The following is a 448,330-nucleotide window of genomic DNA, read 5'->3' as shown; positions in this document are numbered from 1 at the left end:
GATGTTGTTGAAGCACTGCTTGGCCTGCTCCACGGCGTCTTCCGACATCTCGCGGGTCTTGTAGTTGCGGCCTGCGGTGTTCGACACGAAGATCCAGTCGTCCACCGCGACGATGCGCGAGTAGCTTTCCTTCTCTTCGAAGATCGAGCCGGATTTCACCTTGGTAATCTTGACCATTGCCTATGTTCCTTATGTCTGGCGTTGGTTTTCTGGGCGTGAAAAGCCGGCCCGGTCGCGGCGTGCGACCGGGTCGGAGGTGGAGCGCTCGGGGAGGAGTTAAGCGCTCAGATTGTAGACCGATTGGGCGAGATCGGCGCTGATGCGGCCCTCGGCAAGGTCACGGCGCACCGCGTCCTCGGGGCGTTTCGACGGGTCGCCGTAGCCGCCGCCACCGGGGGTGACGATCGACACGATCTGCCCGGGCTTCAGGTCGACCATTCCTGCGAACTCGGTGCGGCCGTCGCCGAAGTCGAGATGGGTGCAGTCGGCCTCCAGCCCGCCGTCGAGCCCCCACGGGTTCGACCCCACGCGGCTGCCCTCGACGGTAAAGCGGCAGGCCCGTTCCGCGCGGTAGACCCGGCGAATGCCCATGCCGCCCCGGAACTCGCCCGCCCCGGCGGAGTCGTCGACCAGTTCATAGCGCAGCAGGGTCAGCGGGTATTCCAGCTCCAGGGCCTCGACCGGCAGGTTCGAGGTGTTGGTCAGGCCCACGTGGATGCCCGACAGCCCGTCCGCCGAGGGACGCGCGCCGCCGCCGCCGCCGATGGTCTCGAGATAGACCCAGATGTCGCCCTTCTCGTCCGTGCCGTTGAAGATCGCGCCGGTGCAGCAACCGTTCCCGGCCGCCATCACCTTGCCCGGCAGCGCCTTTGCCAGCGCGCCGTAGACCAGATCCGTCACCCGCTGCGCCGCCGCGATGCGGCCGTCCACCGCCGCCGGGTGCTCGCAATTCAGGATCGTGCCCTTGGGCGCGGTCACGGTCAGCGGACGTGCCAGACCGGCGTTCGGCAGGATCGTCGGATCCAGCACCGATTTTGCGGTGAAATAGCAGGCCGCCAGAAGCGAGGTATAGATCAGGTTCAGACCGCCCCGCACCTGCGGCGGACCGTCGAAGGCAAGCGTCATCTCGTCGCCCTTCACGGTGATCGCCACCTTGAAGGTCATGCCCTCGGCCCGCTGGTTGCTGTCGAACGTGTCCGCGAACGCATAGGTGCCGTCGGGGATCGCCGCGATCGCGGTGCGCATCTTGCGCTCGGCATAGTCCTGCAGCGCGTCGCCCGCCGCCAGCACCTTGTCGCTGCCGTACTTGCCGCACAGGTCGGTCATCCGCTGCACGCACAGCCGGTTCGCCGACATCTGCGCCCGAAGGTCGGACAGCCGCTCGCGCGGGACCTGACAGTTCAGCAGGAACATCGACTGGAGATCGGTGTTCAACTCGCCCTTGCGGTACAGGCGGACCGGCGGGATGCGCAGGCCTTCCTGGTAGATGTGCTCGTGACCTCGGTCGGCGAAATCCGAGTGGTGCGCGGTGTTCACCGCCCAGCCGATCAGCGTGGCGTCCACGAAGATCGGTTCCGCCAGCACGATATCGGGCAGGTGCGTGGCGCCGCCGGCATAGGCGTCGTTCGCCATGAACACGTCGCCGGGCGCGATATCCTGCAACTCAAACCGTTCGAGGATCGCGGGGATCACGCCAAGGAACGAGCCAAGGTGCATCGGGATATGTTCCGCCTGGCACAGCGTGTTGCCGCGGTGGTCGAACAGCGCGGTGGAACAGTCGCGCCGTTCCTTGATGTTGGTCGAGTAGGACGCGCGCACCAGCGCCTCGCCCATTTCCTCGACGATGGATTGCAGCGCCGAGCCGATGACCTCGACGGTAATGGGATCGATGGGCGTGCTCATGCCGTCACCTCCAGGATGAGGTTGAGATAGGGATCCACGGTGCCGGTCATGTCGGGCAGGATCACGGTGGTCGTGTCCATCTGCTCGACGATGGCGGGGCCGTGGATGACGTTGCCGGGGCGCAGCTTGTCGCGGGCGTAGACCGGCGCGGTGACGAAGTCCTTCGCCTCGGCCATATAGACCTCGCGGCTGTCGATCTGCGCCGCCGAGGGGTCTTCGCCCTCGATCTCCTGCGCCGCGAACTGGGCCTTCTTCACGATGCCTGCCGCTTCCAGACGCAGGGTGACAAGCTGGATTGGCTCGCCTTCCACGACGAAGCCGAACCGCTGCTTGTGCGCGGCCTCGAAACCGGCTTCCAGCGCCTTGAACGTCTCGTGCGTGATCGGGCCGGCGGGCACCGCCACCGAGAGCTCATAGTTCTGGCCCATGTACCGCATGTCGGCGGTGCGGGTCATGACCTGCCGGTCGGCCTCGATGTTTTCCTTGCCGAACCAGTCCGCCGCCTGCGCTTGCAGTTCGGCATAGCCGTCCTCGACCGGGCCCAGCGCCTCGCAGCCCAGCGGCATCAGGCGGGACACGGCGAAGTCAGCGCGCAGGTCGGTCAGCAGCAGACCCAGCGCGCACAGGGTGCCGGGGGTCAGCGGAACGATGACCTTGCCCATGTCCAGCTCGCGCGCCAGACGGGCGGCGTGCAGGGGGCCCGCGCCACCGAAGGCCATCAGCGCATAGTCGCGCGGGTCGTGGCCCCGCTGGACCGAGATCACGCGGATCGCCTTCGCCATGTTGGCGGTCACGACCGAGATGATCCCCTGCGCGGTTTCCATCACGTCGAGGCCCAGCTTGTCGGCCAGCCGCTGCACCGACTCGACCGCCAGATCGCGGCGCACCTTCATGCGGCCGCCAAGGATCTCAACCGGGTTCAGCGTCTGCAGCACGATGTTCGCGTCGGTCACCGTGGGCTCGGTCGAGCCGAGGCCATAGCAGACCGGACCGGGGTTCGCGCCCGCCGAGCGGGGGCCGACCTTCAGCAGGCCGCCGGTGTCGACATGAGCGATAGACCCGCCGCCCGCACCGACGGTGTGGATGTCCAGCATCGGCGCCTTGATCGGGTAGCCGTGAACATCCGCCTCGCCGGTCAGCTGGCACACGCCGTTCTGCAGCAGCGCCACGTCGGACGAGGTGCCGCCGACGTCGAAGGTGATGATGTTCGGGAAACCGGCCATTTTGCCGATCGCCTGCGCCGCGACCACGCCGGTCGAGGGGCCGGACAGCACGGTACGCACCGGCAGGTCGGCCGCGGTGTCGAAGCCGATGACGCCGCCATTCGACTGGGTCAACTGCGGCGCGATCTTCAGGCCGATCTCGTTCAGCCGGTCCTTCAGGCGGCGGATGTAGCGTTGCATGACCGGGCCGAGGTAGGCGTTGACGACCGTGGTCGACAGACGCTCGAACTCGCGGAACTCGGGCGCGACGTCGTGGCTGGTCGAGACGAAGACGTCCGGCAGCTCCTCGGCGATGACCTTCTTGGCCATCTCTTCGTGCTCGGTGTTCAGGAAGCCGTAAAGGAAGCAGACGGCCAGCGCCTTGATGTCTTCCTTCGCCAGCGCCCGCACCTCGGCGCGCAGGGCGTCGACGTCCAGCGGCACGTCAACGGTGCCGTCAAACTTCAGCCGCTCGGGCACCTGCCGGCGCAGGTCGCGGGTGACCAGTTGCTCGGGCTTCTCGGCGTACATGTCGTAAAGGTTCGGGCGCTTCTGGCGGCCGATTTCCAGCAGGTCGCGGAAACCGTCCGACACGATCAGACCGGTCTTCACACCGCGCAGTTCGATCAGCGCGTTGGTGGCGACCGTCGTGCCGTGACCAAGAAAGCCAAGCTCGGACGCCTCGGCCCCGACCTGTTCCAGACCTTCGACCACCCCTTGCGTGATCCCGCGCGAGGGGTCGTCGGGCGTGGACGAGACCTTCCAGATCTCGACCTTGCCGGTCTCGTCATCGAACAGGCAGACGTCGGTGAACGTCCCGCCGGAATCTACGCCAATTCTCCATGTCATCTTGGGTATCGTCCCTGCTTTTTACTCTTACGCCGCGGCCGGAGTGACGGCCTCGGAATGCGTGTTGCGGAACCGTTCCAGACGGAACGGCTTTGGGTCGACCACCGGCGCGGTGCCGCGCACGATGTCGGACATCAGCTGCCCTGCCCCCGGACCCGAGCCGAAGCCGTGCCCCGAGAAGCCTGCGTTCAGGTAAAGCCCCGGCACTTTCTCGACCGGCCCGATCACCGGGATCGCGTCCGGGGTCGCGTCGATCATGCCGGCCCAGCCGTGCGTGACGCGGGCATCGGCGAAGACCGGGAAGGCACGCGGCAGCGTCTTGAGGATCAGCCGGTTGAACGGTTCGTGCGGCTGAGGGTCCAGCACACGGACCATCTCGAACGGGCTTGTGCCGTCCAGCGCCCAGCGGCGGGGCAGCTTCAGTTCGGTCACGAACTGGCCGTTTACCCGCAGCTTCAGCTCGCGCCAGCTTTTCAGGAAGGTCGGGAAGAAATCTCCGAACAGGCGGAAGCTGTCTGGCACGATGGGCGCCACGTTGGCATTTCGCACCGCGACGGTGAAACCGCCGTCCTGCCGCTTGCGGAAGGCGAAGTCGCCGCCCCCCACAGGCATGTCGGTCACCTGCGCCGCGCTTTCGATGCGGGCGGCGGTGCCAAGGATCTTCAGTTGCGGGAAATTGACCCCGAGGTTGCCAAGGAACATCCGCGCCCACGCGCCCCCGGCGACGACGGCCCGTTCACAGCGGATCGTGCCGCGCTCGGTCACGACGGCGCTGAGGCTGCCGGCAGAGGTCTCGACCCCGCGCACCGCGCAATTCTCGAAAATCTTCACACCAAGACGCTGCGCGCCCTTCGCCATCTGCGGCACCGCCTTCCACGGCTCTGCCTTGCCGTCGTTCGGCGTGTAAAGCCCCATGGAATAGCGCGGGCTGATCCCCGGCAGAAGCTTGGCCAGCCCCTGCCCGTCCAGCACCTCGGACGCCATGCCGGCGTCCTTGGCATAGTCGGCCCATGCACTGAACTCGGCGATCTCGTGCTTTGTGCGGTTGACGTAGGTGATCCCCGTCTCGCGGAACCCGGTGTCGATACCGAACCTCTGATCAAGCTCGCGCCAACGGTTGAGGCTTTCGATCGTCAGCGGCAGTTCGACCGGGTCGCGGCCCATCTGGCGCACCCAGCCCCAGTTACGGCTGCTTTGCTCGGCGCCGATCTGCCCCTTCTCGCACAGCACCACGTCGACACCGGCCTCGGCCAGGTAAAGCGCGGTGGTCACCCCCGCGATGCCGCCGCCGATGATCACCACGTCCGCCGATGCGGGCAGTGTCTCGTCCGGTTTGATGCGCTCGATCAGTCCGGGTATCATCATGACCTCACAGGGTATCTTCCAGCCGGCAGTTCACCAGCATCTCGGCCATCGCCGCGTTGTTCGGAAGCTCGATCGCGGTGCGGACCAGTTCCGCCAGCGTCTCGGGCTGGATCATCTCGTCGGGCGTCACCTTGCTGGTGTAGGCGCTCATCTCGGTGCGCACGAAGGACGGGCAGATCGCCGTGGCGCGCACACCCTTGTCCCAGCCGACGTGGCGGGTGGTGTGGGTCAGGCCCATCGTTGCGAACTTGGTCATGTTGTACCCCACCAGCGGGTTGCGCACGCGCTTGCCCGACAGCGACACGATGTTGACGATGCGGCCGCGGCCGGTCGCCTCGAGATGCGGCATGCACAGGCGCGTCATCCGCAGCGGGGCCTTCACGTTGACGGCCCACAGGCGGTCAAGCGCCTCTTCGTTGTCGTCCATCAGGTGCACGTGCTCGCCCAGCCCCGCGTTGTTCACCAGCCCGTCGATGCGGCCGAACTTCGCGGCCGCCTCGGCAACCCATGCTTCCGCCGACGCAGGATCGAACGCGTCGAAACGAGCATAATGCGTCATGTCATCGGCCGGACCGTGCTCGCTCTCCAGCGACTCGACATTCCGCGCACCCAGCGAGAGGCGGTAACCATGTGCCTTCAACTCTCGCACGATAGCAGCGCCAATCCCTCGATTCGCACCGGAAACAAGGACGACGGGGCTATCTTCGTTGGCGGTTGCCATAAAACTGTTCCTTCATTGTCATGGGCGAGTCACCCGCTGACACTGACCCTTGCGCATTCATGCTCGTTTGTGAACGAAAAATCAGTCAGTGAGAGATAAATTGCGGGATGACCGCAAAAAGACGCAGCTTTTGATTAATTATTAAGCATTGATCGTGGCGTAATCCGGTAGTTCTGCGAGAATGATTGACACAAAGCGTCACATTATGCCTGCATCGAGTCGTGAACGCGCAATAATTTCCAACATGCGCACTCAAACGATCACAACCGGGCACGCTGCCACCACCGCGGACCCAACAACAGAGAGGAACCGGACAATGACCCTTTCCCGCAGATCTTTCATGAAGACCGCCGCCGCCACCGGCGCGCTGACGGCCTTCGCGCACCCCGTGCTTGCACAGGGCATCCGCTGGGACATGGCCGACGAATACGGCGAGCAGGCGCTCTCCGGCAAGGCATCGAAATTCTTCCTTGCGCAGTTGGAAGAGAAGATCGGCGACGCGCTGACGATCACCTATCAGGGCGGCGGCGCGCTTGGCTATAACTCGGTCGACCACTTTGACGCGGTCGGCGACGGCGCCGTTCAGGCCGCGGTGACGCTGGCGACCCAGCTGGGCGGCATCGACCCGCTGTTCAACCTGTCGTCCCTGCCCTTCATCGCCTCGACCCCCGAGGAAGCCTATCTTCTGTGGCAGGCCGCGCGCGAGGAATACGCCAAGATCTTCGAAGACAACGGCATGGTCCTGCTGTGGGCGATGCCGAACCCGCCGTCGGGCATCAACGCGCCGGAACCGATCACCTCGCCCGAGGCGCTGGCCGGTCTGCGCATCCGCACCTACGACGTGAACGGCACCAACACGATGATGAACGCCGGCGCCGCACCTCTTCAGGTGGCGTGGTCGGACCTGATCCCGCAGCTGTCCACCGGCGGCATCGACGCGGTGCTGACTTCGGCCGACGGCGCGATGCAGCTGTCGCTGTGGGACTACGTGTCGGACTTCACCGAGCTGAACTACGCCATGGGCCTGTTCATGTGCCACGTGAACAAGGACGAGTTCGACGCCCTCCCCGAGGACGTTCAGACCGCGATGATGAAAATCATTCCGGCCTGTGATGAGTACAACTGGTCGATCATGGTCGACTCGATCCAGACCGCCTACGACGTGATGACCGAGAACGGCATGACCGTCACGCCGGACGACGATGTGCCCGCCGAGGTCTTCGCCTTCCTTCAGGAAGCCGGCGCCAAGGTGCGCGAGGACTGGCTGGCCCAGACCGGCGAACGCGGTGCGGCGGTTCTGGCCCGGTTCGAAGAACTGAAATCGCAGGCCGGTTAACCGCTTCCTGCGTTACACTGTCCGCGCCCCGTCCTTCCGAGGGGCGCGGACACCCTTAACGATTGCCCCGTAGGAGGTCGCATGAGCGCCCAGACCCACCACGAACTGCCCGAGATCGAAGAGCACCAGCACCCCGAGGTGACCGACGACCCGGCGTGGCTGACGGTCATCGCCCGCGTTTCGACCTTTCTCAACAAGCTGGCCGCCGTCGTGTCGGCGACCCTGCTGGTGTGCATGACCTCGCTGATCATCGTCGAGATCTGCATGCGCTTCTTCTCGAAATCCACCTACATGGCCGACGTGCTTGTGGGCTACGGCGTCGCCGCGATCACCTTCCTTGCCGCCCCGTGGGCGCTGGAGGAAGGCGCGATGATCCGCGTCACCGTGCTGACCGACAAGATGAACGCCACCTTCCGCTGGATCGCCGAAGCCTTCGCGCTGGCGGCGGCGGGCGGGCTGATGTGGTTCCTGCTGACCTATCAGTGGGCCAGCGTGACCAAACTGTTCGCGCGCGGATCCGTCAGCCAGCACTTCATCCCCATCCCGCTCTGGATCCCCGAGGCCTTCTTCCTGACCGGCCTTGCCCTGCTGCTGTTCCAGATCGTCGTGCGCGCCCTGCGCCTGTTGGCCGTGGGCCACGGCGAAGAACGCGCGCTGACCCTGTAAGCCCGAAGGACGACGCCCATGACCACCGCCGCCTCTTCCCTCATCCTTCTTGGCCTTCTGGTGCTGTTCCTCGGCGCGGGCACCTGGATCTTCTCGGGCCTGATGCTGGTCGGCGCCAGCGCGATGTACTTCGTGCTGGACTTCAACCTTGCCCGCATCGGGTCCATCGCGACTAAGGTGATCTCGTCCTCGGCGATCTCGTGGGAGCTGGCCGCCATCCCGATCTTCATGTGGATGGGCGACATCATCTTCCGCACCGACATCTCGCAGCGCCTGTTCCGCGGCCTTGCCCCGATGGTGGCGCGTATCCCCGGCGGACTGCTGCACACCAACGTCTTCGGCTGCACCGTGTTCGCCGCGATCTCGGGCTCGTCCACCGCCACCACCGCGACCGTCGGCAAGATCACGATCCCCGAACTTCAGAAGCGCGGCTATGACATCAACCTCGCATCGGGCTCGCTTGCGGGCGCCGGCAGCTTCGGCCTGCTGATCCCGCCGTCCATCGCGATGATCGTCTACGGCGTGCTGGCGCAGGTCTCGATTGCGGACCTCTTCGCCGCGGGCCTGATCCCCGGCCTGATGATGGCGGGGCTGTATTCCGGCTATATCGCGATCTCGGCCATCCTCAACCCGGCCAAGGCGCCGCGCTACGAGGGCGAGATCACCATCGGCACGCTGGGCAAGGGCATGCTGGAACTGCTGCCGATCCTGATCCTGATGTTCATCGTGCTGGGCTCGATCTATTCCGGCATCGCCACCCCGTCCGAGGCGGCGGCGGTGGGCGTGCTGGGCGCCGTGGTCATCACCATCGTGACCGGGCAATTCTCGCTGAAGCTGATGCGCGACAGCCTCATGAACACGATCCGCGTCTCGGCGATGATCCTGATGCTGATCGCGGCCTCGGCCTTCCTGTCGGCGGCCATCGCCTACATGCACCTTCCCACGCAGATCACCGAGACGATCTCGGCCATGAACCTGTCGCCCTACGGCGTGCTGCTGATCCTCGCCGCGCTGTACATCGTGCTGGGCATGTTCCTGGACGGCACCTCGATGACCGTGATGACCGTGCCGATCGCGGTGCCGCTGATCGTGCAGGCCGGGTTCGACCCGCTGTGGTTCGGCATCTACCTTGTCATCATGATCGAGATGAGTGCCCTGACCCCGCCGGTCGGTCTGAACCTCTATGTCCTGCAGGGCCTGACCGGAGACAGCATGGGCCGCACCGTCCGCGCCGCTGCCCCGTTCTTCATCCTGCTGTGCATCGGAACCGTCATTCTGGCGGCCTTCCCTCAGGTTGTTCTTTGGCTTCCGAACGCACTGTGACAATCGTTGCATATAAGAAAGAAAAGACAGGGACACGGACAGTCAGTGGGTGATTTCGAGGACGCGATAAGTGAAGAGATGCTGCCGGCCGAACGGCGGCAGCGTCTGATCGAGTGGTTCAAGACCAATCAGGCGGGCGTCACGCAGGACCTTGCGCGGATGTTCAACATCTCGGTCTCGACGATCCGCCGCGACCTTGACCTGCTGGCGACCGAGGGGCTGGTGCGCCGCACCCATGGCGGCGCGGTGGCGATCCGCAGCCGCGCCACCTTCGAGCCGTCCACGGATATGTCCCGCCGCACCGCGGTCGAGGAAAAGCAGGCCATCGTGACCGAGGCGCTGAAGCTGATCGAGCCGGACCAGTCGCTGCTGATCGACACCGGCGCGGTGATCTGTCACCTGCTGGCCGACGGCGTGGCGCAGCTGGATTACAACCTGACGGTCATCACAAACGACCTGTATGTCGCAAAAGCCCTGACCTATCGCGAGAACATCAAGCTGATCGTCCCCGGCGGCGCCTGCAGGTTCGGGTCGTTCTCGCTGCTGGGGGAACCGGCCCTGAGCTTTCTCAAGGATATCCGCTGCGACACGTTCTTCATGTCGGCGGCGGCCATCGACGAGGAATGCGTGTCCGAGACGCTGCTGGAACTGGTACAGCTGAAACGCGCGATGGTCGACGCCGCGCGCGAGACGGTGCTTCTGGCTGACAGCAGCCGCTTCATGGCCCGCGCCCTGCACCGCACCGCGCCGATCGAGAGGGTCTCGACCATCATCACCGACCCCGGCCTCGCCGACGAGGACCGCGTGCGTTTTCCGACCCCGAACCCGGCGTTCCGCATCGCTCAGATGTAGTCCGCGCATCGTCGGGCCGCGGCTCGGCGATCAGACGGTCGAGGCGTGGCAGTTTATGCCCGCCAAGTTTCCTTGCCATCGCAGCGTCGCGCTGCCCTCAACCAAATCGCCGGGCCGTGGGGGCGGCCCGACGATGCGCGGCGGCCCGAGGGGCCGCGGTTTCGCGCGGGGGGGGGGATTTCTTGCGAACGCAATAACGCGCGACGGCATGCCAAGTCAGACGCGGAACGGCAAGAAAGTTTCAACGTCGCGTCGGTCATCTCAGGCTTTTCCTAGAATATCTCTCTTATTCTTAGGGTCCGCAGTACGGGACAAAGCGGACATTCATTTGCTATATATTGAAGGACGCTTCGGACGCGCGGCACGAAGAATGAGGAACTTGATGACTGATTTTCTCTCCTCTGATGCCGGGCGGTGCGCAATTATAGCCAAGCAGTTTCTAGAGGGTGCGCTCACCTTGGACGCAACTCAGCGCGATATCGGTCCGGTCTTATTTCGCCCGACCTTGGCTCTCGCAGGACAGGGCCTAGAGTTGTTCCTTAAGGCATGTTGGCACCTGAACGGGAAGAAACCACCGACCTCCGGGAAAGCAGGCCACGATGTAGTCGGACTATGGAATGATGAGGTTTGCAAACCAGCACAGGACCACGTGTTTTCTAATGCGAATCGCGTAACAGCAGAGGTCCGCGCAAGCGGAACCCAATCAGAGCTTCCCGACCAAGACGGGATACAGCCCTTAATCGTGGAATACGTTTTTGCGCTTGGAAAGTTGCATGGCGAGTATCCCTACCCACTCCGCTACCCTTCCGCCGAGGATAAAATGGCGCCGAGGACCCCCTTTTTAGTGAAAACGTTGTGGGGTGCGTCAGATGATCTTCTGAAACGCCCAGAGGACTTTATGCTGACCAATCATCGAGGCGAAGATTGAGACTGCACAATGAAGGCCGGTGGAGAATTCCGACTTGGCACCCAACCCTCGGATCACTCCCCCCAACCCAAAAGGGGCGCACCTCCCGGCACGCCCCTCCCCTAACTCATCCGCCCCCGATCAGAACGGATAGTGCTGCCCCGGCTGTTCGATGGTGATCCAGCGGGTTTCGGTGAAGGCGTCCACGCCCTGCTGGCCGCCGAACCGGCCGTAGCCCGAGTCCTTCACGCCGCCGAAGGGCATCTGCGCCTCGTCCTGCACCGTCGGACCGTTGATGTGGCAGATACCGGCCTGCAGCCGGTCCACCACGTCCAGCGCGCGGGTGATGTCGGACCCGAACACCGCCGAGGACAGGCCGTATTCGGTGGTGTTCGCCAGTTCGACCGCGTGGTCGGTGTCGCGGGCGCGGATCACGCAGACCACGGGGCCGAAGCTTTCCTCGGTGAACAGCGGCATCGCGTCGGTCACGTGGTCGACGATGGTCGCGGGCATGATGGTCGAGTCCTTCGGCGCGCCGCCGGTGGTGACCTTGGCCCCCATCTGCACCGCCGAGGCGATCAGCCCGTCGACCTTCTGGATCGTGTCCATATCCACCACCGAGCCGATCACGACCTGCTCGGTCGGTTTGCCCACCGGCAGACCGGCGGTCTTCTCGGTGAATTTCTTCACGAACTCGTCCGCGATCTTGTCGTCCACGATCACCCGCTCGGTCGACATGCAGATCTGGCCCTGGTTCATGAAGGCGCCGAAACAGGCGGCGTTCACCGCCGCGTCGATGTCGGCGTCTTCAAGGATCACCAGCGGCGCCTTGCCGCCCAGCTCCAGCAGGCAGGGCTTCAGGTACTTGCCCGCCTGCTCGGCGATGATGCGGCCGACGCGGGTCGAGCCGGTAAAGTTGATGCGGCGGGTTTTCGGATGCGCGATCAGCGCGTTGACCACCTCGGGCGCGTCCTCGGCAGAGTGCGTCACCACGTTCAGCACCCCGTTCGGCAGGCCGGCGCGCCGGAACACCTCGCCGATCAGCATGTGGACGCGCGGGCATTTCTCGGACGCCTTCAGGATCACCGTGTTGCCGCAGGCGATCGGCATCGCCACGGCGCGGACTCCAAGGATGATCGCCGCGTTCCACGGCGCCATGCCGACCAGAACGCCCACCGGCTTCTTCTGCGCCATCGCCAGCGTACCGGGCTTGTCGGATGGGATGACCTCGCCCTTCAGCTGGGTCGTCATCGACGCCGCTTCGCGCAGGATCTTGGCGGCGAACATGGCGTTGAACCCGGCCCAGGGCGCGGTGCAGCCGACCTCGTCGACATAGGCGCCGATGAACTCGTTGGTCATCGCCTCCATCTCGTCGGCGGCCTTGTTCAGCAGCGCGCGACGCTCGGACGGGCCGGTCCTGGACCAGCTGGCAAAGGCGGCATCGGCGGCGGCGACGGCGCGGTCGACGTCGGCCTTTCCGGCAGCGGGTGCGGTGGTGGCCACGGCGCCGGTCACCGGGTTCTTCCGGTCGAAGGTCCGCTTCGAGACGGCTTCGGCTTCCTGGCCGTCAATGAACAGGTCGATCTTCAAGGGGTCATCCTCCTCCTAAAAAGTGCAGTCTTCGGGCGGCGTCAGTCGCGCCCGATGGAAACTTCGATCAGCGCCAGACCCTTGTCGGCGCGGGTGTGGGCCAGCGCCTCGGCCAGCGCGGTCTCGAACCCTTCGGCGGTCGAGACCTTGCGGGCCCACGCCCGGCTGGCCTGCGCCACGCGGACGAAATCGGGGCTGGGCTCCAGCGCGGTCAGCGGGATCTCGTTCGACCGCGCGGCATAGCCGTTGGGGTACAGGCCCACGACGGACTGGCGCACGGCGCCCCACTCGGTGTTGTTCAGCACGACAAGCACGACCGACAGTCCCTTCGCCTCGGCAATCTGGTGGCACGCCACCGGGTTCGAGAACATGTAGGATCCGTCGCCCATCGTCGCGATCACGGTTCGGCGAGGATCGGCCATCTTGAAGCCCAGCGCGGTCGGGAAGCTCCAGCCCAGCCCGCCGGAATGGGGTTCCTGGTACCATGCCTTGGAATGGCCCAGCGTCATCGGTCCCATCGGGCAGCCGAGTTCCGAGAACACCGTCGCCTCGTCCCCGTCGATCGCGTCGGACAGCGCCTTGGCGACCCACGCCTTCGTCAGCTGCGGCGCATCGCGGCCCGCCTCGGCGGCGCGCAGCCGCGCCTCGCGGTCGGCCTCGTTGCGTTTGGCCACCATCGCCGCGCGCTTTTCGTTGCGCGCCTTCCGGCCCGACAGCCGCGCATCCATCGCCGCCTTCAGGGCGCGGATGGAATCGCCGGTCTCGCCCACCAGACCAAGATCGCAGCGGAAGTTCCGCACGCCGGTCCGGCTGTGCAGCGGATCGGGTCCCATCTGGATCACCTGCGCATCCTCGCGCGGCTCGGCCACGTCTGGCGCCCACGGTGCAAGGCTGTTGATGACAAGGATCGCGTCGGCCTCTTCCAGCAGCGGCTTGGGGTCGGGGCCCGCCGCCATCGGGTGATCGGTCGGGATCGCAAGCTGCACCGCCCAGTACTGGCACACCGGGATGCCCCATTCCTCGGCCATCTCGGCCAGCGCGCCGAAGGCGTGTTCGTCCCCAGCGCCGCGCTGCGCGAAGATCACCGGAGACTTCGCCTCGGCAAGGTAGTCGGCGGCAAGGTCGATCTCGGACTGCGGCGGCACCACGGCGCCCGCCTGCATCTGCGGGCGGCGGCGGCCCCGGTCGGCGGGGATCGTCTCGCACAGCACCTCGCGCGGCAGGCTGACATAGACCGGCCCCTTGGGGCTGGAGGTCGCGATGCCATGCGCGCGGTCCATCACGTCATAGACCTGTTCCGGGAAGCGCAGTTCATAGTCCCACTTGCACGCCTCGCGCACCAGCGCGGTCTGGTCGAGCATCTCCTGCCCCCAGCCGATCGGCACGGTGCGCACGCCGAAGCGGCCGCGTTCCAGCGTGGGCGTCCGCCCCCCGATCAGCAGCACCGGGATTTGCTCGGTGGCGGCGTTGATCGCCCCCATCGACGCATTCGCAAGGCCGACGTTCGTATGCACCATCACCGCCTGCGGGCGGCCCGATGCAAGGTAATAGCCATGCGCCATGCCCATCGCGGCGCTTTCGAACGGCATCACGATGGCCTCGGGCAGCTTCATGCCGCGCGCGCTGGCTTCGGCCAGCCCTTCGATGATCGGCGGGAAGTCGGTGCCGGAGTTCGCGAAGATCACGTCGACGCCCAGTTGCCCAAGCCGCGTCAGCAGCCCCGCACCTGCGGTGATCGTGGTGGCCCCTGCCGTCGTCTCGGCGTTGCTGTCGTCGCGCATTTCGCTCCTCCCCTTGACTTCATCTCAATATTTGAGAAACTAAATTCATAATATGATTTATGGCGGGTCAGAGTCAATCCGGCCCGCCCCGACGGAGGGCGCATGAGCACACCGCTGAACGGATCGCTGCTGCGCGGGTTCGAGATCCTCGGCCTGTTCTCGTCCGACCGGCCCGAGATCACGGCGGCTTTGGTCCAGCGGGAACTGGACCTGAACGCCGCCACGGCGCACCGTTTCCTTGCCACGCTGGAAGCCGCGGGCGCGCTGCATGCGGTGCGGCGGGGGGCCTATCGGCTGGGCACGGCGCTGACCGAACTGGGGCGGCTGGCAGAGGAAACGAACCCCGCCCTGCGCCGCATCCAGCCGATCCTCGACGAACTTCGCGACCGGCTGAACGAATCGGTGATGGTCTGCCGGCTGTCGCGCCGGGGTCCGACCTGCGCTCTTGTCGCCACCGCCGACCGGCCGATCACGGTCAGCATCCGCACCGGCACGACGCTCAGCCTGCTGAACTCCGCGCAGGGCCGGTTGTGGCTGGCGGACCTGACCCCGGCGGACCGGCTGGCGCTGGCGCAGCGCACCCACGACATGCCCGAGCCGCAGCTTCGCGCCGCCCTTGACGCGATGGCCCCGGAACTCGACCGCATCCGCGCCGAAGGCGTTGCGCGCAACGCTGGCGACGCGGAACCCGACATCGGCGCGGTTGCCACGCCGCTGCGCGACCGCACCGGGAAGATCGCGCTGACGCTGTCCGTTTTCGGACCTCTGAACCGCTTCACGCCCGACCACGCGCGGCAGGTCGAGCCGCTGATCCGCGACGCGGCGGCGCGGGTGACCGCCCTTCTCGACGGCTGAGGCGCGACGGCGCCCGGACGAAACTGGTTCGTCATCACAACCAATTGTGTTAACCAAACTCCCCGAACGGCCAGAGACCGCTGCGAAACCGCGGCCTTCGGCAGCGGACCGGAGACCCCGCGATGACGAACGCACCCGCCGAGACCGGCCAGACCGACATCAATTCCGACGTACTCGGCCGCATTCACCAGATGATGCCCACCCTGTCCCGGACCCAGCAGAAGATCGCGACCGCCATCATTTCGTACCCCCGGCTGTTCGTGGAAAAGCCGATCGAGGAACTGGTGCCGTGGATCGGCGTTTCGGCGCCCACCATCACCCGCTTCTGCCGCGCCGCCGGATGCGACGGCCTGCGTGACATGAAACTGAAGGTAATGGGCGGCATGCGCGTCGGTGCGCGGTATCTGGAAGAACCTGCGCCCCCCACGACTTTCGAGGCGATGCGCGAACAGGCCGCGATGCGCGCGCAGAACGGCATCGTCGATGCGATGCGCCTGCCCGAGGATCTGGTCGAGAAGACCATCGACCGCCTGCTGGGCGCGCGCGTCATTTACGCCTTCGGCAGCGGCGGCGTGTCGTCGTGGCTGATCGAGGAGGTGCAGAACCGCCTGTTCCGGCTGGGCATGAAGGTAATCCCCTGCCGCGACGGCGTGATGCAGTCGATGTTCGCCTCGACCACCAGCCGCGATGACGTGGTGCTGTGCTGCTCGTTGGGCGGCAACAACCGGGCGGAACTGGAGGCGATGCAGATCGCGCAGGAATACGGTGCCTACTGTATCGCGCTGTGCCCGCCGGGCACCCGGATGCAAGAGGCCGCCGACCTTGCCCTGCCCATCGAGACCCATGACGACGGCGATGTTCTTGGTCCCACCTCGGCCCGGTATTCCATGCTGTTCGCCATCGACCTGATCTCGTTCGGAGCCGCGATTCGGTCGCGGACGCTGGCAGCAGAGTCGCTGCGCCGCCTGAAGCAGCAGTTCGTGTCGCATATCGACCCGGACGATCGCCGTCCGCTGGCCGACTGATCTAAAAATGCAAAAATTTGACCGAATAGTTGTCATATTTTTGGTCAATTTTGAAATTCGACAGGCGATTTGATCCAAAAATAAAAATTTTTAGTTGAACGGCATTCGGATCTTTCCAAGGCTGAAGGCAAGACAACTGGCGGCAAACGCCGGGAAGAAAGCCATCTCCAGCAAGGGAAGTTCTCCTATGAATAGCAAATTGGACCAGTTCCTCGCCTCGCGTCGGCAGGTGCTTCAGGGCGGCGCCGCCGCGCTTGGCGCATCGACCATGCTTGGCCGCAGCGCCTTCGCCGCGCCCGCCGAAGCCATCTCGTTCATCGGCTGGCAGTTCCAGCCCCAGATGGTCGAGGAAAACGTCGGCATCTTCGAGGAACTCTACGACGAGAACGTGAACTACGAACTCGTCAGCGGCGAATACCACCCCATCGCCGAGACCCGCCTGATCGGCGGCGAGCAGATCGACATGCTGTACGGCGAAGAAGACCGCGTGGCCCGCTGGAACATTGCCGGCTGGACCCGCGACCTTGAGGGTCTGCCGGGCGTCGAAGAGATAAAGGAAGGCCTGTACCCGGCCTCGCTGACCTCGCTGTCGCTGCCCGACGGTCGCCTTGCCGCGATGCCCTACTACGCCGGGCACCTCGCGTTCATGTACAACGAGGATGCGCTGGCCGAAGCCGGCCTTGAAGTGCCCACCACCCTCGACGAACTGCTCGACGCCTGCCGCGCGCTGAAGGAACAGGGCATCTCGGACGCTCCGTTCAACGGCGCCTGGGGTCAGGGCTGGCCGGAACTGTCCTGGTCGATCTTCGGCACCTGGTACGCCGAGGGCGCGCAGGTGTTCGACGCCGAAAGCAACTTCGTCGACGAACCGGCGCTGCGGAAGGTGCTGGAATTCTACCGCACGCTCTACGCCGAGGGCCTTGTGGTCGAGGACATCATGACCCAGCCGAACGAAGGCATCCCCGCCTTCTCGTCGGGTGCGCACGTGTTCACCTTCGCCCACGACTACAACCAGTCCGTCTTCAACAACCCCGAGTTGTCGCAGATCGCGGGCAAGGTGAAGAACGCGCTGATGCCGGGCGCCACCCAGTCGACCTTCGCCTGGACCGCGACCTACATGATGGGCGCCAACTCGGACGCCGACCGCGTGTGGAACATGCTTCAGTTCTTCGGCGGCAAGGCGGCCGACGGCGAGTACCACGTGTGCAAGAAATGGGCCCTGACCTTCGGCCTTGGCTCTGCCCACAAGGAACTGATGGCCGACCCGGATGTCGTCGCCAGCTTCAAGGAGTGGCGTGAACTGGACATCACCAACGACCAGATCAGCAAGGCCACCGCCCGCGCCGTCGCCAAGGAGATCTGGTTCTCGGAGTGGGACCTGTTCATGATGCAGCAGGTGCAGGAATACATCCGCGGCGCCGGCGACACCGACAGCCTTGTCGCCGCTCTGGCCGAGCAGGCGGAAAGCCTGAAGGCGGAATACCTCTGAGACAGCCAACGGTCCGGGCGCGCGCTTCCTCTCCGCGCCGCCCGGCCACAGAGGTAACGGCTCGTTTCGCGAGCCACGCCGCCGGGCCGTTCTCCCAGGGCCCGGCGGCACATGCACCAACTTCCAGCGCCGTCCGCAGGAGACCGATTTGACCGCCGTCGAAACCGAACCCCAGGCCATCCCGCGCCCGAAGCGCAGCCGCCGCCGCAACGGTCGGGCCCGGCCGCCGCTTTTCGCCTATCTCGCCACCGCTCCCACCCTGCTGCTGGTGCTTCTGGTGGTCGGTCTGCCGCTGGCCTATTCGATCTGGCTTGCCACCCACAAATCCAACCCGATCACCAAGAAGACGACCTTCGTCGGCCTCGACAACTTCAAGACGGTTCTCGCGCAGGACAGCTTCTGGAACGCGTTCTACCGGACGATCTATTTCGTCGGTTTCTCGATGGTGCTGACCACGGTGCTGGGCATCATCATGGCGCTGGTGCTGAACAAGGCGTTCCGCGGGCGCGGCTTCATGCGGTCGGTGATGCTGGTGCCGTGGGCGATGGCCCCGGTGTCCATCGGCGTTCTGTGGTCCTTCATCTACGCGGGCGACATCGGCACGCTGAACGGCATCCTCAATGACCTTGGTCTTGGCTTCCTTGCGACGCCATGGCTGGGCAACAACACCCGCGCACTGAACCTCGTGGCGCTGACCCACGTGTGGAACCAGACGCCGCTGACCGCGCTGATGGTCCTGGCCGGGCTTCAGTCGATGCCTGCAAGCCTGCACAAGGCCGCGATGCTGGACGGCGCGGGACCGGTCACGCGGTTCTTCCAGATCACCCTGCCATGGCTGAAGCCGACGCTGCTGTTCGTGTCGATCATCGCGACGATCAACGCGCTGATGGCCTTCGACATCATCATGATCATGACCGGCGGCGGCCCGGGCGAGGCGACCACCGTCTTCGCGTGGCTCGGCTATGTCTATTCCTTCCAGTTCCTGCGCTTCGGCCAGGGCGCGGCGATGCTGTACATCCTGACCGGCCTGTCGTTCCTCTTGGCGATCGTCTACGTGCTGGTGCTCAGCCCGCGCCGCCGCAAGGCGCGCACCGCCGCCGTCGCCACGACGCCGGACAGCACGCTGCAGCGCATCCGCCGCCCCTACAGCATCACCCCGCCGCCGCCGCGCGACCCGGTTCTGTCGCCGCGCACCCGCGCCATCCTGTCGGACATCGGGTTCCGTGCGATGGTCGCGCTGATCTTCATCTGGTCGGCGGTTCCCGTTCTGCTGCTGGTGATGATGAGCCTGACCCCGGCCAGCGACCTGATCCGCACGCCGCCCTCGGCGATCCCCTCGGGCTTCACGCTGGACAACTTCAAGGCCGTGCTGTTCCCCGATGGCGGCACCACCTCGGTGCAGGCCCGCCGCGTGCCGCTGTCGCTGATGAACAGCTTCATCATCGGCGTCGTAACCGTGGCCGTCGCGCTGGCGATGGCGCCCTTCGCGGGCTACGTCTTCGCCCGCTGGCCCCGCGCCCGCGCGTTCCAGGCCGGTCTGTGGGCCATGCTGTTCACCCGCATGACCCCGGCGCTGACGCTGGTGCTGCCCTTCTTCGTCATCTACCGCACGCTTGGCCTGATCGACACGCGGACCGGCATGGTCATCGCGCACCTGTCGATCCTGCTGCCGCTGGTGTCGTGGATGATGAAATCCACCTTCGAGGGCGTACCGAAAAGCCTTGATGCCGCCGCGCGCATCGACGGCTGCACCAACTTCCAGATGATGACCAAGGTGCTTCTGCCGGTGATCCGGCCGGGCATCATGGCGGCCGCGATCTTCGGCTTCCTCGTCAGCTGGAACGAGTTCCTGTTCGCCATGATCCTGACCTCAACGCCCGACAGCCAGACGATCACCGTCGTTCTGTCCGGCTTCCTGCAGCAGGCGCGGTTCCACGAATACGGACCGATGTTCGCAGCCTCGGTGCTGTCGGTCCTGCCGCCCGTGATCATCGCGTTCGTCTTCCAACGATACCTCGTCCAGGGCGCATTGTCCGGCGCGGTCAAAGGCTGAGGAGTAGTCCAATGGCTTCCATCACCATCGACAACGTCATCAAGGACTACGGCACCACCCGCGTCCTGCATGGCCTGAACCTCGACATCCGCGAGGGAGAGTTCGTGTCGCTTCTCGGGCCCTCGGGCTGCGGCAAGTCCACGCTGCTGTTCTGCGTCGCCGGGCTTGAGCCGATCAGCGAAGGCCAGATCCGGTTCGACGGCACCGACATGGCGCAGCGCAGCTCGCGCGACCGCAACATCGCTCTCGTGTTTCAGGACTATGCACTTTACCCGCATATGTCGGTGCGCGAGAACATCGCCTTCCCGCTGAAGCGCCTGAAGGTCGACAGCTCGACCATCGAGGCGCAGGTCAAGTGGGCGGCCGAGACGCTGGGCCTGTCGGCCCTGCTGGACCGCGCGCCTTCGGACCTGTCGGGCGGGCAGCGCCAGCGCGTCGCCGTGGGCCGCGCCATCGTGCGCAACCCCGCCGCGCTGCTGATGGACGAACCGCTGTCGAACCTCGACGCTTCGCTTAGGGTCCACATGCGGACCGAGATCAAGCGGCTGGCGCGCGACCTTGGCCTGACCGTCCTGTTCGTCACCCACGACCAGGAAGAGGCAATGGTGATGTCGGACCGCATCGCGGTGCTGTCGAACGGGTATCTGCAGCAGTTCGCCGAACCGATGGAGGTCTACCGCAACCCGGCCAACCGCTTCGTGGCCGAGTTCATCGGCTCGCCCAAGATGAACCTGCTGCCGGCCTCCGACGGCAAGGTGCTGATGGGCCTCCGCCCGCAGGATCTGACCCCCGCCAATGCAGCGGACGCGCCGGACGCCTATGCGGTCACCGGCAACGTCGCGCTGATCGAGCCCGCCGGCCCGCATTACTTCCTCGACGTAATGGTGAACGGGCAGATGATCAAGGCGACCGCGAACGAGATCGACGGGCTGGGCCAGGGATCACAGGTCAAGCTCACCGCACCGTCGCACCGCGTCTATCGCTTCGACAGTGACAGCGGCGTGGCGCTCTGACCGACAGCAAAGGGACAGGCGGCGGCCCAACAGCCGCCGCGAACGAAGACAACGAAAAGGAACATTGTATGAGTTTCGACCTTCTCCTTCGCAACGGGCACGTGATCGACCCCGCTCAGGGGATCGACGGCGTGCAGGACGTTGCGCTTAAGGACGGCAAGGTGGCGGCCATCGGCCCCGACCTTGGCGGCGACGCGAAGGAGGTCTCGGACCTGTCCGGCCTGATCGTCACGCCCGGCCTGATCGACCTGCACACCCACGTCTACTGGGGCGGCACCTCGCTGGGGATCGACGCGGACCTGTTCGCCAAGACATCGGCCGTGACCACCGCCGTCGACACCGGCAGCGCCGGTCCCGGCAACTATCCCGGCTTCAAGAAACACGTGATCGAGCCCGCGACCGCGCGGATCCTCGTGTACCTTCACGTCTCGTTCGCGGGCATCTTCGCCTTCTCGAAGAATATCATGGTCGGTGAAAGCCACGACTGGCGGCTGATGGCCCCGCGCGAAGCGGTGGCGGTCGCCAAGTCCGATCCCGAGAACATCATCGGCATCAAGGTCCGTATCGGCAAACACGCCTCGGGTCCCTCGGGCATCGACCCGCTGGTGATCGCGCTGCAGGTGGCGGACGAGACCGGCCTGCCGCTGATGTGCCACATCGACGAACCGCCCCCCTCGTACGAGGCGGTCGTGGACATGCTGCGCCCCGGCGACGTGCTGACCCACTGTTTCCGCCCCTTCCCGAACTCGCCGCTGACCGGCGACGGACTGGTGAAACCCGCCGTTCTGGCCGCCCGCGAGCGCGGCGTTATCTTCGACATCGGTCACGGCATGGGCTCGTTCGGCTGGGATACGGCGCGCGGTATGATGGCCAACAACTTCCCGCCCGACGTGATCTCGTCCGACGTCCATGCGCTGTGCATCGAAGGCCCGGCCTATGACCAGGTGACCTCGCTGACCAAGTTCCTGCCGCTGGGCATGAGCCTGTCCGACATCATCCGCTCGTCGACCGAGACCCCCGCCAACGCGATCCGCCGCCCCGAGCTTGGCTCGCTGAAGCCGGGCACCCCGGGCGACGTCTCGGTGCTGTCGATGAAGAAGGGCAGCTTCGATCTTGAAGATGTGCTGGGCGAGATCGTGACCGTCGACGAACGCCTGTTCGCCGAAGGCTGCGTGATCGGCGGCAAGTGGTTCCAGCAGGCCGGAAAGGTCGTGGCATGAACGAACAGGCAAAAATCACGGCGGCGGACCTGCCCGCCCTCGCCCGCAACCCAGCGAACTTCATCGCCGGGGCGTGGGACAACGCGGAAAGCGAAACCTTTCCGGTAGTGAATCCCGCCACCGGCGAGACCCTCGCGCATCTGCCGAAAAGCAGCCGCGAGACCGCCCGGCGCGCCATCGCCGCCGCCAACGCGGCACAGCCCGCCTGGGCGAAGGTGCCGCTGTGGAACCGCGCCGCGCTGTGCGTGAAGCTGGCGGATGCGATCGACGCCAATCTCGAAGACCTCGCCCGCATCCTGTCGATGGAACAGGGCAAACCGCTGGCGCAGTCCATGGGCGAGGTCGGCAAGGCCGCCGACGGCTTCCGCATGAATGCGGAACTGGTCAAGTACATGACCGGCGAGACGATCCCGGGCGAGACGCCGGGCCGTCAGGTCATCACCCGCCGCTTTCCGCGCGGGGTCTACGCGGTCATCACCCCGTGGAACTTCCCCGTCAACATCCCGACCGAATACCTCGCCCCCGCCATCGCCACCGGCAACACGGTGGTCTGGGTGCCCGCACCCACCACCTCGCTTGTCGCGGTGGCCTTCATGCGGGTGCTGGCCGAGGGCGGGCTGCCCGAGGGGCTGATCAACCTTGTGCTGGGCGAAGGCGCGACCGTCGGTGACGAAATCGTCGTGAACCCCGGCACGCAGGCCATCGGCTTCACCGGTTCGGCGGCCACCGGCAAGCGCATCGCGGAACGCGGCGCAGGCAAGCCGATGATGCTGGAACTGGGCGGCAACGGCCCGATGATCGTGCGCGCCGACGCCGATCTCGACAAGGCCGCCGAAGCGGCGGCGGGCGGGGCTTTCGGCAACGCGGGCCAGATCTGCGCCGCCACCGGCCGCGTGCTGGCGCACGAGGACGTCGCCACGCCGCTGGCCGAGAAGATCGCCGAACTCGCCAAGGCACAGGTCGTCGGTGATCCGATGCATCAGGGCACGACAATGGGGCCGCTCAACAACGCCGCCGTCGCCGCCAAGGTGGCCGAGCACGTGTCCGAAGCCATCGCCGACGGCGCCCGCGTGCTGGCGGGCGGCAGCGCCTTGCCCGATGCGGGCAGCGGCCTGTTCTACGCGCCGACCGTGCTGGACGGCGTGACGCCCGAGATGCGGATCGCCCGCGAGGAAACCTTCGGCCCCGTGGTTCCCGTGATCGCCCTTGGCGACGACGCGGAACTGATGCGGGTAGCGAAGGACACCGAGTACGGGCTGTCGATGTCGATCTTCTCGAAAGACCTCGAAACCGCGATGGCGATGTCCGGCGAACTCTCCGCCGGGATCGTGAACATCAACGAGGGCACGACCTACTGGGAAATCCACATGCCGTTCGGCGGCGGGTCCGGCACCAAGTCGGGCATCGGCCGGATCGGCGGCAAGCACACTCTTGAAGCGATGACCGAGATCCGCATGGTCTCGGTTCCCATACCCCATTTCGGTTAAGTCCCGGAAAAGGAAACGGAAGATGACACTACAGGACGCAAAGAAGGGCGCGTTGCTTGCCAAGCTGGCCCCGTCCGTCGCCGCCTTCGTCGACGAGCTTCTGCCGGGCGGCGACGGCTGGCCGTCGGGCGCTACGATCGGCGTGCAGTTCCCGCTGGTGGAACGCCTGATCGAGCAGAACGGCGAGCAGGCGCTGATGGCGCTGGCCGAGACGCTGGACCGGATCGGCGCGCCGTTCGACGGCATGGACCCGGACGCGCGGGTCGCGGCGGTGAAGTCGATGGAAGCGAACGAACCGGCCCGCTTCGGCTGGCTGCGCGACGCGGCATTTCAGGCCTACTATGAAAGCCCGATCGTCGTGACGCTGATCGACGCCGCGGGCACCCCCTACAAGATCCTGCCGCACGTATCGGGCTATGACCTGCCCAGGTTCGACCGGGCCACCCAGACCCCGCGCCACAACCGGGGCCGCTACATCCCGACCGATCAGGTCGCTCCGGTCGACACGTCCGGCCTGAACCTCGACACCGTGAAAACCGACAAATGGGGGCTTCAGCGATGACCGCCGAAAAAGAACGCGACGTCCTCGTCATCGGCTCGGGCGCGACCGGCGCCCTGTCGACCATGGTGCTGGCGCAGGCCGGGCTGGACGTGCTGTGCCTTGAACAGGGCGGCTGGGTCGAGAAGAACGAGTTCGCCCACACCCACACCAACTGGGCGTGGCAGCGCGCGACGAACTGGAACCCGGACATCACCCGGCGCGACCATCCCGACGACTACATGATGGGCACCGACAGCAGCCAGCCGCTGATGTGGAACGCGGTGGGCGGATCGACCAACGCCTATGGCGCGATCTGGCCGCGCTATCGTCCGTCGGATTTCCGCAAGGGCGACGAGCACGGGATGCAGCCGAACTGGCCCATCGCCTATGAAGACGTCGCGCCGTTCTACGAGCGGGTCGACGCCATCCTCGGCACCTCGGGCCTGACCGGCGACCCGGCGATGCCGCCGCGCCCCGAATGCCCGACCGGCCCGCTTCCGTTCACCAAGGCGGCGAAGAAGCTGTCGGAAGGCTTCGACAAGCTGGGCTGGCACTGGTGGCCCGCCGAGGCCGGCGTGATCTCGGAAGACTATGACGGCCGCCCGGCCTGCAACAACTGCGGCCTGTGCAACGGCTGCCCGCGCGGATCGATGTCGATCTACTCGCAGTCGGTCTGGCCCAAGGCGCTGGAAGCGGGCGCCGAGCTTCAGACCCACGCCCGCGTGCTGAAGATCCTGACCGGCCCGGACGGCCGCGCCACCGGCGCGCGCTGGAAGAACCGCGTCACCGGCGAGATCGTCGAGACGAAGGCCAAGATCGTCATCGTCGCCGCCAACGGCGTCGGCACCCCGCGCCTGCTGCTGGCGTCGGGCATCGGCAACTCGTCCGACATGGTGGGCCGCAACCTGCTGCACCACACCCTTGTCTCGGCGCAGATCTGGGTGGACGAGCAGGTCGATGGCCAGATGGGCTATGTCGCCTCGGTCCTGGGCCGCGAGTTCGCCGAGACCGACACCTCGCGCGGGTTCGTCAACGGGTTCAACTTCAACTGCACCACCTCGGCCCCTTCGGCGGGCGAGATGGCGACCGGCTGGATGAGCGGCACCAAGGCGCCATGGGGCAAGGACCACCACAAGTGGATGGAGAAGCGGTTCGGCCACTCGATTGGCCTGTTCGCCATCGGCGACGACCTTCCCAACCCGGAAAACCGGGTGTATCTCGATCCCACCGAGACCGACGAGGACGGCATCCCCGTGGTCAAGATGCACTATGAACCCGGCGAGAACGACAAGCGCATGATGAACTACATGCTGGATCGTCTTCAGGACCTCGGAGAAGCCTGCGGCGCCTTCGACATCCAGTTGAACGACTACCGCGACGCGGACGGGGTCTATCGCACCCCGGCGTGGCACATGATCGGCACCTGCCGCATGGGCGACGACCCCGCGACCTCGGTCGTCAACGGCTGGCACCAGTCCTGGGACGTGCCGAACATGTTCATCGTGGACGGCTCGGTGCTGGCGACCGGCGGCGTGGTGAACCCGACGCCGACGATCTCGGCGCTGGCGCTGCGGGCCGCGGAGTACATCCGCGATAACTTCGCCGATCTCACCACAACCGAGCGGACGCTGGCCGCCTGAAAGACGGAAAGACCATGACAGCAGACCGCTCTGTCGCGGTGATCGGTGCGGGGTTCGTCGGAACCTCCTGCGCCCTGCACCTCGCCCGCAAAGGCTGGGACGTGACGCTGATCGACAAGGGAGGCCCCGCCAACGGGGCCTCTTTCGGTCCCGCCGGCATCATCCAGCGCGAGGCGGTGGCGCCCTACGCCTTCCCCCGCTCGGTGTCGAAGATCCTGTCGGTGCTGATGCGCCGGGGCATCGACATCCGCTATCACGCCACCGCCCTGCCCGGCGTCGCGCGCGGACTTGCCGGCTACTGGTGGAACTCGTCGCCCAAACGCCACGCCAGGGCGACACGGGCCTATGCCACCCTGATCGAGCATTCGCTGACCGAGCACGGGCAGCAAATCGACTGGGCCGGACCGGTGGCCGACGACCTGATCCGCCGTGATGGCTGGTACGACCTGTACCGCACCCCCGCCGGGCTGGCCGGGGGCCTTGCGCATGCAAAAGAGAACCACGACGGGTTCGGCGTTCCGTACGAGGAACTTTCGGGCGACGACGTGGCCACGCTTGAGCCGCACCTGCAGGAACGCTTCTCCGGCGCGATCCACTGGCCCGACACGTGGTCGGTGCGCGATCCCGGCGAGCTGGTCGCGGCCTACGCGGGCGCCTTTGTCGAGGCCGGCGGCACACTCGTCACCGGCGACGTCACCGACATCGCGAAGACCGGCGACCGCTGGGTGCTGTCCTCGAACGGGACCGAGATCGCCGCCACGGACAAGGTCGTCGTCGCCACCGGCGCATGGACCGACAAGGTCGCCGCGAAACTGGGATGGAAACCGCCGCTGTTCGTGAAACGCGGCTATCACCGTCACTTCAAGGGCGAGGGCAACCGCCCCCTGAACAACTGGATCGCCGACCTTGAGACGGGCTTCCTCATCGCCCCGATGAAACGCGGCATCCGCCTGACCACCGGCGCGGAACTCGGCAAGCTGGACACCCCCCAGACCCCGATCCAGATCACCGAAGCCGAGAAAATCGCCCGCCGCATGTTCCCCATCGGCGAAGCCGCCGACGCCGCGCCATGGATGGGCGGCCGCCCCTGCACGCCCGACATGCTGCCGGTGATCGGCCCCTCGCCGGACAAGGACGGCATCTGGTACGCCTTCGGCCACGGCCACCAGGGCCTGACAATGGGCCCCGCGACGGGCCGCCTGATCGCCGAGATGATGGGCGGCGAAACGCCCTTCGTCGATCCCGCGCCGTTCAGACCGTCCCGGTTTCACTGACCGGGCGGCGCGCCAGCATCGGAAGGATAAGCCCCCACTGCGTCTCGCGCGGCGGTCCCGAAGGGATGAAGCCCGCCTTGCGATAGACGGCAATCGCCCGCGCATTGTCGGGGTGCGGGTCTATGCAGATGACCGGCGCGCCCGCATCGAACAGGTCCCGCATCCGCAACCCGATGAAGGCCGTCCCGTGCCCGATGCCGACCATTTCCGGTTCGCCGATGTACTGGTCGATCCCACGCGCGCCCTTGGGCAGATACGCGAAAGGATGATCGTCCCAGCCATGGACGGTGTAATCCTGAATGTAGGCAAAGGGCCGCCCCGCGTAAGACACGATCATGCGGACGACGCGCGGGTCTTCCAGATGCGCGGCGTCGTAGGGCTCGTCGTCCTCCCACCACGCGCGCACATGCGGGTTCGCCTGCCACGCGCGCAGCAGGGGCAAATCGTCCAGCGTCGCCGCCCGGAAGTCATAGTCGGATGCGGTCATGCCCCAGCAGTAGCGGATCGCGGGGCGGCTGTCCCGCAGCGCGCGGCTCAGGCCGTCGCTTGTGCCTCGTCGGCCCACGGCATCCGCTCGAACTCTTCCCGGAAGGCGAAGCGCACGAGGTGGCTGTCGATCACGCCCTTTGCGCGCTCCAGCCCTTCCGCGTCCGGGGCCGTGACCTCGATGGTCAGCGCCTCGGCATCCGCGGTCATGACCGATGGCCCCATCGGCAGCGCCGCGCGTCCCTCGGTCGGGCCATAGTCGACCTCGACCTTGTGCGCGAAATGTTTGCACAGCTGTTGCAGGTATTTCGAGGCGTTCGCGGTTTCCCAGCGGGCTTGCGTTGTCAGCATGGCAGGTATCCTATTCTTTCTGTCAGATTAGTGACTGGACGCCGCCGCAACAATACCCTAGCAAAAATATCGGAAACCGCCCGAATTTGCGGGCCGAGACAAGGGAGTCCCCGATGTTCCGCACCTTCTCCGCCACCGTTGCCGCGGCGGCCCTGCTGGCGCTGCCGGCGATGGCCGACCCCGTCACCATCGAAACCGCGACCGGCCCCGCAGAAATCGAGACCACGCCCGAGACCGTCGCGGTCTTTGACATGGCCGCGCTCGACACGCTTGACGCGCTTGGCGTCCCGGTCACCGCTTCGATCAGCAACATCATGGTGGACTACCTCAAGCAGTACGAGGGCGACATCGGCACCCTGTTCGAGCCGGACTTCGAGGCGCTCTACGCCCTTGGCCCGGACCTCGTCATCGCCGGCGGCCGGTCCGCCGCGCAGGTCACCGAGCTTCAGAAATACGCCACCACCATCGACATGACCACGATGGGCGGCGACCAGTACGCGACCACGCTCGCCCGGCTCGACGCCTACGGCAAGCTGTTCGGCATGGAAGACAAGGCCGCCGAACTGGCCGACGCGCTGAACGCCCAACTGGAAGCGACCAAGGCCGCCGCCGAAGGCGCGGGCAACGCGCTTCTGGTGCTGACCAACGGCCCGAAAATCTCGGCCTACGGCGCCGGTTCGCGCTTTGGCTGGGTTCACGGTGCGCTGGACCTGCCCGAGACCGTCGAAGGGCTGGAAGTCGCCACCCACGGCGAGGCGATCTCGTTCGAGTTCATCGCCGAAGCGAACCCCGACTGGCTGCTGGTGATCGACCGCGTCGCCGCCATCGGCGCCGAGGGCGACAGCGCCGAGGCCACGCTGGACAACGCGCTGGTCGCCGAAACGAACGCGTGGAAAGACGGCCATGTCGTCTATCTCAACGCGTCCGACATCTACGTCGCCGGCGGTGGCTACACCTCGACGATGAACACCCTGAAACTTCTGGAACAGGCCTTCGGCGGCGCCGACTCTTGACCGCCACGCGGCTGACCGTCTTCGCGGGCCTCTTGGCCCTGGCCCTCGTGAGCGTGCTCACGGGGGTCGCTTCTTTGGGCGGGGACCCTTGGCTTGTTCTGGTCAGCCGCCTGCCCCGCACCGCCGCCGCGATGCTTGCGGGGGCGGGACTCGCGGTGTCGGGCGTCATCATGCAGATGCTCGTCCGCAACCGCTTCGTCGAGCCGTCGACCGCCGGCACCGGCCAGTCCGCGGGCTTCGGCCTTGTCGCCGTCACGCTTCTGTACCCCGCCGCCGGGATCTGGCTGAAGATGCTGGCCGCCATCGCCACCGCGCTGATCGGCACCGCTGGCTTTCTTGCGCTGGTGCGCCGCCTGCCCGCCCGTGACCCGCTGCTGGTGCCGCTGACCGGCATCGTCTACGGCGGCATCATCGGCGCGGCGACCACCTTCCAAGCCTTCGAGCGCGACCTGATCCAGTATATCGACATCTGGATGAACGGCGAGTTTTCGGGCGTCATGCTGGGCCGTTACGAGTATCTCTGGATCGCCGGGGCCCTTGCCGTGCTGGCCTATCTCTATGCCGACCGCTTCACCATCGCGGGCATCGGCGAGGACGCAAGCCGCAATCTCGGCCTGAATTACCGGCAGGTCATGGCGATCGGTCTGGCCATCGTCTCGGTCATCACCGCCGTCACCGTGGTGACCGTCGGCATGATCCCCTTCGTCGGCCTCGTGGTGCCCAACATTGTCTCGCGGCTGCTGGGCGAGAACTTGCGCCGCACCCTGCCCGTCGTCGCCGCGTCTGGCGCGGGGCTGGTGCTGGCCTGCGACATCCTCGGCCGCCTCATCCGTTTTCCGTTCGAGATCCCCGTCGGCACCGTTCTCGGTGTCGTCGGCGCGGTCGTCTTCCTCTGGCTTCTCCATGTTCGCCCGCGCTCTGCCCGATAGATCCGTCCTTCTCGCCCTTGGCGCCCTCGCCGCCGCCGCCGTGCTGTACCTTGGCATCGGCGCGCGCGGCGACTTGGGCTTTATCCTGATGTTCCGGGGCAGCAAGCTTCTGGCGCTGATCACGGTGGCCGTCGCGGTCGCGGTGTCGACCGTGGTGTTTCAGACAATCAGCAACAACCGCATCCTGACGCCCTCGATCATGGGGTTCGACGCGCTGTACCTGCTGATCCAGACGGTGCTTGTCTTCACCCTGACGGGCGTCGGCTTCGCCTATCTCGACCCCTATTCGAAATTCGCGCTGGAAACCGGGCTGATGCTGGCGGCATCGCTTCTGCTGTTCGGCACGCTGCTGCGCAATTCCCGCGATCTCAGCCGGATGATCCTGACCGGCATCATCTTCGGCACCCTGTTCCGCAGCATGACCAGCCTGCTGAACCGGATGATCGACCCGTCCGAATTCTCGGTGATCCAGTCCGCCAGCTTCGCCCGGTTCAACAGCGTGAACGCCGACCTGACATGGCTGGCGGCGGGGATCACGCTTTTGGTCTCGGGCTGGCTGATCCGGCGCCACCGGACGCTGGACGTGATCGCGCTGGGACGCGAGACGGCGATCAACCTCGGCGTCAATCACGACCGCGAGGCCCGCCACCTGCTGACCCTAGTGGCGCTGCTGGTCTCGGTCTCGACCGCGCTGGTCGGCCCGGTCGTGTTCTTCGGCCTCCTCGCCGCGGCGCTGACCTATCAGGTCGCAGGCACATGGCGGCACGTGGTGCTGCTGCCGCTGTCGGGTCTGATCGCCGCAACGATCCTCGTCGGGGCGCAGACCCTGTTCGAACGCGTGCTCGGCTTTCAGGCCTCGGTCTCGGTCGTGATCGAGGCGCTCGGCGGCCTCGCCTTCCTTTACCTCATCCTCCGAAAGGCAAGCAGATGATCGGCATTCGCGATCTCGACGTCAGCCTGACCGGCAGCCCCGTGCTGCACGACATCACCACCACCCTGCCCGCCGGTCGCCTGACCGCGCTTGTGGGGCCCAACGGCGCCGGCAAGTCGACGCTTCTTGCGACGCTGGGACGCCTCGTCGCGCCGACCCGTGGCGAGGTCGAACTCGACGGCCGCCCGCTTCTTGACTACCCCGACCGCGAGCTTGCCCAGCGCCTGTCAGTCCTGCGGCAGGACGCGCCCATCGGGCCGCGCCTGACGGTCGAGGATCTCGTCTCTTTCGGGCGCTACCCACATTCCCGCGGCCGCCTTACCGATCTTGACCACGCCCGTGTCCGCCACGCCATCGACCGTCTCGACCTGCGCGCCTTCGCCGGGCGCTACCTCGACTCGCTGTCCGGCGGTCAAAGGCAGCGCGCGCTGATCGCCATGGTGCTGGCGCAGGACACCGACGTCATCCTGCTGGACGAACCGCTCAACAACCTCGACCTCGCCCACGCCCGCCGCGTGATGCAGATCGCCCGCGAAGAAGCCGACGCCGGGCGCACCGTGGTCGTCGTCCTGCACGACCTCACCGTCGCCGCCGCCTATGCCGATCACGTGGTCGCCCTGAAGGAAGGCCGCCTCTATGCCGAGGGCCCGTCGGACGAGATCATGACCCCCGCCGTCCTCTCTACGCTTTATGACACGCCGGTCTCGGTCGCCACGGTCGAGAACCGCCGCGTCGTCCTGACTGTCTGACGGGCGTCCACCTTCTTCTCTTCCGAAATACCTCGGGGGAGTCGCGGAACGCGACAGGGGCAGAGCCCCCTAGATCCCCGCCGCCTGCGGCAGCACGAACGGCACCGGTCCGTCCGGCACCGCGTTCACCCGGACCCGGCAGCCGTAGACCCGCGACAGCATCTCGTCCGTCAGCACCTCGCGCGGGGCGCCCTGCATCGCCATCCGGCCACCGTGCAGCAGCGCCACGCGGTCGGCGTACATCGCGGTCAGGTTCAGTTCGTGCATCACCGCCACCACGCCGCCGCCGCGCCGGGCGTAGTCGCGGGCGATTTCCATCACCTCCAGCTGGTGGCCGATGTCCAGCGCCGAAACGGGTTCGTCCAGCAAAAGCCACGACGGCCGCCCGTCCGCCACCGGCTCCCAGACCTGCAGCAGCACACGGGCCAGTTGGACCCGCTGGCGCTCGCCGCCCGACAGGTCGTGATAGAACCGGCCCTCGAACCCGCTGAGCCCCACGCGCTCCAGCGCCGCCACAGGCATGTCTGCACGGCGCGCCATGCGGCCCGCCTGCAGGCCCAGCCGCAGGATCTCCAGCACCGTGAACGGGAACGAAAGCTGCGCCGCCTGTGGCAGCACGCCCCGCCGCATCGCAAGTTCCCAGCCTTTCATCGACGTCACGTCCGCGCCTTCCAGCGTGACAGAGCCGGCATACGCAACCTCGCCGGTCATCGCCTTCAGCAACGTCGTCTTGCCGGACCCGTTCGGCCCGGCGATCACCGTGACCTCGCCCGCCCGCGCCGCGAAGTCGACGCCCTTCAGCACCGGGGTTCCGGCCAGCGCGACCTCTATTCCGACAGCTTCCAGCATCAGCCCCCCAACGCCGCGCGGTTGCGCAGCAGGATCCACAGGAAGAACGGCCCGCCCAACACCGCCGTGACGATGCCGATGGGCAGTTCGGCGGGGGCGACCACGGTGCGCGCGATCATGTCCGCCGCGATCAGCAACGCGCCGCCCAGCAGCGCCGAGGCGGGCAGCAAGAAGCGGTGATCCGGCCCGATCGCAAGCCGCAGCAGATGCGGCACCACGATGCCGACAAAGCCGATGCCGCCCGAAACCGCCACCGCCGCCCCGGCCGCCGCCGCGACGCACAGGATCGAGATGTTCTTCATCCGCTGCACCGGGATTCCCATGTGGGACGCCGCCGCCTCGCCCAGCGCCAGTGCGTTCAGGGCGCGCGACAGGAACGGCACGACGCACAGCGCCAGCAGGATGATCGGCCCGGCGGCCAGCACCTTGCTCCAGGTCGCGCCGGCCAGCGAGCCGAGGTTCCAGAATGTCAGGTCGCGCAGTTGCGCGTCGTTCGCGAGGTAGACGAGGATGCCGGACAAGGCCCCTGCCAGCGCCTGCAGCGCGATGCCCGCCAGCAGCATCACCGCAACCGAGGTGCGCCCGTGGTGCGTTGACACCCGGTACAGCAGAAGCGTGGTTATCCACGCCCCCGCGAAAGCCGCGACCGGCACAAGGTAGCCCGCGAAGGGCGCCGCGATCCACGCCGGCAGCAGCCCGCCCAGCACGATGGTCCCCACCGCGCCAAGCCCCGCGCCCGCGCTGACGCCGACCAGCCCCGGATCGGCCAGCGGGTTGCGGAACAGCCCCTGCATCACCGCCCCCGCCACGGCAAGCGCGCCGCCGACCAGCAGGCCCATCACCATGCGCGGCAGCCGGATGTCCAAAAGCACGATGCGGTCGCGCGGGGCCAGCGCCTCGCCCGAGGCCAGCGTCTTCAGCACCGGCCACAGCGCGGTGCCGGTCGCGCCGACCGTCAGGCTGGCCACCGCCACCACGCACAGCAGAACCGCCAGACCGGCCAGCACCAGCCGCGCGCGGGCGCTGCGGTCACCGGCCAGACGCGCGCCGGGGGCAGAGCGCACCCGCCCCGCCCCCGGCGTCGGTCCCAGGTCCGTCGTCGCCATGGATCAGGCGCCGCCGTACAGCGCGCCATGCAGGGTCCGGACCGCTTCGGGGGTGCGCGGGCCGAAGCCCAGAAGCAGCAGCCCGTCGATCCGCACCACGCTGCGGGTCTCGCCCGCCGGGGTCGCCGCCACCGAGGGCAGCGCGAACAGGTCGTCGTCGGTCATCGCGTGATCGCCGCCCCGGTCCATCATCAGGATCACATCCGGCGCAGCGGCGATGATCGCCTCTTCGCTGACCGGCTTGTAGCCCTCGAACCCTTCGACCGCGTTGACGGCCCCGGCCAGCCGGATGATCCCGTCCGCCGTGGTGTTGGTCCCCGACGCCATGATCCGGCCGCCCTGCGCGGTCAACACGAACATCACCCGCTTCGGTGTGCCCGGCACCTCGGCCGACATCGCGTCGGCCAGCGCCGCGTCGACCTCGGCGGCCAGCGCCTCGCCCTTTTCGACCACGTCCAGCGCGGCGGCCACGGCCTCGATCTTCGCGCGCACGGTGTCCCGGTCGAACCCGTCGGGCACCGCGACAAAGTCGATCGCCGCCTCTTCCAGCACCTCGATCGTCTCGGGCGGGCCGCTGCCCGCCTCGGCGATCACAAGATCAGGGTTCACCGACAACACGCCCTCGGGCGACAGCGCCCGCATATAGCCCACGTCGGGCAGGTCCATCACTTCGGGCGGATAGCTCGAGGTCGTATCGCGCGCGACCAGCCGGTCCTCTTCGCCCAGCGCATAGATGATCTCGGTCACAGAGCCGCCGACCGACAGCACCCTTTCGCCCGGCGGCACGTCTTCGGCCACCGAGTAGGTCGAGGTGAAGGCCAGCACCGGAAGCATCAGGCAGGCGCCAAGGATCGCGGGGATCGAAAGTTCGGATTTCAGGAACGTCATGCCACCGGCTCCTTCTTCTGGTCGGCGTCTTCGGCGCTGTTCAGCCCGGCGACGACCTCGGCGAAGGCCGGGCGGTGATCGGCCTCGTCGGTTCGCTTGCCGAAGACCTGCAGGATCAGCGCGCCGTCCTTGTCGAAGCCTTCCAGCGACAGCGCCGGGCCGCGGCGCGTCGGCTTCTCGACGGCCCAGAGTTCCGCCACGTGATCGGACCGCAGGTGCAGGTTGAAGTCGGGGTCCAGCACGTTCTGCCACGGACCCATCTTCTTCATCGTGTGCATCGGGCCGGAGTGGATCTGGATGCAGCCTCGGTTGCCGACGAAGATCATCACCTCGACGCCCTGCGCCGACAGCGTTTCAAGCGCGGTGTCCAGCGCCGAGGGCGCCAGGGCGCGGACCCACGGGGCGCCCGCGATGCGGTAGGCGCCCAGCCGGTTCATCCGCAGCTTCGCCGTCAGCCGCAGGAACTGGTGCGTGTCGGTCAGCCGCTCCCATTCCTTCAGCAGGATGTCGCGCTTGGCGGGCTCGGACTTCGGCCCCTCGACCGGGGCGCGCGGTTCCAGCGACAGCGCCTGCGACGCATCCCCCGTCGCAAGCGCCGTGCGGATCGACTGCCAGCCGGACGGATCGGCGTCGAGCGGCAGGATCACCTTGTGCACCGCGTCGCCTGCGGCATCGAACACCTGCAGGCTGCGACGCACGCCGTTATCGGTCTCGACCTCGACCGCGAAGCCGTGAACCCAGTATTTCGGGAAGATCCGCAGGTCGATCGCGCCGTTCAGCACCATCGCGGCGTGGTCGCCCGAGTGGTAGTTGTCGTAAACGCCCGTCTTCTCGCTGACCGCGCTTTCGTTGCGGGTCAGCGCCATGACCGGCCCCAGCCCACCCAGAAGCGGCATCAGCGCGTCCGGCGAGGCATCGATTCGCGTGACGCCCAGCCCGATCCGCGCGGCAACGAGATCGGCTTCGGTCACGCCCAGCTGGGCGGCAAGGTCGCGCGGGCGCGCCTTCGGGTTCTCTTCCAGTGCGCGCAGCAGGTCCTGCGGCTCTTTGGCAGCCGTGGCTTCCATCAGTGGGAATCCTTGTCGTGAGTGGGTCCGGATGCCTGGCTGGCCGCCCGCGTCAGGCGGCACCGCTGGGATAGCCGCACAGCGATGCTGCCACGCGGCGGATATACTTGACGAGTTTAGTCAGCTATTTTAACCAGTGCAACAAGCGATCGGCGGCCCACTTCCGCACATCGCCGTCAGCCAGCCTCGCGCCAGCCCCATCAAGATACCATCATCCGCAATTGGGGAAGTCATGCGCGTGGTTCACTCGAAAAAGTTACTGTTGTGTTCGACCGCGCTGACCGCGTTGCTCGCCGCACCCGTTGCCGCTCAGGAGACGGTCGACGAGACCGCCGACGGAGGTTTCTTCACCCGTCTGGGCCGCATTGTACTGGGGTTCGGCGGCACCGAGACCGTCGCCATCGACACGCCGCAGGCGGTCACCGTCCTGAATCAGGACGACATCGACCAAGAGCAGGCGACCACCGTGGCCGACCTGTTCGACATGGTGCCCGGCGTTCAGGGCATCGGCACCGGCCGCGTCGGCGGCGTGTCGTTCAACATCCGTGGCGTGGGCGAGCTTGCCTCGTCGGACGAATCGAAAATCATCGTCACCGTGGATGGCGCCACAAAGTTCTACGAGCAGTACCGCATGGGGTCCTTCTTCTCGGACCCCGAGCTTTACAAGCAGGTCGAAGTGCTGCGCGGCCCGGCGTCCTCGACCCTGTACGGGTCGGGCGCCATCGGCGGTGTGATCAACTTCGAGACCAAGGACGCGGGCGATTTCCTGACCACCGGCAACCACGCGCTGCGCTTCCGCGTAGGCTACAGCACCAACGGCAACGAAAGCCTCGCCTCGGCGATCTACGCCACGCGGCCCGCCGAGAACTTCGAGACGCTGTTCGCCCTGAACTACCGCGTGGCGGACGACTATGAAAACGGCGACGGCGAAGCGATCGCGGGGTCCGCCTTCGATGCGCTGTCCGGCCTGATCAAGGCCAAGTACACTTTCGGCGACACGCTGTCTAAGTCGATCACCGCCTCGTATTCCGCGTGGAACAGCTCGCTGGACGACACCAGCTATGCGCAGACCGACAGCTTCGACTTCGGCACCATCGACCGGGACATTTTCGACCAGACTTTCGCCCTGCGCTACGAGGATTCCGCCCCCGGCAATCCGTGGCTCGATCTGGATGTGGTGCTGACCTACTCGGACACCGATGTCGAACAGAGCGACGCCTCGCTGCCGCCCTTCTCTCCGTTGTTCATGGACTCGCACTACGCCTACCGCACGCTTGGCCTGAAGGCCGAGAACACCTTTGAGCTGAGCTTCGGCAACTGGCAGAACTACGTCACCGCGGGTGTGCAGTTGTCCCAGCAAGAGCGGATCGCCGAAAGCACCAGCGGCGCGATCAATTTCCACCCCGAAGGCACGGACCAGAAGGTCGGCGCCTACATTCAGGGTGAATTCGTCTGGAATGACCGCCTGACGCTGGTGCCCGGCATCCGCGCCGACCTTGTCTGGCTGGACCCCGGCGACGGCGGTGACGCCTATGACACCTCGCTGGTCTCGCCCAAGATCGCGGCGCATTACAAGCTGACCGACGATCTCGCGATCTTCGGCTCGCTGGCACATACCGAACGCACCCCGACGCTGGACGAGATCTATTCCTACGACGTCGACGAACCGGCCAGCGGCGGGCTGAACCCGGAGTCGGCGGACAGCGCGGAACTGGGCCTCAGCTATTCCTACTATGGCCTGTTCTCGGGCAACGACGTGATCGAGATGAAAGCCACCGGCTTTTACTACGACATCACCGACATGATCGCCCGCGACACCACCGCCGGCACGCCCTATTACCGCAACATCGACCACGTGAAGCTGTGGGGCTTCGAGCTTGAGGGCGCCTACGAGGCCGAGTACGGCTTCGCCCGCGCGGCCTTCTCGGAAGTGCGCGGCGAGGATACCTCGACCGGGCTCACGCCCACTTCTGTCCCACAGCGCTCGCTGGTTCTGACCATCGGCGGACGGGTGCCCGACTATGGTCTGGAATTCGGCTGGCGCGGCCATTTCTATGGCGAGATCGACTATGGCGGCGGCGACACCTACGACGGCTACGACCTGCACGACCTGTTCGTGAACTGGTCCCCGCAGGACGGCCCGCTTGAAGGTCTGACCATCGGTCTGACCGCCGACAACATCTTCGACACCACGTACCAGAACAGCCTTGCGGGGGACGACGGCGCGGGCCGGTCCTATGGCATCGCCCTCACCCGGACCTTCGAATTCTGATGACAGGAGACATCATGCGCACTTCCCGACCCAGGACGCTTTGCCTTGCCGCGGCCTTTGCCGCGTCCGGCGCACTCGCCGTGCAGGCACAGGCCCAGGACGCGGAGCCAGAGACCGCCCCGGCCCTGAAAGTGGAACTGAACAGCGCCACGCCGCTGGAGGGCGCCTGCCGTCTGACCTTCATGGCGACCAACGGCCTGGGCGTCGACGTCGCCAAGCTGGTGCTGGAAACCGTGCTGCTGACCACCGACGGCGTCGTCGACCGGCTGACCCTGTTCGACCTGCAGACCCTGCCCGCCAACCGCCCCCGCGTACGCCAGTTCGACGTGGCCGGGCTGGACTGCGGCAAGCTGGGTCAGGTGCTGATCAACGGCGTGCAGGCCTGCGACGGCGAGGGCCTCGACCCGGCCACCTGCACCAATGAGCTCGATCTGTCGACGCGCGCCGACATCGAGGTGCTGGGGTGAACGTCATCGACCTTCTGCAGGATCGCTTGAATGCCATCGTCGACCTCGGCGGTCCGGTCGTTGCGATCCTGCTGTGCCTGTCCGTGCTGTCGCTGGCCGTGGTGCTGTACAAGCTCTGGCAATACGCCTCTGCCGGCGTCGGCCGCCACCGCAGTCTGAAACAGGCGATGGCGGAACTGGACGCAGGCCGCCCGGACGCGGCCGCAGGCTATCTCCGCAAAAGCCGCAACCACCTTGCCCCGGTCCTGCTGCGCGCCCTCGGCGCGGGCGGCGTCGCCGACAAGGCCCGCATCGAGGCCGAAGCCGCGCGCCGTCTCGACAAGCTGGAACGCTGCTTCCGCATCCTCGACAGCATCGCGCAGATCTCGCCCCTGCTGGGGCTGTTCGGCACCGTGCTGGGCATGATCGACGCCTTCCAGGCGCTGCAGGATGCGGGCTCGTCCGTCGACCCGTCGACGCTTGCGGGCGGCATCTGGGTCGCGCTTATGACCACCGCCGCGGGGCTGGCCGTGTCGATGCCCACCAGCCTGCTGCTGACCTTCCTGGAATCCCGCCTCGCCCGCGAACGGTCGGTGGCCGAGATCGCCATCGAAACGCTGTTCGCCCCCCTGCCCGAAGGCAAGGCGAAGGACGAGGTTCTGCGGCCCTTCCCGCAATCCAATGCCCGTTAGGTCGCCTGCCCGTCCGCGCCGCGCGGTTTCGGTGACGTCGCTGATCGACGTGATCTTCCTGCTGCTGCTGTTCTTCATGCTCAGCTCGACCTTCACGCGCTTCGCCGAGATCCGGCTGGACACCGGAACCGGCGGCCCCGCCGCCCCGGTGGCGGCGGCGACCCCGCCGCTGTTCCTACAACTGGGCGCGGACACGATCCGGCTGAACGCGCAGGAGGTGTCGCTGGACGACCTCCCCGACCGGCTGGCGGACGAGGCGCCGGACGACCCCGACAGCGAAAGCCGCACCCTGATCGTGTCGCCCACCGGCGACGACCTGACCTCGCAGCGGCTGATCGACCTTCTCGTCGTGCTCCGGCAGCAGCCGGGCTTCGACATCCGCGTTCTGGAGTAACCCATGGCCCTCCGCCGCCCCGCCGAGAAACGCAAGGGCGAGCCGACGATCGCCCTGATCAACATCGTCTTCCTGATGCTGATCTTCTTCATGATCGCCGGCGCCCTCGCGCCGCCGCTGGACGCCCGCGTCGAGCTGGTGGACACGGAAAACCTTGAAGGCCGCGCGCCGCCCGACGCGGCGGTGGTGCTGGCCGACGGCAGCCTGCTGTTCCGCGAGCAGCCGGTGGACGCGGCCGCCGTGGTCGCGAAAGCGCGCGAGACCGACCCCACCGCCGAAGCGCCCGCCGTGCGCCTTGTGCCCGACCGCAACCTGCCCGCCGCCGCGCTGCTGAACCTCGCCGCCGCGCTGCGCGACGCGGGCGCGGGCGATGTCTGGCTGGTCACCGAGAAGGGGCTGGAATGAAGCGCACCGTGACCATCGCCGCCGGCGCCGGGATCCTGTCGCTGATCGCCCACGGCACCGCCCTTGTCGCCTTTCAGGAGACGCCGGAGCCCTTCGCGCTGGAAAGCGCGCCGCCGGGAACCGCGCGTCTGGGCAACGCTTTCGCCGACATGGTGGCGGGCGCGCCCGCGGCGGTGGACGCCCCCGACGTGACCGACCCCACCGAGGCGGAAACCACCGAGCCCGCCGAACCCACAGAGCTGGCCGAGGCGACCGAGACCGTCGCCGCCGAGGAAACCAGCGCCGAGCGGATCGACGCCGCGCAGCCCGGCCAGACGGAAACCGCATCGCCCGATGCGACCGCTCCGGTGACGCCACCCGACGCAACCGAAACCGCCGAGCCGATCGAAGCCGCGGACCCCGACACTGCCCCGGCCGCAAGCCTGCCCGTCGAAATCGAGACGAGCACGGCAGAAAACGTCCTGCCGGTGCTGCCCGAGGGCGCCCTTGCCCCTGCGCCGACACCGGCTGCCCCCACCGAAACGGTGGAGGAAACCCCGCCCGAAACCACGCCTCCGGTCGCCACCGCGCCGGCAGAGCCTGTCGAGGCGACGCCGGTGAGCCCGGTTCCGGAAACCGTCGAGGCGCTGCCGCCCGACGGATCGGAGCTTGCCGTGCTCAGCGCCCCGCCGCCGCCGTCGCGGCCCGAAGACCTAGTGCCGGAGTCCGAGCGCACCCCGACGCCCCCGCCGCCGCAGCCGGCCCCGCCCCCGCGCACCGCCGGCAACGCCGCCGAAGACACCCGGCGCGGCACCGATACCGGCGCCGAAAGCGCCAATGACAACAGCCAGGGCAACGGCAACGCCGCCGCCGCGGCGGCCGCCGCGAACGCGCGCGCCGCGGCGCAATACGGCAACGCGGTGATGACCAAGATCGCCCGCACCCGGCGCGAGCGCACCCAGATCCGCGGCGTGGCGCTGGTGGCGTTCCAGATCGGATCGAACGGCGCGCTGGTCTCGGTCGGCATCGCCCGGTCCTCCGGCAACCCGCAGCTCGACCAGATCGCGATGAACCACATCCGCCGCGCCGGTCCCTTCCCGCCGCCGCCGCCTGGCGCGCGGACCAGCTTCTCGGTCGAATTCGCGGGCCGCTGACGCCGGAAGCGAGGGGCCGGCCCCTCGCGCTCCCCGAGGTATTTTCAAAGAGAAGAAGGCAAAAAGCCTCGCTTCTTCTCTTTCCAAGTACCTCGGGGGGAGCGCGCAAAGCGCGCGGGGGGCAGAGCCCCCTGCCGCCGCTCAGTCTTCGCCTAGATGGGTCTGGCGTACCGGGCCGCGGTATTTCACGGTCAGGTCCTCGGGAACCTCGCTGCCATCGACGAGGAACGGCAGGATGCCCTTCCGCGCCGAGCGGCCACGCATCGCGGCGATGTCGGCGTCAGAACGGGTGACCCGCTGCGACATGCGGCGGCCCCAGCGGGCGAGAGCGTCGTAGAGCCGCGCGATCTCGGCCTCGTGGCCGGGGGACCTGGCAAGGTCGCGGAACTCGTCGGGGTCGGTTTCGAGGTCGAACAGCATCGGGCGGAAGCCGCCTTCGAAGTGAATGAGCTTCCAGCGCCCGTCGAACACCATGAACATGCGGGCGTCTCGGCTTTCGAGGCCCAGCGCGGCGCACATCGGCGTGACGGAATAGTCGTATTCGCTGATCGCCACATCGCGCCAGTCGGGCGTTTCGCCGTTCAGCCATGGCAGCAGCGACCGGCCCTCGACGATGTGGGACGGAACCGCGCCGCCCGCCGTCTCGATGAAGGTGGCGGCGAGGTCGATGGCCTCGACCAGCGCGTCGCAGGTGGTGCCCCGCGTGGCGTCGGCCTGCGGGCGCGGGTCACGGATGATCAACGGGATCTTCACCGCCGGCTGGTGGAACATGTCCTTCTCGCCCAGCCAGTGATCGCCCAGATAGTCGCCGTGGTCCGAGGTCAGAACGATCATCGTGTCGTCGATCCGGCCGGTCTTTTCGAGGTAATCCAGCAGCCGCCCCAGTTGGTCGTCGCACTGTTTGATCAGCCCCATGTAGGCCGGGATCACCTTGTCGCGCACGTCATCGCGCTGGAAGGCCGAGGCGATGCGGTTCGACTGGTAGGCGGCCAGCACCGGGTGCGGGTCGTCGCGTTCCATCGCGTGCCGGGTGGCGGCGGGGACATGGTTGGGGCCGAACATCGCGTGGTAGGGCGCGGGCACGATATAGGGCCAGTGCGGCTTGATGTAGGAGACATGAGCGCACCATGGCCCCGTGGCCTGTTCGATGAAGCGGATCGTCTCGCCGGTGAGCCACGGCGTCTCGCTGTCTTCCTCGCGAATGTTGGCGGGCTTGTCGGCGTTGGCGAACATCCAGCCGCTGGCGATCTCGCCATCCGCGACCCCGGCGTTGGCGTAGTCGGCCCACGGGTTTTCACCGTCGTAGCCCTTCGCCTTCAGGTATTCGTTGTAAGGCGATCGTTTCGCATCATAAAATCCGTCCGGCCCCTGCCCCCACAACCCGTCATCGCGGATCCACGCGTCGAAACCGCATTCCGCCTGCCGCGCACCGATCACGCTGTCGGGGACAAGCCCCAGCCGCTCCATCCCCTCGGCGTCCGCCTTCATGTGGGTCTTGCCGATCAGCCAGCAGCCCATCCCCAGCTTGCGCAGGTGGTCGCCGATCGTCTGTTCGCCCACCCGCAGGGGAAACCCGTTCCACTGCGCCCCGTGCGAGGACGGGTAGCGCCCGGTGTAGAAGCTCATCCGCGACGAGCCGCAGACCGGCGACTGGACATAGGCGTTGGTGAACCGCACGCCCTGGGCCGCGACGCGGTCGAAATTCGGCGTGTGCAAGTGAGGGTGACCGGCGCAGGACAGGTAGTCGAACCGCAACTGGTCGTACATGATGAACAGGATGTTCACGGGTGCGCCTCCTCCAAGTCGTGCGGGCGCACGATAGGCGGGATGGCGGCCGGGGGAAAGCACCCCCGCCCCGTCAACGGCTTAGGCGGTCAGAAGGGTACGTCGTCGGCGCGGTCGGCGGCAACGACGAACTTCGCCACCACCTTCTTGGACCCGGCCTTCTCGAACTCGATGTCCAGCTTGTCGCCTTCGATCCCCATCACGTAGCCATAGCCGAACTTGGTGTGGAACACCCGGTCGCCCTGCGTGAAGGCCGAGACGGCGGTGGAATCGATCACCATGTTCCGGCTTTCCTGGGGCTGGCTCATGCCGCGTGTGGATTGCCGCGCCTGAAGCCGTTTCCAGCCGGGCGAGTTGTAGACATTCGCCTCGGCCGCGCGGTCCATGATGTTGGAGCCGCCCGCCATGCCCGCCGCGCCATAGCCGCCGCCGTAAAGGCCCGGCGGGGTCAGCACCTCGACGTGATCCTCGGGCAGTTCGTCGATGAAGCGCGAAGGAAGCGCCGACTGCCACTGGCCATAGACCCGCCGGTTGGCGGCGAAGGAGATCGTGCACAGTTCCTCGGCCCGCGTGATCCCGACATAGGCAAGGCGCCGTTCCTCTTCGAGCCCCTTCACGCCGCTTTCGTCCATCGAACGCTGCGAGGGGAACAGACCGTCCTCCCACCCCGGCAGGAACACGGCGGGGAATTCCAGCCCCTTGGCCCCGTGCAGCGTCATGATCGACACCTTGGCGCCGCCGTCGTCGGTTTCGTTGTCCATGATCAGCGCGACGTGTTCGAGGAAACCCTGCAGGTTCTCGAAATTCTCCAGCGCCTTCACGAGTTCCTTGAGGTTCTCCAGCCGGCCCGGCGCCTCGGGCGTCTTGTCGTTCTGCCACATCGCGGTGTAGCCGGAATCGTCAAGGATCTGTTCGGCCAGTTCGATGTGGTTCTGTTTCGGGTCCAGCGCCTTGGCGTGCCAGCGGTCGAACTGTTCGACCAAAGCGCCGATCTGGCCCTTCGCCTTGCCGGTCAGGTCGCCCGCCGAGACGCACAGCCGCGCGCCTTCCAGCAGCGACACGCCATTGGCCCGCGCGGCGCGCTGCATGGTCTGCTGCGCCTTGTCGCCCGCCCCGCGCTTGGGCGTGTTCACGATCCGCTCGAACGCCAGATCGTCGTCCGGCGAGCAGGCGACACGGAAATAGGCCATGGCATCGCGGATCTCCATCCGCTCGTAAAAGCGGGGGCCGCCGATGACACGGTAGGGAAGGCCGATTGTCAGAAATCTGTCCTCGAACGCCCGCATCTGGTGCGAAGCACGCACCAGAATGGCGCATTCGTCCAAGTCCATCGGACGCAGGCCACGGGTCCCGCCCTGCATCGCCTCCAGTTCCTCGCCGATCCAGCGGGCTTCTTCCTCGCCGTCCCAGTGGCCGATCAGGCGGACTTTCTCGCCGTCGTTCTTGTCGGTCCACAGCGTCTTGCCCAGCCGCCCCTCGTTCGTGTCGATCACGCGCGAGGCGGCGGCGAGAATGTGCGGTGTCGAGCGGTAGTTTTGTTCAAGCCGGATCACCTTGGCGCCCGGAAAGTCCTTTTCGAACCGCAGGATGTTGCCGACCTCGGCGCCGCGCCAGCCGTAGATCGACTGGTCGTCGTCGCCGACGCAGCAGATGTTCTTGTGCCCCTGCGCCAGCAGCCTCAGCCACATGTACTGGGCGACGTTGGTGTCCTGATATTCGTCGACCAGCACATAGCGGAACCAGCGCTGGTATTGCGCAAGAACGTCGGCATGGGTCTGGAAGATCGTCAGGATGTGCAGCAGCAGGTCGCCGAAATCGACCGCGTTCAGCTCCTTCAGGCGGGCCTGGTACTGGGCGTAAAGCTCGGTGCCGCGCTGGTTGAAGGCGCTGGCCTCGGCGGCGGGCACCTTGTCGGGCGTCCACGCACGGTTCTTCCAGTTGTCGATGATGCCGGACAGCATCCGGGGCGGCCAGCGTTTCTCGTCGATATTGGCGGCGACGATCAGCTGTTTCAGCAGGCGGATCTGGTCGTCGGTATCGAGGATGGTGAAGTTCGACTTCAGCCCAACCAGTTCCGCGTGCCGCCGCAGAAGCTTGACGCAGATGGCGTGGAAGGTGCCCAGCCACGGCATACCCTCGACCGTCTGGCCCAAAAGCTTCGCAACCCGCTCTTTCATCTCGCGCGCGGCCTTGTTGGTGAAGGTCACCGCAAGAATCTCGTTCGGGCGCGCCTTGCCCGAGTTCAGCAGGTGCGCGATGCGGGTGGTCAGCGCCTTGGTCTTGCCGGTGCCCGCCCCCGCGAGCATCAGGACAGGACCGTCCAGCGCCTCTACCGCTTCGCGCTGCGCGGGGTTGAGGTCGTCAAGGTACGGGGCGGGCCGCGCTGCCATCGCGCGGGCCGACAGGGACCCGGAAGCGGCGGCCTCGAAAGCGTCGTCTTCGGCGAAATTGCTCATGCGGGCAATCTAGCCCCTCCGGCGGTCGAGGAAAAGCCTTGTTCTCTTAATGTTCTCTACACTCGACCGCGATGGGTGGAAGTCGCCAATTACTTGTCCGGTGTTTCCGGCGATACTGAGATTTGTTCCAAAGAGGGAACCTCGAAGGCGCTTCCAAGATTGCAATGCTGCTTTGCCGTAGCGTCTTCAGGTAGGTCGTAGAGAAATTTGTCGTTGCCTAGGTCGCGATAGGGAGACGTCGCCACCCACCGGCGAACAAAGTCCCGAGAGCAGACTGCGTAGGCGACACCAGCCCGCTCTGTGACCTTCCTCAGTTCATATTGATACCGATCTTCGACACCGTCCGTATCTATGACGATTACCATCGGAGCCTTATCCGTCAGTATCGCGGCAAAAAGCGCCTGATGGACACTGTCTCGATTGGATGACGTGTTGTCCAAGCCGACTTCGATAACATGGGTTGGCGTTTCACAATCGATACGCACATACCGTTCCTCGCCGATATTCGGGAAATAATGGCGGGTTTCTGTCTCCCCACCCGAGAGCAGCGTACAAAGTAAGAAAGTACTTGCGAGTTCATTCATATCGGGGCTCCTCCAGACCAATACCTTAACGAAAAGTTAATCCCCGATACCACACGTTAAGGCTTACTGATATCCCCGCCACGCGCCCATCTTCCCCACTCCGATCCGCCGCGCTAAGCAGTCTGCATGATCGAAGCGGTCCTTTATTCCCTGCTGGCGGGCGCGATGATGCCTTTGGGCGGCGTGCTGGCGCGGGCAGAGCATGTCCGGCCCTTCACCGTCGAGCAGGCTCTGGTCCATTTCGTCATCGCCTTCGGCGGCGGCGCGCTGATGGCGGCGGTGGCGCTGGTGCTGGTGCCGCAGGGGGCCGAGGCGTTGTCGCCCTTCTGGGCCGTGGCCTGCCTGCTGGGCGGCGGTTGCCTGTTCATGCTGATCGACCGGACGCTGGCGAAGGCCGCCGGACACAGGGGCCAGTTGCTGGCGATGCTTGCGGATTTCGTGCCGGAAGCGGTGGCGCTTGGCGCGCTGTTCGCCTCCGGCAGCGATGCGGCGCCGCTGCTGGCCCTGCTGATCGCGCTGCAGAACCTGCCCGAGGGCTTCAACGCCTACCGCGAGTCCGCGTCGCAGGGGCATCCGGGCGGCAAGACATTGAGAACCTTCTGCCTTCTGGCGCTTGTCGGCCCCGCCGCCGCGCTGCTGGGCCATCTTGTCATGGCGGACACGCCGACGCTGCTGGGGGCGCTGATGATGACGGCCTCGGGCGGCATCCTTTACCTTATCTTCCAGGACGTTGCGCCGCAGGCGCCGCTGGCAAACCGCTGGGGGCCTCCCTTCGGCGCGGTGCTGGGCTTCGGACTGGGCCTTTTCGGACATCTGGTGACACATTGAGCGATCTCGACCAAACCCACCCCGCCATCTCGGACCTGCGCGACCGCGCCCGGCGCCGCCTGCCCCGCTTCGTGTGGGACTTCATGGACAGCGCGACCGGCACCGAAAGCACCGAGAAGCGCAACCGCGACAAGCTGGACGAGATCCGCTTTCGCCCTGACGTGCTGTTCGGCGAGCCCGAGTTCCGGCTGGAAAAGTCGCTGCTGGGCCGAGACTATGCCCTGCCGTTCGGGATCTCTCCGGTCGGCATGTCCGGCCTGGTCTGGCCCGGCGCCGAGGTGGCGCTGGCGAAGCTGGGGGCGGAACGGAACATCCCCTATGGCCTGTCCTGCGTGGCGACACAGCTGCCCGAGAATGTCGGTCCGCACACCAAGGGCGACGGCTGGTTCCAACTGTACCCGCCGCGCGACCCGAAGATCCGGACCGACATGCTGAAGCGTGCGAAGGACAGCGGGTTCCGCACCCTCGTTCTGACCGCCGACGTGCCCTATGCCAGCCGCCGCGAACGCCAGCGCCGGGGCGGCATGACCAGCCCGCCGCGCATCACCCCGCGCATCGCGTGGCAGTGCGCCACCAGGCCCGCATGGTCGCTGGCCACCGCCCGCGTCGGCATGCCCCGCCTCGCCTTCATCGAAAGCTACACCGGGCGCTCCGGCGCGCTGTCGTCGACCGCGCACGTAGGCTATCTGATCCGCACCTCGCCCGACTGGGACTACCTGCAAGCGCTGCGCGAGGAATGGGACGGGCCGCTGGTGGTGAAAGGCATCCTTGAACCCGGCGACGCGGTGAAACTGAAGCAGGCGGGCGCCGATGCCGTCTGGGTGTCGAACCATGCCGGTCGCCAGTTCGACGGCGCGCCGTCCTCCATCGAGGTGCTGCCCGCGATCCGCGAGGCGGTCGGGCCGGACTATCCGCTGATTTTCGACAGCGGCGTCCGCAGCGGCCTCGACATCCTGCGGGCGCTGGCTTCGGGGGCGGATTTCGTCTTCCTCGGCCGCGCCTTCCACTATGGGCTCGCGTCTTTCGGGCCGCGCGGCGCGGCGCATGTGGTCGACCTTCTGGCCGAGGATATCAAGGCGAACCTCGGACAGCTTGGCCTGCCAAGCTACGAGGGGCTGGCCGACCGGCGGTTGAAGTAACCCGCGGCAGGCTTAGGTAATCCCCGCTTGCAACAGGGCGGGGCATCGGCCAGTTTTCCCGCGCGTATTACCGAACGGATTTCAATATGGCGCTCCCCGCGAACCAGCAGCTTAGAATCTGGGGCATCGCCATCGCGGTGTTCCTTGTCGTCATGTGGCTGCTGGGCGACGTGATCCTGCCCTTCGTACTGGGCGGCGCGGTGGCCTACCTGCTGGACCCGATTGCCGACTGGCTGGAACGGCGCGGGTTCAGCCGCATCGCCGCGACGATCCTGATTTCCGTCTGCGCGGTTCTCGTCTTCGCCATCGTGAACCTTGCCGTCCTTCCGACCCTCGTGCGGCAGGCGAACTCGCTGATCGACACCTTTCCCCGCCTGTCCGAGAACCTTCAATCCTGGCTGGCGGTGCACGTGCCGTCGCTGATGGACCAGGATTCGACGATCCGCCAGTCGCTGCAATCGCTGGGCGAGATGCTGAAAGAACGCGGCGCAGCGCTGGTCGAGACGGTGCTGAGTTCGGCGCTGAGCGTCCTGAACATCCTGCTTCTGGTGGTCATCGTGCCGGTGGTGGCCTTCTACCTGCTGCTGGACTGGGACCGGATGGTCGCCCGCATCGACGACCTGCTGCCGCGCGACCACGCGCCGACGATCCGCAAGCTGGCGCACGACATCGACAAGACGCTGGCCTCGTTCATCCGGGGTCAGGGCGTGGTGATGCTGATCCTCGGCACGTACTACGCCATCGCGCTGATGCTGGCGCAGTTGCAGTTCGGCCTGGTCATCGGCGCCATCGCGGGACTTCTGACCTTCATCCCCTACGTCGGCGCGCTGGTCGGCGGCGCACTGGCCATCGGCCTGGCGCTGTTCCAGTTCTGGGGCGACTGGCTGCACATCGCGATCATCGCGGGCATCTTCTTCTCGGGCCAGTTCATCGAGGGCAACATCCTGACGCCGAAGCTTGTGGGCGACTCGGTCGGGCTGCACCCGGTCTGGCTGCTGCTGGCGCTGTCGGCCTTCGGCTCGCTGTTCGGCTTCGTCGGCATGCTGGTCGCGGTTCCCGTCTCGGCGGCGCTTGGCGTGCTTGCACGGTTCGCGGTGGACCAATACAAGCAGGGCCGCCTCTACAAGGGGCTCGAGACTCAGGACCAAGCCGGGCGCGACTGACCCTTGGACGAACAGTACAGCTTTGACCTGACCCGGCGCCCGTCGCTGGGCCGCGGGGATTTCTTCATCTCTCCCGCCAACGCCACCGCCGTGGCGACGGTCGAGGCGTGGCCGTCGTGGCCCTCGCACAAGCTTGTGCTGCATGGCCCGGCGGCGTCGGGCAAGACCCACCTCGCCCATGTGTGGGCCGCCCAGACCGGCGCGACGATCACCGACGCGGCCGACCTGACCGCCGCCGACGTCCCCGCTATGGTGGCGACCCCGGTGGTGATCGAGGACGCCGACACGCTGGCCGGCGACGACGCGGCCGAACGCGCGCTGTTCCACCTGCACAACCTGTGCCTTGCCGAGGGCCGCCCGCTGATGCTGACCGCCGCGAAGCCGCCGCTTCAATGGGCGCTGCGCCTGCCGGACCTTGCCAGCCGGATGCAGGCCACCGCGACCGCGGAACTGCAGCCGCCCGACGACGCGCTGCTGACGGCGGTGCTGGTCAAACAGTTGATCGAGCGGCAGATCGATTTCGCCCCCGACATCGTCACTTACGCGATCCAACGGATGGAGCGCCGATTCTCCGCTGCCGCCGATCTTGCCGCCGCGCTGAACCGCGCGGCGTTCTCGGGGCGCCGCAAGCGGTTGACCAAGCCGCTGGTCCGCGAGGTTCTCGACAAGATGGGACAGCCGGGGTCATAACTGTCACCGCAGTGTCACCAAGAACGGCTTAACACGCGGACATGACCCAGGCAGATTTCCTCAAGGCGCCCTTCCCGGCCCCTGTCGAGCTTCCCCCCGAAGAGGTGGAAGGCCCGAAACGCTTCTTCAACCGCGAACTCAGCTGGCTTGGCTTCAACTGGCGTGTGCTGGAAGAGGCCGAGAACCCGAAGGTTCCGCTGCTCGAACGGCTGCGCTTCCTGTCGATCAGCGCCACCAACCTCGACGAGTTCTACACCGTCCGCGTGGCGGGTCTGCGTGAACTGGCCCATGCCGGCAACGAGACGCCCGCCGCCGATGGCCTGTCGCCCTCGGAACAGCTGGTGCTGATCAACGCCGACGCCCGCGCGCTGATGGAACACCAGCAGGAAGTCTGGAACGCCCTGCGCGACGAAATGGAGACCGCAGGCATCGTGCTGGAAACCTCCGAGACGCTGCGCGACGAGGACCGCGCGCATCTGGACGAGATCTTCCTTTCGAATGTCTTCCCCGTGCTGTCGCCGCTGGCGATCGACCCGGCGCACCCGTTCCCGTTCATCCCCAACACCGGCTATGCGCTGGCGCTGCAGATGAAGCGGTCGTCGGACCGGCAGGAACTGAAGGCGCTGCTGCCGATCCCGCACCAGATCGACCGTTTCGTGGCGCTGCCCGATGTCGGCGAGACCCGCCGCTTCCTGCCGCTGGAAGAGCTGCTGCTGCTGTACATCGGCGTGCTGTTTCCGGGCTACAAGGCGACCGGCCACTGTTCGTTCCGGGTGCTGCGCGACAGCGACCTGGAGGTCGAGGACGAGGCCGAGGATCTGGTGCGCGAGTTCGAAGTGGCGCTGAAACGCCGCCGCCGCGGCGAGGTGATCCGCCTGTCCATCTCGGCCAACGCGCCGAAAGCGCTGCAGAAAGTCATCGTCGACGAACTGCACGTCGGCGAAAGCGAAGTGATCGAGCTGTCGGGCATGATCGGCGTCGCCGACCTGAAGGAACTGGTGCTGGACGACCGCCGCGACCTGCTGTGGCCCTCGTTCACGCCGCGCGTGCCGGAACGGGTGCAGGACCATGACGGCGACATGTTCGCGGCGATCCGCCAGAAAGACATGCTGCTGCATCACCCGTACGAGACCTTCGACATGGTGATCCGCTTCCTGAACCAGGCGGCGGCGGATCCGGACGTGCTGGCGATCAAGCAGACGCTGTACCGGACCTCGACCGAGTCCCCCATCGTCACCGCCCTGTGCGAGGCGGCAGAGGCGGGCAAGTCTGTGACCGCGCTGGTGGAACTGAAGGCGCGGTTCGACGAGGCCGCCAACATCCGCCAGTCGCGGCGGCTGGAACGCGCCGGAGCGCACGTGATCTATGGCTTCCTGAACTGGAAGACTCACGCCAAGATCTCGACCGTGGTGCGCCGCGAGGGTGGCAAGCTGGTCACCTACACCCACTACGGCACCGGCAACTACCACCCGATCACCGCGCGGATCTATACGGACCTGTCCTTCTTCACCTGCGACACCGCGCTGGGGCGCGACGCGACGAAAGTGTTCAACTACGTCGGCGGCTACGCCCCGCCCGAGGGGCTGGAGAACCTCGCCATCTCGCCGCACGGGCTGAAGTCGCGCCTGATCGAACTGATGGAGAAGGAAGGCGACAACGCCGAGGCCGGGAAGCCCGCCGAGATCTGGGCCAAGATGAACTCGGTGATCGAGCCCGACGTGATCGACGCGCTGTACCGGGCCTCGCAGCGGGGCGTGAAGATCAACCTCGTGATCCGGGGCATCTGCGGGCTTCGGCCCGGCATCAAGGGCCTGTCCGAGAACATCCGGGTCAAGTCCATCGTCGGCCGGTTCCTCGAACACTCGCGCATCGTCTGCTTCGGCAACGGCGCCTCGCTGCCCTCGAAGAAGGCGCGCGTCTTCATGTCGTCGGCGGATTGGATGGGCCGCAACCTGAACCGCCGGATCGAGACGCTGGTGGAATGCACCAACGCCACGGTGAAGGCGCAGATCGTCGGGCAGATCATGGCCGCGAACCTTGCGGACGAGGCGCAAAGCTGGGTCATGGCGCCGGACGGAAAATTCACGCGCGACATCCCGCAGGACGGCCAGCAGCTGTTCAACTGCCACCGGTTCTTCATGGAGAACCCCTCGCTGTCGGGCCGCGGCTCGGCGGGCGCCGCCGACGTTCCCGAACTGACGCATACCGAGGATTGAAGAACTTTCCGCCTCCGGCGGGGATATTTGAAGACCAAAGAAGGGGCGCGTCTTCCTGTTTCTTTGGTCCTTAAATATTCCCGCCGGAGGCTCCTGGACCCTCCGGGCGCGCCGCCGTTGGCTTGCGAAAGCCGCCCACCGCGGCGCCACGCGCACGCCGCGATTGACCCCCGGAAGCTGGTGTGCGATTTGGCCGCCACCACGACGAGGCGAGAGACAAGCATGGACGGCGGCAACGACCCGCAAGCCGACGACTGGGGCCCCTTCGGGCGGCCGCTGTTCGACGATCCGGCATCCCAGTGGCTGAAGCGCGTGGGCGTGGTGGACGTGGGGTCGAACTCGGTCCGCCTTGTCATCTTCGACGGCGCCGCCCGCAGCCCCGCCTATTTCTACAACGAGAAGATCATGGCCGGCCTTGGCGCGGGCTATGCCGAGACCGGGCGGCTGAACCCGGAAGGCCGCAAGCGCGCGCTTGATGCGCTGCGCCGGTTCAAGCTGCTGTCCGAGGACTTCCAGATGGCGCCGTTGACGGTGGTCGCCACCGCCGCGATGCGCAACGCCGAGGACGGGCCCGAGTTCTGCGAGGAAGTGCTGCGCGAGACCGGGCTTCGCGTCTGGGTTATCGACGGCGAGCAGGAAGCGCGGCTGTCGGCGCAGGGCGTGTTGCTGGGCTGGCCGGACGCCACCGGCATCGTCTGCGACATCGGCGGGTCGTCGATGGAACTGGCCGCGCTGCTGGAGGGCGAGATCGGCCTGTGCCAAACCTCGCCGCTGGGGCCGTTGCAGCTGCAGGGCATCAAGGACAAGAAGAAGCGGCGCGAGCACATCCGGTCGACCATCGCCGAGATGTGGGAAAAGATCGGCCCGCACGAAGACCGCCTGTATCTCGTCGGCGGCTCGTGGCGCGCCATCGCGCGGCACGACATGGTGCGGCGCGACTATCCGCTGCACGTCCTGCACGAATACCGCATGACCCCGCGCGACGTGACCGAGACGATCGACTGGATCGCCGCCAACGACTCGTCGGAACTGGCGTCGAAGTCCGGCACCTCGTCCAGCCGGATGGCGCTTGTGCCGCTGGCCTGCGAGGTGCTGCGCGAACTGGTGGCGGTGCTGAAGCCGCGCGAGATCGCAATCTCAAGCTATGGCCTGCGCGAGGGGCTGCTGTACCAGCAGATGCCCCGCGAACTGCGCGAGCGCGACCCGCTGATCGAGGCCTGCCGCTTCGCCGAGCAGAAAGACAGCCGCCGGCCGGGTTTCGGGCGCGTGCTGCACCATTTCGTCTCGCCGCTGTTCGAGGACCTGCCGCTGGCCCGCCGCCGCATCGTCAAGGCGGCCTGTCTGCTGCACGATGTGAGCTGGCGCGCGCACCCCGATTATCGCCACGAGGCCTGCTTCGACTATGTCACCCGCGCCTCGATGGGCGGTCTGACCCACCCGCAGCGGATCTTCCTCGGGCTGGCGCTGCTGCACCGCTACAAGAACAACCGGTCCGGCACTCACTTTGAAGACCTGCTGGGTCTGCTGTCGGACGAGGAACTGCATCAGGCCGAGGTTCTGGGCAAGGCGATGCGCTTCGGCTCGATGCTGACCGCCGACACCGACGAAAGCATCGGCACCCTGTCGTGGAAGCCGCGCAAGAAGCTGCTGGAACTTGACCTCAGCGACCGCGCCAAGGTGCTGTTCGGAGAGGTGGCGCAGTCCCGGTTCCAGTCGCTTGCGAACACCTTGGGCGCCGAGACCAAGATCGTCTGACACCGCGGCCCCCGGTTCGAGAGGCCGCGGCACGTGTTGCGATCAGGCCGCGCGGCGGGCGCCGGCGGCGATGCGGTTCCGAAGCGTCCGGGGAAGCAGGCGGCGCGCGGTGATGCGCGGCATGTCCATCTCGGCCACCGCGACCGCGGTCCGGTCCGTGGCGTTCGAGAAGGACCGCATGGTGCGCTGTTCCAGATAGCTTTCCGCCGCCACGCCCTCGGCCAGCAACAGGCGGTGCCCGTCGACCTCGACGTGGTAGTAGGTGAAGTCGCCGCCCATGTCGCGAACCTGCGCGATGGTCGAGCCGTTCACCAAGAGCCCCGCGTTCACCAGCAGGCCATCCAGCGCCAGCGCGTGATCGGGCGAGACCAGCATATCGCGTTCGGGCAGCCCCTGCCCCAGCGCGCCCGCCGAGATGCGGATCGGGTTGACGCGGGCGGGATCCGAGAAGGTCGCGGAGACGCGCTGTTCACCCAGCCAGCGCACCGCGACGGCATGGCCTTCGGCGGTCAGCACCATGTCGCCCGCGGCGAGGTCCTCGACCCGGCGCGGTCCCTCGGGCGTCGCGATCCGGGTGCCCGCGCAGAAGCATTCCAGCGACATGGTCACGCTGTCGAAGGCAAGGACATTGCCCGAACTGCTGGTGAACTGGATCTGGTTGAAGTGAATCCCGTCAGCCGCCGTCACCGGCATCAGGTTGGGATCGTTGTTGGACGACCCGTTTGCCGTGGTCACGTTCATGTTCTCGGTGATCACGAGCGTGTCCACGGTAACCGGCGCCTGTGTCGCGCCGCCGATCGTTCGGGTCTGGATGAAATTCAGAACCCATGTCCCCAACACCGCAGAGTCGGTCGGGACCAGATCTGCCGAAAAGCCCCAGAAGTTCTGCTGCGATGTATCCGTATCGACGTTCATCAAGGTCCCGTTGACCCCGTTTGCGCCGCCGGCAAACAGCAGGACCGCATCATCGATACCCTCGGTTCCGATGTCCGCCGTGCCGACGCCCGTGTGGGAATACGCGAAGGACACGCCGCCTTCGGTCCAATACGCGGTATCGGAACTGAAGTTTGCCCCGGTATAAACGGTGTTCGACCCGGTGATGGCCGCCGTCTCGGGTCCGTTAACCTGAAAATCGAATGTCGGCATGAATTACTCCTGCTCGGGCGCTTTCGGCACCGGTTCTGGTCAATCTAAGCGGCATTAGATTAACCAGTGCAGGAAGTATGTAAATTGTTATCTAAATCGCAGCGCCTTGCAGCGCCGGATTCCGCGCGGCCTAAAGCTCGACCTCGCCGTCTTCGCCGATTTCGGGGCCGCTCTCGGGGTCGATCTCGGGCTCGACCTGAAGCGGCACCTTGCGGCGGATCAGGATGTCGCCGTTGGGCAGCACCTCGGGCGCGTGATAGGCGGACATGTCCTTGATGGCGCCGCGCAGTTCTTCCGACATTTCTTCCATCGCCGGGCCCATCTCGTTCATCAGGCCGCGCAGCAGAAGCTTGGTGCCTTCCTCGAGAAGGCTCAGGCCCTCCGACATCTCGGAATCGTCCTGCGCGACTGCGGGCAGCGGCGCGACGAGCATGGCGGCGCACAGCACCGCGGGGACAATCTGTTTCATGCCCTGAATATAGGCGCTCTGCGCGACAGGTCCATGACCCCCATCAGCGCAGGTCTAGGTCCAGCGTCACCGGAAAATGATCCGAAGCGGTCAGAAGCGCCTCGCGCAGTTCCGGCGTGCCATAGCAAACCGGGTCGTCGAACGGATGCCAGATCCGCCAGTGCGGGTCACGCCGCCGCAGGCGGGGCGAGATCATCACATAGTCCAGCAGCGCCGACAGATAGCGCTGTTCCTGCCGGATGTAGAACCGCGCGGTCGAGGGCATCGCGCCCACCCGTTGCGACAGCGCCATGCGGGCGTGCGGGTCGTACAGCGGCGTCCGGCCGTCGTCGTCACCCATCACGATCTCGACCCCGGACCGGCCGAACAGCTTCTCGTACTCGTCAAGGCCTGGACCGTCGTTGAAGTCGCCCAGAACGATCAGGTCCTCGCCGTCCTGCAACACCTCGTCCACGCGGCGGCGCAGCCAGACGCATTGCGCCAGCTGCTTGCGGCGGTTCTCGATCGAGATGCGCATGACCTGATCGGGGTTCGTGGCCCCATGCGGCGCTTTCGACTTTACGTGTACGCCGATCAGCCGCAGCCGCTGGCCCCGCTTCGTTTCCAGCGCCACTTCCAGCGGCGGCTTCGAGAACACGATGGATTCCGGCGCCGCGTCCGTGTCGAGATCCAGCCGGAAGGTCCCGTCGAACCGCGGCAGGCTGCCCTTGCCGCGCTTGCCCACCGGCGCCCCCCAGGGATCGTGCCGCGCGCTCAGGACGTCCGGATCGTAAAGCAGCGCGATTTCCTGCTGCGTCTGGTTCGAAAAGCCCAAAAGCGCCTTCCGCGTCCGAAGGTCATACCGCGCGGCGAAGGCTTCCAGCGCCGCCACGGTCGAGCGTTCGCGCACGGTGTCGGGCGCCTCGACCACCAGCACGGCGTCGGCGTTCATCGCGGTAAAGACAATGCCCAGCGCGGTCAGCTGATCGGCGCGGGTCACGTTGTGGCGGGCGGACCACTCGCCGTCTTCCAGAAGTCCGTTGGCGTCGTCGAACAGGCCGTTGAACCACTCGACGTTGTAGGTCGCGATCCGCACGGGATCAGGCCGCCATCGCCTGGATTTCTTCCCACGCGTTGTTCACGTCGATCAGCCGCTTCTCGGCCATCCGCACCGCTTCTTCCGGCAGGCCACGGGCGACCAGCCGGTCGGGGTGGCTTTCGCGCACGATCTGAAGCCACGCGCGGCGAATCTCCGGCAGCGGCGTGTCGGGCGAGACGCCAAGCACGTCGTAGGGATCGGGTGCGCAATCCGCGACAAAGCGGGACCGCACGCGGCGGAACTGCAATTCGCTGAGACCGAAGATCCCGGCCACGTTCGACAGGAACTCGTCCTCGGCGTCGTGATAATTGCCGTCGGCCACGGCGACGTGGAACAGCCCTTCCATCAGGTCGCACAGTACGCCCGAATCCTCGGGGAACATGCGGGCGATGCGGCGCGCGTATTCCTCGTAACCCGCGACATCGGTGCGGGCGAGATTGAACACGCGAGCGGCGTTGTCCTCTTCCTCGGGGGCGATGGTGAAGACCTCGCGGAAGGCCGAAACCTCGTTGCGGGTCACCCGGCCATCCGCCTTGGCCATCTTCGCGCCCAGCGCCACCACGGCGATGGTGAAGGCGACCGAGCGTTCGGGGGGCGTGCGCAGCCTGTCGAATACGGCCGACAGGCCCTCGCCCTTGGCGAGTGCAGAAATTGCCTGGGCGATGCGGGTCCAGATCGACATGACGGCACCCTAGAGCGAAACTTTGACAGCGTTAACGGGAAATCGCCGCGGTGATTGCGCGCGCCCGCGCGGTCTGCGTGCAGTGGCGCGCGATTGGGCAGCGCGCCACTGGGTCCGGGGTCGGGCCTACAGATTTTCCGTCTGCGGCATGCCCAGAACGTGGAAGCCGCCGTCGACGCGGATCGTCTCGCCGGTGGTGTCGCGACCGTAGTCCGACGCAAGGTAGACCGCCGTGCCGCCCACCGATTCCAGCGCCGCGTTCCGGCGCATCGGCGAGTTCAGTTCGGTGTGCTTGAAGGTCTTGCGCGCGCCGCCGATGGCCGCGCCGGCCAGCGTCTTCATCGGGCCGGGCGAGATCGCGTTCACGCGGATGCCTTCCGGGCCAAGATCGTTGGCCAGATACTTCACCGTCGATTCCAGCGCTGCCTTCGCGACACCCATCACGTTGTAATAGGGCGTGACACGGGTCGAACCCTGATAGGTCATCGTCAGGACGGTGCCGCCCTCGGGCATCAGCGCGCGCGACCGGCGGGCCACGTCGATCAGCGAGTAGCACGAGATCGCCATCGAGTTGGTGAAGTTCATCAGCGAGGTGTCGATGAACCGCCCCGAAAGCTCTGCGCGGTCGGAATAGGCGATGGCGTGCACCACGAAATCGAGGCTGCCCCACGTGTCGGCCAGCTGTTCGAAGGCGGCGTCCATCTTCGCTTCGTTCATCACGTCGCAGTCGATGAGCATGCAGTCGCCCAGCGTATCCACCAGAGGCTTCACGCGTTTGGCAAAGTTCTCGCCCTGGTAGGTGAAGGCCAGTTCGGCCCCCTCGGCGGCCATCGCCTTGGCGATCCCCCAGGCGATGGAACGCTCGTTCGCAACGCCCATGATCAAGCCGCGTTTGCCGCGCATCAGGTCAGCCATGTCGTGTCATCCGTCGAATTTGCTCAGAAGCATCGAACCGTTCGTGCCGCCGAAGCCGAAAGAATTGGTCATGACGGTATCCAGCCCGGCGCCGGTCACCGTCTTCGTCGCGATTTCCTCGGGCTTCAGAGCCGGATCGAGGGTCTCGACATTGATCGAGGGGGCGATGAAGTCGTTCTTCATCATCAGAAGACAGAAGATCGCCTCGAGCGCGCCCGCCGCACCCTGCGCGTGGCCGGTCATCGACTTGGTCGAGCTGACCGGCGGCGTCTGGCCGTCGCCGAACACGCGGCGCACCGCTTCGACCTCGCCCACGTCGCCGACCGGGGTCGAGGTGCCGTGCGCGTTGATATAGCTGACCTTGCGGCCCTCGGGCAGCGTCTTCAACGCCAGTCGCATCGCCCGCTCGCCGCCCTCGCCCGACGGCGCGACCATGTCGTGCCCGTCCGAGGTGGCGCCGAAGCCAGTGACTTCCGCGTAGATCGTCGCACCGCGCGCCTTGGCCCGCTCGAGATCCTCAAGCACGACCATGCCGCCGCCGCCCGAGATCACGAAGCCGTCGCGGTTGGCGTCGAACGCGCGCGACGCGCGGGCCGGATCGTCGTTGTACTTCGACGACATCGCGCCCATCGCGTCGAACAGGCACGACAGCGTCCAGTCCAGTTCCTCGCCACCGCCGGCGAACATGATGTCCTGCTGGCCCAGCATGATCTGCTGCGCCGCCATGCCGATGCAGTGCAACGAGGTCGAACAGGCCGAGGTGATCGAGAAGTTCACGCCCTTGATCTTGTAGGCCGTCGACAGGTTGGCCGAGATCGTGGACGACATGCATTTCGGCACCGCGAAGGGACCGATCCGCTTGGGCGCGCCCTTTTCCAGCACCGTCTGGTGCGCGGCGAACATGGCGGATGTCGACGGACCACCCGACCCGGCAATCAGGCCGGTCGAGGGGTTGGACACATCGGCCTCGGTCAGGCCCGCGTCGGCAATCGCCTGTTCCATCGCGATATAGCTGTAAGCGGCGCCCGGCCCCATGAACCGAAGCAGGCGCTTGTCGACGTGTTCTGCCACGTCGATGTTGATTTCGCCCTTCACCTGGCTGCGGAACCCGCGCTCGGTGTAGTCGGGTGCGGCGACGATGCCGGATTTCCCGGCCTTCAGGCTGGTGACGACTTCATCGGCGTTGTTGCCGATCGAAGACACGATCCCCAGTCCGGTAATGGCGACGCGGCGCATAGACGGACCTCCCAGTGGTCTGTTCAGGCTTCCTTGGCGGCGGACAGGCCGACCTTCATGCCCTTGGCTTCGCAGACGAGTTCACCATCGGCGAAGACCTTGCCATCGGCAACGCCCATCTTCAGCTTCCGATCGATGACGCGCGAGAAGTCCACCTCGTAGGTGACAAGCGTGCGGTCGGGCCGCACCATGCCAGAGTTCTTCACCTCGCCCACGCCCAGCGCAAAGCCCTGCCCCAGCCAGCCGCGCCAGCCGAGGTTAAAGCCGGTCAGCTGCCACAGGCCGTCAAGCATCAGGCAGCCGGGCATCACTTCGTTGCCCGGGAAGTGGCAGGGGAAGAACCAGAGGTCGGGCGTGATGTCGAGTTCCGCCCGGATGTGGCCCTTGCCGTGCTCTCCGCCATCGGCCGAGACCTCTGTGATCCGGTCCATCATCAGCATCGGAGGCTCTGGAAGCTGGGCATTGCCCGGCCCGAATAGCTCGCCCCGGGCGCATTTAAGCAGCTCGTCCTTGCCGAAAGATGTCGGATACTGGCCCATGCCCGCGCGGCTCCCTGCATTCGCCTTGGTAAATCTGTCGGGTCTCTATCACTCGCTGACGCGCCGTTGCAAGGCGCTCCGGACGCCACTACCGTCGCACCCCTTACCCAATGCCGCAGGAAACCGTTTGAATCTCTGCCGACAGCACCTTTATATTATACAGGTGCGGGATTAGGACCATGATGCAAGAGACCGACATTCGCCAGAAACGCGGAACAGAATGGCTGGGCAAGGCCGGGCTGCGACCGACGCGGCAGCGCGTTTCGCTGGCTGCCCTGCTGGTGGGCGACGGCCACGACCGCCACGTCACCGCGGAAAGCCTGTATGCGGCAAGCTGCGAGACGGGCGAGAAAGTGTCGCTGGCGACGGTGTACAACACGCTGCGCGCCTTCTGCGACGCGGGCCTGATGCGCGAGATCACGGTGGACGGGTCGAAGAGCTATTTCGACACCAACACCTCGAACCACCCCCATTTCTATTGGGAAGACGATTCGCATCTCTCTGACGCACCGGCGGAACAGCTTGAGATCGCGCGCCTTCCCGGCGCGCCCGAAGGCGCCGAGATCTCTGCCGTCGACGTGGTGATCCGGTTGCGGCCCAAGCCGAAGCATAGCTGACGGATTGTCGTGATTGTACAATCAGGGGCGCCAAGAGCGCCCCTTTTGCTGTCTGGATTGCGGGAAATCTGAAACCCCGACGTCGCGTCCGCCGGATCAGGTCAGACGCTTGTCCGGGTGCAACGAGTTCGACAGCACATGCTCGGAATTCTGCACCACGTGCTGCGCCCGCCCCACGATAAGCGGGTCCGGATGGCCGACGATCTCTTCGTTCTTGTCGGGATAGTCGACGCTGGCGAGGAAATGCTGCATGCAATTCAGCCGCGCCCGCTTCTTGTCATTCGACTTCACGATGACCCACGGCGCGTCGGCGGTGTCAGTGTAGAAGAACATCGCCTCTTTCGCTTCGGTGTAGTCGTCCCACTTGTCGAGGCTCGCCTTGTCGATCGGTGACAGCTTCCACTGTTTCAGCGGATCCGTTTCGCGCGACTTGAACCGGCGGCGCTGTTCCTCGCGGGTTACCGAGAACCAGTATTTGAACAACTGGATTCCCGACCGGACCATCATCCGTTCCAGTTCCGGCGCCTGCCGCATGAATTCCAGATATTCGTTCGGGCTGCAAAAACCCATCACACGCTCGACGCCCGCCCGGTTGTACCAAGACCGGTCGTAGAAAACCATTTCACCGACCGTCGGAAGTTCGGCGACATAGCGCTGAAAGAACCACTGGCCCTGCTCTTCCCACGTCGGTTTGTTCAAGGCCACGACCCGCGCATGCCGTGGGTTGAGGTGTTCCATGAACCGTTTGATGGTGCCGCCCTTGCCCGCCGCGTCACGTCCCTCGAACAACAGGACGAACTTCTGGCCGGTGTCCTTGGCCCAGAGTTGCAGCTTCAAAAGCTCTGCCTGCAACTCGGCCTTCCTTATCTCGTAGGCATCGCGGGCAAGTTTCTTGCTGTAGGGGTACTGCCCGCTTTCGAACGCCTCCCGCACCTGATCGGGCGTCACGGTCGGAAACGCATGAAGCGCCTCGGCTTCGGCCACCCCGTTCGCGGGCAGCGTCGCAACAGTATCGTTCCCCTTCGCACACATGCGGTCTCTCCTTGTCTTTTTCCGCGACCAGTCTAGCTGATCGGGGCCCTGCAAACCTTGATCCGCATCAAGCCTGCCGCGACTCACCCAGAAGGCGTAAAGGGAAATAAGTTAATGACCCCAGGAACCGCCCCCGAGCACCGAGAAACCCCAACCAACCTGAGAAATTATTGCAAATTCTTGAAGCCTAAAGCGTTAGATAAATTATTCTACCGTAATGATTTACTCATTTTTTAGGCAGGTTAAGAAATTGATCCATGACATCCGCAGGTTTTTTTAGAACTGCCCCAATTTAGCCATGATCGACACCTAGCGGTTGTCTTAACGGGTCTTGATCAAATGACCCAGTGTCAGAGCAGTACCAGTTCCCGGAGGCTAAATTGGGCTTTGAAAACATCTTCGCACGCAAGGGTCAGACCCAGGCGTACGGCCCCTCTTCCCCCCGAAAGACTGTCGAATTTCCGTATGGGTACCGCGAATCCGTCGACTGGGTTCCGCGTATCGGTGACATCTTCCCCAACTTCCGCGCCGACAGCACGCACGGAAGCATCGACTTCCACAGCTGGGCCGAGGGCCGCTGGGTCTATTTCTTCAGCCACCCCACCATCCGGTCGGGTGTCAGCGCGACGGAAGTGGCCAGCATCGCGAATGCCGCGCCCTTCTTCCGCAAGCGTGGCGTCGAAGTGCTTGGCCTGTGCGCCGACTCGGCGGCTGCGCATTCGAAGTGGGAAGCCGAAATCGGCCGTATCTTCGGACTTCAGATCGACTATCCCGTGATCGACGACCGCGAGGCGCACCTGAGCCACGCGTTCGGCGCCGTGCACCCCAAGCAGGGCAGCGCGATGGCGATCCGCAAGAGCTTTATCATCGACCCCGCGCTGCGCGTGCGCATGCTGTTCGAATACCCGCTTAACGTCGGCCGTAGCGTCGACGAGATCCTGCGGGTCGTCGATGCGCTGCAGATGGTCGACAGCCACCGTGTCGGCATCCCCGCCGACTGGGAAGCTGGCGACAGCGTGGTGGTCCCCCCGTACATGGACAGCGACCAAGCTTTCGAGCTGCACGGACAGGTGGAAGAACTCTCTCCCTCCCTCCGACTCGTGCCGGCTCCGGCAGCTACGGGCGACTTCGAAGAAGCGCCCATGCCGGAAACCCTCGAAGGTATCTACGGTCGCTGAACCCGGCTTCCGGCGGCGGGGGTCTCCCTGCCGCCGGGCCACTAGCCGCCCGCGCCTGGTCAGCGCGGGTTTTGCTTTTTTGGGGCGCCTGGTCAGCGCGGGTTTTGCTTTTCCGGGCGCCTGGTCAGCGCGGGCTTTGCTTTTCGAGCGCCCGCCCGGCGCTGGTTCCCCGTGTCCGGCGCCCGCAGAAGCAGCAGCGCCGACCCCGACCGCCAAACGGTCCACAGCTTTTCCCACCGCCCCGCTTCCCATCGCCTGCAAAAGCTGGTCTAATCCGTGCTTAAACACGAAAAAGAGCAGAACATGGCGGCAGACGATCTCTTGGCCGGCGCAAGCGCCGAGCAATCCTACGACGCGAGTTCCATCGAGGTTCTGGAGGGGCTGGAGCCTGTCCGCAAGCGACCCGGCATGTATATCGGCGGCACCGACGAGCGGGCGCTGCATCACATGGTGGCCGAGATCCTCGACAACTCGATGGACGAGGCGGTCGCGGGCTTCGCCAACCGGATCGAGATCGAGCTGCACGACGATTACGCGCTGACCGTGCGCGACAACGGGCGCGGCATGCCTTTCGACCCGCACCCGAAGTTCCCCGGCAAATCGGCGCTGGAAGTGATCCTTTGCACCCTGCACGCGGGCGGCAAGTTCTCGGGCAAAGCCTATCAAACCTCGGGCGGTCTGCACGGCGTGGGCGCCTCGGTGGTGAACGCGCTGTCGGATTCGATGGTGGTGCAGGTCGCGCGGGACCGGAAACTGGTCGAACAGCGATTTTCGCGCGGCGTGCCCCTTGGCCCCGTCGAGGAAATCGGCGCCGCTCCGAACCGGCGCGGCACCACGACAACCTTCCATGCAGACGAGGAAATCTTCGGCCACCACCGGTTCAAGCCCAAGCGGCTGTTCACCATGGTGCGGTCGAAGGCCTACCTGTTCTCGGGCGTCGAGATCCGCTGGAAATCCGCCATCGACGACGGCGAGACCCCGACCGAGGCGACGTTCCATTTCCCCGGCGGTCTGGCCGACTATCTTGCCGAGCAACTGAACGGATCCTCGACCTATGCCGACCGCCCTTTCGCAGGCACGGTGGAATTCCAGGAACGCTTCAACCAGCCGGGCAAGGTGGAATGGGCGATCAACTGGACGCCGTCGCGCGACGGGTTCCTGCAGTCTTACTGCAACACCGTCCCCACCCCCGAGGGCGGCACGCACGAAGCGGGCTTCTGGTCCGCGATCCTGAAAGGCATCCGCGCCTACGGCGAACTCGCCAACAACCGCAAGGCAAAGGACATCACCCGCGACGACCTGATCTCGGGCGGCTGCGCGCTGGTGTCGTGCTTCATCCGCGAGCCGGAATTCGTGGGCCAGACCAAGGACCGGCTTGCCACCACCGAGGCGGCGCGCCTGGTGGAATCCGCCGTGCGCGACCACTTCGACAACTGGCTGGCGTCCGACACCAAGTCGGCGGGCGCGATCCTCGACTTCCTCGTGCTGCGCGCCGAGGAACGCCTGCGCCGCCGGCAAGAGAAAGAGACCGCGCGGAAATCGGCGACCAAGAAGCTGCGCCTGCCGGGCAAGCTGGTGGACTGCTCCACCTCGGCCCGTGACGGGACCGAGCTGTTCCTTGTCGAAGGCGACTCGGCCGGCGGGTCGGCCAAGATGGCCCGCGACCGGAAGAATCAGGCGCTGCTGCCCCTGCGCGGCAAGATCCTGAACGTGCTGGGCGCGGCCTCGTCCAAGCTTGGCCAGAACCAAGAGATCAACGACCTGTGCCAGGCGCTTGGCGTCGGCATGGGCACCAAGTTCCGCGTCGACGACCTGCGGTATGACAAGGTCATCATCATGACCGACGCCGATGTCGACGGCGCCCACATCGCATCGCTTCTGATGACGTTCTTCTTCACCCAGATGCGCCCGATGATCGACGCGGGTCACCTGTACCTCGCCTGCCCGCCCCTGTTCCGTCTGACGCAGGGCCCGCACCGCCAGTACTGCCTTGACGAAGCCGAGCGCGACTATTGGCTGGAGAAGGGCATCGGCGGCAAGGGCAAGATCGACGTGTCCCGGTTCAAGGGTCTGGGCGAGATGGACGCGAAGGACCTGAAAGAAACCACGATGGACCCCAACTCGCGCAAGCTGATCCGGGTCACCATCGACGAAGACGAACCCGGCGAAACCGGCGACCTGGTGGAACGGCTGATGGGCAAGAAACCCGAGCTACGGTTCCAGTATATTCAGGAGAATGCCAGGTTCGTGGAGGAGTTGGATGTTTGAACATCATAAACTGGCAGACCTTCTGGTACAATTTTAACTGGGCAGACTACAGCAGGTTTCTTAACGGGAGATCGGCCCGCATTTCGACTGCAATTCCCATTTTAGGTTACGCAGTTTTGTTCAATGACTACGTCATAGAACGAATTGACTTCAAAGAACTCACCGGATCAATCCAAACTCATTTCCTTGCTTCCGGAGACTTAAGATTCAGGCTAATGTTTCTCGGAGCATTTTTCATTGCAATCGCCAACATCTTCTACAGAATCAGACGACCAAGTATAATGCGCTTAGGGGAGACCAAGGAAGCATTCTATGACTACGCCTTTAAATATTTTACCTTCAGAACGTTAAGTATGTTTCACTTGGAAATAAAACGAAGTGGTTTTGATCCATGGACTCCTGATGGAAAATACTATGACGCTGACTGGGATTCTTTCCGAGCCGATGCCGTTTTGGATGACGGCGGAAAACGTATGCTTCCGAGCGATCGCGCCGAAGCATTTGATCGAATAAGTTCAGTCAATTTCGCTGAAGCGAAAAGAAAGCATGAAGACCTGATCCGATCCATCCTTCGTGAAACATATTTCGCACGCACGCGCGTACGGCGAAAGTCACTTTTGTTTTGTATTTTCATATTCTTTTGCGGGTTCACCATGCTGCTAGTCCCCGGCTTAGACCTGTGTGCTCGGGTAATTGAGGTTACAATATGGGAGCCCGTTAGTAGGGCAGCCTCACAATTTCTAGCGGGGCTTTCTAGCTCACCACAGCATCCTAATTAATCAACGTTCAAGGTTCTTTGCCGCCCAATAGCGTCAAATGCGTCCATCCAATTCCATCGCCCGTAGGGTGGGCTTCAGCCCACCAACTCCACTCCCGCCTTTCGGGCCCCACCAAACCCGGCGCGCTCCACCCTTCCCCGACTCCCCGCACAGGCGTACACTTCCGTCCACGAGGGGCTGGGGAAACGCGCGTCATCACGACCCTCGAGGGCGGGCCGCGTGGGGGCGGTCCGGGGTGGAGCGCCGGTCTTGGGACCGGGTCTGTCAGGCGATGAACCTCCGGGCGGGGAACCGGCAATCGGAGAAAAAGCCATGCCACTCTTCATCACTTACGCATCCTATTCGGTCGAGGGAAAGAAGGGGCTCATCGCGAAGCCCGAGGACCGCTCGAAGGTTATCGGCGCGCTGATCGAGAAATCGGGCGGCAGGATGCTGGGCTTCTACATGACCGCGGGCGCGAATGACGTGGTCGTCGTGTCCGAGGCCCCGGACGGCGACAACGTGGCCGCCCTGTCGCTGGCGGTCGGCGCTTCGGGAACTTTATCGAAGATCGAGACGGTCCGCGCGTGGACGGGGGCCGATTTCGTCGCCGTCACGAAGCAGGCGGGCGGGATCGCCAGCGCCTTCACGCCACCGGGGCGCTAAAAGGCAAGACCGCCGCGCGTGTCAAACGTGCGGATGGGGTGAAACCCCATCCTACCGGTCCCGTCGGGTGCGCTTGTCCGCCGCAACAGGCGCACCCATGCGAGCACCCCGTAGGGTGCGCTTCAGCGCACCGTCGTCCCAACCTCGTCCCAACCTTGTCCCATGCCCCGCGCCTACCGCTGCGCCGCTTGCAGCCAGCGCACCAGCCCCGCGATCGCCTCGGTCGTCATCACGGGCTGACCCGTTTCCGCCTTGAGCATCGCCGTCGCCCCTTCCAGCGGTTCGCCGAACTCGGGCATCTCGGTATGCGCTGTGACCGGGTCGCGGCCGTCGATGCGGTAGACCACGCGCGCCACCGGAAAGACGCCGCCGTTCCGTTCGGCCAGCCGGGTCAGGTCGGGCGGCGCGGTGTCGAGGATGACCGAGACCGGCCCCTCGCCCGTCGCGTCCTCGCCGTGACAGCCGGAACAGTGGATGAAGAAATTCCGTTCCGCCGGGCCGAAGTCCTGCGCCGCAGCCGCGCCCGCCGCCAGTATGAATAGCCCCGCACTCAGGTATCGCATGACAGGTTCCTCCTTTCGGCAACCTGCCATCCCGCACCCTCCCCCACCTTGATCCCGCGCAAGTCGGCTAAGGTTCCACCCCGTCCCCGCCAGTCCACGCAAGTAGGATGGGGTTCCACCCCATCCCCCCAACCATCCCACAAAAAAGCCCGCCGCGGATTTCTCCACGACGGGCAAGCACCTTTTAATGATCAACCAATGCGCGGGGTTCAGGCCGCGCGGCGAAAGTCGATCACCTTGTGAACGCCCACGTCGGGCGTGTGTTCCTCGTTCATGTTGGACCGCGCGATTTCCCACGCGAAACTCACCGGGTTGCCGGTGCTGGACCAGACCGCCGCCTCTGCGATGGGCATCTCCAGCAGGGTGACGCGCGGATCGTCGCGGCCGCCCTCGAACCATGCAGCGGCGACGCTGCTCCACAGTTCATCCAGCTTCGCCTTGTCATTCGAGACCGCAAGCGGCCCGGTCAGACAGGCGTGGAAGTCGTGGTCCTTGCCGATCAGGCAGAACCGGGCGTCCGCGGCAGTGCCGATCTCTGTCACAAGGTCCGTGTCGGACGAGGTGATGAAATACAGCGTGCGGGCGTCGCGGTCGAGAAAATGGCTCATCGGCTGCATGTGGTCGTCCGCGCCGCGGACGCCCAGCATGCCGGCGCGCACCCGGTCCAGCTCGTCGAACAGCTGGCCGGTGGCGTCGTCTTGTGTGCGTTTGGTATCAGCCATGGCTCACACCGCCGCGTGCCATTCGTCGACCTGGCGCTCGGCCTCTTCCTTGGCGATGCCGTACTTTTCCTGAATCAGGCCGACAAGCTGCTCACGCTCGCCCTTGGCCTTCGCCAGTTCGTCGTCGGTCAGTTCGCCCCACTGTTCGCGGGCTTTGCCTTTGACCTGGTTCCAGTTGCCTTTGACTTGTTCCCAGTTCATTTTCGCCTCCTTTGGCTGGTCCGACCGTGCTGGCCGGCTCTTGCACAGGAAACGAAGCCACCCGCCGGGCGGTTCCGAGAAATCCGATCAAGTTTCCATGACGGGCGCGGTCGGGCCTATTCCGCCTCGGACCGCTGGATCGAGCGCAGGTACTCGGCAAGCTCCACCAGCGGCTCGGGCGTCGGGGTCAGGATACCGTCGCCGGTCTGCACCAGCACGGTCCGCCCCTCGAGAAGCGGCCAGAAGGCCGGCATCGCGCCGTGGTGCTCTTCGCCTTTGGCGTAGCCGTCGATTTTGGACATCACCTCGACCATCGGGAAAGCGCCGCCGTTGCGCGCCGCGATCAGCGTCAGGTCCGCCGGCGTCGCCTCAAGCGAGTCTGCCGCCGGTCCCGCGCCCCGACCGTCGTCTCCGTGACACCCGGCGCAGAGGTTGAGATAGTTGGATTCGCCGGTCTCGCTTTCCTGTGTACACGCCCCGAGGGCGGCAAGACCGATAAGGGCGAAAAGGCTGCTCGTGGCCCGCATCGTTCGACTTTCTTTCTTGTTGTTCAGGCGAGTCTACCACAGGCGCGGCGGGGGCGCGAAAGGAATCCCGGAACCGCCCCGCCCTGCCGACTCTACGTCAGCCGCCTTGCAGGCTCATGAGGTACTCGGCGATCCGCACCACGTCGCCCCGGGTCTGCACCACGCTGCCCTCCGGCCCGTCCAGCACCGCCGAGCCGCCGCCCAGCATCGGACCGAACACCGGCATCGGGCCGCCGTGGCCCTGCAGAAGCTGGCGACCGTCGATCAGCTCGACGACCCGGATCAGGGGGAATTCGCCGCCGCTACGCGCGGCCAGCGTGGTCAGGTCGGACACCGGCACCGTCAGAAGCGGCGCAAGCGGGCCTTCGCCCGTGGCATCGACGCCGTGACACCCGGCGCAATAGGACTGGAACAGCGCCTCGCCCGTCTGGACATCCTGCGCCTGTGCCGCGCCCAGAGACGCCGCAAGGCAGACCGCAGCCAGTGTAAACCGTTTCATCGAAGCCTCCCGCGTTTCGTTCGCGGGAAGTCTGCGCCCGGGGACGCGGCATCGCCTTGACGCAAATCAAGGATCAGACGATCTGGCCTTCCTCCAGCCGCACCGTCCGATCCATCCGCGCCGCGAGTTCAAGGTTGTGGGTCGCGATCAGCGCACCCATCCCCGTCTCGCGGACCAGTTCCATCAGCGCGTCGAACACCACGTCCGAGGTGCCGGGGTCAAGATTGCCCGTGGGTTCGTCCGCCAGAAGCAGGCTTGGCGCGTTGGCCAGCGCGCGGCAGAAGGCCACCCGCTGCTGTTCGCCGCCCGACAGGGCCGAGGGACGGTGGTCGGTGCGCCCCGACAGCCCGACGCGGCCCAGAAGGTCCTGCGCGCGGGCGTCCGCCTTGCTGCGCGACACGCCGTCTGCAAGCTGCGGCAGCACGATGTTTTCCAGCGCGGTGAACTCGGGAAGCAGGTGGTGGAACTGGTAGACGAAGCCCACCTGTTGCCGCCGCACCCGCGTGCGCCGCCGGTCGGACAGCCCGTCCATCCGGTCGCCGCCGATCTTCACCTCGCCCGCGTCGGGCGTGTCCAGCAGCCCGGCGATGTGCAGAAGGGTCGACTTGCCCGCGCCCGAGGGGGCGACCAACGCCACGACCTCGCCCGGGGCGACGGTCACGCCCGCGCCGCGCAGCACCGCCACCTCGCCCGGTTCGCCGCGCTTGTAGACCTTCTCGAGCCCGGTTAGTTCCAGCACCGCCTCACTCATAGCGCAGCGCCTCCACCGGGTTCATCCGCGCCGCCCGGCGGGCGGGGAAGATCGTGACGATGAACGACAGGCCCAGCGACAGGACCACCGCGCTTAGCACGTCGCTCAGTTGCAGCTTGGCCGGCAGGTTGTAGATGCCCCGGATCGAGGGGTCCCATACGCCGCCGCCCATCACGTAGTTCACGAAGCTGAAGATCGGGTCGATGTAGATCGCGAACAGGCAGCCAAGGATCACCCCCGCCAGCGTGCCGATCAGCCCGACCGACGCGCCGCACAGGAAGAACACCCGCAGGATGGACCCCTCTGTCAGCCCCACGGTGCGCAGGATGCCGATGTCGCGGCCCTTGTTCTTCACCAGCATGATCAGGCCCGAGATGATGTTCATCGCCGCGATCAGCACAAGGATCGACAGGATGATGAACATCACGTTGTCCTCAACATCCAGCGCCCGCAGGAAGCTGCCCGCGCTGTCGCGCCATGTCCAGATCAGCGCCGTCTCGCCCGCCGCCTGCAGCAGCGGAAGCGAGAAGCTGTCGATGTCCTCGGGGTCTTCGACCATCACCTCGATCTCGTCCGCCGCGCCTTCCTTGTTGAAGAAGCTTTGCGCCTCGGCGAACGGCAGGTAGGCGCGGGTGCGGTCGATGTCGTAGCGCCCGGCGCTGAAGACATAGACGACCTCGTAGACGTTGATCCGTGGGCTTGTCCCCATCGGCGTCTTCACCCCGTTGGGCGAGATGATCTTGATCCGGTCGCCCACGGTCGCGCCCAGCTCGCGCGCCACGCCGGACCCGATGGCGATGCCCTGCTCGAAGCTGTCGATATCGCCAGCCGAGGTCTCGGGGTTCACGATACGCGGCAGGCCCTTCAGGTCTTCCAGCGCGATGCCGTAGATCTCGACGCCCGCATTCTCGGAGCGGAGGTTGGCCATCACCTGCCCCTTGATCAGAGGCGCGGCGCGGGTGACGCCGGGGATCTCGGCGATCCGGTCCGCCATCGCGTCATAGTCGGTGATCGCGCGCGAGGTCTGGCCCGTCTCGGTCTGGTAGACCGAGGAATAGACCGTGCTATGCGCGTTGGCGCCAAGGATGGTGTCGACGAACTCGGCCCGGAACCCGGCCCGGACCGACAGCGTGGCGATCAGGGCGAAGACGGCAAGCGTGATGCCGATCAGGCTGATCCAGGTCATGACGCTGACGCCGCCTTCGGCCCGACGGGCCCGGAGGTAGCGCCATGCGATCATCCATTCGAAACGGGAAAATGCGGCCATGGGGCGAGCCATACCCGAACCGCCGGGAGCGTCAAGCATCGCCCGCCCCGGCTTCACGCGGGCGTGCGGTCAGTGCGGGAAAGGCACACCGGGGTTCAGCGGCGTAGATCAGGCGAAGCGGCGGAAGGGAAGCTTCAGCAGTCCGAACGCAATCGTCAGGACCAGCCAGCCGCCGGCAAAGCCGATGCCCGCGCAAAGCAGCCCATCGGTGGTGACGGGAACCGCCGGGCGGAAATCGTCCCATGTCCGCTGGGCAAGGTCCGGGTCGTTGAACCGCCAGACCTGCGCCAGCCGCTGCAGGGGCTCTGCCTGCCGAAGCGCGTTATAGTCGCTCGACAACCGCTCGTACCGGTAAACCTGCTCGCCGTGATGTTCTTGCAACCCGGTCAGGAAGGTTGAGCCATCAAGCTGCGCTAGCGCCTCTTCCCGCGTCACCCCGGCGGCGTTGGCAAGCGTGTCGAAGGCGACGACGCTGACGCGCAACTCGTCCACCGCGCCCGAAAGCCGTTGAAGATACTGCTGGGAAAACTCGGGAAACTGCGACAGCGCAGCCGCTCCGGCCACGCCACCCGCGAGGGCGAGAAATTTCAACATGCCTGTGTGTCCTGCTCTTTTGCCGCGAAGGATAGCCGATTTCGCCTGTCCGGCCAATTCCGCTTGGCAAGCTGCGCCGGACACTCTGCCCGGCGCGGTCTCAGCCGGTCTACTTGTTCTTCTTGCCGGCCTTCTTGTCTGCCTTCTTCTTTTCGGCCTTGGCCTTCTTCTCGGCCTTTTCCGCCTGTTTCTCGGCCTTTGCGGCTTTCTTCGCGGCCCGGGCTGCCTTTTCCTCGGCCTTCGCGGCCTTGGCCGCCTTCTTGGCTTCCTTCTCGGCCGCCTTCTCGGCAAGGCGCGCGGCCTTCTTCGCCTCTTTCTCGGCGGCCCGCGCCGCCTTTTTCGCCGCCCGCTGGGCTTCGCGTTCGGCCTGCTTCTCGGCCTTGCGCGCGGCCTTCGCGTCGGCCTTGGCCTCTGCATCCTCGGCGGGCGCGTCTTTCGCTTCCGGCGTTGGCGCCGGGGCAGGCTTGTCGACGGGCGCCTGCGTCGAAGCCGGAGCGGCGGCAACCGGCGCGTCATCGCCAGCCAGCACCGCGTCCTTCGCGGCGGCGGCCAAGGTCGCAGCGCGCGCGCCCCCGATGCCCGGCACGGCCATCAGCCCCTCGGGACCGGCGGCGGCCATCGCCTCTGCATCCGCGATACCGGCGGACCGCAACGCTTCTGCCAGTGCAGCCCCGACACCTTTGACCTTGCTCAGATCCGTCATTCTTTGCTCCTGTCACCGGCCGGGCCATCGCGGCCCGGCCCTTCCGTTTCGTCCGTGAGTGATGCCACCGTCAGGCCGCTTTTTTCAGGGCCTTCTTGGCCTTCTTCAGTTTGCCTTCGTGTTTCTTGATCTTGCCCTTCCGGGACTTGATCTCACGCTTCAGGCTCTTGATCTTGCTCTTTTTCGACACAGCGATCTCCTCCTTCCTGCGACCGGTCCGTAATGCGGACCGCAAGGAAAAGGCATACCACATGGATATGCTTTGTATATACCTTTTCGACAGCGGCGATCCGGAAAGCAAAATGGCGCCACCCCAAGGGGCAGCGCCACTTCTTAAATCTTCCGGTCCACCATGGACCGCAGGCCAGACGGCTCAGGTCAGCGCGGCGGCGACCAGCTCCGGCTTGATCTCTTCGCTTTCGCCGGTGCGGCGGTCGGTCAGTTCGACCACGCCCTTCTCAAGCCCGCGCGGGCCGACGGTGATACGCTTGGGCAACCCGATCAGGTCCATCGTCGCGAACTTGGCGCCCGCGCGCTCCTCGCGGTCGTCGTACAGCACTTCCAGCCCGGCGGCGGTCAGTTCCTTATACAGCGCCTCGCAGGCGGCATCGGCGGTGGCGTCGCCCTGCTTCACGTTGACGATGCCAACATGGAACGGAGCCACTTCCCACGGCCAGATGATGCCCTTCTCGTCGTGGTTCGCCTCGATCAGCGCACCGGCAAGCCGGCTGACGCCGATGCCATGGCTGCCCATGTGAACCGCGACGGGCTTGCCGTCCGGACCCTGCACCGTGGCGCCCATCGGCTCGGAATACTTGGTGCCGAAATAGAAGATCTGGCCGACCTCGATGCCGCGCGCGACGCGGCGGCGCTCTTCCGGGATCTGGTCGAAGATCGCCGGATCGTGCGTTTCGTCGGTGCGGGCATAACGGCTGGTGAACTCTTCCAGCACGGACTGACACTGTTCCACCGAGTCATAGTCGATCTCGCGGTCGCCGAACTTCAGATCGGTGATCTCGCTGTCATAGAACACCTCGGACTCGCCGGTTTCGGCCAGAACGAGGAACTCGTGCGTGTCGTCGCCGCCGATCGGGCCACTGTCGGCGCGCATCGGGATCGCCTGAAGACCCATGCGCTCGTAGGTGCGCAGGTAGCTGACGAGGTGCCGGTTGTAGGCGTGCAGCGCGTCCTCTTTGGTCAGGTCGAAGTTGTAGCCGTCCTTCATCAGGAACTCGCGGCCACGCATGACGCCGAACCGCGGACGCACTTCGTCGCGGAACTTCCACTGGATGTGGTACAGCGTCATCGGCAGGTCTTTGTACGAACTGACGTGGCTGCGGAAGATGTCGGTGATCATCTCTTCGTTGGTCGGGCCGTACAGCATGTCGCGGTCGTGCCGGTCGCGAATGCGCAGCATCTCGGGGCCGTAGGCGTCGTACCGGCCGCTCTCGCGCCACAGGTCGGCGGACTGAAGCGTCGGCATCAGGACCGGGATATGCCCGGCACGCTGCTGTTCCTCGTGGACGATGCGCTCGATGTTGCGCAGCACGCGGTAGCCGAGCGGCAGCCACGAGTAGATCCCGGCGCTGGCCTGTTTGATCATGCCCGCGCGCAGCATCAGGCGATGGCTGGCAATCTGGGCCTCGGCCGGCGTCTCTTTGAGAACCGGAAGGAAGTAGCGAGAGAGGCGCATAAAGGCTCCTTGGAAGGAAATTCCACGTCGCAAGCGGTCTATGGGAAAGCCCACACCAAGACAAGCTGGCGCAAGGGCCCGCCGCTTCGGTCGGGCGACGCTACGTCATCGCCGGGCGGCGCGCGCCTTGCTTGACCTTCGGGCGCGGGCCGACCAAATGTGAACCCGCCGAAAAACGCTTGGCCGGTACGGTTATCCCGGCCCCCGCAGTGCGGGAGTTAGTCGATCCCTCGAACCCACGGCACCCCGAAACCAAGGGGGTGCGTGGCCGTGAGACAGGGCATTACGGCACCTCCGCATTGCGAAAGGAAACTCCATGGCCGCCCCAAAGGACGTCCAGGCTCCCAACCCCAAAGCAACCGTGATCGTGGCGCAGGTCTTCATCTCTTGCCTGATGGCCCTGCTGATGACCGGCATTTTCACCGCCATACCCATGCAGTTCCAGCCCGGCTGGGTCGGCGCATGGATGACACGCTGGCTGACCGCATGGCCGATTGCCTTCGTCCTGTCGCTGGGCGTCGGCCCGGTCAGCTTCGCATTGTCCACCCGTGTGCTGATGGTGGCCCGGCGCGGCTAGGGCCGCATCGAGCCGGTGTCCATGAAGCGCTGATGCCACGACAGCGCTTCGGAAGGCAGCATCGGCGCGTGTTGGCCGAAGGACCCCTTCGCGGCGCGCGCCATGTAATCCTCCAGCATCGGGCGATAGGCCGGGTGAGCGCATTTCTCGACGATCGCCAGCGCCCGCTGTTTCGGTGACAGCCCGCGCAGATCGGCCAGCCCCTGCTCGGTCACGATCACCTGCACGTCCTGACTGATGTGGTCGACGTGGCTGACCTGCGGCACGATGGCCGAGATCGCGCCGCCCTTTGCGACCGAAGGCGTCATGAAGATCGACACATAGCCGTTCCGTGCAAAGTCGCCCGAGCCGCCGATGCCGTTCTGAATCCGGGACCCCATCACATGAGTCGAATTGACGTTGCCGTAGATGTCGGCCTCGATCAGGCCGTTCATCGCGATGCAGCCCAACCGCCGCACAAGCTCTGGATTGTTCGATATCTCCTGCGGACGTAGCAGGAGACGGTCCCGGAACCGGTCCGCATTGTCGTTAAAGTACAAGGCCTTTTCCGGCGACAGAGAGAACGCGGTGGCCGAGGCCATGCGCAGGGTGCCGGCCTCGATCATGTCCAGCATACCGTCCTGGATCACCTCGGTGAAGGCGGTCATGCCCTCGAACGGCGTCTCGATCAGCCCGGCCATCACCGCGTTCGGCACGTTGCCGACGCCCGACTGCAACGGCAGCAGCGACGGCGGCAGACCGGCGCGCTTTGCCTCCCATGTCAGGAAGTCGAGGATGTTCGACGCGATGGCCAAGGCCGCCTCGTCGGGCGGCGAGAATGGCGCGTTGCGGTCCGGCGCGTCGGTCTCGACCACCGCGACCACCTTGCCGGGGTCGATGCGGAAATGCGGCTGCCCGATGCGGTCGTCGGACTTCACCAGCGGGATCGGCACCCGGTTCGGCGGCAGCGCGGTGCCGTAGTAGATATCGTGCATCCCGTCCAGCGCGGGCGACTGCCAGCGGTTCACCTCGAGGATCACCTTGTCCGCCAGATCCAGCCACGTCTTGTTGTTGCCGACCGACGATGACGGGATCAGGTCGCCGTCCGGCGTGATCCCCGACACCTCGACCACCGCCACGTCCATATGGCCAAGAAAGCCCTCCCACGCCATCGGCGCGACCTGGCTGAGATGCAGGTCGAAATACTCCATCTCGCCCGCGTTGATCTTCTCGCGCGCGATGGGGTCCGAGTTGTAGGGCAGCCGGAATTCGATGCCGTCGGCCTTCGCCATCGCACCGTCCAGTTCCGGTCCCGTGGACGCGCCGGTCCAGACCTTCACCCGGAACGGATGGCCCGCGGCGTGTTCCGCCTCGATCCGGTCGGCCAGCGCCACCGGCACCGCCTTGGGATAGCCCGAGCCGGTGAAGCCGCTCATCCCGACCGTATCGCCGGGCCGGATCAGGGCCGCCGCCGTGGCCGCATCGGTCACCTTCGCCGCCAGTCCGGCATGGCGGATTCGTTCGCTGGTCATTGCTGCCTCCTCCCGTGTCAGGTCGCTTGCATACGATGGGATACAACGGGACAACGCAGAACGTCAGACACTGGAAGCACCGCGAAACACCGGTATGCGAACGCAGCATGTCACAGAGGGAATTCCGACCTGCCGGTGCGCCGAAACCCGCCGTTCGGGCGCGAGCATCCCGCAGGGCGCAAACGAAATTTCAGTTTACGCCGCGACGGCACCCGTTATTCTGCATCTGCAAAATAGCTAACAAGGGGGTGCAGCCATGGCCGACTTCAAGAAGATCCTGATCGCGAACCGCGGAGAGATCGCCATCCGGGTCATGCGGGCTGCCAACGAACTCGGCAAGCGCACGGTCGCGATCTACGCCGACGAGGACAAGCTGTCCCTGCACCGCTTCAAGGCCGACGAGGCCTACAAGATCGGCGAAGGCATGGGCCCCGTCGCGGCCTACCTGTCGATCGAAGAGATCATCCGCGTCGCCAAGATGTGCGGCGCCGACGCGATCCATCCGGGCTATGGCCTGCTGTCCGAGAACCCGGACTTCGTCGACGCCTGCGCCGCCAACGGCATCACCTTCATCGGCCCCAAGTCCGACACCATGCGCGCCCTTGGCGACAAGGCCAGCGCCCGCAAGGTCGCCATCGCCGCCGGCGTGCCGGTGATCCCGGCAACCGAGGTGCTGGGCGACGACATGAAGCAGATCGCCAAGGAGGCCGAGGAAATCGGCTATCCGATGATGCTTAAGGCGTCGTGGGGCGGCGGCGGGCGCGGGATGCGCCCGATCATGGGGCCGGACGAGCTTGAGGCGAAGGTCAAGGAAGGCCGCCGCGAGGCAGAGGCCGCCTTCGGCAACGGCGAAGGCTATCTTGAGAAGATGATCATGAAGGCCCGCCACGTCGAGGTTCAGATCCTCGGCGACCAAGAGGGCAACATCTATCACCTGTGGGAACGCGATTGTTCGGTTCAGCGCCGAAACCAGAAGGTCGTCGAACGTGCCCCTGCCCCGTACCTGTCCCCCGCCCAGCGCGAGACGCTGTGCAATCTGGGCAAGAAGATCGCCGAGGCGGTGAATTACGAATGCGCCGGCACCATCGAGTTCCTGATGGATATGGAAACCGGCGAGTTCTACTTCATCGAGGTGAACCCCCGCGTGCAGGTCGAACACACGGTGACAGAGGAAGTCACCGGCATCGACATCGTGCGCGCGCAGATCCTGATCGCCGAGGGCAAGTCGCTGACCGAGGCCACCGGCGTCGCCAGCCAGTACGACGTGCAGCTTGACGGCCACGCGATCCAGTGCCGGATCACCACCGAGGATCCGCAGAACAACTTCATCCCCGACTATGGCCGGATCACCGCCTATCGCGGCGCGACCGGCATGGGCATCCGGCTGGACGGTGGCACCGCCTACAGCGGCGCGGTGATCACGCGGTATTACGACTCGCTGCTGGAAAAGATCACCGCATGGGCGCCGACCCCCGAGGCCGCGATCAAGCGGATCGACCGGGCGCTGCGCGAGTTCCGCATCCGGGGCGTGGCGACGAACATCGACTTCGTCATCAACCTGCTTCGCCACCCGACCTTCCTGTCGAACGAGTACCACACCAAGTTCATCGACCAGACGCCCGACCTGTTCGACTTCAAGCCGCGCCGCGACCGCGCGACGCGGCTGCTGACCTACATCGCCGACATCACGGTGAACGGGCACCCCGAGACGGAAGGCCGGCCCAAGCCGCACCCCGAGCTGAAGCCGGCCCGTGTGCCGGAACTGAAGATCGGCACGCCGCCGCCGGGCACCCGCCAGATCCTTGAAGAGAAGGGGCCGAAGGCGCTGGCCGACTGGATGCTGGTGCAAAAGCGCCTGCTGATCACCGACACCACCATGCGCGACGGGCACCAGTCGCTGCTGGCCACCCGGATGCGGTCGATCGACATGATCAAGGCTGCGCCCGCCTATGCCGCCAACCTGCCGGAACTGTTCTCGGTCGAGTGCTGGGGCGGCGCGACCTTCGACGTGGCCTACCGTTTCTTGCAGGAATGCCCGTGGCAGCGCCTGCGCGACATCCGCGCGGCGATGCCGAACCTTCTGACCCAGATGCTGCTGCGCGGATCGAACGGCGTGGGGTATACCGTCTATCCCGACAACGTGGTGAAGGCCTTCACCAAGCAGGCCGCCGAGTCCGGCGTCGACATCTTCCGGGTGTTCGACTCGCTGAACTGGGTCGAGAACATGCGCGTGTCGATGGATGCCGTGCTTGAGACCGACAAGGTGCTGGAAGGCACCGTCTGCTACACCGGCGACCTGTTCGACGCGGCGCGCCCCAAGTACGACCTGAAGTACTATGTGACGATGGCGAAGGAGCTGGAGAAGTCCGGCGCCCACATCCTTGGCGTGAAAGACATGGCGGGCCTGCTGAAGCCGGTCGCGGCGCGGACGCTGTTCAAGGCGCTGAAGGACGAGATCTCGATCCCGATCCATTTCCACACCCACGACACCGCCGGCATCGCCGCCGGCACCATCCTTGCCGCCGCCGAGGCGGGCGTGGACGCCGCCGACTGTGCGATGGACGCGCTGTCGGGCAACACCAGCCAAGCGACGCTGGGCACCGTGGTCGAGATCCTTGCCCAGACCGAGCGTGACACCGGGCTGGACGTCGAGGCGATCCGCGAGATGTCGAACTACTGGGAAGCGGTGCGCGGCCAGTATGCGGCGTTCGAGAGCGGCATGCAGGCTCCGGCGTCGGAGGTTTACCTGCACGAGATGCCGGGCGGCCAGTTCACCAACCTCAAGGCGCAGGCGCGCTCGTTGGGGCTGGAAGAACGCTGGCACGAGGTGGCCGAGATGTACGCCGAGGTGAACCTGATGTTCGGCGACATCGTGAAGGTCACGCCGTCGTCCAAGGTGGTGGGCGACATGGCCCTGATGATGGTGTCGCAGGGTCTCTCTCGCGCGCAGGTCGAAGACCCCAAGACCGAAGTATCCTTCCCGGACTCGGTCATCGACATGATGAAGGGCAACCTTGGCCAGCCGCCGGGCGGCTTCCCGGACAAGATCCTGCAGAAGGTGCTGAAGGGCGAGAAGCCCAACACCGAACGCCCCGGCGCGCATCTGCCCGCCGAGGATCTGGACGCCAAGCGCAAGGAGCTGGAAGAGAAGTTCCCCGACGAGGAATTCGACGACGAGGATCTGAACGGCTACCTGATGTATCCCAAGGTCTTCTCGGACTACACCGCGCGCCATGCGACCTATGGCCCCGTGCGGACGCTGCCGACGCTCAATTTCTTCTACGGCATGGAACCCGGCGAGGAAATCTCGCCCGAGATTGAGCCCGGCGTGACGCTGGAAGTCCGCCTGTCCGCCCTGTCCGAGACGAACGAGGACGGCGACGTGCGGGTGTTCTTCGAACTGAACGGCCAGCCTCGCGTGATCCGGGTGCCGAACCGCAAGGCGGGCGGCGCGTCGACGGTGCGGCCCAAGGCCGAGGTCGGCAACCCGAACCACGTGGGCGCACCGATGCCGGGTGTCGTCGCCACGGTCGCCGCGCAGGCGGGCGCGAAGGTCAAGCAGGGCGACCTGCTGCTGACAATCGAGGCGATGAAGATGGAGACCGGCCTGCACGCCGAGCGGGACGCGACGATCAAGGCCGTCCACGTCACGCCGGGCGCACAGATCGACGCGAAGGACCTGCTGGTCGAGTTCGAGGACTAAGAAAACCGCGGCGCGCCCACATGGCGCGCCGCTTGCCGTTACGGCCACGCGTGGCATTCTGGCGCCGACCTCTGACGGAGCCCGTGCCATGCCCCCCACCTTGACCGCCATCTACGCCAGCCTGCTGGCCCTGCTGTTCCTTGCCCTTTCGGCCCGCGTGATCTTTGGCCGGTTCCGGCACCGCGTCTCGGTCGGCGACGGCGGTGACAAGGACATGCTGAAACGGATGCGGGTGCAGGCGAACTGCGCCGAATACGCCCCCATCGGCATCCTGATGCTGGGACTGGCAGAGATGCAGGGCATGGGCCCCGCCCTGCTGCACCTGTTCGGCCTGATGCTGCTGGCCGGGCGCACGGCGCATGCCTACGGGTTCGGTCGCACGCCACAGATCTCGGCGCTGCGGATCGGGGGCATGGTGCTGACGGTCGCAATGATCACGCTGACTGCCATCGGAAACCTGTTCCTCGCGCTTGCCTGAAAAAGCCCGCGATATCCGTCGAGACGCACCTATCCTGCAAGTTGCCGGCACCGGGTTTCCTTGTGATGGTCGGCATGGCGCAGGTGGCGGATGGCATCCACCATAGCCCTACGCGGCTTCATACATGCGGCGATGGTCTTCGCAGGCGCGGTGGAAGGGTTGAACCTGTGGCGCCAGAAGCGGCGTCTGGCGCGAAAGGCCATGCCGTAGCGGCATTAGAAAAAAACGGTGGGGCGGGTCAAAAACCTGCATTTTCCCTCTTGCAGCCCCCAGCCGTTCTTTATATCTCACGCCTCACCCAAGGACGCGGGCGTAGCTCAGGGGTAGAGCATTACCTTGCCAAGGTAAGGGTCGTGAGTTCGAATCTCATCGCCCGCTCCAATTTTCCTCCGGATGGAGGGCACGACAAAAGGGTCGCCTTCAGGCGGCCCTTTTGTGTTTTCGGCATTTGACTTTGGACCGAGACAAGAATTGCGATCACAACGGCGGCTTGAAGTTGCCTTCGACCGCCAGACAGAATTGTTTCGGAATGTTACAATTGGTCACAGACTAAATTAACGCATGAGTTAAGCATATTACGAAATCTACTTTGCAGTATTGTCACAAAGCGGAATTGGCATCCCCGCATGCCGTCCGCCCCCCAACGCCCCAGTCGGCAGATCAGCGCCGATCCAGGCACACCCTAAGATTCACTGCTTGGCGGCAAAACACGCAAGAGTTGTGTTCGACGTTAAATAACGCAAAGCCTTAACAAATCAAAAGAAATTCGAGATACGGCATGCGTTCCCTATCATAGTGATTCGGTCAGGATTGGCGCGTGTGGCCCCTCGGAGCTCCTCGAAAGGTGCCTGCCGGTTCCCATTCCGCCCTCAGATTCGGCAGTTTTGGCGGAAAGACGCCAAAGCCGCTTAGATATTAGAGGCTTACCAACTACCTTTGCGTCACTCGGACTTTGTTAATTTAATTCTACTCGGATCTGCCGTTTGCTGCTAAATAATGAGCAGTCCTTTCTTGGTGAGTGCTCGCCGTAGGGTGGTTCCTTCGGCACAGGTTTCTAGGGTTGCTTCTCGCTTGGGGGCGTATTGTGAGCCAGGTAGATTTTCATGACGCGTCGGTGGCGCTTAAGCGCGAACAGGCCGCGGCGTCGATCCGGCCGACACGTGGCAGTTATTTTCGAATTGGCAAACGACTGGCGGATCTGATCGCCTGCGTTTTCCTTCTGCCCATCTGCGTTCCACTGATCGGGGTCTTCTGGCTGCTGACCCGCCGTGACGGCGGTCCCGGCTTTTTCCTGCAGGACCGCGTCGGACGGAACGGCGAGATCTTCAAGTGCTACAAGCTGCGCACCATGGTCGTGGATGCCGAAGCCGCGCTGGCCGAGATTTGCGCGGCCGACCCGGAACTGGCGGCGGAATGGAAGCGCGACCAGAAGCTGCGCTGCGATCCGCGCATCACGCCGCTGGGGAATTTCCTGCGGAAGACCAGCATCGACGAACTGCCGCAGGTCTTCAACGTGCTGCTCGGCGACATGAGCCTTGTCGGGCCGCGCCCGATGATGCCCTGCCAGCGGAAGATGTACACGTCGGCTGGCGGCGGCACCGGCTATTTCGCCCTGCGCCCCGGCATCACGGGCCCGTGGCAGGTGGATGGCCGTGGCGAGACCGCGTTTGTCGACCGGATCGGTTACGACAACCGGTATCTGTCGGAACTCTCGTTCGGCAAGGATCTGTCCTACCTCGCCCGCACCGTGACGGTCGTATTCCGCCAGACCGGCGGCTGATCGACCTGACAGGGGATGGCTGATCCATCCCCTACCCCGGCCTCAGCCCAGTTCCTGCCCCAGCCGCTTCAGATGAGCCGACACCAGTTCCTCGGCGCGCTCCGGGCTGGACGCCTCGGCGTAGCAGCGGAATTCGGGCGCATTGCCGGACGGGCGAAGGTGGACGATCTCGTCACCCTCGAAGCTGACCCGAAGACCGTCGGTCAGGTCGATGCCGGTTTCGGCCCCGACCCCCGTGAAGAAAGCGGCCCGGCGGGCCGGGTCGTCTTTCATCTCGGCAAGGAAAGCCTGCGAGGTCTCGGGCTCGATCCCCGCGATCCGGTCGGCTGCGGTGAAGCGGCCCGGCAGGGTAGCGACCAGATCGGCCAGCGACAGGCCCTGCGCGGCGGCGCTGGCCAGCGGTGCCACCATCGGCAGCAGGCTGTCGCGCGTCGCAAGCGGAGACAGGCGGCCCGTGTCGAAGCCCAGAAGGAACCCGCCGTTCGCCTCGTATCCCACCACCTTCTCGCCCGCGCGCGTTTCCATCGCGGCGATCACGAAAGGCGAGCCAATGCGGGTGCGGTCCACGATGCGAAAGCCCATCGCGTCGACGGCGGTATTCGAGGACACCGGCGTACAGATGACCTCGGCCCCCAGCGCCTTTGCGGTCAGCGGGCCAAGCACGTCACCGGGCACGATGCGGCCCGTGGCGTCGGTCACCATCGGACGGTCGGCGTCGCCATCGGTCGAGATCAGCGCGTCCAGCCCGTGATCCGAACACCAGTCCGCCAGCATCGCGCGCGTCTCGGGGTCGACCGCTTCTGTATCGACGGGGATGAATTCGTCAGAGCGGGCCAGCGGCACGGCGGTGGCGCCCAGCGCCTCGACCACGGCGACCATGATGTCGCGCGCGACCGAACTGTGCTGATAGACGCCGATCTTCAGCCCCGCCAGCGCATCGCCGCCGAACGCGTCGGCATAGCGCGCGACATAGGCCGGGGCCGGGTCGTGATCGCTGACCGGGGCCGAGCCGCCCTGCGCCGCCGCGCCCAGCGCGCCGGTGATCCGAACCTCGTCGTCTTTCGAGACCTCGCCGCCCGGAAGGTAGAATTTCAGCCCGTTTCGGTCGGCGGGAATGTGGCTGCCGGTGACCATCACCGCGGCCTGCCCCGCCCCCATCGAGGCCAGCGCCAGCGCGGGTGTCGGCGCGGCGCCGACCCGCGTCACCGGCAGGCCAAGGTCTGTGGCTGCCGCCGTGACCGAAGCCGCGATGCGCGGCGACGAGGCGCGCAGGTCCTCGCCCACGAAAACGCCGCCGCCCGTCTCGCAGGACGTCAGGAAGGCGCGGGTGTAATCCGCGACCAGTTCATCGGTCAGTTCCGTGACCAGCCCGCGCAGGCCGCTCGTTCCGAACTTGGGCGCCATCGTCCCCTCTCCTCAGGTCCGTGCGTAGATGTCGTCGTAGCGGGTGATGTCATCCTCGGCGAGGTAACTGCCCGTCTGGATCTCGATCAGCACCATGGGCATCATGCCGGGGTTTGCAAGCCGGTGCTTCTCGCCCAGCGGGACATAGACCGACTGGTTCTCGGTCAGCAGCTTCTCGGTCTCGCCGATTGTGACCTTCGCGGTGCCCTCGACGACGATCCAGTGCTCGGCGCGGTGATGGTGCGATTGCAGCGACAGGGCAGCGCCCGGCTGGACCACGATCCGCTTCACCTGAAACCGGTCGCCACCGACCAGCGTTTCGACAAACCCCCACGGGCGGTGGTCCTTCGGAAAGCTCTCGGCCTGCGCCGCGCCCCGGTCCTTCAGCGCCGCAACGGCGATCTTCACGTCCTGCGCCCGGCTGGCATCGGCCACCAGAACGGCGTCGGGCATCGCTACCGCGACAATGTTCTGCAATCCGATCCCGACCAGCGCCTGTCCCTCGGCCTCGGACCGAAGCAGCGTATCCTCGCAGTCGATCGCCAGCGCGTTGCCCGCCTGTGCGACGCCGGTGTCATCCGCCGTCTCGCGCCAGACCGCGTACCAGTCGCCCAGGTCGGACCAGCGGCCCTCGAAAGGGACGACCGACAGGTTGTCGGCGCGTTCCATCACGGCATAGTCGATAGAGATGTCGTCGGCCCCGTCCCACGCTTCGGGGTCGAGCCGCAGGAAGCCAAGGTCTTCTCGGCCCTTATCGACCGCCGCGCCCACCGGCTCCAGCAGGTCCGGCGCATGGGCACGGAAGGCGTCGAGGATGGTGCGCACCGAGAACAGGAAGATCCCCGCGTTCCACAGAAAACGCCCGGCATCCAGCATGCCCTGCGCCTTCTCCTCGTCCGGCTTCTCGACGAAGCGCACAAGATCCTGCACCCCGCTGCCGCCGGCTTCCGCCAGTTCCAGCCAGCCATAGCCGGTTTCCGGACGGTCCGGCGCGATGCCGAATGTCACCATGCGCCCCGCCGTCGCGGCGGCGGCGCCGGTTTCCAGCACGTCGTGAAACGCCTCTGGTTCAGGGATGACGTGGTCCGACGGCGCGACCAGCATCAGCGCGTCGGGGTCCGTCTTTTCCAGCCACAACGCGGCGGCCAGTACAGCGGGGGCGGTGTTGCGCCCCTCGGGCTCGATCAGGATCGCGCCGGGGTCAATCCCGGCGCCGCCCAGTTGTTCGGTGACGATGAAACGGAACTCGGACGCGGTGACGACCAGCGGCGGCGCGAACCCTTCGCCCGACAAACGCTTGGCAGAGGCCTGAAACAGGCTTTCCCGCCCAAGGAACGGTGCGAACTGCTTCGGGTAGGATTTGCGCGAAAGTGGCCACAGGCGCGTGCCCGAGCCGCCGCAAAGAAGAACGGGGGTAATGGTCAATTCAACTCCATCCCGGAAATCGGTGTCCTGCAGTCCGCGTCGTCATCGAAACCGCCGGTGCCCCGGCGTCGGGAATGACAATAGCCTGCGACCGAAGGGAAACAACCGCCAACCGGGTGGCGCGTCAGAGCAGACCGTCGTAGCGGACGAGCAGCGACAGAAGCGTGTCCAGTTCCTTGCGGGTCAGGCCGGATCGGGCGAAGGCGCGACGCTCTTCCGCCTCGACTTGCCGCAGTGCAACATCGCCCAAAGCGATCCCGGCCTCGGTGATCGCGACCGGTTTCGACCGGCCGTCCTGCGCCCCCTCGGGACGGGTCACAAGGCCCTTCTCCTCAAGCGAGCGCAGCACCTGAGTCATGCCCCCAGACGATATCACCAATGCGTCATACAGCATGGACGGGGTCATCGGCTTGCCGTCCCCTTCGGTTCGAAGGATCATCAAGACCTCGAACTCTGTCGGGTTAAGATCATGTTTTCTCATGATCTTTCGCGCACGTCGCGCGACGACCTGCCCGGTATGCTGTACCACGCCAGCGACCGCGAGCACCTCGTGATCGAGATCCGGCCAGTGGCTTTGCACCCTCAGTTTCCGATCTTCGCCCATCGCTAGGCATTTCTCCCCTTGCCCCGTCGGAGATTCATTTATTATCTTAGAAGAAAGATAAATGCGACGGAAATGTTTCGCTCGCCCGTAGAGACAGACGATCAACGCCGCTGCAGTGCAGCGGCGAACTGCATGCAAGGGGACCCGGTTTGACGGTTTCAGGATTCGACGCGCGGACGCCGCGCGGTAAGGGGCGCGTTGTGCGTCCGATTGCGCGTTTGGCGCAGGTTGCGGCGCTGGTGACGGCGGCATGGGCGGCAACGCCCGCTTTGGCCCAGATGCCGGGGATGGGCGGACCGACGCAGGTCGGCGTTATCGAACTGGAAGAAGCGCGCGTGCCCTACTCCGTCACGCTTCCGGGCCGTGCCGTCGCCTTCGAGGAAACCGACATCCGGCCCCGCGTCGCTGGCGTTATCTCGGAAATCGTGTACGAACCGGGCACCGAGGTGCTGGTCGGCGACGTGCTGTTCCGGATCGAGGGCGACACCTTCGCCGCCGACCTTGCCGCCGCCGAGGCGACCGTCGCCAGTGCCGAAGCGTCGGTCTCTGCCGCCGAGACCACGCTTGCCCGCTACGAGACGCTGTCGGGCACCGGGGTCACCGCAGAGACCGTCGAGAACGCCCGCGTGACGCTGGCGCAGGCCGAGGCGACGCTCAGCTCTGCCCGCGCCGCCCGCGACCTTGCGCAGCTGAACCTCGACCGCACCGAGATCCTAAGCCCGATCAAGGGCATAGCGGACATTTCGAATGTGTCGGTCGGGGCGCTTGTGACCGCCAACCAGACCGACGCGCTGACCACCGTGACGCGCATCAACCCGATCTATGTCGACGTGCAGGAAAGCAGCCGCCGCATCCAGTTGATCCGCGACCGCATCAGCGCCGGCACGCTGGCGCCGGGCGAAGAGCTGGACGTGACGCTGCAACTCGAAACCGGCCTTTCGTACGAGATCCCCGGCAGCCTTGTGACCGGCGGCACTTCGGTCTCGACGACCACCGGCACCACGATCGTCCGCTTCCAGTTCGACAACCCGGATCAGGACATCCTGCCGGGCCAGTTCCTGCGGGTCGACATCACGCTGGGCGACACGCCCGCCATTCTGGTGCCGCAGCGCGCCACCTCGCGCGCCGCCGACGGGACCCTGACCGCCTTTGTGGCGGTGGACGGCGAAGCGGTCGAGCGCACGCTGACCGAAACCGGCGTCTACCAGAACGCGTGGATCGTGACCGAGGGCGTGGCGGACGGCGACATGCTGATCGTGGACGGCCTGACGAACCTGACCGCCGGTGCCGAAGTGCAGACGGTGCCCGTGACGATCTCGGCGGACGGGGTCGTTTCCGACCTCGACACCGCCGACGCGTCGGACGGCGACGCCGATGCCGAGGCGCCCGCCGCGGACGATGCGGAAACTCCGGGCGAGGACGGCTAAGACACCATGGGTACCTTCTTTATCCGACGCCCGGTCTTTGCCTGGGTCGTTTCAATCATGATGATGCTGGCGGGCGCGGCCTCGTTCCTTGGCCTGCCGGTATCGCAATATCCTGACATCGCACCGACCACGGTGCGCGTCTCGGCCACCTATACCGGCGCCACCGCGTCGGCGGTGCTCAACTCGGTGACGCGGGTCATCGAAGAGACCATGACCGGCATCGACGGCATGCTGTACATGACCTCGCAGTCCAGCGAGGGCTCGTCGTCCATTACCATCATCTTCGACGAAAGCGTCGACCCCATCGACGCGCAGAACGAGGTTCAGTCAAGGGTCAGCCGGGTCGAGGGGCAGCTTCCCTCGGCGGTGCAGCAACAGGGCGTGAACGTCTCGCGGTCGGACAGCTCGATCCTTCTGGTCGGCGCCCTGGTCGATACCACCGGCACCTACACCACGCTTCAGCTTGGCGACCTGCTTGACGAGATCGTCGAAGGCGCCATCGAGCGGACCGAGGGCGTGGGCGGCATCAACAGCTTCGGTTCGGGCTATGCCATGCGCGTCTGGCTCGACCCGCTGGCGCTGGTCCGCTACCAGCTGACGCCCGCCGACATCACCGCCGCCGTCGAGGAACAGAACACCACCGTGTCGGTCGGGTCGCTGGGCGATCAGCCCACCTTGGCGGGCCAGCAGTTCACCGCCACCATCACCGCACAAAGCCAGCTGACCACCGTCGAGGAATTCGAGCAGATCCTGCTGAAGACCGAAGAAGACGGCTCTGTCGTGCGACTGGTCGACGTGGCGCGGATCGAGATCGGACAGGAAAGCTACGGCACCGAGTCGCTGTTCAACGGTCAGTCCGCCGCCGGTTTCGGCGTCAACCTCGCCACCGGTGCGAATGCGGTCGAGACGTCCGAGAACGTCCGCGCCACCCTCGACAGCCTCGCCGCCGCGTTCCCGGAAGGCGTCGAGTACCGCATCGCCTATGACACCTCGCCCTTCGTAGAGCTGTCGATCGAACAGGTGGAACACACCCTGATCGAGGCGGTGCTGCTGGTCGTGCTGGTGCTGATCGTCTTCCTGCAATCGTGGCGCGCCACGCTGATCCCGCTGATCACCGTGCCCGTCGTTCTGCTGGGAACGCTGGCGGTGCTGTATGTCGCGGGATACTCGATCAACACGCTGACGATGTTCGCGATGGTGCTTGCCATCGGCCTTCTCGTGGACGACGCCATCGTCGTGGTCGAGAACGTCGAGCGCCTGATGGAAGAGGAAAAGCTCTCCGCGCGCGAGGCGACGGCCAAGTCTATGGGCCAGATCCTGTCGGCGCTGGTCGGCATCAACGTGGTGCTGGCGGCGGTGTTCCTGCCGATGGCGTTCTTCCCCGGCTCGACCGGCGTCATCTATCGACAGTTCTCGCTGACCATGGTCACCGCCATGGCGCTGTCGCTGATTATCGCGATCATCCTGTCGCCACCGATGTCGGCGCAACTTCTGAAGGCGAACCACGGCGAGACGCGTTTCCCGCCAGCGCGGTGGTTCAACAGCGGCATGTCGCGGTTCACCGACTTCTACTCGGGCACCGTCAAGCTGTCGCTGAAGGCGCCCTTCGTGATGATCCTCATCCTTGGCGGCATCCTGTTCGCGGCCTACAGCGCCAACAGCCGGATCACCTCGTCCTTCATCCCGACAGAGGATCAGGGCGTGTTGCTGACCATCGTGAACCTCGACGAGGGCGCGACGTCGCAGCAGACGCGCGCGGTGCTGGAACAGATCAACGCCTACCTTCTCGAGGACGAGGAAGAGGCGGTGGAAAGCACCTTCGCCGCTCTGGGCTTCGGCTTTGGCGGGTCCGGGCAGAACCGCGCCATGGTGTTCGTCAAGCTGCGCGACTTCGAAGAGCGCGGCGACAACCCGGAACTGGCCGCCTCGGCGGTGGCGATGCGCACCAACATGGCGTTCATGAGCAACCGCGCCGGCCAGATCTTCGTGATGCAGCCGCCCGCGATCATGGGCCTTGGCAACACCGGCGGCTTCTCGATGTACCTCGTCGATCAGGGGGCCAACGGCACGGACGCGCTGATCGCTGCCGCCAAGCAGCTGGAAACCGTCGCCGGTCAGGATGACCGGGTGACCAATATCCGGGTCAGCGGGACGGAACAGGAAAGCGCCCTGCGGATCGAGATCGACCAGCAGAAGGCCGAAAGCCTTGGCCTGTCGCTGTCGTCGATTAACGCGATGTTGTCGGTTGTGTTCTCTGGCTCTGAAGTCAACGATTTCGTGCTAGGTGATTCGCTGCGACCGGTCATTGTGCAGGCCGATGCACCCTTCCGGATGCAACCAGACGACGTGTTTGACTGGTATGCGCGCAACACTTCCGGAGAAATGGTACCGTTCTCGGCCTTCGCCACGACCCAGTGGGAGCCGGTTTCCCCGTCTCTTCAACGGTATGAGGCGACCAACGCAATCGAGATCTCCGGCTCGCCCGGAGTCGGCATTTCCACCGGCACCGCGATGGAGGTCATGGAAGAGCTCGTCGAGGGTCTCGACGGGGGCTACAGCGTGGCCTGGACAGGCATCAGTTACCAAGAAAGACAGTCCGGAGACCTTGCCTACGTGCTTTACGGCATCTCGGTTCTGGTGGTGTTTCTGGCCCTCGCCGCGCTCTATGAAAGCTGGTCGATTCCGTTCGCCGTCATGCTGTCCGTACCGGTCGGCGTGATGGGTGCAATGGTGGCCGCGTGGTACTTCGGACAGCAGAATGACGTTTACTTCAAGGTCGGACTGCTCACCACCATCGGGCTTGCAGCACGCAACGCCATCCTTATCGTAGAGTTCGCAGAAACCTTGCGCGGTGAAGGACGCACGGTCAAAGAGGCAGCAATCGAGGCGGCTCGGCTCCGGCTGAGACCCATTTTGATGACAGCATTGGCTTTCATCCTCGGCGTGCTGCCGTTGGCGACCGCTTCTGGCGCGGGGGCTGCGGCGCAGAATGCCATAGGCATCGGCGTAATTGGCGGCATGATCGCCTCGACTTTCCTCGGCATCTTCATGGTGCCGGCGCTGTACGTACTTATCATGCGCCTGACACCCGGCGCGCGGACCAAGGAGGCTTGAACTTGCCCCGTCTGAAACTCACTGCCCTCGCAGTGCCCGCCCTGCTGGCGGCTTGCACGGTCGGTCCGGACTTCAAGTCGCCCGGGATCTCGCTGGCCAACAGCTTCGCCGAGGGCACCTATGCGCCCATCGGCGACGCCGCGGCCCAACAGTGGTGGCTCCAGTTCAACGACAAGATGCTGAACCAGCTTGTCGCCGCCGCGATGCGCCAGAACCTCGACGTGCGAACCGCGCTGGCCCGCATCGACGAGGCGCAGGCCGCCGCACGCGCCACCGGCCTTCCGGGCCTGCTGTCGGGCGGTGTCACCGGCGGCTGGACCCGGCAGGGCGGCGACGGCGTCGCCATCACCGAGACCCGCAGCGTCGGCTTCAACCCGTCGATCATCATCGACCTGTTCGGCAGCGAGCAGCGCCAGCGCGAAGCCGCCCTGGCCAGCTTGCGCTCGGCCGAGCTCAGCGTCGGCACCGCGCGGCTTGCGGTGCTGTCCGCTCTGGTCTCTGCCTACCTCGACCTGCGGTACTACCAGCAGGCGCTTGCCCTGACCCGTGGCACCATCGCCAGCCAGGCCGAGACGCTTGAACTGGTGCGCGGACAGTTCGGCGCCGGTGCGTCGACCCAGTTGGACGTGGCGCAGGCGGAAGCCGCCTACAACCAGGCCCGCGCGAACCTGCCGGGGCTGGAAAGCGGCTATTACAGCGCGCTCTATTCCATCGCCACGCTGCTGGCGGTGCCGGTGCAGTCGATCCAGACCCAGCTTCAGGCGGGTGGCCGCCAGCCGAACGTCTATTCGGGCGCTGGCGCGGGCATCCCCGCCGACCTGCTGCGGAATCGCCCCGACGTCCGCTCTGCCGAGCAGGACTATGCCGCCGCCGTCGCCCGCGTGGGCGTGAACGAGGCGGCGCTGTATCCGTCGCTGTCGCTGGGCGGCAACGTCGGCATCACCAACGGCGCCAACAGCTGGAGCTTCGGGCCCTCGATCTCGATCCCGGTGCTGAACATGCCGGTCCTGCTGGCCAACCGCGATCAGGCCATTGCACAGGCCGAACAGGCGCGGCTGACATGGCGCGCATCGGTGCTGGGTGCGGTCGAAGAAGTCCAAAGCTCGCAGTCGGCCTACAGCCGGGCGCGGCGCGAGGTGTCGGCGCTTCAGGGCTCGGTAACCTCCTACGCCCGCGTTGTGGACCTGTCGCAGCAGACCTACGACGCCGGTGCGACCACCCTTCTCGACCTGCTGACCGGCCAGCGCTCGCTTGCCTCGGCGCAGCTGTCGCTGGCGGCGTCGGTCCGCGACATGGCCGCGAACTGGGCCGCGTTGCAGGTGGCGGCCGGCCGCGGCTGGGCCATCGTGCCGCCGCCCCACAACTGATCCGCCACGAGATCCGACAGTCAAAGCCCCGGCCACCGCGCCGGGGCTTTTTCTTTACGGATGAATCCGATCCCGCGGGTCGACCGGTCGCCTTCGGTCGCGCTATGATGCCGGGCCGGCAGGAGGAGGCCGGCGCAATCAGCGGAGAGTTCATGCCCGAGTTCGCGTCCGATATCGAGATCGCCCGTGCCGCCCGGAAGAAGCCGATACAGGAGATCGGCGCCCGCCTTGGCATCCCGCCAGAGCACCTTCTGCCCTACGGCCACGACAAGGCAAAGGTCGGGCAGGAGTTCATCTCGGGGCTGAAAGACCGGCCCGACGGCCACCTGATCCTTGTGACCGCGGTGAACCCGACCCCGGCGGGCGAAGGCAAGACGACGACCACCGTGGGCCTTGGCGACGGTCTGGCCGCCATCGGCAAGAACACCGCGATCTGTATCCGAGAGGCCAGCCTTGGCCCCTGCTTCGGCATGAAGGGCGGCGCGGCGGGCGGTGGCTTTGCACAGGTGGTGCCGATGGAGGACATGAACCTTCACTTCACCGGCGACTTCCACGCCATCACCTCGGCCCACAACCTGTTGGCGGCGATGCTGGACAACCACGTCTACTGGGGAAACGCGCTGGACATCGACGTCCGCCGTGTGGCGTTCCGGCGGGTGATGGACATGAACGACCGGGCCCTGCGGCAGATCGTGGCCTCGCTCGGCGGCGTCGCGAACGGCTTCCCGCGCGAGGCGGGCTTCGACATAACCGTGGCTTCAGAGGTCATGGCGATCCTGTGCCTCGCCACCGATCTGGCGGACCTCGAGCGGCGGCTGGGCGACATCATCGTGGCATGGCGCCGCGACCGCACGCCGGTCTATGCCCGCGACCTGAAGGCCGAGGGCGCGATGACCGTGCTGCTGAAAGACGCGATGCAGCCGAACCTCGTGCAGACGCTGGAAAACACGCCCGCCTTCGTACACGGCGGCCCGTTCGCGAATATCGCGCACGGCTGCAACTCGGTGATGGCGACCACCACCGCGCTGAAGCTCGCCGACTACGTGGTGACCGAGGCGGGCTTCGGCGCCGATCTGGGGGCCGAGAAGTTCTTCGACATCAAGTGCCGCAAGGCCGGGCTGAAGCCCGCAGCGGCTGTCGTGGTCGCCACCGTCCGGGCGTTGAAGATGAACGGCGGCGTGGCGAAGCAGGACCTTGGCGCCGAAAACGTGGACGCAGTGCGCGCGGGCTGCGCCAACCTTGGCCGGCATCTGGAAAACGTCGGCAAGTTCGGCGTCCCCGCCGTAGTGGCGATCAACCACTTCACCGGCGACACCGAGGCCGAGATCGCCGCCGTGAAAGAGCATGTGGCGTCCCTTGGCGCGAAAGCAATCCTCTGCCGCCACTGGGCCGACGGCTCTGCCGGGATCACCGAACTGGCGCAGGAAGTCGTGACGCTGGCCGAGGGCGGCAGCGCCGATTTCGCTCCGCTCTACCCCGACGAGATGCCCCTGTTCGAGAAGATCGAGACAGTGGCGAAGTCGATCTACCACGCGGGCGAGGTCATCGCAGACCGCAAGGTGCGCGAACAGTTGAAGGACTGGGAAGCGCAGGGCTATGGCGCCCTGCCGGTCTGCATGGCCAAGACGCAGTACTCGTTCTCGACCGACCCGAACCTGCGCGGCGCGCCCGAAGGGCACGACCTGCCGGTGCGCGAGGTGCGCCTGTCGGCGGGCGCGGGCTTTGTCGTCGCGATCTGCGGAGAGATCATGACGATGCCGGGCCTGCCCCGCACGCCCTCGGCCGAGAGCATCCGCCTCAACGACGCCGGAGCGGTCGAGGGGCTGTTCTAGCCCCCGCCCGTGCTGCCGCCGGGTAAGCGGGGGCACGGGTTGCAGACACCATTAAATTCCGAAACACCTGACAGGCCGGATCGCGGCCGAAGGACGAAGGACGAAGGGGACAGACATGACGAAACCGTTTCTGAACGAGGGCGCCGTCGCCGTCATCACCGGCGCGGCCTCGGGCATCGGACGCGCAGCCGCCGTGGCCTTCGCCGGGCGCGGCATGAAGGTCGTCATGGTCGACGCCGATGGCGAGATGCTTGCCGACGCGGTCGACCGCGTGTCCGGCATTGCGGGCGAGGACAACGTAATGAACCGCGTGATCGACGTGTCCGACGTACACGCGATGACCGACCTGTCCGACGCCGTGTTCGACCGCTTCGGTCGCGTCGACCTGCTGATGAGCAACGCCGCGATGCGCGTGGCCGGCGGCAGCGACGAAAGCCTGCACGAATGGCGCCGCACGATGGACGTCAACTTCTGGGCCGCCGTCTATGCCGAACGGGCCTTCCTGCCCCGGATGCAGGAGAACGGGACCGAGGGTGCCATCGTCAACACCGGCTCGAAGCAGGGCATTACCAACCCGCCGGGTAATCTTGTCTACAACGTCACCAAGTCGGCTCTGAAGACCTATACAGAGGGCCTGCAGCACGTTCTGCGCAACACGGAAGGCTGCAAGATCTCGGCGCATCTGCTGGTGCCCGGCTTCACCACCACGGGCACCCGCACCCACAAGCCCGAGGCATGGCTGCCCGAGCAGGTGGTCGAGCGGATGATCGGCGCGCTGGAAGCGGACGACTTCTACATCATCTGCGAGGACGGCGAGGTCACCGCCGACATGGACGCCAAGCGGATGCGCTGGGCGGCCGGCGACATGATCGAGAACCGCCCCGCCCTGTCGCGCTGGCACCCGGACTGGGCCGACGCGTTCAACTCTGCCGACTGACACCCCGGCCCACAGTTTTCTTTACCTTCGTGTCCGGGCCGGCCTGCGCCGCGCCCCGACCGCCCCCGTTTGCAAGGAGATACAGCATGAAAACCGTACAGATCCGCGACACCGGGCTTTCGGTGACCGACATTTGCTTTGGGACCTCGGCGCTGGGCAACATGCCCGACACCTATGGCTACGCGGTGGACGAGGACCGCGCCCGCGACACGCTGAGGGCGATCTTCGACGGGCCCGCGAATTTTCTCGACACCTCGCGCGCCTACGGGCTTGGCGAAAGCGAGCGCCGTATCGGTGCGGTGATCCGCGAGATGGGCGGCCTGCCCGAGGGTTTCGTACTGTCCACCAAGCTGGACCGCGACATGGAGACCGGCCGCTTCGACGCCGCCCGCGCCCGCGCCTCGCTGGAAGAAAGCCTTGAGGTGCTGGGGCTGGACAGTATCCCCGTCCTGCACCTGCACGACCCCGAACACGCTCGCGACCTTGACGAGATCACCCGCGACGGCGGCGCGATGGACGAGCTGTTCAAGATGAAGGAAGAGGGTCTGGCGCAGGCCGTGGGCCTTGCGATGGGCCGCATCGACGTGATGTTTCCGCTGCTGAAGGCGTACCCCTTCGACACGCTGATCTCGCACAACCGCTTCACCCTGCTGAACCGCGCGGCGGACGAGATGTTCACCTATGCCGACGCGCAGGGCATGGCGGTGCTGAACGCGGCGCCCTATGCCTCGGGCGTGCTGGCCAAGGGCAGCGCCGAGATGCCGATGATCACCTACCAGAAAGCCGACGACGCGGCGCTCGCCCCGGTGCGGCGGATCGAAGAGGTCTGCGCGGCGCAAGGGATCGCGACCGGCCCGGTGGCGCTGCAATTCTCGATGCGCGACCCGCGCGTCGCCTCGACCGTGATCGGCGTATCGAAGCCCGAGCGCGTGGCGCAGACGCTGGAATGGGCGTCCGTCGAGGTCCCCGATCAGGTCTGGGACGCGCTGGAAGAGCTGCCGTATTCCGTCGAGGACCCGGAAGCGAACCGGGATTACAAACCGGGCTGAGCGCCGGAAAGGCCCACAAAGGGTCAGGGCGGGGGCGCTGCCCCCGTCACCTTCGGTGACTCCCCCGAGGTATTTCGGAAGAGAAGAAGCAGGAAGGCGCGCGCCCTACTCCGCGGCTTCGGCGACCTTTTCCGCACGGACGGCCGAGAACTTGAACTCGGGGATCTTGCCGTAGGGATCGAGCGACGGGTTGGTCAGGATGTTCGCTGCCGCCTCGACATAGGCGAAGGGCAGGAACACGTTGTCGGGCGCGACGGCGCGGTCTTCGCGGACCATGACGACCAGCGTGCCGCGGCGGGTGGTCAGGCGGACCATGCCGCCCGCCTCGATCCCGAGGCTGCGAAGCGTCGACGGGTGCATCGAGCAGTTCGCCTCGGGCTCGACCGCATCCAGCACCGTGGCGCGCCGGGTCATCGAGCCGGTGTGCCAGTGTTCCAGCTGGCGGCCCGTGATCAGCACCATCGGATAGTCGGTGTCGGGCAGCTCGTCCGGCGGTACCACGTTCGCGGGCGTGAACCGGGCGCGGCCGCCGGCGCGGGGGAAACCATCGCCGAACACGATGGGCTGCCCCGGATCTTCGGGGGTAAGCGACGGGTAGGTCACCGCCTCGGCCTCCAGACGGTCCCACGTGATGTTGTCGAAGGACTTCATCGAACGCTTCATCTCGGCGAAGACCTCGCGCGGGTGGGCGTAGGTCCACGGCAGGCCCAGCCGCTTCGCCAGTTCGACCTCGATCCACCAGTCCTCGCGCGCGTCGCCGGGCGGCGGCACCGCCGGGCGGCCCATCTGGACCTGACGGTTGGTGTTGGTGACGGTGCCGGTCTTCTCGGGCCATGCGGCGGCGGGCAGGATGACGTCGGCATAGTTCGCCGTTTCCGTTAGGAAGATGTCCTGCACCACGAGGTGTTCCAGCTTCGCCAGCGCGTCGCGGGCATGTTCGACGTCAGGGTCGGACATCGCCGGGTTCTCGCCGAGGATATACATGCCGCGGATGTCGCCCGCGTGGATCGCGTCCATGATCTCGACCACGGTCAGGCCCTTGTCGGGGCTGAACTCGGAGCCCCACAGGTCTCGGAACAGCGAGCGGACGCCGTCGTCGCCCACCGGCGCGTAATCGGGCAGGAACATCGGGATCAGCCCCGCGTCCGACGCGCCCTGCACGTTGTTTTGCCCCCGAAGCGGGTGCAGCCCGGTGCCGGGGCGCCCGACATGGCCGCACATCAGCGCAAGGCTGATCAGGCAGCGCGAGTTGTCGGTGCCGTGGATGTGCTGGCTGACCCCCATGCCCCAGAAGATCATGCCCGCCCGCGCGGTGGCGAAGGTGCGGGCCACGTCGCGCAGGGTCTCGGCGGGGATGCCGCAGACCTCGGCCATCTTCTCGGGCGGGAAGGCCTTCAGGTGATCCTTCATCGCGTCGAAATTCTCGGTGAAGCCAGCGATGTACTGATCGTCGTACAGCTTCTCTTCGACGATCACATGCATGATCGCGTTCAGCATCGCCACGTCGGCGCCGGGCTTGAACTGCAGCATGTGGGACGCGAAGCGGCGCAGGCCGACGCCACGCGGATCCATCACGATCAGCTTGCCGCCCCGCTTTGAGAACTGCTTGAAGAAGGTGGCCGCGACGGGATGGTTCTCGATCGGGTTGGCGCCGATGACGATGGCGACGTCGGCATTCTCGATCTCGTTGAACGTGGCCGTCACCGCCGCCGAGCCCACGTTCTCCATCAGAGCCGACACCGACGAGGCGTGGCACAGGCGGGTGCAGTGGTCGACGTTGTTGTGGCCAAAGCCCTGCCGGATCAGCTTTTGGAACAGGTAGGCTTCCTCGTTCGAGCACTTGGCCGACCCGAAACCCGCCACCCGGGTGCCCGCGTCGTCGCGCAGCTTCGCCAGCCCCCCGGCGGCGCGGTCCAGCGCCTCGTCCCATGTCGCCTCGCGGAAATGCGCCTGCCAGTTGGCGGGGTCGACGTTCAGCCCCTTGGCGGGCGCGTCGTCGCGACGGACCAAAGGCCTGGTCAGGCGGTGCGGGTGGTGGATGTAGTCAAAGCCGAAGCGGCCCTTGACGCACAGACGCCCCTCGTTCGCGGGGCCATCGACACCGTCGACGTATTTCACCTTGTCGTCCTTGATCTTGAATGACAACTGGCAGCCGACGCCGCAATAGGGGCAGACCGATTTGACCTCGCGGTCATAGTCGGCGCTGTCGCCCTGCTGCGCCTCGTCCAGAACGGTGGCGGGCATCAGCGCGCCGGTCGGGCAGGCCTGCACGCATTCACCGCAGGCGACGCAGGTCGAGGCGCCCATGTCATCGGACTGGTCGAACACGATGCGGGCGTCGTGGCCGCGCCCCGCCATGCCGATCACGTCGTTGACCTGAACCTCGCGGCAGGCGCGGACGCACAGGTTGCAGTGGATGCAGGCGTCGAGATTCACGCGCATGGCGACGTGGCTGTCGTCCAGCAGCGGCACGCGGTCGGGCTCGATCCGGGGAAAGCGGCTGTCGGTGATATCCTGCGCGGCGGCCATGTCATGCAGGTGCGACGAGCGGTCGTGCGGCGCCTCGGGCTGGTCGGCGACCAGAAGCTCCATCACCATCCGGCGCGATCTCACCGCGCGGTCGCTGGCGGAATTGACCACCATGCCGTCGGTCGCCTCGCGGATGCACGAAGCGGCCAGCGTGCGCTCGCCCTCGACCTCGACCATGCAGGCGCGGCAGTTGCCGTCGGGGCGATAGCCGGGCACGGGCTTGTGGCACAGATGCGGGATGGTCAGGCCCCGGCCATGGGCGGCATCCCAGATGGTCGTGCCCTGCGGAACGGTGATCTCGTCGCCGTCGAGGGTGAAAGTCACCGTCTTCGTCTGGCTTCCGTCGGGCATGATCAGTCGTCCTTGGTGGCGGCGTTCGGGTGAAGTGGCGCGAGGGCGGTCATCGGTGCTGGTCCACGAGGATGACATTCCCGTCCGGGTCGGTCAGCATCAGGCTGGCCGGGCCGCTTTCGGACTGCACCTCGGGTTCTGGCACCAGACCGCGCGCCTTCATCTCGGCCTGAAGATCGCGGATGTCGGTGTAGCTGTCCGCGTCGGTGGCGTCTTGGGTCCAGCCGGGGTTGAAGGTCAGGATATTGGTCGGGAACATATCCTGAAACAGGCCGATCACGGTGTCGCCATTGCGAAGGATCAGCCAGTTCTGGGCCGCGTCGCCGCCCATCTCGGTGAACCCCAGCTTCTCGTAGAAGGCCCGCGAGGCGGCGATGTCCTTCACCGCAAGCGAGACGGAAAACGCGCCAAGGTTCATTGGCCGACCTCCTTCGGGAAATGCTTCATCACCAGCCGGATCGGGTTCGGCGCCGCCTGCCCCAGCCCGCAGATCGAGGCGTCCGTCATCACCTGGCACAGGTCTTCCAGCAGTTCGCCGTCCCACGCGTCGGCCTGCATCAGCTTGACCGCCTTCTCGCAGCCGACGCGGCAGGGCGTGCACTGGCCGCAGCTTTCATCCTCGAAGAACCGCAGCATGTTCAGCGCGGCGTCCTTCGCGCTGTCGTGGTCCGACAGGATCACCACCGCCGCCGAGCCGATGAAGGTGCCGTGCGGCTGCAGCGTGTCGAAGTCCAAAGGCACGTCGTCCATCGACGCGGGCAGCAGGCCCGAGGACGGACCGCCCGGCTGGAACGCCTTGAACACGTGGCCGTCCATCATGCCGCCTGCCGCGTCGATGATGTCGAGGATCGTGGATCCGGCGGGCAGCAGGTAGACGCCCGGCGTCTTCACCCGGCCCGACACCGAATAGTTGCGATAACCGCTGCGCCCGTTCAGTTCGACGCCGTTCAGGATGTCCGGCCCCTCGCGGCAGATCATCGCGACCCAGTGCAGCGTCTCAACGTTGTGGACCAGCGTGGGGCGGCCGAAGATGCCGTTCTGCGCGACATAGGGCGGACGGTGACGCGGCAGGCCCCGGTTGCCCTCGATCGACTCGATCATCGCGGACTCCTCGCCGCAGATATAGGCCCCCGCCCCGCGCCGCAGCTCGATGTACCCCGCCGAGACCAGCCCGGCCGCCTCCAGCGCCGCGATCTCGTGGCGGAGGATCTCCAGCACCGCCGGGTATTCGTCGCGCATGTAGATGAAGCAGCGTTCCGCCTCGACGGCGGCGGCGGCGATCAGCATGCCTTCCAGCATCACGTGGGGTTCGCGTTCGAGGTGGACGCGGTCCTTGAACGTGCCCGGTTCGCCCTCGTCCCCGTTCACCGCCAGATACCGAGGGCCGGCCGCCGCGCGCACGAAGCCCCACTTGCGCCCCGAGGGAAAGCCCGCGCCGCCCATGCCGCGCAGCCCCGCCTCTTCCAGCGCGTCCTGCACCGCTTCCCAGTCCGCATCGCGGCGCAGGCGTTCCAGTTCGGCATAGCCGCCGTGGTGGCGATAAGCCGCAAGGCCCTGATAATCGGGCACATGCGCGTGGGTGTCGCCCGCCGCAATGGCGGCGTGGACCTTTTCGGGCGTGGCGTTGGCGATGTGGTTGTGCCCCAGTTCCAGCGCGGGCGCGGTATCGCAGCGGCCCATGCAGGGCGCGCGCAGCACGCGCACCTCGGCGGGGTCAAGCCCGTCTTCCAGCGCCTTGCGCAGCGCCCCGGCCCCGGCGATCTCGCACGACAGCGAGTCGCAGACCCGGATCGTCAGCGCGGGCGGCGGAGTCTCGCCTTCGTGTACAACGTCGAAATGGGCGTAGAAGGTCGCGACTTCGTAGATCTCGGCCTGCGCCAGCCGCATCTCGTCCGCCAGCGCGCGGATATGGGCGGCGGAGAGGTGGCCGTAGGCGTCCTGTATCAGGTGAAGGAACTCGATCAGCAGGTCGCGCCGGCGCGGACGGTCGCCCAGCAGCGCCTGAACCTCGGCCAGCGCAACGTCGTCCACCTGACGCCCCTTCGGCGTGCGGCGGCCCTTGCCACGGCCCGATTTCCAGACACCCTTTCGTTCGTCCAGAGGCGCCATGCCCATCCTCCCATGATACGGGCCGGAAAATGGCATCGCCGCCCCGCGCCGTCAAACGCAAATCCGCGACCGCAAGGAAACTAAATTTCCCGACAGGAAACCGAGATCACTTCGTCCGCCTGCGCCGTTGATACGCGCGCCCGTCTTTTCTCAGCGGATCACAGACGGCGCTTTCCGGGCCAACTGCGACACGGCGGCCCCGCTCAACGCAATGTGACCGCGCGCCTAGTACCAGTCGGGCTGATAGTAGTCGCCCGAAGACACGCGAACGAACACCGGCCCGCATCTCTGCCCCACGGACACGCCGGTGCGCACACCACCGCTGCCGAGGTTCACGTTCACGTTCGCCTTTGGATTTGGCGCGCATTTCTCGCACCCGGCAAGCGCGGTGCCCGCGAGCAGCATGAATACCAAGATCAATCTACGCATGAATAAAGTCTCCCCCGGTCCGGCCAGCCCCATGCGGCGCGAAGGTAGGGTCAGACTAGGCGCGAAGCCGTCGATCCCGCAAGGCGTCAGCCTGCCGCAACGACACGAAGATCACGAAGCAAGGCACGCGTGGCGCGCACCGCTCGTACTCTGAAAAGAGGGGGAGTGGTGGGCGACCCTGGAATCGAACCAGGCATGGGTCTCCCCGGCGGAGTTACAGTCCGCTGCCGCACCTTGCAGCACGTCGCCCGACGCGACGCGTTGATTATCCGTAGCACTTTTGGACGTCAACCGTTAAATCCCCGCAGAACCAGGATGCCGTAACCGGAAGGCGCGCAGCGATGAAAAAGCCCAAGTGGGTTATCGAAAAGGAACGTGGCAAGCGGGCTGCGGCGGCGGAAACCGTTTGGCTGTTCGGTCTGCATGCCGTGCGTGACGCGCTGATGAATCCCCGGCGCGAGAAGCTGCAACTGGTGCTGACCAAGAACGCCGCCGACCGGCTGGGCGACGCCGTGGCCGAAGGGCCCGAGCCCGAGATCGCGGACCCGCGCAAGTTCCCCGCCCCGCTCGACCCCGGCTCGGTCCATCAGGGCGCCGCCTTGGAGGTGCGACCGCTGGACTGGGGGCCGATGGGCGACCTGTGCCACGCCCCGCCGGGCGAGGCGCCGTCGGTGGTGCTGCTGGACCGGGTGACAGACCCGCACAACGTGGGCGCCATCCTGCGCTCGGCCGAGGTGTTCGGCGCGCGGGCGGTGATCGCCCCCGCCCGCCACTCGGCGCCGGAAACCGGTGCGCTGGCGAAAACCGCCTCGGGCGCGCTGGAACGGCAGCCTTACCTGCGGGTGCAGAACCTGTCGCGCGCGATGGAGGAACTGCGCGAGATGGGCTATCGCCTGCTGGGTCTGGACGGCGAGGCCGACGTGACGCTGGAAGGCGGTCTTGCGGGCGCTTCGGCGGATCCGGTCGGGCTGGTGCTGGGCGCCGAGGGGCCGGGCCTGCGCGAGAAGACCCGAGACACCTGCGACACCCTTGTGCGCATCGACTATGCCGGGCCGTTCGGGTCGCTGAACGTATCGAACGCGGCTGCGGTGGCCCTGTACGCGGCGACGCGGCGCTAATACTCCGAACCCATGCGTGAGTCGCCTTAAAGCTGCGAATCCAAAGCTCAATTCCCGGCACAAACAGGGGTTTGCCGATTTTTTGAGCGGATTTCCGCGCATGCAAAGGGATTTTCGCTCAACCGCAGCATGAAGCGTCGAAACGATTCGGAGAACGGTTCGCCCCGCGCAAGCACCTGAAAACCCTTCAATTGAAGGGTCCGCATCTTCAAAAGCCAAGAAAACAACGGAAATAGTCACCTATCGGTAACGCCGATATTACGTGACCTTTAAAACCGTCGGTGCAATTATATCTAACAGAGTGAGCGTGGGATCGGAACATCCACGCGTCACTTCACTGTCCCTCGTTCCGTGACTCGCGCCCGGCCCATTGTGGCCCGGGCGCTTTTTTATGCCGCTCCGGGACCTCCCGTGCCATACCGAAGCCGACCCCTATGGTAAAGGACCGATGACCTATTCCGACGCATTCCTTCGCGACGTGTTGCACAGAACCAAGACCATCGCCTGCGTGGGCGTGTCTCCGGATCCCGTTCGTCCCAGCCACTTCGTGGGCCGCTACCTGTCGCTGAAGGGCTACCGGGTGATCCCGGTCAACCCCAAGGCCGCCGGCACCCGTCTGTTCGGCGAAACGGTGGTGCCCGACCTCGCCGCGATCCCGGCAGAGGCGCGGGTCGACATGGTGGACATTTTCCGCAGATCCGAAGCGGTGCCCGAGATCCTTGACGAGGCGCTGGCGCACCTGCCCCACCTCAAGACCGTCTGGATGCAGATCGGGGTCGAACATGCTGAAGCCGCCGCCCGCGCCGAAGCGCAGGGGCTGACGGTGATCCAGAACCGCTGCCCGAAGATCGAGCATCAGCGTCTGTTCGGCGAATTGCGCAAGGCCGGGTTCAATACCGGGGTCATCTCGTCGAAGCTGTGACCCGGCCCGTCGGGCCTCAGTTCGTCAGGGTCCGCAGCCAGGTCTGGGTGTCGCAGTCGCCCACGGTGTTGCAGACCTTGACCTCCATGCGGTTGCCGGTGGCGATCAGAATGGTCGGATACTGGTTGCGCATCACGGGAACGTACATGTTCCCCTTGCCCCAGCCCTCGGCGCTGCGGACGTTCCAGATGATCCGCCGGCCGACGTTGGGCGACCCGCTGGGCTTGCCGTTCTTGTCGACGGACGCGATCAGCGTGCCGCACAGGCGGTTGCCGCAGGGATAGATCCGGACATAGCCGGTCTGGTCCTTTGCATCACGCTCGGTCTGCCAGACGCCCAGCAGGGTTTCCCCAGCCGAGGCCGCACCGGCGACAGAGATCATCAGGCCGGCAATGAATAGTACAAATCTTGTCATCTTGTGCTGCTCCGCTATGCCCCGAGCCATATTCCTTGGCTCTATGCGACATACTCTGGCGCATGACGTCGCGTCGGGCAAGCTTCAAGGGCGCGCGGCGACCGCCCCGCCCGCCCGGCGCGGCAATAATGCATGCTTGGCAATCGGCGGACGGGGTGGCAAAGACCCGGCGGTACAGACCCAGCCGGAGCCAGACCCATGATCCTTTATCCCGCCATCGACCTGAAGGACGGCCAGTGCGTGCGGCTTCTGCGCGGCGAGATGGATGCGGCGACGGTGTTCGGCGACGATCCGGCGGCGCAGGCGAAAAGCTTTGTCGAAGCCGGATGCAAATGGCTGCACCTCGTCGACCTGAACGGCGCTTTCGCGGGCCGCCCGGTCAACGGAGCGGCGGTCGAGGCGATCCTTGCCGCCGTGGACGTGCCGGTCCAGCTGGGCGGCGGCATCCGCGACATGGCCACGATCGAGGGCTGGCTGGACAAGGGCGTCAGCCGCGTGATCCTCGGCACCGTCGCGGTCGAGAACCCGGACCTTGTGCGCGAGGCCGCGGCGGCCTTCCCGGGCAAGGTCGCGGTGGGCATCGACGCCCGCAACGGCCGCGTCGCGACGAAGGGCTGGGCGGAAGAGACCGACGTGATGGTCACCGACCTTGCAAAGCAGTTCGAAGACGCAGGCGTCGCCGCGATCATCTACACCGACATCGACCGTGATGGCGCGATGCAGGGGCCAAACGTCGCCGCGACGGCGGCGCTGGGGAACGCGGTGCGCATCCCGGTCATCGCCTCGGGCGGCGTGTCGTCCATCGACGACCTCGTGGCGCTGCGCGACTGCGGTGCGCCGCTGGACGGCGCGATCTCGGGCCGGGCGCTATACGACGGCGCAATTGACCTGTCGGAGGCGCTGCGCGTAGTTTCGGCCTGACCCGACCGGAGGTCGCAACGTGCTGAACGACCTGCTCCTTTCCTTCTTCTTCGGCATGCCCGCCGTCGTTGCGCCTTTCCTTGCCGCCGATCTGAAAAACCCGGCCTCGCGCCTGATCATGTTCTGGGGCGGCATCTTCTTCACGGTCCTCGTGGCGATCGTCGTGATCCCGATGCTGTTGTGCGACGGGTCGATCACCGGCGCCTATTCCAACTGCTTCGGCGGCGCGGGGCTGGGGTCCGCCTTCACCGCCGCGCAGCCGGTCATCCGCGCATCGGCCTTCGCCTACATCATGGCCGGCCCGCCGCTGGCGATCCTCGCCTACCTGCTGGAGTGGCTCTACCGGCGCCAGCACGCGGCCTGAGGGCATCGGCATGAGGTGGGTTCACCGCATCTTCGCCTTCCTCACCATCGGCCCGTGGGTCGTGTGGCTGGGCTGGATCGCGCTGGCGCTGGGACTTGGCTATTTCGGCGGCTGCCGCATCGACGAGGGCGGCATCCATCCCTGCACCGTCGCGGGCCGCGAGGTCGGAGAGCTCGCCTATACCGCCGGGTTCTGGGCGGCGTGGGGCGTGTTGCTGATCGGGCCGTTCTCTTTCGCCGTGGGGCTGACGTGGGCGATGACAGCCTTCGTCGCCGCCCGCATCCGCCGCCGCCGCCGTCAGCCGCCCGCGGCCTGAGCCGTCAGCTTTTCCAGCGCGCCCGCGATCGGAGCGACATAGGCCGCGTCATCATCGCCGCCCGCATCCTCCAGCATCTCGCCCACGTCCTGATAGGCCAGCCAGACCGCGCCCTCGGCATCCTCGTAGGCCAGCACCCGCAGCGGCAGCTTCAGCCCGGCCATCGGTGCGTCCTTGATCGCCGGGGTCCCCAACTTTGGATTGCCGAAGATCAGCAGTTCCATGTCCGGCAGGCTGTCACCCACGATCTGCGCCCCGCCCGCGTGATCGACCCGCGCGAAGACCAGCGCCCCAGCGCCCTCGACCGCCACCACAAGACGGTTCATCACCTCGGCCACCGTACCCTCGGCCGGAACCTTCACGAAATCATCCTCGGCCAGCGCCGGTGCAGCAGCAGTCACCAGCGCAAGAGCGGCAAGAAAACCCCTCATCGCAAACTCCTTTCCCTTCCCCCCATTCCGGAATAGTACGACCCGGACACGGAAAGACCAGCCTGCCATGCTCAAGACCCGCATCATCCCCTGCCTCGACGTGGCCGATGGCCGCGTTGTGAAAGGCGTCAATTTCGTCGACCTGATCGACGCCGGCGACCCGGTCGAGGCCGCGCGCGCCTATGACGCCGCCGGCGCCGACGAGTTGTGCTTCCTCGACATCCACGCCACGCATGAAAACCGCGGCACGATGTACGACCTTGCGACCCGCACGGCGGAACAGTGCTTCATGCCCCTGACCATCGGCGGCGGCGTGCGGACCTCGGAAGACGTGCGAAACCTGTTGCTGGCGGGGGCCGACAAGGTCTCGTTCAACTCCGCCGCCGTCGCGGATCCCGACGTCATCGCCCGCGCCGCCGACCGCTTCGGATCGCAGTGCATCGTCTGCGCCATCGACGCCAAAACCGTCGAACCCGGCCGGTGGGAGATCTTCACCCACGGCGGTCGCAAGCCCACCGGGATCGACGCCGTCGAGTTCGCGGTGATGATCGCCGCCAAGGGGGCCGGAGAAATCCTGCTGACCTCGATGGACCGCGACGGCACCAAGCAGGGCTTCAACCTGCCGCTGACCCGCGCCATCGCCGATGCGGTGGACGTGCCGGTGATCGCCTCGGGCGGCGTCGGCACGCTGGACCACCTTGTCGAGGGCGTGACCGAGGGCCATGCCAGCGCCGTGCTCGCCGCCTCGATCTTCCACTTCGGAACCTACACCATCGGCGAGGCCAAGGCCCACATGGCCGCCGCCGGAATTCCGGTGCGCCTATGACCCACACGCTCGACCGCCTTGCCGCCACCATCGCGTCCCGCAAGGGCGCCGACCCCGACAGTTCGTGGACCGCGAAGCTGCTGGCGAAAGGGCCGGAGAAATGCGCCGAGAAGTTCGGCGAGGAAGCCATCGAGGCGATCATCGCCGCCGCGAAGGACGACCGCGCCAACCTGACCTACGAGGCGGCGGACGTGCTGTACCACCTTCTCGTCATGCTGGCGGCGCGCGACGTGGACCTTGCCGACGTGCTGGCCGAACTCGACCGCCGCGAGGGCACCTCGGGCATCGACGAGAAAGCCGCGCGCAAGGGCTGACCCGTCGCGCAAGCTGCTTCTTCTCTTGCGAAATACCTCGGGGGAGTCGCGGAACGCGACGGGGGCAGAGCCCCCTGTCCCGCGCTCGCCGCGCTTGTCAGACCGTCAGGGTTTCCACCCAAGGAAATTGCCGATCAGCCGCAGCCCGGCCGCCTGACTTTTCTCAGGGTGGAACTGGGTGCCCACGATGTTGTCGCGCCCCACGATGGCCGTGACCGCCCCCCCGTACTCACAATGCGCCAGCAGGTGCGCCGGGTCGGCGACGCGGAAGTGGTAAGAGTGGACGAAATACGCGTGTTCACCGGTTCCGATCCCGTCCAGCACGGGGTGCGGATTGTCGATGACAAGGTCGTTCCACCCCATGTGCGGGACCTTCAGCGACGGGTCGGACGGGTCGATGTGCACCACGTCGCCACCGATCCAGCCCAGCCCCGCGACCTCTTCGTACTCGTGGCCCGTGGTGGCCAGCATCTGCATGCCGACGCAGATCCCCATGAACGGCACGCCACGCTGCATCACCGCCTCGGTCATCGCCTCGGCCACGCCGTCGACGGCGGACAAGGCGCGCTGGCAGGCCGGGAACGCGCCATCGCCCGGCAGCACCAGACGGTCGGCCCGCGCCACGTCCTCGGGCTTGTCGGTGACGATCACCTCGCCCGCGCCGGTCTCTGCGGCCATGCGCTGGAACGCCTTCTCGGCGGAATGCAGATTGCCGGATTCGTAGTCGATGATCGCGGTCAGCATCGGGCGTTCTCCTGCGGCTTTGGAACCACCGGGTGACTAGGCGGTTTCGCCGCCCTTTCCAAGCCCCGCCGTTCCAAGCCCCGCCATTCCAACCCCTGCCGGTGCCCCCACCCCGTCCAGCAGCGTCATCACCGCGTCGAACAGCCCGTCGGACGCCGACGACCAGAATCGCCCGGCAAGGTAGAGGCTCGCGAATCCGTGCGCCAGCGACCAGACCTGCGCCTCGATCACCTCGGGGGCGACACCCTTGGGCACGAAAGGCGCGCAGCAACGGCGCAGCGGATCATAGGCGAAATGACCGGCGTCCGCATGGCTGTCCCGCGAGCCCGTCAGGTCGTATCCGAAGATCAGCAGGAACAGTGCGCGGTTGTCGCGGGCGAAGTTCAGATAGCCCCGCGTGATCGACTTCAGCCGTCCCCGGTCGGTCTGTTCGCCAAGCACCTCGGCATCGACCATGTAGTTGCGAAAGCGGCGAAATCCCTCGTCGGCGATGGCCTTGCGAAGCCCCGGCAAGCCGTCGAAGTGATGCGCCGGCGCGGCATGGCTGACGCCCGCCAAGGCGGCGCAGCGGCGCAGGGTCAGCGCCTCGGGCCCGCCTTCTTCCAGCAGTTGCAGACCGGCCAGAACCAGCGCCTCGCGCAGGTTGCCGTGGTGGTGCGGTTTCTTGAGTGTCGCTTCGCTCATCGGACCGCCAGCGTAACGACGAACTTGACAGCGTCAAGATGAGTTGATCTTTACAATGTCAAGTTGCCCAAGGTCGCATTCATCGAGGTCTTTCATGCCTGCCCTGATCCGTACCCGCACCGTCCTGTTCTGGCTGCTGTCGCTGGCGGTCGCCCTGGTTTCCTACCGATGGCTCGCGTTTGGCGTCGAAGCGTCGATGGATTTCATGCTGCATCACTTCATCGACCGGCGGACGGCGTTCCTTGCCCACGTCCTGTTCGCGCCCGTGGCGCTGGCGCTGGCGCCGTTCCAGATGGCGAAGTCGCTGCGGGCGCGCCGCGCTGCGCTGCACCGCTGGATGGGCCGGGTCTATGGCGTGGCGATCCTGATCTCGGGGCTGGGCGGTCTGGCGATGGCGCCGTTCAGCTCTGCCGGGCCGGTCGCGGCCTGGGGCTTCGGCATACTTGCCGTGCTGTGGCTTGGGGTCACCGGGCGCGGCATCTGGCTGGCGATGCAGCGCCGCATCGCCGAGCACCGCCGCTGGATGATCCGCTCGGTCGCGCTGACCTTCGGCGCGGTGACGCTTCGCATCGAACTGCCGCTACTGGCGATGGCGTTCGGGTTCGACACCGGCTACCGGATCGTTGCCTGGCTAAGCTGGGTGCCGAACCTGCTGATCGCGGAATGGTGGCTGCGGCGGACCGACGCCCGCCCGCTGGTCGCGGCCTGAAGCGCGCCCGCGGGCGGCTTAAAGCGCGCCCTTGGTCGAGGGGATCGCGTCGGACTTGCGCGGGTCGGTCTCGACCGCCTCGCGCAGGGCCCGCGCCACCGCCTTGAACGCCGCCTCGACGATGTGATGCGCGTTGAACCCGTGCAGCGCATCGACGTGCAGCGTGATGCCGCCGTGGGTCGAAAACGCCTGGAAGAACTCGCGCACCAGTTCGGTGTCGAAAGTCCCGATCTTCTGCGCCGCGATGTCCACGTTCCACACCAGATAGGGCCGGCCGCTGAGATCCAGCGCCGCGCGCACCAGGGCGTCATCCATCGGCAAAAGGCACGAGCCGTAGCGGCGGATGCCTTTCTTGTCGCCCAGCGCCTTTGCCAGCGCCTGCCCCAGCGCGATGCCGGTATCCTCGACCGAGTGGTGGTCGTCGATGTGCAGATCGCCCTGGCAGCGCACCTTCATGTCGATCAGCGAATGCCGCGACAGCTGGTCCAGCATGTGATCGAAGAACCCCACGCCGGTGTCCATCTCGTAGGACCCGGTGCCGTCGAGGTCGATCGACACCGCGATGTCGGTCTCGGCCGTCTTGCGGACGATTTCTGCTGTTCTCATAGGGGTCTCCATGGCGTCGGCGGCGTTATAGGACCGGCGGGGCGGCTTTGGAAGCGGGGGCCATTGATTCCGGCGGCGACCGCGGCCATTCTGCCGCTCGACCAAGGGAGACCCCGATGACCACCTGCGTTTTCATCCAGATCCGCTGCAAGCCCGGCACCACCTACGAGGTCGCCGAGAAGATCGCGCTGGAAGAGATCCATTCCGAACTTTACTCGACCTCCGGCGAATACGACCTGCTGATCAAGCTGTACGTTCCCGAGGGCGAGGACGTCGGCAAGTTTATCAATGACCGGCTGTTGCACATTCCCGGCATCGAGCGGTCGCTGACCACGCTGACCTTCAAGGCGTTCTGATCCGGCGCCCTTCAAGGAAGCGGCACCAGACCACTTCACTTTTCCAGCATTGCCCGGCCGCCGCGCAGGTTGACGCAGCGTTTTCCACATACCCAGAATCCGGCCATCAGCCGGATTCTTCTTTTCATTGCAAACTGTTAGATTGTGACATTTACGTGAAGCGATATTCGCTCCACCAACTTATCCATAGCATTGGGCAAGTGGATCGAACAAATCTCGTTCAGTTGAATTCGGCTGCAAGGCGCCGCCCGGCGGCCTGATACTCTGCCCCGATCCGGGCAATCAGGTCGGCCACGGGCTGTACCTGTTTCACCGCGCCGATGCCCTGCCCGGACCCCCAGATGTCCTTCCATGCCTTCGCCCCGCCGCCGGCGTCGGCCTTGGCGAAATCCATCATTTCCGGAGTGGCGCTGGCCAGTTTGTCGGCGTCCAGCCCCGCCTTTTCGATAGACCCGCGCAGGTAATTTCCCGAAATGCCGGTGAACACCGCCGAGGTCACGATATCCTCGGCCCCGCCCTCGACGATGGCCTGCTTGTAGTCCGCGACCGCGTTCGCCTCTTCGGTCGCGATGAAGGGCGAGCCGATATAGCCAAGGTCCGCCCCCATCGCCCGCGCGGCCAGCAGCGCCTCGCCGGTGGCGATGGCGCCCGACAACAGCAGAGGTCCGTCGAACCACTCGCGGATCTCGCGCACCAGCGCAAAGGGCGACTGCGGACCGGCGTGCCCGCCTGCCCCGGCAGCGACGGCGATCAGCCCGTCGGCCCCCTTCTCGATCGCCTTGCGGGCGTAGGTGTTGTTGATGATGTCATGCAGCGCCAGACCGCCGCAGTCATGCGCCGCCGCGTTCACCTCGGGCCGCGCGCCAAGCGAGGTGATCCAGATCGGCACCTTCCACTTGTGGCAGATCTCGATATCGCGTTGCAGGCGGGCGTTCGACCGGTGGACGATCTGGTTCACCGCGAACGGCGCGGCGGGCGTGTCGGGGTTCGCCTGATTGTAGGCGTCCAGTTCCTCGGTGATCCGTTGCAGCCAAGCCTCCAGCATCGGCGGCTCGCCCTCGGCCTCGCGGGCGTTCAGCGCCGGGAAACTGCCGACGATGCCGGCCTTACACTGGGCGATCACCAGCTCGGGCACCGACACGATGAACATCGGCGCGGCCACGGCGGGCAGGCGCAGGTTGCGGAATACCTCGGGCAGCTTGCGGTCGGTCACGGTCATGAAATCCTCTTGTCGATATAGCGGCGATTGATCCAGTCGGCGGCAAGCGCCGGGCGGTCCTGTCCTTCGATCTCGACGGTCACCGCCAGCGCGAAGGTCACCTCGCCCGGCCGGTTTTCTTCCACCGAGGTCACGTCGAAATGCGCGCGGATGCGGGCGCCGGACGGCACCGGGGACAGGAACCGCAGGCGGTCGAAACCATAGTTGACCCCCATCCCTGAGCCCTCGAGGTCGGGAAGCGCTTCCAGCGACATGGGCGCCAGCAGGGACAGCGTCAGGAAGCCGTGGGCGATGGTGCCGCCGAAGGGGCCGTCCCTTGCAAGGGTCGGGTCGGTATGAATCCACTGTTCATCCCCGGTGAGCGCCCCGAAAGAGTCGATCGTCGCCTGTGAAACCTCGTGCCAGCCGGACGTTCCCGCCCGTTTGCCGACCAGCGCGCGCCAGCCGTCAAGCGACAAAGCCCTTTTGGGATGTTCCTCCAACGCATGACCCTCCCGTCCCTGCGGGGCAACCTTGGGCGGCGGGGGGCCGGGTTGACAAGGTGTGACGGTGCGGCACAGCTTCCGGGCGAAGGAGACGCCGATGACTGCCAAAGCGATGCTGAGCCGCGAGCCCGGCGGCCCCGAGACGCTGGAACTGGCCGAGGTGCCGATGCCCGAGCCCGGTCCGGGCGAAGTCCGCGTCGCCGTGAAAGCCGCCGGGGTGAACTTTCCGGACACCCTGATGATCCGCGATCTGTACCAGTACCGTCCGGACCGCCCCTTCGCACCGGGTGGCGAGATCGCGGGCGTGATCGACGCGGTGGGCCCCGGCGTTGCCATGGCCATCGGAACGCGGGTGCTGGCGCTGACGCTATACGGAGGCTTCGCGAGCCACGTGGTGATCCCGGCCGACGACGCGATCCCGTTCCCCGACGCGATGCCGTTCGACGAAGCCGCGGCGTTCATTTTCACTTACGGCACAAGCTATTACGGCCTCACCGATCGGGGTCACCTTTCGTCCGGCAAGTCGCTGCTGGTGCTGGGCGCGGCGGGCGGCATCGGGGCATCGGCGGTCGAGATCGGCCTTGCCCTTGGCGCACGCGTGATCGGTGCGGTGTCGTCGGAAGAAAAGGCCGAATTCGTGCGCGGCCTCGGCGCGCGGGACGTGCTTGTCTATCCGAAAGAGATGGACCGCGCCGGACAAAAGGCCTTTGGCGCCGGGATCAAGGCGCTGTGTCCCGAGGGCGTCGACGTGGTCTATGACCCGGTCGGCGGCGCCTATGCCGAACCGGCGCTGCGCGCGATGGCTTGGGGCGGTCGCTATCTTGTGGTGGGCTTCCCCGCCGGCATCCCCGAGATCCCGCTGAACCTGCCCCTGCTGAAGGGATGCGACATCGCGGGCGTGTTCTGGGGCGCGTTCACCAAGAGGGACCCTGCCCGCTTCGCCCATCAGGTCGCCGAGATGTTCCGGATGTACGAGGCCGGACAGATCCGGCCCCGCGTTTCCGAGACCTACCCGCTGGCCGAAGCCGCGACGGCGTTGACACGCATCGCGGATCGGCAGGCGACGGGTAAGATCGTGCTGACGATCTGACCCGGCCTAGTGCAGTTCGGGCAGCGTGTGGTCCGCGTATTCCTGACGAAGCGTGAGCTTGGACACCTTGCCCGTCGCCGTCAGCGGCAGCGTGTCGACGAACACCACGTCATCCGGCAACTGCCACTTGGCGAAATGCTCGCCCAGATGCCGCAGGATGTCCGCCGGTTCCGGTGACTTGCCCTCGACCGGCACGGCAATCAGCACCGGGCGCTCGTCCCACTTGGGATGCGGCACCGCGATTACCGCGCAGTTGGCGATGTCGGGATGCGCCATCGCAAGGTTCTCGACGTCGATAGAGCTGATCCACTCGCCTCCCGACTTGATCAGGTCTTTCGTCCGGTCGGTGATCTTCAGATAGCCATCCGGCGTGATCGCGGCCACGTCGCCGGTGCCGAACCAGCCCTCGGCGTCCAGCGCCTTGTCGGTGGCTTCAGCGTTGTTGAAATATCCCGCAACCACCCCGTTTCCGCGCACGTACAGCTCTCCCACCGCCTTGCCGTCATGCGGCTGGCGATTGCCGTCCTCGTCGACGATCTTCATCTCGACGCCATAGGCGCGGTGTCCCTGCGTGGCTTTCAGCGGCAGACGGTCCTCGATCGGACCGGCCTGCGTGGCGGGGTCAAGCTTGGTCAGCGTGCCGATCGGCGACATCTCGGTCATGCCCCACGCGTGGACCACGTCGACGCCCCGGCTTTCAAACGCCTCGATCAGCGACGGCGCGGCGGCGGACCCGCCGATCACGACCTCGCCGAAGCCCTCTGGCAGACGGCCCCGCTTCTCGATCTCGGTCTTCAGACCCAGCCAGACGGTCGGCACGCCCCAAGCCGAGAAGACCTTTTCCTCTTCCATCAGCGTGAACACCGACGCGCCGTCCAGATGCGGCCCGGGCATCACCAGCGTCGCGCCTGTCAGAGGCGCGGCGTGGGCCAGCCCCCACGAGTTCGCGTGGAACAGCGGCACCACCGGCAGGATGCGCTTGCCGACCCGCATCGCGTCCTGCATCGACAGGGCGATGGTAAAGGCGTGCAACACCTGACTGCGGTGCGAATACAGCGCGCCCTTCGGGTGGCCGGTCGTGCCGGAGGTATAGCAAAGCCCGGCGGCGGTATCCTCGGGGAATTCGGGCCAGACCAGATCGTCATCCTCGGCGGCCAGCAGATCCTCGTAGCACAAAAGGTCCAGCGGGCTTTCCTTCGGCATATGCGCGCTGTCGGTCATCAGCACGTATTTCATGTCTTTCGGGAAATGCGCCGCCAGCTTCTCGACATGCGGCAGAAAGGTCAGGTCGAAGAACAGGATGCGGTCTTCGGCGTGGTTCACAATGTAGATGATCTGCTCGGCGGACAGCCGGGGGTTGATCGTGTGACAGACACCGCCGACGCCGGGAATGCCGTAGTACAATTCGATATGGCGATACCCGTTCCACGCCAGCGTCGCCACGCGGTCGCCGATCTTTATGCCAAGCCGTTGCAGCGCACGGCCCAGCCTGCGCGCGCGAACGCCGGTTTCCTTCCACGTCTGCCGGTGGCGCCCGCCTTCGACCGTCGCCGACACGATGCCCTCGTGCCCGTGAATTTCCTCGGCAAAGGTCAGGATGTCCGCAATATGAAGCGGACGGTGCATCATCTGGCCTAGCATCGCGTGGTTCCTCCCGTGCGTTACCTGTCCGATACTTCCTTACCGTGACGCCGCGTTTCAATGAGAAATCCCGCCACATCGTCGCGCGAACCCGCCAGACGGCCGGGAAGACACGTTAAAGTAAAGCTCACACGTCCGCGCCCACACGGACCAATTGCTTGCCGAAGTTGCCGCCCTTCAGCATGTCGAGAAAGGCCTGCGGCGCGGCTTCCAGCCCATCGGCCACGCTTTCGCGGTAGTGGATATCGCCGCCGCCGACGAGCGGGCCGACCTCGTCCAGAAACGGCTGCAACTTGTCGGCATGGTCGAAGACAAGAAAGCCCTGCACTCTCAGACGTTTGGTCAGAATGGTGCGCCAGACCGGCGGCAGGATCGGCGGGTCTTGCAGGCCGCTGGCCGAGTACCACGCGACCATGCCGCAGATCGCGATCCGGCCGTGCTCGTTCATCCGGGGCAGCACCGCCTGAAGCACCTTGCCGCCCACGTTCTCGAAGTAACAATCGACCCCCTGCGGGGTCAGCGCCTCGAGTTCCTGCGCCAGTTCCGGGTCGCGGTGATCAAGGCAGACGTCATAGCCCAGATGCTCGACCGCATAGGCGCATTTCTCGGCCCCGCCCGCGATGCCCACCGTTTTCAACCCGGCGCGTTTGGCGAGTTGCCCCGCCACGCTGCCGACCGCTCCGCTTGCCGCGCCGACCACCAGCGTCTCGCCCCGCTGCATGTTCAGGATCTCGTTCAGCCCGACCCAAGCGGTGTGTCCCGGCATGCCCAGCACGCCCAGCGCCGTCGATACCGGCGCAAGGTTCGGGTCCAGCTTGCGGACCTCTTTGCCCTTGGCGACGCCGTGGGTGGTCCAGCCGATCCGGGCCAGCACGATGTCGCCCGCAACGAACCTCGCATCGCGGCTTTCGGTCACCTCGGCCACCACCTCGCCCGTCATCACCTCGCCTATCTCGGTCGCGGCGGCATAGGACGGGCCCGCGTTCATCCGGCCCCGCATGTAGGGGTCCAGAGACAGCCAGATCGTCCGCAGCGCCAGTTCGCCGTCTTCGGGCGCAGGCACCTGCGCGGACTCGGTGCGGAAATCGTCAAGCGTCGCGTCGCCCTTCGGACGGCTGGCAAGCACGATGCGGGTGGCGGTGGTCATGGCGGTCTCCCCTTTGCTGACTGCCAGCCTAGCTCGCACGGGACCCTTGCCAAGGGCTTTACGCCCGCAGCCTTATCGCGGATACCCGACAGCGGAGGCGAAGGGAGAGGAACCATGGCAAATCCGTTGTACGACAGGCTGTTCGGGCGTTACGCAGGGGCACAGACGCCGTTCCTGCACCTGCCCGACGGATCGGTTATCACCCACGACGCGTTCCTGCGGATGGCCGCCCGCTTTGCGCACGCCCTGACGGCGCAGGGGCTTCTGCCCGGCGACCGGCTGGCGGTGCAGCTTGCCAAATCGCCCGAGATGCTGGCCGTCTACGCCGCCTGCGCGCAGGCCGGGATCATCTTCCTGCCGCTGAACACCGCCTACACCGCGGCCGAGGTCGACTATTTCGTCGGCAACTCGGGTGCGAAGCTGGTGCTGTGCGACGCGGCGGCCGAGACCGGGCTGACCCCGGTCTGCGCAGACCACGGCGCGAAACTGATGACGCTGAACGGTGACGGCAGCGGCAGCTTCGCCGACGCGGCGACAGGTCTGCCCGAGACGTTCGACACCATCGACCGCAGCGCCGACGACCTTGCCGCCTTCCTCTATACATCGGGCACCACCGGGCGCTCGAAGGGCGCGATGCTGTCGCAGGACAATCTGCTGTCCAACAGCGCCACGCTGGCCGAGGTCTGGCGTTTCACCGAAAAAGACGTGCTGCTGCACGCGCTGCCGATCTTCCACACGCACGGGCTGTTCGTCGCGACCAACGTCACCCTGCTGGCGGGCGGGTCGATGATCTTTCTGCCGAAATTCGACACCGACACCGTAATCGCCAACCTGCCGAAGGCGACCGCGATGATGGGGGTGCCGACCTTCTACACCCGCCTGTTGGACGACCCACGCTTCGACCGCGACCTTGTCGGCCATTTCCGGCTGTTCGTTTCGGGCTCTGCCCCGCTGCTGGCCGAGACGCACCGCCAGTTCGAGGACCGCACCGGCCACCGCATCCTTGAACGCTACGGGATGACCGAAACCAACATGAACACCTCGAACCCCTACGACGGCGACCGCCGCGCGGGCACGGTCGGTCCGGCGTTGCCGGGGGTCGAACTGAAAGTGACCGACCCGGAAACCGGGGCCGTCCTGCCGCAGGGCGAGATCGGCATGATCGAGGTGCGCGGCGCGAACGTGTTTCAGGGCTATTGGCAGATTCCCGAGAAGACGAAGGAAGAACTGCGCGAGGACGGGTTCTTCATCACAGGCGACCTCGGCATGGTCGAGCCCGATGGCTATGTCACCATCGTCGGGCGCGGCAAGGATCTTATCATTTCGGGCGGTTACAACATCTACCCGAAAGAGATCGAGCTGGTGCTGGACGACTTGCCGGGCGTGAAGGAAAGCGCCGTGATCGGCGCGCCGCACCCCGATTTCGGCGAAAGCGTCGTGGCGGTTCTGGTGCCGGAAAGCGGCGCGTCGCTGGACCCGGCAACGGTGGCGCCGGCGCTTGGCGACAAGCTGGCGCGATTCAAGCAGCCCCGCCACGTCGCGGTGATGGACGCCCTGCCCCGCAACACGATGGGCAAGGTTCAGAAGAACGTCCTGCGCGACCAGTTCGCGGGGATTTTCACCGATGGCTGAGCCGCACAGCACTGTCGTCCTGCATGACGTGGCGACCGGCCGCGAGGACGTGGCGTTTCAGACGGACCAACTGATCGAGGCGCCGAACTGGTCGCCCTGCGGCACGTTCCTGATCGTGAACGGCGACGGCCAACTGTTCCGGTTGAACCTCGACGGCTCTCGCGAATTGCAGCGGATCGATACCGGCGACCTGCGCCGCCTGAACAACGACCACGGCATCTCGCCCGACGGCACGATGCTGGTGGTCAGCGAAAGCCCAGGGCGCGGCACCTCGGTGATCTATCGCCTGCCGGTCGAAGGCGGCACGCCCGAGCGGGTGACCGACCTTGCCCCGTCCTACTTCCACGGCTGGTCGCCCGACGGCATGACGTTGACCTACACCGCGCGGCGGGATGGCGTGTTCCAGATCGCGACCTGCCCCTTGGCGGGCGGGGCCGAGACGGTTCTGACCGAAGGCCCCGGCCACCGCGACGGGCCGGATTACACGCCGGATGGCGCGTGGATCTGGTTCAACTCGGACCACCACGGCGGCCTGCCCGAGTTGTGGCGGATGCGAACGGATGGCTCGGCGCTGGAACGGATGACCGACGATGGCCGCGTGAACTGGTTTCCGCACCCGTCGCCCGACGGCAAGCTGGTGCTGTTCCTCGCCTATCCGCCGCATGTCGAGGGCCATCCGCGCGGCGAGGATGTCGAACTGAAGCTGATGCCGGCAGGCGGCGGCGCGCCGTGGACCGTCGCGGCCTTCCACGGCGGTCAGGGCTCGATCAACGTGCCGTGCTGGGCGCCGGACGCCACGCGGTTCGCCTATGTGCGATACGCCAAAGCGTAGCGGTCGGCGCGCCGTCTATTGCAGGACGTCGCCGCGCGTGTATTCCGCCCATTCCACCGACCCGTCGTCATAGGTCAGTTCGACCCGCAGCTTCTCGACGGATTGCAACGGGAAAGTCGTGAACGGCAGCCGGTCGGCGGGGATCTCCGAGAAGGTTTCATCCCCCTCGCAGGGCGGCGTCTCCCACACGCGGGGCTTGCCGTCGTTGATCACGTACCGGATCTGGTCGATGCCGCAGCGGTAGACCTCGAGCATGGTGAAATACAGCAGGTCCTGCCCGTCGTATTCGCGCAGGGAAACCCACTGCGGCTTGATCATCTTCAGGATCGGCTTCACCTGCTCTGCCGAGTCGAATTGCGCCTGCGCCGGCACGACCCCGACGAACAGCGCGGCCAAAGCCGCCATCATGAACCGCATCGAAAACCTCCTGCTTCAATTCATTCTTCCGGGATACCCGCATCCCGCCTATAGTCCGCCCAAAACGGGCAGGCAGCAGCACTATGGCGAGAAAACCGAAGAAACGCCAAGCGTTCAACGTCATGATCGTCGGTCAGGACGGGCGGCTTGGCTATGAGGCCGCGCTGTTCGCGGCAAGCCTGCGCCATTCGGACCCCGATTTCACCGGCCGCCTGTTCGTCGCCGAGCCGCAGCCCGGCCCGCTGTGGAACGACGATCCGCGCATCTCGTCGCCCGAGTTGCGGGCGCTTCTGGCAGAGCTTGGTGCCGAGATCGTTCCCTTTGAAAGCCGCTACTTCGGGTCCCGCTATCCGCAGGGCAACAAGATCGAGGGCCTGTTCGCCCTGCCCGAGGGCGAGCCCTTCGTGTTCTTCGACACCGACACGCTGGTCACCGGGCCGCTGTCTTCGGTGCCCTTCGATTTCGCCCGCCCCTGTGCCTCGCTCCGGCGCGAGGGGACGTGGCCGCAACCGGCGCTGTACGGACCGGGCTATCAGCAGATCTGGCAGTCGCTGTACGACAAGTTCGGCCTCGATATGGGCCCGACCGTGGATGAAAGCGAGCCCGAGGAATACTGGCAGCGGTTCATGTATTTCAACGCCGGCTTCTTCTTCTACGCCTGCCCCCACGCCTTCGGCCGCCGGTTCCGCGATTATGCCGTGGCGGTGCGTGACGACCCGCCCGCGGAACTCGTCGGGCAAGAGATGACGCCGTGGCTGGACCAGATCGTGTTGCCGCTGGTGATCCACGCGCTGGGCGGTGCGCGGCAGACCCTTCCCGAGGGGATGCTGGACGGGTCCGTCACCTGCCACTACCGCATGTTCCCGCTGCTTTACGCACGCGAGGCGGACGCGGTGATCGAGGTGTTGGAAACGGTGGCCGCGCCCAACCGGGTGAAGAAGGTGTTGAAGGAATACGATCCGATCAAGCGGATGGTGTTCCAGCAGAAGGGCCAGAAGGTGCGCGCACTGTTCGACCGCGACCACCTGCCCCGTCGCGAGCAGGCGATCCGCAACCGGATCAAGAAGGAAAAGCTCTGGATGCGCTAGGCGCGGGGCGCGGGGCCGGCGCGCGCAAGGGGCGCCGGCCTGCATGGCTTGGAACCGGATGGTTCAGAAGTTGTAGGTCAGGCCAAGGCTGATGTAGGGCACCACCGGGAAATCATCGAGATCGTCCTGGATGTCCTGAATATCAGCCTCGAAGTCGGCCTGCGAGCCGGGCGGAAGCTGGTCCTGCCCCTCGGTCTGGATCTCGTACTGGGTGAAGCGTGCGCCGCCTTCGATGACCATGCCCCAGTTGTCGTTGAACATATGGCGGTAGCCTACCGACAGCACCGGCGAGACGTGGTTCTTCGCCTTGAAGGTGCCGGTGATGTCGCCGGCCAGCGTGTTGCCGTCGATGGTCGGGTTGCGCATGATGCCGTCCGCGTCATAGCCGCCAAAGGCGATGCCGCCCGATACCCGGAAGCCCGAGCCCATCACGTAATAGTCCGCCATCACGGCGACCGACCCGAAGGACAGGTCGGTTTCGACGTCGTTGCCGTCATAGTCGTAAGTGTCGCTGTAGTTGCCGAAATAGATCGGCGTCCGGAGGTGGAAGTTGTTGTGCAACTGAAAATCCGGCGCGACGAAGATGCCAAGGGTGGAAACGCCCGCCTCCAGCCCGAAGGACGTCATGTCCTGGGCGGCGGCCTGCCCCGTCAGGGCCGTCGTGGTGATGCTTGCGGCCGTCAGTAGGCCTGCTGCAATGCGGGTGGAAATCATACTCTGCTGTCCTCTCGAGGAGCCATGCGGCTCGTTCTTCATTGGAAGCAAGGTACCAAGAGAAGGTTAATATCCGCCGGGTGTCGCAGCGGAAATTAATTTAACAAGATTAATAGTTACCGCGACGACACTATTATTTGGCAAGTTTACGACCGGAGCCGCTAAATTGCGGCTCCGGAATGTCAAATCGAAGGTTCGAGGCTCAAATCAGCCGTAATACGCCACCGGTGTCCCGGCGAGCGCCGACATGTTCAGCAGCCCGCGCGCGGTGATCGACGGCGTGACCACGTGCGCCCGGTTGCCCATCCCCATCAGGATCGGCCCAACTTCCAACCCGCCCGCCTTCATTTTCAGGACGTTCCGCACCCCCGACGCCGCGTCGGAAGAGGCGAAGATCAGCACGTTGGCCGGCCCCTCGAATCGCGAGCCCGGCAGCAGGCGGTCGCGCAGTGTCTGATCCAGCGCGCTGTCGACGTGCATCTCGCCCTCGAAAGCGAAATCGACCTGCTGTTCTTCCATGAGTTCCAGCGCCCGGCGCATCCGCAGGCCGCTTTCGCTGTCCAGACTGCCGAACTGCGAATGCGAACACAGGGCGATCTTCGGTTCGACCCCGAACCGGCGCACGTGGCGCGCGGCGCCGATGGCGGTTTCGCAGATCTCTTCGGCGGTCGGCTGCTGGTGAACCTGAGTGTCGGCGATGAACAGCGGCCCGTCCTCGAGGATCATCAGCGACAACGCACCCACGGGATGCAGCTTCTGCGTCGCAAGCACCTGCCGGATGTAGTTCAGGTGCCAGCCGAACTGGCCGAAGGTGCCGCAGATCAGGCTGTCCGCCTCGCCCCGCGCCACCATGACCGAGGCGATTGCCGTGGTGTTGGTGCGCATGATCGCACGGGCAAGGTCGGGCGTGACGCCGCGCCGGGCCATGATCTGATGATAGGTTTCCCAGTACTCGCGGTAGCGCGGATCGTTTTCCGGGTTCACCAGGTCGAAGTCGCGGCCCGGCCGGATCGCCAGACCGGCGCGCTCACACCGCGCCTCGATGACCTCGGGACGGCCAATCAGGATCGGCGTGTCGGTGGTTTCCTCGATCATCGCGCTGGCGGCGCGCAACACGCGCTCGTCCTCGCCCTCGGCAAAGACGATGGACCGCTGCGCCGTCGCCGCCGCCTGGAACACCGGGCGCATAATCAGGGCAGAGCGGAACACCGATCCGTCCAGCCGCGCCTTGTAGGCCGCGATGTCGTCCAGCGGGCGCGTCGCCACGCCCGATTCCATCGCCGCCTTCGCCACCGCCGACGCCACCACGCCGATCAGGCGCGGGTCGAAGGGTTTCGGGATCAGGTAGTCCGCGCCGAAGCTCAGTTGCTCGCCCTGATACGCCGCCGCCGCCTCGGCCGAGGTGGTGGCGCGGGCCAGTGCCGCGATGCCCTCGATACAGGCGATCTGCATCTCGTCGTTGATCTCGGTCGCGCCGACGTCCAGCGCACCCCGGAAGATGAACGGGAAGCACAGCACGTTGTTGACCTGGTTCGGATAGTCCGATCGCCCGGTCGCGATGATCGCGTCGGGCGACACCTCGCGCGCCTCTTCCGGCAGGATCTCGGGCGTCGGGTTGGCCAGCGCGAAGATGATCGGCCGCTCGGCCATCTTCGCCACCATCTCGGGTTTCAGCACGTTCGGGCCGGACAGGCCAAGGAACAGGTCGGCGCCCTCGATCACGTCGTCCAGCGTCCGCAGATCGCTGGCCTGCGCGTATTCGGCCTTTTGCGGGTTCATGTCCTCGGTCCGGCCTTCGTAGACCAGCCCGTGAATGTCGCACAGCCACACGTTCTCGCGCTTCACACCCAGCTTCAGCAGCATGTTCAGACAGGCGATCCCCGCTGCACCGCCGCCGGTCGAGACGATCTTGATGTCCTCGAACGCCTTGCCGGCCACTTGCAGCGCGTTGGTCGCCGCCGCGCCGACGACAATCGCGGTGCCGTGCTGGTCGTCGTGGAACACCGGGATGTTCATCCGCTCGCGGCACAGTTTCTCGACGATGAAGCAATCGGGCGCCTTGATGTCTTCAAGGTTGATCGCGCCGAAGGTCGGCTCCAGCGCGCAGACGATCTCTGCCAGCTTCTCGGGATCGGCCTCGTTCAGTTCGAGATCGAAACAGTCGATGTTGGCGAATTTCTTGAACAGAACCGCCTTGCCTTCCATCACCGGTTTGGACGCAAGCCCGCCGATGTTGCCAAGCCCCAGCACCGCGGTGCCGTTCGACACCACCGCGACAAGGTTTCCCTTCGCGGTGTAACGGCTGGCCGCCTGCGGGTCGGCCTTGATCTCGAGACAGGCCTCGGCCACGCCGGGGCTGTACGCCAAGGACAGATCGCGCCCGTTCGCAAGCGGCTTGGTCGCGCGGACCTCCAGCTTACCCGGCTTCGGATTCTCGTGATAATACAGCGCCGTCTGGCGGAACGCGTCCCTGTGCTGGTCTGACACCTGTCTTCTCCCCGACTTCAGAGTCGGGCGCTGATTAGCGGGAAAACGTCCGGTCTGGAATGGTCGATTGTGAAACGGGCCCGGCAGCGTCCTCCTCGCCGCCGGGCCCCTGGCCTAAAGCCTGTCGCGAAGTCTGACGATCCGGTCCTGCGCCTCGCGTCGCGTCAGGGTGGCCGCGAACGGCTCTCCCAGCCGATCGGCAAGCGTCCGCAGCTCCGCGATTTGCAGATCGGTCATGGGGTCGGTGTCAGCGCTCGGGTCGGTGCAGTCGAAGAAAACGGGTGTGGCGAAAGCGGCCACATCCGCGGGGGTCTTTCCGTCTGGCATGCAACTTCCTCCCATTGCACCCACCACTATAACGCGAGGGAAAGATTCGGACCAAATTTCCGTCGGCAGAGTTCCGCCAAATCGCAAGGCCCTGTCACGGCGCGGTTTTCCCGACTTGTCCACCAAGTCATCCCGGTTCGCGCGCTTCGGACCGACCCGAACCCCCGCTGCGGGGCCTGTCGTTGCGGCGACCGATCGTCCGCACAGCGCTTGGGGCTTGCGCTTCCAGCGGCGCCAAAGCAGGCTTGCCGGAAACGACAAAAGGTCTTGCCCATGCCCCTTCTGGATGACGCCGCCCGTGTCAGGGAAAACGCCTACGCGCCCTATTCCGACTTCAAGGTGGGCGCCGCGCTGCGCACCGCCTCGGGCAAGGTCTATGTCGGCGTCAATGTCGAGAACGCGGCCTACCCGGAAGGCACCTGCGCCGAGGCCGGCGCCATCGCGGCGATGATCGCGGACGGTGAACTGGAAATCGTCGAACTCGCGGTGATCGCCGACGCGCCCCGTCCGGTGGCCCCCTGCGGCGGATGCCGCCAGAAGATCGCCGAATTCGCCGCGCCGGAAACCGAGGTCACGATGGCCACGACGCGCGGCGAGCGGAAGACGGTGACGGTGGCCGAGCTTCTGCCGGGCGCCTTCGAAAGCGGTGACATGGAACATGGCAAGGGCTGAACAGTGGACGCACGGGCCATCCTGTCGCGGCTGAGGCGCGGCGAGCATCTGACCCCGGCCGAGATCGCGTGGTTCGCGGACGGCCTTGCCAGCGGTGCCGTCGGCGACGCTCAGGCCGGCGCCTTCGCGATGGCCATGTGCCTGACGCCCCGCACCGAAGAGGAACGCGTCGCGCTGACCATCGCGATGCGCGATTCCGGTGACGTGCTAAGCTGGGACCTGCCCGGCCCGGTGCTGGACAAGCACTCGACCGGCGGCGTGGGTGACTGCGTGTCGCTGCTGCTGGCCCCCGCCATGGCGGCGCTTGGCACGTTTGTCCCGATGGTCTCGGGGCGTGGGCTGGGCCACACGGGCGGCACGCTGGACAAGCTGGAAGCGATTCCGGGCCTGACCACCGAAATCGACGAGGACCGCTTTCGCGAGATCACCGCAGAGGCCGGATGCGCCATCGTGGCCGCCTCTGAACATACCGCCCCCGCCGACCGCCGCCTGTACGCAGTGCGCGACGTGACCTCGACCGTGGAGTCAATTGACCTGATCTGCGCCTCGATCCTATCGAAAAAGCTTGCGGCCGGGCTGGATACGCTGGTGCTGGACGTGAAAGTCGGATCGGGCGCGTTCATGAAGACGATGGAAGACGCGCTCGACCTTGCCGAGGCGCTGGTCGACACCGCGAACGGCGCGGGCTGCCCCACCAGCGCGCTGATCACCGACATGAACCAGCCCTGCGTGCCCGCCGTCGGCAACGCGCTGGAGGTCATGGAGGTCATGGAGGCGCTGACCTGCGGCGACACCGGCGGCATCCTGTGCGACCTGACAGGCGATCTTGGCGGCGAGATGCTGCGACTGGCCGGCATGGCCGATACCCGCGCCGAAGGCTCCGAGATGGTGTTGCAGGCCGTCGCCAGCGGCGCCGCCGCGGAACGGTTCGGCCGCATGGTGCGCGCGATGGGCGGCCCCGGCGATTTCGTCGACCGCTGGCGCGACCGGCTGGGCTCGGCCCGCGTGATACAGGCGGTTCCTGCGCCCGAAGCCGGTTATCTGTCGGCCATCGACGGCGAGGCGCTTGGCAACGCGGTGGTCCGGCTGGGCGGCGGACGGATGCGGTCGGGCGACCGGATCGACCCCTCGGTCGGCCTGTCGGACATCGCGCTTCTGGGCGATCCGGTGGACGCGGGCGCGCCGCTTGCGATCATCCACGCCGACAGCGACGACGCGGCAGAGCATGCCGCCGAAGTCCTGTCGCGCGCCTTCACCGTGTCGTCCGAGGTCCCCGACCTGCCGCCCGCCGTTTACAGGAGTGTCGGCTGATGCCCCGTGAAAGACCCCGCGCGTTTCTGGTCGTCCTCGATTCCGTTGGCTGCGGCGGCGCGCCCGATGCCGCCGACTTCGGCGACGAAGGCGCGAACACGCTGGGGCACATCGCCGCCGAATGCGCCGCGGGCAACGCCGAGGAGGGCCGCAGCGGGCCGCTGAGCTTGCCGAATCTAGACGCGCTTGGGCTGGGGGCTGCGATCCGGCTGGCGTCGGGCGCCAAGACGCCGGGCCTCGACGCCACGCCGCAGGGCCTGTGGGGCGCGGCCACCGAGATTTCGCCGGGCAAGGACACGCCCTCGGGCCACTGGGAACTGTCCGGCGTGCCGGTGCCGTGGGACTGGACCTATTTCCCTCAGACCGAGCCGTGCTTTCCTGACGACCTTGTCGCCAAAGTCTGCGCCGCCGCCGGCACCGATGGCATCCTTGGCAACTGCCACGCGTCGGGCACCACCATCGTCTCGGAACTCGGGGCCGAGCACATCCGCACCGGCTGGCCGATCTGCTACACCTCTGCCGACAGCGTGTTCCAGATCGCCGCGCACGAGGAACACTTCGGCCTCGACCGGTTGCTGGCTCTTTGCAAGACGCTCGCGCCCACGCTGCACGCGATGAAGGTCGGCCGCGTCATTGCGCGCCCCTTCGTGGGGTCCGAGGCCGAAGGCTTCACCCGCACCACCAACCGCAAGGACTATGCCATCGCCCCGCCCAGCCCGACGCTGTGCGACTGGGCGCAGGCCGCCGGGCGGCGGGTGCAGGCGGTCGGCAAGATCGGGGACATCTTCTCGATGCGCGGAATCGATGAGGTGCGGAAGGGCGCGGATGATGTCCTTTTCGAACATTTGACCGCCTTCGCGGACGAAGCACCCGACGGTTCCTTTACCTTTGCGAACTTTGTCGAGTTCGACAGCCTTTATGGTCACCGCCGCGACGTGTCCGGCTATGCCCGTGCGCTGGAATGGTTCGACGCCGCCCTGCCCCGGCTCCTCGACCGCCTGCGCCCCGGCGATCTGGCGATCTTCACCGCCGACCACGGCAACGATCCCACGTGGCGCGGCACCGATCACACGCGCGAACGTGTGCCGGTCGTCGGATACGGCGTCGGCCTCAGGGAAATCGGCAATGTCGGCTTCGCCGATGTCGCCGCATCCATCGCCGCCCATCTGGAAATACCGGCGCACCCGCCGGGGAGGTCCTTCCTGTGACTGTTACGGATCTGCCGAAAGTCGAACTGCATCTGCACCTTGAAGGTGGCGCGCCTCCGCAGTTCATCGCGGGACTGGCGAAAGAGAAGAAGTTGGACATATCCGGCATTTTCAAGCCAGACGGCAGCTATGATTACCGGGATTTCTGGCACTTTCTCGAGGTCTACGAAGCCGCCACCTCGACCCTGCAAAGCCCGGACGACTACAAAAGGCTGACGCTGGCGGTGCTGGAAGAAAGCGCGAAGAACGGCGTGATCTATACCGAGTCCTTCATCAGCCCGGATTTCTGCGGCGGGCGCGATGTCGGCGCGTGGCGCGAATACCTTGCAGCCATCCGGGAAGCGGCGGAAGAGGCCGAGCGCACGATGGGCATCACCATGCGCGGCGTCGTCACCTGCATCCGCCATTTCGGACCGGAGAAGGCGAAAGAGACCGCCCTTTGCGCCGCCGAGACGGCGGGCGACTGGCTGACCGGTTTCGGCATGGCGGGCGACGAGAAAAAGGGCAAACCCGCGGATTTCGCCTATGCCTTCGACATGGCGCGCGAGGCCGGGCTGGGCATCACCGTTCACGCCGGCGAATGGGGCGGCGCGGCCAGCGTGCGCGACGCACTGGACGCGCTGCGGCCGTCGCGGATCGGCCATGGCGTCCACGCGATCGAGGACCTCGCATTGGTCGACCGGCTGGCCGAGGACGAGGTGGTGCTGGAAGTCTGCCCCGGCTCGAACGTGTTCCTTGGCGTTTACCCCTCGCTGGCCAAGCATCCCATCGCCGAACTCCGCAAACGCGGGGTGAAGGTCACCGTCTCGACCGACGATCCGCCCTTCTTCCACACCACGATGAAGTCCGAATACGACCGCCTGTCGGAGACCTTCGAGTGGGAAGTAGACGATTTCCGCGACCTCGCGCGGATTGCGGCGAACGCCGCTTTCTGCGACGAGGCGACCCGAACGCGCGTGCTGAAGAAACTGGAGCCTGCCGATGTATGACCACCTGACCGTCGTGAAACACCCGCTGGTGCAGCACAAGCTTTCGATCATGCGCAAGAAGGACACCTCGACCGCGTCCTTCCGCCGTCTGCTGCGCGAGATCAGCCACCTTCTTGCCTACGAGGTCACGCGCGAGATGCCGATGACCACCGAGACCATCGAAACGCCCCTGTGCGAGATGGAAGCGCCGGTGATCGAGGGCAAGAAACTGGCGCTGGTGTCGATCCTGCGGGCGGGCAACGGGCTGCTGGACGGCGTGCTGGAACTGATCCCCGCCGCCCGCGTGGGCTTTGTCGGTCTTTATCGCGACGAAGAGACGCTTCAGCCCGTGCAGTATTACTTCAAGGTGCCCGACAACCTTGGCGAGCGGTTGACCATCGCGGTCGACCCGATGCTGGCGACCGGCAACAGCTCTGCCGCCGCGATCGACCTGCTGAAGGAAGCCGGGGCAAAAGACATCCGCTTCATGTGTCTGCTTGCCGCCCCCGAGGGCGTCGCTCACATGAAAGAGGCACACCCCGACGTGCCGATCATAACCGCCGCGCTCGACGACCACCTGAACGAGAAAGGCTATATCGTTCCGGGCCTCGGCGACGCGGGCGACCGGATGTTCGGCACCAAGTAAAACGGCTTGCCGCTTTACCTACTTTACCCACAGGCAGAATCCGTCCATGGTGGAAAAACATCATGTGTGGGGGCACATTATGAAACGATTTAAGACAATTACCGCCACCGCCCTGTGTTTTGTCGCCGGTCTCGGAACGGCGCAGGCACAGTCCGTGGACGACATTTCCGGCCCTGCCGAGATTCCGCCGACCGATTACACGGGGAAGGAGTACGTCGACAGCAACGGCTGTATCTTCGTGCGTGCCGGTCTGGACGGCGCGGTGACATGGGTGCCGCGCGTCAGCAGCGACCGCCAGCTTCTGTGCGGCTACACGCCGTCGCTTGCCAGCGCACCGGTTCCGACGCCTGCTCCGCTTGCGCCGCCTGCGCCGGAACCCGCACCGCGCGTCGTGACGGCACCGCCGCCCGCCGCCACCGCACCGGCGCCGACGCACATCGTCCGCACGACGCCGCCGCCGCGCACCGTCACGGTCACCGCTCCGCCGCCCGCGACCCGCGTGGTCTGCACCTCGGGCTGCGGCCCTGGCCCCTACGTGCTGGCCGACGGCACCCGCGTCATCCACGTGCCGAAACCGCCCGCGATCACGCCGCCGCCCGGCTATCGCATGGCGTTCGAGCCCGAAGACGGCCGGTTCAATCCGTACCGAGGCCACGTCACCCCCGAGGGCTTCGTGCAGATGCGGCTGGTCTGGACCGCCGGCGTCCCGCGCAAGCTGGTGACGCCCGAGACCGAGCGCTACAAGGTGATCAACGGCCGCCCGACGCCGGACCGCGAGTACATCCTGACGCACGAAACGGCGCACGGACCCGCCTACACCGTCTCGACCAAGAACACGCCGCCCACGGGGCACCGGTTCGTCGAGGTCGGCGTGTTCTCGACCCCCGACAAGGCGCGCGCCGCCGCCGCCGGGCTGTCGCCGCTTGGCCTGCCGATGAACCTGTCGACGACCAAGCGCGGTGGCACCTCGTACACCGTGCTTCTGGCCGGTCCCTTCGCCAGCACCAGCGGCCTGTCGAACGGGCTGAACATGGTGCGCGGCGCCGGGTACACCGGGGCAACGACCCGCCAGTAACGATCAACGCATCCGCGTTGCGGACCCGGCCCTCGTGGCCGGGTTTTGCGTATCGGGACAAGGGCTTGCCCCACCGCGGGACGGCGGGGTTTACATTCGGCGGCTCGGATGGGACGATTCCGGGATGAACCACGAGCACCCGCAGGATGCGGCCTCGGCAATTCCCCCCCTATTCAGGAGCCCTTATGACCCAGGTGAAAACCGGCGATACCGTTCGTCTCCATTACACAGGAACCCTCGACGACGGCACGCAGTTCGACAGTTCGGCGGGACGCGACCCGCTTGAGTTCACCGTCGGGTCCGGCCAGATCATCCCCGGCCTGGACCGCGAGATGCCCGGCATGGAAGTCGGCGAGAAGAAGACCGTGAAGATCGCCCCCGAGGATGCCTACGGCGCCCATGACCCGGCCCGCGTGCAGGCCGTCCCGCGCGAGCAGATCCCGGATCACATCCCGACCGAGCCCGGCACCCAGCTGCAGATGCAGACCCCGCAGGGCCAGGCGATCCCGGTCACCGTGACCGAAGCCACCGACAGCGAGATCACGCTGGACGCCAATCACCCGCTGGCTGGCAAGACGCTGACCTTCGACGTGGAACTCGTCTCGGTCAACTGACCCGACCGGCGGCTGCGGACGGACGGCTGCGGACGGGCGGCTGCGGACGGACGGCGCGGATTGTCGCGGAAAATTCGCCGCACCGGCGTCGAGCCCCATGGCAAAACATGCAGGCGGGGCTATCTCTGCCTGCATGACAGACGATTTCGCCCCCGCCAGTTTCTGGGACGACCGCTATGACCGGTCGGATTACCTGTTCGGCACCCGACCCGCCGGCTTCGTCGAACAGCAAGCGCACCACATCCCCGACAACGCCCGCGTGCTGGCCGTCGCCGATGGCGAAGGCCGCAACTCGGTCTGGCTGGCTAAGCGCGGGATGGACGTGACCGCGATGGACAACTCGCAGGTCGGGCTCGGCAAGGCCCGCGCGCTGGCCGCGCAGGAAGGGGTCCGCGTCGAGTTCCAGTACGCCGACATCCTGTCCTACGCCTGGGCTGCCGAAAGCTACGATGCGGTGCTGGGCGTCTATTTCCAGTTCCTGTCCCCGGACGATCGCCCCGCCGTGTTCCACGGCTTCGACGCGGCGGTCAGACCCGGCGGCCTGCTGATGATACATGGCTTCGCGCCACGGCAGGTCGACTATGGCACCGGCGGCCCCGGCAAGGTCGAGAACATGTACACGCTGGACCTGCTGCACGACGCCTTCCCCGGCTACGAGGTGCTGCACGAGGCCGATTACGACGCCCATGTCGACAGCGGCGAGGGCCACAACGGCACCGCCGCGCTGATCGACTTCGTCGCGCGCAAGCCCGCCGCCTGACACCGCCCGCCGGGGCTTGCCCCGTCGCACGTGCTGGCCTAGAGGCGGCGGGTGAGTATCTGGCGCACATATCGACCCCACGTGATGGGCCTTCTGGGCCTTGGACTGCCGCTGATCGGCAGCCACCTTGCGCAGGTGGCGATCGGCGTGACCGACGCGCTGATGCTGGGCTGGTACGATGTCGAGGCGCTGGCCGCCGCGACGCTGGCGCATTCCATCTGGTTCGTGATCTTCATCCTCGGCTCGGGCTTTGCCTTCGCGGTGATGCCCATGGCCGCGCAGGCCATAGGGTCGGGTGACGACCGGCAAGTGCGCCGGGTGACGCGGATGGGGATGTGGATCTCGATCCTCTACGGGCTGGCGGTGATGCCCGCGCTGATCTGGTCGCGGCCGCTGCTGGAACTGATGGGCCAGACGCCGGACGTGGCGGCGCTGGCGCAGACCTACCTGGCCATCACCTCTTTCGCGATGGTGCCCGCCCTGCTGGTCATGGTGCTGAAAAGCTACCTGTCGGCGCTGGAACGCACGCAGGTGGTGCTTTGGATCACGCTGGCGGGGGCCGCGCTGAACATCGCGCTGAACTACGTGCTGATCTTCGGCAAGCTGGGCCTGCCCGAGATGGGTATCGCCGGCGCCGCCACCGCCTCGCTGTCGGTGCATGCCCTGACCTTCCTCGCCTTCGCGGTCTACGCGGCGCAGGTCACGCACGAGCACACGCTGTTCGCCCGCTTCTGGCGCCCGGACTGGGAGGCCTTCTGGCAGGTGTTCCGCCTTGGCTGGCCCATCGGCATGACCAACCTCGCCGAGACCGGCCTGTTCGCCGCGACCGCCGTGATGATGGGCTGGCTTGGACCGGTGCCGCTGGCGGCGCATGGCGTGGCGATCCAGCTCGCGTCGCTGACCTTCGTGGTGCATCTCGGCCTCAGCCAGGCTGCGACGGTGCGCGCCGGGGCGGCGCTGGGGCGCGGCGACATGGAGTTCCTGCGGCTGGGCGCGCGCGCCGTCACCGGCCTGTCGATCCTGTTCGCCATCGTCACGATGGTGGTCTATCTCAGCGTGCCCGAGGTTCTGATCGGCCTGTTCGTCGATCCCGCCGACCCGCGCCGGCCCGAGATCCTTGCCATCGGCGTCGTTCTGCTGTCGGTGGCCGCCTTGTTCAACACGGTGGACGGGTTGCAGGTGGTGGCGCTGGGACTGCTGCGGGGCCTTCAGGACACGCGGACCCCGATGATCCTTGCCGCCATCTCGTATTGGGTTTTCGGCTTCCCCGCCGGCTTTGTCTTCGGCTTCGTGCTGGACTTCGGGGCGGCGGGCGTCTGGGTCGGGCTGGTCTGCGGCCTTGCCGTCGCGGCCTTCACCCTGCTCTGGCGCTTCTGGGCCGAATTCGCCCGCCGCGCCCGCACCGCCACCGCCACTGCCAACTAACGAGGCGGTGACGGCCCGCTACAGCGGCCAGAACACCAGGATCGCCGGAACCGAGACCGCCACAACAAGGATCTCCAGCGGCAGCCCCATCCGCCAGTAGTCACCGAACCGGTAGCCCCCCGGCCCAAGGATCAGCGTGTTGTTCTTGTGGCCGATCGGCGTGAGGAAGGCGCAGGACGCCGCGACCGCGACGGCCATCAGGAACGGGTCCGGGTTCACGTCCAGAGACTGCGCCATGCGAATGCCCACCGGCGCCGCGACGATGGCGGTCGCGGTGTTGTTCAGGACGTCCGACAAGGTCATTGTCACCACCATCAGCACCGTCAGGATCGCCCAGGCCGGCAGCCCCTCGGTCAATCCCACCAGCGCGCCCGCGATCAGCTCGGTCCCGCCCGAGGTCTCCAGCGCCGAGCCCAGCGGGATCATCGAGCCAAGCAGCACCACCACCGGCCACTCGATATGGGTGTAGACCTCCGAGATCGGCACGATGCGCGTCAGCACATAGCCCACGACGACCAGCCCCAGCGCCACCGGAAGGTAGATCAGCCCGAAAGACGCCGCCGCCACCGCCGCCCCGAACATGCCGATGGCAAGCCATGTCTTGCTGTCCTGCGTCACCGACAGGCCGCGTTCGGCCAACGGCAGGCAGCCCAGCCATTCCACGACCTCGGCCTCCTCGCCCTCGGGGACCAGCAACAGCAGGATGTCGCCCGCCCGGATCCGTTCGCGCCGGACCTGCCCCTCGACCGTGCCGCCCTTGCGCGAGATGCCCAGCAGGATCGAGCGCCGCCGCCAGTTCAGCCCGACGGCCCGCGCGCTGCTACCGGCGATGCGGGCGTCCTGCGGCACCACCACCTCGATCTTCGACACGCCCTCGCTTTCGTCGAACAGGTATTTCTCGCGCTTGGGCTCGGCGAACCGCAGCGACAGCGCCGCGCGAAATTCGTCCAGCGCCTGCGGCGTCGCCTGCAGCACCAGCGCGTCCAGCGGCTCGATCACCATGTCCCGCCGCTTGCCCTGCAGACGCTCGCCGCCGCGCACCAGCCCAAGGATCACGACATCGGCCTTCTCGGCCTCGTCCGCCAGCTGGTCCAGCCGCTGACCCACCTGCTTCGCATCCGCGGGCACCGTCAGTTCGGCCACGTAGGCCGCATCGTCCATCGCGCTGTCCGAGGTGCTGGCCGCCGCCTGCGGGATCAGCCGCCAGCCCACCAGCGCGACGAACGCCAGGCCCACCAGCGCGGTGATGCCGCCCACGGGGGCGAAGTCGAACATCCGGAAGCTCTCGCCCAGCGACTCGGCGCGGATCGAAGCGATGATGATGTTGGGCGGCGTGCCGATCAGCGTCGCCATGCCGCCAAGAATGGTGGCGAAGGACAGCGGCATCAGCGTCAGCCCCGGCGCCCGGCCCGCCTTGCGCGCGGTCTGGATGTCCACCGGCATCAGCAGCGCCAGCGCCGCCACGTTGTTCATGAACGCCGACAGCACGCCGCCCACGCCGCCCATGATCGCGATATGCGCGCCCAGCGCCCGGCTGCTGTCGACCAGCGTCCGGGTGATCAGGTAGACCGCGCCCGACCGCACCAGCCCGGCCGAAACCACCAGCACCAGCGCCACGATCAGCGTCGCCGGATGCCCGAACCCCGAGAACGCGGCCTCGGTCGGCACCACGCCCAGCACCACACCCAGCATCAGCGCCCCGAAGGCCACGAGGTCATAGCGAAACCGCCCCCAAAGCAGCAGCCCGAAGACGGCAAAGAACAGGGCGAAAAGGATGATCTGGTCCTGGGTCATGGCGCGACCCTATGCCGGTTTGCCGGCAAGCTGAACCATCCGTTGCACGCCCCCCGTCCGGGTGGCAGGCTTCCCCCATGCCGATGCCCCACGCCTACCGAACCGCCAGCAAGGACTGGCAGGCCTTTCTCGCCGATGCGAAGGACCGGATGGGGCTGACCTCGGACAACATGACCTACACGGCGGTGGACGGCGTGTTGCAGACGTTCCGGCGCAGGCTGAGCGTCGAACAGGCGCTGGCGTTCGCCGACATCCTGCCGGCGGTGCTGCGGGCGTTGTTTGTGTACCGCTGGCGGCCCGGCCCCTGCGAACCGTGGGCCGACCGCGCCAGCCTCGCGGCCGAGGCGCAGGCCGTCCGCAAGGACCACAACCTCACGCCCGACAGCTGTATCGAGGACACCGCCTGGGCGCTGCGCCGCGCGGTGCGGCAGATCGATCTCGACCGGGTGCTGGCCGGCATCGGCCCCGAGGCGCAGGCATTCTGGGCGGTCGACGTGCAAGATCCTCACGAACTGGAACGGCGCTTCCCCTGACGGGCCCCTTTCCACCAGGGCATAACCTGCCCCTTCTTTGGTCCTCAAATATCCCGGGGGTGAATGCGTGCGCAGCACGCAGAGGGGGCAGCGCCCCCAAAACCAAAGGGCGTGCGGCAACGCGCGCGCCGCCGACGCTTTTCGGAATCACCGCTTCGCGGCGAAGAAGTCCTTCAGCAACGCCTCGCATTCCGCGGCGGCGATGCCGTCGATCACTTCCGGCGCGTGGTGCATCTGCGGGTGCGCATAGACGCGGGGGCCATGTGCGACGCCGCCGGATTTCGGGTCCGACGCGCCGTAGCACAGCCGCGCGATCCGGGCGAAGCCGATGGCGGCGGCGCACATCGGGCATGGCTCCAGCGTCACGTACAGAACGTGGCCCGGCAGGCGCTCGGACCCTGCTGCGGCGCAGGCGGCGCGCAGCGCGAGGATCTCGGCGTGGGCGGTGGGGTCTGACAGTTCGCGGGTGCGGTTGCCGGCGCGGGCGACGATATGCCCGGCGGGGTCGGTGATCACCGCGCCCACCGGCACCTCGCCGCGCAGGGCGGCGGCGCGCGCCTCGGCCAGCGCGGCGTCCATCTGGCTTGCGAACCGGGTCATGCGGTCTCTTCGCCCAATCCCGCCCGCTTTGCCAGCGGCAATCGCGCGGCCGTGCCGTCTTGACCCCCGCCCCGCTCCCAGAAAGGATTGGCCCGACCGCCGCCGCAGAAAGCCGAGATGTCCATGAAGCCGACCCCGTTCGTCAATCTCGTCCTGTCGATGGTGCTTGCGGTCACCGTGACGACGATCCTGTATCTCGGGCGCGGCATCATCCTGCCCGTCGTCGCCGCCACGATCCTCGTCTACCTGATGAGCGCCGCCACCGCCGCGTTGGCCCGCCTGCCCGGTCTGAAGCTGCTGCCGGGCGGGGTGCTCAGCTTTCTCGTCGTGCTGGTCTTTTCGCTGGCCGTGGCGCTGTTCGCCGCGGTGGTCGCCGCCACCGTGCGCAGCATCATCGACGTGATCCCGGTCTACGAGGCCAATCTCGACCGGTTCATCGTCAACCTCGCCGACCGCCTGAACCTTGACGCCAATGACATGTGGGAAAGCCTGCGCGCGGCCACCATCGACCGGATCGACATCGAAGCGGTGACCATCGCGCTTCTGGGCAATTTCACCAGCCTCGGCGGCATGATCTTCCTGATCCTGATCTACGCCGCCTTCCTGACCGGCGAGCGGATCGGCTTTCCCGCCAAGGTGGCGCGCGCGCTGCCGCAGGCCGGCGACGCCCAGCGGGTGATGACCGTGGTGCAGGAGGTCAACGCGCAGATCACGACCTATCTAAGCGTCAAGACGCTGATCAACATCATCCTCGCCACCATCTGCTTTGCGATCCTGTGGTTTCTCGACGTCGATTTCGCCCTGTTCTGGGCCATCGTGATCGGGATGCTGAACTACATCCCCTACTTCGGCTCGTACCTCGGCGTCGCCTTCCCGGCGATCCTGTCGCTGGCGCAGTTCGGCTCGCTTTGGTGGACGATCCTCGTCACCGTGCTTCTGACCGGCGCGCAGTTCATCGTCGGCAATATCGTCGAGCCGCGCATGATCGGACGGCAGTTGAACCTCAGCCCCTTCGTCGTGCTGATCGCCTTGGCCTTCTGGGGGGCGTTGTGGGGCATTCCGGGCGCGATCCTCGCCATTCCGATGACCTCGATCCTGATCATCGTGCTGAACCAGTTCAGCTCTACCCGGTTTCTCGCGGTTCTGGCGGCGGAGCGGATCGACCCGGACCCTGCCGTGGCGGCGGCGCACGCGCCCACCGCCGCACCGCACGAGCCCCCCGCGACCTGAGCCCGCTCTTCCCTTGTCATTCGCGGCGCGCTAAGGCGGGCGCATGACCGAGACCCCTCCTCCCGGCGACCGGATCGCCAAGGTGCTCGCCCGCGCCGGCGTCGCCAGCCGCCGCGAGGCCGAGCGGATGATCGAAGCCGGCCGTGTCGCGGTGAACGGCAAGGTCATCGACTCGCCCGCGCTGAACGTCACCGCGAAGGACCGCGTCACCGTCGACGGCGCACCGCTGGCCCCGCCCGAGCCGCCGCGCCTGTGGCTGTACAACAAGCCCGTCGGGCTGGTGACCACCGCGAAGGACGAACAGGGCCGCGAGACGGTGTTCGACGCGCTGCCGGGGGACATGCCGCGCGTCATGAGCGTGGGGCGGCTCGACCTGAACTCCGAGGGGCTTTTGCTGCTGACCAACGACGGCGGCATCAAGCGTAAGCTGGAACTGCCCTCGACCGGGTGGCTGCGGCGCTACCGCGTGCGGGTGAACGGCAAGCCGGACGACGCGATGCTGGAGCCGCTGCGCAAGGGCATCGAGATCGAGGGCGAGCGGTTTCAGGCGATGGAGGTCGTGCTTGACCGCCAGCAGGGCGCGAATGCGTGGCTGACGGTCGGCCTGCGCGAAGGCAAGAACCGCGAGATCCGCCGCGCGATGGAGGCCGTGGGCCTGACCGTCAACCGGCTGATCCGGGTCAGCTATGGCCCGTTCCAGCTTGGCAACCTCGGCACGGGCGAGGTGAGCGAGATCAAGGGCCGGATCCTGCGCGACCAGCTTGGGCTGGAGCCCGAAGAGGTGCAGGGCACCCGCCGGCCCCAGAAGGGCAAGCCGCGCCCGGATCGCCCCGAACGCCCCGAGCGCGGGACGCGGGGCGGAAAGCCGGTGGGCGGAAAGCCGGGGGCCGGAAAATCCGCGCCGGGCAAACCCGGCTCCGGCAAACCGGGCCGTTCGCGTTCGGCCGCGTCCGAACCGGGCGAGTGGCAGGCCGGGAAACCGGGCGGCCGGGGTGCCGGCAAGCCCGGCGACAAGGCGCGAGGCAAGCCAGGCGCCAAGCCCCGGCCCACGGGCAAGCGCCCCTCGGACGACAGGCGCGGCCCCGGTCGCGGCCCCAAACCGCGCGGCTAGTCCACGCGCCGCACATCCCGTCTGCAAAGCCCCCCGGTCCTTCATGACGCACGGGGTTTCCGGGCCCCGCCCTTGCTTGGCGGTCTTCCTGCTGTATCTCTTCTCACAGGAATTTTACCGAACAGGACGGATACATGGCCGATCTTCTTACGCTCCAGAACCTCGGCAACCTGCTGATGCTTTGCTTTCTTCAGGCGGTTCTTGGGTTCGACAACCTGCTTTACATCTCGATCCAGTCGCAGCGCGCGCCGGTGGCGCAGCAGAAGGCGGTGCGGTTCTGGGGCATCATCATCGCCGTGGCGCTGCGCGTGATCCTGCTGTTCGCGATGGTCCACCTGATCGACCTGCTGGCAGAGCCGTTCTTCGTGATGAACTGGGAAGGCGTACTTGAAGGCGGTGTCAACTTCGCGACCTGCGTGTTCATCTTCGGCGGGATCTTCATCATGTACACGGCGGTGAAGGAAATCGCCCACATGCTGTCGGTGACCCATCTCGAAACGGATGTCGAAGGTGGCGCGGGCATGTCGGCGGCGAAAGTCGTGGCGCTGATCGTCATGATGAACCTGATCTTCTCGTTCGATTCCATCCTCTCGGCGCTGGCCATCACCGACGTGTTCCCGATCCTTGCCATCGCGATCGTCCTGTCCGGCGTGGCGATGCTGGTGCTGGCCGACGGCGTCACGACCTTCCTGTCGAAAAACCGCATGTTCGAGGTGCTGGGCCTGTTCATCCTGCTGATCGTCGGCGTCGTTCTGCTGGGCGAAGCGGGTCAGGCCGCCGCACATGCCGCCCATGACGAGTCGCTGGCGCTGCACGTGTTCGGCTACGAGATCATCCCGATGTCCAAGACCACCTTCTATTTCTCGGTCATCGTGCTGTTCGCGGTCGAGGCGATTCAGGCGCGCTATTCGCGCAAACTGGCGGCCGAACGGCAGGCCACGACGCGCCAGATGGCAGGTCACTGAAGAACATTCGATTTCGGACACATTGCTCGCTGGTCCGGGCCCGGCAAATGGCCTAGGCTGCGGGTGACTAGAAGGAGGGTTCGCCCTTGGCACGGCTGGTACTTGCCGTTCTGTTCGTCGGCATTCTGGTTCTTGCCGGCCTCGTCGTGGTTCGCACCGTGCGCGGCAGCTTTGCCGCCATGGACCAAGGAAGGGGACTGGATATGGCCGAGAACGGGATGCTTCCGAAGATCGCCTACGTTCTTCTGATCGCTCTCATCCTCTACGTCGTTCTCTGGGGGAGCTGACGATGGCGCAACGCTATGGCGGGCGGTTCAGCCCGGACGGCAGCAGTCAGCCGGGTCCGCAGGACGCACCGCAGGCGCGCGGCTGGGCGGGGCGGCGTCCCCGGTCCGGCGGACGCGCGAACCTGCTGTTCATCGCTCCCCTGCCCCTTGTCTTCACCGCGTTCTTCAAGGAACCCGTGGGATTGGCGCTGGACCTTGTGGCGTTCGGCATCCTCATGGCCGCCGCCTTCCTCACCCGCGAGGGGCTGAAGGCCGAGGCCGCCTATGACGCCCGCAAGATCGCCCGCCGCCCTGCCGTGCCGCGCAAGATCTTCGGGTCCGTCCTGACCAGTTTGGGCCTTGCGCTGGCCGGATGGACCAGCGGCGCAGAGCTGCTGAACCCGCTGATTTTCGGGGTGCTGGGCGTGGTCCTGCACTTCCTGTCCTTCGGCCCCGACCCGTTGACCGACAAGGGTGCCGAGGGGATCGACCAGTTCCAGTCCGACCGCGTTGCGCGGGCGGTGGACGAAGCGGAAAAACACCTTGCCGCCATGTCCGACGCCATCCTGCGCGCCGGCGACCGCAGTCTTGAACGGCGGGTCGAGAAGTTTCAGGCCACCGTGAAGACCATGTTCCGCACCATCGAGGACGATCCGCGCGACCTGACCGGCGCCCGCAAGTATCTCAGCGTCTACCTGCTGGGCGCGAAGGACGCGACGGTGAAGTTCGCCGACCTCTATTCCCGCACCCGGGACCAGGGCGCGCGGGCGGACTACGAATCCCTGCTCGACGATCTAGAGGCGAATTTCAGCGCACAGACCGAGAAGCTGCTCGGCGACAATCGCACTGACCTCGATATCGAGATAGAAGTTTTGCGTGACAGGCTTGCCCGTGAAGGGGTCCGGCCGGAGTAGGGTATTGAATTGGCATATTTCGGGGACAATTAGGGGGTTAGCACCATGACCGAGGCCGTACGTCAGAAAGCCGCTGAAACGTTGAAAGAAGTCGAGGAAGTCACCGCCGTTCTGCTGCCCGAGCCGAAGACCGAGCTCGTGCCGCTGAAGAAGGCCGACGCGCCCACCGCCGAAGCCATCCGCAAGCGGATGGAAGAGATCGATATGTCGGACGCGAACTCGATCATCTCGTTCGGGTCCGCGGCTCAGGCCGAATTGCAGGAAATCAGTCAGTCGATGCTGGCCGACGTCCGCAACAAGGACGTGGGGCCCGCCGGCGACTCGCTGCGCGACATCGTCACCACGATCCGCGGCTTCGCGGTCTCTGAACTCGACGTGCGCCGCAAGCGGTCGTGGTGGGAGAAGCTGACCGGCAAGATGGCCCCGATGGCCAAGTTCGTCGCCCGCTACGAGACCGTGCAGGGCCAGATCGACAAGATCACCGACAACCTGCTGGGTCACGAGCACAAGCTGCTGAAAGACATCAAGTCGCTCGACGTGCTGTACGAGAAGACGCTGGCCTTCTACGACGAACTGGCGCTGTACATCGCCGCCGGCGAAGAGAAGCTGGAAGAGCTTGACGCGGTGACCATCCCCGCCAAGGAAAAAGAGGTCGAGGCCGCCCCCGAGGACCAAGGCGTGATGAAGGCGCAGGAATTGCGCGACATCCGTTCGGCCCGCGACGATCTGGAACGCCGTGTGCATGACCTCAAGCTGACGCGGCAGGTGACGATGCAGTCGCTGCCGTCGATCCGGCTGGTGCAGGAGAACGACAAGTCGCTGGTGACGAAGATCAACTCGACCCTCGTCAACACGGTGCCCCTGTGGGAGACGCAGCTGGCGCAGGCGGTGACGATCCAGCGCAGCGCCGAGGCGGCCAAGGCCGTGCGCGAGGCGAACGACCTGACCAACGAACTGCTGACCTCGAACGCCGAGAACCTGCGCGAGGCGAACCGCACCGTGCGCGAAGAGATGGAACGCGGCGTGTTCGACATCGAGGCGGTGAAGAAGGCCAATGCCGACCTGATCGCCACGATTCAGGAAAGCCTGCAGATCGCCGACGAGGGCAAGGCCAAGCGCGCCGCCGCCGAGGAAGAGTTGCAGAAGATGGAAAAGGAACTGCGCGAGACGCTGGCCTCGGCCAAGGCGCGCGGCGACCGGACCGGCGACACCGCCGGTACCGCGGTTCCCGGGGTCTGACGGGGGATCGTGACGGGGCGTATTCGCATATCGGCGGTCGCGGGGCTGCTTCTGGCCCTCGCGGCCTGCGACGAACCGGTGCGCTTTTCGCCCCCGCCCGCGGCCCGTCCCGACGTGCCCGAGACGGAAACACCGTCGGAACCCTCCGCCGCCAGCCGCGAACTGGCCGCCTACTATGCGCGGGTCGAGAACGATCTGCGCGCGCAGGGCCTTCTGCGGATGGACGGCGGCGGGCCTGATACGCCCTACAGCACCCGGCAACTGGTCGAGAACTTCGTGCGCATCGCCCTGTACGAGGAATTCGCCTCGATCGGCGGGCGCCTTGTGGCGCAGCAGACCGAAAGCCGCCTGCACCGCTGGAACCAGCCGATCCGGATGAAGGTCCATTTCGGCGACACCGTCCCGGAAGAGCAGCGCAAGAACGACCGCGACGAGATCGCGCTTTACACCGCGCGCCTGTCGCGGGTGACCGGGCTTCCGGTGCTGCTGACCGACCGCAATCCGAATTATCACGTGTTCATCGTGAACGAGGACGAGCGGCGCGTCATCGGCCCGGAACTGCGCAAGATCATCCCCGACATCAGTCAAAGCGCGATCACCACGGTCGAGACGATGCGGCGCACCACGTTCTGCCTTGTCTTCGCCCGCGACCCACGCGACGACGGCGCCTATACGCAGGCGGTGGCGGTGATCCGGGGCGAGCATCCCGACCTGCTGCGCCGGTCCTGCATCCACGAGGAACTGGCGCAGGGCCTTGGCCTGTCGAATGACAGCCCGATGGCGCGCCCGTCGATCTTCAACGACGACGAGGAATTCGCGCTGCTGACGAAGCACGACGAACTTCTGCTGCGGATGCTGTACGACCCGCGCATGCGCAACGGCATGTCCGAGCGCGAGGCCCGGCCCATCGCCGAAGTCATCGCGGCGGAACTTCTGGGCGGCGACTCCTAAGCCTTCGTTAGGTTTTCCGGGCGATACTGAAGCCCGCCCAGCGAAGACGCCCATGCTAGATCCGAACGACATCAAACGCATCCGCACCGGGTTTGCCCGGCTGAAATGCGCGCCCGACGAACTGACGCGGGATTTCTACGGCCGGCTGTTCCGGGCCGCGCCCGCCGTGCGCCCGCTCTTTCCTGACGACATCCGAAAGCAGGCAGGCAAGCTTCAGAAGATGCTGGTGCTGGTGGTCCAGACGCTTGACGATCTCGACACGCTGATCCCGGAAATCCGGGCCCTCGGGGCGCGCCATGTCGGCTACGGCGCTGCCGACACGCATTATCCCGTCGTGGGCGAGGTTCTGATCGAAACGCTGGCCGCCCACATTCCCGGCTGGACCGACGCCGACCGGCGCGCCTGGACGGCGCTGTACGGTCTGGCCACCGCCGCCGCCCTTGAAGGCGCAGAACAGGCGCGCGGCACGGGCTGACGCGGGCCGCCTTCCCTGCCGAACATCCCCCGGCGCATCGGCCACACCGCAACACGCTTCCCGCACCCGGTCCCATTTGCTACACCGCTGGCAACAGGGCCTTGGAGGTTTGCATGGGCATCTTCGATTTTCTCAGCGGCGAATTCATCGACGTTATTCACTGGGTGGACGACACCCGCGACACGATGGTCTGGCGGTTCGAACGCCATGGGCATGAAATCAAGTACGGCGCGAAGCTGACGGTGCGCGAGGGTCAGGCGGCGGTGTTCGTCCACGAGGGCCAGTTGGCCGACGTGTTCACCCCCGGTCTCTACATGCTCGAGACCAACAACATGCCTATCATGACGACGCTGCAGCACTGGGACCACGGCTTCAAATCGCCGTTCAAGTCCGAGATCTACTTCGTCAACACGACCCGCTTCACCGATCTGAAGTGGGGCACCAAGAACCCGATCATGCTGCGCGACCCGGAATTCGGGCCGACCCGCATCCGCGCCTTCGGCACCTATGCCGTCCGCGTCACCGACCCCGCCAAGTTCATGACCGAGATCGTCGGCACCGATGGCGAGTTCACGATGGACGAAATCGGCTTCCAGGTCCGCAACATCATCGTGCAGGAATTCTCGCGCACCATCGCGGGCTCGGGCATCCCGGTGCTGGACATGGCGGCGAACACCGCCGACCTCGGCAAGATGATCGCGGCGGAAATCTCTCCGATCATCTCGGAATACGGTCTGACGATCCCCGAGTTCTATATCGAGAACATCTCGCTGCCGCCGGCGGTCGAAGAGGTGCTGGACAAGCGGACCTCGATGGGACTGGTGGGCGATCTGGGCAAGTTCACCCAGTTCTCGGCAGCCGAGGCGATGACCCACGCCGCGCAGAACCCGGCAGGCGGCGGCATGGCCGCGGGCATGGGCGCCGGCATGGGGCTGGCGATGGCGCAGAACATGGGACCGTGGGGCGCCCGCCCCGCCGGTCAGGCCCAGCCCGCGCCGCAGGCCGCCCCGGCCCCGCCGCCGCCCCCGGCCGAGAAGGTCTGGCACATCGCCGTGAACGGCGAGACGACCGGCCCGTTCTCGAAGGCCTCGCTGGGCCGCATGGCCGCCGCTGGCGAACTGACGCGGGAAAGCTATGTCTGGACCGCGGGACAGGACGGCTGGATGAAGGCCGAGGACGTGCGCGAACTGGCTCAGCTGTTCACCATCCTGCCGCCGCCGCCCCCGCCGGGCATCTGACCCGGCCCGCGACGGAAACCGCCGCGCCCCTCGTACCAAGGAAAAGGCCGCCCCTTCGGGCGGCCCCGTCTTGGAAAGGGGGCCCTTCATGGCCGCACATATCGCAACAGGCTATTCGCGCCTGCAAATCGCCCTGCACTGGCTTGTCGCCGCATTAATCGTCGGCGCCTATTTCACCGACGGCGGCATGGGCCGCGTGCTGCACGAGCGGCTGAACTCGGGCGCCGCCGCCATGCCGCTGCACGTCTGGCTGGGCAGCGCCGCGTTGATCCTCATCGCGCTGCGCGTCGCGGTCCGCGCGATCCGGGGCGCGCCGAAGGCTCATGGCCCCGCATGGATGGCCCTTGCCGCCGCGTGGGGCCACCGGCTGCTGTATGTCCTGATGATCGCCGCCCCCGCCGCCGGCGCCGCCGCCTGGTATCTTGGCGTCACGGCGGCGGCGGACGTGCACGGGCTGATCGCCAATGCGCTGATGCTGGTGGCGCTGGCCCATGCGGTGATCGCCATCGCCCACCAGGTGCTGCTGCGGGACGGAACGCTGCTGCGGATGGCGCGCGCGCGGAGCTGACGGCCCGCAGGAACTTTCCGCCTCCGGCGGGGATATTTGAAGACCAAAGAAGCGGGCGGCGCCGCTCGGCCGGTCACTGGGTCGGAGGCAGCGCGCTGAGGATCATGGTGCCGTGGCAGGCGTCACCCGGAAAGACGAAACCGTCGTTGCGGACCGCGGGAAAGGGCCGCGTCGGGTTGACCTGGCTGTCGACCAGCAAGGTGCCGCCAAGACACAGGTCCTGCGCCGCGTTGCCGATGTTGAAGCCGAATCCGTCCTCGCCGCAATCGGTGCCGATGCCGTTCATGTTCCACGCCTGCGGCATCGGCGCGCCGGGGCCGAACACGACGAACTTTTCCAGCACCGGGTCGAATGTCATCGTCCACGTCGTCGTCTCGGTCAGCATGCCCAGCGCCCAGCGCCCGATCGGCGTGTCGTCCTGATAGCCTTCGACCACGAAACACTCGACCTCGTCCTCGGTCACCAGCTGTTCGGCCATCAGGCTGGCGTCGAAGGACACCCCGCCGCGCATCGAGAAGCCGCCGCCACCGACCCATTCGAAGCTGTAGGTCACGCTTTGCGCCCCGGCGGAGGGCGCGAGTCCCAGCGCCAGCAGGCCCGCGGCGCAGGCGGTGCGGAACAGGTCGGTCATCGGATCATCCGTCGGTTTCGGTCGCTCCGAACCATAGGCCGCGCATCCCGCCGTGCAACCCGCCGCCCATGGGAAATCCCGGTTCCCACCCCGCGACTTGCAGGCTAGGGTCGCGCCGCGGCCCAGCGCGGAGATTTCAATGACCGAAGAGCACCGTTTCCCCTGCGACCAGTGTGGCGCCGATTTGCGCTTTGACCCGGTGGCAGGCAATTTGAAGTGCGACCATTGCGGCAACGAGCAGCCGCTGGAAGATCACTACACCGGCCCCGCGATCCGCGAACTGGATTTCCGCGCGGCGCTGGACGAGAAACTGCCCGAGGCTGAAATCGAGGAAACCCGCGTTCTGCAGTGCCCGAACTGCGGCGCTCAGGTGGAATTCGACGACACCGTGCACGCCAAGGAATGCCCGTTCTGCGCCACCCCCGTGGTCACCGGGACCGGCACGCACCGTCACATCAAGCCGCGCGGCCTGTTGCCTTTCGCGCTGGAGGAACGCGCCGCGCGCACCGCGATGACCGACTGGCTGGGCCGTCTGTGGTTCGCGCCGAACGGCTTGCAGGAATACGCGCGGAAGGGACGCAAGATGCAGGGCATTTACGTGCCCTACTGGACCTTCGACGCCGACACCAAGTCCTCGTATCGCGGCGAGCGCGGCACGGTCTATTACGTCACCCGCACCGTCACCCGGAACGGCAAGACCCAGCAGGTGCGCGAGGCGCGCGTGCGCTGGTCGCCGAAGTCGGGCCGCGTCGCGCGGTTCTTCGACGACGTGCTGGTGCTGGCCTCGAAGTCGCTGCCGAAGAAATACACCGACGGGCTGGAGCCGTGGGACCTGACCGCGCTGGTGCCCTACAGCCCCGAATACCTTGCCGGGTTCCGGGCCGAGGGCTATCAGGTCGAACTGGACGAGGGCTTCCACGAGGCGCGGGTCCGGATGGACCGCCAGATCGAGCGCGACGTGCGCTTCGACATCGGTGGCGACCGCCAACGCATCCACGGGATCGACACCGACATCCGCGACATCACCTTCAAGCACGTCCTGCTGCCGGTCTGGCTTGCCGCCTACAAGTATCGGGGCAAGACCTATCGCTTCGTGGTCAACGGGCGCACCGGGCGGGTGCAGGGCGAACGGCCATGGTCGGCGGTGAAAATCGCCATCGCGGTGGTCCTTGGCCTGATCGTGGCGGGCGTGCTGGGCTACTTCGTGGCGCAGAACCAGTAACGAGCCGCCGCGCTGGCACCCGCCGCCGCTTTGCGATAGGAGCGCTGGGAATCCTGCGCCCGAGGCCCTTCGGACGCGCATAGCCGGACCGATCCCTTTGCGTGGCGACGACACCCGACCCCATCCGCTGACAGACGCGCTGACCGGCGCGGTCATGGCTTGCCTGACGCTGGCGGTGATCGGCGTCGAATGGGGCGGCTTGGACCTTGCGGGCGGCATCGCCGTGCTGCTGGCGGGCGCCGCCGTGGCGCTGATCGTTCCGCGCGTGGGGCGCACCGGCAAGATCTTCGTGGCAGTGGGCCTTGCCCTGACCGCCGCCGCCGCCGTGGTTCACGGCGACTGGCGCACCGAGATCGCCGAGGGGCTGGCGAAGGCCGCCTTCATCGGCGCCTTCTTCACCGCACTGACAACCCTGCGCCACGCCGCCGACACCTCGCCCTCGATCGCGCGTTGCGGCCGGTTTCTGGCCGAACAGCCGCCCGGCCGCCGCTATCTTGCGCTGACCACCGGGGGACACCTGTTCGCCCTGCCGCTGAGCTATGGCGGCATCGCGCTTTTGGGCGGGCTGTCGCTGGCCAGCGCCAGCAAGGAACCAAACGAGGAGATCCGCCTGCACCGCATCCGGCGGATGCTGCTGGCGATCCAGCGCGGCTTCATCTCGTCCCTGCCGTGGTCGCCGCTGTCCTTCGCGGTCGCGATCTCGACCTCGCTTATCCCCGGCGCAAGCTGGGGCAACTCGGTGCTGCCCTGCGTCGTCACGGCGCTGATCCTTGTCACGCTGGGCTGGGCGCTGGACACGATCTTCAAGCCCCGGCTGACCACCACACCGCCGCCGCGCAAACCCTCGGCGGACAACTGGTCCGCGATGACGCCGCTGATCCTGCTGCTGGCGATCCTGATGCTGTCGGTCGGCACGCTGGCCATGCTCACCGGCATCCGGGCGGTCGGCGTCGTGATCGTGGTGGTGCCGATCCTGTCGGCGGGCTGGATCCTGATCCAGTCGCGCGGCAACCGGGTCGCCGAACTGGGCCGGCGCGCGGCGCATTACCTGACCGGCGACCTTGCGCGCTACCGGGGCGAAATGGTGCTGCTGATGATGGCCGGCTTCATCGGCACCGTCGGCAGCCGCCTGCTGGCCCCGGTGATGGAGGCGTCGGGTCTGGACCTGACCGTGGTGCCGTCTTGGGTGATCCTGCTGGCCTTCGTCTGGGGCATCCCGCTGACCGGCCAACTTGGCATGAACCCGATCCTTGCCGTCTCTCTGGTGGCCCCCGTGCTGCCCGCGCCCGAGGCTTTGGGCCTGACCGCGCCCGAACTGATCGTCGCGATCACCGCCGGCTGGGCGATCTCGGGCGCAAGTTCGCCCTACACCGCAACCACCCTGCTGATCGGCGCTTTCGGAGATGTGAGTCCGCGCCATGTGGGCCTTGTGTGGAACGGGCTTTATATTGTGCTTGCCGGCGTGATCCTGTCGGCGTGGTCGCTGATCTTCGCGGCGTTGTGGTAGCGATAACACCGCGCCGATTGCGGCCCGGCGCAAGCCCGGCTAGACCGGAAAGACCCAAGACCGCCGGCCCTGCCCGGCGCAAGACACAGGAGCGACCAGGATGATCCTCTGTTGCGGCGAAGCTCTCATCGACATGCTGCCCCGGACCTCTGAACAGGGCGAAGAGGCCTTTGCGCCCTACCCCGGCGGCGCGGTATTCAACACCGCCATCGCGCTGGGACGGCTGGGCGCGCCCGCGGGCTTCTATTGCGGGGTCAGCAAGGACCTGTTCGGCGAGATGCTTCAGGACGCGCTGACCGAAAGCCGCGTCGACACCGCCTATCTGCCGCTGGTCGACCGCCCCTGTACGCTGGCCTTCGTGCGGCTGGTCGACGGTCAGGCAACCTATGCCTTCTACGACGAGGGCACCGCGATGCGGCTGATGACCGCCGACGATCTGCCCGAAGTGGGCGAAGACGTGACCGCGCTGTTCTTTGGCGGCATCAGCCTTGTCAGCGAGCCCTGCGGCAGCGCGTTCGAGGCGCTGGCCACCCGCGAAGCCGCCGGACGCGTCGTGATGATCGACCCCAACATCCGCACCAGCTTCATCACCGACGAGGCCGCCTATCGCGGCCGGGTCGAGCGGATGATCGCGCTGTCGGACATCGTGAAGGTCTCGGACGAGGACCTGCACTGGATCATGGGTGACGGCGACACCGGCATGCTGGCTCGCAAGGTGCTGGAGATGGGGCCAAAGGTGGTTTGCATCACCGAGGGCTCGAAAGGCGGGCGCGGCATCACGGCGTCCGGCGAGGTCCGCGTGCCCGCCCCCAAGGTCGAGGTGGGCGACACCGTTGGCGCGGGCGATACGTTCAACGCGGGTGTGCTGGCGGCGCTGTCCAAGGCGGGCGTGCTGACCAAGGACGCGCTGGCCGACCTCGATGATCGGGTGCTGACCGACGCGCTGACGCTGGGCGTGAAGGCCGCCGCCGTGACCGTCAGCCGCGCGGGGGCAAACCCGCCGTGGGAGACCGAACTGTAAGATGCGCGCGCTGATCCAAAGGGTGACCGGCGCCGCCGTGCGCGTCGAGGGTGCGGTGATCGGAGAGATCGGGCCCGGCCTGCTGATCCTGATCTGCGCCATGCAAGGCGATACCGAGGCGCAGGCCGACAAGCTGGCCGCCAAGATCGCCAAGCTGCGCATCTTCGAGGATGACGCGGGCAAGATGAACCGCTCGGTCCTCGATACGCAGGGCGCGGCTTTGGTGGTCAGCCAGTTCACACTGGCCGCCGACACGTCGCGCGGGAACCGCCCCGGCTTTTCGACCGCCGCGCCTCCGGCGGACGGAGAGCGGCTGTACGAGTACTTCGCGGCGCAGGTTCAGGCGCAGGGCGTGCCGGTGGCGACGGGCCGGTTCGGCGCGGATATGAAGGTGAGCCTCGTCAACGACGGGCCGATCACCATCTGGATGGATACAGAGACTTGAACAGGCAGGGTTTCTGACAAACCTGCCTGTTCAGACTGAGGCGATCAGTCCGTCACACCGCAGGCGGCCAGCTCTTCTTCGGTGAGGAATTCGCGCAGTTCGCGCGCCATCGGCTCCATCGAGGTGCCGTAGCGGCGCCAGCGCTCTACCGCGCGGCGGTAGATCGGCTCGCGCACCTGACTGACCGAAGCGGTGTTCACCTGCCGCAGCGAGGACTTGTAGTCCAGCACGTCCGGCGTCCATTCCAGCCCCACGAAGTCCAGCACCTCGCGCATCTTCGCTTCGGGATCGGCGGTGACATCCTCGTAATGCACCTCGCGCACCTTGTCCGGCAGCGCCGTGGCCCAGTGCGTCGCCGCCTTGTCGAACGAGGCGTAGACCGAGGCGAGATGCGCGAAATCCGCCGAGAACGGCTGGTTGCGACCGAAGTGCTGCATGTAGTTCGACAGCAGGTTGTCCAGCGGATGCCGGCGCATGATCAGGAACTTCGCCCGCGGCAGCGCCAGCGACAAAAGCCCGATGTAAAGATAGTTGGACGGCATCTTGTCGGTGTGGAACTCGGACTTGATGCCCTCCTGATGGACCGAGGCGACGTATTCCTCGCCCAGCCGGCTTAGGTCGTCGCTTGTGATCTCGGCCTCGGGAAGCTTTTCCTCCAGCGCATCGCGGATCCGCTTGTTGCGGGCCATCGCCATCACGGCGGACCGCAGTTCGCCGCCCGCCTGCACCTTCGGATGACGCGAGAACATCTGGTCCATCAGCGTGGTGCCCGACCGGGGCATGCCGCAGATGAAGATCGGCGCGGTTTCCGACAGGCCACCCCCGGCGCAGCGGGTCAGCAGTTCGGGCGAGCAGAACTCGATCAGGCGGTCGGCGCGCTCGGTGCCGGCGACCGGATCATAGGTATGGAGTTCCTTGTTGATGTCGTTCGCCTTGCGGAAGTGGTCGAAGGCGGTCGCATACTCGCCAAGGTCGTCGAACGCCTTGCCGGCGGCATAGTGCAGCGTCGCCCGCTGCTCCTTGCCCAGCTTGTGTTCCTGCCGCAGCGCGCTTTCCAGCAGCTTGCGTTCCGATGAATCGGCGGTGGTCTTGCGCAGGTGGATCAGCCGCGACAGCGCCAGCAGCGGCATGACAGGGCCGCGCGCCACGTTCAGCAGTACCTCGGACGCCTCTTCCATCTTGCCCGACGACGCCAGCGCGTTGCCCAGATGCAGCGCCGCCTCGGCCGAGTTGGGCGCCAGTTCCAGCGCGCGGCGGGCGTGGTGCTCGGCGCTTTCATAGCGTTCGCGGCGCAACAGCGCGGCGGCCAGCGAGACATGGGCGCCCACCGCCTGCGGGTTGATCGCAAGCGCGCGGAACAGCACGTCGATCGCCTTGTCGTACTGATGCGTCCGCATGTAGGCGGTGGCGAGGTTGGTGTGGGCGTCGATCAGCGAGCTGTCCAGCGCGATGGCGCGCTCCAGATGCCGGATTGCCGGTTGCAGCTTTTCCTGAAGCACCAGTGCGCCACCAAGGTTCGACCGGGCGATGGCATAATCCGGCGCCACCTCGACCGCGGCCTGAAAATACTCGGTCGCCCGTTCCAGTTCGCCGTTCTCGGCAAGGTGGCTGGCAAAGTCGCACAGCTGCACCGGGTCCTCGGGCGCCTTGGCAAGCGCCGCTTCCATCATGGCGCGGCCCTCGTCCTTGCGGCCCATGAGGATCAGGTTCATCGCCTTGTAGTGTTCAAGTTTGACGTTGCCGGGGTGCTCTTCCATCAGGCTGTCCAGCAAGGACATCGCCGCGTCGTAGCGGCCCGCGGTCTGGTGCTGCTTGATCCGGCGCAGGGTCTCCGCCGCACGCTGCTCCGGCGTCTCGGTTTGCTGCTCGGATTCGGCCAGATTGGAAAAGTCAGTCATTCTCGAAGTGCCCCGCGGTCGCAATGATCCGGGCGACTGTACCCTTGGGCGGGGCGGTGTCAATTGCACCTCGGGCGCATCCCGGAGCCTTGCGCCCGCTGCGGGCGGGCGAGGCGAAACGCCCCGCCCGCGCCGCTAGATCACGGCATCTGGTAGCCCGGCGTCGAGCGCGAGATTTCCAGCTCTGCCTCGGACATTTCGGCAGGGATTTCCTCGAACAGCGGAGTCGAAAGATAGCGCTCGCCGGTGTCGGGCAGCATCGCGAGGATCACCGAGCCCGGCTCGGCCTTCTGCGCCACCTGCATCGCCACCGCGAAGGACGACCCGCCCGATACGCCGGTCAGGATGCCTTCCTTCGCGGCCAGCTTGCGCGCCCATTCGATGCCTTCGGTTCCCGCGACGGGCACCAGCTGATCGTAGTTGCCGGCATCCAGCGCCTCTTGCAGCACCAGAGGGATGAAATCAGGCGTCCAGCCCTGAATCGGGTGCGGCTCGAACGCGCCGTGGCTGGCGGCGGGCTGGCCGCTTTCGGTGCGTTCCTGCGCGATGCCGGACCCGACAAGCTGGGCGTTCGCGGGCTCGGACAGGACGATCTTTGTCTCGGGCCGCTCGCGCCGCAGCACCCGCGACACGCCGGTCACGGTGCCGCCGGTGCCGTAGCCGGTGACGAAGTAGTCCAGCCGCTTGCCGGCGAAATCGGCAATGATCTCGCGGCCCGTGGTCGCCTCGTGGATGTCGGCGTTGGCCTCGGTCTCGAACTGGCTGGCAAGGAACCAGCCGTTCGCCTCGGCCAGTTCGACCGCCTTGCGGTACATGCCAAAGCCTTTTTCGGCCTTGGGCGTCAGGATCACCCGAGCGCCCAGCATCCGCATCAGGCGGCGGCGCTCGACAGAGAAGCTTTCGGCCATCGTGATGACCAGCGGATAGCCCTTCGCGGCGCAGACCATCGCCAGCCCGATGCCGGTATTACCCGAAGTCGCCTCGACAACGGTCTGGCCCGGCTTCAGCTTGCCCGAGCGCTCGGCCGCCTCGATGATGCCCAGCGCCAGCCGGTCCTTGACCGAGGCGGCGGGGTTGAAGAACTCGGCCTTGACGTAAAGCTCGACCCCCTCGGGCGCGAGGTTGTTGATCCGCACGACCGGCGTGTTTCCGACGGTCTGAACGATGTTGTCGTAGACGCGGCCGCGGCCTTCGGTGGTGAAGGTGATGTTTCCGTCCATGACGGGCCTCCTGTCAAAACTGGTGCATTGACAGTTAACACGTTGCAGCGCCCGTTTAACCGGGCCCGGAAAAACAGGTCTAGTTGTCCGCCGGGGGCGCGGTTTCGGGGGCGGCCTGTTCCTCGGGTCCGTTGTCGGCCAGAACGAGCGTCATCACGTTCTCGCCCTTGGACAGAACAACAGCATCGGTGAACGGGTCGAACGAAACGAGAATTTCGCCCGTCAGCAGCGCTTCAATCGCGTTTTCCTGCGCGTTGATCGCGTCGCCATCGCAGAACATGCGGGTCACCGCCATGGGGCGGTCGATCACCAGCTTGTCGTCCTCGAAGCGTCCGCTGCCCTGAAATCCGTTGCAGCCGGTGTTGCCGACGATCTCGCCGGCGACGGTGAAGCCGATCTGCGCGTCGCCGGTGGCGGGCAGGCCGTTCACGGACTGGATGCGCCACTCGGCAGCGCTGGCGGGCAACGCGATGGCGGCGAAAAGGGCGGTGAGGCGTGTGAGGTTGCGGTTCACGGGCAAACCCTTTCGGTCGATGGCATCAGGGCCGGCGCGAAACCCGCGACCGGCCCTGACAGATATAGGCACCGCCCCGGCGCGGCGGGAGGGCCGAGATGCGTCTGACGCAGCGTCGACCGTCCCAGCGGCGGATTTCCCCGCTTTTCGCGGCTCAGGCCACCTGTTCCGCAGAGGTCGGCTTTTGCGCCATGATTACTTCAAGCGGGTCATGCTCGGCCACGAAATGCCCCGGCTCCACCTCGGTCAGTTCGGGCACGTAATCCACCTGCCCCGCAGACAGCCGGCTGGGCAGGAACCGCAGCGACGCCCTTGGGTCCAGCGGCGAGGGCAGTTCCCCCGGCAGCCGGATGCGTTCGCGCGAGCGCTCGACCTTCGGGTCCGGGATCGGCACCGCAGAGATCAGCGACCGTGTGTAGGGATGCTGCGGATGGCCGCAGATCGTCTCGCCATCGCCCAGTTCCACGATCCGGCCAAGGTACAGGACCATGATCCGGTTCGAGATCGCGCGGACCACCGATAGATCGTGACTGATGAACAGCATCGACATGCCGAACTCGGCCTGCAGCTCTTTCAGAAGCTGCACGATCTGCGCCTGAATCGACACGTCCAGCGCCGACACCGCTTCGTCGCAGATGATCAGCTTGGGCTTGTTGATCATCGCCCGCGCGATACCGACACGCTGGTTCTGACCGCCCGACAGTTCGTGCGGATAGCGGTTGAACATATTCCGGTCGAGCCCGACGCGGTCCATCATCTCCAGCACCGCCTCTTTCCGCTCTCGCGAGGTCATGTCGGGGCGGAAGGTCTTCAGCGGCTCTGCGATCGAGGCCGAGATGGTCATCCGCGGGTCAAGCGAGGCCAGCGGGTCCTGGAACACGATCTGAAGGTCCTTGCGGGCGTTCAGCATCTGCTTGCGGTCAAGGTCGGTCAGGTCCGTGCCAAGCCACGCGACGGCACCGTCGGTCGGCTCGACCAGACGCAGCACGCCGCGCGCCAGCGTGGACTTGCCGCAGCCGGATTCACCTACGATGCCCAGCGTTTCGCCCTCGGCAAGGTCGAAGCTGACCCCGTTGACGGCCTTCAAAGGTATCGTCCGGCCGAAGATGCCGCCCTCGACGCGAATGGGGAAGTGAACCTTCATGTCGTCCACGGACAGGATGGTCTTTCCGTCCTTGGTGCCCGGCGCATCGCCGGCGTCGATCCGGGGCATCGCGTCCAGCAGGCGGCGGGTGTAGTCATGGGTCGGGTTGGCGAAGATGTCTTCGACCGTCCCCTCTTCCACGAAAGCGCCCAGCCGCATCACGTCGATCCGGTCGCACATCCGCGCCACGACGCCCATGTCGTGCGTAATCAGCGCGATGGCGGTGCCGTGTTCTTTCTGAAGCGCCGCGATCAGGTCCAGAACCTCGGCCTGCACGGTCACGTCCAACGCCGTGGTCGGCTCGTCGGCGATCAGCAGCTTGGGGTCGCACAGCATCGCCTGCGCGATCATTACGCGCTGACGCATGCCGCCCGACAGTTCGTGCGGGTATTGCTTCAACCGCCGCGCGGCTTCGGGGATGCGCACCCGCTCCAGCCAGTCCAGACAGTGCCGCCGCGCTTCCGAGCCGGACATGCCCTTGTGGACCTTCAGCACCTCGGCCATCTGCTCGCCCACCCGCAGGTGCGGCGTCAGGGCGGTCAGCGGGTCCTGAAAGATCATCCCCACGTCGGCGCCGCGCACCTTGTTCAGACGCGCCGGCGGCAGGTTCAGGATCTCTTTGCCGCCCAGCGTGACAGAACCCGTGGCCTTGCCGTTCGGCGGCAGCAGCCCCATCGCGGCCATGAACGACTGGCTTTTGCCGGAACCGCTTTCGCCCACGATGCCAAGGCATTCGCCCGCCTCGATGTGGAAGGACACGCCTTTCACCGCCTCGACGACGCCGTCCGGCGTGTCGAAGCTGACTTTCAGGTTTTCGACATTCAGTACCGACATATCAGCGATCCTTCGGGTCGAGCGCGTCACGCAGGCCATCGCCGATGAAGAACATCGTGATGATGATGGTGACGTAGAAGAACAGGGGGAACAGCAGTTGCCACAGGGTGCCATAGGCCATCGTGCCCGCCCCCTCGGCAATCAGCCGCCCCAGCGAGGTCATCGGCTCCGAGATGCCGAGACCGAGGAACGAGATGAAGCTTTCCGCAAGGATCATCTCGGGCACCAGCAGCGAGGCGTAAACGATCACCACGCCCATCAGGTTGGGCAGGATGTGGCGGAAGATGATGCCCGGCTCGCTGACGCCGCCGGCGCGGGCGGCCTCGATGAACTCGCGGGTTTTCAGGGTCAGGGTCTGGCCGCGCACGATGCGGCTCATGGTCAGCCACGACACCGCGCCCAGCGCGATGAACAGCGTGGTGAAGGACCGCCCGGCGATCACGAGGATCAGGATCAGCACCAGCGTCAGCGGGATCGCCAGCAGGATGTCGACGAAACGCATCATGATGCTGTCCAGCCTGCCGCCGTAGAACCCGGCGATCACGCCATAGGCGGTGCCCACGACCAGCGCCATCGCGGCGCCGATCAGGCCCACCAGCAGCGATGTCCGCGTCGCCTGAATGACCCGGCTGTAAAGGTCGCGGCCAAGGTCATCGAGCCCGAAATAGTGCCCGGTCTCGATCGAGGGCATGCCCTGCCCCCGGATATCGCCCATCCGGTTCCAGTCGATCTCTTCGTTGGACCATTGCGCGAACAGCGGCCCGATCAGCACGAACAGTACGATCAGCCCCAGCACGACGACGGACGCCATCGCCGCCTTGTTGCGCAGGAAGCGGTCCATCGCGTCGCGCCACAGCGACCGGCCTCGGACGGCGGTGAAATCGGTGATGTCGGCCGCGAGTTCCTCGGCCCTTTCGGATTTGCCAAACATGCGCGGCTCCTCAGTACCGGATTTTCGGGTCGAACCACGCGTAAGCGAGGTCGGTGGCGAGGTTCACGACGACGGTCAGACCGCCGTACAGGATCGTGACCCCCAGAAGCACCGCGTAGTCCCGCGTCAGCGCCGAACTGACATAGGACTGTCCGAGACCGCCGGTGGAGAAATACAGGTCCACGAAGACCGAGCCGGTCAGCACGTAGACGAAGACGGGACCGAGATACGAGATCACCGGCAGAAGCGTGGGTTTCAGCGCGTGGCGCCAGATCACGGTGCGGGCCGGCAGGCCCTTGGCCCGGGCGGTGCGGATGAAGTTCGAGTTCATCACTTCCAGCATCGACGATCGCGTGATCCGGGCGATGTTGCCCATGTAGCTGGTCGACAGCGCGATCACCGGCATCACGAGATACTGCCACTGGCCGCCGTTCCAGCCGCCGCCGGGCAGCCAGCCCAGCCACAGGGTGAAGGTCAGGATCAGGATCGGCCCCATGATGAAGTTCGGCAGCGCCTGCGCGGCGATCCCCAGCGACACGGCGAAATAGTCGATCCACGTGTTGTGGCGGATGGCGGCGGCGACGCCAAGGCTGATGCCGACGACAGAGGCGGCGATGAAGGCCAGCGAGCCGTAGGTCAGCGAAATCGGGAAGCCCTGCGCGATGATGTCGTTCACGTCACGGTCCTTGAACCGGAACGACGGACCAAAGTCGAAATGCAGGACGATGTTGGTCAGATAGTCCCAAAGCTGTTTCCACAGCGGCTGGTCAAGGCCATAGCGCGCCTCGATGTTGGCCAGCACTTCGGGCGGCAGCGGGCGTTCAGACGTGAACGGGCCGCCCGGCGCGGTGTGCATCAGGAAGAAGGATGCGACGACCAGCAACAACAGCGTGGGGATCGCAATCAGAAGACGGCGGATGATGTAAGCGGTCATGTGGGTTTTCGTGTCAGCGGTACTTGCGGAAGGACCCGTCCCGGCCCTGAGCCGGGACCTCTGCGCGGCTGGCCTTGCAAGGCGGGTCCGGCGCGCAGAGGTCCCGGGTCAGGTCCGGGACGGAAAGACGATGCGGCGCCCGCAGGCGCCGCATCCAAGATCGCTTGGTTACTCGGCGATCTTGTACAGGTTCTTCGAGTACCAGTTCTGTTCGACGTTGTTCACCGGCCAGTTCCCCACGTCGCTGTCCATCATGTAGACACCGGCGTAGTGGTAGATCGGGATCACCGGCATTTCAGCGGCGAGGATCTGTTCGGCTTCGGTGTAAAGCGGCGTCGTGTCGTCAGCCGTCTTCGCGTCTTCCAGAAGCTTGTCATACGCCTCGTTGGCGTATTTGCCGTCGTTGTAGCCCGACGCGCTGTCGAGCAGGTCGAGGAAGGTGGACGCCTCGTTGTAGTCGCCGCACCAGGCGCCACGGGCCAGTTCGAAGTTCTGGTTGCCGCGCTCTTCAAGGAAGACCTTCCATTCCATGTTGGCCAGCTGCGCGTCGACGCCCAGCTTCTGCTTCCACATCTGGCTTAGCGCCACGGCGACCTTCTGGTGCGCTTCCGAGGTGTTGTAGACCATCTCGAAGCTCAGCGGGTTGTCGGGGCCGTAACCGGCCTCGGCCAGCAGTTCCAGCGCCATCGCGTCACGGTCGGCCTGCGACATGCCGGCCATCTCGGTCGCCGGGGGCTCGAAGCCTGCGACGGCGGCCGGGGTGAAGGTGTAGGCTTCCGGCTGGCCGCCGGCGAGGATGTTCTCGACGATGATCTTGCGATCCACGGCCAGCGCCAGCGCCTTGCGGACGTTCACGTCCTTGAAGGCCTCCGGGCCGCTGTCGGACAGGTTGAACGTGTAATAGTAGTTACACAGGCGCGGGAACGAGATCGCCTCGTCCGGGTATTCCTCGGACAGACGCGGGAACTGGCCGGCCGGAACCTCGGTGCGGTCAAGCTCGCCCGCCATGTAGCGGGTCAGCGCGACGTTCTCGTCGTTGATGACCAGCGCCACGACCTTGTCGATGATCGTGTTGTCGTTGTCCCAGTACATCTCGTTGCGCTCGCGCACGGAACGCTCGTTCGGCAGGTGCTCGGTCAGCACGTAGGCGCCGTTCGACACGATGTTCTCGGGCTTGGTCCAGTTGGCGCCGAATTCCTCGACAACGCTTTGCGGCGCCGGGAAAGTCGTCGCGTGCGTGGTCATGAACGGAAAGTACGGCAGCGGCGAGGTCAGCCTGACCTCAAGCGTGTGGTCGTCGATCGCGGTCACGCCCAGTTCTTCGGGGGCCATGTCGCCCGCGACGATCTCGGATGCGTTCTCAAGCGACATCAGCTCGATGAACCACTGGTAGGGCGAGGCCAGCGCCGGGTCGGCGGCGCGGCGCCACGCGAAGACGAAGTCGTTCGCGGTGACCGGGTCACCGTTCGACCACACGGCCTCGGGGCGCAGGGTGAAGGTGTAGGTCAGCTTGTCGTCCGACACTTCGTAGCCGGTGGCGACGCCGGGCACGAGTTCACCGTCCTCGTCTTGGTTCATCAGGCCCTCGAACAGGTCGCGCACGATTTCCGAGCCCGACACGTCCTCGACCACCTGCGGGTCGACCGAGCTGTGCTCGTCCAGAACGCGATAGGTAAAGGTCTGGTCGGCGGCCAGCGGCTCGCCGGTTTCCGGGTGGGTGTCCTGCGCCAGCGCGGCGCCGGCAAGAATCGAAGTAGAAAGCAGCGCCGAAAGCGTTGCCCGGGTGAAGGTTCTCATGAAATTGGTCTCCCCTGTTTCGTGCGCGGCCCATAATTTTACCCAGATCCGACGCACGGTTTTTGGATGGACCGATCTTACCGAAGTCCAAATGACCGGCAACCCGTCCTCCCGCGCCGCACCTCACGGATTCGCGAGAACGGGCAAGCTGCGCAGCGGGCCGCCCGTGCCGCAGCGGCAGGTCTGACGAAAGGTCAATCCTTAGGCAAACGCCTGAAAATAATGACATTCGCGGAAGGCCCTTAATTTACCCATAAACAACTCCGCCGCGAATCGAGCGGCTTCGGGACGTGGCGTCACGGCGCAGACCAAAGTGCGGGAAACCGCCGGTCGCCTGCCGGACCGCGCGCCGCTGGCAATCCCCGCACGGCCTGATATCTGTCGCGAAAGCCCGTCGACATCCAAGCGGAGCCGCCCATGGCGCATGTCCTGATTCTGTCAAGCTGGGTGGCGCATGGCCACGTCGGACTGTCCGCCGCCGCGCCGGCGTTGCAGGCGCTGGGACACACGGTGACACAACTGCCGACCATCGTGCTGTCGAACCACGCGGCTTGGCCGCACGTGGCCGGCGCGCGGGTGCCGGTCGACCAGCTTCAGGCGATGATCGACGCGCTGGACGCGAACGGCTGGCTGGCCGGCGTCGATGCGGTCCTGACCGGCTATCTGCCCTCGGCGGATCACGTTGCGCTGGCGTGCCGCCTGCTGGACGCGCTTTCTGGCGCGCGCAAGGTGGTCGACCCGGTGCTGGGCGACACGCCGAAGGGCCTGTACATCGCGGCAGAGGCCGCCGTGGCGATCCGCGACGACCTGCTGCCCCGCGCCGATATCACAACGCCCAACGCCTTCGAGTTGTCGTGGCTGACCGGGCGCGCGCCGGACACGCCAGAGGCGGCAATGTCCGCGGCGCTGGGTCTGGGACCACGCGTCCTTGTCACCTCTGCGCCCGCGGGCGACGGGCTGACCGGCGTGCTGGACTGCGGTGACGGCACGCTGGTCGCCACCCCGCGCCAGACGGTTGTGCCGAACGGCGTGGGCGACGTCTTTGCGGGGCTGACCGCGGCGGGCCTTCCCTTGCCGCAGGCGATGGGCCACCTGCAGGCGCTGATCGACGCCAGCCTAGGAGCAGAGCATTTGCGCATTGCCGAGGCTGCCGCGGACTGGACCACCGCCGCCCCCCTGCCCCATACTTCCGCCACCGCAAACAAGAGCTAGGCCCATGGCGTTCGACTTCATCCTGATGCTGACCGAGAACGACCGGACGATCCCCGACGCCAAGCGGCGGCTGGACGAGGCGCTGGAAGGCGGCGCGCGGCACATCGGGTTCAAGGACGTGGGCCTGCCGCTGGCCGAGTTGCAGGACCTAGCCGACCGCATCCGCGCGGCGGGCGGGCGCAGCTATCTCGAGGTGGTCAGCCTTGACGAGGACAGCGAACTCGCGTCGGCCCGCGCGGCGGTGGGGCTGGACGTCGACTGCCTGCTGGGCGGCACGCGGGCCGAGGCGGTGACCGCGCTGACCCGTGACCACCCGCTGCGGTACTATCCCTTCCCCGGACGCATCGTCGGCCACCCCAGCGTGCTGGAGGGACCGGCCGACGCTATCGCGGACAGCGCCCGCGCGCTTGCGGCGCTGGAACACGTGCACGGGCTGGACCTGCTGGCCTACCGCTTCGACGGCGACGTGCCGGGGCTGATGACGCAGGTCTGCGGCGGCATCGACAAGCCGGTGATCATGGCAGGCAGCATCGACAGCGCCGAACGCGTCTTCGCCGCCGCGCAGGCGGGCGCTGCCGGGTTCACCGTCGGCACCGCCGCGCTGGCCGAGGCCTTTCCGGCAGAAGACCGCGGCTTCGTCGCGCAGGTCCGCGCGATCCTCGAAATCACCCAGCGCGCGCGCATGCGGTCCACCGCGCCGCGACGGCTGGCGCTGGTGGCGCACGACACGCGGAAGTCGCATCTGAAGGCATGGGTCCGCCGCCACGCGAAGGCGCTGGCCGGGCATCGGCTGGTCTGCACCGGCGGCACCGGCCGGATGGTGGCCGAGGTCGCGCCCGACCTGACGGTGCGCCGCCTGCAACGCGGCTCGCGCGGGGGCGACCAGCAGCTTGGCGCTCTGGTGGCTACCGGAGAACTGGATGCGGTGATCTTCTTCGCCGACCCGACCGTCGCTCATGGCGGCGATGCGGACCTTCAGGCGCTGACCCGGCTGGCGATGCTGCACGACACGCCGCTGGCCCTGTCACCGGGCGCGGCGGATCTGCTGGCGGCCTCGCTTCTGGTGCGGGACGCCTGAGGCCCAAACCGCCGAAAATCACCCTACGTCAGACAGGTGTCGACCCTTGGGGCGGCTGTCTGAAACCGAACGAAGATCAGGATAAGCGCGGCAGACCGCACAACGCGGTCTCTGAAAAAGATCGGCGCGGCCCCGTCGATACGGGTACCGCGCCTTTCGCACCTTTTGTGTAAAGGTAACCGCAACTGCGAAAACATCAATACGGGAAATGCATACAAGGCGTCTCAACGCACGATTTTGCGGGTAATCACGGCGGTTTTCGCCGACCGCTTTCCTTTCGCCGCCCGTTCGTTAGGCTGCGCGGGAATTCAGACAGGAGACTTCCCGAAAATGACCGATCTCAGGATCATGGTCGTGGGCGCCGGCGTGATCGGACGCACCCACATCGAAACGCTGGGCAAAGCGCAGGGCGTGGCCCTGTCGGCCATCGTGGACACCGCCCCCGAGGCGAAGGCTTTGGCTGCGACGAAGGACGTTCCGTTCTACGAAAGCGCCGAGGCCGCACTTGAGGCCGGGGCCGCCGATGCCGTCGTGGTGGCCACGCCGAACGACAGCCACCTGCCGCTGGGCCTGCTGTTCCTGAACGCCGGCCTGCCCGTGCTGATGGAGAAGCCCGTCGCGGGGACGCTGGCCGAGGGCGCGGAACTGGCGCAGGCCGTCAAGGACACCGGCGTGCCGGTGCTGGTCGGTCACCACCGCCGCCACAACCCGATCATCCAGACCGCCAAGGCCGCCATCGATCAGGGCGAGATCGGCGATCTGGTGACCGCCACCGTGATCAGCACCCTGACCAAGCCCGACCCCTATTTCGTCGCGTGGCGCGTAAAGCCCGGCCACGGCGGTCCGCTGCTGATCAACGCGACGCACGAGATCGACCTGTTGCGGCACTTCTTCGGCGAGGTCTCCAGCGTCTCGGCGGTGACCTCGGACCTGCGCGGCGGGCGCCCGGTCGAGGACACCGCCGCCGCCATCCTGACGTTCGAGCGGGGCGGGATCGCCACGATCACCCAGACCGACGCAGGCGCGGGTCCTTGGGCGTGGGACGTGACCGCGGGCGAGAACCTCGCCCGCTTCCCGGCGCATGACACGATCTGCCACGCCTATTCCGGCACCAAGGCGGCGCTGTCGCTGCCGGACCTGTCGCTGTGGCGGCACCCCGGCATCCCGGACTGGACCACCGAGATGGCCCGCACCACCCTGCCGCACGAAACCGGCGACGCCTATATCGGCCAGCTGGAACATTTCGGCGCGGTCGCACGGGGTGAGATCGACCCGATCAACAGCGCCGAGGACGGTCTGGGCACCATGCGCGTGGTCGAGGCGATCAAGCGCTCGGCGACCTCGGGCAGCGCGGTGGCGCTCGCCGATCTGGGCTGAGCCCGGCAAATCACGGCGTGCGGGCCCCCCGCGCGCCTTTGCCCGGTTGATCAGAGGCCCGTCATCGTCTAGGCGAAAGCCAACGATTATCTCGGGGATCACCGGGCCGCGGCCCCGCCCATGATGGGCGCGGCGCACGCAGGCATCTGCTTTCAATCTGACAGGAAGGGCTCTTTCGACAATGGCCGACGCAAAGCAACCAGACATTGTGTATACCACGGTAGACGAAGCACCGGAGCGCGCCAGCGCCTCGCTGCTGCCGATCATCCGGTTCTTCGCCGACGCCGCCGACGTCACCGTCGAGACCCGCGACATCTCGCTGGCCGGCCGCATCATCGCGACCTTCCCCGATGTGCTGACCGACGCGCAGAAGCAGTCGGACGACCTTGCGTGGCTGGGCGAGTGGGTGAAGACCCCCGAGGCCAACGTGATCAAGCTGCCGAACATCTCGGCCTCCGAGCCGCAACTGGTCGCGGCCGTGAAAGAGCTTCAGGCGCAAGGCTACGCACTGCCCGACTATCCCTACGAGCCCTCGACTGACGAGGAAAAGGCCGTTCGCGCCCGCTATGACGGCATCAAGGGCTCGGCGGTGAACCCGGTCCTGCGCGAAGGCAACTCTGACCGCCGCGCCGCTGCCGCTGTGAAGAACTACGCGATGGCCAACCCGCACCGCATGGGCGACTGGTCGAAGGACAGCAAGACCCGCGTCGCGTCCATGTCGGGCGGCGACTTCTTCTCGAACGAGGTGTCGGCCACGCTGGACGGCGCCGCGACCGCGAAGATCGTGCTGGAAACCGCCGGTGGCGAAACTGTTCTGAAAGACGGCATCACGTACCCCGCCGGCACCGTCGTCGACGCGACCTTCATGTCGGCCAAGGCGCTGGACGCCTTCCTTGCCGAAGAGATCGAGAAGACGAAGGCCGAGGGCGTGCTGTTCTCGCTGCACATGAAGGCCACGATGATGAAGGTCTCGGACCCGATCATCTTCGGCCACGCGGTCAAGGAATGGCTGAAGCCGGTGTTCGACACCTACGGCGACAAGATGAAAGAACTGGGCGTGAACCCCAACGGCGGCCTCGGCGCGCTGCTGGACCGCGTCAAGGACTCGCCCGAGATCGTCAAGGCGATCGAAGAGGTCACCGCCGAACGCCCGCCGATGTACATGGTGAACTCTGACAAGGGCATCACCAACCTGCACGTCCCCTCTGACGTCATCATCGACGCCTCGATGCCCGCGCTGATCCGCGCCGGCGGCAAGGGCTGGGGCCCGGACAACAAGGAACACGACGCGGTCTGCGTGATCCCGGACAACAGTTATGCGCCGGTCTACGACGAGTCGATCGAGTTCTTCAAAGCCAACGGCAAGCTGAACCCGGCCACCGCAGGCACCGTTCAGAACATCGGCCTGATGGCGCAGAAGGCGGAGGAATACGGCAGCCACCCGACCACCTTCGAGATCCCGGAAGACGGCACCGTGAAGATGGTGCTGGAAGACGGCACCGTGCTGCACGCGCACAAGGTGGAAGCCGGTGACATCTGGCGCTCTGCCTCGGCCCGCAAGGCGCCGATCGAAGACTGGGTGAACCTTGCCATCGACCGTCAGAAGGCGACCGGCTACCGCTCGATCTTCTGGCTGGACGCGAACCGCGCCCACGACGCCGAACTGATCGCCTATGTGAAGCCGATCCTCAAAGCCAAGGGCGTCGCCGACAAGTTCGAGATCATGGCCCCCCGCGAAGCCACCCGCGCCTCGCTGGAGACGATCACGAAGGGCGAGTCGACCATCGCCATCACCGGCAACGTGCTGCGCGACTACCTGACCGACCTGTTCCCGATCCTTGAACTGGCCACCTCGGCCAAGATGCTGTCGATCGTGAAGCTGATGCAGGGCGGCGGCCTGTTCGAGACCGGCGCCGGTGGGTCGGCCCCGAAGCATGTGCAGCAGCTGGACGAGGAAAACCACCTGCGCTGGGACTCGCTGGGCGAGTTCTGTGCACTGGGGGAAAGCTTCAAGTTCCTCGCCGACGCCAAGGACAACGCCAAGGCGCGCGTGCTGGGCAACGCGGTGGACGCGGCGACGCAGGGCATCCTCGACCATGACCGGTCGCCCTCGCGCAAGGTTGGCGAGCCCGACAACCGCGACAGCCACTACTGGTTCGCCCGCTACTGGGCCGAGGCGCTGGCCGCACAGTCCGACGACGCCGATCTGGCCGCCAAGTTCGCGCCGGTTGCCAAGGCGCTGGCCGACGGCGAGGCCGCGATCACCGGCGAGCTGGCGGCGGCGCAGGGCAAGCCGGTCGACACCGGCGGATATTACCACCCCGACGCGGACAAGATGTCTTCGGTGATGCGCCCCTCGGCCACGCTGAACGCGATCTTCGGCTGATACGCCCCGCTTCCCCGGCGCGCCCTGCGCCGGGGAACGCAGCGGGATTTCCCGCGCAAAACTTACCTTGGGTCAATTTATGCTTCCCTCGACCCACGTTCCGCGCAAGCCTGTGCGGGTGGAGACAACCGGGGGTTAAGAGAATGACCAGATATCCCACCATCGCACTGGTGTCGGCGGCAAGCCTGACACTGACGGGCTGCCTTGAGACGGAAGAACCGGCAGGCCCGCCGCGCCCGCCAGAGCTAGCTTTGTTCGGAGACGGCTATCCGAACGCGGGCGATCCCTGCCTGCGATCGGGCGAAAGCGCCTTTACCGCGGACTATCTCGACGATGCGGCGGATCTGGTGGCCTGCCCGCCGGGCACCGACCCCGGCCTGTTCGCCTATACGACGGGCGGGCGCGAAGTGGCCCGGCTGGGCGGCTGGATCCTGTTCTCGATCCCGCGCCGCTAGACCGGACCGACCCGACGCAGGGACTTGTGCGCGAGGGTCAGCTTCTCGCGGACGCCTTCGCCCAGAACGAAGGGGTACAGGTCCGGCAGGTCCAGCGCCCGGTTCACGTGGTTGACCCGCATGGCGAAATCCGCCGCGCGGTGGATCAGTTCCTTGGTCGATGGCTCGGCATAGGGGTCCTGCCCGTCCAGCAGCCCGACGGCGCAGCCGCTGTCGGCAAGGTCCGTGAGGTGCAGCAGATGCGCGACCGTCTCGGCCCAGTCCTCGTGCGGATGCGCGGTGGCATAGCTGGTGATGAAGTCCGGCCCCGCCTGCCCCGGATTCTCGTAATGCGCCTGAAGCGCGGCGCCGTAATCTTGCGTCTCGTCTCCGAACAGCGCCCGGAAGTCCTGAAGAAACTGCGGATCCTCGGCAAGCCGCACGAACAGGAAATGCGCCAGTTCGTGCCGCATGTGGCCGATCATGGTGCGGTAGGGCTCGGCCAGGTCTTCGCGGCGGGCCTCGCGCACCGCGCGGCTGGCTTCGGCCACGTTGATCGTCACCACCCCGTCGGCATGGCCCATGGTGATCTGCGCCGGGCCGTCCGAGGTCTTCTCGGCCACAAGGTCGAACACCGGCCGCGCGCCCGTGTCGGCAAAGCCGAACCAGCCCCAGCGGTGCAGCCCCGCCAGAACCCAGCGCTTCGCCGCCTCGGTCGCGGCAAGGTCGCGTATGTTGTCGTCCAGCCCGAGGTCCGGCACCGTGCGGGTCATCGAACACGACCGGCAATAGCCGTCGCCCGCAGGATCGGCGGCCCAGTTGCAACCGATCTGAGCGCGCCAGTTGCAATCGGTTGCGGGCACCATCGCCTGCGTGTCGGGGTCGAAATGAAGCGGGTGCCCGTTCGGGCAGGCAAGGTTGTCGAACCAGACCTGCGCGTTGCATTCGGGGCAGTGAAAGACCTGCATGAAAATGTCCTGTATCGGGGCCTCGCGTAATCTAGGACGCCGATCCTGTTCTGACGAGGGGCAAGCCGATGCAACCCATCGAGCTTGACGCAAGGCGCTGACATCCCTTCCGAAAATACGGGCCGCGCCATGCTTCCAGGCGCTCCGCCGTGTCGGTGCGACGTGCAAGGGGGCTCTGCCCCCGTCGCTGCGCGACTCCCCCGAGGTATTGGGAAAGAGAAGAAGCAGGGCTTGGCCGAGAGGCGGTGCATCGCGAGCCGCTCCGGTCCTTGCATTGTCGTCTGCCTGTCATGCGCCTGTCATTCCTCCGCAAGGTTGGCCGCCTAGAGCGGAGTCATTCGGATGTTTCGAGCTGGGGCGATGACGGTGGACACGAGCAACTGGGAACGCGCGCGGGAATGGATCCGTTCGGCGATCGCCAGCAACGAACTGGCGGAGGGCGACCAGCTGCCGCCGGAATCGGACATGCAGCGCGAGATCGGCGTTGGGCGCCACTCGTTGCGCCGCGCGGTGGCGGCGCTGGCCGCCGAAGGCGTGCTGAGCGTCGAGCAGGGCCGCGGCACCTTCGTACGCGAGCCCGCGCGGATCACCTATCGCATCGGCAGCCGCACCCGCTTCCGCGAGAACCTGCTGCGGCAGGGGGTCGAGCCGGGCGGCGACACGATCTCGGCCGAGGTGGTGCCCGCCGATTGCGAGATCGCGGGCGTGCTTGGGCTGGCCGAGGGCGCGGACGTGACGCGGGTGATCACCCGCGGCCGCGCCGACGGGCGGCCGATCCTGCTGACGTGCAGCTTTCATCCCTATGACCGCTTCCCCGACCTTGCCCGCCGCCGCCTGAGCCGCGAGTCGGTGACCGACATTTATGCCGCGCACGGGGTCACGGACTACGCCCGGAAAGAAACCGCGCTGCATTCCCGCCTGCCGCAGAAATGGGAGGCGCGGATGCTGGAACAGCCCGCTGATCAGCCGGTGGTCGTGATCTCGAAGATCGACGCCGACCCCGAGGGTTTCCCCATCGGCCATGCGGAATCGATCTGGTCCGCCGGGCGGGTGCGGTTCTCGCTCGATCATGCAGAACCCACAGGGAGAACGCGCCATGTTTGACCGCACGACAGACCCCGACGACGCGCTGCTGTCGGTGCTCGCCCGCGCCGGGGCAGAGGCGATCCGCGCCGAGGCCGAGGCGGTGCTGCCGCAGCTGGGCGAGGTCGAGGTGATCCGCAGCCGCACCGGTCTGGTGATGTTGCCGATGCGCGACCCGGTGCAGGGCACCGAGTTCCATCTGGGCGAGGTGCTGGTGGCCGAGGCGCATGTGCGCCTGCCCGAGCACGGCGTCGAGGGCTACGGCATGGTGACCGGCCGCGATCTGGAACGCGCGATGGCGATGGCGGTGCTGGACGCGGGGTTGCAGGCCGGTATCGAAGCCGCCCGCATCCGCGCCTTCGCCGACGCCCAGCGCGCGGCGCAACAGGCCGAGGATCACGAGACCCTGCGCCGGATCGAAGCGACCCGTGTCGATATGGAGACGTTCTGAATGCCGACCCTGACCGCCGATCCGCAGCTTCCCGAACCCGACGCCGCCGAGGCGCGCGACAATGCGACCTTTCATGCGGTGCTGCAGGCCCTGTCCCGCCCCGGCACCGTATACGGCCTGCCGGGCGCGGGCGCCTGCCCGGTCGCGCAGGCCTTGGTGGACCGAGAGTGCCGTGTCTGGACCGATGACCGGCATCTGGCCGAGGTGCTGGCGATGACCGGCGCGGCCATGGTCGCGCCCGAACTGGCGGACCATCTGTTCCTGTCGCTCGACAGCGCCGAGGCGATGGACCGCCTGTCGCGGGTCCGGACCGGCAGCCGGCTGTACCCCGATCAGGGCGCGACCGTCGTCGCCCCCGCCCGTATCAGCCAGGGCCCGGCGCTGGACCTGGCCGGTCCCGGCATCGCGGGCGCCGCGCGGCTGTGCCTTGGCGGGCTGCATGCCGATATCTGGCGCGTCCGCGCCCGGCTGAACCGTTACCCGCAAGGCATCGAGATGTTGTTCCACGACGGCGCCGCGCTGGTGGCGCTGCCCCGGTCCACCACCGTGACGGAGGTCTGAGCCATGGCCTATGTAGCCACCCGAGGCGGCGAACGCGCCATCGAGCAGGCGGAACGGATGTACCGCGCCCAGACGGGCCGCATCACCCCGTCCCGCGTGAAGGAGATCGGCGCCGCCCTGCCCGCCCTTGTCGACCGGGTGATGGGCGAGGCGTCGCTTTACGCCCCCGACCTTGCTGCGCTGGCGCTGGCGCAATCCGGTGGCGACCTGTACGAGGCGCTGCTGCTGCTGCGCGCATGGCGCACCACGCAGCCGCGCCTTCAGGTGGCCGATCCGGTGGCGGCGGACGAGGGCTTCACCCACCGCCGCATCTCGGCCGCGTTCAAGGACATCCCCGGCGGCCAGATCCTTGGGCCGACGCTGGACTATGCGCATCGCCTGCTGGCGACGCAGGTTCTGGAGGGCGAGGCCTACAAGCCTGCCGCCGTCACCCCCGCCGCCACGCCCGCGCCCGCGCGGCACCCCTCGCTGGCCGCGTGGCAGGTGGCGCAGGGGCTGGTCGAGCCGCCGATGGCCGATCCGGTGGACCGCGACGCGATCCCCGACCTGACCCGCGAACCGCTGCTGTTCCCGGCGAAACGCGCGCACACGCTGCAAAGCCTTGCCCGCGCCGACACTGGCGGCACGCTGGCGCTGGGATACTCGGCGATGCGGGGCTATGGCACCGCCCACCCCACGGTGAACGAACTGCGCCTGTCCGAGGTCGAGGTCCGCGTGCGGCATCCAAGGGGCGTCACCTTCTCGGCGGGCCGGGTGAGGACCAGTCAGGCCGAGGTGGTGACCACCAAGGGCAAGGACAGGCTGCGGCTTGGCTTCGCGGCGACGCTGGGCTGGAACGAGGTCAAGGTGATCTCTGCCGCCACGCTGGATCTCAACAGCCCCGGCGCGCCGAAGAATTCCCCGGTGAACGAGGAGTTCTTCCTGTACCACACCGAGCCGGTCGAAAGCTCGGGCTTCTGCATCCACTTCAAGCTGCCGCATTACGTGACCTTCCAGTCCTCGCTCGACGCATTGCGCGGCGCGCAGGCGAAACAGGAAGCCCCCACGCCTGCGAAGACCGAGGAAACCGCATGACCCTCGCCAGCCTAACCCGCCCGTGGCGCGCCTTCTCCTATGGCTTCCTCGACGCCTCGGCGAAGCGCGAGATGCGCCGCAAGATGATCAAGGCGGTGGCCGTGCCCGGCTGCCAGATGCCTTATGCCAGCCGCGAGGTGCCCATCGCGCGCGGCTGGGGCACCGGCGGGCTTCAGGTCACGCTGACGTTGGTCAACCCGAAGTCGGTGGTGAAGGTGATCGACCAGGGCGCCGACGACAGCGTCAACGCCGCCTCGATCCGCCGCTTCCTGACCCGCGTGTCGGGCGCCGGGGCCACCAACGACACGCTGGCCGCCTCGCTGATCCAGTCGCGCCACCGCATCCCGGAAGAGAAGCTGCGCGCCGACCAGATCCTGATCCTGCAGGTCCCGAACCCCGAACCCCTGCGCCCGGTCGAACCGAACATGTCCGCCGCGCGCCAGATGCACGCCGATGCCGACTATGGCCGGCTGTGGCTGACGCTGTACGAGCAGATCGTCCGGTCGGGCCGGGTGATGCAGGGCGCGTCCTATCCGTCGATGGTCAACGGGCGGCACGTCATGTCGCCCTCGCCCATCCCGCGCTGGGACGTGCCAAAGCTGCACATGGCCGACCACCTGACGATCCTGTCGGCGGGGCGCGAGAAACGCATCTTCGCGGTGCCGCCCCATACGCGGGTCGAGCCGCTGGTCTTCGACGACGTGCCCTATCGGGTCGAGGATCACGCGGGGCTCACCTGCGCCCGCTCGGGCCTGTCGGGCTATTTCATGAACGAGATCCCGCAGGACGGCGGCGGCTCGGCGCACGAGGTGTCGGACAGCGAACTTGGCGTGAAGGCGATCCGCCGCGCCGAGGGCGAAGACCCCCAGATCGGCGCGACGTGGTACGTGGACGGGGAGATGCAGCGATGACCGCTTTGGCGAAAGCGATGCCGCAGCTGGTGACGGCAGAACCGCTGATGCGGCTTGACGGCCTGTCGAAACGCTATGGCCCGGTGGTGGCGCTGGACGACGTGTCGGCCCATGTCTACCCCGGCGAGGTGCTGGGCATCGTCGGCGAAAGCGGTTCGGGCAAGTCCACCCTGCTGCGGATGATGAACCTGCAGGAAAGCCCCGACGCGGGCACCTATGCGCTGGACCTGCCGGACCTGCCGCCGAACCTGTTCGACCTCGACAGGTTCGAGCGCCGGATGCTCTGCGCCCGCCGCATCGGCATCGTCTACCAGAACCCGCATCAGGGCCTGCTGATGAAGAACTCGTCCTCGGGCAACGTCGCCGAGCGCCTGCTGATCGCGGGCGAACGCCGGTTCCACGTGCTACGGGAAAAGGCGCGCGGCGCGCTGGATGCGTCCGAATTCCCGCCGGACCGGATGGACGCCCCGCCGGTGGAACTGTCGGGCGGCATGCAGCAGCGGGTGCAACTGGCCAAGGCCATCGCGCTGGAACCGGCGCTACTGTTGCTGGACGAGCCGACCACCGGGCTCGACGTCAGCGTGCAGGCGCTGGTGCTCGACACGTTGAAACGGCTGCAACAGGACCGTCGCATGACGATGGTACTGGTCAGCCACGACCTTGGCGTGATCCGCACCATGGCCGACCGCGTCATGGTGATGCGCCAAGGCAAGGTGGTCGAAGAGGGTCTTGCCGATCAGGTCTTTCAGGATCCGCAGCACGCCTACACCCAGCAACTCGTCCACGCGAAACTGTGACACCCGGACAGGACACCGCCGCATGACCCCTCTTCTCACCGTGGACGACCTGTCCAAGACTTTCCGGATGCACCACCTCGGACAGGCGCTGCCCGCGTTCGAGCGGCTGTCCTTCACCCTGTCGGCGGGCGAGTTCCTGCTGCTGTCGGGGCCGAACGGCGCGGGCAAGTCGACGCTGCTGCGCACGCTGTACCGCAGCTACCTGCCCACCGGCGGGCGGCTGATCTACCAAAGCGAACAGGGGCCCATCGACCTTGCGACCGCCGCCGACGTCGATATCGCCCACCTGCGCCGGGCCGAGATCGGCTTCGTCACCCAGTTCCTGACCGCACGTCCCCGCGTCGCCGCAGAGGAAATCGTGGCCGAGCCGCTGCGCCTTGCCGGCACCCCGCGCGAGACGGCGCTGGACGCCGCCCGGCACTGGCTGGCGACCTTCGGCGTGAAACCCGACCTGTGGCGCGCCTATCCGACGACCTTCTCGGGCGGAGAGCAGCAGAAGGTGAACCTTGCCCGCGCGCTGATCCGGCCCCGGCGTCTGTTGCTGCTGGACGAACCCACCGCCTCGCTTGACGCGGGCGCACGCGCGGCGTTGGTCCGCCGGCTGGCGGAACTGAAGGACGAGGGCGTCGCGATGATCGGCGTGTTCCACCACCCCGGCGACGTGGCCGCCCTGATCGACCGCGAAATTCCGTTGAAGACAAAGGAGATGGCCGATGTGGCTGAGTAACTTCCGCATCGTTCTGCCCGAGGCCGTGCTGGACGGTGGCGCGCTGCGGATCGAGGGCGACCGCATCGCCGAGATCCGCGACACCCCGGTCGCCGGTGCCGAGCTGGACGGCGGGATCAACGGCGGGATCAACGGCGGCGGCCTGCTGCTGATGCCCGGCTTCATCGACATGCACGGCGACATGATCGAGCGCGAGGTGGAACCCCGCCCGAACGTGAAGATGCCGATGGAGCTTGGCCTGCGCGACCTCGACCGCAGGCTGAAGACGGCGGGCGTCACCACCGGCTACGCCGCGGTGTCGTTCAATCCGAAGTCCGCCTATGGCCACCTGCGCAGCTACGAGCACTCGAAAGAGATGCTGCGCGCGCTGAAATCCATGCGGTCGATCCTGAAGGTCGACCACCGCGTCCACGCCCGGTTCGAGATCAACTATCCCAACGCGCTGGCCGTGGTCGAGGAACTGATCGCCGACGGCACCGTCGATCTCGTGTCCCTGACCGACCACACGCCGGGACAGGGCCAGTACCGCGACCTCGAACGCCTGACCCGCCGCACGCAGGCCGAGAAAGGCGTCACCGAGGCAGAGGCGATCGCCGCCGTTCAGGCCCGCATCGACGAGAAACAGGAGGCGGCGGGCGATGTGGCCGCGACGCTGGCGGCGATCTCGGCCACCTGTGCGCTGCACGACATCGCGCTGGCCAGCCACGACGACGACACGCCCGAGAAAGTCGCGCTGATGCAGTCGCTGGGCGCCGCGATCTCGGAATTCCCGGTGACCGAGGACGCCGCCCGCGCCGCCCGCGCGCGGGGGTTGCTGACCGCGATGGGCGCGCCGAACGCACTTCGGGGCGAAAGCTATTCCGGCAACCTTTCGGCCCGCGCCTGTCACGCTGCGGGACTGCTGGACATTCTCGCCGCCGACTACCACCCTTCGGCCATCCTGCCTGCCGTGCTGATCCTCGGCCGGACCGATCCCCACGGCCTCGCCGGCGCGGCGCGGCTCGCCACGCTGAACCCGGCCCGCGCGCTGGGGCTTGCCGACCGGGGCGAGATCGTCCCCGGCAAGCGCGCCGACCTCGTCATCGCCGACGACGAGGGCGTGGGCCATGTCCGGGCGACCCTGCGGGGCGGGCGAAAGATCTTCTCCGACGGCTCGCTCACCCTGCGCGCCGCCGCCTGACCGAAAAGGACAAAGACATGACCCTTCCCGTGATCGGCGCGGCTCTTGGCGTGGGCGACCTGCCCGCCTACCGCGACTGGCTGTTCGAGAAAGACCGCGACCTTGAACTGCAAAGCTTCTGGTCCGCCGAGATGCTGAATGCCGAAAGCTGGAAAGACCCGGTCGCCGGAGCGAAGAAGCAGCTCGACGGCTGGAACGGCCGTCTTGGCATCCATGGACCCTTCTGGGGCCTCGACTTCGCCAGTTTCGACATCGACATCCGCGCCATCGTTGCAAAGCGCATGATGCAGGGTCTCGACGTGTGCGTGGCGCTCGGCGCGACGCAGATGGTGGTGCATTCGCCCTTCTCGACCTGGGATCACTACAATCTCGATATGTACGATGATGGCCGCTCGCGTATCTTCGAGACCACCCACGAAACGCTGGGCCCGGCGGTGAAGCGCGCCGAGGGCGCGGGCGTCGAGATCGTGCTGGAGAACATCGAAGACGGCAATCCCGCCGACCGCAAGGCGCTGGTCGAAAGCTTCGGCTCGGACGCGCTGAAACTCTCCATCGACACCGGTCACGCCCACTATGCCCACGGTATCTGCAATGCGCCGCCGGTGGACTATTACGTCAAATCCGCAGGCAACCTGTTGGCGCATGTTCACCTGCAGGACGCCGACGCCCACGCCGACCGCCACTGGTCGATCGGGCGCGGCTCGATCCACTGGCACGCGGTGTTCGAAGCGCTCGGCAAACTCGACGCCAACCCGCGACTGATCCTGGAACTGAAGAACCGCGCCGAGATCCCCGCCAGCATGGCATGGCTCGAAGCCGAGGGTCTGGGCCAGTAACCGGCCCCTGCCCTTTTTCTTCTCTTTCCAAATACCTCGGGGGAGCCGCGCAGCGGCGGGGGCAGAGCCCCCACCGCACCGAAGGTGCGGCCCTCAAGCCATCACCGCTTCCCGCATCAGCCCGGTGTCATAGCTCACCCGCCCGCCGCTGATCGTGGCCCGCACCTGCGGGAATGCGCCCTCGGGCCAGTCCAGCAGTACAAGATCCGCCCGCTTGCCCACGGCAAGTTCGCCCCGGTCGGTCAGGTTCGACGCCGCCGCCGCGTTGGCCGAGACCAGTTTCCACAATTCGTGCAGCGGTTTCAGCCGCTCGGCGTGCAGCCGCGCCACCGCCGCCAGCATCGCGGGATAGTAGTAATCCGACGCCAGCACGTCGCAGAGCCCGCGCGCGATCATGTCCGCCGCGCCGGGCGAGCCAAGGTGACTGCCGCCGCGCAACACGTTGGGCGCGCCGAAGACGATGAGGTCGCCCGCCTCGCGCGCCGCCGTCGCGACCGCGTCGTTCATCGGGAACTCGGACACCCGCGCGCCGTGCGACCGGTAGAAGGCCCGCGTCTCGGGCTGCGTGTCGTCGTGGCTGAACATCGCCGCGCCCACCTTGCCCGCCGCCGCGCCGACGCGGGCGATGGCGTCGGGCACCTGCGCCCGCCGGTCCCAGATCTCGCGCAGCAGCGCCACGTAATCCTCTGCCGGGATATCCGAGCGCGCGGCGCGGGCCGACATCTTGCGCAGGAACTCCGGCGCCGAGGTGTCGACCACCGGGAAGTCCGGCGCGTGGTCGAAGGGGCGGTCCTGAAGCCGCACGGTGGGCGACAGCATCGCCATCGTCGTGTGGTCGTTGAACGCGACCGAAGGCGTCAGCGGTCCGGCCAGCGCCTCGGCGATCAGGTCCTCGGCCTCGAAACAGAAGGTCTCCCACCGCAGTTGCACCCGGTTCTCGACCGTCAGCCGCGCCGCTATCGCCTGCCACAGCCGCACCAGTTCGGTGCCGCGCGCGACCGAGCGCAGGCCCGGCTCCCAGCCCAGCGTCAGCGCGTGATAGGCGGTGGCGATGCCGTTGCCCGCAAGCTGCCGGTCGGTCTCCATCACCGCGACGTCCAGCGGGAAGAACACGCCGGGGCGCGGCATCAGCTGCCGCTCGAAGGCGTCGCCATGCACGTCGACCAGCGCCGGGGCCAGCACCAGTCCGCGCGCGTCCACCACCGCCGCGCCGCCGCGCGCGCCGTCCAGCGCGGCGATCCGGTCGCCCTCGATGCGCAGCGACACGGTCTCGGTGCCGCCGGGCAGCACCGCCCGCGCGCCCTCGATCACATAGCTTTCCATCCTGTCCGCTCCTTTGCCCGCCGGTCCCGTTCAGGTGATCCGGATGATTCCCCCGCGGCCCCTTCCCTGCACGATCCGCATCACAGGAATAGGACAACCGGCCGCTCTCCCGAAACCCCGCCGCCGCCCATTGTGACGCCCGCATGACATCGGCTCCCCACGGCCCGACCGGATACGCGCGCAAACGCCCCATCGGGGCGGACGGACACCGCCGGGGGTCACAATTCCGTTGTCCAACATGCGTGAAAAATTCATTCGGATGATAGCGGGCCTTTACGATGCGCACGCAGCATCGGGGGCATGGAACACGCAAGCCTCAGCCTCACCCGCCTGACCCGCCGCTTCGGTGAGACCACCGCCGTGCGCGATGTCACCCTCACCATTCCGCCCGGCCAGTTCGTCGGCGTCATCGGCCGCTCCGGCGCGGGCAAGTCGACGCTTCTGCGCCTGATCAACCGCCTGATCGAGCCCACCGCCGGCGAGATCGCCTTTGGCGACCGGGACGTCACGAAGCTGCGCGGCAGCGCCCTGCGGGACTGGCGGCGGGACTGCGCGATGATCTTCCAGCAGTTCAACCTCGTGGAACGGCTGGACGTCCTGACCAATGTGCTGGTGGGCCGTCTGGCCGACCACGGCTTTCTGTCCTCGATGACCATGCGTTTCTCGGATGCCGAGCGCGCGATGGCGATCGAGGCGCTGGACCGGCTGGACATGGCGCCCAAGGCGCTTCAGCGGGCCGGCACCCTGTCGGGCGGCCAGCAACAGCGCGTCGCCATCGCCCGCGCGCTGGTACAGAACCCGCGCATCATGCTGGCGGACGAACCCATCGCCTCGCTCGACCCCGGCAACGCCACCCGCGTGATGGATGCGCTGGCCCGCATCAACCGCGAGGACGGGCTGACCGTTCTGGTCAACCTCCACACGCTCGACACCGCCCGCGCCTATTGCGACCGGATCATCGCCATGCGCGAGGGCGCGGTGATGTTCGACGGCTCTGCGGCGCAGCTGACCGACGACGTCGTGCGCGACATCTACGGCTCCGAGGGGCTGGCCGAGTTCGACGCGGCCGTCACCTCGACCTCGATCCGGCCACAGGCGGAGAAGATCCCCGCCTGAGCCGACCCCCAACGACCCCTTCATTGGCAACCACGGGAGAGACACCAATGAAACTGTTCACCACCGCCGCCCTCGTGGCGCTTACCGCTGCCGGTCCCCTGTTCGCCGAGGGCTGGCGCGACGACTATCAGGTCGTCAAGTTCGGCATCCTCTCGGGCGAGAACGAGCAGGACCGTCTGATGCGCAACGAACCGCTGCGCGTCTTCCTTGAAGAAAAGCTTGGCGTCGAGGTCGAGATCTTCACCGCCGGCAACTACGACGGCGTCGTTCAGGCCATCGCCGCCGACCAGATCGAGGTCGCCCGCTTCGGTTCGTCCTCTTACGCGGCCGTCTACACCGCCACCGACGGCGGCGTCGTCCCCACGCTGACCTCGATCAACAAGGATGGCTCGACCGGCTATTACTCGATCGTCGTCGCGCGCTGCGACAGCGGCATCGAGACGCTCGAAGACGCCAAGGGCAAGGTTCACGCCTTCGCCGACCCGGATTCGACCTCTGGCTATGCGGTTCCCTATTTCAACATGGTGGAACGCGAAGGCTTCAAGCCGGAAGACTTCTTCGCCGCCGTTCCGTTCTCGGGCAGCCACGAAGCCGGTGTGCAGGGCGTCGTCAACGGCACTTTCGACACCGCGTCGACCTACCAGGACAACGATATCAACGGCGTCTACCAGCGCATGGAAATCAAGGGGATGATCGAGGAAGGCGTGGTCTGCAAGATCTGGGAATCGCCGGAAATCACCTCGGGCCCCTGGACCTTCCGCAACAACCTGCCGGAAGAGATGATCGAAGAGATCACCGCCGCGATCGAGGAATTCCCGACCGCCGATCCGGAAGGCTATGCGCTGTACTCGTCCTTCAACCCGGACGACGAGAACCCGGAAGTGGGCTTCACCCGCGTCGATCACGACCGCTACCAGTGGATCGTCGACATGCGCGAGTGGCTGAAGAACCAGCGCCGCGGCTCGTAAGCGCCTGACCTGACGACCGCCGGGACGGACGCCCCGATCTCTCGACGAAGGATCGCGCCCGTCCCGGCCCACAACGGGCCCCGCCATGACCCTGACCGCAGATTTCGCCGCCGTGCCCGCCGGGGACGCCGTCAGCGCCTTCGAGCGCGACTATGCCGCCCGCCGCCGCCGCGCCCGGCGAACCTGGGCCATCGGCAGCACCCTGTTTTTCATCGCTTTCCTCGCCTCTGCATGGTTCGGCGATTTCTTCCGCGTCACGCAGGTGACGCTGCCGGACGGGTCGCGGGACTGGCGCTGGATCATCCCGGCGGGCCTGCCCCGGCTGGGCGAGTACATCGTCCAGACCTTCCCGACGCTGCGCTGGGACAGCCTTGGCGCCGACTTCGCCGAATGGTTCTGGCGCTGGCGCACCTGGCTGCGCCTGCTGATCGAGACCATCCTGATCGCTTTCATGGCCACCACCTTCGGCGTGATCGGCGGCTTCCTTCTCGCCTTCCCGGCCGCTCGCAACCTGTCGCCCAACCGGGCGGTGCTGTGGGTCTGCCGCCGCTATCTCGAGATCGCGCGGACGGTGCCGGAACTGGTCTGGGCGCTGATCTTCGTTTTCTGCTTCTCGGTCGGGCCGATGGCGGGCGTGATGGCCGTGGGGCTGCACGCCACCGGGGCGCTTGGCAAGCTTTACTCGGAAGCGGTCGAGAACATCGACATGAAGCCTCTGGAAGGCGTGAAGGCCTCGGGCGGCGGCTGGTTCGACCAGATCCGTTACGGTGCGGTGCCGCAGGTGCTGCCGAACGTGATCAGCTACACCCTGCTTCGGTTCGAGATCAACGTCCGCTCGTCCTCGATCATCGGCTATGTCGGCGCGGGCGGGCTGGGCCAGGAGATCCGCACCGCCATGTCGTTTCAGGAATACACCGACCTTTCGGCGCTGTTCGTGATCATTTTCGTGACCGTGGTGGTGATCGACTACGCCTCGGAGAAGCTGCGCCACCGCATCATCGGCATGGGAGACCGGACATGAGCCTGACCGAGGACCGCATCGCCGCCGCGCGCGCCGCCCATCCCGGCGCCTTCCGCGCGCCGCTGCCGGTGCGCCTGCGCCGCGCCGCCGCATGGACCGTTTTCATTGCCCTGTTCGCCTATTGCCTGTGGGCCTTCGACTTCTCGCCCGCCCGCATCTGGACCGGCATCCAGCGGTTCGGCGACGTGCTGAGCTTCATGTTCCCGCCCTATGTCTGGACCACGTGGGAAGAGTTCTGGCCGATCCTCGAAGGGCTGGGCGAGACCCTCGCGATGGCCTTCCTCGGCACCCTGCTGGGCGCGGTGGTCGCGTTTCCGGTCTCGTTCCTCGGCGCGAAGAACATCAACCGGCTCGGGTTTCTAAGGCTGGGCGTGCGGCGGGGCTATGACGTGATCCGCGCCTTCGAGACGCTGATCCTTGCGCTGATCTTCATCCGCGCCTTCGGCCTTGGCCCACTGCCCGGCATCCTTGCCATCGCCGTCAGCGAGATCGGCACCTTCGCCAAGCTGTTCTCGGAAGCCATCGAGAACACATCGGACCGGCCGGTCGACGGGGTGAAGGCCTCGGGCGGATCGCGGCTGCAGCAAATCCGGTTCGGAACCCTTCCGCAGGTGATGCCGGTGATCTGGTCGGTGCTGCTGTACAACTTCGAATCCAACGTGCGGTCCGGCACCATCCTCGGGATCGTCGGCGCGGGCGGCATCGGCTTTCTGCTGTCGGACCGCATCGCCGCCTATCGCTGGAACGAGGCATGGTCGATCATCTTCCTGATCATCGCCATGGTCTACGTCATCGACTATTGCTCGGGCCTGATCCGCGCCCGGATCATCGGAAAGACCGAAGGACCCCTATGACCCGCCTCTCCGAAGCCCCGACCATCCACGAGACCGCCACCGTCATCGACTGCGAGCTTGGCCGCTGGACCGACATCAAGGCCCGCGTGTCGCTGCGCGAGGTCAGCTTCGGGGATTATTCCTACATCGTCAGCGACAGTTCGGCGGTCTGGGCGACCATCGGCAAGTTCTGCTCGATCGCGCAGGGCGCAAGGATCAACCCCGGCAACCACGCGACATGGCGGGCGGCGCAGCACCATTTCACTTACCGTGCCGAGATGTTCGATCTGGGCGAGGACGACGCCGCGTTCTTCCAGTGGCGCAAGGATCACTGGGTCACCATCGGCAACGATGTCTGGATCGGCCACGGCGTCACGGTGCTGCCGGGTGTTAGCATCGGCGACGGTGCGGTGGTCGGCGCGGGCGCGGTGGTGTCGAAGGACGTGGCGCCTTACGAGATCGTCGGCGGCGTGCCCGCCCGTCACATCAAGCGCCGCTTCACCGAGGCGCAGGCCGAGGCGTTGCAGCGGATCGCGTGGTGGGACTGGAGCCACGAGGCGTTGCGCGCGGCGCTGCCCGACATCCGCAGGCTGTCGATCGACGCATTCATCGAGGCCTACGGCTGAGGACCGGGCTGGGCGAGAGGTCCGGAAGGGGGCTCTGCCCCCGTCGCTGCGCGACTCCCCCGAGGTATTTCGGAAGAGAAGAAGGGCGAAAGGGGCGATAGCCGAGCCTTTGCCGGCTGCTTAACAAGTGGTCAGATGTGACCGCCTAGCGCGAAAATCTCGAAATCAAGGGACGGGGACAGAATTTTCTCTTTTCCTCGCGGCTTACTGTGACAGTCTGGTGACGAACGTCGACCAAAAGACGTCGATCAACAGACGAGGGACAGGCATGACACGCATTCTTTGCGCCGCGGCGCTGGCCGTCTGCGCCGCCACCGCCGCACCGGCGGATCCGCTGACCGCCCGGCAGCACGAGGTCTTTTCGGCAACCTGCACGCATTTCGGAAACCGGGTCGAGACGGCTCCGTCCGAGGTGGACACCACGCTGCTGGCCGCGCTGGCCGAAAGCTGCGCCATCGCGCTGGGCGATCTGAGCGAAGCCAGCGACAGCGACGACGAGGCGGCGACCTATCTGGAGCGGCTGGCCGCGTTCAAGGCGACGGTGGTCGGCATGAACGTGAAGCGGGTGTTCGCCGGGGGCGCGAAGACCCCGGTCTCGGCGACTGGCGAGTACCTGATCGCGCGGCGCATGGGACTGCTGGGCGCGTACCGCGCCTACGCCAGCGCCGCCGATATCCGCATGGCCGGGATCGACTGAACCCGGATCAGGCCCGGATCATGCCCGGATCAGGCGTTGAACAGGAAGTGGAGGACGTCGCCGTCCTTCACCTCGTAGCTCTTGCCCTCGACCCGCATCTTGCCGCCGTCCTTGGCGCCCTGCTCGCCCTTTAGCGTGACATAGTCGTCATAGGCGATGGTCTCGGCCCGGATGAAGCCGCGTTCGAAATCGCCATGGATCACGCCCGCCGCCTGCGGGGCGAGCGTGCCCTTGCGGATCGTCCAGGCGCGGGCCTCTTTCGGGCCGACGGTGAAGTAGGTCTGCAGGCCCAACAGCTCATAGCCCGCGCGGATCACGCGGCTGAGGCCGGCCTCTTCCAGCCCCATCTCTTCGAGGAACATCGCGGCTTCCCCGTCGTCCAGCTGGCTGATCTCTTCCTCGATCCGGGCGGAGATCACCACCGACACCGCGCCCTCGGCCGCGGCCTTCTCGGCCACCTTGGCGGACAGCGCGTTGCCTTCGGCGGCTTCGCTTTCGTCGACGTTGCAGACGTAAAGCACCGGCTTCTGGGTCAGAAGCTGGAGGCTCTTCCACGCCTTCATGTCCTCGCCCGAGACATCGACCGTGCGGGCGGGCTGGCCGGCTTCCAGCGCCGCCATGGCGTCCTTCAGCAGGCGTTCCTGCTGGACCGCCTCCTTGTCGCCGCCGCGCACCTTGCGCACGAGGCCCTGCATCCGCTTCTCGATCGATTCCATGTCGGCCAGCATCAGCTCGGTCTCGATGGTCTCGGCATCGGCCAGCGGGTCGACGCGGCCGTCGACATGGGTGACGTCCGGGTCCTCGAAGCAGCGCAGCACGTGGGCGATGGCGTCGCATTCGCGGATGTTGGCAAGAAACTGGTTGCCCAGCCCCTCGCCCTTGCTGGCGCCCTTCACCAGACCCGCGATGTCGACGAAGGTCATCCGCGCCGGGATCACCTGTTTCGAGGTCGCGATCTCGGCCAGCGTGGCAAGGCGCGTGTCGGGCACCGCCACCTCGCCCACGTTGGGCTCGATGGTGCAGAAGGGAAAGTTCGCCGCCTGCGCCGCGGCGGTCCGCGTCAGCGCGTTGAACAGCGTCGACTTGCCCACGTTGGGAAGCCCCACGATACCGGTCTTGAAGCCCATTTCACGTCCTCTGGTGATGCCGGGCGCATGTAGGGTGCCGGGGCCGTCAGGGTCAAGGGGGCGAGGCGTCAGAACCCGACCTTGTCGCCCCCCTTCAGGCCAAGGATCTCGCGCGCCTCGTCAGGGGTGGCGGGCTCGATGCCCAGCTCGGCCATGATGCGGACGATCTTTTCGACCTGTTGGGCGTTCGACACCGCCAGTTCGCCGCGCGAGATATAAAGCGAGTCCTCCAGCCCCACGCGCACGTTGCCGCCCAGTTGCAGCGCGGTGGCGGCCAGCGGCATCTGCGCCGCCCCCGCCCCCAGCACCGACCAGCGATAGTCGTCGCCGAACAGCCGGTCGGCGGTGCGCTTCATGAACAGCAGGTTGTCGACGTCCGCGCCGATGCCGCCGGTCACGCCGAAGACGAACTGCAGGAACACCGGCGCCGTGAACAGGCCCCGGTCCATCAGGAAGCGCAGGTTATAGAGGTGGCCGACGTCGTAGCATTCGTGCTCGAACTTCACGCCCAGCGGCAGCAGCGCCTCGGCGGCCTCGCGGATGTCGGCCAGCGTGTTGCGGAAGATGTTGGCCTCGGACCCCTCGATATAAGGCTTCTCCCAGTCGTGCAGGAAGCTGTCGTACTTCTCGGCCAGCGGGTGAAAGGCGAAGTTCATCGAGCCCATGTTCAGCGAGCACATCTCGGGCGTCAGCGTGCGCGACGCCTCGATCCGTTCGCGGATCTGCATGGTGGGGGCGCCGCCGGTGGTGATGTTCACCACCGCGTCGGTCGACTGCTTCACCCGCGGCAGGAAGGCCATGTAGTCGTCCAGCTTCACGGAAGGACGGCCATCGGTGTTGTCGCGCGTGTGCAGGTGCAAGATGGCCGCGCCCGCCTCGGCGGCGGCGATGGCCTGTTCGGCGATCTGGTCGTGGGTCACCGGCAGGTGCGGCGACATGGTGGGCGTGTGGATCGCCCCCGTCACCGCGCAACTGATGATCGCCTTTCTCGGCTTGGCCATGGTCTCCTCCCTCTGGTCAGACGCCTTGGGACGGAGTGAACCCGTTTTCGGGGCCAGAGGGAAGATGGGGCCAAACGGAAGACGGGGCCGCGATTGTCGTCGCGACCCCGGAAGGTGTCAGCCCAGCGCCGCGTCGCAGCGGCCGCAGACGCCCGGATGCTTGTGCGCGCCCACGTCCGGCAGGATCTTCCAGCAGCGCTGGCATTTCTCGCCATCGGCGGTCTCGAACACCACGCCGACGCCCTCGACCTCGGGCAGGCGGAAGGCCTCGGCCGGGATCGGGTCGTTGGTCAGCGAGATGGCCGAAGTGATGCAAATGTCCTCGAAATCGACGGATTTTACGTCCGAGAGCACGTCGGATTCGCGGATATGTACAACTGGCGCGGCCTCAAGCGAGGCGCCGATGACCTTGTCGCGGCGCTGGATCTCCAGCGCGGCGGTGACCACGCGGCGCACCTTGCGGATGCCCGCCCACTTCGCCGCCAGCGCCTCGTCCAGCCACGCAGCCGGGGTCTCGGGGATGTCGACAAGGTGGACCGAGCTGTCATCGCCCGGGAACCGTTCCAGCCAGACCTCTTCCATCGTGAAGACGAGGATCGGCGCCAGCCAGGTGGTCAGGCGGTGGAACAGGATGTCCAGCACGGTGCGCGACGCCCGGCGGCGCAGGGAGTCGTCGGCATCGCAGTACAGCGCATCCTTGCGGATGTCGAAATAAACCGACGACAGGTCGATGGTGCAGAACTCGAACAGCGCGCGGAACACACCCTGGAAGTCGAACGAGGAATAGCCCTCGCGCACCCGCACATCCAGTTCGGCCAGCCGGTGCAGCACCCAGCGTTCAAGTTCGGGCATCTCGGACGGGTCGACGCGTTCGGCGTCGGTGAAGCCCGACAGGTTGCCCAGCAGGAAGCGCATCGTGTTGCGCAGGCGGCGATAGCTGTCGGCGGTGCCCTTCAGGATCTCGGGGCCGATGCGCTGGTCGCCGGTATAGTCGGTCTGCGCCACCCACAGGCGCAGAATGTCCGCGCCGTATTGCTTGATCACGTCCTCGGGCGCGATGGTGTTGCCGAGCGACTTGGACATCTTGTTGCCCTTCTCGTCCAGCGTGAAGCCATGCGTGACCACGTTGCGATAGGGCGCGCGGCCCAGCGTGCCGCAGGCTTCCAGCAGGGACGAGTGGAACCAGCCGCGGTGCTGGTCGGTGCCTTCCATGTAGACGTCGGCGATGCCGTCCGGCGCGCCGTCGGCGCGGTCGCGCAGAACGAAGGCGTGGGTCGAGCCGCTGTCGAACCACACGTCGAGAATGTCGAACACCTGCTCCCATTCGGCTGGGTCATGGTCGGTGCCAAGGAAGCGCTCCTTGGCGCCGTCCTTGTACCACGCGTCCGCGCCTTCGGCCTCGAAGGCCTCGGCGATGCGGGCGTTGACCGCCGGATCGCGCAGCAGGAAGTCCGGGTCGGTCGGCAGCGCGCCCTTTTTCGTGAAGCAGGTCAGCGGCACGCCCCAGGCGCGCTGGCGGGACAGCACCCAATCGGGGCGCGTTTCCATCATCGCGTGCAGGCGGTTGCGGCCCGAGGGCGGGGTGAACTTCACCAGTTCCTCGATCGAGGTCAGCGCACGCTCGCGGATCGTCTCGCCATGGGTGTCCTGCCCGTCGCCGACCTTGCGGTCGATGGCGGCGAACCACTGCGGCGTGTTGCGGTAGATCACCGGCGCCTTGGACCGCCACGAGTGCGGATAGCTGTGCTTGATCTTGCCGCGCGCCATCAGGCCGCCGACCTCGACAAGCTTGTCGATGACCGCCTTGTTCGCGTCGCCCTCGCCGCCCTTGCGGCTAAGGATGTACTTGCCGCCGAAGAACGGCAGGTCGGCGCGGAAGCCGCCGTCGTCCATCACGTTGTAGGTGATGACCTGCTCCAGCATGCCCAGATCGCGGTAAAGCTCGTATTCCTCCATCCCGTGCGACGGGGCGCAGTGGACGAAGCCGGTGCCTTCCTCGTCGGTCACGAAATCGGCGGCGCGGAAGTCGCGCAGGTCGTCCCATTCGCCGTTCGCGCCCTCGGCGCCGGCCAGCGGGTGCGCCAGCGAGACGCCTTCCAGTTCCTCGGTCGTGACGTCCCGGACGCGGGTCCATTGACCCTCTTCCAGCCGAGCGCGCGCGAAAGTCTGCGCGGCCAGCTTGTCGGCCAGGATGTATTTCTCGCCCACCGACAGCCAGCATTCGTCGGGCGTGCCGGTGACCTCGTACAGGCCATAGTCGTAGTCCGCGCCGAAGACGACGGCCTTGTTCGACGGGATGGTCCACGGCGTAGTGGTCCAGATCACCACGAAAGCGCCCTTCAGGTCGTCGGCGGCAACGGCGGCGCTGGCCGCCTCGACCGCACCTACGGCGCCCACCGGTTCCGCCTCGGCCACCTTAAACTTCACCCAGATCGTGAAGCTTTCCTTGTCGTGGTATTCCACCTCGGCCTCGGCCAGGGCGGTCTGTTCCATCGGCGACCACATCACGGGCTTCGAGCCCTGATACAGCGTGCCGTTCATCAGGAACTTCATGAACTCCTCGGCGATGACACGTTCGGCGTGGAAGTTCATCGTCAGGTAGGGATCGTCCCACTTGCCGGTGACGCCAAGGCGCTTGAACTCCTCGCGCTGGACGTCGACCCAGCCTTCGGCGAACTTGCGGCACTCCTGGCGGAAGTCGATGACCGGCACGTCATCCTTGTTGCGGCCCTTCTTGCGGTACTGCTCTTCGATCTTCCATTCGATCGGAAGTCCGTGGCAGTCCCAGCCAGGCACATAACGGGCATCGCGGCCCATCATCTGGTGCGAGCGGACGATCATGTCCTTGATCGTCTTGTTCAGCGCGTGGCCGATGTGCAGGTGGCCGTTCGCATAGGGCGGGCCGTCGTGCAGGATGAACGGCTCGCGGTTCGCCGCCGTCTCGCGCAGGCGGTCGTAGACGCCGATCCTGGCCCAGCGGTCCAGCCAGCCGGGCTCGCGGTTGGGCAATCCCGCGCGCATCGGGAAATCGGTTTCGGGCAGGTTCAGCGTGTCTTTGTAGTCGGGCGTGTCAGCGCACATGAGGCTGTGTCCTCAGGTCGGTCTGCGGAAATTGGATGAGGTTCGGCGTGGAGTGCATGCGCCTTGTCCCGGCGGCTCGTGGATCAGAGCGCCGGGCCGGTAATTCGGATGATGATCGCGAACCGGTCCGTCATGCGGCGGGTTATAGGCGCGGGGGACCGGAGCGTAAAGCGGTCATACGCACACGCGTCCGATGCCTTGGCCGATGGTTCTGGAAGTGTCGCGGGGACCGGCTTGCCCAGAAAGCTGGCGGAAGCTGGCGGAAGCTGGCGGAAGCTGGCGGAAGCTGGCGGAAGCTGGCGGAAGCTGGCGGAAGCTGGCGGAAGCTGGCGGAAGCTGGCGGAAGCTGGCGGAAGCTGGCGGAAGCTGGCGATCCCTAGGCTGGCTGGGTCGGGCGCGGTTGCTGGCGATTGGCTGGCTACTGGCGCTGCCTTGCTGGCAGTAGGATCTGCGTGGCTTGGCCCCGCGACTTGAGAAACAGATAGTGCCCCCCGCCGCCATCCGCAAGGATAATTTTCAATAAATTCAAATAGTTGACTGAATTTATCGGGTACTTAAACCCGATTTTTTCAGTCGGATTTTTCGGACGCACCGAACCCCGAAAAGAGTCCCGTCAACGCCCGCTGCACCAGCCGTGTCACCGACGGCTTGCGCAACCGGCGGAACGGCAGCGGGCGACAGACCTCCATCGCGGCGATGCCAACCCGTGCGGTCAGGGCGCCATTGACGATCCCCTCTCCGAACCGGCGCGACAGTTTCGACAACACGCTGCCCCCGGCGACCGACCCGATCAGGTCGTCGCCCACCGCGACCGCGCCGGTCGCGACAAGGTGCGTCAGGACCGACCGCGTCAGGCGCCAGCTGCCCAGGGTCCCTGCCCGGCCGCCGTAGATCTCGGCGATCCGGCGGATCATCCGCAGGTTCGAGGTCAGGGCGGTGAACACGTCGGCCAGCGCCAGCGGCACCACCGCCGTCACCGTCGCCACCTGCCGCGCCGCCGCCTCGACCTCGCGCCGGGCCATGTCGTCGAGCGGTTGCAGAAGTTCCGCCTCGGCCAGCCCAAGCAGCCCGTCCGCGTCGAACATGTCGTCGCGCCGTTCCTTCAGGCGGGTGCGGCCCCAATCCAGTTCGGGCCGCGCCGCGTAGTGCGCCACCAGCCGGTCGGTCACCTTGCGCGCCTGCGCCAGATCCGCCCCGGTCAGCGCCGCATCCGCCGCGCGATGCAGGCTGTCCAGCCGTTTCAGCCGCGCATAGGCGGCCCATTCCTTCACCGCGATGGCCAGCATCACCAGCACGAACAGGCCGATCAGCACCATGGCGATCAGGCCCAGCACCGGGCTGCGGTCAATCAGGCGGTTGATGAAATCCCACGCGGCCAGCGAGGTGACGAAGCCGATGATGGCGACCAGCAGCCGCCAGAACCAGCGCGCCAGCGGCGACGGACGACGCGCGGCCAGCGCGGCCACCTTCTGCATCGCCGCGGCGTCCGGCAGCCCGCCCACGTCATGCACCGGCGGCGCATCGGCGGGCGATGGCGCGGGTTCGTTCATCTCGATCAGCACGGGGCCTTTCGGATCGCTCATCGGGCTGTCTCCTCTCGGGACCAGACCAGCCGGACATCCGGCAGTTTCTCATCGTTGCCCGCGCCGTCGGTACGTTCAGCCTCCGCAAAGCCTTCGCGGGCGTAGAAGTCGAGCGCACGGGTGTTCTGCTGGAAGCACCACAGTTCGATGCGGGATGTCCGGGCCTTGGCCGCGTCCAGCAGCCTGTGCCCGACCCCGGCGCCGCGCGCCTTGGGCGCGACATGGAAGGCGTGGACCTTGTCGCCGTCGCGCACCAGAAACCCCTGCGTACCGCGCCACGTCCGGGCGACCAAAACCTCGAACCGGCCGATCAGGTTGGTCAGGTGCTCGCGATCCTCGACGCGGGTGTGCAGCAGCGGCATCCAATCCGTCTCGCGCACCCAGTCGCCAAGGATGCGGGCCAGACGCGCGGCGTCGCGGGGGCGCGCGGGTTCGATCTTCACCGCAGGTCTCACGGGCAGTTTCACGGGCAGGCTCACTGGAAGATTCACTGGCGGCCTCACAACCGGTCGCCGAACAGGAATTGCGCCGCCCGGTCCAGCCGGATGTGCGGCGGCCCCTCGCCCGGCTTCAGCCGCAGCGCGGCGGGGGCGAAGTTCATGATCGCGTAATCCTCGTCCAGCCACGTTTCGGCGCCCTCGCGGGCGGGTCCCAGCAGCCGCTGCGGATCCTCGGGCAGCTCGCCCGGATAGAACGCCGCCTGCCGCCCGTCCAGCAACGTGCCGCGAACGCAATCAAGATTGCGCCCGCCGTGGCCAAGCGTTTCCTCCACCGTGGCGCGCAGGGCGGCGATGGCCATGCTCTCGGTCTTGGCGCCCGCAAAGTCGGCGCGGTCCTTCGCGTCGCGCACAAGCGCCTCCATGATATGCGTCAGGCGCGGGTGTTGCAGATGGTGCAGATGGTCGGCCTTGGTGGCGGCGAACAGGATCTTCTCGACCCGCTGGCCCAGCAACAGCCGCGACAGCCACGCGTTCCTGCCCGGGCGGAAGGCCGACAGGATGTCGGTCATCGCGCGGCGCAGGTCGTCCAGTGCGGCGGGGCCGGCATGGATCGCGCCCAGCGCGTCGACCAGCACGATCTGCCGGTCGATCCGAGAGAAGTGATCGCGGAAGAACGGCTTCACGATCCGCGCGGTGTAGGCATCGTAGCGGCGCTCCATCTCGCGCCAGAGGCTGCCCCGCTTGCCGCGCGCGGGCTTGGGGATCGGCGCGAAGGTCAGCGCGGGGCTGCCCGCCATCTCGCCCGGCAGCAGGAAGCGGCCCGGCGTGCAGTCGGAATAGCCCGCCTCGCGCGCCTCTTGCAGGTAGGCGGCATAGCCGTCCGCCAGTTGCCGCGCTTGCGGTTCCTCGAACTTGGCGTCGCCGTCGATATCGCGGGCCAGCGCCATGTAGGCTTCGGCCTGCGACCGCCCCTCGGCCCGGTGCAGCGCCTTCGACGCCCAGTCCTCGTAGGACAGGTCCAGCAGTTCAAGGTCCAAAAGCCATTCGCCGGGATAGTCCACGATGTCGAGATGAATGGTTCGCGGCCCCTGTATCCCCGCAAGCAACCCGGCGGGGCGGACGCGCAGGGACAGGCGCAGCTGGCTGACGGCGCGGGTGCTTTCCGGCCAGCGCGGCTGGGCGGCGGTCAGCGCGGCAAGGTGAGTCTCGAAATCGAACCGCGGAACGGTGTCGTCGGGCTGCGGCTGAAGGTACGCGGTCAGAATGCGCCCCTCGGACGCGGCCGCAAGTTGCGGCATCCGCGCCCGGTCCAGCAGGTTGGCGACCAGCGAGGTGATGAACACCGTCTTGCCCGCACGGCTAAGACCGGTGACGCCCAGCCGGACGACCGGTTCGAAGAACGCGCCGCTGACGGTGCTGCCGATGCTTTCGACGCCGCGGCTCAGGCCGTCGGCGATGTCTCCCAGTCCCAAGCGATGCTCCTTGCCCGATCCCGGAATAGATAGGCCGGGAGGTGCCGTGGTGCCAGCCCCGCACGGAAAGGCGAAGGCGTCAGACCTTGGTCGCCACCGAGACCGGAGTGATCTCGCGCCGCTTCAGCACCGCTTCGCGCCACGTGATGAAGCTGACCGCCGCCAGAACGATGGTGCCGCCAAGGATCACGAAGGCGTCGGGCGGCTCGCTGAAGACCACCGCGCCAAGGATCACGGCCCAGATAAGCTGAAGGAACGTCACCGGCTGCGTCACCGTCATCGGCGCCGCGCGGAAGGCGAGCGTCATCGTCAGGTGCCCGCCGGTGGCGAAGACCGCGGTCAGGAACATGCCGCCCAGTTGCGGCCACGTCGGCCAGACCCAGTCGGCCAGCGCGAAGGGCAGCAGCGTGGCGGTCACGAAAATGGACATCCACGCAACGACCACGACCGGGGCAGCGCGGCCCGACAGCGTTTTGGCGATCAGGTACGAACAGGCGAACAGCAGGCCGGTGCCCAGCATCGCGATGTGGCCCGGCGACAGCTCGCGCACACCGGGCCGCAGGATCACCAGCGCGCCAAGAAGCGCCACGATCACGGCGCTGATCCGGCGGAACGCCAGTTTCTCGCCAAGGAAGATCGCCGCGCCAATGGTGACGTAGACCGGAGAGAGATAGTTCAAAGCCGTGACCTCGGCGATCGAGATGCGGGTCATCGCGAAGAACCACAGGATCACGCCCAGCCCGTGAACGAAGCCGCGGATGCCGAACAGCCGAAGCAGGGGGCGGTCTCTTGCGACGGCGAACACCGGGCGCAGCATCGGCAGGAAGAACAGCAGCCCCAGCGCATAGCGCAGGAACGCGGCCTCTGCCGCGGGCAGCCCCTGCCCGAATTGCTTCACCAGCGCGGTGACCGCCACGAACTGCACGCCGGTCGCCAGCATCCACAGGACGCCGGTCACGGGGCGGTTCGGAGGGGAAGCGACGTCGGACATGCCCCTGCTCTATCCCGCACCGTGCGCGTCGCCACAAGGGCCGACGTCGCGTGGTCAGCCCAGCAGCAGCTTTGCCGCGATGACCCACATGGTGACGCCGACCACCGCCTCGAGCACCCGCCAGCTTGCGGGTCGGGCGAAAACCGGCGCCAGCAGCCGCGCGCCATAGCCAAGGCCGAAGAAGAAGGTGAACGAGGCAGCGACGGCCCCGATGCCGAAGGCCAACCGCGCCGCGCCCCAGCCCGCCGAGATCGAGCCCAGCAGGACCACCGTGTCGAGGTAGACATGCGGGTTGAGCCACGTCAGCGCGAGGCAGGTCAGCAGCGCCCGGCGCAGCGACCCCGCGCCTTCTGCCGCCGGCGAAAGCGCCTCGGCCGGACCCAGCGCGCGGCGGAAGGACAGTGTTCCATAAACCAGCAGGAACGCCGCCCCGGCCCATCGCATCAAGGGCTCGATGCCCGGCAGCACGGCCTGCACCGCCGCGAAGCCCGCGACGCCCAGCGCGATCAGCACCGCGTCGCTGAGGGCGCAGGTCAGGCACACGGCGAACACATGCTCGCGCCGAAGACCCTGCCGCAGGACAAAGGCGTTCTGCGCCCCGATGGCAAGGATCAGGGAAAAGCCGGTGGCGAACCCGGTGGCGGCGGCGGGAAGATAGGTGACGTGCTCCATGCCGCCCCGCTTGCCCCGCCGCAGCGGATCATTCAAACTAATTTACCTGAAGTCTGTTAAGTCAAACTAATGCCGCAACTCGACTACCCCGCCCTTGCCGCCCTGTCGGCGGTGATCCGCACCGGCAGCTTCGACGCCGCCGCCGCGCAGCTTGGCGTCACCCCGTCCGCCGTGTCGCAACGCATCCGCGCGCTGGAGGAACGGATGGGTGCGGTGCTGGTCCTGCGCGGCACGCCCTGCACCGCGACCGAAACCGGCGACCGCCTGCAACGCCATGCCGAGGCGGTGGGGCTGATGGAGCGCACGCTGGGCGAGGATCTTGCCGCCCTTGCCCCCGCGCCGCTGCGTCTGGCGGTCAACGCGGACTCGCTGGCGACATGGTTCCCGGCGGCGCTGGCCGGGGCGGAAGGCTTCGTCTACGACCTCGTGATCGACGATCAGGCGCATTCGCACGACTGGCTGCGCCGTGGCGCCGTGGCGGCGGCGGTCACGGCACAGCCGGGTCCGGTGCAGGGCTGCAACGCGCACCCGCTTGGGGCGCTGCGCTATATCGCGACATGCTCGCCCGCGTTCCACGCGCGCTGGTTCGGCGGCGGCGTCTCGCCGGACGCCCTTGCCGCCGCGCCCGTGATGGCCTTCGACGCCAAGGACCGGTTGCAGCACGACTGGGTGCGGATGGCCGTCGGGCGCGACGTGCCGCTGGTGCCGCACATGGCGCGTTCGACCCATGCTTTCGTCGACCTTGCGCTGGCGGGGCTGGCGTGGGGGATGAACCCGGAACCGCTGGTGCGCGACCACATCGCCGCCGGGCGGCTGGTGCCGCTGGTTCCCGGCCTGCCGCACGACACGCCGCTGTATTGGCAGGTCAGCCGCCACGTGGCCGCGGCGCTGGAGCCATTGACCCGGTCGGTGCGCGCCGCCGCGAAGACGCGGCTGGTGGGCTAAGGCCGGACGTCAGCCGGGCCGGGTGACGATAATCGCGCCCTTTGCCGTTGCGACGACCGTGTGTTCGTACTGCACCGCCGGTGCGGCGGGTTCGGCGTACAGAGTCCAGCCGTCATCGCCCTGCTCGGCCCAATGGCCGCCGGTGGACAGGAACGGCTCGACCGTCAGCACCAGCCCCTTGCCGATCCGCCGCCGGTCGCGGCTGGGCCAGGTGGCGATTTCCTCGGGGTACTCGTGCAGCGACCGGCCGACCCCGTGGCTGGCGAGGTTGCGGATCAGCGTGTAGCCACGGGCCGAGGCGAAGCGGCCGATGGCGGCGCCGATCCCCGACAGCGGCTTGCCCTCGGCGACCTGAGCGATGCCGATCTGCATCGCGCGTTTCCCGTCGCGGCACAGGCGGTCCAGCGCGTCGGGCACCGGGGCCACGCGAAAGGTCGCGCCGGTATCGGCGAAATAGCCGTCCTTCGACGCGGAGACGTCGATGTTCACCAGGTCCCCCGCCGCGACGACGCGGTCGCCGGGGATGCCGTGGGCGATCTCTTCGTTGACGCTGATACAGGTCGCGCCGGGAAAGCCATAGGTCGCCTCGGGCGCGGGTTCCGCCCCCTCACGCTCGAGAAAGGCGCGGCCGATGTCGTCAAGTTCGCGGGTGGTCATGCCCGGCTCCAGCGCCGCGCCCATCGCCTGCATGGTATTCGCGACGATCCGGCCGATGACTTTCAGCCCGTCGAGTTCGTCCTGCTGCGTGATCGTCATGCGTCGCCCTTTCCGCCGTCCCACCGACACCTAGTCATCCGGGGCGGCAAAGTCCCGCCCCCGAAAGCAGAAAGGGCGGCCAGCGGCCGCCCCTTCCGTACCCTTGTGACCTGACGATCAGGCGTCTGCCTTCTGAAGCACCTTGTTGCCCAGAACCTCGGCGATCTGCACCGCGTTCAGCGCGGCGCCCTTGCGAAGGTTGTCCGAGACGACCCAGATGTTCAGCCCGTTCTCGATGGTCGAGTCGGTGCGGATCCGGCTGATGAAGGTGGCGAAGTCGCCCACGCATTCGATCGGGGTGACGTAGCCGCCATCCTCGCGCTTGTCGACGACAAGGCAGCCCGGCGCGGTGCGCAGGATCTCGCGGGCCTCATCCTCGTCCAGCGGTTCCTCGAACTCGATGTTCACGGCTTCCGAGTGACCGACGAAGACCGGCACCCGCACGCAGGTCGCGGTGACCTTGATCGAGGGGTCGATGATCTTTTTGGTCTCGGCGACCATCTTCCACTCTTCCTTGGTCGAGCCGTCTTCCATGAAGACGTCGATATGCGGAATGACGTTGAAGGCGATCTGCTTCTGGAACTTGTTCGGCGCGACCTCCTGACCCGGCACGTACATGCCCTTGGTCTGGTCCCACAGCTCGTCGATGCCTTCCTTGCCCGAGCCGGAAACCGACTGGTAGGTCGACACGACGACCCGCTTGATCTTGGCGCGGTCGTGCAGCGGCTTCAGCGCCACCACCATTTGCGCGGTCGAGCAGTTCGGGTTCGCGATGATGTTCTTCTTCTTGTAGCCATGGATCGCGTCGGCGTTGCACTCGGGCACGATCAGCGGAACGTCCGGGTCGTAGCGGTACAGCGACGAGTTGTCGATCACGACGCAGCCGGCCTTGGCGGCGACGGGAGCGTATTTCTTCGTGGCTTCCGACCCGACGGCGAACAGCGCGATGTCCCAGCCGGTGAAGTCGAATGTGTCGAGGTCCTTGGTGGTCAGGGTCTTGTCGCCGAACGAGACTTCGGTTCCGAGAGATTTCCGGCTCGCCAGAGCCGCGATCTCATCGACCGGGAACTGGCGCTCGGCCAGGATGTTCAGCATTTCGCGGCCCACATTGCCCGTGGCGCCCGCGACGACGACCTTGTAGCCCATTTTTCACTCCTTGAGTCTAAGGACGGGGGTTCTTATCGCACCCGACCTAGCGTGGAAAGCGAATTGTCGAGGTTTTATTGCCGTCGGCGTTCCCGCCCGGTGGTGGTCTGCGTGACGGGGATCGGGCTGGGGGCTCTGCCCCCGTCGCACCACAGGTGCGCATGGAAAGGTCGATGGGCGGCTCTGCCCCCGTCGCACCAAAGGTGCGCGTGGAAAGGTCGATGGGCGGCTCTGCCCCCGTCGCACCAAAGGTGCGCGTGGAAAGGTCGATGGGGGCGCTGCCCCCGTCGCTTCGCTCCCCCCCGAGGTATTTGGAAAGAGAAGAAGCGGGGCGCGGGAGGCGGGTTTTTCCGCCGGGGGCCGCCTGTGGGGGCCATTGGCGGGGCCGGAGGAGGCGCGCGCGGCTTGAATCCCCGGCCCCCGCCAGCATATGTGCTTGCGTACCATGTCCGAAGGAGTTCGCATGAAACCGCTTCCCCGCCCGCTTTTCGACGCCAACGCCAGCGCCGGCGGCAAGGATCTCGGAAACCTTCCCGAATGGGACCTGACCGATCTTTATGCCTCGCCCGACGCGCCGGAACTGAAGCGCGACCTCGACTGGCTGGAAGAGGCCTGCGCCTCGTTCGCCGCCGATTACGAGGGCAAGCTGGCGGATCTTGACGGCAAGGGCATGCTGGACTGCGTGCTGCGCAACGAGAAGATCGACATGGTTACCGGGCGGATCATGTCCTACGCGGGTCTGCGGTACTATCAGCAGACCACCGACGCCGAGCGCGCCAAGTTCATGTCGGACTGCCAGGACCGGATCACCAATTACTCGACGCCGCTGGTGTTCTTCTCGCTGGAACTGAACCGTATCCCGGACGAGAAGCTGGACGCGCTGTTTGCAGAGAACGCCGAACTGGCGCGCTACAAGCCGATCTTCGACCGCCTGCGCAAGATGCGGCCGCACCAGTTGTCGGACGAACTGGAGAAGTTCCTGCATGACAGCTCGGTCGTGGGCGCCACGGCGTGGAACAAGCTGTTCGACGAGACCATCGCTGGACTGATCTTCGAGGTCGACGGCGAGGAATACGGGATCGAGGGAACGCTGAACTTCCTGTCCGAGCCCGACCGCGCCAAGCGCGAGGCCGCCGCGCGCGAGTTGGCGCATGTGTTCGGCAAGCACCTTCCGCTGTTCGCCCGCGTCCACAACACGCTGGCGAAGGAGAAGGAGATCGAGGACCGCTGGCGTCACATGCCGACGGCGCAGTACGGCCGCCACCTTGCCAACGACGTGGAGCCCGAGGTTGTCGAGGCGCTGCGCAACGCCGTGGTCGCCGCCTATCCGAAGCTGTCGCACCGCTATTACGAGCTGAAGCGCAAGTGGCTGGAGCTGGACACGATGGAGGTCTGGGACCGCAACGCGCCGCTGCCGATGGAAGAGCAGCGCACCGTGGGCTGGGACGAGGCGAAGGCGCTGGTCATGGACGCCTATGCCGGGTTCGACCCGCACATGGCCGAGATCGCAGAGCCGTTCTTCGGTAAGGGCTGGATCGACGCCGGCGTGAAACCCGGCAAGGCGCCGGGCGCTTTCGCGCATCCGACCGTCACCGACGTGCATCCCTACGTGATGCTGAACTACCTTGGCAAACCGCGGGACGTGATGACGCTGGCGCACGAGTTGGGCCACGGCGTGCATCAGGTGCTGGCCGCCGGTCAGGGCGAGCTGCTGTCGTCGACCCCGCTGACGCTGGCCGAGACCGCGTCGGTGTTCGGCGAGATGCTGACCTTCCGCAAGCTGCTGGCCAACGCCAAGTCCGACACCGAGAAGAAGGTCCTGCTGGCCGGCAAGGTCGAGGACATGATCAACACGGTGGTTCGCCAGATCGCGTTCTACGACTTCGAGTGCAAGCTGCACGAGGCGCGCCGCCATGGCGAACTGACGCCGGACGACATCAACGCGCTGTGGATGTCGGTGCAGGCCGAGTCGCTTGGCCCGGTGTTCAACTTCATGGACGGGTACGAGACCTTCTGGGCCTATATCCCGCACTTCGTCCATTCGCCCTTCTACGTCTACGCCTATGCCTTTGGCGACGGACTGGTGAACGCGCTGTACGCGGTCTACGAGGAAGGCGACGAGGGCTTCCAGCAAAAGTACTTCGACATGCTGAAGGCGGGCGGGTCGAAGCACCACAAAGAGCTTCTGGCGCCGTTCGGGCTGGACGCCTCGGATCCCAAATTCTGGGACAAGGGCCTGTCGATGATCTCGGGCATGATCGACGAGCTCGAAGCGCTGGAATAAGCGCTTGGGCGTCACCATCGAGAGGCTGCCCGACGCGGAAGTCGGGCGGCTTCGCCATTTCACTCTGCCGCCGGACCAGGCGCCCTTCGCCGATCTTCCGTCGAAGGTGGTTGGCACTCCCGGACGCGAGGGCCACGTCGTGCTGGCGGATGGGCATCCGGTGGGTTTCTTCGCGATCCAGCCGGACTATGGCACGGCCTACGACTTCGCCCCCGACGATGCGATCGGGCTGCGGATGTTCTCGGTCGATCATGCCGCGCAGGGCAAGGGATACGCGACCGCCGCCTGCCTGTTGCTGCGCGGATATCTCGGCACCGTCTATCCCGGCCGAAGCGCCTGCTACCTTACCGTCAACGTGAAGAACCCGGCGGCGCGGCGGGTCTACGAAAAGGGCGGGTTCGAGGATACCGGCGCCCTGTATCACGGCGGCGGATACGGGCCGCAGCATGTGATGCGGCTGGCGCTGGGGTGAACGGCCCCGGGGCCCGTCCTAGATCCCCTGTTCCATCCGCGCCTTGCGGGTCCGGCTTAGCCGCATGCCGGGGTCGGACAGGTTCGCCTCGGGACCGATCCACGCATAGGCCAACAGGCAAGGCTCCATCTCGGCGGTGGTGATCCGGTGCTCGGCCCCGGGCCGGTTCAGCACCAGCGATCCCGGCGCGTGAACCGCCACGTCGTTCTCGGACCATGCGCCCGAGACGGCGACATAGCTTTCCTCGATGTCGTGATGCGAATGCTGCGGATAGGTGGTGCGCGGGGCGAACAGGACGAAGCCGAGGATCAGCCGGTCCGCCTGCACCGGGCCGCGCGGGCCAAGCACCTCGCAATAGGCATATTTCTGCGCCAGCGCCTTCGGCACCTTCTGATAGCCGTATTCCCACGTCAGCCGGTCCGCCACCCGGCCCAGCGCGCGCGACAGCCCATGCACCGCGCCGCGCTCGCCAAGATCCAGCGCCCGCATCAGGTGCGCCGTGACCGGCTTCGCCTCGGGCGCGCGGGCGACGACATTCGGGTTGGCGTCGAGGATCGCCCCAAGCGCCCGACGCACGCGAAGCCGGTGGCCGCCGATCAGCTTGCTGCCCCCGGCCGTGCCCGCGCGGTACAGGGTGTCGAATTCGCGCAGAAGGTACAGCCAGTCGGGGCAGTCGTTGAGCCGGGGAACGGACAGTTCGGGCATTTCGACGATTTCGGTCATGGGCGGCGCTTTCGCTACAGCGGATCGGAAATCCTTTCACCGCAATGCGAGTCGATGCAATCGGGAAGATGACCGGCGCGGCCCGCTATTCGGCGAAGATCTCGGTTTCGATCAGGCCGCTGACCGTCCGGCACGTCGCGGGGTCGGTGGCAGAGGAAATGATCCGCCGAAGGCAAAGCTCGCCCTCGAACACCGCCTCGAGCCGGCCGAAATTACCCCAGACATCCAGCGCGACGATGTCGAGCGACGGCGCCCGCGTCGCCCCGCGCGAGGTCCAGAACGGGCCGCCCATGCCATCCGGCATGTACATGATGTCGACGGACAACGGGAGGACGCCAGCGGCGTAGGGCCCGACATAGCGGGCCTCCAGAGTGAACAGCTTCGCGGTGCCGAACGCGGGCTCGGGGTGGCCCTGCACATAGACCTCGGTCAGCCGCGCGCCCTGCGTGACGCTGGCCGTCGCGACGGTCCGGCCGCCCTGTTGCATGGTGATCGTGTGCCAGACGATCGGGTCACCGTCGAGGAAGGCGGTGATGCGGCCGAGGTCGCCGGCAGCCGCTTGCGAGACCGCCATGGCGATGCAGGCGGCCGACAATCCGATCCGGAGACGGCGTATGGGTCGCATCCTCCTCCCCTTCCGCCGGCGGGCGCAGGCCCGTGGCGGCCTACTTCAGCTGGCTGTCTTTCGATCCGCGCCGGTTGATCCCCGGCCGGGACTTGAAGGCGCCGTCGCGGTCCTGCTGGCAGTCGATGCACAGCTTGACCCCCGGCAGCGCCAGCCGCCGCTTCTCGGGGATCTCTTCACCGCATTCGGCGCATTCCGGCAGGGACTCGCCCACGGGCGTCTTGCGCGACCGCATGCGTTCCAGCTCTTCCGAGATCGACGCCTCGATCTGTTCGTTCACCGCGCCGTCGCGCGACCATCCGCCAGCCATTTCAATCGTCCTCAACTAAATTTGAACTCTAGCGCGTCGCGCTACGTACATAAAGCCAGAGACCAAGGAGGTCCCCCATGCGCCAGACCCTTGCAGCCGCTCTTGTCCTGATCGCAGGCCCGGCCTTCGCCGGTGGCAGTTTCTCGTTCGACAGCCTCGACGGCGGAACCTACGACAGCGCCGACTGGGCCGGGCATCCGGTGCTGGTGGTCAACACCGCCTCGCTGTGCGGTTTCACCCCGCAGTACGAGGGGCTTCAGGACCTGCACGAACGCTATGGCGCAGAGGGCCTGATCGTTCTTGCGGTGCCGTCGGACGACTTCAAGCAGGAACTCGCGACCGATGCGCAGGTGAAGGACTTCTGCGCGATGACCTTCGACCTGACCCTGCCGATGACCACCATCACACCGGTGCGGGGCGACGCGGCGCACCCGTTCTATCGTTGGCTGGCCGAGGATCACGGCTTTACCCCGTCGTGGAACTTCAACAAGGTGCTGATCGCCCCCGACGGAAGCGTCGCCGCCACCTTCGGGTCGATGACAAAGCCGCTGTCCACCGCCATCACCGGCGCTATCGAGACGATGCTGAGCGCCGACTGAGCCGGCGGGTCAGTCTTCCCGGTCGAAGTCCTTCACCGCGACACCCAGCGCCGCGCCGATGCCGGCCCCCAGCGCGATTCCAGCCCCGATATTGTCCATCGCGACACCGATCCCGGTGCCGATACCTATACCTATGGCGATCCAGACGCCCATGTTCATGACAGTTCTCCCGTCAATGAACCTAGTCCCTATATCCAATGGCGCAAGGCCTTCGCGCCCCATTGACGACGACGCCGTTCCCCCGCATATCACCGCAATGACCGACCTCGCACATATCCGCAATTTCTCTATCGTCGCCCACATCGACCACGGGAAATCCACGCTTGCCGACCGCCTGATCCAGCTGACCGGGACGGTGTCCGAGCGTGACATGAAGGAACAGCTGCTTGACGCGATGGATATCGAGCGCGAGCGCGGCATCACCATCAAGGCCAATACCGTGCGGATCGAGTATCCGGCGAAGGATGGCCAGACCTATATCCTGAACCTGATCGACACCCCCGGCCACGTCGACTTTGCCTACGAGGTGTCGCGGTCGATGCGCGCCGTGGAAGGCTCGTTGCTGGTCGTGGACGCGACGCAGGGCGTCGAGGCGCAGACGCTGGCGAACGTGTATCAGGCGATCGACGCCGACCACGAGATCGTGCCGGTGCTGAACAAGATCGACCTGCCCGCTGCCGAGCCCGAGCGTGTGAAAGAGCAGATCGAGGACGTGATCGGCATCGACGCCTCGGAAGCGGTCGAGATCAGCGCCAAGACCGGCATCGGCATTCCCGACGTGCTGGAAGCCATCGTCACCCGCCTGCCCGCGCCCAAGGGCGACCGCGACGCGCCGCTGAAGGCGATGCTGGTCGACTCGTGGTACGACCCCTACCTCGGCGTCGTCGTGCTGATCCGCGTGATGGACGGGGTTATCCGCAAGGGCGACCGCATCAAGATGATGCAGACCGGCGCCGTCTACGGTGTCGACAAGCTGGCGGTGCTGAAGCCCGCGATGGTCGACATCAAGGAACTGGGCCCGGGCGAGATCGGCATCTGGACCGGATCGATCAAGCAGGTGCGCGACACCAAGGTCGGCGATACCATCACGCTGGAGAAGAAGGGCACCGACAAGCCGCTGCCGGGCTTCAAGCCATCCGTGCCGGTGGTGTTCTGCGGCCTGTTCCCGGTGGACGCCGCCGATTTCGAGGACCTGCGCGTCGCGATCGAGAAACTGGCCCTGAACGACGCCAGCTTCTCGTACGAGATGGAGACCTCGGCCGCGCTGGGCTTCGGCTTCCGCTGCGGGTTCCTGGGGCTTCTGCACCTGGAGGTCGTGCGCGACCGGCTGGAGCGTGAATACGATATCGACCTGATCACCACGGCTCCGTCGGTGATCTACCACATCCACATGAAGGACGGGGAGAAGATCGACCTTCACAACCCCGCCGACATGCCCGACATCACCAAGATCAGCCACATCGAAGAGCCGCGCATCAAGGCGACGATCCTTGTGCCGGACGAATACCTCGGCGACGTGCTGAAGCTGTGTCAGGACCGACGCGGCATCCAGGAGGACCTGACCTATGCGGGCTCTCGGGCGATGGTGGTCTATGACCTGCCGCTGAACGAGGTGGTGTTCGACTTCTACGACCGGCTGAAATCGGTGACGAAGGGCTATGCGTCCTTCGATTACCAGATGACGGGCTACCGACAGGACAATCTGGTGAAGATGTCGATCCTGGTGAACGAGGAACCGGTGGACGCGTTGTCGATCATGGTCCACCGCGACCGCGCCGAGATGCGCGGCCGGGCGATGGTCGAGAAGCTGAAGGAACTGATCCCCCGCCACATGTTCAAGATCCCGATCCAGGCTGCGATCGGCGGCAAGGTCATCGCCCGCGAGACGCTGGCGGCCCTGCGCAAGGACGTGACGGCCAAGTGCTACGGCGGCGACGCGACCCGGAAGAAGAAGCTTCTGGAGAAGCAGAAGGCCGGCAAGAAGAAAATGCGCCAGTTCGGCAAGGTCGACATCCCGCAGGAAGCCTTCATCAACGCGCTGAAGATGGATGGGTAAGGGGCGTATACCTGCGCGCCTTGCCTGACATTGGTTCCGGATGCCGGTGCGCATGAATGCGCACCCTACGGGTCGAGACCTCCCGCTTGGCGCGCGGGGCTCATCCGACACGATCAAACGTAGGGTGCGCATTCATGCGCACCAACCATAACGGAACGTCCGGCCCGGTGCGCGTGAACGCGCACCCTACGGGTCGCGGCCTCCCGTTTGGCGCGCGGGGCTCATCCGGCACAACCAACCGTAGGGTGCGCATTCATGCGCACCAACCATAATGGAACGCCCGATCCGGTGCGCGTGAACGCGCACCCCACGGCGCTCGAGACCTCCCGCGTGGTGCAAGGGGCTCATCCGACACAACCAACCGTAGGGTGCGCATTCATGCGCACCAACCAAAATGGAACGCCCGACCCGGTGCGCGTGAACGCGCACCCTACGGGTCGCTACCTACCTCTGCGCGCGGGCTCCGTCCGGCACAACCGACCGTAGGGTGCGCATTCATGCGCACCAACGATAACGGAACGCCCGTCGCCGGCGCACATTCATGCGCACCCGCCGCAAACAATCGCACGACCCAACGCGCGCCCACCCGAACCCTCCGCATATTCCGCATCCACCCGGCCCTCCCGTAGATCCCGGTGGATCGACGAATGCGGCCAGTCCGTCGGACGCGCGACGAAGCCGTGTTTCACCGGGTTGATCCAGCAATAGCGCACATGCGCCGCGAGATCCGTGTCGTCGCGGATGTGATGCTCCCAGAACCGGCGTTGCCACACGCCCCGTTCCCGCCGCGCCCTGTGGCTGGCTCGTCTGAGGCCCGGCGGCACGGCGCGTGAGAACCGTGCCTTGATCACGCTCCACCGCGTCGAATAATCGGCGTCCCCCTCCGGCAGGGTCCACACACAGTGCATGTGGTCCGGCAGCACCACCCAGGCGTCGATCCCGAAAGGCCGCTCGGACCGGGTTAGCCGCACGGCATGGCGCAGGGCGTCGATCTCGTCGATCAGGACCGAGGCGCCACGTTCCGCCAGAGCGACGGTGAAGAAGACGCTGGCCCCGGGGATGCGGGGACGGATGTAGCACGACATGGCGCAGGATTGCGCGAGCGTGGTTAATTCGGCGTGAAGGGGAGCCAGATACATCGCCCCCCCAACCGGCACGCCTACGCCGATGTGAAGCACGCCCCCTGCCCGCGCCCGCCGCACCCTGCTATCATTGCCAAAAAACACCCGAGCAGGAGCCCAGAATGAACCCGAGTCTCACGGCGGTCTTCGTACTCGCCGCCTCTTCCGCCGCAGCCGATGTCTGCGATTTCCGCCCCTCGATCATGGCCGGCAAGGCCGGTGCCGCCGCGAAGAACACCGCAAGCGACGTGGCCAGCGGCGTCACCAACGGGGTGAAGGCGATCGGCGCCTATACGCTGCGCAATCCCGTCAGCGGCATCAGCATGATGTCCTCCGGCGTCGGCACCGCGACCGCCGCGGGCACCTCGATCGGCACCGCCGCGTCCAGCGCGCTTGGCACGGCGGCGACGGTGGCGACCGCCCCTGTAACCCTTTCCATCGCCGGCGCGACCGCGGTGGCGTTGGGCGGGTTCGAGGGCGTGTGCCACTTCCGCAAGGAACGCATCACGGACTACGACGAGATCCTCTACATCGTCACCAACCTCGCCGCGAACTCGGATCCCACGATGTTCAAGGTGATCCCGGAGGGCGCCGAATACTACACGCTCAAGGGCAACCCCGCCCTTGCCGGCAAGACGATGGTGCGGGTCGCCGGGCCGGGCTATGGCCCGGACCTCTACGACGTGGACAAACTTTATGTGGTCGACGGGGTGCTGAAACACCGCGACGCCCTGCGCGACACGGTGATCGGCGATGTCGCCCTGCAGGTGGTCGAGGTGCAGGACGAGGCCGAGGCTGAAACCTCGGCAGAGCCACCGGCGGAGTGAACGACGCGGGGCATGCAGCGCCCCGCCCCATCTGACCCGACAAGACAGCGCCGCTTCAGAACCGTTTCTGCACGATCGCCAGCATCACGTTTTCCCGGGTGACGCATTCGTCGCCCCGGAACGTCGCCTTCAGCCGGCGCAAGTTGTACAGCAGGAAATACGGGTCGGTTATCTTGCCGAGCGTGGACTTGCCCCGCCACGGGCGACTGATGTCGAAACCGCTGCCGGACGGAATATCGTTCAGAAGGTTGTAGTTGACCCGCAGCGCGTTCAGCATGTGCTCGTCGTACAGGTGCAGCGACTGGACGCGCGCCGCAACATCCGCCGCCGTCTCCGCCGATATCCCCGCCGTCGGCGCCAACTGGCCCGTGACAAGAAAATCGGTCAGCCATTCACGCGTCTTCGGCACCGCGGGCAGCGTCTTCTCGTACTGTGTCGGGTTCCAGTTCAGATCCTCGATGATGTAGAAACCGCCCGGCTTGACCACGTCGAACAAGGCGCCGAACGCAACCTGCTGGTGGTAGGAAGCATGGGACGCATCGTCGATCACGATGTCGAAGTCGATGCCGAGGTCTTTCACCTTCCGAAGATCGGCGGGATCGCCGGAATCTCCGCGGACAAAGGTAAATCGTGCATCCTGAAACTGGGCAAAGTCCGAAATGTCGAAGCCCACGACGTTCGGTTCGTGAAAATACCTTCGCCACATCTCGACACTCGGAACGTGCGTCGTCGCACGATCCTTGTCGCCGTCGACTTCCGGCCCGCCCTCGGCAAGTCCGATTTCAAGAATATTGATGTCCCTGTCGCGCAAGTACGCGAACAAGCTGTCGTACACGACTGAATAACCGGCTGCGCCTTTACTGCTGCCAAACTCACGTGCCAGCTGGCTTAAGTCCAGCCGCTTCGTCTGCACCCCATCCATTGCCATCCCCCCATGAATTGCAATGCGGATTGTAAAAAGAACGAAGTTAAACTGACCTAGGGTAAAGTACCGCACGCGGACACCCTCGGTCAATAATTTCAATTTTTGCCACAATGGCAAGAATAGTCGGCTGTCGTTTCCAATTTATGTTTACCAAGTAAAATTCCCTTATCCGACACTGGCGCAGCAAGCCGCGAGCGGCAGCCCGCGTTTCACCGCGCTTGCCCCAATCCCCGAACCCACTAAACTGCGCCGAAAACAGGCCCGCCCTTGCCCGCTTTCCCGATCACACGCCTTGTCCCCGGCCTCGCCATTCTTGCCGTCTGGGCCGTCTGGGCCGCGCTAAGGTGGTGGGGGCATTGGCCTGCGGATCTGTCCGCGCTGTATTTCGCCGGTCACTTCCATGCCGAAGGGATGCCTGCCGAGATCTACGCGTCTCCCGCGCGGTTTTTCGGATTGGACATGCCGCAAAGCTGGACCGATGCCGCGACGGCGGCGGGGCATCCGGGGGTGCAGACCTTTCCCTACGTCTACCCGCCGCTTTGGGCCGTGCTCATGGCGCCGCTGGCCGCGTGGCCGCCACAGGCGGTGTTCGACGGGTTCCTGCTGTGGCACCTCGCCCTGCTGGTCCTCGCGCCGGTGCTGGCGTTCCGCATCATGCGGCCCGCGATTTCCTTCACGGTTTTCGCGGCGATCACCGCCGCCCTTCTGACAACCTCGGTAATCACCGAGCAGGCGCTGTTCCAGAACCAGCCGCAGATCACGGTGGCGTTCCTGACGCTTCTGTCCTTCGAGCGCCTGACCTCGGACCGCGACACCGAGGCGGGGCTGGCGCTGGGGCTGGCGGCGGCGATCAAGCTGTCGCCGATCCTGCTGCTGGCGATCTTCCTGATCGAGCGCCGGTTCCGGGCCGCGGCGACCGCCGTCGCGACGGTGGCCGCGCTGGCGGTTCTAAGCCTTGCCCTCGCCGGGCCGGAACTGCACCTCGAATACCTTCGCAAGCTGTCGGTTCTGGGCGACCAGCTGGTGATCTGGGACCTGAATCTGTCGCTGAAAGCCGCGCTGTTCCAGATGTCCGAGCTGGTGGCCGGGCGGCGCCTGCCTGCCTCGACCGACGGGCCGCTTCTGCTGGAGTCGCCAGGCTGGCTGGCGCCGGCAGTGTTCGCGGCGCTGCTGGCTGGAGCCGCCGCGATCTGGGCCGCGACGCGCAATGCCGCCCCCGACGCCCGCTTGCGGCACCGGCTGGCGGCGGGCGTGACGCTGCTGACGCTTTGCGCGCCGCTGGCGTGGGCGCATCACTATCTCGTACCGCTGTTTCTTGTCCCCGGTCTGATCGGAGCCATGCCCACCGCGCGCGCGGCTGTGTTGATCCTTGCGTTCGGGCTGCTCTACGCTGACCGGGTGGCGGCGGGTTTGCCGGGCTGGCTGCCGCTGAACCTCACGACGCCGATCTCGGTCGCCGGGATGGGGGTGCTTGCCGCGGTGTTCGCGCTGACGGCGCGGCGCAAGGAGGACGTGCGATGAAGCGGAAACTGATCCTGCGGTGGGCCCTGTTCTTCGGCGGCGCGGCCTGTCTGATCGGGTGGTACCTGCGCAGCGAAGCCGGGATAGAGGACGCCGCGCAGGGCAACATTTTCCTGATCGGAGTGATCCTGCTTGGCGTCTGGTTCATGGCGTCCAAGGATGGCTGGGGCACCGGCACCGCGAAGCGACGCCGCAGCGACGGCGGCGACGGCACTGGCGGCGGCGGCTTTGGCGGCGGCGGCTTTGGCGGCGGCGGCTTTGGCGGGCACTGCGGCGACGACGGAGGGGGCGACGGCGGCGACTAGCCCGCCGCCGCGATATGCAACTCCATCTGCGCCGCCGCCGTCTTAATGAAGAACGCGGCCTCGGGCGTGTCCTCGATCCGCTTCGACAGCCACGTCTGCACCGCGACCCAGCCCGCCCGCAGGAAGGCATCCGCCATCTCGAACTGGTGGGTGCGATCGGCATCGCCCGCGGCAGCGGTCGCAAGCGCCTCGAACCGGTCGAGCACGGCCAACCGGGCATCGTCGCCCACGCATTCCCGCCGCGCCCGGTCAAGAAACAGCGCCACCGCCGCGCTGTCGTCGGCCAGCGACTGACGCAGCAGGAAATCCTGCGCCTGCATGCCCGTGGTGCCTTCGTAGATCGTGAACACCCGCGCGTCGCGCATGTATTGCTCGGGCGAGTAGTCCTTGGTGAACCCTGCCCCGCCCAGAACCTGAATCGCGGCGTGGGCGGTGTCGAAAGCCATCTCGCCGCCGAAGTTCTTGATCAGCGGCAGCAGCCACGCGTTCAGGCGGCCCATGTCGGCGTCATCGTCGGACAGGTCCGCCGTCACCGCAGCCTCCAGCAGCGCGAGACGAAAGATGTCGATCCGCGACTTCATCGCCATAAGCTGCCGCTGCACGTCGGGGTGCGAGATAATCGGCACCGCGGCCTCGGTGGGCTTGCCGCCCTGCCGGCGCGTCTCGGCATGTTCGACCGCCACGTCGTAGGCGGCCAGCGACATGCCCAGCCCTTGCGTCGCCACGGTCAGGCGCATGTGCCGGATCATGGTGAACAGCTGCGCCAGGCCGCGCCCTTCTTGCCCGACCAGCCGCGCGGGCGCGTTCGTGAATTGCAGCGCGCAGGTGGGCGAGCCGTGCAGGCCCAGCTTCTCCTCGATCCGTTCGCAGGTCACGCCGGGGCCGCGTTCGACGAAGAACAGGGACAGGCCGCGCGTGCCCGGCGTGTCGCCGGTGCGGGCCAGCATGCAGTGGCCGATGCGGTCGCGAATGTCGTGGTCGCCGAACGAGATCCAGATCTTCTGGCCTGATACGCGCCAGCCTTCGCCGTCCTGCACCGCCTTGGTGCGGATGCGCCCCACGTCCGATCCCGCCTCGGGCTCGGAGATGCAGATCGTCGCGCACCGTTCGCCCGCGACCAGCGCCGGGACCCAGTCCTGTTTCAGGTCGTCATCGGCCCAAGCGGACAGCAGCAAAGCCGCCGCCCGCGATCCGCCCGCAGACATCATGAAGGACGGGCATGCGCGTTCGAACAGCGGGTTCACGGCGGTGAACACGGTCAGCGGCATGCCCATGCCGCCAAGGTCATCGTCATGTTCCAGCCCCAGCCAGCCGCCCTCGGCCAGCGCGTCGTAGGCCGGCAGGTACTCGGGCGGGACCGAGACCTTGCCCTCCGCGAAACTCGCGCCGACGCGGTCCGATATCGGGTTCAGCGGCGCGACCTGCCCCTCGGCCAGCTTGGCGGCCTCGGTCACGATCGCGTCCAGCGTTTCGGTGTCGATCACGTCTCCGGCGACGCGGGGCCAGTCGGGGGTCACCGCAAGGGCGGACAGCATGGCGGCGGCATTTTCAGCGTAGGTCATAGGAATCCCGGAAGGAAAAGAATGAGAGCGGGGAACGCGATGCAGATCGCGACCACCACGATGTCGGCGATCAGGAAGGGGATGACCCCTTTGAAGATCTGCAGGACGGACACGTACTCGCTGGCGACGTTTCGGATCACGAAGACGTTCAGGCCGACGGGCGGCGTGATCATCCCGATTTCCAAGAGCTTCACCACGAGGACGCCGAACCAGATCAGGTCGATCCCCTCGGCACGGAAGATCGGCAGAAGCACCGGCAGCGTCACCAGCAGCGCGCCGAAAGGCTCCATGAACATGCCGAGCACAAGGTACAGCACCACCACGATCAGCATCAGGTGGAAATACGACATCTCGGACCCGCTGACTGCGGAAGAGATGAAGCTGGTGAGGCCGGACAACCCGAGGAAACGGGTGAACATCGCGGCGCCGACGCCGATGATGAACAGCGAGGACGCGGTCATCAGCGTTTCGATCATCGACTGGCGGAAGATGCCGAAGGTCAGCCGCCGGGTCGCCAGCGAGATCAGGATCGACCCCAACGCCCCCACGGCCCCCGCCTCGGTGGCGGTGAAGATGCCCGAGAACAGGCCGCCGAACACCACCACCATCAGCAGCAGCACCGGCCAGATGTTCAGCACGGCCCGCATCGTGTCGACGTCGCCCACGTCCAGCGGGCGCGGCGGCGCGATGTCGGGGCGGCGCCAGCAGGTCAGCAGGACGACGACCGAATAGGACACGGCCGTCAGAAGGCCGATGGTGACGCCGCCGACGAAGACCTTGGTGACCGAGGTCTCGGCGAAGACGCCGTAGACGATCATCAGGATCGATGGCGGGATCAGCGCGCCGATGGTACCGCCCGCCGCGATGGCGCCCGAGGCGAAGCTGGGCGAGTAGCCCGACTTCACCATCTCGGGGATCGCGATGCGGCCCATGGCGGCGGCTGTCGCCAGCGACGAGCCGCAGACGGCGGCAAAGCCGGAACAGGCGAAGATCGACGAGATCGCCAGCGCGCCGGGGATCTTCCGCAGCACGGCCTTCGCGGCCTCGAACAGGCCGGCGGTCAGCCCCGCGTGGTAGGACACGAAGCCCATCAGCAGGAACATCGGCACCGCCGAAAGGGTCCAGTTGGCGACGAAGCTGTGCGGGGTGTTGGACAGGATGCCGATGGCAGGTGCGAGGCCCAGCATCTTGGCGGTGCCGCCGAAGGACACGGCGACCAGCGCCAGGGCCACCGGCACCCGCAGGGCCAGCAGCAGGAACAGGACGGCGACGCCCAGGAAACCGGTTTCGACGCTCATTTCGCAGCCTCCGGCTTGGCGGTGTCGGGGGCGATCAGGCGCAGCGCGGTCACCAGCGCCGCAAGACCGAAGCCCGCGGGCAGGATGAAATAGCCGGGCCATGTCACCAGACGGGTGGACTGCGACATGACGAAGGTGCCGGTGTCGAAGTTCTTCAGCGCGGTCTGAAGCGTGACCCAGAACAGCGCGACGTAGATAGCGGTGGACAACAACGCCACCAGCCAGTCGGACACGCGGGTCATGGCCGGGCTCATCAGCCCCTCCATCACCTCGACCTGCACCATCCCGCCCGAGCGTTCGACCCACGCCAGCGGAATGAAGGCAAGCGCGACCATGTAGTAGTGGGTCACGATCTCGAAGGTGGCCGGGATCGGCGTGTTGGTGAGGTTGCGCATCGCGACATCGGCGACGACGTGCAGCATCAGGGCGATCACCGCGACGGCGCCGATCAGGGCAAGGCCGGAAAGGGCGATATCGCGCAGTCTGAGAATGGCGTGCATGGCTGGTCTCGAGTGGCAGAGTCCGGGTGTGTCCGGGCGCGCAGCGGCGCCCGGACGCAGCGCCTTACATGGCGGTGCCGTAGGTGGTGTAGTCGACCTTGTCCCAGACCTCGGCCTGGATACGTTCGGCCATGGCGACCGGGTCGTTGTCCACCTCCTCGGCCACGACGGTCCACTTTTCGACCAGTTCGAGGAACTGCGCGATGCGCTCCTCGCCGTCCTCGATGCCGAAGTTCGAGCTTGCAAGGCCGGCCGCCGTGGCGGGCTCGGTCGCGATGAACTCCTTGATCGCCTCGACCAGCGACGGATCGGGTTCGACGAACTCGATACCGGCCTCTTTCGCGGCTTCCTCGGCCTCGGCGGGCATGGTCGCCGACCAGCGGTGCGTGAAGTCGGTGTTGGCGCGGTTCGCGGCGCGGACCATCGCGGCGCGATCCTCGGGCGACAGCGAGTCCCACGTCATCGTCGACGTCGCGAAGTTCGAGGTCGACTGGTACATGCCCATCGGGACGTAGGTGACATAGTCGATCACCTCGACCATCCGGAACGAGATCAGGTCAGCGATCGAGGCCATGGTGCCGTCGATGACGCCTTGGCTGACGGCTTCGAACTGGTCGAACACCGACATCTGGGCAGGCACGGCGCCGAAGTGCTCGGCGAAGCGGCCCCACGGCGCGCCGCCCGACCGCAGGCGCAGGCCCTTCAGGTCATCGGCAGTCTTCACCGGCTTGGTCGACAGGATCTCGTAAAGGTCGGACGCGCCCGAGCCAAGGAAAACGATGCCGAAGTCGCGCATCTCTTTCTGGCATTCCTCGCAGAACACCATGAACTCGGTCACGGCGGCGGCGGTAGCCTGGCTGTTGGTGCCCATCAGCGACAGCTCGCCGGTCAGCGCCATGTTCGGGAAGTCCGCCGGGAAGTACAGCGGCAGCAGGTTGCCGACCTCGGCGATCTGGCTTTGCAGCGCGTCCTTCATCTGGCCGAGGTTCACCACCTCGGGGCCAAGGATCGTGCCGGTCAGGCGGCCGTCGCTTTCCTCGGGCAGGTACTTGGCGAAGTTGGTGTACATGACGCCATTGGCCGGGTGGGCCGGCGGCGCGGCGGGCGCAAGACGCAAGTCGCGCGCTTCGGCGGAAACGCCCAGCGCCGCGGCAAGCGCGAGACCGGTCGTCAGTGTCTTGAAGTTCAGCATGGATCTCCTCCCTAATGATCCGCCCGTACCCTGTGCCGGTGCCGCTAGATGTTCAGCAACCGGCGCGCATTGTCCTTCAGGATGAGCGGGCGAACCTCGTCCCTGAAGGGCGCATTCTCGAAATCCGAAAGCCAGCGGTCCGGCGTGATCGCCGGCCAGTCCGACCCGAACAGGACCTTTTTCGTGATCAGCGAATTCGCGTATTTCACCAGGATTTCCGGGAAATACTTCGGCGACCAGCCGCTAAGGTCGATGTAGACGTTGGGCTTGTGCTGGCAGACCGCCAGCGCCTCTTCCTGCCAGGGGAAGGCAGGGTGAGCCATGATGATCTTCAGATCCGGGAAGTCCGCCGCGACGTCGTCGATCGCCATCGGGTTGGAATATTTCAGCCGCATGCCCATACCGCCGGGCATGCCCGAGCCGACGCCGGTCTGGCCGGTGTGGAACAGGGCGATCTTGCCCTCGTCCTGAATGGCCTCGTAAATCGGGTAGAACTGGCGCTCGTTCGGCCAGAAGCCCTGCATCGTCGGGTGGAACTTGAAGCCGTAGACGCCGAAGTCCCGGCACAGGCGGCGGATCTCGCGGATGCCGGCCTTGCCCTTCCACGGATCGACCGAGGCGAAGGGGATCAGGATGTCGCTGTTCTCGGCGCAGATCTCGGCTACTTCCTCGTTGGAATAGCGGCGAAAGCCGGTCTCGCGCTCGGCGTCCACAGGGAAGATCACCGCGCCGATCTTGCGCTCGCGGAAGTACTCGGCGGTCTGCTGCACCGAGGGCAGCATCCCGTCCTTGCCGGCGGGATTGCGGAAATACTTCGCCATCCCGGCCTGGAATTCGTCATAGCCGTCGTCACGCTGGCCGCAGCACGGCTCTTCGGCGTGAGTGTGAATGTCGATCGCGATCAGCTCGTCTGCGTTGATCATCTGTCTGTCTCCTCCCCGACCTTCGTCAGGTGTCGTCAATTCCGGTCAGTTTGCCGAGAAGCTGCATCAGCGTGGCAAACTCCGCATCCGTCAGGTTCAGGCGTTCCGCCTGGTGAAACTCGAGAAAGGCCTGCTTGTGCGATTGCACGAAGGTGTCCCCCATCTCGGTCAGCGACAGGCGCACCGAGCGCCGGTCGTGGTCAAGCACGTTGCGCTGCACATACCCTGCCTCGACCATGCGGTGCACAAGCTTGGTCATGTGCGCGGGCTTGATCCGCAAACGCGCCGCGATCGTGCCCTGCCGCAGGCCGGGGTTCAGCCCGACGACCCACAGCACGGTGAACTCTCCCGGCTTCAGCCCATGGTGGGCCAGCCGCTGGAAGAAGAGGTCGAAGCTTTGCAGCTGCGCGATACGCAGCAGGAAGCCGACCGACTGGCCAAGCTCGCCAAAGCGGATGGAGTCCTCGTCCATTCCGCTGGCGGGCTGGACGTTCATTTCTTCTCGTCCGGGCGGCCCACCTTGCCGACCTTCTTCTGCAGGAAGGCCTGCAGGCGCGCTTCGGCTTCCGGGGTGGTGGCGGCGAAAGAGGCGATGAAGCTCTCCACGAAAAGACCGTCGTCCGCCGACATATCCTGAATGCGGGGCAGCGCCTGAATGATCGCGTAGTTCGAGAACTCGGCGTTCGACGCGGCCTTGCCGGCCAGTTCGACCGCCTTCTCCAGCGCCTCGCCCTCGGGCACGACGTACTGGACGATGTTCCAGCGCTCGGCGGTGTCGGCATCAACGGACCGGCCGGTCAGCATCAGGTCGGTCATCCGCGCCTGCCCCATCAGCCGCGCGGTGCGCACCGAGGCGCCACCGCCCACGTAGATACCCCGCTGGCCTTCCGGCAGAGCGAAGAACGCGGTGGCGTCCGCGACGCGCACATGGGTCGACGAGGCCAGTTCCAGCCCGCCGCCGACAACCGCGCCGTGCAGCGCCGAGAACCACGGCAGCTTGCCGCGTTCGATCCGGCCGAACACCTCGTGCCAGCGACGCGAGCCGTGGACACCCTCGAACGGGGTCTTCTGGACATGCTCCGCCAGATCGAGACCGGCGCAGAAATGCGGGCCGTGGCCATAGATCACGCCGGCCTTCGCCTCGCCGTTTGCACGGGTGATGACGGTGTCGAGTTCCTCGATGAAGGCGTCCGAGATGGCGTTGCGCTTGTCAGGGCGGTTCAGCCCGATCAGCGCGACGTCGCCACGCAGTTCATAGTCCAGATATTTCATGCGATCCTTCATCCTCCCCAGTACACTCACTGAGCCTCCCACGGCGCAAAATACACGACTCGCCGCGATTTCACTATCCATGGAAAATGTTTTTCTGTAAACTAATTTCTGAAGAGGGAGGAGCGGATGACCGAATCACGCCTGCGCAGTGTCGAACTGTGGGATGCCGAAGTCGAATGGGAAAAGCGCGACGATGGATGCATCCTCGTGTGGCAGAAGGGCGACCTTGGCCCTTACCCTGCCCGCCTGTCGGACCGGATCAAGTACTGGGCCGAGACCGCGCCCGACCGCACGTGGATGGCCGAACGCGGCCCCGACACCCAGTGGTACCACGTCAGTTATTCCCAGCTTCTGAAGGACATCCGGGCCATCGGGCAGGTTCTTCTGGACCATGGGCTGTCCGAAGATCGGCCCCTGCTGATCCTGTCGGGCAACTCTATCGCCCACGCCGTGATGGCGCTTGGCGCGCAGTATGTGGGCGTGCCCTCTGCCGCCATCGCCCCGGCCTATGCGCTGGTGTCCAGCGGCTATGAAAAGCTGAAGTCGGTCTGCGACCAGATCACCCCCGGCGCTGTCTTCGCCGAGAACATGGAACGCTTCGCCCCCGCCGTAGATGCGGTGATTCCGGACGTCCCGCGCTTTGGCGTCGAGGGCGACAAGCTGGCGATGTCGTGGGAAGCGGTGCTGGACACCAAGCCCACCGAGGCGGTCGAGGCCGCCAACGCGGCGACCGGCCCGGATACCGTGGCGAAGTTCGTCTTCACCTCGGGCACCACGGGCAACCCGAAGGCCGTGATCACCACGCAGAAGATGCTGTGCTCGAACCAGGAGATCGTCGCCGACTGCTTCCGCTACTTCCGCGAAGAGCCGCCGGTGCTGCTGGACTGGGCGCCGTGGAACCACGTGGCGGCGGGCAACAAGGTGTTCAACATGAACATCTACAACGGCGGCAGTTACTATATCGACGGCGGCAAACCCGCGCCGGGTGCGATTGACCTGACGGTCCGCAACCTGCTGGACGTCTCGCCCAACTGGTATTTCAACGTGCCCGTGGGCTACGAAATGCTGGTTCACGCGATGAAGGAGAACGAAGACCTTCGGAAGTCGTTCTTCAAGAACCTCAAGCTGATGATGTACGCCGGCGCGGCCATGGCCGAACACACCTGGGCGGACCTTGACCGGCTGGCGGTCGAAACCACCGGCGAGCGCGTGCTGCTTGCCACCGGCCTTGGCTCGACCGAGACGGCGCCTTTCGCCTTCTTCTGCACCGAGCCGCAGGACAAGCCCGGCAACGTCGGCATCCCCTCACGAGAGGTGATCCTCAAGCTGGTGCCGAATGAAGGGAAGTGGGAAGCGCGGGTGAAAAGCCCCTCGGTCACGCCGGGTTACTGGCGCGATCCGAAGACATCGGCCGAGCATTTCGACGACGAGGGCTTCTACATGATGGGCGACGCGTTGCGCTTCGCCGATCCGGACGACCCGTCCAAGGGCTTTTATTTCGACGGCCGCGTGGCCGAGAACTTCAAGCTGGCCACCGGCACGTGGGTCTCGGTCGGCACGCTTCGCGCCAAGCTGACCGACGCACTTGGCGGTCTGGCCCGCGACGTGGTCATCGTCGGCGAAGGGCACGAAAGCCTCGGCGCGATGCTGGTGCCCTTCCGCCCTGCCATCGAGAAGGTCGTCGACGGAGGCGCCTCGATGGACGACGAGACGCTGTTCAACCATCCCCAGCTTCGCAGCGCCATCGCCGGACGGCTGGCCGAGTACAACAAGACGGCCACCGGCTCGTCGATGCGCATTCCGCAGGTCATCATCATGACCGAGCCGCTGAACCTTGACCGCGGCGAAGTGACCGACAAGGGCTCGGTCAACCAGCGCGCCGTTCTGCGCAACCACGCCGAGTTCGCGATGACGCTTTATACCGACGACGATCACGTGATCTTTTCGGGTCAGGGCTGATCCCACCGGCGGCCGGCGACACCCGCCGGCCGCTATTGACGTTGCTTCGGTTTCAAGGTCTGAGTGCCGCGCATGAAGACGGCGTTCATCCATATCGGCACCCACAAGACCGGCACCACCTTTATTCAGCGCTGGATGCATCTGCACCTGAAACAGCTGCTGGATGCAGGCATCTACGTGCCCGAAACGGGCCGGATGCGGAAGGAAGCGCAGCACAAGCACCTGTCCGCCCCGATCCGCGAATGGCTGCCGGACTCTGACGTTCCCGAGATCTGGCAGAAGCTGGGCGCAGAGATCAAGAACCGGCCCGAAGACGTCCTGCTGAGCGCCGAGCACTTCACCCGGTCGATGCTGGCGACGAACCGCGCCAACCGGCTGATGGCCTATCTGGAAAGCCTTGGCTACCGCGTGGTCCTGATCCTGTTTTTGCGCGATCAGGTCAGCTACATCAACAGCCGCTACTGTCAGGAAGCCAAGCGCTTCATCACCGTCGGCCCGTTCGAGGCCTACCTGAACCGCTGGCAGAACAACGTCATCTTCAATTACGACCGCATGACGAACCGGCTTGAGAAGCTGAACGCCGAGTTGCGCGTGTTCCCGTTCCCGCCGCCAGGCCGGACGATCCAGTCGGTCCTGTGCGAGACGCTGGGCATCGGGCCGTTCAACGAAAAGGACGTGGCGCGCGCGAATGAAAGCATGGGCCCCAAGACGATCTTCGCGGCACGCCTGTTCGCGCACAAGACCCGGCTGAACCGGCGCCTGAAGAAACGCGGACCCGGCGAGAGGCAGAGACGCCTCGACGAGTTGCGCCGCCTGACGGTGGAGATGCGCAAATCCGACTTCGGGCTGGGCTGGAACTCTGAAAAGTTCATGGGCTTCTCGCCCGAAACCGCCGAAGACGCGCGGGCGCGGTTTGCCGCCGGGAACGACGAAGTCGCGCTGCGGTACTGGGGCACGCCCTGGGCCGAGATACACGGCACCCTTAACCCGGTGCCGAACGAGATCGATCTCGAGTCCCCGGATCCCGCCATTCTGGCCGAGGTTTTGGGGTATATCGAACCTCTACTTCCGAAAGCCGAGAAGATCATCGCCAGAGAAGGCGCTATTTCTTAGGCACTTGCCCTCAGAAATGCGTTTTCCCGGGGCTAGGACGTAGAGGCGCGTTGCCGTGCGCGCGTCTGCGATTTACATCCACACGCATGAGCAGCCCAGATAAAGCCATGGACCGCGGCCTTTCCATCGTCATCGTAGAATCCGACCGGGACCGCGCGATGCTGATCGTCGACTCCCTTCGCGAAGCCGGCGATTTCAAGATTCACGTGATCGCCGAAGTCACCGGGCTGTCGCGCCACATCAAGCAGCACAATCCCGACGTCGTGCTGATCGACATCGAGAACCCATCGCGCGATATGCTCGAGGAACTGGCGCTGGCCTCGGGCCCGCTGGACCGCCCGGTCGCGATGTTCGTCGACAAGTCCGCCGAGGGCCTGACCGACGCCGCGATCGAAGCGGGCGTGTCCGCCTATGTCGTCGACGGGCTGAAGCCCGACCGCCTGAAGCCAATCCTTGACGCGGCGGTCGCCCGGTTCCGCATGTTCCAGCGGATCCGCACCGAACTGGCCGAAACCAAGCGCGCTTTGGAAGAGCGCAAGGTGATCGACCGCGCGAAGGGCATGCTGATGAAGGCAAAGGGCCTCAACGAGGAAGAGGCCTATGCCCTGCTGCGCAAGACCGCGATGGATCAGGGCCGCAAGGTCGCGGACGTCGCGCAGGCTTTGGTCACCGCGGCGGGCCTGCTGTCATGAGCACGACCCGGCTGTCGCTGGCCTACATGCCGCTTCTGGATGCCGCGCCGATGATCGTCGCGCAGGAAATGGGCTTCGCCGCGCAGGAAGGGCTGGACCTCGATCTTGTGGCCGCGCCCTCGTGGTCCTCGATCCGCGACATGCTGGTGTTCGGGCGGGTGCAGGCCGCGCATATGCTGTCCCCCGTCCCCGTCGCCACCGCGCTGGGGCTGGGCGGTGCGGGCTCGGCGCTGTCCGCCGCTTCGGTGACCTCGATCAACGGCAACATCCTTGGCGTCAGCAACGAGCTTGCCGCCAAGCTGCGCGACGCGGGCCACGGCTTTGACCTGACAGATGCCGACGCGGCTGGCCGCGCGCTGATCGCCGCCGCTCCGACACCTCTGCGCATGGGCGTGCCCTTTCCGTTCTCGATGCACGCCGAACTGCTGTACTACTGGCTTTCCGCGCTGGGGCTGCCCGCGCCGCAAGGAGTCGAGATCAAGACGGTGCCGCCCCCCTTGATGGCCGACGCCATCGCGGCGGGCGAAATCGACGCCTTCTGCGTCGGCTCGCCCTGGGGCTCTATCGCGGTCGAGAACGGCGTCGGCGCGCTGCTGCTGGCAGGCTCCGCGATCTGGAGCTTCGCGCCCGAGAAGGTACTGTGCGTCCGCAACGACTGGGCCGAAGAGGAACAGGCCCTTCTCGGCCGCCTGATCCGCGCCATCTGGCGCGCCGGGCGCTGGCTGGACGAACCCGGCAGCCGCGGCCTTGCCGCCGAGATCCTCGCGCGGCCGGAATACCTGAACCTCGATGCCGAGATCCTCGACCGCGGGCTGACCGGCAAACTCACGATCAACTCGGCCGGCGACCAGCGCGAAGTGCCCGACTTCATCGTGTTCCATGACGGCGCCGCCAACTTCCCGTGGCGCAGTCAGGCAGAGTGGATCGCGGTCCAGATGGCGGCCCGCACCGGGCTTGACCGCGCCACCGCGGCGCGGCTTGGCCGGGCCACGTTCCGGTCCGACATCTACCGCGAGGCGATGAAGGGCACGAAGGCGGACCTGCCGGGCGCGTCGTCCAAGATCGAGGGCGGGCTGGCCGAGCGCACCGCAGTCGCGTCGGACGGCGGGACCCTGTTCCTGCGTCGAAACCAGTTCTTCGACCGCCAGATTTTTGACCCGAAACGCTTTGAGTGACGCGAAATCGGGCAACGCGCTGCACCGCAGAAATTTGGAACAATCCAAACCACCGCGCCTGACGCATCTTAATTGAACACGCCGCCGAATCGCCGCAATTAGGTTCGCGTCGGCAGGCAACGGGGCCCGCCAACGAAATTCTCCCAATGACCGGGTGATCTGAGCGCAGCCGCTCGACGTCTCGCCATACCAATGGCGGGTGTGTCGTGCGGCTTTTTTCGTTTGCCCCGGACCCTGAATGTCCCGGGCGCAGTCAAGGGACGACCCAGACATGAAGAAATTGATCCTCTCGCTCGCCGCCTCGACGGTACTGGCATCGGGCGCCTACGCGCAGATGCTGGAGCTGGAAAAGGACGAGCTGACCTTCGGCTTCATCAAACTGACCGACATGGCGCCGCTCGCCGTTGCCTACGAGCAGGGCTACTTCCTCGATGAAGGCCTGTTCGTCACGCTCGAAGCCCAGGCCAACTGGAAGGTGCTGTTGGACGGCGTCATCGACGGCCAGCTGGACGGCGCACACATGCTGGCCGGTCAGCCGCTGGCCGCGACCATCGGCTTCGGCACCGAAGCCCACATCATCACCCCCTTCTCGATGGACCTGAACGGCAACGGCATCACCGTGTCGAACGAGGTCTGGGAAGAAATGAAGCCGAACATCCCGGCCGACGCCGACGGCAAGCCGATCCACCCGATCTCGGCCGAGGCGCTGGCCCCGGTGGTCGAGCAGTACAAGTCCGAGGGCAAGCCCTTCAACATGGGCATGGTGTTCCCGGTTTCGACCCACAACTACGAACTGCGCTACTGGCTGGCCGCCGGCGGTCTGCACCCCGGCTTCTACTCGCCCGAGAACATCACCGGCCAGATCAACGCCGACGTTCTGCTGTCCGTGACCCCGCCGCCGCAGATGCCCGCCACCCTCGAGGCCGGCACCATCTATGGCTACTGCGTGGGTGAGCCGTGGAACCAGCAGGCCGTGTTCAAAGGCATCGGCGTGCCGGTCATCACCGACTACGAACTGTGGAAGAACAACCCCGAGAAGGTCTTCGGCATCACCGCCGAGTTCGCGGAAGAGAACCCGAACACCACGAAGGCGATCGTCAAGGCGCTGATCCGCGCCGCGATCTGGCTAGACGAGAACGACAACGCCAACCGCATGGAAGCGGTCGAGATGCTGTCTCAGCCGGAATACGTGGGCGCCGACGCCGAAGTCATCGCGAACTCGATGACCGGCACCTTCGAATACGAAAAGGGCGACGTCCGCGAAGTTCCCGACTTCAACGTGTTCTTCCGCTACAACGCGACCTACCCGTTCTACTCGGACGCCGTCTGGTACCTGACCCAGATGCGCCGCTGGGGTCAGATCTCCGAGCACAAGTCCGACGAGTGGTACGATGAAGTCGCCAAGTCGGTCTATCGCCCGGACATCTACCTGGAAGCCGCGCGCCTGCTTGTCGACGAAGGTCTCGCCAACGAGGAAGACTTCCCCTGGGACAGCGACGGCTACAAGGAAGCCACGCCGGCCGAGGACATCATCGACGGCATTCCCTACGACGGCCGCACGCCGAACGCCTATCTCGACAGCCTGCCGATCGGCCTGAAGGGCGAAGAGAAGATCGTCGGCAACGAGGTGCAGGGCTAACTCCCTCCTCCAGATCTCTCCCCCCTCCTCCGGGGTGGGGGGAGAGAGCGACACACACCGCCAGTGGCTTTCACGACATCGGCCACATGCGACTTTCCCTCCCCTGAAGGGGGAGGGTCAGGGAGGGGGCCTCCCTCCGCCAACCCGTTGCAAGGATAGCCAGAATGACCACCGTCGATCCGAACTTTGCCGGGGCCGCTGATCGCGAAGCGCGCAAGGCCCGGCTTTTCACCCGCATCAACAAGGCCGACAAATGGTTCCAGGTCCTTGGCCTGGCGTGGATCACCCCGATCCTGAAAGCCGCCGCCGGCGACAACCCCAAGGCACAGGCCAAGGACATCTGGCGCCTGCTGGGCGTTCCGCTTCTCGCCATCGCCTGCTTCCTGCTGGTCTGGGGCACGCTGGCGCCGAAGGTGCAGACCTCGCTGGGCGCGGTGCCCGGACCGTCGCAGGTCTGGACCGAAGCCGTGAACCTGCACGAGGACGCGCAGGCCAAGGCCGCCAAGAAAGCCAAGTTCGAAGACATGGTCGCCCAGCGCAACGCCAAGCTGATCGAGGCCGGCCGCGCGGACGAGGTCAAGACCGTCGCCTATACCGGCGCCCCCAGCTACTACGAGCAGATCTGGACCTCGATCAAAACCGTGTTCTTCGGCTTCCTGATCGCCACCGTGGTCGCAGTGCCGCTGGGTATCGCCGCCGGTCTTTCGGTCACCGCCAACTCGGCGCTGAACCCGCTGATCCAGATTTTCAAGCCGGTCTCGCCGCTGGCGTGGCTGCCGATCGTGACGATGGTCGTCTCGGCGCTCTACACCACCGATGACGGCTGGTTCGCCAAGTCGTTCCTCGTCTCCGCCATCACCGTGACCCTCTGTTCGCTGTGGCCGACGCTGATCAACACCTCGCTGGGCGTGGCATCGATCGACAAGGACCTGATCAACGTGTCGAAGGTCCTGAAGATGGGCACCTGGACCAAGATCACCAAGCTGGTCCTGCCCTCGGCGCTGCCGCTGATCTTCACCGGTCTCCGCCTGTCGCTGGGTGTCGGCTGGATGGTTCTTATCGCGGCCGAGATGCTGGCGCAGAACCCGGGTCTGGGCAAATTCGTCTGGGACGAATTCCAGAACGGCAGCTCCAGCTCGCTGGCCAAGATCATGGTCGCCGTCTTCACCATCGGCATCATCGGCTTCCTGCTGGATCGCGTGATGTACGCGCTGCAGTCCCTCTTCACCTTCTCGAACAACCGCTGAGCGGCGCTCAGGTAGCGAAGCGACAGACCGAAAGGTAAAGCCATGAGCATCCTCAAGTTCGACAACGTGTCCAAAAGCTTCGGCGAAGGCGTCCACAAGGCCGACGTGCTGAAGAACATCGATCTGGAAGTCCGGGAGGGCGAGTTCCTCGTTCTCCTCGGCTTCTCGGGCACCGGCAAGACGACGCTGATCAACCTGATGGCCGGGCTGGAAAAGCCCACCGCCGGCAGCGTCACCTTCAAAGGCAAGCCAATCGAGGGACCGGGCCGCGAGCGCGGCGTGATCTTCCAGAACTACTCGCTGATGCCGTGGCTTACGGTGGCGGGCAACGTGCGGCTGGCGGTGGACACAGTCTTTCCCAAGCTCTCGAACGCCGAGAAAGAGGAAAAGGTCTCGCATTACGTCAAGATGGTCGGCCTGTCCCACGCCACCGCCCGCCGTCCGGCCGAGCTGTCGGGCGGGATGCGGCAGCGTGTCAACGTGGCCCGCGCCCTTGCGATGTCGCCCGAGGTGCTGCTGCTGGACGAGCCGCTGTCGGCGCTGGACGCGCTGACCCGCGCCAATCTGGCGGACGAGATCGAACACATCTGGGAGCAGGACAAGAAGACCTGCGTCCTGATCACCAACGACGTGGACGAGGCCATCGTGCTGGCTGACCGGATCATCGCCCTGAACCCCGACGGGACGCTGGGCGAGCAGTTCACGGTCGACATCCCGCGCCCGCGCGACCGGGGCGAGATGAACCACCACGAGGGCTTCAAGACCCTGCGCGCCGACGTCACCAACTACCTGATGGACGTGGGCATCCAGTCCAAGGTGGAAGGCACGAAGCTGCTGCCGAGCGTGACCCCGATCCACGGCCTGCCCAGCGCGGTGGTTAAGGCGACCGAGGGCATGGTCGAGGACCGCTTCCTCGACTTCAGCCAGCTGCACAAGGTCTACCCCACCCCCAAGGGTCCCCTGACCGTGGTCGAGGACTTCAACCTGAAAATGAACAAGGGCGAGTTCATCTCGCTGATCGGCCACTCGGGCTGCGGCAAGTCGACCGTCCTGACCATGGCCGCCGGCCTTAACTCGATCTCGAAGGGCGGCATTCGCCTTGACGGACGCCACGTCGAGGGGGCCGACCCCGAACGCGCCGTGGTGTTCCAGTCGCCCTCGCTCTTCCCGTGGCTCACCGCGAAGGAGAACGTCAGTGTCGGAGTCGACCGTGTCTATCCCCGCGCCTCCCAGGCCGAACGCCAGGATGTGGTTGAGTATTACCTTGAACGGGTCGGTCTCGCTGACAGTATGGACAAGCCCGCCAGCGACCTCTCGAACGGGATGAAGCAGCGTGTGGGCATCGCCCGCGCCTTCGCCCTGTCGCCGAAGCTGCTGCTTCTGGACGAACCCTTCGGGATGCTCGACAGCCTGACCCGCTGGGAGCTTCAGGAAGTTCTGATGGAAGTCTGGTCGCGCACCAAGGTTACCGCGATCTGCGTCACCCACGACGTCGACGAGGCGATCCTGCTGGCCGACCGCGTCGTGATGATGACCAACGGTCCGCAGGCCACCATCGGCAAGATCGTCAACGTCGACCTGCCCCGCCCGCGCACCCGCAAGGCGCTGCTCGAGCACCCCGATTACTACCTCTACCGCGAACAGGTGCTGAACTTCCTCGAGGAATACGAGCACGGCAAGCACGGCAAGTCCGAGACGGCCAAGGCCGAGGACACCCCCAGCAAGAAGGAAGCCGCGTGATGGACACCACTCTGGACACGCCCGCCAAGACCTTCATCGAGGTCACCGAGGTCTGGGTTCCCGACGGGGACCGCCTGAAGCTGGCCGAAGGCAACTATGGCGGACTGGAAGAATTCGCCGCCGCCTCGCGCCGCGAAAGCTTCGCGATGGGCGAGGGCCTGCCGGGCAAGGCATGGGCCGAGAAACGGCCGGTGGTGCTGAAGGGCTTCGACGGCTCGTACTTCAAGCGCACCGAGGCCGCCACCGCCGCCGGGCTGACCAGCGCGGTCGCGATCCCGGTGTTCGACGGCAAGACGCTGAAGGCGGTGCTTGTGGTCCTGTGCGGCGACGACGACGAGCGCACTGGCGCCATCGAGGTCTGGCACGAGCAGGACGGCCTTCTGATGCTGGACGACGGCTATTACGGCGCGGCGAAGCACTTCGAGTGGGTTTCGCAGCACACCCACTTCCCGCGCGGTCAGGGTCTGCCCGGCGGCGTCTGGTCGTCGGAAACGCCGATCCTGATGCGCGACCTCGGCTCGGGCTATCGCTTCATCCGCGCCGACAGCGCGGCGAAGGCGGGGCTGACCACCGGCCTTGGCCTGCCGATCCCGGTTCCGGGCGGCAAGACCTTCGTGCTGACGCTGCTGTCCGCCAAGGGCACGCCGATCGCCCGCCGGTTCGAGATCTGGGACGCCCGCTCTGCCCGCAACGGCGCGGCGAACGAGGCCCGGCTGATCGACGGCATCTGCGCCCGCGAGGGCGCGCTGTGGGATCCGGACAACGCCGGCAACGAGCGCGTCGTCAAAGCGTGGCAGGGCGCCATCGGCCGCGTGCTGGGCACCGGCGTGCCGCTGGTCGAAGGCGGCAAGCCGGGACTGGCGAACGGCTATGACTCGATGGTCGCGCTGCCGATCCACCTGGACGGCGAACTGAGCCACGTCGTGGCTTGGTACCTGTAAGGAGTTGGGGAACATGCAGAAACTGGTCGTCATCGGCGCCGGCATGGCCTCTGGCCGCTTGCTGGAACAGCTGTTCGAAGCGAACCCCGACGCCTACGAGGTCACGCTGTTCAACGCAGAGCCTCGGGGCAACTACAACCGCATCATGCTGTCGCCCGTCCTGTCGGGCGAGAAGAGCTATGCCGAGATCGTCACCCATGACGACGACTGGTACGCGGGCAACAAGGTGACCTGCCGCTTCGGCGAGCGCGTCGTCTCGGTCGACCGCGACCGCAAGGTCGTCGTCGGCGAGAAAGGCGAAGTGCCCTACGACAAACTGGTGTTCGGCACCGGTTCGTCGGCCTTCATCATCCCCTGCCCCGGCCACGACCTGCCCGGCGTGGTGGCGTTCCGCGATCTCGAGGACACCACCGCCATGACCGAGGCCTCGGGCACCCCCGGCGGCCGCGCGGTGGTGATCGGCGGCGGCCTTCTGGGGCTGGAAGCCGCGGCGGCGCTGCGGATGCGCGGCATGGACGTGACCGTGCTGCACCTGTCGGGTCACCTGATGGAGCGCCAGTTGGACGAGGCGGCGGGCTACCTGCTGCAGAAAGACCTCGAAAAGCGCGGCATCACCGTGCTGACCAAGGCGTCCACCAAGATGATCCAGGGCGACGGCAAGGTCGAAAGCGTGCTGCTGGAAGACGGCACCGTGCTGCCCGCCGACATCGTGGTGATGGCCGTGGGCATCCGCCCGCAGGTTCAGCTTGCGAAAGAGAGCGGGCTTGAGATGGGCCGCGCCATCGTGGTCGACGCGCAGATGCGCACCAGCGATCCCTCGGTCTTCGCCGTCGGCGAATGCGTCGAGTTTGAAGGCAACCTCTTCGGTCTGGTCGCGCCGCTGTACGACCAGGCCAAGGTGCTGGCAAAGACGCTGCTGGACGAAGAGGACACCTTCAAGGTCAAGCAGCTGTCGACCAAGCTGAAGGTCACCGGCTGCGACCTGTTCAGCGCCGGCGACTTCGCCGAGGGCGAGGGCCGCGAGGACATCGTGTTCCGCGACCCGGCGCGCGGCGTCTACAAGCGGCTGGTGCTGGAAGGCGACAAGCTGGTCGGCGCCGTGTTCTACGGCGATACCGCCGACAGCAACTGGTTCTTCGGCCTGATCCGCGACGGCGAGGACGTGTCGGACATGCGCGACACGCTGATCTTCGGCCCGTCCTTCCAGGGAGGCGCCACCGCGGACCCTCTCTCAGCCGTTGCAGCATTGCCGCCTGAGGCGGAGATCTGCGGCTGCAACGGCGTGTGCAAGGGCGACATCGTGGCCGCGATCGAGGGCGGCGCGACCGACCTCGCCGCGATCAAGGCGACCACCAAGGCCAGTGCGTCCTGCGGGACCTGCACCGGGCTGGTGGAGCAGGTGCTGTCGGTCACGCTGGGCGACGAATTCGTCATCCCCACGGTTCAACCGATCTGCGGCTGCTGCGACCTCACGCACGAGGACGTGCGGCGCCTGATCAAGTCGAAGGAACTGAAATCCCAGCCTGCCGTTTGGCAGGAACTGGGCTGGAAGACCGTCAACGGCTGCCACGTCTGCCGCCCGGCGGTGAACTTCTACCTGCTGGCCGACTGGCCGCTGGACTATCAGGACGACCCGCAGTCGCGCTTCGTGAACGAGCGCAATCACGCCAACATCCAGAAGGACGGCACCTACAGCGTGATGCCCCGGATGTGGGGCGGCATGACCGACGCGAACGAATTGCGCGCCATCGCCGACGCCGCCGACAAGTACGGCGCGGCGGTCAAGGTGACGGGCGGCCAGCGGATCGACCTGCTGGGCGTGAAGAAAGAGGATCTGCCGGCGATTTGGTCGGATCTGAACGACGCGGGCATGGTGTCGGGCCATGCCTATTCCAAGGGTCTTCGGACGGTGAAGACCTGTGTGGGCAGTGACTGGTGCCGGTTCGGCACCCAGGATTCCACGGGCCTCGGGATAAAGCTCGAGAAGAGGCTCTGGGGCTCGTGGACGCCGCACAAGGTCAAGCTCGCCGTCTCGGGCTGCCCGCGCAACTGCGCCGAGGCCACCTGCAAGGACGTGGGCATCATCTGCGTCGACAGCGGCTATCAGATCGGCGTCGGCGGCGCGGCGGGGATGGACGTGAAAGAGGTCGAGCGCCTTGTCGACGTCCGCACCGAGGAAGAGGCGATCGACTATACCGTCGCCTTCATCCAGCTGTACCGCGAACACGCCAAGTACCTCGACCGGCCCTACAAGTGGCTGGCGAAGGTCGGGCTGGACTGGGTCAAGGAGCAGGTCGGCGACCCCGCCACCCGCGCCGCGCTGATCGAGCGTTTCGACATCTCGCAGTCGGTCTACCAGAAGGACCCGTGGGCCGATCACGTCGCCACCCGGCGCAGGCTGTACGCCCCGATTGCCGACCTCACGCTGGAGGCGGCGGAATGACCTTCGCGGACATGATGCAAAAGGAGCCCGTGACATGAGCTGGATCGACATCGGCCACATCGACGACATCCCGGCGCGCGGCGCGCGGGTGCTGAAGACGCAGCTTGGCTGCATCGGGCTGTTCCGCACCGGCGACGACCGGGTGTTCGCGGTGACGAACACCTGCCCCCACAAGGGCGGCCCGCTGTCCGAAGGGATCGTCCACGGCAACAAGGTCACCTGCCCGCTGCACAACTCGGTGTTCGATCTGGAGACCGGCGCGGGGACGGACGGCTATGCGATCGAGACCTACCCGGTGCGGGTCGAGGACGGGCGTGTGCTGATCGATGGCGACACGCTGAGCCGGCGGAGCGCGGCGTGACTTCGGGGGGGACCCCCTCCCCAGCCCTCCCCCTGGCAGGGGGAGGGAGTGCGGATGCCTCTGGGGGGGTGACCCCCTCCCCGCCCCTTCCCCTGCAAGCGGGAGGGAGTGCGGATGCCTCTGGGGGGATGACCCCCTCCCCGACCCTCCCCATGCTAGGGGGAGGGAGTGCGAATGCTTCTTGGGGGGTGACCCCCTCCCAAACCCTCCCCCTGCAAGCGGGAGGGAGTACGGATGCCTCTGGGGGGGTGACCCCCGCCGCGACCCTTGGCACGAACGGCGCCACCCATAGCTCCCCTCCCCCTCTACAGGGGGAGGGGTCGGGGGAGGGGGCAGCCACCCCACCCCAAACCACCGTCCGCTCCACCTGCGCGTACTGTGGCGTCGGATGCGGCGTCCTGCTGACCCCCGACGGCCAGGGCGGCATCGAGGTCAAGGGCGACCCGGACCACCCCGCCAACCGGGGCCGCCTGTGCTCGAAGGGCATCGCACTGGGCGAGACCGTCGGCCTTGACGACCGCCTGCTCGCCCCGCGCGTGAACGGCGCGGACACCGACTGGGACAGCGCGCTGGACCTCGTCGCGACCCGCTTCGGCGACACCATCGCGAAACACGGCCCCGACAGCGTCGCCTTCTACGTCTCGGGCCAGTTGCTGACGGAAGACTACTACGTCGCCAACAAGCTGATGAAAGGCTTCATCGGCTCGGGCAACATCGACACCAATTCCCGGCTGTGCATGGCCTCGACCGTCGCCGGCCAGCGCCGCGCCTTCGGGACCGACACCGTGCCCGGCACCTATGACGACATCGAAGACGCCGACCTTGTGGTTCTGGTCGGCTCGAACCTCGCATGGTGCCACCCGGTTCTGTACCAGCGCGTGATCGCGGCGCAGAAACAGCGCCCGCACGTGAAGATCGCCGTGGTCGATCCGCGCCGCACCGCGTCCTGTGACCGGGCGGACATTCACCTGCAGATCGAATCCGGCACCGATGTCGAGCTGTTCAACGGCCTGCTGTCGCGCATTCACCAGATGGGCGCGCTGGACAAAGGCTATATGCGCCACGTCGAGGGCTTCAACGCCGCGCTCGCCGCCGCGTCCACCGCACGGCCTGCCGAGGTCACCAAGCTGCCGCAGGCGCTGATCGACCGGTTCTACAACATGTGGATCGGCACCGAGAAGGTCGTCACGATCTTCAGTCAGGGCGTGAACCAGTCCTCGTCGGGCGCCGACAAGGTGAACTCGATCCTGAACTGCCACCTTGCCACCGGCCGCATCGGCAAGCCCGGCATGGGGCCGTTCAGCGTCACCGGACAGCCCAACGCGATGGGCGGGCGCGAGGTGGGCGGGCTTGCCAACATGCTGGCCTGTCACCTCGATATCGAGAACGCCGACCACCGCCGCGCGGTGCGCGACTTCTGGAACGCGCCGACCATCGCGACCGCGCCGGGGCTGAAGGCCGTCGACATGTTCCGCGCCGTGGGCGACGGGAGGATCAAGGCGCTGTGGATCATCCACACCAACCCCGCCGTGTCGATGCCCGACGCCGACGCGGTGCGCGACGCGATCAAGGGCTGCGACTTCGTGGTGGTCAGCGATATCACCGCTCAGAACGACACCGCGCGGCTGGCGCATGTGCTGCTGCCCGCCGCCGCCTGGGGCGAGAAGAACGGAACGGTCACCAACTCGGACCGCACCATCAGCCGCCAGCGCGCGGCGCTGCCGGTGCCGGGACAGGCGCGGCCCGACTGGGAGATCCTCGCCGAGGTCGGCCGCCGCATGGGCTGGCGTCATGCCTTCGACTATTCCACTCCGGTCGAGATCTTCCGCGAATACGCCGGTCTCAGCCAGGTTGCCGGGATCTTCGGACGCGACTTCGACATCTCGGCGGCAACGCGGATGCGCGACATCGACTATGACGCGATGGAGCCGTTCCGCTGGCCGCTGACCGCCACCCGGCAGGGCGGCCGGTTCTTCGCCGACGGGCAGTTCTACACCCCGGACGGCAAGGCGCGGATGCTGCCGCTGAACTACCGCCCGCCGGAATCGAAGCGCGGCCGCCGCTTCCCCTACCGCCTGAACACGGGGCGGCTGCGGGACCAGTGGCACACGATGACCCGCACCGCGAAATCGCCGCGGCTCTCTGCACACCTGCCGGAACCGTTCTGCGAGATCCATCCTGACGACGCCGCCGAACTTGGGCTTGCGCCCGCCGATCTTGTCGAGCTGACCAGCACGCAGGGCCGCGCGATCCTGCGGGTCGTGGTGACAGACAAGGTCCGCCCGGGCGAGGTCTTCGCGCCGATGCACTGGACCGGCGAGACCGCGCCCTCGGCCCGGATCGACGCGCTGGTGGCGCCTGTGACCGACCCGGTGTCGGGGCAGCCGGAAAGCAAGGCCTCGGTGGTGGCGATGAAGAAGTTCGAGGCGGGCTGGTACGCCTTTGCCGTCTCGGCGGGCGACATGACGCCCGACGCCGAGTACTGGGCCCGCGCCCGCACCCGCAACGGCTGGCGCGCGGAACTGGCGGGGCGCGAGGCGCCGGCGGACTGGGAAGCCTGGGCGCGCAAGCTGTTCGGCACCGAGGCGACCGTGCAGGTGGTCAGCGACGCGGGCCGGGGCATTCACCGGCTGGCATTCCACGAGGGCGACCGGCTGGTCGCGGCGCTGTTCGTCGCTCCCGAACCGGTGGGGCTGATGCGCGACTACGTGGCCGCGCTGCCGGGAACCGAGGCGCCCGGAGCGATCTCGGGCCGCGCGCCCGCCGACCGCCCCGATCCGGGGCCGGTGCTGTGCGCCTGCTTCAACGTCGGCGTGAACACGATCCTGACCGCGATCGAGGATCAGGGCCTGTGCACCGTCGAAGCGATCGGCGCGGCGCTTCAGGCGGGCACCAACTGCGGCTCTTGCCGGCCGGAGATCGCGGCGCTACTCCAGAAGGCAGCCCTGCCCCCCAAAGCCGCGGAGTGATCCCGCCATGAGCCGCCGATGACCATCGCCCCCTTCGTCCGCATCCTCGGCCGGGGTCCCGGCCGCTCGCGCTCGCTGACGCGGGAGGAAGCCTTCGAGGCGCTGACGCTGGTCCTGAACGGCGAGGCCGCCCCGGAAGCCATCGGCGCGATGCTGATGCTGATGCGCATGAAAGGCGAGGTCCCCGACGAGATCGCGGGCTTCGCCGAGGCGGCCCGCGCCTCCCTTCCGGCCCTGCCCGCCCCGGCGCTGGACTGGCCGAGCTATGCGGCGGGCCGGACCCGGGGGCTGCCGTGGTTCCTGCTGTCGGCGCGGCTTGTCGCCTCGGCGGGATACCCGGTGCTGATGCACGGCTGGAACTCGCACCAGTCCGAACATGCCTCGGTCCGGGACGCGCTGCCGCTGGTCGGTATTCCGGTGGCGGAAACGGCGGACGCGGTCGCGGCGTCGCTGGAACACGCCGGCATCGCCTATATGCCGCTGGAAGCCTTCTCGCCCCGCTTGCTGGAGCTTTTGCAACTGCGCTCCCACCTTGGCCTGCGGTCCTGCATCAACACGGTGCTGCGGGTGCTGAACCCCGGCGGTGCGGCGGCCTCGGTGCAGGGCGTGTTCCACCCGCCCTACCGCGAATTGCAGCAGGACGCGGGCGCGCTGCTGGGTCTGCCCGCGCTGACCGTGATCAAGGGCGGCGGCGGCGAGTTCGAGCGGAACCCGGCAAAGGGCGTCGCGGGCTTCGGTCTGCGCGCCGGACGGGCGTGGGAACAGGGCTGGCCGGAACTGATCGACGAGACGCGGCGGCTGAACGACGGCGAGACCGACCCGGCGCGGCTGGTGGCGCTGTGGGAAGGACGGCTGGACGACCCGTTCTCGGAGGCCATCGTGGTGGGAACCGCGGCGCTGGCACTGGATACGCTGGGCGTGGCCGGGGCGGAACGGGCGGCCCGCGACCTGTGGGACGGACGCACTCGGGCGCTGGCGGCCTGAGGTCCGCGCCCTTTCCCAACCCCGTGCCCCTGCCCCTTGCTTTCACAGGGGGCTCTGCCCCCGCCGCTGCGCGGCTCCCCCGAGGTATTTTGGCAAGAGAAGAAGGGGGATCCGGCGGCTCGGGGCCCGGTGTCGGCCACTGAAGTGCCCGTGAAGTGCCCGTAAAGTGCCTGTGTCCCGCCTGCCACCCCGGCGGCGGAACCCGAAGGCTGTGGACAATTTTCTGGACTGGTCGGCCCGCGAGCGGGCAGAACCTTAGGCAGAAAAACCAACCGGTTCCCACGAAGGCGCCGGGAGCAGATACGAGGCAGGCATGTCGAGCGAAAACGCCGCGATCCCCGGGGATCTGCGGACAAAGATCATTTCCGAGCCCGAAGTCATCCTGGAAGACCGCGATCTCATGCGCGCGCTGATCGCCGCGAACGAGAAGATCATGGGCGGCAACATCGTCGACCTGCGCGGGATCGCGATGGAGCGGCTGGAGTCGCGGCTGGAACGGCTGGAAGAAACCCATCGCCACGTCATCGCGGCGGCCTACGAGAACCTCGCGGGCACCAACATGATCCACCGCGCGGTGCTGAAGATGCTGGACCCGACCGGGTTCGAGGACTTCCTGAAGAACCTGAACACCGAGATTTCGGACATCCTGCGGCTGGACGCGCTGCGGCTGGTGCTGGAATCGCAGGTCGCGAACGAGGACCCCGCCGCGCGGGGGCTGGGCGACACGCTGCTGGTGGTCGATCCGGGCTTCGTCGAGGCCTACCTGACGCAGGGCCGCAACGTGCCGGTGCGGCAGGTCACGCTGCGGCAGGTGCAGCCCGAGAGCGACATGATCTACGGCGAGCGGTCGGACTGGATCCGGTCGGAGGCCTGCCTGCGGCTGGACTTCGGCAAGGGCCGGCTGCCGGGCATGCTGGTCCTGGGCGCGGAAGATCCGCACCAGTTCAAGCCGACGCAGGGCACCGACCTTCTGACCTTCTTCGCCGGTGTCTTCGAGCGCGCCATGCGCCGCTGGCTGGCGTGACCGGCACCGCGACGGACGAGACACTCGCCCTGTCGCCGGGGCTGCGCGAGGCGCTGTCCCGGTGGCTGGAGCATCTGAAGGCGCTGGACGGCGCCTCGGCCAACACCATCACCGCCTATGGCCGCGACGTGCGCGGCTTCCTCGCCTTTCTCGCGCATCATCGCGGCGGCGCGATGGGGACCGCCGTGCTGGGAGATGTGACCGTATCGGACATGCGGGCCTGGATGGCGCGCGAGCGGGCGGATGGGCTTGGCGCGCGGTCCCTGGCGCGGGCGCTGTCGGCGGTGAAGACCTTCACCACCTGGGCCGCCGAGCGCGACGGGTTCGACCCGACCGCGATCCTGTCGGCCCGGACACCCAAGTACCAGCGCAAGCTGCCCCGCCCCCTGACGCCCGAGGCGGCGCGCGAGATGATCGGGACGGTCGAGCTGCAGTCGCAGAAGGACTGGGTCGCCGCCCGCGACGTGGCGATCGTTACGCTGTTGTATGGCTGCGGGTTGCGGATTTCGGAAGGGCTGGGCCTGACCGGGGCCGAGGCGCCGCTGCCCGAGGTCCTGCGCATCCGGGGCAAGGGCGGCAAGGAGCGGCTGGTGCCGGTGATCCCCGCCGCGCGCCGCGCGGTGGACGCCTACCTGCGCGCCTGCCCCTACCCCGTCGAACCCGAGGCGCCGCTGTTCCGTGGCGCGCGTGGCGGTCCGGTGAACCCGCGGCTGATCCGCAAGGCGATGCAGCAGGCGCGGATGCAACTGGGTCTGCCGGCCACCGTGACGCCCCACGCCCTGCGCCACAGCTTCGCCACGCACCTTCTGTCGGCGGGCGGCGATCTGCGCGCGATACAGGAACTGCTGGGCCACGCCTCGCTGTCGACCACGCAGGCCTATACCGCCGTGGACCAGGCGCGGCTGATGGAAGTCTACGACAAGGCGCACCCCAAGGCCTGAGACGAGCCCGCCGCACCATGATCCCGACCCTCGACACCCCTCGCCTGATCCTGCGCGGCCACCGGCCCGACGATTTCGCCGCCTCGGCGGCGATGTGGGCCGACCCGGCGGTCGTCCGCTTCATCCAAGGCACGCCGCAGACGGCGGAACAGTCGTGGCAGCGGTTCCTGCGCTATGCCGGGCATTGGGCCATGGTGGGCTATGGCTATTGGGTGGCCGAGGCGAAGGCGGACGGGCGCTTCGTCGGCGAGATCGGCTTTGCCGACTATCGCCGGGACCTGTCGGTCGACGTGACGGGCATTCCCGAGGCCGGCTGGGTGCTGGCGACGCATGCCCACGGCAAGGGGCTGGCGACCGAGGCGATGCAGGCGGCGCTTGGCTGGATCGACCGGCGATACCCGCGCACCTTCGCGCTGTTCGACCCGGCGCATGCGGCGTCGATGCACGTGGCGCGCAAGCTTGGCTTCGGGGCCGCGCGCGACATCGCCTATAATGGGCAGCCCGCGGTGACGCTGTGGCGCGACGGGCCACGGACCGGCGCCGCCCCGGCCGGGCCATAACTGTTTGCGCTGCGGCGCACGATACGACATGAGGGGCGAATGACGCTGCGGATCAAGGCCATACTCGTTCACCTGCTGACCGCCACCGGCGCGGTCTTCGCCATGCTGGCGATGCTTGCCGCCGTCGAGGAGCAGTGGGGCCTGATGTACCTGTGGCTGGTGGTGGCCTTCGCCGTGGACGGCATCGACGGCCCGCTGGCCCGACGCTATGACGTGAAGAAGAACGCGCCGATGTATGACGGGGTCCTGATGGACCTGATCATCGACTACCTGACCTACGTGTTCATCCCCGCATACGCGCTGTTCAAGTCGCACCTTTTGCCGGGCTGGACCGGGTGGCTGGCGATCATCCTGATCACCTTCGCCAGTGTCGTCTACTTCGCCGATACACGCATGAAAACGAAGGACAATTCCTTCTCCGGCTTCCCCGGATGCTGGAACATGGTGGTGATCGTCCTGTTCGGATTGCAGCCAAGCTATTGGGCGATCCTGTTCATCGTGGTGGTACTGACCGTCGCGATGTTCCTGCCGCTGAAGTTCATCCATCCGGTACGCACTGACCGCTGGCGGTCCGTCTCGCTGCCGGTGGCGCTGGCGTGGACCTTCTTCGCGGGCTGGGCCGCATGGGTCGATTTCGATCCGCAAAGCTGGGCGCACTGGGGGCTGGTGATCACGTCGCTGTACCTTGTCTTCGCGGGCATCCTGCAACAGCTGATCCCGGCGCGGCGCGGACTGGGCTAGATCAGCAGCGACGCCGCGCCTTCCAGCTTCAAAAGCGCCACCTTCGTCTCGATCCCGCCCGCGCCGGAGTAGCCGCCGAGCCCGGTCGAGGACAGGATGCGGTGGCAGGGGATCAGGATCGGAATGGGATTGGCGCCGCAGGCCTGACCGATGGCCTGCGCCGGGGCGTCTAGGTCGCGGGCGAGATCGCCGTAGGTGCGCGTCTCGCCGCAGGGGATCTTCAGCATCGCGTCCAGCACGCGGGCCGACAGGCCACAGACGCCGGGCCGAAGCGGTACGGTGAAACGGGTCAGGCGACCGTCGAAATAGGCGTTCAACTCGGCGATGGTCTCGGACAAAAGCGGCGTTGCGGGTGCCTCCGCCGCGCCCCAGCCCGCGCGGGTGATCGCGCCGTCGCGGGCTTCGACCCAGACCGGTCCGACAGGGGTCGAAAGCCCCGCACGCTGTTCAACAGGTTTCATGCCGCTATCCATCCGCGCCGGGACGGTGGCGGTCAATCCGGTTCCTGCGGGTCGGAAGGATCAGACCTGCTTCGCCACGTACCAGCTTGTGCCGCAGGGCGTGCGGAAGCCGCCTCGGCGGTCGCCGTCGCCCTTCTCCATCACAGGCTGCAACTCTTCGGCCCCCAGTTCCAGCGCCTTGGCCTGTACGGCGTCCGGGTCCGACACGTAGACATGCACCATCATCGGCGGCCCCTCGGCCCCGCCCATCATCAGGACGGTGTCGCCGATGCGGCACTCGGCATGCATGATGCGGTCGCCGTCGGGCACCACGCGCAGACGCTCGGCCCCGAACACCGCTTCGCAGAACGACAGCACCGCCTCGGGGTCGGTCACCATGAGGTAGGGCGCAAGATCGGTATAGCCCTCGGGTTTGTAGGTCATGGGCAAAGGCTGCGTCCGCCGGTCGATTCCGTCAAACGCTATTCGCGGGACGCGCGACAGGGGCCTGCGGAACGGCGGCGAACCGCCGCTCCGGGGGCGCGCTCAGGAGTCGCCGATCTTGTCGGCGGTCTTCGTCTCGAAATCCGAGGCGTCGTGCCGCTCGTGCAGCTGGGTCGACGGCTCGCCCGCGGTGCGGTTGACCATGCGGCCGCGCTTGGCGGTCGGGCGGTCATAGATCTTCTCGGCCCAGCGCACGACATTGGTGTAGCTTTTCACGTCAAGGAACTCGGCCGCGTTGTACTGCCAGCCCATAACGAGGCCGCCGTACCACGGCCAGATCGCCATGTCGGCGATGGTGTATTCATTCGCGGCCATCCACTCGCGGTCGGCAAGGTGGCGGTCCAGCACGTCAAGCTGGCGCTTCACTTCCATGGCGAAGCGGTTGATCGGGTATTCCCATTTCTCGGGCGCATAGGCGTAGAAATGGCCGAAGCCGCCGCCGAGATAGGGCGCGCTGCCCATCTGCCAGAACAGCCAGTTCATCGTCTCGGTGCGCTTGTGGAGGTCCTTCGGGAGGAAGGCGTCGAACTTCTCGGCAAGGTAGAACAGGATCGAGCCGCTTTCGAACACCTTCACGATGGGGTCTTCCGAGGTGTCGACCAGCGCCGGGATCTTCGAGTTCGGGTTCACGTCGACGAAGCCCGAGCCGAACTGGTCGCCCTTGCCGATGCGGATCAGCCACGCGTCGTACTCGGCGCCCTTGTAGCCAGCGGCCAGCAGTTCCTCGAGCATCAGCGTGACCTTCACGCCGTTGGGGGTGCCCTGCGAATACAGCTGGATCGGGTGCTTGCCGACCGGCAGTTCCTTGTCATGCGTCGGTCCGGCGATGGGCCGGTTGGTCGAGGCGAAGGTGCCGCCGTTCTCCTTGTCCCAGGTCCAGACCTTGGGCGGGGTGTAGGTGTCGGTCATGCGATGAAATCCCTGCTGTCGTCATGCTTCTGGCAACATAGGGGATGCAATCGGGAAACCCAATGGACGGGCGGGCCTGCGGTGACGCACAGGAAACGGCGGCGCGGCGCACAATCGGCGGAGCGTTCCCGCCGGGCGGGTGTCAGAGCGCTGCCGGCGGCGACACGCCCAGCGCCTCGGCCCTTGGCGCGAGACCATCCATGATGCCGGGATACAGGCGCACGCCGTTCGCCTGTGCCTCGGTGCGGCGCTTCAGGGCCGCCTCGCCCGGCAGCCGTACGCTTTCGACGCCGGGGCGCGGGGTCGAGGCGCGGCAGGCGGCCGCCAGCCAGCCGGTCTGGCGCAGGAACGCTTCGCGCCCGCCGAATGCCTCGGGGTCCATCACCTGAACGGTGAACGAGCAATTCATCCCCGGCAGCGCATCGGCCCGCCCGATCCCCGACAGGCCCTGCGTGACGGCCTCGGCGGTCAGGCCAAGGCCATAGCCCTTCTGCCCGTGATCCAGACCGCCGGTCGGCAGCACCGTGCCGCCATTGAACACCACGTTCGGATCGCGGCTGGGATTGCCTTCGGCATCCATCAGCCAGTCGTGCGGATAGCTGCGCCCCTCTGCGACCAGCCGCTTGGCCATGTTGTTGGTGGTGATCGAGGCCGAGATGTCGATCAGGATCGGCACGCCGCCGGTCGGGATGCCATAGGCCACCGGGTCCGGGGTGTAGACCGGGCTCATGCCGCCGAAAGGCGCCACCGTCGCCGCCGAGGGGACAGAAGACGCCAGCATCACCATCATTCCGGCGTCGGTCGCCTTCTCGAGATAGACGGCATGCGCCCCGATGTGGTGCGCATTGCCCACCGCGATGGTGCAGGTGCCGTGCTCTGCCGCGCGGTCCACGGCAAGCGTCATCGCCTCGTCCGTCAGCCATGCGCCGGGCAGCCGCTGCCCGTCCCAGCAGACCGACGCGCCCCGGTCGGACACCACCTTGGGCGCGCCTTCCCTGGTCACGGTGCCGTCCGCGATCATGTCGAGGTACCACGTCGCCAGCCCAAGCCCGTGCGTGTCATGCCCCATCGCATCGGCGGCGACGAGGTATCGGCCCACCGCCTCTGCCTGCGCTTGTCCCAGACCGGCGGCGGCGAAAACGTCCTGCGCCCAGGCTGTCAGAGCGTCCAGGTCATAGCGGGGTTCGGTCATCGGGCCAGCTCCGTTCCGTTCAGCGCGCGCGCAGGGATCGCGCCGGTTTCGATCTCGGCGATGTCGGCCAGCACCATTTCGCCCGTCCGGACCACCGCGCCGTGCGTGTCCGCGCCGGTGTGCGGCGAGAACAGGACATTCGGCGCCTGCATCAAGGCCGAGGCCGGATCCGGCGGTTCCGCGCGGAACGCGTCCACCGCCGCGCCGGCAAGATGCCCGCTGACCAAAGCGGCCGCCAGCGCGTCCTCGTCCACCACCAGACCGCGCGCATAGTTCACAAGGAACGCGCCGGGCTTCATCCGCGCGATATCCGCCGCACCGATCAGGTCGCGGTTCGCTTCCACGCCGGTGACGTGCAGGCTTAGCGTGTCGGCGCGGGCGATGACCTCGTCCGGGTCAAGAAGCTCGACGCCCATCGCCAAAGCCTCGGCGGCGGCGGTCTCGTCGGGGTCATAGCCCACCACGTTCATGCCGACGCCAAGCGCCATGCGGGCGACGCGGCCTCCGATCTGGCCCAGCCCGAGGATGCCCAGGGTCGCGCCGGTGACCTCGCGGCCGCGCTGGCGTTCGAACCGGCCCGAGGCGACGCTGTCGTGGTTCCACAGCAGGCTGCGCGACAGGGCGAAGACCGCACCGATGGCAAGTTCCGCCACCGACAGCGCGTTCGCGCCGGGACAGCTTGTGACGACGATACCGCGCGCCGAGGCCGCCGGGATGTCGATGCTGTCGACGCCCACGCCGTGCTTCAGAACCGCCTTCAGGTTGGGTGCGGCGTCCATCACCGCGCCGTCGATCCGGGGAAGCCCCGCCACAAGGTACTCGGCCTGCCCAAGCGCCGCCTGCATCTCGGGCCCGTCCTCGATCACGCGCAGGATCGTGTGGCCGGCGGCGGCGGCGCGGTCCGCGATGTCCCCTGCCCGTGCGAAGGCGGGAGAGGTTGTAAGTACGACAGCCATCCTAGCCCGCCCTTCCTGTCGGCAGGGCCCGGCCCCGGCCGCGTCCGTCTTTCCTCATGCGCTTTCGGCGTCCGCGCCCTGCTTTACGTCGTTGACCGGGGTCAGCAGCGGTTTGCCCGCGAAACAGGCGGCGAGGTTGTCGACCACAAGCTGCGCCATCGCGTCCCGCGTCTCGACCGTGCCCGAGGCATGGTGCGGGTACAGCGTCACGTTCGGCAGCCCGGTCAGCTCGGGGTTCGGGTTCGGCTCGTTCAGGTAGACGTCCAGACCCGCATCGCCCAGCGTGCCGTCCTTCAGCGCGGCGATCAGGTCGGTCTCGTTCACCACCGAACCGCGCGCGACGTTGATCAGCGTGCCCTTCGGACCCAGCGCCTTGCAGACGTCGGCGTTGATCATGCCCTCGGTCTCGGGGCCGCCGGGGACGATGACGATCAGGATGTCGGACCATTCCGCCAGCGACACGATGTCGGGGAAATAGGCATAGGGCACGTCCTTCTTCGACCGCGCCATATAGCCAAGTTCCAGCCCGATCGGCTCGAACCGGCGGGCGATGGCCTTGCCGATGGTGCCAAGGCCGGCGATGCCCGCCTTCTTGCCGCGCAGCGCCGAGGTCAGCGGGTACATCCCCTGCCGGCCCCATGCGCCGGTCTTCACATAGTCATGCCCGGCCACAAGGTGACGGCGGCAGGCCAGTGTCAGCATCAGCGCGCAGTCGGCCACGTCGTCGAACAGCGCGTCCGACGTGTTGGTGAAATGCACGCCCGCCTCGGTCAGGGCGTCGACGTCGATGTCCTCGAACCCCGCCGAGGAACAGGCGACGATCTTCAGCTTCGGCATGTGCTTGAGATGCTCGCGCCGGAACGAGGCGTGGCCGTTGATCACGACCCCTTCGCACTTCGGCCCATGCTCGGCGATGAAGGCGGCCTTGTCCTCGGCCTGGTCGTAACGGTGCAGCGTGTAGGTCTCTTCCAGCTGCGCCATCTGCGGCGGCAGCGTGGGATAGACGACCAGCAACTCGCGCTTGGTCATGCAGTCTTCTCCAGTTGCATGCGGGCCTTGCGGCGTTCTGCCTGCACCTCGGGATCGGGGTGTGGGGACGCGGCCAGCAGGTCCTTGGTGTACTGTTCCTTGGGGTTCTCGAAGATCTCGCGCACGGGGCCCTGTTCCACGATCCGCCCGCCCTGCATCACCACCACCCGATGCGCGAAGTCGCGCACCAGCGGCAGGTCGTGGGCAATGAACAGGTAACTGAGGCCAAGCTCGTCCTGCAAGCGCTTCAGCAACTGGATCACCTGCGCCTGGATCGACACGTCCAGCGCCGACACGGCTTCGTCGCAGATGATCAGGCGCGGTGCGAGCGCCAGCGCGCGGGCGATGGCGATCCGCTGCCGCTGACCGCCCGAGAACTGGTGCGGGTAGCGGTGCATGTGGCTGGCGTCCAGGCCGACGTGGTCCAGAAGCTCCCGCACCTTCGACTTCCACTCCGACTTGGGGAGGATCTCGGGGTGGATGACGAAGGCTTCGGAGATGATGTCGAACACCGACATCCTCGGGTTCAGGGACTGCGTCGGATCCTGGAACACCATCTGGATTTCGCGGCGAAGGTCGAACAACTCGGCAGGCGCCATCGTCACGAGGTCACGCCCCTCGTAGAAGGCCGCGCCGCCGGTGGCGTCCTCGAGCCGCAGAATTGTCTTGGCAAGCGTCGACTTGCCCGAGCCGCTTTCGCCCACGATCGCCACCGTCTCGCGCGGCAACACGGTCAGCGTCGCGCTGTCGAGCGCGGTGAACGCGCCATAGGCCTTGGACAGCCCCTCGATCTTCAGGATCGGCTCTTCGCCGCCCACTGGCTGCGCCATCTCGCCCTCGCCCGGAACGGCGGCGATCAGCTTCTTGGTGTAGGGATGCACAGGCGCCTTGTAGACCTGCGTGGCGGTGCCGCTTTCGACGATCTCGCCCTTGTTCATGACCACCACGCGGTCGGCCACCTCGGCCACCACGCCAAGATCGTGCGTGATCAGCAGAAGGCCCATGCCGGTTTCGGCCTGCAGCTCTTCGAGCAGTTCGAGGATCTGCGCCTGGACCGTCACGTCCAGCGCGGTCGTCGGTTCGTCCGCGATCAGGATGTCGGGCTTCATCGCAAGCGCCATCGCGATCATCAGGCGCTGCCGCTGCCCGCCCGAGAACTGGTGCGGATAGGTGTCGATCTTGTTCTCGTAGTCCGGGATTCCGACCCGCTTCAACAACTCCATCGTCCGCTCGCGCGCCTTAGACTTGGGCGTGCCGTGGGCCGTCATCATCTCGGCGATCTGGAAGCCCACGGTATAGACCGGGTTCAGGTGGCTCAGCGGATCCTGAAAGATCATCGCGATGCGGCGGCCGTTCAGGTCGCGGCGTTCGTCTTCGGACATCTTCAGGATGTCGCGCCCCTCGAACAGGATCTCGCCCGACACGATCTCGCCCGGCGGGCAGTCGATCAGGTTCATGATCGCCGAGGCCGAGACCGATTTGCCGGACCCGGACTCGCCCAGGATCGCCAGCGTCTCGCCCCGGTCGAGGTGCCACGTCACCCCGCGCACGGCGTGGACGGTGCCCTGTGCCGTGTGGAAGTCGACCGAAAGGTCTTTGACCTGCAGAAGATGGTTCATTTCTTCTTCCTCGCGATCTCGAGCCGCCAGCGCTGCACCGGGTCAAGCGCCGTGCGCATCCAGTTGCTGAGAAGGTTCAGGGACAGGGTGGTGAGGATGATCGCTAGGCCCGGCCAGAACGACAGCCACCACGCGGTTGTCAGGTAGGACCGGCCCTGCGCGACCATCAGGCCCCAGGTGATCTCGGGCGGCTGGATGCCGATGCCGAGGAACGACAGCGAGCTTTCCGCCAGCATGACGAAGGCGAAGTCCAGCGTCGCGATGGTCACCAGCGTCGGGAAAACGACCGGCAGGATGTGGCGGAACACGATCCGGTTGGTCGAAGCGCCCATGACCTTCGCGGCCTGCACGAACATCCGCTCGCGGATCTCCAGCACCTCGGCGCGGCAGGTCCGCAGGTAGATCGGGATACGGGTGATCGCCAGCACGATGATCAGGTTTCCGACCGCAGGCTCCAGCATGTACAGCACGATCACCGCCAGCAGCAGCGACGGGAACGACATGATCACGTCCGCCAGCCGCATGATGACCTGGCTGCCCGCCTTGTTCGAGTAGCCCGCGATCAGGCCCAGCCCGGTGCCGATGATCATGGCGCAGACCACGGCGCCGGCGGCGACCATCATGGTGTTCTGCGCCGCGACGATGATCCGCGCCAGCAGCGGCCGGCCCAGCGCGTCGCCGCCCAGCCACATCGTCCAGTGCAGCGAGAAGTCGAACGGAGGCGCGTTGCGGCCGCGCAGGTTCTGCTTGGTCGCCACGTCTTCCAGCAGCATCGGCCCGAACAGCGCGCAGAGCACGACGATGAACAGGAAGATGGCGGCGCACAGCGCCAGCTTGTCGCGCCACAGCATGCGCGCGATCTGGACATAGGCCGGAGGCGCGTCGGCGATGGCCGGGGCTTCGGAGGGAGCGTTGTGAGGGGATACGTCTGTCATGGCCATGGGCTCAGTACCGGATCCGCGGGTCGAGCACCGCGTAGAGGATGTCGATCAGCAGGTTCATCACGAAGATGGCGAAGGCGGTGACCATGATCGCGGCAAGGATCACGGTGAAGTCGCGCTGAAGGATCGAGTCGATCATCAGCTTGCCGACGCCGGGGAAGCCGAAGATCGTCTCGACCACCACCGCGCCGTTCAGCAGCGCCGCGGCCTGGTCGCCGATCACGGTGATCACCGGCAACATCGCGTTGCGCAGCGCGTGGACGAAGATGATCGGGCGGTTCTTCAGGCCCTTGGCGCGGGCCGTCTTCACGTAGGCCGACGACAGGGTCGAGATCATCGAGCCCCGCACGACCTGCAGGATCAGGCCGAAGGGCCGGATGAACAGCACCGCGATGGGCAGGATCCAGTACTCCCAGCCGCCGGTGCCCGACGTGGGCACCCAGCCCAGTCCGACCGAAAAGACGACGATCGCGACGATGGCGATCCAGAAGTCCGGCGCGCTGGCGCCGATCAGCGAGAAGAAAGTGGCCAGCCGGTCGAACACGCCGCCGACCCGGTAGGCCGCAAGGCTGCCGACGATGATCGCCATCACGGTCACCAGCGTCATGGTGATGACCGCCAGTTGCAGCGTCCACGCAAAGCCGCGCAGCACCGCGTCAAGCGCGGGCTCGGCCCGGCGGATCGACATGCCGAAATCGAAATGGGCAAGATCCCAGACATAGCGGCCGAACTGGACCAGCAGCGGGTCGTTCAGGCCATGGATCTCGCGGAAGTTCTCGCGCGCCTCGGCGCTCGCGTCGACGGGCAGGTACAGGTCCGTCGGGTCGCCGGTCAGACGGCTGAGGAAGAAGACGAGGATCACGAGACCGATCAGCGAGAAGGCGCTGGCCACGGCTCGTTTTCTGAGGAAGGTTTTCATCGCTCGGCCCCGCTGCGATTGCGGTGGGAAATTGGGGGTTAATCAGGGGCGGACGCGTGGCCCGCCCCTGTGCAGGATCACTTGAAGCTGATCTGCGACAGCTGAAGTTCGCTGTTGGTGCGGATCGACGGCTCGAAGTCGAGACGCGGGTTCACGCGGCTGAAGCCCACCATGTGGAACAGCAGGACGTCGTAGACCTGCTCCATCTGGATGTACTCGAACAGGTCGCTCCACAGGGCGGCGCGCTCGTCGCCGGTGGCCGCGGTGGCGGCAGCGATCATGTCGTCGAGGCCGGCGTCACGCACGCCCGACTGCAGGCCCTCGGAGGCGTACTTGAAGTAGACCGAGAACACCGGGTCGCCGTTGGCGTTGTCATGCATCGCCGCGACGATCTCGGGACCGCGATCCTCCGGGAACGGGTTCGAGTAGTGCTCGAGCCATTCCGCCACTTCGACCATCTGAAGCTTCACGTTCAGGCCGACGTCGGCCCACATCGCGGTCAGCGCTTCGAGGGTCTCGACCACGTTGCCCCAGTTGTTGTTCCGGCCGATGAAGGTGATCTCCATGTCGGTCGGGACACCGTCGGCGGCAGCAGCGGCCAGCAGTTCCTTGGCCTTCTCGGGGTCATAGGGGAACGGCTCGAGGTCGTGGTTGTAACCGATGGTCGACGGCGGGTTGATCGCAGTGGCCAGCAGGGTGCCGTCGGCCAGGATGGTGCCGATGAAGGCTTCGCGGTCGACCGCGTAGTTCATCGCCTGACGGACGCGGACATCGTTCAGCGGCGCCATCTCGGTGTCGAGGCGGATATAGACCGTCTCCGAGTTCGGGTAGCTGAAGTCCATCTCGGGATCGGTGGCGTCCTGAAGCGCGATGGCCGGCGCGATGTCGGCTTCGCCGTTGGCGACCATCGCCGCCATGACCGCCGAGTCGGAACGGAACACGTAGGTCGCGTTCGTCACGGTCGGGGTTTCGCCCCAGTAGTTCTCGTTCAGCGAGAGCTTGATGTCCTGGCCGCGGTTGTACTCGTCGAAGGTGTACGGACCGGTGCCGACCGGAACGTCGACATAGGCGTCCATCGAGGTCTCTTCCGGAACGACGGTCACGGTCGACAGCAGCAGCGGAAGGATCGGCTGGGCCGGGTCCGCGGTGATGTTGATCGTGGTGTCGTCCACCACCTCGGTGGTCAGTTCGATGCCGCCGAAGAACTTGGCGCCGATCTCGCACGAGATGTTCTCGGACTTGATGCGCTCCAGCGAGTGCGCCACGTCGGTCGCGCCGAAGGCCGAACCGTCATGGAAGGTCACGCCGTCCTTGAGCTTGAACTGCCACGTACCACCGCCGAGGTCTTCCCAACTTTCGGCAAGACGGGGCTGAAGCCCTTCGTCCGGCGTCAGTTCTGTGATGGTTTCGGCCACGTTCTGCAGCACGACACGGCCCACGTTGGACCGCGACGCCTCGCACGGGTCGACGATGTCCAGCTCTTCCGGCAGGACGATGGTCACGCCCGTCTCGCCATGGCTGGCCGCGAAAGCCGCGGTCGACGAAAGCAGCAGCGCCACGGCGCCGCCGAGATTCCTGATCATTGTGATACCTCCCTAGGTGTCAGTCTTGCCGGCAAACCCTCCCGCGCCGGCAGAGCTTCCGTTGTGGCGGAAGCAATCTGGAGTGTACGGGCGCTCCGTCCCTTGTACATTCCAATGATGGATTGAATTGATCCAAAAATTGGATCACTCTTTCGCCGGCATCCTCTGCGGAAGGACATCGGATGGCAGGCGGAAAGTACGAATTCTCGCAGCTGCGCTGCTTCGTTGCGGTCGCGGAAGAGCTGAACTTCCGCCGCGCGGCAGAACGTCTGCACATGACCCAGCCGCCGCTGTCGCGGCAGATCCGATTGCTGGAGCATGGGCTTGGCCTTCAGCTTCTGGAGCGGACCAACCGTCGGGTGAGCCTGACACCCGCCGGGGAAAGCTTCTACGATTCGGCCACCGACCTGCTGCAACGGTCCGAGCATGCGATCCTCAAGGCGCGGCAGGCGCAGCGCGGCGACTATGGCAGCATCGCGCTGGGGTTCGTGCCGTCCGCGGCGCTGGAATTCGTGCCGCGCATCGTGACGATGGCCTCGGCGAGGTTTCCCGGCGTGACGCTCGATCCGACCGAGATGATGAGCTACGAGATCGTCGAGGCGCAGCGGTCGGGCCGGCTGGACCTTGGCCTGACCCGGATGGAACACACCCGTTCCGAGATCGCCCGCGAGCGCGTCGTCAGCGAACCTTTCATGCTGGCGATCCCGCGCAATCATCCGCTGGCCGACAAGCCCGAGCCGACGATCAAGGACCTGAACGGCGCGCCCTTCGTCGGATACTCGACCGAGAGGGGCGGCTTTGTGCGCGAAACGCATCAGGCGCTGTTCGGGTCTTACGGCATCTCGCCCCGCACCGTGCAGGAGGTCAGCCAGACCCACACCGTGCTGGCGATGGTCAACTGCGGCATCGGGCTGGCGCTGGTCCCCGCCTCGTCCCGCGTGCTGCGGATGGACAACGTGCGCTATGTCGACCTCGACCTGCCGCGGCAGTTCCGGTCCGACATGTACCTTGTCTACCGCGCCGGGGAACGCACCGTGCTTCAAGAGCGCATGCGCGAACTGATCGTCGAGGCGCTGGCGCCCTATAACGACTGACCTCACCGGTCGCGCCACACGATCTTGAGAAAGATCGTGCGGCTCGGGATTATCCAGAAAATCCCGCCCCCGGATCATATCTCGCGATCCTTCCGCGACCGGGCGCTGCGGGCCATCAGAAGCGTCGCGCCGAAGATCACCGTTCCACCGATCCACGTGGTCAGCGGCACTTCCTGCGCGAACAGCAGGTAGCCCAGCGCCGCCACCAGCGGCAGCCGCAGGAAGTCGATCGGCACCAGCAGCGACGCCTCGGCCAGCGAGAACGCCCGCGTCAGCATGCCCATGTTCAACGCGCCCAGCGCGCCTTGCAGCGCAAGAAGCGCCCATTCCCCCGGCGTTGGCGTCGACCACACGATGACCGCCGGAACGGCCGCGATCGGCACCGTTGCGATCAGGTTCCACGCCACCAGCGTCTCGGTCGAATCCCGTCCCGACATCGGCTTCAGCAGCAACTGGATCACCGCCGTCAGCAATGCGCCCGCGAGCGCGAAGATCAGCCCCGGCGACACCGCGCCCTGCCCCGGCCGCAGCACCATCAGGACGCCGACGAAGCCCACCAGCACCGCGATCACCCGGATCGCGCGCGGGCTTTCCGAAAGGAACACCCACGCCCCGATGGTCACGAAGATCGGCGCGGCGAACATGATCGCGGTCACATCCGCCAGCGGCGACAGCGCGAAGGCGAAGAAAAACGCGATCAGAGACGCCAGTTTCAGCGCCGCGCGCAGAATGTGAAGCAAGCGGTAGTTCGACCGCATCACGCCCGGCCGCGACAGGATGAAGGGCAAGAACACCAAAAGCCCGAACAGCGCGCGCGTGAAGCCCATCACGAAGGGATGCACCCCCGATGACAGCTGCCTCACTAACACCGCGTCCATCGCGCTTAGCACCGCGACACCCACCATCAGGGCGACGCCAAGCATCTGCGCTTTGTCCGGATGACCCGGCTGGTTGTTCGACGCCATGATGGTCCATCTTCTCCCCGAAACCGCGCGATCCCCCCGGCGGCCTCCTCGGGCCGAAACGTCCCCCAACAGCCCCTCACTTGTCAATCACATATTTCCAGATCGGCACTTCGGAAGCGAGGCTTCAATTTTTATCGTTTATTATCAACCCCAATTATCGCTCAAAGCGTTTCGAGAGAGTTTTCCATTCTCTTTTTCAACTTGACAACTTTGGGTGACAACCCGAAACATCCGTGCCGCGGACAGGACCCGCAGACCGAGACGGAAAGACGATTCGATGGCGCTTGCGACACCCGAAGAGATCGCGGACGGCATGGATGGCACCCAGACCGAGACGGCCCCCGGCCGTCACGAGGCGCTGCTGCCCAGCCCCTGCATCCAGAACCACGCAGCCTTTCTGTCGGAAGCGGCGGACGGGCTGCATTGCCTGTGGTTCGGCGGCTCTTTGGAAGGCAAGTCCGACATCTCGATCTACCGCAGCACGCTTGCGCCCGAAGGGTGGCGCAACGCGAACCGGGTGACGGACGACGCCGAGCGGTCGGAACAGAACCCGGTCGAGTTCGACGCGCCCGACGGTCGCCGCCTTCTGCTGCACACGGCGCAGCCCGGCGGCAATCAGGACGCCTGCGTCGTCCGGATGCGCAACCTTGGCGAAACGCCCCGCGACCTGCCCCTGCCCGCCGGCACCTTCATTCGCGGCCCCGTCCACGTCCGCTCCGACGGCGCTTGGATGCTGCCGCTGTTCCGTTGCGTGTCGCGCCCCGGCCAGAAATGGACCGGCAGCCACGACACCGCCGCGCTGGCAATCAGCGCCGACGCGGGCGAGACGTGGCGCGAAGTCGAGGTTCCGGGCTCGATCGGGTGCGTTCACATGACGCTGGTGCCGCTGGGCGGCGCGCGCTGGGCCGCCTTCTTCCGCCGCAGGCAGGCGGATTTCGTCTATCGCACCGACAGCGCCGACGACGGCGAAAGCTGGTCGGTCCCGCAACCCACAGACGTGCCGAACAACAACTCGTCGATCTCGGTGATCCGGATGGCGGACGGCCGCATCGCCATGGCCTGCAACCCGACCAACGCCGCCGAACATCCCGAGGCGCGGCGCGAGTCGCTGTACGACGAACTGGGCGAGGCCGACGACCGGCCCAACGCGACCGGCGGTTGCAACCCGACATGGGGCGTGCCGCGCGCGCCGATGACGCTGTGTTTCTCGAAGGACGAGGGCCGGACCTTCCCGGTGCGCGTCACCGTCGAGGACGGCCCGGGCACCTGCCTGCACAACAACTCGGTTGACGGCAGCAACAAGGAAATGTCCTACCCCTCGCTGATCCAGGCGACGGACGGCACCCTGCACCTCGCCTATACCTACCACCGGCGCGCCATCAAGCACGTGGCGCTAAGCCCCGAATGGCTGGAGCGGCAATGATCGGCATCACCATGGGAGACCCCGCAGGGGTCGGACCCGAAGTCACCCTGAAGGCGGTGGACGCCATGTCCCCCGAGGACCGTGCGCAGACCCGCATCTTCGGCTGCCGCGCGACGCTGGAAGCGGCGCAGAAGGCCGTGGGCACCCACGTCGACCTAGACGCGGTGCTGATCGACATCCCCGTGGACGGCGCCCCCCTGCCCTTCGGCAAGGAAGACCCGCGCGCGGGCGACGCGGCCTTCCGCTTCGTCGAGGCCGCGGTGCGCGCGGCCGAAGCGGGTGAGATCGGCTGTATCGTCACCGCGCCGCTGAACAAGGCGACGCTGAACGCGGCGGGGCATCACTATGACGGTCACACCGGGATGCTGGCGCATCTGACCGGCCAGCCGAAGGCGTGGATGATCCTTGCCTCGGACAAGCTGAAGGTGATCCACGTCTCGACCCACGTCTCGCTGAAGGACGCCATCGACCGGGCCACGCCAGAACAGATCCTGAAGACGATCCGCATCGGCAACGCGCACCTAAAGCGCATCGGCTACGACAAGCCGCGTATCGCCGTCGCGGGCATCAACCCGCATTGCGGCGAGGGCGGGTTGTTCGGCACCGAGGACGACGTGCAGGTCGTGCCCGCCGTGAAGGCCGCGCAAGAGGAAGGCATCGACGCGCACGGCCCGATCTCGGCCGACACGCTGTTCCACCGCGCCTATAACGGCGCCTTCGACCTGATCGTCGCGCAGTACCACGACCAGGGCCACATCCCGGTCAAGCTTGTCGCCTTCGACACCGGGGTGAACGTCACGCTGGGCCTTCCCATCGACCGCACCTCGGTCGATCACGGCACCGCCTTCGACATCGCGGGCAAGGGCATCGCGAACCACGAGAACATGGTCCACGCCATCGCATACGCACGAAAGCTGGCCGCCGGGCGCTGACCCGGAACGCGGCCAAAGGGAGGAAGACTTGAACCACGCGATCCAGGGCGTCCATTGCGCCGCCGCCACCCCTGTCGACGCCGACGGCCGGCCCGACCTGCCGCTGTATGTCGACCACTGCAAGAAGCTGATGGAAGAGGGCTGTCACGGCATCGCCATGCTGGGCACGACCGGCGAGGCGAACAACTTCTCGGTCAAGGACCGCATGGCGCTGCTGGACGGGCTGGTGGACGGCGGGATGGAGCCCGGCACGTTGCTGCCCGGCACCTCGACGCCCAACATCCCGGAAACGATCGAGCTTTCGGCCCATGCGGTGAAGGCCGGCGCCAAGGGCGTCGTGCTGCTGCCGCCCTATTACTACAAGGGCGTCAGCGACGAGGGGCTGTACCGCTTCTATTCCCGCGTGATCGAGGGTGTCGGCGATGACGCGATGCGGATGGTGTTCTACCACATCCCGCAGGTAACGCAGGTGCCGATCTCGCACGACCTGATCGAGCGTCTGATGGACGCTTTCCCCGGCATTGTCGTGGGGATCAAGGATTCGTCCGGCGATCTCGAGAACATGAAGGCGATGTGTGAACGCTTCCCCAAGCTGGGTGTTCTGGCCGGGGCCGATCCGATGATGCTGCCGCTTTTGCGCGTCGGCGGGGCGGGCTGCATCACCGCCACGTCCAACCTGCGCGCCGATGCGCTGCGGGTGGTGTGGGAGACGTGGGACAAGCCGGGCCGCGAGGCCGAGGTCGAGGCGGCGCAGGACCGGATCAACGAATGGCGGACGCTGTCGAACAGCTATGTCCAGTTGCCCACCGTGAAGGCGATGGTCGCCCGCGCGCGCGGCGACAACGGCTGGATGCGGGTGCTGCCGCCGCTGGTCGAGGTGACCGAGGCCGAGCGCGATGCCGTCTGGGCCGAGATGGAGAAGCTGGGGGGCTGACCCCCGAGGGAAGAGACAAGGGCAGCGCCGGCCCGAGGGGTGGCGCACAAGCGCCGCCCCGTGGGGGCGGGTCGGCGCTGCCCGGCGTTGCCGCCGGGCGGACGCTTTGAACAAAGCGCCGCACTGAACAAGAGAACCCGCCAGAGGGAGGAATACATGGACATTTCCCGCGCGATCACCCTGCACCTGCCCAAGCGGATCGAGATCGGCAAGGGCGCCGCCGAGCGCCTTGGCGACTGGGCGAAACCCTACACGCGCGTCTTCGTCGTGGCCCAGCCCGTCACCGCGCCGATGGTCGACAGGCTCGGCCTGTCCGGCGACGTCGCCATCTTCACCGACGTCGCGCCCGAGCCGAAGGACACCGACCTGACCGCCGCGCTGGACGCCGCCCGCGCCCACAAGCCGGACCTCGTCGTCGGACTGGGCGGCGGCTCGGTGATGGACGTGGCCAAGCTGGTGGCCGTGCTGTGGGACGGCGAGCAGACGCTGGCCGACGTGGCGGGGCCGAACAAGGTCGCGAACAAATGTTCCGACCTCGCGCAGGTCGCCACCACCGCCGGCACCGGGTCCGAAGGCGGCATCCGCGCGCTGGTGACGAACTCCGAAACCAACGCCAAGACCGCCGTCGAAAGCCCGCTGATGGTCGCCGACATCGCGGTGCTGGACCCCGACCTGACGATGACCGTCCCCGCCGCCGTCACCGCCGCGACCGGCGTCGACGCGCTGGCGCATTGCGTCGAGGCTTTCACTAACGTGAACGCCCATCCGCTGATCGACGGCTATGCCCGGATGGGGATGACGCTTGCGGGCAAGTTCCTGAAACGCGCGGTCGAGAACGGCGACGACGCCGAGGCGCGGGCGGGCATGCTGATGGCGTCGTTCTACGGCGGGCTGTGCCTTGGCCCCGTCAACACCGCCGCCGGGCACGCTCTGGCCTATCCGCTGGGCAGCCACGCCAACCTGCCGCACGGGATTTCCAACGCATTGATCTTCCCGCATGTTCTGGCGTTCAACGCGCCCTCGATGCCGGAAAAGACGGCCGAGGTGCTGCAGGCGCTTGGCCTGCCCGCCTCTGCCGACCCGGCCGAGGTGCTGAACAGCGCCACGGGCTTCTGCCGCGACCTTGGCATCGACATGGCGCTGCGCGCACACGGCGTCACGGCGAACGATCTGCGGCCTTGGGCGGAAGAGGCGCACGGCATCCGGCGCCTGATGGACAACAACCCGCGCGCTATGAGCGTGGACGATGTCGAGGCGATCTATCGCGCGGCCTTCTGAGAGCCGCGCGACAGATCAGATCAGATCAGATCAGGCCCTCGGCCTTGAACAGCGCCTTCATGTCGGCCTCGGGGCGCGGGCCCATGTGGCCGATCACCTCTTTGGCGGCGACGCAGCCCATCTTGCCGCAGGTCGCAAGATCGGCGCCGGTGACATAGCCGTAAAGGAACCCGGCGGCGAACTGGTCGCCCGCCCCGGTCGCATCCACCGGCGTCACGAAATCGACCGGCACCACGGCTTCCTCGTCGCCCTTCACCAGAACCACGTCCTTGCCGGACCGGGTGCAGACGATCAGCCCGGACTCGGCGGCGGCCTGTTCCAGCGCGGTGCCAAGGTCGTCGGTTTCGTACAGCGAGGTCCATTCCTGCTCGTTGCCGATGACGAAGTCGAGCTCTTTCACCAGACGCCGGAAGTCGGCGCGGTGACGGTCGACGCAGAACGGGTCCGACAGCGCGATGCCCGCCTGCCCGCCCGCGTCGCGGCACAGCTTGGCGGCGCGCTCGAAAGCTTCCTTGCCCTTCGGCTTGTCGTAAAGATAGCCCTCCAGGAACAGCAGCTTCGCGGCCCCCGCGACCTCTTCCGACACGTCGTCCGGACCCAGCTCGGACGAGATGCCGAGGTAGGTGTTCATCGACCGCTCGCCATCCGGCGACACGAAGATCATCGACCGCGAGGTCGGAAGCTCGCCTTCGGGCACCGGCGGGTTCACGAAGTCGGTGCCGTCCTTCTGCATCGCATCGGCATAGAACCGGCCCAGCGCATCGTCGTGCACCCGCCCGATAAACGCGGTCTTGAGCCCAAGGTTGCCCAGCCCCGCCAGCGTGTTCGCCACCGAACCGCCGGGAGCCTGCACCCGTTCCTTCATCGCGCCGTACAGAAGCTGACCGCGTTCCTGTTCCACCAGTTGCATGATGCCCTTCTGGATTCCCATCAGGTCCAGAAAGCTGTCGTCCGCCTGCGCCAGCACGTCGACGATGGCGTTGCCGATGCCGACGACCTCGTAGGATTTCGTCATATGGTCTTCTCCTCGTAGGAACAAAGGTCTTCGATGGGGCACACGCCGCACTTGGGTTTGCGGGCGGTGCAGATGTAGCGGCCGTGCAGGATCAGCCAGTGATGCGCATGGCGCTGGTATTCGGCGGGGACGTTGTCCTCGATGGCGCGCTCGACGGCGTCGACATCCTTGCCCGGCGCGATGCCGGTGCGGTTGCCGACGCGGAAGATGTGGGTGTCCACGGCCTGCGCCGGGTGGCCCCACCACATGTTCAGCACCACATTCGCGGTCTTGCGCCCCACCCCCGGCAGCGATTGCAGCGCGGCGCGGGACGATGGCACCTTGCCGCCGTACTGGTCGACAAGGATGCGGCTAAGCTTGATGACGTTCTTCGCTTTGTTGCGGAACAGGCCGATCGTCTTGATATGCTCGATCACGCCTTCCTCGCCCAGCGCCAGCATCTTCTCGGGCGTATCGGCGATCTTGAACAACTCGCGCGTGGCGCGGTTCACGCCCGCGTCGGTCGCCTGCGCCGACAGCGCGACGGCGACCACCAGAGTATAGGCGTTGACGTGATCCAACTCGCCTTTCGGCTCCGGCTCCGTTTCGTGGAAGCGCCGGAAGATCTCGCACATTGTGTTGTAGTCAAGCTGCTTGGCCATGCCACCCTTTGACATGGGGCCTGCGCCGGCTGCAAGCGCAACCGGGTCTCGTGTTCCCATACCGCAGGAAACGGGTCGCAGAGGCTGGGACCGTGCCGTAAATTAGGGCCAATCAAGGATGAACGCGATGACCCATCAAAGCCCGGAAGACAGCTACCATTTCGCCGTGATGCGGCGCGCCATCGACCTGATCGACGAAGGCGGGGCCGATGCGATGTCGCTGGACGACCTCGCGGGCGCGATGAACATGAGCCCGGCGCATTTCCAGCGGCTGTTCAGCAAGTGGGTCGGCGTTTCGCCCAAACGCTATCAGCAGTACCTGACGCTGGACCACGCGCGCGCGATGTTGCGGTCGAACTTCACCACGCTGGCCACCAGCCACGCCGTCGGCCTGTCCGGCCCCGGCCGCCTGCACGACCTGTTCCTGCGGTGGGAGGCGATGAGCCCCGGCGACTTCGCCCGCCACGGCGAGGGTCTGACGATCCTGTGGGGCTGGTTCGAAAGCCCCTTCGGCCCGGCGCTAGTGATGGGCACCGACAAGGGCATCTGCGGCATCGGCTTCGCCGCCGAGATGGGGGAAGAGGCCGCGATGGAGGACCTTCTGTCGCGCTGGCCCAAGGCGACCTTCGTCGAGGATCCGATGGCCCTGCGCCCGTGGGTGCTGAACGCGTTCGGGGTGCAGAACGCGGGTCAGCCGACGCCGCTGTTCCTGATCGGCGCGCCGTTCCAGATCAAGGTGTGGGAGGCGCTGCTGTCGATCCCCTCGGGACAGGTCACCACCTATTCCGAGATCGCCCGCGCCATCGGCAATCCCCGCGCCGTCCGCGCGGTCGGCACCGCCGTGGGCCGCAACCCGATCAGCTGGCTGATCCCCTGCCACCGCGCGCTGCGCAAGTCCGGCGGCCTTGGCGGCTATCACTGGGGCCTGCCCGTCAAGCGCGCGCTTCTGGCCTACGAGGCCGCCCGCGCCGAGGCCTGAGGCCGGGGCCCGCGAAGCGGACGAAGGATCGAAGCGCAGGACCGGCGTGTGAAACCGAATTACTTTCGCGTGATTTCGCAGGCAAAGAACCGCTCACAATTGCGAGGCATGGCCTTGGAGCCGCCCCGCGCTAGCTGTAAGTTCGTCGCAACGCAAAGCACGAGCAGAGGGCACAAAGACATGCCGATCACCCTGAAAACCCCGCTGGTCCTGGCCACCGTCTCGGCACTGGCCCTGACCGCCTGTACCAGCCCGGACACCCCCACCAACAACCCGAACCAGCGCACCGGGGAAGGCGCGGCGATCGGCGGCCTTCTGGGCGCGCTGGCCGGTGTCGCCGTGGGCGACGACGCTGGCTCGCGCCGCCGTGGCGCGCTGATCGGCGGCCTCGTCGGCGCCGGTGTCGGCGCGGCGGTAGGCTATGACCTCGACAAGCAGGCCGCGGAACTGCGCCGCGACTTCGACAACTCGGGCATCCAGATCATCAACAACGGCAACACGCTGACCGTGCGGATGCCGCAGGACATCCTGTTCCCGACCGACAGCGCCGCCGTCAGCTCCTCGCTGCAGGGCGACCTGCGCGTTCTGGCCAACAGCCTGCAGCAGTACCCGAACTCGGTCGTTCAGGTCGTGGGCCACACCGACAACACCGGCGCCGCTTCGTACAACCAGGACCTGTCGGTCCGCCGCGCCAACTCGGTCGCGTCGGTGCTGATCGGCGCGGGCACCCCGTCGTCGCGCGTCTCGGTCAGCGGCCGGGGCGAGGACGCCCCCATCGCGTCGAACCTGACGCCCGAGGGCCGCGCCCAGAACCGCCGCGTGGACATCACGATCATCCCGAACTGATCCGTCGGTTCGCTGGAGACAGGAAAGGCCGGGCCCAGCGCCCGGCCTTTTTCGTGGCACAACGTGAAGCGCGCCCCTTATTCCGCAGGCGCGGGCGGGATGTAGAACTTGGGCTTTAGCGCCTCGGTGCAGACGGTGCTGACTTCGGCCTGCGGATCTTCGAGAAAGCCCACCGCGATGTCGCGCGCGCAGGGCGAGAACATGATCACCCCGTGCCCCGCTTCCGGGAACAGCACCGCCTGTCCGTTGGGCAGCGTCGACACCACGCGCTCGGCTGCGTCCGGATTGGTCTGTGTGTCCTTCGTCCCCGCCATTGCCAGCACCGGCAGATCGCTTTGCACCGCGTCGTGATAGCCGTCGCGCGGATGCTGCTCGAACAACTCGCAGAAGCCGTACAAGGGATAGGTGTCCGGCCGCACCCCGGCGTCGATCACCGGGAACCGGTAGTCGGCAGAGACCGCGTCGAACCCTTCCGCCGAGTTGAAGGGAAAATCCTCCTGGCACGCGATGATGCCCAGCGTCAGGCTCATCCGCGCCGCCGAAGTCAGCCGCGCCGCATCGATGACCGCGCGCGTGTAGAAAGCCGCCACGTCGTCTTCTGACATCGCCTCGACCAGCGCCAGCAGGCGCGGCAGTTCGGTCGCCGGGAAGTTCTCGGTCACGAAGGCCACGATATCCGCCTTGTCCGGCTCTTGTCCGATCAGGCTGGTGTAGGACTGCACCATCGCCAGCTGCGCCGGGGCCTCCATCCCAAGCGCCACTTCGGACAGGGCGGAGTCCAACAACTGCTCGGTGTCCGCCGCTGCCGACGAAAGGTCGTCGGACAGCGTGTTCAGAAGGCTGGACGCCGACCCCTGAAGGCTGCGCATCTGCTCGGCCTGCATGAACAGCACCTCTGCTATGGTCCGGTCCGGTTCGCTTAGATCCCCGCCGAACCGCGCCATCAGACCGGCGACCGAGACATCGGGCACGAAGCCGCCGGTCAGAAGCCGCGTCAGCGTCGTGGTCTCGCCTGCCGCGATCTCTGTCAGGACCTGCGGCATGTAAGCCGTGAAGGGGCCGCCGGTCTTGTTGCTTTGCGACAGCAGGGCTTCGATCAACTCCGGCCCGAACTCTGTCCCGGCAACCGTGACGCCGGTCTGGGCAAGGTAATCGGCCGCCTCGTGAACCGTGGACTCCAGATCGGGATACGCGGCAGCGCAGGCCTCGTCCTCGGCGCAGAAATCCACGATCCAGCCAAGCGCCTGATCGGGCGGGACGCCGTTTGTGTCATACGCGGGCTGGTCGATCAGGCTGATGCTGTCGATCACCAGACTGCGCAGCCCCTCCGGCGCGGCGCGCAGCAGTTCCTGCCCCAGCTTGGTGCCGTAGGAGATGCCGAAGGCGTTGTAGGTCGGATAGCCCAAGGCATGCATGATCGCCCGCACGTCCAGCGCGCTTTGCGTGGTGTTGTACAGGGACAGGTCGATGCCGCTGTCGACCATCTCGGTGATGCAATGCGCCAGCGGCTGATCTGCATCGAACATCGTCTCTTCATCCGGCCGCGCGAAGCCCATGAAATCCTCGGCGAAGGCGTTGTAGCAGGCGATCGTCCGGTCCGAGATACCCGAGGCGCGCTGGTCGAAGATCACCAGATCGCGCCGGTTTCTCAGGAAGTCGAAGATCGCCGCATTGTCGGGAATGCTCTGCACCGTATAGCCGCCGGGGCCGCCGTGCAGGTAGATCACCGGGTCGGGCGCTGGCGCGGCAGAGCGGGATTTCAGGATCGCGAAGGCCAGCGGAATGGTCTCGCCCCCTTCGGCGTTGTGATCCTCGGGCACCGAGACGCGGCCGCAGATGACGGTCTGCCCCTCGACCTCCAGCGGCCCAAGCGGGCGCGGACAGCTTTCGATCACGACCGGATAGCGGTCGTCGTGCCCCCCGTCCCTTAATGCTTCGAAGGCGGGTTCGCCCGTGCCGGACAGCAGCGCGACAAGGGTTTGCAGGATTTGGTCGGGTGTCATGAAAGCGGTCCTTCAATTCGGAATGGGAATGAATCGGACGTGCGGCAGCAGGGCTATCCTAACATGATTAGGCGACGCAGGTTTCTTCTGTAGCGCCCAAGTGAAAGTTCCGTGCGACAGCGCACACTTAACCGCGTTAACAAGCCGCGCCGGGGCGCCTTGAAGCGACGCGACGTCCGGTCCCATCTTTGTGGGGAAGACGGGCCCGATCCGGTCCGCCGGGGGCAGTAATCGCGCAATTCCGATCCGCGCAAAGCCCCTGCCCCGCACAGACAGGAGCATCAGATGGACAAGCAATTCGAAGGCAAATCCGCCATCGTCACCGGCGGCGCGTCGGGCATCGGCGCCGCCATTGCCGAGGAACTCGCCGCGAACGGCGCGAAGGTGCTGGTCGCCGACCTTCACATGGATCAGGCCGAGGAACAGGCCCAGAAGATCCGCGACGCGGGCGGTACTGCCGAGGCGTTCTCGGTCGACGTCAGTAAGCCGGAACAGGTCGAGGCGATGGTCGACAAGGCCGTCTCGAGCTTCGGCAAGCTGGACCTCGCGGTGAACAACGCCGGCATCGGCGGCCCGGCCGCGCCGGTGGGTGAATACCCGCTCGACGGCTGGCATCAGGTGATCAACGTGAACCTGAACGGCGTCTTCTACGGCTGCCGCTACGAGATCGCCGCGATGGAGAAAACCGGAGGCGGCGCCATCGTGAACATCGCGTCGATCCTCGGCTCGGTGGGCTTTGCACAGTCGTCGGCCTATGTGACCGCCAAGCACGGCGTGATCGGCCTGACCAAGAACGCCGCCATCGAGTACAGCGCCAAGGGCATCCGCGTGAACGCGGTGGGCCCGGCCTTCATCAACACGCCGCTGATCCAGAACGCCATGACCGACGAACAGCGCGAAGGGCTGATCGCCCTGCACCCGATCGGGCGTCTGGGCGAATCCGAAGAGATTTCGGCGCTGGTCTGCTTCCTGTTGTCCGACCGCGCCAGCTTCATCACCGGCAGCTACCATCTGGCCGACGGCGCCTATACCGCGCAATAAGCCTGCCGGACCGCACCCGGAGAAACGAAAAAACCCGGCCACTGGCCGGGTTTATTCTTTGCCGGTAAGGGCAGCGGCTTAGTGCAGCTTGCTCTCGACGGTCGCGATCGAGTCGTCGATCATCTTGTTGGCCGCCTGCGCGGTCATCTGCTTGGCGATGACTTCACGCGCCGCAGCGATTGCCACGGTGACCGCCTGGTCCTTGACCTCTTTCACCGCGCGGGCCTGAGCCGAGGCGATCTGCTCTTCGGCACCGGCCATGCGGCGGGCCATCGAGGCTTCGAGATCGGCCTTGGCCTGCTCGGCCGCCTGACGCGCCTCGTCCTTGGCCTTGGCCACGATGCGCTCCGACTGCTCCGCGACTTCCTTCTGCTTGCGCTCGTAGGAAGCAAGGATCGTCTGCGCTTCTTCACGCAGCGCCTTGGCCTCGTCCAGTTCGCTCCGGATCGTGTCCGCGCGCTTGTCCAGCATGTTGCCCAGGATCTTGGGCACGCCCAGAACCAGCAGCAGGCCGACGAAGACCACGAAGGCGATCAGCACGACGAAGTTGGTGTTCCACAGGGACACGAAGGGCCCCGTGGCGGCCAGCGCCGGACCGGCGGCGAAGAGGGCCGGGAGAATGGCGAGTTTGCGCATCATCAGGCCCCTTTCATCTGGCTTTGCACGGCGTCGTCGACGGTCGACGCATCGGCGGATCCGCCCAGCGCCGCGACGATCTCAGCAGCGGTCGCCTTGGCGACTTCCTCGACGCTTGCAACCGCGTTGGCGCGGATGTCGGCAATCGCCTTCTCCGACTCGGCGGTGCGGGCCGCGATCTCGGCGTCGGCCTTGGCATTCGCCTCGTCCAGTTCCGCCTGAATCTCGGCCTTGGCTTCCCCGATGATCCGGTTCGCTTCGGCACGGGCATCGGCGAGCGCCTGGTTGTAGGCGTCCTCCGCTTCCTGCGCTTTCAGCTTCAGCTCTTCGGCCGCAGCGATATCGTTGGTCACCGTCCCGGCCCGCTCGGCCAGAACCGATGCGATCCGCGGCAGCGCCACGCGGCTGAGGATGAAGTAGATCACCACAAGCGTGACGATCAGCCAGAAGATCTGGTTGGGCCAGCTCGAGAAGTCGAGCTGCGGCATACCGACAGCGTCGCCGCCGCCGTGCGCCGCGGCGTCAGCCGCGCCGTGGCCGGCCTCGGCTACCGCGTGGGTATCGGTGTTTCCTGCCATGTCGTCCCCCTGACACCTGTCACTTTCGGCCGGGCCCGAAGGCCCAACCGAGCGTAAGGAGTTTCAGAAGGATATCAGACGGCGAACATCAGCAGAAGCGCGACGAGGAACGAGAAGATCCCCAGGGCTTCCGCGAAGGCGACGCCGATGAACATGGTCGCGGTCTGGCCGCCAGCAGCGGACGGGTTGCGCAGGGCACCGGCGAGGAAGTTGCCGACCACGTTGCCCACACCGATGGCAGCGCCACCCATGCCGATGGCGGTCAGACCGGCGCCGAGGTAGGCGCCCATTTGTGCGATATCGCCTTCCATGATCGTTTCTCCTTACGTTGGAATTGGCTGATGATTGGGTTCAAGCGTCGGGGGCACATGCCCCCGGGCATTAGTGCGACGGATGCAGCGCGTCCTTCAGGTACACGCAGGTCAGGATCGTGAAGACGTAGGCCTGGATGAAGGCCACCAGCGTCTCCAGAGCGTACATCGCGGTGATGGCGAGGATGGACAGCGGGGTCACCAGCACACCGACGCCCGACAGCAGGATCAGCGGCGCGAAGGCGGCGAACACTTTGATAACCGCGTGACCGGCCATCATGTTGCCCATGAGACGAATAGAGTGGCTGACCGGGCGGACGAAGTAGGAAATCACCTCGATCACAGCCAGCACCGGGCGGATCGCCAGCGGGGCCGAGCTGACCCAGAAGAGGCCAAGGAACTTGCTGCCGTGCAGGACGAAGCCGGTGATGGTGACCGTCAGGAACACCGCCAGCGCAAGGATCACCGTAACCGCAAGGTGCGAGGTCGTGGTGAACGCCGTCGGCAGCAGGCCAAGGAAGTTCGACATCACGATGAACATGAACAGCGTGAAGACATAGGGGAAGAAGCGCACCGCATCGCGGCCCGCGACGTCCTCGACCATCTTGTAGATGAAGCCGTAGGCCAGTTCCGCGACCGACTGAAGCTTGGTCGGGATGACGGCCCGGCCGCGCGTGCCCAGCACCAGAAGCGCCGAGATCGCAACGATCGTAAGGAACATCCACAGCGTGACGTTGGTGATCGTGTACCAGTGAACCGGGTCGCCCGCCGAGCCGAACAGCGGCTTCACGACGAACTGGTCCATCGGGTGGAAGACAAGGCCTTCGCTGTGTTCTTCGGTCGCCACGATCCTATCCCTCGTCCTTCTCGGGCCCCTCGGCCCTGTCGTTCTTTTCCTGCGCGGCGCGAGCCGTGCGCATCAGTGTCTGCACGCCGGCCGCAAAGCCGAACAGGGTGAACAGAACCAGGAAGATCGGCATCGTCCCGAACAGCGTGTCGAGCCCAAAGCCGATGCCGGAACCGATCACGATCCCGGCCACCAGTTCGATCACCATCCGCCAGGCAAGCTCTGCGCCGCCCACGGCATGTGTCGTCTCGCGGGGCTTCGGCGCATTCGCGTCTTTCAGCGCGGCAATCCTCTGGTCCAGCCTCTCGAGGCGGGCCTTGTCTTCCGGATCGACCAAAATGCGGAACCCCCGTTCAGTCGCGGCGAACGTAGAAACGGACCGGTTCGGAGTCAAGCTGGCAAAGCCCCTCTCCTTCACCATATAAGTCACTGATTTTGCTAGACATCGAAACCGTTACCGCCACCGTGCCGCGGCCGCATCGCGCGGATCGGGCGAAATGGCAAATTCAACCGAATGGTTGACCAAACCTGCGGGCGCTGTCACTCCGCTGGAATGGAGCCCACCCTCGACACCGTGTTCGCCGCCCTCGCCGACCCCACCCGGCGCGCGATCCTGACCATGCTTCTGGAAGACGACATGGCGGTGACCGACGTGGCAGAGCCGTTCGAGATGTCGCTGGCCGCGATCTCGAAGCACCTTGCGATCCTCACCCGCGCCGGCCTGATCAGTCAGGAGAAACGCGGCCGCGTGAAGTGGTGCAAGCTGGAACCCGACGCGCTGAAGGCGGCGTCGGTCTGGATGCAGGGCTTCGGCCAGTTCGAGCCGGTGAACCTTGATGCTTTCGAGGCGTTTCTGGAACGCGAACTCTCTGCCGGGCAGGAACCGCGCGACAGCGCAGAATGACCCTGCGTCACCGCAAATTGCCCGGTGGCGATGCGGCGCACGACGCTACATAACTGCCCCATGGAAACGCAAGACACAGGACCGGTCCACGACCTTTTCGTCATCGGCGGCGGCATCAACGGCTGCGGTATCGCCCGCGATGCGGCTGGCCGGGGACTGAAAGTCGCACTGGCCGAGATGAACGATCTCGCCTGGGCCACGTCTTCGGCCTCGACCAAGCTGTTTCACGGCGGGCTGCGCTATCTCGAGTATTTCGAGTTCCGCCTTGTCCGCGAGGCGCTGAGAGAACGCGAAGTGCTGCTGAAGGCGATGCCGCATATCTCGTGGCCGATGCGGTTCATCCTGCCCTATCACCGCGACATGCGGTTCGACAGCGACACGCCAACCTCGCGCCTGCTGTCCCGGTTCATGCCGTGGATGAAGGGGCGCCGCCCCGCGTGGCTGATCCGGCTGGGCCTGTTCCTGTACGACAATCTCGGCGGGCGCGATGTGCTGCCCGGCACCGCATCTCTGTCGCTGAAGGGCACGCCCGAAGGCGCGCCGCTCAAGTCGCGGTTCGAGCATGCCTACGAGTATTCCGACTGCTGGGTGCAGGACGCCCGCCTTGTCGTGCTGAACGCCCGCGACGCCGCCGCGCGGGGGGCCGAGATCATGACCCGCACCCGCGTCGTCGGCGCGGTGCGCGGCAACGACGTTTGGCTGGTCGAGACAGAGGACGCCAAGGGCAAACGGCACGTACACCGCGCGCGGGCGCTGGTGAACGCGGGCGGGCCGTGGGTGTCCGAGGTGATTCAGGGCACGTTGCGGATCAATTCCTCGGAACATATCCGCCTGGTCCGCGGCAGCCACATCGTCGTGAAGAAGCTGTACGATCACGACAAATGCTATTTCCTGCAGGGCACCGACGGGCGGATCATCTTCACCATCCCCTACGAAGAGGACTTCACCCTGATCGGCACCACCGACGCCGAGCATGGCGATCCGTCTGAAAAGCCGGTCTGCACCCCGGAAGAAGCCGACTATCTGCGCGACTTCGCAGGGAAGTACTTCAAGAAGCAGATCCCGGCCGACGACATCGTCTGGACCTACTCTGGCGTTCGGCCGCTGTACGACGACGGCGCCAGTTCGGCGACAGCCGCCACACGGGAATACGTGCTGAGCCTCGACGAAACCGGTGCACCGCTGCTGAACGTGTTCGGCGGCAAGATCACCACCTACCGCAAACTGGCCGAGGCGGCGATGGCGAAGCTTGCGCCGCAGTTCCCCGATCTGGGCAACGACTGGACCGCCGGCGTGCCGCTGCCGGGCGGAGACTTTGCCGTCGACGGCGTTCGCGCCCTGCTGAAAGGGCTGCGCGCAGACTACCCGTTCCTCAGCGATTTCTGGGCGCTGCGACTGGTGCGCTGCTATGGCACCGAAGTCCGCAAGGTGCTGGGCGACGCCACGACGGTCGGCGACCTTGGCCGCACCTTCGGCGGCACCGTCACTGCGCGGGAACTGGACTGGGCGATCAGGAACGAGTGGGTCCGCAGCGGCGATGATTTCCTGTGGCGGCGCACCAAGCTGGGCCTGCGTCTGACCGAGGCCGAAAGGATTTCGGTCGACGGCTACATCAAGGCGGCGCTGGTCTGACGCCCCTACTCGTCCGCGCTGTCGCGTGAGGCTTTCAGCAGCCGGTCGGCCTTCCGCCGCACCAGAACCGAGCGCAGGTCGTGCATCGCCAGCAACAGGTCGTCGGTAATCCGGTCCAGTTGCGCGTCTGACGCGTCCGAGTTCGCCCAGTGCGCCGTCTGGTTCAGGTGGTCGATCGTTCGCAGGATGTCGTCGACGCGCCGCGCCTCGACCACCTCGGTCCGGGCCTTCATCCAGTCGCCGATGGCCTTCATGTCCGCGTCGGTCAGATCGCGGCTGCCTTGCGGCTTCACCTGACCGTTGCGGATGTTGACCGTCGCGATCTGCTCCATCTCGATCCGCCGCTGCCGGTTCTCCGTGTCGACGCGGAACACGAAGGCGCCGTTCTCACGGGTGCGGAAATAGTACTCCGGCAGATCGGCGGACATCGAGACTCCTCAGGTCAGGCTTTCGCAGAAGCTGCGGATGCGGGCGCAGGCGTCGGCCAGCGTCGCCTCGTCGGTAGCGTAGCTGACGCGGAAATGCGGCGACAGCCCGAAGGCCGCGCCGAACACCACCGCGACGCCGGACTCTTCCAGCAGCGCAAGGCAGAAATCCTCGTCGGTCGCGATGGTCTTCCCGCTGGTGGTCGTCTTGCCGATGCAGCCCGCGATGGACGGGTAGACATAGAACGCGCCCTCGGGCACCGGGCAGGTGATGCCGGGACAGGCGTTCAGCCCCTCGACCACAAGATCGCGGCGGCGCTGGAACAGCGCGCGGTTCGGGGCAAGAAAGTCCTGCGTGCCGTTCAGCGCCTCGACCGCCGCCCATTGCGAAATGGTGCAGGGGTTGGTCGTCGACTGAGACTGGATCTTGCGCATCGCGTTGATGATCTCGACCGGGCCGGCGGCATAGCCGATGCGCCAACCGGTCATCGCATAGGCCTTCGACACGCCGTTGCAGGTCAACGTACGGTCATACAGCGCCGGCTCGACCTCGGCCGGAGTGCAGAAGGTGAAATCGTCGAACACCAGATGCTCGTACATGTCGTCGGTCATCACCCAGACCTGCGGGTGCTTCATCAGCACGTCGGTCAGGGCTTTCAACTCGTCGCGGGTATAGCCCGCGCCGGTCGGGTTCGACGGCGAGTTGAAGATGAACCACTTGGTCTTGTCGGTTATCGCGGCGTCCAGAGCCTCGGGCGTCAGCTTGAAGCCGGTCTCGATCCCGGCCTCGACCACCACGGGCGTGCCGCCCGCCAGCAGCACCATGTCCGGATAGCTGACCCAGTACGGCGCGGGGATCACCACCTCGTCGCCGGGGTTCAGCGTCGCCATCAGCGCGTTGTACAGGATCTGCTTGCCGCCCGACGACACCGAAACCTGCGACGGCTCGTAGCTTAGCCCGTTCTCGCGCGCGAACTTGGCGCAGACTGCCTTTTTCAACTCGGGGATGCCATCCGGTGCGGTGTACTTGGTCTTGCCCGCCTCGATCGCCGCGACGCCGGCGGCCTTGATGTTGTCGGGTGTATCGAAATCCGGCTCGCCCGCGGCAAGGCCGATGACGTCCTTTCCTTCCGCCTTCAGCTCTTGGCTGCGGGTGTTCATGGCGATCGTGGGCGAGGGCTTGACGCGCGCCAGTGTCGCGGAAAGGAAGGGCATGGTCGTCTCCGGTTGGAATGCGCCGGATGCAAGGTGTAGATTGGCCCCCGAACCCATGCAAGCCCCCGGGCCGGGTCGCGGCGACGGGGGACGAGACCGGAGGAACACATGGCTGAGGATAGCGCCCCCGAAGAGAACGGCGGCTGGTACTCGAACGAAAGCGCCACCTTTGGCGACCGCCTTGTCGCCGCGCGCGACGCGCTGGGGCTGTCGCAGGCGGATCTGGCACGTCAGATCGGCGTCAAGCTGAAGACGCTGTCGGCGTGGGAGAACGACCTGTCCGAACCGCGCGCGAACAAGCTGCAAATGCTGGCCGGCGTTCTGAACGTGTCGCTGATCTGGCTGCTGAACGGCGAAGGCGACGGGATCGACAACCCCGACTCGACCGCCATGCCCGAGGAACTGAGCGCGCTGCTGACCGAGATCCGCACCCTGAAGGGCAACCTGAAACAGACCGCCGACCGGCTGGGCGGCATCGAGAAGCGGCTGCAAAAGGCGCTGAGGGACCAGTTGTGACCGAGGACGTGACCGAAACCCCCGAAGCGCGGCTGAAGCGCATGCAGATGCGGGCCTCGCGCCGCGGGATCAAGGAGATGGACATCATCCTTGGCCGTTATGCGCAGGACCGGCTGGCGGGAATGGACGCCGAGGCGCTGGACCTGTTCGACGCCCTGCTGTGGGAAAACGATCAGGATCTTTACCCGTGGGTGTCTGGTCAGGCCGAGCCGCCGGAACGCTTCGCCGCGCTGCTGCACGACATCGCGACGCACGCGGGCGCCCGCTAGGCGCGCGGGCAATCTGCGCACCGCTTAACTATATCTTTGCGATTCCAACGCTATGCACGGCCAACGAGCAGCCGATGGCGGAGCATAGCATGAGCATTCAAAGCCGGATCGCAGGCGCCGCGAACAAGGGGTTCATGGCGCAGTACCTTGAAGCGCTGTCGCTGGTCGAACGGCTGCACAGGCTGTTGCTGGACGTCATCAAGGACGAATTCGAACGTCTGGGCATGCTTGAAATCAACGCCGTGCAGGCGCTGCTGCTGTTCAACGTCGGCGATAACGAGGTGACGGCGGGCGAACTGAAATCGCGCGGCTACTATCAGGGCTCGAACGTCAGCTACAACCTGAAGAAACTGGTGGACGCAGGCTACATGCACCACCAGCGGTGCGAGATCGACCGCAGGTCGGTCCGGGTGCGGCTGACCGACAAGGGACGCCGCGTGCAGGAGATCGTCGAGGACCTGTTCATCCGCCACGCCGAAGGGCTGGAAAGCCGCGCGGTGCTGGACCTGAACGGGATCGAGGAAATCAACACCTCCCTGCGCCGGGTGGAGCGGTACTGGAGCGACCAGATCCGCTATATCTACTGATACCTTCTGACATCTTCTGAACGCCGCCCCCTGCCCGGCTTCCGCCGGGTCGGCCCGCCGAACGGGTTCGGCACTGTACCCTCCTTCCGGGTTCGGCCTATGTTGCCACTCGCAAAGGGAGGCCTGCATGACCCACGTTCTTGCCATCGATCAGGGCACCACTTCGACCCGCGCGATCCTGTTCGACGCGAAGATGGACATCGCCGCCTCGGCGCAGGAGGAATTCGCCCAGCACTATCCCCGCTCGGGCTGGGTCGAACACGATCCCGACGACCTGTGGCGGACGACGCTGCGCACCTGCCGAACCGCGCTGGAGACGGCGGGCGGCGCCGCCCCCGCCGCCATCGGCATCACCAACCAGCGCGAAACGGTCGTGGTCTGGGACAAGACCAGCGGCAAACCGGTACACAACGCGATCGTCTGGCAGGACCGCCGCACCGCCGACTTTTGCCGCACCCTGCGCGACGGCGGCCATGAAGAGATGATCACCCACCGCACCGGCCTGCTGGCGGACCCGTATTTCTCGGCCACCAAGCTGAAATGGATTCTGGATGAGGTCGACGGCGCGCGCGAGCAGGCAAAGGCGGGCGAGCTGCTGTTCGGCACCGTCGATACATGGCTGATCTGGAACCTCACCGAGGGCCGGTCGCACGTCACGGACGCCACCAATGCGGCGCGCACCATGCTATACGACATCCGCAAGGGCCGCTGGTCGACCACGATCTGCGCGTTGATGGACATCCCGCCCCAGATGCTGCCCGAGGTGAAGGACAGCGCCTCCGAATTCGGCGAGACGACGCTGCTGGGCGGCTCCCTTCCGATCCTCGGCGTCGCGGGCGACCAGCAGGCGGCGACCGTCGGTCAGGCCTGTTTCGCGCCGGGCATGCTGAAATCGACATACGGCACCGGCTGCTTCGCGCTGCTGAACACCGGGGCCGAGCCCGTGACCTCGAAGAACCGCCTGCTGACCACCATCGCCTACCAGCTGGACGGCACACCCACCTATGCGCTGGAAGGCTCGATCTTCATCGCCGGCGCGGTGGTGCAATGGCTGCGCGACGGGCTGAAGGTGATCGAAACCGCCCCCGACACCCAACCGCTGGCCGAAACCGCCGACCCCGGGCAGGACCTGATCCTTGTGCCCGCCTTCACCGGCCTTGGCGCGCCCTACTGGGACGCCGACTGCCGCGGCGCGGTGTTCGGGCTGACCCGCAACTCTGGCCCCGCCGAGTTCGCCCGCGCCGCGCTCGAAAGCGTGGGCTTCCAGACCCGCGACCTGCTGGAAGCGATGCACGCCGACATGGGCGACGCGGAAGAGGCGATCCTGCGCGTCGACGGCGGCATGAGCGCGTCGGACTGGACGATGCAGTTCCTCGCCGACATCCTCGGCGCGCCGGTCGACCGCCCGAAGGTGCTGGAAACGACGGCGCTGGGGGCGGCGTGGCTGGCCGGAATGCGCGCCGGTGTTTACCCGGGGCAGGACGAATTCGCGAAGACCTGGGCGCTGGAAAAGCAGTTCGACCCGCAGCGCGACAACGACTGGCGCGCCACGCGTTATGCGGCGTGGAAGCGGGCGGTGAAGGCGACGATGTCCGTCTAGGTAAGTGAGAGAGAGGGGGCTCTGCCCCCGCGCGCTGCGCGCGCTCCCCCGAGGTATTTGGAAAGAGAAGAAGGGGCCGGGATCAGGCCAGCAGGCCGGGGTCGTCGCCCATGTTCAGCGTCGGGAAGATCGCGCGTTCCAGCGTGGCGCGGTCGATCCCGTGCAGCCCGCGCATCGCCCAGGCCGCATAGGCGCGGACGTCGGCGGTGGGCATCAGGTCGCGGCGGTCGTAGAGATCGGCCTCGTCCAGTCCCGGCCAGCGCCCGAGGATGCGCCCGCCCTTCAGCGCGCCGCCCGCCATCACCAGCGCGCCGCCGGTGCCGTGGTCGGTGCCGCCCGAGCCGTTCTCGCGCGCGGTGCGGCCGAATTCGGTCATCGCCATCACCATGGTCTTCGACCAGTTCGCGCCCAGCCCGTCCTTCAGCGACAGGATCGAGCGTTGCAGCACGTCCAGCGCCGAGGTCAGCGCGCCCTTCTGGTTGCGGTGGGTGTCCCAGCCGTTCAGCGAATAGGACACGATGCGGGCCTCTTCGTTCATCCGCTCGGCGGCGAAGGCGGCCAGCGGCTCGCGGCGGCTGCCGTCGGGCAGCGGCGGCAGGGTCGCATGGCCCAGCTGCGCCGCGAGTTCCAGCGCGCTGCCGCCCGCGGCCGAGAACAGCGGGTCGGGTTCGTAGATCCGTTCCAGCAGAAGCTGCGCCTGCGGCGTGATCTCGATATCCGCCTCGGGCGCCCACTGGTAGACGGGCGCGTCGCCGCGCAGGATGCGCATCTCTTGACGGCCCACGGCGAAAGCGGTCCGCGCCTCGGTGCCCGGTATCGCCTGCAGCAGCCGGTTCAGCCAGCCGTCGCGTTGCGCGGCCAGTTCGACGTCCATACCTGTGCCGGCCTCAAGCAGGTCCTGCCCGTCGAAATGGCTGCGCTTGTCGCGGTAGGGGGTCGAGACCGCGTGCGCGAAGCCAAGTTCACCCGCCCGCCACAGCGGCATCAGCGGCGCCATCGCGCGGTGCAGCACAAAGCCGCCGCCCAGCGGCAGGCCGGTCTCGGCGGCGCGCGGGCCCAGCGTCGGGCGCAGGGCGGCATAGGCGGGGTCGCCCACCGGGGCGAGCAGGTCGAGCCCGTCCATCGCGCCCCTGAGAACGATCACCACCAGCCGCGCGTCTCCGGGCGTCGCGGCCATCGTCATCGTCGACATCAGCGGGTGCGCCGCCGCCGAGCAGGCGACGCCAAGCCCGCCTTTCAGTACGCCGCGCCGGGAAACCGGTGTCATGCTCCTGCCCCCTATCGCCTGTTGAACTCTGCCGAGGCAAGCACGAGGCCCAGCCCCTCTTCGCGCGTCTCGGCCCGCGTCACGGCCCACAGCAGACGCTCGGAAGCGGCGTCGCCGAGGGTGTCGCGGGCAAAGCGGTCGGGCGCGAGGCCCTTGGTCTTCACCATCTGCACCGTGGTCATCGCCCACGTGATACGTTGCGCAAGCCCATAGGGCTGGACCCACGCCGTCGCCTCGTCCGGAAAGCCCGAGGGATCGGGCGGCCCGAGATAGCTGTGCCCCATCGCCACCAGCGGGCGCATCAGCCAGTCGCGGCCTCGCCCCGCCTTGGTACGCATGATGTCGTCGCCGCTCAGCCCAAGGCCGCGCATCGCGCTGGCCAGCATCTCGCGTGGGAGCTTCACCTTGGCGCCGAACCCCGCCCACGCCGCCGGGTGGTTCAGCATCGCGGTGTAGACCGCTGTCAGGTCGCCGCCGGTGTCGCGCCAGGTGGCCGCCATCGCCGAGGTCAGCGACGGGTCCGGCGTGTCCGAGGTGAAATGCGCCGCGATCTTGCGGCTGACGTGGGCGGCGGTGGCAGGGTGTACCGACAGGTCGTCCAGCACAGCGTAGACATCCGACAGCTTCGCCTTGCCCTTGCCGCCATAGCGGACGCCCAGCACCGTCTCGGCCCCCGGCTCGGCCAGCTTGGACTTGAACACCATGCCGGTGTCGCGCTTCAGGTCGAAGGTCAGGCCGGTCAGCAACTCGGCGAACTCGGTCACGTCGCGCTGGCTATAGCCCGCCCCCACGCCCAGCGTGTGCAGTTCCAGCACCTCGCGGGCAAGGTTCTCGTTCAGGCCGCGCCGGCCGTCGCCATTGGCCTTGCTGTTCGGTCCGACGGAAGAGGTCTGGTCGAGGAAGGCCAGCATCACCGGATGCGTCACCGCCGCCTTCAGCAGATCGGCGAAACGACCGGCGAGGTAGGGGCGTATCGCCTCGTCCAGAAAGGCCGGCCCGCAGGCATGCGACTGGCGGCCCTTGGTGCGGGTGGCGAAATGGTTGCCCCAGAAATGCACGAGCCGTTCGCGGAACGGGGTCCGGGTGTCGGCGATGCGGGCGAAATCGGCAAGCAGCCCGGTATACTGGGCCTGCCGGATCTGCTGCCACAACGCCTTGAGCCGCGCATCGGCGCCGGGGATCTCTTTCTTGATGTCGCGTCGGGCGGCGATATAGGCGGCGCCCATCGCCGCGGCCTCGGGCAGGCCCGCCTTGGGAAAGGCCATGCGCATCCGGTCGGGGCCGTGCAGCCCCGCGATCATCTCGCCCGGGGCCGTCGCCGCGCCGCGCGCGGGAAAGCCATAGCCATACCGGATCGCTGCATAGGTGTCAGGCCCGATGGGGCCGTCGAACAAGGTCATGCGCCTGCCCAGAACTGCATGCGCCCCTGTTGCATGCCGGGGCGCTTCGCCGCGACCCTAGCAGAGGCGCGCCCGGCGCCACAGTCACAATGACGGCAATCCGCCCGCATCGGCGCGGCCCCGCCACAGCGGGGCGCACGCCGTCACAGTCGGCTTAATCCTGCGGGATGATCCGCAGGCCAAGCTCCATCAGCTGATCGCTGGTGGGGTCCGAAGGTGCCTGCATCATCAGGTCCTCGGCACGCTGGTTCATCGGGAACAGCATCACTTCGCGGATGTTGTCCTCGCCCGCCAGCAGCATCACGATCCGGTCGATACCGGCCGCGCAGCCACCGTGCGGCGGGGCGCCGAAGCGGAACGCGTTGACCAGACCGCCGAAGCGCTTCTTCACCTCGTCCTCGCCGTAGCCGGCGATCTCGAAGGCCTTGAACATGATCTCGGGCTTGTGGTTCCGGATCGCGCCCGACACCAGTTCATAGCCGTTGCAGGCAAGGTCGTACTGGAAGCCGCGCACGGCCAGCGGGTCGCCTTCCAGCGCCTCCATCCCGCCCTGCGGCATCGAGAACGGGTTGTGCTCGAAGTCGATGGCGCCGGTTTCCTCGTCCTTCTCGTAGATCGGGAAGTCCACGATCCAGGCAAAGGCGAAGCGGTCGGTGTCGGTGAGGTTCAGTTCCTCGCCGATCACGTCGCGCGCCTTGCCGGCCACGCGCTCGAACGACTTGGGCTTGCCGCCAAGGAAGAAGGCCGCGTCGCCGACGCCAAGGCCAAGCTGCTGGCGGATCGCCTCGGTCCGCTCGGGTCCGATGTTCTTGGCCAGCGGTCCCGCGGCTTCCATCTCGCCATTCGCTTCCCGCCAGAAGATATAGCCCATCCCCGGCAGACCTTCCTTCTGGGCGAAGGCGTTCATCCGGTCGCAGAACTTGCGGCTGCCGCCGGTGGGCGCGGGGATCGCGCGGATCTCGGTGCCGTCCTGCTCGAGGATCTTGGCGAAGATCGCGAAACCAGACCCCGCGAAATGCTCGGACACGTCCTGCATCTCGATCGGGTTGCGCAGGTCGGGCTTGTCGGTGCCGTATTTCAGCGCCGCTTCCTTGTAGGGGATCTGCGGCCAGTCGCCCGGTGCGTCCACTTTCTTGCCTTCGCCAAATTCCTCGAACACGCCCGCGATCACCGGGCTGACCGTGTCGAACACGTCCTGCTGGGTGACGAAGCTCATCTCAAGGTCAAGCTGGTAGAAGTCGGTGGGCGAGCGGTCGGCGCGCGGGTCCTCGTCGCGGAAGCAGGGCGCGATCTGGAAGTACTTGTCGAAGCCCGACACCATCAGCAGCTGCTTGAACTGCTGCGGCGCCTGCGGCAGCGCGTAGAACTTGCCCGGATGCAGACGCGACGGCACAAGGAAGTCGCGCGCGCCCTCGGGCGACGAGGCGGTGATGATCGGCGTCTGGTACTCGCGGAAGCCGGTGTCCCACATGCGCTTGCGGAACGAGGCGACCACGTCCGAGCGCAGCGTCATGTTCTTCTGCATCACCTCGCGGCGCAGGTCGAGGTAGCGATACCGCAGGCGGGTTTCCTCGGGATATTCCTGATCGCCGAACACCATCAGCGGCAGTTCCTCGGCAGAGCCAAGCACTTCCATGTCGCGGATGTAGACTTCGATCGCACCGGTCGGGATCTTGGTGTTCACAAGGCTTTCGTCGCGGGCCTTCACGGTGCCGTCGATGCGGATACACCATTCCGAGCGCACCTTCTCGACCTCGGAAAACACCGGGCTGTCCGGGTCGCACAGAACCTGCGTCACGCCGTAATGGTCGCGCAGGTCGATGAACAGGACGCCGCCGTGATCTCGCACGCGGTGGACCCAGCCGGCAAGGCGGACGGTCTCGCCCACGTTTTCCTTGGTCAGTTCGGCGCAGGTGTGGCTGCGGTAAGCGTGCATCATCGGTCCTCTGGATCAGCGCTGGAAAGCACGCGCGATACAACGCGCCCCGCCCCGGAAGTCAAGGGAGCGAAATAAATGCACACGTCGCGGAACTTTTTGGCGGAAACGTGCGTTGAGGCACGTCGGGTTAATACAAAGTTAATACACATTTCTGGACAACTGCCCGATCTAATTGCAAGCTTGGCTTGTTTCTTAAGCATTCCGCGCCGCCTTGCGGGTCGCAGAAACCCTCGGGCGACGTCCGGCCGGTCAGCCGGGACGTGGGTATGGGGGTACAAAAATGTTGGAAAAGCTCTTCGATCGTATGCTGCGCACACTCATGCAGCAGGGAAATTTCCGCGTCACCTATCCGGACGGCAGCACGAAGGCCTACGGCGACGGCAAGGGAACGCCCGTTCATGTAACAGTGCATGACGAGGCAACCCTGAAGCAGTTGGCGATCAATCCGGAACTCGGTCTCGGTGAAAGCTATATGAACGGCACGCTGACGATCGAGAACGACGACATCTATGGCTTGCTGACGCTGGCCATCGTCAACATGCACGCGGGGAACGCGCCCGGCTGGGTCGCGTGGTCCGGCAAGCTGCGCAACGGGCTGCGCTGGATCGCCCAAAACAACCCGGTCGGCAAGGCGAAGGACAACGTCGCGCATCACTACGACCTGTCCGGTCAGTTGTACGACCTGTTTCTTGACACCGACAAGCAATACAGCTGCGCCTATTTCGAGCGTCCCGACATGACGCTTGAAGAGGCGCAGGTCGCCAAGAAGCGGCACATCGCGAAGAAGCTGCTGATCGAGCCGGGGATGACCGTGCTGGACATCGGCTGCGGCTGGGGCGGCATGGGCCTGACGCTGGCGCGCGACTTCGGCGCGAAGGTGGTGGGCGTCACGCTGTCGGAAGAACAGCACAAGATCGCCTGCGCCCGCGCCCGCGCCGAAGGGCTGGAAGACCGCGTGGACTTTCGCCTGATGGACTATCGTGACGTGACAGAGACCTTCGACCGCATCGTGTCGGTCGGCATGTTCGAACACGTCGGCGTGCCGCATTACCGCGAGTATTTCTCGAACGTGCGCGAGCGGCTGGCCGAGGACGGCGTGGCCCTGATCCACTTCATCGGCCGTACCGACCCGCCCGGCGCAACCAACCCGTGGGTGACAAAGTACATCTTCCCGGGCGGCTATTGCCCGTCGATGTCGGAATCGATCAAGGCGGTCGAGAAAGAGGGCCTGTACACCTGCGATATCGAGGTCTGGCGGCTGCACTATGCCGAGACGCTGAAGCACTGGCACGACCGGTTCATGGCGAACCGCGACCGGGTCGAGGCGCTGTATGACGAGAGGTTCTGCCGGATGTGGCGGTTCTATCTTGTCGCCTGTGAACTGACGTTCCGGCTGAACGACCAGTGCGTGTTCCAGTACCAGCTGGCCCGCAAGCAGGAAGCGGTGCCGCTGACCCGCGACTATCTTTACCGCGACGACGTCGAACCGGTCCGCGCGCCGGTCGCGACCCACGCGGCAGAGTAAGCCCAAAGCCCGGCACCGCCTTGCCGAAGGCGGTGCCGGAACACCCTTGCGCAATATTCGTGCTTGCCAGCGCACCGCCCTTACGCCCAGTCTTGCCGCAGCAAGATCGGCGGGGGGACACGCATGACCAAAGCCAAGGCAGCCGTATGCCGCGCGTTCGGAGCGCCGCTCGTGATCGAGGAGATCACGCTCGCCGACCCGGCTCCCGGCGAGGTCGAGGTCAAGATCGCGGCGTGTGCGATCTGCCATTCCGATATCTCCTGCGCCGATGGCGGCTGGGGCGGCGACCTGCCCGCGGTCTACGGCCACGAGGCGGTGGGCCGTGTCACCCGAACCGGCGCGGCAGTGACCGGTTTCGCGCCCGGCGACACCGTTCTGGTGACGCTGTTTCGCGCCTGCGGCCAGTGCCCATCCTGCATCAACCACCACCCCGGCGCGTGTCAGGTCTCGGTCGACCGCAACGACCACCCGATCACCGGCGCGGACGGCACGCCCTATGCGCAGGGCGTCCGCACCGGCGCCTTCGCCGAGGCGGTCGTGGTCGACCAGTCGCAATTGGTGCCGATCCCCGCGGACCTGCCGATGGACTCCGCCTCGTTGCTGGCCTGCGGCGTCATCACCGGGGTCGGCGCGGTGGTGAACAGCGCCGGTCTGCGCGCCGGGCAGCGAGCGGTGATCATCGGCGCGGGCGGCGTCGGGCTGAACGCCATCCAAGGCGCGCGCATCGCAGGCGCATCGCATGTCATCGCGGTCGATATGGTGCCCGAGAAGCTGGAAATCGCCATGGAATTCGGCGCCACCGCCGCCGTGCTGGGCACCGACGAACGCCCGTGGTCCGAGGCCAAGCGCATCATGGGCGGCGGCGCGGATCACGTCTTTGTCGCGACCGGGGCCATCTCGGCCTTCCACACCGCGCCGCGCTACCTTGGGTTTCATGGCAAGATGACCATGGTCGGCATGCCGCACTCGGGCCAGACCACCAGCTTCGAGCCCGTCGTCGTCGCCGCCACCGGCCAGCAGATCCTTGGCTCGAAGATGGGCGACGGCGTGCCGCGCCGCGACATCCCTTGGATGATCGACCTGTACCGGCAGGGCCGCCTGAAGCTCGACGAACTGGTCTCCGGCCGTTACCGGCTGGACCAGATCAACGAGGCCATCGCCGACACCCGCTCGGGCGCGGCCAAGCGCAACGTCATCGTCTTCGACTGAAAGGACACGCCATGCCGGCCCCGTCGCCCGACAGCCTGAACGCCGACACCATCGTTCCGTTCATCGCCGATATCTTCGCCCGGCGCGGGGCCGAGGAATATCTGGGCGAGCCGGTAACGATCTCGGAACACATGCTGCAATGCGCCGAACTGGCGGAACAGGCAGGCGCGGACGATGCCACCATCGCGGCGGCGTTGCTGCACGACATCGGCCATTTCACCCACGAGTTCGATGCCGACGCCGCCGAGCAGGGCGTGGACTCGCACCACGAACACGCGGGCGCACGGGTGATCGAGCGGTTCTTCCCGCCCATCGTCACCGACTGCGTCCGCTACCACGTCGATGCCAAGCGGTTCCTCTGCGCCACCGACCCGGAATATTTCGCCAAGCTTTCGGATGCCTCGGTTCTGTCGCTGAAGCTGCAGGGCGGCCCGATGAACGACGACGAGGTCCGCGCCTTCGCCGCCAACCCCCACCTTCCCGCGATCCTGCAGGTCCGGATCTGGGACGACATCGGCAAGGACCCGGACCACGCCGCCCCGCCCTTCGCGCACTTCGCCCCGGTTCTGGAACGGGTTGTGCGCAGCGTGTGAGGCACGGTTCGCGTTCGGCGGCGGCGGCGGCGGGGCGGGCGCCGGAAAGGGCGGCTTGATCTGGGTCATGGAACTGTGCCCCGGCGCACCGATAGCCTTCCCAACCATGACGCCAAGACACATCGCCATCGCGGCCGCGTTTGCGCTGATTGGTTCGGCTCACGTCGGCACCGCTGAAGTCACTGTCGAGAAAGACGTGCCATTCGGCGACCTGCCAAGGCAGACGCTTGATATCTACACACCGGACACCGTTACCCAGGACACGGCGGTGATGATCTTCTTCTATGGCGGAGCATTCACGCGAGGCAGCAAGGCCAGCGTCGAGCGGATGGCGGAATCCTACGCCAACGCCGGTATGCTGGTGGTCGCCCCGAATTACCGTCTGTTCCCAGAGGTTTCCTTTCCTTTGTTCGTCGAAGACGCGGCGCAGGCGGTTTCCCATGTCTGGCGGACCCTGCAGGACGACGGCGGGCAGCCAAGGCTAATCGTCGTAGGCGGGTGGTCGTCCGGTGCCTACATCTCGGCGCTGATCGCCTATGACGGGCGGTATCTGGATGCCGAGGACGTGCCGCCCGATGCGATCAAGGGGTTCATCGGACTGGCTGGACCATATCAGGGCGGCCTGTGCGGTGGCCGTACCTGCCCGGACATCTTTCCCAAAGACACCAAGGCCGACTGGCCGGTTCTAAAGTTTGTGGATCCATCCGATCCACCAATGATCCTTATCCGCGGGACGCGCGACAGGTTTGTCGACATAAGCAATCTCGAGGATTTGGCGATGGCCGGAGAGGCCGCTGGCCTATCCGTCTCGACGCTGGTCGTGCAGGACGGGTTCCACGAAGACCTGATGTCCGACATCGCCATTCCCGAAAGCCCTGTCCGCGAAGCCGTCGATGCCTTTCTGCAAAGCGTTCTTTCCCCATAGGGGAAGGACGCCGGTTGGCGATCCGGACTGCCCGCTTTTCAAAAAGGCGCCCGAAGCGGCCCCCGACACTTGATCTGGGTCATGGCCCGACTGCCGAACATCCATAAGCTTTACGTAAGGTCAAATTGACGTTGGGAGCATCTGGGAGGAGCCGGCTCATGAGACTGTTCAGCTTAGTTTTCGCAATGATCGCGCTTGCCGCAACCGTGGTGGGATCGGGTCCGATGCGGGCCGAAACCCTTGTCGGATCGAACGTCGACAGCAGGGTCATCGTCGGGATGAAGGCGAATGCCGACGGCGTCCAGACCTTCCTTCCCGACGGATGGAGCGTCGTGCCCTTCCCCGGAGGTCCCCTGAAAGGCGCGAACCTTCTGTTCGTGATGATCGACAGCAGGCTGGAAATGGACCCGGAGGGCAAGCCTCTTACCCCAGCCAGCCGCCGCGCGGTTGCGCTGATCGGTCTTGGCAAACAGGTCGACGGAGACGCTGTGCGCATGTTCGTTCTGCGCCTGTACACGACCTCACCCGACCGCGACCCCTACAGCAACGCGCAAAGGGCCGCCATCGCGCGCGAATACGCAGAGACGGGGCCCGCCGACGGCAAACGGGACAGCAGCGACTTTTGGCGCGTGATCCCGGAGGCCGGCGGAAAGATCGTGGTTCGGCTGGACTACATGACCGGAAGCCGGAACTGGGTGTCCGGCGAGACGCTTCCCTACTCGGCAGCGGTGCCGGACTTCTCACGCATCTATCGCTACGACCAGCTTGTCGAGGTCGTGATGAGCCAGGGGATGGGCAAGCCCATGAATGGGGAACTGAAGCTCGATATCTCGGTTCTCGAACTGGCCGAGGCGCTGGATGGCACTGAAGAAGTCGTCGCGGTGATGGATGTGCCGGTCTACGTGCGGAAGGTCTATCTTCCCTGAACCTCGATGCGGCCGGGCCGCCACGGTTCGTTGCGGTCAGCGCGAGCATGGGGCGCAGCATAAGGGTTGTCCTGACGGAATGTCTTCGGACATTCTGTAGCCGCCGACTCGGCAACGGCATGACCGGGCGCATCAGGATCTTGACCCCGGAGGACAGCCGCTTGTCCGAACAGACTATGGCCGCCGGTTTCGCGCGCGCATTCCTTGACTATGCGGTTGCCGAAGGAGCGCCGCGGGATGACCTTCTGGCGGCCTCTGGCCTGACGGATGACGATCTGTCGGATCAGGACACGCGCATCCCCGTCGCCGCCTACCAGACGCTTATCGTCACCGGTATCGAGACGACCGGCGACACCTCGCTGTACTTGCGCCACGTGCTTGAGACGCGGCTCGAGACGATGTCGATCGTCGGCCAGATTGTCCACGCCTCCACCTCCTTTCCGCACAGCCTCGGCCAACTCAACCGTTATGCGCGCCTGATGGCCGATGTGCCGATCCCCGGCGGGCGGGACCGGTTCGAGATCACGCGCGAGGGCGACGCTGTCTGGCTGCTGGACAACCGCCCCGATGACGGCACCTGGATGGCGACCGAGGCGAGCCTTGCGCGGTTCATCTCCGAATTCCGCCGCTCTGCCCCCGAACACCCGTTCGAGCAGGCGATGGAGGTGACCTACGCGCCGCCGCCCCATGCCAACCGCTACCCCGATCTCTTCCGGGTGCCGGTCACCTTCCGCGCAACACGCAACGCGCTCCGGATCAATCCGGTCTGGCTGGACGAGGCCTTCGACGGTGGCAAAGAGTATGTTTTCGGCGTCTTCACGCGCCACGCCGACGGGCTGCTGAAGGAGCTTGCGACGCACGACACCGTGCGCGCGTCGGTCGAGGCGCGGATGCTAGCCGATCTGCATGAAGGCACGCTGTCGATGGATCACATCGCGCGCGATCTCGGCATGAGCCGGCAGACGCTTTACCGCCGCCTGAAGGACGAGGGCGTCACCTTCGCTCAGATTCACGACGACCTGCGCCGCCGGATGGCGATGGATTACCTCAGCGCGCGCAAGGTTTCGGTCGGCGAGACCGCGTATCTTCTGGGGTTTTCCGAGGCCTCAGCCTTCGTGCGGGCCTTCCGGCGCTGGACCGGAGCGAGCCCGACCGCGTGGATGAACGATTGATGCCTGCGGTCAATCCGCTGATCCCTGCGGTCATGCCGCCAAGCAGCGCGGGCCGGTAGATCCCCCCTCGACAACACTGAAAGTCGAGGAAAACGAGACATGAAACCGATGCTGATCGCCCCACTTTGCCTGACCGCCCTGCTTGGCGCCTGCGCAAAAATGGGCGCGGATGTGGACCCGATCCTGGACGGACCGCCGAACGCACAGTTCCAAAGCGATCTTGCCGCCTGCCGCAGTCTCGCGCGCAACCAGTCGCAGCTTGATCACGAGACGATGGCCGCCGCCGTCATCGGTGCCGGGATCGGCGGCGTGCTGGGCGAGGTCGACAGCGAGGGCAACGCGTTGGGCGGGGCCGTGGCCGGCGCGCTGGCCGGCACCGCGATGGGCATGTCCGAAGCGGGCGACACGCGAAAGGCCATCGTCCTGAACTGCCTGCGCGGGCGCGGCCACGCGGTCGTCAACTGAGGAAAGGCGCGATGCACGATATTCCCACTCGCATGACCGACCTGCATCACCTGCTGACCGGCGGGCCGCGCCAGCCGTCATGGCGGCCCACCTATCCGCCCCGGCACCTCTGGGGCGATATCGGCCTGCCGCAGCGACAGCCGCCCGCGCCACGGCGCTCCTTGCTGGCGCGCCTCGGATGGGGGACCGGCCGATGATCCAGACCTTTGCCTTCGCCTATGCCGGGCTTGCCGCCTTGCCGGTGCTGATGCACCTGGCCGTCGCCGCCGGGGCCCCGCTCGGACGGCTGACGGTCGGGGGCCGCTTTCCCGGCCGTCTGCCGCCCGCCTGGCGGGCGCTGGCACTGATCCAGGCGGCACTGTTGGGGCTGATGGCCGCGGCGGTGCTCGCGCGGGCCGGTATCGCCCCGGCACCTCTGGCGCCGCTTTTCTGGCCGGCCCTTGCGCTCACCCTATTGTCGCTCGCCGCGAATGCCGCGAGCCCCTCGCGCCCGGAGCGTCTGCTCTGGACACCCGTCCTCGCCCTGATGGCCGCCGCCGCGCTTGGCGTCGGTCTTCTCTGACCCGGAGACGTTTCATGAACCTTCTCGTTGCCGGGGCGACCGGCTATCTCGGACGATTTCTCTGCGCCGAATACGCGCGGCGCGGGCACCACGTCACCGCCCTGGTCCGCGACACCGCCCGTGCCGAAGAGCTTGCCGATGTGCTGGTCGAGGCCGAGGCCACCCGGCCCGAAACCATCCGCGGGATCATGGACGGCGTGGACCTCGTCGTCTCATCCCTCGGGATCACCCGGCAGGCCGACGGGCTGGGCTACCGGGACGTCGACTTTCAGGCCAACCTGAACCTGCTGCGCGAGGCTGAAACTGCTGGCGTGAAGCGGTTTGCCTACGTCCATGTCCTGAAGGCCGAGGCTATGGCGGGCGTACCGCTGGTCGATGCCAAAGCCGCCTTCGTAGATGCACTTCGGGCCTCTGACATGCCGGCGACCGTGATCGCGCCCACCGGCTACTTCTCGGATATGGGTGAGGTCTTTGCGATGGCGCGAAGCGGCCGCGTCTGGCTGTTCGGCGACGGGTCGCATCGTCTCAATCCCATCCATGGCGCAGACCTGGCCGTGGCCATCGCAGACGCGACCGATGCGGGCCGGGGTTGGCTCGAAATCGGCGGCCCCGACGTGATGACGCAGGACGAGATCGCACGTGCCGCCTTTGACGCGCTGGGGACCAAACCGCGCATCACTCACCTTCCAGACGTCCTGCGCCGCGCCGCGCTCGCCGCCCTGCCACTATTGCCGCGCCGTACAGGCGGCCCGGCGCGTTTTTTCCTGACCGCACTTGGGCTGGACATGGTCGCGCCGCGCTTCGGGACGCGGCGGCTTGCCGACCATTTCGATAGCCTTGCCGCCGAGGCGGCAAACCAATCCAAGGGGCCCGGTTCATGACCCGTCCCAAAGCTGGTGGTCTCGCCGCCCCGACCTGCGCCAACAACACCCAACTGCCAAGCGCAGAGGCGCTTTACGCGGCCCTCGCAGCACTCGACCTCGGCCCCGGCGCGCCCGGCGCGGCGATTACCATCGCGGCCGGAGACCGCACCGTAGTGGCCGCGATCGGCAGCGCCGCTCCGGACGGGCGCAAGATGACGGCCCGAACCCCCGTCCGCCTCGCCTCGCTGACGAAGACGTTCACGGCGGCGTCGGTCTTGCGCCTATGGGAAACGGGACGGCTGGACCTCGACACCCCCATCGCGGGCTTAATCTCGCCGAAGCATGACCGGATGCTGCGTGGCGGCGAATACGAGACGGGGGCAATCACCCTGCGCCATCTTCTGATGCACGCCGGCGGGCTTGCCGACCATGCGGAAAGCCCGGCCTATCTGGGCGCAATCCTCGCCGCCCCGAACCACGTCTGGACCCGGACCGAACAGGTCGCGGTCCTGCTCGAACTCGGACCGCCGCTGTCCGAGCCGGGGACAGGTTTCGCCTATTCCGACACCGGCTATGTGCTTTTGGGCGAGATCATCGAACGGACGACGGCCCAGCCGCTTGGCCAAGCCGTTCGCGACCTCTTGCGCTGGGACGACCTTGGCCTGCACGACGTGCGGTGGGAGGGTGAGCCGCCTGCCCAGGGCCCCGCTCAAGCCCACCAGTGGATGGATGGTTTCGACACGACCTGCTTCCACGGCAGCATCGACGCCTTCGGCGGCGGCGGGATCGTCGCAAGTATCGAGGACGCCGCCCGGCTCTATTCCGCACTCGTATCCGGCGCGACGTTCGACCGTCTGGAAACGCTGAACGTGATGCTCACCGCGCCCGGGCATCCCACCGGCAGTCCCTATCGCATGGGCTTGTTCGCAGGAGGGGGCGACGATCACCGCATCTACCGCCACGGCGGCTTTTGGGGACTGCATGCCGCAGTCATCCCAGACAGCAGGCTCGCCGTCGCTGCTGTCGGCCTCGATCAGGCATTGACGCAGCAGATTACCACCATGGTCGAGGACCTCGCCCGCGCCGGGCAGGATGGTTGTTGATTGCGTCGGGATCGGCGAACGAAAGCTTCAAAGGCAGGGGCCGGGCGTCATTATCAGATGACCAGTGGAGCGTTTTTCATGAACACATTTCATGATCTTGCCGAACGCAGCCGGTCGATCAACAGCCTCAGAGCGGAACTGAGGTTGCGCCGTCCCATGTAGCACAGGTGGTATCCGTCGAAAGGCGGACAGAAGTCCGCAAGGACCCGGCGCACACGCCCGTTGTCGAGATCAGCGCGGACTTCGGGCAGCGGCAGGTAGCCGAACCCGTGACCGGCCCGCACCGCCTCCATCACAAGGCCGGGGTCGTTCAGGATGAAGGGGCCGGTCAGCTTCTTCACCACCTCGACGCCTTCGATCTCGAACTCCCAGTCATAGACTGGCCCGTCGGATCGGTGCCGCATCAGGATGCAGTCATGAGCGTCGAGATCGTCGGGATGTCCCGGGGTGCCGCGCTGGGCGAGATAATCCACGCTGGCGACCGCCGCCATCTCCAGCTGCGGCCCGACGGGAAGCGCGATCATGTCGGGGCTCAGGTGCTCTCCCAGCCGGATCGCGCAATCGAAGCGATCCTCGGCAAGGTCAGAGAGCCGACCTTCGCTGCTTATCTCGATGCGCACGTCGGGGTAATCGCGCACAAGCTGCGAGGCGACCGGCCAGAGAATGTCGCGCGTGGCCGGCACGCTGGATGTTACCCGCACAAGACCCGAGGGGCGTTCGCCCAGCGTACGGATTTCCTCGATGCGCTTGCCGAGGTGCTGGAAGCTGGGGCGCAGCGCTGCGAGAAGCTGTTCGCCCGCATCGGTGGTCGTCACCTTCCGCGTGCTGCGGTTGAGCAGCCGCACGCCAATCTTGTCTTCAAGACGCCGGATCGTGTGGCTGACAGCGGATTGGGACACGCCGAGGCGGTGCCCGGCACGGGTGAAATTACCCTCTTCGGCGACGGCAAGCAGGGTCGAGAGATCGCCGAGCAGTTCACGGTCCATGGCGCGCTCCTTCTGTGGCTCGCGGCTTTCTGGGACAACGAACAGCGCGACGCAAAGGAAAAGCACCTACCAAGCATGAACTCAATTCATAACAACGATAAGGCAAGGCGGCCTTATCCGACCCCGGAAGCGGCGCCAGATCAGAGGGCAGACGACACATCCGAACCGGAGCTTCCAAGATGACCACCCCGATCCCCACGACCGATCCCCAAAACCCCGCCCGCCGAGAGTTGCTTCTGGCTGCCGGAATGGGCGCCGCCGCGCTTGGCTTCGCCTCGCTGAGCGCCGAGGCCGTACTGGCTCAATCGACGACCGAGTGGGACAAAACCTTCCCGCAGAGCGACCGCGTCGAGCACCGCAAAGTCAGCTTCACCAACCGTTACGGCATCGCGCTGGTGGGCGATCTCTACCTGCCGAAAGACCGCGGCGCCGCGCCGCTTCCCGCGCTTGCCGTGGCCGGCCCCTTCGGCGCCGTAAAAGAGCAGGCCGCGGGCCTTTATGCGCAGGAGATGGCCGAGCGTGGCTTTGCCGCCGTGGCGTTCGATCCCTCCTATATCGGCGAAAGCGGCGGTACACCGCGCTACGTCGCCTCGCCCGACATCAACACCGAGGACTTCATGGCCGCCGTCGACTTCCTTGGCCTGCAGGACGCGGTGGATCGCGACCGTATCGGCATGATCGGCATTTGCGGCTTTGGCGGCATGGCACTGAATGCGGCGGCCCCGGACAAGCGGGTCAAGGCGGTGGCGGTCACCTCGATGTACGACATGAGCCGGGTCAACGCGCGCGGGTATTTCGACGCGATGACGGAAGAGGATCGCGCCGAGGCGCTGACCGCCATGAGCCTGCAACGCTGGGAAGACGCCGCCTCGGACGAGGCTCCGAAGCTTGCCGGCGGTCTGCCCGACACGCTGGAGGGTAACGATAACCCGGTGATCGCCATGTATCATGCCTATTACAAGACGGATCGCGGCTATCACCCGCGCTCGCTGAACTCGAACGGCGGCTGGAACGTCACCTCGGCCATGTCCTTCATGAACATGCCGCAGCTCACCTACATCCATGAGATCTCGCCTCGCCCGGCGCTGATCATCGCCGGCTCCGAGGCGCATTCCCGTTACTTCAGCGAGGATGCCTATGCCGCGGCGCGCGAGCCCAAGGAACTGGTGATCATCGACGGCGCGGATCACTGCGATCTTTACGACCAGAAGGACATCATCCCCTTCGACCGGCTGCAGGCATTCTTCGAAGGCCATCTCGCCTAAGTCCCCGGGCCTGCCCCCGAGCACTGGGGCAGGTCTTTTCGCCCTGCAACCGATCATGGAGACACCCCAATGAAAATGACCCTCGCCGCGCTTGCGCTGAGCCTCGCCGCCCCCGCAGTTCTCGCTCAAGAGATGACGCAGACCACGCCTCTGGAGCGGGGCGGCCAGATCGGCAGCCCCGAAACCTTCACCGGTACGGTCTTCGTCGCACCGGTCTTCGGCCCCGCGATGAACGATGTCAGTGCAGGAGAAGTGACCTTCATGCCCGGCGCACGCTCGGCATGGCACACCCATCCGGTCGGCCAATACCTTGTCGTGACCGCAGGCACAGGTTGGTACCAGGAAGAAGGGCAGGACAAGCAGGTGATGCGCACCGGCGATGTGATCTTCGCACCGGCAGGCGTGAACCATTGGCACGGCGCGACCGAAGAAACCTCTGTCACCCACTACGCGATCCAGGCGGCTGAGGATGGCATTGCCGTGACATGGGGAGAGCTTGTGACCGACGAGGACTACGGCAGCTGAGACCTGACGCCAGAGACCGGCGCGACCGGTCCCCGCACCCTTTCCACAACACTGATATCGAGGATGCTCCCATGAGAACCCAGATCATTGCCTCTGCCTTCGCTCTCGCCAGCACCACCGCCTCGGCGCAGGATCTTGCCGGCACCCTTCCGGCCACGGCCGATACCGTGGCACCGGCCCTCGCCGCCTATTCCACCGAAGACCTGTTCGGCTCGGTCTGGACCGATGAGGCGCTCTCGATGCGCGACCGCGCTCTGGTCACCTTCGCGGCGCTGGTCACACGTCACGAGACGGACGCTCTCGGCCATCACACCGGGCTGGCACTTGACGCGGGCGTGACCCCGGCGGAACTGTCGGAAACCATCACCCATCTTGCGTTCTACACCGGCTGGGGCAACGCCACCGCCGCAGCCGGGGCCATGGCCCCGGTCTATGACGCACGCGGGGTGACCGCCGAGGATCTGCCCGCGCTCAATCCCGACCTCCTGCCGCTGGACGAAGAGGCCGAAGCCGCGCGGGAAGAGACGGTTCAGTCCAATTTCGCAAACGTCAGCCCCGGCGTCGTCGATACCACGCGCGAACTGCTGTTCAACGACCTCTGGCTGCGCCCGGACCTTGCGCCGCGCGACCGCAGCATGGTCACCGTCGCGGCGCTGATTGCCGCCGGTCAACCTGAACAGATGACCTTTCATCTGAACCGCGCGATGGACAACGGGCTGACGCAGGAAGAGGCGGGCGCGATGCTTTCGCACCTCGCCTTCTATGCGGGCTGGCCCAGGGTCTTCTCTGCGCTGCCCGTGGCGCGGCAGGTGTTCGAGAGCCGCGCGAACTGAAATCCTGCGGCGCGGTCCCGGCCCCGCCGCCTTTAGAAACGGAAGCATTCCATGAAGATCATCCGAGCTGGCAGCACGCCCTCCGCCCCCGGTCCCGCAGACTATTTCACCGGCACCGTGCGGATCGACCCCATGTTCCAGGCCGAGGCCCCGGGCCGCACCAGCGGCGCCCATGTCACCTTCGAGCCCGGCGCCCGCACCGCGTGGCATACCCACCCGGCGGGACAGACCATCATAATCACCTTCGGCCGCGGCCGGGTTCAGCGCGACGGCGGCCCGATCGAAGAGGTCACGGCGGGCGACGTGGTCTTCTTCCCCGCTGGTGAGAAACACTGGCACGGCGCCTCACCCGAGAACGCCATGTCTCATATCGCGATCCAGGAGAGCATAGACGGCACACCTGTAACCTGGCTGGAGAAGGTCTCTGACGCGGACTACACCGGCTGAAGTCAACCGCGCTGCCGCCCAATGCGGCGGCGGCGCGGTGTTGGCTGCAACGCCGAGTTCCGTCGTTCCGGGAATGAACCCTGAGCGTTGATGTGCGGCGCGACGCCACCCCATGCGCCAACTTCCGCCGTACACCGCGCTGCGGCTGTCGTCCCCGGAACCGCGCCACCCCGCCATCCGTTGACTCCCCGGATATGTGAGAGGAGGCAATCCGATGACCAACACAGCAATCATCTCGTCCGACCGCGTCAACGGCACCAATGTCTATGCCCGCGACGGAGAGAAGATCGGGCACATCGACCACCTGATGATCGACAAGGCTTCGGGCCGGGTACCCTATGCCGTGATGCACTTCGGCGGGTTCCTTGGGCTCGGTGAAGAGGAATTCCCGGTGCCATGGGAGAAGCTGACCTACGACACCGCGAAAGACGGCTACGTCACCGACATCACACGCGAGCAGGTGGAAGGCTCGCCGCGCTCTGACGACACGTGGTACGGCAACCGCGAGTACGAGCAGCGGCTGCACGACCACTATGTCGTCAATCCCTACTGGGTCTGATCCGGCGATCCGGTAGACCCGGCGGGCCAGAGATGTTTACCTCCCCCCGACGCCAGACCAGCCGCCGGGGGGAGGCCATGAAGCTTACCGATCTCGACATCATCGTCACCGCCCCGCCCGCGCCGGGCTGGGGTGGGCAGTACTGGATTCTCGTGAAGCTGACGACGGACGACGGGATCGTCGGATGGGGCGAATGCTATGCCGCCTCGGTCGGACCCGATGCGATGCGCGCGGTGATCACGGACGTCTTCACCCGGCATATGGAGGGCGAAAGCCCCGAGAATGTCGAATGGATGTTCCGCAAGGCGTTCTCCGCCGGGTTCACCCAGCGCCCCGATCTGACCGTGATGGGCGCGTTCTCGGGGTTGGAAATCGCGTGTTGGGACATTCTCGGCAAGGCGCGCGACCGGCCTGTCTGGGCGCTGTTGGGCGGCATGGTGAATGACCGCATCCGCGCCTATTCCTACCTCTACCCCCTGCCCGGCCATCCGCTGCCCGAGTTCTGGGTCAGCCCCGACATGGCCGCCGAAAGCGCGGTTGATCTCGTGTCGCGCGGCTATACGGCGGTCAAGTTCGACCCCGCCGGCCCCTACACCGTGCGCGGCGGGCATCAGCCCGCGCTGACCGACATCGAAACATCCGTGGCCTTCTGCAAGGCCATCCGCGACGCCGTCGGCACCCGCGCCGACCTGCTGTTCGGCACCCACGGCCAGTTCAACACCGCAGGCGCCGTCCGCATGGCGAAGGCCATCGAGCCCTATGACCCGCTGTGGTTCGAGGAACCGATCCCGCCTGATAACCCGCTGGAATTCGCCGAGGTCGCCCGCGCCACCTCTATTCCCGTCGCCACCGGCGAGCGCCTGACCACGCGCGCCGAGTTCGCCACGCTTCTGCGCACCGGCGGCGCGGCGATCCTGCAACCGGCGCTTGGCCGCGCGGGCGGCATCTGGGAGACGCGCAAGCTGGCCGCGATGGCCGAAGGCTTCAACGTCCAGATCGCGCCGCACCTATACGCCGGTCCGGTGGAATGGGCCGCCAACCTGCATCTTGCCGCGTCGATCCCCAACCTGCTGCTGGCCGAGACGATCGAGACACCGTTCCACGACGACCTGATCGGCGGTGCGATCCGCGTCGACGACGGCTATGTCCCCGCGCCGCAGGGTCCGGGGCTGGGCATCGAGGTCAACGAGACGCTCGCCCGCGCCCATCCCTACACCGGCACCGCGCTGCACCTTCAGATGCAGGAGGCACCCTGCGATTACCGGCATGGAAACCGGTTTGCCGGAGGGGCGCCGCGAGACGAAGAGTGACATCTGGATCACGCGCAATTTGGAAACAATGCCGCAATCTCGCCGCATTCTGTGGATAACTTAAGGGTGTAAAGCGCCAGTTGTCGCGCATGTGCATAAGAGTGTGAGTAGGCCCTTTTTTCCTCCCTGACTGGACAGGCCGCGCAATGCGCGGCCTCCTTTTTACCAGTCAGGTCAGCGGCATAGGGCAGAAGCCGCCGCAGGTCAGCCCTGCCGCCTGTTGTCGCGCAACTGCTTGAACACGTAGATCGGCAGCAAGACGTTCGCCAGTAGGCTTCCGATCCACACCAGCAGCGTCGCCGCCAGCCAGTCCGACAGGCCCGCGATCTGCATCCCGCCGACCACGAGTTCGGTGATCTTCAACCCGACGAAGATGGTGATCAGCGACACGCTGCCCATTAGCTGCGGCATGCTGGTCAGCGAGATCTTGGTGATCAGCGGACCCAGCAGCGTCTGAACGACCGTGAACAGCAGAACCGCGACGATGAACGCCGTCGCGCCAAGGGTGAACCCCTCCAGCAGCGAGGCGGCAATCAGAAGGCCGATACCATTGGCCACGACATAGGCCACGGCGGACCACATAAGCTTGATCATCCCGAGGGTCTCCATCCATTGCGCGTCGGGACCACCTTACACCGGCAAGGCCCTCCGGCAATGACCGTTAAGGTCGGTCAGTCGATCGGCTCGATCAGGTCCGGCCCCTTCGCCCGGTTCGAGTTCACCTTGCGGTCGACCCGGTGGAACTCGAACCCATCCGCAGGCGCCTGTTTCATCAGGACCGCCGCGCCCTTGCCTTCCTCGCCCAGCCACAGGCCCCAATCGTCGGGCCTGACGGTGACCGGCATACGGTGGTGGATCTCGGTCATTGGGCCGGACGCCTCGGTCGTGACGATGGCGCAGGTGGTGAAGGCCTCGCCGTCCCGTTCCCAATCCTGCCAAACACCCGCGAAAACCAGCGGCGAGCCGTCTTCGCGGGTGATGTACCACGGCAGGCGGTTGTCCTCGTCATCCTTGGTCCATTCGTAGAACCCGCTGGCCGGGATCAGGCAGCGCCGTTCCCGGCAGGCGGCGCGGAAGGCGGGTTTCTCGGCCACCGTCTCGGCCCGCGCGTTGATCAGCAGCGGGCCGTCGTTCGGTTTCTTGTACCAGTGCGGGATGAAGCCCCAGCGCATCGGGCCAAGGTGGCGCACACCGTCGCCGCTGACGACGGTGAAAATGCTGTTGGTCGGGCAGACGTTGTAATTCGGCACGTCGGGCAGGTCGTTCGCCGGGGTGGCGTCGAACATCTGGACCATCGCGTCCGGCGGCAGGGTGATTGCGAAACGTCCGCACATGCCCTGAACCTAGTGCGCCGCGCCGCCCGCTTCCAGCCAGCTTTCGATCCGCTCGCGATGCGCCGCCGCGCGGTCGACCAGCCAGTCGCGAAACGCGCGTTGCACCCGGCCAAGCCGCCGCCCCTCGGGCCAGACCAGCCAATAGGAATAGGCAGTCTCTGCCACCCGCCCCGGTCCGAAGGGCGCGACCAGCCGCCCGTCGAGATGCGCGTCGAAAGACTCGATCAGCGCACTCAGCACCAGCCCAAGCCCGGATTGCGCCAGCGTCAGGCTGGAGGTCGAATGCGTGACCATCCGGTGCGTCGCAACCGGGCCATGCACGATCCCATACCGCGCGCACCAGCCGGGCCAGTCCAGCCAACCCGGATCGCTGGTCTCGATCGGGACATGGCTGAGAGGCACGCGTTCAAGGCTCGTGCAGCTGGGGTCCAACGCGTAGCGCCGCGCGAAGTCCGGCGTGCAGACCGGGGTCAGCAGGCTGGGGAACAGCCGCTCGCCAATGAGCCCCGGTCCCGGCGCGCCAACATGGCGGATCGCGAAATCGAACGAGCCGGCGGCAAGGTCGACCATACGGCGCGAGCTATCCAGCCGCAGGTCCACCGCCCCCGCGTAAGAGAAGAACCCGGCCAGTTCGCGCGGAAACCAGCCCTCGGCCATCGACAGGGTCATCGAGACCGCCAGCCGGTTGCTTTCGCCCCGCGCCGACAGGGTGTCCAGCACCGTTCCGATCTCACCGAAAGCCGCCGTCAGCTGTGCGGCGATCGCCTTGGTTTCCGCCTCCGGCACCGCGCCACCCGGCGCGCGGTCGAACAAGGCGCGGCCAAGATAGCCCTCCAACGTGCGCACCTGCTGCCCCACGGCGGCCGGGGTGACGTTCAGCTCTTCCGCCGCAGCCCGGAACGAGCCGGTGCGCAACACCGCCTCCAGCGCCCGCAGGCCGTTCAGGTGGACCGTCCGCATCGCCGCAGCCCCGCGAAAGATTTTCTTTAGCCTCGCCAAGAAACAATGGCGTGATGCCCAACTTCCGTAGGGTCATACTGCCAACACGACAAGCAATTCTTTTCCCGACAGGAGACGGACCATGCAGAAGTTCATGATAGAACGGAAAATTCCCGGCATCGGCCGCATGAAGGATTCCGAGATCGGCGCAGCCGCCGGTGCGTCGAACAAGGCGCTGGCGCAACTTGCTCCTGACGTTCAGTGGCAGCACAGCTATATCGCGGGCGACAAAAGCTTCTGCGTCTACCTCGCGACCGACGAGGCCGCCATCCGCAAGCATGCCGAGATCAGCGGCTTCCCGGCCGACGTGATCACGCGGATCAACAAGGTCATCGATCCGACCACAGAAAACCAGTCGGAAGCCGTACCCGCCTAGCCTTCCAACGCCGCCGCGCGCCGTTCCAGCGCCCATTCGGGCCAGTATTGGCTGCGGCGGTAGAACTCTGGCATCGCCGGAATGCCTTCGGGCAACTGCACCCACGGCAGCTTGCTGTCGGTGAAGATATGGATGTCCGGCGGCACGGCGCCGGGCTCCTCCAGCGTTCCGACCCGTACGAACAGGAAACGCGGTCCCGCCCCGGAGTAGACGCTCCACAGCGCCACCTGACAGGTCGGGCAGCGATAGATCACCTGCCCGTTGCCGCTTTCGCTGGGCACGGTGACCGGTACAGGCGCGCCCGTTGCGACCGCGACCCGGTCCGCCTCGATCAGCGCGTTCAGCACGAAGGCCGACCCGGTTTCGCGCTGGCACCAGCGGCAATGACAACAGTGGACGAAAAGCGGCCTGTCGGTCAGGCGAAAGCGGACCTCGCCGCAGGTGCATTTGCCGTTCATTGTCCCCTCCCTGACCTGTCAGACGAACCCTAGGGCCAGCGACCGCCTTGCCGCAAAGGATTTGCGCCCGGCAACGAAAAGGGGCCGCAGCATCCGCCACGGCCCCGATCTATTCACGTCCCGGCGCAGACGCGCCGGACCGCCGTTACTCGGCCATCGTGATCCGGCCGTCGGTGTAGGGCGTGTAGGGCGCGTTCTCGATCAGGTACTCCGCCGTCACGTCGGCAAGGTCCGGACCGAAGTCATAGGCGTTGTCGGCATCCACGAACATCGAGTAGCCATCGCCGCCATTGCGCACGAAGTTGTTGGACACGACGCCATAAGTCTTCGCGGGATCAAGCGGCTCGCCGCCGATCATCACATCGGACACACGGCTGCCCACTTCGGCAGACGGATCGACGGTGAAGGTCATGCCCGCGACCTGCGGGAAGCGGCCGCCGCCATCCTCGATCTGGCTCACGCCGTTCTCAAGCGCCGCCAGAAGGACTTCGCCGGTCACCTGGAAGGTGGACAGGGTGTTCTGGAACGGCAGCACCGTCAGAACCTCGCCCATGGTGACCTCGCCCGCGTCGATCGAGGCACGCAGACCGCCGCCGTTGCCGATGGCGACGTCGATACCCTGGTCTTTCACGCGGTCCAGCATGGCGTCGGCGACGAGGTTGCCCATCTGGCACTCCATCGCGCGACAATTGTCACGACTGCCGTCAATCGCTTCAGAGGTTTCCGCCACGACCTTGTTGCGGATCTCGTCCAGCGGCGCGGCCAGTTCAGAGATCCGGCCCTTGGTGAGCTCGTCCTCGGTGACGGAAGCGTCCAGCAGGATCGGTTCGCCCACCGCTTCCACGATGTTGCCGTCGTCGTCGAAGGTGACGTTCAACTCGCCAAGAAACTTGCCGTAGGCATAGGCCTGCACGATGGCGGTGTTGCCGACCATCACCGGGTACGGACCCTTCGCGCCTTCGATGGTGTTCGACAGCAGGCTGTTGTCATGACCGCCGACGATGATGTCGACGTCCGGGTTCGCCTCGGCCACCGCGATGTCGACGTTCAGGCCCGAGTGCGACAGGACGACGATCTTGTTGACGCCCTCTGCCTTCATCTTCTCCACCTCGGCCGCGACCGCATCCGCGGGGGGCGTAAAGATGATGTTCTTGCCGGGGCTCGCCAGTTCCGGCGTGTCGAGCGGGGTCAGGCCGATCATGCCGATCTTCTCGCCGTCCTTCTCGATGATCACCGATTTCTGGATCGCGTCGGTCAGGATCGGCTCGCCGGAGATGTCGGCGTTCGACATCAGGATCGGGAATTCCACCGCCTCGGTGAAGCCCTTCAGAACCTCGGGGCCATCGTCGAACTCGTGGTTGCCGACGGTCATGCCGTCGTATCCCATCTTGTTCATCATCTCGGCCGCGGCCGCGCCCTTGTAGTAAGTGTAGAACAGCGTGCCCTGAAACTGGTCGCCGCCATCCACCAGCAGATAGTTGCCGGCCCGCTCTTTCGCCTCTTCGACGGCGGTGACAAGGCGCGCCGAGCCGCCAAAGCACTCGCCGGCGTCGTTATCCTCGGCGCCGCAGGTCGAGTCGTATTTCGAGATCGGCTCGAAACGTGCGTGGAAATCGTTCGTGTGCAGAATCGTGATCTTGTACTCGGCGGACGCCATTCCGGCGGACAGGCCGAGGACCGCGGTGGCGGTCAGGAAACGAGCGAACATGTAAGGTCTCCCAGTTGGTTTATCGTGACAGACTGACCGCGTAACGCGACGGAGTCAAAAGCCTTTCCCGGCTTCCCTAGCGCTCGGCGGTAACGGCATCGCGACAGTGCCGCTTTGCGCGGCACCTGCCCCACCCTATATCACCCGGCATGGGTATCCTGCGGTTCTTCGGCCTGTGCCTGCGGGCGGTCATCATGGCGGCGCTGGTCGGCGGAGCGCTGGCCTTCGCAGCCGTGCCCAGCCCGTACCGCGCCTTCACACCAGAGCTTTATGATCTGACCGAAGCCGCGCCCAACGTCTACATCGACGACCCTGCCGCCGCCCCGCGCGTGCTAAAGATGATCGCGGCGGCAGAGGACAACGTGGCCGCGTTCTTCGGTGAGTTGCAGACCGATCCGGTCTGGGTCCTGTGTACCACCACGGACTGCGAGGACCGCATGGGGATGCGCGCCAACGGGATGACCTATGGCTTCCACCTGATCCTGATGGGACCGCGCGGCGTCAACGAGATGATCCTGACCCACGAACGGGTTCACGCCGAATTGCACCGCTACATGTCGATCACCGACGTGCTGGGCCCGAAGTTCCCGGCGTGGTTCGACGAGGGGCTGGCGACCTACCTGTCCGGCGACGACCGGCCATGGATGCCCGCCGACGCGCGAGAATCCGACTGGATCCTCGAAGCGAAGGACTTCTTTTCGTGGGTACGTCTGCGCGAAGGCCGCGACTGGCGCGACAGCTATGGCGCCGCCGCGCGGCTGGTGGCCGAGATCGAACAGGTCGCGGGGCGCGACGGACTGCGCGACCTGATCCGGCGTGTCGGCGAAAACGGCGAGGACTTCGACGCGGTCTATGCCGAGGTGATGGGCCGCTAGACCCGCTCGCCCTTCGACAGGCGGCCGAGAAAACCCTCGGCCTCGGTCAGCACGGTCTTGCGGTGATCCTCGTCCATTCGGTCCCACGTCCGGTACATGTTGCCCATCCGGTGATTGCCCTCGAACCGGTCGCGGTGGCGGTCCAGGAACTGCCAGTACAGCAGGTTGAACGGACAGGCGTCCGGCCCGGTCCGGTCCTTCACCTTGTAGCGGCAGCTTTTGCAGTAGTCCGACATCCGGTCGATGTAGCTGCCCGACGACACGTAGGGCTTGGACCCCAGAAGCCCGCCATCGGCGAACTGGCTCATCCCCACGGTATTCGGCGCCTCGACCCATTCATAGGCGTCGGCGTAAACCTCGAGATACCACTCGTGAACCTCGTGCGGGTTCACCCCGGCGAGCAGCGCGAAATTGCCGGTGATCATCAGGCGCTGAATGTGGTGGGCATAGGCCTCGTCCCGCGTCTGGGCGACGGCGTGGGCGACGCAGGCCATGTCGGTCTCGGCGGACCAGTAGAAGTCGGGCAGCTTCCGCTGATGGTTCAGGGCATTGCGGCGGGGATAATCCTCGCCCTCGAGGAAGTAGATCCCCCGCACATATTCCCGCCAGCCGATGATCTGGCGGATGAACCCCTCGGCCGCGTTGATCGGCACATCGCCCGCCTTCCACGCGTCCTCGGCGGCGCGGCAGACCTCCATCGGGTCCAGCAGCCCGGCGTTGAGGTAGACCGAGATCACGGCGTGATACAGGAACTTCTCGTCCCGAAGCATCGCGTCCTGAAAGTCGCCGAACCGGGGCAGCGCGTGCTTGACGAAATGCGCCAGCGCCCGCCGCGCCTGCCCCCTGTCCGTGGCAAACCAGAACGGCCGCAGAGCCCCGAAATTCCGATTAAATTTCGCGTCCACAAGATCGAGGGCGTCTTCGACGGTCTCATCCGGCGTGAACTGCATCGGGGCCGAGTCGATCCCGTCGGGCGGCGGCTTGCGGTTCTCTTTGTCGAAGTTCCACGCACCGCCGGCGGGCTTGTCGCCTTCCATCAGCAAACCGGTCTTGCGGCGCATCTCGCGATAGAAATACTCCATCCGCAGCGCCTTGCGCCCCTCGGCCCACTGCTCGAACTCGGCGTGGGTGCAGATGAACCGCCGGTCCTCGAACCGCCGCACTTTCACCGGCGTGGCAGAGGCGAAGTCTTCCAGCACCCGGATCAGCCGCCATTCGCCGGGCTGGGTGTACAGCACCTCGTCCGCCCCGGTCTCGTCCAGCCGCCGCATCAACTCGGCGTCGATGGACCCGGCGTTGTCCGCATCGTCGAGCGTGGTGTAGGCGACCGTCCAGCCGTCCTTGCGCAACTCCTCGGCAAACTTGCGCATCGCGGCGAACAGGAAGGCGATCTTCTTCGGGTGATGCGCGACATAGGACGCTTCCGCCATGACCTCGGCCATCACGACGGTATCGGCGTCGCGGTCGGCTTTCTGCAAGGCCGTCAGATCGGGCGACAACTGGTCGCCCAGCACAAGCACAAGACGGCTCACCACGGGATCTCCTTGCCCGCGTAATCGTAAAATCCGCCCGTCTGCGAAGCCGACAGCCCCGTCAGCACGTCCAGCAGATTGCCCGCCGCCTCTGCCGGTGGCGTGGCTTTCTCCGGTGACACGAAATCGGCGGTGAAGGGCGTGGCGACCGTGCCGGGATGCAGCGCGACGCAGACTGCCTGCTTGTGGGTCCGCGCCAGTTCGATCGCCGCCGTATGGACGATCTGGTTCGCCGCCGCCTTCGCCGCGCGATAGCCGTACCAGCCGCCCAGCCCGTTGTCCCCGATCGACCCCACCCGCGCCGACAAAACGCCCAACGTGGCGGGCGTCTCTTTCGGCATCAGACGCGGCGCGTGCTTGAGGATCAGCGCCGGCCCCAGCGCATTGACCGCGAACTGCGCCGCCAGATACGCCGCGTCGATCTGTTTCAGCGCCTTCTCCGGCGCGCGGCCGCCGGACTGCAACGCCCCCGTGGCCACGACGATCAGATCGAAGGTGCCCTCAAGCGCCCCAAGATGCAGGTCGACGCTGCCGGGATCAGTGATGTCCAGCCCGTCGCCGCTGCGCGACAGGCCCGTCACCTCGAACCCGCGCGCCTCTGCCCCGGACAAGAGGGCGCCGCCGATGCCTCCCGACGATCCGATCACCAATGCGCGTGCCATGAACCCTCCCGCTTGACCGGGCGTGACCTAGCGCCAAGCTGGAGAAAGACGAGTCGCCCGGGAGACCCCCATGCGCCTGATCGCCCTCGCCCTGCTGGCCTCTGCGCTGCCCACCGCCGCGCTGGAGCTGAAGCTGTCCGGCTTTTACCACCTGAACCGCCCCGCCAGCCTTGAATACGACCCCGCCTTCTGCGGCCTGTGGATCGCCAACGAAGGGCCGGAGATGATCCTTGTCACGCTGGACGGCATCGAACTGCGGCGCTGGAAAAGCGACCTTTACCGCATCAAGGCGGTTGCGCTGGAAGGCAACCACGTCGTCGTCAGCGACGGATCGGGCAGCTACCAGCGGCTGACCAAGGAAGGCACGGCGCTGGGCGCGCCGTTCCGGCTGGGCGACGTTCGCGCCTCGACCGAAGGGATGGTGGTGCTGCCCGACGGGTCGCTTGTGCTGGTCGAAGACGACCCGGCGCGGATCATCTGGACCGACATGGAAGGCAACGTGACCCGCGAACTGGCGGGCGAGACCTTCGACCCGCCGCTGACCGAACCGCAGGGCATCGCCCGCGATCCGCGCACCGGGCACCTGCTGGTGGTGGACGACTGGGAGGGGACGAATTCGCTGTACGAACTCGACCCCGAGGGGCGGCTGCTGGGAACGACCCCGCTGATCGCCTATGGCCGCGACCCCGAGGGCATCGCGATCCGCGCCGGGGCGAACCTGGTGTTCATGGCCTTCGACGGCGGCGCGCGCATCGCGGCGTTCGACTACGTGCCGACCATGGGCGTGGGGGACGAGGTGCCGCGCCCCGGCGCGGATTGCATGATTTCCTGAACATGATCTCCTGGACGGGGCGAAGAATGGAGATGTGCAAGGGGGCTCTGCCCCCGCCGCTGCGCGGCTCCCCCCGAGGTATTTTGGAAGAGAAGAAGGGGCTGGCGGCGGGGGCGAATTTTCGCTTTCGCATTCTTTGGTGGCCGTGCTATGTCCCTCGGCATGATGACCCGGCAGCATATCGCACGTCCGACCGCGCTTCGCGCGGCGCTGCCGCTTGCCGGTCTCCTGCTCCTTAGCCGCCTCTGAGCGTGCCCTTTCGGCGCGACCGCTCAGAGGAGGAGACGCCCGCGCCAAAGGCTTAAGGACAACAGACGGAATTCAGACATGACCCAGACCGACCCCAACCGCGTGTTGATTTTCGACACCACGCTGCGTGACGGCGAGCAATCTCCCGGCGCGACCATGACCCACGAAGAAAAGCTGGAGATCGCCCAGCTGCTCGACGAAATGGGTGTGGACATCATCGAGGCGGGATTCCCGATTGCCTCGGAAGGCGATTTCGCCGCGGTGTCCGAGATCGCCAAGCAGGCGCAGACCGCCACGATCTGCGGGCTGGCGCGCGCCAACTTCAAGGACATCGACCGCTGCTGGGAGGCCGTGAAACACGCGCGCTCGCCCCGCATCCACACCTTCATCGGCACCTCGCCGCTGCACCGCGCCATCCCGAACCTGACGATGGACGAGATGGCCGACCGCATCCACGACACGGTCACCCACGCGCGCAACCTGTGCGACAACGTGCAGTGGTCGCCGATGGACGCGACGCGGACCGAGTGGGATTACCTCAAGCGCGTGGTCGAGATCGCCATCAAGGCGGGCGCGACGACGATCAACATCCCCGACACCGTGGGCTACACCGCGCCGGTCGAAAGTGCCGACCTGATCCGCCGCCTGATCGCCGAGGTGCCGGGCGCCGATGACGTGATCTTCGCGACGCACTGTCACAACGACCTCGGGATGGCGACGGCGAACTCGCTGGCCGCCGTCGCGGGCGGCGCGCGGCAGATCGAGTGTACGATCAACGGGCTGGGCGAACGCGCCGGCAACACCGCGCTGGAAGAGGTGGTGATGGCGCTGAAGGTGCGCCACGACATCATGCCGTGGTCCACCGGGGTCGACACGACGAAGATCATGAACATCTCGCGCCGGGTCGCCACCGTGTCGGGCTTCGCGGTCCAGTACAACAAGGCGATCGTCGGCAAGAACGCCTTCGCGCATGAAAGCGGCATCCACCAGGACGGCATGCTGAAGAATGCCGAAACCTTCGAGATCATGCGCCCCGCCGATGTCGGCCTGACCGAGACGAACATCGTCATGGGCAAGCACTCGGGCCGCGCCGCGCTGCGGTCCAAGCTGAAGAACCTGGGCTATGAACTGGCGGACAACCAGCTGAACGACATGTTCGTCCGCTTCAAGGCGCTGGCCGACCGCAAGAAAGAGGTCTTCGACGAGGATCTCGTGGCGCTGATGCGCGACACCGCCGTCGAGGTGGGCAACGAGCGTATCCAGGTGAAGTTCCTGCGGGTGATTTGCGGCACCGAGGCGCCGCAATCGGCTGACCTGACGCTGACAATCGACGGCAAGGACGAACAGGTCACCGCCACCGGCGACGGCCCGGTCGACGCCACCTTCAACGCGGTGAAGAAGCTGTTCCCGCACGAGGCGGTGCTGCAACTGTACCAGATCAACGCCGTGACCGAGGGCACCGACGCGCAGGCCACCGTGCATGTGCGGCTGGAGCAGGACGGGCGCATCGCCACCGGCCAGTCCAGCGACACGGACACCGTGGTCGCCTCGGCCAAGGCGTATGTCACGGCGCTGAACCGTTTGCTGGTGCGGCTGGGCAAGACCGCGCCCGATGCCGATGTGAAGGGCATCAGCTACAAGGACGTGGGCTGACGGCGCAGGACGGCGTCGGCTGACATCGAACGGGGCTTCCGGACATACCGTCCGGAGGCCCCTTTTCTTCAGCAGCATCAGCCCCTTAGTCGGGATGAATATCACGCGGGGTGCAGCCCGCTTCCAGCACCACCGCGATACGGTCGATCCTTGCGCTGAGCCCGCGCTCGGCCAGCCATTCGGATTGCAGATCGTAAGCCTCGGGCTCTTGCGCGCCGCCGCAATACCAGTGCCGCGCACCGGCCTGCCGGTGATGCACCAGTTCGTGCAGCAACACAGAGACATCCTGCGCCCGGTCCATCGACCACGGCCCGACAAGATAGACCGTTCCGGTCGCCGCATCGTACAGGCCGCGCGTGCGCTGACCCATCCGGGCAGAAATGCCCTGCAGGCTGGCCGCCCGCGCGCTGTCGATCAGTCGGATGACGGGCGGCGGCTTGCGGGTATAGACCCCGCGCGCGTCCAACCAGGCTTCCAGCACATCGGTCAGCTCGGCCAGCGTCGCGGCCCGCCGCCATTCCGGATCGGGGTCAAGCGTGAACGCCGGGGCCGCATGGGCCGGTGACAGCAGGACGAAAAGCGACAGGGCCGCCGGAAGCAGCCCGGCGGGGCGTGGGACAGGCATGTTCGCCTCCGGTTTTGCGGAAAGGATGACGTATGGTAATCTTCAGGGGTTAATTCGGTCAAAAGACCGCTTCTCAACCGCTGCTGAAAGGAATTCATCCGTGCGCCGCCTGCCGCCCTTTGCCGCGATCCGCGCCTTCGAGGCGACCGCCCGGCACGGCAGCATGAAGGCCGCCGCCGAAGAGCTGTGCGTCACCGCCTCGGCCGTCAGCCACCAGATCCGAACGCTGGAAGAGTTCCTCGACACCGCGCTGTTCCTGCGCGACGGCAACCGGCTGATCCTCACGCTGACCGGCAAGACCTATGTCGGCAAGCTGACCGGTCTGCTGGACGCTTTGGACGAGTCGACGCGCGACCTGCGGGGCGGCCGCGACCTGCGTGTGCTGACAACGCCGGGCTTCGCGGCGCGGTTCATGGTGCCCCGGCTGTCCGGTTTCCGGCATGGCGACCTTGTCCGCCTGCGGGTGTCAGAGGGTGCTCCGGACACCGACTTTGCCCGCAACGACGCTGACGTTGTGATACACTGGGGCGACACGCCGGTTCCGGGCGTGGTGGTCGAGCCGCTGATGGAATCCGCGCGCTACCCGGTGATCAGCCCCGGGTTGCGCGACCGCGAACGGATCGAGACGCCCGAGGACCTGCTGCGCGTCACCCTGTTCCATGACGAGGTGATGGACGCCTGGCCCGCGTGGTTCGCGGCGGCCGGGATCGAGATCGACGACCGCCCGCGGGGCCCGCGCTATCCCCATTGCGAACTGTCGAGTACTGCGGCAGAACGCGGTCAGGGCGTGGCGCTGGCCTATGACGCGATGGTGCGCGGCACATTGCGCGCCGGGGTGCTGGTACGGCTGTTCGAGCAGGTGATGATGCCGGTCACGATCTACTCGGTCGCCTACCTTCAGGACCGCGAGACCGACCCGCTGATCCGCGAATTCCGCGACTGGATCTTCGCGGAAGCGGCCTTGGAAGGGCTGGTTCCGCCCCGTGGCGGCACTGTCGCGGCAGAATAATTCGTCTGACGTCGCGTCGCGGGATCACGGCGCGCAAACTTTCACTTTTCCGAGATTCCAGCGCCATTTTTGCGGAAGGTAACGCGCAGAATTATACGACCCTAGCTTTCGTGCCGTTTTACCCCCGCGATAGACGTGCCTTTGAACGCCCTTCAAATTCCGTGAACAGTGCGTTTCGGCGGATCGTCGCCACCCGCCCCCTTTTCCTTGGCCCGAGCCGTCAATATAAGGCCGAGTGGTGCCGGGCCTGAGTCCGTCACCCAAGGATGCCTTACCCGGAACGAAGGTGCTGCCTGCATGTCTTTTCTCTCCGGCCTGTTCTCTGCCGACATGGCCATCGACCTCGGAACCGCCAACACTCTGGTCTACGTCAAAGGGCGTGGCGTTATCCTGAACGAGCCTTCGGTGGTGGCCTACCACGTCAAGGACGGACGCAAGCAGGTGCTTGCCGTCGGTGAGGACGCCAAGCTGATGCTGGGCCGGACCCCCGGCTCGATCGAGGCGATCCGGCCGATGCGCGAGGGCGTGATCGCCGACTTCGACGTGGCCGAAGAGATGATCAAGCACTTCATCCGGAAGGTGCATCGCCGCACGACATTCTCGAAGCCGAAGATCATCGTCTGCGTGCCGCACGGCGCGACCCCGGTCGAGAAGCGCGCGATCCGCCAGTCGGTGCTGTCGGCGGGCGCCCGCCGCGCGGGGCTGATCGCGGAACCCATCGCGGCCGCCATCGGGGCCGGCATGCCGATCACCGATCCCACCGGCAGCATGGTCGTCGACATCGGCGGCGGCACCACCGAGGTCGCCGTGCTGTCGCTGGGCGACATCGTGTATGCCCGCTCTGTCCGCGTCGGTGGCGACCGGATGGACGAGGCGATCATCAACTATCTCCGCCGCCAGCAGAACCTGCTGATCGGCGAAAGCACGGCCGAGCGCATCAAGACCTCGATCGGCACCGCCCGCATGCCCGACGACGGGCGCGGCGCGTCGATGCAGATCCGGGGCCGCGACCTGCTGAACGGCGTGCCGAAAGAGACCGAGGTCAGCCAGGCGCAGGTCGCCGAGGCGCTGGCCGAACCGGTCATGACCATCTGCGAGGCGGTGATGACCGCTCTTGAAGCCACCCCGCCCGACCTTGCCGCCGACATCGTCGACCGCGGCGTGATGCTGACGGGTGGCGGCGCGCTGCTGGGCGAACTCGACCTTGCGCTGCGCGAACAGACCGGCCTTGCGATATCGGTCGCCGATGAATCACTCAATTGTGTGGCTCTCGGCACCGGTAAGGCGCTGGAATATGAAAAACAGCTTCGGCATGTGATAGACTACGAAAGCTGACGGGGTCACCGACCCCGGCCCCATCCGGTCCATGTGGCCGGTCGGGCGCGAAACGGCGACGCGGAGAATGACGTGGCCAGAAACGGAGCGAAGAACGGCGGAAGCGACAGTTATGTCCGCCCGGTCAGGCGTATCCTGATCGGCGTGCTTGTGTTCGCCCTGTTCGCGACCTTCCTTCTATGGCGCATCGACAGTCCACGCGTCGAACGCCTGCGCGCCCAGATCGTCGACCGCTTCGTGCCCAGCTTCAGCTTCGTGCTGGTGCCTGTGACCAAGGTCGCGGACATGGTCGAGAACTTCCAGTCCTACACCCGGATCTACGAGCAGAACCAGGAGCTGCGGCGCGAGTTGCAGCAGATGAAGGCGTGGAAGGAAGCGGCGCTTCAACTGGAACAGCAGAACGCCAAGCTGCTGGACCTGAACAACGTGCGGCTCGATCCCAAGCTGACCTTCGTGACCGGCGTGGTGCTGGCCGACAGCGGGTCCCCGTTCCGGCAGTCGGTGCTGTTGAACATCGGCGAGCGCGACGGCATCGTCGACGGCTGGGCCGCGACCGACGGGCTGGGCCTTGTGGGCCGGATCAGCGGCGTCGGGCCGAACACATCGCGCGTGATCCTGCTGACCGATTCCAACAGCCGCATTCCGGTGACGATCCAGCCCTCGGGGCAGAAGGCGATCCTGTCGGGCGACAACACAAGCCTTCCGCCGGTGGATTTCCTTGAAAGCCCGGAACTCGTGCGCCCCGGCGACCGCGTGGTCAGCTCGGGCGACGGCGGCGTGTTCCCCGCCGGCGTGCTGGTGGGCACCGTGGTTCAGGGCCCCGACCGGCGGCTTCGCATCCGGCTGGCCGCCGATTACGAGCGGCTGGAATACCTGCGCGTCCTGCGCTCGCATCCGAAAGCGCCGGTGACCGACCCCGGGCGGCTGGTTCTTCCGACCGAGGAATCGCTCGGCCTGCTGGAAGAGGCCGTCGATGGATAGAAACCGCGCCACCGTCCGCTGGCTGTACGGCGCGCTTTATGCCGGGCTTGCGCTGTTTCTGATGCTGATGCACATCCTGCCGACCGATCTTGGCCCCGATGGCTATCCCGGCCCCGACCTGCTGTTGTGCATCACGCTGGCGTGGGTCCTGCGGCGGCCGCAATACGTGCCGACCCTGCTGATCGCCGCCGTCTTCCTGATGACCGATTTCCTGTACATGCGCCCGCCGGGCCTGTGGACCGCGCTGATCGTCGTCGCGGTCGAGACGCTGCGCTCGCGCGAGGCGACGCTGCGCGAACAGCCCCTGATGGTCGAGATCGTGACGGTCGCGGTGATCCTCGCGATCATCCACATCGGCTATTGGCTGCTTCTGCTGCTGTTCGCGGTGCCGCAGGCCCGCTTCGGCCTGCTGCTGCTCGAGATGATCGCGACCATGGTCACCTATCCCATGATCGTCGTGCTGGCGCGGGTGGTGTTCAAGGTGCAGAAGATCAACCCCGCCGACTTCGATGCGACGAGGGCCGCGAAATGAGACGGACGCCCAAGGACACCGAAGCCGGCGCACGCAAGGTCAGCCGCCGCGGCTTCGTACTGGGCGGCGCGATGGCCGCCTTCGCCGCCGTCCTCACGGCGCGCATGCGCTACATGCAGGTGGATCAGGCGGACCAGTTCCGGCTGCTGGCCGACGAGAACCGGATCAACATCCGGCTGATCCCGCCGTCGCGCGGTCTGGTCTATGACCGCAACGGTGTGATCCTTGCAGAGAACGAACAGAACTACCGCGTCGTCATGGTGAAAGAGGATGCCGGCGATGTTGATGAAGTGCTGGAACGACTGCAAAAGATCATAAAACTACCCACCGAAGAGTTGGAAAAGGTAAAGAACGAGATCGACCGCCGCAGCCCGTTCGTCCCCGTCACGGTGGCCGACCGGCTAAGCTGGCAGGCGTTCTCGGAGGTGGCGGTGAACGCCCCCGCCCTGCCCGGCGTCAGCCCCGAAGTCGGCCAAAGCCGCATCTATCCGCTGGATCAGGACTTCGCCCATATCGTCGGCTACGTCGGCCCGGTCAGCGACTACGACCTGTCCGAAGGCTACCTGTCCGAGGACGAGGATCCCGTCCTTCAGATCCCCAAGTTCCAGGTCGGCAAGACCGGTGTCGAGGCGCGGATGGAACACGACCTGCGCGGACAGGCCGGCACCCGCCGGATCGAGGTCAACGCGCAGGGCCGCGTGATGCGCGAGCTGGACCGGATCGAGGGCGTCGCCGGCGACAACATCCAGCTGACCATCGACAGCGCGCTGCAGAACTACATCCAGGTCCGGCTGGGCGAGGAAAGCGCCAGCGCCGTGGTGATGGACTGCGACAGCGGCGACATCCTTGGCATCGCCTCGGCCCCGTCCTTCGACCCGAACAAGTTCGTCCGGGGCATCAGCGTGCCCGACTACCGCGACCTTCTTGAAAACGACCACCGGCCGCTGTCGAACAAGACCGTGCAGGGCGCCTACCCGCCGGGCTCGACCTTCAAGATGGTGGTGGCGCTGGCCGCGCTGGAAGACGGCGTGATCGACCAGGAAGAGACGATCTTCTGCGGCGGCTACAAGGAACTGGGACAGCGGCGGTTCCACTGCTGGCGGCGCGGCGGCCACGGCAAGCTGTCGCTGACCGGCGCGCTGGAACAGTCCTGCGACGTCTATTTCTACGAGATCGCCGAGCGGGTGGGGATCGAGAAGATCACCGCCATGGCCCGCCGCCTGGGGCTGGGCACCCGCCACGACCTGCCCTTGTCGGCCGTGGTCGAGGGCCTGACCCCCACCAAGGCGTGGAAGCGCGAGAACCGCGACGCCGACTGGCTGATCGGCGACACGCTGAACGCCGGGATCGGTCAGGGCTTCGTGCTGGCCTCGCCGCTGCAGCTTGCGGTGATGACCTCGCGCATCGCCACCGGCCGGGCGCTGCTCCCCCGGCTGATCAAGTCGGTCAACGCCGAAGAGATCGTGCAAGAGCCCAGCCTGCTGGATATCGACCCCAGCCACCTTGCCTATGTGCGCGAAGGCATGTGGGCGGTGACGAACGGCCGCAACGGCAGCGCCCGGTCCAGCCGCGTGGTGGCCGACGGAATGGAACTGGCCGGCAAGACCGGCACCAGTCAGGTGCGCAACATCACCGCCGCCGAACGCGCGCGCGGCGTGACCAGCAACGACGACCTGCCGTGGAACCGGCGCGACCACGCGCTGTTCGTCAGCTACGCGCCCTACGACCGGCCCAAGGTGGCCTGTTCCGTGGTGGTCGAACACGGCGGCGGCGGCTCTGCCGTGGCCGCGCCCATCGCGCGCGACATCGTGCTTCAGGCGCTGTACGGCGGCACCCCGCCGCTGGACGCCTACCCCACCAGCCAGCGCGGAACGATCCGCACCCGGCAAGAGGAACTGCCGCTGCGCGATCCGTCCAGCTATTCCGGCGGCCGGATCCGGGCGTGAGGCGGCGGCTGTGAGTTATCTCGAGTATACCGTTAAACGGGTGCCTACCGGCATCTCGAAGGTGCTGTACCTGAACTGGGCGCTGCTGCTGCTGGTCTCGGCGGCGGCCTGCGTCGGCTTCATCATGCTGTACTCGGTCGCGGGCGGGTCGATGTCGCCCTGGGTCGAGCCGCAGATGAAACGCTTTGCCCTTGGCCTTGCGATGATGCTGACCGTCGCGATGGTGCCGATCTGGTTCTGGCGCAACGTCTCGGGGCTGGCCTATGCGCTGTCGCTGCTTCTGCTGATCGGGGTCGAGTTCATGGGCGCCATCGGCATGGGCGCCCAGCGCTGGATCGAGATCGGCAGCTTCCGCCTTCAGCCATCCGAGCTGATGAAGATCACCCTCGTGATGCTGCTGGCGGCCTATTACGACTGGCTGGACATCAAGAAAGTGTCGCGGCCCCTGTGGGTGATCATTCCGGTCGTGCTGATCCTGCTGCCCACCTATCTTGTGCTGCGGCAGCCCGACCTTGGCACCGCGCTGCTGCTGGTGATCGGCGGCGGGCTGGTGATGTTCGTGGCGGGCGTGAACTGGATGTATTTCGGCGCGGTCATCGCGGCGGGCGGCGGCATCGTGACGGCGGTGTTCTATTCGCGCGGCACCTCGTGGCAACTGCTGAAGGACTACCAGTACCGGCGGATCGACACCTTCCTGAACCCGGAAAGCGACCCGCTTGGCGCCGGCTATCACATCACCCAGTCGAAGATCGCGCTGGGGTCCGGCGGCTGGACCGGGCGCGGCTTCATGCAGGGCACCCAGTCGAGGCTGAACTTCCTGCCCGAGAAGCACACCGACTTCATCTTCACCACGCTGGCGGAAGAGTTCGGCTTTATCGGCGGCGTATCGCTGCTGTCGATCTACGCGCTGATCATCTTCTTCTGCATCGTCTCGGCGATGAACAACCAGAACCGCTATGGCGCGATCCTGACGCTGGGCGTCGCGGCGACGTTCTTCCTGTATTTCGCGGTGAACATGTCGATGGTGATGGGCCTTGCCCCGGTGGTCGGCGTGCCGCTGCCGCTGGTCAGCTATGGCGGCTCGGCGATGCTGGTGCTACTCATCGCCTTCGGACTGGTCCAGTCCGCCCACATACACCGACCCAGACTGCGTTCATGACCCTAAAGATCCTATTCGACGGCGGCGAAGACCGCTGGCCGGACTATGCCGCCCCGCTTCCCGCCGCCCTGAAAGCCGCCGGCATCGACGCCGAGATCCGGATGGACTGGCCCCCGGCCGAGGTGGACTACATCGTCTATGCCCCGAAGGACACGCAGACGGATTTCTCGCCATTCACCAAGGCGAAGGCGGTGCTGAACCTGTGGGCCGGAGTCGAGACGATCACCGGCAACCCGACCCTGACCCAGCCCCTGACCCGCATGGTCGACAGCGGCCTGACTGAGGGGATGGTGGAATACGTCACCGGCCACGTTCTGCGTCATCATCTGGGTATGGACGCGCATATCGTGAACCCCGACCACGACTGGCACTGGGCCCCGCCGCCGCTGGCGCGCCACCGCCCGGTGACGGTGCTGGGGCTGGGCGAGCTGGGCAGCGCCTGCGCCCGCGCGCTGGCGGCGCTGAACTTCCCGGTCACCGGATGGAGCCGCAGCCAGAAGGACATCGACGGCGTCACATGCCTGTCCGGCGACGACGGTCTGGCCAAGGCGCTGTCGACCGCCGAAATCCTTGTGCTGCTGCTGCCCGACACCCCCGCCACGACCGACCTGATGAACGCCGGCCGGCTGGCCTGTCTGCCAAGCGGCGCGGTGATCGTGAACCCCGGCCGCGGGCCGCTGATCGACGACGACGCGCTGCTGGCCGCGCTGGACTCGGGCCACGTGGCACATGCCACGCTGGACGTGTTCCGGGTCGAGCCGCTTCCGGCGGATCACCCCTATTGGGCGCATCCGAAGGTCACCATTACGCCCCATGTCGCCAGCGAAACCCGGTCCGACACCGCGTCCGAGGTGATCGCCGAGAACATCCGCCGCTCGGAAGCGGGCGAGCCGCTGCTGTTCCGCGTCGACCGCACGGCCGGGTACTGAACCGAACGAGGCGTCAGGGGGGCGTTGCCCCCCGCGCGCGGCGCGCGCTCCCCCCAAGGTATTTCGAAAGAGAAGAAGCCAGGCTGGGCGGCCTTGACGCGGGGCGCCGGGCGCGGGACGTTCGAGAGCGCCGCACCGGCGGGGCCAAGGCCGAAAGGACCGCAGGGGCATGAAGCTGAACCCGCTCAGGATATTTCTCGCCATCGTCGACACCGGCAGCCAGCACGGCGCCGCGCGGGCGTTGGGGCTAAGCCAGCCCGCCGTGACCAAGGCGTTGCAGCGGCTGGAGACGGATCTGGACGTGCGGCTGTTCGACCGGTCGGTACATGGCGCGGAGCTGACCGAATACGGTCAGGCGCTGTTGATGCACGCGCGGCTGGTGGATGCCGAACTGAAGGCCGGGATCGACACGCTGAACCACATCAAGGGCGAGCGGCGCGGATCTGTTTCGGTGGCGCTGGCGCATATGCCCGCGACGTTGCTGATGCCGCGCGTGATGAGCGGGTTCCGCAAGGAATGGCCCGATGTGCGTGTGCGGGTGGCCGCCAGCGCCTATCCCTTCCTGCTGCCGCAGGTGCGCGAGGGGGCGCTGGATTTCGCGATCTCGCCCGCGCCGGAAGAGAACTGGCCCGAAGATCTTCTGCGGGTGCCGCTGCTGTCGACCACGCTGACCCCGGTGGTTCGGATCGGTCATCCGCTGGCCGGGGCGACCTCGCTTGAGGCGCTGGCCGAGGCCGAGTGGGTGCTGCCCACCCAGGAATGCGCCACCGCGCAAGCGCTGCGGGCGGCGATGCATGGCGCGGGGCTGCCAAGACCGACCTGCATGGTGACCTGCGAGACCTTCACCGGGCTGATGACCACCGTCTCGGCCAGCGATCTGGTCGGTCTGATCCCGCTGGAGATGGTGCATTCCATCGCCGCGCCGGTGGGCGTGGTCGAGGTGCCGGTCGCCGAGCGGATGCAGGGGGCCGACCTGTGCCTGATCCGGCGCCGCGCCAGCGTGCTGACCCCGGCCGCCGCGGCGCTGGCCGACCGGCTGGCGCGCGCGGCGCGGGCGTTGCCGGGCGCAGTCTCGGGCGGTGTCTCGGGCACAGTCTTGGGCGAGGCGACCGTGGCCGCGGGCGAGACATGAGGGGATAACCAAGCGTTATCACCCTGATTATTTTTTGGCTTTTCGCGCCGCGCAGGCGGCTCGTATGGTTTCGCAGGCCCTCGTCAGCCAGTCCTCCTCCGGTGCTGGACCGCAAGGCCCCGACCCGCGCAGGCGGGTCACGCGCAGACCGCCAAGAAACACCCGAGGCGCACCCATGTGCCCGGCTCCATCAACAGGGAGTTCCCCCGTGAGAACCTTTTTCCGCGCGCTTGCCGTCGCCGGCGCCCTCGCCACTTCGGCCGCGATCCCCGCGTTCGCCCAGGACATCAAGGTCGGGCTGTCGCTGCCCGAGGGCATGGCCGATTTCGACTTCATCAACGGCATGTACGAGACCTTCAAGGCCGAGGTCGAAGCGAATTCCGACATGACCGTGGACATCGTCTATGGCGGTGCGCTGGGCGCGCCGAACGACCGTCTGGCGCAGATGCGCCGGGGCGTGATCCAGATGAGCGATGCCGCCGACGGCAACATCGCGACGGTCTTCCCCGATATCCAGATCCTGAATATGCCCTACCTGTTCTCGAGCGTCGAACAGGCCCGCGCGGTGCTGGACGGCGCGTTCGGCGACGCGCTGGCCGAAGCGCTGCGCGAAGAGACCGGCATCAAGGTGCTGGGCTGGTGGGAATCCGGTGGCTTCAAGCATTTCAGCGCCAGCACGCCGATCGCCACGCCCGCCGATATGGAGGGTCTGAAGATGCGCGTCCTTGGCCCGCTGGCCACGATCCCGGTCGAGGCACTGGGCGCCTCTGCCGCGCCGGTGGCCTTCAGCGAGCTTTATACCTCGCTCAAGACCGGTGTCGTCGACGGGCAGGACAACTCTGTCACCGTTTTCAACCTTGTGAAGCTGTACGAGGTGCAGCCGCACCTGTCGCTGACCGGGCATACCTATGCCTTCGGCCCGCTGGGTATCAACGACGGGTTCTTCTCGGGGCTCGACGAAGACAAGCAGGCGGTGATCATGGCCGCGGCCGAAGCGGCGATCACCTTCAACCGCGACACGTCGAGCGCGAAAGACAGCGCCGCGGTGGACTTCGCCCGCGAGAACGGCGTCGAGGTGCTTGAACTGGACGACGCGGCCAAGGCGGCCTTCGCCGAGGTCATGCAGCCGGTCGCGATCGAGTGGCTGCGCGAGAACGTCGACACGCCCGCGCTGATCGACGAAGCCATCTCGGCCGCCGGCGCCGAGTGAGCCCCGCGCCGATGATGCGGATCGTGAACCTTGTCGACGGGGCCCTGCGCGGCCTCGTCGCCATCTGCCTGATGGCGCTGACCGGTCTGGTCATCTTCCAGGTGATCAGCCGGTATGTCTTCGGCAGCGTGCCGCTGTTCGCCGAAGAGACCGCACGGTTCGCGATGATCTGGATGGCGATGATGGCCGCCGCCCTTGGCGTGCGTGACGCCACCAACATCCGCATCGACCTGCTGCCCGCCGCTTTCGGCCGCCTTTCGGCAGGCGCGCGACGCGGGCTGGAGGCAGTTCTGGAGACCGTCTCGCTGACCGTCTTCCTTGTTCTTGCATGGTACGGGCTGGACGCGATGCTGTTCGCCCACGGGCAGGACAGCCCGGGCATGGGAATTCCCCTGTCCTATCCCTATGCCGTCATGCCGGTGGCCTTCCTTTGCGCGGCGGGCTTCTCGGTCCTGCGCATCGTCTACGGGCCGCCCGCCGAATGACCGCCTCGCTTACCGTCCTCATCGTCAGTTTCGTGGCGCTTTTGATCCTCGGGCTGCCCGTGGCCTGGTCGATGATCGCCGCCATTCTTGCGTGGACGCTGTTCACCGACAACTTCTACGCCCTCCCGGTGATCGCGGAACGCGTGTTTCAGGGCATGGACAGCTTCGTGCTGATGGCGGTGCCGCTGTTCATCCTTGCAGGCGAACTGGTCAACGCCGGACGGATTACCGAGCGGCTGGTCTCTTTCGCCAACGCCCTGTTCGGCTGGATGCGCGGCGGGCTGGCGCAGGTGAACGTGGGCGCGTCGATCCTGTTCGCCGGGATCACCGGCGTCGCGCTGGGCGACATCGCCGCGCTGGGGCGGATCTTCATCCCCGCGATGGTGCAGCAGGGCTATTCCGCCGCCTATGCCGCCGCCGTGACCGCCTCGTCCTCGATCATCGGGCCGATGGTGCCGCCGTCACTGATCGCGGTGATCTACGGGTCGATGACCGACCTGTCGATCGGGGCGCTGATGGCGGCGACGCTGGTGCCCGGCCTGCTGATCGGCGTGGCGCAGATGCTGCTGATCGCGGTGCAGGCGCGGCGGCAAAACTTCCCGACGGTCGAGATGGACCGCAGCCCGCGCGCGATGACCCGCGTCACCGGGCAGGCGATCCTGCCGCTGATGCTGCCCGTCATCATCCTTGCGGGCATGCTCGGCGGGCTGATGACCCCGACCGAAGCCGGGGCGGTCGCCGCGCTGTATGCCGCGCTGATCTCACTGGTCTTGTACCGCGCGATCCGGGTGCGCGACCTGTGGCCGGTGTTCGGGCGGTCGGCGCTGTTCTCGGGACAGCTGCTGATCATCGTCGGCTGCGGCGCCGCCTTTTCGTGGGTGATGGGGATGGAGAACGTCCCGCGCCTGATCGGCGGCCAGATCGAGGGCATGGGGCTGGGCTATTTCGGCACCATGCTGATCTTCAACGCGGTGCTTCTGGTGCTGGGCATGGTGATCGACCCGACGACCGTCATCATCCTGTTCGGCCCGCTCTTGTCCGCCGCCGCGATGCACGCGGGGATCGACCCGCTGCATTTCGGCGTCATCGCGATCCTGAACCTGAACGTCGGCCTGCTGACCCCGCCGCTGGGCGTTTGCCTGTTCGCCGCCGAGCGGCTGGCGGGCTGCGGTCTGATCCCGCTTCTGCGCGAGACGGCGCCGTTTCTTCTGGTATCGCTCGTCACGCTCGGTATCGTCGCGGCCTTCCCCGGCCTCAGCCTTTGGCTGCCCACCCTCATGGGCTTCTGACCCCTACTACCCTAAGACGGAGACTTTCCCGCCATGACAACCACAACCGACGGCTCGGGCTATTTCCTGTACCACTCTATCGGCATGTATCCCGGCAAGTCCGAGGCGATGGCGAAGGCGCTGGGCGACTACGCGCAGATCTGGGGCACGCCGGACGACAGCCAGTGGCCGCAGGTGCTGGGCGGGCGGCAGCGGTTCATCGACCTGTGGTGCCAGTTGATCGGCGCCGAGCCCGGCACGCTGACCTCGGCCGAGAACGTGACCACCGCGCTTCTCAGCCTGATCGGCGGCCTGCCGGCGGACCGCCTGCGCGGGCGCAGCCTGCTGGTGGCGGGCGACTGCTTCCCCAGCCTGCACTTCCTGCTGGCGGGCATGGCGCCGCGTCTGGGCTTCACCCTGCGCACGGTGCCGCTGCGCGACGGCGAAAGCTGGGTCCGCGACGAGGACATGATCGCCGCTTGGGACGACACCGTGGGGCTGGCGCTGCTGACCTTCGTGACCTCGACCGCGTCGCACCGCTGCGATCTTGAAACGCTGGTGGCGCATGGGCGGAAGATGGGCAGCCTTGTCGGCGTGGACGTCACGCAGGGCATCGGCCTGCTGCCCTACCGCGTCGATGCGCCCTTCGTGGATTTCACCGTATCGACCAGCCTCAAATGGCTGGGCGGCACCTCGGGCGCGGGCATCCTGCATGTCGCGCGCCCGCTGCTGGAACAGTGCCGCCCCGAGTTGCGCGGCTGGTTCAGTCAGGAAAACCCGTTCTCGTGGGATCTGGACGCGTTCACCTTCGCCTCGGATGCGCGCCGGTTCGACCACGGCACCCCCTCGGCGCTGGCCTGCCTTGGCTCGGTCCCGGCGCTGGAATGGAACGCGGCGCAGGATCAGCCTGCGATGCTGGCCCACAACCGCGCCCTGTCGCGGCGCATCCTCGACGCCGCGCCCGATCTTGGCCTGACCCCGGTCAGCCCGGACGACGACTCCCGCCGGGGCGGTAGCGTGATGCTGCGCCTGCCCGAGGGCCCCGAGCCGTCGGCGGTGGTGTCCGGATTGCGCGACGCGGGGCTTTACACCGACTGCCGGGGCCGCATCCTGCGGCTGTCGCCCGGCTCGGTCACCACGGCGGCGGGTGTCGATCACCTGCTGGCGGAACTGGCCCGCCTGCGGACCGCTGCATGACGACGAACCGTCAAGAGACCGGCCACGCGGTCACGGCGCGCGTGGCCGTCGGCGCAGAGGCGGCGTTCGGCTTCCTGTCCGACCCGATCGCGCTGGGCGGCTGGTCGCTGGGTTGCATGAACACCGCGCCCGTCCCCGGCGCGCCGGGGGTGTACGCGGGGCGCTCGCTGTTCGATGGATCGGAGACGCGTTTCGCCATCGACGCCGACCCCGCGCGGGGCGTGATCGACTTCCTGCTGGGGGACGCGGGCGCGATGGTGCCGCGCATCTCGATCCGCATCGTTCCGGCGGATGTCTGCGGGCTGGGCGGGGCCGAGTGCCTTGTCACCATGTCCGCGTGGCGCGCGTCTGACATGGATGACACCCGCTGGCAGCAGCTTTGCGCCTGTCACGAGGCCGAGATCCACCTGATCCGCGCCCAGTGCGAGGCCGCCGTCGCGGGCCGTCCCGTCCGCCCCTTCGCCGCGACCGCCTGATATCAGCCGCCGCGCCTGCGACGCACCGCCTCGGGGCGGCCGGGGATCGTCAGGCTCCCGTCGCCCCGCGCCGAGCGCGACACGACCTTGCCCTTCGATACCACCGCCAGACGGGACGGACGCAACCGCACCGCCTCTGTCGGGTCGGCGGCGTCCAGCACCACCAGCGAGGCGGTGCAGCCCTTCGCCAGCCCGTAGCCGTCCAGTCCGATGATTTTCGCGTTGGTCTCGGTCACCATGGTGAAACAGCGCGCCATCTCGTCGGGGTGGGTCATCTGGGCGACGTGCAGTCCCATGAAAGCCACGTCCAGCATGTCGGCGGTGCCCAGCGAGTACCACGGGTCCAGCACGCAATCCTGCCCCCAGCCGACGTCGATGCCCAGCGCCTGCATCTCTTTCACCCGCGTCAGCCCACGCCGCTTCGGGAAGGTGTCGTGCCGGCCCTGAAGCACGATGTTGATCAGCGGGTTCGGGATCGCGGCGACGCCCGCCTCGGCGATCAGCGGCAGAAGCTTCGAGACATAGTAGTTGTCCATCGAATGCATCGAGGTCAGGTGACTGCCCGTCGCCCTGCCCCCAAGGCCCAGCCGCTGCACCTCGTAAGCCAGCGTCTCGACATGGCGCGAGTGGGGGTCGTCGGTCTCGTCGCAGTGCAGGTCGATGGGCAGGCCGCGCTCCGCCGCGATTTCGCACAGGTCGCGGACCGAGGCCGCGCCGTCCTGCATCGTGCGCTCGAAATGCGGGATGCCGCCCACCACGTCGACGCCCATGTCCAGCGCGCGGATCACGTTGTCGCGGCCCGTGGGCGCGCGGTACAGACCGTCCTGCGGAAAGGCCACCAGTTGCAGGTCGAGATAGGGCTTCACCTTCTCGCGGACCTCCAGCATCGCGGTCACCGTGTTCAGGTGGTCCGGCGTCGTGTCCACGTGGCTGCGTACCGCCAGAAGCCCCATCGACACCGCCCAGTCGCAGTAGCGCAACGCGCGCTCGACCATCTCGTCGACGGTGGCAAGGTCACGCAGCTCGCCCCACAGCGAGATGCCCTCCAGCAAAGTGCCCGAGGCGTTCACGCGCGGCAGGCCGTAAGACAGCGTGGCGTCCATGTGGAAATGCGGATCGACGAACGGCGGCGCGACCAGATCGCCGGTGGCGTCGATCACCTCGCGCGCCTCGGCGTCGATCTTCGGCGCGACCTCGGCGATGCGGTCGCCCGAGACGGCGATGTCCGCCATGCGCCCGTCGGGCAGCGTGCCGCCCTTCACCAGCAGATCGAACATCAGCGCTCCCCTTTGTTGAACGGCACCATCAGCGCCGCCGGGACTTCCGCGCGGCGCGACATGGCGACCAGCGCGAGGATGGACAGGATATAGGGCATCATGAGGAACACCTGATACGGCAGGAACGCCCCAACGCTCGTCTGTTGCAGCCGGATCTGGAACGCGTCGAAGGCCGCGAACAGGATCGCGCCCAGCAGCGCCTTGCCCGGCTTCCACGCCCCGAACACCACCAGCGCGATGCAGATCCATCCGCGCCCGTTCACCATGTCGAAGAAGAAGCTGTCGAAGGCCGACAGCGTCAGGAACGACCCGCCCACCGCCATGAAGCCCGAGCCCACGATCACCGCGCCCATGCGGATGCCGGTGACCGACAGGCCCTGCGCCGCGACCGCGCCCGGGTTCTCGCCCACCGCCCGCACCGCCAGCCCCAGCGGCGTGCGGTACAGGACAAAGGCCACCACGGCGACCATGATGAAGGCCGCATAAGTCAGCGGCGTCTGGTTGAACAGCGCCGGGCCGATCAGCGGGATCTTCGACAGCACCGGGATCTCGACCGCCGTGAAGGCCTGGATCTTCGGCGGCGAGGACACCTCGGGCAACACCACGCGGTAGGTGTAGAAGGTCAGCGCCGTGGCCAGCAGGGTCAGCCCCACACCGACCACGTGTTGCGACAGGCCGAATGGCACCGACAGGACCGAATGCACGAAGCCCAGCGCCATGCCGGTGGCGAAAGCCACCGCCACCCCGCCCCACAGGGGCAGCCCCGCCCAGACCGCGATCCAGCCTGCGAAGGCGCCTGCGACCATGATCCCCTCGATCCCAAGGTTCAGCACACCCGCGCGTTCGCAGATCAGCTCTCCCAAAGTGGCGAAGATCAGCGGCGACGCGATGCGGATCGCGGCGGCCCAGAAGCTGGCGGACAAAAGGATGTCGAGGAATTCCATCAGTCCCTCCGCACCCGGAACTTGGTCAGAAGGATCGCCAGCACCATCAGCAGCAGCGCCGTCGCCAGCATGATGTCGGCAAGGTAGGTCGGCACGCCCACCGCGCGGCTCATGCTGTCCGCGCCCACGAAGATCGCCGCGACGAACAACGCCGCCACGACCACGCCCAAGGGGTGCAGCAGCGCCAGCATCGCCACCACTATGCCGGTGTAGCCGTAGCCCGGCGACAGGTCCAAGGTCAGCGAACCCTTCAGCCCCGACACCTCGGAGAACCCGGCCAGCGCGGCAAGGCCGCCCGACAACAGCGCCGTCTTCAGGATCACCGACATCACCGGCATCCCCGCGAACCGCGCGGCTTCGGCGTTCTGGCCCACGGCGCGCATCTCGAAGCCCAGCGTCGTGCGGGTCTGGATCACCCAGACCGCCACGGCGGCGATCAGAGCCAGCGCGAAGCCCCAGTGCAACCGCAGGCCTTCGACGATGCGGGGCAGACGCGCCTCGTCGATCAGGCGCGGCGATTTCGGCCAGCCCATGCCCATCGGATCCTTCAGCGGACCTTCCAGCAGGTAGGACACGAACAGCAGGAAGATGAAGTTGAACAGCAGCGTCGTGACCACCTCGTCCACTCCGAACCGGGTCTTGAGGATCGCAGGCACCAGCAGCACCAGCGCTCCGGCCAGCGCGGCGGCGACACCGATCAGCGGCAGCAGCACCGGCGCCGGCAGGGTCAGCGCGCCGGTTCCCAGCACCACCGTCACCACGGCGCCCGCGTAAAGCTGCGCCTCGGCGCCGATGTTCCACAGCTTCGCCCGGAACGCGACGGCGACGGCAAGGCCGGTGAAGATCAGCGGCGTCGCGCGGTTCAGCGTCTCCAGCAGCGCGAACTTCGATCCGACCGCGCCCTTCACGATCTCGCCGAACACCCGCAGCGGGTCGCCGCCCGCGATCATCGCCAGCACGGCGGCCACCACGAAGGTCGCAACGATCGCCAGTGCGGGCGGCAGGACGCGGCGCGCGACGCCCGGCGCCTCGATCGGTTCAAGCCGCATGGGTCGTCTCCTTGAACCCGTGGCCCGCCATCCACGCACCCAGTTCCTCGGGCTTCATCGTGCCACGCGCGAAGGCGGGCGACAGCCGCCCTTCCGAGATCACGTGGATCACGTCCGACAGCCGCTGGATCTCGTCGAGATCCTCCGAGATCAGCAGCACCGCCGCCCCGCGCGCCCGCGCCTCGGCCAGTTGCCCATGGACATAGTTCACCGCCCCGATGTCGAGCCCCCGCACCGGCTGGTTGGCAAGGATGATACGCGGTTCGCCTTCCAGCACGCGGCCAAGGATCAGCTTCTGCATGTTACCGCCCGACAGCAGGCGGATGCGGATGTTCCGGCTGGGGCAGCGCACGTCGTACTTGTCGATCAGATCGCCCGCGAACCGCCGGGCATCCGTCCAGTTCATCCAGCCGCCCGTGCTGTAGGTGGTGCGGTAGGTTTCCAGCACCGCGTTCTCGACAAGGTTGAAGTCGGCGATGGTGCCGGTGTGATGCCGGTCTTCGGGGATTCGGGCGATGCCCTCGGCGATGGCGGTGCGCGGAGACCAGTTGCGCGGCAACGCCCCAGCCAGCCACATCTCGCCCGAGGCGGGGCTGTCCAGCCCGGCGATCAGGTCCGACAGCGCGCCCTGCCCATTGCCGGATACACCGGCCAGCCCGGTAATCTGCCCGGCCCGCAAATCCAGCGACACGTTGCGAAGCCCGGTCGCCCGCCCCTCGCCCGTCGTGGTAACGTTCTTCAGCGACAAGAGAACCGGCCCCGGTGCGGTCGGCTCGAAGCTGGGCGCGGTCACCTCGGCGCCGACCATCAGCGCCGCCAGTTCCTCGCGCGTGGCGCCCTTGGTCTCGCGTTCCGCGACCAGCCGCCCATGCCGCAACACGACAACGCGCGACGCGATGGCCAGCACCTCGTGCAGCTTGTGGCTGATGAAGACCACCGACAGCCCCTGCGCCACCGCCTGTCGCAGGGTGGCGAACAGGGCGTCGGTCTCTTGCGGGGTCAGCACGGCAGTCGGTTCGTCGAGGATCAGGATCTTCGCATCCCGGTACAGCGCCTTCAGGATCTCGACCCGCTGGCGTTCGCCGACCGTCAGGCTGCCGACCCGCACCTCGGGGTCGACTTTCAGGTGAAACCGTTCGGACAGGTCGCGGATGCGCGCCTTGGCCTTCGCGGGGCGCAGCGACGGCGCGGTCAGCCCGTCGACGCCCAGCACGATGTTTTCCCAGACCGTCAGGTTCCCGGCGAGCGTGAAATGCTGGTGAACCATCCCGACGCCCGCATCCAGCGCGGCGCGCGGACGGCCCGGCGGCAGACGCTCGCCGAACAGTTCAACGTGGCCCGCGTCGGCGGTGTACTGGCCGAACAGGATGTTCATCAGCGTGGTCTTGCCCGCACCGTTCTCGCCCAGCAGCGCGATGACCTCGCCCCGGTGCAGATCGAACGAGACCCCGTCGTTCGCGACGACGGGGCCAAAGTGCTTTGTAATATCGGTAAGGCGCAGGACGGGCTGCGCCGGACCTGCGCCTTCCATGGTCACATCGACTTCGGTTCTTCGTCGTTGATCTCGACGGTGAACTCGCCCGCCTTGATCGCGGCTTCCTTCTCGGTGACCAGCGCCATCGCCTCTTCCGGCACCTTGCCTTCAAAGGTGCCCAGCGGCGCCAGCGAACAGCCGCCTTCCTTCATGAAGGAATAGACGCCGTAGTCGGCGGCGGTGAACTCGCCCGCCTTCACGGCGGCGATTGCGGCGTCCAGCGTCGGCTCGAAATGCCACAGCGCCGAGGCGACGACGGTTTCGGGATAGTCGGCCTGCGTGTCGATCACGTTGCCGATCGCCAGCAGTCCACGCTCTTTGGCCGCGTCCGACACGCCGAAGCGTTCGGCGTACAGCATATCGGCGCCGTTCTCGATCATCGCAAAGGCGGTTTCCTTCGCCTTGGGCGGATCGAACCACGAGCCGATGAACGACACCTGGAAGGTAATGTCCGGGTTCATCTCTTTCGCGCCCGCCATGAAGGCGTGCATCAGCCGGTTCACTTCCGGAATCGGGAAGCCGCCGACCATGCCGATGTTGCCGGTCTCGGACATCGCGCCCGCGATGATACCGGACAGATAGCTGGCGTCCTGAATGTAGTTGTCGAACACCGCAAGGTTCGGGATCGACGGGTCTTCCTTGAAGGACGAGCCCATCAGGAAGGCCACGTCAGGATAGTCAGCGGCGACCTCGCGGGCTTCCTGCTCGACGCCGAAGATCTCGCCCACGATCAGGCCATAGCCCTGCTCGGCATATTCGCGCATCACGCGCGGATAGTCGGTGTTGGCGGTGTTTTCCGAGTAGGTGTACTCGATGTCGCCACGCTCCTGCGCCGCCAGCGCGGCGATGTGGATGCGGCTGACCCACTGCTGTTCGACCGGCACTGTGTAGATGCCGGCGACCTTGAGCGTCTCCTGCGCCCAAAGCTTCGACGGCGACAGGGCGCCCGCCGCTGCAAGTGCGGTGGCCGAACCGGCAAGGAAGCGGCGGCGCGAGACCGGCGCGGGTACGAGAATTTTCGACATGTCAGATGATCCCCCAAGTCAAAATGGACGGCCCTTCAAGAGCTTGTCCAAACGGTAAAAATTCGCCCGCCCGACGCAAGCGCGGCATGGCGGCGGCGTGGCAGGCCGCCCTCCATGTCTAAATCATTGGCATAACTCGCCCCGACCGCACAAGAACGCAGCACCAAGTGCGGACACTTTCGCCCGCGTGCCCCTGTCGCGGGCAAAATCCGGCAGACCCGCCCGCGCCTGCGTTCTTGACGTGAATGCTGATTCATGTTTCACAATTTACCAGTATCATCGGACCTGACAGGGAGGAGTCCAGGATGAGAAAGATCCTTGCAGCCGGAAGCATGGCGCTGCTGCTCGCCAGCCCGGCTTTCGCAGAAATCCGCATCGCCCACGTTTACGGCAAGACCGGCGCGCTTGAGGCTTACGCCGAGCAGTCGCACATCGGCCTGATGCTGGGGCTGGAATACGCCACCGGCGGCACGATGGAGATCGACGGCGAGCCGATCGTCGTGATCGAGAAGGACACCCAGCTGAAGCCCGACATCGGCAAGGCCGTGTTGGCCGAAGCCTATGGCGACGACGACGCGCATATCGCGGTCGGCCCGGTCAGTTCGGGCGTGGCGCTGGCGATGCTGCCCGTGGCCGAAGAATACGAACGCCTGCTGATCGTGGAACCGGCGGTAGCCGACTCGATCACTGGCGCCAACTGGAACCGCTATATCTTCCGCACCGGCCGCAACTCGTCGCAGGACGCCATCGCGAACGCCGTGGCGCTTGGCGGCGAAGGCGTGACCATCGCGACGCTGGCGCAGGACTACGCCTTTGGCCGTGACGGCGTGGCGGCGTTCAAGACCGCGCTGGAAGCCACCGGCGCGACGCTGGCGCACGAGGAATACGTGCCGACCGACACCACCGACTTCACCGCGGCGGCAGAGCGCATCTTCAACGCCATGGCCGATGTCGAGGGCGAGAAGAAGTTGTTCATCATCTGGGCCGGCGGCGGCAACCCGATGTCGAAGATCAACGCGATGGACCCCTCGCGCTTCGGCATCGAGATCGCCACGGGCGGCAACATCCTTGCGGCGCTGACCGCCTACAAGGAACTGCCCGGCATGGAAGGCGCGACCTACTACTATTACGAGATCCCGCAGAACGACGTGAACGACTGGCTGGTGACCGAGCACATGGAGCGCTACGGCACCCCGCCCGACTTCTTCACCGCCGGCGGCATGGCCGCGGGGATCGCCATCGTCGAGGCCATCAAGAAGGCCGGCACCTACGAGGATACCGAGGCGCTGATCGAAGCGATGGAAGGCATGGAGTGGGATACGCCGAAAGGCACCATGATGTTCCGCCCCGAAGACCATCAGGCGCTGCAGACGATGTACCACTTCGTGACCGAGGTGCAGGACGGCAAGGACTATGGCGTCCCGGTGCTGGTCCGCGAACTTGGCATCGACGACATGGACATCCCGATCAACAACTGATCGCGTTCTCAGGGCGCGCGGCCTCCGACCGCGCGCCCTTCCCTTTTCCGGTTCCAGCCGAAAACCCGCAGCCCAAAACCCGCAGCCGAAAGCCCCCATGACCCAGACCCTTCTGGAAACCGATGGCCTGACCGTCCGCTTCGGCGGCCACGTCGCGGTCGACGCCGTGACCTGCGCCTTCCACGCAGGGCAGCTGACCGCCATCGTAGGCCCCAACGGCGCGGGCAAGACCACCTATTTCAACCTGATTTCCGGCCAGATCGCCGCGACCGCCGGGACCGTCCGCCTGATGGGCGAGGACGTGACCCGCACCTCTGTCGCCGAGCGCTGCCGCAAGGGGCTGGGCCGCGCGTTCCAGCTGACCAACCTGTTTCCCGACCTGTCCGTGCTGGAAAACGTCCGCCTCGTGATACAGGCGCACCAGCGCAAGGGCTTCGGCCTGTTCTCGATGGCGGAGTCGCATGTCGAACTGACCACCCACGCGATGGCGGTTCTGGAACGTGTCCGGCTGGACGGGCTGAGGGACCAGAAAGTCTCGGAACTCAGCCACGGCAACCAGCGCAAGCTGGAGGTCGCGATGCTGATCGCGCTGGACCCCGCCGTGTACATGTTCGACGAGCCCACCGCCGGGATGAGCGTCGACGAAGCGCCGGTCGTGCTGGACCTGATCGCCGAGCTGAAACACGACACCGACCGCACCATCTTGCTGGTCGAGCACAAGATGGACGTGATCCGCACCCTCGCCGACCGCATCATCGTGCTGCACAACGGCGCGCTTGCCGCCGATGGCGACCCGGCAGAGGTGATGGCCTCGGACGTGGTACAAGAGGCCTACATGGGCCGGGAGCTGACCGATGTCTGATCCGATCCTGTCATTGCAGGGCGTCCACACCGACATCGCGCAGTACCACATCCTGCAGGGCGTCGACCTCGACGTGCCGCGCGGGCAGGTGACGATGCTGCTGGGCCGCAACGGCGTCGGCAAGACCACGACGCTGCGCACCATCATCGGCCACTGGCAGGCGAAGTCCGGCGCGATCACCTTTGACGGGGCCGAGATCACCGGCATCCCGACGCCCGCCCGCGCCCGCGCCGGCATCGGCTTCGTCCCCGAGGACATGGGCATCTTCACCGACCTCACGGTCGAGGAGAACATGGTGTTGGCCGCCGCCTCCGGCCCGCTGGACAAGGCGCGGCTCGACTGGATCTTCGCCGCTTTCCCGCCGCTGAAGACCTTCTGGCGGTCCGAGGCCGGGAACCTGTCGGGCGGCCAGAAGCAGATGCTGTCCATCGCCCGCGCGATGGCGGAAGAGCGCAAGCTGTACCTGATCGACGAACCGACCAAGGGCCTCGCGCCCGCCATCGTCTCGACCATGGCGGGCGCGTTGCGCGACCTGAAGAAGCAGGGCGCGTCGGTGCTGCTGGTGGAACAGAACTTCTCGGTCGCCAAGGCGCTGGGGGACACCGCCGCCGTGATGGACGACGGCCGCATCGTCTGGACCGGCGAAATGGCGGAACTCTCCGCCAGCGCCGAACTGCAAGAGCGCCTGATGGGCCTGAGCATGGAGGCGCACTGATGACCGCCGCCCCCGACCACAAACCGACCTTCGCCGACCTGTCGCTGTCCGACCGGATCGGCAAGGCCGCGCCCTACCTGCTGATCCCGGTGCTGGTGGTGCTGGGTTTCCTTGCCATCGGGTCGACGTCCAGCTGGCTGACGCTGACGGTATCGGGCCTCGCCATGGGGATGATGATCTTCATCATGGCCTCGGGCCTGACGCTGGTGTTCGGCCTGATGGACGTGATCAACTTCGGCCACGGCGCATTCATCTCGGTGGGCGCCTTCGTCGGCATCACCGTGCTGATCTGGCTGGGAAGCTGGACCGGCGCGCCGTCGCTGATGCTGAACGTCGCCGCCGTTCTTCTCGCGGTGATCGCCGCCATGTGCGTGACCGGCGCATTGGGATGGGGCTTCGAGCGGGTGATCGTCCGCCCGGTCTATGGCGCGCACCTCAAGCAGATCCTCGTCACCGTGGGCGGGCTGATCGTGATCGAACAGCTGATCCACGTGGTCTGGGGCCCGGAAGAGATCTTCCTCAACCGCCCCGAGACCCTGAAAGGCGCCTTCACCTTCGCGGGCGCGGCCATCGAGCGTTACCGCGTGCTGGCCGTCGTCGTCGGGCTGGTGCTGTTCGTCGCCATGCGGCTGGTGCTGCGGCGCACCAAGATCGGCCTGATCGTCCGCGCGGGCGTCCAGAACGGCGAGATGGTCGAGGCGCTTGGCTACCGTCTGCGGCTGGTGTTCATCGGTGTCTTCGTCGCAGGCTCGGCGCTGGCCGGCCTCGGCGGGGTGATGTGGGGGTTGTACCAAGAGGTCATCACGGCGGGGATGGGCGAAGAGATGATGATCCTCGTGTTCATCGTGGTGATCATCGGCGGGCTCGGCTCGGTCGAGGGCGCGTTCATCGGCGCGCTGCTGGTGGGCCTGCTGCAGAACTACATCGCGTTTCTCGAACCCAAGCTGGCGCTGATCTCGAACATCGGGCTGATGACCGCGGTGCTGATGTGGCGGCCGCAGGGGATGATGCCGGTGGTGAAGGCGAAGTGACATGCTGACCAGACTGCTTTCCGGCGACAAGCCCCGCTCTACCGTCCTGACCGTCCTGCTGCTGGTGATCCTTGTGGCGCTGGCGCTGGCGCCCTTCCTGTTCCCCGGCGTCCGGTCGCTGGAGACGGCGGCGCGGATCTGCATCTTCATCGTGCTGGTGGCAAGCTACGACCTGCTTCTGGGCTATACCGGCATCGTCAGCTTCGCGCACACGATGTTCTTCGGCCTTGGCGCCTACGGCGTGGCGCTGGCCTCGGTCCACATGGGCCGGGGATGGGGCGCGCTTCTGACCGGCACCGTCGCGGGCGCGCTGGCGGCGGCGGCGCTGGCGCTGGTGATCGGGCTGTTCTCGTTGCGGGTGCGGGCGATCTTTTTCGCGATGATCACGCTGGCGGTCGCGTCGGCGGTCGCCGTGCTGGTCAGCCAGATGTCGGGCCTGACCGGGGGCGAGGACGGGCTGAACTACCAAATCCCCCGCGAACTGACCCCCGCCTTCCGGCTGGGAGAACTGTTCGGCGTCCGGATCAACGGCAAGCTGCTGAACTACTACCTCGTGTTCTTCGCCTGCCTGATCCTGTTCCTGCTGCTGCTGCGTATCGTGAACTCGCCCTTCGGACGGGTGCTTCAGGCGATCCGCGAGAATGACTTCCGCGCCGAGGCGATTGGCTATCGGGTGGTCTGGTACCGCGTGACGGCGACCTGCCTGTCTGCGGCGGTCGCGGCCATCGCGGGCAGCCTTTTCGCGATCTGGCTGCGCTATGTCGGGCCGGACACCACGCTGAGCTTCGAGATCATGCTGGACATCCTGCTGATGGTGGTGATCGGCGGCATGGGCACGATGTACGGCGCGGTGCTGGGCGCGACGATCTTCGTGCTGGCGCAGAACTATCTGCAATCGCTGATGGGCGTCGCCTCGGAGGCGACCGAGGCGCTGCCGCTGATCCCGAACCTGCTGGACCCGGACCGCTGGCTTCTGTGGCTGGGCGTGCTGTTCATCCTCAGCGTCTATTTCTTCCCGACCGGCATCGTGGGACGCCTGCGCTCGGGGCGGTGAAGGGGCGCGATCTTCTAGAAGATCGCGTCACCCCCCGCCTTGACCAGCGACCGCCCCTCGCAGACGAGTACACCGTCCGCATGGCAGGTGGCCCACAGGTCGACAAGCCGCGTCTCGGGGCGCAGCCGCGTCACCTCGACCCGTGCGACGATCTCGGCGTCCGGCGGTGCGGTCTGCGGGAAGGCGAGCTCCTGCTTGAGGTAATTCGTCCCCTGCCCCGGCAGGTGCATCCCCAGCAGCGTCGAGATCATCGTGGCCAGCAGCGGCTCGGGCACCCTGCCTTCCACCCCCAACACCGCCAGTTCCTCCGGCGCGAACCTGCGCCGCGTTTCCGCCGCCTGCCCCACCTTGATCATGCGAGATCGGCCCTGCCGGTGAAGACATTGGTCCCGTCCTCGCGTGCCGCGACAAGGTCGACCGAGCCGGGCGCCTCGCCCGTTACCGTAAGGTAAATTGTTTCGCGCGCGAAACATGGGGCCGGGAACATCATGTCCTGCGCCACGTGCCGCGTTTCGGGACGGGCGCGGGTCAGCATCGACCACAGCTTCGCGTAGATCAGCATTCCGTGGCTGACCGTACGCCCGAACGGCGTGGCGGCGGCGAAGTCCGGGTCGACATGGATCGGGTTCGCATCGCCGGACAGCCGCGCGAACGCGTCGAACTCTTCCTGCGTCGGATCCCAGGTTTCGGACAGCGACAGCTTCACGTCAGCAGCTTCCGCAGGTCGGGCTTGCGGACCTTGCCGGCGGGCGTGCGCGGGAAGTCGTCGAGCAGGTTCACCAGCTTCGGCACCTTGTAGGCGGCAAGCCGGTCGCGGCACCACGCCTGAAGCTCTGCCGGATCAGGCACGGCGGCGGGCCGGGCGATCAGGAAGGCCGCGCCAACCTCGCCCCAGCGGTCGTCGGGAACACCGACCACCGCGGATTCCAGAACCGAAGGATGGTCGTTCAGGATACGTTCAACCTCGGCCGGATAGACGTTTTCGCCGCCCGAGATGAACATGTCCTTGATTCGGTCGACGAGGTGGAAATAGCCGTCCGCGTCCCACCGCCCGACATCTCCGGTGCGCAGCCAGCCATCCGCATCGAACGCCGCCTCGGTCGATGCCGGGTCGTTGTAGTAGCCCGGCGTGATGTTCGGCCCGCGCATCAGCACCTCGCCCGCCGCGCCCGAGCCGTCGGGCACGCCCAGAAGCCGCACCTCGCTCAACATCTGCGCGCGCCCGACGGAGCCGATCTTGGCCTCGGCATGGTCCGGGTCCATCAGGAACACGGTGGGGCCGCTTTCGGTAAGGCCGTAGCCATTCAGCACCCGCGCGCCACGGGCGGCGAAGAAGCGGATCAGGGGTTCCGACAACGGTGCGCCGCCGCAGCCGAAGCGGATGCGGGACCAGTTCACGGTGTCGATGCCCGGCGACAGGCTGAACGCCTGATAGATCGCGGGGACGCCGAAGAACTGGGTCACCTCTCCTTTCGCCAGCAGCGACAGCAACGCGGGCGCGTCGAAACGCGGCAGGATCGTTGTCACGGCGCCGGTCAGGAAAGCGGGCAGCGTGTAAAGGTTGATCCCGGCGGTGTGGAACAGTGGCAGGAAGTTCACCGTGGCGTCGCGGGCGGTCAGCCCCACCGCCTGCCCGATGTTGACCGTGTTGGCCCAAGCCATGCGGGCGGTGTTGATGACCGCCTTGGGCCGACCGGTGGTGCCCGACGTGAACAGCAGATACCACGGGCGGCTGCCGTCGATGGCCTGTGCCGGGCCCGACGGTTCCATCCGCATCCAGCGGGCCATGTCGGTTTCGATCCCGTGGACGGCCATGCCGCTGGCCGCCGCCAGGGCACGGGCGCGGCGGGTGTGGATCGCGTCGTGCAGCACCCCCTTCGGCGCGGCGGGGCGGATCGTGACGACCAGTTCCCGCAGGGGCTGGCGCCAGTTCAGCGGACAGAGGATGACGCCGGTTTTCTGGCAGGCGAACAGCGCGATGAAGAACTCGGCGCGGTTATGGCAGATGATCGCCAGCCGGTCGCCGGGGACGTATCCCGCCTCGCTCAGACCGCGCGCCATGCCCGAGGCGGCGCGGTCGACCTCGGCGAACGTCCAGTCACGCCCGGTCCCCGCGTCGCGGAAGGCGACGGCGTTCGGGCTGATCTCGGCGCGCTTGGCGGCCATGTCTGGGACACGGTCGAACATGGCGCGCATATTCGAGCGATTCTGTTAACCGGTCCATGGGGCACGCATGAAGTGCCGCAACGGCGTTTCAGGGGCCAGTCAGGGGCCAGTCAGGGAGCAAGCCCATCCCGGATCATCGCGAAGGCGTCCTCGACCACGTGGTCGATGTCGGGTTTTACTTCCCACAGGACAAAGCGTTCGCCCAGCTTGATCGCCATGCCCATCAACGCCCAGGCGCGGACTTCGGGGTCGCCGGGGCCGATCTCGCCTTTCTCCTGAGCGCGCTTCAGCTGGGCGGCATAGGCCCTTCCGAAGCTGTCGTAATACGCGCGATAGACCTCGGGGTCGATAAAGCGCGCTTCCTCGACGATGCGGTACAGCGCCGGACGGTCGGCGGCGAACTGGAGGAAGGCGCGCAGACCGGCCTTCTCGGCCTCTAGCCGGTTCGACGCCCCCTGCACCGCCTGCGTGACGCCGCCACGGGTCAGGCGGCCCATTTCCAGCACCAACTCGCGGAACACCTCTTCCTTGCTGGAGAAGTAGATGTAGAAGGTTCCCAGCGCGGTTTCGGCCCGGCGGGTGATGTCTGCGATGGACGAGGCGGCGAAGCCCTGCTCGCCGATCACGGCCTCTGCCGCGCGCAAAAGCGCCTCGCGCCGCGCGGCGCCTCGCTTGGTCTTGGGTGCGCTGGGTCCCGACATGGATCATGAATACTGATTCATGTTTCAGCTCTCAAGGAAAAACGCACCTGCCCCGCGCGGTTTTGCCTGTTTGGACCGGTCAGAACCCCGAAGACGCGTCAGTCTCCCAAGGGCTCCATCGTGCCGCCGCCGCGCCGCCGGACGATCGTGTACTTGATCCGCCGCAGGCTTTCGCGCGCTTTCGGCCCAAGCGTATAGCCGGTGGCCGCCGACAACAGGTCGATCAACGCGAGAAAGGCGAAGCGCACCGAGGTGGGGGTCAGCGTATCCCGCGTCTCGGCGATGGCGACGGTCAGCGCGTGATCCGCCGCCTCTGCCAGTGGGCTTCCGACGGCGGTGATGGCGATGGTCGTGGCGCCGTAGTCGCGGGCAAGCTCGACGGCCTCGACCAATTCCTCGGTCCGGCCCGAGGCGGAGATGGCAAGCACCACGTCCTCTGGCCCCAGCGTGGCGGCGGTCATCCGCATCACGTAAGGGTCCTGACAGCACGAGACCCGGACGCCGTAGCGAAACAGCCGGTACTGCGCCTCTTCCGCCAGCGTCGCCGCGCTGCCGCCAAGCCCGAAGGTCATCACCTGACGCGCACCCGCGATGGCGTCCGCCGCGGACTGGATCGAGGCGGGGGAAATCCGACGCTCCACCTCGCGCAACGCATCGTGCGCATCGACGAGGATCGGGCTCCAGAAGGCGGGCAGGCTTTCGTCCTGCGTCGCCGGTTCGTCGCCTTGGTCGGCGTCGAGATAAAGCTCACCAACGGCAAGGCTTTGCGCCAGCTTCAGCTTGAAGTCGCGAACCCCGCGACACCCGATGGCGCGGCAGAAACGGGTCACCGTCGGTTCGCTGACCCCGGCCCGCCCGGCGAGGCTGGCAATGCTTTCATCGACGGCCTGCCGCACATCGGACAACACCGCGACGCCCACCTTCCTTTCCGCCGAACTCAGGTCGTCGAGCCGGTCCTTGATCCTGCCGAGGATATCGGTGACCTGCCCGCGCTTTGCCTGCGCTTCTCCGGAAGAAGGAATACCGGCCATACAGTGCTCCCAAATGGTGCTTTGCATCGTTGCTGAGCCTGACCAGCCGGTCAAGCATCTTGGAAAACTACACAAATGATGCCTTCTTAAGCATCTGAATAATTGCCCATTTTCTGGTACATCCGAATCTCTTGACAGGCATGTAGCCGAATTACAGAGTTTGCCTGACGAAAGTTCGGGCGTTCCGGAAGGTCGCCGGCAGCCTCGCCTTCCCCGCACTCGGGCGGCGACATCCGCCGAGAATGAACCGCGGCGCGATCCGCACGACATACCGCGCAGGCCCCGAGGGGCGCTGCGCCAACGACCGACATGGGGGTCCGATGAGTTATTGTTTCGATCTGTCCGGCAAGCGCGCATTCATCACCGGCGGAAGCCGCGGGCTGGGCCGCGAGATGGCATTGGCGCTGGCAGAGGGCGGCGTGGACGTCGCGCTTGTGGCACGCCCGTCCGACTCGCTTCAGAAGACCGCCGAGGATATCCGCGCCTTGGGCCGCACCGCGTGGACGCTGGAGGCCGATCTTGGCGACATCGGCCAGTGCGAGGACGTCTGCAACAAGGCCGTGGCCGAGATCGGCGGGTTCGACATTCTGCTGAACAACGTCGGCGGCCGGTTCGTGAACGTGCAGACCGAGGATCTCGATCTTGAGACTTGGCGCAAGTACATGGACCTGAACCTGACCTCGACCTACGTCTGCTCGCGCATTCTGGGCAAGGCGATGATCGAGGCCGGCAAGGGCGGGCGGATCATCAATATCGCGTCGATCAACGCGATGATCGCCGGGCGCGGCATCGGCGGGCGGCACTATGAGACCGCCAAGGCCGCCGTGAAGCAGTTCACCCGCACGCTGGCCGTCGACTGGGCCAAGTACGGCATCACCGCGAACGCGATCTGCCCGGGCCTGTTCGGCACCGAACAGAACGAACACTGGAAAGAGGTGAAGCCCGAGATCATCGACGGGCTGATCGCCGATATCCCGATGGGGACATGGGGCACGCCGAAGGATCTGGGGGCGCTGGCCGTCTACCTTGCCTCGGACGCGTCGCGGTTCATGACCGGCGCAAGCCTTGTGATCGACGGCGGGCACACCTGCCAATAGGCGAGAAACAAGCCCGAAACCGAAACCGGCGTCGACCATTCGGACGCCGCTGCCGGTCAACGCCGGCCGCCATGCCTGAACAAGCGTTCAGGCGATCCAATAGGCGCTGAAATAGGCCTGCGACTTGGGCAATTTCCACGCATCGACGAAATGCGTCTTGGCGCGGCGGACCACCTTCTGCTCGGTCGCGACCCAGACATACAGCCCCTCGGTCGGGCGTGGCGGCAGCGCCGAAAGCGCTTGCCACAGGTCCTGTCCTTTCGACCGGATCAGCCACGTGACCGACACGCCTTGCGGGCGCGGCAGGTCGCAGATGTCGGCTTCGTCGCCCAGTTCCACCAGCACGGTGCCGATGCGGTCGGGGGCGGAAAAGGCAAGGATGCTGCGGATCGCGGGAAGCGCCGTCTCGTCGCCCGCCAGCACGATGTGGTCGCCTTCGGGCTGGCGGCCGCCCCCCGGCCCCATCACCGCGACGCGCGTGCCGGACTGGGCGGCGCGCGCCCATTCGGTCGTCCGTCCGCCTTCGTGTTCGTAGACGTCGAAGGTGAACGTCCCGGCCTCGGGGTCGAGCGTCACGAAGGTATAGGCGGCGCGGTGCAGTTCGTCCTCGCCCTCGGGCCAGACGGTGCGGCCCTTCTCACCGATGCGGGGCCACACCGCAGGGCGGTCTTCGGGTGGCAGCAGCAGCGAGAAGTGCATACCGCCTTCCAGCAGCATCGCGACGCCGTCGCAGGCCATCTCGAGCCGAAGGAAATTCGGCGACAGGCGCGTCACGCCGCGCACAGTGGCAAAGTGGAAGTTCGGCGGCGTCTTCTGCGTGACCTCGGCCCCGTGCCACGTCATCGAGGCGGAATCGGGGAACACGTGATCCAGCAGATAGGCCACGCTTTCGCGCATCTGGTAGGCGAACAGCGTGGTCGGCGCAGCGACCTCGACATCCATCCAGTCCTCGCCGACCCACAGGCGGACGGTCGACATCGGGTAGGTCACGGTGATGCCGTCGTCATGCCGTTCGCAAGGCGCGCCGAACTCGGCGACGTGGCTTTCGATGTGATCCAGCAGACCATCGGGGATCGCACCTTCGTAGCGCGCTGCGGTGATCTCGGTCAGCGGGGCGGAAGCGGTTGAGGTCATAAGGGAATTACCATGGGTTTGCCGGTCACGGGGTCCGGGTCGACCCGTGCGGACAGGCCGAACGCGGCCTTGAGGTTATTGGACGTCAGGACGGCCTCGGGGGCGCCGGTGGCGACAATACCGTTGCGCCCGAGCAGGACAAGCGCATCCGAGAAACGTGCCGCAAGGTTCAGGTCGTGCAACACGCTGACGACCGTTTGGCCCGTTTCAAGGTTGCGTTTGCGCAACAGCGACAGAAGGTCCAGCTGGTGTACGAGGTCGAGGAAGGTGGTCGGTTCGTCCAGCAGCAGCAGCGGCGTGTCCTGCGCCAGCACCAGCGCCAGCCATGCGCGCTGCCGCTGACCGCCGGACAACTCGTTCAGCGGGCGCTCGGCAAGGTCGGTCATCGCGACGGCGGCCAGCGCGTCGGCGCAGGCCCGGGCGTCGGCATCGCTCCACGGGCTGAGGAAGCCGCGCCACGGCGTGCGGCCCCGGCGGACAAGGTCGCCGACGCTGACGCCGTCGGGGGCCAGCGGGTCCTGCGGCAGGATCGCCATGCGCCGGGCCAATGCACGGGTGTTGATCGCGTGGATGTCGTTGCCGTCCAGCGTCACCCGGCCCGCCATCGGCGCGGCCAGACGCGCCAGCGCGCGCAGCAGCGTGGACTTGCCACATCCGTTGGGGCCCAGGATCGCTGTCATCCGGCCCGCCTCGATCTCGAGGTCCAGCGCCTCGATCACCCGGCGGTCGCCGTAGCCCAGCGTCAGGCGTTCGGTCTTCAGGCTCATAGCTTGCCCCTTTCCATCTCGCGCGAGAGGCGCCACAGCAGGTAGGGCGCGCCGAGGATGCCGGTCATCACGCCCGCCGGAAGCTGGATGCCCGGCAGCGCCGCCCGCGCCGCGAGGTCGGCCAGCAGCAGCACCAGCGCCCCTGCCCCGGCCCCCGACAGCATCCGCGCCGCGACGCCGGTGGCGCCGGTGATGCGCACGCCAAGCGGGCCGGACATCAGCGCCACGAAGGGCACCGGCCCCGCCACCGCGACGCCCGCCGCCGCCAGCAGGACACCGGTGGCCGACAGCGCCCAGCGCGCGCGTTCCACCCGGATGCCCAGACCGGCGGCAAGGTCGTGGCCCAGTTCCAGCACCTCCAGCCGCCCCGCCTGCGCCAGCGCCGCCGCGACCAGCACCGCACCGATCCCCCAGACCTGCGCGACGTGGGTCCAGTCCCGCGCGGCAAGCGAGCCGGTCAGCCAGCGCTGCGCCTCTGCCGCTTCGGAGTACGGAAGCAGCGTCATCAGGAAGGTCGACAGCGCCGAGGTGAAGAAGCCGACGCCAAGGCCCACAAGGATCAGCGTCAGCGGCGGCGTCCGGTGCCCCCTGCGCCATGCCAGCGCGGCGACCAGAACCGCCGCCGCCAGCCCGCCCGCCGCCGCGACCAGCGGCATCGGGACGGTCAGGCCGAAGGCGATGGCGCCGACGATGGCAAGCCCCGCGCCCGAGGTGAAGCCCATGACGTCCGGCGCGGCGAGCGGGTTGCGGAACAGCGTCTGGAAGATGACGCCCGACAGGCCCAGCACCGCCCCCGCTCCGATGGCGGTCACCACGCGCGGGCCCCGGATCGTGTCGAGGATCAGCGCGCCCGGCCCCTCGCCCGTCACCAACCCCTGCCACAGCATCGCCAGCGACATCGGCACCTGTCCGATCAGCAGCGAGGCGACCACAGCCGCCAGCAGCAACGCGGGAAGGACGCTTCGGCGGATCATGCCGAGGCTCCCGGCCGCACGCGCCGCGCAATCCACAGGAACACCGGGCCGCCGATCAGCGCGGTCATGATGCCGGCGCGGATCTCGGACGGGGCCAGCAGCAGGCGGCCAAGCGTGTCGGCGAAGATCAGGATCGTCGCGCCAAGCATCGCCGAAACGACCAGTTCGCCGCGCAGGTTGTGGCCCGCGACCAGCCGCGCCAGCGGCGGCACCATCAGGCCGAGAAACGCGATTGGCCCCGCAACGGCAACCGCCGCCCCGGTGGTGAGCGTGACCACGACCAGCGCGCCCGCCTGCACCCGACCGGGGCGGGTGCCCAGCCCGCGCGACAGGGCCGTGCCCAGCGACAGCGCCTCGATCCTCGGGGCGATCAGCAGGGCAAAGCCGGTGCCCAGCGCCGCGACGCCCGCCATTTCGGCCAGCGGGCGCGTTGTCGCCTGCGTCAGCGAGCCCGCGACCCAGAACCGGAACACGTCCAGCGAGTCCTGACGCACCAGCACGATGGCTGTCACCAGCGACAGAAGCAGCGCGTTCAGCGCCGCCCCCGCCAGCGTCAGCCGCACCGGCCCGACGTCGCCCCTCAGCCCACCGCCCAGCGCGAAGACGATGGCCGAGGCGATGGCCGCTCCGGGAAAGGTCAGCAGCGCGACGATGGCCTCGTCGGCGCGGCCCAGCAGGGTGGTGCCCACCAGCAGCGCGAAGGCGGCGCCCGCGTTGACGCCAAGGATGCCCGGATCGGCCAGCGGGTTGCGGGTGACCGCCTGCATTACCGTGCCCGCCACCCCCAGCGCCGCGCCCGCGATCAGCCCGGCCACAAGGCGCGGGATGCGGATCGCCATCAGCGTCACATGCGCCGGATCGCGCGGATCGTAGGCGGTGAGCGCCTGCCAGTAGGCCGCTGGGTCGAGGCTGCGGACGCCGATGGTCAGCGAGCCCACGACCACCAGCAAAAGCAGGCAGGCGATCCAGAGGAACTTGCTCAAGGCAGCAGACCGGCCTTTTCCGACGAGGGAACGACGGTCGAGGGGTCGCCGTCCATCGCCAGCGCGATGGGCGCTTCCATCTCGGCCAGCGCAAAGGGCAGCGACAGGACCGAACCGAAGGACAGCGCGCCGCCCAGCAGTTCGTCGGCAAACACCTCGCGGCCCTCGGCCCATGCGTTCAGCGTCCGGCGCATCGCGAGATTGGCGATGTCGGGGGCGCGGTCGTCGCTGGAAATCCAGATCAGCAGATCGGCGTCGATCGGCGTCAGATCCTCGGGCGACAGGGTGGTATAGAAACCGTCGATGGCGGTCATCGCCTTCAGCCCCTCGGTCGGAACGAAGCCCATCTGCGACAGGAACCGCGCGCGGGTGTCCTCGGCCATGAAGGCGCCGGTCTGGCCGCCGTCGTGCCACGCCGCCACGGCGGTTCGGCCTTCCCAGCCGGGGTGCCGCCCGCGAACGTCGGCGAATGCGTCCTCTACGCCGGTCACCAGTTCCTCGGCACGGTCCTCCATGCCCAGCGCGCGGCCGATGGTGCGCGTTTCGGCATGCCACGGCGCGCCGTAGGTCGAGTATTCCGCGCCCTGCATCAGCACCGGGGCGATCTGTGACAGCAGCGCGTATTCGGCTTCCGAGATGCCAGAGCCCGAGGCAAAGATCAGGTCGGGGTTCAGACTGGCGACCGTCTCCATCGAGACCTCGCCGGTGATCAGCGCCGGTTCCGCGTCGCCCAGCTGCTTCTGCGCCCATGGCCAGACGCCGTGGGGATAGTCGCCGTACCAGTAACGGATGCCGACCGGCGCGACGCCGAAAGCCAGCACGGTGTCCTGCGTGTTGTAGCCCAGCGAGACGATCCGCTCGGCCGGGCGCGGCAGCACCGTCTCGCCGAAGGCGTGGGTGAAGCGCAACTCGCTGCCCTGCGCCCGGACGGCGGGCGCGGCCAGCGCGGCGGTTCCGGCGGCAAGAAAACCGCGGCGGGACAGCAGCGGTTGGCGGGGCGGTCTGGTCAGGGTCATGTCGGTATCTCCCGAACGAAGGACCGCCCCCTTCGCAAGAAGGGGACGGCGTAGCGGTGTGCGGCCCGCAAAAGGCGGACCGCCTGTGCGTGTCACCAGCTGTATTTCAGCGCGGCGCTGATGGTGCGTCCGTCGCCGTAGTACTCGGTGCCGTAGTAGTTGGTCGTCACGTACTCGCGGTCGAAGACGTTCGAAACGTTCAGGGACAGGTCCATGTTCTCGGCCAGCGCGTAGGAAATCGCGGCGTCGACCAGCGTGTAGGACGGAACCTCGACCGTGTTGGCGTCGTCGCCGTAGGTCATGCCGACATAGCGGATGCCGCCGCCCAGCGTGATGTCGCCCCGGCGTCCCGCGCCCGGAATGGTGTAGTCGGCCCAGATCGAGGCAATGTGCTCGGGCACGCGCGCGGGGCGGTTGCCCTCGTTGCCGACCACGCCGTCCTCGCGGATTTCCGCATCCCAATAGGCGTAGGCGAAGGTCACGTTGGACCGCTCGTTCATCGCCATCTTGGCTTCAACCTCCAGCCCGCGCACGCCGATCTCGCCGATCTGGCGCTGGACCGTGGGCGAAACGTAGGTGTTCACGTTGGTCTGGGTCAGGTCGAAGACGGCGGCGGTGAACAGGGCGTTCATGCCTTCGGGGCGATACTTTACGCCGACCTCGTACTGCGTGCCCTCCTTGGCGTCCTCGGTGAGATCCCACACGTTCGGCTCGAACGACTCCGAGTAGTTGCCGTAGATCGAAAGGGTGTCGCTGAACATGTAGGTCAGGCCCGCGCGGCCGGTTACGCTGTGGTACTGCTTTTCGGCGGTCGTATCGGAGCCCGGGTAGTAAACCGAGATATCGACGTCGTCATAGCGCGCGCCGAAGGTCGCGATCCAGCGGTCGGCGATGGTCAGCTCTTCCTGCAGGTACACGGACTTGGTGGTCTGCTCCGGTTCCCAGTCGATGTAGTCGCCCAGCGTCACGCAGGAGCGGCCGCAATAGGCGATGTCGTAGATGTCGATCGGGTCGGCGGTGCCGTACAGCGCCTCTTCGTCCACCTTGATATAGCTGTACTCAAGCCCAAGCAGCGTGCGGCTGTCGACGGTGCCGAAGCTGGCGTCGTATTGCAGCTGGTTGTCCCATGCGAACTGCTCGCTGTCGCTGTAGACCGCGAAGGACGAACGGTTGGCCGTCGAGTCGATCTGCGCGCCGTAGACCTGTTCGTAGGTCATGTCGAACAGCGCATACCGCGCGTTCGAGCGGAAGGTCAGACCGTTGCCGAAATTGTGGCTGAAGGCGAGGCCGACGTTGGTTTCCTCGGTGTCCACGCGGTTGAAGTCGGGCTCGCCAAGGAAGGTGTCGATGTCGAGGCCCGCGCCTTCGGGGAAGCCGGTGCCGGGCACGCCCTGCCGCTTGTTGTGGTTCAGCAGGAACGTCAGTTCCGTCGCCGCCGAGGGCCGGTAGCTGAGCGCAAGGCCAAGGTAGGCACGGTCGTCGTTCGAGTAGTCGTAGGAATAGGCGCTGTCCTGCACCTTGCCGGTGACGCGGTAGCTCCAGACGCCCGCATCGTCGAGCTTATCGCCGAAGTCGAAGCCGATCTCGGAATGCTCGGGGCCGACGCGGGTGTAGATCTCGCCGAACTTGAACGGTTTCGGGCGCTTGGTGATCTGGTTCACCAGCCCGCCCGGCGCGTTCAGTCCGAACAGGGCCGAGTTCGAGCCCTTCAACACCTCGACCCGGTCGAAGGCGTAGGGTTCGCTGCGCGAGAAGGTCCAGCCGAAGCCGCGCACCGGCAGGCCATCTCGGAACGTCCCCATCGACAGCTGGTCGAAGCCGCGGATGCGGTAGGCGTCATAGCGGTCGTCGGCGCCCCATTCGTCCACCGTCACGCCGGAGGTATAGGCAAGGATGTCCTGCAGGTTCTCGGCGTTGCGCTTTTCGATTTCGGCCTGCGTCACCACGGAAACCGAGGCAGAGCTGTCCAGAACGTCGGTCTCCATCTTGGTGCCGCTGGATTCCGCCCCAGCGACGATAGAGGTCGCGTCGTCGTCCGCGCCTTCAAGATAGACGGTGCCGATCTTCTCGTAGTCGGTGCCGTCCTGCGCGGCGGCGGCGAAGGGTACCGTCAGGGCGGTGCAGGACAGCAGAAGCGCAACGCCAACAGAGGCGGCGCCCGGACGCCGGGGCGCACGGAGAGGTGTCATGAGCATGTGAGTTCTTCCAGATTCGTGTGGCAGTCTTTTTTCGGAGGCTGGTTTGCTGGTCTCTGCCTGCGGGCAGACGAATCTGGCTTACGGTCGCCTCTATTCCGACTCTTTTAGGCGGTTATTCGCCGAAGTTAAAGCCGATACTCTGACCGCCGCAGCGGCGTAGCGATTTGGCATCATCAAACTCGCCGCGCCCCCGTTGGCCGCGGGCCGATCAGTCAACTGCCCGCAATGACGCCGCTTGCGCCCCGAGCGCACAATCCCCGGCCAAACGCCGGACAAGTCCGAACCAAACCTATGTACCTGCGCGCAAATTCGGCTATCCATACCGGTGACGAAGAAAAACCGCCGCACGGTGTGCCGGGCAGCCATCGCGACAAGGCGGGACTTCGACCACGGGACAACGCAGGGAGATCGCACATGTCCATGAAAACACTTCTCGCCGCGGCGGCGCTCGCGGCACTGGCAACGGGCGCGCAGGCGCAGGTCAAGGTCGGGATGATCACCACCCTGTCGGGCGGCGGCGCCAGCCTTGGCATCGACATCCGCGACGGGTTCATGCTGGCCATCGAGGAAGACGGCCGCGACGGTCTGGAAATCATCGTGGCGGACGACCAGCGCAAGCCGGACGTCGCGGTCCAGATCGCCGACGAGATGATCCAGTCCGACAAGGTCGACATCCTGACCGGCATCGTCTGGTCGAACCTTGCGATGGCCGTGGTGCCGTCGGCGACGGCGCAGGGCAAGTTCTACCTGTCGACCAACGCCGCCCCCGCGCAGCTTGCCGGCAAGGGCTGTCATCCGCTGTATTTCTCGGTGTCCTACCAGAACGACAACCTGCACGAAGCCGCCGGCGCCTACGCGAAGTCGGAAGGCTACAGCAACCCGTTCATCATGGCGCCGAACTATCCGGCGGGCCATGACAGCCTGAACGGCTTCAAGCGGTTCTACGAGGGCGAACTGGCGGGTGAGATCTACACCGAACTCGGCCAGACCGACTATGCCGCCGAGATCGCGCAGATCCGCGCCTCGGGCGCCGACAGCGTGTTCTTCTTCCTGCCGGGCGGCATGGGCATCTCGTTCCTCAAACAATACGCGGACTCGGGCGTCGACCTGCCGGTGATGGGGCCGGCGTTCTCGTTCGATCAGGCGATCCTTCAGGCCGTCGGTGATGCGGCGCTTGGGGTCAAGAACGGCTCGAACTGGTCCAAGGATCTCGACAACGAGGCGAACGCCGCCTTCGTTGCGGGCTTTCAGGAGAAGTATGACCGCCTGCCCTCGCTGTACGCCGCCTATGGCTACGACACCGCGAACCTGATGCTGTCGGCACTGGACACGGCGGACGTCACGGATCAGGAGGCGTTCCGCGCCGCGCTGGCCGCCGCCGATTTCGACAGCGTCCGGGGCAAGTTCTCGTTCGACACCAACCAGCACCCGATCCAGGACATCTTCATCCGCGAGGTGATCAAGGAAGGCGACATCTACACCAACATGATCGTCGGCACCGCGATCGAGGATCGGTCGAGCGCCTACGTCGACGAGTGCTCGATGTAAGACCTGCACTGGCCCGGCCACCCGCCGGGCCAACGCACTGACGAAGGCCCGCGAATGTCCCCCATCCTGATTGCAGAGCAGGTCCTGAACGGCCTGCAGTTCGGCGTCATGCTGTTCCTGATGGCCGCCGGGCTGACGCTGATCTTCGGCGTCATGGGGCTGATCAACCTTGCCCACGGCTCGCTGTACATGGTCGGCGCTTTCGCCGCCGCCGCCGTGGCGGGTGCGACGGGGTCGTTCCTGCTGGCACTGGTCGCGGCGCTGGCGGCTGCCGCGCTGGCGGGAGCGCTGGTCGAGCTGGTGGTGATCCGCAGGCTCTACAACCGCGACCACCTTGATCAGGTGTTGGCGACCTTCGCGCTGATCCTGATTTTCTCGGAAGGCACCCGCTGGCTGTTCGGGTCGTTTCCGCTGTACCTCGACATCCCGGCATGGCTGTCGGGGCCGGTCACCCTGCCCGGCGGCATCCAGTACCCGCTGTACCGCCTTGCGCTGATCGTGCTGGGACTGCTGGTGGCGGTGGGGCTGTGGCTGCTGATCTCGCGCACCCGGATCGGCATCCAGATCCGCGCGGGCGAGAACGACCGCGAGATGATCGCGGCGCTGGGGGTGGATATCTCGAAGCTCTACACGCTGGTCTTCGCGCTTGGCGCCGGGCTGGCGGGGCTGGCCGGCGCACTGGTGGGCGCGATCCAGTCGGTGCAGGTGGGCATGGGCGAACCCGTGCTGATCCTTGCCTTCGTGGTCATCGTGATCGGCGGCATCGGCTCGATCAAGGGCGCGCTGATCGGGGCCGTGCTGGTGGGGCTGACCGATACGCTGGGAGGGATCTTCCTGCCGGAGCTGTTCAAGCTGTTCGCCGATCCCGCCACGGCCACCGCCACCGGGTCGGCCTTCGCCTCGATGGCGATCTACATCCTGATGACGGCGGTGCTGGTCTGGCGGCCCACCGGCCTGTTCGGAGCCCGCACATGACCCGCGAAGCCGCGGTCAACGCGGTGATCCTGCTGCTGCTGGTGGCGGTGCCGGGATGGGCCCTGTACGCCGACGAGCCGTTCACCATCACGCTCGCCACCCGCGCGGTGATCTTCGCGCTGGCGGCGGTGGGGCTGAACATCGCGCTGGGACTTGGCGGGCTGGTGAGCCTTGGGCACGCGGTCTATTTCGGGTTGGGTGGCTACGCGATGGGCGTGCTTGCGAGCCACGCGCAGAACTACACCCCGCTGATGGAATGGCCCTTCGTGATCGAGGGCACCAAGTCGATGCCGGTGATCTGGCTGACCGCCATCGTCGTGTCGGCCATCGCCGCCCTGCTGATCGGGCTGTTGGCGCTGCGCACGTCGGGCGTCTACTTCATCATGATCACGCTGGCCTTCGGGCAGATGATCTATTTCTTCGCGATCTCGTGGCCCGCCTATGGCGGCGAGGACGGGCTGTCGATCTACGTCCGCAACGGCTTTCCCGGCCTGAACACGCTGGTCCCGATCCAGTTCTACGGGCTGTGCCTTGCGTTGCTGCTGATCGTGCTGCTGTTCAGCGCCCTGCTTGCCCGCTCTCCCTTCGGCCTTGCACTGAACGCCGCGCGGCAGGTGCCGCACCGGGTCGAGACCGTCGGGCTGGACCCCGTGCGGCTGAAGCTGGTGGCGCTTGTGATCTCGGGCGCGATCACCGGGCTGGCCGGGGCGCTTTTCGCCGACCTCAACCGTTTCGTCAGCCCCACGATGCTAAGCTGGCAGATGTCGGGCGAGATCATGGTCTTCGTCATCATCGGCGGCGTCGCGCGGCTGTTCGGTCCGGTAGCGGGCGCCGTGATCTTCGTGCTTCTGGAACATCTTCTGGGCGGGATCAGCGAGTACTGGCAGGTGTTTCTCGGGATCGTCCTGCTGCTGATCGTGCTGTTCGGCAAGGGCGGCGTGATCGGGATGCTCGCCGGGCGGGGGCGTGCGCATGACTGACGCTATCCTGTCCACACACGGCATCACCAAAAGCTTCGGCGCGCTGAAGGCCAGCGACGACATCACGCTTGACCTGCGGCCGGGAGAGATTCACGCGGTCATCGGACCGAACGGCGCGGGCAAGTCGACCCTGATCGGGCAGATCAGCGGGTCGCTTGCCCCCGATGCCGGGACGGTGCGGTTTCTTGGGCAGGACGTGACGCACGAGACGGTCCGCGCCCGAGCGCAGCGGGGCCTTGGCCGGACGTTCCAGATTTCGGCGCTGGCGATGGAGGATACGGTGCTGCAGAACGCCCTGCTGGGCGCGCTGGGTGCATCCGGACGACCGTGGCGGTTCTTCGGCTCGGCCCTTCGGAACCGCCCCCTGCGCGACCGGGCCGAGGCGGCGCTGGACCGCGTGGGGCTGGGCGACGTGGCAAGCGTGCGGACGGCGGAACTCAGCCACGGGCAGCGCCGGCTGCTAGAGGTGGCGGTCGCGCTGACGCTGGACCCGAAGGCCTTTGTCATGGACGAGCCGATGGCGGGGCTGGGCTCGGAAGGATCAAAGCAGTTGACCGGCTTCCTCGACAGCCTGCGGACCGAGGCGCCGATCCTGCTGGTGGAACACGACATGGACGCGGTCTTCGCCCTTGCCGACCGGATCAGCGTGCTGGTCTACGGGCGTGTCATCGCGACCGGCACCGTGGACGAGATCCGCGCCGATCCGGCAGTGCGCGAAGCCTATCTCGGGGACGCCGCATGACGCTTCTGTCCCTGTCCAACGTCACCGCCGCCTATGGCGCCAGTCAGGCGCTGTTCGGCGTCGATCTCGACATCGCCGAGGGCGAGGCCGTGGCCTTCATGGGCCGCAACGGCATGGGCAAGTCGACCACGGTCAAGGCGATCTGCCGGATGCTGCCCGCCCACGGAACGCTGGTATTCGACGGCCACGACCTGACCCGCCTGCCCAGCCACCGCGCCGCCCGGCTGGGCATCGGGCTGGTGCCCGAGGGCCGCCGTTGCTTTCGCGACCTGACCGTGGCCGAGAACCTTGCCGCCGCCGCCCGCCCCGGCCACTGGGACCGCGCCCGCGTCACCGCCCTGTTCCCGCGCCTTGGCGAACGCCTGACCCAGCGCGCCGCGTCGCTGTCGGGCGGCGAACAACAGATGCTGACCATCGGCCGCGCCCTGATCACCAACCCGCGCCTGCTGATCCTTGACGAGGCGACCGAGGGGCTGGCCCCCATCGTCCGCCAGGAAATCTGGTCCGCCATCGCCACCCTGAAGGCCGAGACCGGGATGGCGATGCTGGTGATCGACAAGTCGCTGGCCGAACTGCGCACCGCCTGCGACCGCGCCGTGATCCTTGAACGCGGGCGGACGGTCTGGGCCGGCCCGTTCGCCGACCTCTCCGCCGAGACCACCGAAAGGCACCTGGGCGTCTGACGCGAGGGGAACCCGTTTGACACCCTCCGGCCCCGCGCCCAATCATGGCAGGCACATGCGAGGGAGGAAGCCATGCAACGTTTGAACCGGATCGCCCCCACGAGGGCCGGGGCATGATCGGCAATCGGATCAAGGACATATGGGCTGCCGGCAACCCCGTGCTGCATGGCTGGCTGTCGATCGGCAATTCGTTCTCGGCTGAGGTGATGGCCGAACAGGGCTACGACGCGATCAGCATCGACGTCCAGCACGGCGCGCTGGACTACTCCGACGTGCTGCCGATGTTCCAGGCGATGCGCGCCAGCGGCGTGGTGCTGGGCGCGCGGGTGCCGTGGCTGGAACCCGGCATCATCATGAAGATGCTCGACGCGGGCGCGCTGCAGATCATCTGCCCGATGATCAACACCGCCGAACAGGCCGCCGAGTTCGTCAGCTATCTGCGCTACCCGCCCCTCGGCCAGCGCAGCTTCGGCCCCACCCGAGCCCAGATCGCGCAGGGCCCCGGCATCGCCGCCGAGGCCAACGACCGCGTGATCGGCTGGGCCATGGTCGAAACCCGCGAAGCGATGGACAATCTCGAAGCCATCGCGGCAACGCCGGGACTGGACGGCATCTATGTCGGCCCCGCGGACCTGACCTTCTCGCTATTCGACGGCAAATACCCGCCCGCGTTCGACCGCGAAGAGCCTGAGATGATCGAGGTCCTGCAGAAGATCGCCCGGGTCTGCCACGACGCCGGCATCCGAGCCGCCCTCCACTGCGGCACCGCAGACTACGCCGCGCGGGCGGTCGAATGGGGTTACGACATGACCACCGTCGGCGGCGACTTCCGCTTGATGGCAACCGCCGCCGCCGCCAGCGTCACGCGGTGGCGGGAGAAGACGGGGACGTGATCCGGCTGGGAAGACGTGGTGCCCGGGGGCGGAATCGAACCACCGACACGAGGATTTTCAATCCACTGCTCTACCCCTGAGCTACCCGGGCACGGGTGAGCGGTAACCGCTCGGGTCGGCACTCTCTATAGCCGCTTCCGCCGACTGTCCAGAGGCTTCTCGGGATTTTTCCGGGGCAACGTGGCGGCGGGTTCAGAGGGCTGTCAGGGGCGCCCGTTCACGCTTGCGCTGAAGCTCGAAATGGCCCAGCGGCGTCCAGCCGGCGAGGGCCGTTTCGATGGGGTCCGAGCGGAAGGCCGCGCGCAGCGAGGTCTCGATCTGGCGGCGGTCGCGTTTGGGCAAGGGTGCGAAATCTATGGTGATCTGGCCGCCCAGCCCACGGCAGCGCAGCGCGCGGGGCAGCGCCTTGGCCAGCGCGAGGTTGGCCTTGAGGCCCGCCGCCGGAGACGTGTCGCCGCCGGTGTTCACGTCGACTGCCACCAGCGCGCGGGTGGGCTCGACGAAGGCAAAGGCGCCGCCGCCGAGGTCGATGCGCGGCGACAGGGCCGCATCGATCATCTCGTCGACGCCGTGGTCCTCGAACGCGGTCGGGCCATCGGCCAACAGGTCGGGCTCGGGCCAGTCGCGCCACGCCGACAGATGCGCGTCCGGTCCGTCGAGCAGCAGTTCCGGCTGACCCTCGGCATCGGCAGCGATCTGCGCGGCAAGGTCGGTCATCGCGGCGATGTCGGCCTCGATCTCTTCCATGTCCGCGCCCTCGCAGGACGAGCGCAGGATCAGGCCGGTGCCCTCTGGCACCATCTGCTTGCCCAGCACGGTGAGTTCGTCACGCATGTCGTCGTCGCGGATCCGGCGCGACACGTTCACGCCAGGGGCATCCGGCGTCACGATGGCGTGGCGGCTTTTGAACAGCAGACGGGTGTTGACCGGGATCGCCTTGCCGGCCTCGGCGAAAGTGCCGACCTGCACCAGCAGCGACTGGCCGGGGCGCAACCCCTTCGACTGCCGCAGAAACCCGCGCAACGCGCCGTCGAGCTTCACGGTTACGCCGCCCTGCCCCTTCATCGGACGGTCGGCCGCGGCGCGGAAGATCGCGCCGGGCAGCGGGTTGTCGCCCTCGGGGTCGACCAGCAGGTCGTCCAGCTGTCCGTCCACGATCAGCGCGGCGGCCTTGCGGCCCCGCCATTCGCCCAAGGCGACGATGCTGCCCTTCATGCTGCCCCCCAGACCGGCCATCCGGCCGCCTGCAACAGTTGCGCGGTCTCGTGCACCGGAAGCCCGACGATCGCGGTATAAGACCCCTGGACCCACGGAATGAACGCCCCGGCAGGCCCCTGGATGGCATAGGCGCCCGCCTTGCCGTCCCAGTCGCCGGTGGCGAGATAGCCGTTCACCTCGGTGTCCGACAAACGCTTCATCTTCACCGCCGATTCCACGTCGCGCTCCCACACCTGGTCGCCGCGCTTCACGGCGACGGCGGTGATCACCCGGTGGCGGCGGCCCGATAGCGCATAGAGAAACTCTGCCGCCTCGCCCGCGTCGCGCGGCTTGCCGAGGATGCGGCGGCCCAGCGCCACGGTGGTGTCGGCGCACAGGATCACGTCATCCGGCCCGCCCTTCAGCGCGGCTGCCTTCGCGGCGGTGATGCGGCGGCAGTACGCGCGCGGAAGCTCGCCCTTCAACGGCGTCTCGTTCACGTCGGGCGGCGTCACCGCGTCCGGCGTCAGGCCAAGCTGCGCCAGAAGTTCCAGCCGCCGCGGGCTTCCGGAGCCAAGGATCAGGCGCATGCACTTCCCTTCAGGCACGGCGTGCCCGTCTTCAATTGTCTGGTAAAAAACCGGAGCAGCCCCCGGAAAGGATCATCGCGGCCGGGATGAACGACGACGGGGGCACCATCCCCCGCCGCATCGGGCCGCACGGCGATCCGAGAACAGCCCCGGACGCGCACGTCCGGTTACTTGAACCGATAGTTGATCCGGCCCTTCGTCAGGTCGTAGGGCGTCATCTCGACCTGCACCTTGTCGCCGGCAAGAACGCGGATCCGGTTCTTGCGCATTTTCCCTGCCGTATGTGCGATGATCTCATGGCCGTTCTCAAGCTCGACCCTGAACGTCGCATTCGGCAGGAGTTCCTTCACGACGCCGGGGAATTCGAGCATTTCTTCCTTGGCCATGGTCACTCCGTGATTGCGTGCCCACGTCGGTGTGGGCGGCGCTTAGATGCGCCCTTTTCAGCCTTTTTTCAAGGTCTCACGCGCGCAATACGTGCAATTCCGGCATTTTTGATCTGGCGTCCTGCCGCGGCCAGTCGGCAAAGTTGACAACGCCGCCCTCGGCGCGAACCTGCGCGACCGCCGACAGGTCTATGTCGGCATAGACCCAGCCGGGCGCGTTCAAAGCGCCCTGCGCGATGATCCCGGTGTCGGGAAAGCCGATATCCGGCGGGCCATAAACCGCCGCCGCGCCGACGTTGCGGTCGACGGCCTCGCACCACAGGGCATCGCCGACGGTGGGCGAATGCGCGACGATGCACTGGTTTTCCAGCGCCCGCGCCATCGCGCCGATGCGGACGCGGGAATAGCCCGTCATCGCCTCGGTGTTGGACGGCACCAGCAGCAATTCCGCCCCGGCGTCGGTCAGCGCGCGCGCCAGCAACGGGAATTCGCAGTCATAGCAGATCAGCACGCCGATTCGACCCAGCGCGGTATCGAACAGCTTCAGCGGCCCACCCGGGTGCATGTCCCATTCCTCGCGCTCGTACCGGGTCATGATCTGCTTGTCCTGATGCGCCACCGCGCCGCCTGGCGTAAAGAACCCCGACCGGTTCACGGGGCGCTCGCCCAGCGCCGGATCCCAGACCGGTGCGCCGGGGCCGAGGATGTGGACGCCGTGCGCAACCGCCAGCCGCGACAGCAGCGCATCCGCCTCGGGCATCCGCTCGGACACCGCGCGGCCCGAGGTCTCCAGCCCCGCCGCCACCTCTGCCCCGGCCAGCGAGGCCAGTTCCATCGCGCCATATTCGGGGAACACCAGCAGGTCCGCCCCCTGCCCGGCCGCGTCCGAGACCCAGCGGGTCAGCTTGGCCTCATATCCGGACCAGTCGTCGAACCAGTCCAGCGGATAGGCGGCGGTGGCGATCTTCATAGGTCTTTCGTCCAGAATTGCAGGGATTTCCCGGTTTCGGCTTCCTCGCCCACGTCCTTCCACGTAAAGCGCGCGACCGCGCCCGCAAGCGGGGCATACCCACGCTTGCGCCAGAACGCGTCCAGCGGGCGGTACTCTGCAGGCCGCGCCGGGTGGTCCGCCGGGCGGATCACCGCGCAAAATGCAGACGTCTCGCGCCCCAGCGTCCGGGCATGCGCCTCGCGCGCGTCGAAGAACGCGTGACCCAGGCCGCGCCCCCGGTATCCGGGCAGCAGGACACTTTCGGCGCAGTAGAAGATCCGTGTCAGGTCGCGCCCCGCGAAAGGCTCGGCGAAGTCGTCCGCGTGATCCTCCATCGGGGTGCCGGTCGCCGCCCCCACCAACCGGTCGCCGTCGAAGGCGCCCACCAGCACCGCGCCGGGGCTGTCGCGATAGCTCGCCATATAGCGCCGCTCGTAGTCCAGATCGCCGTCATACAGATACGGCCAGTCGCGAAACACGTCGATCCGCAGCCGCGCAAGGTCGTCCAGCGCCGCGTCCACCGCGCCGCCGGTCAGGCTGCGCACCTCGATGGTCCGGGTCTCGGTCGTCACGGGCTCTCCTCGGTCGGCGGGCCGAACCGCTCGAGGATCCGGCGGCGGATCTGGTCCCGCGTCTGACGGTAGGCGTCAAGCTTCTCTTCGCGCCGGGTGCCCAGATCGGTGGGGTCCAGCACCGGCCAGTATTCGATCTCAAGGTGGAAATGCCGCGTCAGTTCCAGCGCCATACGCTGACTGGCAGGCGACAGGGCGACGATCAGGTCGAAGCTCGACAGGTCGTCGCCCCATTCCTTCATCTCCTCGAAACTGCGCGCGCGGTGACGGCCCAGCTCCAGCCCCAGTTCGTCGCAGACCGCCACGGCGAACCCGTCGATTTCCAGATCGTTGCGCACCCCGGCCGACTGCACATAGACGTGCTGGCCATAGAAACTCTTCATCAGTGCCTCCGCCATCGGCGAACGCACGGCATTGTGGTCACAGCAGAACAGCACCGAATGGGGGAGCCTCTGCGGCAAGCTCTCAGCCTCCCCAGTGCAAGACGCAGATCAGCGTGAACAGGCGGCGGGCGGTGTCGATGTCGATCTCCGCCTTGCCCTCCAGCCGCTCCTGCAGCAGGCGGGCGCCCTCGTTGTGGATACCGCGCCGCGCCATGTCGATCGCCTCGATCTGGCTGGGGGGCAGCTTCTTCACAGCATCGAAATAGCTTTCGCAGATCTGGAAATAATCCTTCACCGCCTGCCGGAACGGCCCCAGCGACAGGTGGAACTCGGCCACCGGGCCGCTGTCGCACTTGAGGTCGAACACCAGCCGCCGCTCGCGAATGCACAGTTCCAGATCATAGGGCGGCGGCGGTACATCCCGCCCGGCCTTGCCCGGCAGCTGGAACGAGTTGTCTTCCAGCAGGTCGAAGATCGCGACCTTCCGCTCCTGCTCGATCTCCGGCGTCGGAGCCGACAGACCGCTGTCGTCGATGGTGACGGACCTGAGGTCCATCGTCGCGTCGCTCATCCCGGCCTCCCTGCGCCAACCGGTCTCACAACAGCACGCTCCGCCGGGAAAAGGCAATGGCCCGCGACCCGCCGCGCGCCGCCATGTCGCGCCCCCGGCGGAACCGGCCCGCCTCTTCTTCTCTTTCCAAATACCTCGGGGGAGCCGCGCAACGCGCGGCGGGGGCAGAGCCCCTACCCCTCGTTCAGCCGGTCCAGCCGCGCCCGCACGCTCAGCCCGTGCGCCTCCAGCGACTCCGAGGTCGCCAGCACCTCTGCCGCCGGCCCGATGGCGCGAAGCGCGGCGGGCGACATCTTCGCCAGCGTGGTGCGTTTCACGAAATCCATCACCGACAGCCCGGACGAGAACCGCGCCGAGCGCGCCGTGGGCAGCACGTGGTTCGGCCCGCCGACATAGTCGCCGATCGCCTCCGGCGTCCACTTGCCAAGGAAGATCGCGCCCGCGTGCCGGATCTCGGCCGACAGCGCGTCCGGATCCTCGACGCAAAGTTCCAGGTGCTCGGGCGCCACCCGGTCCGACAGCGCCGCGGCCTCGGACAGGTCGCGCGTCACGATCACCGCGCCGAAATCGCGCCACGACGCGCCTGCGATGGCTCGGCGTTCCAGAACCTCAAGCCGCGCCTCGACAGCCGCAGCGACGGCCTGCCCGAAGGCCGCGTCGTCGGTCACAAGGATCGATTGCGCGCTTTCGTCGTGCTCGGCCTGACTCAGCAGATCCACCGCCACCCAGTCGGGATCGTTATGCCGGTCGGCAATCACGAGGATCTCCGACGGCCCGGCGATCATGTCGATGCCCACCTTGCCGAATACCCGGCGCTTGGCCGCCGCGACGAAGGCGTTGCCCGGCCCGGTGATCTTGTCGACAGGCGCGATGGTTTCGGTGCCGTAGGCCAGCGCCGCGATCGCCTGCGCGCCGCCGATGCGATAGACCTCGGACACGCCCGACAGTTTTGCCGCCAGCAGCACCAGCGGGTTACAGGCGCCCCCCGGCGTCGGTGCGCACATCGCCAGCCGTTCGACGCCCGCCACCTGTGCCGGGATCGCGTTCATCAGCATCGACGACGGATAGCTCGCCAGCCCGCCCGGCACATAAAGCCCCGCCGCCGACACCGGCGTCCAGCGCCAGCCCAGTTCCGCCCCCGCCGCATCGGTCCACGTAGCGTCCTCGGGCACCTGCCGCTCGTGATAGGCACGGATGCGCGCGGCAGCCAGTTCCAGCGCCTCGCGCTCGGCGGAAGGCACTTTCGCGCATTCCGCCTCGATTTCCTCGGGGGTGAAAGCCAGCGTCTCGGGCGTCAGTTCCAGCCGGTCGAACCGGGCCGTCAGTTCGATCACCGCCGCGTCGCCCCGGTCGCGCACATCCTCGATGATGCCGCGGACGGTGTCGTCCACGTCGGGGCTGTCCTCGCGCTTCATCGACAAAAGCGCGGTGAAACGGTCCTCGAAATCGGCGTCGGCGGTGTTCAGGAAAACGGGCATGGCATCTCCTTTGCCGCTCCCTTAGCGCCGTGGCCGGGGCATCACAAGACGCCGGGCCAAAGCGCCGCGCCCCTGCTTCTTCCGTCTGCAAATATCCCCGCCGGCGGCACGCCCCGCAGGGGCGTCTCAGTCGGGGTGGTCCGGCACATGGCCCGAAGGCGCCACGTAGGGCCGGGTCACGTCCTTCAACGTCACCTCAAGCGCCTCGACATCCAGCGCGATGCCGCCGTCGCCGGCCAGCACCAGTTCCAGCCGCCCCGAGGGCGCGTCGCCTTCGGCCCAGCCGATCGACATCAGCGACAGGACAAGGTCCTTGTCGCCACGGTCGAAGCCCTGCGTCGCCACCTTCTGCACGCCGTCGACAACCAGCAGCGATTGCACCCGCTCGTAGCTGCCGCGCCGTTCGCCGCCGGTCACGTCTTCCCAGCGGAACCGGTTCAGCAGCACGGCAAATCGGCCGGTCTTCGGCTTCCACGCCATCTCGGTCACCGGGAAAACGGCGTCCTGCACCAGCGCCGAGATCACCTGAAGGTCCTCGGCCTCGTAGGCGATCAGCCGCAGCGGCTGTTCCTGTGCGTCCTCGAAGCGCGCGTCTTCCGTCATTCTCCGTGCACCCTTTCAATCGAAGCGCCGACACCCGACAGCTTGCGCACGACGTGCTCGTAACCACGGTCAAGGTGATAGACCCGGCTCACCCGCGTTTCGCCCTCGGCGGCCAGCCCGGCGAGGATCAGCGACACAGACGCCCGCAGATCGGTGGCCATCACCGGTGCGCCCTTCAGCTTCTCGACTCCGGTGACCGTCGCGGTGCCGCCCGACACGTCGATCGAGGCACCCATCCGCATCAGTTCCGGCGCGTGCATGAAGCGGTTCTCGAAGATCCGCTCTTCCAGCACGCTCACCCCGTCGGCGGTGCACATCAGCGCCATCATCTGCGCCTGCAGGTCGGTCGGAAAGCCGGGGAACGGCGCCGTTTCGACATCGACCGAACGGACGCGGCCATTCTTGCGGGTGACTTTCAGACCCTTGGCGGTCTCCTCGATCTCGACCCCGGTCGCGGCGAGTTTCTCCGCGAAGGACGACACCAGTTCCATCCGCCCGCCAAGGCATTCCACCGAGCCGCCCGCGATGGCCGGCGCCAGCATGTAGGTGCCCAGCTCGATCCGGTCCGGCACCACCGGATGCGTCGCGCCGTGCAGGCGATCGACGCCCTGAATGGTGATCTCGGACGTGCCCTCGCCCTCGATCTGAGCCCCCATGCGGCGCAGGCACTGGGCAAGATCGACGATCTCGGGCTCGCGCGCGGCGTTCTTCAGCACGGTGGTGCCCTTGGCCAATACAGAGGCCATCAGGATATTCTCGGTCGCGCCGACCGAAACCAGCGGAAACTCGAACACCGCGCCTTTCAGGCCGGACTTTGCCTCGGCGTGAACGTACCCGTCCTTCAGGTCCAGCGTCGCGCCCAGCGCCTCCAGCCCTTTCAGGTGCAGGTCGACGGGCCGCGCGCCAATGGCGCAGCCGCCGGGCAGCGACACCACGGCGCGGCCGCAGCGCGCCAGCATCGGCCCCAGCACAAGGATCGACGCGCGCATTTTCCGCACGATGTCATAATCGGCGGTCAGGTTGTTGATGTCGTGGCTCGACATCGCCAGCACCTGCCCGTCCTGCAACTGGGTGACCTCGGCGCCCAGCGACGCCAGAAGCTGGGTCATCGTGCGGATATCGGACAGGCGCGGCGCGTTGGTCAGCGTCAGCGGCTCGTCCGACAGCAATGTCGCTGGCATCAGCGTCAGGCAGGCGTTCTTCGCACCCGCGATGGGAATTTCGCCGGCGAGTTCTGTCCCGCCCCGCACCAAGATCGAATCCATGACTGCCTCATTCTCCGGATTTGTCGGACGCGCGTGCCTTGGCCTGCGCCTTGCGCCGCGCGATATTGGCCTTCAGCGCCGCCTTCAACCGGTCTTCCCGATCCTGCGCGCCGCCCGGCTGCTTCTGGCCGGGTTTCTTTCCCGGATTATGGCCCGTTTTCTCGCCCATGCGCCCTTCAATAAACGACGTCGCAGAAACCGTCCAGAATACCCTTGCACCCCCGGCGGATTGCGTCTAATCAGCCGCGCACAGCACGGGGCTGCCGTAGCTCAGGGGTAGAGCACTCCCTTGGTAAGGGAGAGGTCGAGAGTTCAAATCTCTCCGGCAGCACCAGAAAATCATGACAATCCAGACCTGCGGGCCGGCATCGGCTGTTTCGCGTATTGCGTGTTTCGGCAGGCCTCTGCGATGGCCGCCGCGGGCGACCGGACACGCGCGCCGGTCAGAGACGGACCTGCATTCCCAGGCCGAAGACGTGGATCAGGTCGGTGGTCGTGTTGTTCGCGGGGTTGTGGATCATCTGATAGTCGAAGGTCAGCGAAAGCTGGTTCGCCAGTTGATAGCGATAGAACGCCTCGAACGTTCCCTGATCGCGCAGCGCGTCATTCGACGGCGATGCCCAGGTATAGGCGATCCCCGCCAGATCCCCGTAGTTCGGCGGCGTATAGGTCGCGCCGATGGTCAGCTGCTCGTCATACAGCGAGGCCTGACCGTTGGATATCCCGTAGCGCAGGAAGGGCATCCACTGGTCGATGGTGGCGTTGGCCGAGAACAGGATACCCTCGCCGAAGGCCCGCGACCCGTCACCGGCGGCGTCGACGTTCCAGTAGCCGAGGTTCACCTTGGTGCTGAAGAACTGATCGCGCGAGGGGGTCCAGCCGATCTCGGCATAGCGGAAGAACTCGGCCCCGCCGGGGAACCACTCGATATCGGCCAGCGAGCCGTTGGCGTCGCTGACGATACCGCTGACGTAGACCTGATCTGTCAGGTAGGCGCGCCCGCTGATCCCGAAGGCGTTGCCCGAATAGTTGCGGCTGAAGTTCAGGACGGACCCGCCGTTGAAGAAGGCCATGCGGGGCACCAGCACGCCCATGATGTCGACATAGTCGGTGGGGTCGAGGTAGCCGATGTTCAGCGTGACCTGTCCGTCGTTGAAGATCTGCTGCCAATAGATCTGCGAGAACTGGTCGGGCTGGTCCGAGAACGTCACGCCAAGTTGCCCGGCATAGCCGATCTCGGGGCCCAGCGTTGCGGGCGTCAGCCCCGTCCCCGCAAGCGTCTGGCGGGATTCGAAGGTGAAATTCAGCGATCCCCGCGCCGGCGCGGTTCTGTGGAACGGTGACCATTGGCCCGCGATTGTCAGATAGCCCGACCCGGCGAAGCTTTGGTCCGTCAGGCTGTCCGAGGCCGAAAGGAAAAGGGCGCGGTAGTCGGCGCTGAAGCGGAGCCCGAAGTCCTCGAGGCCTTCGAGCGTTTCGGCGATCCTTGAAAGCTGGGCGTCCACCGCCGGAAGGCGCGCGCTGTCCGCGACGGGCGTCTCGTCGGCCTCGATCACGTTGGCCGCGGTGGTGCCGTCCCCGAAAGACAGGGCCGGCAGCCCGTCTTCGCCCTCGACGGGTCCAATGGACAGTGTCTGCGCCGACGCAGGAGCAAACGGCGCCCCGAGCACGGCCAGAGCCAGTGCGACGGCGACCGTCGCCGCCGTCAGGCTCGACCCGCGCCGGACTGCGCGGCAATGCTGAATGCGATTCCCCATCATGTCTTGCCCCCGATCCAGACAAAGAATGGCGACCTTCCCCGCGACCTGTCCAGTGTCCGGTTTCACCCTGTCAGCGGGTCGAGCGGAAATGCCGCAGACATTGGCCGACCGGCGATAGGTTTCCGCGCGTTTCTTTTCGGGTCCGGGATTAAGGCCCTGTTTGAGGGGTCTTTTCCCAGGTGGATGCGTGCCGGTCGACAGCGCTCGGTGATCACCTTCAGCCCGTATCGCAAGGCCGAGTCTGACTTCGGAAATACATCGGGCGGAGCATTTCGATAGGTCGCGCGCGTCCGAAGCAAATGATGCCACGCAGCAAAGATAAGCTACGGAATATGGAAAATATTTCTCACAAATATTGATACTTAAACAAGAACCGCGACGTTGAGACGCAAGCTTCAGAAACCACCCTCAGCCTTGATGCAGGTCAATAAGTTAACGTCCAAAAAGATGTAAACTTGGCGCAACTTCGGACGGAAAGCCAAATCGCGATCCGAGGTCTTGCGGGCGCACCCTCCCGCGATGTTAGCGCCCGGCGCTGTATTTGCGCCGGCCCGATAGGCAAAAGGAATTTTTCCATGACCACACCCTCGAAAAAGCCGGCAGCCGGTCTCGTCCTCAATCGACGGGCAGCCCTGCTTTCAGGTGCTGCGGCGACGCTCGGGGCCTCTGCCCTCAGCCGCGCGACGCCCGCGCTGGCGCAAGACGCTTCTGCCCCCGCAACGCCGGGCAGCACGGCCTTCTCGGTCGAACCGCAGCCGATCTACAACCTGCCCCACGACCACCGCTTCCACGGCGGCGACTTCTACAAGAAGAACGACTTCTCCGAGTGGCAGTACTTCACCGCCCTCGGCACCGATACCGAGACGGGCGAGAAGATCTCGATGTTCGTCTGCCCGTTCCGCATCGGCTGGCGCGGGGATACGCAGTCCAAGGCGACGCCGTTCAACTTCGCCTTCTCGAACCTCGACACGCAGGAGTTCTACAGCGCCAACACCCTTTGGGACGGCGATTACACCGGCGAGGCGACGGACCCCGACAGCGACGACTTCGGCTTCACCTACCGCATCGCGCTTGGCGAGAACGCGTTCGAGTTCTCTTACGACCATGCGACCGAGACGTGGCGCTATGCGGGTCATTGCGACATCGACGACGAGTTCAACTCGCCCTACGCCTTCGACGTGACCTTTACCGTGAAGGCCCCGGGCTACATCCCCGCCGCTTATCACGGTCTGGAAAACATCGGTTGGGACGACGCCGGACCCGGCTATCGCCACAACCCGCAGACCATGGCGGGGCTCACCCGCTACGTTCAGGCGCCGCGCGCCGATCTGACGGGCACGGTCACCGTCGGCGGCCGCACCTACACCGTGGAAGCCGAAGCCTGGTACGAACACCAGTGGGGCAACTTCCGTTACGTGCAGCAGTCCTTCTACTTCTGGGGCTACATGCGCATGGACGACGGCACCGCCTTCACCTGGCGCCAGTATTACAAGGACGCCGACTGGGGCGATTACGACAGCGGCATGACCCGCTTTCAGGTCATCCACCCGGACAACACGGTTGAATACGGCTTCGGCCCCAGCTTCCGGTACACCGCTGACGAGCCGTGGACGTCGCCGAAGACCGGACAGAAGTACCCGTGGCGCGGCACGATGGAGACGCCGCTGGGCACCTTCTATTTCACCCCGGCCTTCGAGGAGCAGGAGACGCCCTCGAACATCCCGGGCTCGGCCTTCATCGAGGGTGTGGGCCATATCCATGCCGACAGCCCGGACGGGCCTGTCGTCGGCACCGGCTTTGTCGAGATGGTCGCCATCCATCTGATCGAGGACCAGATGCCCTTCGGCGATCTGGACCACGACAAGCTGTACATGGATTTCACCAAGGTCAATCGCTGACCCCTGCGGGCCGTCCCCTGCCGTGTGGGGGGCGGCGCAGTCCAAATCATCTGCCAAAGGATTGAGCCATGCCTGTCAACACGATCAAACTCAGCCGCCGCAGCGCACTCCTGTCCGGTGTCGGGGCCGCTGCCGGCCTTGCCGCCTTCACCCGCTCGGGTCCGGTCTTCGCGCAGGACGCCAGCGCGCCTGCCGCCGCCGGCAACACCGCCTTCTCGACCGAGCCGCAGCCGATCTACCGCCTGCCGCATGATCACCGGCTGCACAGCGGGCCGACCTACAAGCACAACAGCTACAACGAGTGGCAGTACTTCACCGTTCTCGGGACCGACAAGAAGACCGGCGACCGGATCTCGATCTTCATCTGCCCGTTCCGGCAGGGGTGGTCGGCAGAGACCCAGTCGCCCCGTGTGCCTTCGATCTTCGCCTTCTCCAACCTCGACACGGAAGAGTTCTTCAGCGCGAACACGCTGATGGCCGGCGACTTCACCGGCAACGCAGGCGACCCCGACAGCGAGGATTTCAGCTTCGAATACACGGCCGAGGGCGAAGGAACCTCGGTGGCGTTCAGCTATGACCACGCGACCGAGACCTGGCGCTATTGGGGCTACAACAGCGCCGGCGGCGGCGCCAATGCGACCTACGAGTTCGACGTGACCTTTACCGTCCAGGCGCCGGGCTATGTCCCCGCCGCCTATCACGGGCTGGAGAACATCGGCTGGGACGGCGGTGGTCCGGGCTATCGCCACAACCCCGAGACGCTGGCCGGCCTGACGCGTTATATCGCGGTTCCGCGCGCGGACCTGACCGGCAGCATCACCGTGGGCGGACGCGAGTACGACGTCGAGGGCGAGGTCTGGTACGAGCACCAGTGGGGCAACTTCCGCAACGTCTACAGCAGCCAGTATTTCTGGGGCTACATGCGGATGGACGATGGCACCGCCTTCACGTGGCGCCAGTATTACAGGGGCAACGACTGGAAAGACTATGATCCCGGCATGACCCGGTTCATGGTCATCCACCCGGACAACACGGTGGAATACGCGTTCGGCCCAAGCTTCGTCTACACGCCGAGCGAGCTTTGGACCTCTCCGATGACGGGTGTCACCTATCCGTGGAACGGGGTCATGACGACGCCGCTGGGCGAGTTCTACTTCGGCCCCGCCTTCAAGGAACAGGAATCCCCCGGCAATGTCCCCGGCACCGCCTTCATCGAGGGCGTGGGCCACATCCGCACCGACGGACCGGACGGGCCGATCGTGGGCACCGGTTTCGTCGAACTGGTCAACTCGAACCAGCACATCGCGCCCTACGCCTTCGAGGATCTGCCGGAAGAGGACATCTTCCTGGATTTCACCAAGGTCAATCGCTGACCCCTGCGGGCCAGCCGGAACATCACTTCAAAGGATTGATTCATGTCTGACGCAACCTTCAAACTGAATCGCCGCGCCGCGCTTTTGTCCGGTGCCGGCGCCGCCATCGGCCTGACGGCCATGACCCGTTCGGGTCCGGTCTTCGCGCAGGACGCCAGCGCCAAGGCCGCGGCGACAAGCACGCTTTTCTCGGAAGAGCCGCAGCCGATCTACCACCTGCCGCATGATCACCGCTTCCACCGCGGTCCGACCTACATGCACAACGACTATCAGGAATGGCAGTACTTCACGTTGCTTGGCACCGACAAGAAGACCGGCGACAAGATCTCGGCCTTCATCTGCCCGTTCCACCAGGGCTGGGTCTCGGCCCATGATGGCCGGGCCAACCCGTTCAACTTCGCCTTCACGAACCTCAACACCGGCGAATTCTACAGCGCCATGACGCTGTTCGAGGGCGATTACACCGGCACCGCGGGCGATCCCGACGCCGAGGACTTCTGGTTCGAATACGATGTCTCTGGCGCCACCGGCGACATGAACCTGAAATACGATTACGCCACCGAAACCTGGGCCTACAAGGGCCACAGCGACATCGACGACGAGAACAACTCGCCCTATGCCTTCGACGTCAAATTCACGGTCGAGGCCCCGGGCTATATCCCCGCCGCCTACCATGGGCTGGAAAACATCGGCTGGGACAGCGCCGGGCCGGGCTACCGTCACAACCCGCAGACCCTGGCGGGCCTGTCACGCTACATCCAGGTGCCCCGCGCCAAGCTGACCGGGACGATCACCGCGGGCGGGCGTGAATACGACGTCGAAGGCGATGTCTGGTACGAACACCAGTGGGGCAACTTCCGCAACGTCGAGGCGGGCCGCTACTTCTGGGGCTATATGCGCATGGATGACGGCACCGCCTTCACCTGGCGCCAGTACTACCTTGGCGATGGCTGGGACGATTACGATCCGGGCCTGACCCGCTTCCAGGTGATCCACCCGGACAACACGGTCGAATACGGCTTCGGCCCCGGTTTCACCTACACGCCGACCGAGATCTGGACCTCGCCGCGCACCGGATACACCTATCCCTGGGACGGCGTCATGCAGACCCCAGTGGGCGAGTTCTACTTCAACACGCCGATCAAGGAACAGGAAACCCCGGCCGGTAATGGCTTCGCCTTCATCGAGGGCTATGGCGAGATCCGCACCGGTGGCCCCGACGGGCCCGTCGTCGGCCGCGGCTTCGTCGAAATGGTCGATAACCCGCCGGTCTACCCGTTCAAGGACCTGCCGGAAGAGGACATCTTCATGGACTTCTCCAAGGTCAACCGCTGACCGCTGCGGGCCGCCCGTGACCGGGCGGCCCGGCTTCCATTTACCAAACAAGGACTTGTCCAATGTCTGACACCAGCTTCAAACTCAGCCGCCGCGGCGCGCTTCTTTCCGGTGTCGGTGCCGCGGCCGGACTTGCTGCCTTCACCCGCTCGGGGCCGGTCTTCGCCCAGGACGCCAGCGCCAAGGCCGCGGCGACAAGCACGCTTTTCTCGGAAGAGCCGCAGCCGATCTATAAGCTGCCGCACGACCACCGGCTGCACCGCGGCCCGACCTACATCCACAACGACTTCGACGAGTGGCTGTATTTCACGCTGCTCGGCACCGACAAGAAGACCGGCGACAGGATCTCGACCTTCATCTGCCCGTTCCACCTTGGTTGGGTCGAGGCGCATAGCGGCCGTGGGAACACCTTCAACTTCGCCTTCTCGAATCTCGAAACCCAGGAATTCTACAGCGCGAACACGGTGTACGATGGCGAATTTACCGGCACAGCCGGCGACCCGGACAGCGAAGACTTTTCCTTCGAATACAGGATTTCCGGCGCCTCCAGTGAGTTGAGCATCACCTACGATCACGCGACCGAGACATGGACCTACAAGGGACACAGCGACATCGAGAACGAGCTTAACTCGCGCTACGCTTTCGACCTCAGCTTCACGGTCGGAGTTCCCGGCTATGTTCCCGCCGCCTATCACGGGCTGGAGAACATCGGCTGGGACGGCGAAGGGCCGGGCTATCGCCACAACCCGCAGACCATGGCGGGTCTCACCCGCTATATCCTCGCGCCCCGCGGCGTGCTGACCGGCACCATCACCGTGGGCGGACGCGAATACGACGCCGAAGGCGAGGTCTGGTACGAGCACCAGTGGGGCAACTTCCGCAACGTGCAAACCAACAACTACTTCTGGGGCTACATGCGGATGGAGGACGGCACCGCCTTCACATGGCGTCAGTATTACATCGGCAAAGGCTGGGACAAATTCGACGCCGGTATGACCCGGTTCCAAGTGATCCACCCGGACAACACCGTCGAATACGCATTCGGTCCAAGCTTCGTCTACACGCCGACGGAGCTGTGGACGTCGCCCAAATCCGGATACACCTATCCCTGGCGCGGCATCATGAAGACGCCGCTGGGCGAATTCTATTTCAGCCCGCCCTTCGAAGAGCAGGAGACACCGACCGCCAACGGCGAGACTTTCATCGAAGGCGTCGGCCAGATCCGCACCGGCGGGCCGGACGGGCCGATCGTCGGCACCGGCTTTGTCGAGATGGCGGACATCATTGTGCCGTTCCCGTTCCGCGATTTGCCGGAAGAAGAAATCTTCCTCGACTTCTCGAAGATAAACCGCTGAACCACGGATCGGGCTGCCCCAGCCGGGTGGCCCGATCTGCATGGTGGCGCCTGTACCGGGCGCCCCATCCGACGCGCTCGGCCAACCTCTTCCCAAAAACACCCATCGTCCGATCGGGATCCCATGAAACCCGCGTCCGGTGGCTTGGAGGCGCGGCGCGCCCGGCCTAGGCTGGCCGCATGGGGTATGTGACGTCACTGTTCGCACGAAAGATGGTCGCCGCTTTGCCGGAGGACGTCGACACGGCTGGCCTTCTGGAAGGTGCAGGGCTGGACCCGGACGGGGTCTGGGACCCGAAAGCGATGATCCCGGCGGCCACCTACTATGACATGCTGGAGCGAATTGCCGAACGAACCGACGTGACCGAGCTTCCGGTGCGTGTCGGCGAGTCGATGCGCTGCGACGACTACGGCGCGCTGGGTCTTGCATGGAAGGCCGCGCTGGACCTGCACGGGTCCTTCTCGCGGGTGGAACGCTATGCGCGGCTGTGGACCAGCGTCGTGGAATACGAACTGCGCCCCCACCCGCGCGGCACGCTGTTCATCCTGCATCGTGCCGGGGACCGACGTCTTGGCATGCGGTTATCGAACGAGGCGACGCTGGCCAGCGGCGTCTCGCTGGCGCGGCAGGTCTGTCCGGTGCCGTTCGCCCCGCTGGAGGTCTACGTCAGGCATCCCGCTCCGAAAACCGTCGCTTTTCATCAGGACTGGTTCGGCTGCCCGGTCCGGTTCGGCGCCGATCTGGACGCCCTGCTGCTGTCGCCCGAGGCGCTGGCGCAGCCCAACGTCCTGGGTGACGAGGGCATCTCGCGCTATCTTATCTCGCATCTGGACGCCGAGCTTTCCGAGATCGGCGAGCGGTCTCTGGTCGAGCAAAGCAAGGCCGCCATCGCACAGGCGCTTAGCGAGGGCATGCCGAAAATGTCCGACGTCGCACGCGGTCTGGGCCTGAGCGCACGGTCCTTTCACCGGCGGCTGGCCGAGCACGGGATGAGCTTCCAGTCCCTGACCGAAGAGACCCGCCGCGAACTGGCCGAGGGGCTGCTGCGCGATCAGCGCCACTCGCTGGCCGAGATCGCCTTCCTGACAGGGTTCTCGGAACAAAGCTCGTTCACCCGCGCCTTCAAGCGCTGGGTCGGGATGACGCCCGCCAGCTATCGCAAGGACGTCTCCACCAGCTGACCGGATGTCTGGCAACCACGGTCAAAACCGTGGCGATGCGGGTCAATACCGCGCGGGCGCCTGCCGCCTATCCCTTGGCCATCAACACACGCCAAGGAGATACACCCATGCACACGAAACCCATCCTCGTCATCGGGGCCACCGGCAAGACCGGCAGCCGCGTCGCCGCCAAGCTTCAGGCAAAGGGCCACGCCGTGCGCCGCGGCTCGCGCGGGTCGGCCACGCCATTCGACTGGGAGACCCCCGCGACATGGGCGCCCGCCCTTGCCGGAGCCCGCGCCGCCTATGTCACCTATTTCCCCGATCTCGCCTTCCCCGGCGCCGTCGAGAAGCTGGAATCGCTGTGCGAGACGGCGAAGGACGTGGGCGTCGAGCACCTTGTGCTGCTGTCCGGGCGCGGCGAGCACCACGCCCGGCTGGGCGAGCAGGTCGTCCGCGCCTCGGGCGTCGACTTCACCATCGTCCGCGCGGCGTGGTTCGCGCAGAACTTCAGCGAAGGCTACCTGCGCGACCCGATCCTTGCCGGTATCCTGCCAATGCCCGGCGGCGACATCGCCGAGCCGATCGTCGATATCGACGATATCGCCGACGTGGCGGTGGCCGCGCTGACAGAGGACGGGCACAAGGGGCGGCTGTACGAAGTGACGGGCCCGCGCCTTATGACCTTCGCCGAGATGGCAGAGGCGCTGTCCGCCGCCACCGGACGCACAATCCGGCACATCCCGATCAGCTTCGACGAGTTCCACGCCAATATCGAGCAGGTCGGCGGGGCTTTCGTGGCCGATGTCTTCACCGCCATCGCACGCGAGACGCTGGACGGGCGCAACGCCCAGTTGGCCTATGGTGTGCGCCGCGCGCTTGGCCGCCCGCCCCGGGACTTCACCGACTTCGCCAGCGACGCCGCCCTGGCCGGCGCGTGGTCGGTCGCGGCCTGACGGCCACCATTCACATCGCCTGCATTCGGAAAGGACACCCCATGACCCTGACAGGTTTCGAGAAATTCACCCTCGGCATCGCCGGAATCACCGCGCTGTCGATCGGCGCCTATATCCTCGCCGCACCACACGCCTTTTATGCCAGCTACGGCATCGCCCTTGGCAATGACGCCAGCCTGCTTAGCGAGTTACGCGCGCCCGCTGCGGGGCTTGCGGTTTCGGGCGGCCTGATGCTGGCGGGGATTGTCCGCCGCGCGCTGGCGCAGGTGGCGGTCATGCTGACGTTGATCGTCTACACCGCCTTCCCGGCGGGACGCCTTCTGGGGCTGGCACTCGACGGCATGCCCTCGGGCGGCATCCTCGGCGCGCTGGCGGTCGAAGTCGCAATCGCCGCCCTGTGCCTTTTCGCCTTCCGCCGCCGCATCGGGCTTGCGCCTGCGTCCAGCACCCCCCGTGCGCTTGTTCAGTAGCCGCATCCGGCCGGCGGGCGGGACACCCCTGCCCGCCGCGCATCCCCAAAACAAAGGAGTCTCCAGGAATGTCCGCGTTTTTCCAAACCCTGACCCCGTTCGCCGTTCTGGCCTATGCCTTCGTCGGCGGCGTCTTTCTTGCGTTTTCCGATTTCATCATGCGCTCGCTTGCGCTGACCAGCGGCACCGGCGGAGCGGAAGCGATGCAGGTCATCAACCGCGAGGTCTTTCGCTGGGTCTTCATGGCGCTGTTCCTCGGCATGGCCGCCGTCTCGCTGGGCTTGCTTCTGTACGCCGTATTCGTGCTGGAAGGTTCGGGGAAGCTGCTGATCGCGCTGTCCGCGCTTGTCTACCTGTTGGGCTGCTTCGCCGTCACCGTGTTCTTCAACGTCCCGATGAACGAGGCGCTGGCGGGCATGGACCTGTCCTCGGACCGCACCGGCGACTACTGGACCGGAATCTACCTGCCGCGCTGGACCTTCTGGAACACGGTTCGCACCATCGCCTGCGCGCTGTCCGCCGCCTTGCTGCTGTTCGGCCTTCTGTCGCTGGGACAGCCGCAGGGACCGGGCCTCTGATCCCCGTCGAAACGCATGGCTCGGCCTGCAAAAACGAGAAACCCGCCGGTCCCGGATGGGATGGCGGGTTCGAAACGTCTGTCACCTGCGACCGGCGTGATGCCGGTTGCGCGCGTTCTCAGGCGCGAAAGTCCGAGGCAAGGACCAGTTCGCCGGCTTCGTAGGCCTCGGCCAGAGCCATCAGGTACTCGCGGCGCTGGCGCGGCGGATGCGGCATGCCGGGCACGACGGGCATCTGCGCGGCGCGCAGGGCTTCAATGCGATCGGCCAGCGGCTGATTGACGACGTCGGCAACGGTGAAATCACGGGCAATCATGGTCATCTCTCAATCACTCCAATCGAATGAACGGCGGTGCCGGCAGAACGGGCCGGCAGGCCGAAGGTTGTCTGGTGGGGCTTCACGAACACGCGCTTACAAGGTTAACCGCCCCTTGAGACACTTATTACGCGAATTAATCGCATCAGCATACATATCCCTTTGTACAGGTCCTCTCCCGACGCTGGTCGGTCGCTCTTCCGACAGCGGGCAAACGCCGGCGCTTTCCGTAAGGAGAATTAAATTCTTGCAGGCCGCTCTGACCTAACGTCAGATTTCGCGCATTTCCGGCATTGATTCAAAGGACGAAAAACCATGGCGACCTTGCTGACAGGCAATATCACGACCACCACGTCAATCGCGGATGGAGAGGACGTCTTCCTGTCACCGACTGCGACCGTAAACGCCGCTGCGATCCTCTTTGATTTCGCCGATCTCGCCACGGGAACTTTGTCCATCGCCGGTATGGCAATCACGTCGAACGGCGACGGCGTCCGGATGAACGGCGACGACACACTCACCGTCACGTCGACCGGCAGCCTCTATGCCATGGGCGGCGATGGGGACGCGATCGATGTAACCGGAAGCAATAACACCCTCATCATCTCCGGCTACGTGTATGGCGCCGATAACGGCGTGATCGACTTCAGTTCGGACGGCAATGAAACGATCATAACATCGACCGGCACCATCCGGGGCGGCGCGAACAATGGCGGCCTTTCCGGAGATGCCGCGGCCTTCGCAACCCGCGGGCTCACCCACACCTTGCGCAATGACGGAACTCTGATCGCAGAACTGAACCCGGGGACCGGGCGCTATATCGCCGTCGCGAACGCCGAGGCTGGCGACGGAGACGCCAATTTCAACGACAGCTTCGACGCCGCCCTGACTTTCATCAATACCGGTCTCGTCATCGGCGACGTTCTGATGCAGGCCGGGGATGACGTGTTCGACGGGCGCGGCGGCACGGTTGAAGGCGGCGTGTACGGCGGGCTTGGCAATGACCTGTATATCGTGGACGACAGTGCGGCCTCGTTGTTCGAAGCCCCCGGCGGCGGTGTCGATACCGTCCAAAGCACGGCCAGTTTCGCGCTTGGTGGCTTCTTCGAGAACCTGACGCTGCTGGGGTCCGACGCCATCGACGGCGCAGGGAACAGTTCGCGGAACATCATGACCGGGAATGCGGGGGCCAACGCCCTGTACGGCAACAACTCTCGGGACACGATCGATGGCGGCGCGGGCGCCGACACCCTCGATGGCGGCCGTGGCGACGACTATATGCTCGGCGGCGAGGGCAACGACGTGATGTTCGGTCGCGCGGGCGTCGACATCATGGATGGCGGCGACGAGGACGATTTCATGTTCGGCGGCATCGGCAACGACATCATGAGCGGCGGTAAAGGGAATGACACGCTGAAAGGCGGCGCGGGGTCGGACACGATGGACGGCGGCGCGGGGCAGGATGTCTTTCTGTTCTGCAAGGCCTCGGACAGCCCGGGCGGCGGATCCGACCTGATCAACAACTTCGAGGTCGGCCAAGATACGCTGGACTTCAGCGCGCTGGCTTCCGGTGTGATGGATGTCAACATCCTTGGCGGCCTCTCGGGCGGCGGGCAGGCCAGCCTGCGGACCTTCGAGAACTCGTACGGCGACACCATTGTCTTCGTTGACGCGGATGGCGACGGCGGGTCCGATATGCGGATCGAGGTAAATCTCGTCACCGGCCTGACCGAAGCAGACTTCTTCGCCTGAGACCGGGCGGACAGCACGAAAAAACCGTCGATCCGGATGCGGATGACGGTTGCGTCAGGTTTCGGATTGTCTGGAGGCTCTCGGCAGCCCGCCCCCCCGGTCTTCGGGGATTGGCGGGCCGTCGTGGCTCTCGCGCGCGTCTCTTACGCGCGCGGGTCGGTCGCGAGGACAAGATCGCCGGCTTCGTAGGCCGCGGCGAGGGCCATCAGGTAGTCACGACGCTGGCGCGGCGGATGCGGCATGCCGGCGACAACAGGGGTTTGCGCGGTGCGCAGTTCTTCAAGCAGGTCGGCCAGCGGCTGATTGACGGCTTCGGCAGCGACGAATTCACGGGACAGCATGGTCATTATGCAAACACTCCGATCAGGATGAGGAAGAAACCGATTTCAACGATCGGCAGGCTGAAGTTCTTGAACAGGGACATTCCGGCACTCATTCACTTGTCTAACCACCCCACGCCTCATCTTATAGGCGAATAAATCACGCGGGCATACATACCCCTTAGTACAGGCATTCTGCGGCGCGAACCGGACCTAGCGTCACAATCTGGACTTTATTCATACATTTAAGGGGGATAAGTTCGCGAAATGCGGCAGAATTGCGGTGTTTGGGGCGGCATTTGGACCGGTGCAAGGTGCCGCCTAGCGCAGGTCGCGAATCTGTTTTTACGGCGCATCCGGCGCTTGGAAACGGCTCCCTCACCCCGCGAAACTCTACCTAGACGTGCAGGCACGTAAAAAACCGTCGATCCGGATGCGGATGACGGTTGCGTCGGGTTTCGGATTGTCTGGAGGCTCTCGGCAGCCCGCCCCCCGGTCGTCGGGGATTGGCGGGCCGTCGTGGCTCTCGCGCGCGTCTCTTACGCGCGCGGGTCGGTCGCGAGGACCAGGTCGCCGGCTTCGTAGGCCGCGGCGAGGGCCATCAGGTATTCGCGGCGCTGGCGCGGCGGGTGCGGCATGCCGGGAACGACGGGCATCTGCGCGGCGCGGAGTTCTTCGAGGCGGGCGGCCAGCGGCTTGGCGACTGCTTCGGCGGCGACGAATTCATGGGACAGCATGGTCATCACGCAAACACTCCGATCAGGATGAGGAAGAAGCCGATTTCGACGATCGGCAGGCTGAAGTTCTTAAACAGCGACATCTGGTGTACTCACTTGCTTCGATGTTCGCCCCACAGCTTTTTTCTAACCTAGTTAATCACATCCGCATACATACCCCTTAGTACAGGTGCTTCGTGGCGAAGACCGCACCTTCGGCCCAGTTCTGGACATTATTGTTGAACTTCATGGGGTTCAGCTGTCCCATTCTGGCCGAATTGAGACATCTGGGGCGGGAAATGGACCGTTTCGGCCGGGCGCGTCACACAGGCCGCGAATCCGCAGGGTGATGCGAGTCGTTTCGGCCCCCTGCTGCGCAGCGACTGGTTTCAGCCAGCGCTTTCCTCCCCGGCGTTGCAGGCACGAAAAAACCGTCGATCCGGGTGCGGATGACGGTTGCGTCAGTTTTCGGATTGTCTGGAGGCTCTCGGCAGCCCGCCCCCCGGTCGTCGGGGATTGGCGGGCCGTCGTGGCTCTCGCGTGCGTGTGTTACGCGCGCGGGTCGGTCGCGAGGACAAGATCGCCGGCTTCGTAGGCCGCGGCGAGGGCCATCAGGTATTCGCGACGCTGGCGCGGCGGGTGCGGCATGCCGGGAACGACGGGCATTTGCGCGGCGCGCAGTTCTTCGAGGCGGGCAGCAAGCGGCTGGTTGACGGCCTCGGCGGCGACAAACTCACGGGACAGCATGGTCATCACGCAAACACTCCGATCAGAACGATGAAAAAGGCGATCTCGACGACCGGCAGGCTAAAGGACTTGAACAGCGACATTTCTTTCACTCACTCGTTGGTTAAGCACCCCACGGCGCACGTCTTAAGCGAGTTAATCACCTGCGCATACATATCCCTTAGTACAGCTATCCTTTCGGATAGCCCTACGTCATATCGCACTTAAATTATTGTAAATCAGGGACTTAAACTAACCCAGGGGCACGTTGCGCACCAAGGCGACGCCATCGGCCCCGAAAAAATGTCGCTTCCCAGGGTTGTAACGTAGCGTCACCTGTTCGCCGGGCTTCAAAGCGACGTTGCCACTGACACGCACCAGAAGCGGCCCGACACCCTCGATATCCGTGTAAATATTGGTGTCCGAGCCCAGACGCTCGACCAACTGCGCCGTCGCTGTAACGTCGCCCTCGCCTTCCACGATATCGATATGTTCTGGCCGGATGCCCATGTAGCGCGCGTCTGCGGGGCCCGGAATCACGAATCCGTTGCCCAGACGAACGCCGCCCTCGGCCGGAGTGACCTCGAACACGTTCATGTTGGGCGAGCCGATGAACTGCGCGACGAACAGGTTGGCAGGCGTCTCGTAAAGCTCCAGCGGAGATCCGACCTGCTGGATGTCGCCGCCGTTCAGCACGACGATCCGGTCGGCCAGCGTCATCGCCTCGACCTGATCGTGGGTGACGTAGACCATCGTCGCACCCAGCCGCTGATGCAGCTTGGCGATCTCAAGCCGCATTTCGACCCGCAGGGCAGCGTCGAGGTTGGACAGCGGTTCGTCGAACAGGAAGGCTTTTGGGTCGCGCACGATGGCGCGGCCCATCGCGACGCGCTGCCGCTGGCCGCCCGACAGCGCCTTGGGGAAACGGTCCAGCAGCTTGCCAAGGCCCAGCGTCTGCGCCGCCTCGGCCACCGGGGCCTTGCGCTTGGACGCGGGCTCGCGCCGGATCTCCATCGAGAAGCCCATGTTCCGCTCGACCGACATATGCGGGTATAGCGCGTAGCTTTGGAACACCATCGCGATGTCCCGGTCACGCGGCGCCACATCGTTCATCGGCTTGCCGCCGATGGTGAACTCGCCGCCCGAGATCGGCTCCAGCCCCGCGATCATGCGCAACAGGGTGGACTTGCCACAGCCTGAGGGGCCGACCAGCACGACGAATTCGCCGTCTTCGATCTTCAGGTCGATGTCGCGCAGAACCTCTGTCGGGCCATAGGCTTTGCGAACGGATTTCAGCTCCATCTCGGCCATCGGATTATCCTTTCACGGCGCCGCTGGTCAGGCCCTGAACAAGGTACCTTTGGATGAACAGGAAGAAGAGACAGGACGGGATCAGCGCCAACACGCCGGCGGCCATCATCTGCCCCCAGTCGACGGAGAACTTGCTGACGAAGGTCAGCAGCCCCACCGGGAAGGTCATCGCGTCGTTCGAGTTGATCAGCATGAGGGCGAACAGCAGTTCGGACCACGCGGCGGTGAACACGAAGCCCAGCGTCGCGCCAAGGCCCGGCAGCGTCAGCGGCAGGATCACTTTCCACAGCGCCTGAAACCGGGTGCAGCCGTCGATCATCGCGGCCTCTTCAAGGTCCTTCGGGATGCCGTCGAAGAAGCTTTGCATCAGGAAGGTCGCGAAGGGCACGTTGAACGCGGTGTAGACCACGATCAGCGAGGTCAGCGAATTCAGCATCCCCAGCCCGGCCACGATCTTGTAGATCGGCGCGATGATCATCAGCAGCGGGAACATCTGGGTCAGCAGCATCAGCACGATCACCCAGCGTTTGCCGCGGAAGTGAAAACGCGAAAAGGCATAACCCGCGGCGGCGGCGACCAGCGCCGTGATGGCCGCGGTCGACAGCGACACGATGACCGAGTTCTTGAAGTAGGCCAGAAAGTCCGACGCGAAGATCACGGCGCGGAAGTTCTCGAACGTCAGTGTCGAAGGCCACAGCGCGGTACCTTCGGAATAGATCATCCGGTCGGGCGTCAGCGCGATCTTCAGCAGCCAGTACAAAGGGAACAGCGCGAAGATCACGTAGGCCGCGACGGCAAGATACTTGCCGGCCACCGTCAGCGGGGAGGGTCGGGACAGGCTTGTCATCAGGTCTTCACCAGTTTCGCGCGGATGAACAGCAGGATCGCGGCATAGACCAGCAGCACCGCCAGCAGCGCGACGGCGATGGCCGAGGCATAGCCGAAGTCCAGCTTCCGGAACGCCGTCGTGAAGATGTATGTCGACAGGATCTGCGTGGAGTTGGCGGGCCCGCCGCCGGTCATGACAAAGATCAGGTCGGCGAAGTTGGCGATCCAGATTGCGCGCAGCATCACCGTGATCGCAATCATCGGCCCAAGGAAGGGCAGCGTGATCTTGGTGAAGCTCTGCCAGCGCGAGGCGCCGTCGATCTCGGCCGCCTCGTACAGTTCGTGCGGGATGGATTGCAGCGCGGCCAGCAGGGTGATCGCGAAGAACGGAACGCCGTACCAGACGTTCGCCATGATCGGTCCCCACATCGCCGTGTCGGGGTTCGACAGGATGTTGTAGGGCTCGTCGAGGATACCCATCGCCGCCCACCAGTGCGGCAGCGGCCCGATCACCGGGTTCAGAAGCCACGACCATGTCAGAGCGATCAGGAAGGTCGGAACGGCCCACGGCAGGAACACCAGCGCCTGAACCACGCGCTTGCCGTGAAACGGCCGCGACAGCAGCAGGGCCAGCCCGAGGCCAAGAAAGAACTGAAGCGTCACCGAGCCGAAGGTCCACCAGAAGGTGTTGCTCAAGGCGAGCCAGAATTTGCGGTCATCGCCGAGATCGGCGAAGTTCTCCAACCCGACATAGCCGGTGTCGAAGGGGCGCAGCAGGTTAATCGACTGCACCGAATAGGAAATCCCGATGGCCAGCGGTATCAGCATCACGAAGCAGATCAGCAGAACCGCCGGTGACAGGTACATCCAGGGCTCTACCGCATAGCGCAGATAGGCCCGGCCAAAGCGCGACCGGGGGATGCCCCCGGTCGCCTCAGTTGTGTCCGTGAGTGGAGTCACTTCGCCGCCTGATACTTCTCGTACTCTTCGGTCAGGAACGCGGCCCATTCGTCGGCCATGTCCTGGGCGGAGATTTCACCCAGCAGCGCCTGCTGGGACGTCTCGAGCGCGATCGAGTCGGCGAAATAGCCGAAGCCCTCGAGGTACGTCGGCATGGTCAGCGGTTCCCATGCCGGGTCGTTCAGTTCCGTGAACCAGCCCGAGAACTGTTCGGACTGGAAGTACGGGTCCTGGTCGGCGCCCTTGTGGATCGGGATCACCCCCACCCGCTTGGCCCAGGTCTTGTTCTGCTCGGGGCTGGACAGGTGCGCGATCAGCGACCATGCCTCGTCCTTCGCGGCAGAGCTGTCGAACGCTGCCCAGCCGGCATAGCCGATGGTCGGGAACGACTTGCCGTCCGGGCCCTTCGGCATCGGTGCGACGGCGAAGCTTTCGGCGTCCATCCGGTCGGCCACGGCGATCAGCGCGTCCGGGTCCTGGTCGAGGAAGGCGCAGGTGCCGGAATAGAAGCCCGCGACGATCTCGTTGAAGCCCCACGATACGGCGTCACGCGGCGCAAGCCCGTCCTGATAGATGTCGATCAGGAACTGAAGGCCCTCGACCGCCTTGGGCGAGTTGATGGTGGCCTTGCCTTCCGCGTCGAAGAAGTCCGACGAGCCCATCATGTTCGCGGCCATCATCATCCAGCCGTTCAAACCGCCGGGACCGCCGCGCAGGCAGTAACCGTACTTGCCGTCCAGCTCGGACACCTTGGCGGATGCGTCACGGAACTCTGCCATCGTTTCCGGCACGCTTTCCACGCCGGCCTCGGCCAGCAGGTCCTTGTTGTAGAACATGGCGCGCAAGTAGAAGCCGTAGGGGATTTCCTTGAACGACCCGTCTGCGGTGGCCGAGCCCATGTTGACCGTTGTCTCGGTCAGGGTGTCGGCATGTTCCCAGCCGTCGAAATAGGGCTGCAGGTCCATCAGCTGCGGGCCGTACAGCGCCAGCCAGCGGTCCGGCATCTCGACCACGTCGGGGATATCGCCGCCCGCGACCATGGTCGCGAACTTCTCGAACGCCTGTCCCCACGGGAGCGAGACGATCTCGACCGTGTTGCCGGTCTCTGCTTCCCACGCCGAGACCATTTCCGTCAGCGTCTCGGTGCGCTCGGGGCTGGTGATCACCTCGACCAGCTTCAGGTCGGCCGCCTGCGCGCCGGTGGCGAGCAGCAGCGCAAGCGCAGTGGTTCCTGTCAGTCTTCTCATTCTTCCTCTAGCTCCCTGTTGAATGGGGTTTGTTGAATACGGAGCCTTTGCGGCCCTTCTTGTTCAGCTTCCGGCCTTGACCAGAGCGGATTCGAAATCGGCCCAAAGCGCCTCGGCGTCCTCGAGACCCAGCGAGATGCGGACCATCGTGTCGGGCACACCGAAGGCTTGCAGCGAGTTCTTCGGACCGGCCTGCGCCAGCGTGATCGCGGTCGGCACGATCAGGCTTTCAAAGCCGCCCCAGCTGACGCCGTAGTGGAACAGGTTCAGCGCGTCGGCGAATTTGCGGACGTCGACGTCCTTGGTGAACTCGATCGACATCAGGCCCGAGCGGCCCTTGAGACCGGGCACCGAGTTGGGGCCGGGCGAGTTGACGGCCACGACCTCGGGCCGCGCGCCAAGCCGGTCGACGAACAGATCGGCGGTCCGCTGGTGCTCGCGCATCCGGGCGGGCAGCGTGCGCAGCCCGCGCACCAGCAGCCACGCCTCGAACGGCGCCAGCTTGCCACCCAGCAGCGGCAGGGTCAGGTCACGGATGCGGGCAATGTGTTCGTCGGACGCCACGACCACACCGGCCACCGTGTCCGAATGTCCGCAGATGTATTTCGAGGCCGAGTGCAGCACGATGTCGATGCCCAGCGCCAGCGGGGTCTGGAACACCGGCGTCGCCCAGCTGTTGTCGACCACCGTAAGGCAGCCATGCGCCTTCGCGTGATCCGCCACCTTCCGCAGGTCCATCACCTGCATCATCATCGAATTCGGGCTTTCCAGATACGCCAGCGCCGCGCCCTTCAGCGTGTCCGGGTTGTCCTGCAACTCGGTCACCGAGTGATACGTGACCTCTACGCCCCACGGGCCCAGCATTCGCTCCATCAGCCGGTAGGCGTCGGGGTAGACGTGCTCGACGCAGGCCAGACGGTCGCCCGGCTTCAGGAAGGCGAACAGCACCGACGAGATCGCCGCCATGCCGCTGGCGAAGCCCACCGCGGACTCGCCGCCTTCCAGCTTCGCCATCATCTTCTCGAAGGCATCCTGCGTCGGGTTCTGTACGCGGGAATACAGCGTGCGGTTGCCCTGCCCCGACATCCGCGCCTCGAAGGCCGAGAAGTCGTCGAAAGTGAACAGCGACGATTGGTAAATCGGAGGTGTCACCGATCCTTCGCCGCCGCCGAACGGCTGGGCCAGGAAGGTATCGATGCTGTCGTCGGTCATGCGTCGGTCTCTCCGATCTTTGCCTGCGTGGCCTTTTCCACGAGGTCGAGAATCTGGTTCATGATCCGCGCCGCCTCGTCCGCGTCGCCGTCGCGGATCGCCTCGGCCAGCGGCCGGTGCAGCGGGATCGTGTCGGTGCCAAGCTGCGGTTCGCCGAACGGCGCCTCGTAAACGGCGTGGAATGCGTGCTGCAACTGATCGACCAATTGCTTGTACAGCGGGTTGCCCGTCGCATCGTGGATCGCGGCGTGAAACGCGTGGTCCTGCGGGCGCCAGTCTTCCCCGGCTTCCAGCGCGTCCATCAGTTCGTACATGCGGGTCATGATCTCGTGCCGCTGGCGTTCGTCGGCGCGCAGGGCGGCCAGCCGGGCCGAGTCGACTTCCAGCGGGCGGCGCACTTCAAGCGTCCGCATCAGGCTTTGCGCCTCCAGCGAGATCGACAGCGGGAACTGCATCGACTGAGCGTGGATCGGGGCGCGCAGCACGGTGCCCGCGCCCTTGTTCCGGGTGACGATGCCCATCGACTGCCATGACCGCAGGGCCTCGCGCACCGTCGAGCGGCCGACGCCAAGCTCGCGCGCCAGTTCGATCTCGGGCGGCAGCCGGTCGCCCACGCCGATGCCGCGGGCAACGATCATCTCGGCCACCGCGTCGAGAACCTCGCGCGGTTTGCCGGATCCAAGTTCGGGGGTGTCGTCGCTCATGGCCTGACCGTCTCACAATGTCCGACAAAGTCAATCCACTTTGTCGGACAAAGATTGAAACTATGTCAGACGTAATGACATGGACGGAAAAAATTAAAAACGTTCAGCGGGTTGGGGTCAGGCAAGAGCGCCGGGGCGCGGCGCGCTATTTGGCAGGGCGACTCCGAACGCACCGCGAAACGAAAAAGCCGCCGGGCATTTCGCCGGCGGCTTTGATCGGTTCCGGCCAGCGCCGGAAGATTCGCGTTGTCGTGGCAGAGGTCAGAAAAGCTCTGCCAGTGCCTCGCCGATATGTTCGATGGTGTAGGGCTTCTTGAGGATCGGCACGTCCGGGAAGGACTCGACGATGTCGTCGCTGGCGCCATAGCCGGTCGCCAGCGCGAATTTCACGCCCAGTTCGCGGCACCGTTCCGCGATCGGCAGCGAATTCTCGTCACCAAGGTTCACGTCAACAAGGGCGAACACTGGGACGGTATCGTCCAGCGCCTTCAGCGCGTCGGCCACGCCCGCCACCGTGCGCACCGAAGACGCGCCAAGATGTTCAAGCATGTCGGCCGCGTCCATCGCGATGATCATGTTGTCCTCAACCACCATCGCGGGACCGGTCAGGCGACCGCTTGGCACAGGTGCGTCCGTGGTGTCGCCAGCATCGCCATCGGCTTGCGCTTCGGCAGGTTCGGCATGCGCCGTCGGGATGCCGAACTGAGCCTCAAGGCCCGTCACCTTGTACTCGACATGCGCAGTGCCCTTCAGCTCGAACGGCACCGAGCGTTCGATAATCGTGGTGCCGAACCCTTTGCGGGTGGGCGCCTGCACCGGTGGGCCGCCTTTCTCGCGCCACCCCAATTCGGCGCCACCATCGGGGCGCTGCGTGATGAGGATCTCGACCGAGCCAGAGCTATCGCTGAGCGCGCCATACTTCGCAGAGTTGGTCACCAGTTCGTGCACCACCAGCGCCATCGTGGTGAACGCCGTCGGCGACAGGTCGACGTCCGGACCCTGAATGTGCACCCGTTCGGCCTTTTCCGACAGGAAGGCGCGCACCTCGGTCCGGATCAGCGACTTTAGCGAGACCCAGTGCCATTCCTTCTGCGTCAACTGGTCGTGCGCGCGCGCAAGCGCATGGATGCGGGCGTCCAGCACCTGACCGTAGGCCTCGATATTCGTCGCATCGCCCTTGCCCTGGCTCACAAGGCCACGGATCAGGTTCAGGATATTGCGCACCCGGTGGTTCAGTTCGGCAATCAGCAGTTCCTGCTGGTCGTTCGCCTTCTGACGCGCGTCCGCCGCCTCGTCGGTCAGCTTCAGAACGATCTCCAGAAGCGTCACCCGCAACGTATCCGCCGCCCGGCGTTCGCCCGGTTTCCACGCGGCGCTGTGGCCCTTCACGACCTCCTGCCACGCCTCGAAGCTCTTGCGCGGGGTAAGCCGTACACCATTCGGCCCAAGCTCCGCCGGTTTCTCCGGGTTGCCGGCCCATGTCACCGTCCGCGCCACTTCCTGCCGGAACAGCACGATATAGTCGCGCGGAGAGCGCGAGATCGGCAGCGCCAGCAGACCCGCCGCGCGCTCTGAGAAATCCGCGCCACGCGGGTAACGTTCAGAGATGCAGTCGGTGGCGTAGACTTGGCTCATCTGCGCGGTGTTCAGGAACCGCGCCAGTCCAAGAAACTCTTCCTCGGTCGGCGCCAGACCCCGTGCGCGGTAGTGGCCGTTCGAGAAGATGGCGATACCGTCGAAAGGGATCACGTCAGCCATCTCGCGCGCGACGAAATCGAACGTGTCCATCAGGTCCTGACCGTCGGACATCTGCGCCAGAACGCGGTCGTGCATCCCCCGCGCGCGGTCGATCTCGGCCAGTTCGGCATCGGTCTCGGCCTGTGCCAGCTCGTAGTTGAACAGCTGCGCGAACAACTCGACGGCGCTGCGCAGGTCGTAGCCGATGTAGAACGGCGAATAGTGGTGGCAGGCGAACAGGCCCCACAGCTTGCCACGCCGCAGGATCGACACCGAAAGCGACGCCCCCACGCCCATGTTGCGCAGGTATTCCAGATGGATCGGGCTTACCGCCCGCGTCGCCGCCAAAGACAGGTCCAGCGGCTTGCCGTCGGGACCGACCGCGGGAACCACCGGCGAGGGCGTGTCGTTCACATCGGCGATCAGCCGCAGCGGGCTGCGGGTGTAAAGCTCGCGCGCCTGCTTCGGGATGTCGCTCGCCGGGTAGTGCAGGCCGAGGTACGACTCCAGCTGCGGTTCCCGCGCCTCGGCGATGACCGTGCCGCTGTCGTCCTCTTCGAACCGGTAGACCATGACCCGGTCGATACCGATCAGCGCTTTCAGACCGCGGGCCGCGTCATGCGCCATTTCCTCGACCGTGCGATTGCGCTGCACGCGGGAAATCAGACCCTGCACCATCGCCATTTCGCTGCCGTCGGCCGCGTCTCCGGCGCGGGGCTCGAACTCGAAGATGTAGAAATGCCCGGACCTGTGCAGTGACGCGTCGAACAGGCGGCCGTCTTCGAACACGTCCAGAGCAAAGATCCGGCCCACGCTGTCGCCAGCGTCGAGAAGCTGCAGCTTGGATCGCAGCAGGTGGACGGTCTGCATGGGCAGGAATTCAGTCAGCGGCACACCCAGAACGGCGTCGGGGTCGAGACCCAGCATGTCCTGGCAGTTCGCCGAAAGATGCGCCACGAACCAGTCCGGAGACACCGCAAGAAGACAGCCGTAGGACTGCACCCGGCCAAGCACATGGATCGGCTCGCGATCGCAGTTGGTCAGATCTACTGCGAACTCGGTCGCACCGCGATCAGGTGAATTCATCGATGGGTCGTCCTGCCTTCAGCGCCATACCTGCGCAGTCATCGTAAAGTGTGAAAAGCGCACGCACGTCGCGCACCATGCGGTCCGCAAAGTCGCCTTCTCCCGCCATCTCTCCGGTCTCGACGCAGAAAGCGCGCCACAGATCGGGCCGGGCGGGGGTGTCGAAATATCGGCTGGCCCGCTGCACCAACGGGTCGGCCGCATCGGCCCAGTGCCGGCGCAGCACCGCCGTTCCCAGCCGCGAGCCAAGCACGACGTAATCCATCGCAAGTGCATGCACCTCGACCACCGGGCCACCCGGCAATTCGTCGACGCCCAGCACCGCAAGGTCCAGCCGCAGGCAGGCAAGCAGATCGTCCGCAAGGTCCGCCGAGCGCGCCACGCCCTCAGAGATGCGGATGCAGGGCAGCGCTGCCGCCTGCAACTGCAGGAAACGCGACAGACCGTCGGGGGACCGAAGATCCAGTTCCGACAGCCTTGCATCCAGCGCTTCGTGTTCTTCCCGCGTGCCCACCCTGAGACGGGTGCGCAAATTCTCGTCGTGAGACACAGACAATCCTAACCCCGGCATTATCGCCGTTAGAACATGCGTTAAAATCGCCCCCAGGCAAGGAAAATGAGACAAAAAACATTGAATTGAAAGCAAATTTCCGGGTCGTGCTCGGCCTCACCGGAATTACATAGGGTTTTCGCATGGATACGGCATGTCCGCACACCCGCCTGGGCGTGCCCCCCCCTGGCGGATGTGCATTTACAGCCCGATGGCGTCGGCCGTCGCGGCACTGTAGAACGGCGGCATGAGACAGTTCTTCGACCTGCAACACCCGTTTTTTCTTCCCGTCTGGCGGCGCGTCGGGACGGAGGCGGCCTGTCTTGGCTGGGGCGGTCTGGAACTGGCAATGGGCCACCCCGGCTGGGCGGCCATTTTCGCGGTCATCGGGCTGTTCTGTCTGTGGGAGTTCTTCATCGTCTGGGACGACGAAGCAGTCCGCGCGCGGGCCAACGAAGACTGACCCTTTCTGGCCTTGCCACGTGGCCCCGACAGCGGCGCCCGCACCGCTTGACACCGCCCCCGAAAACCGACACATAGCGCGCCAGTGGGGCCGTAGCTCAGTTGGGAGAGCGCGTCGTTCGCAATGACGAGGTCGTCGGTTCGATCCCGATCGGCTCCACCATTTCCTCCCACCGCCCGCCGTCTCTGACCGTTCCGGTCACGCCCGTTTCAAAGGCGGAGCCCCGGCGCTTTCACGCAAAACTGAACGGCGCTGTGCATCCGCGGTTGATCGGCGCTTCGGTTTCCTTTTGTCTCGAACCTGACACCGCCCGTATCCCACGGGGAATCCGAATGAATCCCACCGCGGCGGTCTGGAAAGAGACAGCGATGACCGATGAGAACTGGTGGCGCGGATCCGTCACCTACCAGATCTACCCGCGCTCCTTCATGGACAGCAACGGCGACGGTGTGGGCGACCTGCCCGGCATCACCGAACGCCTGCCTTACGTGGCCGACCTTGGCGTCGACGCGATCTGGCTGAGCCCGTTCTTCACCTCTCCGATGCGCGATATGGGCTACGACGTTGCCGACTATCTCGGGGTAGATCCAGTCTTCGGCACGCTCGAGGATTTCGACGCCATGGTGCAGGTGGCGCATGACCTTGGCCTGAAGGTGATCATCGACCAGGTGCTGTCGCATTGCGCGGACCAGCACCCGGCTTTCGAGGAATCCCGCAGCTCGCGCGACAACCCCAAGGCGGATTGGTTCGTGTGGTCCGATCCCAAGCCGGACGGGTCTGTCCCGAACAACTGGCAAGGGATCTTCGGCGGTCCGGCGTGGGAATGGGACACGCGGCGGCGGCAGTATTACTTCCACAACTTCGCCAAGGAGCAGCCGGACTTCAACTTCCACAACCCCGAGGTCCAGGACTTCCACCTCGACAACATGCGCTTCTGGCTGGACCGCGGCGTCGACGGGTTCCGGCTGGACACGGTGAACTACTATTTCCACGACGCCCGCCTGCCCGACGACCCGGCGGACCCGGTGAAACGCGACAGCCCGGCGAACAAGCCCTACGACATGCAGTATCACCTGCATTCCAAGAACCAGCCCGACAACCTTGATTATCTCAAGCGGATGCGTGCGCTACTGGACGAATACGACGCCCGCGCCATGGTGGGCGAAGTTGGCGACAGCCATCATTCCATCGACCTGATGGGCCAGTACACGCGCGGCCAACGGCTGCACATGGCCTATTCGTTCGAACTGCTCGGCCCGCCCTTCTCGGCCGAGTTCTTCCGCTCGCGGATCGAGGCCTTCTTCAAGGGCGCGCCCGATGGCTGGCCGTGCTGGGCTTTCTCGAACCACGACGTGATGCGCCACGTGTCACGGTGGACCGAACACGGGCCCACGACCGCCTCGGTCGCCAAGGTCGCGGCTGGGCTGCTGCTGACCTTCGAGGGCTCGGTCTGCATGTACCAGGGCGAGGAGCTGGGGCAGGTCGAGACAGAGCTGGAATACCACGAGCTGACTGACCTCGACGGCATCAACTTCTGGCCCGAGGTGAAAGGCCGCGACGGCTGCCGCACGCCGATGGTGTGGGACGGCAAGGCGTCGAACGGAGGCTTCTCGACCGCGAACAAGACGTGGTTGCCGGTGAAACAGCCGCAACTGGATCGCGGTGTTGCGCAGCAGGGCGAAAACAGCGTGCTGACATTCTACAAGGCGATGCTAGCCCTCCGGAACGCAGAGCCTTCGCTGCGGACCGGACCGCAAACGTTCCTGGATGCAAAAGAGCCGGTGCTGGCCTACACGCGTGGAGACGACATCCTGTGCGTCTTCAACCTGTCGGGCGACAAGGCAAGCTACACGCTGCCGGGCAAGGCCGAACCGCTTCTGTCGGAAGCGGCAGAGGTGACTGGCGGAAAGCTTGCGCTGGGTCCGAACGGCGTGATGATCGCGAAGCTGGGCTGACGGCCCGAAACACAAAGTCCCGGGCTTGGCCCGGGACCCCTGTTACCCAAGCGCGGTTTCAGAGCTTCGGAGCGGTCTGCAACAGCGGCAGCACATCCGCCATTTCCGGGCCGCGCGCGCGGCCCGTGATGGCAAGGCGCAGCGGCATGAACAGCTGCTTGCCCTTGCGGCCGGTCTTTTCCTTGACCTCGGACGTCCATGCGCCCCACGTCTCGGGCGTGTAGGGCAGCGGCGGCAGCATCGCGAAGGCTTCGCCAACAAATGCGCGGTCCTCGTCGGAAAGTTCGGCCCCTTCCGCGCCCTTGCGGAACAGATCCCACCAGCCGGCCATGTCCGCCTTGACGGTGATGTTCTCGCGCACGACGTTCCAGAACTGCTCGGCCAATTCGTCCGGAACACCCAGCGCGCGCACGTCGGCGGCGACCGCCTCGTAGGGCAGCGACGCAAGATGGCGGGCGGTCAGCGGGAACAGGTCCTCGACGTCGAACTTCGTCGGGGCAGAGCCGAAGCGGGTGATGTCGAAGCCCTCGACCAGTTCGTCCAGCGAGCCGCGAAGCTCTACCGGGTCGGACGAGCCCAGCCGCGCCATCAGCGACAGCAGCGCCATCGGCTCGACCCCACGCTCGCGCAGGTCGCGCAGCGCCAGAGTGCCAAGGCGCTTGGACAGCGCCTCGCCCTGCGGGCCGGTCAGCAGCGAATGGTGCGCGAAGGACGGAGCGGTGCCGCCCAGCGCCTCGATGATCTGGATCTGCGTCGCGGTGTTGGTCACGTGGTCCGAGCCGCGGACGATGTTGGTGACGCCCATGTCCATGTCGTCGACCACGGACGCCAGCGTGTACAGCACCTGACCGTCGCCCCGGATCAGCACCGGGTCCGAAACCGAAGCCGCGTCGATCGAGATGTCGCCAAGGATGCCGTCCGCCCACTCGATCCGCTCGTGGTCCAGCTTGAACCGCCAGTGGCCCGAGCGTTCCGCGCGCAGCTTCGCCTTCTCGTCGTCCGACAGCGCCAGCGCGGCGCGGTCATAGACCGGCGGCTTGCCCATGTTCAGTTGCTTCTTGCGCTTCAGGTCCAGTTCGGTCGGCGTCTCGAACGCTTCGTAGAACCGGCCCTTCGCCCGCAGTTCGTCCGCCGCCTCGGCGTAGCGGTCCAGCCGCTCGGACTGGCGCTCGAAGCGGTCCCACGTCAGGCCCAGCCACTCGAGATCCTGCTTGATGCCGTCGACGTATTCCTCTTTCGACCGCTCCGGATCGGTGTCGTCGATCCGCAGGATGAAGGTGCCGCCGGCCTTGCGCGCGATGAGGTAGTTCATCAGCGCCGTGCGCAGGTTGCCGATGTGGATGTAACCCGTGGGGGACGGGGCGAAACGGGTGATGGTCATGGCGCGTGATCTCCTTGCGCGCTCCTCTGTCACAAGGCCGCGGGCTTGTCCACATCGGGGCCACGCCAAGGCGGTGCCGTTCACCCTTTGCTCATGGCTTGCCGCTTAGTTGAGCAGGCGGGCGAGTCGCGTCTTTCCGGCGCCGGTCCCGCAGCCGGAGGTCCTGATGCGCCGCGTCGTGCTTTGCCTGTTGTTCGCCCTGTTCGCCGCCCCCGCGGCGGCGCAGGACATCTGCCATGGCTACGGCCCGCAGTCCCCGCGCGACATCGGCAACCCCGAAGGCGCGAACCGCCGCGTCTGGTCACCCGCGCCGCCGCCGTCCCGGATGAACCTGTGCAACATCCACACCCACACCAACGCCGAACACCGGGGTCCGGGCTTCTTCCTGCCGGCGGGCGACGGCGAACACGGCGGCTGGCGCTGTCATGGCACCGCCGAACTGTCGCCGGAAGAACTTGAGGATCCGACCCACGGGCACGGCGCGTTCCACGGCGTCGTTCCCGGCGACACGATCGAGGTTCACTGGGTCTTCTCCTCGTGCGACGTCCGCCCCGGCGAAGGGCTGGGCGCGTGTCTGTCCGACACCTGCGCCAACCCGGAACTGCGGGTCGAGGCGCAGGTGTTTCTTGTGGTGAACGATCCCGACGCCGCCGACTTCGCCGATTTCGCATATGCCGGCACCGTGCGTCACGGCCTGCACCAGCCCCGCGCCCTGCCCGACGGCACCGGACGACCGGTCGTCTTTCTTGGCTCGACCACAGGGCCGTCCTTCACCCAGTCGGTCTGCTCGCCACTTCAGGTCACGTGGTCGGTCCGTCCCGCCTGCATGAAACTCGACATCGGTTCGCTGCACCGCTGGGCCGAGGCGGGCAACGTGTTCAACGAAACCCACTCGCACGGCGTCCGGCAACTGGTCACCGCGCCGGAACTGCTGTCGGAAATCGACTGACGCCCGGCCCGGCTAGGTCGGTTCGACCGGCCAGTGGGTCGCAAGGTCGGCCAGCCCGGCACGGATCAACTCCCGCAGAACGTCCTCGTCGATATCGGCCAGCTTGTTCACGTAAAGACAGGACTTGCCGATCTTGTGCTTGCCCAGCCGGCCGAGGATTTCGCCGAAGTCGGCATAGCCCGGCATGATGTAGATCGAATGCGCCGCCTTGCGGGGGCTGAAGCCTGTCGCGAGGAAATCGCCCTTGCGCCCGCTTTTGTAGACGTAGTGATAGCGGCCATAGCCCACGATCGACGGCCCCCACATCACCGGCGCGAAGCCCGTGACCTCGCGAAAGATGGCGTCCAGACGCCGGGCCTCGTCGCGCTTGCGCTCCGGTTCCACCGTGTCGAGGAAATCGCCGACTTCGGCGCCTGTCGCCTGCGTCTTGTTCTCGCTCATCCCGGCCCCCTGTCCCATCCGGTCCCGCCCGTGGCCACCAGAGTACCGCATCCGCCCGCCAGTTGTCGCCCCGGACCGGCCATTTTCGCCGGAATGCCCGACCGGACCCAGCCCCGCCCAATCGGCCGAATGCCTCTTTCCCCTGCCGCTACCCCGCGCCACTATCCGCCGCATGACAGATACCGCCGCAGACCTTGTCGCCCCCGACCTCGACCGGATCGAGCAACTGGCCCATGCGGCGTTTGCCGCCCTGCCCGCGCCGTTCGCCCGCGCCGTGACCGATGTCGCGATCCGGGTCGAGGATTTCGCGCCCGACGATTTGCTGGAGGACCTCGGGATCGAGGATCCTTTCGCGCTGACCGGCCTTTATGACGGCATCCCCCTGACCGAGAAATCCAGCTTCGATCAGCCGTTGCAGCCGGATACCGTCTGGCTGTTCCGCCGCCCGATCCTTGACGAGTGGATCGACCGGGGCGACGTGGCGCTTGGCGCGCTGGTGACGCATGTGCTGGTGCATGAGATCGCGCATCATCTGGGGTGGTCTGACGACGACATCGCCGCGATAGACCGCTGGTGGGAATGAGCATGGCTTGCGGGCCGGGGCGGCTCGGTCCACTCTCGGCCCCGACCGCCCGGCAGGAGTTTCCATGCGCACCGATATCGTCACTGTCACCCTGAACCCGACCGTCGACTTCGCGACCTCTTCGCCGCAGGTCTTCGCCGAGCACAAGCTGCGCTGCACCGAGCCGCATATCGACCCGGGCGGCGGCGGCATCAACGTCGCACGGGCGGTCCGGCAGCTAGGCGGACAGGCCACCGCGATGATCGCCATCGGCGGCGGCGCGGGCGCGCAGCTGCTGCAACTTCTGGCGCTGGAAGGCGTGCCCACAGTGGCGTTTCAGGGCCCCGGCGAATCGCGGCTGTCGTTTTCCGTGACCGATCAGGCCACGAACGAGCAGTACCGATTTGTCATGCCCGGCCCGATCTGGGGCGAGGCGGACGTGGAACGCGGGATCAACTCGATCGACCAGTCGGCGGCGGACGGCACGCTGGTGGTCCTGTCGGGAAGCCAGCCGCCGGGCGTGGCGAAGGAATTCCCCTCGATCCTCGCGCAGCACCTTGAAGGGCGCGGCGCGCGGCTGATCGTGGACACCTCTGGACCTGCGCTGTTCAACCTCGTGCGCGGCACCTACGAGGCGATCCACGTGCTGCGGATGGACGATGTCGAGGCCGAGGAACTGGCAGGCCGCGCCCTGACCACCCGCGAAGACACAGCCGCCTTCGCCCGCGAACTGGTGATGCGCGGATCGGCGCGGATCGTGATCATCGCGCGCGGGGCTGACGGTTCGGTTCTGGCCACCGAAAGCGAGGCATGGCACGCCGTGTCGCCGACCGTGGACGTCGTCAGCAAGGTCGGCGCGGGCGACAGTTTCGTCGGCGCGTTCACCCTTGCGCTGGCGCGGGGCGAGACCCTGCCCGCCTGCCTGCGGTTCGGCGTGGCCGCAGCGGCCGCCGCCTGCACCACCGAGGGCACGCGCCTGTGCGAGATGCAGACCGTCGAGAAACTGCTGCCCGCCTGCGAGCTGGCCCGCGTCTGACGCACCGGGCACAAAAAAAAGCCCGCCGGTGCGAACCCGGCGGGCATTGGACAGTCTGCTGTCCGATAGCTGAGGATCAGGCGGCGATTTTCGCCGTGATCTCGACAAGCCGCTTGGCCTGATGCGCGATGGCTTTCTTGCCGTTCTCGGGCAGTTCGCCCGCGATGGCGGAATAGCCATAGGGGTTGCCCGTCTCGAACAGGATCGGGTCAGTGTAGCCCGGCGTCACGATGATCGCGCCCCAGTGGATAGCCGAGACGTAAAGGCCCATCGTGGTCATCTCGTGCCCGCCGTGCAGGGTCTGCGCGCTGGTCGTGGCGGTGAAGGTCTTGTTGACCAGTTTGCCGGCCTGCCACAGCGGACCCAGCGTGTCGATGAAGGCCCGAACCTGGCTGGCGGCCTGACCGTAGCGGGTCGGCGACAGGAAGAAATAGCCATCGGCCCATTCCATGTCGTCGTGGCTGATTTCGGGGATATCGCTGGTTTTTTCGAGCTGCGCTTTCCAGGCCTCCTGGCCCTCGACCACCTCTTTCGGGGCGGTTTCGGCGAAGCGGCGCAGGCGGACTTCGGCGCCGGCGGCTTCCGCGGCGGCCTTCGCTTCAAGCGCGACCTGATGGTTGGTGCCATAGGTGGAATAGAAGGCGATGGTGATTTTCGGTGCGGTCATGAATGGATCTCCTTTCCGCTGAACATTCACCACCTTAAGTCGTGCGTACAGCGAGAGTTCCGTGCAGCATGGCGCGAAGAACGTGCGGAAACGCACAGGGTGCCGGACACCTGCAAGACAGAGGGAAAGAGACAGGACCCGCCCCCGTTGGATCGGGGTGCGGAGGGTGGCCCGGCTTTCGTTGCTGTGCGCTTCCGCCATCCGCATATGGGGCCGGCCACCGCCCCGTGACCCTTCGATCACGCCAGATTTATGCGCGTTCCGGCCAGTCGGGGCGACCGTGCTGCAACGGGTGCGCCCCGCACCGTCCCGCGCCGCGGATTTGCTTTGAGCCCGCACGTCGAAACCCGCTATGACAGTCTAGACCCCACACTGACACGCAAGGCGTCCCGCTTGTCGCAGCCTCTGGCAACAGCCGAACTCCGGCCCCTCGTCGATACCCGTGACCACCGCATCAGCTACATGGCGGGCACGTCGGATCGGCTGGTGGTGTCACTGGCAGGTGTTGGTGCCCAGCCGAAGGAACTGCCGCCTTTCGAATTCATGGGAACCGCTTGGGACCAAGGTCGCAACCACGTTTTGCTTGCCACAGAGCGGCGCAGATCATGGTTGAACGACGCCGCATACTCTGGCGAACTCGTCAGGCAGATCGAGACGCTGGTCGAGCAGCTGTCCATCCGTGACATCGTCTGCCTTGGCAATAGCATGGGCGCATACATGGCGCTGAACCTGCCGCAACTGACCCGTGTCGATTGCGTCATTGCGTTTTCTCCGCAGTATTCCATGAGCAGCCTTCACGTCCCCGAAGAAGTGCGTTGGTCGCGATGGCGAGACCGCATCAAAGAATTCCGCTTCCCGACCGTAGAAGCCTTGGACCCCAGTCAAAGGGACTACTTCGTCCTTCACGGCAACACCGTGCTGGAGCGCATCCACTGGCAACGGTTCCCGCAGGACCCGCGCCTGCACCATTTCATCTTCCGGGGCGAGGGGCACAATCTGGTCCAGCGCCTCAAGGACGAAGAGATGCTCACCGATGCCGTCCGCATGGCGATAGCACGCAAGCCCCGGCGGCTGCGCAGGTTGCTGGAAGGTGCTTTCGACGTCGCCCGGCGCGAAACGCTTTCACCCGACGAGGCGCACCTGCCGCTTGGCGATTAGCTGGGGTCGCGCCAGCGGTTCACGATGGGATAGCGTCGGTCCAGCCAGAAGCTGCGCTTGGTCAGGCGTGCGCCGGGCGCGGACTGGAAGCGCTTGTATTCGCTGATGTAAATCAGGTTCTCGATCTTTTTCACCACGTCGCGCTCGAAGCCCATGGCGACGACCTCGGCCACTGATTTCTCGTCGTCGATCAGCGCCTCGAGGATCTGGTCGAGATCCTCGTAGGGCGGCAGCGAATCCTCGTCCTTCTGATCCTCGCGCAGTTCGGCCGACGGCGGCTTGTCGATGACGCGGGGCGTGATCACCTCGCCCTCGGGGCCCATCATCCAGTCGCGGTGGTTCGCGTTGCGCCAGCGGCAGGTCTCGAACACGCGGGTTTTATACAGGTCTTTCAGCGGGTTGTAGCCGCCGGACATATCGCCGTAGATCGTGGCGTAGCCCACCGCGACCTCTGACTTGTTGCCGGTGGTCAGAAGCATTTCGCCGAACTTGTTGGACAGCGCCATCAGCAGCAAGCCACGCAGGCGGGACTGGACGTTTTCCTCTGTCACATCCGGCGTCGTGCCCTCGAACAGGGGCGCCAGCGACTCGGTCACCGCCGCACGCGGGCCGCTGATCGGGACGTAGTCATAGCGGCAGCCCAGCGCCTTCGCGACGGTCTCGGCGTCCTCAAGCGAATGCTGGCTGGTGTACTCGGAGGGCAGCATCACGCAGCGCACGTTGTCGGCGCCCAGCGCATCCACCGCGACCGCCGCCACCAACGCCGAGTCGACGCCGCCCGACAGGCCCAGCAGCGCCTTCTTGAACCCGGTCTTGCGGAAGTAATCGCGGGTGGCCTGCACCATCGCGCGATAGTCCTGCTCCCACTCGTCCGGCTGGTGCGTCTCGCCCGCCGGCAGGATGCGCCAGCCCTCGTCGCCGCGCGCCAGTTCGATGGTGCGGATTTCCTCGTCGAAGGCGGGCATCAGCATCGCCAGCTCGCCATGCGGGTTCAGCGCGAAGGACGCGCCGTCGAAGATCTGGTCGTCCTGCCCGCCCACCATGTTCAGGTAGATCAGCGGCAGCCCGGTCTCGACCACGCGGCCGACCATGTGGTTCAGCCGCGTCTCAAGCTTGCCGCGATAGTAGGGAGAGCCGTTCGGGACCAGAAGGAACTCGGCCCCGGTCTCGGCCAGCGTTTCCGACACTTCGGGGTGCCACGCATCCTCGCAGATCGGCGTGCCGACGCGAGTGTTGCCGACGGCATAGGGGCCGCCCAGCGGACCGGCGTCGTACAGGCGCACCTCGTCGAAGACATGATCGTTGGGCAGGTTGTGCTTCAGCACCTTGCTGGCGATCTTGCCGCCCTTGAGGATGAAATATGCGTTGAACAGCGCGCCGTCCTCGGCCCACGGGCCGCCGATACCCAGCGCGGGACCGTCGGCGCAGGTGACGGCCAAAGCCTCAACCGCCTGCATCGCGTGATGGTGAAACGCAGGCTTCATGACAAGGTCCTGCGTCTGGTACCCGGTCACGAACATTTCCGGCAGCGCCACCATGTCGGCGCCCGCCTCCTTGCCCTTCAACCATGCCGCGTGGGCGGCATCGACATTGTCGCCGATGGCCCCGACAGTCGGGTTCAATTGTGCCAGGGTCAGACGAAACCTGTCGGCCATATCACTCTCCGCATCGTGAGTTGCGTCTTAGCAGAACACTCGGCCATGGAAAGCCGATAGCGGCAAAAAGCGTTGCTAGGTCAATGGTGAGCCTTTAGGTTTCGCCCATGGCGACACGATCGGGGATGTGAACCGTCCGATGGGAGGCAGGGTGCAGAATTACCGGGCTAAACGCGACCGGAACAATCGTTTTCAAACTCTGGCGCTGAGCGGCGCGATCCTGCTGATGGCCGGGACGGCCTTCGCGCAGGACGGCGACGTTCAGGTCAAACAGTACGAAGACGGCGGCGTCTACGAGGGCACGTTTCAGGACGGCAAGCAGCACGGCACCGGCACCTACCGCCTGCCCAACGGCTACGAATACACCGGCGCATGGGTCGAGGGAGAGATCCGCGGTCAAGGCGTGGCGCGCTTCCCCAACGGGTCCGTCTACGAAGGCAACTTCGAGGCCGGCAAACCCTCGGGCCTCGGCAAGATCACCTTCGCCGACGGCGGCACCTACGAAGGTGACTGGGTCGACGGCAAGATCAACGGACAGGGCACCGCGGTCTATGCCAACGGCGTGACCTACACCGGCGGTTTCGTCGATGCGATGCACGACGGTCAGGGCCGGATGGAAAGCCCCAACGGCTATGTCTACGAAGGCACTTGGGTCGGTGGCGTGAAGCAGGGCGAAGGCACCATCACCTACCCCGATGGCTCGGTCTATACCGGCACACTGGTCGACGGTCAGCGCGAGGGCCAGGGCCGCCTTGTCACCGCCGACAACCCCGAGACCGAAGCCGACGAAAGCCTGACCTACGAAGGCGAATGGTCCGGCGGCCAGATCAACGGCACCGGCACCCTCACCCAGCCCAACGGCGACGTCTACGAAGGCGAGTTCGTGAATGGCGAGCGGCAGGGACAGGGCAAGGTCACCTATGCCAACGGCGACATCTACGAGGGCCAGTTCCTCAACGACCGCCGCCATGGTCAGGGCACGTTCTACGGCACCGACGGCTACGCCTATCTTGGCGAGTGGGTCGCGGGCCGGATCGAGGGCGAGGGTCAGGTCACTTACCCCGACGGCTCGATCTACGTGGGCGAGTTCCGCGATGACGTGGCCGCCGGTCAGGGCCGGATCATCTATCCCGACGGTTCGTCCTATGAAGGCGAATGGCGCGGTGGCGTGATCGAGGGCGAAGGCCGCGCGGAATACGCGAACGGTCTAGTCTACGAGGGCACGTTCCTGAACGCCCGCAACCACGGCACCGGCACGATGACCTACACCGATGGCTATACCTACACCGGCGAGTGGCAGGACGGTCAGCGGCACGGTCAGGGCACCGCGACCTATGCCGACGGCACCGTCTACGAAGGCGGCTTCGTGAACGGCCAGCGCGAGGGCATGGGCAAGATCACCATCCCCGACAACCCCGAGACCGAGGACGACGAGAGCTTCACCTACGAAGGCGAATGGGCCGGCGGCAAGATCGAAGGCACGGGCCGCGCGATCTACTTCAACGGCGACGTTTATGAGGGCGAGTTCGAGGACGGCCGCCGTCAGGGTGAAGGCACGATCCAGTACGCCTCGGGCGAGGTTGCGACGGGAACGTGGAACGATGGCGTGCTGGACCCCAGCACCGCCGAGATCAGCGGCGCGGACGACGCGACCGAGTGACCCGATGGGCAAGCCGGTCGTCTACCACATACCCGTTTGCCCGTTCTCGCAACGTCTGGAGATCCTGCTGGAGCTGAAAGGCCTGCGCGACACGATCGAGTTTCGCGTCGTCGACATCACCAAGCCGCGCGACCCCGCATTGCTGGAACTGTCGCGCGGCACCACGGCTTTGCCGATCATGGACCTTGGCGACGGCCGCGTGCTGAAGGAAAGCCTTGTCATCCTGCGCTATGTCGAAGAGGCGCTTGGCGGCCCGAAGGTGGCGCGCGAGGATGCCTATGAACGCGCCATCGAACGCCTGATGATCGCCCGCGAAGGGCCATTCGGGATGGCGGGTTACCTGTACGTGATGAACCGCGACCGCGACGCGTCCGAGACGAAGAAGGCCGCGCTGCTGGAGCATTACGCGTGGCTGTCGGACTTCCTCGACCACCACAATCCGGGCGGCACGTTCCTGTTCGACCGGTTCGGGCTGGCCGAGGCGGTCTATACCCCGCTGATGATGCGGTTCTGGTTCCTCGACTATTACGAAGGCTTCGACCTTCCCCCCGGCCCCGAATACACGCGGGTCCGCGCGTGGCAGGAGGCCTGCCTTGCGCACCCGGCGGCGCAGCAGGTCAGCTACGACCGCATCGTGAAACTGTACTACGACTATGCCGTCGGCGCCGGAAATGGCGCGCTGCCGGACGGCCGCACGAAGTCGAGCTTTACCTTCGACCCCGACTGGCCCGACCGTCCGATGCCGCCGCGCGACAAGTACGACCGCATCGCCAGCGACGCCGAACTCGGGCTGGTCTGAGCCGCGCCGCGCCTACCGCGCCGCCAGCGCAAGACCGTCGACCACCGCCGTGAACGCCTCGGACCGCAGCAGCGCCGCGTCCGGGCACAGGTCCGACACCTCGTCCGACACGAACCGCATCAGGCTCGATCCGCCGACGAGGATCACGCGGCTGATGTCGGATGCGGACACTCCGGCCAGCGCAAGCGTCTCTGCCGCGGCCCCTCGCAGCGCCGCGCGGTTCTCGGCCAGCGCCGCGTCCAGCGTTTCGCCCGTGACCGGCACCGACAGGCCCGGCTCGATGAACTCCATCGCGATCCGCCCCGCGCCGCTGTCGCCATTGGCCCCGATCTTGCCCCGCTCCACCGCGAAGGCCAGTTCGTGCCCAAGCTCGAGGTCCAGCACTTCGGCGAACCGCGCCATCGCGGGGCGATCCACCGCGGCCCGGACCATGCCCGCCACCATCCGCCGGGTCTCGGCGGTGTAGAGGAACGGGATCTTCGCCCATGTCGCAAGGTCGACGTATGGCGCACGCGGCACCGGCAGCAGACCCGATCCCATCTCGCGCCGAAGTTCGCCGCCCAGCCCCAGCACCGGCATTGCATGGGTCATCGATACGGCGTGGTCGAAATCGGTGCCGCCCAGCCGGATCCCGTGGCTGGCAAGGATCTCGGCCCCGTCGGCCCCGCCGCGGAACACGGTGAAGTCAGAGGTGCCGCCGCCGATGTCGACGATCAGACCCAGCCCCGCACCGCCGCCCATGCCGTGACAGGCGACCGCCGCCGCTTCGGGCTCGGGGAGGAAGGACACCTCGTCGAACCCGGCGGCGGCATAGCAGGCGCGGAGGTCCGCCTCGGCCTGCGCGTCCTTCTCCGGTGCGGCAGTATGGAAATGCACCGGACGGCCCGACAGGGCGCGACGGAAGGTCATGCCCGTCGCCGCCTCGGCCCGCGTCTTCACCTCGGCCAGAAAGACGGCGATCACATCGGCCAGCGTGCGCCGCTCGCCGCCCAGCACGCGGGGTTCGTGCAGCAGCGGCAGGCCCAGCACGCTTTTCAGCGCCCGCATGTACCGACCCTCTTCGCCCGCGATCAGCGCCGAACCGGCGGCAGAGCCGATGCGCATGTTGCCGTTCAGCGGGAAGAACACGGCGGTCGGCAGCGTCTCGGCGCCATGTTCGATGGGGATGCGGTAAATGCCGTTGCCTGCGGCCACAGCGGCGGCGGAGTTGGAGGTGCCGAAGTCTATCGAAAGAATGTCGGAGGCCATGGCGCGCGCCCTTTTGAGAAAGCGCCCCGGCTATCCAATCGCGGACCGGCGCACAAGCCGATTCCCGCGCGTCCCCGGCCTACAGCCGCTTGACCCGCGCGAAATTGGCGGTCATCTGACCCCATGCTGATCTACAAGATTTTCCGTACCCCCGAATGGCAGGCGCTGCAGGCCGATGGTTCGACCAACGGCGCGCCGATCGACCTGACCGACGGCTACATCCACTTCTCGACCGCCGAACAGGCCGCCGAAACCGCCGCGAAGCACTTCGCCGGGGTCGAGGGGATGTGGCTGGCTGCGGTCGAGGCCGACACGCTGGGCGACGATCTGAAATGGGAGCCGTCCCGAGGCGGCGCGCTGTTCCCGCACCTGTACCGTCCGCTGCGGCTGGACGACGTGGTCTGGGCTTGGCCGCTGCCACTGGAAGACGGCAGCCACACGTTCCCGGCAGAGATGGTATGAGCCTTCTCGAACGCATCGGCCTGCCGCTTCTGCGCGCCGTCGACCCCGAACGGGCGCACGGGCTGGCGTTGCAGGCGGTCCGGTCCGGGCTGGCGCCCCTGCCCGGCCCCGTCACGTCGCCCCGTCTGGCGACCACGCTGGCAGGAATGGCGCTGCCGAACCCCGTCGGTCTGGCGGCGGGCTTCGACAAGAACGCGACTGCCACCGCCGGGCTGTCCCGCGCAGGCTTTGGCTTTCTGGAACTGGGCGCCGCGACGCCTCGTCCGCAGCCGGGCAACCCCAAGCCGCGCCTGTTCCGGCTGACCGAGGACCGGGCCGCGATCAACCGCTTCGGGTTCAACAACGACGGCGCCGAGGCGATTGCCGCCCGCCTTGCCGCCACGCCGACCGGCATCCCGCGCGGCCTGAACCTTGGGGCGAACAAGGACAGCGCCGACCGCGCCCGCGACTTCGCCGAGGTGCTGCGCGTGGCGGGGCCGCACATCGACTTCGCGACCGTCAACGTGTCGTCTCCCAACACCGAGAAGCTGCGCGACCTTCAGGGCGCCGCCGCGCTGAAAGGGCTGCTCGCCGGTGTGATCGAGACCCGCGACGCGCTGGCCCGGCGGGTGCCGGTTTTCCTGAAGATCGCGCCCGACCTGACCGAGTCCGAGATCGCCGAGATTGCGGGCGTCGCCATCGAGGCCGGGCTGGACGCGATCATCGCCACCAACACGACCCTGTCGCGCGACGGTCTGCGAAGCCCCCACAAGGGCGAGACCGGCGGCCTGTCCGGCGCGCCGCTGTTCGAGAAATCGACCCGCGTTCTGGCGCGGTTGTCCGAGGAGACCGGCGGCGCGGTGCCGCTGATCGGCGTTGGCGGCATCGCCAGCGCGGAACAGGCCTTTGCCAAGATCCGGGCCGGCGCCAGCGCGGTGCAGCTTTACACCGCAATGGTGTTCCACGGCCTTTCGCTGGCCGCCGATATCGCGCGCGGTCTGGACACGCTGCTGGCGCGCGAGGGCTTCGCCTCGGTCGCCGAGGCGGTGGGCACCAACCGGAAGGACTGGCTATGACCAAGGTCACGATCTGGCACAACCCGCGCTGCACCAAGTCGCGCGAGACGCTGGCGCTGTTGCAGGACAAGGGCTGCGACATCACCGAGCGCCGCTATCTCGACGATGCGCCGACCGAGGCAGAGATCCGCGACGTGCTGGATCTGCTGGGCGTACCGGCGATCAAGCTGATGCGGACCAAGGAAGCCGAGTTCAAGGCGCAGGGGCTGACGAAGGACACCGTCGACGCGGCGCTGATCGCCGCGATGGCCGCCACGCCGAAACTGATCGAGCGTCCGGTGGTCTTCGCCAACGGTCGCGCGGCCCTGGGCCGTCCGCCCGAAGCGGTGCTGGAGATCCTTTAGTTTTCTTGCCTCCGGCGGGGATATTTCCGGACCAAAGAAGCGGTCAGCCGGGCACTGGCTCGGACACGCCCGCTTCCTTGCGTGGGTACTTGGCCCACAGCGTCAGCCCGCGCGTCGCGTTGAGGATCATCAGCGCCAGCCACAGCCCGTGGTTGCCCATCAGCGGCAGCAGCACCGCCAGCGCCACGACATAGACCGCGGCCGACTGCAGCGCGGCGACGCGCATCTCGCGCGTCCACGTGGCGCCGATGTAGATGCCGTCCAGCATCCACGCCGCGATACCGATCAGCGGCGCGGCGCACAGCCACGGCAGATAGACGCGCGCCTCGGCCCGGACCGCTTCGGACGTGGTCATCAGGTCGATGATCGCGCCGCCCGCAATCCAGAACACCAGCCCCAGCACCACCGCGCCGCCAACGCCCCATTGCGAACTGATGATCGACGCCCGGCGCAGCGATGTCCGGTCGCGCGCGCCCACCGCCGCGCCGACCAGCGCCTCGGCCGAGAAGGCGAAACCGTCCAGCGCGAAGGCGGTGATTTCGAGGAACTGCACAAGCACCTGGTTCGCCGCCAGTGTCACGTCGCCGAGGTCCGAGGCGAGAAACAAGAAGGTGGTGAAGGACACCGACAGGATCACCGAGCGGATCATGATGTCGGTGTTCACAGCCAGCATCCGTTTCAGCCGCGCCCGGTCGAACACCCGCGCCCAGTCGCGCCACTGGTCGCCCGCGAAAGCGGCGCGGCACAGCCAGAGGCCCAGCGCCAACCCCGTGTACTCTGCGATCAGCGTCGCGACCGCCACGCCCTCGACACCCCAGCCAAGCCCAAGCACGAACCACAGATCCAGCGTGATGTTCAGCCCGTTCATCCAAAGCTGCAGCGCCAGCACGCCGCGCGTCCGCTCCATCCCGATCAGCCACCCGGTCAGCGCGTAGATCCCGATGGCGGCGGGTGCGCCCCAGATGCGGATAGCAAGGTACTGGCGGGCCAGCGTCTCGACTTCCTCGGACGCGGGCGCGAGGCGGAAGGCGCCCCAGAACAGCGCCACTTGCAGAACCACCAGCGCGGCACCCGCGGCGGCTCCGAACAGCAGGCCGCGCATCAGCAACGCGCCGGTTTCAGAGGTGTCTCCCGCCCCCTTGGCCTGCGCCACCATTCCGGTAGTGCCCATCCTGAGAAAGCCGAAGACCCAGTAGATCGTCGTCAGGATCACCGCGCCAATCCCGACCGCCCCGATCGGCGCCGCGGCCCCCATCTGGCCCACGACGCCGGTATCCACCGCGCCAAGGATCGGAACTGTCGCGTTCGACAGCACGATGGGCAGCGCGATCCGCAGCACGCGGGCGTGCGTCAGGGCTCCGACCTGTTGTGCGGTCATGACTGCGCCGACTGGGGCATCAGGAAGTGCGCCGCCGCCTGCGCGATGGGCCGCGCGCGGTTGTCCTGCCACGCCTCGACCTGAACGCTGGCGTAACGCCGGCCCGACCGGGTCACCCGCGCGCGGGCATAGGCGTCGCGCGGCAAGCCCGAGCGCAGGTAATCCACCGTGAAGTCGATCGTCTTCGGCAGGCGCGGCAGGTTGCCGGGACTGATCGTCGCCGGATCCAGCCGCCCGCTTTCGATGTCTTTCCACAGGAAGGACCACGACAGTTCGACGATGGCGGTGAATTCCAGGAAAGCGGCGGTCACGCCGCCATGCAGCGCGGGTAGCATCGGGTTGCCGATCAGCTTGTCGGAATAGGACAGCAGCCCGGTCAGCTCGTCGCCGTGCCGCTCGAAGCTGATGCCGAGGAACCGCATGTAGGGCACGCCGTCCACCAGCGCCCGAAGCGCGGCGTCGCGGCGTTGCTTCACCACCTGAACGGGTTCGGGACGCGGGCGGCTCATGCGGTGCGCTCCACCGTGAACGCGCCGGTCGCTGCGGCGACCGGATTGTCGCGGTCGTCGTCCATCGCCTGCGCCCGCACGAAGGCGACCGAGCGCGTGACGTGATAGCATTCCGCCCGCGCCACGATCTCTTGCCCCGGGGTCGCGCCGCGCATGTAGTCGATCCGCAGGTCCAGCGTCGCGGTCATCGCGGGGCTTTCGGGATGGCTCATCACCGCCGCGCCGCTGCAGGTATCCATCAGCGCCGAGACCGCACCGCCCGCGATCGTGCCGCGCGCCGGGTCGCCGATCAGGCGTTCGTCGTAGGGCATCGCCACCTCGGCCACGCCCGGACCAAGCGCGACCAGCCGCATCCCCAGCGCCTGCGCATGGGGCAGCGCCTCGATGAACTGGCGGATGATCCGGTCTTTCGCTTGCTGATCCGAGGTCATGTCAGGTCTCGTATCCTGTGTGATATGCAGCCCTTTGGCCGACGCCGATTAATCGACCCTTGGCGTACAAGCCGCAAGAGGCAGTTGCACAGGGTATCGCACACGCGCTGTGCAGCGCGCGTCGATCCGGCCCGCCGCCGCTGGGCGCCAAACTGCACAATCTTTATTAAATACAAGGGTTTGTTTCCGGCCCGCAGCCAACACCGGTCAACCTGCCGTGGCCTATCCCACAGCGCGTCCGGACCCGAAATTCATGCGGCACGCATCCATTTCGTCGCACCCCGCTTTCCGGCGGTTGAATGACACCCCATATGGCGGGCGGATCAGCGGTTGCCACTCACGCCGCTTCGATCGCGAGCCTGCACATTTATCTGCCGGTTCCCGTGCCGGTGCGGATGACAATTGATCCTTGTCGCCCGCCCCATTATCTATTTCCATACGAGGGAGTTACCGATGTCTGACCCGCGGCTGAACTTCAAAGACATGTGCGCCAAGTTCGACGTGACCGCGCGCACGCTGCGGTATTACGAGTACATCGAGCTGCTTTCGCCCGAGAAGGAGGGCCGCTCACGTTTCTACGGACCGAAAGAGATCGCGCGGATGACCCTGATCCTGCGCGGACGCCGTTGGGGCTTCTCTTTGGAAGAGATCCGCCAATGGCTTGAAATTTACGAACGATCGGGGACGCGTGCGCAGATGGAAGTGCTTGTCGAGATGGCTGACCGCCAGCTTAAAGTCCTGAATTCTCAGCGCGAAGATCTAGAGACAGCCATCGCCGAATTGCAGACTCTGCGGGATGAAACAGCATCCGATTTGGCGTAGCCAGCAACCTTCACAAATGACGTGACGTTACACCGGCCCTAGGGTCAACCGCGCTTGAAGCGCTTCGGATCTGCGGTCATGTGGGGCGTCTGAACATAAAAAGAGATGAGGCCAACATGACCGATGAAGTCATGACCATCCGAGAGATGTGCGACGAGTACGATGTTACCCCACGCACGCTGCGGTTCTACGAATCCAAAGAACTCCTTGCCCCGATCCGCCAAGGCAGCAAACGGCTCTTCACGCGCCGCGACCGCGCCCGGCTTAAACTGATCCTGCGCGGCAAGAAATTCGGCTTCTCGCTCGAGGAGATCCGCCAGATCCTGGACCTGTACGAGTCCGACGGCGGCGAGCAGGCGCAACTCAAGCGTGCGCACGACGCCGCGAAAGAGCGCCTGTCCGAGATGGAACGCCAGCGCGACGAACTGAGCGGCACCATCGAAGAGCTCAAATCCGAGATCGAGTGGAGCGCCAACGTGCTGACGTCCTACAGCCAGCAGGCCGCCGCCGAGTAATACGGTCAAGACGGGAGGGAGGCCCGAAATGCCCAGCTATACTGCGCCCTTCAAGGACCAGCAGTTTCTTCTGCATGAGGTTCTGAAGGTCACCGAGACCGGGATTCCCGGCTACGACGAACTGGACCGGGACTTCACCGGTGCGGTTCTGGAAGAGGCCGGCAAGATCGCGTCCGAGGTGCTTCAGCCGCTGAACGCGGTGGGCGACCGTCAGGGTTGCACGCTGGAGAACGGCGTGGTCCGGACTCCGGATGGCTTCAAATCCGCGTACGACCAGCTGCGCGAAGGTGGCTGGATGGGGCTGGATGCCGATCCGGAGTATGGCGGTCAGGGCATGCCCTTCCTCCTGTCCTCTGCTGTTGGCGAGATGTTCGTTTCCGCGAACATGGCGTTCAACATGTACCAGGGGCTGACGCATGGCGCCTACTCGGCGATCCACACGCATGGATCGGACGAGCAGAAAGCCATGTACCTTCCCAACATGGTCGAGGGCCGCTGGTCCGGCACCATGAACCTGACCGAGCCGCACTGCGGCACCGACCTCGGGCTGATCCGCACCAAGGCGGAACCGCAGGACGATGGCAGCTACCTGATCACCGGCTCGAAGATCTGGATCTCGGCCGGCGAACACGACCTTTCCGAGAACATCATCCACCTCGTGCTGGCCAAAGCCCCCGGCGGCGGCGAAGGCACCAAGGGGATCTCGCTGTTCATCGTGCCCAAGTTCATAGTGAACGACGACGGCTCGCTGGGCGACCGCAACGCGGTGTCCTGCGGCGGTCTCGAAGAAAAGATGGGCATCCACGGCAACGCCACCTGCGTGATGAACTACGACGGGGCCAAGGGCTTCCTCGTGGGCGAGCTTCACAAGGGCATGCGCGCGATGTTCACCATGATGAACGAGGCGCGGCTGGGCGTCGGCGTGCAGGGCCTCGCCCAGGGCTCGGTCGCCTACCAGAACGCGCTTGGCTTCGCGCAGGACCGCCTGCAGGGCCGCGACGTGACCGGGGTGAAAAACCCCGACGGCCCCGCCGACCCGATCATCGTCCACCCGGACGTGCGCCGCGGTCTTCTGGACCAGAAGAGCTTTGTCGAGGGCGGCCGCGCCTTCATGTACTGGGGCGCCATGCTGATCGACCAGGCGCACCGGGCCGAAGACGCGGACGCCGAAGCGCTGATCTCGTTGCTGACCCCGGTCATCAAGGGCTTCCTGACCGACAAGGGGTTCGAGACCACCGTGCTGGCGCAGCAGACGCTGGGCGGCTCGGGCTTCACCCGCGAATGGGGCATCGAGCAGTTCGTCCGCGACGCCCGGATCACCATGATCTACGAGGGCACCAACGGCATTCAGTCGCTGGATCTCGTCGGCCGCAAGCTGGCGCAGAACGGCGGCAAGACGGTGATGGCGTTCTTCGACCTCGTGAAGACCTTCATCAAGGAAAACGAGGGCGATGCCGACCTGAAGGACGGCTTCCTCGATCCGCTGAAATCGGCGTCCAAGGACCTGCAGGCCGCGGGGATGTATTTCATGCAGAACGGCATGAAAAACCCCAACAATGCGCTGTCGGGCTCTTACGACTTCATGCTGCTGTTCGGACACGTCTGTCTTGGCCTGATGTGGGCCCGGATGGCGAAGGCCGCACGGGCCGCGCTGGACGCCGGAAGCAGTGACGCAGCGTTCTACGAATCGAAACTCGCCACGGGGCGCTACTATATGGCACGACAGTTGCCAGCGACCGCCACGCACCTCGCCCGGATCCAGTCCGGCGCGGACCCGGTGATGGCGCTGGACGCAAGCGGCTTCTAGGACGCGGGGCTCTCCCCGCCGGTCCGGTCGCACCGGGAAGGAGGGGAGATGCCAAAGCGGTTCCGACTGACACGCCACTTCACCGTCGGCATGACCGAGGACGGCTATCGCCGCCTTCGCAAGTTCTCGCAGGAGGCGGGACTGACCGAGGGCGAGGCGCTGTCTTTCCTGTTCGAACATTTCGACAGCGTGACGAACGAGGACAACCTCGTCGCGCGGCTGCGGCTGTTCAACTCGGAGCTCGAAGCGCGCAAACGGTAAGGGAGGAAAGACTGGGCATGCCGGGCAGCTGGAGGACGGACGAGCACGAGATGCTCGCCGAGATGACGCGCAAGTTCATCACCGAAGAATGGAAACCCCACTTCGCGCGCTGGCGCGAACAGGGAGAGATGGACCGTTCGACCTGGGCGCAGGCGGGCGAACTGGGTCTGCTGTGCCCCTCGATCCCCGAGGAATACGGCGGCGCCGGCGGCGATTTCGGCCACGAGGCGGTGATCCTGATGGAACAGACCCGCGCCAACCTCGCCAGCTGGGGCCACGGCATCCACTCGGGCATCGTCGCGCATTACATCCTCGCCTACGGCACCGAAGAGCAGAAACAACGCTGGCTGCCGAAGATGGTGTCGGGCGAACTGGTCGGCGCGCTGGCGATGACCGAACCGGCGGCGGGCTCTGACGTGCAGGCGATCAAGACGAAGGCGGTGCGCGAGGGCAATGCCTATCGCGTCTCGGGCCAGAAGGTGTTCATCACCAACGGCCAGCACGCCAACCTTATCGTCGTCGCCGCCAAGACCGACCCCAAGGCGGGCGCCAAGGGCACCTCGCTGGTGGTGGTCGAGACCGACGGCGCCGAGGGCTTCTCCCGCGGCCGCAACCTCGACAAGATCGGCTGCCACGCCTCGGATACGTCCGAGCTGTTCTTCGACCATGTCGAGGTCCCGCCCGAGAACCTGCTGGGCCAGGCCGAGGGCCAGGGCTTTTACCAGATGATGCAGCAGCTTCCGCAGGAACGCCTGATCATCGCCTGCACCGCGATGGGCGCGATCGACGGAGGGCTGGACCGCACGATGGCCTACTGCCGCGAGCGGCAGGCCTTCGGCGGCCCGCTGATGCAGTTCCAGAACACCCGGTTCAAGCTGGCCGAATGCCAGACCAGGGCCGCCGTCAGCCGCGCTTTCCTTGACGAATGCATCGCGGAACACCTCGAGGGGAAACTGTCGGTCGAAAAGGCGGCGATGGCGAAGCTGTGGCTGTCCGAGGCGCAGGGCGAGATCCTCGACGAATGCGTCCAGCTTCACGGCGGCTATGGCTTCATGACCGAATACGAGGTCGGCGAGATGTGGACCGACGCGCGGATACAGCGGATCTACGGTGGCACCAACGAGATCATGAAGGAACTGATCGCCCGCGGCTTCGCAGGTGCCAAACCATGACCGCCGCGCGCGCCGAGACTGCGGGACGCCTCCGGCGGAGGTATTTGGAAAGAGAAGAAGCAGGGGACGCCGCCTGTCCACCCCGCCGGTCCGCGCACAGCAGTCGCGGATACCGGCGAGGCTTCTCCTCTTGCGGTCATCGGCTCCTCAGCCTGTACCGCGCCGCCGAGCCTGCGCGAACATCATTAACGGCTCGTGAACGGGCCCCTTCTTCTCTTGAGAAATACCTCGCGGGGGTGTGGGGGTGCGAAACCCCCACTCCGCGGCCGATTACAGGGACCATACCATGACGATCAAACTCTATTGCTTCGGCGAATCCGGGCATTCCTACAAGGCGGCGCTGGCGTTGCAGGTGCAGGGGCTCGACTGGGAACCGGTCTTCGTCGACTTCTTCAACGGTGAGACCCGGTCCGACGCCTACCGCGCCGAGGTGAACGAGATGGGCGAGGCGCCGGTGCTGGTCGACGGCGATGTGCGGCTGACGCAGTCGGGCGTGATCCAGCAGTATCTCAGCGACAAGACCGGCAGACTGGCCGGTGACGGCGCCGAGAAATACGAGGTGCTGCGCTGGGTGCTGTGGGACAACCACAAGCTTTCCAGCTTCGCGGGCATCACCCGGTTTCTGATGAACTTCCTGCCGGAAGACAAGCGCCCCGCCGACACCATCGCTTTTCTGCAGGGCCGGCTGAGCGGCGCCTATGGCATCCTCGACAAGCACCTCGAGGGCCGCGACTGGCTGGTGGGAGACGCCGTGACCAACGCCGACCTGACCTGTTGCGGTTACCTTTTCTATCCCGAGCCCTTCGGCTTCGACCGCGCGGCCTATCCCGCGATCGACCGCTGGCTTTCGAACATCCAGTCGCTCGACGGCTGGAAACACCCCTACGACCTGATGCCCGGCAACCCCTCTGACCGGGCCTGACGAAGGAAGGACGCTTCCCATGACTGAAGCCTATATTTACGACGCCGTGCGGTCTCCGCGCGGCAAGGGCCGCAAGGACGGCGCGCTGCACGAGGTGACCGCCGTCAAGCTGTCGGCGGACATCCTGAACGCGGTGAACGACCGCAACGGCCTGGACGGCCGCGGCGTCGAGGACGTGATCTGGGGCAACGTCACCCAGGTTGCCGAACAGGGCGGCTGCCTTGCGCGCACCGCCGTGCTGGCCTCGGACCTGGACGAGGCGGTGCCCGGCCTTGCCATCAACCGCTTCTGCGCCAGCGGGCTGGAGGCGGTGAACCTTGCCGCCAACCAGGTGCGCGGCGGCGCGGGCCAGGCCTATATCGCCGGCGGGGTCGAGATGATGGGCCGCGTGCCGATGGGGTCGGACGGCGCCGCCGTCGCCGTCGATCCCTCGGTCGCGATGGCGCATTACTTCGTGCCGCAGGGCATCTCGGCGGACATCATCGCAACCGAATACGGTTTCAGCCGCGACGATGCCGACGCCTTCGCCGTCCGCAGCCAGGCCCGCGCGGCCGAGGCGTGGGAGGACGGCCGGTTCGACAAGTCCATCGTCGAGATCCGGGATATCAACGGCCTGCCGATCCTGTCGAAGGACGAGTACATGCGTCCGGGCACCGACATGCAGGCGCTTGGCGCGCTGAAAGCCTCGTTCAAGGACATGGGCGAAGTGATGCCCGGCTTCGACCAGCTTGCGCTGATGAAGTACCCGCACCTTGAACGGATCAACCACATCCACCACGCCGGCAACTCCTCGGGCATCGTGGACGGCGCCGCCGCGCTGCTGATCGGCTCGAAAGAGTTCGGCGAGGCGCACGGCCTGAAGCCCCGCGCGCGCATCCGCGCCAGCGCCAAGATCGGCACCGATCCAACGATCATGCTGACCGGCCCGGTTCCGGTGACCGAGAAGATCCTCGCCGAGACCGGCATGTCCATCGGCGATATCGACCTGTTCGAGGTGAACGAGGCGTTCTCGGCCGTCGTGCTGCGCTTCATGCAGGCCTTCGACGTCGACGCCGACCGGGTGAACGTGAACGGCGGCGCCATCGCCATGGGCCACCCGCTGGGCGCAACCGGGGCGATGATCCTCGGCACCCTGCTGGACGAGCTGGAGCGCACCGGCAAGGGCACCGGCCTTGCCACGCTGTGCGTCGCGTCCGGAATGGGCGCGGCCACCATCATCGAGCGCGTGTGAGGAGCAAGCGACATGACCGAATTTCACTATGAAACCGGCGCCGACGGTGTCGCCGTCATCACCTGGGACCTGCCCGGCAAGTCGATGAACGTGCTGACCTTCGAGGGTCTGCGCGAACTCGACGCCCATATCGACACCGCGCTGGCGGACGAGACCGTGAAGGGCGTCGTGATCACCTCGGGCAAGCCCGGCAGTTTCGCGGGCGGCATGGACCTGAACGTGCTGGCCGACCTGAAGAACGCCGCCGGGGACAACCCGGCGAAGGGCATCTTCGACGGCATCATGCAGATGCACGGCGTGCTGCGGAAGATCGAGCGCGGCGGCATGGACCCGAAAACGCTGAAGGGCGCCAAGCCCATCGCCTGCGCCCTGCCCGGCACGACCATGGGTATCGGCTTCGAGATCGCGCTGGCCTGCCACCGCATCTTCGCCGCCGACAATCCGAAGGCCCGGATCGGCCTGCCCGAGATCATGGTCGGCCTGTTCCCCGGCGCGGGCGGCACGACGCGGATGGTGCGGAAGATGGGCGCGATGGGCGCTTCTCCGTATCTGCTGGAAGGCAAAACGGTCGAGCCGAAGAAAGCCAAGTCCGCCGGGTTGGTCGACGAGGTGGTCGAGCCGGGCGAGTTGCTTGAAAAGGCAAAGGAATGGGTGCTGTCGGCGGGCGATGCCGACTGCGTCAAGCCGTGGGACCAGAAGGGCTATAAGATGCCCGGCGGCGCGCCCTATCATCCGGCGGGCTTCATGACCTTCGTCGGCGCCTCCGCGATGGTGAACGGCAAGACCAAGGGCGTCTACCCCGCCGCCAAGGCCTTGCTGTCGGCGGTCTACGAGGGCGCGCTGGTGCCCTTCGACACCGCGCTGAAAATCGAAGCCCGGTGGTTCACCAACGTGATGATGAACCCGTCCTCGGGCGCGATGATCCGGTCGCTGTTCCTGAACAAGGGCGCGCTGGAGAAGGGCGCAAACCGCCCCGACGCGCCGGACCAGACCGTGAAGAAGGTCGGCGTGCTGGGCGCGGGCATGATGGGCGCGGGGATCACGCTGGTCTCGGCGCAGGCCGGGATCGAGGTGGTGCTGCTGGATCAAAGCCAGGAGGCCGCCGACAAGGGCAAGGCCTATACCGCGAGTTACATGGACAAGGGCATCCAGCGGAAGAAGGCGACGCCCGAGAAGAAGGAAAAGGCGCTGTCGCTGATCACCGCGACCACCGACTATGCCGCGCTGGCGGGCTGCGACCTGATCATCGAGGCCGTGTTCGAGGATCCGAAGGTGAAGGCCGAGGTGACCCGGAAGGTCGAAGCCGTCATCGGCGAGGACTGCATCTTCGCCACCAACACGTCGACCATCCCGATCACCATGCTGTCCGAGGCCTCGAAGCGGCCCGAGCAGTTCATCGGCATCCACTTCTTCTCGCCCGTCGAGAAAATGATGCTGGTCGAGATCATCAAGGGCAAGGCGACCGGCGACCGGGCCGTGGCCAAGGCGCTGGACTACGTCCGGCAGATCCGCAAGACGCCCATCGTGGTGAACGACGCCCGGTTCTTCTACGCCAACCGCTGCATCATCCCCTACATCAACGAGGGCATCCGCATGGTCGCCGAGGGGATCACTCCGCCGCTGATCGAGAATGCCGCGAAGCTGGTGGGGATGCCGCTGGGGCCGCTTCAGCTGGTGGACGAGACCTCGATCGATCTTGGCGTGAAGATCGCCAAGGCGACCAAGGCCGCGATGGGCGATGCCTATCCCGATGGCGCGGTGGACGAGGTGCTGTTCTGGATGGCCGATCAGGGCCGTCTGGGCCGCAAGTCGAACGCGGGTTTCTACGCCTACGACGACAAGGGCAAGCGCACCGGCCTGTGGGACGGGTTGCAGGCACAGTACCCGCTGGCCGACACCCAGCCCGAGGTGGGCGAGGTACAGCACCGCCTGCTGTTCGCGCAGGTTCTGGAAGCGGTGCGCGCGCTGGAGGACGGTGTGCTGACCGATATCCGCGAGGGCGACGTGGGCGCGATCCTTGGCTGGGGCTTCGCGCCGTGGTCAGGCGGTCCGTTCTCATGGCTGGACATGATCGGCGCGGCGAAGGCGGTCGAGATCTGCGACGGTCTGACCGAACGCCACGGCCCCCGGTTCACCACGCCGGACCTGCTGCGCGAGATGGCCGAGAAGGGCGAGACCTTCTACGGCCGGTTCGGACCGCCGGCGCAGGCCGCAGCCTGACGGGCCGCTGTCTTGAGAGAATCGAAAAGGGCGGCCCCCAGGGCCGCCCTTTCCAGTTTCGCTTGGTGTTGTGAGTGTGAGGGAAATCCGAAGCGAAATCTGAATTGTCAGGCGAACAGGGCCGAGAAGGTCTGGCCGCCGTGGGGGTCACGCAGAACGCCGTCTTCGATGGCGTCCACCGTTTCGAGACACTCGACGAGGTAAAGCGCCTCGTCCGCGTCCAGCTTGCGATAGGTACCGGGCAGAAGCCCGCCGGACAGAAGGTCCTCGACCGCGATCTCGCGGACCGAGCCGCAGAAGACCAGCGCGCCGTCGTTCACGAACACGACCTCGTCCTGATCGAAGCACAGGCCGATGGTCTCGACCGGGCCTTCGGGCTGCAGGCGGGCGATGCCGCGATAGCCGTCCAGTACGAAAGCGTCGATCAGCGCGAAGGGGTCGCCGTACAGCACTTCGGCGGCATCGGATTCGATCATCACGGGCTGCGTCGGCTGAAGCATAAGCGGCTGGCTGTTGCCCAGCGCGTCCTTCGGCACGAACAGCGGCCATTCCGATTGGGGCACGTTCTGGCCGGTGGAGCTGCGGGTCTTGGTGACGCGACGCAGCGGCTGAAGGCCGCGGTCGAACGTCAGGACAAGATCGCCCTCGGTCAGCGTTTCGACCGGGCACCAGCCCTTGGCCGTCGCAACCTTGGTACCGGCAAGCATGCCCGGAACAACCGTGGGCATAGCCTTGATCCGGTCGGCGCCCAGCCCTTCACCCGTCTCCTGCCGAAGCGTGCGGGTTTTTGTTGCGGACGCAGCCTTGCCGAGGCCGAACATGTTTGTCTCTCCGTGTCGTTCGTGTGGCGTGTGCCATTGCTTGATCAACAGTACGTTTGATTCGGACGACGGGAGTTCGGCGCGAAAACGGTAAGAATGTGTCACAGTTTCGACGTGGTTTTTAGTCAACCCTGCCTAACGGTGATACTTTCCTGCGAGGAAACGGTTTTCTACCCGAAGGTATAGTTAAAGCGCTTCAGATCGTGGCGACAAAGGGACCCGACCGTTTCTGTCAATTTATCATCATAGTATTGACGGTAGTCCTTAGCGCGCCTTGAAGCGTTGAAATGTGGCACCTCAAGGGCGAAACCCAGATGCGCCTCTACGGGGGCCAGATCCTCGGCCAGATGCTCCAGCCGGACGAAGGCGTCACAGTGCTCGCGGCCTGTCGCATCGGTCACGTAGCTTGCGGTGGTTGAAGCCCCGATCGACAGCTGCGTGGCGGGGTGCTGTAGGAAGGCCCCGAAGGACAGCCGCTTTGCCAGACGGACGGCGGAGTGGTCGAACTCCTGATCCCGCAGCCAGTGATAATAGCTGACCATCCGGTCCCACGGGTTCCGCACGAGCGTGAAGACGAACATGCCGTCCAGCTCCTCGGGCGAAATCAGGCCGTCGATATCCGCCAGCGTCGCGTGCTTCCACAACTTGCCGCGCGTCTGCACCCCCTTCAGCCGACCGCGCCGCTGCTTCGCCTTGGGCGTGTCGCCGATCAGGATGTCGTCCTTCATCGCCCGCGACTCCAGCGCCAGCGACAGCGCGGTGCCGCCGGTCTTGGGAATATGGACGAAAACATAGCGGCGGCCGTGGGAAATGATCATGGACGGACGCTAGCAAACCCGTGACCGGCGCGGAACGCCAAAGCCGCAGGTCCGGCATTCCCTCTTTCCCGGAAGGGCACTAACGTTTCCATCGATCAGGGACAGGGAGGTGATCGGAATGGGCTGGCTGGCAGACGAGACCGGGTTGGGCAAGTGCCCCGCGAACCACGTGGCGCTGACGCCGCTGTCGCATCTGAACCGCGCCGCCCGCCTGTTCCCCGAACGCGAGGCGCTGGTCTACGGCCAGACCCGTCACATCTATGCCGAGTACCACGCGCGCGTGTCCCGTCTGGCCTCGGCTCTGGCGGGCGCGGGCGTACTGCCGGGCGAGGTCGTGGCCACGCTGCTGCCGAACATCCCGGCGCAGGCCGAGGCGCATTTCGGGGTGCCGGCGGCCGGTGCGATCCTGAACACCATCAACATCCGTCTCGACGTGCACACGGTGGCCTACATCTTCGACCACGGGCAGGCGAAGCTGGTGCTGGTCGACACCCAGTTCCTGCCGCTGGCAGAAGCCGCCGTCGACGCGATGGAGGGCCACCCGCCTCAGATCGTCGAGGTCGCCGACCCCGGCGCGGGTTTCCCGGCCACCGGGCGCTATCCCGAGTACGAGGATTTCATCGCGGGTGGCGCGCCGGACTACGCATGGATCATGCCCGAGGACGAATGGGAGAGCATCGCGCTCAACTACACCTCCGGCACCACCGGCCACCCGAAGGGCGTCGTTTACCACCACCGCGGCGCGTACCTGTCGACCATGGGACAGGTCGTGTCGTGGCGCATGGTGCTGCACCCGGTCTACCTGACCATCGTGCCGCTGTTTCACTGCAACGGCTGGTGCCACACGTGGATGATGCCGCTGCTGGGCGGCACCGTGGTCTGCTGCCGCCATGTGGACGCCAAGTCGATTTACGACGCCATCGCGGACGAGGGCGTGACCCATTTCGGCGGCGCGCCCATCGTGCTGAACACCCTGATCCATGCCGACGACGCCGACCGCCGCACCTTCGACCACGTGGTCGAGGTCTTCACCGCCGGCGCTCCTCCTCCTGCCGCAACGCTGGCCGCGATCGAGCCCTTGGGGTTCAACGTCACGCAGGTCTACGGCCTGACCGAGGTCTACGGCCCCGGCACCGAATGCCTGTGGAAGGACGCGTGGGACGAGCTGCCCTCGAAAGAGCGCTACGCGATCAAGGCGCGCACCGGCGTGGTGATGCCGATGCTAGAGGACTGCACGGTGCTGGACCCCGAAAGCCGCGCGCAGGTCACGATGGACAGCACGGCGCAGGGCGAGATCATGTTTCGCGGCAACGCGGTGATGAAAGGGTATTACAAGAACCCCGAGGCGACCGCCGAGGCCTTTCGCGGCGGCTGGTTCCACTCGGGCGACATCGCGATCCAGCACCCGGACGGCTATATGAAGATCGTCGACCGCTCGAAGGACGTGATCATCTCGGGCGGCGAGAACGTGTCGTCTGTCGAGGTGGAGGACGTGCTGATGCACCACCCTGCCGTGCTGCTGTGCGCCGTGGTCGCGAAGCCCGACGAGAAATGGGGCGAGGTGCCCTGCGCCTTCGTCGAATTGAAGCCAGGACACGAAGTGACCGAAGCGGACCTGATCGCCTTCGCGCGATCGGAACTCGCCGGGTTCAAGACACCGAAAGCGGTGGTGTTTCAGGAATTGCCCAAGACCTCGACCGGCAAGATCCAGAAGTTCGAGCTGCGCAATCTGGTCCGGGGCGGCTGAGACGCCCTAGCAGGTCGGCCAGGTCTTCGCCTCTTCCTTCAGGAAGCTGGTGAAGGCCTGTACCTTCATGGTGCGGTGCAGGTCGACGTGGGTGACCAGCCAAAGCGGAGCGGCCCATTCCTCGCGCGCGGGCCAGACCTCGACAAGCTCGGGATCGCCCCTGCCCTCGCACAGCGGCATATAGCCGATGCCCGCCCCGGCCCGGATCGCGGATTTCGTGACCGACTGATCGGTGGACCGGAACACGATCCGGTCCAGAGGCACGGTGTTCCGCAGCCAGATATCGAAGGGCGCGCGCGGGACATCGACATCGCTGCTGACGAAATCGAACTTGTCGGCCTCGGTCTCGTCCTTCGGCAGACCGTGCGCGTCGGCATAGCTTTTCGCCGCGAAGAAAGTCCCCATCTCGCGACCCAGCGACTGCACCACGTTGTCGGGTTCTTCCGGCGCGGCGCCCGCGCGGATCGCGACATGCGCCTCGCCGTATTCCAGCCGGAAGAGGCGTTCGCCCGTCAGCAGCCGCACGATGAGGCCCGGATGCGCGGCGCGGAACTTCACCAGCACCGGCATGATCGCCGGAACGACCCCGGCCAGCGTGGTGATCAGCAACTCGCCGGTGACTTCCTCGCCCCGCCCACGGATGCGGCTGGCAAGTTGCCCGAACTGGTCGTTGGTCGCCTGCGCCACCTGCAAAAGGTCGCGCCCCGCCTCGGTCGGCGTGTAGCCCCGCGCGTGACGCTGGAACAGCTTTACGCCAAGCCGTTCCTCTAGCGCGTCGATGTGGCGGATCACCGTGGCGTGGTGGACGCCCAGCACGCTTGCCGCGCCGCTGACGGTTCCCAGCCGCGCCACCTGATACGCGGTGCGGACTTCATCCCAGTTTCCTACGGCCATGTGTTCTGTGCGCCCATAAACATCTTATGTTCGAATAATAGATGCATGTTCGCGGAAGCAAGGGCAACTTGCAGGGTCATGGGATTGTCATGACACCACGGCCTACCAGCCCCAGTCAGGCGGGCGCCCTCCTGCTGCCGTCCATTCCTCTTCCAGCGCAAGCCGTTCCAGCCGCACCACCTCGGCCAGCGACCGGACCCGCGCCGCGCCGGGCGCGCGCAGGTGATCCAGCAGCCGATGGCTGTGAAGGATCGTCGGCAGCACATCCAGCGGCTCCCACGCGCCAAGCTTGGTCACGCGGCGCAGGTTGAATTCCGGCGGCAGCACCCAGAAGCGCAGATCGCCCTCCCACAGCATGTCCTTCAGGATCACCTGATCGCGGTCCAGCGACGGCTCGGCGTGGAACCGCGCCGCCCACTCGCGCAGGAACGACAGCATCGGGTCGGACCGGCGGTATAGCAAGACGCCTGAGTTCAACTGCGGCACCGCGTAGGGCGTCCGGTGGCGCAACCCCTGCTGCACCAGAGCCGAGGCGCGGCGGACGTCATGAGCCAGCGCCAGATCGAACCGGTCGAGCACGTCGAACAGGTCGCCCAGCGGCCTTAGCACCAGCGTGTCGGCATCAAGAAACAGGGTCCGTTCGAACCGGGTCAGCGGCAGGCAGTCCAGCTTGCTGCGCGCATGGGGGTGGTCGATCCGGTGTACCCTGTCGAACATGCCCAGCCCGTCGGCCTGTGGCCGGTCGGTGAACAGGTCCACGGGCAGGCCGGGGTTGGTCTGGCGAAGGCTCTCTGCCGAGGCCCGTGCGAGGTCGAGGTAATCCTCGCCCGTCGCCACGTAGATCACGCCATCCCGCATTCCCGCCTCCCGCGTCAGCCGGCCGCTACCGGCAACCGCCACTCCATCATGAAGTGATACGGCACGTGGTTATACGAAACACGGGCCCGGTCCGGACCACCCGTAGCGGCAGGTTCCTCGAAACAGGTCAGACCAAGACCAAGATCGAGCAGGCACGTCATGTAAGCCGACAGCGGACGGTGCCAGTTGCGGATGCGGATGCCGCGCCATTCGTCCCAGCGGTCGTGCTCTTCGAGATAACGCGCCATCACCAGCCGCCGTTCGCCGCCGTCCAGCTTTTCGAAAGCGTCCGCCGCCGTGTTGTAGGGCTGGAGATTGGCGACCAGGATGCGACCGCCCGGTGTCAGAACCCGCGCGGCCTCGGCAAGGGCAGCGTGGATATCCTCGATGTCGATGAGCGTCAGATAGAACACGACCATGTCGAAGCTGGCGTCCGCGAACGGCAGCTGCTCTGCCCGCCCCGGGCGGTAGTCGCCCGCCGGATCGCGCCTTTGCGCCTCGGCCAGCAGGCCCGCCGCCGGTTCCACGCCGACACAGGCGATATCCTCGGACGCCAGCCAGCGGCAGAACCGCCCCTCGCCGCATCCGACATCCAGCACGCGCCCCGGCGCCGCCAGACGCACCCGCGCCTGCATCGGCGCGTCCAGCACGTAGCGGCGCGAGAAGTCGCCAGCATCGCCCTGATCCGCGATCCACGCCTCTGCCGAGGCGTCCCAGCCGTTGTCCATGCGCCCTCCTCCGCCGATGCCGCAAACGGGACGGAACCGCCGTGGTCCATCGTGCGTTTCCCCCTTCGCACCGGCTCGGCCACCGTGGTAGACGGGCACGTTGCGGACGGCAATGAACGGAACAGGCGGAGCGCCCGATAAATGTTCGACCTGATCGCCGGCCACGAGGCCGTGATCGCACTGGGACTGCTGGTCCTGCTGTTCGCAGCCTTCGTGGCAGAACTGTACCCCCCCGAAGTGACCGCCACCGCCGGAGCCGCCGTGTTCATCGTCATGGGCTTCGTCCCCGCGCGCGAGGTGTCGGCGGCCTTCTCGAACGGCGCGCCGCTGACGATCGCGGCGATGTTCGTGATCTCGGGCGCACTGGTGCGGACGGGTCTGCTGGACGCGCTGGCGCAGATGATCGTCTCGCGCGCGGAACAGCGGCCAATCCAGACGCTGGCGCTGTTCTTCGGCTCGACGATGGTGGCGTCGGCCTTCGTCAACAACACGCCGGTCGTGCTGATCCTGATCCCTGTGGTCATCAAGCTGGCGCAGGCGCGGCACAGCCCGTCGACCAAGTACCTGATCCCCCTCAGCTATGCCGCGATCCTTGGCGGCACCTGCACCCTGATCGGCACCTCGACCAACCTTCTGGTCAACGGCGTCGCGCAGGATGCGGGGATGGACGGGTTCGGCATTTTCGAGATCGCACCGGTCGGGCTGGTGACGGCGGCGGCGGGCATGGGGTTCATGCTGTTCGCGGGCCGCTTCCTGCTTCCGGCCCGGGACGACGCGGGCGTGATCGACGACAAGATGGACGGCTCGCCCTTCCTGACAGAGGTGACGGTGGCGGACGAGTCACCCTACGAGGGCGTACAGTTGTCCGAGGTGGCGCCCCTGAACCGGCCCGGCATCCGCATCACCGGTCTGCGACGCGGCGGACGCATCCGGCGCGGCGACCTGTCCGAAGAGGTGCTGCAGGTCGGCGACGCGCTGATCGTCGTCAGTCACATGGCCGAGGTCCTGACCCTGCACGAGACGAAGGGCCTGCGCGTTGGCCTGCGCCGCAACCCGCCGAACCAGGCGCGGCGGGCGGACGATGCCAAGCTGGTGCGTGTCGAGGCCATCGTGACCCCCGCCCGCGCGGCGGTGGGTGCGCGGCTGTCGGAACTGGGCCTTGGGTCGCGGTATGGCATCCGCCTGCTGAGCGTCCACCGTCCGCACCATGTGGCCGGCGCGGACCTGAACTCGGTCCGCCTGCGCGCCGCCGACAGGCTGTTGATGGAAGGGCCGCCCGAAAGCTTCGACCAGCTGGCCCAGAAAGGCGATGTGGTCGCGATCACCCGCACCTCGGGCCGCGCCTACCGCCGCCGCCAGGCTCCGCTGGCCCTGCTGGCGCTGATCCTCGTGGTCGCACTGTCGGCGATCGGCATGGCCGATATCCTGATCGCCGCGCTGCTGGCGGTGGCGGCGATGCTGGTGCTGCGCTGTATCGACAACGACGAGGCGTGGGATTCCATCGACGCAGGCATCCTGGTGCTGATCTTCGCCATGCTGATTGTCGGCAAGGGGCTGGAACTGACCGGCGCTGTCGAGCTGGTCGTGGGCGCCATCGCGCCACTGTTGCAGAACTTGCCGCCGTGGCTGGTGCTGGCGGTGGTTTACGCCACCGCGTCGGTGCTGACCGAGACGGTGACCAACAACGCGGTCGCGGTGGTGCTGACCCCTGTCGTGATCGCGTTGTCCGCGCAGCTTGGCTATGATCCGCGCTCGATGGTGATGGCGGTGATGATGGGGGCCAGCGCGTCGTTCGCCACTCCGATCGGCTACCAGACCAACACGCTGGTCTACGGCGCGGGCAACTACCGCTTCGCCGATTTTCTGAAGGTCGGCGTGCCGATGAACATCGTGGCGGGCATCGCTGCGGTGATTGCGATTTCGATCTTCTTCCCCTTGTCGCAATAGGCCTGTCTCACCTGACTATGGCCTTGACTCCGGTCCCTGCCCTGCCCTAAGGACCGGTCGACTTTCCGGAAGTGCCAAAGCTTCCGGTCTTTGCGTATTGCAAAGATCGCCCCCTGCCAGCGAGTTTCGCCCGCAGGGGCGCTTGGCGCATTCCGGTTCGCTCCTTACGTGGGGAGCAACCGAAACAAGACGCAAAGGCCCGTGGCCCATGTTCGAGACCCTGTCAGACCGCCTTTCCGGCGTCTTCGACCGCCTCACCAAGCAAGGGGCGCTGTCGGAGGATGACGTCAAGACCGCCCTGCGCGAGGTGCGCGTCGCGCTGCTTGAGGCCGACGTCTCGCTTCCCGTGGCCCGCGACTTCGTCAAGGCGGTGCAGGACAAGGCGACCGGGCAGGCTGTCACCAAGTCGGTGACGCCGGGCCAGCAGGTCGTCAAGATCGTCCATGACGCGCTGATCGACGTGCTGGCGGGCGACAATGCGAACCCGGGCGAACTGAAGATCGACAACCCGCCCGCGCCGATCCTGATGGTCGGCCTGCAGGGCTCGGGCAAGACGACCACGACCGCCAAACTGGCCCGCCGCCTGACCCAGACCAACGGCAAGCGCGTGCTGATGGCGTCGCTCGACACCAACCGTCCGGCGGCAATGGAACAGCTGGCGATCCTTGGCCGGCAGATCGGCGTCGACACCCTGCCCATCGTCAAGGGCGAGACCGCGCAGCAGATCGCCAAGCGCGCCAAGACGCAGGCCAGCCTTGGCGGTTATGACGTCTACATGCTGGACACCGCCGGCCGTCTGCACATCGACGAGGAATTGATCCAGCAGGCCGCCGAGGTCCGCGACATCACCAACCCGCGCGAGACGATCCTTGTCGTCGACGGCCTAACCGGTCAGGACGCGGTGAACGTGGCCGAAGCTTTCGACCGCGACATCGGCATCACCGGCGTCGCCCTGACCCGGATGGACGGCGACGGACGCGGCGGCGCGGCGCTGTCGATGCGCGCCGTCACCGGCAAGCCGATCAAGTTCGTCGGCCTTGGCGAGAAGATGGACGCGCTTGAGGAATTCCACCCCGAGCGGATCGCCGGCCGCATCCTTGGCATGGGCGACATCGTCTCGCTGGTGGAAAAGGCTCAGCAGACCATCGAGGCCGAGCAGGCCGAGCGCATGATGAAGCGCTTCCAGAAGGGTCAGTTCAACATGAACGACCTGAAGATGCAGCTTGAGCAGATGATGAAGATGGGCGGCATGGAAGGCATCATGTCGATGATGCCGGGCATGAAGAAGATGAAGGGCCAGATGGACGAGGCCGGGATGGACGACACCGTCCTGCGCCGCCAGATCGCCCTGATCAACTCGATGACCAAGAAGGAGCGCGCCAACCCGCAGATCCTTCAGGCCAGCCGCAAGAAGCGCATCGCCGCCGGTGCCGGCATGGAAGTGTCCGAACTGAACCGCCTGCTGAAGATGCAGCGGCAGATGTCGGACATGATGAAGAAGATGGGCAAGATGAAGGGCGGGATGCTGAAACAGGCCATGAAGGGCATGTTCGGCAAGTCCGGCATGCCGTCCGAGGCCGAGATGGAAGCCGCCGCCAAGCAGATGGGCACCGGTGGTGGCCTGCCCGGTGGCATGGCCGGCGGTCTGCCCAAGGGCTTCCCGGGCATGCCCGGCGCCGGTTCCGCTCTGCCCCCCGGCCTGTCGGGCTTCGGCAAGAAGAAATGACCGGCACCACGCTGCATATCCCCACGCTCGAAACCGAGCGCCTGACCCTCCGCGCCCCGCGCTGGGAGGATTTCGAGGCATATGCAGCGTTCCGTGGCGATGCCGAGCGCACCGCCTTCCTTGGCGGCCCGTTCTCGCGCAATACCGCGTTCAGCCAGTTGTCCGAGATCGTCGGTCACTGGCAGATGCGCGGCTTCGGCCGGTTCCTTGTCGCCGACCGCCACACGGACGAACCGCTGGGCATCGTCGGCCCCTACTATCCCGAGGGCTGGCCCGAGCCGGAACTCGCGTGGTCGGTGTTTGCCAGTGCCGAGGGCCGCGGCGTCGCCTACGAGGCGGTCGCCGCCGTGCGCCGCTGGGCCTACGAGACGCTGGGCTGGACCACGGCGATCAGCCTGATCGCGCCGTCGAACGTCCGCTCGGCGAAGCTGGCGGACCGCCTTGGCGCGAAGAACACCGGCAAACCCTTTGGCGACCCCGATAGCGGCAAGGCCGTCGAGATCTGGCGTCATCCAAGCGAGTTGCCGGCATGACCGTTCAGCTGACCGGAACCCCCGTGCTTGAGACCGAGCGCCTGACGCTGCGCGCCGTGCAGGCGTCGGACCGCGACGTGTTCGTGTCCTTCCTGATGTCCGGGCGCGGGCATTTCGTCGGCGGCGGCGCGGATTTCCCGCGTGGCAAGGCGTGGCGCGCCTTTGCGTCGCTGATCGGTCACTGGGCGATCCACGGCTTCGGCATCTTCGCCATCGTCGAGCGCGACACCGGCAAGACCGTCGGCGGCGTCGGCCCGTGGTATCCGGACGGCTGGCCCGAGCGCGAAATCAGCTGGTCGATCTGGGCCCCGGAAGCCGAGGGCAAGGGCTATGCCGCCGAGGCGGCGCGCGCCGTGATCGGCCACGCCTTCGACGTGCTCGGCTGGGACACCTGCGTCAGCTACATCGACGCCGACAACGCCCGGTCCATCGCGCTGGCGCAGCGCATGGGCGCGGCGGTCGACGCGACGGCCGCGCAACCCGACGGGTATACCGACCTTCTTGTTTATCGCCACGCCCGCCCCGACGGCACCGACGCCTCGGGCGGAATGGAGGCCTACGCATGATCCATCCGCACGAATTCTCCCCGATGGGCCCCGCCGCCGGTCTGGCCGACCGGATGCAGTCGATGGTCCCGGTTCTGGGCACCGACCGCCTGCTGCTGCGCGCGCCTCGGATCGACGACTTCGACCTGTTCGCCGAGATCGCCTGCTCGGAACGCGCCGCCGGAATGGGCGGCCCGATGTCGCGCGAAGCCGCGTGGTCCGAGTTCATGCAGATGACCGGCACATGGTACCTGCGCGGCACCGGGTGCTGGACGGTCTGCAACGGCGGCCGCGCCATCGGTTTCGCGCAGATCGGCTTCGAGCCGGGCGACATGGAACCCGAGCTGGGCTTCATGTTCGACGCCGCCTCGGAAGGCCATGGCTTCGCCTATGAAGCCGCCCGTGCCGTGATGACCCACGCCCGCGAGACGCTGGGGATGACCACGCTGGTCAGCTACGTCGCCCGCGACAATGCCCGCTCGATCTCGCTGGCGCTGCGTCTCGGCGGCGCGCGCGATGCGGCGGCAGAGGACCTGCTGCCCGAGCCCGACCGCAACGACACCAACGTCTATCGTTACGACCTGACCGGAGCCACCGCATGACCACAGACGCCGCCCGCGCCGCAGAGATCCTGGCCGACCACCGCGCCAGCATCGACCGTCTGGACGCGATCCTCGTCTACACGCTGGCCGAACGGTTCAAGCATACGCAGGAAGTGGGAGTCCTGAAGGCCACCCACGACCTGCCCCCCAGCGACCCAGCCCGCGAGGAAATCCAGATCGCGCGGCTGGAATCGCTGTCCAAGGCAGCGGGTCTCGACCCCGATTTCGCGAAGGCCTTTCTGGCCTTCGTGATCGAGGAAGTGATCCGTCATCACAAGAAACACCAATCCTGACGGCGCACACTCGCGCCAAACGACCGCCATTCAAAGGAGAACAACAATGGCAATGAAGATCCGACTGGCCCGCGGCGGCTCCAAGAAGCGCCCCCACTACTCGATCGTGGCCACCGACTCGCGCATGCCGCGCGACGGCCGCTTCATCGAGAAGCTGGGCACCTACAACCCGCTGCTGGCGAAAGACTCGGAAGACCGCGTCAAGATGAACATGGAGCGCGTGCAGTACTGGCTGGACCAGGGCGCGCAGCCGACCGACCGCATCCAGCGCATGCTGGAAGCTGCCGGCGTTCTGACCAAGAAAGAGCGCAGCAACCCGAACAAGGCGAAGCCGGGCAAGAAAGCCGAAGAGCGCGCTGAAGAGAAAGCCGCCAAGGCTGCTGCCGCGGCCGAAGCCGCTGCCGCTCCGGCGGAAGAGCCGGCCGAAGAGCCCGCAGAGGAAGGCGCGGAGTAATCCGCGCCACCTGACTTGGCGGTCCGTTCCTTCATCGGCGTGGTCCACGCCCGGCAGGCCGGCTATGCCCGCGAAGCGGGTATCGTCGCGTTCAGCCACGGGCGTGAAGCGCCGGTGAAGGATCTTTCGCCGGGTGACCGGGTCGTGCTGTACGCGCCCCGGACAGACTTCGACGGTGACCCCGTGCAGGCCTTCGTGGCCCATGCCGTGGTCACCGGCGACGCCCCCTACATCCGCGAGTTTCCGATGGGCGAAGGCTGGTGCCGCGACGCGTCCTATGACGACGTGACGCCCGCTCCGGTGCGCCCGATGCTCGAGGACCTGAGCTTCGTCAAAGACCCGCGTTACTGGGGCATGGCCTTCCGGCGCGGGAAGTTCGAGATTTCCGAAGCGGACTACCGCACGATCGCCACCGCGCTGGAGGTGCAGCCATGACCGACTCCCGCATCTGCGTCGGCGCCCTGTCGGGCTCTTTCGGCGTCCGTGGCGAAGTGCGGCTGAAAAGCTTCTGCGCCGAGCCCGAGGCCATCGCCGACTATGGCCCGTTGTGGACCGAGGCGGGAGACCGCAGCTTTACCCTGCACATCACGCAGGCGATCAAGACGGGCTTCGCCGCCCGCGTCTCTGGCATCGAGACCAAGGAACAGGCGGACACGCTGAAGGGCGTGCGGCTGTACGCCGACCGCGATGCCCTGCCCGTCCTGCCGGACGATGAATACTATCACGCGGACCTGATCGGGCTGGAGGTCCGCGACACCGGCGGCGCGTTGCTGGGACATGTGAAAGCGGTGCTGAACCACGGCGCGACCGACCTTTTGGAGGTCACGGGCCCCGGCATCGCGGAACCCGTGCTGCTGCCGTTTACGATGCAGGCGGTCCCCACGGTCGACCTGACCACGGGCCGTATCGTGGCCGACCCGCCCGAGGGGCTGTTTCCCGAGGTCTGAGGCCGATCAGCCGAACCAGACCTGCCACAGCCCTGCGGCGTAGAACATGACCGCCAGCATGATGAAGATCAGCCCCAGCCCGTGCTTGTCGCGTACCGCGAAGACGATGGGGTCGTAATCCTGCTTGCCCTGATAGCCTAGCCGCACCATGCGCCACAGCCACAGGAACAACGGCACCATCGCGACCCACAACAGCCACCGCGTCGGGTAAAGTTCGTGCGCCTGCTCGGTGAAGCTGTACAGGAAGAAGGTCAGCAGCGACCCGAAGGTGCCCAGCCACGCGACGTTCAAAAGATCGCCCCGATCCGGGCGGCCATAGCCCCGCCCCGGCAGGCGCTCGTCGTTGGTGGCCAGCGTCACCTCGGTCAGCCGTTTCACGCAGCCCAGCGTCACGAAGGTCGGGAAGATGAACACCAAGAGGTAGCCGGACACGTAGACGTCCACCGCAAGCGCGCCGGCCACGACGCGCAGGGTGTAAAGCCCCGCCAGCGTGGCGATATCCACCCAACGCAGCCGCTTGAGCTTCAACGAATAGCTGAGCGACAGCAGCATATAAAGCACCACGACGCCAAGAAAGCCCGGACTGATCGCCAACCCGATGCCCACCGCCAGCACGGTCAGCACCGCCCACGTCGCCATGCCAACGCTGATCGGCACCCGCCCGCTGGCGAAGGGACGCTTGTGCTTGGTCGCGTGCAGACGGTCGGCCTCGAGGTCGAGTAGATCGTTCACGATATAGATCGAGGACGCCGCGAAGGAGAAGGCGACCATCCCCATCAGCACCGTGAACAGCGTCGACCAGTCGAAATAGTGCGACGCGATCATCGGCACCATCAGCAGGATGTTCTTCACCCACTGGTGCGGACGAAGCGCCTTCAGCAGACCGCGCGCGGTCCAGCCGTCCTCGATCACGGTGACGGGCTTGCCCTTGGCTTCCAGCTCGGCGGCGATCTCGGGGTGGTCGCCGACGATCACCGCGCCATGCGCGCGGTCCCAGATCGCCTTGTCGACCGTTTCGTTCCCGGCATAGTCGAAGCCGCCCTCACCGTAGGCCTCGACCAGCGCATCGGCCTTGGCCGCGCCTTTCAGATTGTGGCCCGGCTCTGATGCGAAGACGCGGGGCGAAAGGCCGAATTCGCGGGCAACGGCCTGCACCAGCGCGCTGTCGGACGCCGAGGCCAGCACCACCTCGCGCCCTTCGGCCTGCGCCTGCAGGGCAAGCTGGCGGACATCCTCGTTCACCGGCAGCAGGTCGGTGCGCAGCGTGGCGATCTCGGCCATCCGCCGCTTCAGCACCGAGCGGTCGTTGAAATGCGCCGCGGCGGTGCGGATCGTCTGGATGGGGTCGCGGCCCAGCCCGCCCCAGAAGCATTCATACAGCATATCCGTGCGCAGGAACGTGCCATCCACGTCCAGCACCAGCGGCCTTCCTTCACTCATCCGCAGCCATCCTGTCCACGATCCGCAACGCGCAGGGGTCGCTGACGAACATCGGCGGCGACTGGCACAGCCCCCGCGCCACCGTCCATGCAGCAAGCACCTTGGGCACATAGGCCCGCGTCTCGTCATAGGGCGGGACGCCGCCGTGTTTCCACACGGCCCCCTCGCCCGCGTTGTATCCGGCCAGCACCAACAGCGGGTCCTCGCCGAACTCGCCCATCAGCCAGTCAAGATAGGCCACACCGCCCTTGATGTTGTCGGCCGGGTCGGTGATGTCGGTGGTGCCGAAGCGCTCAGCGGTGGCGGGCATCAGCTGCATCAGCCCCGTCGCCCCCTTGCCGCTGATGGCATCCACCCGTCCCGAGCTTTCGATCCCGATCACCGCCAGCACCAGCGCGGGCGAGACCTTGGTGCCGATGGTGGCGGCAAGGATCTCGCGCCCGTAGAGATCGGCGATCTTCTGCATCGAAGCCAGCCGCGGCGTCGGCACGCCGGGGCCGTTCACCAGCTCGTTCAACGCCGTCTCCAGCCGACCGGGGCCGGCGGCCTCGAGTTCCGGCCGCACTTTCTCCCAGTACCACGCGAACGCGCCGGTGACCGGCGGTGCGGCGACCTCGGACTCTGGCTCGGGCTCTGGTGCGGCGGGAAGATCCGGCTGCGGCTCGATCTGAACCGTGATGCGGGGGCCCGCGCCCGACGGCGGCTTGACGCGCTTGAAGGTGAATTCCCGGAAGGCAGGCGGCTCTTGCGCGGATGCACCGGCAGACGACAGCGCCGCGGCGCCGGCAATCGCCAGTATCGAAATGATTTTCATCATAGGGGTGCGCCTTGCCCCGTAACTGCCCTGCTTCTGCATTGCAAAAGCCATGAAGCAAGGCCAGTTCTTCACCTCGGACAGGGGGCATTGAACGGCCGATGTGTCAAAATTGACATTCTGCCCCCCGATATCGCCAAGGAAACAGGCGTTCTGAGCGGGAAACTGCTGGTTTGAACTTCCCTTAAAATACCATGAGGCCGGGCCGAAAATGTACGATGCCAGACACAGTGTCGCCCAAATCCAAACGTGTAATGACAGCATGCCAAGACGGGCAACGGGTTAAGAACTTTCCCGACGCTTGTGGCGGTAATCGAGACAAGCGTCTTTGCTTTTGGAGAGAGAGAAAACCATGAAACTGTTCAACCTGATCAATCGCTTCCGCGCCGACGAAGATGGCGCCGTGACCGTCGACTGGGTCGTGCTGACCGCTGCCATCGTCGGCCTCGGCATCGCCGTTCTGACCACCGTTGGTGGCGCCACCGACGACTACGGCCAGACCATCGGCTCGCACCTGTCGTCGCAGGGCATCAAGACGACCTACTAATCGTCTGAGCGAACCTTCAAAGGCCGCGTCTCACCGGGGGCGCGGCTTTTCTCTTGCCTGACGCCATTGTTGCCACGGGGACACAAGTGCCCGGCGGCCCGCGTGCATTGTTCCCGACCTGCCCCAATCCCGCCGCATTTGCCGCGCCATGCTGTCCGGCAGCCGCCCAACCAAGGGGCGGGATAAATGATCGAGCAGTATTCGGAGCAAGACATCATGAAGATCCTGAGCCTGATCCGCCGGTTCGACCGGGAAGAGGCCGGCGCCGTGACCGTCGACTGGGTCGTGCTGACCGCCGCCATCGTGGGCCTCGGCATCGCCGTGCTGACGACCGTCGGCGGCGCCACCGACGACTATGGCGAGACCATCGGCTCGCACCTGTCGTCGCAGGGCATCAAGACCTCCTACTGACCCGGGACACCGGATCGACCGGGCCGGCGTCCGCACCGCGCCGGCCCGCACTTTATGCCCCCCGAAGCGGCCCGGACCAGTGCGGGGGAACTCGCGCGACTGTTACCGGAGCGTGGAGAAATCACAGCTTCGCCGTCGCCCCTGCATGCTTTCGCCGCAATCCGATAGCAAGCTTTGCCGGATAGGGGAGAGATACGCCCGCCGCGCCGAGGCGCGGTGCGCAAGTGCCTTTTGGGAAAGGGACCGGAATGAGAGCGATTTTCGGACTGGTACTGATCGCGGGTCTCGGACTTGCGAGCTTTGCCGTATACATGGCCAAGGATTACCTGGAGAGCGAGCGTGTCGCCCGCGACCAGATCGTGCCGACGGTCGATGTGGTCGTCGCGAACAAGCAACTGAAGTACGGCGAACCGATCAAGGCGGAAGACATCCGCGTGATCCGATGGCCGGCCTCTTCGATCCCCGAGGGTGCGTTCCCCTCGGTCGACGCCGTGTTCAGCAAGGGCCCCGAGATCGTGCGCACCGCGCTGCGCACCATCGAAAAGGACGAGCCGCTGATGGTGGTCAAGATCACCGAGCCCGGACAGGATGCCGGCGTAAGCACCCGCCTGACCAAGGGCATGCGCGCCTTCGCCATCAAGGTCGACGTCGCCTCGGGGGTGTCGGGCTTCCTGCGTCCGGGTGACCGGGTCGACGTGTACTGGACCGGCCAGCTTCCGGGCCGCGCCAGCAGCGGCGACCGCGACGTGACCAAACTGATCCTGTCGGGCATCACGCTTGTCGCGGTCGACCAGACCGCGGACGGCGACCGCGCCGCCCCCACCATCGCCCGCACCGTCACGGTCGAGGCCTCGCCGATCGAGGTCGCCGCGCTGGCGCAGGCCCAAAGCACCGGCCGCCTGTCGCTGTCGCTGCTGGGTGCCACCGACACCTCGGTGGTCGAGAACGAGGTGGAGATCGACCAGAACCGCCTGCTGGGCATCGAAGAGATCATCGAGGTCGAGGAAGCACCCGAGGTCGCCGAGGTCGAAGCGCCCGAAGTCTGCACCATCCGCGTCAGCCGCGGCGGTCAGTACATCGAGACGCCGATCCCCTGCACCAACTGATCATAGTACGATTCGAACATTCATGGGCCTCGCAACATGCGGGGCCCATTCTGTTGAATATGTACAAATTAAGCGATTCTGTTGCGGGATACCCACATAAGAAGTCCTCTCCAAATACTTGATTCTTGATTAAATTCTAAAACTCCTGCACTTTTCACGTAATCCGGCGAAACGACCGGGACTCGAGTGATCATAGAGGCAGGTCACATGCACATTGCGAAATACCTTGGGATGGCCCTGCTGGGGCTGTCCGTCCTGAGCACATCCGTCCCGGAAGCATCGGCACAGAATCTTCGTGTCCTTCGAGGGGCTGCCTCTGGCAGTCTCAACGTTCCGATGAACAGGGCCGTGGTGGTTGAAAGCGACGTTCCCTTCGCGGAACTCTCGATCGCCAACCCTTCCATCGCGGACATCTCCACCCTCTCCGACCGCACGATCTACGTGCTCGGCAAGGCACCGGGGCGCACCACGCTGACCCTTCTTGGTGTCGAAGGCGACCTGATCGCCAACGTCGAGGTGCAGGTCGCGCCCGACGTCGCCGAGTTCAAGGAACGCCTGCAGCAGATCCTGCCCGGCGAACAGATCGAGGTGCGGACCGCGAACGACGGCATCGTCCTGTCGGGCGTGGTGTCGAGCATCGAGAAGCTCGACCGCGCGCTGGACCTCGCCAACCGCTACGCCCCCGACCGGGTATCGAACCTGATGGTCGTCGGCGGCACCCACCAGGTGATGCTGAAGGTCCGCTTCGCCGAGATGGAGCGTTCGGTTTCGAAAAGCCTTTCGTCCTCGCTGGCGATCAACGGCGGCACCGACTTCGGCATCGCGGGTGAAAGCGGCACGTGGCTGGACGGCGACAACGGCCTTGGCAACCCGATCGAAGTCACCGCCGGCACCAACGGCGCGCTGGCGCTTGGTTTCTCGGCCGGGTCGTTCGAATTCGGGATCCTGCTGGAAGCGCTGGAAAGCAAGGGCGTCGTGCGCACGCTCGCAGAACCGAACCTCACCGCCCTTTCGGGGCAGGAAGCCAGCTTCCTCGCCGGTGGCGAATACCCGATCCCGGTCGTCGACAACGACGGCTCGGTCACGATCGAGTACAAGCCCTTCGGTATCGAGCTGAAGTTCACCCCGCGCGTGGTCGACAAGGACCGCATCAACCTGCAGCTCAACGCCGCCGTGTCGGGCATCGACCCGTCGATCACGGTGGAACAGTCGGGCATCTCGGTGAACGCCTTCCGCCGCCGCGAGACGTCGACCGTGGTCGAGATGCGTGACGGGGAAAGCTTTGCCATCGCGGGCCTGCTGCAAGACGATTTCGAGGACCTGAACAGCCAGGTGCCTTGGCTGGGCGACGTGCCCGTGCTGGGCTCGCTGTTCCGCTCGGCCAGCTATCAGCGCTCGCAAAGCGAACTGGTGATCATCATCACCCCGCACCTCGTGACGCCCACACGCGGAGACGCCCTGGCGCTTCCGACCGACCGCATCCGCCCGCCGACCGAATCCGAACTGTTCCTGTTCGGCAAGACCGTTGGCGACCCCAACAGGCCCGCGCCCGGACCGGCCGGAGAAGTCTCGCAACAGGACTTCGACGGGTCCTATGGCTATGTGATGGAGTAGGACCAATGGCCAGCCAACGCACCAAGATCCTTCTCGCCGCGACCAGCCTGCTGGCGCTCGGCGCCTGCGGCGACCGCAAGGTCTTTTCCAGCTGGCACGAGGAAGCCGGGGCCTTCATCGACGAGGGCGGCTTCGGCAACGCCACGATGAACAACACGGGCATCCAGAACGGCGATCTGTCGTACGTGCTGAACCTGAACGCCAGGTTCAACCGCGAGGTCCCGACGGTGGTCGAGTTCGAATTCAACTCGGCGCAGATCACCAACGCCGCGCGGCTGGCGCTTGATGCGCAGGCGCGCTGGATCGCCCAGTTCCCCGAGGTCCGCTTCCGCGTCTACGGCCACACCGACCTTGTCGGCTCGACCGCCTATAACAAGGCGCTTGGTCTGCGCCGGGCGAACGCGGTGGTGAACTTCCTTGTCAGCCGCGGAATCAGCCGCTCGCGGCTTGAGGCCGTCGTGTCCTTCGGCGAGACGCAGCCGATCATCTACACCGACCAGCCCGAGATGCGGAACCGTCGCGCGGTGACCGAAGTCACCGGCTTCGTCAAGAACCATCCGCTGATCCTGAACGGCAAGTATGCCGAGGTGATCTTCCGCGAATACGTCGCCAGCGCCACCGAGCTTCCGCCGGGCGGCTCTGCCGAGTCGAACTTCTAACACCGGAAACGGTCAGGAATTTCCCCACCCTTTTCCACGGGTTGCGCCGCCAGGATGGCGCGGGGACCATCGCCGGGGACGGCGCAAGAAGGGCCGAAAACGGCCGCAAGGGACAGCGAACTCGGGCCGCCTTTCACCAAGGGCGGCCCGCATTCCTTGTACGACCGCCTGTTTCATCAGGTCAGGAACAATCCGCCAGTCTGGCGGGCTCCGTTCCAAAAGACCGAATAATGATGATTTTTTGGCCGCAATCTCGCCCACATTTCTCAGCAGATTAACAGCATCGGAGCAGTGTTTTCGGCCCGAGGGGGGCCGATTACCGGTGCAGCCGGGGTGCAAGAACCTGCGCCTTTTCGGCCGTTTCGGGCAGAAGGGATTTAGACGATGAGTTCAAACGCGGCCTTGCAGAGCGATCCGGAACCGATCCTCGCGTGCACCGTCGCGCGTGACGTGCAGAAGTTCGATCTTCTCATCGAGGATATGGAAACCGAGCTGGGCGAAGCCTGGGGTGACCTGTCATTCGACGACGCGCGGGTGTTTTTTACCCAGCCAGATGCAAAATTCATGGAATTCGTCGCGATCGCGATCGACGAGCAGGACGAGACCAACCTCGCCGGCATCGCCGACCTGATCGAGACCGCGAACGCCAACGGGCTGAAGGTGATCCTGATCGCCGAGAACGTCAGCCCCATCGCATTGCACCAGCTGTTGCGGCTGGGCGCCCGCGAGTTCTGCCCCTACCCGCTTCCCGAAGGCACGCTGCACGACGCCATCGAGCGCCTGCGCAAGCCCGAACCGACCGGCGGCGAGATCGCGAACATCAACACCGCCCACCCCAGCAAGCATGACCGCAACGGCGTGATCGTGACGGTGCATGGGCTGGCCGGCGGCGTCGGCGCCACGACCATCGCGACCAACCTGGCGTGGGAACTGGCGACCATCGACGACAAAAAGCCGCCCCGCGTGGCGATGCTGGACCTCGACCTGCAGTTCGGTTCGGTCTCGACCTACCTGGACCTGCCCCGCCGCGAAGCGGTGTACGAGCTGCTGTCGGACACCGCCTCGATGGACGCCGAAGCCTTCGTCCATGCGCTCGCCTCATATCAGGACAAGATGCACGTGCTGACCGCGCCCGCAGACATCCTGCCGCTGGACTTCATCACGCCCGAAGACATCGAGCGCCTGCTTGAAGTGGCGACGTCCAACTTCGACTACGTGGTGATCGACATGCCGACCACCATCGTCAACTGGACCGAGACGGTGCTGAACGAAAGCCACGTCTACCTTGCTGGGCTGGAGCTGGACATGCGGTCGGCGCAGAACGCGTTGCGGATGCTGCGCGCGCTGAAGTCCGAGGACCTGCCGCACCAAAAGCTGCGCTACATCCTGAACCGGTCGCCGAAGTTCACCGACCTGACCGGCAAGAGCCGGGTCAAGCGGATGGCGGAAAGCCTGGATATCGACATCGAGATCCTGATGCCGGACGGCGGCAAGCAGGTGATGCAGGCCTGTGACCATGGCACGCCGCTGGCTTCGGCCGCCGGGAAGAACCCACTGCGGAAGGAACTCGCGAAGCTCGCCGGGTCGATCCACCAGCACAACGTCGAACAGGCCGCGCTAGAGGCCGAGTAACAAGAACCCCTTTCGGGAGAGCTGCCAAGTGTTTGCCCGGTACAGCAAGAAGACGACCGAAACCGCCAAGCCCGTGAAGGCCGACGCCAGCGCCGAGTCGGCCTCCGCGCCGGCAAAGGCACCGCCGAAAGCCGCCCCGAAAGCGGCCGCGCCAAGCCCCAAGCAGGCGTCGCGCACGGCCCCCGCCGCGCCGACCCCGGCCGACAAGGAACGCAAGCGCAAAGAGCGCATCGCCGAGATCAAGGTGGAGCTGCACAAGCGACTGCTCGACAACCTGAACCTTGCCGCGCTGGAACACGCGACCGAAGCCGACCTTCGTCAGGAGATCGGCGCGATCTCGTCCGAGGCGCTGGAAGAACTGTCCATCGTCCTGAACAAGGACGAGCGCACGACGCTGAACAAGGACCTCTACAACGAGGTCACGGGCCTTGGCCCGCTCGAGGCGCTGCTGCAGGACGACAGCGTGAACGATATTCTCGTAAACGGGCCGCAGCAGATCTTCGTGGAACGCGCGGGCAAGCTGCAGCTGACCGACATCACCTTCAAGGACGAACGCCACCTGCTGCGGATCATCGACAAGATCGTGTCCGCCGTGGGTCGTCGCGTCGATGAATCGAACCCCTATGTCGACGCCCGTCTTGCGGATGGCTCGCGTTTCAACGCCATGGTCCCGCCGATCGCGGTGGACGGCTCTCTGGTCTCGATTCGTAAGTTCAAGAAGGACAAGCTGGGCATCCGCGACCTTGTCGGCTTCGGCGCCTTCTCGGAAGACATGGCGATGTATCTGGAAGCCGCGGTCGCCTGCCGGCTGAACGTCATCGTCTCGGGCGGTACCGGTTCCGGTAAAACGACCACGCTGAACGCCCTGTCGTCCTTCATCGACGACAGCGAGCGCATCCTGACCATCGAGGACACTGCGGAACTTCAGCTTCAGCAGACCCACGTGGGCCGGATGGAAAGCCGCCCGGCGAACGTCGAGGGCAAGGGCGCCGTCACCCAGCGCGACTGTCTGCGAAACGCCCTGCGGATGCGTCCCGACCGCATCATCGTCGGCGAAACGCGCGGCGAGGAAGTCATCGACATGCTGCAGGCCATGAACACCGGCCACGACGGCTCGATGACCACGATTCACGCGAACAGCGCCCGCGACGGTGTCTCGCGCCTTGAGAACATGATCGCCATGGCCGGGATCGAGATGCCGCTGAAGGCGGTCCGCTCTCAGATCGCCTCGGCTGTGAACCTGATCGTGCAGGCAAGCCGTCTTCAGGACGGCTCGCGCCGGATGGTCTCGATTACAGAGATCACCGGGATGGAAGGGGAAGTCATCTCGATGCAGGAGATCTTCCGGTACCAGCGCCTTGGGCTGGAGCCGAACGGGAAGATCATCGGCCAGTTCACTGCGACCGGTGTGCGGTCGCACTACTCGGAGCGTTTCCGGCAGTGGGGCTACGACCTGCCGCCGCAGATCTTCGAACCTTCTGTAGGACTGTAATTCATGGGCGTCCCCATAGAACTGATCATCTACGGCCTGATCTTCGTGGCCGTGCTGGTTCTTGTCGAAGGCATCTACCTGACCGTCTTCGGCAAATCCATCAGCCTGAACAGCCGGCTGAACCGCCGGATGGAAATGCTGGAAAAGGGCGTCGGCCGCGAGCAGGTGCTGGAGCAGCTTCGCAAGGAGATGTCGCAGCACCTCAAGTCGCGCTCGATCCCGCTGTACGCAATCCTTGCCGAGAAGGCGCAGAAGGCGAACATCGCCTTCACCCCGGTGCAATTGATCATGGTTATGGGCCTGCTTTCGATGGTGGCCTTCGTCGGCCTGACCATCGGCACCGGCGCCTCGATCCAGATCCGCATCGGCGTCTCGGTGCTGATGGGCATCGGCGCGGTCTACGTCTGGATCAATAACAAGGCCACCAAGCGGATGAAGCTGCTGGAAGAACAGCTTCCCGACGCGGTTGAACTGATGGTCCGCAGCCTGCGCGTCGGCCACCCCTTCAGCTCGGCCCTGAACATCGTCGCCAAAGAAGTCCCCGACCCGCTTGGCACCGAGATGGGCATGATCGCCGACGAGGCCGCCTATGGCCGGGACGTGGGCGAGGCGCTGAAGGCCATGGCCGAACGTCTGGACATGCAGGACCTTCGCTTCCTCGCGGTCGCGGTGACGATCCAGCAGACCTCGGGTGGTAACCTTGCCGAAATCCTCGAGGGTCTCGCCAAGGTGATCCGTTCGCGGTTCAAGCTGTTCCGCCGGGTGACCGCGATCACCGCCGAAGCGAAATGGTCCGGCAAATTCCTGTCGGGCTTCCCACTGCTGGCGCTGGTCGGCATCAACGTCGCACAGCCGAACTACTACGATCAGGTGATGGGCACCCCGGTGTTCATTCCCGCCTGTCTCGTCGTCGCGGGCTTCCTGATCGCCAACGTCTTCGTCATGAAGATGCTGGTCAACATCAAGGTCTGAGGAGCAGCCGCCATGAGCTTTCTGACCGACACTTTCGGCCCGCTGGGCCCGCTGCTGGCCGCCGGGTTCCTCGGCATCTTGCTGATCCTCATCGCCCTGCCCGTCTTCCTGAAAAAGCAGAAAGACCCGCTGGACCGCCTGAAGGAACAGGCAAAGGCCCCAAGCTCGCGCCCCGAGGCGCAGCTGCGCGCGCAGACGAAGAAGGACAAGCTCGAGAAGTACTCGGACTTCCTCGAACCCAAGGACGCCGAGGAATATTCGGCGATCCAGCTGAAGCTGCTGCGCGCCGGCTATCGCCAGAAGAACGCGGTGCGGATGTACCACTTTGCCCAGTTCGCGCTGGGTGCGGGCGGTCTGGTGCTGGGCACGGCCTATGCGCTGCTTTTGCAGATGACGCAGGACCCGACCACGCAGCAGATCATCCTGTCGATCCTGATCCCCGGCGCCGCCGGCTACATGGCACCGAAGTACTGGGTCAACCGCCGCGTCCAGAGCCGCGAGGAAGAGATCATCAACGGCTTCCCTGACTCGCTGGACATGATGCTGGTCTGCGTCGAGGCCGGTCAGTCGCTCGATCAGGCGATCCTGCGCGTGGCCCGCGAAATCCGCGCGGGCTATCCGGCGCTGGCCGACGAGTTCGACACCGTCAGCCAAGAGATGAAGGCCGGCAAGGACCGTATCTCGGTTCTGCGCGATATGTCCGAGCGCTGCGGCGTGCCGGATGTGGCCAGCTTCGTGACGGTGCTGATCCAGTCCGCAAGCTTTGGTACCTCGATCGCCGAAGCGCTGCGGGTCTTCTCGGCCGAGATGCGTGACAAGCGCGTGATGCGGGCCGAAGAGAAGGCGAACACCTTGCCCACCAAGATGACCCTTGCCACAATGATGCTTACGGTTCCGCCGCTTCTGGTGATCCTCGTGGGCCCCTCGGTCTACGGCATCTACCTGACGCTGACGGCGACGCAGACGGGTTACTAGGCAGGGCTCTGCAATGTCACATAGCTGGCCGGGATTGCTCCTGGTCGTCCTCGCGCTGACCGCCTGCACACCGGGCGGTCTTCGCACGCCCGGAGACGGGCTTTACGCGCCTTCCGTGGATCGCAGCGGCGAGGATGTCGACGGTCTGCTTGTGGGCCATCGGCTGATGGCGTCGGGCGAATACGAACTGGCGCTGCGCGCCTATTACCGCGCCGCCGCCGATCAGGGGCTTAACGTCGACGTTTTGTCCGCCATCGGCTCTGCCAACCTACGGCTTGGGCGGCTCAATCAGGCTGAAAAGATCTTGCGCCGCGCCGTCGAAGAGGATCAGACTTTCGTTCCCGCGTGGAACAACCTTGGCGTCGTCCTGATGGAACTGGGTCAAATTCCCGAGGCCGAGCGTGTCTTTCATACCGCATTCGCGCTGGATAACGGGGAAAGCAGCGCAATTCGGGACAATTTGCGCTTAGCGCTCGCAAAAATGAAAAATCCGGACTACGATGCGGAAAACAATACCCAATTCGCCCTGGTCCGGCGGGGAGGCGGGGAATACCTGCTTCTCTCCACTCCGGAGGCGGAGAGCGAGCAGTAAAAGGACGCCAAAGATGCGCAAGTTGGTTGGGGTGGTCTGCCTCGGCAGCGCCGTGCTGTTGTCGGCCTGTGGCGACAAGGCGGGCGACGCGGATGTTGAACGTGCGTTCGACACCGTGAATGTGATCGACGAGAGCAATCTCAACGACATCATGCTGACGGTCGCGGACCCGAACGAGGCGGTGAATTATTTCAGGCGCTCGCTGGCCGAGCATCCGGACCGGATCGACCTGTTGCGGGGCCACGCGCTGTCGCTGGTCCGCGCCAAGCGGAACACCGAAGGTGCGGTGGCGTGGAAAGCGGTCGTCGACCACGCGGAAGTCACCAATTCCGACCGGGTCGAATACGCCGACGCGCTGATCCGCACCGGCGACTGGGACACCGCAGAGGCGGCGCTGGACAAGATCCCGCCGACCTACGAGACCTTCAAGCGCTACAAGCTGGAAGCGATGATCGCCGACTCCAATCAGGAGTGGAAGGACGCCGACGCGTTCTACGAGATCGCGGTCGGTCTGACCACGAAACCCGGCAGCGTGCTGAACAACTGGGGCTACTCGAAGCTGTCGCGCGGCGAATACGCCGAGGCGGAACGCCTGTTCGGCGAAGCCATCACCTATGACGACAGCCTGTTCACCGCGAAGAACAACCTGGCCCTCGCCCGTGGCGCGCAGCGCGACTACGAGCTGCCGGTGGTTCCGATGTCGCAGATCGAGCGGGCGCAGCTTCTGCACACGCTTGGCCTGTCCGCCGTCAAGCAAGGTGACATCGAAATCGGCAAGGGCCTGCTGCGCGAGGCAATCGACACGCATCCGCAGCACTTCGAGGCCGCCGTGCGCTCGCTGCGCGCGCTGGAAGCGAACGTCACCAACTGATCCGGCGGGGCCTGCGGGCCCCGTCAGCCGCACGGACCCCCGCGATGCTGACCCTGCCCGCAAGCCAAGCGCTCTGGTTCCTGCCCTTCGCGGTGCCCATCGGCATCTGGGTGGCGTGGAACGACGTCAAGTTCATGAAAATCCCGAACAAGGCGGTCTACGCCCTGACGCTGGTGTTCCTTGTGGTCGGGCTGATCGCGGTGCCGCTGCCGGAATACCCCTGGCGGCTTCTGCAGCTGGTTGTGGTGCTGGTGGTCGGGTTCTTGATGAACATGGTCGGCATGATCGGCGCCGGTGACGCCAAATTCGCCGCCGCCATGGCCCCCTTCATCCCGCTGGCCGATGCGCGCCCCTTCGCCTTCCTGTTCGGCGCGGTCCTGCTGGCCGCCTACGTCACCCACCGCGCCTTCCGGGCCATCCCGGCGATGCAGCGTGCAACCGACTGGAAATCCTTCGCAATCCAGGATTTCCCGATGGGTCTCGCGCTGGGTCCGGCGCTGATCTTCTATCTTATCCTCGGCCTGCTGAACGGCTGAGCGGTGGCGACGGCATTGCACGTCACCGCGTTTTCCACCGACAGGTTCCGGGTCCTGGATTGGCGCCCGCTGACGGACCGCCCCACGGATCGCGAAGTTCTGGAAAAGGAGCTGGCCGCGATCCTGACCCCGAAGGTACTGGCGCACCTTCCACCCTCCATGCAACTGGCCCCGTCACCCGACGCGGCGTCGGCCTGGATCGACGCGCGAAAGACCGAAAGCGAAGTCATGGTCGTCACCTCGCGGACTGCCCCGGGCCTTGTCGGGCTGATCATCCTGGCCGCCGGGGACGACGCCGAAGGCCGGCGCGATGTTCACGTCGGCTATCTGCTTGCCGAACACGTCTGGGGCAACGGGGCGGCAACCGAGCTTCTGAGGGGTCTTGTGTCCATGTTGCGGACGGGACCGCCCGCAAGGCTTCTTGGCGGGGTGGGCCGCGACAACCCGGCCTCGGCGCGGGTGCTGCAAAAGGCGGGCTTCGCCGCGGACCCCCGACTTTCGACGCCGGACAGCGACGTCTACACGTTGCAAATCGGCTGACGCGCCGCCGCCCTTCCCACACGAAAAAGCGCGCCGGGAGGGGCGCGCTTTTCCGTTCATGACTTTGAACGCGGTTACTTGTTCATGCGGTTCGCGATCAGGTCGTCGACCACGGTGGGATCCGCGAGCGTGGAGGTATCGCCCAGCGCGCCATAGTCGTTCTCGGCGATCTTGCGCAGGATGCGGCGCATGATCTTGCCCGAGCGGGTCTTCGGCAGCCCCGGCGCCCACTGGATGTGGTCCGGCTTGGCAATCGGGCCGATCTCGGTCCGGACCCACTTTTCAAGGTCCTTCTTCAACTGGTCCGTCGCCTCGACGCCATTCATCAAGGTCACGTAGCAGTAAATGCCTTGCCCCTTGATGTCGTGCGGGAAGCCCACCACCGCGGCCTCGGCCACGTCGGCATGCGCCACCAGCGCGCTTTCGACCTCGGCGGTGCCCATCCGGTGACCCGAGACGTTGATGACGTCATCGACCCGGCCGGTGATCCAGAAGTAGCCGTCCTCGTCGCGGCGGCAGCCGTCACCCGAGAAGTAATAGCCCTTGTACTGCTGGAAGTAGGTCGCCTCGAACCGGTCGTGATCGCCCCAGACGGTGCGCATCTGGCCGGGCCAGCTATCGGCGATGGCCAGCACGCCCTCGGCCGGGTTGCCCTCGATCTCGGTGCCCTTCTCGGCCTCAAGAACCACCGGCTTCACGCCGAAGAACGGCAGCGTCGCCGAGCCGGGCTTGGCCGGGACCGCGCCGGGGATCGGCGTGATCATGTGGCCGCCGGTTTCGGTCTGCCACCAGGTGTCGACGATGGGGAGTTTCCCCTTGCCCACCAGTTCGTTGTACCAGTTCCAGGCTTCCGGGTTGATCGGCTCGCCCACGGTGCCCAGCAGCTTCAGCGACGACAGGTCGTACTTCTCGACCCATTCCGGCCCCTGCCCCATCAGCGCGCGGATTGCGGTCGGCGCGGTGTAGAACTGGTTGACCTTGTGCTTCTCGCACACGGCCCAGAAGCGGCCGGCGTCCGGGTAGGTCGGCACGCCCTCGAACATCAGCGTGGTCGCGCCGTTGGCGAGCGGGCCATAGACGATATAGCTGTGGCCGGTGACCCAGCCCACGTCCGCCGAACACCAGAACACGTCGCCCTCATGGTAGTCGAACGTGTATTCCTGCGTCATCGCCGCGTAGACGAGGTAGCCGCCCGAGGTGTGAACGACGCCCTTCGGCTTGCCGGTCGACCCCGAGGTGTAGAGGATGAACAGCGGGTCTTCCGCGTTCATCGGGCGCGGCGGGCAGTCGGGCGCGGCGGTTTCCATCAGCGCCTTCACGTCCACGTCGCGGCCGTCGATCCAGGTGGTCTGGTCGCCGGTGTGCTTCACCACAAGGCAGCGCACCTTGTCCGAGCAGTGCAGCAGCGCGGCGTCGGTGTTCGACTTCAGCGCGGTGACGCGACCGCCACGGGGCGCGGTGTCGGCGGTGATCACCAGCTTGGCGCCGCAGTCGTTGATCCGGTTCGCCAGCGCGTCGGGCGAGAAGCCCGCGAAGACGATGGAATGGATCGCGCCGATCCGGGCGCAGGCCAGCATCGCATAGGCGGCTTCCGGGATCATCGGCAGGTAGATCACCACGCGGTCGCCCCGCATCACGCCCTGCGACAGAAGGACGTTCGCCATGCGGCAGACCTTCTCGTGCAGTTCCTTGTAGGTGATGTGCTGCGCTTCGGCGTTCGGATCGTCGGGCTCGAAGATGATCGCGGTCTGGTTGGCGCGCGTCGCAAGATGGCGGTCGATGCAGTTGGCGGCGACGTTAAGGACGCCGTCCTCGAACCACTTGATCGAGACCTTGCCATAATCGAAGCAGGTGTTTTTGACCTTGGTGTAGGGCTCGATCCAGTCAAGCCGCTTGCCGTGCTCGCCCCAGAAGGTTTCGGGGTCCTCGACCGAAACCGTGTACATTTCCTTGTACTTGTCGGGGCCGATGTGGGCGTTCTGAATGAATTCCGCGCTCGGCTTGTAGATGTTGTCGGGGTTGTCCAGCATCGCTTTTCCTCCATCCCGTGATGCACCGCCCGCGGCGGCGGGCTGGTGCAGTGCTGTGCAGGGCGGCCCCTTGGGTCCGCGTCGGGCCACTGGCCTCAGATGGCCAGATACTCTGCCCGCAATTGCTCGTTGTCGAGCACCTCCTTCGCGGTGCCGTCGAACACCACCGTTCCGGTATCGAGGATAACCGCACGGTCGGCAAGCATCAGGGCGCGCACGGCGTTCTGTTCCACGATCACCGTCGTGATGCCCTGCTGCTTGATGATGTTCAGCGTCTTCTCGATCTCGTCCACGATGACGGGCGCAAGGCCCTCGTAGGGTTCGTCGAGAAGCAGCACCTTGATGTCCCGGGCCAGCGCGCGGGCGATGGCCAGCATCTGCTGCTCGCCACCCGACAGCGTCACGCCCTCCTGCTTGCGGCGTTCGCCCAGACGCGGGAACAGGTCGTAAAGACGGTCCAGCGACCAGCCCACCGGCGGCGCGATCTGCGCCAATTGCAGGTTCTCCTCGACCGTCAGGCCGGGGATGATGCGCCGGTCCTCGGGCACAAGCTGCAGACCGGCCGAGGCCGCCTGATAGCTCGACATCTTGTGCAGCGGCTGGTGATCCAGCCAGACCTCGCCATGGGTCAGCTGCGGGTCATCGAGCCGCGCAAGCGCCCGCAGCGTCGAGGTCTTGCCCGCGCCGTTGCGCCCCAGCAGGGCAAGGATCTCGCCCTCGTGGATGTTGAACGACACGCCCTGCACGATGTAGCTCTCGCCATAGTAGGCGTGCAGATCATAGGCCGAGAAGAACGCCGGAGCGGTCGCGGCCTTGTTCGAGTGGGACGAGAAGTCCTTCGGCGTCCGGTTCGTCAGCTGGTCTTCGGTCAGGGTCATCAGTGGCTCTCCCCGAGATAGGCTTCGCGGACCTTCGGATGGCCCTTGATGTTTTCCGGCGTGTCCTCGACCAGCGGCGTGCCCTGAGCGAGAACGGTGATCCGGTCGGCAAGCGAGAACACCACGTGCATGTCATGCTCGATGATCGCCATGGTGATGTCGCGCTTCTCGTGGATCTCTTTCAGCAGGTCGATCGTGTTGTTGGTGTCGGCCCGCGCCATGCCGGCGGTGGGCTCGTCCAGCAGCAGAAGACGCGGCTGCTGCACAAGGCACATCGCCATCTCCAGCCGCCGCTTGTCGCCGCGAGACAGGGACGAGGCCAGCATGTTCCGCTTTTCCAGCATGTTGACGTCGGCGAGGATCGCCTCGGCCTTGTCGTTCAGCTCGCCCTCGTTCGCCACGGTCTCGAAGGCGTGCATCCGGAACGCCCCGTCGCGCTTGGCGAAGCAGGGGATCAGCACGTTCTCCATCACCGTGAGATCGGCGAAGATCTCTGGGGTCTGGAACACCCGGCTGATGCCCATCTGGTTGATCTCGTGCGGCTTGCGGCCCAGCACCGACTGGCCGTCGAACATGACGGACCCGGTGTCGGGGATCAGGCGGCCGACGAGACAGTTCAGCAGGGTCGACTTGCCGGCGCCGTTCGGACCGATGATCGCGTGGACGGTGCGGTCCTTGACCGAGAGGTTCACGTCACCCAGCGCCTGCAGACCGCCGAAGCGTTTGCCGACACCTTTGACTTCGAGGATACCCATAGCTCCGTTCTCCTCTTACTCGGCCACGTGGGGCGTGGATTTCGGGTGATGCTCGGGGTCGTCCCCCGGACCTTTCTTCCGGTTGCGGGCCCAGCGGGCGATCCGCTGTCCGCCCTCGACCAGACCGCCGGGCAGGAAGATCACGACCAGCATGAACAGCAGGCCAAGCGTCAGGTGCCACGACTTGCCGACGAAGAAGTGCGAGACCCAGATCAGCGCGTCTTCCATGCCGTCGGGCATCCAGCCGAACCACTGGTGCAGCATGTTGTCGTTGATCTTCGAGAAGATGTTCTCGAAGTACTTGATGAAGCCCGCGCCCAGCACCGGACCCAGAAGGGTGCCCGCACCGCCGAGGATGGTCATCAGGACAACTTCGCCCGACGCGGTCCACTGCATGCGCTCGGCGCCGGCCAGCGGGTCCATCGAGGCCATCAGGCCACCGGCAAGACCGGCATACATGCCCGAGATCACGAAGGCCGCCAGCGTGTAGGGCCGCGTGTTGAGGCCGGTGTAGTTCATCCGCGTCTGGTTCGACTTGATCGCGCGCAGCATCAGGCCGAAGGGCGACCGGAAGATCCGCAGCGACAGGTAGAAGGCCAGGATCGCGACGATGGCGCAGAAGTAGTAGCCGACGTTGAAGGTGAACAGCCAGCCGCCCACGTCCACCTGCAGGCTGTCGCGCATGACAAGGCCGAACAGGTGCGGCGAGTTGGGCGAGCCCTCTCCCATCAGGAATTGCGGGTCGTTGCTATAGACCTGCAGGCCGGTCTCACCGTTGGTCAGCGGCGTCAGCACCGAGTAGGCGAGGTTGAACGACATCTGCGCGAAGGCCAGCGTCAGGATCGAGAAGTAGATCCCGGTCCGGCGCAGCGAGACATAACCGATCGCCAGCGCGAAGATGCCCGAGGTGATGACCGCAAGGATCAGGCCCGGCAGGATGTTGTAGTCCAGCAGCTTGTACATCCAGACCACCGAGTAGGACCCGACACCCAGGAAGGCCGCGTGGCCGAAGGACAGGTAGCCGGTCAGGCCGAACAGGATGTTGAAGCCGATGGCGAAGATCCCGAAGATCGCGAAGCGCTGCATCAGGTCCGGATAACCGGCGTTGAAGGTGGCCAGCGCCGAGCCTTCGGGGAAGGGTTGCAGGAAGATCGGGGTCAGCAGCGTCAGTGCGACGACGATCAGCAGGAACGAGGTGTCTTTCTTGGAAAGGCCGAACATTGGTCTTTACTCCTCCATCACGCCGCGGCGACCCATCAGGCCACGCGGCCGGGTCAGCAGGATGACGATGGCAATCAGGTAGATGATGATCTGGTCGATGCCGGGGATGATGTCCTTGATCCAGTTCATCGAGGCGAAGGCTTCGAGAATGCCCAGCATGAAGCCTGCAAGCACGGCGCCCGGAAGGCTGCCCATGCCGCCGACGACGACCACGACGAAGCTGAGGACAAGGAAGTCCATCCCCATGTGATAGTTCGGCGAGTTGATCGGCGTGTACATGACACCCGCCAAGCCCGCGACGGCTGCCGCGATACCGAACATGATGGTGAACTTGCGGTCGATGTTGATGCCCAGCAGGCCCACCGTCTCGCGGTCCGCCATACCGGCGCGAACGACCATGCCGAAGGTGGTGAACTGCAGGAACCCGAACACGCCCGCGATCAGGACCAGCGCGAAGGCGAAGTAGATCATCCGCCAGTAGGGGTAGATGATGGCGTTCTCGGCAAAACCGATCAGCACGCCGAAGTCGAACGAGCCGCGGAAGGCATCGGGCGCCGGGGTCGGGATCGGGTTGGCGCCGAAGAAGTACTTGATCAGTTCCTGCAACACGATGGCGAGGCCGAAGGTCACAAGGATCTGGTCCGCGTGGGGCCGCTTGTAGAAGTGCTTGATCAGGCCGCGCTCCATCACGTAGCCGATGAACAGCATGACCGGGATCGCGAACAGGATCGACAGTGGCACTGACCAGTCGATGATCGCCTGTCCCGCCTCTGGCCCGAACCACGACTCGACGTAAGGCACGTCGACCTTCAGCGGATTGCCGAGGAAGTCCTTCTGCGTCTCGTCGATGACCGTGTAGCTCAGCGACAGGATGCGTTGCAGCGTCACGGCGCAGAAAGCGCCGAGCATGAAGATCGCCCCGTGGGCGAAGTTGACGACACCGAGCGTGCCGAAAATCAGCGTGAGGCCCAGCGCGATGAGCGCATAGGCAGAGCCCTTGTCGAGCCCGTTCAGCACCTGGAGAATGATTGCGTCCATTGTCCCGACCCGTTTCTGGAATGGGCGCGCACGCCGACGGAGGCCGCGGCGGCGGCTTGTTCGGCAGGGCGGGGATAACCCCGCCCTACGCAACGATTTTTTAGTAGTGTCTTAGGCGCCCGGGTTGCACTCGCCGAGGCTGCCACCGGCAAACATCGGGTGATCGGGCGGATAGGTGACCTGAGCGGCCGGAGTGACTTCGACGACCTCGAGAAGGTCGAATTCCGAAGTCGGGTTCTCCTTGCCCTGCACAACCAGCACGTCCTTGAAGCACTGGTGGTCGTCGGCGCGGTACAGCGTCGGACCGTTGCCCATGCCGTCGAACTCGAACCCTTCCAGCGCCGCAGCGACGTCGCAGGGGTTGAACGAGCCGGCGCGGGTCACGGCGTCAGCGTACAGCAGCGTCTGGACGTAGCAGGTGTGCGCGGCCTGCGACGGCGGGAAGCCGTACTTGGTGCCGAACGACTTCACGAAGGCCTGCGAGCCCTCGTCCTGCAGCGACCAGTGCCAGTTGGTCGAGCCAAGGATGCCCTTGACGTTTTCGCCGGCGCCGCGGGCCATCAGGCGCGAGTAAAGCGGAACGACGATCTCGAAGTTCTTGCCGTTCACCTGCTTGTCGCGCAGGCCGAACTGCACGGCGTTGGTCAGCGAGTTGACCATGTTGCCGCCGTAGTGGTTCAGAACCAGAACGTCGGCGCCCGAGTTCAGAACCGGAGCGATGTACGACGAGAAGTCGGTCGCGGCGAGCGGGGTCTTGACCGCGTTGACGGTCTCCCAACCCAGCGCCTCGGTCGAGGCTTTGATCGACTCTTCCTGGGTCCAGCCCCAGGTGTAGTCGGCGGTCAGGTGGTACGCCTTGCGGTCGGTGCCGTAGCGCGCGGCCAGCACCGGCGCCAGAGCGGCGCCCGACATGTAGGCGTTGAAGAAGTGACGGAAGCCGTTCGCCTTCTTGTCCTTGCCGGTGGTGTCGTTCGAGTGCGTCAGGCCGGCCATGAAGATGACGCCGGCTTCCTGGCAGAGGCCCTGAACCGCAACGGCGACGCCCGACGACGAACCGCCGGTGATCATGATCGCGCCGTCTTTTTCGATCATCGACTTGGCCGATGCGCGGGCGGCGTCCGACTTGGTCTGCGTGTCGCCGGTCACATAGGCGACCTTGCGGCCAAGGATACCGGTGCCGTCGAGTACTTTCGACGAGAAGGTGTTCAGCATGCCGCCGTCACCGCCGCCGTTCAGGTGCTCGACCGCGAGTTCATAGGCGCGCAGTTCGTCTGCACCCTCGTCGGCATAGGGGCCGGTCTGCGGCACGTTGAAGCCGAGCACGACCTCGCTGGCGCCGGGCTCGTTGGTGAACGCCCCCGCGCCGGAGGTGAAGATCGTCGGGACCGCAAGGCCCGCGCCGGTCACGGCGCCGGACTTGAGCAGTCCACGGCGAGTCAGAGTCGTTCTGGTCATGAAGTTCCTCCCGTTACGTCATTGTGGCGCCGGACCGTTTCCTCCCTGGTCCGGCATGTCCCTTTTACAGGATGCTCAAATTTATGAGGGCGTCCCGAAAACTTCGCAACAAGCACCTTTACATAAAGGAAAAAGCTGTAAAAAACTACACAATGCGCACGCGGCAATTGTAAAGAATTTATCTGCGCGCTGCGGAAACCGTTTCAGATCAGGGGGATGCGTGATGCCCGCCGGAACGCTTACAGGCAGTAGGATTCGCGAACGGCGTGTCGCGATGGGTCTCAAGCAGTCGATGTTGGCGCAAACGGTCGGAATATCTGCGGCATACTTGAATCTTATCGAGCACAATAAGCGCAGAATCGCGGGAAAGTTACTGGCCGACATCGCCCGTACGCTAGAGGTTGATCCCTCTGCCCTTGCCGAGGGTGCGGGCGCGGCGTTGGTCGGTCAAATGCGGGATGCGGCGGCGGCTTTCCCCGAGGCTGCGGCAGAGGAAACGCGAGCCGAGGAATTCGCCGGCCGCTTCCCCGGCTGGGCGCGTCTCGTGGCGCTGCAACGGCGCCGCATCCGGCATCTGGAGCGGGTGACCGAAAGCCTGACCGACCGCCTTGGCCACGACCCTCACCTTGCCGCCTCGCTGCACGAATTGCTGTCCACCGTGACCGCGATCAACGCCACCTCGTCGATCCTTGTCGAACCCGGCGAGATCGAGGCCGAATGGCGCGACCGCTTCCATCGCAACATCCACGAGGACAGCGAACGCCTTGCCGACACCAGCCGCGCGCTGGTGTCCTATCTCGAAGCGTCCACCGAGGCGGCGCAGTCCACCGGCACCCCGCAAGAGGAACTGGAGGCGTGGCTGGCCGCGCGGGACTATCACCTTGCGCCGCTGGAGGGCGAGACGCCCGCCGATCCGCAGGAGGTGATTGCCGGGGCCACGGAATTGACCAGCGCGGCGGGGCGGTCGCTCGCCGAAGGCTGGGCGGCCCGCTACCGGCAGGATGCCACCGCGCTGCCGCTGCCCGCTTTCGCCTTGGCGGCGCGCGAGACCGGGTGCGACCCGGCGGTGCTGGCGGCCCGCTTCGGGGTCGGCATGGGCGCGGTTCTGCGGCGGCTGGCGGCCTTGCCGCCCGACAGCCTTGACACGGCCACGGGGCTGGTGATCTGCGACGGCTCCGGCACGTTGACCGCCCGCAAGCCGGTCGACGGCTTCCCCCTGCCCCGCTTCGGCGCCGCCTGCCCCTTGTGGCCGCTCTATCAGGCGCTAAGCCGCCCCCTGTCGCCGGTGCGCGCGGTCGTCGAGATGGCGGGCCGCGACGCGGCGCGCTTCGTGGCTTACGCGGTGGCCGAGCCTGTCGGCCCGGCACGGTTCGACGCGCCGCCGGTGTTCGAGGCGGTCATGCTGATCCTGCCGCGACCGCGCGGCGCAGAGGGCGCGGCGCTAAGGGTCGGCACAAGCTGCCGCATCTGTCCGCAGGCCGACTGCCCGGCGCGGCGCGAGCCTTCGATCCTGGCGGAAGCCGCCTGAGCCCTGCGCGTGGCGGGACGGTGCATTGCAATTCAAATAGTTTGAGGTTCAATCTATCTTGAGCTATTTCTCCCGGCATGACCGGCACCACTACAGACATTACCGCGCTGCGGACGCGGTTCGGCTTTCGCTTCGTGACGCTGGCGCGGGTGTGGCGCCGCGCCGTCGACCTTGAACTGGTTGCGGCGGGACTGACCGACGCCACGTGGACTCCGCTGATCCACCTCAGCGAGTCCGGCGACGCCATCACCCAGAAGGAACTCGCCCGCCGCGTCGGCATCGACGGCTCGACACTGGTGCGGCTGGTCGACCTGCTGTCCGAGGCGGGGCTGGTCGAGCGGAAACCCGACCCCGACGACCGCCGCGCCAAGCGGGTCGTGCTGACCAAGGCGGGCCACGCCGAGGTGACGCGCATCCGCGCCCGGATCGCCGAGGCCGAAGAGCGCTTTCTCTGCGACCTCGACGAGGACACCATCGCCACCATGACCCGTGCCTTCGCGCGGATCGAGGACCGGGTCGAAGGCGTGCTTGCCGCGCATGACGATGGAAAGCGAAGGCGATGACGCTCGCGGGCCTTGGTTTCGATCCGGCGCGGCTGCGTTTCGGATTGCGGACCGCGCTGGCGGCCTGCCTTGCGGTGTTCGTCGCGTGGATCGCGGGGCTGGAACATCCGCAATGGGCGGGCATGTCGGTCTGGGCCGCATCGCAACCGCTGCGCGGCCAACTGGTCGAGAAGGCCTTCTTCCGCTTCGCCGGAACCATCGTCGGCTCGGTCATCGGCGTACTTCTGGTGCTGGCCTCGGGTGTCCACCCATGGCTTTTGGTGATCGGGCTGGCGCTTTGGGTGGCGCTGTGTACGTGGGCCGGGAACCTGCTGCGGGGGTTCGGGGCCTACGGCACCGTGCTGGCAGGATACACCGCCGCGATGGTCTCGCTTCTGGACAGCGGGCATGGCGGCGTTCTGGCGCTGGGGCTGGACCGCATGGCAACGGTGCTGACCGGCGTGGCGATGGCGACGGCGGTGGGTCTGTTGTTCGGCGGAGTGGCCGATGGCGGGGGGCTGCGGCACCGGCTCAGGGTGCTGCTGGCGGACCTGCTGGACCACGTGGCCGACGCGAAGGACGCGCCCGGCGAGGATGGCGCCCTGCTGTCGCGGCTCGCCGCGCTGGACGAGGCGCTGGAGGTCCACGCCGCCGGCTCGCTGCGTTCGCGCCGCACCGTGCGGGCGGTGCGGTCCATGCTGCTGGCGGCGATCTCGCTGGTGTTCTGGCGGCGCGGCGAAGGCGCGGTGCCCGAGATCGAAGGCGCGTTGCGACGGGCCGCGACCGCGTTGCGCGACGACGTGACCGAGCGGGCGGTGGCAGAACTCGACCTTGCCCGGCATGCGCTTCCCGAAGGACACGAACTGGCCCCGACGCTGGGGCGACTGCGGGTCACGATGGACCGCTGGTCGCGGGCCGAGGCGCCGGGGCACGACTCCAAGCACCCGGTCGTCCTGCACCGCGACCGCGCGGGTGCCGCCGAGGCCGCGCAGCGGGCGGGCGGTTCGCTGCTGTTGTTCGGCGCCCTGTGGCTGATCACGGGATGGAGCGCGGGAAATTTCCTGCTGCTGGGGCTGTCGGTGATGATTTCTTTGTTCTCGACCTTCGAGAACCCGGTGCTTCAGATGCGCCACGTCTGTCTCGGCCAGATCGCCGGCGTCGTGGGCGCGCTGGCCTGCCGCTGGCTCGCGTGGCCGCTCGCTGGCAGCGAGGCCGAGATGCTGGCGTGGCTGGTGCCCTTTATCCTGTTCGGCCCATTCCTGATGGCGCACCGCCGGACGCAGGCGATGAGCTTCGACTACAACATGGTGCTGCTGTTGATGCTGCAACCGCATTTCCCGCTCACCGGCAGCTTCGGTGCGTCCGTGTCCGCCGGCCTGGCGGTCGCCGCCGCGCCGCTGGCCGCGATGGCCGCCTACCGCTGGATTTACCCGGTCAACCGCAGACGCCGCGCGAAAGCGCTGCTGACAGCGATGCTGGACGATGTCGCGGCGCTGGCCGGGCACCCGGACGCGTTGGAGGCGCCGCTTCTGTGGCGCGCGCGGCTGTATCACCGGACCCTGCGTCTGGTGCGGACAGCCGAGGGCGCACCGCACGCCTTGGAGGACGCGCTGGACGCCGCGTGCGGCCTGTTCGACCTTGGCCGCGGGGTGATGGCCTGCCACGCGCTGCTGGCGGACGATGCCACCCCGGCCCCGGTTCGCCGCGCCGCCCGGGCCGCGCTGGCCCGGACGCGGGCGCTGGCGGGGCGGCCCGACCGCGCGGGCGGCGCATTCGACCGGCTCGCACGGCGTCTGGCGGGCCCGGACCGTCACCGCATGACGCGCGCCGCGCAGGGTGCGGGCCGGCTGACCGCCAATCCCGTCTGATCCTTGCGCGTTCCTGTGCCATTCCGGTGTCCGGCCGCCGGAAATCGGCGGCTGCGGCATCCAAGCGTTTTGACACCCCGCATTCCTTCCCCGATAGTCCCCTGAACGCGCGGAGTATCCGGCACGGGCCAGGGGAGGGGTTCGGACCATGGAAAAACGTGTTCTGCTTATCGAGGACGAGCCGAACATCATACAAGCCATCAGCTTCATCCTGTCGCGAGACGGGTGGGCGGTGGATACCCATGCCGACGGAAAAACCGCGATGGACGAGATCGCCCGGCGCGCGCCGGACCTTGTGATCCTTGACGTGATGCTGCCGAACCGCAGCGGCTTTGACATCCTTGCCGATCTGCGCGCCGCGCCCGAGACGGCTGGCCTGCCGGTGCTTATGCTGACGGCGCGCGGCCGCGCCAAGGACCGCGAGCAGGCCGAGCGCATGGGCGCCAGCCGCTTCATGACCAAGCCCTTCTCCAATGCCGAGGTGCTGGAGGCGGTGCGCGACCTCGTTCTGCAATAGGGCCCGCCCGCATGTCCCGCCGTCCCGTCTTTCTTGAACGCCGCAGCTACCGCCGCCGGCGCGTGATGGACGGGGCGCGGCTGTTGCCCGTTCTGGGCGCCTTCCTGTTCCTGATGCCGCTGGTTTGGGTGCTTTCCCCGGGCCGCGTGCTGCGCACCGCCGGCAGCGGCATCTACATTTTCGCGGTCTGGGGCGGCCTGATCGCCGTGTCGCTTCTGTTCTCGCGCATCCTCTTGCGCCCGGACGAACACAACCCGCCGCAGGAGCGCGACGAATGATCGGCTTCAACCTGCTGGTCGTTGTCTGCCTGCTGTACGTGGTGCTGCTGTTCGTGGTCGCCTTCGCCGCCGAACGCCGCGCCGAACGGGGACAGGTCGGCTGGCTGCGCTCGCCATGGGTCTACACGCTGTCCCTGTCGATCTACTGCACCGCGTGGACCTTCTATGGCGCGGTGGGCTACGCGGTGAACTCGGGGCTTGAGTTCGTGACAATCTACCTTGGCCCGACGCTGGTGCTGATCGGCTGGTGGTCGGTGCTGCGCAAGCTGGTGCGGATCGGCCGGTCTCAGCGGATCACCTCGGTCGCCGACCTCGTATCCAGCCGCTATGGCAAATCCAACCTGCTGGGCGTCTTCGTGACCCTGCTCGCGGTGATCGGCACCACGCCCTACATCGCGCTTCAGCTGCAATCGGTCACGCTGTCGTTCTCGGTGTTCTCCGGCAACGGCTCGGGCGACGCGCCGACCTTCGAGCAACTGGACGCCACAGCCCTTGCCGTCGCGGGCGGTCTGACGGTGTTCACCATCCTGTTCGGCACCCGCACCCTCGACGCGAACGAGCGCCATCACGGCGTGGTCACCGCCATCGCTCTTGAAGCGGTGGTGAAGCTGTTCGCCCTGCTGGCGGTCGGTGTGTTCGTCGTCTGGGGCGTCGCGGACGGCCCGTGGGACATCGCCCAGAGGATCGAGGCGTCGAGCCTTGCGGAATGGACTCCGGCGCCGGGACGCTGGGCCGGGCTGATCTTCCTGTCGGCGGCGGCCTTCCTGTGCCTGCCACGGATGTTTCAGGTCATGGTGGTCGAGAACCCGGACGAAAAGCACCTTGCCGTCGCAAGCTGGGCGTTCCCCCTGTACCTGTTCCTGATGAGCCTGTTCGTCGTGCCGATCGCGGTGGTCGGGCTAAGCCTGCTGCCCAATGGCAACCCCGACCTTTATGTTCTGACGGTGCCGCTGGCGCAGGGGCGCGACGGGCTGGCGATGCTGTCCTTCCTCGGAGGCTTCTCCAGCGCGACCTCGATGGTCATCGTTGCGGCCATCGCGCTGTCGACGATGGTGTCGAACCACATCGTCATGCCGATCTGGCTGTCGGTGCGCCGCGAAAGCGCCACCGTCTCGGGCGACGTGCGCGACGTGGTGATCACCGCCCGCCGCATCTCGATCGCGGCGGTGCTTTTGCTGGGCTACCTTTACTTCCACCTCTCCGGCGGCAGCACCGCGCTGGCGGCCATCGGCCTGATCTCGTTCGCCGGGGTGGCGCAGGTGCTTCCGGCGATGCTGGGCGGGCTGTTCTGGCGCGGCGCCTCGCGCAACGGGGCCGCGGTCGGGCTGGCGCTGGGCTTCGTGGTCTGGGCCTACACCCTGTTCGTTCCCAGCTTTGGCGAAAGCTTCGTGATGCCCGCACGGCTGCTGGCCGAGGGGCCGCTTGGTATCGGCTGGCTGCGGCCGCAGGCGCTGTTCGGGCTGGGCGGGATGGACCCGGTGGTGCATTCCGTCTTCTGGTCGATGCTTCTGAACACCGGCGCCTTCGTCGTGGTGTCGCTGATGAGCTTTCCGCGCCCGCTGGAACGCCTTCAGGGCGCGCAATTCGTCAACGTCTATGAACACTCCGGCAGCGCACGCGGCTGGTCGTCAAGCTCTGCCGAGGCAGAGGACCTGCTGATCATGTCGCAACGCATCCTCGGCCCGGACGAGGCGCAGGCGCTGTTCAGAACCGAGGCCGGGCGGCAGGGCACCGGCGGCTACCTGCCCGACACGACGCCCGATTTCATCGAAACACTGGAACGGCAGCTTGCCGGCTCGGTGGGCGCGGCGACGGCGCATGCGATGGTGGGCCAGATCACCGGCGGCACCGCCGTGTCCGTCGAGGACCTGATGGCCGTGGCCGACGAGACCGCGCAGATCATGGAACACACCTCGCAACTGGAAGCCCAGCGCGAAGAGCTGTCCCGCACCGCCCGTCAGCTGCGCGACGCAAACGAGAAGCTGACGCAGCTGTCGATCCAGAAGGACGCCTTCCTCAGCCAGATCAGCCACGAACTGCGCACACCGATGACCTCGATCCGGGCATTCTCCGAGATCCTGATGTCCGGCGGCCAGATGGCGGCGGAAGAGCAGGAACGCTTCGCCACCATCATCCACGACGAGACGATCCGCCTGACCCGGCTGCTGGACGATCTGCTGGACCTGAGCGTGCTGGAGAACGGGCAGGTTTCGCTGAACTGGCAGGAAACGGAGCTTGGCCACGTCATCGACCGCGCTGTCGCCGCGACCTCGGCGCGCGAGGGGCCAGAGCTACACATTCGGCGCGACCCTGCGGCAGAGCGGCTGGCGGTCGTCACCGATGGCGACCGGCTGGCGCAGGTGTTCATCAACCTGATCGCCAACGCCCGCAAGTACTGCGACGCCGAGATGCCGGAACTGCGGATCCGCGTGTCGCGCCATGACGGCGAAGTCCGGCTGGACTTCGTCGACAACGGCACCGGCATCCCCAAGGCCAGTCAGGCGGTGATCTTCGAGAAGTTCTCGCGCCTGACCGATCAGGGCCGCGCGGGCGGCGCCGGTCTGGGTCTGGCGATCTGCCGCGAGATCATGGAGCGGCTGGGCGGCTCGGTGTCTTATCTTCCGGGTCAGGGCGGCACCGCGTTCCGCGTTACCCTGCCCCGCGTGCAGGCCCGCAGCGCCGCGTGACGGCGCACCTGTCCCGGCCTTTCTAACGCTTTGGTAACCCGCATCTGGCAAGTCCGGGGATGACCCGGTTTGAAACCACCTGTTACGGGCAAGGGGAATGGCGGAAGCTGCCGATACACCAGTGCTAAGGCGCATGCTGGGCGCGCGCCGCGCCGCGCTTGGCCTGTCCGAGATGACGCCGGCCAAGGCGATGCGGCTGTCGCTTGCCAAGACGGGCGACCGGACGCTTGGCGTGCCAATCGTGCTGAAGGACCTTGGTCGCGGAACGCTGATGCCCGAGGAACTGGCAGGCGCCCTGCCCGATCCGGGGCTGATCCTGCGCCTTGACGGTCCCGCCGGGGCCGTCGCTCTTGCCGTGCTGTGCCCGCAGGCCGTCGCCGCCGCGATCGAAGCGCAGACGCTGGGCAAGGTCCTGCCCGGCGCCGCGCCCGACCGCACGCCGACCGCGACCGACGCGCTGCTGATGCGCGACTTTGTCGAGATGACGCTGGACGGCTTCGCGGCGCTGGCGGCGGACTGCGGCGGACTTCCAGCGCTGGACGGCTACACATTCTCGGGCCGGGTGGTGGATGCCCGCGTCGCCGCCATGGCGATACAGGACGCCGCGCACCTGCACCTGACGGCAGAGATGGACTTTGCCGGCGGGGTGAAGACCGGACGCCTGCACTATGTCCTGCCCAGCCGAAGCCGCGCCGCCCTGCCCGGCACGGCAGAGGAACCGGGCGACTGGCCCGACCTGATGGAAAAGGCGGTGATGGCCAGCCCCGTCTCGCTTGAGGCGCGGTTGTGCCGGGTCAGCCTGCCCTTGTCAGAGGTGTCGCGCCTGCACGTCGATCAGGTCCTGCCGCTGGGCCGCGCCACGCTCGACGGCGTCGAGTTGCGCGGGATGGATGGCCGCAAGCTGATGGCGGCGCGTCTGGGACGGTCCGGCGCGATGCGGGCGGTGCGCCTGCGGGCGGCCGATGCGCCGCCACCGCAGCCCGCGCTGACAACCGATCTTGCACCGATGTCCGCAGCACCTCCGATGCCCGCCGCGCCCGATCTGGCCCCCACCGATCTGGCCCCCGCCGATCTGGCCCCCACCGATCTGCCCACAGCCGATCTTGCAATGCCCGAACCCGGCATGGCGGACCCGGCACCGATGGCGCCGGATCTTCCGTCACCCGAACCGATGGCGCTGGACGATATCCCGGCGCTCGACCCCGTTCCGATGGCAGGTCTCGATCTGCCGGACTGACGCGGCACCGCGACACGCGCGCCATGAAACGGAAAGGGGCCCGCAGGCAAAGCCCGGACCCCTTTCCCGTTGTCCCGACCGCAATGCGCGGCAGGACCACAAAATCACTGCGCGAAGATCGACTTCAGCGATCTCGCCGATTGGTACAGCGACTTCGGCAGGTAGTTCAGCACGAACCGTCCATTCCGCTTGACCGGAGCGAACGGCAATAGCGCCTGAGCAGTCAAAACAGTCATCTGTCGTTCCTTCCGTACAACGTCACACGCCGTCATCAGCGTGCAGTGGGTGATATAGGCAGCGCGGCCCATTTCGTCAATACATTGTATATACCTTTTTTGATGACCAACCGGCCAACCGGCGAGACGTGAAAGCAAATTCCCGCGCCAGCCGTCGGCGTCCGAACCGCCCCTTGCACCTCTGCTACGGCTCCCCCACACTCGCGCGGCTGGGCACAAGGAGGACACAGATGAACGGCGCCGAATCCCTCGTGAAGACTCTGCTGGCCAGCGGCGTCGACACCGTCTTCGCCAACCCCGGCACGTCCGAGATGCACTTCGTCGCCGCGCTCGACACCCACCCCGAGATGAACTGCGTGCTGTGCCTGTTCGAGGGTGGCGTGACCGGCGCGGCGGACGTCTATTTCCGCATGAAGCGCGACGTCTCGGCGACGCTCTTGCACCTTGGCCCCGGCTTCGCGAACGGTTTCGCCAACCTCCATAACGCCCGCAAGGCCGGATCCGGCGTGGTCAACGTGGTGGGCGAGCACGCGACGCATCACCTTGCCTACGAAAGCCCGCTGAAAGGCAACCTCGACGGCGTCGCAGGCGCGGTCAGCCACTGGGTCCGCCGCAGCCCCGACGCCGAAACCGTTGCCACCGACGGTGCCGCCGCGATCCGCGCGGCGCGCAGCCTGAACGGCCAGATCGCGACGCTGGTGCTGCCCGCCGACACCGCGTGGAACCCGGCCACCGGCCCCGTGACGGCGACCGCCTCCGGCGCACTGTACCGGCCCGCCGACGACCGGATTGAGGCCGCCGCCACCCGTCTGTGCCAGCCCGGCGCGGTCCTCATGGTGGGCGGCGCGGCCCTGATCGGCGAGGCGTTCCAGACCGCCGCCCGGATCGCCGCCGCCACCGGCGCGCGGCTGATCGTCGACACCCTGATCCCCCGTCGGTCGCACGGCGCCGGATCGCCCGCCGCCGTTCAACTGCCCTATGCCGTTGCGCCGAAGATAGAGACGTTGAAGGAGGCAACCTCGATCACGCTTCTGGGCAGCAACCGCCCGGTCACCTTCTTCGCCTACCCCGGCAAGCCCAGCCTGCCGGAACCCGCCGGCTGCGAAATCGCCGAACTCGCCAGCCCCGAGATGGATACCCTCTGGACGCTCGACGCACTGGCCAACGCGACCGGCGCCCGCAGCGCGAGGGCCGCGGTGAACCAGACCGACCTGCCGGACCTGCCGACGGGCCGCCCGACCTCGGACAAGCTGGGACAGGCGTTGTCGGCGCTGCTGCCCGAAGGCGCGATCTTCCTGAACGAGGCGGTGTCGAACGGGCGGAATTTCCCCGAGATGCTGTCCCGCGCGCGTCCCATCGACCTTGTCGGCGGCACCGGCGGCTCGATCGGCTGGTCGCTGCCCGGCGCCGTCGGCGCGGCGACAGCCTGCCCCGACCGCAAGGTGGTGGTGGTGACGGGCGACGGCTCGGCCATGTACACCGGCCAGTCCCTTTGGACGATGGCGCGGCAGGGGCTGGACGTGACGGTGATCGTGCTGGCGAACCGTGGCTACCAGATCCTGCGGGACGAACTGAAGAACGTCGGCGTCGATACCTACGGCGCCAATGCGCAGGCGATGTTCGACGTGGACACGCCGCGCCTTGACTGGGTGGCGATGGCCAAGGGCCACGGCCTGCCCGGCACCCGGGCCGAGGATATGGAGACGCTGGTCAAAGCGTTGCGCGACGGGATCGAGGGCGATGGACCCTCGCTGATCGAACTCGCGCTGGACTGACCCGGCCCAAATGAAAAGGCCCCGCCGTGACGGGGCCCTTCCTGTAACCTGTCGGACTGCTTACTGCAGGGCCTCGTCGGTGATCGCGTGGGTCCACGCGCCTTCGCTCGGCTCTTCGGTGATCGCCGGGTTGTCGGGCGACACCGCCGACAGCAGAGTGGCGACCGTCTGGTCGAAGTCGGCCGGATCAAGCGCACCGTCGGAACCGGCGGTCAGCTTGGCCACTTCACCCATCATGTAGATCTGGTGGTCCAGCGTCTGAGCGCCCGTCTCGTCAGAGTCGACGACGATTTCAGCGGCTTCCTCGGGGTTCTCCTCGGCGTATTTCCAGCCCTTCATCGAGGCCCGCACGAAACGCACCATCTTGTCGGCGAATTCGGGATCGTCGAGGTTCTCTTCCAGGACGTACAGGCCGTCCTCCATCATGCCGACGCCTTCTTCGAGATAGTTGAAGGTCACCAGCTCGTCCGGGGAAATGCCGGCGTCCAGAACCTGACCATACTCGTTGTAGGTCATGACCGAGATGCAATCGGCCTGCTTGTTCAGCAGCGGGTCGACGTTGAACGCCTGCTTCAGCACCTCGACGCCGTCTTCACCGCCCTCGGTCGGAACGCCCAGCTTGGCCATCCACGCGTAGAACGGGTACTCGTTGCCGAAGAACCAGACGCCCAGCGTGTGGCCGGGGAAGTCCTCGGGCGACTCGACGCCGGATTCCTTCAGGCAGGTCAACTGCAGGCCGCCCGACTTGAAGGGCTGGGCGATGTTCACCAGCGGCAGGCCCCGTTCACGAGCGGCCAGCGCGGCGGCCATCCAGGTGGTGATCACGTCGGCGCCGCCGCCTGCGATCACCTGCTCGGGCGCGATGTCCGGGCCGCCGGGCTTGATCGTGACGTCCAGATCTTCTTCCTCGTAGAAGCCCTTTTCCAGCGCGACGTAGTAGCCCGCGAACTGGGCTTGCGTGACCCACTTGAGCTGCAGCGTCACTTCATCCGCCGCCTGCGCGGCGCCGGTCCCCATGCCGAGCGCCAGCGCGCCGATCAGTAGTTTTTTCATCGTTACCTCCAGGTTGTCATTCGCTGATTTTTCAGCTGCGTTGCGACGGGTGCCAGAAGGTCACCCCCCGTTCGATAAGCGCCACCAGCCCGTAGAAGACCGAGCCTGCGATGGCCGCCACCGTGATTTCCGCCCAGACCATATCAAGGCCAAGACGGCCTACCTCGGTCGAGATGCGGAACCCCATGCCGCGCGTGGGCGAGCCGAAGTATTCGGCCACGATCGCCCCGATAAGCGCCAGTGTTGTCGAGATTTTCAGCCCGTTGAAGATGAACGGCATCGCCGCCGGCAGCCGTAGCTTCAGCAGCGATTGCCAATACCCGGCCGAGTAGGTCTTCATCAGGTCGCGCTGCATCGCCGTGGTGTCCGCCAGCCCCTGCACGGTGTTCACCAGCATCGGGAAGAAGACCATCACCACGACCACCGCCGCCTTGGACTGCCAGTCGAAGCCGAACCAGCCCACGAGGATCGGTGCGATGCCGACGATGGGCAGCGCGGCGACGAAATTGCCGATCGGCAGCAGGCCGCGTTGCAGGAACGGCACCCGGTCGATCGCCAGCGCCGCCGCGACGGCTGCGCTGCACCCGATCAGGTAACCGGACACGCCGCCCTTCAGCGCCGTCTGCAGGAAGTCGCCCCATAGGGTCGAGGTCGAGCGGGCGAAGGTCGACGCGATCACGGACGGCGCGGGCAGGATCACCTGGCTGACATTCAGCCCGGTCACCAGAAGCTCCCACATCGCCAGCACCATGATGCCGAAGATCACCGGCACCGCGATCCGCGCGGGCATCGCGTCGTGCCCCGGCGAGCGGGCGATCTGTACCGCCACGAAGGTTCCGGCGGCCCAGACGACAAGGGCAAGGATCACCAGTTCCATGCGGCTCTCCCGTTCGGAATTGTCTTGGGGTTCGGACGCAGGGGCTGTCTCATCGCGCGAACCCCATCCGTTTCATCGCCACGGTCTGCATGACCGACACCACGGTCACCAGCACGCCCGCCAGCACCGCCGCGGCGATCAGCGCCGACCAGATCATCATCGGGTTGCCGAACTGGTCCCCGATCAGGATCCGCGCGCCAAGACCCCGGACCGCGCCGGTCGGCAGCTCTCCGACGATGGTTCCGACCAGCGCCGCCGCGATGCCGACCTTCAGCGAGGTGAAGAGGTACGGAACCGAAGACGGAAAGCGTAGCCGCCAGAAGCTTTGCCAACCGGTGGCGGACCACGTCTTCATCAGGTCAAGCTGCATCGCGTCGGGCGATTTCAGCCCTTTCACCATCCCGACGAGGACCGGGAAATAGCACAGGTACGCGCTGATGATCGCTTTCGGCACCGCGCGCCCGTCGACCCCGAGCGAGGCGAGCACCACGATGATCATCGGCGCCAGCGCGACGATGGGAATGGTCTGCGAGATGATCGCCCATGGCATCAGGCTCATCGACACCGGACGGCTATAGACGATGCCCACCGCCATCAGGATTCCGGTGACCGTGCCCAGCGCAAAGCCCGCGAGCGTCGAGGACAGGGTGATCCAGCCGTGGAAGACAAGGCTGCGCTTCGAAGTGACCTTGGTGTCGAAAACGGTTTTCTGGAACTCTGCCCAGACCTGGTGCGGCGCGGGCAGCCGGGGACGGTCCTGGCTCATGGTGTCGGACACGATCTCGGAAAAGGTCAGCGGCCCGTCGGCGCGGTCGATGGTCCACGCGCTGTTCATCCAGATCGCGGCGGCATACCAGATGCCGACGATCACCAGCAGGACGGTCAGAACGGGAAGGACGTTACGCATCGCGTTTCTCCCTTCGCCGGCGGATCCAGCGCTGGAAGATGCCGAAGATCTCGTTGGCAAGCAGCAGTGGCAGCAGAAGCAGGGCGAGGCTCAGGATGTCCCAGCCGCCGTCCGTGCCGGTGCCGCCTCGCGCGATCCAGAGGATCAGCAGGACGAGCCACAGGGCGAGGCCGAGTATGAGAAGCCAGCGGCGGGTGGTCATCGGCCCCCCTCCGACGCCTGCGGCGCCACCTCCCCCCGTTGGGGGGAGGGCTGTCGCCCTGCGGGCGATGAGGTGGATACACGGCTGGCGGTGGGATGCGCCAAGCCGACGTACCGCGCTTCCGTCCGCATCAGGGGCATGGCCGGGAGGGGGTCACCCGCCAACCGCCCAACACAAGCGCCACGCCACTCCTCCCCCTCACAGGGGGAGGCCGGGAGGGGGTCAGCCGCCAACCGCCCGACACAAGCGCCAAGCCATTCCTCCCCCTCACTGGGGGAGGCCGGGAGGGGGTCACCCGCCAACAGCAATGCACCCTCACTCATCATAGGCATGCCCCGCCCGCAGCCCCTCGCGCACCCGGTGCGCGATTTCGAGGAACTCCTTGCTGTCGCGGATATCCAGCGGCCGCTCCTTCGGCAGCGGGCTGTCGATCACGTCGGTGATGCGTCCCGGCCGCGGGCTCATGACGACGATCTTGGTCGACAGGTACACCGCCTCGGGGATCGAGTGCGTCACGAACGCGATCGTTTTCTCGGTCCGCGCCCACAGCGACAGAAGCTGTTCGTTCAGGTGATCGCGCACGATCTCGTCCAGCGCGCCGAAGGGTTCGTCCATCAGCAGAATGTCCGCATCGAACGCCAGCGCGCGGGCGATCGAGGCCCGTTGCTGCATACCGCCCGACAGCTGCCACGGGTACTTCTTCTCGAACCCCGAAAGCTCGACCAATTCCAGCACCCGAGCGACACGATCCGACATTTCCGCCTTGGGATAGCCCATGATTTCCAGCGGAAGCCGCACATTTCCTGCAATCGTGCGCCACGGGTACAGCCCCGCCGCCTGAAACACATAGCCATAGGCCCGGCTTCGGCGCGCCTCGTCGGCGGTCATGCCATTCACCGACAGCGTGCCGCCGGTCGGCGTTTCCAGCCCGGCGATGCAGCGCAGGAAGGTGGTCTTGCCGCAACCCGAGGGCCCGATGAAGGACACGAAGTCCCCCTTCCCGATCTCAAGGTTCACATCGGCCAGCGCATGCACCGGCCCGTCGTTGGTCTGGAACGTCAGTTCCAGTTTCTTCGCCTCGATGACGCTCACGTCCCGTCTTCTTTCTTCTCAAGTCCCCAGCCGCGCACGACCCACAGCACCGCCCCCGACACCGCGCCGCCGGCCAGCAGCACCGCGATGAACGGCAGGCTGGTGAACACGCCTTCGATCATCGACACGCCCATCATCCCGCGCAGCACGACCAGCGTGACCATCGGAAGCGGCGTCATCGCCACCACGTACGGCCCCAGCCCCGAAAGCCCCAACTGGTTCAGGAAAAACACCACAACCGCGCCCAGCGCGATCGACAGTGCCCCGACCGGCACCATCAGCTGGAACGGCACCCGCAGGATCTCGACGATCCCCGTGCCGGTCGACATCGTCGACACCAGCGTGATGAACCACGTTCCGGCAACATAGGCCGCGATCAGCCCCGCCAGCGTATGTACAGGCCACTTCAGCATGCGCCCTCACTCACCCGACCGGGACCACCGGACCGCCAGCATCTCGGTCGGCACGAACAGCCGGTGGTTTCCGGTGCCAAGCCGCTCGCCCGAGATGAAGTTCTCCATCCGCTCCCAGTCGCGCAGCAGTGTACCGCGCCAGTAGTCGCGATAAAGCTGTTCATCCACGGCACCATTTTCGATCATCCGCGTCATCAACCCATAGACCGACAGAATGAACCGCGCGCGCCGTTTCTCGACATCCTCGAGCTGTCCATAGTCCTTGCGATGCGGACCGGAAAAGAACTCGGCCCGCGCCTCGCGGAACTTCTCGTCCTGCAGTGTCTCGTGGATGACCGACAGCGACTCGCGCTGGAACCGCCGGATGTCGGTGTCGCTGTCCTGTTTCTGCAAGGCCACCTGCCGCCACACGAAGACCGTGGTGACGATCACCGCCCCAGAGGCGAGGATCGTCGTCAGGTCCGCGATCAGGTCGACCCATTCCACCCCGCATCAGACCCCGCTGGCGGGGATGCCCGTGCGTTCGACCTTGCGCGGCGCGGTCAGTTCCTTCCAGGTCGACAGCGCCTTGTTCACCGGGTTCACCGGCTCGCGCTTGACGAACTTGCCGTGGCCCGGCTCGGCCTTTAGGTCGCCGTCCATCACGGCAACCTTGCCGCGGGTCAGAACGAAGCGCGGCAGGCCTTTGACCTCTTTGCCCTCGAACACGTTGTAATCGATGGCCGACACCTGGGACGACGCGCTGATCGTCTTCGACTTCTCCGGGTCCAGCACCACGATATCGGCATCCGCGCCCACAAGGATCGCGCCCTTCTGCGGATAGCAGTTCAGGATCTTCGCGATGTTGGTCGAGGTCACGGCGACGAACTCGTTCGGCGTGATCCGGCCCGTGGCGACGCCATAGGTCCACAGCATCGGCAGCCGGTCCTCCAGCCCGCCGGTGCCATTCGGGATCTTGGTGAAATCGCCGACGCCGTACCGTTTCTGCTCGGTCGTGAAGGCGCAGTGGTCGGTGGCGACGCAGGACAGCGTGCCGCTGGCAAGACCGGCCCACAGGCTGTCCTGATGCTGCTTGTTGCGGAACGGAGGCGACATCACCCGGCGCGCGGCGTGGTCCCAGTCCTTGTCGAAATATTCGCTTTCATCCAGCGTCAGGTGCTGGATCAGCGGCTCGCCCCAGACGCGCTTGCCCTGCATCTTCGCCCGGCGGATCGCCTCGTGGCTTTCCTCGCACGACACGTGGACGACATACAGCGGCACGCCCGCCATATCGGCGATCATGATGGCGCGGTTGGTCGCCTCGCCCTCGACGGCGGGCGGGCGCGAATAAGCATGCGCTTCGGGGCCGTTGTTGCCTTCTGCCAGCAGCTTGGCCTGCAGGTCGGCGACGATATCGCCGTTCTCCGCATGCACCAGCGGCAGCGCGCCAAGCTCGGCGCAGCGCTGGAACGAGGCGAACATCTCGTCGTCGTTCACCATCAACGCGCCCTTGTAGGCCATGAAGTGCTTGAACGAGGTGATGCCGTGGTCCTTCACCACGGTCTCCATCTCGTTGAACACCTGCTCGCCCCACCAGGTGATCGCCATGTGGAAGGAATAGTCGCAGGCGGCGAGGCCCGACTTGTTGTCCCAGCGCTTGATCGCGTCGACCAGCCCCTGCCCCGGATCGGGCAGGCAGAAGTCGACCGTCATCGTGGTGCCGCCGGCCAGCGCGGCCTGCGTGCCGCTTTCGAAATCGTCCGAGCTGTAGGTGCCCATGAACGGCATCTCGAGGTGGGTGTGCGGGTCGATCCCGCCCGGCATCACGTAGCAGCCGCTGGCGTCCAGCACGTCGTCGCCTTTCAGGTCGGGGCCGATCTCGATGATCTTGCCCCCATCCACCAGCACGTCCGCCTTATAGGTCAGGTCGGCGGTGACGACGGTTCCGTTCTTGATGACTGTGGTCATGTCTTGCTCCCTGTCTTCTGCCCGGCCAGTTCCCGCACCGGTCTTGTGCCGGCACTATTGATGGGACCCAGCGGGTCATGTCTTTCCAGTTCGAATGGGTGTCGGGGTTCCAGCCCCGCCACCACCGGGTCGATCGTGCGCACCGCAGCGTGGTCCCGGATCACGCCCGGAACGCGTGTTCGCGAAGGGGCGATCTGCCTCACG

The 448,330-nt window shown here is 66.3% G+C and carries 440 protein-coding genes, 5 tRNA genes and 1 pseudogene (2 of these 446 only partly in view); 250 read left to right on the top strand and 196 right to left on the bottom strand.

What is annotated here, in order from left to right; translation table 11 throughout:
- The 5 genes from ACP156_RS02770 to ACP156_RS02750 form a co-directional block, all read right to left on the bottom strand.
- Positions 1-177, bottom strand: the 5' end (the start) of a protein-coding gene (locus tag ACP156_RS02770; protein ID WP_425049760.1) for a RidA family protein. The gene continues 246 nt to the left of window position 1, outside the view; only the first 177 of its 423 coding nucleotides appear in the window; its start codon is at positions 175-177; the stop codon falls past the left edge of the window.
- A gap of 99 nt (positions 178-276) precedes the next feature.
- A complete protein-coding gene (locus ACP156_RS02765; protein WP_425049759.1) occupies positions 277-1,902 on the bottom strand; it encodes a hydantoinase B/oxoprolinase family protein in 1,626 nt (541 codons plus the stop codon).
- Positions 1,899-3,953: a hydantoinase/oxoprolinase family protein gene (locus tag ACP156_RS02760; RefSeq protein WP_425049758.1), complete on the bottom strand. Its 2,055-nt coding sequence runs from the start codon at positions 3,951-3,953 to the stop codon at positions 1,899-1,901. The genes ACP156_RS02765 and ACP156_RS02760 overlap by 4 nt, the downstream gene beginning before the upstream one ends.
- A 27-nt stretch (positions 3,954-3,980) precedes the next feature.
- Complete coding sequence (locus ACP156_RS02755) at positions 3,981-5,318, bottom strand: NAD(P)/FAD-dependent oxidoreductase (protein ID WP_425049757.1); 1,338 nt, start codon at positions 5,316-5,318, stop codon at positions 3,981-3,983.
- 4 nt (positions 5,319-5,322) lie between these two features.
- Positions 5,323-6,039 carry an SDR family NAD(P)-dependent oxidoreductase gene (locus tag ACP156_RS02750; protein WP_425049756.1) on the bottom strand — a complete coding sequence of 239 codons (717 nt, stop codon included), beginning with the start codon at positions 6,037-6,039 and terminating at the stop codon, positions 5,323-5,325.
- A 316-nt stretch (positions 6,040-6,355) separates the two neighbouring features.
- On the opposite strand from ACP156_RS02750, the gene ACP156_RS02745 reads away from it, so the two are divergent.
- The 5 genes from ACP156_RS02745 to ACP156_RS02725 all read left to right on the top strand — a co-directional run bounded on the left by ACP156_RS02745 (position 6,356) and on the right by ACP156_RS02725 (position 11,144).
- Positions 6,356-7,375, top strand: coding sequence for a TRAP transporter substrate-binding protein (locus ACP156_RS02745; RefSeq protein ID WP_425049755.1), 1,020 nt, complete (start codon positions 6,356-6,358; stop codon positions 7,373-7,375).
- 81 nt (positions 7,376-7,456) lie between these two features.
- Positions 7,457-8,041, top strand: a complete 585-nt coding sequence (locus ACP156_RS02740; protein ID WP_425049754.1) for a TRAP transporter small permease — start codon at positions 7,457-7,459, stop codon at positions 8,039-8,041.
- Positions 8,042-8,059: 18 nt separating this feature from the next.
- The gene (locus ACP156_RS02735) at positions 8,060-9,364 is read left to right on the top strand and encodes a TRAP transporter large permease (RefSeq protein ID WP_425049753.1); all 1,305 of its coding nucleotides are present in this window, start codon (positions 8,060-8,062) and stop codon (positions 9,362-9,364) included.
- A gap of 45 nt (positions 9,365-9,409) precedes the next feature.
- Positions 9,410-10,216: a DeoR/GlpR family DNA-binding transcription regulator gene (locus ACP156_RS02730; protein WP_425049752.1), complete on the top strand. Its 807-nt coding sequence runs from the start codon at positions 9,410-9,412 to the stop codon at positions 10,214-10,216.
- Between the two features lie 382 nt (positions 10,217-10,598).
- Positions 10,599-11,144 (top strand): hypothetical protein, encoded by a 546-nt coding sequence (locus ACP156_RS02725; protein WP_425049751.1) that lies wholly within the window; start codon positions 10,599-10,601, stop codon positions 11,142-11,144.
- A gap of 120 nt (positions 11,145-11,264) precedes the next feature.
- On the opposite strand, the gene ACP156_RS02720 is transcribed toward ACP156_RS02725, so the two are convergent.
- Positions 11,265-12,713: an aldehyde dehydrogenase gene (locus ACP156_RS02720; RefSeq protein WP_425049750.1), complete on the bottom strand. Its 1,449-nt coding sequence runs from the start codon at positions 12,711-12,713 to the stop codon at positions 11,265-11,267.
- A gap of 41 nt (positions 12,714-12,754) precedes the next feature.
- On the bottom strand, positions 12,755-14,494 hold the full coding sequence (locus ACP156_RS02715) for a thiamine pyrophosphate-requiring protein (RefSeq protein ID WP_425049749.1): 1,740 nt from the start codon (positions 14,492-14,494) through the stop codon (positions 12,755-12,757).
- 102 nt (positions 14,495-14,596) lie between these two features.
- Here ACP156_RS02715 and ACP156_RS02710 point away from each other — a divergent pair, with 102 nt between their 5' ends.
- From ACP156_RS02710 to ACP156_RS02665, 10 genes are all read left to right on the top strand, one after another.
- A complete protein-coding gene (locus tag ACP156_RS02710; RefSeq protein WP_425049747.1) occupies positions 14,597-15,349 on the top strand; it encodes an IclR family transcriptional regulator in 753 nt (250 codons plus the stop codon).
- Between the two features lie 122 nt (positions 15,350-15,471).
- The gene (locus ACP156_RS02705; protein ID WP_425049746.1) at positions 15,472-16,374 is read left to right on the top strand and encodes a MurR/RpiR family transcriptional regulator; all 903 of its coding nucleotides are present in this window, start codon (positions 15,472-15,474) and stop codon (positions 16,372-16,374) included.
- A 187-nt stretch (positions 16,375-16,561) separates the two neighbouring features.
- The gene (locus tag ACP156_RS02700; RefSeq protein ID WP_425049745.1) at positions 16,562-17,863 is read left to right on the top strand and encodes an ABC transporter substrate-binding protein; all 1,302 of its coding nucleotides are present in this window, start codon (positions 16,562-16,564) and stop codon (positions 17,861-17,863) included.
- 148 nt (positions 17,864-18,011) lie between these two features.
- Positions 18,012-19,916: an ABC transporter permease subunit gene (locus ACP156_RS02695; protein WP_425049744.1), complete on the top strand. Its 1,905-nt coding sequence runs from the start codon at positions 18,012-18,014 to the stop codon at positions 19,914-19,916.
- Between the two features lie 11 nt (positions 19,917-19,927).
- Entirely contained in the window at positions 19,928-20,929 is a 1,002-nt protein-coding gene (locus tag ACP156_RS02690) for an ABC transporter ATP-binding protein (RefSeq protein WP_425049743.1), read from the top strand.
- Between the two features lie 68 nt (positions 20,930-20,997).
- Positions 20,998-22,149: an amidohydrolase/deacetylase family metallohydrolase gene (locus ACP156_RS02685; protein WP_425049742.1), complete on the top strand. Its 1,152-nt coding sequence runs from the start codon at positions 20,998-21,000 to the stop codon at positions 22,147-22,149.
- Complete coding sequence (locus ACP156_RS02680; RefSeq protein ID WP_425049741.1) at positions 22,146-23,636, top strand: aldehyde dehydrogenase family protein; 1,491 nt, start codon at positions 22,146-22,148, stop codon at positions 23,634-23,636. The genes ACP156_RS02685 and ACP156_RS02680 overlap by 4 nt, the downstream gene beginning before the upstream one ends.
- A gap of 22 nt (positions 23,637-23,658) precedes the next feature.
- Complete coding sequence (locus ACP156_RS02675; protein WP_425049740.1) at positions 23,659-24,198, top strand: hypothetical protein; 540 nt, start codon at positions 23,659-23,661, stop codon at positions 24,196-24,198.
- Positions 24,195-25,817, top strand: coding sequence for a GMC family oxidoreductase (locus ACP156_RS02670; protein WP_425049739.1), 1,623 nt, complete (start codon positions 24,195-24,197; stop codon positions 25,815-25,817). Before ACP156_RS02675 ends, ACP156_RS02670 begins: the two co-directional genes overlap by 4 nt.
- 14 nt (positions 25,818-25,831) lie before the next feature.
- Positions 25,832-27,091 (top strand): NAD(P)/FAD-dependent oxidoreductase, encoded by a 1,260-nt coding sequence (locus tag ACP156_RS02665; RefSeq protein WP_425049738.1) that lies wholly within the window; start codon positions 25,832-25,834, stop codon positions 27,089-27,091.
- Here ACP156_RS02665 and ACP156_RS02660 read toward each other — a convergent pair.
- A complete protein-coding gene (locus tag ACP156_RS02660; RefSeq protein ID WP_425049737.1) occupies positions 27,069-27,656 on the bottom strand; it encodes a GNAT family N-acetyltransferase in 588 nt (195 codons plus the stop codon). The genes ACP156_RS02665 and ACP156_RS02660 overlap by 23 nt on opposite strands.
- Entirely contained in the window at positions 27,626-27,925 is a 300-nt protein-coding gene (locus tag ACP156_RS02655) for a DUF2218 domain-containing protein (RefSeq protein WP_425050807.1), read from the bottom strand. Before ACP156_RS02655 ends, ACP156_RS02660 begins: the two co-directional genes overlap by 31 nt.
- 116 nt (positions 27,926-28,041) lie before the next feature.
- On the opposite strand from ACP156_RS02655, the gene ACP156_RS02650 reads away from it, so the two are divergent.
- The 4 genes from ACP156_RS02650 to ACP156_RS02635 are packed head-to-tail and all read left to right on the top strand — an operon-like array spanning position 28,042 to position 31,550.
- Positions 28,042-28,941, top strand: a complete 900-nt coding sequence (locus ACP156_RS02650) for a siderophore ABC transporter substrate-binding protein (protein ID WP_425049736.1) — start codon at positions 28,042-28,044, stop codon at positions 28,939-28,941.
- 47 nt (positions 28,942-28,988) lie between these two features.
- Positions 28,989-29,870, top strand: a complete 882-nt coding sequence (locus tag ACP156_RS02645; protein WP_425049735.1) for an ABC transporter permease — start codon at positions 28,989-28,991, stop codon at positions 29,868-29,870.
- Positions 29,845-30,801 carry an iron chelate uptake ABC transporter family permease subunit gene (locus ACP156_RS02640; protein WP_425049734.1) on the top strand — a complete coding sequence of 319 codons (957 nt, stop codon included), beginning with the start codon at positions 29,845-29,847 and terminating at the stop codon, positions 30,799-30,801. The genes ACP156_RS02645 and ACP156_RS02640 overlap by 26 nt, the downstream gene beginning before the upstream one ends.
- Positions 30,798-31,550 (top strand): ABC transporter ATP-binding protein, encoded by a 753-nt coding sequence (locus ACP156_RS02635; RefSeq protein ID WP_425049733.1) that lies wholly within the window; start codon positions 30,798-30,800, stop codon positions 31,548-31,550. The genes ACP156_RS02640 and ACP156_RS02635 overlap by 4 nt, the downstream gene beginning before the upstream one ends.
- Positions 31,551-31,619: 69 nt before the next feature.
- Here the strand turns inward: ACP156_RS02635 and ACP156_RS02630 are convergent, their stop codons facing one another.
- From ACP156_RS02630 to ACP156_RS02615, 4 genes are read right to left on the bottom strand one after another with little or no spacing between them, the layout of a single operon-like run.
- Positions 31,620-32,399: a heme ABC transporter ATP-binding protein gene (locus ACP156_RS02630; RefSeq protein ID WP_425049732.1), complete on the bottom strand. Its 780-nt coding sequence runs from the start codon at positions 32,397-32,399 to the stop codon at positions 31,620-31,622.
- Positions 32,399-33,505 carry a FecCD family ABC transporter permease gene (locus ACP156_RS02625; protein WP_425049731.1) on the bottom strand — a complete coding sequence of 369 codons (1,107 nt, stop codon included), beginning with the start codon at positions 33,503-33,505 and terminating at the stop codon, positions 32,399-32,401. The genes ACP156_RS02630 and ACP156_RS02625 overlap by 1 nt, the downstream gene beginning before the upstream one ends.
- A 3-nt stretch (positions 33,506-33,508) precedes the next feature.
- Positions 33,509-34,393 carry a heme/hemin ABC transporter substrate-binding protein gene (locus ACP156_RS02620; RefSeq protein ID WP_425049730.1) on the bottom strand — a complete coding sequence of 295 codons (885 nt, stop codon included), beginning with the start codon at positions 34,391-34,393 and terminating at the stop codon, positions 33,509-33,511.
- Positions 34,390-35,460: a hemin-degrading factor gene (locus ACP156_RS02615; protein WP_425049729.1), complete on the bottom strand. Its 1,071-nt coding sequence runs from the start codon at positions 35,458-35,460 to the stop codon at positions 34,390-34,392. The genes ACP156_RS02620 and ACP156_RS02615 overlap by 4 nt, the downstream gene beginning before the upstream one ends.
- A gap of 232 nt (positions 35,461-35,692) precedes the next feature.
- On the opposite strand from ACP156_RS02615, the gene ACP156_RS02610 reads away from it, so the two are divergent.
- From ACP156_RS02610 to ACP156_RS02585, 6 genes are read left to right on the top strand one after another with little or no spacing between them, the layout of a single operon-like run.
- Positions 35,693-37,732: a TonB-dependent receptor domain-containing protein gene (locus ACP156_RS02610; protein WP_425049728.1), complete on the top strand. Its 2,040-nt coding sequence runs from the start codon at positions 35,693-35,695 to the stop codon at positions 37,730-37,732.
- Positions 37,733-37,746: 14 nt separating this feature from the next.
- Positions 37,747-38,199 (top strand): hypothetical protein, encoded by a 453-nt coding sequence (locus tag ACP156_RS02605; protein ID WP_425049727.1) that lies wholly within the window; start codon positions 37,747-37,749, stop codon positions 38,197-38,199.
- Positions 38,196-38,870 (top strand): MotA/TolQ/ExbB proton channel family protein, encoded by a 675-nt coding sequence (locus ACP156_RS02600; RefSeq protein ID WP_425049726.1) that lies wholly within the window; start codon positions 38,196-38,198, stop codon positions 38,868-38,870. The genes ACP156_RS02605 and ACP156_RS02600 overlap by 4 nt, the downstream gene beginning before the upstream one ends.
- Positions 38,860-39,264: a biopolymer transporter ExbD gene (locus ACP156_RS02595; RefSeq protein WP_425049725.1), complete on the top strand. Its 405-nt coding sequence runs from the start codon at positions 38,860-38,862 to the stop codon at positions 39,262-39,264. Before ACP156_RS02600 ends, ACP156_RS02595 begins: the two co-directional genes overlap by 11 nt.
- Positions 39,265-39,267: 3 nt before the next feature.
- On the top strand, positions 39,268-39,669 hold the full coding sequence (locus tag ACP156_RS02590; RefSeq protein WP_425049724.1) for an ExbD/TolR family protein: 402 nt from the start codon (positions 39,268-39,270) through the stop codon (positions 39,667-39,669).
- Complete coding sequence (locus tag ACP156_RS02585; RefSeq protein ID WP_425049723.1) at positions 39,666-40,802, top strand: TonB family protein; 1,137 nt, start codon at positions 39,666-39,668, stop codon at positions 40,800-40,802. The genes ACP156_RS02590 and ACP156_RS02585 overlap by 4 nt, the downstream gene beginning before the upstream one ends.
- Before the next feature lie 141 nt (positions 40,803-40,943).
- Here ACP156_RS02585 and ACP156_RS02580 read toward each other — a convergent pair whose 3' ends face one another.
- The 3 genes from ACP156_RS02580 to ACP156_RS02570 all read right to left on the bottom strand — a co-directional run bounded on the left by ACP156_RS02580 (position 40,944) and on the right by ACP156_RS02570 (position 45,627).
- Positions 40,944-42,587 (bottom strand): sulfatase-like hydrolase/transferase, encoded by a 1,644-nt coding sequence (locus ACP156_RS02580; RefSeq protein ID WP_425049722.1) that lies wholly within the window; start codon positions 42,585-42,587, stop codon positions 40,944-40,946.
- A gap of 89 nt (positions 42,588-42,676) precedes the next feature.
- Positions 42,677-45,043 carry an ATP-dependent helicase gene (locus ACP156_RS02575; protein WP_425049721.1) on the bottom strand — a complete coding sequence of 789 codons (2,367 nt, stop codon included), beginning with the start codon at positions 45,041-45,043 and terminating at the stop codon, positions 42,677-42,679.
- An 89-nt stretch (positions 45,044-45,132) separates the two neighbouring features.
- Positions 45,133-45,627: a hypothetical protein gene (locus ACP156_RS02570; protein ID WP_425049720.1), complete on the bottom strand. Its 495-nt coding sequence runs from the start codon at positions 45,625-45,627 to the stop codon at positions 45,133-45,135.
- Between the two features lie 126 nt (positions 45,628-45,753).
- Between ACP156_RS02570 and ACP156_RS02565 the strand changes: the two genes are divergently transcribed.
- From ACP156_RS02565 to ACP156_RS02540, 6 genes are all read left to right on the top strand, one after another.
- Entirely contained in the window at positions 45,754-46,455 is a 702-nt protein-coding gene (locus tag ACP156_RS02565) for a ZIP family metal transporter (protein ID WP_425049719.1), read from the top strand.
- The gene (locus ACP156_RS02560) at positions 46,452-47,594 is read left to right on the top strand and encodes an alpha-hydroxy acid oxidase (RefSeq protein ID WP_425049718.1); all 1,143 of its coding nucleotides are present in this window, start codon (positions 46,452-46,454) and stop codon (positions 47,592-47,594) included. The genes ACP156_RS02565 and ACP156_RS02560 overlap by 4 nt, the downstream gene beginning before the upstream one ends.
- A gap of 86 nt (positions 47,595-47,680) precedes the next feature.
- Positions 47,681-48,757, top strand: a complete 1,077-nt coding sequence (locus ACP156_RS02555; protein ID WP_425049717.1) for an AI-2E family transporter — start codon at positions 47,681-47,683, stop codon at positions 48,755-48,757.
- Positions 48,758-48,760: 3 nt separating this feature from the next.
- A complete protein-coding gene (locus ACP156_RS02550; RefSeq protein WP_425049716.1) occupies positions 48,761-49,447 on the top strand; it encodes a chromosomal replication initiator DnaA in 687 nt (228 codons plus the stop codon).
- Positions 49,448-49,488: 41 nt separating this feature from the next.
- Positions 49,489-51,663, top strand: coding sequence for an RNA degradosome polyphosphate kinase (locus ACP156_RS02545; RefSeq protein ID WP_425049715.1), 2,175 nt, complete (start codon positions 49,489-49,491; stop codon positions 51,661-51,663).
- Between the two features lie 222 nt (positions 51,664-51,885).
- Entirely contained in the window at positions 51,886-53,418 is a 1,533-nt protein-coding gene (locus ACP156_RS02540) for a Ppx/GppA family phosphatase (RefSeq protein WP_425049714.1), read from the top strand.
- 42 nt (positions 53,419-53,460) lie between these two features.
- On the opposite strand, the gene ACP156_RS02535 is transcribed toward ACP156_RS02540, so the two are convergent.
- The 7 genes from ACP156_RS02535 to fabA form a co-directional block, all read right to left on the bottom strand.
- On the bottom strand, positions 53,461-54,564 hold the full coding sequence (locus tag ACP156_RS02535) for a Hint domain-containing protein (RefSeq protein WP_425049713.1): 1,104 nt from the start codon (positions 54,562-54,564) through the stop codon (positions 53,461-53,463).
- A gap of 130 nt (positions 54,565-54,694) precedes the next feature.
- Complete coding sequence (locus ACP156_RS02530) at positions 54,695-55,033, bottom strand: hypothetical protein (RefSeq protein ID WP_425049712.1); 339 nt, start codon at positions 55,031-55,033, stop codon at positions 54,695-54,697.
- Positions 55,034-55,076: 43 nt separating this feature from the next.
- Positions 55,077-56,108: an endonuclease/exonuclease/phosphatase family protein gene (locus ACP156_RS02525; RefSeq protein WP_425049711.1), complete on the bottom strand. Its 1,032-nt coding sequence runs from the start codon at positions 56,106-56,108 to the stop codon at positions 55,077-55,079.
- A 4-nt stretch (positions 56,109-56,112) separates the two neighbouring features.
- Positions 56,113-56,793: a TerB family tellurite resistance protein gene (locus ACP156_RS02520; RefSeq protein ID WP_425049710.1), complete on the bottom strand. Its 681-nt coding sequence runs from the start codon at positions 56,791-56,793 to the stop codon at positions 56,113-56,115.
- A gap of 126 nt (positions 56,794-56,919) precedes the next feature.
- Positions 56,920-57,708, bottom strand: a complete 789-nt coding sequence (locus tag ACP156_RS02515; protein WP_425049709.1) for an enoyl-ACP reductase FabI — start codon at positions 57,706-57,708, stop codon at positions 56,920-56,922.
- 6 nt (positions 57,709-57,714) lie between these two features.
- The gene (gene fabB / locus ACP156_RS02510) at positions 57,715-58,944 is read right to left on the bottom strand and encodes a beta-ketoacyl-ACP synthase I (RefSeq protein ID WP_425049708.1); all 1,230 of its coding nucleotides are present in this window, start codon (positions 58,942-58,944) and stop codon (positions 57,715-57,717) included.
- A 23-nt stretch (positions 58,945-58,967) separates the two neighbouring features.
- Positions 58,968-59,483 (bottom strand): bifunctional 3-hydroxydecanoyl-ACP dehydratase/trans-2-decenoyl-ACP isomerase, encoded by a 516-nt coding sequence (fabA, locus tag ACP156_RS02505; RefSeq protein ID WP_425049707.1) that lies wholly within the window; start codon positions 59,481-59,483, stop codon positions 58,968-58,970.
- Positions 59,484-59,662: 179 nt separating this feature from the next.
- Here fabA and irrA point away from each other — a divergent pair, with 179 nt between their 5' ends.
- On the top strand, positions 59,663-60,100 hold the full coding sequence (irrA, locus tag ACP156_RS02500; RefSeq protein ID WP_425049706.1) for an iron response transcriptional regulator IrrA: 438 nt from the start codon (positions 59,663-59,665) through the stop codon (positions 60,098-60,100).
- 96 nt (positions 60,101-60,196) lie between these two features.
- On the opposite strand, the gene ppk2 is transcribed toward irrA, so the two are convergent.
- Positions 60,197-61,132: a polyphosphate kinase 2 gene (ppk2, locus tag ACP156_RS02495; RefSeq protein ID WP_425049705.1), complete on the bottom strand. Its 936-nt coding sequence runs from the start codon at positions 61,130-61,132 to the stop codon at positions 60,197-60,199.
- Positions 61,133-61,512: 380 nt separating this feature from the next.
- Between ppk2 and ACP156_RS02490 the strand changes: the two genes are divergently transcribed.
- From ACP156_RS02490 to ACP156_RS02475, 4 genes are all read left to right on the top strand, one after another.
- On the top strand, positions 61,513-62,310 hold the full coding sequence (locus ACP156_RS02490) for a redoxin domain-containing protein (protein WP_425049704.1): 798 nt from the start codon (positions 61,513-61,515) through the stop codon (positions 62,308-62,310).
- A 303-nt stretch (positions 62,311-62,613) separates the two neighbouring features.
- Positions 62,614-64,578 carry a DNA topoisomerase IV subunit B gene (gene parE, locus ACP156_RS02485; protein WP_425050806.1) on the top strand — a complete coding sequence of 655 codons (1,965 nt, stop codon included), beginning with the start codon at positions 62,614-62,616 and terminating at the stop codon, positions 64,576-64,578.
- Entirely contained in the window at positions 64,575-65,357 is a 783-nt protein-coding gene (locus ACP156_RS02480) for a hypothetical protein (protein WP_425049703.1), read from the top strand. The genes parE and ACP156_RS02480 overlap by 4 nt, the downstream gene beginning before the upstream one ends.
- A 312-nt stretch (positions 65,358-65,669) precedes the next feature.
- On the top strand, positions 65,670-66,002 hold the full coding sequence (locus ACP156_RS02475; protein ID WP_425049702.1) for a GYD domain-containing protein: 333 nt from the start codon (positions 65,670-65,672) through the stop codon (positions 66,000-66,002).
- Between the two features lie 173 nt (positions 66,003-66,175).
- Here the strand turns inward: ACP156_RS02475 and ACP156_RS02470 are convergent, their stop codons facing one another.
- From ACP156_RS02470 to proS, 10 genes are all read right to left on the bottom strand, one after another.
- Positions 66,176-66,565 (bottom strand): c-type cytochrome, encoded by a 390-nt coding sequence (locus ACP156_RS02470; protein ID WP_425049701.1) that lies wholly within the window; start codon positions 66,563-66,565, stop codon positions 66,176-66,178.
- 209 nt (positions 66,566-66,774) lie between these two features.
- Positions 66,775-67,287, bottom strand: coding sequence for a pyridoxamine 5'-phosphate oxidase family protein (locus ACP156_RS02465; RefSeq protein ID WP_425049700.1), 513 nt, complete (start codon positions 67,285-67,287; stop codon positions 66,775-66,777).
- A gap of 3 nt (positions 67,288-67,290) precedes the next feature.
- Complete coding sequence (locus ACP156_RS02460; protein ID WP_425049699.1) at positions 67,291-67,488, bottom strand: CsbD family protein; 198 nt, start codon at positions 67,486-67,488, stop codon at positions 67,291-67,293.
- 116 nt (positions 67,489-67,604) lie between these two features.
- Positions 67,605-68,015, bottom strand: coding sequence for a c-type cytochrome (locus tag ACP156_RS02455; RefSeq protein ID WP_425049698.1), 411 nt, complete (start codon positions 68,013-68,015; stop codon positions 67,605-67,607).
- Between the two features lie 97 nt (positions 68,016-68,112).
- Positions 68,113-68,514: a c-type cytochrome gene (locus ACP156_RS02450; protein ID WP_425049697.1), complete on the bottom strand. Its 402-nt coding sequence runs from the start codon at positions 68,512-68,514 to the stop codon at positions 68,113-68,115.
- 73 nt (positions 68,515-68,587) lie between these two features.
- Entirely contained in the window at positions 68,588-69,265 is a 678-nt protein-coding gene (locus ACP156_RS02445; protein ID WP_425049696.1) for an ABC transporter ATP-binding protein, read from the bottom strand.
- Complete coding sequence (locus ACP156_RS02440) at positions 69,258-70,544, bottom strand: lipoprotein-releasing ABC transporter permease subunit (RefSeq protein ID WP_425050805.1); 1,287 nt, start codon at positions 70,542-70,544, stop codon at positions 69,258-69,260. The genes ACP156_RS02445 and ACP156_RS02440 overlap by 8 nt, the downstream gene beginning before the upstream one ends.
- Positions 70,545-70,640: 96 nt before the next feature.
- Positions 70,641-71,126, bottom strand: a complete 486-nt coding sequence (locus tag ACP156_RS02435; protein ID WP_425049695.1) for a DUF2937 family protein — start codon at positions 71,124-71,126, stop codon at positions 70,641-70,643.
- Positions 71,127-71,235: 109 nt separating this feature from the next.
- Positions 71,236-71,829, bottom strand: coding sequence for a helix-hairpin-helix domain-containing protein (locus ACP156_RS02430; protein ID WP_425049694.1), 594 nt, complete (start codon positions 71,827-71,829; stop codon positions 71,236-71,238).
- A 373-nt stretch (positions 71,830-72,202) separates the two neighbouring features.
- Positions 72,203-73,522 (bottom strand): proline--tRNA ligase, encoded by a 1,320-nt coding sequence (proS, locus tag ACP156_RS02425; protein ID WP_425049693.1) that lies wholly within the window; start codon positions 73,520-73,522, stop codon positions 72,203-72,205.
- A gap of 316 nt (positions 73,523-73,838) precedes the next feature.
- Between proS and ACP156_RS02420 the strand changes: the two genes are divergently transcribed.
- Positions 73,839-74,099, top strand: a complete 261-nt coding sequence (locus ACP156_RS02420) for a DUF2798 domain-containing protein (RefSeq protein WP_425049691.1) — start codon at positions 73,839-73,841, stop codon at positions 74,097-74,099.
- Here ACP156_RS02420 and ACP156_RS02415 read toward each other — a convergent pair.
- Positions 74,096-75,610, bottom strand: coding sequence for an acetyl-CoA hydrolase/transferase family protein (locus tag ACP156_RS02415; RefSeq protein ID WP_425049690.1), 1,515 nt, complete (start codon positions 75,608-75,610; stop codon positions 74,096-74,098). The genes ACP156_RS02420 and ACP156_RS02415 overlap by 4 nt on opposite strands.
- A 256-nt stretch (positions 75,611-75,866) precedes the next feature.
- On the opposite strand from ACP156_RS02415, the gene ACP156_RS02410 reads away from it, so the two are divergent.
- The 4 genes from ACP156_RS02410 (at position 75,867) to ACP156_RS02395 (ending at position 81,571) form a co-directional block, all read left to right on the top strand.
- Positions 75,867-79,313, top strand: a complete 3,447-nt coding sequence (locus ACP156_RS02410; RefSeq protein WP_425049689.1) for a pyruvate carboxylase — start codon at positions 75,867-75,869, stop codon at positions 79,311-79,313.
- Positions 79,314-79,401: 88 nt separating this feature from the next.
- The gene (locus tag ACP156_RS02405; protein WP_425049688.1) at positions 79,402-79,791 is read left to right on the top strand and encodes an MAPEG family protein; all 390 of its coding nucleotides are present in this window, start codon (positions 79,402-79,404) and stop codon (positions 79,789-79,791) included.
- A gap of 306 nt (positions 79,792-80,097) precedes the next feature.
- Positions 80,098-80,172: transfer RNA gene (locus tag ACP156_RS02400), tRNA-Gly, on the top strand.
- A 703-nt stretch (positions 80,173-80,875) separates the two neighbouring features.
- Positions 80,876-81,571 (top strand): sugar transferase, encoded by a 696-nt coding sequence (locus ACP156_RS02395; protein ID WP_425049687.1) that lies wholly within the window; start codon positions 80,876-80,878, stop codon positions 81,569-81,571.
- A gap of 42 nt (positions 81,572-81,613) precedes the next feature.
- On the opposite strand, the gene ACP156_RS02390 is transcribed toward ACP156_RS02395, so the two are convergent.
- From ACP156_RS02390 to ACP156_RS02380, 3 genes are all read right to left on the bottom strand, one after another.
- The gene (locus tag ACP156_RS02390; RefSeq protein WP_425049685.1) at positions 81,614-82,975 is read right to left on the bottom strand and encodes a phosphomannomutase; all 1,362 of its coding nucleotides are present in this window, start codon (positions 82,973-82,975) and stop codon (positions 81,614-81,616) included.
- A 12-nt stretch (positions 82,976-82,987) separates the two neighbouring features.
- Positions 82,988-84,400, bottom strand: a complete 1,413-nt coding sequence (locus tag ACP156_RS02385) for a mannose-1-phosphate guanylyltransferase/mannose-6-phosphate isomerase (RefSeq protein ID WP_425049684.1) — start codon at positions 84,398-84,400, stop codon at positions 82,988-82,990.
- A 124-nt stretch (positions 84,401-84,524) separates the two neighbouring features.
- Positions 84,525-84,881 carry a MarR family winged helix-turn-helix transcriptional regulator gene (locus tag ACP156_RS02380; RefSeq protein ID WP_425049683.1) on the bottom strand — a complete coding sequence of 119 codons (357 nt, stop codon included), beginning with the start codon at positions 84,879-84,881 and terminating at the stop codon, positions 84,525-84,527.
- On the opposite strand from ACP156_RS02380, the gene ACP156_RS02375 reads away from it, so the two are divergent.
- From ACP156_RS02375 to ACP156_RS02345, 7 genes are all read left to right on the top strand, one after another.
- Positions 84,870-85,010 (top strand): hypothetical protein, encoded by a 141-nt coding sequence (locus tag ACP156_RS02375; RefSeq protein WP_425049682.1) that lies wholly within the window; start codon positions 84,870-84,872, stop codon positions 85,008-85,010. The two genes, ACP156_RS02380 and ACP156_RS02375, sit on opposite strands and share 12 nt — an antisense overlap.
- 194 nt (positions 85,011-85,204) lie before the next feature.
- Positions 85,205-86,431, top strand: coding sequence for an efflux RND transporter periplasmic adaptor subunit (locus ACP156_RS02370; RefSeq protein ID WP_425049681.1), 1,227 nt, complete (start codon positions 85,205-85,207; stop codon positions 86,429-86,431).
- Between the two features lie 6 nt (positions 86,432-86,437).
- Positions 86,438-89,545: a multidrug efflux RND transporter permease subunit gene (locus ACP156_RS02365; RefSeq protein WP_425049680.1), complete on the top strand. Its 3,108-nt coding sequence runs from the start codon at positions 86,438-86,440 to the stop codon at positions 89,543-89,545.
- A gap of 2 nt (positions 89,546-89,547) precedes the next feature.
- Positions 89,548-90,912: an efflux transporter outer membrane subunit gene (locus ACP156_RS02360; protein WP_425049679.1), complete on the top strand. Its 1,365-nt coding sequence runs from the start codon at positions 89,548-89,550 to the stop codon at positions 90,910-90,912.
- A gap of 152 nt (positions 90,913-91,064) precedes the next feature.
- Complete coding sequence (locus ACP156_RS02355) at positions 91,065-92,744, top strand: formate--tetrahydrofolate ligase (protein ID WP_425049678.1); 1,680 nt, start codon at positions 91,065-91,067, stop codon at positions 92,742-92,744.
- Positions 92,745-92,859: 115 nt separating this feature from the next.
- Positions 92,860-93,681, top strand: a complete 822-nt coding sequence (locus ACP156_RS02350) for an SDR family NAD(P)-dependent oxidoreductase (protein ID WP_425049677.1) — start codon at positions 92,860-92,862, stop codon at positions 93,679-93,681.
- A gap of 86 nt (positions 93,682-93,767) precedes the next feature.
- Complete coding sequence (locus ACP156_RS02345) at positions 93,768-94,730, top strand: aldo/keto reductase (protein ID WP_425049676.1); 963 nt, start codon at positions 93,768-93,770, stop codon at positions 94,728-94,730.
- A 105-nt stretch (positions 94,731-94,835) separates the two neighbouring features.
- Here ACP156_RS02345 and fdhF read toward each other — a convergent pair whose 3' ends face one another.
- The 5 genes from fdhF to ACP156_RS02320 all read right to left on the bottom strand — a co-directional run bounded on the left by fdhF (position 94,836) and on the right by ACP156_RS02320 (position 100,398).
- Positions 94,836-97,610 carry a formate dehydrogenase subunit alpha gene (gene fdhF, locus ACP156_RS02340; RefSeq protein ID WP_425049675.1) on the bottom strand — a complete coding sequence of 925 codons (2,775 nt, stop codon included), beginning with the start codon at positions 97,608-97,610 and terminating at the stop codon, positions 94,836-94,838.
- Between the two features lie 49 nt (positions 97,611-97,659).
- Complete coding sequence (locus ACP156_RS02335; RefSeq protein WP_425049674.1) at positions 97,660-98,028, bottom strand: VOC family protein; 369 nt, start codon at positions 98,026-98,028, stop codon at positions 97,660-97,662.
- Positions 98,025-99,719: an NAD(P)H-dependent oxidoreductase subunit E gene (locus ACP156_RS02330; RefSeq protein ID WP_425049672.1), complete on the bottom strand. Its 1,695-nt coding sequence runs from the start codon at positions 99,717-99,719 to the stop codon at positions 98,025-98,027. The genes ACP156_RS02335 and ACP156_RS02330 overlap by 4 nt, the downstream gene beginning before the upstream one ends.
- Positions 99,720-99,944: 225 nt before the next feature.
- Positions 99,945-100,148, bottom strand: coding sequence for a hypothetical protein (locus tag ACP156_RS02325; protein ID WP_425049671.1), 204 nt, complete (start codon positions 100,146-100,148; stop codon positions 99,945-99,947).
- Positions 100,149-100,314: 166 nt separating this feature from the next.
- Positions 100,315-100,398: transfer RNA gene (locus ACP156_RS02320), tRNA-Tyr, on the bottom strand.
- A gap of 91 nt (positions 100,399-100,489) precedes the next feature.
- On the opposite strand from ACP156_RS02320, the gene rlmB reads away from it, so the two are divergent.
- Together rlmB and ACP156_RS02310 are read left to right on the top strand one after the other, a co-directional pair.
- On the top strand, positions 100,490-101,266 hold the full coding sequence (gene rlmB, locus ACP156_RS02315; RefSeq protein ID WP_425049670.1) for a 23S rRNA (guanosine(2251)-2'-O)-methyltransferase RlmB: 777 nt from the start codon (positions 100,490-100,492) through the stop codon (positions 101,264-101,266).
- Positions 101,267-101,714: 448 nt separating this feature from the next.
- Positions 101,715-102,188, top strand: coding sequence for a CoA-binding protein (locus ACP156_RS02310; protein ID WP_425049669.1), 474 nt, complete (start codon positions 101,715-101,717; stop codon positions 102,186-102,188).
- Positions 102,189-102,204: 16 nt separating this feature from the next.
- Here ACP156_RS02310 and ACP156_RS02305 read toward each other — a convergent pair whose 3' ends face one another.
- Positions 102,205-102,603, bottom strand: coding sequence for a DUF2147 domain-containing protein (locus tag ACP156_RS02305; protein WP_425049668.1), 399 nt, complete (start codon positions 102,601-102,603; stop codon positions 102,205-102,207).
- 198 nt (positions 102,604-102,801) lie between these two features.
- Here ACP156_RS02305 and hisA point away from each other — a divergent pair, with 198 nt between their 5' ends.
- From hisA to ACP156_RS02290, 3 genes are read left to right on the top strand one after another with little or no spacing between them, the layout of a single operon-like run.
- Positions 102,802-103,524: a 1-(5-phosphoribosyl)-5-[(5-phosphoribosylamino)methylideneamino]imidazole-4-carboxamide isomerase gene (gene hisA, locus ACP156_RS02300; protein WP_425049667.1), complete on the top strand. Its 723-nt coding sequence runs from the start codon at positions 102,802-102,804 to the stop codon at positions 103,522-103,524.
- Between the two features lie 19 nt (positions 103,525-103,543).
- Positions 103,544-103,888: a hypothetical protein gene (locus tag ACP156_RS02295; protein ID WP_425049666.1), complete on the top strand. Its 345-nt coding sequence runs from the start codon at positions 103,544-103,546 to the stop codon at positions 103,886-103,888.
- Between the two features lie 10 nt (positions 103,889-103,898).
- A complete protein-coding gene (locus tag ACP156_RS02290; protein ID WP_425049665.1) occupies positions 103,899-104,204 on the top strand; it encodes a hypothetical protein in 306 nt (101 codons plus the stop codon).
- Here ACP156_RS02290 and ACP156_RS02285 read toward each other — a convergent pair.
- Positions 104,186-104,635 carry a DUF302 domain-containing protein gene (locus tag ACP156_RS02285; protein ID WP_425049664.1) on the bottom strand — a complete coding sequence of 150 codons (450 nt, stop codon included), beginning with the start codon at positions 104,633-104,635 and terminating at the stop codon, positions 104,186-104,188. The two genes, ACP156_RS02290 and ACP156_RS02285, sit on opposite strands and share 19 nt — an antisense overlap.
- Positions 104,636-104,702: 67 nt before the next feature.
- On the opposite strand from ACP156_RS02285, the gene hisF reads away from it, so the two are divergent.
- A complete protein-coding gene (gene hisF / locus ACP156_RS02280; RefSeq protein WP_425049663.1) occupies positions 104,703-105,461 on the top strand; it encodes an imidazole glycerol phosphate synthase subunit HisF in 759 nt (252 codons plus the stop codon).
- Positions 105,458-105,775 (top strand): phosphoribosyl-ATP diphosphatase, encoded by a 318-nt coding sequence (locus tag ACP156_RS02275; RefSeq protein WP_425049662.1) that lies wholly within the window; start codon positions 105,458-105,460, stop codon positions 105,773-105,775. The genes hisF and ACP156_RS02275 overlap by 4 nt, the downstream gene beginning before the upstream one ends.
- 105 nt (positions 105,776-105,880) lie before the next feature.
- Here ACP156_RS02275 and hisH read toward each other — a convergent pair whose 3' ends face one another.
- Positions 105,881-106,519, bottom strand: coding sequence for an imidazole glycerol phosphate synthase subunit HisH (gene hisH / locus ACP156_RS02270; RefSeq protein ID WP_425049661.1), 639 nt, complete (start codon positions 106,517-106,519; stop codon positions 105,881-105,883).
- A gap of 36 nt (positions 106,520-106,555) precedes the next feature.
- Positions 106,556-107,203, bottom strand: coding sequence for a TetR/AcrR family transcriptional regulator (locus tag ACP156_RS02265; RefSeq protein WP_425049660.1), 648 nt, complete (start codon positions 107,201-107,203; stop codon positions 106,556-106,558).
- Between the two features lie 94 nt (positions 107,204-107,297).
- Between ACP156_RS02265 and ACP156_RS02260 the strand changes: the two genes are divergently transcribed.
- On the top strand, positions 107,298-107,912 hold the full coding sequence (locus ACP156_RS02260) for a DUF2306 domain-containing protein (protein WP_425049659.1): 615 nt from the start codon (positions 107,298-107,300) through the stop codon (positions 107,910-107,912).
- Between the two features lie 18 nt (positions 107,913-107,930).
- Here the strand turns inward: ACP156_RS02260 and hisB are convergent, their stop codons facing one another.
- Positions 107,931-108,518 (bottom strand): imidazoleglycerol-phosphate dehydratase HisB, encoded by a 588-nt coding sequence (gene hisB, locus ACP156_RS02255; protein WP_425049658.1) that lies wholly within the window; start codon positions 108,516-108,518, stop codon positions 107,931-107,933.
- Positions 108,519-108,634: 116 nt separating this feature from the next.
- On the opposite strand from hisB, the gene ACP156_RS02250 reads away from it, so the two are divergent.
- Positions 108,635-108,874 carry an Lrp/AsnC family transcriptional regulator gene (locus ACP156_RS02250; RefSeq protein WP_425049657.1) on the top strand — a complete coding sequence of 80 codons (240 nt, stop codon included), beginning with the start codon at positions 108,635-108,637 and terminating at the stop codon, positions 108,872-108,874.
- Positions 108,875-109,094: 220 nt separating this feature from the next.
- Here ACP156_RS02250 and ACP156_RS02245 read toward each other — a convergent pair whose 3' ends face one another.
- Both ACP156_RS02245 and ACP156_RS02240 read right to left on the bottom strand, forming a co-directional pair.
- Positions 109,095-110,093 (bottom strand): NAD(P)H-dependent flavin oxidoreductase, encoded by a 999-nt coding sequence (locus ACP156_RS02245; protein ID WP_425049656.1) that lies wholly within the window; start codon positions 110,091-110,093, stop codon positions 109,095-109,097.
- Positions 110,090-110,575, bottom strand: coding sequence for a MaoC family dehydratase (locus ACP156_RS02240; protein ID WP_425049655.1), 486 nt, complete (start codon positions 110,573-110,575; stop codon positions 110,090-110,092). Before ACP156_RS02240 ends, ACP156_RS02245 begins: the two co-directional genes overlap by 4 nt.
- Positions 110,576-110,675: 100 nt before the next feature.
- On the opposite strand from ACP156_RS02240, the gene ACP156_RS02235 reads away from it, so the two are divergent.
- The gene (locus tag ACP156_RS02235) at positions 110,676-111,668 is read left to right on the top strand and encodes an NADPH:quinone oxidoreductase family protein (RefSeq protein WP_425049654.1); all 993 of its coding nucleotides are present in this window, start codon (positions 110,676-110,678) and stop codon (positions 111,666-111,668) included.
- A gap of 6 nt (positions 111,669-111,674) precedes the next feature.
- Here ACP156_RS02235 and ACP156_RS02230 read toward each other — a convergent pair whose 3' ends face one another.
- Together ACP156_RS02230 and ACP156_RS02225 are read right to left on the bottom strand one after the other, a co-directional pair.
- Positions 111,675-113,309 (bottom strand): long-chain-fatty-acid--CoA ligase, encoded by a 1,635-nt coding sequence (locus tag ACP156_RS02230; RefSeq protein WP_425049653.1) that lies wholly within the window; start codon positions 113,307-113,309, stop codon positions 111,675-111,677.
- Between the two features lie 127 nt (positions 113,310-113,436).
- The gene (locus ACP156_RS02225) at positions 113,437-114,456 is read right to left on the bottom strand and encodes an NADP-dependent oxidoreductase (protein ID WP_425049652.1); all 1,020 of its coding nucleotides are present in this window, start codon (positions 114,454-114,456) and stop codon (positions 113,437-113,439) included.
- 114 nt (positions 114,457-114,570) lie between these two features.
- Here ACP156_RS02225 and ACP156_RS02220 point away from each other — a divergent pair, with 114 nt between their 5' ends.
- Positions 114,571-116,088, top strand: coding sequence for a malonate--CoA ligase (locus ACP156_RS02220; protein ID WP_425049651.1), 1,518 nt, complete (start codon positions 114,571-114,573; stop codon positions 116,086-116,088).
- Positions 116,081-116,920: a TolB family protein gene (locus tag ACP156_RS02215; RefSeq protein WP_425049650.1), complete on the top strand. Its 840-nt coding sequence runs from the start codon at positions 116,081-116,083 to the stop codon at positions 116,918-116,920. Before ACP156_RS02220 ends, ACP156_RS02215 begins: the two co-directional genes overlap by 8 nt.
- 15 nt (positions 116,921-116,935) lie before the next feature.
- Here ACP156_RS02215 and ACP156_RS02210 read toward each other — a convergent pair whose 3' ends face one another.
- The gene (locus ACP156_RS02210) at positions 116,936-117,337 is read right to left on the bottom strand and encodes a hypothetical protein (protein WP_425049649.1); all 402 of its coding nucleotides are present in this window, start codon (positions 117,335-117,337) and stop codon (positions 116,936-116,938) included.
- Positions 117,338-117,420: 83 nt separating this feature from the next.
- Between ACP156_RS02210 and ACP156_RS02205 the strand changes: the two genes are divergently transcribed.
- Entirely contained in the window at positions 117,421-118,425 is a 1,005-nt protein-coding gene (locus tag ACP156_RS02205; protein ID WP_425049648.1) for a hypothetical protein, read from the top strand.
- Between the two features lie 63 nt (positions 118,426-118,488).
- Here the strand turns inward: ACP156_RS02205 and ACP156_RS02200 are convergent, their stop codons facing one another.
- The 3 genes from ACP156_RS02200 to ACP156_RS02190 form a co-directional block, all read right to left on the bottom strand.
- Positions 118,489-119,139 carry a hypothetical protein gene (locus tag ACP156_RS02200; protein ID WP_425049647.1) on the bottom strand — a complete coding sequence of 217 codons (651 nt, stop codon included), beginning with the start codon at positions 119,137-119,139 and terminating at the stop codon, positions 118,489-118,491.
- 207 nt (positions 119,140-119,346) lie between these two features.
- Positions 119,347-121,626: an NADP-dependent malic enzyme gene (locus tag ACP156_RS02195; protein ID WP_425049646.1), complete on the bottom strand. Its 2,280-nt coding sequence runs from the start codon at positions 121,624-121,626 to the stop codon at positions 119,347-119,349.
- Between the two features lie 114 nt (positions 121,627-121,740).
- On the bottom strand, positions 121,741-121,953 hold the full coding sequence (locus tag ACP156_RS02190; protein WP_425049645.1) for a DUF3072 domain-containing protein: 213 nt from the start codon (positions 121,951-121,953) through the stop codon (positions 121,741-121,743).
- Positions 121,954-122,226: 273 nt separating this feature from the next.
- On the opposite strand from ACP156_RS02190, the gene ACP156_RS02185 reads away from it, so the two are divergent.
- From ACP156_RS02185 to ACP156_RS02145, 9 genes are all read left to right on the top strand, one after another.
- Complete coding sequence (locus ACP156_RS02185) at positions 122,227-122,625, top strand: cytidine deaminase (protein WP_425049644.1); 399 nt, start codon at positions 122,227-122,229, stop codon at positions 122,623-122,625.
- A gap of 3 nt (positions 122,626-122,628) precedes the next feature.
- A complete protein-coding gene (locus ACP156_RS02180; RefSeq protein ID WP_425049643.1) occupies positions 122,629-123,936 on the top strand; it encodes a thymidine phosphorylase in 1,308 nt (435 codons plus the stop codon).
- Complete coding sequence (locus ACP156_RS02175; RefSeq protein ID WP_425049642.1) at positions 123,936-125,144, top strand: phosphopentomutase; 1,209 nt, start codon at positions 123,936-123,938, stop codon at positions 125,142-125,144. The genes ACP156_RS02180 and ACP156_RS02175 overlap by 1 nt, the downstream gene beginning before the upstream one ends.
- Positions 125,141-126,133 carry an adenosine deaminase gene (locus tag ACP156_RS02170; RefSeq protein WP_425049641.1) on the top strand — a complete coding sequence of 331 codons (993 nt, stop codon included), beginning with the start codon at positions 125,141-125,143 and terminating at the stop codon, positions 126,131-126,133. The genes ACP156_RS02175 and ACP156_RS02170 overlap by 4 nt, the downstream gene beginning before the upstream one ends.
- Positions 126,126-126,758: a uracil phosphoribosyltransferase gene (upp, locus tag ACP156_RS02165; protein WP_425049640.1), complete on the top strand. Its 633-nt coding sequence runs from the start codon at positions 126,126-126,128 to the stop codon at positions 126,756-126,758. The genes ACP156_RS02170 and upp overlap by 8 nt, the downstream gene beginning before the upstream one ends.
- A gap of 79 nt (positions 126,759-126,837) precedes the next feature.
- The gene (locus tag ACP156_RS02160; RefSeq protein ID WP_425049639.1) at positions 126,838-127,833 is read left to right on the top strand and encodes an SPOR domain-containing protein; all 996 of its coding nucleotides are present in this window, start codon (positions 126,838-126,840) and stop codon (positions 127,831-127,833) included.
- 185 nt (positions 127,834-128,018) lie between these two features.
- The gene (locus tag ACP156_RS02155) at positions 128,019-128,447 is read left to right on the top strand and encodes an FKBP-type peptidyl-prolyl cis-trans isomerase (RefSeq protein ID WP_425049638.1); all 429 of its coding nucleotides are present in this window, start codon (positions 128,019-128,021) and stop codon (positions 128,445-128,447) included.
- A 133-nt stretch (positions 128,448-128,580) separates the two neighbouring features.
- Positions 128,581-129,207 carry a class I SAM-dependent methyltransferase gene (locus ACP156_RS02150; RefSeq protein WP_425049637.1) on the top strand — a complete coding sequence of 209 codons (627 nt, stop codon included), beginning with the start codon at positions 128,581-128,583 and terminating at the stop codon, positions 129,205-129,207.
- An 84-nt stretch (positions 129,208-129,291) separates the two neighbouring features.
- Positions 129,292-130,632, top strand: a complete 1,341-nt coding sequence (locus ACP156_RS02145; RefSeq protein WP_425049636.1) for an MATE family efflux transporter — start codon at positions 129,292-129,294, stop codon at positions 130,630-130,632.
- An 18-nt stretch (positions 130,633-130,650) separates the two neighbouring features.
- Here ACP156_RS02145 and ACP156_RS02140 read toward each other — a convergent pair whose 3' ends face one another.
- The gene (locus ACP156_RS02140) at positions 130,651-132,426 is read right to left on the bottom strand and encodes an SLC13 family permease (protein WP_425049635.1); all 1,776 of its coding nucleotides are present in this window, start codon (positions 132,424-132,426) and stop codon (positions 130,651-130,653) included.
- Positions 132,427-132,503: 77 nt separating this feature from the next.
- Here ACP156_RS02140 and ACP156_RS02135 point away from each other — a divergent pair, with 77 nt between their 5' ends.
- Positions 132,504-132,959, top strand: a complete 456-nt coding sequence (locus tag ACP156_RS02135) for a DUF2267 domain-containing protein (RefSeq protein WP_425049634.1) — start codon at positions 132,504-132,506, stop codon at positions 132,957-132,959.
- A 147-nt stretch (positions 132,960-133,106) separates the two neighbouring features.
- Here the strand turns inward: ACP156_RS02135 and ACP156_RS02130 are convergent, their stop codons facing one another.
- Positions 133,107-133,559, bottom strand: coding sequence for a nucleoside deaminase (locus tag ACP156_RS02130; RefSeq protein ID WP_425049633.1), 453 nt, complete (start codon positions 133,557-133,559; stop codon positions 133,107-133,109).
- 123 nt (positions 133,560-133,682) lie between these two features.
- Here ACP156_RS02130 and ACP156_RS02125 point away from each other — a divergent pair, with 123 nt between their 5' ends.
- From ACP156_RS02125 to ACP156_RS02080, 10 genes are all read left to right on the top strand, one after another.
- On the top strand, positions 133,683-134,789 hold the full coding sequence (locus tag ACP156_RS02125) for an AI-2E family transporter (RefSeq protein ID WP_425049632.1): 1,107 nt from the start codon (positions 133,683-133,685) through the stop codon (positions 134,787-134,789).
- 43 nt (positions 134,790-134,832) lie between these two features.
- A complete protein-coding gene (locus ACP156_RS02120) occupies positions 134,833-135,900 on the top strand; it encodes a pseudouridine synthase (protein ID WP_425049631.1) in 1,068 nt (355 codons plus the stop codon).
- Between the two features lie 134 nt (positions 135,901-136,034).
- Positions 136,035-136,865, top strand: coding sequence for a TerC family protein (locus ACP156_RS02115; protein WP_425049630.1), 831 nt, complete (start codon positions 136,035-136,037; stop codon positions 136,863-136,865).
- Positions 136,866-136,951: 86 nt separating this feature from the next.
- Positions 136,952-137,152, top strand: a complete 201-nt coding sequence (locus tag ACP156_RS02110; protein WP_425049629.1) for a hypothetical protein — start codon at positions 136,952-136,954, stop codon at positions 137,150-137,152.
- Between the two features lie 2 nt (positions 137,153-137,154).
- Positions 137,155-138,045, top strand: a complete 891-nt coding sequence (locus tag ACP156_RS02105; RefSeq protein WP_425049628.1) for a 5-bromo-4-chloroindolyl phosphate hydrolysis family protein — start codon at positions 137,155-137,157, stop codon at positions 138,043-138,045.
- Positions 138,046-138,090: 45 nt separating this feature from the next.
- A complete protein-coding gene (locus ACP156_RS02100) occupies positions 138,091-139,284 on the top strand; it encodes a toxic anion resistance protein (protein ID WP_425049627.1) in 1,194 nt (397 codons plus the stop codon).
- A gap of 9 nt (positions 139,285-139,293) precedes the next feature.
- Complete coding sequence (locus ACP156_RS02095) at positions 139,294-140,235, top strand: DUF2927 domain-containing protein (RefSeq protein WP_425049626.1); 942 nt, start codon at positions 139,294-139,296, stop codon at positions 140,233-140,235.
- Between the two features lie 52 nt (positions 140,236-140,287).
- Complete coding sequence (locus ACP156_RS02090) at positions 140,288-140,710, top strand: globin domain-containing protein (RefSeq protein WP_425049625.1); 423 nt, start codon at positions 140,288-140,290, stop codon at positions 140,708-140,710.
- A 113-nt stretch (positions 140,711-140,823) separates the two neighbouring features.
- Positions 140,824-141,948 carry an SPFH domain-containing protein gene (locus ACP156_RS02085; protein WP_425049624.1) on the top strand — a complete coding sequence of 375 codons (1,125 nt, stop codon included), beginning with the start codon at positions 140,824-140,826 and terminating at the stop codon, positions 141,946-141,948.
- A gap of 88 nt (positions 141,949-142,036) precedes the next feature.
- Positions 142,037-142,516, top strand: a complete 480-nt coding sequence (locus ACP156_RS02080) for a cytochrome b (protein ID WP_425049623.1) — start codon at positions 142,037-142,039, stop codon at positions 142,514-142,516.
- 73 nt (positions 142,517-142,589) lie between these two features.
- Here ACP156_RS02080 and ACP156_RS02075 read toward each other — a convergent pair whose 3' ends face one another.
- Entirely contained in the window at positions 142,590-143,147 is a 558-nt protein-coding gene (locus ACP156_RS02075) for a hypothetical protein (RefSeq protein WP_425049622.1), read from the bottom strand.
- 139 nt (positions 143,148-143,286) lie between these two features.
- Between ACP156_RS02075 and ACP156_RS02070 the strand changes: the two genes are divergently transcribed.
- From ACP156_RS02070 to dtd, 4 genes are all read left to right on the top strand, one after another.
- Positions 143,287-144,369, top strand: coding sequence for a primosomal protein N' (replication factor Y) - superfamily II helicase (locus tag ACP156_RS02070; RefSeq protein WP_425049621.1), 1,083 nt, complete (start codon positions 143,287-143,289; stop codon positions 144,367-144,369).
- Positions 144,370-144,466: 97 nt separating this feature from the next.
- Positions 144,467-145,876, top strand: a complete 1,410-nt coding sequence (locus ACP156_RS02065; protein ID WP_425049620.1) for a hypothetical protein — start codon at positions 144,467-144,469, stop codon at positions 145,874-145,876.
- Positions 145,877-145,976: 100 nt separating this feature from the next.
- The gene (locus ACP156_RS02060; protein WP_425049619.1) at positions 145,977-146,897 is read left to right on the top strand and encodes a carbohydrate kinase family protein; all 921 of its coding nucleotides are present in this window, start codon (positions 145,977-145,979) and stop codon (positions 146,895-146,897) included.
- Between the two features lies 1 nt (position 146,898).
- Positions 146,899-147,342: a D-aminoacyl-tRNA deacylase gene (gene dtd / locus ACP156_RS02055; protein WP_425049618.1), complete on the top strand. Its 444-nt coding sequence runs from the start codon at positions 146,899-146,901 to the stop codon at positions 147,340-147,342.
- Between the two features lie 44 nt (positions 147,343-147,386).
- Here the strand turns inward: dtd and ACP156_RS02050 are convergent, their stop codons facing one another.
- The 7 genes from ACP156_RS02050 to ACP156_RS02020 all read right to left on the bottom strand — a co-directional run bounded on the left by ACP156_RS02050 (position 147,387) and on the right by ACP156_RS02020 (position 156,614).
- Positions 147,387-149,240 carry a tetratricopeptide repeat-containing sulfotransferase family protein gene (locus ACP156_RS02050; RefSeq protein ID WP_425049617.1) on the bottom strand — a complete coding sequence of 618 codons (1,854 nt, stop codon included), beginning with the start codon at positions 149,238-149,240 and terminating at the stop codon, positions 147,387-147,389.
- Between the two features lie 140 nt (positions 149,241-149,380).
- The gene (gene cysK, locus ACP156_RS02045) at positions 149,381-150,460 is read right to left on the bottom strand and encodes a cysteine synthase A (protein WP_425049616.1); all 1,080 of its coding nucleotides are present in this window, start codon (positions 150,458-150,460) and stop codon (positions 149,381-149,383) included.
- Positions 150,461-150,539: 79 nt separating this feature from the next.
- Positions 150,540-150,974, bottom strand: coding sequence for an META domain-containing protein (locus ACP156_RS02040; protein WP_425049615.1), 435 nt, complete (start codon positions 150,972-150,974; stop codon positions 150,540-150,542).
- Positions 150,975-151,128: 154 nt separating this feature from the next.
- Positions 151,129-152,952 (bottom strand): dipeptide ABC transporter ATP-binding protein, encoded by a 1,824-nt coding sequence (locus ACP156_RS02035; protein ID WP_425049614.1) that lies wholly within the window; start codon positions 152,950-152,952, stop codon positions 151,129-151,131.
- A 1-nt stretch (position 152,953) separates the two neighbouring features.
- Positions 152,954-153,883 carry an ABC transporter permease subunit gene (locus ACP156_RS02030; protein WP_425049613.1) on the bottom strand — a complete coding sequence of 310 codons (930 nt, stop codon included), beginning with the start codon at positions 153,881-153,883 and terminating at the stop codon, positions 152,954-152,956.
- Between the two features lie 10 nt (positions 153,884-153,893).
- Positions 153,894-154,817 (bottom strand): oligopeptide ABC transporter permease OppB, encoded by a 924-nt coding sequence (gene oppB, locus ACP156_RS02025; protein ID WP_425049612.1) that lies wholly within the window; start codon positions 154,815-154,817, stop codon positions 153,894-153,896.
- A 168-nt stretch (positions 154,818-154,985) separates the two neighbouring features.
- Complete coding sequence (locus ACP156_RS02020) at positions 154,986-156,614, bottom strand: peptide ABC transporter substrate-binding protein (RefSeq protein WP_425049611.1); 1,629 nt, start codon at positions 156,612-156,614, stop codon at positions 154,986-154,988.
- A gap of 417 nt (positions 156,615-157,031) precedes the next feature.
- Here ACP156_RS02020 and ACP156_RS02015 point away from each other — a divergent pair, with 417 nt between their 5' ends.
- From ACP156_RS02015 to ACP156_RS01995, 5 genes are all read left to right on the top strand, one after another.
- Entirely contained in the window at positions 157,032-157,826 is a 795-nt protein-coding gene (locus tag ACP156_RS02015) for a PfkB family carbohydrate kinase (protein WP_425049610.1), read from the top strand.
- A 4-nt stretch (positions 157,827-157,830) separates the two neighbouring features.
- On the top strand, positions 157,831-158,904 hold the full coding sequence (locus tag ACP156_RS02010) for a methylglyoxal synthase (protein ID WP_425049609.1): 1,074 nt from the start codon (positions 157,831-157,833) through the stop codon (positions 158,902-158,904).
- Between the two features lie 330 nt (positions 158,905-159,234).
- Positions 159,235-160,281, top strand: coding sequence for a Gfo/Idh/MocA family protein (locus ACP156_RS02005; RefSeq protein WP_425049608.1), 1,047 nt, complete (start codon positions 159,235-159,237; stop codon positions 160,279-160,281).
- Between the two features lie 181 nt (positions 160,282-160,462).
- Complete coding sequence (locus ACP156_RS02000; RefSeq protein WP_425049607.1) at positions 160,463-162,667, top strand: NADP-dependent isocitrate dehydrogenase; 2,205 nt, start codon at positions 160,463-160,465, stop codon at positions 162,665-162,667.
- 143 nt (positions 162,668-162,810) lie between these two features.
- A complete protein-coding gene (locus ACP156_RS01995; RefSeq protein WP_425049606.1) occupies positions 162,811-163,122 on the top strand; it encodes a hypothetical protein in 312 nt (103 codons plus the stop codon).
- On the opposite strand, the gene ACP156_RS01990 is transcribed toward ACP156_RS01995, so the two are convergent.
- Positions 163,119-164,069 (bottom strand): zinc-binding metallopeptidase family protein, encoded by a 951-nt coding sequence (locus ACP156_RS01990; RefSeq protein WP_425049605.1) that lies wholly within the window; start codon positions 164,067-164,069, stop codon positions 163,119-163,121. The genes ACP156_RS01995 and ACP156_RS01990 overlap by 4 nt on opposite strands.
- Positions 164,070-164,411: 342 nt before the next feature.
- On the opposite strand from ACP156_RS01990, the gene phnF reads away from it, so the two are divergent.
- From phnF to ACP156_RS01945, 9 genes and pseudogenes are all read left to right on the top strand, one after another.
- Positions 164,412-165,173, top strand: a complete 762-nt coding sequence (gene phnF, locus ACP156_RS01985; protein WP_425049604.1) for a phosphonate metabolism transcriptional regulator PhnF — start codon at positions 164,412-164,414, stop codon at positions 165,171-165,173.
- A complete protein-coding gene (gene phnG, locus ACP156_RS01980) occupies positions 165,166-165,603 on the top strand; it encodes a phosphonate C-P lyase system protein PhnG (protein WP_425049603.1) in 438 nt (145 codons plus the stop codon). Before phnF ends, phnG begins: the two co-directional genes overlap by 8 nt.
- A complete protein-coding gene (gene phnH / locus ACP156_RS01975; RefSeq protein WP_425049602.1) occupies positions 165,604-166,164 on the top strand; it encodes a phosphonate C-P lyase system protein PhnH in 561 nt (186 codons plus the stop codon).
- A gap of 3 nt (positions 166,165-166,167) precedes the next feature.
- A complete protein-coding gene (locus tag ACP156_RS01970) occupies positions 166,168-167,238 on the top strand; it encodes a carbon-phosphorus lyase complex subunit PhnI (RefSeq protein WP_425049601.1) in 1,071 nt (356 codons plus the stop codon).
- On the top strand, positions 167,235-168,149 hold the full coding sequence (locus tag ACP156_RS01965) for an alpha-D-ribose 1-methylphosphonate 5-phosphate C-P-lyase PhnJ (protein ID WP_425049600.1): 915 nt from the start codon (positions 167,235-167,237) through the stop codon (positions 168,147-168,149). Before ACP156_RS01970 ends, ACP156_RS01965 begins: the two co-directional genes overlap by 4 nt.
- Entirely contained in the window at positions 168,146-168,946 is an 801-nt protein-coding gene (locus ACP156_RS01960) for an ATP-binding cassette domain-containing protein (RefSeq protein ID WP_425049599.1), read from the top strand. Before ACP156_RS01965 ends, ACP156_RS01960 begins: the two co-directional genes overlap by 4 nt.
- Positions 168,947-169,055: 109 nt before the next feature.
- Positions 169,056-169,673, top strand: a pseudogene (locus ACP156_RS01955) (ATP-binding cassette domain-containing protein); the annotation flags it as partial.
- Positions 169,660-170,853, top strand: a complete 1,194-nt coding sequence (locus tag ACP156_RS01950) for an alpha-D-ribose 1-methylphosphonate 5-triphosphate diphosphatase (protein ID WP_425049598.1) — start codon at positions 169,660-169,662, stop codon at positions 170,851-170,853. The pseudogene ACP156_RS01955 and the gene ACP156_RS01950, both read left to right, overlap by 14 nt.
- 17 nt (positions 170,854-170,870) lie before the next feature.
- Positions 170,871-171,689 (top strand): sugar phosphate isomerase/epimerase family protein, encoded by an 819-nt coding sequence (locus tag ACP156_RS01945; RefSeq protein WP_425049597.1) that lies wholly within the window; start codon positions 170,871-170,873, stop codon positions 171,687-171,689.
- Between the two features lie 93 nt (positions 171,690-171,782).
- On the opposite strand, the gene ACP156_RS01940 is transcribed toward ACP156_RS01945, so the two are convergent.
- Positions 171,783-173,012, bottom strand: a complete 1,230-nt coding sequence (locus ACP156_RS01940; RefSeq protein ID WP_425049596.1) for an alpha-D-ribose 1-methylphosphonate 5-triphosphate diphosphatase — start codon at positions 173,010-173,012, stop codon at positions 171,783-171,785.
- A gap of 300 nt (positions 173,013-173,312) precedes the next feature.
- Between ACP156_RS01940 and phnC the strand changes: the two genes are divergently transcribed.
- The 6 genes from phnC to ACP156_RS01910 all read left to right on the top strand — a co-directional run bounded on the left by phnC (position 173,313) and on the right by ACP156_RS01910 (position 178,273).
- On the top strand, positions 173,313-174,128 hold the full coding sequence (gene phnC, locus ACP156_RS01935) for a phosphonate ABC transporter ATP-binding protein (protein WP_425049595.1): 816 nt from the start codon (positions 173,313-173,315) through the stop codon (positions 174,126-174,128).
- Positions 174,129-174,175: 47 nt separating this feature from the next.
- Positions 174,176-175,096: a phosphate/phosphite/phosphonate ABC transporter substrate-binding protein gene (phnD, locus tag ACP156_RS01930; RefSeq protein ID WP_425049594.1), complete on the top strand. Its 921-nt coding sequence runs from the start codon at positions 174,176-174,178 to the stop codon at positions 175,094-175,096.
- Positions 175,097-175,181: 85 nt separating this feature from the next.
- The gene (gene phnE / locus ACP156_RS01925; protein ID WP_425049593.1) at positions 175,182-176,117 is read left to right on the top strand and encodes a phosphonate ABC transporter, permease protein PhnE; all 936 of its coding nucleotides are present in this window, start codon (positions 175,182-175,184) and stop codon (positions 176,115-176,117) included.
- Positions 176,114-176,971 (top strand): phosphonate ABC transporter, permease protein PhnE, encoded by an 858-nt coding sequence (gene phnE, locus ACP156_RS01920; RefSeq protein ID WP_425049592.1) that lies wholly within the window; start codon positions 176,114-176,116, stop codon positions 176,969-176,971. The genes phnE (ACP156_RS01925) and phnE (ACP156_RS01920) overlap by 4 nt, the downstream gene beginning before the upstream one ends.
- Positions 176,968-177,576, top strand: a complete 609-nt coding sequence (locus ACP156_RS01915; protein ID WP_425049591.1) for a DapH/DapD/GlmU-related protein — start codon at positions 176,968-176,970, stop codon at positions 177,574-177,576. The genes phnE (ACP156_RS01920) and ACP156_RS01915 overlap by 4 nt, the downstream gene beginning before the upstream one ends.
- Positions 177,577-177,844: 268 nt before the next feature.
- On the top strand, positions 177,845-178,273 hold the full coding sequence (locus tag ACP156_RS01910; protein WP_425049590.1) for a hypothetical protein: 429 nt from the start codon (positions 177,845-177,847) through the stop codon (positions 178,271-178,273).
- Between the two features lie 29 nt (positions 178,274-178,302).
- Here ACP156_RS01910 and ychF read toward each other — a convergent pair whose 3' ends face one another.
- The 3 genes from ychF to ileS all read right to left on the bottom strand — a co-directional run bounded on the left by ychF (position 178,303) and on the right by ileS (position 183,482).
- The gene (gene ychF / locus ACP156_RS01905; RefSeq protein ID WP_425049589.1) at positions 178,303-179,400 is read right to left on the bottom strand and encodes a redox-regulated ATPase YchF; all 1,098 of its coding nucleotides are present in this window, start codon (positions 179,398-179,400) and stop codon (positions 178,303-178,305) included.
- 68 nt (positions 179,401-179,468) lie between these two features.
- A complete protein-coding gene (locus ACP156_RS01900; protein WP_425049588.1) occupies positions 179,469-180,401 on the bottom strand; it encodes a 3-keto-5-aminohexanoate cleavage protein in 933 nt (310 codons plus the stop codon).
- Between the two features lie 117 nt (positions 180,402-180,518).
- Positions 180,519-183,482: an isoleucine--tRNA ligase gene (ileS, locus tag ACP156_RS01895; RefSeq protein ID WP_425049587.1), complete on the bottom strand. Its 2,964-nt coding sequence runs from the start codon at positions 183,480-183,482 to the stop codon at positions 180,519-180,521.
- 193 nt (positions 183,483-183,675) lie between these two features.
- Here ileS and ACP156_RS01890 point away from each other — a divergent pair, with 193 nt between their 5' ends.
- Entirely contained in the window at positions 183,676-183,927 is a 252-nt protein-coding gene (locus ACP156_RS01890) for a hypothetical protein (RefSeq protein ID WP_425049586.1), read from the top strand.
- 124 nt (positions 183,928-184,051) lie between these two features.
- Here the strand turns inward: ACP156_RS01890 and ACP156_RS01885 are convergent, their stop codons facing one another.
- The 5 genes from ACP156_RS01885 to ACP156_RS01865 form a co-directional block, all read right to left on the bottom strand.
- Entirely contained in the window at positions 184,052-185,065 is a 1,014-nt protein-coding gene (locus ACP156_RS01885; RefSeq protein WP_425049585.1) for a YcjF family protein, read from the bottom strand.
- On the bottom strand, positions 185,062-185,508 hold the full coding sequence (locus ACP156_RS01880) for an N-acetyltransferase family protein (protein WP_425049584.1): 447 nt from the start codon (positions 185,506-185,508) through the stop codon (positions 185,062-185,064). The genes ACP156_RS01885 and ACP156_RS01880 overlap by 4 nt, the downstream gene beginning before the upstream one ends.
- Before the next feature lie 56 nt (positions 185,509-185,564).
- Positions 185,565-186,977, bottom strand: coding sequence for a YcjX family protein (locus ACP156_RS01875; protein ID WP_425049583.1), 1,413 nt, complete (start codon positions 186,975-186,977; stop codon positions 185,565-185,567).
- 79 nt (positions 186,978-187,056) lie between these two features.
- Complete coding sequence (locus ACP156_RS01870; RefSeq protein ID WP_425049582.1) at positions 187,057-187,968, bottom strand: DMT family transporter; 912 nt, start codon at positions 187,966-187,968, stop codon at positions 187,057-187,059.
- A 54-nt stretch (positions 187,969-188,022) separates the two neighbouring features.
- Positions 188,023-188,640 (bottom strand): LysE/ArgO family amino acid transporter, encoded by a 618-nt coding sequence (locus ACP156_RS01865; RefSeq protein ID WP_425049581.1) that lies wholly within the window; start codon positions 188,638-188,640, stop codon positions 188,023-188,025.
- Positions 188,641-188,709: 69 nt separating this feature from the next.
- Here ACP156_RS01865 and ACP156_RS01860 point away from each other — a divergent pair, with 69 nt between their 5' ends.
- The gene (locus ACP156_RS01860) at positions 188,710-189,585 is read left to right on the top strand and encodes a LysR family transcriptional regulator ArgP (protein ID WP_425049580.1); all 876 of its coding nucleotides are present in this window, start codon (positions 188,710-188,712) and stop codon (positions 189,583-189,585) included.
- Positions 189,586-189,594: 9 nt separating this feature from the next.
- Here the strand turns inward: ACP156_RS01860 and map are convergent, their stop codons facing one another.
- Both map and ACP156_RS01850 read right to left on the bottom strand, forming a co-directional pair.
- On the bottom strand, positions 189,595-190,341 hold the full coding sequence (gene map, locus ACP156_RS01855; RefSeq protein WP_425049579.1) for a type I methionyl aminopeptidase: 747 nt from the start codon (positions 190,339-190,341) through the stop codon (positions 189,595-189,597).
- Positions 190,342-190,458: 117 nt separating this feature from the next.
- Positions 190,459-191,487, bottom strand: coding sequence for an aspartate-semialdehyde dehydrogenase (locus tag ACP156_RS01850; RefSeq protein ID WP_425049578.1), 1,029 nt, complete (start codon positions 191,485-191,487; stop codon positions 190,459-190,461).
- Between the two features lie 463 nt (positions 191,488-191,950).
- On the opposite strand from ACP156_RS01850, the gene ACP156_RS01845 reads away from it, so the two are divergent.
- Both ACP156_RS01845 and ACP156_RS01840 read left to right on the top strand, forming a co-directional pair.
- Entirely contained in the window at positions 191,951-193,771 is a 1,821-nt protein-coding gene (locus ACP156_RS01845) for a M3 family oligoendopeptidase (RefSeq protein ID WP_425049577.1), read from the top strand.
- Positions 193,772-193,775: 4 nt separating this feature from the next.
- The gene (locus tag ACP156_RS01840) at positions 193,776-194,243 is read left to right on the top strand and encodes a GNAT family N-acetyltransferase (protein ID WP_425049576.1); all 468 of its coding nucleotides are present in this window, start codon (positions 193,776-193,778) and stop codon (positions 194,241-194,243) included.
- A gap of 18 nt (positions 194,244-194,261) precedes the next feature.
- On the opposite strand, the gene ACP156_RS01835 is transcribed toward ACP156_RS01840, so the two are convergent.
- The 3 genes from ACP156_RS01835 to ACP156_RS01825 all read right to left on the bottom strand — a co-directional run bounded on the left by ACP156_RS01835 (position 194,262) and on the right by ACP156_RS01825 (position 195,901).
- Complete coding sequence (locus ACP156_RS01835) at positions 194,262-194,966, bottom strand: dimethylsulfonioproprionate lyase family protein (protein ID WP_425049575.1); 705 nt, start codon at positions 194,964-194,966, stop codon at positions 194,262-194,264.
- A gap of 85 nt (positions 194,967-195,051) precedes the next feature.
- Positions 195,052-195,591, bottom strand: a complete 540-nt coding sequence (locus ACP156_RS01830) for a hypothetical protein (protein WP_425049574.1) — start codon at positions 195,589-195,591, stop codon at positions 195,052-195,054.
- 40 nt (positions 195,592-195,631) lie between these two features.
- Complete coding sequence (locus ACP156_RS01825) at positions 195,632-195,901, bottom strand: DksA/TraR family C4-type zinc finger protein (protein WP_425049573.1); 270 nt, start codon at positions 195,899-195,901, stop codon at positions 195,632-195,634.
- Between the two features lie 77 nt (positions 195,902-195,978).
- On the opposite strand from ACP156_RS01825, the gene ACP156_RS01820 reads away from it, so the two are divergent.
- On the top strand, positions 195,979-196,500 hold the full coding sequence (locus tag ACP156_RS01820) for a glutathione peroxidase (RefSeq protein ID WP_425049572.1): 522 nt from the start codon (positions 195,979-195,981) through the stop codon (positions 196,498-196,500).
- Between the two features lie 9 nt (positions 196,501-196,509).
- Here ACP156_RS01820 and ACP156_RS01815 read toward each other — a convergent pair whose 3' ends face one another.
- Positions 196,510-196,659, bottom strand: coding sequence for a hypothetical protein (locus ACP156_RS01815; protein WP_425049571.1), 150 nt, complete (start codon positions 196,657-196,659; stop codon positions 196,510-196,512).
- Positions 196,660-196,756: 97 nt separating this feature from the next.
- Between ACP156_RS01815 and lepA the strand changes: the two genes are divergently transcribed.
- Positions 196,757-198,556, top strand: coding sequence for a translation elongation factor 4 (gene lepA, locus ACP156_RS01810; protein ID WP_425049570.1), 1,800 nt, complete (start codon positions 196,757-196,759; stop codon positions 198,554-198,556).
- 539 nt (positions 198,557-199,095) lie between these two features.
- Here lepA and ACP156_RS01805 read toward each other — a convergent pair.
- Complete coding sequence (locus ACP156_RS01805) at positions 199,096-199,641, bottom strand: REP-associated tyrosine transposase (protein ID WP_425050804.1); 546 nt, start codon at positions 199,639-199,641, stop codon at positions 199,096-199,098.
- Positions 199,642-199,799: 158 nt separating this feature from the next.
- Here ACP156_RS01805 and ACP156_RS01800 point away from each other — a divergent pair, with 158 nt between their 5' ends.
- On the top strand, positions 199,800-200,504 hold the full coding sequence (locus ACP156_RS01800) for a hypothetical protein (protein WP_425049569.1): 705 nt from the start codon (positions 199,800-199,802) through the stop codon (positions 200,502-200,504).
- Between the two features lie 55 nt (positions 200,505-200,559).
- Here ACP156_RS01800 and ACP156_RS01795 read toward each other — a convergent pair whose 3' ends face one another.
- Positions 200,560-201,528 carry a hypothetical protein gene (locus tag ACP156_RS01795; protein WP_425049568.1) on the bottom strand — a complete coding sequence of 323 codons (969 nt, stop codon included), beginning with the start codon at positions 201,526-201,528 and terminating at the stop codon, positions 200,560-200,562.
- A gap of 168 nt (positions 201,529-201,696) precedes the next feature.
- Between ACP156_RS01795 and ACP156_RS01790 the strand changes: the two genes are divergently transcribed.
- Complete coding sequence (locus tag ACP156_RS01790) at positions 201,697-202,950, top strand: glycosyltransferase 87 family protein (protein WP_425049567.1); 1,254 nt, start codon at positions 201,697-201,699, stop codon at positions 202,948-202,950.
- On the top strand, positions 202,947-203,255 hold the full coding sequence (locus tag ACP156_RS01785) for a hypothetical protein (protein ID WP_425049566.1): 309 nt from the start codon (positions 202,947-202,949) through the stop codon (positions 203,253-203,255). Before ACP156_RS01790 ends, ACP156_RS01785 begins: the two co-directional genes overlap by 4 nt.
- On the opposite strand, the gene ACP156_RS01780 is transcribed toward ACP156_RS01785, so the two are convergent.
- From ACP156_RS01780 to ACP156_RS01750, 7 genes are all read right to left on the bottom strand, one after another.
- Positions 203,252-204,817, bottom strand: coding sequence for an acyl-CoA dehydrogenase family protein (locus ACP156_RS01780; protein ID WP_425049565.1), 1,566 nt, complete (start codon positions 204,815-204,817; stop codon positions 203,252-203,254). The genes ACP156_RS01785 and ACP156_RS01780 overlap by 4 nt on opposite strands.
- Positions 204,814-206,115, bottom strand: coding sequence for a TRAP transporter large permease (locus ACP156_RS01775; RefSeq protein ID WP_425049564.1), 1,302 nt, complete (start codon positions 206,113-206,115; stop codon positions 204,814-204,816). Before ACP156_RS01775 ends, ACP156_RS01780 begins: the two co-directional genes overlap by 4 nt.
- The gene (locus ACP156_RS01770; RefSeq protein ID WP_425049563.1) at positions 206,112-206,615 is read right to left on the bottom strand and encodes a TRAP transporter small permease; all 504 of its coding nucleotides are present in this window, start codon (positions 206,613-206,615) and stop codon (positions 206,112-206,114) included. Before ACP156_RS01770 ends, ACP156_RS01775 begins: the two co-directional genes overlap by 4 nt.
- A gap of 64 nt (positions 206,616-206,679) precedes the next feature.
- Complete coding sequence (locus tag ACP156_RS01765) at positions 206,680-207,807, bottom strand: C4-dicarboxylate TRAP transporter substrate-binding protein (RefSeq protein ID WP_425049562.1); 1,128 nt, start codon at positions 207,805-207,807, stop codon at positions 206,680-206,682.
- Between the two features lie 44 nt (positions 207,808-207,851).
- Positions 207,852-208,730 (bottom strand): amidohydrolase family protein, encoded by an 879-nt coding sequence (locus ACP156_RS01760; RefSeq protein WP_425049561.1) that lies wholly within the window; start codon positions 208,728-208,730, stop codon positions 207,852-207,854.
- A gap of 25 nt (positions 208,731-208,755) precedes the next feature.
- Positions 208,756-209,202: a MarR family winged helix-turn-helix transcriptional regulator gene (locus ACP156_RS01755; protein ID WP_425049560.1), complete on the bottom strand. Its 447-nt coding sequence runs from the start codon at positions 209,200-209,202 to the stop codon at positions 208,756-208,758.
- Positions 209,203-209,222: 20 nt separating this feature from the next.
- Positions 209,223-210,002, bottom strand: a complete 780-nt coding sequence (locus ACP156_RS01750; protein ID WP_425049559.1) for a crotonase/enoyl-CoA hydratase family protein — start codon at positions 210,000-210,002, stop codon at positions 209,223-209,225.
- A gap of 126 nt (positions 210,003-210,128) precedes the next feature.
- Between ACP156_RS01750 and ACP156_RS01745 the strand changes: the two genes are divergently transcribed.
- The 16 genes from ACP156_RS01745 (at position 210,129) to ACP156_RS01670 (ending at position 230,531) form a co-directional block, all read left to right on the top strand.
- A complete protein-coding gene (locus ACP156_RS01745; protein WP_425049558.1) occupies positions 210,129-211,961 on the top strand; it encodes a feruloyl-CoA synthase in 1,833 nt (610 codons plus the stop codon).
- A 72-nt stretch (positions 211,962-212,033) separates the two neighbouring features.
- Positions 212,034-213,074: a hypothetical protein gene (locus tag ACP156_RS01740; protein ID WP_425049557.1), complete on the top strand. Its 1,041-nt coding sequence runs from the start codon at positions 212,034-212,036 to the stop codon at positions 213,072-213,074.
- Positions 213,075-213,181: 107 nt separating this feature from the next.
- The gene (locus ACP156_RS01735; protein ID WP_425049556.1) at positions 213,182-213,766 is read left to right on the top strand and encodes an ANTAR domain-containing response regulator; all 585 of its coding nucleotides are present in this window, start codon (positions 213,182-213,184) and stop codon (positions 213,764-213,766) included.
- On the top strand, positions 213,763-214,941 hold the full coding sequence (locus tag ACP156_RS01730) for an ABC transporter substrate-binding protein (protein ID WP_425049555.1): 1,179 nt from the start codon (positions 213,763-213,765) through the stop codon (positions 214,939-214,941). The genes ACP156_RS01735 and ACP156_RS01730 overlap by 4 nt, the downstream gene beginning before the upstream one ends.
- Before the next feature lie 271 nt (positions 214,942-215,212).
- Positions 215,213-216,580, top strand: a complete 1,368-nt coding sequence (locus ACP156_RS01725) for a CmpA/NrtA family ABC transporter substrate-binding protein (protein ID WP_425049554.1) — start codon at positions 215,213-215,215, stop codon at positions 216,578-216,580.
- A 164-nt stretch (positions 216,581-216,744) separates the two neighbouring features.
- Positions 216,745-217,827 (top strand): ABC transporter permease, encoded by a 1,083-nt coding sequence (locus tag ACP156_RS01720; RefSeq protein WP_425049553.1) that lies wholly within the window; start codon positions 216,745-216,747, stop codon positions 217,825-217,827.
- A gap of 42 nt (positions 217,828-217,869) precedes the next feature.
- Complete coding sequence (locus ACP156_RS01715; protein ID WP_425049552.1) at positions 217,870-219,567, top strand: ABC transporter ATP-binding protein; 1,698 nt, start codon at positions 217,870-217,872, stop codon at positions 219,565-219,567.
- Positions 219,567-220,508: a GAF domain-containing protein gene (locus tag ACP156_RS01710; RefSeq protein WP_425049551.1), complete on the top strand. Its 942-nt coding sequence runs from the start codon at positions 219,567-219,569 to the stop codon at positions 220,506-220,508. The genes ACP156_RS01715 and ACP156_RS01710 overlap by 1 nt, the downstream gene beginning before the upstream one ends.
- Positions 220,509-220,521: 13 nt before the next feature.
- On the top strand, positions 220,522-222,951 hold the full coding sequence (gene nirB / locus ACP156_RS01705; protein ID WP_425049550.1) for a nitrite reductase large subunit NirB: 2,430 nt from the start codon (positions 220,522-220,524) through the stop codon (positions 222,949-222,951).
- A gap of 34 nt (positions 222,952-222,985) precedes the next feature.
- Positions 222,986-223,312: a nitrite reductase small subunit NirD gene (gene nirD / locus ACP156_RS01700; protein WP_425049549.1), complete on the top strand. Its 327-nt coding sequence runs from the start codon at positions 222,986-222,988 to the stop codon at positions 223,310-223,312.
- A 248-nt stretch (positions 223,313-223,560) separates the two neighbouring features.
- Complete coding sequence (locus tag ACP156_RS01695; RefSeq protein ID WP_425049548.1) at positions 223,561-226,281, top strand: molybdopterin-dependent oxidoreductase; 2,721 nt, start codon at positions 223,561-223,563, stop codon at positions 226,279-226,281.
- An 18-nt stretch (positions 226,282-226,299) separates the two neighbouring features.
- Positions 226,300-227,265 (top strand): glycosyl transferase family protein, encoded by a 966-nt coding sequence (locus tag ACP156_RS01690; RefSeq protein WP_425049547.1) that lies wholly within the window; start codon positions 226,300-226,302, stop codon positions 227,263-227,265.
- A 313-nt stretch (positions 227,266-227,578) separates the two neighbouring features.
- On the top strand, positions 227,579-228,289 hold the full coding sequence (locus ACP156_RS01685; RefSeq protein ID WP_425049546.1) for a DUF484 family protein: 711 nt from the start codon (positions 227,579-227,581) through the stop codon (positions 228,287-228,289).
- Positions 228,286-229,230, top strand: a complete 945-nt coding sequence (locus tag ACP156_RS01680; RefSeq protein WP_425049545.1) for a tyrosine recombinase XerC — start codon at positions 228,286-228,288, stop codon at positions 229,228-229,230. Before ACP156_RS01685 ends, ACP156_RS01680 begins: the two co-directional genes overlap by 4 nt.
- 17 nt (positions 229,231-229,247) lie before the next feature.
- Positions 229,248-229,790 carry a GNAT family N-acetyltransferase gene (locus ACP156_RS01675; RefSeq protein WP_425049544.1) on the top strand — a complete coding sequence of 181 codons (543 nt, stop codon included), beginning with the start codon at positions 229,248-229,250 and terminating at the stop codon, positions 229,788-229,790.
- 39 nt (positions 229,791-229,829) lie between these two features.
- On the top strand, positions 229,830-230,531 hold the full coding sequence (locus ACP156_RS01670; RefSeq protein WP_425049543.1) for a CDP-alcohol phosphatidyltransferase family protein: 702 nt from the start codon (positions 229,830-229,832) through the stop codon (positions 230,529-230,531).
- On the opposite strand, the gene ACP156_RS01665 is transcribed toward ACP156_RS01670, so the two are convergent.
- The 10 genes from ACP156_RS01665 to ACP156_RS01620 all read right to left on the bottom strand — a co-directional run bounded on the left by ACP156_RS01665 (position 230,528) and on the right by ACP156_RS01620 (position 240,623).
- Complete coding sequence (locus ACP156_RS01665) at positions 230,528-230,992, bottom strand: methylated-DNA--[protein]-cysteine S-methyltransferase (protein WP_425049542.1); 465 nt, start codon at positions 230,990-230,992, stop codon at positions 230,528-230,530. The genes ACP156_RS01670 and ACP156_RS01665 overlap by 4 nt on opposite strands.
- A 60-nt stretch (positions 230,993-231,052) precedes the next feature.
- Complete coding sequence (locus ACP156_RS01660; protein WP_425049541.1) at positions 231,053-231,415, bottom strand: VOC family protein; 363 nt, start codon at positions 231,413-231,415, stop codon at positions 231,053-231,055.
- Between the two features lie 102 nt (positions 231,416-231,517).
- On the bottom strand, positions 231,518-232,384 hold the full coding sequence (yghU, locus tag ACP156_RS01655; protein ID WP_425049540.1) for a glutathione-dependent disulfide-bond oxidoreductase: 867 nt from the start codon (positions 232,382-232,384) through the stop codon (positions 231,518-231,520).
- Positions 232,385-232,526: 142 nt separating this feature from the next.
- Positions 232,527-233,576 carry an Ldh family oxidoreductase gene (locus ACP156_RS01650; protein WP_425049539.1) on the bottom strand — a complete coding sequence of 350 codons (1,050 nt, stop codon included), beginning with the start codon at positions 233,574-233,576 and terminating at the stop codon, positions 232,527-232,529.
- Positions 233,573-234,532, bottom strand: coding sequence for an NAD(P)-dependent oxidoreductase (locus tag ACP156_RS01645; protein ID WP_425049538.1), 960 nt, complete (start codon positions 234,530-234,532; stop codon positions 233,573-233,575). Before ACP156_RS01645 ends, ACP156_RS01650 begins: the two co-directional genes overlap by 4 nt.
- Before the next feature lie 54 nt (positions 234,533-234,586).
- Positions 234,587-235,561: a 2-hydroxyacid dehydrogenase gene (locus ACP156_RS01640; protein WP_425049537.1), complete on the bottom strand. Its 975-nt coding sequence runs from the start codon at positions 235,559-235,561 to the stop codon at positions 234,587-234,589.
- Complete coding sequence (locus tag ACP156_RS01635; protein ID WP_425049536.1) at positions 235,558-237,180, bottom strand: ABC transporter ATP-binding protein; 1,623 nt, start codon at positions 237,178-237,180, stop codon at positions 235,558-235,560. Before ACP156_RS01635 ends, ACP156_RS01640 begins: the two co-directional genes overlap by 4 nt.
- The gene (locus ACP156_RS01630; protein ID WP_425049535.1) at positions 237,177-238,115 is read right to left on the bottom strand and encodes an ABC transporter permease; all 939 of its coding nucleotides are present in this window, start codon (positions 238,113-238,115) and stop codon (positions 237,177-237,179) included. Before ACP156_RS01630 ends, ACP156_RS01635 begins: the two co-directional genes overlap by 4 nt.
- Positions 238,116-238,125: 10 nt before the next feature.
- Positions 238,126-239,040 (bottom strand): ABC transporter permease, encoded by a 915-nt coding sequence (locus tag ACP156_RS01625; RefSeq protein WP_425049534.1) that lies wholly within the window; start codon positions 239,038-239,040, stop codon positions 238,126-238,128.
- Between the two features lie 77 nt (positions 239,041-239,117).
- Positions 239,118-240,623: an ABC transporter substrate-binding protein gene (locus ACP156_RS01620; RefSeq protein WP_425049533.1), complete on the bottom strand. Its 1,506-nt coding sequence runs from the start codon at positions 240,621-240,623 to the stop codon at positions 239,118-239,120.
- A gap of 182 nt (positions 240,624-240,805) precedes the next feature.
- On the opposite strand from ACP156_RS01620, the gene ACP156_RS01615 reads away from it, so the two are divergent.
- On the top strand, positions 240,806-241,717 hold the full coding sequence (locus ACP156_RS01615) for a LysR family transcriptional regulator (protein ID WP_425049532.1): 912 nt from the start codon (positions 240,806-240,808) through the stop codon (positions 241,715-241,717).
- Between the two features lie 74 nt (positions 241,718-241,791).
- On the opposite strand, the gene ACP156_RS01610 is transcribed toward ACP156_RS01615, so the two are convergent.
- Positions 241,792-242,682, bottom strand: coding sequence for a DMT family transporter (locus ACP156_RS01610; RefSeq protein ID WP_425049531.1), 891 nt, complete (start codon positions 242,680-242,682; stop codon positions 241,792-241,794).
- Between the two features lie 277 nt (positions 242,683-242,959).
- On the opposite strand from ACP156_RS01610, the gene ACP156_RS01605 reads away from it, so the two are divergent.
- From ACP156_RS01605 to ACP156_RS01590, 4 genes are all read left to right on the top strand, one after another.
- The gene (locus ACP156_RS01605; protein WP_425049530.1) at positions 242,960-244,105 is read left to right on the top strand and encodes a sialidase family protein; all 1,146 of its coding nucleotides are present in this window, start codon (positions 242,960-242,962) and stop codon (positions 244,103-244,105) included.
- Positions 244,102-245,037, top strand: a complete 936-nt coding sequence (pdxA, locus tag ACP156_RS01600; RefSeq protein ID WP_425049529.1) for a 4-hydroxythreonine-4-phosphate dehydrogenase PdxA — start codon at positions 244,102-244,104, stop codon at positions 245,035-245,037. The genes ACP156_RS01605 and pdxA overlap by 4 nt, the downstream gene beginning before the upstream one ends.
- Positions 245,038-245,065: 28 nt before the next feature.
- Entirely contained in the window at positions 245,066-245,971 is a 906-nt protein-coding gene (locus ACP156_RS01595) for a dihydrodipicolinate synthase family protein (RefSeq protein WP_425049528.1), read from the top strand.
- Between the two features lie 156 nt (positions 245,972-246,127).
- Positions 246,128-247,249, top strand: coding sequence for an iron-containing alcohol dehydrogenase (locus ACP156_RS01590; protein ID WP_425049527.1), 1,122 nt, complete (start codon positions 246,128-246,130; stop codon positions 247,247-247,249).
- A gap of 25 nt (positions 247,250-247,274) precedes the next feature.
- Here ACP156_RS01590 and ACP156_RS01585 read toward each other — a convergent pair whose 3' ends face one another.
- Both ACP156_RS01585 and nth read right to left on the bottom strand, forming a co-directional pair.
- Positions 247,275-248,264 carry an adenosine kinase gene (locus ACP156_RS01585; RefSeq protein WP_425049526.1) on the bottom strand — a complete coding sequence of 330 codons (990 nt, stop codon included), beginning with the start codon at positions 248,262-248,264 and terminating at the stop codon, positions 247,275-247,277.
- Positions 248,261-248,905, bottom strand: a complete 645-nt coding sequence (gene nth / locus ACP156_RS01580; protein ID WP_425049525.1) for an endonuclease III — start codon at positions 248,903-248,905, stop codon at positions 248,261-248,263. The genes ACP156_RS01585 and nth overlap by 4 nt, the downstream gene beginning before the upstream one ends.
- 127 nt (positions 248,906-249,032) lie before the next feature.
- Here nth and ACP156_RS01575 point away from each other — a divergent pair, with 127 nt between their 5' ends.
- Both ACP156_RS01575 and ACP156_RS01570 read left to right on the top strand, forming a co-directional pair.
- The gene (locus tag ACP156_RS01575; RefSeq protein WP_425049524.1) at positions 249,033-249,884 is read left to right on the top strand and encodes a methylated-DNA--[protein]-cysteine S-methyltransferase; all 852 of its coding nucleotides are present in this window, start codon (positions 249,033-249,035) and stop codon (positions 249,882-249,884) included.
- Between the two features lie 180 nt (positions 249,885-250,064).
- Positions 250,065-250,730 carry an OmpA family protein gene (locus ACP156_RS01570; RefSeq protein WP_425049523.1) on the top strand — a complete coding sequence of 222 codons (666 nt, stop codon included), beginning with the start codon at positions 250,065-250,067 and terminating at the stop codon, positions 250,728-250,730.
- Positions 250,731-250,807: 77 nt separating this feature from the next.
- Here the strand turns inward: ACP156_RS01570 and ACP156_RS01565 are convergent, their stop codons facing one another.
- Positions 250,808-252,733 (bottom strand): alpha/beta hydrolase, encoded by a 1,926-nt coding sequence (locus ACP156_RS01565; RefSeq protein ID WP_425049522.1) that lies wholly within the window; start codon positions 252,731-252,733, stop codon positions 250,808-250,810.
- A gap of 285 nt (positions 252,734-253,018) precedes the next feature.
- Between ACP156_RS01565 and ACP156_RS01560 the strand changes: the two genes are divergently transcribed.
- Positions 253,019-253,774, top strand: coding sequence for an SDR family NAD(P)-dependent oxidoreductase (locus ACP156_RS01560; RefSeq protein ID WP_425049521.1), 756 nt, complete (start codon positions 253,019-253,021; stop codon positions 253,772-253,774).
- A gap of 78 nt (positions 253,775-253,852) precedes the next feature.
- Here ACP156_RS01560 and ACP156_RS01555 read toward each other — a convergent pair whose 3' ends face one another.
- The 5 genes from ACP156_RS01555 to ACP156_RS01535 form a co-directional block, all read right to left on the bottom strand.
- On the bottom strand, positions 253,853-254,413 hold the full coding sequence (locus ACP156_RS01555) for a F0F1 ATP synthase subunit B (protein WP_425049520.1): 561 nt from the start codon (positions 254,411-254,413) through the stop codon (positions 253,853-253,855).
- Positions 254,413-254,988 carry a F0F1 ATP synthase subunit B' gene (locus tag ACP156_RS01550; RefSeq protein ID WP_425049519.1) on the bottom strand — a complete coding sequence of 192 codons (576 nt, stop codon included), beginning with the start codon at positions 254,986-254,988 and terminating at the stop codon, positions 254,413-254,415. Before ACP156_RS01550 ends, ACP156_RS01555 begins: the two co-directional genes overlap by 1 nt.
- A gap of 74 nt (positions 254,989-255,062) precedes the next feature.
- On the bottom strand, positions 255,063-255,299 hold the full coding sequence (locus ACP156_RS01545) for a F0F1 ATP synthase subunit C (protein WP_275634576.1): 237 nt from the start codon (positions 255,297-255,299) through the stop codon (positions 255,063-255,065).
- Positions 255,300-255,369: 70 nt separating this feature from the next.
- Positions 255,370-256,146 carry a F0F1 ATP synthase subunit A gene (locus ACP156_RS01540; protein ID WP_425049518.1) on the bottom strand — a complete coding sequence of 259 codons (777 nt, stop codon included), beginning with the start codon at positions 256,144-256,146 and terminating at the stop codon, positions 255,370-255,372.
- A 4-nt stretch (positions 256,147-256,150) separates the two neighbouring features.
- On the bottom strand, positions 256,151-256,483 hold the full coding sequence (locus tag ACP156_RS01535) for an AtpZ/AtpI family protein (protein WP_425049517.1): 333 nt from the start codon (positions 256,481-256,483) through the stop codon (positions 256,151-256,153).
- 216 nt (positions 256,484-256,699) lie between these two features.
- Between ACP156_RS01535 and ACP156_RS01530 the strand changes: the two genes are divergently transcribed.
- Together ACP156_RS01530 and glpD are read left to right on the top strand one after the other, a co-directional pair.
- Entirely contained in the window at positions 256,700-257,050 is a 351-nt protein-coding gene (locus ACP156_RS01530) for an ArsR/SmtB family transcription factor (protein ID WP_425049516.1), read from the top strand.
- Between the two features lie 60 nt (positions 257,051-257,110).
- Positions 257,111-258,682 carry a glycerol-3-phosphate dehydrogenase gene (gene glpD, locus ACP156_RS01525; RefSeq protein WP_425049515.1) on the top strand — a complete coding sequence of 524 codons (1,572 nt, stop codon included), beginning with the start codon at positions 257,111-257,113 and terminating at the stop codon, positions 258,680-258,682.
- 5 nt (positions 258,683-258,687) lie between these two features.
- On the opposite strand, the gene ACP156_RS01520 is transcribed toward glpD, so the two are convergent.
- Both ACP156_RS01520 and ACP156_RS01515 read right to left on the bottom strand, forming a co-directional pair.
- Complete coding sequence (locus tag ACP156_RS01520) at positions 258,688-259,110, bottom strand: hypothetical protein (protein ID WP_425049514.1); 423 nt, start codon at positions 259,108-259,110, stop codon at positions 258,688-258,690.
- Between the two features lie 9 nt (positions 259,111-259,119).
- Positions 259,120-260,322, bottom strand: a complete 1,203-nt coding sequence (locus ACP156_RS01515) for a pyridoxal phosphate-dependent aminotransferase (protein WP_425049513.1) — start codon at positions 260,320-260,322, stop codon at positions 259,120-259,122.
- A gap of 108 nt (positions 260,323-260,430) precedes the next feature.
- On the opposite strand from ACP156_RS01515, the gene ACP156_RS01510 reads away from it, so the two are divergent.
- The 4 genes from ACP156_RS01510 to glpK all read left to right on the top strand — a co-directional run bounded on the left by ACP156_RS01510 (position 260,431) and on the right by glpK (position 263,294).
- Entirely contained in the window at positions 260,431-260,838 is a 408-nt protein-coding gene (locus tag ACP156_RS01510) for a helix-turn-helix domain-containing protein (RefSeq protein ID WP_425049512.1), read from the top strand.
- Positions 260,839-260,846: 8 nt separating this feature from the next.
- A complete protein-coding gene (locus ACP156_RS01505; RefSeq protein ID WP_425050803.1) occupies positions 260,847-261,107 on the top strand; it encodes a succinate dehydrogenase assembly factor 2 in 261 nt (86 codons plus the stop codon).
- 89 nt (positions 261,108-261,196) lie between these two features.
- The gene (locus tag ACP156_RS01500; RefSeq protein WP_275634584.1) at positions 261,197-261,694 is read left to right on the top strand and encodes a MarR family winged helix-turn-helix transcriptional regulator; all 498 of its coding nucleotides are present in this window, start codon (positions 261,197-261,199) and stop codon (positions 261,692-261,694) included.
- Between the two features lie 127 nt (positions 261,695-261,821).
- Positions 261,822-263,294 (top strand): glycerol kinase GlpK, encoded by a 1,473-nt coding sequence (gene glpK, locus ACP156_RS01495; RefSeq protein ID WP_425049511.1) that lies wholly within the window; start codon positions 261,822-261,824, stop codon positions 263,292-263,294.
- Positions 263,295-263,376: 82 nt separating this feature from the next.
- Here glpK and ACP156_RS01490 read toward each other — a convergent pair whose 3' ends face one another.
- From ACP156_RS01490 to aspS, 3 genes are all read right to left on the bottom strand, one after another.
- Positions 263,377-264,561, bottom strand: coding sequence for a DUF1501 domain-containing protein (locus ACP156_RS01490; protein ID WP_425049510.1), 1,185 nt, complete (start codon positions 264,559-264,561; stop codon positions 263,377-263,379).
- 11 nt (positions 264,562-264,572) lie between these two features.
- Positions 264,573-265,961: a DUF1800 domain-containing protein gene (locus ACP156_RS01485; RefSeq protein WP_425049509.1), complete on the bottom strand. Its 1,389-nt coding sequence runs from the start codon at positions 265,959-265,961 to the stop codon at positions 264,573-264,575.
- 154 nt (positions 265,962-266,115) lie between these two features.
- Positions 266,116-267,897: an aspartate--tRNA ligase gene (gene aspS / locus ACP156_RS01480; RefSeq protein ID WP_425050802.1), complete on the bottom strand. Its 1,782-nt coding sequence runs from the start codon at positions 267,895-267,897 to the stop codon at positions 266,116-266,118.
- A 307-nt stretch (positions 267,898-268,204) separates the two neighbouring features.
- Between aspS and ACP156_RS01475 the strand changes: the two genes are divergently transcribed.
- From ACP156_RS01475 to ACP156_RS01430, 10 genes are all read left to right on the top strand, one after another.
- Positions 268,205-269,425, top strand: coding sequence for a class I SAM-dependent methyltransferase (locus tag ACP156_RS01475; RefSeq protein ID WP_425049508.1), 1,221 nt, complete (start codon positions 268,205-268,207; stop codon positions 269,423-269,425).
- Positions 269,426-269,548: 123 nt separating this feature from the next.
- On the top strand, positions 269,549-270,634 hold the full coding sequence (locus ACP156_RS01470; RefSeq protein ID WP_425049507.1) for a Zn-dependent alcohol dehydrogenase: 1,086 nt from the start codon (positions 269,549-269,551) through the stop codon (positions 270,632-270,634).
- 11 nt (positions 270,635-270,645) lie between these two features.
- Positions 270,646-271,227 carry a (R)-1-hydroxy-2-trimethylaminoethylphosphonate oxygenase gene (gene tmpB / locus ACP156_RS01465; protein ID WP_425049506.1) on the top strand — a complete coding sequence of 194 codons (582 nt, stop codon included), beginning with the start codon at positions 270,646-270,648 and terminating at the stop codon, positions 271,225-271,227.
- Positions 271,228-271,282: 55 nt separating this feature from the next.
- Positions 271,283-272,152 carry an alpha/beta hydrolase gene (locus ACP156_RS01460; protein ID WP_425049505.1) on the top strand — a complete coding sequence of 290 codons (870 nt, stop codon included), beginning with the start codon at positions 271,283-271,285 and terminating at the stop codon, positions 272,150-272,152.
- A 158-nt stretch (positions 272,153-272,310) separates the two neighbouring features.
- Complete coding sequence (locus ACP156_RS01455; RefSeq protein ID WP_425049504.1) at positions 272,311-273,078, top strand: hypothetical protein; 768 nt, start codon at positions 272,311-272,313, stop codon at positions 273,076-273,078.
- Positions 273,079-273,239: 161 nt separating this feature from the next.
- Positions 273,240-274,250: an AraC family transcriptional regulator ligand-binding domain-containing protein gene (locus ACP156_RS01450; protein WP_425049503.1), complete on the top strand. Its 1,011-nt coding sequence runs from the start codon at positions 273,240-273,242 to the stop codon at positions 274,248-274,250.
- A gap of 99 nt (positions 274,251-274,349) precedes the next feature.
- Positions 274,350-274,715 carry a glycine zipper family protein gene (locus ACP156_RS01445; protein WP_425049502.1) on the top strand — a complete coding sequence of 122 codons (366 nt, stop codon included), beginning with the start codon at positions 274,350-274,352 and terminating at the stop codon, positions 274,713-274,715.
- 193 nt (positions 274,716-274,908) lie between these two features.
- Entirely contained in the window at positions 274,909-275,277 is a 369-nt protein-coding gene (locus ACP156_RS01440) for a hypothetical protein (RefSeq protein ID WP_425049501.1), read from the top strand.
- Positions 275,278-275,291: 14 nt separating this feature from the next.
- Entirely contained in the window at positions 275,292-276,158 is an 867-nt protein-coding gene (locus ACP156_RS01435) for an SDR family oxidoreductase (RefSeq protein ID WP_425049500.1), read from the top strand.
- A complete protein-coding gene (locus ACP156_RS01430) occupies positions 276,155-277,243 on the top strand; it encodes a serine hydrolase domain-containing protein (RefSeq protein ID WP_425049499.1) in 1,089 nt (362 codons plus the stop codon). The genes ACP156_RS01435 and ACP156_RS01430 overlap by 4 nt, the downstream gene beginning before the upstream one ends.
- 89 nt (positions 277,244-277,332) lie before the next feature.
- On the opposite strand, the gene ACP156_RS01425 is transcribed toward ACP156_RS01430, so the two are convergent.
- On the bottom strand, positions 277,333-278,229 hold the full coding sequence (locus tag ACP156_RS01425) for a LysR family transcriptional regulator (protein WP_425049498.1): 897 nt from the start codon (positions 278,227-278,229) through the stop codon (positions 277,333-277,335).
- Positions 278,230-278,408: 179 nt separating this feature from the next.
- On the opposite strand from ACP156_RS01425, the gene ACP156_RS01420 reads away from it, so the two are divergent.
- From ACP156_RS01420 to ACP156_RS01395, 6 genes are all read left to right on the top strand, one after another.
- A complete protein-coding gene (locus ACP156_RS01420; RefSeq protein ID WP_425049497.1) occupies positions 278,409-279,494 on the top strand; it encodes an alpha/beta hydrolase in 1,086 nt (361 codons plus the stop codon).
- 69 nt (positions 279,495-279,563) lie between these two features.
- A complete protein-coding gene (locus ACP156_RS01415; protein WP_425049496.1) occupies positions 279,564-280,019 on the top strand; it encodes a (R)-mandelonitrile lyase in 456 nt (151 codons plus the stop codon).
- 71 nt (positions 280,020-280,090) lie between these two features.
- A complete protein-coding gene (locus ACP156_RS01410; protein WP_425049495.1) occupies positions 280,091-280,852 on the top strand; it encodes a carboxymuconolactone decarboxylase family protein in 762 nt (253 codons plus the stop codon).
- A gap of 51 nt (positions 280,853-280,903) precedes the next feature.
- Positions 280,904-281,299, top strand: a complete 396-nt coding sequence (locus ACP156_RS01405) for a (R)-mandelonitrile lyase (RefSeq protein ID WP_425049494.1) — start codon at positions 280,904-280,906, stop codon at positions 281,297-281,299.
- 214 nt (positions 281,300-281,513) lie between these two features.
- Positions 281,514-281,858: a PRC-barrel domain-containing protein gene (locus ACP156_RS01400; RefSeq protein ID WP_425049493.1), complete on the top strand. Its 345-nt coding sequence runs from the start codon at positions 281,514-281,516 to the stop codon at positions 281,856-281,858.
- Between the two features lie 77 nt (positions 281,859-281,935).
- Entirely contained in the window at positions 281,936-283,168 is a 1,233-nt protein-coding gene (locus ACP156_RS01395; RefSeq protein WP_425049492.1) for a mandelate racemase/muconate lactonizing enzyme family protein, read from the top strand.
- Positions 283,169-283,372: 204 nt separating this feature from the next.
- Here the strand turns inward: ACP156_RS01395 and ACP156_RS01390 are convergent, their stop codons facing one another.
- The 3 genes from ACP156_RS01390 to ACP156_RS01380 form a co-directional block, all read right to left on the bottom strand.
- Complete coding sequence (locus ACP156_RS01390) at positions 283,373-283,762, bottom strand: phage holin family protein (protein ID WP_425049491.1); 390 nt, start codon at positions 283,760-283,762, stop codon at positions 283,373-283,375.
- Positions 283,763-283,839: 77 nt separating this feature from the next.
- Positions 283,840-284,502: an SOS response-associated peptidase gene (locus ACP156_RS01385; protein WP_425049490.1), complete on the bottom strand. Its 663-nt coding sequence runs from the start codon at positions 284,500-284,502 to the stop codon at positions 283,840-283,842.
- A gap of 9 nt (positions 284,503-284,511) precedes the next feature.
- The gene (locus tag ACP156_RS01380; protein WP_425049489.1) at positions 284,512-285,462 is read right to left on the bottom strand and encodes a LysR substrate-binding domain-containing protein; all 951 of its coding nucleotides are present in this window, start codon (positions 285,460-285,462) and stop codon (positions 284,512-284,514) included.
- A gap of 121 nt (positions 285,463-285,583) precedes the next feature.
- Here ACP156_RS01380 and ACP156_RS01375 point away from each other — a divergent pair, with 121 nt between their 5' ends.
- Positions 285,584-285,877, top strand: coding sequence for a DUF4242 domain-containing protein (locus ACP156_RS01375; RefSeq protein ID WP_425049488.1), 294 nt, complete (start codon positions 285,584-285,586; stop codon positions 285,875-285,877).
- On the opposite strand, the gene ACP156_RS01370 is transcribed toward ACP156_RS01375, so the two are convergent.
- Positions 285,874-286,335 carry a GFA family protein gene (locus tag ACP156_RS01370; protein ID WP_425049487.1) on the bottom strand — a complete coding sequence of 154 codons (462 nt, stop codon included), beginning with the start codon at positions 286,333-286,335 and terminating at the stop codon, positions 285,874-285,876. The two genes, ACP156_RS01375 and ACP156_RS01370, sit on opposite strands and share 4 nt — an antisense overlap.
- Before the next feature lie 145 nt (positions 286,336-286,480).
- Entirely contained in the window at positions 286,481-288,043 is a 1,563-nt protein-coding gene (locus ACP156_RS01365; protein WP_425049486.1) for a bifunctional metallophosphatase/5'-nucleotidase, read from the bottom strand.
- Positions 288,044-288,192: 149 nt separating this feature from the next.
- Between ACP156_RS01365 and ACP156_RS01360 the strand changes: the two genes are divergently transcribed.
- Entirely contained in the window at positions 288,193-288,918 is a 726-nt protein-coding gene (locus ACP156_RS01360; RefSeq protein ID WP_425049485.1) for a hypothetical protein, read from the top strand.
- Here ACP156_RS01360 and ACP156_RS01355 read toward each other — a convergent pair.
- Both ACP156_RS01355 and ACP156_RS01350 read right to left on the bottom strand, forming a co-directional pair.
- Complete coding sequence (locus ACP156_RS01355; RefSeq protein WP_425049484.1) at positions 288,915-290,453, bottom strand: cryptochrome/photolyase family protein; 1,539 nt, start codon at positions 290,451-290,453, stop codon at positions 288,915-288,917. The two genes, ACP156_RS01360 and ACP156_RS01355, sit on opposite strands and share 4 nt — an antisense overlap.
- Entirely contained in the window at positions 290,447-291,112 is a 666-nt protein-coding gene (locus ACP156_RS01350) for an SDR family NAD(P)-dependent oxidoreductase (protein ID WP_425049483.1), read from the bottom strand. Before ACP156_RS01350 ends, ACP156_RS01355 begins: the two co-directional genes overlap by 7 nt.
- 70 nt (positions 291,113-291,182) lie before the next feature.
- Between ACP156_RS01350 and ACP156_RS01345 the strand changes: the two genes are divergently transcribed.
- Together ACP156_RS01345 and ACP156_RS01340 are read left to right on the top strand one after the other, a co-directional pair.
- The gene (locus tag ACP156_RS01345; RefSeq protein WP_425049482.1) at positions 291,183-291,944 is read left to right on the top strand and encodes a hypothetical protein; all 762 of its coding nucleotides are present in this window, start codon (positions 291,183-291,185) and stop codon (positions 291,942-291,944) included.
- Between the two features lie 327 nt (positions 291,945-292,271).
- Positions 292,272-293,846, top strand: coding sequence for a 2-isopropylmalate synthase (locus ACP156_RS01340; RefSeq protein WP_425049481.1), 1,575 nt, complete (start codon positions 292,272-292,274; stop codon positions 293,844-293,846).
- Between the two features lie 85 nt (positions 293,847-293,931).
- On the opposite strand, the gene ACP156_RS01335 is transcribed toward ACP156_RS01340, so the two are convergent.
- The gene (locus ACP156_RS01335) at positions 293,932-294,471 is read right to left on the bottom strand and encodes a DUF6647 family protein (protein WP_425049480.1); all 540 of its coding nucleotides are present in this window, start codon (positions 294,469-294,471) and stop codon (positions 293,932-293,934) included.
- 100 nt (positions 294,472-294,571) lie between these two features.
- Here ACP156_RS01335 and ACP156_RS01330 point away from each other — a divergent pair, with 100 nt between their 5' ends.
- From ACP156_RS01330 to ACP156_RS01270, 13 genes are all read left to right on the top strand, one after another.
- Positions 294,572-295,480, top strand: a complete 909-nt coding sequence (locus tag ACP156_RS01330; protein ID WP_425049479.1) for a LysR substrate-binding domain-containing protein — start codon at positions 294,572-294,574, stop codon at positions 295,478-295,480.
- Positions 295,481-295,777: 297 nt separating this feature from the next.
- Entirely contained in the window at positions 295,778-296,815 is a 1,038-nt protein-coding gene (locus ACP156_RS01325) for a rod shape-determining protein (RefSeq protein WP_275634605.1), read from the top strand.
- Between the two features lie 72 nt (positions 296,816-296,887).
- Positions 296,888-297,796 carry a rod shape-determining protein MreC gene (mreC, locus tag ACP156_RS01320; protein ID WP_425049478.1) on the top strand — a complete coding sequence of 303 codons (909 nt, stop codon included), beginning with the start codon at positions 296,888-296,890 and terminating at the stop codon, positions 297,794-297,796.
- Entirely contained in the window at positions 297,789-298,328 is a 540-nt protein-coding gene (locus ACP156_RS01315; protein WP_425049477.1) for a rod shape-determining protein MreD, read from the top strand. Before mreC ends, ACP156_RS01315 begins: the two co-directional genes overlap by 8 nt.
- A complete protein-coding gene (gene mrdA, locus ACP156_RS01310) occupies positions 298,325-300,274 on the top strand; it encodes a penicillin-binding protein 2 (RefSeq protein ID WP_425049476.1) in 1,950 nt (649 codons plus the stop codon). The genes ACP156_RS01315 and mrdA overlap by 4 nt, the downstream gene beginning before the upstream one ends.
- A 10-nt stretch (positions 300,275-300,284) precedes the next feature.
- On the top strand, positions 300,285-301,433 hold the full coding sequence (gene rodA, locus ACP156_RS01305; protein WP_425049475.1) for a rod shape-determining protein RodA: 1,149 nt from the start codon (positions 300,285-300,287) through the stop codon (positions 301,431-301,433).
- On the top strand, positions 301,430-302,362 hold the full coding sequence (locus ACP156_RS01300; protein ID WP_425049474.1) for a 2-hydroxyacid dehydrogenase: 933 nt from the start codon (positions 301,430-301,432) through the stop codon (positions 302,360-302,362). Before rodA ends, ACP156_RS01300 begins: the two co-directional genes overlap by 4 nt.
- A 169-nt stretch (positions 302,363-302,531) precedes the next feature.
- Positions 302,532-303,494, top strand: coding sequence for a LysR substrate-binding domain-containing protein (locus ACP156_RS01295; RefSeq protein WP_425049473.1), 963 nt, complete (start codon positions 302,532-302,534; stop codon positions 303,492-303,494).
- 208 nt (positions 303,495-303,702) lie between these two features.
- Positions 303,703-304,704: a TRAP transporter substrate-binding protein gene (locus ACP156_RS01290; protein WP_425049472.1), complete on the top strand. Its 1,002-nt coding sequence runs from the start codon at positions 303,703-303,705 to the stop codon at positions 304,702-304,704.
- Entirely contained in the window at positions 304,701-305,189 is a 489-nt protein-coding gene (locus ACP156_RS01285) for a TRAP transporter small permease (RefSeq protein WP_425049471.1), read from the top strand. The genes ACP156_RS01290 and ACP156_RS01285 overlap by 4 nt, the downstream gene beginning before the upstream one ends.
- Entirely contained in the window at positions 305,186-306,478 is a 1,293-nt protein-coding gene (locus ACP156_RS01280; protein WP_425049470.1) for a TRAP transporter large permease, read from the top strand. The genes ACP156_RS01285 and ACP156_RS01280 overlap by 4 nt, the downstream gene beginning before the upstream one ends.
- Positions 306,479-306,511: 33 nt before the next feature.
- Positions 306,512-307,654, top strand: coding sequence for an aminotransferase class V-fold PLP-dependent enzyme (locus tag ACP156_RS01275; RefSeq protein WP_425049469.1), 1,143 nt, complete (start codon positions 306,512-306,514; stop codon positions 307,652-307,654).
- Complete coding sequence (locus ACP156_RS01270; RefSeq protein WP_425049468.1) at positions 307,651-308,130, top strand: hypothetical protein; 480 nt, start codon at positions 307,651-307,653, stop codon at positions 308,128-308,130. Before ACP156_RS01275 ends, ACP156_RS01270 begins: the two co-directional genes overlap by 4 nt.
- Positions 308,131-308,132: 2 nt before the next feature.
- Here the strand turns inward: ACP156_RS01270 and ACP156_RS01265 are convergent, their stop codons facing one another.
- The 5 genes from ACP156_RS01265 to ACP156_RS01245 are packed head-to-tail and all read right to left on the bottom strand — an operon-like array spanning position 308,133 to position 313,959.
- Positions 308,133-309,407 carry an amidohydrolase family protein gene (locus tag ACP156_RS01265; protein WP_425049467.1) on the bottom strand — a complete coding sequence of 425 codons (1,275 nt, stop codon included), beginning with the start codon at positions 309,405-309,407 and terminating at the stop codon, positions 308,133-308,135.
- Positions 309,407-310,351, bottom strand: coding sequence for an ABC transporter permease (locus ACP156_RS01260; protein WP_425049466.1), 945 nt, complete (start codon positions 310,349-310,351; stop codon positions 309,407-309,409). Before ACP156_RS01260 ends, ACP156_RS01265 begins: the two co-directional genes overlap by 1 nt.
- Positions 310,351-311,400, bottom strand: a complete 1,050-nt coding sequence (locus tag ACP156_RS01255; protein ID WP_425049465.1) for an ABC transporter permease — start codon at positions 311,398-311,400, stop codon at positions 310,351-310,353. Before ACP156_RS01255 ends, ACP156_RS01260 begins: the two co-directional genes overlap by 1 nt.
- Positions 311,390-312,931, bottom strand: a complete 1,542-nt coding sequence (locus tag ACP156_RS01250) for an ABC transporter ATP-binding protein (protein WP_425050801.1) — start codon at positions 312,929-312,931, stop codon at positions 311,390-311,392. The genes ACP156_RS01255 and ACP156_RS01250 overlap by 11 nt, the downstream gene beginning before the upstream one ends.
- A gap of 2 nt (positions 312,932-312,933) precedes the next feature.
- The gene (locus tag ACP156_RS01245; RefSeq protein WP_425049464.1) at positions 312,934-313,959 is read right to left on the bottom strand and encodes a BMP family protein; all 1,026 of its coding nucleotides are present in this window, start codon (positions 313,957-313,959) and stop codon (positions 312,934-312,936) included.
- 305 nt (positions 313,960-314,264) lie between these two features.
- Between ACP156_RS01245 and ACP156_RS01240 the strand changes: the two genes are divergently transcribed.
- The 5 genes from ACP156_RS01240 (at position 314,265) to ACP156_RS01220 (ending at position 319,099) form a co-directional block, all read left to right on the top strand.
- Positions 314,265-315,437 (top strand): substrate-binding domain-containing protein, encoded by a 1,173-nt coding sequence (locus ACP156_RS01240; RefSeq protein ID WP_425049463.1) that lies wholly within the window; start codon positions 314,265-314,267, stop codon positions 315,435-315,437.
- Between the two features lie 97 nt (positions 315,438-315,534).
- Entirely contained in the window at positions 315,535-316,299 is a 765-nt protein-coding gene (locus ACP156_RS01235) for an ABC transporter ATP-binding protein (protein ID WP_425049462.1), read from the top strand.
- Positions 316,292-317,014 carry an ABC transporter ATP-binding protein gene (locus ACP156_RS01230; RefSeq protein ID WP_425049461.1) on the top strand — a complete coding sequence of 241 codons (723 nt, stop codon included), beginning with the start codon at positions 316,292-316,294 and terminating at the stop codon, positions 317,012-317,014. Before ACP156_RS01235 ends, ACP156_RS01230 begins: the two co-directional genes overlap by 8 nt.
- Positions 317,014-318,045 carry a branched-chain amino acid ABC transporter permease gene (locus ACP156_RS01225; RefSeq protein WP_425049460.1) on the top strand — a complete coding sequence of 344 codons (1,032 nt, stop codon included), beginning with the start codon at positions 317,014-317,016 and terminating at the stop codon, positions 318,043-318,045. The genes ACP156_RS01230 and ACP156_RS01225 overlap by 1 nt, the downstream gene beginning before the upstream one ends.
- Position 318,046: 1 nt before the next feature.
- The gene (locus ACP156_RS01220; protein WP_425049459.1) at positions 318,047-319,099 is read left to right on the top strand and encodes a branched-chain amino acid ABC transporter permease; all 1,053 of its coding nucleotides are present in this window, start codon (positions 318,047-318,049) and stop codon (positions 319,097-319,099) included.
- A 14-nt stretch (positions 319,100-319,113) separates the two neighbouring features.
- Here the strand turns inward: ACP156_RS01220 and ACP156_RS01215 are convergent, their stop codons facing one another.
- The 5 genes from ACP156_RS01215 to ACP156_RS01195 all read right to left on the bottom strand — a co-directional run bounded on the left by ACP156_RS01215 (position 319,114) and on the right by ACP156_RS01195 (position 322,997).
- Positions 319,114-319,455 carry a phosphate acetyltransferase gene (locus ACP156_RS01215; RefSeq protein ID WP_425049458.1) on the bottom strand — a complete coding sequence of 114 codons (342 nt, stop codon included), beginning with the start codon at positions 319,453-319,455 and terminating at the stop codon, positions 319,114-319,116.
- Complete coding sequence (locus ACP156_RS01210) at positions 319,452-319,805, bottom strand: MaoC family dehydratase (protein ID WP_425049457.1); 354 nt, start codon at positions 319,803-319,805, stop codon at positions 319,452-319,454. The genes ACP156_RS01215 and ACP156_RS01210 overlap by 4 nt, the downstream gene beginning before the upstream one ends.
- Positions 319,802-321,286, bottom strand: a complete 1,485-nt coding sequence (locus ACP156_RS01205; RefSeq protein WP_425049456.1) for a class I adenylate-forming enzyme family protein — start codon at positions 321,284-321,286, stop codon at positions 319,802-319,804. Before ACP156_RS01205 ends, ACP156_RS01210 begins: the two co-directional genes overlap by 4 nt.
- Before the next feature lie 89 nt (positions 321,287-321,375).
- Entirely contained in the window at positions 321,376-321,966 is a 591-nt protein-coding gene (locus tag ACP156_RS01200; RefSeq protein ID WP_425049455.1) for a TetR/AcrR family transcriptional regulator, read from the bottom strand.
- Positions 321,967-322,064: 98 nt separating this feature from the next.
- On the bottom strand, positions 322,065-322,997 hold the full coding sequence (locus ACP156_RS01195) for a MurR/RpiR family transcriptional regulator (protein ID WP_425049454.1): 933 nt from the start codon (positions 322,995-322,997) through the stop codon (positions 322,065-322,067).
- A gap of 320 nt (positions 322,998-323,317) precedes the next feature.
- Between ACP156_RS01195 and ACP156_RS01190 the strand changes: the two genes are divergently transcribed.
- Positions 323,318-324,094, top strand: coding sequence for an SDR family NAD(P)-dependent oxidoreductase (locus tag ACP156_RS01190; RefSeq protein ID WP_425049453.1), 777 nt, complete (start codon positions 323,318-323,320; stop codon positions 324,092-324,094).
- Positions 324,095-324,181: 87 nt separating this feature from the next.
- On the opposite strand, the gene ACP156_RS01185 is transcribed toward ACP156_RS01190, so the two are convergent.
- The 6 genes from ACP156_RS01185 to ACP156_RS01160 form a co-directional block, all read right to left on the bottom strand.
- Positions 324,182-325,228 carry a siderophore-interacting protein gene (locus ACP156_RS01185; protein ID WP_425049452.1) on the bottom strand — a complete coding sequence of 349 codons (1,047 nt, stop codon included), beginning with the start codon at positions 325,226-325,228 and terminating at the stop codon, positions 324,182-324,184.
- Positions 325,225-325,995 carry an ABC transporter ATP-binding protein gene (locus tag ACP156_RS01180; RefSeq protein ID WP_425049451.1) on the bottom strand — a complete coding sequence of 257 codons (771 nt, stop codon included), beginning with the start codon at positions 325,993-325,995 and terminating at the stop codon, positions 325,225-325,227. Before ACP156_RS01180 ends, ACP156_RS01185 begins: the two co-directional genes overlap by 4 nt.
- Positions 325,992-326,969, bottom strand: coding sequence for a FecCD family ABC transporter permease (locus tag ACP156_RS01175; protein ID WP_425049450.1), 978 nt, complete (start codon positions 326,967-326,969; stop codon positions 325,992-325,994). Before ACP156_RS01175 ends, ACP156_RS01180 begins: the two co-directional genes overlap by 4 nt.
- The gene (locus tag ACP156_RS01170; RefSeq protein ID WP_425049449.1) at positions 326,966-327,952 is read right to left on the bottom strand and encodes a FecCD family ABC transporter permease; all 987 of its coding nucleotides are present in this window, start codon (positions 327,950-327,952) and stop codon (positions 326,966-326,968) included. The genes ACP156_RS01175 and ACP156_RS01170 overlap by 4 nt, the downstream gene beginning before the upstream one ends.
- The gene (locus ACP156_RS01165; protein ID WP_425049448.1) at positions 327,949-328,968 is read right to left on the bottom strand and encodes an iron-siderophore ABC transporter substrate-binding protein; all 1,020 of its coding nucleotides are present in this window, start codon (positions 328,966-328,968) and stop codon (positions 327,949-327,951) included. The genes ACP156_RS01170 and ACP156_RS01165 overlap by 4 nt, the downstream gene beginning before the upstream one ends.
- A gap of 92 nt (positions 328,969-329,060) precedes the next feature.
- Positions 329,061-331,157 carry a TonB-dependent siderophore receptor gene (locus ACP156_RS01160; protein ID WP_425049447.1) on the bottom strand — a complete coding sequence of 699 codons (2,097 nt, stop codon included), beginning with the start codon at positions 331,155-331,157 and terminating at the stop codon, positions 329,061-329,063.
- A gap of 423 nt (positions 331,158-331,580) precedes the next feature.
- On the opposite strand from ACP156_RS01160, the gene ACP156_RS01155 reads away from it, so the two are divergent.
- The 6 genes from ACP156_RS01155 to ACP156_RS01130 all read left to right on the top strand — a co-directional run bounded on the left by ACP156_RS01155 (position 331,581) and on the right by ACP156_RS01130 (position 336,987).
- Complete coding sequence (locus ACP156_RS01155) at positions 331,581-332,714, top strand: ABC transporter substrate-binding protein (protein WP_425049446.1); 1,134 nt, start codon at positions 331,581-331,583, stop codon at positions 332,712-332,714.
- Between the two features lie 54 nt (positions 332,715-332,768).
- Positions 332,769-333,689, top strand: coding sequence for a branched-chain amino acid ABC transporter permease (locus ACP156_RS01150; protein ID WP_425049445.1), 921 nt, complete (start codon positions 332,769-332,771; stop codon positions 333,687-333,689).
- Positions 333,686-334,669 carry a branched-chain amino acid ABC transporter permease gene (locus tag ACP156_RS01145; RefSeq protein WP_425049444.1) on the top strand — a complete coding sequence of 328 codons (984 nt, stop codon included), beginning with the start codon at positions 333,686-333,688 and terminating at the stop codon, positions 334,667-334,669. Before ACP156_RS01150 ends, ACP156_RS01145 begins: the two co-directional genes overlap by 4 nt.
- Positions 334,662-335,411: an ABC transporter ATP-binding protein gene (locus tag ACP156_RS01140; protein ID WP_425049443.1), complete on the top strand. Its 750-nt coding sequence runs from the start codon at positions 334,662-334,664 to the stop codon at positions 335,409-335,411. The genes ACP156_RS01145 and ACP156_RS01140 overlap by 8 nt, the downstream gene beginning before the upstream one ends.
- Entirely contained in the window at positions 335,408-336,094 is a 687-nt protein-coding gene (locus ACP156_RS01135) for an ABC transporter ATP-binding protein (RefSeq protein WP_425049442.1), read from the top strand. The genes ACP156_RS01140 and ACP156_RS01135 overlap by 4 nt, the downstream gene beginning before the upstream one ends.
- Before the next feature lie 113 nt (positions 336,095-336,207).
- On the top strand, positions 336,208-336,987 hold the full coding sequence (locus ACP156_RS01130; protein WP_425049441.1) for an HpcH/HpaI aldolase family protein: 780 nt from the start codon (positions 336,208-336,210) through the stop codon (positions 336,985-336,987).
- Positions 336,988-337,003: 16 nt separating this feature from the next.
- Here ACP156_RS01130 and ACP156_RS01125 read toward each other — a convergent pair.
- The 12 genes from ACP156_RS01125 to ACP156_RS01070 form a co-directional block, all read right to left on the bottom strand.
- A tRNA-Phe gene (locus ACP156_RS01125) sits at positions 337,004-337,078 on the bottom strand.
- A gap of 101 nt (positions 337,079-337,179) precedes the next feature.
- Positions 337,180-338,202: a ribonuclease E/G gene (locus ACP156_RS01120; RefSeq protein WP_425049440.1), complete on the bottom strand. Its 1,023-nt coding sequence runs from the start codon at positions 338,200-338,202 to the stop codon at positions 337,180-337,182.
- Positions 338,199-338,774 (bottom strand): Maf family protein, encoded by a 576-nt coding sequence (locus ACP156_RS01115; protein ID WP_425049439.1) that lies wholly within the window; start codon positions 338,772-338,774, stop codon positions 338,199-338,201. The genes ACP156_RS01120 and ACP156_RS01115 overlap by 4 nt, the downstream gene beginning before the upstream one ends.
- Positions 338,775-338,941: 167 nt before the next feature.
- The gene (gene infA / locus ACP156_RS01110; RefSeq protein ID WP_011455993.1) at positions 338,942-339,160 is read right to left on the bottom strand and encodes a translation initiation factor IF-1; all 219 of its coding nucleotides are present in this window, start codon (positions 339,158-339,160) and stop codon (positions 338,942-338,944) included.
- A 76-nt stretch (positions 339,161-339,236) separates the two neighbouring features.
- Entirely contained in the window at positions 339,237-340,130 is an 894-nt protein-coding gene (locus tag ACP156_RS01105; protein ID WP_425049438.1) for a carbon-nitrogen hydrolase family protein, read from the bottom strand.
- On the bottom strand, positions 340,127-340,702 hold the full coding sequence (locus ACP156_RS01100; protein WP_425050800.1) for an N-acetyltransferase family protein: 576 nt from the start codon (positions 340,700-340,702) through the stop codon (positions 340,127-340,129). The genes ACP156_RS01105 and ACP156_RS01100 overlap by 4 nt, the downstream gene beginning before the upstream one ends.
- Before the next feature lie 17 nt (positions 340,703-340,719).
- Positions 340,720-341,184 carry a low molecular weight phosphatase family protein gene (locus ACP156_RS01095; RefSeq protein ID WP_425049437.1) on the bottom strand — a complete coding sequence of 155 codons (465 nt, stop codon included), beginning with the start codon at positions 341,182-341,184 and terminating at the stop codon, positions 340,720-340,722.
- Between the two features lie 4 nt (positions 341,185-341,188).
- Positions 341,189-341,677, bottom strand: coding sequence for a UPF0262 family protein (locus ACP156_RS01090; protein WP_425049436.1), 489 nt, complete (start codon positions 341,675-341,677; stop codon positions 341,189-341,191).
- A gap of 173 nt (positions 341,678-341,850) precedes the next feature.
- Complete coding sequence (gene hisD / locus ACP156_RS01085; RefSeq protein WP_425049435.1) at positions 341,851-343,155, bottom strand: histidinol dehydrogenase; 1,305 nt, start codon at positions 343,153-343,155, stop codon at positions 341,851-341,853.
- A gap of 126 nt (positions 343,156-343,281) precedes the next feature.
- On the bottom strand, positions 343,282-343,758 hold the full coding sequence (locus tag ACP156_RS01080) for a DUF2948 family protein (protein ID WP_425049434.1): 477 nt from the start codon (positions 343,756-343,758) through the stop codon (positions 343,282-343,284).
- Positions 343,755-345,023: a UDP-N-acetylglucosamine 1-carboxyvinyltransferase gene (gene murA / locus ACP156_RS01075; RefSeq protein WP_425049433.1), complete on the bottom strand. Its 1,269-nt coding sequence runs from the start codon at positions 345,021-345,023 to the stop codon at positions 343,755-343,757. Before murA ends, ACP156_RS01080 begins: the two co-directional genes overlap by 4 nt.
- A 7-nt stretch (positions 345,024-345,030) precedes the next feature.
- Positions 345,031-345,192, bottom strand: a complete 162-nt coding sequence (locus ACP156_RS01070; protein ID WP_425049432.1) for a hypothetical protein — start codon at positions 345,190-345,192, stop codon at positions 345,031-345,033.
- A gap of 90 nt (positions 345,193-345,282) precedes the next feature.
- On the opposite strand from ACP156_RS01070, the gene ACP156_RS01065 reads away from it, so the two are divergent.
- Positions 345,283-345,357: transfer RNA gene (locus ACP156_RS01065), tRNA-Thr, on the top strand.
- Between the two features lie 109 nt (positions 345,358-345,466).
- Here ACP156_RS01065 and ACP156_RS01060 read toward each other — a convergent pair.
- Positions 345,467-346,780, bottom strand: a complete 1,314-nt coding sequence (locus ACP156_RS01060) for a carbohydrate porin (protein WP_425049431.1) — start codon at positions 346,778-346,780, stop codon at positions 345,467-345,469.
- A 578-nt stretch (positions 346,781-347,358) separates the two neighbouring features.
- Between ACP156_RS01060 and ACP156_RS01055 the strand changes: the two genes are divergently transcribed.
- The 8 genes from ACP156_RS01055 (at position 347,359) to ACP156_RS01020 (ending at position 355,908) form a co-directional block, all read left to right on the top strand.
- Positions 347,359-348,681 (top strand): lipocalin family protein, encoded by a 1,323-nt coding sequence (locus tag ACP156_RS01055; protein WP_425049430.1) that lies wholly within the window; start codon positions 347,359-347,361, stop codon positions 348,679-348,681.
- A 68-nt stretch (positions 348,682-348,749) separates the two neighbouring features.
- On the top strand, positions 348,750-350,054 hold the full coding sequence (locus tag ACP156_RS01050; RefSeq protein WP_425049429.1) for a lipocalin-like domain-containing protein: 1,305 nt from the start codon (positions 348,750-348,752) through the stop codon (positions 350,052-350,054).
- A gap of 42 nt (positions 350,055-350,096) precedes the next feature.
- The gene (locus tag ACP156_RS01045; protein ID WP_425049428.1) at positions 350,097-351,389 is read left to right on the top strand and encodes a lipocalin family protein; all 1,293 of its coding nucleotides are present in this window, start codon (positions 350,097-350,099) and stop codon (positions 351,387-351,389) included.
- Positions 351,390-351,451: 62 nt separating this feature from the next.
- Positions 351,452-352,744, top strand: coding sequence for a lipocalin family protein (locus ACP156_RS01040; protein WP_425049427.1), 1,293 nt, complete (start codon positions 351,452-351,454; stop codon positions 352,742-352,744).
- A 179-nt stretch (positions 352,745-352,923) separates the two neighbouring features.
- Positions 352,924-353,925 (top strand): AraC family transcriptional regulator, encoded by a 1,002-nt coding sequence (locus tag ACP156_RS01035; RefSeq protein WP_425049426.1) that lies wholly within the window; start codon positions 352,924-352,926, stop codon positions 353,923-353,925.
- Between the two features lie 107 nt (positions 353,926-354,032).
- Positions 354,033-354,860: an NAD(P)H-binding protein gene (locus ACP156_RS01030; RefSeq protein ID WP_425049425.1), complete on the top strand. Its 828-nt coding sequence runs from the start codon at positions 354,033-354,035 to the stop codon at positions 354,858-354,860.
- Between the two features lie 41 nt (positions 354,861-354,901).
- Positions 354,902-355,330 carry a DUF4345 domain-containing protein gene (locus ACP156_RS01025; protein WP_425049424.1) on the top strand — a complete coding sequence of 143 codons (429 nt, stop codon included), beginning with the start codon at positions 354,902-354,904 and terminating at the stop codon, positions 355,328-355,330.
- Positions 355,331-355,398: 68 nt separating this feature from the next.
- Positions 355,399-355,908, top strand: a complete 510-nt coding sequence (locus tag ACP156_RS01020; RefSeq protein WP_425049423.1) for a DUF1772 domain-containing protein — start codon at positions 355,399-355,401, stop codon at positions 355,906-355,908.
- A gap of 118 nt (positions 355,909-356,026) precedes the next feature.
- Here ACP156_RS01020 and ACP156_RS01015 read toward each other — a convergent pair whose 3' ends face one another.
- A complete protein-coding gene (locus ACP156_RS01015) occupies positions 356,027-356,230 on the bottom strand; it encodes a hypothetical protein (protein WP_425049422.1) in 204 nt (67 codons plus the stop codon).
- 309 nt (positions 356,231-356,539) lie between these two features.
- Between ACP156_RS01015 and ACP156_RS01010 the strand changes: the two genes are divergently transcribed.
- Positions 356,540-357,976 carry a calcium-binding protein gene (locus tag ACP156_RS01010; protein ID WP_425049421.1) on the top strand — a complete coding sequence of 479 codons (1,437 nt, stop codon included), beginning with the start codon at positions 356,540-356,542 and terminating at the stop codon, positions 357,974-357,976.
- 143 nt (positions 357,977-358,119) lie between these two features.
- On the opposite strand, the gene ACP156_RS01005 is transcribed toward ACP156_RS01010, so the two are convergent.
- The 11 genes from ACP156_RS01005 to ACP156_RS00955 form a co-directional block, all read right to left on the bottom strand.
- Positions 358,120-358,323 carry a hypothetical protein gene (locus ACP156_RS01005; protein ID WP_425049420.1) on the bottom strand — a complete coding sequence of 68 codons (204 nt, stop codon included), beginning with the start codon at positions 358,321-358,323 and terminating at the stop codon, positions 358,120-358,122.
- 512 nt (positions 358,324-358,835) lie between these two features.
- On the bottom strand, positions 358,836-359,039 hold the full coding sequence (locus ACP156_RS01000; protein ID WP_425049419.1) for a hypothetical protein: 204 nt from the start codon (positions 359,037-359,039) through the stop codon (positions 358,836-358,838).
- A 522-nt stretch (positions 359,040-359,561) separates the two neighbouring features.
- A complete protein-coding gene (locus tag ACP156_RS00995; protein WP_425049418.1) occupies positions 359,562-359,765 on the bottom strand; it encodes a hypothetical protein in 204 nt (67 codons plus the stop codon).
- Positions 359,766-359,990: 225 nt separating this feature from the next.
- Positions 359,991-361,049 (bottom strand): ABC transporter ATP-binding protein, encoded by a 1,059-nt coding sequence (locus ACP156_RS00990; protein WP_425049417.1) that lies wholly within the window; start codon positions 361,047-361,049, stop codon positions 359,991-359,993.
- A gap of 4 nt (positions 361,050-361,053) precedes the next feature.
- Positions 361,054-361,896, bottom strand: a complete 843-nt coding sequence (locus tag ACP156_RS00985) for a carbohydrate ABC transporter permease (protein ID WP_425049416.1) — start codon at positions 361,894-361,896, stop codon at positions 361,054-361,056.
- Positions 361,896-362,837, bottom strand: coding sequence for a carbohydrate ABC transporter permease (locus ACP156_RS00980; RefSeq protein ID WP_425049415.1), 942 nt, complete (start codon positions 362,835-362,837; stop codon positions 361,896-361,898). Before ACP156_RS00980 ends, ACP156_RS00985 begins: the two co-directional genes overlap by 1 nt.
- Positions 362,834-364,084, bottom strand: a complete 1,251-nt coding sequence (locus tag ACP156_RS00975; protein WP_425049414.1) for an ABC transporter substrate-binding protein — start codon at positions 364,082-364,084, stop codon at positions 362,834-362,836. The genes ACP156_RS00980 and ACP156_RS00975 overlap by 4 nt, the downstream gene beginning before the upstream one ends.
- Positions 364,085-364,147: 63 nt before the next feature.
- Positions 364,148-365,296, bottom strand: coding sequence for an aminotransferase class I/II-fold pyridoxal phosphate-dependent enzyme (locus ACP156_RS00970; RefSeq protein ID WP_425049413.1), 1,149 nt, complete (start codon positions 365,294-365,296; stop codon positions 364,148-364,150).
- Positions 365,293-366,000 (bottom strand): FadR/GntR family transcriptional regulator, encoded by a 708-nt coding sequence (locus ACP156_RS00965; protein WP_425049412.1) that lies wholly within the window; start codon positions 365,998-366,000, stop codon positions 365,293-365,295. Before ACP156_RS00965 ends, ACP156_RS00970 begins: the two co-directional genes overlap by 4 nt.
- Positions 366,001-366,261: 261 nt before the next feature.
- Positions 366,262-368,823: an HWE histidine kinase domain-containing protein gene (locus ACP156_RS00960; protein WP_425049411.1), complete on the bottom strand. Its 2,562-nt coding sequence runs from the start codon at positions 368,821-368,823 to the stop codon at positions 366,262-366,264.
- Positions 368,810-369,379, bottom strand: a complete 570-nt coding sequence (locus ACP156_RS00955; RefSeq protein ID WP_425049410.1) for a biliverdin-producing heme oxygenase — start codon at positions 369,377-369,379, stop codon at positions 368,810-368,812. The genes ACP156_RS00960 and ACP156_RS00955 overlap by 14 nt, the downstream gene beginning before the upstream one ends.
- A 241-nt stretch (positions 369,380-369,620) precedes the next feature.
- On the opposite strand from ACP156_RS00955, the gene ACP156_RS00950 reads away from it, so the two are divergent.
- From ACP156_RS00950 to ACP156_RS00940, 3 genes are all read left to right on the top strand, one after another.
- Positions 369,621-369,836: a hypothetical protein gene (locus ACP156_RS00950; RefSeq protein ID WP_425049409.1), complete on the top strand. Its 216-nt coding sequence runs from the start codon at positions 369,621-369,623 to the stop codon at positions 369,834-369,836.
- Between the two features lie 86 nt (positions 369,837-369,922).
- A tRNA-Ala gene (locus ACP156_RS00945) sits at positions 369,923-369,998 on the top strand.
- A gap of 170 nt (positions 369,999-370,168) precedes the next feature.
- Positions 370,169-371,791, top strand: a complete 1,623-nt coding sequence (locus ACP156_RS00940; protein ID WP_425049408.1) for an alpha-glucosidase — start codon at positions 370,169-370,171, stop codon at positions 371,789-371,791.
- 58 nt (positions 371,792-371,849) lie between these two features.
- On the opposite strand, the gene gltX is transcribed toward ACP156_RS00940, so the two are convergent.
- Positions 371,850-373,172: a glutamate--tRNA ligase gene (gltX, locus tag ACP156_RS00935; protein ID WP_425049407.1), complete on the bottom strand. Its 1,323-nt coding sequence runs from the start codon at positions 373,170-373,172 to the stop codon at positions 371,850-371,852.
- Between the two features lie 166 nt (positions 373,173-373,338).
- On the opposite strand from gltX, the gene ACP156_RS00930 reads away from it, so the two are divergent.
- A complete protein-coding gene (locus tag ACP156_RS00930) occupies positions 373,339-374,121 on the top strand; it encodes a delta-class carbonic anhydrase (RefSeq protein WP_425049406.1) in 783 nt (260 codons plus the stop codon).
- Between the two features lie 12 nt (positions 374,122-374,133).
- Here ACP156_RS00930 and ACP156_RS00925 read toward each other — a convergent pair whose 3' ends face one another.
- On the bottom strand, positions 374,134-374,562 hold the full coding sequence (locus ACP156_RS00925) for a DUF1801 domain-containing protein (RefSeq protein ID WP_425049405.1): 429 nt from the start codon (positions 374,560-374,562) through the stop codon (positions 374,134-374,136).
- A gap of 172 nt (positions 374,563-374,734) precedes the next feature.
- Here ACP156_RS00925 and ACP156_RS00920 point away from each other — a divergent pair, with 172 nt between their 5' ends.
- Together ACP156_RS00920 and ACP156_RS00915 are read left to right on the top strand one after the other, a co-directional pair.
- Positions 374,735-375,145: a metallopeptidase family protein gene (locus ACP156_RS00920; RefSeq protein WP_425049404.1), complete on the top strand. Its 411-nt coding sequence runs from the start codon at positions 374,735-374,737 to the stop codon at positions 375,143-375,145.
- 64 nt (positions 375,146-375,209) lie between these two features.
- Complete coding sequence (locus ACP156_RS00915; RefSeq protein WP_425049403.1) at positions 375,210-376,160, top strand: 1-phosphofructokinase family hexose kinase; 951 nt, start codon at positions 375,210-375,212, stop codon at positions 376,158-376,160.
- A gap of 76 nt (positions 376,161-376,236) precedes the next feature.
- Here ACP156_RS00915 and ACP156_RS00910 read toward each other — a convergent pair whose 3' ends face one another.
- A complete protein-coding gene (locus tag ACP156_RS00910; RefSeq protein WP_425049402.1) occupies positions 376,237-376,827 on the bottom strand; it encodes an NAD(P)H-dependent oxidoreductase in 591 nt (196 codons plus the stop codon).
- A gap of 393 nt (positions 376,828-377,220) precedes the next feature.
- Between ACP156_RS00910 and ACP156_RS00905 the strand changes: the two genes are divergently transcribed.
- A complete protein-coding gene (locus ACP156_RS00905) occupies positions 377,221-377,985 on the top strand; it encodes a hypothetical protein (protein ID WP_425049401.1) in 765 nt (254 codons plus the stop codon).
- Here the strand turns inward: ACP156_RS00905 and ACP156_RS00900 are convergent.
- Entirely contained in the window at positions 377,982-379,640 is a 1,659-nt protein-coding gene (locus tag ACP156_RS00900) for an NAD+ synthase (protein ID WP_425049400.1), read from the bottom strand. The two genes, ACP156_RS00905 and ACP156_RS00900, sit on opposite strands and share 4 nt — an antisense overlap.
- Positions 379,641-379,779: 139 nt before the next feature.
- Between ACP156_RS00900 and ACP156_RS00895 the strand changes: the two genes are divergently transcribed.
- Positions 379,780-381,300, top strand: a complete 1,521-nt coding sequence (locus ACP156_RS00895) for a 2-isopropylmalate synthase (RefSeq protein ID WP_425050799.1) — start codon at positions 379,780-379,782, stop codon at positions 381,298-381,300.
- A gap of 4 nt (positions 381,301-381,304) precedes the next feature.
- Positions 381,305-382,099 (top strand): glutathione S-transferase family protein, encoded by a 795-nt coding sequence (locus ACP156_RS00890; protein WP_425049399.1) that lies wholly within the window; start codon positions 381,305-381,307, stop codon positions 382,097-382,099.
- Positions 382,100-382,111: 12 nt separating this feature from the next.
- Here ACP156_RS00890 and ACP156_RS00885 read toward each other — a convergent pair whose 3' ends face one another.
- Entirely contained in the window at positions 382,112-383,347 is a 1,236-nt protein-coding gene (locus ACP156_RS00885; RefSeq protein ID WP_425049398.1) for an Hsp70 family protein, read from the bottom strand.
- A 123-nt stretch (positions 383,348-383,470) separates the two neighbouring features.
- On the opposite strand from ACP156_RS00885, the gene ACP156_RS00880 reads away from it, so the two are divergent.
- From ACP156_RS00880 to arsC, 3 genes are read left to right on the top strand one after another with little or no spacing between them, the layout of a single operon-like run.
- Positions 383,471-383,809 carry a DUF952 domain-containing protein gene (locus ACP156_RS00880; protein WP_425049397.1) on the top strand — a complete coding sequence of 113 codons (339 nt, stop codon included), beginning with the start codon at positions 383,471-383,473 and terminating at the stop codon, positions 383,807-383,809.
- Positions 383,806-384,864, top strand: coding sequence for a quinone-dependent dihydroorotate dehydrogenase (locus tag ACP156_RS00875; protein ID WP_425049396.1), 1,059 nt, complete (start codon positions 383,806-383,808; stop codon positions 384,862-384,864). Before ACP156_RS00880 ends, ACP156_RS00875 begins: the two co-directional genes overlap by 4 nt.
- Positions 384,861-385,208 (top strand): arsenate reductase (glutaredoxin), encoded by a 348-nt coding sequence (gene arsC, locus ACP156_RS00870; RefSeq protein WP_425049395.1) that lies wholly within the window; start codon positions 384,861-384,863, stop codon positions 385,206-385,208. Before ACP156_RS00875 ends, arsC begins: the two co-directional genes overlap by 4 nt.
- A gap of 43 nt (positions 385,209-385,251) precedes the next feature.
- Here arsC and ACP156_RS00865 read toward each other — a convergent pair whose 3' ends face one another.
- Genes ACP156_RS00865 through ACP156_RS00855 form a run of 3 tightly spaced genes read right to left on the bottom strand, consistent with a single transcriptional unit; the run spans position 385,252 to position 387,526 of the window.
- Positions 385,252-386,586 (bottom strand): MATE family efflux transporter, encoded by a 1,335-nt coding sequence (locus ACP156_RS00865; RefSeq protein ID WP_425049394.1) that lies wholly within the window; start codon positions 386,584-386,586, stop codon positions 385,252-385,254.
- Entirely contained in the window at positions 386,583-387,095 is a 513-nt protein-coding gene (locus ACP156_RS00860; RefSeq protein ID WP_425049393.1) for a PaaI family thioesterase, read from the bottom strand. Before ACP156_RS00860 ends, ACP156_RS00865 begins: the two co-directional genes overlap by 4 nt.
- Positions 387,092-387,526, bottom strand: coding sequence for a PaaI family thioesterase (locus tag ACP156_RS00855; RefSeq protein WP_425049392.1), 435 nt, complete (start codon positions 387,524-387,526; stop codon positions 387,092-387,094). The genes ACP156_RS00860 and ACP156_RS00855 overlap by 4 nt, the downstream gene beginning before the upstream one ends.
- Before the next feature lie 453 nt (positions 387,527-387,979).
- Here ACP156_RS00855 and ACP156_RS00850 point away from each other — a divergent pair, with 453 nt between their 5' ends.
- The 8 genes from ACP156_RS00850 (at position 387,980) to ACP156_RS00815 (ending at position 396,476) form a co-directional block, all read left to right on the top strand.
- Positions 387,980-388,348, top strand: a complete 369-nt coding sequence (locus tag ACP156_RS00850) for a MerR family transcriptional regulator (RefSeq protein WP_425049391.1) — start codon at positions 387,980-387,982, stop codon at positions 388,346-388,348.
- Positions 388,349-388,464: 116 nt separating this feature from the next.
- The gene (locus ACP156_RS00845) at positions 388,465-388,863 is read left to right on the top strand and encodes a MerR family transcriptional regulator (RefSeq protein ID WP_425049390.1); all 399 of its coding nucleotides are present in this window, start codon (positions 388,465-388,467) and stop codon (positions 388,861-388,863) included.
- Between the two features lie 28 nt (positions 388,864-388,891).
- Positions 388,892-390,670 carry an acyl-CoA dehydrogenase C-terminal domain-containing protein gene (locus ACP156_RS00840; protein ID WP_425049389.1) on the top strand — a complete coding sequence of 593 codons (1,779 nt, stop codon included), beginning with the start codon at positions 388,892-388,894 and terminating at the stop codon, positions 390,668-390,670.
- Between the two features lie 48 nt (positions 390,671-390,718).
- Positions 390,719-390,931 carry a hypothetical protein gene (locus ACP156_RS00835; RefSeq protein ID WP_425049388.1) on the top strand — a complete coding sequence of 71 codons (213 nt, stop codon included), beginning with the start codon at positions 390,719-390,721 and terminating at the stop codon, positions 390,929-390,931.
- Between the two features lie 17 nt (positions 390,932-390,948).
- Positions 390,949-392,103 (top strand): acyl-CoA dehydrogenase family protein, encoded by a 1,155-nt coding sequence (locus ACP156_RS00830; RefSeq protein WP_425049387.1) that lies wholly within the window; start codon positions 390,949-390,951, stop codon positions 392,101-392,103.
- Between the two features lie 286 nt (positions 392,104-392,389).
- Complete coding sequence (locus tag ACP156_RS00825; protein ID WP_425049386.1) at positions 392,390-393,025, top strand: glutathione S-transferase family protein; 636 nt, start codon at positions 392,390-392,392, stop codon at positions 393,023-393,025.
- Between the two features lie 19 nt (positions 393,026-393,044).
- Positions 393,045-394,256 carry an acetyl-CoA C-acetyltransferase gene (locus tag ACP156_RS00820; protein ID WP_425049385.1) on the top strand — a complete coding sequence of 404 codons (1,212 nt, stop codon included), beginning with the start codon at positions 393,045-393,047 and terminating at the stop codon, positions 394,254-394,256.
- Between the two features lie 12 nt (positions 394,257-394,268).
- The gene (locus tag ACP156_RS00815) at positions 394,269-396,476 is read left to right on the top strand and encodes a 3-hydroxyacyl-CoA dehydrogenase NAD-binding domain-containing protein (protein ID WP_425049384.1); all 2,208 of its coding nucleotides are present in this window, start codon (positions 394,269-394,271) and stop codon (positions 396,474-396,476) included.
- A gap of 107 nt (positions 396,477-396,583) precedes the next feature.
- On the opposite strand, the gene ACP156_RS00810 is transcribed toward ACP156_RS00815, so the two are convergent.
- A complete protein-coding gene (locus ACP156_RS00810) occupies positions 396,584-397,297 on the bottom strand; it encodes a Hint domain-containing protein (RefSeq protein WP_425049383.1) in 714 nt (237 codons plus the stop codon).
- Between the two features lie 170 nt (positions 397,298-397,467).
- Positions 397,468-398,115, bottom strand: coding sequence for a sulfotransferase family 2 domain-containing protein (locus ACP156_RS00805; RefSeq protein WP_425049382.1), 648 nt, complete (start codon positions 398,113-398,115; stop codon positions 397,468-397,470).
- A 118-nt stretch (positions 398,116-398,233) separates the two neighbouring features.
- Between ACP156_RS00805 and ACP156_RS00800 the strand changes: the two genes are divergently transcribed.
- Positions 398,234-399,862, top strand: coding sequence for an AMP-binding protein (locus ACP156_RS00800; protein WP_425049381.1), 1,629 nt, complete (start codon positions 398,234-398,236; stop codon positions 399,860-399,862).
- A gap of 6 nt (positions 399,863-399,868) precedes the next feature.
- Here the strand turns inward: ACP156_RS00800 and ACP156_RS00795 are convergent, their stop codons facing one another.
- The 3 genes from ACP156_RS00795 to ACP156_RS00785 all read right to left on the bottom strand — a co-directional run bounded on the left by ACP156_RS00795 (position 399,869) and on the right by ACP156_RS00785 (position 402,342).
- Positions 399,869-400,756, bottom strand: coding sequence for a LysR family transcriptional regulator (locus tag ACP156_RS00795; RefSeq protein WP_425049380.1), 888 nt, complete (start codon positions 400,754-400,756; stop codon positions 399,869-399,871).
- Positions 400,757-400,858: 102 nt separating this feature from the next.
- Positions 400,859-401,614 (bottom strand): hypothetical protein, encoded by a 756-nt coding sequence (locus ACP156_RS00790; RefSeq protein ID WP_425049379.1) that lies wholly within the window; start codon positions 401,612-401,614, stop codon positions 400,859-400,861.
- Positions 401,615-401,628: 14 nt separating this feature from the next.
- Positions 401,629-402,342 carry a class I SAM-dependent methyltransferase gene (locus ACP156_RS00785; RefSeq protein WP_425049378.1) on the bottom strand — a complete coding sequence of 238 codons (714 nt, stop codon included), beginning with the start codon at positions 402,340-402,342 and terminating at the stop codon, positions 401,629-401,631.
- A gap of 141 nt (positions 402,343-402,483) precedes the next feature.
- Between ACP156_RS00785 and ACP156_RS00780 the strand changes: the two genes are divergently transcribed.
- The 9 genes from ACP156_RS00780 to rimM all read left to right on the top strand — a co-directional run bounded on the left by ACP156_RS00780 (position 402,484) and on the right by rimM (position 409,389).
- Entirely contained in the window at positions 402,484-404,289 is a 1,806-nt protein-coding gene (locus ACP156_RS00780; RefSeq protein WP_425049377.1) for an SLC13 family permease, read from the top strand.
- Positions 404,290-404,497: 208 nt separating this feature from the next.
- Positions 404,498-406,015: a signal recognition particle protein gene (gene ffh, locus ACP156_RS00775; protein ID WP_425049376.1), complete on the top strand. Its 1,518-nt coding sequence runs from the start codon at positions 404,498-404,500 to the stop codon at positions 406,013-406,015.
- Entirely contained in the window at positions 406,012-406,548 is a 537-nt protein-coding gene (locus ACP156_RS00770) for a GNAT family N-acetyltransferase (RefSeq protein ID WP_425049375.1), read from the top strand. The genes ffh and ACP156_RS00770 overlap by 4 nt, the downstream gene beginning before the upstream one ends.
- On the top strand, positions 406,545-407,114 hold the full coding sequence (locus ACP156_RS00765; protein ID WP_425049374.1) for a GNAT family N-acetyltransferase: 570 nt from the start codon (positions 406,545-406,547) through the stop codon (positions 407,112-407,114). Before ACP156_RS00770 ends, ACP156_RS00765 begins: the two co-directional genes overlap by 4 nt.
- Positions 407,111-407,695, top strand: a complete 585-nt coding sequence (locus tag ACP156_RS00760; RefSeq protein WP_425049373.1) for a GNAT family N-acetyltransferase — start codon at positions 407,111-407,113, stop codon at positions 407,693-407,695. Before ACP156_RS00765 ends, ACP156_RS00760 begins: the two co-directional genes overlap by 4 nt.
- Complete coding sequence (locus ACP156_RS00755) at positions 407,692-407,988, top strand: chorismate mutase (protein WP_425049372.1); 297 nt, start codon at positions 407,692-407,694, stop codon at positions 407,986-407,988. The genes ACP156_RS00760 and ACP156_RS00755 overlap by 4 nt, the downstream gene beginning before the upstream one ends.
- Positions 407,989-408,034: 46 nt before the next feature.
- Positions 408,035-408,442 (top strand): 30S ribosomal protein S16, encoded by a 408-nt coding sequence (rpsP, locus tag ACP156_RS00750; RefSeq protein ID WP_425049371.1) that lies wholly within the window; start codon positions 408,035-408,037, stop codon positions 408,440-408,442.
- A gap of 15 nt (positions 408,443-408,457) precedes the next feature.
- Positions 408,458-408,877: an EVE domain-containing protein gene (locus ACP156_RS00745; RefSeq protein ID WP_425049370.1), complete on the top strand. Its 420-nt coding sequence runs from the start codon at positions 408,458-408,460 to the stop codon at positions 408,875-408,877.
- Complete coding sequence (gene rimM / locus ACP156_RS00740; RefSeq protein WP_425049369.1) at positions 408,874-409,389, top strand: ribosome maturation factor RimM; 516 nt, start codon at positions 408,874-408,876, stop codon at positions 409,387-409,389. Before ACP156_RS00745 ends, rimM begins: the two co-directional genes overlap by 4 nt.
- 6 nt (positions 409,390-409,395) lie before the next feature.
- Here rimM and ACP156_RS00735 read toward each other — a convergent pair whose 3' ends face one another.
- The gene (locus ACP156_RS00735; protein ID WP_425049368.1) at positions 409,396-410,829 is read right to left on the bottom strand and encodes a UbiA family prenyltransferase; all 1,434 of its coding nucleotides are present in this window, start codon (positions 410,827-410,829) and stop codon (positions 409,396-409,398) included.
- Entirely contained in the window at positions 410,822-411,646 is an 825-nt protein-coding gene (locus ACP156_RS00730) for a lytic transglycosylase domain-containing protein (protein WP_425049367.1), read from the bottom strand. The genes ACP156_RS00735 and ACP156_RS00730 overlap by 8 nt, the downstream gene beginning before the upstream one ends.
- 349 nt (positions 411,647-411,995) lie before the next feature.
- Between ACP156_RS00730 and ACP156_RS00725 the strand changes: the two genes are divergently transcribed.
- The 13 genes from ACP156_RS00725 (at position 411,996) to ACP156_RS00665 (ending at position 423,590) form a co-directional block, all read left to right on the top strand.
- Positions 411,996-412,190, top strand: a complete 195-nt coding sequence (locus tag ACP156_RS00725; protein ID WP_275632351.1) for a Flp family type IVb pilin — start codon at positions 411,996-411,998, stop codon at positions 412,188-412,190.
- A 186-nt stretch (positions 412,191-412,376) separates the two neighbouring features.
- The gene (locus ACP156_RS00720) at positions 412,377-412,601 is read left to right on the top strand and encodes a Flp family type IVb pilin (protein ID WP_425049366.1); all 225 of its coding nucleotides are present in this window, start codon (positions 412,377-412,379) and stop codon (positions 412,599-412,601) included.
- 248 nt (positions 412,602-412,849) lie between these two features.
- Positions 412,850-413,707 carry a Flp pilus assembly protein CpaB gene (gene cpaB, locus ACP156_RS00715; protein ID WP_425049365.1) on the top strand — a complete coding sequence of 286 codons (858 nt, stop codon included), beginning with the start codon at positions 412,850-412,852 and terminating at the stop codon, positions 413,705-413,707.
- A 231-nt stretch (positions 413,708-413,938) separates the two neighbouring features.
- On the top strand, positions 413,939-415,321 hold the full coding sequence (locus ACP156_RS00710; protein ID WP_425050798.1) for a type II and III secretion system protein family protein: 1,383 nt from the start codon (positions 413,939-413,941) through the stop codon (positions 415,319-415,321).
- Between the two features lie 5 nt (positions 415,322-415,326).
- Positions 415,327-415,980: an OmpA family protein gene (locus ACP156_RS00705; RefSeq protein WP_425049364.1), complete on the top strand. Its 654-nt coding sequence runs from the start codon at positions 415,327-415,329 to the stop codon at positions 415,978-415,980.
- A gap of 384 nt (positions 415,981-416,364) precedes the next feature.
- Complete coding sequence (locus tag ACP156_RS00700; RefSeq protein ID WP_425049363.1) at positions 416,365-417,612, top strand: AAA family ATPase; 1,248 nt, start codon at positions 416,365-416,367, stop codon at positions 417,610-417,612.
- A 28-nt stretch (positions 417,613-417,640) separates the two neighbouring features.
- Positions 417,641-419,104, top strand: a complete 1,464-nt coding sequence (locus ACP156_RS00695; RefSeq protein ID WP_425049362.1) for a CpaF family protein — start codon at positions 417,641-417,643, stop codon at positions 419,102-419,104.
- Between the two features lie 3 nt (positions 419,105-419,107).
- Positions 419,108-420,076, top strand: a complete 969-nt coding sequence (locus ACP156_RS00690) for a type II secretion system F family protein (protein ID WP_425049361.1) — start codon at positions 419,108-419,110, stop codon at positions 420,074-420,076.
- Between the two features lie 12 nt (positions 420,077-420,088).
- Positions 420,089-421,051: a type II secretion system F family protein gene (locus ACP156_RS00685; protein ID WP_425049360.1), complete on the top strand. Its 963-nt coding sequence runs from the start codon at positions 420,089-420,091 to the stop codon at positions 421,049-421,051.
- 13 nt (positions 421,052-421,064) lie between these two features.
- The gene (locus ACP156_RS00680; RefSeq protein ID WP_425049359.1) at positions 421,065-421,643 is read left to right on the top strand and encodes a tetratricopeptide repeat protein; all 579 of its coding nucleotides are present in this window, start codon (positions 421,065-421,067) and stop codon (positions 421,641-421,643) included.
- 13 nt (positions 421,644-421,656) lie between these two features.
- Positions 421,657-422,514, top strand: a complete 858-nt coding sequence (locus tag ACP156_RS00675; protein WP_425049358.1) for a tetratricopeptide repeat protein — start codon at positions 421,657-421,659, stop codon at positions 422,512-422,514.
- Between the two features lie 44 nt (positions 422,515-422,558).
- A complete protein-coding gene (locus tag ACP156_RS00670) occupies positions 422,559-423,050 on the top strand; it encodes a prepilin peptidase (RefSeq protein ID WP_425049357.1) in 492 nt (163 codons plus the stop codon).
- Between the two features lie 3 nt (positions 423,051-423,053).
- Entirely contained in the window at positions 423,054-423,590 is a 537-nt protein-coding gene (locus ACP156_RS00665; protein ID WP_425049356.1) for a GNAT family N-acetyltransferase, read from the top strand.
- A gap of 74 nt (positions 423,591-423,664) precedes the next feature.
- On the opposite strand, the gene acs is transcribed toward ACP156_RS00665, so the two are convergent.
- From acs to ACP156_RS00635, 6 genes are all read right to left on the bottom strand, one after another.
- The gene (acs, locus tag ACP156_RS00660) at positions 423,665-425,620 is read right to left on the bottom strand and encodes an acetate--CoA ligase (RefSeq protein WP_425049355.1); all 1,956 of its coding nucleotides are present in this window, start codon (positions 425,618-425,620) and stop codon (positions 423,665-423,667) included.
- Between the two features lie 95 nt (positions 425,621-425,715).
- Positions 425,716-426,498, bottom strand: coding sequence for an ABC transporter ATP-binding protein (locus tag ACP156_RS00655; protein WP_425049354.1), 783 nt, complete (start codon positions 426,496-426,498; stop codon positions 425,716-425,718).
- On the bottom strand, positions 426,498-427,253 hold the full coding sequence (locus ACP156_RS00650) for an ABC transporter ATP-binding protein (protein ID WP_425049353.1): 756 nt from the start codon (positions 427,251-427,253) through the stop codon (positions 426,498-426,500). Before ACP156_RS00650 ends, ACP156_RS00655 begins: the two co-directional genes overlap by 1 nt.
- 15 nt (positions 427,254-427,268) lie before the next feature.
- Entirely contained in the window at positions 427,269-428,474 is a 1,206-nt protein-coding gene (locus ACP156_RS00645) for a branched-chain amino acid ABC transporter permease (protein WP_425049352.1), read from the bottom strand.
- A 6-nt stretch (positions 428,475-428,480) separates the two neighbouring features.
- Positions 428,481-429,512 carry a branched-chain amino acid ABC transporter permease gene (locus ACP156_RS00640; RefSeq protein ID WP_425049351.1) on the bottom strand — a complete coding sequence of 344 codons (1,032 nt, stop codon included), beginning with the start codon at positions 429,510-429,512 and terminating at the stop codon, positions 428,481-428,483.
- Positions 429,513-429,623: 111 nt separating this feature from the next.
- The gene (locus ACP156_RS00635) at positions 429,624-430,967 is read right to left on the bottom strand and encodes a substrate-binding protein (RefSeq protein ID WP_425049350.1); all 1,344 of its coding nucleotides are present in this window, start codon (positions 430,965-430,967) and stop codon (positions 429,624-429,626) included.
- Positions 430,968-431,190: 223 nt separating this feature from the next.
- On the opposite strand from ACP156_RS00635, the gene ACP156_RS00630 reads away from it, so the two are divergent.
- The 7 genes from ACP156_RS00630 (at position 431,191) to ACP156_RS00600 (ending at position 439,624) form a co-directional block, all read left to right on the top strand.
- A complete protein-coding gene (locus ACP156_RS00630) occupies positions 431,191-432,495 on the top strand; it encodes a short-chain fatty acyl-CoA regulator family protein (RefSeq protein ID WP_425049349.1) in 1,305 nt (434 codons plus the stop codon).
- 77 nt (positions 432,496-432,572) lie between these two features.
- On the top strand, positions 432,573-433,058 hold the full coding sequence (locus ACP156_RS00625) for a MarR family winged helix-turn-helix transcriptional regulator (protein ID WP_425049348.1): 486 nt from the start codon (positions 432,573-432,575) through the stop codon (positions 433,056-433,058).
- Positions 433,055-434,905 carry an FUSC family protein gene (locus ACP156_RS00620; protein ID WP_425049347.1) on the top strand — a complete coding sequence of 617 codons (1,851 nt, stop codon included), beginning with the start codon at positions 433,055-433,057 and terminating at the stop codon, positions 434,903-434,905. The genes ACP156_RS00625 and ACP156_RS00620 overlap by 4 nt, the downstream gene beginning before the upstream one ends.
- A gap of 148 nt (positions 434,906-435,053) precedes the next feature.
- Entirely contained in the window at positions 435,054-435,422 is a 369-nt protein-coding gene (locus tag ACP156_RS00615; protein ID WP_425049346.1) for a response regulator transcription factor, read from the top strand.
- Positions 435,423-435,433: 11 nt separating this feature from the next.
- Positions 435,434-435,700, top strand: coding sequence for a hypothetical protein (locus ACP156_RS00610; RefSeq protein ID WP_425049345.1), 267 nt, complete (start codon positions 435,434-435,436; stop codon positions 435,698-435,700).
- Positions 435,697-438,387: an ATP-binding protein gene (locus ACP156_RS00605; protein WP_425049344.1), complete on the top strand. Its 2,691-nt coding sequence runs from the start codon at positions 435,697-435,699 to the stop codon at positions 438,385-438,387. Before ACP156_RS00610 ends, ACP156_RS00605 begins: the two co-directional genes overlap by 4 nt.
- 97 nt (positions 438,388-438,484) lie before the next feature.
- Positions 438,485-439,624 carry a FliM/FliN family flagellar motor switch protein gene (locus ACP156_RS00600; RefSeq protein WP_425049343.1) on the top strand — a complete coding sequence of 380 codons (1,140 nt, stop codon included), beginning with the start codon at positions 438,485-438,487 and terminating at the stop codon, positions 439,622-439,624.
- A gap of 104 nt (positions 439,625-439,728) precedes the next feature.
- Here the strand turns inward: ACP156_RS00600 and ACP156_RS00595 are convergent, their stop codons facing one another.
- Positions 439,729-439,860 (bottom strand): hypothetical protein, encoded by a 132-nt coding sequence (locus ACP156_RS00595; protein WP_425049342.1) that lies wholly within the window; start codon positions 439,858-439,860, stop codon positions 439,729-439,731.
- Between the two features lie 230 nt (positions 439,861-440,090).
- Between ACP156_RS00595 and ACP156_RS00590 the strand changes: the two genes are divergently transcribed.
- On the top strand, positions 440,091-441,635 hold the full coding sequence (locus tag ACP156_RS00590) for an acetolactate synthase large subunit (protein ID WP_425049341.1): 1,545 nt from the start codon (positions 440,091-440,093) through the stop codon (positions 441,633-441,635).
- A 60-nt stretch (positions 441,636-441,695) separates the two neighbouring features.
- On the opposite strand, the gene ACP156_RS00585 is transcribed toward ACP156_RS00590, so the two are convergent.
- From ACP156_RS00585 to ACP156_RS00545, 9 genes are all read right to left on the bottom strand, one after another.
- Positions 441,696-442,688, bottom strand: a complete 993-nt coding sequence (locus ACP156_RS00585; RefSeq protein WP_425049340.1) for an ABC transporter substrate-binding protein — start codon at positions 442,686-442,688, stop codon at positions 441,696-441,698.
- A gap of 31 nt (positions 442,689-442,719) precedes the next feature.
- Positions 442,720-443,565, bottom strand: a complete 846-nt coding sequence (locus ACP156_RS00580; RefSeq protein ID WP_425049339.1) for an ABC transporter permease — start codon at positions 443,563-443,565, stop codon at positions 442,720-442,722.
- Positions 443,566-443,614: 49 nt separating this feature from the next.
- Entirely contained in the window at positions 443,615-444,472 is an 858-nt protein-coding gene (locus ACP156_RS00575) for an ABC transporter permease (protein WP_425049338.1), read from the bottom strand.
- Positions 444,465-444,674, bottom strand: coding sequence for a hypothetical protein (locus ACP156_RS00570; protein WP_425049337.1), 210 nt, complete (start codon positions 444,672-444,674; stop codon positions 444,465-444,467). The genes ACP156_RS00575 and ACP156_RS00570 overlap by 8 nt, the downstream gene beginning before the upstream one ends.
- A gap of 315 nt (positions 444,675-444,989) precedes the next feature.
- Positions 444,990-445,766, bottom strand: a complete 777-nt coding sequence (locus tag ACP156_RS00565) for an ABC transporter ATP-binding protein (protein WP_425049336.1) — start codon at positions 445,764-445,766, stop codon at positions 444,990-444,992.
- Positions 445,763-446,179 (bottom strand): hypothetical protein, encoded by a 417-nt coding sequence (locus tag ACP156_RS00560; protein WP_425049335.1) that lies wholly within the window; start codon positions 446,177-446,179, stop codon positions 445,763-445,765. The genes ACP156_RS00565 and ACP156_RS00560 overlap by 4 nt, the downstream gene beginning before the upstream one ends.
- Before the next feature lie 6 nt (positions 446,180-446,185).
- Positions 446,186-446,665 (bottom strand): DUF4760 domain-containing protein, encoded by a 480-nt coding sequence (locus ACP156_RS00555; protein ID WP_425049334.1) that lies wholly within the window; start codon positions 446,663-446,665, stop codon positions 446,186-446,188.
- 6 nt (positions 446,666-446,671) lie between these two features.
- The gene (gene hydA / locus ACP156_RS00550; protein WP_425049333.1) at positions 446,672-448,126 is read right to left on the bottom strand and encodes a dihydropyrimidinase; all 1,455 of its coding nucleotides are present in this window, start codon (positions 448,124-448,126) and stop codon (positions 446,672-446,674) included.
- Between the two features lie 199 nt (positions 448,127-448,325).
- Positions 448,326-448,330, bottom strand: partial view of a hypothetical protein gene (locus tag ACP156_RS00545; protein ID WP_425049332.1) — the 3' portion only. Its footprint extends 289 nt past the window's final position; 5 of the gene's 294 nt are visible here — the last part of the coding sequence; its start codon lies off the right edge, out of view — the gene reads right to left on this strand; the stop codon is at positions 448,326-448,328.

It is taken from the genome of Psychromarinibacter sp. S121 (genome assembly GCF_049801035.1).
Taxonomy (GTDB): domain Bacteria; phylum Pseudomonadota; class Alphaproteobacteria; order Rhodobacterales; family Rhodobacteraceae; genus Psychromarinibacter.
This window is presented reverse-complemented; position numbering and strand designations above follow the sequence as displayed.

Excerpts from the sequence above, each read along its gene's own strand:
- ACP156_RS02765 (WP_425049759.1), bottom strand. The coding sequence starts at position 1,902 with ATGAGCACGCCCATCGATCCCATTACCGTCGAGGTCATCGGCTCGGCG.
- ACP156_RS02760 (WP_425049758.1), bottom strand. The coding sequence starts at position 3,953 with ATGACATGGAGAATTGGCGTAGATTCCGGCGGGACGTTCACCGACGTC.
- ACP156_RS02755 (WP_425049757.1), bottom strand. The coding sequence starts at position 5,318 with ATGATGATACCCGGACTGATCGAGCGCATCAAACCGGACGAGACACTG.
- ACP156_RS02750 (WP_425049756.1), bottom strand. The coding sequence starts at position 6,039 with ATGGCAACCGCCAACGAAGATAGCCCCGTCGTCCTTGTTTCCGGTGCG.
- ACP156_RS02745 (WP_425049755.1), top strand. The coding sequence starts at position 6,356 with ATGACCCTTTCCCGCAGATCTTTCATGAAGACCGCCGCCGCCACCGGC.
- ACP156_RS02740 (WP_425049754.1), top strand. The coding sequence starts at position 7,457 with ATGAGCGCCCAGACCCACCACGAACTGCCCGAGATCGAAGAGCACCAG.
- ACP156_RS02735 (WP_425049753.1), top strand. The coding sequence starts at position 8,060 with ATGACCACCGCCGCCTCTTCCCTCATCCTTCTTGGCCTTCTGGTGCTG.
- ACP156_RS02725 (WP_425049751.1), top strand. The coding sequence starts at position 10,599 with ATGACTGATTTTCTCTCCTCTGATGCCGGGCGGTGCGCAATTATAGCC.
- ACP156_RS02715 (WP_425049749.1), bottom strand. The coding sequence starts at position 14,494 with ATGCGCGACGACAGCAACGCCGAGACGACGGCAGGGGCCACCACGATC.
- ACP156_RS02710 (WP_425049747.1), top strand. The coding sequence starts at position 14,597 with ATGAGCACACCGCTGAACGGATCGCTGCTGCGCGGGTTCGAGATCCTC.
- ACP156_RS02705 (WP_425049746.1), top strand. The coding sequence starts at position 15,472 with ATGACGAACGCACCCGCCGAGACCGGCCAGACCGACATCAATTCCGAC.
- ACP156_RS02700 (WP_425049745.1), top strand. The coding sequence starts at position 16,562 with ATGAATAGCAAATTGGACCAGTTCCTCGCCTCGCGTCGGCAGGTGCTT.
- ACP156_RS02690 (WP_425049743.1), top strand. The coding sequence starts at position 19,928 with ATGGCTTCCATCACCATCGACAACGTCATCAAGGACTACGGCACCACC.
- ACP156_RS02685 (WP_425049742.1), top strand. The coding sequence starts at position 20,998 with ATGAGTTTCGACCTTCTCCTTCGCAACGGGCACGTGATCGACCCCGCT.
- ACP156_RS02680 (WP_425049741.1), top strand. The coding sequence starts at position 22,146 with ATGAACGAACAGGCAAAAATCACGGCGGCGGACCTGCCCGCCCTCGCC.
- ACP156_RS02675 (WP_425049740.1), top strand. The coding sequence starts at position 23,659 with ATGACACTACAGGACGCAAAGAAGGGCGCGTTGCTTGCCAAGCTGGCC.
- ACP156_RS02670 (WP_425049739.1), top strand. The coding sequence starts at position 24,195 with ATGACCGCCGAAAAAGAACGCGACGTCCTCGTCATCGGCTCGGGCGCG.
- ACP156_RS02665 (WP_425049738.1), top strand. The coding sequence starts at position 25,832 with ATGACAGCAGACCGCTCTGTCGCGGTGATCGGTGCGGGGTTCGTCGGA.
- ACP156_RS02650 (WP_425049736.1), top strand. The coding sequence starts at position 28,042 with ATGTTCCGCACCTTCTCCGCCACCGTTGCCGCGGCGGCCCTGCTGGCG.
- ACP156_RS02640 (WP_425049734.1), top strand. The coding sequence starts at position 29,845 with ATGTTCGCCCGCGCTCTGCCCGATAGATCCGTCCTTCTCGCCCTTGGC.
- ACP156_RS02635 (WP_425049733.1), top strand. The coding sequence starts at position 30,798 with ATGATCGGCATTCGCGATCTCGACGTCAGCCTGACCGGCAGCCCCGTG.
- ACP156_RS02630 (WP_425049732.1), bottom strand. The coding sequence starts at position 32,399 with ATGCTGGAAGCTGTCGGAATAGAGGTCGCGCTGGCCGGAACCCCGGTG.
- ACP156_RS02625 (WP_425049731.1), bottom strand. The coding sequence starts at position 33,505 with ATGGCGACGACGGACCTGGGACCGACGCCGGGGGCGGGGCGGGTGCGC.
- ACP156_RS02620 (WP_425049730.1), bottom strand. The coding sequence starts at position 34,393 with ATGACGTTCCTGAAATCCGAACTTTCGATCCCCGCGATCCTTGGCGCC.
- ACP156_RS02615 (WP_425049729.1), bottom strand. The coding sequence starts at position 35,460 with ATGGAAGCCACGGCTGCCAAAGAGCCGCAGGACCTGCTGCGCGCACTG.
- ACP156_RS02610 (WP_425049728.1), top strand. The coding sequence starts at position 35,693 with ATGCGCGTGGTTCACTCGAAAAAGTTACTGTTGTGTTCGACCGCGCTG.
- ACP156_RS02605 (WP_425049727.1), top strand. The coding sequence starts at position 37,747 with ATGCGCACTTCCCGACCCAGGACGCTTTGCCTTGCCGCGGCCTTTGCC.
- ACP156_RS02595 (WP_425049725.1), top strand. The coding sequence starts at position 38,860 with ATGCCCGTTAGGTCGCCTGCCCGTCCGCGCCGCGCGGTTTCGGTGACG.
- ACP156_RS02590 (WP_425049724.1), top strand. The coding sequence starts at position 39,268 with ATGGCCCTCCGCCGCCCCGCCGAGAAACGCAAGGGCGAGCCGACGATC.
- ACP156_RS02585 (WP_425049723.1), top strand. The coding sequence starts at position 39,666 with ATGAAGCGCACCGTGACCATCGCCGCCGGCGCCGGGATCCTGTCGCTG.
- ACP156_RS02575 (WP_425049721.1), bottom strand. The coding sequence starts at position 45,043 with ATGAGCAATTTCGCCGAAGACGACGCTTTCGAGGCCGCCGCTTCCGGG.
- ACP156_RS02570 (WP_425049720.1), bottom strand. The coding sequence starts at position 45,627 with ATGAATGAACTCGCAAGTACTTTCTTACTTTGTACGCTGCTCTCGGGT.
- ACP156_RS02565 (WP_425049719.1), top strand. The coding sequence starts at position 45,754 with ATGATCGAAGCGGTCCTTTATTCCCTGCTGGCGGGCGCGATGATGCCT.
- ACP156_RS02555 (WP_425049717.1), top strand. The coding sequence starts at position 47,681 with ATGGCGCTCCCCGCGAACCAGCAGCTTAGAATCTGGGGCATCGCCATC.
- ACP156_RS02545 (WP_425049715.1), top strand. The coding sequence starts at position 49,489 with ATGACCCAGGCAGATTTCCTCAAGGCGCCCTTCCCGGCCCCTGTCGAG.
- ACP156_RS02540 (WP_425049714.1), top strand. The coding sequence starts at position 51,886 with ATGGACGGCGGCAACGACCCGCAAGCCGACGACTGGGGCCCCTTCGGG.
- ACP156_RS02535 (WP_425049713.1), bottom strand. The coding sequence starts at position 54,564 with ATGCCGACATTCGATTTTCAGGTTAACGGACCCGAGACGGCGGCCATC.
- ACP156_RS02530 (WP_425049712.1), bottom strand. The coding sequence starts at position 55,033 with ATGAAACAGATTGTCCCCGCGGTGCTGTGCGCCGCCATGCTCGTCGCG.
- ACP156_RS02520 (WP_425049710.1), bottom strand. The coding sequence starts at position 56,793 with ATGTCGATCTGGACCCGCATCGCCCAGGCAATTTCTGCACTCGCCAAG.
- ACP156_RS02515 (WP_425049709.1), bottom strand. The coding sequence starts at position 57,708 with ATGGCTGACCTGATGCGCGGCAAACGCGGCTTGATCATGGGCGTTGCG.
- fabB (WP_425049708.1), bottom strand. The coding sequence starts at position 58,944 with ATGCGCCGCGTCGCCATTACCGGACTGGGGATCGTGTCTTCGATCGGC.
- fabA (WP_425049707.1), bottom strand. The coding sequence starts at position 59,483 with ATGGGCCAGTATCCGACATCTTTCGGCAAGGACGAGCTGCTTAAATGC.
- irrA (WP_425049706.1), top strand. The coding sequence starts at position 59,663 with ATGATGCAAGAGACCGACATTCGCCAGAAACGCGGAACAGAATGGCTG.
- ppk2 (WP_425049705.1), bottom strand. The coding sequence starts at position 61,132 with ATGTGTGCGAAGGGGAACGATACTGTTGCGACGCTGCCCGCGAACGGG.
- parE (WP_425050806.1), top strand. The coding sequence starts at position 62,614 with ATGGCGGCAGACGATCTCTTGGCCGGCGCAAGCGCCGAGCAATCCTAC.
- ACP156_RS02475 (WP_425049702.1), top strand. The coding sequence starts at position 65,670 with ATGCCACTCTTCATCACTTACGCATCCTATTCGGTCGAGGGAAAGAAG.
- ACP156_RS02470 (WP_425049701.1), bottom strand. The coding sequence starts at position 66,565 with ATGCGATACCTGAGTGCGGGGCTATTCATACTGGCGGCGGGCGCGGCT.
- ACP156_RS02465 (WP_425049700.1), bottom strand. The coding sequence starts at position 67,287 with ATGGCTGATACCAAACGCACACAAGACGACGCCACCGGCCAGCTGTTC.
- ACP156_RS02460 (WP_425049699.1), bottom strand. The coding sequence starts at position 67,488 with ATGAACTGGGAACAAGTCAAAGGCAACTGGAACCAGGTCAAAGGCAAA.
- ACP156_RS02455 (WP_425049698.1), bottom strand. The coding sequence starts at position 68,015 with ATGCGGGCCACGAGCAGCCTTTTCGCCCTTATCGGTCTTGCCGCCCTC.
- ACP156_RS02450 (WP_425049697.1), bottom strand. The coding sequence starts at position 68,514 with ATGAAACGGTTTACACTGGCTGCGGTCTGCCTTGCGGCGTCTCTGGGC.
- ACP156_RS02445 (WP_425049696.1), bottom strand. The coding sequence starts at position 69,265 with ATGAGTGAGGCGGTGCTGGAACTAACCGGGCTCGAGAAGGTCTACAAG.
- ACP156_RS02440 (WP_425050805.1), bottom strand. The coding sequence starts at position 70,544 with ATGGCTCGCCCCATGGCCGCATTTTCCCGTTTCGAATGGATGATCGCA.
- ACP156_RS02435 (WP_425049695.1), bottom strand. The coding sequence starts at position 71,126 with ATGTTGAAATTTCTCGCCCTCGCGGGTGGCGTGGCCGGAGCGGCTGCG.
- ACP156_RS02430 (WP_425049694.1), bottom strand. The coding sequence starts at position 71,829 with ATGACGGATCTGAGCAAGGTCAAAGGTGTCGGGGCTGCACTGGCAGAA.
- proS (WP_425049693.1), bottom strand. The coding sequence starts at position 73,522 with ATGCGCCTCTCTCGCTACTTCCTTCCGGTTCTCAAAGAGACGCCGGCC.
- ACP156_RS02420 (WP_425049691.1), top strand. The coding sequence starts at position 73,839 with ATGGCCGCCCCAAAGGACGTCCAGGCTCCCAACCCCAAAGCAACCGTG.
- ACP156_RS02415 (WP_425049690.1), bottom strand. The coding sequence starts at position 75,610 with ATGACCAGCGAACGAATCCGCCATGCCGGACTGGCGGCGAAGGTGACC.
- ACP156_RS02410 (WP_425049689.1), top strand. The coding sequence starts at position 75,867 with ATGGCCGACTTCAAGAAGATCCTGATCGCGAACCGCGGAGAGATCGCC.
- ACP156_RS02405 (WP_425049688.1), top strand. The coding sequence starts at position 79,402 with ATGCCCCCCACCTTGACCGCCATCTACGCCAGCCTGCTGGCCCTGCTG.
- ACP156_RS02390 (WP_425049685.1), bottom strand. The coding sequence starts at position 82,975 with ATGGCGCCCAAGTTCGGAACGAGCGGCCTGCGCGGGCTGGTCACGGAA.
- ACP156_RS02375 (WP_425049682.1), top strand. The coding sequence starts at position 84,870 with ATGTTTTCTCATGATCTTTCGCGCACGTCGCGCGACGACCTGCCCGGT.
- ACP156_RS02380 (WP_425049683.1), bottom strand. The coding sequence starts at position 84,881 with ATGAGAAAACATGATCTTAACCCGACAGAGTTCGAGGTCTTGATGATC.
- ACP156_RS02365 (WP_425049680.1), top strand. The coding sequence starts at position 86,438 with ATGGGTACCTTCTTTATCCGACGCCCGGTCTTTGCCTGGGTCGTTTCA.
- ACP156_RS02355 (WP_425049678.1), top strand. The coding sequence starts at position 91,065 with ATGCCCGAGTTCGCGTCCGATATCGAGATCGCCCGTGCCGCCCGGAAG.
- ACP156_RS02350 (WP_425049677.1), top strand. The coding sequence starts at position 92,860 with ATGACGAAACCGTTTCTGAACGAGGGCGCCGTCGCCGTCATCACCGGC.
- ACP156_RS02345 (WP_425049676.1), top strand. The coding sequence starts at position 93,768 with ATGAAAACCGTACAGATCCGCGACACCGGGCTTTCGGTGACCGACATT.
- fdhF (WP_425049675.1), bottom strand. The coding sequence starts at position 97,610 with ATGCCCGACGGAAGCCAGACGAAGACGGTGACTTTCACCCTCGACGGC.
- ACP156_RS02335 (WP_425049674.1), bottom strand. The coding sequence starts at position 98,028 with ATGAACCTTGGCGCGTTTTCCGTCTCGCTTGCGGTGAAGGACATCGCC.
- ACP156_RS02330 (WP_425049672.1), bottom strand. The coding sequence starts at position 99,719 with ATGGCGCCTCTGGACGAACGAAAGGGTGTCTGGAAATCGGGCCGTGGC.
- ACP156_RS02325 (WP_425049671.1), bottom strand. The coding sequence starts at position 100,148 with ATGCGTAGATTGATCTTGGTATTCATGCTGCTCGCGGGCACCGCGCTT.
- rlmB (WP_425049670.1), top strand. The coding sequence starts at position 100,490 with ATGAAAAAGCCCAAGTGGGTTATCGAAAAGGAACGTGGCAAGCGGGCT.
- ACP156_RS02310 (WP_425049669.1), top strand. The coding sequence starts at position 101,715 with ATGACCTATTCCGACGCATTCCTTCGCGACGTGTTGCACAGAACCAAG.
- ACP156_RS02305 (WP_425049668.1), bottom strand. The coding sequence starts at position 102,603 with ATGACAAGATTTGTACTATTCATTGCCGGCCTGATGATCTCTGTCGCC.
- hisA (WP_425049667.1), top strand. The coding sequence starts at position 102,802 with ATGATCCTTTATCCCGCCATCGACCTGAAGGACGGCCAGTGCGTGCGG.
- ACP156_RS02290 (WP_425049665.1), top strand. The coding sequence starts at position 103,899 with ATGAGGTGGGTTCACCGCATCTTCGCCTTCCTCACCATCGGCCCGTGG.
- ACP156_RS02285 (WP_425049664.1), bottom strand. The coding sequence starts at position 104,635 with ATGAGGGGTTTTCTTGCCGCTCTTGCGCTGGTGACTGCTGCTGCACCG.
- hisF (WP_425049663.1), top strand. The coding sequence starts at position 104,703 with ATGCTCAAGACCCGCATCATCCCCTGCCTCGACGTGGCCGATGGCCGC.
- ACP156_RS02275 (WP_425049662.1), top strand. The coding sequence starts at position 105,458 with ATGACCCACACGCTCGACCGCCTTGCCGCCACCATCGCGTCCCGCAAG.
- hisH (WP_425049661.1), bottom strand. The coding sequence starts at position 106,519 with ATGCTGACCGCGATCATCGACTACGAATCCGGCAATCTGCATTCCGCC.
- ACP156_RS02265 (WP_425049660.1), bottom strand. The coding sequence starts at position 107,203 with ATGAGCGAAGCGACACTCAAGAAACCGCACCACCACGGCAACCTGCGC.
- ACP156_RS02260 (WP_425049659.1), top strand. The coding sequence starts at position 107,298 with ATGCCTGCCCTGATCCGTACCCGCACCGTCCTGTTCTGGCTGCTGTCG.
- hisB (WP_425049658.1), bottom strand. The coding sequence starts at position 108,518 with ATGAGAACAGCAGAAATCGTCCGCAAGACGGCCGAGACCGACATCGCG.
- ACP156_RS02250 (WP_425049657.1), top strand. The coding sequence starts at position 108,635 with ATGACCACCTGCGTTTTCATCCAGATCCGCTGCAAGCCCGGCACCACC.
- ACP156_RS02245 (WP_425049656.1), bottom strand. The coding sequence starts at position 110,093 with ATGACCGTGACCGACCGCAAGCTGCCCGAGGTATTCCGCAACCTGCGC.
- ACP156_RS02235 (WP_425049654.1), top strand. The coding sequence starts at position 110,676 with ATGACTGCCAAAGCGATGCTGAGCCGCGAGCCCGGCGGCCCCGAGACG.
- ACP156_RS02230 (WP_425049653.1), bottom strand. The coding sequence starts at position 113,309 with ATGCTAGGCCAGATGATGCACCGTCCGCTTCATATTGCGGACATCCTG.
- ACP156_RS02225 (WP_425049652.1), bottom strand. The coding sequence starts at position 114,456 with ATGACCACCGCCACCCGCATCGTGCTTGCCAGCCGTCCGAAGGGCGAC.
- ACP156_RS02220 (WP_425049651.1), top strand. The coding sequence starts at position 114,571 with ATGGCAAATCCGTTGTACGACAGGCTGTTCGGGCGTTACGCAGGGGCA.
- ACP156_RS02215 (WP_425049650.1), top strand. The coding sequence starts at position 116,081 with ATGGCTGAGCCGCACAGCACTGTCGTCCTGCATGACGTGGCGACCGGC.
- ACP156_RS02210 (WP_425049649.1), bottom strand. The coding sequence starts at position 117,337 with ATGCGGTTCATGATGGCGGCTTTGGCCGCGCTGTTCGTCGGGGTCGTG.
- ACP156_RS02205 (WP_425049648.1), top strand. The coding sequence starts at position 117,421 with ATGGCGAGAAAACCGAAGAAACGCCAAGCGTTCAACGTCATGATCGTC.
- ACP156_RS02200 (WP_425049647.1), bottom strand. The coding sequence starts at position 119,139 with ATGATTTCCACCCGCATTGCAGCAGGCCTACTGACGGCCGCAAGCATC.
- ACP156_RS02190 (WP_425049645.1), bottom strand. The coding sequence starts at position 121,953 with ATGCCAGACGGAAAGACCCCCGCGGATGTGGCCGCTTTCGCCACACCC.
- ACP156_RS02185 (WP_425049644.1), top strand. The coding sequence starts at position 122,227 with ATGCCCCTTCTGGATGACGCCGCCCGTGTCAGGGAAAACGCCTACGCG.
- ACP156_RS02175 (WP_425049642.1), top strand. The coding sequence starts at position 123,936 with ATGCCCCGTGAAAGACCCCGCGCGTTTCTGGTCGTCCTCGATTCCGTT.
- upp (WP_425049640.1), top strand. The coding sequence starts at position 126,126 with ATGTATGACCACCTGACCGTCGTGAAACACCCGCTGGTGCAGCACAAG.
- ACP156_RS02160 (WP_425049639.1), top strand. The coding sequence starts at position 126,838 with ATGAAACGATTTAAGACAATTACCGCCACCGCCCTGTGTTTTGTCGCC.
- ACP156_RS02155 (WP_425049638.1), top strand. The coding sequence starts at position 128,019 with ATGACCCAGGTGAAAACCGGCGATACCGTTCGTCTCCATTACACAGGA.
- ACP156_RS02150 (WP_425049637.1), top strand. The coding sequence starts at position 128,581 with ATGACAGACGATTTCGCCCCCGCCAGTTTCTGGGACGACCGCTATGAC.
- ACP156_RS02145 (WP_425049636.1), top strand. The coding sequence starts at position 129,292 with ATGGGCCTTCTGGGCCTTGGACTGCCGCTGATCGGCAGCCACCTTGCG.
- ACP156_RS02140 (WP_425049635.1), bottom strand. The coding sequence starts at position 132,426 with ATGACCCAGGACCAGATCATCCTTTTCGCCCTGTTCTTTGCCGTCTTC.
- ACP156_RS02135 (WP_425049634.1), top strand. The coding sequence starts at position 132,504 with ATGCCGATGCCCCACGCCTACCGAACCGCCAGCAAGGACTGGCAGGCC.
- ACP156_RS02130 (WP_425049633.1), bottom strand. The coding sequence starts at position 133,559 with ATGACCCGGTTCGCAAGCCAGATGGACGCCGCGCTGGCCGAGGCGCGC.
- ACP156_RS02125 (WP_425049632.1), top strand. The coding sequence starts at position 133,683 with ATGAAGCCGACCCCGTTCGTCAATCTCGTCCTGTCGATGGTGCTTGCG.
- ACP156_RS02120 (WP_425049631.1), top strand. The coding sequence starts at position 134,833 with ATGACCGAGACCCCTCCTCCCGGCGACCGGATCGCCAAGGTGCTCGCC.
- ACP156_RS02115 (WP_425049630.1), top strand. The coding sequence starts at position 136,035 with ATGGCCGATCTTCTTACGCTCCAGAACCTCGGCAACCTGCTGATGCTT.
- ACP156_RS02105 (WP_425049628.1), top strand. The coding sequence starts at position 137,155 with ATGGCGCAACGCTATGGCGGGCGGTTCAGCCCGGACGGCAGCAGTCAG.
- ACP156_RS02100 (WP_425049627.1), top strand. The coding sequence starts at position 138,091 with ATGACCGAGGCCGTACGTCAGAAAGCCGCTGAAACGTTGAAAGAAGTC.
- ACP156_RS02090 (WP_425049625.1), top strand. The coding sequence starts at position 140,288 with ATGCTAGATCCGAACGACATCAAACGCATCCGCACCGGGTTTGCCCGG.
- ACP156_RS02085 (WP_425049624.1), top strand. The coding sequence starts at position 140,824 with ATGGGCATCTTCGATTTTCTCAGCGGCGAATTCATCGACGTTATTCAC.
- ACP156_RS02080 (WP_425049623.1), top strand. The coding sequence starts at position 142,037 with ATGGCCGCACATATCGCAACAGGCTATTCGCGCCTGCAAATCGCCCTG.
- ACP156_RS02075 (WP_425049622.1), bottom strand. The coding sequence starts at position 143,147 with ATGACCGACCTGTTCCGCACCGCCTGCGCCGCGGGCCTGCTGGCGCTG.
- ACP156_RS02070 (WP_425049621.1), top strand. The coding sequence starts at position 143,287 with ATGACCGAAGAGCACCGTTTCCCCTGCGACCAGTGTGGCGCCGATTTG.
- ACP156_RS02060 (WP_425049619.1), top strand. The coding sequence starts at position 145,977 with ATGATCCTCTGTTGCGGCGAAGCTCTCATCGACATGCTGCCCCGGACC.
- dtd (WP_425049618.1), top strand. The coding sequence starts at position 146,899 with ATGCGCGCGCTGATCCAAAGGGTGACCGGCGCCGCCGTGCGCGTCGAG.
- ACP156_RS02050 (WP_425049617.1), bottom strand. The coding sequence starts at position 149,240 with ATGACTGACTTTTCCAATCTGGCCGAATCCGAGCAGCAAACCGAGACG.
- cysK (WP_425049616.1), bottom strand. The coding sequence starts at position 150,460 with ATGGACGGAAACATCACCTTCACCACCGAAGGCCGCGGCCGCGTCTAC.
- ACP156_RS02035 (WP_425049614.1), bottom strand. The coding sequence starts at position 152,952 with ATGTCGGTACTGAATGTCGAAAACCTGAAAGTCAGCTTCGACACGCCG.
- ACP156_RS02030 (WP_425049613.1), bottom strand. The coding sequence starts at position 153,883 with ATGTTTGGCAAATCCGAAAGGGCCGAGGAACTCGCGGCCGACATCACC.
- oppB (WP_425049612.1), bottom strand. The coding sequence starts at position 154,817 with ATGACCGCTTACATCATCCGCCGTCTTCTGATTGCGATCCCCACGCTG.
- ACP156_RS02020 (WP_425049611.1), bottom strand. The coding sequence starts at position 156,614 with ATGAGAACCTTCACCCGGGCAACGCTTTCGGCGCTGCTTTCTACTTCG.
- ACP156_RS02015 (WP_425049610.1), top strand. The coding sequence starts at position 157,032 with ATGGCGCATGTCCTGATTCTGTCAAGCTGGGTGGCGCATGGCCACGTC.
- ACP156_RS02010 (WP_425049609.1), top strand. The coding sequence starts at position 157,831 with ATGGCGTTCGACTTCATCCTGATGCTGACCGAGAACGACCGGACGATC.
- ACP156_RS02005 (WP_425049608.1), top strand. The coding sequence starts at position 159,235 with ATGACCGATCTCAGGATCATGGTCGTGGGCGCCGGCGTGATCGGACGC.
- ACP156_RS02000 (WP_425049607.1), top strand. The coding sequence starts at position 160,463 with ATGGCCGACGCAAAGCAACCAGACATTGTGTATACCACGGTAGACGAA.
- ACP156_RS01995 (WP_425049606.1), top strand. The coding sequence starts at position 162,811 with ATGACCAGATATCCCACCATCGCACTGGTGTCGGCGGCAAGCCTGACA.
- ACP156_RS01990 (WP_425049605.1), bottom strand. The coding sequence starts at position 164,069 with ATGCAGGTCTTTCACTGCCCCGAATGCAACGCGCAGGTCTGGTTCGAC.
- phnF (WP_425049604.1), top strand. The coding sequence starts at position 164,412 with ATGTTTCGAGCTGGGGCGATGACGGTGGACACGAGCAACTGGGAACGC.
- phnG (WP_425049603.1), top strand. The coding sequence starts at position 165,166 with ATGTTTGACCGCACGACAGACCCCGACGACGCGCTGCTGTCGGTGCTC.
- phnH (WP_425049602.1), top strand. The coding sequence starts at position 165,604 with ATGCCGACCCTGACCGCCGATCCGCAGCTTCCCGAACCCGACGCCGCC.
- ACP156_RS01970 (WP_425049601.1), top strand. The coding sequence starts at position 166,168 with ATGGCCTATGTAGCCACCCGAGGCGGCGAACGCGCCATCGAGCAGGCG.
- ACP156_RS01965 (WP_425049600.1), top strand. The coding sequence starts at position 167,235 with ATGACCCTCGCCAGCCTAACCCGCCCGTGGCGCGCCTTCTCCTATGGC.
- ACP156_RS01960 (WP_425049599.1), top strand. The coding sequence starts at position 168,146 with ATGACCGCTTTGGCGAAAGCGATGCCGCAGCTGGTGACGGCAGAACCG.
- ACP156_RS01950 (WP_425049598.1), top strand. The coding sequence starts at position 169,660 with ATGTGGCTGAGTAACTTCCGCATCGTTCTGCCCGAGGCCGTGCTGGAC.
- ACP156_RS01945 (WP_425049597.1), top strand. The coding sequence starts at position 170,871 with ATGACCCTTCCCGTGATCGGCGCGGCTCTTGGCGTGGGCGACCTGCCC.
- ACP156_RS01940 (WP_425049596.1), bottom strand. The coding sequence starts at position 173,012 with ATGGAAAGCTATGTGATCGAGGGCGCGCGGGCGGTGCTGCCCGGCGGC.
- phnC (WP_425049595.1), top strand. The coding sequence starts at position 173,313 with ATGGAACACGCAAGCCTCAGCCTCACCCGCCTGACCCGCCGCTTCGGT.
- phnD (WP_425049594.1), top strand. The coding sequence starts at position 174,176 with ATGAAACTGTTCACCACCGCCGCCCTCGTGGCGCTTACCGCTGCCGGT.
- phnE (WP_425049593.1), top strand. The coding sequence starts at position 175,182 with ATGACCCTGACCGCAGATTTCGCCGCCGTGCCCGCCGGGGACGCCGTC.
- phnE (WP_425049592.1), top strand. The coding sequence starts at position 176,114 with ATGAGCCTGACCGAGGACCGCATCGCCGCCGCGCGCGCCGCCCATCCC.
- ACP156_RS01915 (WP_425049591.1), top strand. The coding sequence starts at position 176,968 with ATGACCCGCCTCTCCGAAGCCCCGACCATCCACGAGACCGCCACCGTC.
- ACP156_RS01910 (WP_425049590.1), top strand. The coding sequence starts at position 177,845 with ATGACACGCATTCTTTGCGCCGCGGCGCTGGCCGTCTGCGCCGCCACC.
- ychF (WP_425049589.1), bottom strand. The coding sequence starts at position 179,400 with ATGGGCTTCAAGACCGGTATCGTGGGGCTTCCCAACGTGGGCAAGTCG.
- ACP156_RS01900 (WP_425049588.1), bottom strand. The coding sequence starts at position 180,401 with ATGGCCAAGCCGAGAAAGGCGATCATCAGTTGCGCGGTGACGGGGGCG.
- ileS (WP_425049587.1), bottom strand. The coding sequence starts at position 183,482 with ATGTGCGCTGACACGCCCGACTACAAAGACACGCTGAACCTGCCCGAA.
- ACP156_RS01890 (WP_425049586.1), top strand. The coding sequence starts at position 183,676 with ATGCCTTGGCCGATGGTTCTGGAAGTGTCGCGGGGACCGGCTTGCCCA.
- ACP156_RS01885 (WP_425049585.1), bottom strand. The coding sequence starts at position 185,065 with ATGAGCGATCCGAAAGGCCCCGTGCTGATCGAGATGAACGAACCCGCG.
- ACP156_RS01870 (WP_425049582.1), bottom strand. The coding sequence starts at position 187,968 with ATGTCCGACGTCGCTTCCCCTCCGAACCGCCCCGTGACCGGCGTCCTG.
- ACP156_RS01865 (WP_425049581.1), bottom strand. The coding sequence starts at position 188,640 with ATGGAGCACGTCACCTATCTTCCCGCCGCCGCCACCGGGTTCGCCACC.
- ACP156_RS01860 (WP_425049580.1), top strand. The coding sequence starts at position 188,710 with ATGCCGCAACTCGACTACCCCGCCCTTGCCGCCCTGTCGGCGGTGATC.
- map (WP_425049579.1), bottom strand. The coding sequence starts at position 190,341 with ATGACGATCACGCAGCAGGACGAACTCGACGGGCTGAAAGTCATCGGC.
- ACP156_RS01850 (WP_425049578.1), bottom strand. The coding sequence starts at position 191,487 with ATGGGCTACAAGGTCGTCGTCGCGGGCGCCACGGGCAATGTGGGCCGC.
- ACP156_RS01845 (WP_425049577.1), top strand. The coding sequence starts at position 191,951 with ATGAAACCGCTTCCCCGCCCGCTTTTCGACGCCAACGCCAGCGCCGGC.
- ACP156_RS01835 (WP_425049575.1), bottom strand. The coding sequence starts at position 194,966 with ATGACCGAAATCGTCGAAATGCCCGAACTGTCCGTTCCCCGGCTCAAC.
- ACP156_RS01830 (WP_425049574.1), bottom strand. The coding sequence starts at position 195,591 with ATGCGACCCATACGCCGTCTCCGGATCGGATTGTCGGCCGCCTGCATC.
- ACP156_RS01825 (WP_425049573.1), bottom strand. The coding sequence starts at position 195,901 with ATGGCTGGCGGATGGTCGCGCGACGGCGCGGTGAACGAACAGATCGAG.
- ACP156_RS01820 (WP_425049572.1), top strand. The coding sequence starts at position 195,979 with ATGCGCCAGACCCTTGCAGCCGCTCTTGTCCTGATCGCAGGCCCGGCC.
- ACP156_RS01815 (WP_425049571.1), bottom strand. The coding sequence starts at position 196,659 with ATGAACATGGGCGTCTGGATCGCCATAGGTATAGGTATCGGCACCGGG.
- lepA (WP_425049570.1), top strand. The coding sequence starts at position 196,757 with ATGACCGACCTCGCACATATCCGCAATTTCTCTATCGTCGCCCACATC.
- ACP156_RS01805 (WP_425050804.1), bottom strand. The coding sequence starts at position 199,641 with ATGTCGTGCTACATCCGTCCCCGCATCCCCGGGGCCAGCGTCTTCTTC.
- ACP156_RS01800 (WP_425049569.1), top strand. The coding sequence starts at position 199,800 with ATGAACCCGAGTCTCACGGCGGTCTTCGTACTCGCCGCCTCTTCCGCC.
- ACP156_RS01785 (WP_425049566.1), top strand. The coding sequence starts at position 202,947 with ATGAAGCGGAAACTGATCCTGCGGTGGGCCCTGTTCTTCGGCGGCGCG.
- ACP156_RS01780 (WP_425049565.1), bottom strand. The coding sequence starts at position 204,817 with ATGACCTACGCTGAAAATGCCGCCGCCATGCTGTCCGCCCTTGCGGTG.
- ACP156_RS01775 (WP_425049564.1), bottom strand. The coding sequence starts at position 206,115 with ATGAGCGTCGAAACCGGTTTCCTGGGCGTCGCCGTCCTGTTCCTGCTG.
- ACP156_RS01770 (WP_425049563.1), bottom strand. The coding sequence starts at position 206,615 with ATGCACGCCATTCTCAGACTGCGCGATATCGCCCTTTCCGGCCTTGCC.
- ACP156_RS01765 (WP_425049562.1), bottom strand. The coding sequence starts at position 207,807 with ATGCTGAACTTCAAGACACTGACGACCGGTCTCGCGCTTGCCGCGGCG.
- ACP156_RS01760 (WP_425049561.1), bottom strand. The coding sequence starts at position 208,730 with ATGATCAACGCAGACGAGCTGATCGCGATCGACATTCACACTCACGCC.
- ACP156_RS01755 (WP_425049560.1), bottom strand. The coding sequence starts at position 209,202 with ATGGACGAGGACTCCATCCGCTTTGGCGAGCTTGGCCAGTCGGTCGGC.
- ACP156_RS01750 (WP_425049559.1), bottom strand. The coding sequence starts at position 210,002 with ATGAAATATCTGGACTATGAACTGCGTGGCGACGTCGCGCTGATCGGG.
- ACP156_RS01745 (WP_425049558.1), top strand. The coding sequence starts at position 210,129 with ATGACCGAATCACGCCTGCGCAGTGTCGAACTGTGGGATGCCGAAGTC.
- ACP156_RS01740 (WP_425049557.1), top strand. The coding sequence starts at position 212,034 with ATGAAGACGGCGTTCATCCATATCGGCACCCACAAGACCGGCACCACC.
- ACP156_RS01735 (WP_425049556.1), top strand. The coding sequence starts at position 213,182 with ATGGACCGCGGCCTTTCCATCGTCATCGTAGAATCCGACCGGGACCGC.
- ACP156_RS01730 (WP_425049555.1), top strand. The coding sequence starts at position 213,763 with ATGAGCACGACCCGGCTGTCGCTGGCCTACATGCCGCTTCTGGATGCC.
- ACP156_RS01725 (WP_425049554.1), top strand. The coding sequence starts at position 215,213 with ATGAAGAAATTGATCCTCTCGCTCGCCGCCTCGACGGTACTGGCATCG.
- ACP156_RS01720 (WP_425049553.1), top strand. The coding sequence starts at position 216,745 with ATGACCACCGTCGATCCGAACTTTGCCGGGGCCGCTGATCGCGAAGCG.
- ACP156_RS01715 (WP_425049552.1), top strand. The coding sequence starts at position 217,870 with ATGAGCATCCTCAAGTTCGACAACGTGTCCAAAAGCTTCGGCGAAGGC.
- ACP156_RS01710 (WP_425049551.1), top strand. The coding sequence starts at position 219,567 with ATGGACACCACTCTGGACACGCCCGCCAAGACCTTCATCGAGGTCACC.
- nirB (WP_425049550.1), top strand. The coding sequence starts at position 220,522 with ATGCAGAAACTGGTCGTCATCGGCGCCGGCATGGCCTCTGGCCGCTTG.
- nirD (WP_425049549.1), top strand. The coding sequence starts at position 222,986 with ATGAGCTGGATCGACATCGGCCACATCGACGACATCCCGGCGCGCGGC.
- ACP156_RS01690 (WP_425049547.1), top strand. The coding sequence starts at position 226,300 with ATGACCATCGCCCCCTTCGTCCGCATCCTCGGCCGGGGTCCCGGCCGC.
- ACP156_RS01685 (WP_425049546.1), top strand. The coding sequence starts at position 227,579 with ATGTCGAGCGAAAACGCCGCGATCCCCGGGGATCTGCGGACAAAGATC.
- ACP156_RS01675 (WP_425049544.1), top strand. The coding sequence starts at position 229,248 with ATGATCCCGACCCTCGACACCCCTCGCCTGATCCTGCGCGGCCACCGG.
- ACP156_RS01670 (WP_425049543.1), top strand. The coding sequence starts at position 229,830 with ATGACGCTGCGGATCAAGGCCATACTCGTTCACCTGCTGACCGCCACC.
- ACP156_RS01665 (WP_425049542.1), bottom strand. The coding sequence starts at position 230,992 with ATGAAACCTGTTGAACAGCGTGCGGGGCTTTCGACCCCTGTCGGACCG.
- ACP156_RS01660 (WP_425049541.1), bottom strand. The coding sequence starts at position 231,415 with ATGACCTACAAACCCGAGGGCTATACCGATCTTGCGCCCTACCTCATG.
- yghU (WP_425049540.1), bottom strand. The coding sequence starts at position 232,384 with ATGACCGACACCTACACCCCGCCCAAGGTCTGGACCTGGGACAAGGAG.
- ACP156_RS01650 (WP_425049539.1), bottom strand. The coding sequence starts at position 233,576 with ATGACCGAACCCCGCTATGACCTGGACGCTCTGACAGCCTGGGCGCAG.
- ACP156_RS01645 (WP_425049538.1), bottom strand. The coding sequence starts at position 234,532 with ATGGCTGTCGTACTTACAACCTCTCCCGCCTTCGCACGGGCAGGGGAC.
- ACP156_RS01640 (WP_425049537.1), bottom strand. The coding sequence starts at position 235,561 with ATGACCAAGCGCGAGTTGCTGGTCGTCTATCCCACGCTGCCGCCGCAG.
- ACP156_RS01635 (WP_425049536.1), bottom strand. The coding sequence starts at position 237,180 with ATGAACCATCTTCTGCAGGTCAAAGACCTTTCGGTCGACTTCCACACG.
- ACP156_RS01630 (WP_425049535.1), bottom strand. The coding sequence starts at position 238,115 with ATGACAGACGTATCCCCTCACAACGCTCCCTCCGAAGCCCCGGCCATC.
- ACP156_RS01625 (WP_425049534.1), bottom strand. The coding sequence starts at position 239,040 with ATGAAAACCTTCCTCAGAAAACGAGCCGTGGCCAGCGCCTTCTCGCTG.
- ACP156_RS01620 (WP_425049533.1), bottom strand. The coding sequence starts at position 240,623 with ATGATCAGGAATCTCGGCGGCGCCGTGGCGCTGCTGCTTTCGTCGACC.
- ACP156_RS01615 (WP_425049532.1), top strand. The coding sequence starts at position 240,806 with ATGGCAGGCGGAAAGTACGAATTCTCGCAGCTGCGCTGCTTCGTTGCG.
- ACP156_RS01610 (WP_425049531.1), bottom strand. The coding sequence starts at position 242,682 with ATGGCGTCGAACAACCAGCCGGGTCATCCGGACAAAGCGCAGATGCTT.
- ACP156_RS01605 (WP_425049530.1), top strand. The coding sequence starts at position 242,960 with ATGGCGCTTGCGACACCCGAAGAGATCGCGGACGGCATGGATGGCACC.
- pdxA (WP_425049529.1), top strand. The coding sequence starts at position 244,102 with ATGATCGGCATCACCATGGGAGACCCCGCAGGGGTCGGACCCGAAGTC.
- ACP156_RS01590 (WP_425049527.1), top strand. The coding sequence starts at position 246,128 with ATGGACATTTCCCGCGCGATCACCCTGCACCTGCCCAAGCGGATCGAG.
- ACP156_RS01585 (WP_425049526.1), bottom strand. The coding sequence starts at position 248,264 with ATGACGAAATCCTACGAGGTCGTCGGCATCGGCAACGCCATCGTCGAC.
- nth (WP_425049525.1), bottom strand. The coding sequence starts at position 248,905 with ATGGCCAAGCAGCTTGACTACAACACAATGTGCGAGATCTTCCGGCGC.
- ACP156_RS01575 (WP_425049524.1), top strand. The coding sequence starts at position 249,033 with ATGACCCATCAAAGCCCGGAAGACAGCTACCATTTCGCCGTGATGCGG.
- ACP156_RS01570 (WP_425049523.1), top strand. The coding sequence starts at position 250,065 with ATGCCGATCACCCTGAAAACCCCGCTGGTCCTGGCCACCGTCTCGGCA.
- ACP156_RS01565 (WP_425049522.1), bottom strand. The coding sequence starts at position 252,733 with ATGACACCCGACCAAATCCTGCAAACCCTTGTCGCGCTGCTGTCCGGC.
- ACP156_RS01560 (WP_425049521.1), top strand. The coding sequence starts at position 253,019 with ATGGACAAGCAATTCGAAGGCAAATCCGCCATCGTCACCGGCGGCGCG.
- ACP156_RS01555 (WP_425049520.1), bottom strand. The coding sequence starts at position 254,413 with ATGATGCGCAAACTCGCCATTCTCCCGGCCCTCTTCGCCGCCGGTCCG.
- ACP156_RS01550 (WP_425049519.1), bottom strand. The coding sequence starts at position 254,988 with ATGGCAGGAAACACCGATACCCACGCGGTAGCCGAGGCCGGCCACGGC.
- ACP156_RS01545 (WP_275634576.1), bottom strand. The coding sequence starts at position 255,299 with ATGGAAGGCGATATCGCACAAATGGGCGCCTACCTCGGCGCCGGTCTG.
- ACP156_RS01530 (WP_425049516.1), top strand. The coding sequence starts at position 256,700 with ATGGAGCCCACCCTCGACACCGTGTTCGCCGCCCTCGCCGACCCCACC.
- glpD (WP_425049515.1), top strand. The coding sequence starts at position 257,111 with ATGGAAACGCAAGACACAGGACCGGTCCACGACCTTTTCGTCATCGGC.
- ACP156_RS01520 (WP_425049514.1), bottom strand. The coding sequence starts at position 259,110 with ATGTCCGCCGATCTGCCGGAGTACTATTTCCGCACCCGTGAGAACGGC.
- ACP156_RS01515 (WP_425049513.1), bottom strand. The coding sequence starts at position 260,322 with ATGCCCTTCCTTTCCGCGACACTGGCGCGCGTCAAGCCCTCGCCCACG.
- ACP156_RS01510 (WP_425049512.1), top strand. The coding sequence starts at position 260,431 with ATGGCTGAGGATAGCGCCCCCGAAGAGAACGGCGGCTGGTACTCGAAC.
- ACP156_RS01500 (WP_275634584.1), top strand. The coding sequence starts at position 261,197 with ATGAGCATTCAAAGCCGGATCGCAGGCGCCGCGAACAAGGGGTTCATG.
- glpK (WP_425049511.1), top strand. The coding sequence starts at position 261,822 with ATGACCCACGTTCTTGCCATCGATCAGGGCACCACTTCGACCCGCGCG.
- ACP156_RS01490 (WP_425049510.1), bottom strand. The coding sequence starts at position 264,561 with ATGACACCGGTTTCCCGGCGCGGCGTACTGAAAGGCGGGCTTGGCGTC.
- ACP156_RS01485 (WP_425049509.1), bottom strand. The coding sequence starts at position 265,961 with ATGACCTTGTTCGACGGCCCCATCGGGCCTGACACCTATGCAGCGATC.
- aspS (WP_425050802.1), bottom strand. The coding sequence starts at position 267,897 with ATGCACGCTTACCGCAGCCACACCTGCGCCGAACTGACCAAGGAAAAC.
- ACP156_RS01475 (WP_425049508.1), top strand. The coding sequence starts at position 268,205 with ATGCTGCGCACACTCATGCAGCAGGGAAATTTCCGCGTCACCTATCCG.
- ACP156_RS01470 (WP_425049507.1), top strand. The coding sequence starts at position 269,549 with ATGACCAAAGCCAAGGCAGCCGTATGCCGCGCGTTCGGAGCGCCGCTC.
- tmpB (WP_425049506.1), top strand. The coding sequence starts at position 270,646 with ATGCCGGCCCCGTCGCCCGACAGCCTGAACGCCGACACCATCGTTCCG.
- ACP156_RS01455 (WP_425049504.1), top strand. The coding sequence starts at position 272,311 with ATGAGACTGTTCAGCTTAGTTTTCGCAATGATCGCGCTTGCCGCAACC.
- ACP156_RS01445 (WP_425049502.1), top strand. The coding sequence starts at position 274,350 with ATGAAACCGATGCTGATCGCCCCACTTTGCCTGACCGCCCTGCTTGGC.
- ACP156_RS01440 (WP_425049501.1), top strand. The coding sequence starts at position 274,909 with ATGATCCAGACCTTTGCCTTCGCCTATGCCGGGCTTGCCGCCTTGCCG.
- ACP156_RS01435 (WP_425049500.1), top strand. The coding sequence starts at position 275,292 with ATGAACCTTCTCGTTGCCGGGGCGACCGGCTATCTCGGACGATTTCTC.
- ACP156_RS01430 (WP_425049499.1), top strand. The coding sequence starts at position 276,155 with ATGACCCGTCCCAAAGCTGGTGGTCTCGCCGCCCCGACCTGCGCCAAC.
- ACP156_RS01425 (WP_425049498.1), bottom strand. The coding sequence starts at position 278,229 with ATGGACCGTGAACTGCTCGGCGATCTCTCGACCCTGCTTGCCGTCGCC.
- ACP156_RS01420 (WP_425049497.1), top strand. The coding sequence starts at position 278,409 with ATGACCACCCCGATCCCCACGACCGATCCCCAAAACCCCGCCCGCCGA.
- ACP156_RS01415 (WP_425049496.1), top strand. The coding sequence starts at position 279,564 with ATGAAAATGACCCTCGCCGCGCTTGCGCTGAGCCTCGCCGCCCCCGCA.
- ACP156_RS01410 (WP_425049495.1), top strand. The coding sequence starts at position 280,091 with ATGAGAACCCAGATCATTGCCTCTGCCTTCGCTCTCGCCAGCACCACC.
- ACP156_RS01405 (WP_425049494.1), top strand. The coding sequence starts at position 280,904 with ATGAAGATCATCCGAGCTGGCAGCACGCCCTCCGCCCCCGGTCCCGCA.
- ACP156_RS01400 (WP_425049493.1), top strand. The coding sequence starts at position 281,514 with ATGACCAACACAGCAATCATCTCGTCCGACCGCGTCAACGGCACCAAT.
- ACP156_RS01395 (WP_425049492.1), top strand. The coding sequence starts at position 281,936 with ATGAAGCTTACCGATCTCGACATCATCGTCACCGCCCCGCCCGCGCCG.
- ACP156_RS01390 (WP_425049491.1), bottom strand. The coding sequence starts at position 283,762 with ATGATCAAGCTTATGTGGTCCGCCGTGGCCTATGTCGTGGCCAATGGT.
- ACP156_RS01385 (WP_425049490.1), bottom strand. The coding sequence starts at position 284,502 with ATGTGCGGACGTTTCGCAATCACCCTGCCGCCGGACGCGATGGTCCAG.
- ACP156_RS01380 (WP_425049489.1), bottom strand. The coding sequence starts at position 285,462 with ATGCGGACGGTCCACCTGAACGGCCTGCGGGCGCTGGAGGCGGTGTTG.
- ACP156_RS01375 (WP_425049488.1), top strand. The coding sequence starts at position 285,584 with ATGCAGAAGTTCATGATAGAACGGAAAATTCCCGGCATCGGCCGCATG.
- ACP156_RS01370 (WP_425049487.1), bottom strand. The coding sequence starts at position 286,335 with ATGAACGGCAAATGCACCTGCGGCGAGGTCCGCTTTCGCCTGACCGAC.
- ACP156_RS01365 (WP_425049486.1), bottom strand. The coding sequence starts at position 288,043 with ATGTTCGCTCGTTTCCTGACCGCCACCGCGGTCCTCGGCCTGTCCGCC.
- ACP156_RS01360 (WP_425049485.1), top strand. The coding sequence starts at position 288,193 with ATGGGTATCCTGCGGTTCTTCGGCCTGTGCCTGCGGGCGGTCATCATG.
- ACP156_RS01350 (WP_425049483.1), bottom strand. The coding sequence starts at position 291,112 with ATGGCACGCGCATTGGTGATCGGATCGTCGGGAGGCATCGGCGGCGCC.
- ACP156_RS01345 (WP_425049482.1), top strand. The coding sequence starts at position 291,183 with ATGCGCCTGATCGCCCTCGCCCTGCTGGCCTCTGCGCTGCCCACCGCC.
- ACP156_RS01340 (WP_425049481.1), top strand. The coding sequence starts at position 292,272 with ATGACCCAGACCGACCCCAACCGCGTGTTGATTTTCGACACCACGCTG.
- ACP156_RS01335 (WP_425049480.1), bottom strand. The coding sequence starts at position 294,471 with ATGCCTGTCCCACGCCCCGCCGGGCTGCTTCCGGCGGCCCTGTCGCTT.
- ACP156_RS01325 (WP_275634605.1), top strand. The coding sequence starts at position 295,778 with ATGTCTTTTCTCTCCGGCCTGTTCTCTGCCGACATGGCCATCGACCTC.
- ACP156_RS01315 (WP_425049477.1), top strand. The coding sequence starts at position 297,789 with ATGGATAGAAACCGCGCCACCGTCCGCTGGCTGTACGGCGCGCTTTAT.
- mrdA (WP_425049476.1), top strand. The coding sequence starts at position 298,325 with ATGAGACGGACGCCCAAGGACACCGAAGCCGGCGCACGCAAGGTCAGC.
- ACP156_RS01300 (WP_425049474.1), top strand. The coding sequence starts at position 301,430 with ATGACCCTAAAGATCCTATTCGACGGCGGCGAAGACCGCTGGCCGGAC.
- ACP156_RS01295 (WP_425049473.1), top strand. The coding sequence starts at position 302,532 with ATGAAGCTGAACCCGCTCAGGATATTTCTCGCCATCGTCGACACCGGC.
- ACP156_RS01280 (WP_425049470.1), top strand. The coding sequence starts at position 305,186 with ATGACCGCCTCGCTTACCGTCCTCATCGTCAGTTTCGTGGCGCTTTTG.
- ACP156_RS01275 (WP_425049469.1), top strand. The coding sequence starts at position 306,512 with ATGACAACCACAACCGACGGCTCGGGCTATTTCCTGTACCACTCTATC.
- ACP156_RS01270 (WP_425049468.1), top strand. The coding sequence starts at position 307,651 with ATGACGACGAACCGTCAAGAGACCGGCCACGCGGTCACGGCGCGCGTG.
- ACP156_RS01265 (WP_425049467.1), bottom strand. The coding sequence starts at position 309,407 with ATGTTCGATCTGCTGGTGAAGGGCGGCACGCTGCCCGACGGGCGCATG.
- ACP156_RS01260 (WP_425049466.1), bottom strand. The coding sequence starts at position 310,351 with ATGGAATTCCTCGACATCCTTTTGTCCGCCAGCTTCTGGGCCGCCGCG.
- ACP156_RS01255 (WP_425049465.1), bottom strand. The coding sequence starts at position 311,400 with ATGCGGCTTGAACCGATCGAGGCGCCGGGCGTCGCGCGCCGCGTCCTG.
- ACP156_RS01250 (WP_425050801.1), bottom strand. The coding sequence starts at position 312,931 with ATGGAAGGCGCAGGTCCGGCGCAGCCCGTCCTGCGCCTTACCGATATT.
- ACP156_RS01245 (WP_425049464.1), bottom strand. The coding sequence starts at position 313,959 with ATGTCGAAAATTCTCGTACCCGCGCCGGTCTCGCGCCGCCGCTTCCTT.
- ACP156_RS01240 (WP_425049463.1), top strand. The coding sequence starts at position 314,265 with ATGAGAAAGATCCTTGCAGCCGGAAGCATGGCGCTGCTGCTCGCCAGC.
- ACP156_RS01235 (WP_425049462.1), top strand. The coding sequence starts at position 315,535 with ATGACCCAGACCCTTCTGGAAACCGATGGCCTGACCGTCCGCTTCGGC.
- ACP156_RS01230 (WP_425049461.1), top strand. The coding sequence starts at position 316,292 with ATGTCTGATCCGATCCTGTCATTGCAGGGCGTCCACACCGACATCGCG.
- ACP156_RS01225 (WP_425049460.1), top strand. The coding sequence starts at position 317,014 with ATGACCGCCGCCCCCGACCACAAACCGACCTTCGCCGACCTGTCGCTG.
- ACP156_RS01220 (WP_425049459.1), top strand. The coding sequence starts at position 318,047 with ATGCTGACCAGACTGCTTTCCGGCGACAAGCCCCGCTCTACCGTCCTG.
- ACP156_RS01215 (WP_425049458.1), bottom strand. The coding sequence starts at position 319,455 with ATGATCAAGGTGGGGCAGGCGGCGGAAACGCGGCGCAGGTTCGCGCCG.
- ACP156_RS01205 (WP_425049456.1), bottom strand. The coding sequence starts at position 321,286 with ATGTTCGACCGTGTCCCAGACATGGCCGCCAAGCGCGCCGAGATCAGC.
- ACP156_RS01200 (WP_425049455.1), bottom strand. The coding sequence starts at position 321,966 with ATGTCGGGACCCAGCGCACCCAAGACCAAGCGAGGCGCCGCGCGGCGC.
- ACP156_RS01195 (WP_425049454.1), bottom strand. The coding sequence starts at position 322,997 with ATGGCCGGTATTCCTTCTTCCGGAGAAGCGCAGGCAAAGCGCGGGCAG.
- ACP156_RS01190 (WP_425049453.1), top strand. The coding sequence starts at position 323,318 with ATGAGTTATTGTTTCGATCTGTCCGGCAAGCGCGCATTCATCACCGGC.
- ACP156_RS01185 (WP_425049452.1), bottom strand. The coding sequence starts at position 325,228 with ATGACCTCAACCGCTTCCGCCCCGCTGACCGAGATCACCGCAGCGCGC.
- ACP156_RS01180 (WP_425049451.1), bottom strand. The coding sequence starts at position 325,995 with ATGAGCCTGAAGACCGAACGCCTGACGCTGGGCTACGGCGACCGCCGG.
- ACP156_RS01175 (WP_425049450.1), bottom strand. The coding sequence starts at position 326,969 with ATGATCCGCCGAAGCGTCCTTCCCGCGTTGCTGCTGGCGGCTGTGGTC.
- ACP156_RS01165 (WP_425049448.1), bottom strand. The coding sequence starts at position 328,968 with ATGACCCTGACCAGACCGCCCCGCCAACCGCTGCTGTCCCGCCGCGGT.
- ACP156_RS01160 (WP_425049447.1), bottom strand. The coding sequence starts at position 331,157 with ATGACACCTCTCCGTGCGCCCCGGCGTCCGGGCGCCGCCTCTGTTGGC.
- ACP156_RS01155 (WP_425049446.1), top strand. The coding sequence starts at position 331,581 with ATGTCCATGAAAACACTTCTCGCCGCGGCGGCGCTCGCGGCACTGGCA.
- ACP156_RS01150 (WP_425049445.1), top strand. The coding sequence starts at position 332,769 with ATGTCCCCCATCCTGATTGCAGAGCAGGTCCTGAACGGCCTGCAGTTC.
- ACP156_RS01145 (WP_425049444.1), top strand. The coding sequence starts at position 333,686 with ATGACCCGCGAAGCCGCGGTCAACGCGGTGATCCTGCTGCTGCTGGTG.
- ACP156_RS01140 (WP_425049443.1), top strand. The coding sequence starts at position 334,662 with ATGACTGACGCTATCCTGTCCACACACGGCATCACCAAAAGCTTCGGC.
- ACP156_RS01135 (WP_425049442.1), top strand. The coding sequence starts at position 335,408 with ATGACGCTTCTGTCCCTGTCCAACGTCACCGCCGCCTATGGCGCCAGT.
- ACP156_RS01130 (WP_425049441.1), top strand. The coding sequence starts at position 336,208 with ATGATCGGCAATCGGATCAAGGACATATGGGCTGCCGGCAACCCCGTG.
- ACP156_RS01120 (WP_425049440.1), bottom strand. The coding sequence starts at position 338,202 with ATGAAGGGCAGCATCGTCGCCTTGGGCGAATGGCGGGGCCGCAAGGCC.
- ACP156_RS01115 (WP_425049439.1), bottom strand. The coding sequence starts at position 338,774 with ATGCGCCTGATCCTTGGCTCCGGAAGCCCGCGGCGGCTGGAACTTCTG.
- infA (WP_011455993.1), bottom strand. The coding sequence starts at position 339,160 with ATGGCCAAGGAAGAAATGCTCGAATTCCCCGGCGTCGTGAAGGAACTC.
- ACP156_RS01105 (WP_425049438.1), bottom strand. The coding sequence starts at position 340,130 with ATGAAGATCGCCACCGCCGCCTATCCGCTGGACTGGTTCGACGACTGG.
- ACP156_RS01090 (WP_425049436.1), bottom strand. The coding sequence starts at position 341,677 with ATGAGCGACGCGACGATGGACCTCAGGTCCGTCACCATCGACGACAGC.
- hisD (WP_425049435.1), bottom strand. The coding sequence starts at position 343,155 with ATGCCCGTTTTCCTGAACACCGCCGACGCCGATTTCGAGGACCGTTTC.
- ACP156_RS01080 (WP_425049434.1), bottom strand. The coding sequence starts at position 343,758 with ATGACGGAAGACGCGCGCTTCGAGGACGCACAGGAACAGCCGCTGCGG.
- murA (WP_425049433.1), bottom strand. The coding sequence starts at position 345,023 with ATGGATTCGATCTTGGTGCGGGGCGGGACAGAACTCGCCGGCGAAATT.
- ACP156_RS01070 (WP_425049432.1), bottom strand. The coding sequence starts at position 345,192 with ATGGGCGAGAAAACGGGCCATAATCCGGGAAAGAAACCCGGCCAGAAG.
- ACP156_RS01060 (WP_425049431.1), bottom strand. The coding sequence starts at position 346,780 with ATGGGGAATCGCATTCAGCATTGCCGCGCAGTCCGGCGCGGGTCGAGC.
- ACP156_RS01055 (WP_425049430.1), top strand. The coding sequence starts at position 347,359 with ATGACCACACCCTCGAAAAAGCCGGCAGCCGGTCTCGTCCTCAATCGA.
- ACP156_RS01050 (WP_425049429.1), top strand. The coding sequence starts at position 348,750 with ATGCCTGTCAACACGATCAAACTCAGCCGCCGCAGCGCACTCCTGTCC.
- ACP156_RS01045 (WP_425049428.1), top strand. The coding sequence starts at position 350,097 with ATGTCTGACGCAACCTTCAAACTGAATCGCCGCGCCGCGCTTTTGTCC.
- ACP156_RS01040 (WP_425049427.1), top strand. The coding sequence starts at position 351,452 with ATGTCTGACACCAGCTTCAAACTCAGCCGCCGCGGCGCGCTTCTTTCC.
- ACP156_RS01035 (WP_425049426.1), top strand. The coding sequence starts at position 352,924 with ATGGGGTATGTGACGTCACTGTTCGCACGAAAGATGGTCGCCGCTTTG.
- ACP156_RS01030 (WP_425049425.1), top strand. The coding sequence starts at position 354,033 with ATGCACACGAAACCCATCCTCGTCATCGGGGCCACCGGCAAGACCGGC.
- ACP156_RS01025 (WP_425049424.1), top strand. The coding sequence starts at position 354,902 with ATGACCCTGACAGGTTTCGAGAAATTCACCCTCGGCATCGCCGGAATC.
- ACP156_RS01020 (WP_425049423.1), top strand. The coding sequence starts at position 355,399 with ATGTCCGCGTTTTTCCAAACCCTGACCCCGTTCGCCGTTCTGGCCTAT.
- ACP156_RS01015 (WP_425049422.1), bottom strand. The coding sequence starts at position 356,230 with ATGACCATGATTGCCCGTGATTTCACCGTTGCCGACGTCGTCAATCAG.
- ACP156_RS01010 (WP_425049421.1), top strand. The coding sequence starts at position 356,540 with ATGGCGACCTTGCTGACAGGCAATATCACGACCACCACGTCAATCGCG.
- ACP156_RS01005 (WP_425049420.1), bottom strand. The coding sequence starts at position 358,323 with ATGACCATGCTGTCCCGTGAATTCGTCGCTGCCGAAGCCGTCAATCAG.
- ACP156_RS01000 (WP_425049419.1), bottom strand. The coding sequence starts at position 359,039 with ATGACCATGCTGTCCCATGAATTCGTCGCCGCCGAAGCAGTCGCCAAG.
- ACP156_RS00995 (WP_425049418.1), bottom strand. The coding sequence starts at position 359,765 with ATGACCATGCTGTCCCGTGAGTTTGTCGCCGCCGAGGCCGTCAACCAG.
- ACP156_RS00990 (WP_425049417.1), bottom strand. The coding sequence starts at position 361,049 with ATGGCCGAGATGGAGCTGAAATCCGTTCGCAAAGCCTATGGCCCGACA.
- ACP156_RS00985 (WP_425049416.1), bottom strand. The coding sequence starts at position 361,896 with ATGACAAGCCTGTCCCGACCCTCCCCGCTGACGGTGGCCGGCAAGTAT.
- ACP156_RS00975 (WP_425049414.1), bottom strand. The coding sequence starts at position 364,084 with ATGAGAAGACTGACAGGAACCACTGCGCTTGCGCTGCTGCTCGCCACC.
- ACP156_RS00970 (WP_425049413.1), bottom strand. The coding sequence starts at position 365,296 with ATGACCGACGACAGCATCGATACCTTCCTGGCCCAGCCGTTCGGCGGC.
- ACP156_RS00965 (WP_425049412.1), bottom strand. The coding sequence starts at position 366,000 with ATGAGCGACGACACCCCCGAACTTGGATCCGGCAAACCGCGCGAGGTT.
- ACP156_RS00960 (WP_425049411.1), bottom strand. The coding sequence starts at position 368,823 with ATGAATTCACCTGATCGCGGTGCGACCGAGTTCGCAGTAGATCTGACC.
- ACP156_RS00950 (WP_425049409.1), top strand. The coding sequence starts at position 369,621 with ATGAGACAGTTCTTCGACCTGCAACACCCGTTTTTTCTTCCCGTCTGG.
- ACP156_RS00940 (WP_425049408.1), top strand. The coding sequence starts at position 370,169 with ATGAATCCCACCGCGGCGGTCTGGAAAGAGACAGCGATGACCGATGAG.
- gltX (WP_425049407.1), bottom strand. The coding sequence starts at position 373,172 with ATGACCATCACCCGTTTCGCCCCGTCCCCCACGGGTTACATCCACATC.
- ACP156_RS00930 (WP_425049406.1), top strand. The coding sequence starts at position 373,339 with ATGCGCCGCGTCGTGCTTTGCCTGTTGTTCGCCCTGTTCGCCGCCCCC.
- ACP156_RS00925 (WP_425049405.1), bottom strand. The coding sequence starts at position 374,562 with ATGAGCGAGAACAAGACGCAGGCGACAGGCGCCGAAGTCGGCGATTTC.
- ACP156_RS00920 (WP_425049404.1), top strand. The coding sequence starts at position 374,735 with ATGACAGATACCGCCGCAGACCTTGTCGCCCCCGACCTCGACCGGATC.
- ACP156_RS00915 (WP_425049403.1), top strand. The coding sequence starts at position 375,210 with ATGCGCACCGATATCGTCACTGTCACCCTGAACCCGACCGTCGACTTC.
- ACP156_RS00910 (WP_425049402.1), bottom strand. The coding sequence starts at position 376,827 with ATGACCGCACCGAAAATCACCATCGCCTTCTATTCCACCTATGGCACC.
- ACP156_RS00900 (WP_425049400.1), bottom strand. The coding sequence starts at position 379,640 with ATGGCCGACAGGTTTCGTCTGACCCTGGCACAATTGAACCCGACTGTC.
- ACP156_RS00895 (WP_425050799.1), top strand. The coding sequence starts at position 379,780 with ATGGGAGGCAGGGTGCAGAATTACCGGGCTAAACGCGACCGGAACAAT.
- ACP156_RS00890 (WP_425049399.1), top strand. The coding sequence starts at position 381,305 with ATGGGCAAGCCGGTCGTCTACCACATACCCGTTTGCCCGTTCTCGCAA.
- ACP156_RS00885 (WP_425049398.1), bottom strand. The coding sequence starts at position 383,347 with ATGGCCTCCGACATTCTTTCGATAGACTTCGGCACCTCCAACTCCGCC.
- ACP156_RS00880 (WP_425049397.1), top strand. The coding sequence starts at position 383,471 with ATGCTGATCTACAAGATTTTCCGTACCCCCGAATGGCAGGCGCTGCAG.
- ACP156_RS00875 (WP_425049396.1), top strand. The coding sequence starts at position 383,806 with ATGAGCCTTCTCGAACGCATCGGCCTGCCGCTTCTGCGCGCCGTCGAC.
- arsC (WP_425049395.1), top strand. The coding sequence starts at position 384,861 with ATGACCAAGGTCACGATCTGGCACAACCCGCGCTGCACCAAGTCGCGC.
- ACP156_RS00865 (WP_425049394.1), bottom strand. The coding sequence starts at position 386,586 with ATGACCGCACAACAGGTCGGAGCCCTGACGCACGCCCGCGTGCTGCGG.
- ACP156_RS00860 (WP_425049393.1), bottom strand. The coding sequence starts at position 387,095 with ATGAGCCGCCCGCGTCCCGAACCCGTTCAGGTGGTGAAGCAACGCCGC.
- ACP156_RS00855 (WP_425049392.1), bottom strand. The coding sequence starts at position 387,526 with ATGACCTCGGATCAGCAAGCGAAAGACCGGATCATCCGCCAGTTCATC.
- ACP156_RS00850 (WP_425049391.1), top strand. The coding sequence starts at position 387,980 with ATGTCTGACCCGCGGCTGAACTTCAAAGACATGTGCGCCAAGTTCGAC.
- ACP156_RS00845 (WP_425049390.1), top strand. The coding sequence starts at position 388,465 with ATGACCGATGAAGTCATGACCATCCGAGAGATGTGCGACGAGTACGAT.
- ACP156_RS00840 (WP_425049389.1), top strand. The coding sequence starts at position 388,892 with ATGCCCAGCTATACTGCGCCCTTCAAGGACCAGCAGTTTCTTCTGCAT.
- ACP156_RS00835 (WP_425049388.1), top strand. The coding sequence starts at position 390,719 with ATGCCAAAGCGGTTCCGACTGACACGCCACTTCACCGTCGGCATGACC.
- ACP156_RS00830 (WP_425049387.1), top strand. The coding sequence starts at position 390,949 with ATGCCGGGCAGCTGGAGGACGGACGAGCACGAGATGCTCGCCGAGATG.
- ACP156_RS00825 (WP_425049386.1), top strand. The coding sequence starts at position 392,390 with ATGACGATCAAACTCTATTGCTTCGGCGAATCCGGGCATTCCTACAAG.
- ACP156_RS00820 (WP_425049385.1), top strand. The coding sequence starts at position 393,045 with ATGACTGAAGCCTATATTTACGACGCCGTGCGGTCTCCGCGCGGCAAG.
- ACP156_RS00815 (WP_425049384.1), top strand. The coding sequence starts at position 394,269 with ATGACCGAATTTCACTATGAAACCGGCGCCGACGGTGTCGCCGTCATC.
- ACP156_RS00810 (WP_425049383.1), bottom strand. The coding sequence starts at position 397,297 with ATGTTCGGCCTCGGCAAGGCTGCGTCCGCAACAAAAACCCGCACGCTT.
- ACP156_RS00805 (WP_425049382.1), bottom strand. The coding sequence starts at position 398,115 with ATGATCATTTCCCACGGCCGCCGCTATGTTTTCGTCCATATTCCCAAG.
- ACP156_RS00800 (WP_425049381.1), top strand. The coding sequence starts at position 398,234 with ATGGGCTGGCTGGCAGACGAGACCGGGTTGGGCAAGTGCCCCGCGAAC.
- ACP156_RS00795 (WP_425049380.1), bottom strand. The coding sequence starts at position 400,756 with ATGGCCGTAGGAAACTGGGATGAAGTCCGCACCGCGTATCAGGTGGCG.
- ACP156_RS00790 (WP_425049379.1), bottom strand. The coding sequence starts at position 401,614 with ATGCGGGATGGCGTGATCTACGTGGCGACGGGCGAGGATTACCTCGAC.
- ACP156_RS00785 (WP_425049378.1), bottom strand. The coding sequence starts at position 402,342 with ATGGACAACGGCTGGGACGCCTCGGCAGAGGCGTGGATCGCGGATCAG.
- ACP156_RS00780 (WP_425049377.1), top strand. The coding sequence starts at position 402,484 with ATGTTCGACCTGATCGCCGGCCACGAGGCCGTGATCGCACTGGGACTG.
- ffh (WP_425049376.1), top strand. The coding sequence starts at position 404,498 with ATGTTCGAGACCCTGTCAGACCGCCTTTCCGGCGTCTTCGACCGCCTC.
- ACP156_RS00770 (WP_425049375.1), top strand. The coding sequence starts at position 406,012 with ATGACCGGCACCACGCTGCATATCCCCACGCTCGAAACCGAGCGCCTG.
- ACP156_RS00765 (WP_425049374.1), top strand. The coding sequence starts at position 406,545 with ATGACCGTTCAGCTGACCGGAACCCCCGTGCTTGAGACCGAGCGCCTG.
- ACP156_RS00760 (WP_425049373.1), top strand. The coding sequence starts at position 407,111 with ATGATCCATCCGCACGAATTCTCCCCGATGGGCCCCGCCGCCGGTCTG.
- ACP156_RS00755 (WP_425049372.1), top strand. The coding sequence starts at position 407,692 with ATGACCACAGACGCCGCCCGCGCCGCAGAGATCCTGGCCGACCACCGC.
- rpsP (WP_425049371.1), top strand. The coding sequence starts at position 408,035 with ATGGCAATGAAGATCCGACTGGCCCGCGGCGGCTCCAAGAAGCGCCCC.
- rimM (WP_425049369.1), top strand. The coding sequence starts at position 408,874 with ATGACCGACTCCCGCATCTGCGTCGGCGCCCTGTCGGGCTCTTTCGGC.
- ACP156_RS00735 (WP_425049368.1), bottom strand. The coding sequence starts at position 410,829 with ATGAGTGAAGGAAGGCCGCTGGTGCTGGACGTGGATGGCACGTTCCTG.
- ACP156_RS00730 (WP_425049367.1), bottom strand. The coding sequence starts at position 411,646 with ATGATGAAAATCATTTCGATACTGGCGATTGCCGGCGCCGCGGCGCTG.
- ACP156_RS00725 (WP_275632351.1), top strand. The coding sequence starts at position 411,996 with ATGAAACTGTTCAACCTGATCAATCGCTTCCGCGCCGACGAAGATGGC.
- ACP156_RS00720 (WP_425049366.1), top strand. The coding sequence starts at position 412,377 with ATGATCGAGCAGTATTCGGAGCAAGACATCATGAAGATCCTGAGCCTG.
- cpaB (WP_425049365.1), top strand. The coding sequence starts at position 412,850 with ATGAGAGCGATTTTCGGACTGGTACTGATCGCGGGTCTCGGACTTGCG.
- ACP156_RS00710 (WP_425050798.1), top strand. The coding sequence starts at position 413,939 with ATGGCCCTGCTGGGGCTGTCCGTCCTGAGCACATCCGTCCCGGAAGCA.
- ACP156_RS00705 (WP_425049364.1), top strand. The coding sequence starts at position 415,327 with ATGGCCAGCCAACGCACCAAGATCCTTCTCGCCGCGACCAGCCTGCTG.
- ACP156_RS00700 (WP_425049363.1), top strand. The coding sequence starts at position 416,365 with ATGAGTTCAAACGCGGCCTTGCAGAGCGATCCGGAACCGATCCTCGCG.
- ACP156_RS00690 (WP_425049361.1), top strand. The coding sequence starts at position 419,108 with ATGGGCGTCCCCATAGAACTGATCATCTACGGCCTGATCTTCGTGGCC.
- ACP156_RS00685 (WP_425049360.1), top strand. The coding sequence starts at position 420,089 with ATGAGCTTTCTGACCGACACTTTCGGCCCGCTGGGCCCGCTGCTGGCC.
- ACP156_RS00680 (WP_425049359.1), top strand. The coding sequence starts at position 421,065 with ATGTCACATAGCTGGCCGGGATTGCTCCTGGTCGTCCTCGCGCTGACC.
- ACP156_RS00675 (WP_425049358.1), top strand. The coding sequence starts at position 421,657 with ATGCGCAAGTTGGTTGGGGTGGTCTGCCTCGGCAGCGCCGTGCTGTTG.
- ACP156_RS00670 (WP_425049357.1), top strand. The coding sequence starts at position 422,559 with ATGCTGACCCTGCCCGCAAGCCAAGCGCTCTGGTTCCTGCCCTTCGCG.
- acs (WP_425049355.1), bottom strand. The coding sequence starts at position 425,620 with ATGCTGGACAACCCCGACAACATCTACAAGCCGAGCGCGGAATTCATT.
- ACP156_RS00655 (WP_425049354.1), bottom strand. The coding sequence starts at position 426,498 with ATGACCCTGACCGAAGACCAGCTGACGAACCGGACGCCGAAGGACTTC.
- ACP156_RS00650 (WP_425049353.1), bottom strand. The coding sequence starts at position 427,253 with ATGGGTATCCTCGAAGTCAAAGGTGTCGGCAAACGCTTCGGCGGTCTG.
- ACP156_RS00645 (WP_425049352.1), bottom strand. The coding sequence starts at position 428,474 with ATGTTCGGCCTTTCCAAGAAAGACACCTCGTTCCTGCTGATCGTCGTC.
- ACP156_RS00640 (WP_425049351.1), bottom strand. The coding sequence starts at position 429,512 with ATGGACGCAATCATTCTCCAGGTGCTGAACGGGCTCGACAAGGGCTCT.
- ACP156_RS00635 (WP_425049350.1), bottom strand. The coding sequence starts at position 430,967 with ATGACCAGAACGACTCTGACTCGCCGTGGACTGCTCAAGTCCGGCGCC.
- ACP156_RS00630 (WP_425049349.1), top strand. The coding sequence starts at position 431,191 with ATGCCCGCCGGAACGCTTACAGGCAGTAGGATTCGCGAACGGCGTGTC.
- ACP156_RS00625 (WP_425049348.1), top strand. The coding sequence starts at position 432,573 with ATGACCGGCACCACTACAGACATTACCGCGCTGCGGACGCGGTTCGGC.
- ACP156_RS00620 (WP_425049347.1), top strand. The coding sequence starts at position 433,055 with ATGACGCTCGCGGGCCTTGGTTTCGATCCGGCGCGGCTGCGTTTCGGA.
- ACP156_RS00615 (WP_425049346.1), top strand. The coding sequence starts at position 435,054 with ATGGAAAAACGTGTTCTGCTTATCGAGGACGAGCCGAACATCATACAA.
- ACP156_RS00610 (WP_425049345.1), top strand. The coding sequence starts at position 435,434 with ATGTCCCGCCGTCCCGTCTTTCTTGAACGCCGCAGCTACCGCCGCCGG.
- ACP156_RS00605 (WP_425049344.1), top strand. The coding sequence starts at position 435,697 with ATGATCGGCTTCAACCTGCTGGTCGTTGTCTGCCTGCTGTACGTGGTG.
- ACP156_RS00600 (WP_425049343.1), top strand. The coding sequence starts at position 438,485 with ATGGCGGAAGCTGCCGATACACCAGTGCTAAGGCGCATGCTGGGCGCG.
- ACP156_RS00595 (WP_425049342.1), bottom strand. The coding sequence starts at position 439,860 with ATGACTGTTTTGACTGCTCAGGCGCTATTGCCGTTCGCTCCGGTCAAG.
- ACP156_RS00590 (WP_425049341.1), top strand. The coding sequence starts at position 440,091 with ATGAACGGCGCCGAATCCCTCGTGAAGACTCTGCTGGCCAGCGGCGTC.
- ACP156_RS00585 (WP_425049340.1), bottom strand. The coding sequence starts at position 442,688 with ATGAAAAAACTACTGATCGGCGCGCTGGCGCTCGGCATGGGGACCGGC.
- ACP156_RS00580 (WP_425049339.1), bottom strand. The coding sequence starts at position 443,565 with ATGGAACTGGTGATCCTTGCCCTTGTCGTCTGGGCCGCCGGAACCTTC.
- ACP156_RS00575 (WP_425049338.1), bottom strand. The coding sequence starts at position 444,472 with ATGCGTAACGTCCTTCCCGTTCTGACCGTCCTGCTGGTGATCGTCGGC.
- ACP156_RS00570 (WP_425049337.1), bottom strand. The coding sequence starts at position 444,674 with ATGACCACCCGCCGCTGGCTTCTCATACTCGGCCTCGCCCTGTGGCTC.
- ACP156_RS00560 (WP_425049335.1), bottom strand. The coding sequence starts at position 446,179 with ATGCTGAAGTGGCCTGTACATACGCTGGCGGGGCTGATCGCGGCCTAT.
- hydA (WP_425049333.1), bottom strand. The coding sequence starts at position 448,126 with ATGACCACAGTCATCAAGAACGGAACCGTCGTCACCGCCGACCTGACC.